Annotated in this window: 363 protein-coding genes, 15 tRNA genes, 1 rRNA gene, 1 other RNA gene, 13 pseudogenes and 1 riboswitch (2 of these 394 running past the window's edge); of the genes and pseudogenes, 165 read left to right on the top strand and 228 right to left on the bottom strand. The window is 62.9% G+C overall.

The genetic code is table 11. From position 1 onward, the window contains the following. A 16S ribosomal RNA gene (locus EAG14_RS08730) occupies positions 1-217 on the bottom strand; it reaches 1,312 nt to the left of the window's first position. A gap of 644 nt (positions 218-861) precedes the next feature. Beyond that, positions 862-1,935 carry a branched-chain amino acid ABC transporter substrate-binding protein gene (locus EAG14_RS08725; RefSeq protein WP_162995944.1) on the bottom strand — a complete coding sequence of 358 codons (1,074 nt, stop codon included), beginning with the start codon at positions 1,933-1,935 and terminating at the stop codon, positions 862-864. A 296-nt stretch (positions 1,936-2,231) separates the two neighbouring features. Between EAG14_RS08725 and EAG14_RS08720 the strand changes: the two genes are divergently transcribed. The 8 genes from EAG14_RS08720 (at position 2,232) to EAG14_RS08685 (ending at position 9,341) form a co-directional block, all read left to right on the top strand. Then, complete coding sequence (locus EAG14_RS08720) at positions 2,232-4,265, top strand: U32 family peptidase (RefSeq protein WP_121728610.1); 2,034 nt, start codon at positions 2,232-2,234, stop codon at positions 4,263-4,265. A gap of 259 nt (positions 4,266-4,524) precedes the next feature. Further along, the gene (locus tag EAG14_RS08715; RefSeq protein ID WP_121728609.1) at positions 4,525-5,808 is read left to right on the top strand and encodes an O-acetylhomoserine aminocarboxypropyltransferase/cysteine synthase family protein; all 1,284 of its coding nucleotides are present in this window, start codon (positions 4,525-4,527) and stop codon (positions 5,806-5,808) included. Positions 5,809-5,927: 119 nt separating this feature from the next. After that, positions 5,928-6,341, top strand: coding sequence for a YbaN family protein (locus tag EAG14_RS08710; RefSeq protein ID WP_121728608.1), 414 nt, complete (start codon positions 5,928-5,930; stop codon positions 6,339-6,341). Between the two features lie 70 nt (positions 6,342-6,411). Continuing rightward, positions 6,412-6,487 (top strand) — tRNA-Asn (locus EAG14_RS08705). Between the two features lie 49 nt (positions 6,488-6,536). After that, positions 6,537-6,612: transfer RNA gene (locus EAG14_RS08700), tRNA-Asn, on the top strand. Between the two features lie 122 nt (positions 6,613-6,734). Next, complete coding sequence (aat, locus tag EAG14_RS08695) at positions 6,735-7,475, top strand: leucyl/phenylalanyl-tRNA--protein transferase (protein ID WP_121728607.1); 741 nt, start codon at positions 6,735-6,737, stop codon at positions 7,473-7,475. A gap of 10 nt (positions 7,476-7,485) precedes the next feature. Next, complete coding sequence (locus EAG14_RS08690) at positions 7,486-8,229, top strand: arginyltransferase (RefSeq protein WP_099655739.1); 744 nt, start codon at positions 7,486-7,488, stop codon at positions 8,227-8,229. A gap of 281 nt (positions 8,230-8,510) precedes the next feature. After that, entirely contained in the window at positions 8,511-9,341 is an 831-nt protein-coding gene (locus EAG14_RS08685) for an IclR family transcriptional regulator (protein ID WP_121728606.1), read from the top strand. 152 nt (positions 9,342-9,493) lie between these two features. Here EAG14_RS08685 and EAG14_RS08680 read toward each other — a convergent pair whose 3' ends face one another. The 6 genes from EAG14_RS08680 to EAG14_RS08655 all read right to left on the bottom strand — a co-directional run bounded on the left by EAG14_RS08680 (position 9,494) and on the right by EAG14_RS08655 (position 17,113). Beyond that, a complete protein-coding gene (locus tag EAG14_RS08680) occupies positions 9,494-10,621 on the bottom strand; it encodes a serine hydrolase (protein WP_121728605.1) in 1,128 nt (375 codons plus the stop codon). Between the two features lie 115 nt (positions 10,622-10,736). After that, the gene (locus EAG14_RS08675; RefSeq protein WP_099741373.1) at positions 10,737-12,275 is read right to left on the bottom strand and encodes a 2-isopropylmalate synthase; all 1,539 of its coding nucleotides are present in this window, start codon (positions 12,273-12,275) and stop codon (positions 10,737-10,739) included. A 207-nt stretch (positions 12,276-12,482) separates the two neighbouring features. Continuing rightward, a complete protein-coding gene (gene pssA / locus EAG14_RS08670) occupies positions 12,483-13,316 on the bottom strand; it encodes a CDP-diacylglycerol--serine O-phosphatidyltransferase (protein ID WP_099655743.1) in 834 nt (277 codons plus the stop codon). A 206-nt stretch (positions 13,317-13,522) separates the two neighbouring features. Then, positions 13,523-14,539 (bottom strand): ketol-acid reductoisomerase, encoded by a 1,017-nt coding sequence (ilvC, locus tag EAG14_RS08665; RefSeq protein WP_056067358.1) that lies wholly within the window; start codon positions 14,537-14,539, stop codon positions 13,523-13,525. 159 nt (positions 14,540-14,698) lie between these two features. Continuing rightward, positions 14,699-15,190, bottom strand: a complete 492-nt coding sequence (gene ilvN / locus EAG14_RS08660; RefSeq protein WP_007857867.1) for an acetolactate synthase small subunit — start codon at positions 15,188-15,190, stop codon at positions 14,699-14,701. Between the two features lie 138 nt (positions 15,191-15,328). After that, positions 15,329-17,113, bottom strand: coding sequence for an acetolactate synthase 3 catalytic subunit (locus tag EAG14_RS08655; protein WP_121730379.1), 1,785 nt, complete (start codon positions 17,111-17,113; stop codon positions 15,329-15,331). 284 nt (positions 17,114-17,397) lie between these two features. Between EAG14_RS08655 and EAG14_RS08650 the strand changes: the two genes are divergently transcribed. Genes EAG14_RS08650 through EAG14_RS08625 form a run of 6 tightly spaced genes read left to right on the top strand, consistent with a single transcriptional unit; the run spans position 17,398 to position 20,922 of the window. Continuing rightward, positions 17,398-17,967 carry an RNA polymerase sigma factor gene (locus EAG14_RS08650; RefSeq protein ID WP_121728604.1) on the top strand — a complete coding sequence of 190 codons (570 nt, stop codon included), beginning with the start codon at positions 17,398-17,400 and terminating at the stop codon, positions 17,965-17,967. Continuing rightward, a complete protein-coding gene (locus EAG14_RS08645) occupies positions 17,964-18,410 on the top strand; it encodes a DUF3619 family protein (protein ID WP_099741375.1) in 447 nt (148 codons plus the stop codon). The genes EAG14_RS08650 and EAG14_RS08645 overlap by 4 nt, the downstream gene beginning before the upstream one ends. Before the next feature lie 32 nt (positions 18,411-18,442). Further along, positions 18,443-19,324, top strand: coding sequence for a DUF3106 domain-containing protein (locus EAG14_RS08640; RefSeq protein ID WP_121728603.1), 882 nt, complete (start codon positions 18,443-18,445; stop codon positions 19,322-19,324). A gap of 12 nt (positions 19,325-19,336) precedes the next feature. Then, complete coding sequence (locus EAG14_RS08635; RefSeq protein ID WP_099741377.1) at positions 19,337-19,876, top strand: RDD family protein; 540 nt, start codon at positions 19,337-19,339, stop codon at positions 19,874-19,876. Between the two features lie 49 nt (positions 19,877-19,925). Continuing rightward, the gene (locus EAG14_RS08630) at positions 19,926-20,336 is read left to right on the top strand and encodes a diacylglycerol kinase (protein ID WP_099655748.1); all 411 of its coding nucleotides are present in this window, start codon (positions 19,926-19,928) and stop codon (positions 20,334-20,336) included. Next, the gene (locus EAG14_RS08625; RefSeq protein WP_121728602.1) at positions 20,329-20,922 is read left to right on the top strand and encodes a TIGR00730 family Rossman fold protein; all 594 of its coding nucleotides are present in this window, start codon (positions 20,329-20,331) and stop codon (positions 20,920-20,922) included. The genes EAG14_RS08630 and EAG14_RS08625 overlap by 8 nt, the downstream gene beginning before the upstream one ends. Positions 20,923-21,027: 105 nt before the next feature. Here EAG14_RS08625 and EAG14_RS08620 read toward each other — a convergent pair whose 3' ends face one another. Then, a complete protein-coding gene (locus EAG14_RS08620) occupies positions 21,028-21,366 on the bottom strand; it encodes a P-II family nitrogen regulator (protein ID WP_099655750.1) in 339 nt (112 codons plus the stop codon). Positions 21,367-21,436: 70 nt separating this feature from the next. Further along, on the bottom strand, positions 21,437-23,095 hold the full coding sequence (locus EAG14_RS08615; protein WP_121730378.1) for an NAD+ synthase: 1,659 nt from the start codon (positions 23,093-23,095) through the stop codon (positions 21,437-21,439). Positions 23,096-23,199: 104 nt separating this feature from the next. On the opposite strand from EAG14_RS08615, the gene EAG14_RS08610 reads away from it, so the two are divergent. Continuing rightward, positions 23,200-24,456, top strand: coding sequence for a GNAT family N-acetyltransferase (locus EAG14_RS08610; protein ID WP_121728601.1), 1,257 nt, complete (start codon positions 23,200-23,202; stop codon positions 24,454-24,456). Between the two features lie 127 nt (positions 24,457-24,583). Here the strand turns inward: EAG14_RS08610 and EAG14_RS08605 are convergent, their stop codons facing one another. Beyond that, positions 24,584-26,728: a methyl-accepting chemotaxis protein gene (locus EAG14_RS08605; RefSeq protein ID WP_121728600.1), complete on the bottom strand. Its 2,145-nt coding sequence runs from the start codon at positions 26,726-26,728 to the stop codon at positions 24,584-24,586. Between the two features lie 527 nt (positions 26,729-27,255). Next, positions 27,256-27,792 carry an inorganic diphosphatase gene (gene ppa, locus EAG14_RS08600; protein WP_121728599.1) on the bottom strand — a complete coding sequence of 179 codons (537 nt, stop codon included), beginning with the start codon at positions 27,790-27,792 and terminating at the stop codon, positions 27,256-27,258. Between the two features lie 241 nt (positions 27,793-28,033). Between ppa and EAG14_RS08595 the strand changes: the two genes are divergently transcribed. Next, on the top strand, positions 28,034-30,115 hold the full coding sequence (locus EAG14_RS08595; protein ID WP_121728598.1) for a sodium-translocating pyrophosphatase: 2,082 nt from the start codon (positions 28,034-28,036) through the stop codon (positions 30,113-30,115). A 157-nt stretch (positions 30,116-30,272) separates the two neighbouring features. After that, the gene (locus EAG14_RS08590) at positions 30,273-31,097 is read left to right on the top strand and encodes a metal-dependent hydrolase (RefSeq protein ID WP_121730377.1); all 825 of its coding nucleotides are present in this window, start codon (positions 30,273-30,275) and stop codon (positions 31,095-31,097) included. A gap of 123 nt (positions 31,098-31,220) precedes the next feature. Here the strand turns inward: EAG14_RS08590 and EAG14_RS08585 are convergent, their stop codons facing one another. Then, positions 31,221-31,745: a DUF962 domain-containing protein gene (locus EAG14_RS08585; RefSeq protein ID WP_121728597.1), complete on the bottom strand. Its 525-nt coding sequence runs from the start codon at positions 31,743-31,745 to the stop codon at positions 31,221-31,223. Between the two features lie 222 nt (positions 31,746-31,967). Here EAG14_RS08585 and EAG14_RS08580 point away from each other — a divergent pair, with 222 nt between their 5' ends. Further along, the gene (locus tag EAG14_RS08580) at positions 31,968-32,675 is read left to right on the top strand and encodes a Crp/Fnr family transcriptional regulator (protein WP_121728596.1); all 708 of its coding nucleotides are present in this window, start codon (positions 31,968-31,970) and stop codon (positions 32,673-32,675) included. 196 nt (positions 32,676-32,871) lie between these two features. Here EAG14_RS08580 and EAG14_RS08575 read toward each other — a convergent pair whose 3' ends face one another. Beyond that, positions 32,872-33,858: an IS5 family transposase gene (locus EAG14_RS08575; protein ID WP_121730376.1), complete on the bottom strand. Its 987-nt coding sequence runs from the start codon at positions 33,856-33,858 to the stop codon at positions 32,872-32,874. A 122-nt stretch (positions 33,859-33,980) separates the two neighbouring features. Between EAG14_RS08575 and EAG14_RS08570 the strand changes: the two genes are divergently transcribed. The 4 genes from EAG14_RS08570 (at position 33,981) to EAG14_RS08555 (ending at position 37,620) form a co-directional block, all read left to right on the top strand. After that, on the top strand, positions 33,981-35,414 hold the full coding sequence (locus tag EAG14_RS08570; protein ID WP_121730375.1) for an aldehyde dehydrogenase family protein: 1,434 nt from the start codon (positions 33,981-33,983) through the stop codon (positions 35,412-35,414). Positions 35,415-35,544: 130 nt separating this feature from the next. Then, entirely contained in the window at positions 35,545-36,138 is a 594-nt protein-coding gene (locus EAG14_RS08565; RefSeq protein WP_121728595.1) for a DUF2889 domain-containing protein, read from the top strand. Between the two features lie 67 nt (positions 36,139-36,205). Beyond that, positions 36,206-36,967 (top strand): SDR family oxidoreductase, encoded by a 762-nt coding sequence (locus tag EAG14_RS08560; protein WP_121728594.1) that lies wholly within the window; start codon positions 36,206-36,208, stop codon positions 36,965-36,967. Positions 36,968-36,981: 14 nt separating this feature from the next. Beyond that, positions 36,982-37,620, top strand: a complete 639-nt coding sequence (locus tag EAG14_RS08555; protein ID WP_121730374.1) for a class I SAM-dependent methyltransferase — start codon at positions 36,982-36,984, stop codon at positions 37,618-37,620. A gap of 24 nt (positions 37,621-37,644) precedes the next feature. Here EAG14_RS08555 and EAG14_RS08550 read toward each other — a convergent pair whose 3' ends face one another. Continuing rightward, positions 37,645-38,484, bottom strand: coding sequence for a type IV pili methyl-accepting chemotaxis transducer N-terminal domain-containing protein (locus EAG14_RS08550; protein ID WP_121728593.1), 840 nt, complete (start codon positions 38,482-38,484; stop codon positions 37,645-37,647). Positions 38,485-38,704: 220 nt separating this feature from the next. On the opposite strand from EAG14_RS08550, the gene moaA reads away from it, so the two are divergent. The 5 genes and pseudogenes from moaA to EAG14_RS08525 all read left to right on the top strand — a co-directional run bounded on the left by moaA (position 38,705) and on the right by EAG14_RS08525 (position 43,000). After that, complete coding sequence (moaA, locus tag EAG14_RS08545) at positions 38,705-39,841, top strand: GTP 3',8-cyclase MoaA (RefSeq protein WP_099741390.1); 1,137 nt, start codon at positions 38,705-38,707, stop codon at positions 39,839-39,841. Positions 39,842-40,021: 180 nt separating this feature from the next. Further along, positions 40,022-40,648, top strand: a complete 627-nt coding sequence (gene mobA / locus EAG14_RS08540; protein ID WP_121728592.1) for a molybdenum cofactor guanylyltransferase MobA — start codon at positions 40,022-40,024, stop codon at positions 40,646-40,648. Positions 40,649-40,650: 2 nt separating this feature from the next. Then, positions 40,651-41,244: a GNAT family N-acetyltransferase gene (locus EAG14_RS08535; RefSeq protein ID WP_099741392.1), complete on the top strand. Its 594-nt coding sequence runs from the start codon at positions 40,651-40,653 to the stop codon at positions 41,242-41,244. A 62-nt stretch (positions 41,245-41,306) separates the two neighbouring features. Next, positions 41,307-42,658: pseudogene (gene glp, locus EAG14_RS08530) on the top strand (gephyrin-like molybdotransferase Glp). A gap of 15 nt (positions 42,659-42,673) precedes the next feature. Beyond that, positions 42,674-43,000 carry a thioredoxin family protein gene (locus tag EAG14_RS08525; RefSeq protein ID WP_121728591.1) on the top strand — a complete coding sequence of 109 codons (327 nt, stop codon included), beginning with the start codon at positions 42,674-42,676 and terminating at the stop codon, positions 42,998-43,000. A 22-nt stretch (positions 43,001-43,022) separates the two neighbouring features. Here the strand turns inward: EAG14_RS08525 and EAG14_RS08520 are convergent, their stop codons facing one another. After that, positions 43,023-43,748: an SIMPL domain-containing protein gene (locus tag EAG14_RS08520; RefSeq protein WP_121728590.1), complete on the bottom strand. Its 726-nt coding sequence runs from the start codon at positions 43,746-43,748 to the stop codon at positions 43,023-43,025. A gap of 229 nt (positions 43,749-43,977) precedes the next feature. Between EAG14_RS08520 and ompR the strand changes: the two genes are divergently transcribed. Together ompR and EAG14_RS08510 are read left to right on the top strand one after the other, a co-directional pair. Further along, a complete protein-coding gene (ompR, locus tag EAG14_RS08515) occupies positions 43,978-44,709 on the top strand; it encodes a two-component system response regulator OmpR (protein WP_010460834.1) in 732 nt (243 codons plus the stop codon). 6 nt (positions 44,710-44,715) lie between these two features. Next, entirely contained in the window at positions 44,716-46,245 is a 1,530-nt protein-coding gene (locus EAG14_RS08510; RefSeq protein ID WP_099655766.1) for a sensor histidine kinase, read from the top strand. A gap of 271 nt (positions 46,246-46,516) precedes the next feature. On the opposite strand, the gene EAG14_RS22725 is transcribed toward EAG14_RS08510, so the two are convergent. The 4 genes from EAG14_RS22725 to EAG14_RS08495 form a co-directional block, all read right to left on the bottom strand. Continuing rightward, positions 46,517-46,972: a hypothetical protein gene (locus EAG14_RS22725; RefSeq protein ID WP_162995943.1), complete on the bottom strand. Its 456-nt coding sequence runs from the start codon at positions 46,970-46,972 to the stop codon at positions 46,517-46,519. Positions 46,973-47,487: 515 nt separating this feature from the next. Further along, entirely contained in the window at positions 47,488-47,967 is a 480-nt protein-coding gene (locus EAG14_RS08505; RefSeq protein WP_121728589.1) for a hypothetical protein, read from the bottom strand. Between the two features lie 745 nt (positions 47,968-48,712). Further along, the gene (gene ispF, locus EAG14_RS08500; protein WP_121730373.1) at positions 48,713-49,192 is read right to left on the bottom strand and encodes a 2-C-methyl-D-erythritol 2,4-cyclodiphosphate synthase; all 480 of its coding nucleotides are present in this window, start codon (positions 49,190-49,192) and stop codon (positions 48,713-48,715) included. 159 nt (positions 49,193-49,351) lie between these two features. Further along, positions 49,352-50,218 carry a 2-C-methyl-D-erythritol 4-phosphate cytidylyltransferase gene (locus tag EAG14_RS08495; RefSeq protein WP_121728588.1) on the bottom strand — a complete coding sequence of 289 codons (867 nt, stop codon included), beginning with the start codon at positions 50,216-50,218 and terminating at the stop codon, positions 49,352-49,354. A 96-nt stretch (positions 50,219-50,314) separates the two neighbouring features. Between EAG14_RS08495 and mfd the strand changes: the two genes are divergently transcribed. From mfd to EAG14_RS08470, 5 genes are all read left to right on the top strand, one after another. Then, positions 50,315-53,788 carry a transcription-repair coupling factor gene (gene mfd / locus EAG14_RS08490; RefSeq protein WP_121728587.1) on the top strand — a complete coding sequence of 1,158 codons (3,474 nt, stop codon included), beginning with the start codon at positions 50,315-50,317 and terminating at the stop codon, positions 53,786-53,788. 78 nt (positions 53,789-53,866) lie between these two features. Then, the gene (locus tag EAG14_RS08485; protein WP_240456971.1) at positions 53,867-54,541 is read left to right on the top strand and encodes a hypothetical protein; all 675 of its coding nucleotides are present in this window, start codon (positions 53,867-53,869) and stop codon (positions 54,539-54,541) included. A gap of 203 nt (positions 54,542-54,744) precedes the next feature. Further along, positions 54,745-55,725, top strand: coding sequence for a tripartite tricarboxylate transporter substrate binding protein (locus tag EAG14_RS08480; protein WP_099741401.1), 981 nt, complete (start codon positions 54,745-54,747; stop codon positions 55,723-55,725). 314 nt (positions 55,726-56,039) lie between these two features. Further along, positions 56,040-56,519: a MerR family transcriptional regulator gene (locus EAG14_RS08475; RefSeq protein WP_099741402.1), complete on the top strand. Its 480-nt coding sequence runs from the start codon at positions 56,040-56,042 to the stop codon at positions 56,517-56,519. After that, positions 56,446-56,847 carry a carboxymuconolactone decarboxylase family protein gene (locus EAG14_RS08470; protein WP_099655773.1) on the top strand — a complete coding sequence of 134 codons (402 nt, stop codon included), beginning with the start codon at positions 56,446-56,448 and terminating at the stop codon, positions 56,845-56,847. Before EAG14_RS08475 ends, EAG14_RS08470 begins: the two co-directional genes overlap by 74 nt. A 40-nt stretch (positions 56,848-56,887) precedes the next feature. Here EAG14_RS08470 and EAG14_RS08465 read toward each other — a convergent pair whose 3' ends face one another. After that, positions 56,888-57,106, bottom strand: coding sequence for a hypothetical protein (locus tag EAG14_RS08465; protein WP_099741403.1), 219 nt, complete (start codon positions 57,104-57,106; stop codon positions 56,888-56,890). Positions 57,107-57,368: 262 nt separating this feature from the next. On the opposite strand from EAG14_RS08465, the gene serB reads away from it, so the two are divergent. Continuing rightward, positions 57,369-58,085 (top strand): phosphoserine phosphatase SerB, encoded by a 717-nt coding sequence (gene serB / locus EAG14_RS08460; RefSeq protein ID WP_099655775.1) that lies wholly within the window; start codon positions 57,369-57,371, stop codon positions 58,083-58,085. Positions 58,086-58,426: 341 nt separating this feature from the next. Continuing rightward, a complete protein-coding gene (locus tag EAG14_RS08455; RefSeq protein ID WP_121728586.1) occupies positions 58,427-59,470 on the top strand; it encodes a YiiG family protein in 1,044 nt (347 codons plus the stop codon). A gap of 88 nt (positions 59,471-59,558) precedes the next feature. On the opposite strand, the gene EAG14_RS08450 is transcribed toward EAG14_RS08455, so the two are convergent. Continuing rightward, complete coding sequence (locus EAG14_RS08450; RefSeq protein ID WP_121728585.1) at positions 59,559-60,050, bottom strand: Rrf2 family transcriptional regulator; 492 nt, start codon at positions 60,048-60,050, stop codon at positions 59,559-59,561. A gap of 93 nt (positions 60,051-60,143) precedes the next feature. On the opposite strand from EAG14_RS08450, the gene ytfE reads away from it, so the two are divergent. Next, a complete protein-coding gene (gene ytfE / locus EAG14_RS08445) occupies positions 60,144-60,869 on the top strand; it encodes an iron-sulfur cluster repair protein YtfE (protein ID WP_121728584.1) in 726 nt (241 codons plus the stop codon). A gap of 17 nt (positions 60,870-60,886) precedes the next feature. Further along, a complete protein-coding gene (locus EAG14_RS08440; protein ID WP_121730372.1) occupies positions 60,887-61,312 on the top strand; it encodes a group III truncated hemoglobin in 426 nt (141 codons plus the stop codon). Positions 61,313-61,420: 108 nt separating this feature from the next. On the opposite strand, the gene EAG14_RS22720 is transcribed toward EAG14_RS08440, so the two are convergent. From EAG14_RS22720 to EAG14_RS08425, 4 genes are all read right to left on the bottom strand, one after another. Further along, positions 61,421-61,594: a LiaI-LiaF-like domain-containing protein gene (locus EAG14_RS22720; RefSeq protein ID WP_162995942.1), complete on the bottom strand. Its 174-nt coding sequence runs from the start codon at positions 61,592-61,594 to the stop codon at positions 61,421-61,423. 92 nt (positions 61,595-61,686) lie between these two features. Beyond that, the gene (locus tag EAG14_RS08435) at positions 61,687-61,893 is read right to left on the bottom strand and encodes a DUF3820 family protein (protein WP_099655780.1); all 207 of its coding nucleotides are present in this window, start codon (positions 61,891-61,893) and stop codon (positions 61,687-61,689) included. An 18-nt stretch (positions 61,894-61,911) separates the two neighbouring features. Then, a complete protein-coding gene (locus EAG14_RS08430; protein WP_199173426.1) occupies positions 61,912-62,283 on the bottom strand; it encodes a translation initiation factor Sui1 in 372 nt (123 codons plus the stop codon). Between the two features lie 2 nt (positions 62,284-62,285). Continuing rightward, positions 62,286-62,744, bottom strand: coding sequence for a DUF2721 domain-containing protein (locus EAG14_RS08425; RefSeq protein WP_099741408.1), 459 nt, complete (start codon positions 62,742-62,744; stop codon positions 62,286-62,288). A gap of 300 nt (positions 62,745-63,044) precedes the next feature. Here EAG14_RS08425 and EAG14_RS08420 point away from each other — a divergent pair, with 300 nt between their 5' ends. Continuing rightward, positions 63,045-64,310 (top strand): DEAD/DEAH box helicase, encoded by a 1,266-nt coding sequence (locus EAG14_RS08420; protein WP_121730371.1) that lies wholly within the window; start codon positions 63,045-63,047, stop codon positions 64,308-64,310. Between the two features lie 83 nt (positions 64,311-64,393). On the opposite strand, the gene EAG14_RS08415 is transcribed toward EAG14_RS08420, so the two are convergent. Then, on the bottom strand, positions 64,394-64,726 hold the full coding sequence (locus EAG14_RS08415) for a DUF6172 family protein (RefSeq protein ID WP_099655783.1): 333 nt from the start codon (positions 64,724-64,726) through the stop codon (positions 64,394-64,396). A gap of 179 nt (positions 64,727-64,905) precedes the next feature. Here EAG14_RS08415 and EAG14_RS08410 point away from each other — a divergent pair, with 179 nt between their 5' ends. After that, positions 64,906-66,168: a sensor domain-containing diguanylate cyclase gene (locus EAG14_RS08410; RefSeq protein WP_121728583.1), complete on the top strand. Its 1,263-nt coding sequence runs from the start codon at positions 64,906-64,908 to the stop codon at positions 66,166-66,168. 117 nt (positions 66,169-66,285) lie between these two features. On the opposite strand, the gene EAG14_RS08405 is transcribed toward EAG14_RS08410, so the two are convergent. Together EAG14_RS08405 and EAG14_RS08400 are read right to left on the bottom strand one after the other, a co-directional pair. Beyond that, complete coding sequence (locus tag EAG14_RS08405; RefSeq protein WP_099741410.1) at positions 66,286-66,513, bottom strand: SlyX family protein; 228 nt, start codon at positions 66,511-66,513, stop codon at positions 66,286-66,288. 3 nt (positions 66,514-66,516) lie between these two features. Then, the gene (locus EAG14_RS08400; RefSeq protein ID WP_121728582.1) at positions 66,517-67,707 is read right to left on the bottom strand and encodes a PLP-dependent aminotransferase family protein; all 1,191 of its coding nucleotides are present in this window, start codon (positions 67,705-67,707) and stop codon (positions 66,517-66,519) included. Positions 67,708-67,822: 115 nt separating this feature from the next. Between EAG14_RS08400 and nth the strand changes: the two genes are divergently transcribed. Then, positions 67,823-68,461 carry an endonuclease III gene (gene nth / locus EAG14_RS08395; protein WP_121728581.1) on the top strand — a complete coding sequence of 213 codons (639 nt, stop codon included), beginning with the start codon at positions 67,823-67,825 and terminating at the stop codon, positions 68,459-68,461. A 94-nt stretch (positions 68,462-68,555) separates the two neighbouring features. Here nth and EAG14_RS08390 read toward each other — a convergent pair whose 3' ends face one another. From EAG14_RS08390 to EAG14_RS08280, 22 genes and pseudogenes are all read right to left on the bottom strand, one after another. Continuing rightward, entirely contained in the window at positions 68,556-68,951 is a 396-nt protein-coding gene (locus EAG14_RS08390) for a type II toxin-antitoxin system death-on-curing family toxin (protein WP_099655788.1), read from the bottom strand. Then, a complete protein-coding gene (locus tag EAG14_RS08385; RefSeq protein ID WP_099655789.1) occupies positions 68,948-69,172 on the bottom strand; it encodes an AbrB/MazE/SpoVT family DNA-binding domain-containing protein in 225 nt (74 codons plus the stop codon). The genes EAG14_RS08390 and EAG14_RS08385 overlap by 4 nt, the downstream gene beginning before the upstream one ends. Positions 69,173-69,225: 53 nt before the next feature. Continuing rightward, a complete protein-coding gene (locus tag EAG14_RS08380) occupies positions 69,226-69,972 on the bottom strand; it encodes an aspartate/glutamate racemase family protein (protein WP_121728580.1) in 747 nt (248 codons plus the stop codon). A gap of 20 nt (positions 69,973-69,992) precedes the next feature. Beyond that, complete coding sequence (locus EAG14_RS08375; protein WP_121728579.1) at positions 69,993-70,757, bottom strand: GntR family transcriptional regulator; 765 nt, start codon at positions 70,755-70,757, stop codon at positions 69,993-69,995. A 13-nt stretch (positions 70,758-70,770) separates the two neighbouring features. Then, positions 70,771-71,658 (bottom strand): ABC transporter permease, encoded by an 888-nt coding sequence (locus EAG14_RS08370; RefSeq protein WP_121728578.1) that lies wholly within the window; start codon positions 71,656-71,658, stop codon positions 70,771-70,773. A gap of 1 nt (position 71,659) precedes the next feature. Then, complete coding sequence (locus tag EAG14_RS08365; RefSeq protein WP_121730370.1) at positions 71,660-72,571, bottom strand: ABC transporter permease; 912 nt, start codon at positions 72,569-72,571, stop codon at positions 71,660-71,662. A gap of 181 nt (positions 72,572-72,752) precedes the next feature. Then, positions 72,753-74,045 (bottom strand): PotD/PotF family extracellular solute-binding protein, encoded by a 1,293-nt coding sequence (locus tag EAG14_RS08360; RefSeq protein ID WP_116747419.1) that lies wholly within the window; start codon positions 74,043-74,045, stop codon positions 72,753-72,755. A gap of 61 nt (positions 74,046-74,106) precedes the next feature. Then, positions 74,107-75,204, bottom strand: a complete 1,098-nt coding sequence (locus tag EAG14_RS08355) for an ABC transporter ATP-binding protein (protein WP_121730369.1) — start codon at positions 75,202-75,204, stop codon at positions 74,107-74,109. A gap of 335 nt (positions 75,205-75,539) precedes the next feature. Then, a complete protein-coding gene (locus tag EAG14_RS08350) occupies positions 75,540-76,424 on the bottom strand; it encodes an alpha/beta hydrolase (RefSeq protein ID WP_121728577.1) in 885 nt (294 codons plus the stop codon). Between the two features lie 167 nt (positions 76,425-76,591). Then, positions 76,592-77,653 (bottom strand): nicotinate-nucleotide--dimethylbenzimidazole phosphoribosyltransferase, encoded by a 1,062-nt coding sequence (gene cobT, locus EAG14_RS08345; RefSeq protein ID WP_121730368.1) that lies wholly within the window; start codon positions 77,651-77,653, stop codon positions 76,592-76,594. A gap of 102 nt (positions 77,654-77,755) precedes the next feature. Continuing rightward, entirely contained in the window at positions 77,756-79,216 is a 1,461-nt protein-coding gene (locus tag EAG14_RS08340) for a cobyric acid synthase (RefSeq protein WP_121730367.1), read from the bottom strand. Between the two features lie 35 nt (positions 79,217-79,251). After that, the gene (locus tag EAG14_RS08335) at positions 79,252-79,644 is read right to left on the bottom strand and encodes a DUF3037 domain-containing protein (protein ID WP_121728576.1); all 393 of its coding nucleotides are present in this window, start codon (positions 79,642-79,644) and stop codon (positions 79,252-79,254) included. After that, complete coding sequence (locus tag EAG14_RS08330) at positions 79,631-80,425, bottom strand: HipA family kinase (protein WP_121728575.1); 795 nt, start codon at positions 80,423-80,425, stop codon at positions 79,631-79,633. The genes EAG14_RS08335 and EAG14_RS08330 overlap by 14 nt, the downstream gene beginning before the upstream one ends. Continuing rightward, positions 80,422-81,567 (bottom strand): aminotransferase class I/II-fold pyridoxal phosphate-dependent enzyme, encoded by a 1,146-nt coding sequence (locus EAG14_RS08325; RefSeq protein WP_121728574.1) that lies wholly within the window; start codon positions 81,565-81,567, stop codon positions 80,422-80,424. Before EAG14_RS08325 ends, EAG14_RS08330 begins: the two co-directional genes overlap by 4 nt. 3 nt (positions 81,568-81,570) lie before the next feature. After that, on the bottom strand, positions 81,571-82,629 hold the full coding sequence (gene cbiB, locus EAG14_RS08320) for an adenosylcobinamide-phosphate synthase CbiB (protein WP_099741422.1): 1,059 nt from the start codon (positions 82,627-82,629) through the stop codon (positions 81,571-81,573). Further along, positions 82,626-83,827, bottom strand: a pseudogene (locus EAG14_RS08315) (MFS transporter). The gene cbiB and the pseudogene EAG14_RS08315 overlap by 4 nt, the downstream one beginning before the upstream one ends. Next, the gene (rmuC, locus tag EAG14_RS08310) at positions 83,824-85,386 is read right to left on the bottom strand and encodes a DNA recombination protein RmuC (protein WP_121728573.1); all 1,563 of its coding nucleotides are present in this window, start codon (positions 85,384-85,386) and stop codon (positions 83,824-83,826) included. The pseudogene EAG14_RS08315 and the gene rmuC overlap by 4 nt, the downstream one beginning before the upstream one ends. An 80-nt stretch (positions 85,387-85,466) precedes the next feature. Then, positions 85,467-86,459, bottom strand: coding sequence for a D-glycerate dehydrogenase (locus EAG14_RS08305; RefSeq protein ID WP_121728572.1), 993 nt, complete (start codon positions 86,457-86,459; stop codon positions 85,467-85,469). 175 nt (positions 86,460-86,634) lie between these two features. After that, positions 86,635-88,053: a sodium:proton antiporter gene (locus tag EAG14_RS08295; RefSeq protein WP_121728571.1), complete on the bottom strand. Its 1,419-nt coding sequence runs from the start codon at positions 88,051-88,053 to the stop codon at positions 86,635-86,637. 71 nt (positions 88,054-88,124) lie between these two features. After that, positions 88,125-89,363: a nicotinate phosphoribosyltransferase gene (gene pncB / locus EAG14_RS08290; RefSeq protein ID WP_121728570.1), complete on the bottom strand. Its 1,239-nt coding sequence runs from the start codon at positions 89,361-89,363 to the stop codon at positions 88,125-88,127. A gap of 386 nt (positions 89,364-89,749) precedes the next feature. After that, positions 89,750-90,256 carry a thioesterase family protein gene (locus EAG14_RS08285; protein WP_240456970.1) on the bottom strand — a complete coding sequence of 169 codons (507 nt, stop codon included), beginning with the start codon at positions 90,254-90,256 and terminating at the stop codon, positions 89,750-89,752. Then, positions 90,253-91,212, bottom strand: coding sequence for a histone deacetylase (locus EAG14_RS08280; RefSeq protein ID WP_121728569.1), 960 nt, complete (start codon positions 91,210-91,212; stop codon positions 90,253-90,255). The genes EAG14_RS08285 and EAG14_RS08280 overlap by 4 nt, the downstream gene beginning before the upstream one ends. Positions 91,213-91,415: 203 nt before the next feature. On the opposite strand from EAG14_RS08280, the gene EAG14_RS08275 reads away from it, so the two are divergent. After that, positions 91,416-91,964 carry a phasin family protein gene (locus EAG14_RS08275; RefSeq protein ID WP_099741428.1) on the top strand — a complete coding sequence of 183 codons (549 nt, stop codon included), beginning with the start codon at positions 91,416-91,418 and terminating at the stop codon, positions 91,962-91,964. A gap of 172 nt (positions 91,965-92,136) precedes the next feature. Here EAG14_RS08275 and EAG14_RS23725 read toward each other — a convergent pair whose 3' ends face one another. Both EAG14_RS23725 and EAG14_RS08265 read right to left on the bottom strand, forming a co-directional pair. Beyond that, positions 92,137-92,976 carry a sensor histidine kinase gene (locus EAG14_RS23725; protein WP_121728568.1) on the bottom strand — a complete coding sequence of 280 codons (840 nt, stop codon included), beginning with the start codon at positions 92,974-92,976 and terminating at the stop codon, positions 92,137-92,139. A 37-nt stretch (positions 92,977-93,013) separates the two neighbouring features. Continuing rightward, positions 93,014-93,754 (bottom strand): response regulator transcription factor, encoded by a 741-nt coding sequence (locus tag EAG14_RS08265; RefSeq protein ID WP_099743472.1) that lies wholly within the window; start codon positions 93,752-93,754, stop codon positions 93,014-93,016. A gap of 607 nt (positions 93,755-94,361) precedes the next feature. Between EAG14_RS08265 and EAG14_RS08260 the strand changes: the two genes are divergently transcribed. The 6 genes from EAG14_RS08260 (at position 94,362) to EAG14_RS08240 (ending at position 99,294) form a co-directional block, all read left to right on the top strand. Then, positions 94,362-94,835 (top strand): hypothetical protein, encoded by a 474-nt coding sequence (locus EAG14_RS08260; protein WP_121728567.1) that lies wholly within the window; start codon positions 94,362-94,364, stop codon positions 94,833-94,835. A 151-nt stretch (positions 94,836-94,986) separates the two neighbouring features. Beyond that, complete coding sequence (locus tag EAG14_RS08255; RefSeq protein WP_099655812.1) at positions 94,987-95,415, top strand: hypothetical protein; 429 nt, start codon at positions 94,987-94,989, stop codon at positions 95,413-95,415. 44 nt (positions 95,416-95,459) lie between these two features. Beyond that, on the top strand, positions 95,460-97,214 hold the full coding sequence (locus EAG14_RS08250; RefSeq protein ID WP_121728566.1) for a DUF4384 domain-containing protein: 1,755 nt from the start codon (positions 95,460-95,462) through the stop codon (positions 97,212-97,214). A 455-nt stretch (positions 97,215-97,669) separates the two neighbouring features. Next, positions 97,670-98,389 (top strand): SEL1-like repeat protein, encoded by a 720-nt coding sequence (locus EAG14_RS08245; RefSeq protein ID WP_162995941.1) that lies wholly within the window; start codon positions 97,670-97,672, stop codon positions 98,387-98,389. 50 nt (positions 98,390-98,439) lie between these two features. Next, positions 98,440-98,610, top strand: coding sequence for a hypothetical protein (locus EAG14_RS22715; protein ID WP_162995940.1), 171 nt, complete (start codon positions 98,440-98,442; stop codon positions 98,608-98,610). 180 nt (positions 98,611-98,790) lie between these two features. Beyond that, the gene (locus tag EAG14_RS08240) at positions 98,791-99,294 is read left to right on the top strand and encodes a nuclear transport factor 2 family protein (RefSeq protein ID WP_121728564.1); all 504 of its coding nucleotides are present in this window, start codon (positions 98,791-98,793) and stop codon (positions 99,292-99,294) included. A 1,117-nt stretch (positions 99,295-100,411) separates the two neighbouring features. Here EAG14_RS08240 and EAG14_RS08235 read toward each other — a convergent pair. The 5 genes from EAG14_RS08235 to EAG14_RS08215 form a co-directional block, all read right to left on the bottom strand. Then, positions 100,412-103,279, bottom strand: a complete 2,868-nt coding sequence (locus tag EAG14_RS08235) for a DUF927 domain-containing protein (RefSeq protein ID WP_121728563.1) — start codon at positions 103,277-103,279, stop codon at positions 100,412-100,414. Further along, positions 103,276-103,578: a hypothetical protein gene (locus EAG14_RS08230; RefSeq protein WP_121728562.1), complete on the bottom strand. Its 303-nt coding sequence runs from the start codon at positions 103,576-103,578 to the stop codon at positions 103,276-103,278. The genes EAG14_RS08235 and EAG14_RS08230 overlap by 4 nt, the downstream gene beginning before the upstream one ends. Then, the gene (locus EAG14_RS08225; protein WP_121730365.1) at positions 103,575-103,796 is read right to left on the bottom strand and encodes an AlpA family transcriptional regulator; all 222 of its coding nucleotides are present in this window, start codon (positions 103,794-103,796) and stop codon (positions 103,575-103,577) included. Before EAG14_RS08225 ends, EAG14_RS08230 begins: the two co-directional genes overlap by 4 nt. A 178-nt stretch (positions 103,797-103,974) precedes the next feature. Then, complete coding sequence (locus tag EAG14_RS08220; protein ID WP_121728561.1) at positions 103,975-104,211, bottom strand: hypothetical protein; 237 nt, start codon at positions 104,209-104,211, stop codon at positions 103,975-103,977. A gap of 604 nt (positions 104,212-104,815) precedes the next feature. Beyond that, complete coding sequence (locus EAG14_RS08215) at positions 104,816-105,670, bottom strand: hypothetical protein (protein WP_162995939.1); 855 nt, start codon at positions 105,668-105,670, stop codon at positions 104,816-104,818. Between the two features lie 681 nt (positions 105,671-106,351). Here EAG14_RS08215 and EAG14_RS22710 point away from each other — a divergent pair. Beyond that, the gene (locus tag EAG14_RS22710) at positions 106,352-106,963 is read left to right on the top strand and encodes a hypothetical protein (RefSeq protein ID WP_162995938.1); all 612 of its coding nucleotides are present in this window, start codon (positions 106,352-106,354) and stop codon (positions 106,961-106,963) included. A 469-nt stretch (positions 106,964-107,432) separates the two neighbouring features. Here EAG14_RS22710 and EAG14_RS08210 read toward each other — a convergent pair. The 5 genes and pseudogenes from EAG14_RS08210 to ompA all read right to left on the bottom strand — a co-directional run bounded on the left by EAG14_RS08210 (position 107,433) and on the right by ompA (position 111,494). Next, positions 107,433-108,676: pseudogene (locus tag EAG14_RS08210) on the bottom strand (tyrosine-type recombinase/integrase). Positions 108,677-108,897: 221 nt separating this feature from the next. Then, positions 108,898-109,284, bottom strand: a transfer-messenger RNA (tmRNA) gene (gene ssrA, locus EAG14_RS08205). Positions 109,285-109,296: 12 nt separating this feature from the next. Next, positions 109,297-109,962: an HAD-IA family hydrolase gene (locus EAG14_RS08200; RefSeq protein ID WP_121728559.1), complete on the bottom strand. Its 666-nt coding sequence runs from the start codon at positions 109,960-109,962 to the stop codon at positions 109,297-109,299. A 9-nt stretch (positions 109,963-109,971) separates the two neighbouring features. Next, positions 109,972-110,682: a bifunctional 2-polyprenyl-6-hydroxyphenol methylase/3-demethylubiquinol 3-O-methyltransferase UbiG gene (gene ubiG, locus EAG14_RS08195; RefSeq protein WP_121730364.1), complete on the bottom strand. Its 711-nt coding sequence runs from the start codon at positions 110,680-110,682 to the stop codon at positions 109,972-109,974. Positions 110,683-110,849: 167 nt separating this feature from the next. Beyond that, entirely contained in the window at positions 110,850-111,494 is a 645-nt protein-coding gene (gene ompA / locus EAG14_RS08190) for an outer membrane protein OmpA (RefSeq protein ID WP_099655817.1), read from the bottom strand. A 223-nt stretch (positions 111,495-111,717) separates the two neighbouring features. Between ompA and gyrA the strand changes: the two genes are divergently transcribed. From gyrA to mnhG, 16 genes are all read left to right on the top strand, one after another. Continuing rightward, a complete protein-coding gene (gene gyrA / locus EAG14_RS08185; RefSeq protein WP_099741436.1) occupies positions 111,718-114,384 on the top strand; it encodes a DNA gyrase subunit A in 2,667 nt (888 codons plus the stop codon). Positions 114,385-114,494: 110 nt separating this feature from the next. Continuing rightward, the gene (gene serC / locus EAG14_RS08180) at positions 114,495-115,604 is read left to right on the top strand and encodes a 3-phosphoserine/phosphohydroxythreonine transaminase (RefSeq protein WP_099741437.1); all 1,110 of its coding nucleotides are present in this window, start codon (positions 114,495-114,497) and stop codon (positions 115,602-115,604) included. A gap of 23 nt (positions 115,605-115,627) precedes the next feature. Beyond that, on the top strand, positions 115,628-116,758 hold the full coding sequence (gene pheA, locus EAG14_RS08175; RefSeq protein WP_121728558.1) for a prephenate dehydratase: 1,131 nt from the start codon (positions 115,628-115,630) through the stop codon (positions 116,756-116,758). After that, positions 116,737-117,621: a prephenate dehydrogenase/arogenate dehydrogenase family protein gene (locus EAG14_RS08170; protein ID WP_099655821.1), complete on the top strand. Its 885-nt coding sequence runs from the start codon at positions 116,737-116,739 to the stop codon at positions 117,619-117,621. Before pheA ends, EAG14_RS08170 begins: the two co-directional genes overlap by 22 nt. Then, positions 117,622-119,652, top strand: coding sequence for a bifunctional 3-phosphoshikimate 1-carboxyvinyltransferase/cytidylate kinase (locus EAG14_RS08165; RefSeq protein ID WP_121728557.1), 2,031 nt, complete (start codon positions 117,622-117,624; stop codon positions 119,650-119,652). Between the two features lie 33 nt (positions 119,653-119,685). Then, positions 119,686-121,512 (top strand): 30S ribosomal protein S1, encoded by a 1,827-nt coding sequence (rpsA, locus tag EAG14_RS08160; protein ID WP_371414406.1) that lies wholly within the window; start codon positions 119,686-119,688, stop codon positions 121,510-121,512. Between the two features lie 165 nt (positions 121,513-121,677). After that, complete coding sequence (locus tag EAG14_RS08155) at positions 121,678-122,007, top strand: integration host factor subunit beta (protein WP_099658683.1); 330 nt, start codon at positions 121,678-121,680, stop codon at positions 122,005-122,007. Positions 122,008-122,235: 228 nt separating this feature from the next. Continuing rightward, positions 122,236-122,565 (top strand): lipopolysaccharide assembly LapA domain-containing protein, encoded by a 330-nt coding sequence (locus tag EAG14_RS08150; RefSeq protein WP_099741440.1) that lies wholly within the window; start codon positions 122,236-122,238, stop codon positions 122,563-122,565. Further along, on the top strand, positions 122,555-123,712 hold the full coding sequence (gene lapB / locus EAG14_RS08145) for a lipopolysaccharide assembly protein LapB (RefSeq protein ID WP_121728556.1): 1,158 nt from the start codon (positions 122,555-122,557) through the stop codon (positions 123,710-123,712). The genes EAG14_RS08150 and lapB overlap by 11 nt, the downstream gene beginning before the upstream one ends. Positions 123,713-123,761: 49 nt before the next feature. Further along, complete coding sequence (locus EAG14_RS08140; protein WP_121728555.1) at positions 123,762-124,163, top strand: helix-hairpin-helix domain-containing protein; 402 nt, start codon at positions 123,762-123,764, stop codon at positions 124,161-124,163. Positions 124,164-124,330: 167 nt separating this feature from the next. Then, complete coding sequence (locus tag EAG14_RS08135) at positions 124,331-127,285, top strand: monovalent cation/H+ antiporter subunit A (RefSeq protein ID WP_121728554.1); 2,955 nt, start codon at positions 124,331-124,333, stop codon at positions 127,283-127,285. Further along, entirely contained in the window at positions 127,285-127,671 is a 387-nt protein-coding gene (locus EAG14_RS08130) for a Na+/H+ antiporter subunit C (protein ID WP_099655828.1), read from the top strand. The genes EAG14_RS08135 and EAG14_RS08130 overlap by 1 nt, the downstream gene beginning before the upstream one ends. Beyond that, complete coding sequence (locus EAG14_RS08125) at positions 127,668-129,416, top strand: monovalent cation/H+ antiporter subunit D (protein ID WP_121728553.1); 1,749 nt, start codon at positions 127,668-127,670, stop codon at positions 129,414-129,416. Before EAG14_RS08130 ends, EAG14_RS08125 begins: the two co-directional genes overlap by 4 nt. Beyond that, positions 129,413-129,913, top strand: coding sequence for a Na+/H+ antiporter subunit E (locus tag EAG14_RS08120; protein ID WP_099655830.1), 501 nt, complete (start codon positions 129,413-129,415; stop codon positions 129,911-129,913). The genes EAG14_RS08125 and EAG14_RS08120 overlap by 4 nt, the downstream gene beginning before the upstream one ends. Then, positions 129,910-130,188 carry a K+/H+ antiporter subunit F gene (locus tag EAG14_RS08115; RefSeq protein WP_099655831.1) on the top strand — a complete coding sequence of 93 codons (279 nt, stop codon included), beginning with the start codon at positions 129,910-129,912 and terminating at the stop codon, positions 130,186-130,188. The genes EAG14_RS08120 and EAG14_RS08115 overlap by 4 nt, the downstream gene beginning before the upstream one ends. Further along, a complete protein-coding gene (mnhG, locus tag EAG14_RS08110; protein ID WP_099655832.1) occupies positions 130,185-130,556 on the top strand; it encodes a monovalent cation/H(+) antiporter subunit G in 372 nt (123 codons plus the stop codon). Before EAG14_RS08115 ends, mnhG begins: the two co-directional genes overlap by 4 nt. Positions 130,557-130,753: 197 nt before the next feature. Here mnhG and EAG14_RS08105 read toward each other — a convergent pair whose 3' ends face one another. The 3 genes from EAG14_RS08105 to EAG14_RS08095 are packed head-to-tail and all read right to left on the bottom strand — an operon-like array spanning position 130,754 to position 136,048. Beyond that, the gene (locus tag EAG14_RS08105) at positions 130,754-134,413 is read right to left on the bottom strand and encodes a hydantoinase B/oxoprolinase family protein (RefSeq protein ID WP_121728552.1); all 3,660 of its coding nucleotides are present in this window, start codon (positions 134,411-134,413) and stop codon (positions 130,754-130,756) included. Positions 134,414-134,415: 2 nt separating this feature from the next. Continuing rightward, entirely contained in the window at positions 134,416-135,420 is a 1,005-nt protein-coding gene (locus EAG14_RS08100; protein WP_240456968.1) for a TRAP transporter substrate-binding protein, read from the bottom strand. Positions 135,421-135,475: 55 nt separating this feature from the next. Continuing rightward, positions 135,476-136,048: a winged helix DNA-binding protein gene (locus tag EAG14_RS08095; RefSeq protein WP_121728551.1), complete on the bottom strand. Its 573-nt coding sequence runs from the start codon at positions 136,046-136,048 to the stop codon at positions 135,476-135,478. 179 nt (positions 136,049-136,227) lie between these two features. Between EAG14_RS08095 and EAG14_RS08090 the strand changes: the two genes are divergently transcribed. The 5 genes from EAG14_RS08090 to EAG14_RS08070 all read left to right on the top strand — a co-directional run bounded on the left by EAG14_RS08090 (position 136,228) and on the right by EAG14_RS08070 (position 140,714). Then, positions 136,228-137,235 carry a TRAP transporter substrate-binding protein gene (locus EAG14_RS08090; RefSeq protein WP_121728550.1) on the top strand — a complete coding sequence of 336 codons (1,008 nt, stop codon included), beginning with the start codon at positions 136,228-136,230 and terminating at the stop codon, positions 137,233-137,235. After that, on the top strand, positions 137,235-137,771 hold the full coding sequence (locus EAG14_RS08085; RefSeq protein WP_121728549.1) for a TRAP transporter small permease: 537 nt from the start codon (positions 137,235-137,237) through the stop codon (positions 137,769-137,771). The genes EAG14_RS08090 and EAG14_RS08085 overlap by 1 nt, the downstream gene beginning before the upstream one ends. Positions 137,772-137,961: 190 nt before the next feature. Continuing rightward, the gene (locus EAG14_RS08080; RefSeq protein ID WP_205603507.1) at positions 137,962-139,272 is read left to right on the top strand and encodes a TRAP transporter large permease; all 1,311 of its coding nucleotides are present in this window, start codon (positions 137,962-137,964) and stop codon (positions 139,270-139,272) included. 100 nt (positions 139,273-139,372) lie between these two features. Beyond that, positions 139,373-139,756 (top strand): fluoride efflux transporter CrcB, encoded by a 384-nt coding sequence (gene crcB / locus EAG14_RS08075; protein WP_121728548.1) that lies wholly within the window; start codon positions 139,373-139,375, stop codon positions 139,754-139,756. A gap of 94 nt (positions 139,757-139,850) precedes the next feature. Further along, positions 139,851-140,714 carry a TIGR00730 family Rossman fold protein gene (locus tag EAG14_RS08070; protein WP_121728547.1) on the top strand — a complete coding sequence of 288 codons (864 nt, stop codon included), beginning with the start codon at positions 139,851-139,853 and terminating at the stop codon, positions 140,712-140,714. A gap of 55 nt (positions 140,715-140,769) precedes the next feature. Here the strand turns inward: EAG14_RS08070 and bluB are convergent, their stop codons facing one another. The 8 genes from bluB to EAG14_RS08030 all read right to left on the bottom strand — a co-directional run bounded on the left by bluB (position 140,770) and on the right by EAG14_RS08030 (position 148,910). Further along, entirely contained in the window at positions 140,770-141,468 is a 699-nt protein-coding gene (bluB, locus tag EAG14_RS08065; protein ID WP_121728546.1) for a 5,6-dimethylbenzimidazole synthase, read from the bottom strand. Between the two features lie 17 nt (positions 141,469-141,485). Next, the gene (gene cobO / locus EAG14_RS08060) at positions 141,486-142,055 is read right to left on the bottom strand and encodes a cob(I)yrinic acid a,c-diamide adenosyltransferase (protein WP_121728545.1); all 570 of its coding nucleotides are present in this window, start codon (positions 142,053-142,055) and stop codon (positions 141,486-141,488) included. Continuing rightward, on the bottom strand, positions 142,045-142,839 hold the full coding sequence (locus EAG14_RS08055) for an ABC transporter ATP-binding protein (protein WP_121728544.1): 795 nt from the start codon (positions 142,837-142,839) through the stop codon (positions 142,045-142,047). The genes cobO and EAG14_RS08055 overlap by 11 nt, the downstream gene beginning before the upstream one ends. Before the next feature lie 44 nt (positions 142,840-142,883). Then, a complete protein-coding gene (locus EAG14_RS08050) occupies positions 142,884-143,945 on the bottom strand; it encodes an iron ABC transporter permease (RefSeq protein WP_121728543.1) in 1,062 nt (353 codons plus the stop codon). After that, the gene (locus EAG14_RS08045) at positions 143,942-144,877 is read right to left on the bottom strand and encodes an ABC transporter substrate-binding protein (protein WP_121728542.1); all 936 of its coding nucleotides are present in this window, start codon (positions 144,875-144,877) and stop codon (positions 143,942-143,944) included. Before EAG14_RS08045 ends, EAG14_RS08050 begins: the two co-directional genes overlap by 4 nt. A gap of 165 nt (positions 144,878-145,042) precedes the next feature. Next, positions 145,043-145,624, bottom strand: coding sequence for a bifunctional adenosylcobinamide kinase/adenosylcobinamide-phosphate guanylyltransferase (gene cobU / locus EAG14_RS08040; protein WP_121730361.1), 582 nt, complete (start codon positions 145,622-145,624; stop codon positions 145,043-145,045). An 8-nt stretch (positions 145,625-145,632) separates the two neighbouring features. Then, complete coding sequence (locus EAG14_RS08035; RefSeq protein ID WP_121730360.1) at positions 145,633-147,006, bottom strand: cobyrinate a,c-diamide synthase; 1,374 nt, start codon at positions 147,004-147,006, stop codon at positions 145,633-145,635. Between the two features lie 23 nt (positions 147,007-147,029). Further along, on the bottom strand, positions 147,030-148,910 hold the full coding sequence (locus EAG14_RS08030; RefSeq protein ID WP_121728541.1) for a TonB-dependent receptor domain-containing protein: 1,881 nt from the start codon (positions 148,908-148,910) through the stop codon (positions 147,030-147,032). Between the two features lie 86 nt (positions 148,911-148,996). Then, positions 148,997-149,236: riboswitch (cobalamin riboswitch) on the bottom strand. A gap of 48 nt (positions 149,237-149,284) precedes the next feature. Between EAG14_RS08030 and EAG14_RS08025 the strand changes: the two genes are divergently transcribed. The 3 genes from EAG14_RS08025 (at position 149,285) to EAG14_RS08015 (ending at position 151,155) form a co-directional block, all read left to right on the top strand. Beyond that, complete coding sequence (locus EAG14_RS08025; RefSeq protein ID WP_121728540.1) at positions 149,285-149,524, top strand: DUF904 domain-containing protein; 240 nt, start codon at positions 149,285-149,287, stop codon at positions 149,522-149,524. Further along, positions 149,521-149,871, top strand: coding sequence for a cell division protein ZapA (locus EAG14_RS08020; RefSeq protein WP_099655846.1), 351 nt, complete (start codon positions 149,521-149,523; stop codon positions 149,869-149,871). Before EAG14_RS08025 ends, EAG14_RS08020 begins: the two co-directional genes overlap by 4 nt. 468 nt (positions 149,872-150,339) lie before the next feature. Further along, complete coding sequence (locus EAG14_RS08015) at positions 150,340-151,155, top strand: sulfite exporter TauE/SafE family protein (RefSeq protein WP_121728539.1); 816 nt, start codon at positions 150,340-150,342, stop codon at positions 151,153-151,155. Between the two features lie 51 nt (positions 151,156-151,206). On the opposite strand, the pseudogene EAG14_RS08010 reads toward EAG14_RS08015, so the two are convergent. The 4 genes and pseudogenes from EAG14_RS08010 to hemN all read right to left on the bottom strand — a co-directional run bounded on the left by EAG14_RS08010 (position 151,207) and on the right by hemN (position 157,474). Further along, positions 151,207-153,617, bottom strand: a pseudogene (locus tag EAG14_RS08010) (putative bifunctional diguanylate cyclase/phosphodiesterase). Positions 153,618-153,649: 32 nt separating this feature from the next. Next, complete coding sequence (locus tag EAG14_RS08005) at positions 153,650-154,933, bottom strand: HD-GYP domain-containing protein (RefSeq protein ID WP_240457034.1); 1,284 nt, start codon at positions 154,931-154,933, stop codon at positions 153,650-153,652. Between the two features lie 419 nt (positions 154,934-155,352). Then, positions 155,353-156,084, bottom strand: coding sequence for a sulfite exporter TauE/SafE family protein (locus EAG14_RS08000; RefSeq protein WP_099741460.1), 732 nt, complete (start codon positions 156,082-156,084; stop codon positions 155,353-155,355). Positions 156,085-156,092: 8 nt separating this feature from the next. Beyond that, positions 156,093-157,474 (bottom strand): annotated as a pseudogene (gene hemN, locus EAG14_RS07995) (oxygen-independent coproporphyrinogen III oxidase). Between the two features lie 189 nt (positions 157,475-157,663). On the opposite strand from hemN, the gene fnr reads away from it, so the two are divergent. Next, positions 157,664-158,386, top strand: a complete 723-nt coding sequence (gene fnr, locus EAG14_RS07990; protein WP_099655852.1) for a fumarate/nitrate reduction transcriptional regulator Fnr — start codon at positions 157,664-157,666, stop codon at positions 158,384-158,386. 49 nt (positions 158,387-158,435) lie between these two features. Here the strand turns inward: fnr and EAG14_RS07985 are convergent, their stop codons facing one another. From EAG14_RS07985 to EAG14_RS07945, 9 genes and pseudogenes are all read right to left on the bottom strand, one after another. Beyond that, a complete protein-coding gene (locus tag EAG14_RS07985) occupies positions 158,436-158,729 on the bottom strand; it encodes a hypothetical protein (RefSeq protein ID WP_099655853.1) in 294 nt (97 codons plus the stop codon). 78 nt (positions 158,730-158,807) lie between these two features. Beyond that, complete coding sequence (locus tag EAG14_RS07980; RefSeq protein ID WP_099655854.1) at positions 158,808-159,089, bottom strand: FixH family protein; 282 nt, start codon at positions 159,087-159,089, stop codon at positions 158,808-158,810. 45 nt (positions 159,090-159,134) lie between these two features. After that, entirely contained in the window at positions 159,135-160,592 is a 1,458-nt protein-coding gene (gene ccoG, locus EAG14_RS07975; protein WP_121728537.1) for a cytochrome c oxidase accessory protein CcoG, read from the bottom strand. 79 nt (positions 160,593-160,671) lie between these two features. Beyond that, complete coding sequence (gene ccoP, locus EAG14_RS07970; protein ID WP_099655856.1) at positions 160,672-161,580, bottom strand: cytochrome-c oxidase, cbb3-type subunit III; 909 nt, start codon at positions 161,578-161,580, stop codon at positions 160,672-160,674. Positions 161,581-161,604: 24 nt separating this feature from the next. After that, entirely contained in the window at positions 161,605-161,742 is a 138-nt protein-coding gene (locus EAG14_RS07965) for a cbb3-type cytochrome c oxidase subunit 3 (RefSeq protein WP_099655857.1), read from the bottom strand. 12 nt (positions 161,743-161,754) lie between these two features. Next, on the bottom strand, positions 161,755-162,387 hold the full coding sequence (gene ccoO, locus EAG14_RS07960) for a cytochrome-c oxidase, cbb3-type subunit II (protein WP_099655858.1): 633 nt from the start codon (positions 162,385-162,387) through the stop codon (positions 161,755-161,757). Positions 162,388-162,403: 16 nt separating this feature from the next. Further along, positions 162,404-163,843: a cytochrome-c oxidase, cbb3-type subunit I gene (gene ccoN / locus EAG14_RS07955; RefSeq protein ID WP_099655859.1), complete on the bottom strand. Its 1,440-nt coding sequence runs from the start codon at positions 163,841-163,843 to the stop codon at positions 162,404-162,406. Positions 163,844-163,907: 64 nt separating this feature from the next. Further along, on the bottom strand, positions 163,908-164,045 hold the full coding sequence (gene ccoS, locus EAG14_RS07950; protein WP_044398643.1) for a cbb3-type cytochrome oxidase assembly protein CcoS: 138 nt from the start codon (positions 164,043-164,045) through the stop codon (positions 163,908-163,910). Beyond that, a pseudogene (locus EAG14_RS07945) lies at positions 164,045-166,566 on the bottom strand (heavy metal translocating P-type ATPase). The gene ccoS and the pseudogene EAG14_RS07945 overlap by 1 nt, the downstream one beginning before the upstream one ends. A gap of 107 nt (positions 166,567-166,673) precedes the next feature. On the opposite strand from EAG14_RS07945, the gene EAG14_RS07940 reads away from it, so the two are divergent. Next, on the top strand, positions 166,674-167,117 hold the full coding sequence (locus EAG14_RS07940; protein ID WP_099655861.1) for a universal stress protein: 444 nt from the start codon (positions 166,674-166,676) through the stop codon (positions 167,115-167,117). A gap of 121 nt (positions 167,118-167,238) precedes the next feature. On the opposite strand, the gene EAG14_RS07935 is transcribed toward EAG14_RS07940, so the two are convergent. The 6 genes from EAG14_RS07935 to EAG14_RS07910 form a co-directional block, all read right to left on the bottom strand. Then, positions 167,239-167,952 carry an ABC transporter ATP-binding protein gene (locus EAG14_RS07935; protein WP_121728536.1) on the bottom strand — a complete coding sequence of 238 codons (714 nt, stop codon included), beginning with the start codon at positions 167,950-167,952 and terminating at the stop codon, positions 167,239-167,241. Then, positions 167,949-168,719, bottom strand: a complete 771-nt coding sequence (locus EAG14_RS07930) for an ABC transporter ATP-binding protein (RefSeq protein ID WP_121728535.1) — start codon at positions 168,717-168,719, stop codon at positions 167,949-167,951. Before EAG14_RS07930 ends, EAG14_RS07935 begins: the two co-directional genes overlap by 4 nt. Next, positions 168,716-169,597, bottom strand: a complete 882-nt coding sequence (locus EAG14_RS07925) for a branched-chain amino acid ABC transporter permease (protein WP_099741468.1) — start codon at positions 169,595-169,597, stop codon at positions 168,716-168,718. Before EAG14_RS07925 ends, EAG14_RS07930 begins: the two co-directional genes overlap by 4 nt. Before the next feature lie 12 nt (positions 169,598-169,609). Then, positions 169,610-170,485, bottom strand: a complete 876-nt coding sequence (locus EAG14_RS07920; protein WP_121728534.1) for a branched-chain amino acid ABC transporter permease — start codon at positions 170,483-170,485, stop codon at positions 169,610-169,612. A 92-nt stretch (positions 170,486-170,577) separates the two neighbouring features. After that, positions 170,578-171,798 (bottom strand): ABC transporter substrate-binding protein, encoded by a 1,221-nt coding sequence (locus tag EAG14_RS07915; RefSeq protein WP_121728533.1) that lies wholly within the window; start codon positions 171,796-171,798, stop codon positions 170,578-170,580. Positions 171,799-171,847: 49 nt separating this feature from the next. Beyond that, entirely contained in the window at positions 171,848-173,080 is a 1,233-nt protein-coding gene (locus EAG14_RS07910; protein ID WP_121728532.1) for an amidohydrolase family protein, read from the bottom strand. 248 nt (positions 173,081-173,328) lie between these two features. Here EAG14_RS07910 and EAG14_RS07905 point away from each other — a divergent pair, with 248 nt between their 5' ends. Continuing rightward, on the top strand, positions 173,329-174,336 hold the full coding sequence (locus tag EAG14_RS07905; RefSeq protein WP_121728531.1) for a LysR substrate-binding domain-containing protein: 1,008 nt from the start codon (positions 173,329-173,331) through the stop codon (positions 174,334-174,336). A 139-nt stretch (positions 174,337-174,475) separates the two neighbouring features. Here the strand turns inward: EAG14_RS07905 and EAG14_RS07900 are convergent, their stop codons facing one another. Then, complete coding sequence (locus EAG14_RS07900) at positions 174,476-174,826, bottom strand: hypothetical protein (RefSeq protein WP_162995937.1); 351 nt, start codon at positions 174,824-174,826, stop codon at positions 174,476-174,478. A gap of 420 nt (positions 174,827-175,246) precedes the next feature. Between EAG14_RS07900 and EAG14_RS22705 the strand changes: the two genes are divergently transcribed. Beyond that, positions 175,247-175,969, top strand: a complete 723-nt coding sequence (locus EAG14_RS22705) for a hypothetical protein (protein ID WP_162995936.1) — start codon at positions 175,247-175,249, stop codon at positions 175,967-175,969. Between the two features lie 168 nt (positions 175,970-176,137). Here EAG14_RS22705 and EAG14_RS07895 read toward each other — a convergent pair whose 3' ends face one another. The 5 genes from EAG14_RS07895 to EAG14_RS07875 form a co-directional block, all read right to left on the bottom strand. After that, complete coding sequence (locus tag EAG14_RS07895; RefSeq protein WP_121728529.1) at positions 176,138-177,691, bottom strand: malonyl-CoA synthase; 1,554 nt, start codon at positions 177,689-177,691, stop codon at positions 176,138-176,140. A gap of 275 nt (positions 177,692-177,966) precedes the next feature. Next, positions 177,967-178,773 carry an enoyl-CoA hydratase/isomerase family protein gene (locus tag EAG14_RS07890; protein WP_121728528.1) on the bottom strand — a complete coding sequence of 269 codons (807 nt, stop codon included), beginning with the start codon at positions 178,771-178,773 and terminating at the stop codon, positions 177,967-177,969. Positions 178,774-179,059: 286 nt separating this feature from the next. Further along, positions 179,060-180,073 (bottom strand): tripartite tricarboxylate transporter substrate binding protein, encoded by a 1,014-nt coding sequence (locus tag EAG14_RS07885; protein ID WP_099655870.1) that lies wholly within the window; start codon positions 180,071-180,073, stop codon positions 179,060-179,062. A gap of 81 nt (positions 180,074-180,154) precedes the next feature. After that, positions 180,155-181,654, bottom strand: coding sequence for a malonyl-CoA decarboxylase (locus EAG14_RS07880; RefSeq protein WP_099655871.1), 1,500 nt, complete (start codon positions 181,652-181,654; stop codon positions 180,155-180,157). Continuing rightward, positions 181,651-182,319, bottom strand: a complete 669-nt coding sequence (locus EAG14_RS07875) for a GntR family transcriptional regulator (RefSeq protein WP_099655872.1) — start codon at positions 182,317-182,319, stop codon at positions 181,651-181,653. The genes EAG14_RS07880 and EAG14_RS07875 overlap by 4 nt, the downstream gene beginning before the upstream one ends. 812 nt (positions 182,320-183,131) lie before the next feature. Here EAG14_RS07875 and EAG14_RS07870 point away from each other — a divergent pair. Beyond that, entirely contained in the window at positions 183,132-183,659 is a 528-nt protein-coding gene (locus EAG14_RS07870; RefSeq protein ID WP_121728527.1) for a hypothetical protein, read from the top strand. 259 nt (positions 183,660-183,918) lie between these two features. On the opposite strand, the gene EAG14_RS07865 is transcribed toward EAG14_RS07870, so the two are convergent. Further along, on the bottom strand, positions 183,919-184,515 hold the full coding sequence (locus tag EAG14_RS07865; RefSeq protein WP_121728526.1) for a hypothetical protein: 597 nt from the start codon (positions 184,513-184,515) through the stop codon (positions 183,919-183,921). A 174-nt stretch (positions 184,516-184,689) separates the two neighbouring features. Beyond that, positions 184,690-185,511 (bottom strand): prolipoprotein diacylglyceryl transferase, encoded by an 822-nt coding sequence (lgt, locus tag EAG14_RS07860; RefSeq protein WP_121728525.1) that lies wholly within the window; start codon positions 185,509-185,511, stop codon positions 184,690-184,692. Between the two features lie 193 nt (positions 185,512-185,704). Between lgt and EAG14_RS07855 the strand changes: the two genes are divergently transcribed. From EAG14_RS07855 to bfr, 4 genes are all read left to right on the top strand, one after another. Next, on the top strand, positions 185,705-186,181 hold the full coding sequence (locus tag EAG14_RS07855) for a sigma-70 family RNA polymerase sigma factor (RefSeq protein WP_121728524.1): 477 nt from the start codon (positions 185,705-185,707) through the stop codon (positions 186,179-186,181). Positions 186,182-186,200: 19 nt separating this feature from the next. After that, the gene (locus EAG14_RS07850) at positions 186,201-187,160 is read left to right on the top strand and encodes a FecR domain-containing protein (protein ID WP_121728523.1); all 960 of its coding nucleotides are present in this window, start codon (positions 186,201-186,203) and stop codon (positions 187,158-187,160) included. 233 nt (positions 187,161-187,393) lie between these two features. Next, positions 187,394-189,838 carry a TonB-dependent receptor gene (locus EAG14_RS07845; protein WP_240456967.1) on the top strand — a complete coding sequence of 815 codons (2,445 nt, stop codon included), beginning with the start codon at positions 187,394-187,396 and terminating at the stop codon, positions 189,836-189,838. A gap of 183 nt (positions 189,839-190,021) precedes the next feature. Then, complete coding sequence (bfr, locus tag EAG14_RS07840) at positions 190,022-190,498, top strand: bacterioferritin (protein ID WP_121728522.1); 477 nt, start codon at positions 190,022-190,024, stop codon at positions 190,496-190,498. A 248-nt stretch (positions 190,499-190,746) separates the two neighbouring features. Here bfr and ilvD read toward each other — a convergent pair whose 3' ends face one another. Both ilvD and EAG14_RS07830 read right to left on the bottom strand, forming a co-directional pair. Further along, entirely contained in the window at positions 190,747-192,606 is a 1,860-nt protein-coding gene (gene ilvD / locus EAG14_RS07835; RefSeq protein WP_099655878.1) for a dihydroxy-acid dehydratase, read from the bottom strand. Positions 192,607-192,774: 168 nt separating this feature from the next. Then, complete coding sequence (locus EAG14_RS07830; protein WP_099655879.1) at positions 192,775-193,017, bottom strand: TIGR04438 family Trp-rich protein; 243 nt, start codon at positions 193,015-193,017, stop codon at positions 192,775-192,777. A gap of 116 nt (positions 193,018-193,133) precedes the next feature. On the opposite strand from EAG14_RS07830, the gene EAG14_RS07825 reads away from it, so the two are divergent. Further along, positions 193,134-193,439, top strand: a complete 306-nt coding sequence (locus tag EAG14_RS07825; protein ID WP_121728521.1) for a c-type cytochrome — start codon at positions 193,134-193,136, stop codon at positions 193,437-193,439. A gap of 107 nt (positions 193,440-193,546) precedes the next feature. On the opposite strand, the gene EAG14_RS07820 is transcribed toward EAG14_RS07825, so the two are convergent. Both EAG14_RS07820 and acs read right to left on the bottom strand, forming a co-directional pair. Next, positions 193,547-194,005 carry a LapA family protein gene (locus EAG14_RS07820; protein ID WP_369803875.1) on the bottom strand — a complete coding sequence of 153 codons (459 nt, stop codon included), beginning with the start codon at positions 194,003-194,005 and terminating at the stop codon, positions 193,547-193,549. A 426-nt stretch (positions 194,006-194,431) separates the two neighbouring features. Then, positions 194,432-196,426 (bottom strand): acetate--CoA ligase, encoded by a 1,995-nt coding sequence (gene acs / locus EAG14_RS07815; RefSeq protein WP_099741484.1) that lies wholly within the window; start codon positions 196,424-196,426, stop codon positions 194,432-194,434. A gap of 189 nt (positions 196,427-196,615) precedes the next feature. Here acs and EAG14_RS07810 point away from each other — a divergent pair, with 189 nt between their 5' ends. Beyond that, on the top strand, positions 196,616-197,215 hold the full coding sequence (locus EAG14_RS07810) for a TIGR00645 family protein (protein WP_099655883.1): 600 nt from the start codon (positions 196,616-196,618) through the stop codon (positions 197,213-197,215). Between the two features lie 75 nt (positions 197,216-197,290). On the opposite strand, the gene fumC is transcribed toward EAG14_RS07810, so the two are convergent. Next, positions 197,291-198,694 (bottom strand): class II fumarate hydratase, encoded by a 1,404-nt coding sequence (gene fumC / locus EAG14_RS07805; protein WP_121728520.1) that lies wholly within the window; start codon positions 198,692-198,694, stop codon positions 197,291-197,293. Positions 198,695-198,872: 178 nt separating this feature from the next. Between fumC and EAG14_RS07800 the strand changes: the two genes are divergently transcribed. Both EAG14_RS07800 and murI read left to right on the top strand, forming a co-directional pair. After that, positions 198,873-200,441 (top strand): fumarate hydratase, encoded by a 1,569-nt coding sequence (locus EAG14_RS07800; protein WP_099655885.1) that lies wholly within the window; start codon positions 198,873-198,875, stop codon positions 200,439-200,441. Positions 200,442-200,626: 185 nt separating this feature from the next. Further along, positions 200,627-201,520: a glutamate racemase gene (gene murI, locus EAG14_RS07795; RefSeq protein ID WP_121728519.1), complete on the top strand. Its 894-nt coding sequence runs from the start codon at positions 200,627-200,629 to the stop codon at positions 201,518-201,520. Between the two features lie 87 nt (positions 201,521-201,607). On the opposite strand, the gene EAG14_RS07790 is transcribed toward murI, so the two are convergent. From EAG14_RS07790 to EAG14_RS07730, 13 genes are all read right to left on the bottom strand, one after another. Continuing rightward, a complete protein-coding gene (locus tag EAG14_RS07790; RefSeq protein ID WP_099655887.1) occupies positions 201,608-202,132 on the bottom strand; it encodes a M48 family metallopeptidase in 525 nt (174 codons plus the stop codon). A gap of 123 nt (positions 202,133-202,255) precedes the next feature. After that, the gene (locus EAG14_RS07785; protein WP_121728518.1) at positions 202,256-202,882 is read right to left on the bottom strand and encodes a DUF6806 family protein; all 627 of its coding nucleotides are present in this window, start codon (positions 202,880-202,882) and stop codon (positions 202,256-202,258) included. Between the two features lie 13 nt (positions 202,883-202,895). Continuing rightward, positions 202,896-202,988, bottom strand: a tRNA-Leu gene (locus tag EAG14_RS07780). 152 nt (positions 202,989-203,140) lie between these two features. Further along, positions 203,141-203,216 (bottom strand) — tRNA-Gly (locus EAG14_RS07775). 135 nt (positions 203,217-203,351) lie between these two features. Next, positions 203,352-203,425, bottom strand: a tRNA-Cys gene (locus EAG14_RS07770). A 54-nt stretch (positions 203,426-203,479) separates the two neighbouring features. Continuing rightward, a tRNA-Gly gene (locus tag EAG14_RS07765) sits at positions 203,480-203,555 on the bottom strand. A gap of 83 nt (positions 203,556-203,638) precedes the next feature. After that, on the bottom strand, positions 203,639-206,065 hold the full coding sequence (gene lon, locus EAG14_RS07760) for an endopeptidase La (protein WP_099655889.1): 2,427 nt from the start codon (positions 206,063-206,065) through the stop codon (positions 203,639-203,641). 129 nt (positions 206,066-206,194) lie between these two features. Further along, on the bottom strand, positions 206,195-207,460 hold the full coding sequence (gene clpX / locus EAG14_RS07755) for an ATP-dependent Clp protease ATP-binding subunit ClpX (protein ID WP_099655890.1): 1,266 nt from the start codon (positions 207,458-207,460) through the stop codon (positions 206,195-206,197). A gap of 95 nt (positions 207,461-207,555) precedes the next feature. Then, positions 207,556-208,164, bottom strand: coding sequence for an ATP-dependent Clp endopeptidase proteolytic subunit ClpP (clpP, locus tag EAG14_RS07750; protein ID WP_099655891.1), 609 nt, complete (start codon positions 208,162-208,164; stop codon positions 207,556-207,558). Positions 208,165-208,284: 120 nt separating this feature from the next. After that, complete coding sequence (gene tig / locus EAG14_RS07745) at positions 208,285-209,595, bottom strand: trigger factor (protein ID WP_099655892.1); 1,311 nt, start codon at positions 209,593-209,595, stop codon at positions 208,285-208,287. 75 nt (positions 209,596-209,670) lie between these two features. Then, a tRNA-Leu gene (locus tag EAG14_RS07740) sits at positions 209,671-209,756 on the bottom strand. Positions 209,757-209,861: 105 nt separating this feature from the next. Then, on the bottom strand, positions 209,862-213,035 hold the full coding sequence (locus EAG14_RS07735) for an efflux RND transporter permease subunit (protein WP_099655893.1): 3,174 nt from the start codon (positions 213,033-213,035) through the stop codon (positions 209,862-209,864). An 8-nt stretch (positions 213,036-213,043) separates the two neighbouring features. Beyond that, positions 213,044-214,261: an efflux RND transporter periplasmic adaptor subunit gene (locus EAG14_RS07730; protein ID WP_099655894.1), complete on the bottom strand. Its 1,218-nt coding sequence runs from the start codon at positions 214,259-214,261 to the stop codon at positions 213,044-213,046. Positions 214,262-214,666: 405 nt separating this feature from the next. Between EAG14_RS07730 and hpnC the strand changes: the two genes are divergently transcribed. The 12 genes and pseudogenes from hpnC (at position 214,667) to EAG14_RS07675 (ending at position 228,834) form a co-directional block, all read left to right on the top strand. Then, positions 214,667-215,569: a squalene synthase HpnC gene (gene hpnC, locus EAG14_RS07725; RefSeq protein WP_121728517.1), complete on the top strand. Its 903-nt coding sequence runs from the start codon at positions 214,667-214,669 to the stop codon at positions 215,567-215,569. 317 nt (positions 215,570-215,886) lie between these two features. Beyond that, on the top strand, positions 215,887-217,287 hold the full coding sequence (locus EAG14_RS07720) for an L-serine ammonia-lyase (protein ID WP_121728516.1): 1,401 nt from the start codon (positions 215,887-215,889) through the stop codon (positions 217,285-217,287). A gap of 105 nt (positions 217,288-217,392) precedes the next feature. Beyond that, positions 217,393-218,289, top strand: coding sequence for an amino acid ABC transporter substrate-binding protein (locus EAG14_RS07715; RefSeq protein ID WP_240456966.1), 897 nt, complete (start codon positions 217,393-217,395; stop codon positions 218,287-218,289). A 110-nt stretch (positions 218,290-218,399) separates the two neighbouring features. Continuing rightward, positions 218,400-219,239, top strand: a complete 840-nt coding sequence (gene hpnD, locus EAG14_RS07710; RefSeq protein WP_121456443.1) for a presqualene diphosphate synthase HpnD — start codon at positions 218,400-218,402, stop codon at positions 219,237-219,239. Beyond that, entirely contained in the window at positions 219,239-220,600 is a 1,362-nt protein-coding gene (gene hpnE, locus EAG14_RS07705; protein WP_121730358.1) for a hydroxysqualene dehydroxylase HpnE, read from the top strand. Before hpnD ends, hpnE begins: the two co-directional genes overlap by 1 nt. Before the next feature lie 268 nt (positions 220,601-220,868). After that, a pseudogene (locus EAG14_RS23235) lies at positions 220,869-222,974 on the top strand (PAS domain-containing protein); the annotation flags it as partial. Next, positions 222,884-223,276, top strand: a pseudogene (locus EAG14_RS23720) (hypothetical protein); the annotation flags it as partial. The pseudogenes EAG14_RS23235 and EAG14_RS23720, both read left to right, overlap by 91 nt. A gap of 24 nt (positions 223,277-223,300) precedes the next feature. Next, a complete protein-coding gene (locus EAG14_RS07695; RefSeq protein ID WP_240456965.1) occupies positions 223,301-224,284 on the top strand; it encodes a sensor domain-containing diguanylate cyclase in 984 nt (327 codons plus the stop codon). A 133-nt stretch (positions 224,285-224,417) separates the two neighbouring features. Beyond that, the gene (locus EAG14_RS07690) at positions 224,418-225,422 is read left to right on the top strand and encodes a tripartite tricarboxylate transporter substrate binding protein (RefSeq protein WP_099655899.1); all 1,005 of its coding nucleotides are present in this window, start codon (positions 224,418-224,420) and stop codon (positions 225,420-225,422) included. Positions 225,423-225,642: 220 nt separating this feature from the next. Next, positions 225,643-226,308, top strand: a complete 666-nt coding sequence (locus EAG14_RS07685; protein WP_099655900.1) for a response regulator — start codon at positions 225,643-225,645, stop codon at positions 226,306-226,308. 9 nt (positions 226,309-226,317) lie between these two features. Then, positions 226,318-227,769: a sensor histidine kinase gene (locus EAG14_RS07680; protein WP_121728512.1), complete on the top strand. Its 1,452-nt coding sequence runs from the start codon at positions 226,318-226,320 to the stop codon at positions 227,767-227,769. Between the two features lie 30 nt (positions 227,770-227,799). Beyond that, positions 227,800-228,834, top strand: a complete 1,035-nt coding sequence (locus EAG14_RS07675; RefSeq protein ID WP_099741497.1) for a tripartite tricarboxylate transporter substrate-binding protein — start codon at positions 227,800-227,802, stop codon at positions 228,832-228,834. 34 nt (positions 228,835-228,868) lie between these two features. Here EAG14_RS07675 and EAG14_RS07670 read toward each other — a convergent pair whose 3' ends face one another. From EAG14_RS07670 to EAG14_RS07655, 4 genes are all read right to left on the bottom strand, one after another. After that, positions 228,869-230,194, bottom strand: coding sequence for a hemolysin family protein (locus EAG14_RS07670; RefSeq protein ID WP_121728511.1), 1,326 nt, complete (start codon positions 230,192-230,194; stop codon positions 228,869-228,871). A gap of 158 nt (positions 230,195-230,352) precedes the next feature. Beyond that, positions 230,353-230,565, bottom strand: coding sequence for a DUF2788 domain-containing protein (locus EAG14_RS07665; RefSeq protein ID WP_099655904.1), 213 nt, complete (start codon positions 230,563-230,565; stop codon positions 230,353-230,355). Continuing rightward, positions 230,562-231,410 carry a DUF2189 domain-containing protein gene (locus EAG14_RS07660; RefSeq protein ID WP_099658692.1) on the bottom strand — a complete coding sequence of 283 codons (849 nt, stop codon included), beginning with the start codon at positions 231,408-231,410 and terminating at the stop codon, positions 230,562-230,564. Before EAG14_RS07660 ends, EAG14_RS07665 begins: the two co-directional genes overlap by 4 nt. A gap of 81 nt (positions 231,411-231,491) precedes the next feature. Next, on the bottom strand, positions 231,492-232,232 hold the full coding sequence (locus EAG14_RS07655) for an HAD family hydrolase (protein WP_121728510.1): 741 nt from the start codon (positions 232,230-232,232) through the stop codon (positions 231,492-231,494). A gap of 59 nt (positions 232,233-232,291) precedes the next feature. Here EAG14_RS07655 and hemH point away from each other — a divergent pair, with 59 nt between their 5' ends. The 3 genes from hemH to EAG14_RS07640 all read left to right on the top strand — a co-directional run bounded on the left by hemH (position 232,292) and on the right by EAG14_RS07640 (position 237,929). Then, on the top strand, positions 232,292-233,407 hold the full coding sequence (gene hemH / locus EAG14_RS07650) for a ferrochelatase (protein WP_121728509.1): 1,116 nt from the start codon (positions 232,292-232,294) through the stop codon (positions 233,405-233,407). Between the two features lie 169 nt (positions 233,408-233,576). Further along, on the top strand, positions 233,577-236,126 hold the full coding sequence (locus EAG14_RS07645) for a Lon protease family protein (RefSeq protein WP_121728508.1): 2,550 nt from the start codon (positions 233,577-233,579) through the stop codon (positions 236,124-236,126). 102 nt (positions 236,127-236,228) lie between these two features. Continuing rightward, positions 236,229-237,929, top strand: coding sequence for a hypothetical protein (locus EAG14_RS07640; protein ID WP_162995934.1), 1,701 nt, complete (start codon positions 236,229-236,231; stop codon positions 237,927-237,929). A 218-nt stretch (positions 237,930-238,147) separates the two neighbouring features. Here EAG14_RS07640 and EAG14_RS07635 read toward each other — a convergent pair whose 3' ends face one another. After that, entirely contained in the window at positions 238,148-238,792 is a 645-nt protein-coding gene (locus tag EAG14_RS07635; RefSeq protein WP_121730357.1) for a glutathione S-transferase family protein, read from the bottom strand. Positions 238,793-238,894: 102 nt separating this feature from the next. Beyond that, positions 238,895-239,287 (bottom strand): YkvA family protein, encoded by a 393-nt coding sequence (locus EAG14_RS07630; RefSeq protein WP_121728506.1) that lies wholly within the window; start codon positions 239,285-239,287, stop codon positions 238,895-238,897. Positions 239,288-239,433: 146 nt separating this feature from the next. Between EAG14_RS07630 and EAG14_RS07625 the strand changes: the two genes are divergently transcribed. Both EAG14_RS07625 and map read left to right on the top strand, forming a co-directional pair. Next, positions 239,434-239,697 (top strand): ParD-like family protein, encoded by a 264-nt coding sequence (locus tag EAG14_RS07625; RefSeq protein WP_121728505.1) that lies wholly within the window; start codon positions 239,434-239,436, stop codon positions 239,695-239,697. Then, a complete protein-coding gene (gene map / locus EAG14_RS07620; protein ID WP_121728504.1) occupies positions 239,697-240,494 on the top strand; it encodes a type I methionyl aminopeptidase in 798 nt (265 codons plus the stop codon). The genes EAG14_RS07625 and map overlap by 1 nt, the downstream gene beginning before the upstream one ends. Before the next feature lie 58 nt (positions 240,495-240,552). Here map and EAG14_RS07615 read toward each other — a convergent pair whose 3' ends face one another. From EAG14_RS07615 to EAG14_RS07585, 7 genes are all read right to left on the bottom strand, one after another. Next, on the bottom strand, positions 240,553-241,581 hold the full coding sequence (locus EAG14_RS07615; RefSeq protein WP_121728503.1) for a phosphotransferase enzyme family protein: 1,029 nt from the start codon (positions 241,579-241,581) through the stop codon (positions 240,553-240,555). Between the two features lie 186 nt (positions 241,582-241,767). Further along, positions 241,768-242,466 (bottom strand): SDR family NAD(P)-dependent oxidoreductase, encoded by a 699-nt coding sequence (locus tag EAG14_RS07610; protein WP_121728502.1) that lies wholly within the window; start codon positions 242,464-242,466, stop codon positions 241,768-241,770. Continuing rightward, positions 242,463-242,807 carry a hypothetical protein gene (locus tag EAG14_RS07605; RefSeq protein WP_121728501.1) on the bottom strand — a complete coding sequence of 115 codons (345 nt, stop codon included), beginning with the start codon at positions 242,805-242,807 and terminating at the stop codon, positions 242,463-242,465. Before EAG14_RS07605 ends, EAG14_RS07610 begins: the two co-directional genes overlap by 4 nt. A 19-nt stretch (positions 242,808-242,826) precedes the next feature. Continuing rightward, a complete protein-coding gene (locus tag EAG14_RS07600) occupies positions 242,827-244,389 on the bottom strand; it encodes a cryptochrome/photolyase family protein (RefSeq protein ID WP_121728500.1) in 1,563 nt (520 codons plus the stop codon). After that, entirely contained in the window at positions 244,386-245,702 is a 1,317-nt protein-coding gene (locus tag EAG14_RS07595; protein WP_121728499.1) for a DASH family cryptochrome, read from the bottom strand. The genes EAG14_RS07600 and EAG14_RS07595 overlap by 4 nt, the downstream gene beginning before the upstream one ends. Further along, a complete protein-coding gene (locus EAG14_RS07590; protein ID WP_121728498.1) occupies positions 245,699-245,872 on the bottom strand; it encodes a DUF2256 domain-containing protein in 174 nt (57 codons plus the stop codon). Before EAG14_RS07590 ends, EAG14_RS07595 begins: the two co-directional genes overlap by 4 nt. A 100-nt stretch (positions 245,873-245,972) precedes the next feature. Then, the gene (locus tag EAG14_RS07585) at positions 245,973-246,533 is read right to left on the bottom strand and encodes a lipocalin family protein (protein WP_121728497.1); all 561 of its coding nucleotides are present in this window, start codon (positions 246,531-246,533) and stop codon (positions 245,973-245,975) included. 132 nt (positions 246,534-246,665) lie between these two features. Between EAG14_RS07585 and EAG14_RS07580 the strand changes: the two genes are divergently transcribed. Continuing rightward, the gene (locus tag EAG14_RS07580; RefSeq protein WP_099655920.1) at positions 246,666-246,908 is read left to right on the top strand and encodes a glutaredoxin; all 243 of its coding nucleotides are present in this window, start codon (positions 246,666-246,668) and stop codon (positions 246,906-246,908) included. Positions 246,909-247,000: 92 nt separating this feature from the next. On the opposite strand, the gene EAG14_RS07575 is transcribed toward EAG14_RS07580, so the two are convergent. Then, positions 247,001-247,921 carry a LysR family transcriptional regulator gene (locus tag EAG14_RS07575; protein WP_121728496.1) on the bottom strand — a complete coding sequence of 307 codons (921 nt, stop codon included), beginning with the start codon at positions 247,919-247,921 and terminating at the stop codon, positions 247,001-247,003. A gap of 182 nt (positions 247,922-248,103) precedes the next feature. Between EAG14_RS07575 and EAG14_RS07570 the strand changes: the two genes are divergently transcribed. The 7 genes from EAG14_RS07570 (at position 248,104) to EAG14_RS07540 (ending at position 254,624) form a co-directional block, all read left to right on the top strand. Then, positions 248,104-248,829 carry a pirin family protein gene (locus EAG14_RS07570; protein WP_121728495.1) on the top strand — a complete coding sequence of 242 codons (726 nt, stop codon included), beginning with the start codon at positions 248,104-248,106 and terminating at the stop codon, positions 248,827-248,829. Positions 248,830-248,996: 167 nt separating this feature from the next. Continuing rightward, entirely contained in the window at positions 248,997-249,650 is a 654-nt protein-coding gene (locus EAG14_RS07565; protein WP_121728494.1) for a hydrolase, read from the top strand. 14 nt (positions 249,651-249,664) lie between these two features. After that, the gene (locus tag EAG14_RS07560) at positions 249,665-249,937 is read left to right on the top strand and encodes a DUF1427 family protein (RefSeq protein WP_099655924.1); all 273 of its coding nucleotides are present in this window, start codon (positions 249,665-249,667) and stop codon (positions 249,935-249,937) included. 182 nt (positions 249,938-250,119) lie between these two features. Beyond that, positions 250,120-252,018, top strand: coding sequence for an amidohydrolase (locus tag EAG14_RS07555; RefSeq protein WP_205603506.1), 1,899 nt, complete (start codon positions 250,120-250,122; stop codon positions 252,016-252,018). 149 nt (positions 252,019-252,167) lie between these two features. Next, positions 252,168-252,572 carry a DoxX family protein gene (locus EAG14_RS07550; RefSeq protein ID WP_099741518.1) on the top strand — a complete coding sequence of 135 codons (405 nt, stop codon included), beginning with the start codon at positions 252,168-252,170 and terminating at the stop codon, positions 252,570-252,572. Next, a complete protein-coding gene (locus EAG14_RS07545; protein WP_099741519.1) occupies positions 252,559-254,223 on the top strand; it encodes an MFS transporter in 1,665 nt (554 codons plus the stop codon). The genes EAG14_RS07550 and EAG14_RS07545 overlap by 14 nt, the downstream gene beginning before the upstream one ends. Before the next feature lie 146 nt (positions 254,224-254,369). Further along, positions 254,370-254,624: a DUF2789 family protein gene (locus EAG14_RS07540; protein WP_099741520.1), complete on the top strand. Its 255-nt coding sequence runs from the start codon at positions 254,370-254,372 to the stop codon at positions 254,622-254,624. Positions 254,625-254,652: 28 nt separating this feature from the next. Here the strand turns inward: EAG14_RS07540 and EAG14_RS07535 are convergent, their stop codons facing one another. From EAG14_RS07535 to EAG14_RS07480, 12 genes and pseudogenes are all read right to left on the bottom strand, one after another. After that, positions 254,653-255,528: an alpha/beta fold hydrolase gene (locus tag EAG14_RS07535; protein ID WP_099741521.1), complete on the bottom strand. Its 876-nt coding sequence runs from the start codon at positions 255,526-255,528 to the stop codon at positions 254,653-254,655. A gap of 69 nt (positions 255,529-255,597) precedes the next feature. After that, complete coding sequence (locus tag EAG14_RS07530) at positions 255,598-257,730, bottom strand: D-(-)-3-hydroxybutyrate oligomer hydrolase (RefSeq protein ID WP_121728493.1); 2,133 nt, start codon at positions 257,728-257,730, stop codon at positions 255,598-255,600. Positions 257,731-257,818: 88 nt separating this feature from the next. Then, positions 257,819-258,892 (bottom strand): branched-chain amino acid ABC transporter permease, encoded by a 1,074-nt coding sequence (locus tag EAG14_RS07525; RefSeq protein ID WP_121728492.1) that lies wholly within the window; start codon positions 258,890-258,892, stop codon positions 257,819-257,821. 12 nt (positions 258,893-258,904) lie between these two features. Further along, positions 258,905-259,888: a branched-chain amino acid ABC transporter permease gene (locus EAG14_RS07520; RefSeq protein ID WP_121730355.1), complete on the bottom strand. Its 984-nt coding sequence runs from the start codon at positions 259,886-259,888 to the stop codon at positions 258,905-258,907. 103 nt (positions 259,889-259,991) lie between these two features. Further along, positions 259,992-260,723 carry an ABC transporter ATP-binding protein gene (locus EAG14_RS07515; protein WP_121728491.1) on the bottom strand — a complete coding sequence of 244 codons (732 nt, stop codon included), beginning with the start codon at positions 260,721-260,723 and terminating at the stop codon, positions 259,992-259,994. Beyond that, positions 260,720-261,496: an ABC transporter ATP-binding protein gene (locus tag EAG14_RS07510; protein WP_121728490.1), complete on the bottom strand. Its 777-nt coding sequence runs from the start codon at positions 261,494-261,496 to the stop codon at positions 260,720-260,722. Before EAG14_RS07510 ends, EAG14_RS07515 begins: the two co-directional genes overlap by 4 nt. Positions 261,497-261,658: 162 nt before the next feature. Further along, positions 261,659-262,860: pseudogene (locus EAG14_RS07505) on the bottom strand (substrate-binding domain-containing protein). A 169-nt stretch (positions 262,861-263,029) separates the two neighbouring features. Next, positions 263,030-264,568 (bottom strand): sigma-54-dependent Fis family transcriptional regulator, encoded by a 1,539-nt coding sequence (locus EAG14_RS07500; RefSeq protein WP_099655934.1) that lies wholly within the window; start codon positions 264,566-264,568, stop codon positions 263,030-263,032. A 112-nt stretch (positions 264,569-264,680) separates the two neighbouring features. Next, complete coding sequence (locus tag EAG14_RS07495; RefSeq protein WP_121728489.1) at positions 264,681-265,427, bottom strand: DUF2325 domain-containing protein; 747 nt, start codon at positions 265,425-265,427, stop codon at positions 264,681-264,683. Positions 265,428-265,832: 405 nt separating this feature from the next. Continuing rightward, positions 265,833-267,347, bottom strand: coding sequence for a tripartite tricarboxylate transporter permease (locus EAG14_RS07490; protein ID WP_099655936.1), 1,515 nt, complete (start codon positions 267,345-267,347; stop codon positions 265,833-265,835). Positions 267,348-267,359: 12 nt separating this feature from the next. Then, entirely contained in the window at positions 267,360-267,878 is a 519-nt protein-coding gene (locus tag EAG14_RS07485) for a tripartite tricarboxylate transporter TctB family protein (protein WP_099658698.1), read from the bottom strand. A gap of 86 nt (positions 267,879-267,964) precedes the next feature. Beyond that, complete coding sequence (locus EAG14_RS07480; RefSeq protein ID WP_099655937.1) at positions 267,965-268,921, bottom strand: tripartite tricarboxylate transporter substrate binding protein; 957 nt, start codon at positions 268,919-268,921, stop codon at positions 267,965-267,967. A 189-nt stretch (positions 268,922-269,110) separates the two neighbouring features. Between EAG14_RS07480 and EAG14_RS07475 the strand changes: the two genes are divergently transcribed. The 5 genes from EAG14_RS07475 to EAG14_RS07455 all read left to right on the top strand — a co-directional run bounded on the left by EAG14_RS07475 (position 269,111) and on the right by EAG14_RS07455 (position 273,853). Further along, positions 269,111-269,800 (top strand): response regulator transcription factor, encoded by a 690-nt coding sequence (locus EAG14_RS07475; protein WP_099743496.1) that lies wholly within the window; start codon positions 269,111-269,113, stop codon positions 269,798-269,800. A gap of 31 nt (positions 269,801-269,831) precedes the next feature. Beyond that, a complete protein-coding gene (locus tag EAG14_RS07470) occupies positions 269,832-271,289 on the top strand; it encodes a sensor histidine kinase (protein ID WP_121728488.1) in 1,458 nt (485 codons plus the stop codon). Between the two features lie 24 nt (positions 271,290-271,313). Beyond that, the gene (locus EAG14_RS07465; RefSeq protein ID WP_121728487.1) at positions 271,314-271,733 is read left to right on the top strand and encodes an RNA-binding S4 domain-containing protein; all 420 of its coding nucleotides are present in this window, start codon (positions 271,314-271,316) and stop codon (positions 271,731-271,733) included. A gap of 147 nt (positions 271,734-271,880) precedes the next feature. Further along, entirely contained in the window at positions 271,881-272,933 is a 1,053-nt protein-coding gene (locus EAG14_RS07460) for an extracellular solute-binding protein (RefSeq protein WP_099741530.1), read from the top strand. Between the two features lie 161 nt (positions 272,934-273,094). Beyond that, entirely contained in the window at positions 273,095-273,853 is a 759-nt protein-coding gene (locus tag EAG14_RS07455) for a 3-hydroxyacyl-CoA dehydrogenase (protein WP_099655941.1), read from the top strand. 225 nt (positions 273,854-274,078) lie between these two features. Here the strand turns inward: EAG14_RS07455 and EAG14_RS07450 are convergent, their stop codons facing one another. From EAG14_RS07450 to folC, 12 genes are all read right to left on the bottom strand, one after another. Further along, positions 274,079-276,961, bottom strand: coding sequence for an EAL domain-containing protein (locus EAG14_RS07450; RefSeq protein WP_121728486.1), 2,883 nt, complete (start codon positions 276,959-276,961; stop codon positions 274,079-274,081). A 198-nt stretch (positions 276,962-277,159) separates the two neighbouring features. Next, positions 277,160-277,236 (bottom strand) — tRNA-Asp (locus EAG14_RS07445). A 50-nt stretch (positions 277,237-277,286) separates the two neighbouring features. Beyond that, positions 277,287-277,362, bottom strand: a tRNA-Glu gene (locus tag EAG14_RS07440). Positions 277,363-277,399: 37 nt separating this feature from the next. Beyond that, a tRNA-Ala gene (locus EAG14_RS07435) sits at positions 277,400-277,475 on the bottom strand. A 53-nt stretch (positions 277,476-277,528) separates the two neighbouring features. Continuing rightward, positions 277,529-277,605 (bottom strand) — tRNA-Asp (locus EAG14_RS07430). A 50-nt stretch (positions 277,606-277,655) separates the two neighbouring features. Then, positions 277,656-277,731: transfer RNA gene (locus EAG14_RS07425), tRNA-Glu, on the bottom strand. 37 nt (positions 277,732-277,768) lie between these two features. After that, a tRNA-Ala gene (locus tag EAG14_RS07420) sits at positions 277,769-277,844 on the bottom strand. Positions 277,845-277,905: 61 nt separating this feature from the next. Then, positions 277,906-279,318 (bottom strand): glutamate--tRNA ligase, encoded by a 1,413-nt coding sequence (gene gltX / locus EAG14_RS07415; RefSeq protein WP_121728485.1) that lies wholly within the window; start codon positions 279,316-279,318, stop codon positions 277,906-277,908. 104 nt (positions 279,319-279,422) lie between these two features. Then, positions 279,423-280,928 carry an amidophosphoribosyltransferase gene (gene purF / locus EAG14_RS07410; protein WP_099655944.1) on the bottom strand — a complete coding sequence of 502 codons (1,506 nt, stop codon included), beginning with the start codon at positions 280,926-280,928 and terminating at the stop codon, positions 279,423-279,425. A gap of 74 nt (positions 280,929-281,002) precedes the next feature. Next, the gene (locus tag EAG14_RS07405) at positions 281,003-281,497 is read right to left on the bottom strand and encodes a CvpA family protein (RefSeq protein ID WP_099655945.1); all 495 of its coding nucleotides are present in this window, start codon (positions 281,495-281,497) and stop codon (positions 281,003-281,005) included. Positions 281,498-281,521: 24 nt separating this feature from the next. Next, positions 281,522-282,313: an SPOR domain-containing protein gene (locus EAG14_RS07400; RefSeq protein WP_099741533.1), complete on the bottom strand. Its 792-nt coding sequence runs from the start codon at positions 282,311-282,313 to the stop codon at positions 281,522-281,524. A gap of 23 nt (positions 282,314-282,336) precedes the next feature. Continuing rightward, the gene (gene folC / locus EAG14_RS07395; RefSeq protein ID WP_099743497.1) at positions 282,337-283,662 is read right to left on the bottom strand and encodes a bifunctional tetrahydrofolate synthase/dihydrofolate synthase; all 1,326 of its coding nucleotides are present in this window, start codon (positions 283,660-283,662) and stop codon (positions 282,337-282,339) included. A 46-nt stretch (positions 283,663-283,708) separates the two neighbouring features. Here folC and EAG14_RS07390 point away from each other — a divergent pair, with 46 nt between their 5' ends. From EAG14_RS07390 to EAG14_RS07365, 6 genes are all read left to right on the top strand, one after another. Further along, positions 283,709-284,092: an arsenate reductase gene (locus tag EAG14_RS07390; RefSeq protein ID WP_099743499.1), complete on the top strand. Its 384-nt coding sequence runs from the start codon at positions 283,709-283,711 to the stop codon at positions 284,090-284,092. A 172-nt stretch (positions 284,093-284,264) separates the two neighbouring features. Further along, a complete protein-coding gene (locus tag EAG14_RS07385) occupies positions 284,265-284,927 on the top strand; it encodes a glycine zipper 2TM domain-containing protein (RefSeq protein WP_099655948.1) in 663 nt (220 codons plus the stop codon). Positions 284,928-285,073: 146 nt separating this feature from the next. Next, positions 285,074-285,391, top strand: a complete 318-nt coding sequence (locus EAG14_RS07380; RefSeq protein WP_099655949.1) for a pyrimidine/purine nucleoside phosphorylase — start codon at positions 285,074-285,076, stop codon at positions 285,389-285,391. A 27-nt stretch (positions 285,392-285,418) separates the two neighbouring features. Beyond that, positions 285,419-286,756, top strand: coding sequence for an argininosuccinate synthase (gene argG, locus EAG14_RS07375; protein ID WP_121728484.1), 1,338 nt, complete (start codon positions 285,419-285,421; stop codon positions 286,754-286,756). A 125-nt stretch (positions 286,757-286,881) separates the two neighbouring features. Continuing rightward, positions 286,882-287,394: a hypothetical protein gene (locus EAG14_RS07370; RefSeq protein WP_233194923.1), complete on the top strand. Its 513-nt coding sequence runs from the start codon at positions 286,882-286,884 to the stop codon at positions 287,392-287,394. Positions 287,395-287,402: 8 nt separating this feature from the next. Next, positions 287,403-289,781 carry an ATP-binding protein gene (locus tag EAG14_RS07365; RefSeq protein ID WP_121728483.1) on the top strand — a complete coding sequence of 793 codons (2,379 nt, stop codon included), beginning with the start codon at positions 287,403-287,405 and terminating at the stop codon, positions 289,779-289,781. Positions 289,782-289,924: 143 nt separating this feature from the next. On the opposite strand, the gene murB is transcribed toward EAG14_RS07365, so the two are convergent. Continuing rightward, a complete protein-coding gene (murB, locus tag EAG14_RS07360; RefSeq protein ID WP_121728482.1) occupies positions 289,925-290,998 on the bottom strand; it encodes a UDP-N-acetylmuramate dehydrogenase in 1,074 nt (357 codons plus the stop codon). A 72-nt stretch (positions 290,999-291,070) separates the two neighbouring features. Between murB and EAG14_RS07355 the strand changes: the two genes are divergently transcribed. The 3 genes and pseudogenes from EAG14_RS07355 to EAG14_RS07345 all read left to right on the top strand — a co-directional run bounded on the left by EAG14_RS07355 (position 291,071) and on the right by EAG14_RS07345 (position 293,251). Beyond that, entirely contained in the window at positions 291,071-291,556 is a 486-nt protein-coding gene (locus tag EAG14_RS07355) for a YajQ family cyclic di-GMP-binding protein (RefSeq protein ID WP_099655954.1), read from the top strand. An 8-nt stretch (positions 291,557-291,564) separates the two neighbouring features. Beyond that, a pseudogene (locus tag EAG14_RS07350) lies at positions 291,565-292,211 on the top strand (TIGR02281 family clan AA aspartic protease). An 11-nt stretch (positions 292,212-292,222) separates the two neighbouring features. Further along, positions 292,223-293,251 carry an HD-GYP domain-containing protein gene (locus EAG14_RS07345; protein ID WP_099655956.1) on the top strand — a complete coding sequence of 343 codons (1,029 nt, stop codon included), beginning with the start codon at positions 292,223-292,225 and terminating at the stop codon, positions 293,249-293,251. 42 nt (positions 293,252-293,293) lie between these two features. Here EAG14_RS07345 and plsY read toward each other — a convergent pair whose 3' ends face one another. The 3 genes from plsY to EAG14_RS07330 all read right to left on the bottom strand — a co-directional run bounded on the left by plsY (position 293,294) and on the right by EAG14_RS07330 (position 295,572). Further along, positions 293,294-293,923 (bottom strand): glycerol-3-phosphate 1-O-acyltransferase PlsY, encoded by a 630-nt coding sequence (plsY, locus tag EAG14_RS07340; RefSeq protein ID WP_099655957.1) that lies wholly within the window; start codon positions 293,921-293,923, stop codon positions 293,294-293,296. Positions 293,924-294,036: 113 nt separating this feature from the next. Then, positions 294,037-294,528, bottom strand: coding sequence for a Cys-tRNA(Pro) deacylase (gene ybaK / locus EAG14_RS07335; RefSeq protein WP_099655958.1), 492 nt, complete (start codon positions 294,526-294,528; stop codon positions 294,037-294,039). A gap of 78 nt (positions 294,529-294,606) precedes the next feature. After that, positions 294,607-295,572 (bottom strand): LysR family transcriptional regulator, encoded by a 966-nt coding sequence (locus tag EAG14_RS07330; protein WP_099658701.1) that lies wholly within the window; start codon positions 295,570-295,572, stop codon positions 294,607-294,609. Between the two features lie 177 nt (positions 295,573-295,749). Between EAG14_RS07330 and EAG14_RS07325 the strand changes: the two genes are divergently transcribed. Further along, positions 295,750-296,754 carry a tripartite tricarboxylate transporter substrate binding protein gene (locus tag EAG14_RS07325; protein ID WP_121728481.1) on the top strand — a complete coding sequence of 335 codons (1,005 nt, stop codon included), beginning with the start codon at positions 295,750-295,752 and terminating at the stop codon, positions 296,752-296,754. A gap of 6 nt (positions 296,755-296,760) precedes the next feature. Continuing rightward, positions 296,761-298,182, top strand: a complete 1,422-nt coding sequence (locus tag EAG14_RS07320) for a M20 family metallopeptidase (RefSeq protein ID WP_121728480.1) — start codon at positions 296,761-296,763, stop codon at positions 298,180-298,182. Between the two features lie 95 nt (positions 298,183-298,277). On the opposite strand, the gene EAG14_RS07315 is transcribed toward EAG14_RS07320, so the two are convergent. The 10 genes from EAG14_RS07315 to EAG14_RS07265 form a co-directional block, all read right to left on the bottom strand. Continuing rightward, positions 298,278-299,339 carry an aldo/keto reductase gene (locus EAG14_RS07315; RefSeq protein ID WP_121728479.1) on the bottom strand — a complete coding sequence of 354 codons (1,062 nt, stop codon included), beginning with the start codon at positions 299,337-299,339 and terminating at the stop codon, positions 298,278-298,280. A 531-nt stretch (positions 299,340-299,870) separates the two neighbouring features. Further along, positions 299,871-300,590 carry an ABC transporter ATP-binding protein gene (locus EAG14_RS07305; protein WP_121728478.1) on the bottom strand — a complete coding sequence of 240 codons (720 nt, stop codon included), beginning with the start codon at positions 300,588-300,590 and terminating at the stop codon, positions 299,871-299,873. Next, positions 300,587-301,345 (bottom strand): ABC transporter ATP-binding protein, encoded by a 759-nt coding sequence (locus EAG14_RS07300; RefSeq protein ID WP_121728477.1) that lies wholly within the window; start codon positions 301,343-301,345, stop codon positions 300,587-300,589. The genes EAG14_RS07305 and EAG14_RS07300 overlap by 4 nt, the downstream gene beginning before the upstream one ends. After that, entirely contained in the window at positions 301,342-302,358 is a 1,017-nt protein-coding gene (locus EAG14_RS07295; protein WP_240456964.1) for a branched-chain amino acid ABC transporter permease, read from the bottom strand. Before EAG14_RS07295 ends, EAG14_RS07300 begins: the two co-directional genes overlap by 4 nt. A 3-nt stretch (positions 302,359-302,361) precedes the next feature. Beyond that, on the bottom strand, positions 302,362-303,282 hold the full coding sequence (locus EAG14_RS07290; protein ID WP_121730354.1) for a branched-chain amino acid ABC transporter permease: 921 nt from the start codon (positions 303,280-303,282) through the stop codon (positions 302,362-302,364). A 200-nt stretch (positions 303,283-303,482) separates the two neighbouring features. After that, positions 303,483-304,709 (bottom strand): ABC transporter substrate-binding protein, encoded by a 1,227-nt coding sequence (locus EAG14_RS07285; protein WP_121728475.1) that lies wholly within the window; start codon positions 304,707-304,709, stop codon positions 303,483-303,485. A 59-nt stretch (positions 304,710-304,768) separates the two neighbouring features. Next, positions 304,769-305,137 carry an anthranilate 1,2-dioxygenase ferredoxin subunit AndAb gene (andAb, locus tag EAG14_RS07280; protein ID WP_240456963.1) on the bottom strand — a complete coding sequence of 123 codons (369 nt, stop codon included), beginning with the start codon at positions 305,135-305,137 and terminating at the stop codon, positions 304,769-304,771. A gap of 14 nt (positions 305,138-305,151) precedes the next feature. Then, positions 305,152-305,646 (bottom strand): anthranilate 1,2-dioxygenase small subunit AndAd, encoded by a 495-nt coding sequence (andAd, locus tag EAG14_RS07275; RefSeq protein WP_121728474.1) that lies wholly within the window; start codon positions 305,644-305,646, stop codon positions 305,152-305,154. Positions 305,647-305,658: 12 nt separating this feature from the next. After that, positions 305,659-306,948 carry an anthranilate 1,2-dioxygenase large subunit AndAc gene (gene andAc, locus EAG14_RS07270; protein WP_240456962.1) on the bottom strand — a complete coding sequence of 430 codons (1,290 nt, stop codon included), beginning with the start codon at positions 306,946-306,948 and terminating at the stop codon, positions 305,659-305,661. 201 nt (positions 306,949-307,149) lie between these two features. Next, complete coding sequence (locus EAG14_RS07265) at positions 307,150-308,178, bottom strand: AraC family transcriptional regulator (RefSeq protein WP_205603505.1); 1,029 nt, start codon at positions 308,176-308,178, stop codon at positions 307,150-307,152. A 244-nt stretch (positions 308,179-308,422) separates the two neighbouring features. Here EAG14_RS07265 and EAG14_RS07260 point away from each other — a divergent pair, with 244 nt between their 5' ends. The 9 genes and pseudogenes from EAG14_RS07260 to EAG14_RS07225 all read left to right on the top strand — a co-directional run bounded on the left by EAG14_RS07260 (position 308,423) and on the right by EAG14_RS07225 (position 317,549). Then, on the top strand, positions 308,423-309,331 hold the full coding sequence (locus EAG14_RS07260; RefSeq protein ID WP_121728473.1) for an alpha/beta fold hydrolase: 909 nt from the start codon (positions 308,423-308,425) through the stop codon (positions 309,329-309,331). Positions 309,332-309,555: 224 nt separating this feature from the next. Beyond that, positions 309,556-310,660, top strand: a protein-coding gene (gene prfB / locus EAG14_RS07255) for a peptide chain release factor 2 (protein ID WP_099655969.1) whose coding sequence is annotated in 2 segments (ribosomal slippage) — positions 309,556-309,636 and positions 309,638-310,660 — 1,104 coding nt in all. Because the reading frame shifts where the segments join, the coding sequence is not laid out codon by codon here. Between the two features lie 121 nt (positions 310,661-310,781). Then, the gene (locus EAG14_RS07250) at positions 310,782-311,459 is read left to right on the top strand and encodes an HAD family phosphatase (protein WP_099741549.1); all 678 of its coding nucleotides are present in this window, start codon (positions 310,782-310,784) and stop codon (positions 311,457-311,459) included. Then, on the top strand, positions 311,443-314,172 hold the full coding sequence (pepN, locus tag EAG14_RS07245) for an aminopeptidase N (RefSeq protein WP_121728472.1): 2,730 nt from the start codon (positions 311,443-311,445) through the stop codon (positions 314,170-314,172). Before EAG14_RS07250 ends, pepN begins: the two co-directional genes overlap by 17 nt. A gap of 15 nt (positions 314,173-314,187) precedes the next feature. Beyond that, positions 314,188-315,195 (top strand): class 1 fructose-bisphosphatase, encoded by a 1,008-nt coding sequence (locus EAG14_RS07240; RefSeq protein WP_099655972.1) that lies wholly within the window; start codon positions 314,188-314,190, stop codon positions 315,193-315,195. A 12-nt stretch (positions 315,196-315,207) separates the two neighbouring features. Next, a tRNA-Thr gene (locus tag EAG14_RS07235) sits at positions 315,208-315,283 on the top strand. Between the two features lie 294 nt (positions 315,284-315,577). Beyond that, positions 315,578-315,871 (top strand): helix-turn-helix domain-containing protein, encoded by a 294-nt coding sequence (locus EAG14_RS22700; RefSeq protein WP_162995932.1) that lies wholly within the window; start codon positions 315,578-315,580, stop codon positions 315,869-315,871. 15 nt (positions 315,872-315,886) lie between these two features. Continuing rightward, a pseudogene (locus EAG14_RS07230) lies at positions 315,887-317,024 on the top strand (IS3 family transposase). A gap of 333 nt (positions 317,025-317,357) precedes the next feature. Further along, positions 317,358-317,549: a hypothetical protein gene (locus EAG14_RS07225; protein ID WP_099741551.1), complete on the top strand. Its 192-nt coding sequence runs from the start codon at positions 317,358-317,360 to the stop codon at positions 317,547-317,549. 135 nt (positions 317,550-317,684) lie between these two features. Here EAG14_RS07225 and EAG14_RS07220 read toward each other — a convergent pair whose 3' ends face one another. The 12 genes from EAG14_RS07220 to EAG14_RS07165 form a co-directional block, all read right to left on the bottom strand. Next, positions 317,685-317,984, bottom strand: coding sequence for a single-stranded DNA-binding protein (locus tag EAG14_RS07220; RefSeq protein WP_099741552.1), 300 nt, complete (start codon positions 317,982-317,984; stop codon positions 317,685-317,687). Positions 317,985-318,063: 79 nt separating this feature from the next. Further along, positions 318,064-318,140 (bottom strand) — tRNA-Pro (locus EAG14_RS07215). 34 nt (positions 318,141-318,174) lie between these two features. Next, entirely contained in the window at positions 318,175-318,591 is a 417-nt protein-coding gene (locus tag EAG14_RS07210) for a MerR family transcriptional regulator (protein WP_121728471.1), read from the bottom strand. A 100-nt stretch (positions 318,592-318,691) separates the two neighbouring features. Next, positions 318,692-319,033, bottom strand: a complete 342-nt coding sequence (locus EAG14_RS07205; protein ID WP_099655976.1) for an integration host factor subunit alpha — start codon at positions 319,031-319,033, stop codon at positions 318,692-318,694. Positions 319,034-319,046: 13 nt separating this feature from the next. Continuing rightward, a complete protein-coding gene (gene pheT / locus EAG14_RS07200) occupies positions 319,047-321,497 on the bottom strand; it encodes a phenylalanine--tRNA ligase subunit beta (protein WP_121728470.1) in 2,451 nt (816 codons plus the stop codon). 122 nt (positions 321,498-321,619) lie between these two features. Beyond that, the gene (gene pheS, locus EAG14_RS07195) at positions 321,620-322,672 is read right to left on the bottom strand and encodes a phenylalanine--tRNA ligase subunit alpha (RefSeq protein WP_099655978.1); all 1,053 of its coding nucleotides are present in this window, start codon (positions 322,670-322,672) and stop codon (positions 321,620-321,622) included. Positions 322,673-322,773: 101 nt separating this feature from the next. Continuing rightward, positions 322,774-323,133, bottom strand: coding sequence for a 50S ribosomal protein L20 (rplT, locus tag EAG14_RS07190; RefSeq protein WP_027475500.1), 360 nt, complete (start codon positions 323,131-323,133; stop codon positions 322,774-322,776). A gap of 26 nt (positions 323,134-323,159) precedes the next feature. After that, a complete protein-coding gene (gene rpmI, locus EAG14_RS07185) occupies positions 323,160-323,363 on the bottom strand; it encodes a 50S ribosomal protein L35 (RefSeq protein ID WP_008904041.1) in 204 nt (67 codons plus the stop codon). A 199-nt stretch (positions 323,364-323,562) separates the two neighbouring features. After that, a complete protein-coding gene (gene infC / locus EAG14_RS07180; RefSeq protein WP_099655979.1) occupies positions 323,563-324,168 on the bottom strand; it encodes a translation initiation factor IF-3 in 606 nt (201 codons plus the stop codon). A gap of 79 nt (positions 324,169-324,247) precedes the next feature. Then, positions 324,248-326,167 (bottom strand): threonine--tRNA ligase, encoded by a 1,920-nt coding sequence (gene thrS, locus EAG14_RS07175; RefSeq protein WP_121728469.1) that lies wholly within the window; start codon positions 326,165-326,167, stop codon positions 324,248-324,250. A 293-nt stretch (positions 326,168-326,460) separates the two neighbouring features. Then, entirely contained in the window at positions 326,461-327,792 is a 1,332-nt protein-coding gene (gene aceA, locus EAG14_RS07170) for an isocitrate lyase (RefSeq protein WP_099655981.1), read from the bottom strand. 270 nt (positions 327,793-328,062) lie between these two features. After that, positions 328,063-328,470: a gamma-glutamylcyclotransferase gene (locus tag EAG14_RS07165; RefSeq protein WP_099741556.1), complete on the bottom strand. Its 408-nt coding sequence runs from the start codon at positions 328,468-328,470 to the stop codon at positions 328,063-328,065. 28 nt (positions 328,471-328,498) lie between these two features. Between EAG14_RS07165 and EAG14_RS07160 the strand changes: the two genes are divergently transcribed. The 11 genes from EAG14_RS07160 to hemP all read left to right on the top strand — a co-directional run bounded on the left by EAG14_RS07160 (position 328,499) and on the right by hemP (position 337,705). After that, positions 328,499-329,458, top strand: a complete 960-nt coding sequence (locus EAG14_RS07160; RefSeq protein WP_121728468.1) for a DMT family transporter — start codon at positions 328,499-328,501, stop codon at positions 329,456-329,458. A 222-nt stretch (positions 329,459-329,680) separates the two neighbouring features. Then, entirely contained in the window at positions 329,681-329,998 is a 318-nt protein-coding gene (locus tag EAG14_RS07155) for an SWIB/MDM2 domain-containing protein (RefSeq protein ID WP_099658705.1), read from the top strand. A 367-nt stretch (positions 329,999-330,365) separates the two neighbouring features. Then, entirely contained in the window at positions 330,366-332,564 is a 2,199-nt protein-coding gene (locus EAG14_RS07150) for a TonB-dependent siderophore receptor (protein WP_121728467.1), read from the top strand. A 48-nt stretch (positions 332,565-332,612) separates the two neighbouring features. Then, the gene (locus tag EAG14_RS07145) at positions 332,613-333,302 is read left to right on the top strand and encodes a Fe2+-dependent dioxygenase (RefSeq protein WP_099655985.1); all 690 of its coding nucleotides are present in this window, start codon (positions 332,613-332,615) and stop codon (positions 333,300-333,302) included. A 117-nt stretch (positions 333,303-333,419) separates the two neighbouring features. Then, the gene (locus EAG14_RS07140) at positions 333,420-334,535 is read left to right on the top strand and encodes an alpha-hydroxy acid oxidase (protein ID WP_121728466.1); all 1,116 of its coding nucleotides are present in this window, start codon (positions 333,420-333,422) and stop codon (positions 334,533-334,535) included. A 160-nt stretch (positions 334,536-334,695) separates the two neighbouring features. Continuing rightward, positions 334,696-334,968: a bacterioferritin-associated ferredoxin gene (locus EAG14_RS07135; protein WP_099655987.1), complete on the top strand. Its 273-nt coding sequence runs from the start codon at positions 334,696-334,698 to the stop codon at positions 334,966-334,968. A 101-nt stretch (positions 334,969-335,069) separates the two neighbouring features. After that, a complete protein-coding gene (locus EAG14_RS07130; RefSeq protein ID WP_099655988.1) occupies positions 335,070-335,762 on the top strand; it encodes an energy transducer TonB in 693 nt (230 codons plus the stop codon). A gap of 15 nt (positions 335,763-335,777) precedes the next feature. Further along, positions 335,778-336,497: a MotA/TolQ/ExbB proton channel family protein gene (locus EAG14_RS07125; RefSeq protein ID WP_099655989.1), complete on the top strand. Its 720-nt coding sequence runs from the start codon at positions 335,778-335,780 to the stop codon at positions 336,495-336,497. Positions 336,498-336,500: 3 nt separating this feature from the next. After that, positions 336,501-336,911 (top strand): biopolymer transporter ExbD, encoded by a 411-nt coding sequence (locus tag EAG14_RS07120; protein WP_099655990.1) that lies wholly within the window; start codon positions 336,501-336,503, stop codon positions 336,909-336,911. 222 nt (positions 336,912-337,133) lie between these two features. Next, positions 337,134-337,298, top strand: coding sequence for a hypothetical protein (locus EAG14_RS07115; protein ID WP_162995931.1), 165 nt, complete (start codon positions 337,134-337,136; stop codon positions 337,296-337,298). 194 nt (positions 337,299-337,492) lie between these two features. Then, entirely contained in the window at positions 337,493-337,705 is a 213-nt protein-coding gene (hemP, locus tag EAG14_RS07110; RefSeq protein ID WP_099655992.1) for a hemin uptake protein HemP, read from the top strand. Between the two features lie 529 nt (positions 337,706-338,234). Here hemP and EAG14_RS07105 read toward each other — a convergent pair. Further along, positions 338,235-338,642: a heme-binding protein gene (locus EAG14_RS07105; RefSeq protein ID WP_121728464.1), complete on the bottom strand. Its 408-nt coding sequence runs from the start codon at positions 338,640-338,642 to the stop codon at positions 338,235-338,237. 262 nt (positions 338,643-338,904) lie between these two features. Here EAG14_RS07105 and EAG14_RS07100 point away from each other — a divergent pair, with 262 nt between their 5' ends. Next, on the top strand, positions 338,905-339,279 hold the full coding sequence (locus EAG14_RS07100) for a hypothetical protein (protein ID WP_121728463.1): 375 nt from the start codon (positions 338,905-338,907) through the stop codon (positions 339,277-339,279). Positions 339,280-339,436: 157 nt separating this feature from the next. Here the strand turns inward: EAG14_RS07100 and rlmD are convergent, their stop codons facing one another. The 3 genes from rlmD to EAG14_RS07085 all read right to left on the bottom strand — a co-directional run bounded on the left by rlmD (position 339,437) and on the right by EAG14_RS07085 (position 341,924). Continuing rightward, positions 339,437-340,909, bottom strand: coding sequence for a 23S rRNA (uracil(1939)-C(5))-methyltransferase RlmD (rlmD, locus tag EAG14_RS07095; protein ID WP_121728462.1), 1,473 nt, complete (start codon positions 340,907-340,909; stop codon positions 339,437-339,439). Between the two features lie 82 nt (positions 340,910-340,991). Beyond that, positions 340,992-341,297 carry a hypothetical protein gene (locus tag EAG14_RS07090; protein ID WP_099655996.1) on the bottom strand — a complete coding sequence of 102 codons (306 nt, stop codon included), beginning with the start codon at positions 341,295-341,297 and terminating at the stop codon, positions 340,992-340,994. Positions 341,298-341,447: 150 nt separating this feature from the next. Beyond that, on the bottom strand, positions 341,448-341,924 hold the full coding sequence (locus EAG14_RS07085; protein WP_099655997.1) for an Lrp/AsnC ligand binding domain-containing protein: 477 nt from the start codon (positions 341,922-341,924) through the stop codon (positions 341,448-341,450). 139 nt (positions 341,925-342,063) lie between these two features. On the opposite strand from EAG14_RS07085, the gene putA reads away from it, so the two are divergent. Further along, entirely contained in the window at positions 342,064-345,810 is a 3,747-nt protein-coding gene (putA, locus tag EAG14_RS07080) for a trifunctional transcriptional regulator/proline dehydrogenase/L-glutamate gamma-semialdehyde dehydrogenase (protein ID WP_121730351.1), read from the top strand. A 100-nt stretch (positions 345,811-345,910) separates the two neighbouring features. Here the strand turns inward: putA and EAG14_RS07075 are convergent, their stop codons facing one another. Beyond that, on the bottom strand, positions 345,911-346,984 hold the full coding sequence (locus tag EAG14_RS07075) for a DUF6352 family protein (protein WP_240456961.1): 1,074 nt from the start codon (positions 346,982-346,984) through the stop codon (positions 345,911-345,913). Positions 346,985-347,089: 105 nt separating this feature from the next. Between EAG14_RS07075 and EAG14_RS07070 the strand changes: the two genes are divergently transcribed. After that, positions 347,090-347,500: a hypothetical protein gene (locus EAG14_RS07070; RefSeq protein ID WP_121728461.1), complete on the top strand. Its 411-nt coding sequence runs from the start codon at positions 347,090-347,092 to the stop codon at positions 347,498-347,500. Positions 347,501-347,803: 303 nt separating this feature from the next. On the opposite strand, the gene EAG14_RS07065 is transcribed toward EAG14_RS07070, so the two are convergent. After that, positions 347,804-349,867 (bottom strand): acyltransferase family protein, encoded by a 2,064-nt coding sequence (locus tag EAG14_RS07065; protein ID WP_121728460.1) that lies wholly within the window; start codon positions 349,865-349,867, stop codon positions 347,804-347,806. Positions 349,868-349,984: 117 nt separating this feature from the next. Between EAG14_RS07065 and EAG14_RS22695 the strand changes: the two genes are divergently transcribed. Further along, positions 349,985-350,155, top strand: a complete 171-nt coding sequence (locus EAG14_RS22695) for a hypothetical protein (protein WP_162995930.1) — start codon at positions 349,985-349,987, stop codon at positions 350,153-350,155. A gap of 98 nt (positions 350,156-350,253) precedes the next feature. Then, positions 350,254-350,595, top strand: coding sequence for a hypothetical protein (locus EAG14_RS22690; protein ID WP_162995929.1), 342 nt, complete (start codon positions 350,254-350,256; stop codon positions 350,593-350,595). Positions 350,596-350,709: 114 nt separating this feature from the next. Here the strand turns inward: EAG14_RS22690 and EAG14_RS23230 are convergent, their stop codons facing one another. Next, complete coding sequence (locus EAG14_RS23230; RefSeq protein WP_371414405.1) at positions 350,710-350,838, bottom strand: hypothetical protein; 129 nt, start codon at positions 350,836-350,838, stop codon at positions 350,710-350,712. A gap of 263 nt (positions 350,839-351,101) precedes the next feature. Between EAG14_RS23230 and EAG14_RS23045 the strand changes: the two are divergent. Beyond that, positions 351,102-351,371: pseudogene (locus EAG14_RS23045) on the top strand (transposase); the annotation flags it as partial. 66 nt (positions 351,372-351,437) lie between these two features. Here EAG14_RS23045 and EAG14_RS07045 read toward each other — a convergent pair. The 6 genes and pseudogenes from EAG14_RS07045 to guaB all read right to left on the bottom strand — a co-directional run bounded on the left by EAG14_RS07045 (position 351,438) and on the right by guaB (position 358,014). Continuing rightward, positions 351,438-352,976, bottom strand: a complete 1,539-nt coding sequence (locus EAG14_RS07045; protein WP_121728386.1) for an IS3 family transposase — start codon at positions 352,974-352,976, stop codon at positions 351,438-351,440. A gap of 39 nt (positions 352,977-353,015) precedes the next feature. Beyond that, a pseudogene (locus tag EAG14_RS07040) lies at positions 353,016-353,799 on the bottom strand (tyrosine-type recombinase/integrase); the annotation flags it as partial. 300 nt (positions 353,800-354,099) lie between these two features. After that, positions 354,100-355,743 carry a glutamine-hydrolyzing GMP synthase gene (gene guaA / locus EAG14_RS07035; RefSeq protein WP_099655999.1) on the bottom strand — a complete coding sequence of 548 codons (1,644 nt, stop codon included), beginning with the start codon at positions 355,741-355,743 and terminating at the stop codon, positions 354,100-354,102. Positions 355,744-355,755: 12 nt separating this feature from the next. Beyond that, positions 355,756-356,190: a type II toxin-antitoxin system VapC family toxin gene (locus EAG14_RS07030; protein ID WP_121728458.1), complete on the bottom strand. Its 435-nt coding sequence runs from the start codon at positions 356,188-356,190 to the stop codon at positions 355,756-355,758. Beyond that, complete coding sequence (locus EAG14_RS07025) at positions 356,187-356,444, bottom strand: type II toxin-antitoxin system Phd/YefM family antitoxin (RefSeq protein WP_121728457.1); 258 nt, start codon at positions 356,442-356,444, stop codon at positions 356,187-356,189. The genes EAG14_RS07030 and EAG14_RS07025 overlap by 4 nt, the downstream gene beginning before the upstream one ends. A 94-nt stretch (positions 356,445-356,538) precedes the next feature. Next, a complete protein-coding gene (guaB, locus tag EAG14_RS07020; RefSeq protein WP_099656002.1) occupies positions 356,539-358,014 on the bottom strand; it encodes an IMP dehydrogenase in 1,476 nt (491 codons plus the stop codon). A 149-nt stretch (positions 358,015-358,163) separates the two neighbouring features. Between guaB and EAG14_RS07015 the strand changes: the two genes are divergently transcribed. Next, on the top strand, positions 358,164-358,691 hold the full coding sequence (locus EAG14_RS07015; protein ID WP_121728456.1) for a DUF4124 domain-containing protein: 528 nt from the start codon (positions 358,164-358,166) through the stop codon (positions 358,689-358,691). Between the two features lie 48 nt (positions 358,692-358,739). Here the strand turns inward: EAG14_RS07015 and EAG14_RS07010 are convergent, their stop codons facing one another. Both EAG14_RS07010 and EAG14_RS07005 read right to left on the bottom strand, forming a co-directional pair. Next, positions 358,740-359,123, bottom strand: coding sequence for an RnfH family protein (locus tag EAG14_RS07010; protein WP_371414404.1), 384 nt, complete (start codon positions 359,121-359,123; stop codon positions 358,740-358,742). Then, positions 359,116-359,556, bottom strand: coding sequence for a type II toxin-antitoxin system RatA family toxin (locus EAG14_RS07005; protein ID WP_099656004.1), 441 nt, complete (start codon positions 359,554-359,556; stop codon positions 359,116-359,118). The genes EAG14_RS07010 and EAG14_RS07005 overlap by 8 nt, the downstream gene beginning before the upstream one ends. 135 nt (positions 359,557-359,691) lie before the next feature. Here EAG14_RS07005 and smpB point away from each other — a divergent pair, with 135 nt between their 5' ends. After that, positions 359,692-360,165 (top strand): SsrA-binding protein SmpB, encoded by a 474-nt coding sequence (gene smpB, locus EAG14_RS07000; protein WP_099656005.1) that lies wholly within the window; start codon positions 359,692-359,694, stop codon positions 360,163-360,165. Positions 360,166-360,248: 83 nt separating this feature from the next. Here the strand turns inward: smpB and EAG14_RS06995 are convergent, their stop codons facing one another. The 16 genes from EAG14_RS06995 to EAG14_RS23575 all read right to left on the bottom strand — a co-directional run bounded on the left by EAG14_RS06995 (position 360,249) and on the right by EAG14_RS23575 (position 382,090). Further along, the gene (locus EAG14_RS06995) at positions 360,249-361,352 is read right to left on the bottom strand and encodes an enoyl-CoA hydratase/isomerase family protein (protein ID WP_121730348.1); all 1,104 of its coding nucleotides are present in this window, start codon (positions 361,350-361,352) and stop codon (positions 360,249-360,251) included. A gap of 11 nt (positions 361,353-361,363) precedes the next feature. Further along, positions 361,364-362,239, bottom strand: coding sequence for a DMT family transporter (locus EAG14_RS06990; protein ID WP_121728455.1), 876 nt, complete (start codon positions 362,237-362,239; stop codon positions 361,364-361,366). A 122-nt stretch (positions 362,240-362,361) separates the two neighbouring features. Further along, positions 362,362-364,185, bottom strand: a complete 1,824-nt coding sequence (typA, locus tag EAG14_RS06985) for a translational GTPase TypA (RefSeq protein WP_121728454.1) — start codon at positions 364,183-364,185, stop codon at positions 362,362-362,364. Next, on the bottom strand, positions 364,182-365,189 hold the full coding sequence (gene truB, locus EAG14_RS06980; protein WP_121728453.1) for a tRNA pseudouridine(55) synthase TruB: 1,008 nt from the start codon (positions 365,187-365,189) through the stop codon (positions 364,182-364,184). The genes typA and truB overlap by 4 nt, the downstream gene beginning before the upstream one ends. Continuing rightward, positions 365,186-365,566, bottom strand: coding sequence for a 30S ribosome-binding factor RbfA (gene rbfA / locus EAG14_RS06975; protein ID WP_099656009.1), 381 nt, complete (start codon positions 365,564-365,566; stop codon positions 365,186-365,188). The genes truB and rbfA overlap by 4 nt, the downstream gene beginning before the upstream one ends. A 24-nt stretch (positions 365,567-365,590) precedes the next feature. Next, positions 365,591-368,458: a translation initiation factor IF-2 gene (infB, locus tag EAG14_RS06970; RefSeq protein ID WP_099656010.1), complete on the bottom strand. Its 2,868-nt coding sequence runs from the start codon at positions 368,456-368,458 to the stop codon at positions 365,591-365,593. Between the two features lie 24 nt (positions 368,459-368,482). Then, positions 368,483-369,970, bottom strand: coding sequence for a transcription termination factor NusA (gene nusA / locus EAG14_RS06965; RefSeq protein WP_099656011.1), 1,488 nt, complete (start codon positions 369,968-369,970; stop codon positions 368,483-368,485). Positions 369,971-370,048: 78 nt separating this feature from the next. Beyond that, complete coding sequence (gene rimP / locus EAG14_RS06960) at positions 370,049-370,642, bottom strand: ribosome maturation factor RimP (RefSeq protein WP_099656012.1); 594 nt, start codon at positions 370,640-370,642, stop codon at positions 370,049-370,051. Positions 370,643-370,880: 238 nt separating this feature from the next. Beyond that, complete coding sequence (locus EAG14_RS06955; RefSeq protein WP_121728452.1) at positions 370,881-374,459, bottom strand: DEAD/DEAH box helicase; 3,579 nt, start codon at positions 374,457-374,459, stop codon at positions 370,881-370,883. A 63-nt stretch (positions 374,460-374,522) separates the two neighbouring features. Then, on the bottom strand, positions 374,523-374,933 hold the full coding sequence (locus tag EAG14_RS06950) for a thioredoxin family protein (RefSeq protein WP_121728451.1): 411 nt from the start codon (positions 374,931-374,933) through the stop codon (positions 374,523-374,525). Between the two features lie 49 nt (positions 374,934-374,982). Continuing rightward, positions 374,983-376,308 (bottom strand): cytochrome c, encoded by a 1,326-nt coding sequence (locus tag EAG14_RS06945; protein WP_162996088.1) that lies wholly within the window; start codon positions 376,306-376,308, stop codon positions 374,983-374,985. A 5-nt stretch (positions 376,309-376,313) separates the two neighbouring features. Continuing rightward, positions 376,314-377,090 (bottom strand): c-type cytochrome, encoded by a 777-nt coding sequence (locus EAG14_RS06940; protein WP_205603504.1) that lies wholly within the window; start codon positions 377,088-377,090, stop codon positions 376,314-376,316. A gap of 451 nt (positions 377,091-377,541) precedes the next feature. Next, positions 377,542-379,482: a bifunctional sugar phosphate isomerase/epimerase/4-hydroxyphenylpyruvate dioxygenase family protein gene (locus EAG14_RS06935; RefSeq protein ID WP_121728450.1), complete on the bottom strand. Its 1,941-nt coding sequence runs from the start codon at positions 379,480-379,482 to the stop codon at positions 377,542-377,544. A gap of 101 nt (positions 379,483-379,583) precedes the next feature. Beyond that, positions 379,584-380,417 (bottom strand): shikimate dehydrogenase, encoded by an 834-nt coding sequence (locus tag EAG14_RS06930; protein WP_121728449.1) that lies wholly within the window; start codon positions 380,415-380,417, stop codon positions 379,584-379,586. Further along, positions 380,414-381,790 (bottom strand): MFS transporter, encoded by a 1,377-nt coding sequence (locus EAG14_RS06925; RefSeq protein WP_121730345.1) that lies wholly within the window; start codon positions 381,788-381,790, stop codon positions 380,414-380,416. The genes EAG14_RS06930 and EAG14_RS06925 overlap by 4 nt, the downstream gene beginning before the upstream one ends. Before the next feature lie 171 nt (positions 381,791-381,961). Next, positions 381,962-382,090, bottom strand: coding sequence for a hypothetical protein (locus EAG14_RS23575; protein ID WP_256371479.1), 129 nt, complete (start codon positions 382,088-382,090; stop codon positions 381,962-381,964). A 395-nt stretch (positions 382,091-382,485) separates the two neighbouring features. Here EAG14_RS23575 and EAG14_RS06915 point away from each other — a divergent pair, with 395 nt between their 5' ends. After that, positions 382,486-384,204 carry an NTPase KAP gene (locus EAG14_RS06915; RefSeq protein ID WP_162995928.1) on the top strand — a complete coding sequence of 573 codons (1,719 nt, stop codon included), beginning with the start codon at positions 382,486-382,488 and terminating at the stop codon, positions 384,202-384,204. Here the strand turns inward: EAG14_RS06915 and EAG14_RS06910 are convergent. Then, positions 384,188-384,949 carry a class I SAM-dependent methyltransferase gene (locus EAG14_RS06910; RefSeq protein WP_121728447.1) on the bottom strand — a complete coding sequence of 254 codons (762 nt, stop codon included), beginning with the start codon at positions 384,947-384,949 and terminating at the stop codon, positions 384,188-384,190. The genes EAG14_RS06915 and EAG14_RS06910 overlap by 17 nt on opposite strands. A 260-nt stretch (positions 384,950-385,209) precedes the next feature. Between EAG14_RS06910 and EAG14_RS06905 the strand changes: the two genes are divergently transcribed. From EAG14_RS06905 to EAG14_RS06895, 3 genes are all read left to right on the top strand, one after another. Next, positions 385,210-385,692, top strand: a complete 483-nt coding sequence (locus EAG14_RS06905; protein WP_121728446.1) for an Rrf2 family transcriptional regulator — start codon at positions 385,210-385,212, stop codon at positions 385,690-385,692. Next, positions 385,661-386,605 carry an NAD(P)/FAD-dependent oxidoreductase gene (locus tag EAG14_RS06900; protein WP_121728445.1) on the top strand — a complete coding sequence of 315 codons (945 nt, stop codon included), beginning with the start codon at positions 385,661-385,663 and terminating at the stop codon, positions 386,603-386,605. Before EAG14_RS06905 ends, EAG14_RS06900 begins: the two co-directional genes overlap by 32 nt. Positions 386,606-386,894: 289 nt before the next feature. Beyond that, positions 386,895-388,043, top strand: a complete 1,149-nt coding sequence (locus EAG14_RS06895; protein ID WP_121728444.1) for a zinc-binding dehydrogenase — start codon at positions 386,895-386,897, stop codon at positions 388,041-388,043. Positions 388,044-388,240: 197 nt separating this feature from the next. Here the strand turns inward: EAG14_RS06895 and EAG14_RS06890 are convergent, their stop codons facing one another. Genes EAG14_RS06890 through EAG14_RS06880 form a run of 3 tightly spaced genes read right to left on the bottom strand, consistent with a single transcriptional unit; the run spans position 388,241 to position 390,125 of the window. After that, positions 388,241-388,900 (bottom strand): DsbA family protein, encoded by a 660-nt coding sequence (locus EAG14_RS06890; RefSeq protein WP_121728443.1) that lies wholly within the window; start codon positions 388,898-388,900, stop codon positions 388,241-388,243. 16 nt (positions 388,901-388,916) lie between these two features. Then, positions 388,917-389,210: a hypothetical protein gene (locus tag EAG14_RS06885; RefSeq protein ID WP_121728442.1), complete on the bottom strand. Its 294-nt coding sequence runs from the start codon at positions 389,208-389,210 to the stop codon at positions 388,917-388,919. Between the two features lie 48 nt (positions 389,211-389,258). After that, positions 389,259-390,125 carry an MBL fold metallo-hydrolase gene (locus EAG14_RS06880; protein WP_121728441.1) on the bottom strand — a complete coding sequence of 289 codons (867 nt, stop codon included), beginning with the start codon at positions 390,123-390,125 and terminating at the stop codon, positions 389,259-389,261. A 125-nt stretch (positions 390,126-390,250) separates the two neighbouring features. Between EAG14_RS06880 and EAG14_RS06875 the strand changes: the two genes are divergently transcribed. Then, entirely contained in the window at positions 390,251-391,144 is an 894-nt protein-coding gene (locus EAG14_RS06875; RefSeq protein WP_121728440.1) for a LysR family transcriptional regulator, read from the top strand. A gap of 50 nt (positions 391,145-391,194) precedes the next feature. Here the strand turns inward: EAG14_RS06875 and EAG14_RS06870 are convergent, their stop codons facing one another. Together EAG14_RS06870 and EAG14_RS06865 are read right to left on the bottom strand one after the other, a co-directional pair. Then, the gene (locus tag EAG14_RS06870; RefSeq protein ID WP_121728439.1) at positions 391,195-392,364 is read right to left on the bottom strand and encodes a mandelate racemase/muconate lactonizing enzyme family protein; all 1,170 of its coding nucleotides are present in this window, start codon (positions 392,362-392,364) and stop codon (positions 391,195-391,197) included. Between the two features lie 131 nt (positions 392,365-392,495). Further along, positions 392,496-393,455, bottom strand: a complete 960-nt coding sequence (locus EAG14_RS06865) for a tripartite tricarboxylate transporter substrate binding protein (RefSeq protein ID WP_121730344.1) — start codon at positions 393,453-393,455, stop codon at positions 392,496-392,498. 392 nt (positions 393,456-393,847) lie between these two features. Here EAG14_RS06865 and EAG14_RS06860 point away from each other — a divergent pair, with 392 nt between their 5' ends. Then, the gene (locus tag EAG14_RS06860) at positions 393,848-394,870 is read left to right on the top strand and encodes a LacI family DNA-binding transcriptional regulator (protein WP_121730343.1); all 1,023 of its coding nucleotides are present in this window, start codon (positions 393,848-393,850) and stop codon (positions 394,868-394,870) included. 130 nt (positions 394,871-395,000) lie between these two features. Here the strand turns inward: EAG14_RS06860 and EAG14_RS06855 are convergent, their stop codons facing one another. The 5 genes from EAG14_RS06855 to EAG14_RS06835 all read right to left on the bottom strand — a co-directional run bounded on the left by EAG14_RS06855 (position 395,001) and on the right by EAG14_RS06835 (position 404,501). Further along, positions 395,001-398,963 (bottom strand): IPTL-CTERM sorting domain-containing protein, encoded by a 3,963-nt coding sequence (locus EAG14_RS06855; RefSeq protein WP_162995927.1) that lies wholly within the window; start codon positions 398,961-398,963, stop codon positions 395,001-395,003. A 401-nt stretch (positions 398,964-399,364) separates the two neighbouring features. Further along, positions 399,365-401,485, bottom strand: coding sequence for an alpha/beta hydrolase domain-containing protein (locus EAG14_RS06850; RefSeq protein ID WP_121728437.1), 2,121 nt, complete (start codon positions 401,483-401,485; stop codon positions 399,365-399,367). A 215-nt stretch (positions 401,486-401,700) separates the two neighbouring features. Next, positions 401,701-402,693 (bottom strand): tripartite tricarboxylate transporter substrate binding protein, encoded by a 993-nt coding sequence (locus EAG14_RS06845; protein ID WP_121728436.1) that lies wholly within the window; start codon positions 402,691-402,693, stop codon positions 401,701-401,703. Positions 402,694-402,741: 48 nt separating this feature from the next. After that, positions 402,742-403,128 (bottom strand): hypothetical protein, encoded by a 387-nt coding sequence (locus EAG14_RS06840; RefSeq protein WP_240456960.1) that lies wholly within the window; start codon positions 403,126-403,128, stop codon positions 402,742-402,744. After that, a complete protein-coding gene (locus tag EAG14_RS06835; protein ID WP_121728435.1) occupies positions 403,125-404,501 on the bottom strand; it encodes an acyclic terpene utilization AtuA family protein in 1,377 nt (458 codons plus the stop codon). Before EAG14_RS06835 ends, EAG14_RS06840 begins: the two co-directional genes overlap by 4 nt. Positions 404,502-404,586: 85 nt before the next feature. Here EAG14_RS06835 and EAG14_RS06830 point away from each other — a divergent pair, with 85 nt between their 5' ends. The 4 genes from EAG14_RS06830 to EAG14_RS06815 all read left to right on the top strand — a co-directional run bounded on the left by EAG14_RS06830 (position 404,587) and on the right by EAG14_RS06815 (position 407,687). Continuing rightward, positions 404,587-405,492, top strand: a complete 906-nt coding sequence (locus EAG14_RS06830; protein ID WP_121728434.1) for a LysR family transcriptional regulator — start codon at positions 404,587-404,589, stop codon at positions 405,490-405,492. Between the two features lie 228 nt (positions 405,493-405,720). Continuing rightward, entirely contained in the window at positions 405,721-405,969 is a 249-nt protein-coding gene (locus tag EAG14_RS06825; protein ID WP_121728433.1) for a DUF3297 family protein, read from the top strand. 31 nt (positions 405,970-406,000) lie between these two features. After that, positions 406,001-406,501, top strand: a complete 501-nt coding sequence (locus EAG14_RS06820) for a ribonuclease HI family protein (protein WP_121728432.1) — start codon at positions 406,001-406,003, stop codon at positions 406,499-406,501. Between the two features lie 196 nt (positions 406,502-406,697). Next, positions 406,698-407,687, top strand: a complete 990-nt coding sequence (locus tag EAG14_RS06815) for a PhnD/SsuA/transferrin family substrate-binding protein (RefSeq protein WP_240456959.1) — start codon at positions 406,698-406,700, stop codon at positions 407,685-407,687. A gap of 37 nt (positions 407,688-407,724) precedes the next feature. Here the strand turns inward: EAG14_RS06815 and leuD are convergent, their stop codons facing one another. The 3 genes in view from leuD to EAG14_RS06800 are tightly spaced (at most 29 nt apart) and all read right to left on the bottom strand, a layout consistent with a single transcriptional unit that may run on beyond the window. Next, positions 407,725-408,387 carry a 3-isopropylmalate dehydratase small subunit gene (leuD, locus tag EAG14_RS06810; RefSeq protein ID WP_205603503.1) on the bottom strand — a complete coding sequence of 221 codons (663 nt, stop codon included), beginning with the start codon at positions 408,385-408,387 and terminating at the stop codon, positions 407,725-407,727. After that, complete coding sequence (gene leuC, locus EAG14_RS06805) at positions 408,384-409,802, bottom strand: 3-isopropylmalate dehydratase large subunit (protein ID WP_121730340.1); 1,419 nt, start codon at positions 409,800-409,802, stop codon at positions 408,384-408,386. Before leuC ends, leuD begins: the two co-directional genes overlap by 4 nt. A gap of 29 nt (positions 409,803-409,831) precedes the next feature. Continuing rightward, positions 409,832-409,897, bottom strand: partial view of an alpha/beta fold hydrolase gene (locus EAG14_RS06800; RefSeq protein WP_121728430.1) — the final stretch only. The gene runs 837 nt beyond the window's last position; only the last 66 of its 903 coding nucleotides appear in the window; the start codon falls outside the window, past its right edge — the gene reads right to left on this strand; its stop codon occupies positions 409,832-409,834.

Here is a 409,897-nt window from a genome sequence, read left to right as displayed (position 1 = left end):
GTTCGCGCAAGGCCTTGCGGTCCCCTGCTTTCATCCTTAGATCTTATGCGGTATTAGCAAAGCTTTCGCTTCGTTATCCCCCACGATCGGGCACGTTCCGATGTATTACTCACCCGTTCGCCACTCGTCAGCATCCGAAGACCTGTTACCGTTCGACTTGCATGTGTAAGGCATGCCGCCAGCGTTCAATCTGAGCCAGGATCAAACTCTACAGTTCGATCTTGATAAATTTAAAGTCTTTCGACTTAACTCATAAAAACGGAATTGAAGTGAACTTCACTTCTATTCTCATGAGCGTTTGTAGTGCTAAGCACTAGTTCCAAAGAACTTGGCACTCGCCATCAAACGCCCACGCTTATCGGCTGTATATTTTTAATGAACCGGATCACAAAGCAACCGAAGTTTTCTTTATTTTCCCGACTTAGCTGCAATCAGCTGAGCCTTGAATTCTAGCACAAGTTTTAAAGTCCTGTCAAACTTGAGGGTCTTTGCAGTTTGCAGCAATTACCCTTTTCAGAACAACCACCGCATTTAGCGCAGCCTTTGATTGTACAACAGTTTTTAACCCGCCGACAACAAAAACCTAACTTTCTGCAATCCCCTTCGCCACCTTAACAATCTAAACCGTCTCAGTAGCGAAGCCCTCTATCATAGCACCGTTTTAGAGCACAAATCAAGCAGACGAAGGTTTTTGGACAAAACATCAATCCTCTGCATCCCACATCTTCACCCAAACCGTTGCTCATCCGGCGGCAGCCACCGACTACAAGAAAACAAGCATCGCTTCAGGGACCTCCGCCAATAGTGACCAGAAACAGAAACGACCGCCGAGGCGGTCGTTCGTAGCGGAATGTACTTCAATCAGTTAAGAGCAACGCGACTTCCATCTTTGTATGTGTAAAGCGTCACAGCAGGGGTAGTCAACTCGCCCTTGGCTGTGAAAGCAATGTTCGCAGTGACGCCCTTGTACTCTGCCTTGGAAATCAGCGGGACAAACACTTTGGGGTCCACCGAGTTAGCGCGCTTCATGGCATCCGCCAACACCATGGCTGCGTCATACGCGTAAGGGCTGTATATCTGGAACTGGTCAGGGAACTTAGCGTCATAACGCTTCTTCCACTCGGCGCCACCCTGCATCTTTCCAATCGAAGCCCCACCCGTGGCGCAAGTCACGTTCTTGAGCGCAGGGGTCTTGCCCGACAACTCTGGCAGCTTTTCGGTGCACAGTGCGTCACCACCAAAGAACTTTACGTCCCCAAGACCCAACTGCTCCATCTGACGCAACATGGGCCCAGCTTGGGCATCCAGCCCTCCATAAAAAATGGCATCAGGCTTCTTGTTCTTAATGGACGTCAAGATGGCCATGAAATCCGTCGCCTTGTCGTTTGTGAACTCTTCGCTCACAACTTTCAGCCCCTTTTGCAGCGCCGTGGCCTTGAAAACCGAAGCGACACCTTGGCCATAGGCCGTGCGGTCATCAATGATCACCACTGATTTGATTTTCAAATGGTCTGCACCAAACAATCCCAAGGCGGCACCCAGCGCATTGTCATTGGCAATCAGACGGAAGGTGGTCTTGTGCCCAGGCTTCGTCAGATCGGGGTTTGACGCAGAGGCCGTGATGTGGGGCAAGTCGCACTTGGCATAAATGGCCGAGGCTGGAATGGACGTTCCTGACTGCAGATGACCGACCACACCGGCTACACGCTGATCACACAGCTTTTGAGCCACGGCGGTAGCTTGACGCGGGTCCCCTGCATCGTCCTCGGCAGCAATCTCGAACTTGATCTTCTTGCCACCAATCACGAGGTTTTGGGCATTCAAATCATCAATCGCAAGACGAACACCGTTTTCTGTGTCTTTGCCAATGTGGGCAATGCCACCAGAGACGGGCCCCGCATGGGCAATCTTGACCACCTGCACATCCTGGGCCATAGCCCCCGCAGAAATCAACGAGCCCACAGCAACAGCAGCCAGGGCGGAGAGGGAGAAAAGAGGCAGAGAAGAGCGCGACACAGTGAGAATCTCCAGAGTCAGTGAAACAGCCGAACGCACTGGTTTGGGGCGCACAGCGCGCCGAGCATAACAGCCGCTGTATTCATACAGCCCAAGTTGAGGCCACGCTAACGCAGCATTCCTGCACCATTAAAGTGCCTGATAGTAGAGGCGACCCAAGGGCATGCAAAAGGGCATTGAGTCTCCTCAGACACTCCCTGGGATAATCGCTACCTATGTCCCTCCTGCCCCACCAGCTTGAACTGCTGTCGCCCGCGCGCGACGCCGACATCGGCATCGAAGCCATCAACCACGGCGCCGATGCCGTCTACATCGGCGGCCCCGCCTTCGGCGCACGGGCCGGCGCGGGCAACGACATCCGGGACATCGAGCGCCTCGTGAAGCACGCGCACCGGTTCAATAGCCGCATCTTCATCACCCTGAACACCATCTTGCGCGACGACGAACTCGAAGCCGCGCGCCGCATGGCCTGGCAGGTGTACGAGGCCGGAGCCGATGCGCTCATCATCCAGGACATGGGCCTGCTGGCGCTTGCCGACATGCCGCCCATCCAGCTGCACGCCAGCACCCAGACGGACATCCGCACGCCCGAGAAGGCGCGCTTCCTGCAGGACGCGGGCCTGTCGCAGATCGTGCTGGCGCGCGAGCTCACGGTGCAGCAGATCGCCGCCGTGCACAAGGCGCTGGGGCCGGTGGATGCGCCGGGGCGGGCCAACATCGAGTTCTTCATCCACGGCGCGCTGTGCGTGGCCTACAGCGGCCAGTGCAACATCAGCCATGCGCAGACCGGCCGCAGCGCCAACCGGGGTGACTGCAGCCAGGCCTGCCGCCTGCCCTATCAGGTGACCGACGCGCAGGGCCGCTTCATTGCGCACGACAAGCACGTGCTCTCCATGAAGGACAACAACCAGAGCGACAACCTGCGCGCGCTCATCGACGCCGGCGTGCGCAGCTTCAAGATCGAGGGGCGCTACAAGGACATGGGCTACGTGAAGAACATCACTGCCCACTACCGCACACTGATCGACGAGATTCTGGAAGAGCGCGAGAGCGCGGGCCGGCCACTGTCGCGATCGTCCAGCGGCGCCACCACCTTCACCTTCACGCCCGACCCGCTGCAGAACTTCAACCGCGAGTTCACCGACTACTTCGTGACCGGCCGCAAGGAAGACATCGGCGCCTTCGACACCCCCAAGAACCCGGGCCAGGCCATCGGCTGGGTGACCAAGGTGGGCCCGGACTTCGTCGAGCTGGAAGTGAGCGACCCGGCCACCGTGCTGCACAACGGCGACGGCCTGTGCTACTACGACCTGCACAAGGAGCTGGTGGGCATGGCCATCAACGTGGCCGAGCCCGTGTCAGCGCGCAGCGTGGGCCAGTGGCGCGTGTATCCTAAGGACCCGATGGACGGCTTCAAGGACCTGCGCAAGGGCACCGAGGTCAACCGCAACCGCGACATGGACTGGGTGCGCACGCTCGAGAAAAAATCCAGCGACCGCCGCATCGGCCTGTGGGCGCACCTGAGCGAAACGCCGGCCGGCTTCAGCCTGATGCTGACCGACGAAGACGGCAACGTGGGCTGCGCTGACGTAGAGCAACCCCACCAGAGCGCCACCGACGCTGCCAAGGCCGAAGCCAGCCTGCGCGAGCAGCTGGGCCGCTTCGGCGCCACCATCTTTGCGGTACACGACATTGCGCTGCAACTGTCCGAGCCCTGGTTCGTGCCCGCCTCCGTCCTCAACGCGCTGCGCCGCGACGCGCTGGCCGACCTGGAAGACTGCCGCGCCCGCAACTTTGCGCGCCTGCAACGTGCGGTGCCGGTGGAGCCGCCCGTGCCCTACCCCGAAGACACGCTCTCGTTCCTGGGCAACGTTTTCAACCAGAAGGCGCACGACTTCTACGTGCGCCACGGCGTGAAGGTGATCGATGCGGCGTATGAGGCGCACGAGGAAGAAGGCGAAGTCAGCCTGATGATCACCAAGCACTGCGTGCGCTTTTCGATGAGCCTGTGCCCCAAGCAGGCCAAGGGCGTGACGGGCGTGCAGGGCACCATCAAGGCCGAGCCGTTGATGCTGATCAACGGCAAGGAAAAGCTCACCCTGCGCTTTGACTGCAAGCCGTGCGAGATGCACGTGGTGGGCAAGATGAAGAAGTCGGTGCTGAACCAGCACGCCAAGGAGACCGAGGCGCTGGCCGTGCCGCTGCAGTTCTACCGCGCGCGGCCCACGGGCAATTCGCTATCGAAATAGTAGCTGCTGGCGCTTGTCCATCAAGCGGTACAGGCATTTTTCATTCAACATTCGCAGGCCGTAATGCGCCTGCGGCCGTCCTGCATCGACCCCGCATTGGGCCTGCATGCAGCCTGCGCCGAGCGCATAAGCTCATAGCCAACGATTCGACCCATGCGCACCGTCCCGGTGCAAGAATGGCAGCTGCCGCCTGCGTACACACCGTGCCGCAGGCGCCCGTGTCAGCGTTCTCATTCCATCCAACGGGAGACCCCTCCGCATGAAGATCGAAACCCTTGCCGTCCACGCAGGCTACTCGCCCGACCCCACCACCAAGGCCGTGGCCGTTCCCATCTACCAGACGGTGGCCTACGCCTTCGACAGCGCGCAGCACGGCGCGGACCTGTTCGATTTGAAGGTGCCGGGCAACATCTACACCCGCATCATGAACCCGACGACCGACGTGCTGGAAAAGCGCGTCGCGGCGCTCGAAGGCGGCATTGCGGCGCTGGCCGTGGCCTCGGGCATGGCGGCCATCACCTACGCCATCCAGACCATTGCCGAGGCGGGCGACAACATCGTGTCGGCCAGCACGCTCTACGGCGGCACCTACAACCTGTTTGCGCACACGCTGCCCCAGCAGGGCATCACCACCCGCTTTGCCGACCCGCGCGACCCGGCCAGCTTTGCACAGCACATCGACGCGCGCACCAAGGCGATCTTCATCGAGTCCATCGGCAACCCGCTGGGCAACGTGACCGACATCCGCGCGCTGGCCGATGTGGCCCATGCGCACGGCATTCCCTTGATCGTGGACAACACGGTGCCCAGCCCCTACCTGCTGCGCCCCATCGAGCACGGCGCCGACATCGTGGTGCACTCGCTCACCAAGTACCTGGGCGGCCACGGCAACAGCGTGGGCGGCGCCATCGTGGACAGCGGCAAGTTCCCATGGGCCGAACACAAGGCCCGCTTCCCGCGCCTGAACGAGCCCGACGTGAGCTACCACGGCGTGGTCTACACCGAGGCCCTGGGCCCCGCCGCCTTCATCGGCCGCGCGCGCGTGGTGCCGCTGCGCAATACCGGCGCGGCGCTGTCGCCACAGAGTGCGTTTTTGATCCTGCAAGGCATCGAGACCCTGGCCCTGCGCATGGACCGCATCTGCGACAACACGCTGGCACTGGCGAAGTACCTGCAAAGCCACTTCAAGGTGGAATGGGTGCGCTACGCCGGCCTGCCGGACCACCCGGACCACGCGCTGGTGCAGCGGCAGTCGGGCGGCAAGGCATCCGGCATCCTGAGCTTCGGGCTCAAGAGCACCGACGCCGACCCGCGGGCGGCCGGTGCGCGCTTCCTGGACGCGCTGCAGCTCTTCACCCGCCTGGTCAACATCGGCGATGCCAAGTCGCTGGCCACACACCCCGCATCGACCACGCACCGCCAGCTCAATCCCGAAGAGCTGGCCAAGGCGGGCGTGAGCGAGAGCATGGTGCGCCTGTCGGTGGGCATCGAGCACATCGACGACCTGCAGGCGGACCTGGTGCAGGCGCTGGACAAGGTTTAGCCCCCTCACAGCGACTCAACTCGCACGAAAGCATCACAACCGCGGCCTGTGACCAAGGGCCTTGAGCAGGAGCGGTGTGTCAACGCAGACCGTGCTGTGCAGGCATGCACAATGCGCCAATGGAGCCTCAAAGAAAAAGCGAAGCAGTTCCGGTCCAACCAAGGCCCTTGCCTCTCGTCGCCCGGTGGCTACTTCTGCTTTTTGCTTTGGCCAATTTGGGGCTGGGCATTCTGGGTATCTTTATTCCCGGCTTGCCCACTACGGTGTTCATTTTGATGGCGGCCTGGGCCGCAGGCAAAAGTTCGCCGCGCCTGTATCGGTGGCTGTGGAATCACCGCCTGTTTGGCCCTATGCTGCGCAACTGGGCTAATGGAGGTTGTGTAAGCCGCCACGCCAAATGGGCTGCGACCGCAGTGATGTCATCCAGCACCGTGATCCTGCTACTCAGCCACACAGCACGCTGGGCTGCGGCCACAGCCATCACATGCATGGTGCTCGTACTCGTTTGGCTGTGGAGAAGGCCTGAGCCCTGAGCCTTGTTTTTCACGAAATGCCCAATCTCTTGAGATCGGCATAATTTTGTGTATATAATCTAAGTCTTGTTCCTCGATAGCTCAGTCGGTAGAGCGCCGGACTGTTAATCCGTAGGTCCCTGGTTCGAGCCCAGGTCGAGGAGCCAAGAATTCAAATGCTTTACACATCTAAGTAAAGCAATACATACCGATTATTCCTCGATAGCTCAGTCGGTAGAGCGCCGGACTGTTAATCCGTAGGTCCCTGGTTCGAGCCCAGGTCGAGGAGCCAATATAAACCCTGCACCCCACGGTGCAGGGTTTTTTTTTGCCCCATCGCTACTGCACGCGTTCCATTATTCTTCGATCATCTGGCAATACTTCCCGCACTCCCGCACAAACCCCCTTCGCCCGATGGAATCACACCTACCCTGGCTCGAACCCAATGATCCCATGCCCACTCCGGATTGCGCATGGGGAATGGGCACCCCAGCCCCCGGACTACTCGCGGCGGGCGGTGCACTGAACACATCCACCCTTCGCAAGGCCTATGCGCAAGGCACCTTCCCCTGGTTCAGCGAAGGGCAGCCGATTCTCTGGTGGGCTCCCGACCCACGCATGGTTTTGAATACAAGCGACTTCAAACTGCACCCCTCTCTGCGCAAGACATTGCGCAAATTTCGCGATGCCCCCCACTGCTCCATTCGAGTCGATAGCGCCTTCTCCTCCGTCATCCATGCCTGCGCCACCCGCGAACGCACCGGCCAAAGCGGCACATGGATCTTGCCATCCATGGTGCAAGCGTACGAACAACTCCACAACGAAGGCATCGCCCACAGTGTAGAAACCTGGATCGACGGAAAACTGGTGGGCGGCCTTTATTGCATCGCCTTGGGCAAGGCTGTGTTTGGAGAGTCAATGTTTGCCTATGCCACCGATGCCTCAAAAATTGCGCTGGCGGCACTGGTCTGCATTGCGCGCGAGCATGGAATTCCGTGGATTGACTGCCAGCAAAACACCCGCCACCTGGCATCGCTTGGTGCCAAGGAGATGCCCCGAGACCTGTTCCTTACGGGCATTCAAAAGCTGCACAGACAGCCAGAGATCCCATGGGGGTTCAAGTCCGTATACTGGTCACAGTTGTTGCCCAACTGACCATCCCGGCATGACGCACCTGAACGAACTCCCACTGCAAGCCCTGCAGTACTACGCGACAGCACCCTACCCTTGCAGCTATCTCCCAGATCGACTGGCACGCTCTCAGGTCGCAACCCCCAGCCACCTGATTCAGAACACGCTGTACTCCGACTTGGTAGCCAAAGGGTTTCGGCGCAGCGGTATGTTCACCTATCGACCGTATTGCGATGGCTGCCATGCATGCAAGCCCCTGCGGGTTTTGGCAGCAGAGTTCAAGCCCGACAGAAGCCAAAAACGTGCTCACGCTCGCCATATCGCGCTTCAGGCCCAAGTGCTTCGGCTTTGCTTTGTGCCAGAGCACTACCAGCTGTACCAACGCTACCAAAAAGGAAGACATGCGGGTGGCGGCATGGACCAGGACAATATTGACCAATACACCCAATTCCTGCTGCAAAGCAGGGTGAACTCCCGCCTCGTAGAGTTCAGAGAACCCATGCCGGATGGCAATCCAGGGGCCCTCAAAATGGTGTCCATACTGGACGTGCTAGACGACGGAATCTCTGCCGTTTACACGTTTTATGAGCCAGAGCCCAACTGCAGCTACGGCACCTACAACGTCTTGTGGCAAATAGAGCAAGCCCGGGCACTCCACTTGCCCTACGTGTATCTCGGGTATTGGATCGAGCAAAGCCAAAAAATGAACTACAAAGCTCGCTTCATGCCCCACGAAACCCTGGAAGACCAAGGCTGGCAACGCACAGGCAGCCTCTGAAGCCTATGGGCGGCCTCGCTGAAACGCAATCGGCAGGAACGGGTGGAATGCCTCTTTGGAGCGCCTGCCCGTTCAAGCCTTAGGAGCCCCCAGGTTTGAAGCCCATGCGCCATTTCAGCCCAAGCTATTCGCCGTGTATTCACTGCACGTCGCACTTTGCCCCATGCCGCAAAGACTGCAGTGTGCCCCTTGAGAAATTGCCAACAAATGCCCAGCCAAACAGGGCCTTCGCTTCGCATTTCACAAGGTAAGATGCCACGGCATATGCTGCATTACCGCCCATGAAAAAATCAGACCCCGACGTCCCAGCAAAGCCCAGCGTTCAGGTGCTCGAACGCATGTTCACGTTGATTGATGTCCTGGCCTCACGAGAGGACGCGATTTCTCTTAAAGAGATCAGCGAGAAGACAGGGTTGCACCCATCCACCACCCATCGCATCCTGAATGACCTGACCATCGGCAGGTTTGTAGACAGACCAGAGTCTGGCAGCTACCGGTTGGGCATGCGCCTGCTAGAGCTCGGTAACCTGGTCAAAGCCCGGTTGAGTGTGCGCGATGCGGCGTTGGCGCCCATGCGCAACTTGCACAAACTGATCCAGCAGCCCGTGAACCTGAGCATGCGGCAGGGCGACGAGATTGTTTATATCGAGCGCGCCTACAGCGAGCGCTCAGGTATGCAGGTGGTCCGGGCCATTGGCGGCAGAGCCCCTCTGCATCTGACATCTACCGGCAAACTGTTCCTTGCACTGGAAGACCCACAGCGTGTACGAGCCTACGCCACCCGCACAGGTCTGGCAGGCCACACCCGCAACAGCATTACCCAGTTGCCCATCCTTGAGAGAGAACTCGCGAAGGCGCGCCAATATGGGATTGCCCGGGACAATGAGGAACTGGAACTGGGGGTGAGATGCATGGCCGCTGGGGTCTACGATGACCAAGGCAAGCTGGTGGCAGGGCTCTCGATCTCCGCCCCCGCAGACCGGCTGGATGAGGGCTGGCTCGCCAAACTTCAATCGACGGCCCAAGAAATCTCGTTGGCTCTGGGCTACTCACCAGAGCGCAGCCAATCACTGGCAACACCACAACAGACCATCGTCCGCACCAAAGGCTGAGCGCGCAACCCACATCCATGGGCCTCGGTGCGCAGTGGCAAGGAATGCATAGCAAAAATGGTCGATAACAAATGAATTGAGCCTGCCGCTCTCAGCGCACAGGCTCAACTCAATGAATCCCAAGTCGGGGAAGACTCCCCACCTCGCGACGCTCAGCCGTGCCCACCCTTCGCCACGACTTTAGAGCCGCTGCCACCAAACGATGAAGCGGACTCCACCCAGTGCCTCACACGCTCTGCGTCACCCAGGCGGCTGAACTTACCCGCAGAATCCAAAAACACCATGATCAACTTGCGACCCGCAATTTCGGCTTGCATAACCAGGCAGCGCCCAGCTTCAGAGATATAACCCGTCTTCTGCAGCCCGATATCCCATGTGGGATTTTTCACCAGACCATTGGTGTTGTTGTACTGAAGCGTCTTGCGCCCCACCGCCACTTCGTAGCTGGGTGATGTGGAAAGTTCGCGCAGCATAGGGTCGCCATGGGCGACATTGACCAAGGTGGCCAAATCACGGGCACTGGATTGGTTTTGGCTGGACAGCCCCGTAGGCTCAACGTAACGCGTATCGGCCATGCCAATAGCGCGCGCCTTGGCATTCATCAGGCCCACAAAGGCACTCAGTCCACCAGGGTAGGTGCGCCCTAAGGCATGTGCAGCGCGGTTCTCGCTAGACATCAAGGCCAGATGCATCATCTCGCCACGGGTCAGCGTGGTGCCAACGCTCAGACGGGAGCGGCTGCCCTTTTCAGTGTCCACATCATCTTGCGTGATGGTGATGGGCTCATCCATGGGCAGGTGCGCCTGGCTGATGATCAAGCCTGTCATCAGCTTGGTCAGCGAGGCAATGGGCAACACGGCATGGTCATTTTTGCTGATCAGGACCTCATGGGTGTCCTGATCAATCACCAAAGCCACGCTGGACTTGAGGTCCAGAGGATCGGAGACCTCGTGCAGTCCGGCCATTTGGCCAAACGACAACTTGGCAGGCACGATAGCGGCGCGCGATGCGGCCTGCACCTTGGAAGAACGCTCGGAAGCCTGCGCAGCAACGCGGGTTCGCCCCTTGGCGGGGCGGTCGGCAGTGCGCGACACGGCCGCAACACGGCGAGTGTCTGCCGTCTTTTTGGTAGCAGCCGTCGCGGAAGGTGCCGCTTTTTTGACGGTCACACGCTTGCGCTCAGCGGCATCGGCTGCCGGAGCCACCAACGCAGAACTGATGACAACAAGGCTGATTACAGAGAGAGCCCGGCTCACTGCGGTGCGAAGGCGATGGTGCATCCAAGTGCTCCAAACGTTAGTAAATGTGTTGCAGTGTACAGAATCAAAAAAAGTCGCGCAAGATCAATACCTTGCACGACTTTTAATGAAATTGGTTGAATTATAAATTGCTTACTCAACCCTGCGCCGCCACCCTGTCCGCTTTACTTTGTAACTTGTTCAGAGCGCTCAGGTACGCCTTGGCGGAAGCCACCACGATGTCCGGGTCCGCCCCCACCCCATTCACAACCCGGCCGCTGTTCTGCAATCGCACCGTCACTTCGCCTTGGCTCTCTGTCGATCCACTGATGGCATTGACCGAGTACAGCACCATCTCCGCACCACTCTTGACGTGGGACTCAATGGCTTTCAACGAGGCGTCCACAGGGCCATTGCCAACCGACTCGCCATGCACTTCGGTGCCGTCGACAGTGAAAACGACACGCGCCCTGGGCTGTTCACCCGTCTCGCTTTGCTGGAACAGTGACACAAACCCGTACTGCTCGCGCTCGCTGGTTACGCTTTCATCGCTCACCAGGGCCAGAATGTCCTCGTCAAAAATCTCGCTCTTGCGATCGGCAAGCTCCTTGAAGCGGGTGAAGGCCGTGTTGATTTCTGTCTCACTGTCCAGACTCACGCCCAGCTCTTGAAGCCGCTGCTTGAATGCATTGCGGCCGCTGAGCTTGCCCAGCACAATTTTGTTGGCACTCCAGCCCACATCTTCCGCGCGCATGATTTCGTAGGTGTCACGGGCCTTGAGCACGCCATCCTGGTGAATGCCCGATGCGTGCGCAAAGGCATTCGCGCCCACCACAGCCTTGTTGGGCTGCACCACAAAACCCGTGGTTTGGCTCACCATGCGGCTGGCCGCCACAATGTGCTGGGTGTCAATGCCAAGATCCAGGTTGAAATAGTCGCGGCGCGTCTTGATCGCCATGACCACTTCTTCCAGCGAGCAGTTGCCTGCGCGCTCACCCAGGCCATTGATCGTGCACTCCACTTGGCGCGCACCGCCAATCTTCACACCGGCCAGCGAGTTGGCCACTGCCATGCCCAAGTCGTTGTGGCAATGCACCGACCAGACGGCTTTGTCGCTGTTCGGGATGCGTTCACGCAACGTCTTGATGAAGTTACCGTACAACTCTGGAATGGCATAACCCACGGTGTCCGGGACATTGATGGTGGTGGCGCCCTCGGCAATCACGGCCTCCAGCACACGGCACAAAAAGTCGGGTTCGCTGCGATAGCCGTCTTCGGGGCTGAATTCAATGTCGGCCACCAGGTTGCGTGCGAATCGCACAGACTGCTTGGCCTGTTCCAGCACTTGCTCGGGTGTCATGCGCAGCTTCTTCTCCATGTGCAATGGAGACGTTGCGATGAAGGTGTGAATGCGAGCGGAGTTGGCCCCTTTGAGCGCCTCTGCAGCGCGCGCGATGTCGCGGTCGTTGGCACGCGACAACGAGCAAATCGTGGAGTCCTTGATGGCATTGGCAATCGCCTGCACCGCCTCAAAGTCGCCGTTGGAGCTGGCAGCAAATCCGGCTTCGATCACATCCACCTTCAGGCGCTCCAGCTGGCGCGCAATGCGCAGCTTCTCGTCCTTGGTCATGGACGCGCCGGGGGATTGCTCGCCATCGCGCAAGGTGGTGTCAAAAATGATGAGTTTGTCTGCCATGTCGTTTCTCCTGGTACTGGTGGGGTTAGCCCGCAACGCTCAAAAACTGTCGCCCAATGAAAAAGGCCCGCTGCGGTTGCATACGGGCCTTTGTGGAAAAGTGTGCGCGTGCGCCTACTGTCTCCGCCCGTGGGGAGGTAGCAGTAGAGCCAGAGCGAACATATTCATGCGTTGCAATGTAGCACAAGTCCACAACCACGGACACTTTCACTTGTGAAGTCCACGCTCGTCCGGCTCATCGGTAGAGGTGCTGATCACACTGCTGTGCTGCCCTTTGGCTTTGCGCCATGCGTAGACGCCATAGCCACTCACGCCGTACAACACAAACACGCCAAACAGCACAATTGGTGGGTGGATGTTGATGATGGCAATACCCAGCGCAATCAACACGATGGCGGCAAAGGGCACGCTCTTTTTCATCTGGATATCTTTGAAGCTGTAAAACGGCACATTGGTCACCATGGTGAGGCCTGAGTACAGGGTGAACGCAAACATCACCCAGGTGATCTGCGACCAACTCAGCCATGCATCTTCGCCTGGATGCACGCCCAACTCGGTCATCAGCCAGATAAAGCCAGCCACCAAGGCCGCCGCAGCGGGTGAAGGCAGCCCCTGAAAATAGCGCTTGTCCACCACGCCGGTGTTCACGTTGAAGCGCGCCAAACGCAGCGCGGCGCAGGCGCAGTACACAAACGCTGCAATCCAACCCCAACGTCCCAGGCCTTGCAGCGACCACTCATAGGCAATCAAAGCCGGTGCGGCACCAAACGACACCATGTCAGACAGCGAGTCCATCTGCTCGCCAAACGCGCTCTGGGTGTTGGTCATCCGAGCGACCCGCCCATCCAGGCTGTCCAGCACCATCGCACAAAAAACACCCACGGCAGCCATATCGAAGCGTCCATTCATCGCCATAACGATGGAATAAAAGCCACCGAACAACGCCGCCAGCGTGAACAGATTGGGCAGGATGTAAATGCCCTTGCGACGCTTGCGAACCATGACACCGGCGTTGTCGCTGGGCTTATTGCCATCATGCATCAAACAGACCTCCAGCGCTTTATAGGCAAGCGCAAACAGCTATTATATTTATAGCAAATCAATCCAAGGACGCGGAAGCGCCACACCCATCGCCAGACCACTCCGCCAGCCAGACGAAAGAGGCAGTGTAGCCTCTGCCAACCCTGCCGATGGAGCCAATGAAAAAGGCCACCGAAGTGGCCTTTGGATGCTTCACACCGGAAGAATCAGTTGCGGGTCTGGTCGACCAGCTTGTTCTTGGCAATCCAGGGCATCATGGCGCGCAGTTGACCGCCCACCTTTTCGATGCTGTGGTCGGCCGTGTTGCGACGGCGGGCTGTCATCGATGGATAGTTCAGTCGGCCTTCCTGGATGAACATCTTGGCGTAGTCGCCATTCTGGATGCGCTTGAGCGCATTGCGCATAGCGGCGCGCGATTGCTCGTTGATCACTTCAGGACCGGTCACGTACTCGCCGTATTCGGCGTTGTTCGAGATCGAGTAGTTCATGTTGGCAATGCCGCCTTCGTAGATCAGATCCACGATGAGCTTCAGCTCGTGCAGGCACTCGAAGTAGGCCATTTCAGGGGCGTAGCCAGCTTCGACCAGGGTTTCGTAACCCATCTTGATCAGCTCCACCGCACCACCGCACAGCACGGCTTGTTCGCCGAACAGGTCGGTCTCGGTTTCTTCCTTGAAGTTGGTCTCGATGATGCCAGCCTTGCCACCGCCGTTGGCAGCAGCGTAGCTCAAGGCCAGGTCACGGGCCTTGCCGGACTTGTCTTGGTGCACTGCGACTAGGTGGGGCACGCCGCCGCCTTGGGTGTAAGTGTTGCGCACAGTGTGGCCTGGGGCCTTGGGGGCAACCATCCACACGTCCAGGTCGGCACGGGGCACAACTTGGTTGTAGTGCACGTTGAAACCGTGGGCAAAGGCCAGCGAGGCACCTTGCTTGATGTTGGGTTCGACGTTGTTCTTGTACACAGCTGCGATGTCCTCATCGGGCAGCAAGATCATGACCACGTCGGCCGCCTTCACCGCGTCGTTGACTTCCAGCACGTTCAGGCCGGCCTTGCCAACCTTGTCCCACGAGGCACCGCCCTTGCGCAGGCCGACTACGACCTTCACGCCGCTGTCGTTCAGGTTTTGTGCATGGGCATGACCTTGCGAGCCGTAACCAATGATGGCCACAGTCTTGCCCTTGATCAGGCTCAGGTCGGTGTCTTTGTCGTAGAAAACTTTCATGGGTCGCTCCGGTTGAAATACGTTGTAGGGGTTGAAAACTAAACAGTCGATTGTCTTACATCGGATTTGAATTCGGCCGACTGGCTAGGCGGGGAGTCGCAGACAGTGCTTTGGCACGGCACGCTACCCCACGACGCAAACCGGTCGAAAGCCAATCCGTCACACGCGCAGAATGCGCTCGCCGCGGCCAATGCCACTGGCACCAGTGCGGACGGTTTCGAGAATGGCGGTGCGGTCGATGGCCTGCAGGAACGCATCGTTCTTGGACTGGTCGCCCGTCAGCTCGATGGTGTAGCTTTTCTCGGTCACATCAATGATGCGGCCACGGAAAATGTCGGCCATGCGCTTCATCTCCTCGCGCTCCTTGCCCACCGCACGCACCTTCACCATCATGAGCTCGCGCTCGGTGTAGGCGCCTTCGGTGAGATCGACCACCTTGACCACTTCGATGAGGCGGTTCAGGTGCTTGGTGATCTGCTCGATCACATCGTCGGAACCCGTGGTCTGGATCGTCATGCGCGAAAGCGATGGATCCTCTGTGGGCGCCACGGTGAGGGATTCAATGTTGTAGCCACGGGCAGAGAAAAGACCCACGACGCGCGACAGCGCACCGGGTTCGTTTTCCAGCAAAACGGCAATGATGTGTTTCATGGTGATGGATTCCTCTTTTCGCTGCCCTCCCCTGCGCACGGTAATGCGCAGACTTGGCAGGCAATAGATTCGTCAAGAAATGCTATCCATTAGATAGCTGCTAGCGCTTGTCAAATAAGCGCTGGAGGCCGATTTGGCTTAAAGGTCTTCCGACCCCAGCAACATTTCGGTAATGCCCTTGCCGGCTTGCACCATGGGGAACACGTTCTCCGTGGGATCGGTACGGAAGTCCAGGAACACCGTGCGGTCCTTGAGCCTGCGGGCTTCGCGCAAGGCTGGCTCCACATCCTGAGGGCGCTCGATGAGCAAGCCCACGTGACCATAGGCCTCTGCCAGTTTCACAAAGTTAGGCAGCGCATCCATGTAGCTGTGGCTGTAGCGGCCCGAGTATTCGATCTCTTGCCACTGGCGCACCATGCCCAGGTACCGATTGTTCAACGCGCAGATCTTGATCGGCGTGTTGTACTGCAGGCAGGTAGACAACTCTTGGATGTTCATCTGCACCGAGCCTTCACCCGTGATGCAGAACACCTCGGAATCCGGCTTGGCCAGCTTGATGCCCATAGCGTAAGGAATGCCCACACCCATGGTGCCCAGGCCGCCGGAGTTGATCCAGCGGCGCGGCTCGTCAAACCGGTAGTACTGCGCCGCCCACATCTGGTGCTGCCCCACATCGGACGTGACGTAGGCATCCGCATCCTTGGTCATGTTCCAGAGCGTTTCCACCACGTACTGCGGCTTGATCACCTCGGGCGAGCCCATGTCGTACTTGAGGCAGTTGCGGCTGCGCCAGGCCTCGATCGTGTCCCACCATGCAGACAGGGCACCTGCGTCGGGACGCGTGCTGCTCTCGCGGATCATGGAGATCAACTCGGTCAGCACATCCTTCACATCGCCCACGATGGGCACATCCACCTTCACGCGCTTGGAGATGCTGGAGGGGTCGATATCGATGTGGATGATCTTGCGGTCGTTCTGGGCGAAGTGCTTGGGATTGCCGATCACTCGGTCATCAAAGCGCGCCCCCACCGCCAGCAACACATCGCAGTTCTGCATGGCGTTGTTGGCTTCGATGGTGCCGTGCATGCCCAGCATGCCCAGGAATTTGCGGTCTGAAGCAGGATAGGCGCCCAGGCCCATCAGCGTGTTGGTGACGGGGTAACCCAGCATGTCCACCAGCGTGCGCAACTCGTTGGTGGCGTTGCCCAAAAGCACACCGCCGCCTGTGTAGATGTAGGGGCGCTTGGCCGCCAGCAGCAGTTGCAAGGCTTTGCGGATCTGACCACTGTGGCCCTTGCGCACAGGGTTGTAAGAGCGCATTTCCACGCTCTGCGGGTAGCCCGTGTAAGACACCTTCTTAAAGGAAACGTCCTTGGGGATATCCACCACCACAGGCCCCGGACGGCCTGTGCGTGCGATGTGGAAGGCCTTTTTGAGCGTCATGGCCAGATCGCGGGGATCTTTGACCAGAAAATTGTGTTTGACGATAGGGCGGGTAATGCCCACTGTGTCGCATTCTTGGAAGGCATCCAGTCCGATCGCCGCTGTGGGCACCTGACCAGAGATGATGACCATGGGGATGCTGTCCATGTACGCCGTGGCAATGCCAGTCACGGCATTCGTCAAACCAGGACCCGAAGTCACCAGCGCCACGCCCACTTCCCCAGTGGCACGGGCGTAGCCATCAGCGGCATGCACAGCGGCCTGCTCATGGCGCACCAAAACGTGCTGAATGGTGTCTTGTTTGTAGAGGGCGTCGTAGATGTAGAGAACAGCACCACCGGGGTAGCCCCAGATGTATTGCACATTCTCTGCTTGCAGCGATTTGACGAGAATCTCGGAACCCATCAACTCCAGCGAGCCAGCGGTGGAGGCTTGCGCGGCGGCAGCGGCCACGTTGAGTTCTGCTTTGGAAATTTCCATGATCAACCTTTGTGAATTTCTCTGACGAAAAACCTTGGGTGCTCCTTGCGAGTGCTCTTGTGAAGCCAGCTTGGAACTTGAGGCCAAGGACATGGGCGGGATGATTACCGCGCCGGACCGTGACCCGTTTGCCTTTTGAATTGCTTTCGGATTATCGCACTGCAACACACATACACACGATGCATTTCAAAAAAAACATCAAAAATGCGATAATCGAAAGCTGCGCAGCTTCGTAGACCCTCCTTTTGGTCGCAGATCGCGCACCATTCCCGGGCCCATTTGTCTTGGCAACTGAACAAGAACTCTCCGATTTCCTCAAAAGTGTAGAAAAGCGCGCTTTCAAGCGCTCGCTTTACCACGTTCGCAATGAGGAAGCGGCCCTGGACATCGTGCAGGACAGCATGCTCAAGCTGTCGGAGCACTATGGGGACAAGCCCGCCGCAGAGCTGCCCATGCTTTTTCAGCGCATCCTGTCCAACTGCACCCTGGACTGGTTTCGGCGCCAAAAAACGCGCAACGCACTGTTTTCGAACATGAGCGACTTCGAAGGCCCCGGCGAAGATGGCATGGATTTTGATCTGCTGGAGGCATACTCAGGCCCCGACAACGGTGAGCGTGCCGCAAGTGCAGAAGACGAGACCACCAGAGCACAGACCTTTCGGGAAATTGAGGCAGAGATCCAAGAATTGCCAACACGTCAACGGGAAGCATTCCTCATGCGTTACTGGGAAGAAATGGATGTTGCAGAGACAGCTGCCGCAATGGGTTGCTCAGAAGGCAGCGTGAAAACGCACTGCTTCAGAGCCATCCAGACCCTGAGCAAGGCACTGAAGGCCAAAGGAATCGAGTTATGAACACCGCACCAAACCACGCTACCGAAGCAGCTGCAGACCAATTTGCGCGCCGCATTGCGGCCAGAATGGCGCAGGGCACCGATGACTTGCCTTACGACATTACCGAGCGCCTGCGCGCGGCACGCGTACAAGCCCTGGCCAAGCGCAAGGTGGTTGCGCCTGTCCGCAAGGCAGCGCCTGCGCCGGTCGTTCTGCGATCTGGCTCTAGCGCGATTTTGGGTCGCGGCGGCGACGGCGGCTGGTGGAATGCCATGGTGTCGGCCATTCCTCTGATGGCACTGGTGATTGGACTTTTCGCCATCAACATCGCGCAAGATGAAAATGGCCTGAATGAAGTGGCCGAAGTGGATGCAGCCCTTTTGACGGATGACTTGCCGCCAGAGGCCTATACCGATCCTGGGTTCATGCAATTCCTCAAAACCTCGGCCACCGCGCGCAACTGACCCTGCCGGATACCCCACACTACGCGCCCTGCATGCACACAGACAAGACCGTTGCGCCCACCAACATGCCAGCCATCGTGCTGGCTTTGGTGCTTTTGGGCGCCGTGGCGGCAGGCAGCTTTCCAGTGGCGCAATATGTGCTGATGGCGCCCAGTACGCTGCTGCCCGCCCCCAATCCCAAGCCCATCAATGCACGCCCGGCGAACATGGCAAACGCGGACCGCACCCCGGATACGCTTGCTGAAATTGCCTCCGGACCAGGTTGGGAAACCCTGACCACACCGCAAAAATTGGCCCTCTACCCGTTGGCAGAGCGCTGGGCTGTACTGAGCGAGAGTCAAAAACGCCGCTGGCTGGCTCTGTCCCAAACCTTTGCAGCCCTTCCGGCCGAAGAGCAGGACAAACTCCACAACCGGATGACCGAGTGGGCCAATTTGAGTGGGCGCCAGCGCAGCCAGGCGCGATTGAACTACGCCGATGCGCAACGCCTAGACCCCAGCGAAAAGCGGGCACAGTGGGAGGCCTACCAGGCCCTGAGCGAAGAAGAAAAACGGCTATTGGCGGCCGACGCGCCCGCCAAACCCGCAGGTGCGGCCACCGCCTTGCGGCCGGTGGCCCCGCAAAAGCTGGCCAAGGTTCCAGCCGCAACACAGGCAGGCCCGGCACGCGCCAACCCGCCCAAAATTACGCCGGTGGACCCTCACACACCCCGCCCCATGGTTACACCTGCAGCCGTTGCGACGCCCTCGGATGCCGCTTCAAGCCCTTCAGCACCGGTGGTCGTGGAGACAAATCCCGTCACCATTCCTTCGGCAACGGGCTCGTCCCTGCCACCGCTGGCCCCCACATCCAGTGCACCAGAGCCTGCCACCGCGCCCGCTCGCCCCGAAGATCTGGGCTACCAACCGCAGTGATACGCTTGCGGCATGTCCGCCCGTCCTGATTTCACTGTGCCCCAGCCTTCGTCTCCGTTCGCCTCCGCCTCACAGCAAGCCCCCAGCCTGAAGCGGCGCATGGCCTGCTGGCTGTACGAGGGCATCTTGATGTTTGGTGTTGTATTCATTGCGTCGTATCTGTTTGATACGCTCAGCCAATCTCGCCATGCACTGGACAATCGCTACCTGCGCATGGGCTTTCTGTTCATCGTGTTTGGGATCTACTTCGCATGGTTCTGGGCCAAAGGGCAAACGCTGGCGCAAAAAACCTGGCACATCCGCGTGGTAAGCCCCTCTGGCCAAGCCATCACGCAAACACGCGCCCTGCTGCGGTACGTGCTCTGCTGGGTGTGGTTTTTGCCTCCGTTGGCGGCTTACTCCACCGGCATTCCGGTGCTGGAAGTGCTGGTGCTACTGGCAGGCTGGGTGGCCGTATGGGCCATTTTGAGCCGATTCCATCCCACCCAGCAGTTCTGGCACGATGCATTGGCAGGCACCCGTCTGGTGCATTTTGTCCAAGCTAAAAAATAAAAACCCAGCTGCGCGCATCCATGCGCGCCTGGTTAACACATCCCTGCGCATGCCATCCACGCCACCCCACTCCTCCAACCCCGCCAACCTCCAAAAAAGCCGCACGGGCCTGAACCGGGTATGGCACGCCGCAGGCTATTCCATCGAAGGCCTGAAGGCCGGTTGGCAGGAAACAGCCTTCCGCCAGGAAGCCCTCGCGGCCATTGTGCTGCTGCCAGTGGCCTGCTGGCTGGGCAAGTCATGGGTAGAGGTAGCCCTGCTGGCGGGGTCGGTCATCATTGTGATGATTGTGGAGTTGCTCAACACAGGCATTGAAACAGCCATCGACCGCATTGGCCCCGAGTGGCACGATTTGTCCAAACGCGCCAAGGACATGGGCAGCGCTGCGGTGCTGTTGGCGCTCTTGCTCTGTGGCGGCATCTGGGCCGCAGCCCTCTTTCAAAGGTTCTTCCATGGCTAGCCCCGCTTTTTCCATTTGTGTGTATTGCGGCTCCCGCCCCGGCGAGAACCCCGCATTTGCCCAAGCCGCCCAAGCCGTAGGGCAATGGATTGGCGAGCATGGAGGGCAGCTGGTCTATGGCGGCGGGCGCGGCGGACTCATGGGGGTGGTGGCCGAGGCCACACGCCTGGCAGGGGGCCGTGTGGTCGGGGTCATCCCGCAAGCCTTGGTGGACAAGGAACTGGCCAACCGCGAATGCGATGAACTGCACATTGTGCAAACCATGCACGAGCGCAAGGCCATGATGGCCGAACGCAGTGATGCCTTTGTCGCGCTGCCAGGCGGCATTGGCACGTTTGAAGAGCTGTTTGAGGTGTGGACCTGGCGCCAGCTCGGCTACCACGGCAAGCCCCTGGGCCTGCTGAACGTGGCGGGCTACTACGACGGTTTGCTGGCCTTTTTGCGCACCAGCGTGGCCAGTGGCTTTATGGGGGACTGGCAGATGGCACTGCTGCAGGCCGACACATCGGCAGAGCCCCTGCTGTGCAATCTCGTGCAGGCATCGGGACCCGACCAGGCCCCCACCCCGCTGCGCTCGGTCATCTGAGCTTGTTGAGCAGCGCCCTAGGGCAAAGCACGCCGCACGGAGGGCTCTGCCATTGAGCAGGCTCCGCTGAGCACCCCCTCTGCAGCAGCAGAGAGGGCCAGTGCATCAAATCGCGGAGTCGTCCAGATCCCCCGTGCGAATGCGCACCACGCGTTCCACGGGCGTGACGAAGATCTTGCCGTCACCGATCTTGCCTGTGCGGGCCACATTCACGATGGCGTCCACGCAGCGGTCCACATCTTCGGTCTTCACAGCCACTTCCACCTTCACCTTGGGCAAGAAGTCGACGACATACTCGGCACCGCGGTACAGCTCGGTGTGTCCTTTTTGACGGCCAAAACCTTTGACTTCGGTCACCGTCAAGCCCGTCACGCCGCATTCGGCCAGGGCCTCGCGGACTTCTTCCAGCTTGAACGGCTTGATAACTGCGGTGATCATTTTCATGGGTGGGTCTCCTGGGAATGTCAAAAAGGCTTTGGGCCTGGGGATTGAAAAACGAACCAGACAGAGCCCGTCAGGCCCTGAACTGGCTGGTGATAGGGTAACGCCAGTCTTTGCCAAAGCTGCGGCGCGTGACGCGAACCCCTACAGGGGCCTGGCGGCGCTTGTACTCGTTGAGCTTGATGAGGCGGGTGACGCGCTCGACATCAGCGCGGGCAAAACCAGCGGCGATGATGGACTCGATGGGCTCGTCATTCTCCATGTACCGGGCCACGATGGCGTCCAGCACCTCATAGGGCGGCAAGCTGTCCTGGTCTTTCTGGTCGGGACGCAGCTCGGCACTGGGTGGGCGGGTGATGATGCGATCGGGGATGGGGTTGGCGCCCGTTCCATACGGGTCGTTGGCGTTGCGCCAACGCGCCAGGTCAAACACCCGCGTCTTGGCCAGATCCTTGATGACGGCAAAGCCCCCGGCCATGTCGCCGTACAGCGTGCAGTAGCCCGTGGCCATCTCGCTCTTGTTGCCCGTGGTCAGCACCACGGCACCAAACTTGTTGGACAGCGCCATGAGCAAGGTGCCGCGAATGCGCGCCTGCAGGTTCTCTTCGGTCGTGTCTTCAGGCAAGCCCGCAAACTCGGTGGCCAGCGCTGCCTTGAAGGCTTCAAATTGGGGCTTGATCGAAATTTCGTCGTAACGCACGTTCAACCGTTCGGCCATGTCGCGGGCGTCAATCCAGCTGATGTCGGCCGTGTAGGGCGACGGCATCATCACCGCACGCACCTTGTCAGCGCCCAGCGCGTCCACGGCAATGGCCAGCACCAGCGCGGAATCAATGCCGCCCGACAAGCCGAGCAAAGCCCCCGGAAAGCGGTTTTTGCCCACATAGTCACGCACGCCCAAGACCAGGGCATCCCACAGATCGGCCTCAGCGCTGGGCACTGGGGCCACATCCGCTACCAATTCAATAGCGCCTTGCGCTGATTGGGTGCGCGCTACAAACAGATTTTCTTTAAAACCCGGGGCCCGGCCCGCCACCGCGCCGTTGGCATTGAGGGCGAACGAGCGCCCCTCAAACACCACCTCATCCTGCCCACCGACCAGGTGCGCGTAGATGAGGGGCAGGCCCGTTTCGGCCACGCGCTCGCGCATGGTCTGCTCGCGCTCGGCGCTTTTGCCCAGATGAAAAGGCGATGCGTTGATCACCGCCAGCAACTGCGCTCCGGCCGCTGCGGCATCGCGTGCCGCCGCAGGAAACCAAGCGTCCTCGCAGATCAGCACCCCTACGCGCACGCCGGCCACCTCCACCACGCAAGGCGTTTGCTCCGCCACAAAGTAGCGGCGCTCATCAAACACCTGGTAGTTGGGCAGCTCGCGCTTGAAATAGGTTTGCTCGACCTGCCCATGGCGCAGCACGCTGGCCGCGTTGTGGCAAGGGCTGAAGGCCGGGGCGCCCGCTGCCACGGCTTGCGGATGGCCCAGCACGATGACCAAGCCCCGTAACCCTGCGGTCTCGCGGGCCACGGTTTTCACGGCATCATCACAAGCTGCCAAAAAGGCAGGCCGTAGAAACAAGTCTTCTGCGGCATAGCCACACACCGCCAGCTCGGGGGTCAACAACAACTGCGCCCCCTGGGCATGGGCCTCGCGCGCGGCGGCAATGATTTTTTGCGCATTGCCGGGCATATCGCCCACCACAAAATTGAGCTGTGCAGTGCAAATGGAGAGCGTCATGGAACTGAAGAAGGCCCCGCAGGCCTGGTTGGACAACGCCCACGCAGGCCCTGTAAAGCAGAGGCAAGCACCCTGTTTGGGTCCCTGCTCCCCCAAGGCACGCCGTGGCTGAGTCGCACATTATCGCCCGCGTACACCCCAGCGTGCTCGACCTGCCCGCAGAGCCCTGGAATGCGCTGCTGGCCCAGCAAACCCATGCCACGCCGTTCATGCGCCACGAGTACCTTTCGGCCCTGGAGCGCAGCGGCAGCGCCACCCCGCGCACGGGCTGGACGCCGCGCTTCATCTCGCTGTGGGACAACGACGTGCTGATGGCCGCCTGCCCGCTGTACCTGAAAGACCACTCGTACGGCGAGTACGTGTTTGACTGGGCCTGGGCCAATGCCTACGAGCAGCACGGCGTGCCTTACTACCCCAAGGCCGTGGTGGCCGTGCCCTTCACGCCTGTACCCGGAAGCCGCTTGCTGGCGCGCGACGATGCCGCCCTGACGCTGCTGGTGCAAGCAGCCCGGCAATGGTGCGTGGACGAAGGCATCTCATCCCTGCATGTGCTGTTTGCCAGCGAACAAGACACCGCAGCCTGCGCTGAACAAGGCCTGATGCTGCGCCACACCGTGCAATTCCACTGGCAGAACGCACGCCCTGAGCCCGCAAATGCATCAGGCCCAGGCACCACATTGCCACCCTCCCACAGTCCCTTCACCAGTTTTGATGACTTCTTGGCCCACCTCAGCCAAGACAAGCGCAAAAAAATCCGGCAAGAGCGCCGCCGTGTGGCCGATGCGGGCGTGCAGTTCCGCAGCTCGCAAGGCCGCGCCATCAGCCAGGCAGATTGGGATTTTTTCTACCGCTGCTACGAGCGCACCTACCTAGAGCATGGCAACCCGCCCTACCTCAGCCGCGCCTTCTTTGCCGAGATGGCACAGCACCTGCCCGACGCTTGGTTGTTGTTCATCGCCGAGCGAGACGGCGCCCCTATTGCTAGCAGTTTGATAGCTATCAGCGCTTATGAATCAAGCGCCAGCGGCAAAAATGACCAAGAACTTGTGGCCTATGGCCGCTATTGGGGCGCACTGGAGCGCGTGGACTGCCTGCACTTTGAGGCCTGCTACTACCAGCCCTTGCAGTGGTGCATTGAGCAGGGCGCGTACCGCTTTGAAGGCGGTGCCCAGGGCGAGCACAAAATGGCCCGGGCCTTGCTGCCGGTGCAAACCCACAGCGCCCACTGGTTGGCGCACCCCGCCTTTGCCGATGCAGTCGAGCGCTTTTTGGAGCGTGAGGGCGAAGGCATTGGCGAATACCTGGAGTCACTGCAAGAGCGAACGCCCTTTCGCCAAGCGACCGGACCGGCACCCGGGTAACGTCCCATTCAACCCATCGCACAGAAAAAAGGCCGGGGCATCATGCACCGGCCTTACAACCTTCAACGCTGGCGAATACAGCCTCCAGCAAAACCCCAAGGGTCTGAGCCCTCAGGGCTAAGCGCTGTCAGAACGACTCCCAATCCCCATCGTCGCCCCCAGCCGCTTTGGGCTTGGCCGCACTGCTGAAAGGCACTTGGCGCACAGGCGCAGCCGCCTTGGGAGCGGACGCAGCAGCCATCTTGACCTTCAACTCCTTGGCCAGTTGGATCACGGCAGTACCCACTTTTTGCGACGCATTGGAAAAGCCTGTGTTGTTCTCCAACTGTTTTTCGGCTTCTTCGTAAGCCCTCTGATTGATCAGGCGCGCCACCTTGCCAGCTTCTTGGTGGAACTGGCGGTGCGACTCCAACAAATTCACAAACGAAGGCTTGCCGCCGTATTGGGAGCCGCCAGCGCCATGCAGCCACTTGCCCAGCTCACAGCAATCGTCGCGCGACACTGTGTCGGCGTCCAAGCTCTCGCGCTGCGTCACAGCCGTGCGCAGCTTGGCGCGCCAATTGGCATGGGCTTGAATGGCGTTGTCCAGATTCACGCCCAAAGAGGCGCCGCCATGCCCGCTACCACCTGCGCTGCGACCCAAGGCCTTGGCCGCAGGTGCCGCCACGCGGGCCGAAGCAAAGTGCGCGCGTGGTGCCGCAGCCTGCGCACGGTGGGCCTGGGCGCTTTGCTCATCGGCGGGCGAGAGCTTGAAAAACGCCACCGTGCTCACCAAGTCTTGCGCCTGGTTGTTCAGGCTGCTGGCCGCGGCGGCCATTTCTTCCACCAAGGCAGCGTTCTGCTGCGTGACTTGGTCCATCTGCGTCACGGCTTCGCCCACCTGGCTCACGCCCTGGCTTTGTTCGTTGCTGGCCGCACTGATCTCACCCATCAGGTCCGTCACGCGCTTGATGGCGCCCACCACCTCGGTCATGGTGTTGCCAGCCTGATCCACCAACGCGGTGCCCTGCTCCACTCGCTCCACGCTGTCGTTGATCAGCGTCTTGATCTGCTTGGCCGCCTCAGCCGAGCGACCGGCCAGGCTGCGCACCTCGCTGGCCACCACGGCAAAGCCACGGCCTTGCTCACCCGCGCGGGCGGCTTCCACCGCTGCGTTCAAAGCCAGGATGTTGGTCTGGAAGGCAATGCCATCGATCACACCAATGATGTCGCTGATCTTGCGCGAGCTGTCGTTGATGCCCTTCATGGTCTCAACCACCTGGCCCACCACATCGCCACCTTGCACAGCCACGGTGGACGCACTCATGGCCAACTGGTTGGCCTGGCGGGCGTTGTCCGCGTTCTGGCGCACGGTGGAATTGAGTTGCTCCATCGATGCGGCGGTCTGCTGCAAGGCACTGGCTTGCTGCTCGGTGCGCGCACTCAGGTCGTTGTTGCCCTGGGCAATTTCTGACGAGGCCGTCGCCACGTTCTCAGAGCCTTCACGCACATGGCCCACGATGCGCGACAGGCTTTGCTGCATCTCCGCCAGGGCGTGCAGCAGGCGGGCAGGCTCGTCCTTGCCCTGGGCGTCAATGTCGATCGACAAATTGCCCCGGCTGATTTCTTCGGCTGCCTCTACCGCGCGCTGCACCGGGGTGGTGATGGAACGCGTAGCCCACACGGCAAACAGCAGCCCCATCAGCAAAGACACACCGGCCCCCACACCCAGCGTCCATTGGCTTGTCTCGGTCCCACTGATGACAGACGTCTCAAAAGCGTCCAGCTCTGCCTTGGTGTAGTCGGTCACGTTGTCCAGGGCTTTGATGTAGTTTTGGGCCAGGGGGCGCAGCTCGCTGTCCACCAGGGCAAAGACGTCTTCGCCGGTCTTCTTGCGCTCCAGCAACTTGGCCCGTGCATCCACATACACTTTGCGCTCAGCGGCCACTTTGGCCATCAACTCTTTGCCCCGAGCCCCCTCCATCAGGGCTTCAAGCGTCTTCTGCTTCTCAGACACGTCCTTGGTGGTCGCCGCCATTTCATTGCCCAGCGCGGTGATGTAGCCCGCATCCGAGGTCTTGAGTGCCGCCGAGGCACGCACCCAGTTCAGATTGATCGCGGCCTTCCAATGGATCGCCAGTTCATTGCGCTCAATGTCAACAGACGCGATTCGGGCCGTCGCCTCTTTGAGTGTGGACAAGCGCCAAACGCCCAGCGTGGCAAGCAGGGCCGTGATCAGCAAGACAAGGCCAAAGGCCAATCCCAAGCGGGTACCGATTTTGAGTTGATTCATGGTAGTTCTCTGCAAAAAAGGCTTGCCTGCACCTGCCACCCTGCCCCCTCAAGGCACGGATGCTGTCTCCGGTCGAGCACCGCGTCCATACTGCGGCCTCCAGGCAATCCACTGTTATCGCTCGCGCACTCACAGGTGAAGAGACACGCGCATATGGATTATGCTTCAAATTTTTTACATTTGCATCAATTTTATCAATTTAAACATTGAATGACAATATTAACCGCTTAGAAAGCCAAGCTATCGCAGCGACGCGATGTATAAATTGTTAAAAATAGCGATTCGCATTTATCAAATATATACAAACCATCGTACGCCTCAGCAAGGTGTTTGGGTAGTGTTTGACGTGGAGCAAGCATCGACCAAAGCGCACTCCGCAGGGGCACAACCCAGCACTACAGGCGGCGCTGGGCTGCGGCCAGGCAAAAAAAATGCACGCGGTACTGCGTGCATTGGTTCCATCGGAAGAATGGAAGGATTCACAGAGGCCTGATTCAAGCCTCTGCGGGGCGCAAGCGCCTGAACGATCAGGCCTGGGTCTTTTGGTAGTTGGCCACGCCGTCGGTGATTTCCTTCTTGGCGGCGTCAATGCCTTCCCAGCCCAGCACCTTGACCCACTTGCCCTTTTCCAGGTCTTTGTAGTGCTCGAAGAAGTGAGCGATGGCGTTGCGGCGCATGCCGTTCACGTCGTCAATGTTCTTCCAGTGGTCGTACATGGGCAGGATCTTGGAAGTGGGCACCGCGATGACCTTGCCATCCACACCAGCCTCGTCTTCCATCATCAGGATGCCCAGAGGGCGGCAAGTCACCACCACACCAGGGTGCAGGGGATAAGGCGTGATCACCAGCACGTCCACTGGGTCACCGTCGCCCGACAGGGTCTGGGGCACGTAGCCATAGTTGGTGGGGTAGTGCATGGCCGTGGTCATGAAACGGTCCACAAAAATGGCGCCCGACTCCTTGTCTACTTCGTACTTGATCGGGTCCGCATTCATCGGGATTTCGATGACCACGTTGAAGGACTCTGGAAGGTTCTTGCCGGGGGTGACGTTGTTGAGGGACATGTCTTTAAAAATAGTGGTTAGCAACGGTAACCCGCGAAGCATGGCATGCCATATTGCGTCGGGATTAACCCTGATTTTAGGGGCACACCCCTTTCTACCCGCTTGCATTTGGGGCTTTGGCTGTAAATTGAGCACGTTGGCCAATCGGCCCTGCAGCGCGGGGCCCGAGGAAGCAACGCAGCGGAAGCACCACCGATGCGTCGTGTTTCCATCCGTGCAACTGCATTCATAGGAGCACCGAATGGCTGATAGCGCAGCAATGACCCCTCCCCTTCTTCTCGCCCTGGTCTGCGGACTGGTGGCCGTGGCCTACGGCATCTGGGCCCGGGGCTGGATCCTGGCCAAAGACCCTGGCAACGCCCGCATGCAGGAGATCGCAGCCGCCATCCAGGCGGGCGCTGCGGCCTACCTCGCACGCCAGTACAAGACCATCGCCATCGTCGGCGTGGTGCTGGCGGTTCTCATTGGCATCTTCCTGGACGGCACCACGGCGGTGGGCTTCGTGGTGGGCGCGGTGCTCTCGGGGGCCTGCGGCTTCATCGGCATGAATGTCTCGGTGAAGGCCAACGTGCGCACGGCGCAGGCGGCCACACAGGGCATTGGCCCGGCGCTCGATGTGGCGTTTCGCGGCGGGGCCATCACTGGCATGCTGGTGGTGGGGCTGGGCCTCTTGGGCGTCACCGGGTTCTTCTGGTTCCTGGCGGGCAACGGCAACCTCACGCCCACGGCCCATCTGGCCACGCTGCTCAACCCGCTGATCGGGTTTGCATTTGGCTCGTCGCTCATTTCCATCTTTGCGCGCCTGGGCGGCGGCATCTTCACCAAGGGCGCCGACGTGGGCGCAGACCTGGTGGGTAAGGTCGAAGCAGGCATCCCCGAAGACGACCCGCGCAACCCCGCCGTGATTGCCGACAACGTGGGCGACAACGTGGGCGACTGTGCCGGCATGGCGGCCGACCTGTTCGAGACCTATGCCGTGACGCTGATCGCCACCATGGTGCTGGGGGCCCTGCTGGTGGGCTCTGCCGCCGTGAGCGCCGTGGTCTACCCCCTGGCGCTGGGGGCCGTGTCCATCATTGCGTCCATCATTGGCTGCTTTTTCGTCAAGGCCACGCCGGGCATGAAGAACGTGATGCCTGCGCTGTACAAGGGGCTGGCGATTGCGGGGGTGCTGTCGCTCATTGCCTTTTACTTCGTCACGGTGTGGATCATTCCGGACAACGCCATCGCCGCCAGCGGCAGCCAGATGAAGCTGTTCGGCGCCTGCGCCACCGGGCTGGTGCTGACGGCCGCGCTGGTGTGGATCACCGAGTTCTACACCGGCACGCAATACTCGCCCGTGCAGCACATCGCCCAGGCATCCACCACAGGCCACGGCACCAACATCATTGCGGGCCTGGGCGTGTCGATGCGGTCCACCGCCTGGCCGGTGATCTTTGTGTGCCTGGCCATCCTCTCGGCCTACCAGTTGGCCGGGCTGTATGGCATTGCGGTGGCCGCCATGTCCATGCTAAGCATGGCGGGCATCGTGGTGGCGCTGGATGCCTATGGCCCCATCACCGACAACGCGGGCGGTATTGCCGAGATGGCCGAGCTGCCCAGCAGCGTGCGCGACATCACCGACCCGCTGGACGCCGTGGGCAACACCACCAAGGCCGTGACCAAGGGCTACGCCATCGGCTCGGCCGGGCTGGCCGCGCTGGTGCTGTTTGCCGACTACACGCACAAGCTCGAAAGCTACGGCCGCGTCATCACGTTCGACCTGTCGGACCCGCTGGTCATCGTGGGCCTGTTCATCGGCGGCCTCATCCCCTACCTGTTTGGCGCGATGGCCATGGAGGCCGTGGGCCGCGCCGCCGGTGCCGTGGTGGTGGAGGTGCGCCGCCAGTTCAGCACCATCCCCGGCATCATGGACGGCACCGGCAAGCCCGAGTACGGCAAGGCAGTGGACATGCTCACCACCGCCGCCATCAAGGAGATGGTGGTCCCCAGCCTGCTGCCTGTGGTCGTGCCCGTGGTGGTGGGCCTGCTGCTGGGCCCCAAGGCGCTGGGCGGGCTGCTGATGGGCACCATCGTCACGGGGCTGTTTGTGGCCATCAGCATGTGCACGGGCGGCGGCGCGTGGGACAACGCCAAGAAGTACATCGAAGACGGCCACCACGGCGGCAAGGGCTCTGAGGCGCACAAGGCCGCCGTGACGGGCGACACGGTGGGCGACCCCTACAAGGACACCGCAGGCCCGGCCATCAATCCGCTGATCAAGATCATCAACATCGTGGCGCTGCTCATCGTGCCGCTGGTGGTCAAGTTCCACGGGGGGTGATGGCGCACAGGCCCTCCATGCGCACGGGGGCGATCCGCCTGATTCGCATCAAGCCATAGGCGGCGGGCGCAGCGTCTTGCGCAAACATTGATTGACGCCTGCGCCCGCCCTCTTCACGATGGCAGTGCGTGCGTTACTGTTTGAAGGAGACACAGCCATGACCGAACTGGTCGTTCGCCGCCTGTTGATTGACCTGGCCCAGCCCATGGCGCAGCACTGGTGCGGGGGCGATGCGTTTCGCACGGCGCTGTTCAATGCGCTGTCGATGAGCTTTCCGATGGGCGAGCAGTTCTTCATCGATGCCGTGCGAGATGGCCACAAATCCATGCCCCCCGAGCAGCACGCCCGCTATGCCAGCGAGGTGCGCGGTTTTATCGGGCAAGAGGCCACACACCGCCGCATCCATGGCCTGTTCAACAGCCACCTGGAGCAGCGCGGGCTGCGCAACCTGTGGGCCCAGTCCATCGAAAAGCAGCGCAAACAATTTGAAGGCCTGGACCCGCGCCACGCCCTGGCCGTCACAGCGGCCAATGAACACTTCACGGCCGTGCTGGCCGAATGGCTGCTGGGCCACCCCGACATGCTCGAAGGCAGCGAAGAGCGCCTGCAAACCCTGTGGCTGTGGCACAGCGCCGAAGAGGCCGAGCACAAGAACACCGCGTTTGACATCTACCAGGCGCTGGGTGGCGACCACCGCTGGCGCATCGTCTGGTTTCGGCGCACCACGCTCATGTTTGTGCTGGATGTGACGCGCCAAACCGTGCACAACCTGCACCGCGATGGCAGCCTGTACCGGCCCAGCACCTGGGCCAGCGCATGGCGCACGCTGATGGGCCCCGCCGGGCTGGTGCGCCACACCTGGCGCCCCTGGAAGGCCTACCTGCGCCGCGACTTTCACCCCAGCCAGCAAGCCAGCCCGCTGTCTGGCGAATGGCTGCAGCGCAACCGCAGCCGCTTCACGCTGGTGGGCGAGCGGGGCTGACGCTGTCTGCATCCAGACACATACCCGCCGCTACCAAATTCATAGCTGCTAGCGCTTGACCATTGAGCGCTAGCGGGCATTTTCATCCACACTCCGTCTTCGAAGTGAGAAGGCTGCAGCCCATCAAGCCGCCCGGCCCAGGTCACGCAGGCGCACCGGGCCGCTGCGCTGTTCAATGGCTGCCTGCACCTCTTTGCGCAGGCCCAGCGCAAAGCCCCACTCGGCCACCACAAACAGCGGCCCCACCAGCAAGCCCATGATGTCGTCCACAAACGCGGGTTTGCGCCCTTCGTAGTAATGCCCCACAAACTGGATCACCCAGCCCACGGTAAACAGGCCCACGCCCCACAGCAGCCACGCTGTGGTGGCCAGCGGCGCCATGGCCTGGGCCAGCGCCAGCATGGCGGCCAGCAGGGCCGCCATCACCAGCCCCAGGCGCAAGTCCAGCCGCAGGTAAAAGGCGCCCGCCGCCACCGCACACACCAGCGCAGGGCTGGCGGGCACTCCCGCCACCCACCACACGGGGCGCGAGAGCAGCAACACCACCGCAAACATGATCATGGGCACGCCCACAAAATGGGTATGGATGTTGCGGGGGTCGCGGTGGTAGGCGGCGTACTGGGCCAGGTGGTCGATCAGGGTTTTCATGGGTGTCTCCGTTCGTTGTTTTGCGCAGGATCGAATGTCTGGCGTGAATGGCGCTAACGTCTGTCGTGCAGCCGACAAAAATCGGCGCCCGCCCTGCTACTGACCTCCTCACCGCCATCACCTCTGCCCCCACGACACCACGGCCTTACCCGCCATTTTTGGCCTTAACCGCCTGAACGGCCTCACCGGCCCCGCCAAAGCCCGCTGCTTTTCTTGACCTGCATGACGACCGAAGTCTCCGACCACCTTTTGGCACTCCAATCGGGCCGCTGGTTTGCCCAGCTGCCCTCTGATTTTTCTGACGCCCTGATCCGCATGGGCCGCATCCGCCAGCTGGCCGTAGGCCAGGCGCTGTTTTTGCGGGGCGATGCGCCCTGTGGGCTGTACGCCGTGCTGCGCGGTGCGCTCAGCGTGTCAGGCACCGGCGGGCGGGCCGACGATGCGCGCTCGGCCCTGCTCACCCGGCTGGAGCCGCCCCAGTGGTTTGGCGAAATATCGGTGTTTGACGGCAACGCCCGCAGCCACGACGCCGTGGCGGCCGAGCCATGCACCCTGCTGCACGTGCCCCACGACGCCCTGCAAGACTGGCTGCGCACCCACCCCGAGCACTGGCACGCCCTGGCCCTGCTGGTGACCGACAAGCTGCGCACCGCCTTCATCGCGCTGGAAGACGCCGCCCTGCTGCCCGCCCCACAGCGCCTGGCCCGCAGGCTGGTGATGATGGCCGAGGGCTACGGCCAGTGGAACGCCGGGGGCCTGACCCGCCGGGTGATTGCGCTGTCGCAAGAGCAGCTATCGCAAATGCTGTCGATCTCGCGCCAGACCACCAACCAGATCCTCAAAGACCTGGAAGCGCGCCAGCTGGTGCGCGTGCAGCGCGGCGAGGTGGAGATCATGGACCTGGCCGGACTGCGGCGCATCTACGCGTGAGACCTCACCCACCCTCACTATCAAAACAATAGCTGCTGTCGCTTGTTTTACAGGCGCTAGGGAGGCTCTTCACGAATCGGTTCTGGTTGTGCCACGGTGATGTGCGAAGTAAAAAGCACTCGCGTTGAGTAACTTTGGCGTGAGCAGGGCACCCTCAGACGCTGTGCGGGGGCCATTGGCCCCTGGTACTTGGGCGTCACGCTCCCTGCACGCGCACTTTCCCCATGCTCGCCAGCAGCTTGTGCCTTGCCATCCACAGATTCCCCAACGCAAACAGTGTGACGATCTGCGCCGAGTTCTTCTTGAGCCCTCGGTAGCGCACCTTCACGTATCCGAACTGCTGCTTGAGCACCCTGAACGGGTGCTCCACCTTGGCCCGGATGCTCGCCTTGGTGCGTTCAAGTTGCTCGATCAGCGCATCTACAGGTTTGTCTTTGTTCAGGGCTCGACGCAACCCTGGGCGCATGGCCACATGCCAGCGTACGTTCTTGTTGGCATCGGCCCGCTTGTCTACCCCTTGATAGCCCGCATCGCCAAAGGCATCCGTTTCTTGCCCGTGCAGCAGACTGTTGGCTTCGATCACGTCGCTCACATTGCCGCTGGTGCCTCGCACGCTGTGCACCAAGCCCGATTCGGCGTCCACCCCGATGTGAACCTTCATACCAAAGTACCACTCGTTGCCCTTCTTGCTTTGGTGCATCTCGGGGTCTCGCGCCTTGCCTTCGTTTTTGGTGGATGTCGGCGCTGCAATGAGCGTGGCATCCACCACCGTGCCTGCTTTGAGTTGCAGCCCTTTGGCTTGCAGAAGGGCATTAACCGTAGCGAGGATCTGATCGGCCAGCTTGTGGCGCTCTAGCAGATGCCGAAAACGCAGGATGCTCGATTCACTGGGGATGTGCTCGTCCCAGTGCGATAGGCCCGCAAAGTCCCGAAAGGCTGGCACGTCGTGCAGCGCCTCTTCCATGGCTGGATCGCTGAGCTTGAACCACTGCTGCATGAAATGGATACGCAGCAGGGTCTGCACTGCAAAGGGCTGCTGGCCCCGGCGTCCGATCTCTGGGGCGTAGGGCTCAATGAGCGAGAGCAACTCGGCCCAGGGCACCACCAACTCCATCGCATCAAGGAACTCGCGCTTACGCGTGCGCTTGGTGGTATTGCTCAGGCCCAGGCTGCTTTGCTTCATGAGCGTATTGTCCTGGCAGCAGGCTTGCTCAAGCATCTCGCACGGGGATTCGTGCAGAGAATCCCTAGCGGTCCATTTGTTTAATAGTAAGCACGCATTCGATTTCTATGCAGAATGGCACCATGCAACTGAACTACATCGCCAACGCCTCCGTTCCGTCTGCCTCCGGCCGCACGCTTGCGGTGGTGGATCCTTCTGACGGCCAGCCCTTTGACGACATTCAGCGCAGCAATGCCGCCGACATCGACACGGCCGTGCACGCTGCGCGCCAGTGCTACCACGCGGTGTGGCAACGCATGGCCCCGGCAGACCGGGGGCGGCTGCTGCAAAAGCTCTCGGCCAAGGTGCTGGAACATGCCGACGAGCTGACGGCGCTGGAGCAGCGCGACTGCGGTAAGCCCACCAAACAAGCCCGTGCCGATGCCCTGGCGCTGGCGCGCTACTTTGAGTTCTACGCCGGGGCCTGCGACAAGCTGCATGGCGAAACCATCCCCTACCTGGACGGCTACAGCGTGCTCACCTGGCGCGAGCCGCATGGCGTCACCGGCCACATCATCCCGTGGAACTACCCCATGCAGATCTTTGGCCGCAGCGTGGGCGGCGCGCTGGCGGCGGGCAATGTGTGCGTTGTGAAGCCTGCTGAAGACGCCTGCCTGTCGCTCATCCGCGTGGCGCAACTGGCGGCCGAGGTGGGCTTTCCGCCGGGCGCCATCAACATCGTCACCGGCTACGGCCACGAGGTGGGCGACGCACTGGCGCGCCACCCCGGCATCGACCACATCAGCTTCACCGGCAGCCCCAAGGTGGGCACGCTCATCCAGCAGGTGGCCGCCGAGCGCCACTGCCCCGTGACGCTGGAGCTGGGCGGCAAGAGCCCCCAAATCATCTTTGCCGATGCCGACCTGGACGCCGCTGTGCCGGTGGTGCTCAACGCCATCGTGCAAAACGCCGGGCAGACCTGCTCGGCCGGATCGCGCGTGCTGATCGACTCGCTCATCTACGAGCCCCTGCTGGAGCGCCTGGGCCACGCTTTTGAAAAGCTGCGCGTAGGCCCCGCCGCCATGGACCTGGACGTGGGCCCGCTGATCCGCCAAAGCCAGCAGCAGCGCGTGTGGGACTTTTTGTCGGACGCACAAGTCGCAGGCATCCCCATGGTGGCGCAAGGCGTGGTGGTGGACGAGGCCCCTGAAGGCGGCTTCTACCAAGCCCCCACGCTGCTGCGCGATGTGCCCGTGGGCCACCGCCTGGCGCAGGAAGAAGTGTTTGGCCCCGTGCTCTGCGCCATGGCCTTCCAGGACGAAGACCACGCGGTGGAACTCGCCAACGCCACGCAGTTTGGGCTGGTGGCAGGCATCTGGACGCGCGACGGTGCCCGCCAGTTCCGCATGGCCAAACGGGTACACAGCGGGCAGGTGTTCATCAACAACTACGGCGCGGGCGGCGGGGTGGAGCTGCCGTTTGGCGGCGTCAAATCCAGCGGCTACGGGCGCGAGAAGGGGTTTGAGGCGCTGTATGGCTTCACCACCCTGAAGACCGTCGCCATCAAACATGAATAACCCCCTGAGCCGCTTCGCGTCTTCCCCCTACAGGGGGACGCCGCCAGCGCGGCGGGGCGGCCCTTGCGCGGCAGCACTCGCTAAGACCGCGCCAGTTTCAATCTCTCGCTACCAGCCACGATAGAAACGCATGCCCCTGCTCTCCCCCGCCCCCCGCAAAGCCAGCCATATCCGCCGCGTGACCTACCAGGGCTACGAGCGCGAAGACGGGCTATGGGACATCGAGGCCGAGCTGCACGACAGCAAGGCGCATGACATGCCCTCCTTCAGGCGCGAAGGCGTTCGCATGGCGGGCGACCCCATTCACCACATGTGGCTGCGCGTCACCATCGACCGGCAACTGGTGGTGCACGCCATCGAGGCCGCCATGGATGCCCACCCGCTGCAAGACTGCCCCCAGGCCCGCCCCGCACTGCAAGGCATGGTCGGCACCTGCATGGCGCGCGGCTGGCGGCAGGCCATTGCGCAGCACCTTGGCGGCGTGGCCAGCTGTACCCACCTGCGCGAGCTGCTGTTCAACATGGCAACCGCCGCCTTCCAGACCCTGCCCGCAGCCTTTGGCGGTGGTGACCCGGACACCCCGCCCCGCCATCTGGGCCAGTGCACAGGGTGGGACTTTGAGGGCAACGGGGTCAAAGAGTATTTCCCGCAGTTCTACGGGCGCGGGTCGGCCAATGTGCAGCCCTCCAGCCCATCGCACCCTTCAATCAAAAAGAGCCTCTAGCGCTTACCAATCAAGCGCAACAAGCTATCAAAAGCAGAGCAAACCACCCTTTACCAGGAGACCCCGCATGCGCGTGCAGAACAAATCCATCATCGTCACCGGCGCTGGCAATGGCATTGGCGAAGGCATTGCCAAGCGCCTGGCCGAAGAAGGCGCCAACGTGCTGGTCAACGACATCAACACCGCAGGCGGCCAGCGCGTGGTGGCAGAGATCACGGCGGCCGGGGGCAAGGCCGCCTTCTTCCAGGCCGATGTCACGCAATCCGCCCAAGTCCAGGCCTTGGTGGCAGAGGCCGAGCGCCTGTTCGGCAAGCTGGACGCCATGGTGAACAACGCGGGCTGGACGCACCGCAACCGCCCCATGCTGGAGGTGAGCGAAGAAGAGTTCGACAAGGTCTTCGCCATCAACGTCAAAAGCATCTACCTCAGCGCCATCCACGCCGTGCCCGCACTGCGACGCGCAGGCGGCGGCAGCCTCATCAACATTGCCTCCACCGCCGGACTGCGCCCCCGCCCGGGCCTGACCTGGTACAACGGCTCCAAGGGCGCGGTCATCACCATCAGCAAGTCGATGGCGGCCGAGCTGGGGCCCGACAACATCCGCGTCAACTGCCTGAACCCCGTCTTCAACCCCGACACCGGGCTGGCAGCGGAATTTGCAGGCGGCCCGGTGGACGAAGCCCGCCGCGCCAAGTTCCTGGCCACCATCCCGCTGGGGCGTTTCTCCACCGCACAAGACGTGGCGAATGCGGCGCTGTACTTGGCCAGCGATGAGGCCGCCTTCATCAGCGGCGTATGCATTGAGGTGGACGGGGCGCGCTGCGTGTAACCCCCCAAATGACCATGCAGGACTACTACGCCGCCCGCGCCAAGGAATACGACCAGATCTACGCCAAGCCCGAGCGGCAGGCCGATCTGCGCCAGATGGAAGACTGGCTGCCCACCGTATTGGCCGGGCGCAACGTGCTGGAGATTGCCTGCGGCACCGGCTACTGGACGCAGTTCTACGCCCCCCAGGCGCATGCCGTGCTGGCCATGGACGGGGCCCCGCAAACGCTGGAGATCGCCCGCACACGGGTGCCAGCCAATGTCACGCTGGTGCAGGGCGATGCCTACCAACTGGCCACGCTGGAGCAGCGCCCCTGGGATGCGGCTTTTGCGGGGTTCTGGTGGTCTCACATTCCACGCCAGCGCATTGCGACGTTTCTGCAAGGGCTGCACGGCGTGCTGCAGCCAGGGGCCAAGGTCGTTTTCATGGACAACCGGTATGTGCCGGGCAGCAGCACCCCGATTTCAGAGCGTGATGCCGATGGCGACACCTATCAGCAACGCCCGCTACGCGATGGCTCTGCGCACCGGGTGCTGAAGAACTTCCCTGAGCGCGAAGAGCTTCTGGCTTGCGTGGCACATGGCACAGCCGACGCGCAGGTCCATGAATGGCAGCACTTCTGGGCGCTGGAATACACGCTGCTGCCGCGGTAAAACCACCAGGCGCCCCTCTCGGTCTCAGCCCAGCACTTCGCGCAGGGCCGCGTCGTACAACGAGGTCAGCCGGTCCGTCACCTCCAGCAAGCGCTCGCTGGTGGTGGCCACAGCAGACATGCCCTGGGCATCGGGGTTGCGGCGCATGGCGGTTTCAAAAAACAGCCACTGGGCCTGGCCCAGGTCCAGCTCGGTGCGGATGGCGGCGGTGGACACTGGCGCTGCCGCCAGGGCTTGCAGCGCCTGTTTGAACTCGGCGGCGTCGGCATTCATTTGGGTTTGCGATGCCTTGGGCTCCACGCCCGCAGCCATCAAGAAATAGTGCTTGGCCATGCGCTGCGACAGCATGCGCTGGCGCCCAGCCAAACCCACAAGCTTGGCGCTGGGTGCGCGAGCCAGCTTTTCCAGCGCCTCGGTGGCGGTCTGCGCCGCAGCCATCATGCGGTCGGCCTGCTCGGCCACCGCCACGGCCGATGCCTTGGAAGGCGCCACCGCCGTGAGCGTGTTCAAGATGTTGTACTGCTTTTGCACTTCTTCCAGCTGCCGGCTCAGCTCGGCAGGCCAGGCCCCCGCAGTAGACCCTTTGGCCAGGTCTGCGGCCCCGGCCTGCGCCTGCTTGCGCGCCTTGGCCAACGCTTCCAGGGCGACATCGGGCATCACGCCCAAATGCTGCTGGCAATAGGCCTTGGCCATGCGCTGCGACATCGCCCGGAACGAGCCCGACACGTTGATGGCCGCAGACAACGCCATCTGCGCCTGCACGGAGGCCGCCCAGGTGGGCAACACCACGCCCGCCGTCACCCATTGCACAAGGCGCCGACGTTGGCGCGACCACGGAACCACGGTTGGATTGCTGCATGTCATGACGGTGCCTGCTTTCTGTCAGAGTAACTGGGGTAAACCCTTGAAGGTCATGGAATTGTCATGACAATGTCAACCTACTCCCTTGCGCCAGATCAATATGCCGCCAGCAGCCCAAGGCGAAGATCCAGCCAAGTGCACAACCCGCTCGCGTCTTGACGCGGATCAAGACAATGAAGGACTTGCCTGGTGTGGGAAACAGGCCTTCGGGCACAATTCGGCCATGGCTGAACGTGTCATTCCCCTGGTGGACCTGCGCCGCGCTGACTTGGCAGCCCTGGTTCCTTTGCACCCCTCGCAGGCCACTGGCTTGCTGGTGGACACCCTGGGGCGCCCGCTGCGCGACCTGCGCATCAGCGTGACGGACCGCTGCAACTTCCGCTGCAACTACTGCATGCCCAAGGAAGTGTTCGACAAGGACTACCCCTACCTGCCCCACAGCGCGCTGCTGAGCTTTGAAGAAATCACGCGGCTGGCGTCGCTGTTTCTGGCGCACGGGGTGCGCAAGATTCGCCTCACGGGCGGCGAGCCGCTGCTGCGCAAAAACATCGAAGACCTCATCGCCCAACTGGCGCAGCTGCGCACGGTGGACGGCAAGGCGCCGGACCTCACGCTCACCACCAACGGATCGCTGCTGGCACGCAAGGCCAAGGCGTTGAAGGAGGCGGGCTTGAACCGCGTGACGGTGAGCCTGGACGGGCTGGACGACGCAGTCTTCCGCCGCATGAACGACGTGGACTTTCCGGTGGCCGATGTGCTGGCAGGCATCGATGCCGCACAGGCGGCGGGGCTGTCGCAGATCAAGGTGAACATGGTGGTCAAGCGCGGCACCAATGACCATGAAATCTTGCCCATGGCCCGCCACTTTCGCGGCACAGGCACTACGCTGCGCTTCATCGAATACATGGACGTGGGCGCCACCAATGGCTGGCGCATGGACGAGGTGCTGCCTTCGGCCGAGCTGATCGCGCGCCTGCGCGCCGAGCTGCCGCTGGTGCCCCTGTCGCCCAGCAGCCCCGGTGAAACCGCCGAGCGCTGGGGCTATGCCGATGCCAGCGGGCAGTACGACCGCGCGCTGGGCGAGGTGGGCGTCATCAGCAGCGTGACGCAGGCGTTTTGCCACGACTGCAACCGCGCCCGCCTGTCCACCGAGGGCAAGCTGTACCTGTGCCTGTTCGCATCCCAAGGGCATGACCTGCGCAGCCTGCTGCGCAGCGGCGCCAGCGATGCCGACATTGCCGCAGCCATCGCTCCCATCTGGCAGCAGCGCAGCGACCGGTATTCGGAATTGCGCAGCAGCCTGCCCGCCGATGCCAGCACGGGCACGCGGCGGGTGGAGATGAGCTATATCGGTGGATGACATGGCACAACCCCCTGAGCGACTGCGTCGCTTCCCCCTTCTCTCGCGCTGCGCGCGGGAAGGGGGACGCAGCCCTCGCGGCGGGGCGGCCCTGGCTTGGCTGCCCTGGCTTACGCAGTTCTAGCGCCAAGGCCACGGGAAACTCTGGCTTGCGGTCCTTTGAAGAGTTAAAGAACACCAATGATTGACACCCAAAACATCACCGGCCTCGTCCTCGCCGGGGGCCGAGGCACCCGCATGGGCGGGGTGGACAAAGGCCTGCAGAACTTCCGCGGCCTGCCGCTGGCGTTGCACACCCTGATGCGGCTGCAGATGCAGGTGGGCGCCTCATTGGTCAATGCCAACCGCAATCTGGCGGCCTATGAGTCGTTTGGCGCCCCTGTGTGGCCCGATGCCAGCAACGACTACGCAGGCCCGCTGGCCGGTTTTTTGACTGGGCTGGAACACTGCGAAACCCCCTGGCTGCTGACGGTGCCGTGCGATACCCCGCTGTTTCCGCTGGACTTGGCCGCCCGCATGGCACAGGCGGCTGACGCGCAACAAGCAGACATCGCCATGGCGGCCGCCCCTGAGGACGACGGCACCGGCCAGACTACCGTGCGCACGCAGCCGGTGTTTTGCCTGCTGCGGGTGGACCTGCTGGAAAGCCTGGTGCGCTTCACCCAGGCTGGGGGCCGCAAGATTGACGCCTGGACGGCCCTGCACCCTTGCGCCGTGGTGCCGTTTGACCAACCCGGTGACGACCCCAAGGCGTTCTTCAACGCCAACACGCTGGCCGAGCTGCAGGCGCTGGAACGCGCCAGCTGACCATGCCACACCCAGGTGCCACCTTGGAGCGCACTGCCGTGCAGATACGCCCCCTGCAGGCCAGCGATGCCGTGGCCTACAAGGCCTTGCGCGACGAAGCCCTACGCAGCGCGCCCGATGCGTTCACCTCCGACTACGAATCCTCGGTGGGTCGGTCTGCCGAAAGCTATGTGGAGCGGTTTGGCAACCCCCCGTCGGGCCAGTTCTTTCTGGGTGCGTTTGACGACAGCGGCGCCCTGCTGGGCTGTGTAGGCTGCGAACGCGAGCAGCGCACCAAACAGCAGCACTGCGCCGTGGTGGTGGGCATGATGGTGTCGCCCCAGGCCCAGCGCCGTGGCATTGGGCAGCAACTGGTGGCAGCCTGCATCCAGTTGGCACGGCAAGTGCCGGGGCTGACGCAACTGGTGCTCACCGTCACGGCCAGCAACACCCATGTGGTGCGGCTGTACGAGCAGGCGGGCTTTCGCGCCTGGGGCCTGCTGCCGGGCGCGATCGTGGTGAACGGTGTGCCATACGACAAACTGCACATGCTGCTTTTGCTACCCTCGGCGCCCACCCCATCGGTCACCATCGCCACCGCAACGCCCGCAACCTAGAGCACGGCCCGCACAAGGGGCAACGCGCCGTTTTGACTCCCCGACCCAACCACCGTTTTCGCATGAAATCCATCGCCCAGATTGCCGCCGAACTGGCAGGCTACGACCCCCAGGCCCTGCACGCAGACCAGGTCAACGCGTTTTTGCAGGCCCTGGTGCAGCCCGTGGAGGGCACGCAAGAAGTCGGCATCTTCGAGGCCCTGGGCCGCGTGCTGGCGTGCGATGTGATCTCGCCCATCAGCGTGCCGCCCCACGACAACTCGGCCATGGACGGCTATGCCTTTGCGGGCAACCAACTGGTGGCAGGCCAGCCGCTGACGCTGCGCAACGTGGGCACGGCCCTAGCGGGCAAGGCCTGGGCAGGCGCAGTGCAGCCGGGCGAATGCGTGAAGATCATGACCGGCGCCATCATGCCCGCCGGGCTGGACACGGTGGTGCCGCAAGAGTTCACCACCGCCCAGGGCGAGCACATCACCATCGCAGCCGATGTGCTGCGCCTGGGCGATAACCGCCGCTTCAAGGGCGAGGACCTGATGGAAGGCGGCGTGGCCCTGGCGCGGGGCGAGCTGCTCACCCCCGCCGCACTGGGCCTGGTGGCCAGCCTGGGGCTGAAGACGGTGACCGTGTCGCGCCGCCTGCGGGTGGCTTACTTCTCGACCGGCGACGAAATCCTGAGCCTGGGCGAGCCCCCGCGCGAAGGCGCCGTGTACGACAGCAACCGCTACACGGTGTTTGGCCTGCTTTGCCGCCTGGGCGTCGAGGTGATCGACATGGGCGTGGTGCGCGACGACCCGGCCCTGCTCGAAGCCGCCTTCACCGAGGCGGCACAGCGCGCCGACGCCATCATCACCAGCGGCGGCGTGAGCGTGGGCGAGGCCGACCACACCCGCGCCATGATGAAAAAGCTGGGCGACGTGGCCTTCTGGCGCATCGCCATGCGCCCCGGCCGCCCCATGGCCGTGGGGCGCATTGCAGCACAAAATCTTGAGGCCAAATCAGCCTCTAGCGCACCATTGGCAAGCGCTGGCAGCTATCAAAATGATATCGACGCCAACCCTGGTGGCGCCATTCTGTTTGGCCTGCCGGGCAACCCGGTGGCGGTGATGGTGACCTTCTTGGCCTTTGTGCGCCCGGCCCTGCTGCGCATGATGGGCAGCACCCGCCCTGCCCCGCCCCTGCTGCGCGCCATCAGTACCGAAGCCATCCGCAAAAAGCCCGGCCGCACCGAATACCAGCGCGGCACCGTCACCACCGCCCCGACGGCAGCCTGCAAGTGCGCACCACTGGCAACCAGGGCTCGGGCGTGCTCAGCTCCATGGTGCAGGCCAATGGGCTCATCGTGCTGCACCATCAGCAGGGCAATGTGGCAGTGGGGGATGCGGTGGATGTGATGGTGTTTGACGGCGTCATTTAACCGAGGACCCGCGCCATGCCATATACCGCCCAACACCTGGCCGAGGCGCCCACCCGCGCTGCGGTGGACACGCTGCAAGGCACCACGGTGCTCGAATTCGGCACCCCCTGGTGCCCGCATTGCACAGGCGCCCAGTCGCTGATCGAACAGGCGCTGCAAGGTCTGCCCCAAGTGCAGCACATCAAGGTGGAAGATGGGCCCGGCCAGCGCCTGGGGCGCAGCTACAAGGTCAAGCTGTGGCCGACGCTCATCGTTTTGAAAGAGGGGCAAGAACGGGCCCGCGCCGTGCGCCCCACCACCCGGGCCGAGGTGGACGAGGCGCTGCGCGCAGCTTTGGACTGAGCCGCGCGGGCCAACGTCGCGGTCAGCGCATCTGCACCGTGCCCGACACGCTGATGCTGACCTGCTCACGCCCTGGCTGCACGGGCACAGGGGCATCCGCAGAGAACGACATCATTTTCTCGCGCGACAGCCGCATGCCCATCGGCGCCACGCTAATGCCTTGGCCCGACACGCTCACCTCGCGCAACCCATAGCCCGCAAAGCCAAAGGCTTTCGACAACTCCCCTGCGCGGCTCTTGAATTGCTCAATGGCCTGGGATTGGGCCTCACTCTCGGCCTTGGCACGGGACTCCCGCGATAGGGTGAACATCACGTTGCTCACCGCCATGGTCTGGAGCTTGCCTGCAACGGTAGTGATGCGAGCGAAATCACGCCCCTGCAGCGTCAACTCGGCCTGCCCCTGCCAACCCACGATTTTTTGGTCCTTGCTATAGCGCGGCGACAGGCTGAACGAGCCCGTGGTCACGTCCATCTGCCCGGCCTGTGCGCTGGCCTTGGCTTCCGTCAGGGCCGCATCCAGCGCCTGCTTGAGCTGCGTCTGGGCCACAGCCAGCGTGGGGGCGTCCTTGCTGGCCGTGAGGGTGATCACCAGCACATCCTGCTGCACCTCCACCAAACCTGCGGCAGACAACTGCACCACATTGCGCGGCTCAGCGGCCACTGCCACGGCCGCTCCATTTTGAGCAAAAACAGCCCCAGCGCTTGCCAGCAAAGCGCTGGCAGCTACCAAACGAATAGCATTTTTCATCAACCCATGACCTTTCAGGTGCGGTGAACAGCCCGCCTGGGCACCATGCCCAAAACGCCTATCCGCACGCCAACCCCCAGTGTGTAGGCGCGCGCCGCAAAGCTGTGTCAGACAGGGTTGACGCTGGGGCAAAACTTGTAACAGTTGGTCAAACCCGGGGGTAAAAGCCGAACTTCGGCGCCCAACTTGGTCAGAATCGGCTCTGTTACAAATTGGACTTGAGAGCAATATGGCCACTACAACCAATCGCACCGACAAAGTTCTGGTGGTGGATGACGATGCACGCATCCGCGACCTGCTGCGCCGCTACCTGACGCAAGAAGGCTTTGAAGTCATGGTGGCAGAAGACGGCAAGGCGCTGAACCGCCTGCTGCTGCGCGAAACCGTAGACATCATCGTGCTGGACCTGATGATGCCTGGCGAAGACGGCCTGTCCATCTGCCGCCGCCTGCGCGCCGCCAACGACCGCACCCCCATCATCATGCTCACCGCCAAGGGCGAGGACGTGGACCGCATCGTGGGCCTGGAAGTGGGCGCCGACGACTACCTGGGCAAGCCCTTCAACCCCCGCGAACTGCTGGCCCGCATCCACGCCGTGCTGCGCCGCCGCCCCGCGCAAGAAGCCCCCGGCGCCCCCTCGGGCGACAACGAAGTGGTCACCTTTGGCCCCTTCACGTTTGACCTGGGCACCCGCGCCTTGCAGCGCAACGGCGAAGAGTTGCCGTTGACCACCGGTGAATTCGCTATGCTCAAGGCCCTGGTGCGCCACCCGCGCCAGCCGCTGTCGCGCGAAAAGCTGGCTTTGCTGGCACGCGGGCGCGAATTTGAGCCCTTTGACCGCAGCCTGGACGTCCAGGTGTCGCGCCTGCGCAAGCTGGTGGAAGTGGACGCTGCGGCGCCCCGCTACATCCAGACCGTGTGGGGTGTGGGCTATGTTTTTGTACCGGACGGAACGAGCTAATTCACGATGAACAAGCCTGAAGGCAAGCCCAGGCCCCGCAGGCGCACACACGAAGGACCGCCCGCCGACGCCACCAGCCCTGCACCGCTGGAGTCGTCGCTGCGCATCGCACGCGAGCAACGCGCTCGCGTGGGTCTGAATCTGTTTTGGCGCACTTTCTTTTTGCTGGCGCTCTTGCTGGTGGGCAGCATCCTGGCATGGCTGCAAACCTTGCGGGCGCTGGAGTTTGAACCCCGCACCCTGCACACGGCCCAGCAAATCGCTTCGCTGGTCAACCTGAGCCGGGCCGCCCTGGTGCACTCGGACGCCATCGCGCGCGTCTCGCTCATCAAGACCATGGCCGACCAGGAAGGCGTGCGCATCCTGCCCCGCGAGCCGGGCGACAAGTTCACGCTGCTCGATGGCAACGCCCTGGGCAACCGCCTGACCGAAGAACTCACCGCCCGCCTGGGCCCCGACACCATCGTGGCCCAGAACGTGAATGGCGAGAACGGCCTGTGGGTGGGCTTCAACATCAATGGCGACCCCAACTGGCTGCTGATGGACCGCTCGCGCTTCAGCCCTGCAGGCGGGCGCACCTGGCTCATCTGGCTCATCACCGCCGGAGCCCTGTCTCTGGCCGGGGCAGCTGCCATTGCGCGGCTGATCAACCGCCCGCTCAAGCAACTGTCGTATGCCGCCAACCGCGTGCGCGACGGCGACTTTGCCGCCAGCCACCTCGATGAAGAGGTGGTGACCAGCGAGATCCGCGAGGTGAACATCGGCTTTAACCGCATGGCGCAAAAGCTGGCCAAGCTGGAGCAAGACCGCGCCGTGATGCTGGCCGGCATCTCGCACGATCTGCGCACGCCCCTGGCCCGCCTGCGGCTGGAGACCGAAATGAGCGTGACAGACGACATCGCCCGCGAGCACATGGTGGCCGACATCGTTCAGCTCGACGCCACCATCGACAAATTTCTGGACTACGCCCGCCCCGACCATGTGACGTTGACCCCGGTGAACCTGCACGCGGTGGTGTCATCGTGCGTCTACGCGGTGCAAGACCACCGGGAGCTGCAAATCACCATGCAGGTGCCCGAAGACCTGAACGTGCTAGCCGACGAAGTGGAATTGGCACGGGTGATCTCGAACCTGCTGGAAAACGCCCGCCGCTACGGCAAAGCGGCCGACACCGGCGTGACCAGCGTAGACATTGCCGCCAAGGGCCGCGAGAGCTGGGTGCTGCTCAAGCTGCGCGACCACGGTGCAGGTGTGCCGCCTGAGCAGTTGTCCAACCTGACCAAGCCGTTTTTCCGTGGCGACTCGGCCCGCACGGCAGCGGCAGGTGCGGGCTTGGGCTTGTCGATTGTGGACAAGACCGTGCAGCGCATGGGTGGCATCTTTGCGCTGGCCAACTCCAGCACCGGCGGGCTGGTGGCCCACATCCAGCTGCAGCGGGCCACAGAGCTGCCCGCAGGCGTGGACCCCAAGCAGCGCCTGCAGCGCCCGGCCATCAAGCGCCAATTGCCCCGCAAGCGGGCGCAAGACCAAGCCTGACCACGGCAGCGCAGCGGGCGATCCTCATGCGGGATCGCCCAGGGGTTCACTGGCAATAGAGTCTGAGAGACATGACCCAGTAGTAGCGATCACGATGCAGCGGGTTCCGTCATCCACTGATCTACGGCGAATGCGTACTATCGGCCAGGAGCAGCCGGTCAGCTCAAATGACAGCGGGCGCTCAACGTCGAGATGAGCAGATGATCGCCCACCATATTAAATAGTCATAAAGAACACAGTCGCATCGCGACCAGTCCGATCGATTGCCATGTTAAATCGCTTCAATTGATTTGACGCCGACAACTACCCCATTTTCATTTTTAATTAGTTTTTGCCATTCTTTAACTACAGTATATTTTTTTGCTGTTTCCAAAACGTTTTTTACAATGTCTTCTGAGGTTGGCCACTCGTTACATGGAATTGTATTTTCATCGGCATATTTTTGTGCCGAATAAAGAATGTCGCTCGTAACATCAATAGTCGGAAAAGTATGGCATCGCGCCGAATCCAATTCGGCTTTCGCATAAGCAAGGCTATTTAGAACCGCTAAAGCATCAGATCGATACTCGCCACCTTCAGTAGAATTTGCCGAAAGAAGCATTCCAAAAGCAACTGTAGCTTTGGTGGCATCATCCCCAGTGATGTCGCTTAAAAATGCTAGGATCTCCTTTAAATTATTACATTTTGCAGCGTAACCAAAAAATGATCTACCTACTATTTCTCTCATTGGATTAATAATCCTTTTAACATTTGGAGCAATTCAGGACGTAAAACCTGCGCGATATTCTGTAAAATTATTTCTCCTGGAGGCGGCTTGCAGCGCAAGTTTACAAAGGATGACCTGCTCAAACATCCAAGTAGAAAAACTCCATGAAACCTAGCATGCGTTAAGTCGGCAAACTATAGCTTGCCGTAGGCAGACACCGAGATTTCAAACGGCCGCTGCAGTAAGTTGATAGCTGCTTACGGGTGGCGTTTCGGAATGGCGACTCTGGGCCCGTTGCGGTCTTCCTCGCATCTATTTAGCAGGCTTCCATTTACTCGGACGGACTACTCAATCTTTTGTAAATGAGATGGCCGATCTGCCTTGCTTCATGGAAGGAAAGGCAGAAAAGGCCCGCAACTATCAGAGACGAATCGAGTGCGTTGTGGCCATCGCTTTATGCTTGGCTCCGAACCTCGTGCGCACGGGCGCCTGCGGCATGCATCTCGCTGTACTGTGGTGATGCCGAAGTGGGTGAATCAGCCCTCGCCTGCGGCATCGACCAGCACACGCCAATAGGAAGTGAAGCGCGGGCTCGCTTGAGAGAGATGTTGCATCCTTAGCATGACGATTCGATCCTGTCTTACTCTTTCCCGCAGGCCATCGACACGGCACCGGCTGTCTTCCAACACGCCCTTCTTCTCCGAGTCAATGAACCCGCAAAAAAAGTAGATGCGACTGAGAGCGTTATAGGCAACTTCGTCGTCTGAGTCTTCTAGCGCGCCCAATAGCTCATGACGTTCGTCTGCATTTGATGGATGAAGAATGCTGATCAAGCATCCGCGCCAGTTCGCTGGCCTCACCTTCGCCGAGCGGAATAGTACAGCCCGGTCTTCTGCATTCAGCTTCGCGAGGAGCGTATCGCCGTCCTTGTACTCGTACTCAGCCCAATCGGAAGAGTCCAGATCGGATTTCTCCAGTAGAGCATCGAGGTCGGCAAGTGCGCTGGACTGTTGCATAGGCAATGTGATGTGTGATTTCCCGTAGCGAATGTCCGCTTGCGAGCGGACTGAGCGGTATCGACGAGCGGCCGCTCCTGGCCGTAGGCTGTCGCTGCCTAGAGCACTTTGTAGATCCGGGTGTCTAAGACTGAGGTTTGCGCCGTATCACCTAGGAACAGAGGTGTGAAGACTTGGATCGACGTCGTCTTGGGAACAGTCACGGAAGCTTCCAATTGCACGCTCTTTCCAGGAGCTATTGGTACTGGGTCTAACGTAGCCAAAACTGTCCGGTCTGCCGATTGAATCACGAGACCCACATGAGCCGGGCCACTGAAGTTCTGAGCCCGAACTTCAATAGAGAAGCTGACCATCTCGCCTACCGCCAGAGCTTGTTCACCTGAGGGAGCTGTGCGCTGGATGGCGATAGTGGACTGCGCTTCTTGGGACTTTCCACAGCTTAAAAGTGTGAGCACGAGGAAAGCGCCAGCAATTAGTTTTTTAACGCACATTCTCCGTTGGTCCCAACTTGTTTGAATGACGGGTAGTGGCCGATAGTACTCACTCGCGGCCCCGTCGCTTGTGAGCCTGAAACGGACCTTCGCGCTGTCTCAGACATAGATGCCGCGACTGCTTATAGGTGAGTCCCCAAGGAGCACCTGTTTCAGACGTTTGCAGCGAAAGATCGTCCTGCAACGCCTCACCGCGCCCGTATGACTGTCTCAGACTTTGTTGGCAAGGAATACCGAGCTCTCGCCCCATCTACTCAGCGGCGGTACACCAAGGTGGCCGCACGCGCCTCCATCGCCAGGCCCTGGCCCACCGGCCCCAGGCGCTCGGCCGTCTTGGCCTTCACGTTGACCTGATCGGGCGCCAGGCCCAGGGCCTGCGCAATACAGGCGCGCATGCCGGGGATATGGGCCGCCAGGCGTGGAGCCTGGGCCACCACGGTGCTGTCCACATTGGCAATCTCAAACCCTGCAGCCCGCACGCGGCGGCCTGCTTCGGCCAGCAACACCGACGAGTCGGCCCCACGGAATGCAGGGTCGGTGTCAGGGAAGTGCGTGCCAATGTCGCCTAGCGCAGCGGCGCCCAAGATGGCGTCGGTGATGGCGTGCAGCAGCACATCGGCGTCCGAGTGGCCCAGCAAGCCCATGCTGTGCTCAATCGTCAACCCGCCAATGACCAAGGGGCGGCCAGGCACCAATGCATGCACATCCCAACCCTCACCAATCCTGAAATTCATCACATCGCTCTCTGCCCGTTGCAGGGCCAATCAAAAAGAAAACAACAACCTGCGCCCGCTGTGCGGGCAGCGCCACTCAGACGAATACGCGCTCAGCCCATCAGAAACCAACCCGTTCGGGCTGAGCTTGTCGAAGCCTTGCGCGGCGCTTCGACAAGCTCAGCGTGAACGGCTTGATGTTCTTGAACACAAATGGGTGTCACCCATCCATGGGGGCAGCCCACGCAGGCCGCCAAAGCGCTCCAGCGTGGTGCCGTGGCCGCGCTGGGCCAATACGGCACCCGCCAGTGCAAAGTCATCCGGGTAGGTCACCTTGAAGTTCTGCGCGCCACCAGGCACCAGCCGGGGGTGCAGGCCCATGGCCTCCATGGCGCTGGCCTCATCGGTCACGCTGGGGCCAATGCGCTCGATCGCAGCCATCAGCGGGCCGATACGGAACATCTGCGGCGTTTGCGCCAGCCACTTGTCGCTGCGGTCCACCGTGGTGGCCACCCGCACGCCACCAGGGCCGTCGATGGAGGTCTTGAGGGTGTCGGCCAGCTTGTGCGCCAAAAGCCCTCCCACCCCGTCGTTGGCGCAGGTATCGATCAGGGTGTCGATCAAGGCGGTGGTGATGAGGCAGCGGGCCGCGTCGTGCACCAGCACCCAGTCCTCAGGCTGCGCGCCCCGCTCCCGCAATGCCTTGAGCCCGCCCAGCACTGTGTCGGCCCGCGTGGGGCCCCCACACTCCACCTTGAAAAAAGAGGGGTGTGTATAAGCGTCCAGAAAATGGTCGCCCGCCGCCACGGCCACCAGGGTGCCCAGCAGGCGCCCCACCCCGGCGAATGCGGCCAGGGTGTGCAGCACCATGGGCTGCCCAGCCACCAAGTGGTACTGCTTGGGAAGCGTCTGCGCCGCAGGCACTGCGCCCGCCACGCCCCCTGCAGACACCGCACGCAGGCCCATGCCCGCGCAGGGCACCAGGCCCCAGAAACGGCCGTGGGCAGACAAAGGAACAGGGGCTGTGGGCAGGAGCGGTGCAGTCATGAGGGGCTCATTCTAGAATCTCCACTCCCCGATCCACCCGGCCCGTGCGCGCACCGCGCCCCAGGGGGTGCCCCGGGGTTGCAGACACCGTCCCGCATGGAACTCCCCAAACTCACTCCCGGTAAACGTTTCTCCTTGCCCCGCCCCGTGGGCAGCGCCGACTCTCTGCTGCTGGCCCGCCTGGCAGAACGCGACAAGGCGGCAGGGCGCACCACCGCCATCGTGGCGGCCGATGCCACCGATGCGCAGCGCCTCATCGAGGAAATGGCGTTCTTTGCACCTGGCCTGCGCTGCGCCCTGTTCCCCGACTGGGAGACGCTGCCCTACGACACCTTCAGCCCGCACCAGGACCTGATCAGCGAGCGCCTGGCCACGCTGTGGCGCATCAGCCAGAAGGACAAGGACACCGGGGCCGACGTGGTGCTGGTGCCCGCCACCACGGCGCTGTACCGGCTGGCACCGCCCTCCTTCCTCGCGGGGTACACCTTCCACTTCAAGGTCAAGCAAAAGCTCGACGAGGCGAAGTTCAAGGCCCAGCTCACGCTGGCGGGGTACAGCCATGTCTCGCAGGTCGTGAGCCCGGGCGAATACGCGGTGCGCGGCGGGCTGATCGACCTGTTCCCCATGGGCTCGCTGGTGCCCTTCCGGGTGGACCTGTTCGACAACGAGATCGACAGCATCCGCACCTTCGACCCCGACAGCCAGCGCAGCCTGTACCCCGTGCCCGAGGTGCGCCTGCTGCCCGGCCGCGAATTTCCCATGGACGACGAGGCGCGCGCCAAATTCCGCAGCCGCTGGCGCGAGATGCTCGAAGGCGACCCGACCAAAAGCCGTATCTACAAGGACATGGGCGCGGGCGTGGCCACGGCCGGCATCGAGTACTACCTGCCGCTGTTCTTCGACGAGACCGCCACCGTGTTCGACTACCTGGGCGGCGAAGCCACCGTGGTGCTGCACGGCGACCTGGAGCCCGCCTTTCAGCGTTTCTGGCAGGACACGAAAGACCGTTTTCGCCTGGTACAGGGCGACCCCGAGCGCCCGGCGCTGCCGCCTGAGGCGCTGTTTCTCTCGGCCGACCAGTTCTACACCCGCGCCAATGAGCACGCCCAACTGTCACTGCGCCCCGGCGTGCAGGACGTGGATGACAACCCGCACTTCCACAAGCTGGGCGACCTGTCGGTGGTCCGCGGCGCCGAAGACCCGCTGGCCCGCTTGCACGCCCACATCCGCAACACCCAGCACCGCGTGCTGCTGCTGGCCGAAAGCGATGGCCGGCGCGAGAGCCTGCTCGACTTTCTGCGCGCCAGCGGCGTGAACCCGCCAGCCTTCGACTCGCTGGCCGAGTTCCAGGGCACGGCCGACGAAAAGGTGGGCATTGCCACCGCCGGCCTCACCGTAGGCTTCAGCTGGATCGAGGACGGCATCGACTTCGTGACCGAGACCGAGCTGTTCGCCGCCGGCCCCACCACGCGCCGGCGCAAGAAGCAAGAGCAGGTGAGCGACGTCGAGGCGCTGATCAAGGACCTGGCCGAGCTGAACGTGGGCGACCCCGTGGTGCACAGCCAGCATGGCATTGGCCGCTACCGCGGCCTCGTCAACATGGATGTGGGTAACAAGAACCCCGATGGCACGCCCGCCATGCAGGAGTTCTTGCACCTGGAATACGCCGACAAGGCCGTGCTCTACGTGCCCGTGAGCCAGCTGCAGCTCATCAGCCGCTACACGGGCGTTTCCGCCGACGAAGCGCCGCTGCACAAGCTGGGCAGCGGCCAGTGGGAAAAGGCCAAACGCAAGGCCGCCGAGCAGGTGCGCGACAGCGCGGCCGAGCTGCTCAACATCTACGCCCGCCGCGCACTGCGCCAGGGCCATGCCTTCCGCTACAGCCCGCAGGACTACGAGACCTTTGCCAACGACTTTGGCTTTGACGAAACGGCCGATCAGAACGCTGCCATCCACGCTGTGATCCAGGACATGATCAGCCCCCGCCCCATGGACCGCCTGGTCTGCGGCGACGTGGGCTTTGGCAAGACCGAGGTGGCGCTGCGCGCGGCCTTCGTGGCCGTCACCGGCGGCAAGCAGGTGGCCTTCCTCGCGCCCACCACGCTGCTGGCAGAGCAGCACTACCAGACGCTGGTGGACCGCTTCAGCAAATGGCCGGTGAAGGTGGCCGAGGTGTCGCGCTTTCGCTCGGGCAAGGAGATCACCGCCGCCATCAAGGGCATTGGCGACGGCACGGTGGACATCGTGGTGGGCACGCACAAGCTGCTGTCTGAGTCCACCAAGTTCCACAACCTGGGCCTGCTCATCATCGACGAGGAGCACCGCTTCGGCGTGCGCCACAAGGAGCAGATGAAGGCCCTGCGCGCCGAGGTGGACGTGCTGACGCTGACGGCCACGCCCATCCCGCGCACGCTGGGCATGGCGCTCGAAGGCCTGCGCGACCTGTCGGTCATCGCCACCGCGCCGCAGCGGCGCCTGGCCATCAAAACCTTCGTGCGCAACGAGGGCACGGGCGTGATCCGCGAGGCGGTGCTGCGTGAATTGAAGCGCGGCGGGCAGGTGTACTTTCTGCACAACGAGGTGGAGACCATCGAGAACCGCCGCCAGAAGCTCGAAGAGATATTGCCCGAGGCCCGCATCGCCGTGGCCCACGGCCAGATGCCCGAGCGCGAGCTCGAACGCGTGATGCGCGACTTCGTGGCCCAGCGCTACAACATCCTGCTGTGCTCGACCATCATCGAGACCGGCATCGACGTGCCCACGGCCAACACCATCATCATGAGCCGCGCCGACAAGTTCGGCCTGGCACAGCTGCACCAGCTGCGCGGCCGCGTGGGCCGCAGCCACCACCAGGCGTACGCCTACCTCATGGTGCCCGACACCGAGGGCCTGACCAAGCACGCCGCGCAGCGCCTCGATGCCATCCAGCAGATGGAGGAACTGGGCAGCGGCTTCTACCTGGCCATGCACGACCTGGAGATCCGCGGCGCCGGCGAGGTGCTGGGCGAGAACCAGAGCGGCAACATGCTGGAGGTGGGCTTTCAGCTGTACAACGAGATGCTCAATGAAGCCGTCAAGGCGCTCAAGGCCGGCAAGGAGCCGGACCTGCTCAGCCCCCTGTCGGTCACCACCGACATCAACCTGCACGCCCCCGCCCTGCTGCCCGACGACTACTGCGGCGACGTGCACCTGCGCCTGTCGTTCTACAAGAAGCTGGCCACGGCCAAGAACCCCGACCAGATCGACGGCCTGCTCGAAGAGATCGTGGACCGCTTCGGCAAGTTGCCGCCGCAGGCCCAGACCCTCATCGACGTGCACCGCCTGCGCGTGCTGAGCCAGCCCTACGGCGTGGTGAAGGTCGATGCGGCGCCCGGCGTGATCAATATCACCTTCAAGCCCCAGCCGCCCATCGAGCCGATGCGCATCATTGAGCTGATCCAGAAGAACAAGCACATCAAGCTGGCGGGCAACGAAAAGCTGCGCATCGAGCGCGAGCTCAAAGACCCCAAGGACCGCGCGCAGATGGTGCGGGACATCCTGCGCTCGCTGGGGCAACCCGTGGCGGCGTAGCGCCTCAAAAATATGATCAAAATGGCCCCTAGCGCTTATCCATCAAGCGCTACCAGCTATCAAAATCATAGTATCTAAATGGAAGCTGCTCTGGCCCTGATCGCCCTGGCTGTCGCGCTGCTGGCCCGCCCCTGGCGGCTGCTGGCCAGCCGCCAACCCTTGGCGCACGAGGCGCAGGGCGCACCTGCCACGCTGTGGACGCCACTGCTCGCCACCCTTGTCTTGCTGCCCTGGGCCTGGGCCCTGCCCACGCTGCACCACATGCCGCTGCAGCTGCAGTGGTCCGGCGCGTGCCTGGTGCTGCTCATGCTGGGCTGGCCGCTGGCGGTGCCCACGCTGCTCGCGGTGGGCGCCACCGCGGCATTGCTTTCGCCCGGCTTGGCGTGGGACGACGCCCTGGGCATGGCCGTGTGGCAGGGCGTGGTGCCAGCCACGCTGGCGCTGCTGCTGGGCGTGGTGCTGCGCCGCCTGGCGGGGGCACGGCCGCTCGCGGGCGTGCGCGCCTTCGTGTATGTGCTGGGCCGGGGTTTTTTGGGCACGGCGCTGTGCCTGTTTGTGGCGGGCACCTTGTCGCAGTGGGCTGGCCATACGCTGCCGGGTGTGGGCGATCAGCTCTCGCTGGTCGCCCGCTGGCTGATGGCCTGGGGGGATGCGGTGGTCACCGGCATGCTGTGTGCGGTGTTCGTGGCCTTCAAGCCCGGGTGGTTGGCCACCTGGTCGGATGATCTCTACCTGCACGCAAAAAATGGCTGAAGCGCTTATTCAATAAGCGCTAGCAGCTATCAAAAGAGAAGCACGCAAAGACACGCCAAGGGCACCACCCAGCAGGCGAAACCTGTCTGGTGCAGGAATTGCTTGAGAGTGGAACACGCGGTTTCTCCGCGACGGGGGACGCCAGCCATCCCATCAGCGGGCGCACCCGGCTTGTGTGTTCGTCTACCTTTGGGAGTTGTTCCATGCCCTTTCTGCGTCTTATCCCGGCCCTGGCCTGCACCTTGGTGGCACTGTGCTCGGGAGCCACTGCCTCGGCCCAAGGCAACTACCCCGATCGCCCCGTCAAAGTCATCGTGGCCCTGCCAGCAGGCGGCAGTGCCGACATGATTGCGCGCGTGGTCACACAGAAGATGGCGGCCGAACTGGGCCAGGCCTTTGTGGTGGACAACAAGGCGGGGGCCTCAGGCCAGATCGGTACGCCGCTCGTATCGCGCGCGGCGCCGGACGGCTACACGCTCATGGTCTCGCCCGCGTCGTTCCTCACCACGAACAAGAGCATCTTCAAGACCCTGCCCTACGACCCCGAGGCCGACTTCGTGCCCATCACCAAGTTCGTGAACCAGCCCATGGTACTGGTGGTCAAGGACAAGCAGAAGTTTCCCACCGTGGCCGCCGTGATCGCCGCCGCCAAGGCGGCACCGGGCAAGCTGACCTATGCCTCATCAGGCGACGGCAGCCCGCAACACCTGGCGGGGCTGATGTTCACCACCCGCACCCAGACCGATCTGCTGCACGTGCCCTACAAGGGTGGCGCCCCGGCCATCAACGACGCCCTGGCGGGCACGGTGGACATGCTGTTTGCCGTGCTGCCCGAGGCGCTGCCGCACATCCAGTCGGGCAAGCTGCACGCGCTGGGGCTGATGGCCGCGCAACGCACCGGCACCCTGGCGCAAACGCCCACCATGGCCGAAGCGGGTGCGCCAGAGATGAACCTCTCCGCCTGGGTGGGCCTGCTCGCCCCGGCCAAGACGCCCCAGCCCATCATCGACAAGTTGCAGCGCGCAGCGCACGCCGCCCTGGCCGACCCGGACACCCGGGCGAAGCTCGCCGCCAGCGGCATGGAGGTGGCGCCAGGCACCAGCCAGCAGCTCAAGGACGCCATCGCGCAGGAGATCAAGGTCCACGCCGAGCTGGTGAAGGCGGCGGGGCTGGTGCCGCAGTAAAGCGCCCTTGCGTGGCAAGCGGGCAGGCCCGCATGGCTTCGGCGCAAGGGGCAAAGACTGGCGCAGCCTGCGCAGGGCGGCGCCCCCTACCCCTTCTGTGCCACAGCGATAGCCCGCCAACCCCCACTGACCTGGGAAAAGCGGCACCCCGCCCCATGGCGTCGCTGCCCCGGTTTGCCCTTGGGCTTGCAATGCGTTGACAGGCTGCGATGGGCCGAGGGGTCAGGGCTGGTGCGCTGATTTGGGTAAGGCGCTCAAAGAGCCTGTTCAAAGGGCTTGACTTAGAGTGCACTCCAACTTCGAGAATTCCTCCCATGGCATCCCTCCTCACCATTACCGACGTCGCTCAACGCACTGGCTTGTCCGTCCACACGCTGCGCTACTACGAGCGCGCGGGCTTGATTGCCCCCGTGGCACGTGCGCCCGGCGGCCAGCGGCGCTATGCGGCGTCGGACATGGAATGGATCGGATTCCTGCTGCGCCTGCGCGAGACCCGCATGCCCATCGGGCAGATGCAGGCCTTCGCACGGCTGCGCAGCGAGGGGAATGCAACCGCCTCGCAGCGGCGCGAACTGCTGGAGCAGCATCTTGCGCAGGTGCTGGCAACGATCACTGCGATGCAGCAAGCCGCGCAGGTGCTGCAAGACAAGATCGGGCACTACCAGGGCCTGGAAGCTTCCCTTCGCCACACACCATCGTCCACCCGCCAAGGAAGCCCCCATGTCTCCACACACCAACCCCCGCTACCTCCAGGGCCTCGCCAAGCTGCGCGAAATCGACGGCCAAGCCGGTGAGCACGTCGTGGCAAGCCTCGCCGACATTGCGCCAGACTTCGCCCGCTATCTGATCGAGTTCCCGTTTGGCGACATTTATTCGCGCCCCGGCCTGGACCTGCGCAGCCGCGAGATCGCCGTGGTGGCCGCGCTCACGGCACTAGGCAACGCCACACCCCAACTCAAAGTGCATTTGCAGGCAGCACTGAACGTCGGCGTCACCCGCGAAGAGATTGTCGAAGTCCTCATGCAGATGGCCGTCTACGCGGGCTTTCCGGCCGCGCTGAACGGGCTGGCCGCAGCGCGTGAAGTGTTTGCGGGGGCGGAGGCCAGCGCAGCTGCCGCATAAGAACCTGCTCAAAGGCGCAGACCGCTGCGGCCAGGGCGCATCAGCCGGGCGCCAGCGCGCCATAGTCGAGCGCTGGCGGGCGCAGCAGGTCCTCATCGATGCCCATCACCTTGCTGGCACGCTCGACGGCCTGCCACAGCGGGGCGGGCATCTGCAAAATCTCATCGGGTGAAGCAGCGCGTGCAATCCACGCGCTGATTTCAGCATGCTGCTCAGGGGTGAGCAGGTCCAGGTTCAACATCTCGTCAATGGTTTTCATCTAAGGGCGGATCGGTAAAGGCTCTCGCGGGCTCTTGAGGATGGATGTGCGGATGGCCAAGGCTACCCCACAAACATGCCGCCAAATCGGTCAATATCAACCTGGACCGGGTCACGGCCGCCTTACTCCTTTGCACGCTGGGCTGTGAAGCCCGCCCGCACTCCACGGCCCACGCTCTGGCTTCCTCGCCGCAGCCCAGCCGCATTCCATGGGCGATACCATTACGGGTTCTGATTCCAGCATTTGCCTCAAGCGCCCTGCCATGAAAAACACCACCGAATTCGCCCCCGGCCTTGTTGTCCAGGGCATTGACCCGCTCCTGTCCCTGTCCAGCTACAAGCTGATCGCGTTCGACATGGACTCCACCCTCATCAACATCGAGTGCGTGGACGAGATCGCCGACGCAGCAGGCCGCAAGGCCGAAGTGGCGGCCATCACCGAAGCGGCCATGCAAGGCCTGATCACCGATTACAAGGAAAGCCTGCGCCAGCGCGTAGCCCTGCTCAAAGGCGTGACGGTGCAACACATGGAGCAGGTGTTCGCAGAGCGCCTGCGCTTTAACCCAGGCGCCCAAGAACTCATCACCGCCGCCAAGGCCGCTGGCCTGACCACGCTGCTGGTCTCGGGTGGTTTCACCTTCTTTGCCGACCGAGTGAAGGCAGGGCTGGGTATCGACTTTGCCCGCGCCAACATGCTGGAGGTGGACAACGGCTTGCTCACCGGCCGCATGGTGGACCAGCCCTGGGGCGACATCTGCGACGGTGCCGAAAAGCGCCGCACCTTGCTGGAGCTGGCCTCGCTCATGGGCATCTCGCCATCGCAGGCGATTGCGGTGGGCGATGGAGCCAACGACCTGCCCATGATGGGCGTTGCGGGCCTGTCTGTGGCCTACCACGCCAAGCCCGCCGTGCGCGCACAGGCCAAAGTGGCCATCAACCAAGGCGGCCTGGACAGGTTGCTGGAAGTCTTCAGCCGCTAAGGATGTCCTGCATCACCCTCGCGAGGCGGTGGTAGTGGGATCGGGAGGGGCCGCAAGGCGTCTTTTGGCAGCCAATAGCTGGGCTATTGGCAAGAAAAGCAACGCAGCGAACCGCCCGAGGCCGCGCTATCACAGACCGCAGGGAGTTATGCAGGACATCCCTCAGGCGGAGTACAGGGTGTGCCGCCTTAGCGCGGGCGTTTGAGGAAAAGTGCACAGCTTGTTGCACTTCAGAGGGAAGCAATGCCCTTGGCAAGGCAAAGGCGTCGGCACAATCCGCCCGCACGGGGCCACATCGCCCCACTTTGCCACCCTCATTTGCGCTTTTGCGCCCTGCCCTTATGACCTCTTTCGCTTGCGCCACCCGTGCGCTGTTGGCAGCACCGCTGCTGCTGGCTTTGCTTGCCTGCAACTCAAAATCTGAAGACACCGCCAAGGCCCCTGTGGCGCCCAGCATCGCCGTCAACGAAGCGCCAGCCAGCGGCAAACCCGCCGCTGCAACGCCCCCCGCCAAGGCCCCTGTGGAGGAACCCAGCGCCGCCGCCAAGCTGCAGGACTACATCGGCTGCTACAACAGGCTGGATGGCAGAGCCCACAAGTCCATCGAGCGCTACGCCACCTGGGTGAAAAACATGAAGACCGGCCCCACAGGCCGCGAAAGCGTGGTGTACGGCCTGTACGAAACCGACCCCGAAAGCACTGCAAAGTGCAAAACCAGCTTTGCCACGTCCGCCGCGCAAAAGCCCGCCATGCCCGCGCTGGATGCAGCGGGCGCCGCCTACATTCAGGCGCTTGACGCCATGGACACCCAGGTGACCGAGGCCAACAACTACTACAGCCGCGACAACTACAAAGACGACAAGTTCGCCAAAGGCAAGGCCATGCATGCCCCGCTGGTGGCCAGCTTTGAGGCGTTCCAAAAAGCCAGCAGCGCTTTCTCTGACCAGTTGGATGTAGAAAACGACAAGGTGCTGGCAGCCAAACTGGCCGACGTGGAAAAGACCGAAGGCAAGCAGTACACCTACTACCGCATGGCCCTGATGGCGCGCGCCAAGGCCCTGGTCAACTTGCTGGGCGAAGAGAAGTTTGATGTGGCCATGGCCGAGACACGCCTGTCAGCCTATGAAGCCCTTGCCGACGAATCGTTGGCATATGCCAAAGCGCACAAAGACGGCCGCGATATCCACTGGAGCTTTTTCGAGAGCAGCACCGAGCAATTCCGCCAGACAGCCAAAGAGCGCTTTCGCCGCGTGCGCGACAAAGTGCCCTACAACGAGGGGGACCGCATGATCATGCAAACAGGCTCTGGCTGGATGGTGGAAGGCAGCCCCCAAAAGTTGCTGAAGACCTACAACGAGCTGGTCGACAAAAGCAACGATTTCTAAAGGAAGCGAGGGCGCCTGGGCAGGCCGCTCACACGTCCCTCACACGCGGCCGGTATTGAGCCTGCAGGCAGAGTGCCTGCAGGCTTCCTCAGCCCTTGATCGGCAGACCCATCACCGGTTTCGCATCCCGCATGCTGCGCCGAATCAAGGGCTGCGCCAGCATCTTCGGGTTGGGTGCATCCACCAAGTCGGCCAGCGTGACGCCATCGAGCACCGCCAGATAAGCATTGATGGCACCGCCCAACACCCCTTTGAGTCTGCAGTTACCGCTCAGCCGGCACTGGTTCACATTGGGGTCAAAACACTCCACAAGGTGAAAGTCCGTCTCCGTCTGGCGCACGACGGCGCCCAGGTTGATCTCGGCAGGGGCTTTCATCAGGCGCATGCCGCCCCCACGCCCGCGCGTGGTCTCCAGCAGGCCTTGTGCTGCCAGCTCTTGCACGATCTTCATCAAATGGCTGCGCGATATGCCGTAGCCCTCGGCCACCTCGGTGATGGTCACGGGCTGCTCGCGGCCCTGGGTGGCCGCGCAGTACATCAGCACACGCAGGGTGTAGTCCGTCCATTGGGTAAGGCGCATGGAATTTGTCCTGGCTCAATTTAAAAGATGCTTGTTATCTGAATTTTATTGAATAAAATATTCACATTAAATGAATCTTTAAAGGAATCCCCCATGAATGCTCGACTTCAAGAAACCCAACCTGCCCTGAGCGCAGAGCAAGCCATTGGCCAGATCGCCGTGCAACTGCCGGGATCGACCGCGATTTTTCGCCGCTTGAAGTTGGACTTTTGCTGCGGCGGCCAGGTCAGCCTGCGCGAAGCGGCCACCCAAAAATCGCTGGATGTGGATGCCGTGCTGGCAGAGTTGTCGCAACTGCAGCGCAGCAGCAGCCTGCCTGGGGTGACATCGCCCACAGAGCTGATCGACCACATTCTGGAGCGCTACCACGAAGTGCACCGCGTGCAACTGCCCGAGCTGATTCGCATGGCACGCCGCGTGGAAGCCGTGCACCGCGACCACCCGCTGGTGCCTGCAGGCCTGGCCGACACCCTGGAGGCCATGCACGAAGAACTGCTCTCGCACATGCAAAAGGAAGAGGTCGTGTTGTTCCCCATGCTCAAGGCGGGCGGCAATCCGTTTGTGGGCCAGCCCATTGGCATGATGCGCGCCGAGCATGTAGACCACGGGGCATCGCTGGACAAGCTCAATGCCCTGACCAACGACGCCACCCCACCCCAAGGCGCCTGCAACACCTGGCGCGCCCTGTATGCGGGCATTGCCCAGTTGGGAGAAGACCTGATCAACCACATTCACCTGGAGAACAACGTTTTGTTCCCACAGTTTGAAGCAGCGGCCACAACGCAAGGTTGCGGTACATCAGCTTGTAGCTGCAACTGATCGTGCACACTGCGCCCATGCCAGTCACTACCGCACACCGCACCCCCGACAAGGAAAGCATCACCGAGCTGGTGCATGCGTTTTATGCGGATGTGCGCAAGGACGACTTGCTGGGCCCGGTGTTTGACAAGGCGCTGCATGGGCAGTGGGATGCCCACTTGCACCGTTTGGTCGATTTTTGGAGCACCGTGCTGTTGGGCACCCGCAGCTTCAAAGGCAATGTGCTGGACAAGCACCTGTCGCTGCAGGACGTGACCCCCGCCCATTTTGCAGCGTGGGTGCACCTTTGGAACGGGCACACCGCGCGCTTGTTTGCCCCCGAGGTGGCCCACGGCTTGCAAGCGGCAGCCCATGGCGTGGCCCGCAATTTGTTCAGAGGGTATTTTGGGAGCCTGCCTGCATTTGCAGCGTCAGAGCCACAGGAGCCCCACGCGCACGGCTAAGAGCCTGTTCAAAAGGCCGCTTGCCACTGAGGGGGTTTCGTGGCGGTCAGCGCTCCCACATGCCCAGCACTGCGTGCAATGGCCTTGGATCAAGGCCTCTGCTCAGGTTTATCGGCCTTTGCCGCCAGGGGTAAAGAACAGCGCCAAGCCCACCGCAATGAGCGCCACCGGCCACCACACGCGCAACAACTCACGCAGGCTGATGCTGATCAGCCCCAGGTTGGTCAGCAAGAAAAACACGCCCAAAACGACCAGCACAATCGCTGCGATATTGCCTTTCATTGGCACTCCCTCAAGTTGGTAAACAGATGCCGAATAGATGCTGCCGCGATTATGGCGCTGGCCAACGCGTGAGGCCCGACTGACCGCAAACCCTAACGCAATGGCGCCAGCAGGTCAGTCAGCCCGTTGTGGTCGATTTCGTGCATCAGGGCCAACAAACGCCCCAGGTCGTTGTGGGGGAAGCCTTCCCGCGCAAACCAGTTCAGGTAATTGCCAGGCAAATCGGCAATCACACAACCCTTGTGCTTGCCATACGGCATTTGCACAGTCACCAGCCGCTGGAGTGTGGCGGGGTCCATGCCCGCAATGTCCATGGATCAGCCCCCCGCGCGCTTGACCTTGTGGCCCAGCTTTTGCAGCGCAGCCATCACGCGGTCAATGTGGTCGCCCTGTACCTCAATCACCCCGTCCTTGACGGTACCGCCCGTGCCACACGCGGTTTTGAGCTGTTTGCCCAACTGCTCCAACGCCGTGGCATCCAGCAACACGCCTTTGACCAGGGTGACGGCCTTGCCTCCCCGGCCTTTGGTTTCTCGCGATACCCGCACGATGCCATCCCCCGTGGGCAAGGGCTTGTTTTGCTTGCACACACACTGTGCCTGGGGCTGGCTGCAGTCCGGGCACATGCGGCCGTGGTCGGTGGAATAGACCAGGCCGCCCAGGCTTTTGAGATCACGCAACGAGGCCATGGTCACTTCCCCTGCGCACTCAGCAGCTGAAAGTTCAGCAGGCGCGTGGCCATCACTGTCTCGGTGAAAAACAACACCAGCGCCATCAAAAATGAAATCACCCCGCTCAAGAAGCTCGCCACAGCCCAGCTGTGCCCCCGGAAATCCATGGTTTCCCCCAAAAACAGCAGGACGATGGTGACCCCGATCAGGAAGCCACACAGCGTCAGCAGCCCAATGCAGGCATTGGCCAGGCGCCCCCGGGTGCGCAGGTAGCCCAGCTCCAGCATGGCACGGTCGTGGTGCTCGGTGTCGCTGGAGTTGCGCGCGCGGTCCTCGACCACCCGGGCCCGGTCAATGATGCGCGCCAGGCGCCCCGCCACGGCGCCAATCATGCCGGCCACGGCGGTCAGCAAAAACACCGGGGCTACGGCCAGCTGGATGCCGTGGGTAATGGTTCCGGGTTCTATGGCGAAGCTCATTTTGTGTGTGCGTATGCGATGGGGAAGCGATTATCGGCGTGATCCCGCACAGCAGGCCCGCGCACAGGACCCAATGCGTGAAAACCCCGAGGGCATGGCGCGACCCGTTACCCTGTGCCTCACAATCGGGGGATCGGCGCCTACTCCGCGCCCCGCCGCAGTCTCCCGACAACCCAGCCGCACGGCATGGTGGGGGCCTGCGTCGCCCAGCCCTCGATGGGTGGTGCCAACCACCCCAGTGCTTCTTTTGCCCTACCGCGCATTGCGCGCCACCTTGCTGCCGCCCCAGCGCTACACGCCATGCCTTTTGCTTCTCTCGGTCTCTCCCCTGCCCTCGTCGACGCGGCAGCAGCCAGCGGCTTCACGGCCCCCACGCCGGTACAGGCAGCGGCCATTCCCGTCGTTTTGAAGAGGCAAGACCTGCTGGCATGCGCCCAGACAGGTTCTGGCAAGACCGCCGCTTTTGCACTGCCCCTGCTGCAGATGCTGCAAACCGAAGCGCAGCAGCGCAACACCCAGGTGCTGGTACTGGTGCCTACGCGCGAGCTGGCCTCGCAGGTCGGTGAAGTGATCACCCTGCTGGCGCAACGCCTGGCCCATCCCATCAAGGTGGCCGTGGTGTACGGCGGCGTTTCCATCAACCCGCAGATGATGCGCCTGCGCGGCGGGGCTGATGTGGTGGTGGCCACGCCGGGGCGCCTGCTGGACCTGGTGCAGCACAACGCCCTGCGGCTGGGCCAGGTGCAGCACCTGGTGCTGGACGAAGCAGACCGCCTGCTGGACCTGGGATTTGCCGATGAGTTACAAGCGGTGCTGAACTTGCTGCCCGAGCGCAGGCAAAACCTGTTCTTCTCAGCCACCTTCGCCCCGCCGGTGCAGGCACTGGCCCACAGCCTGCTGCGCGAGCCCGTGCGCGTGGACATTGCCCCCACCGATCAAACACAGCCAGACATCGCCCAGCGTGCGATTGCCGTGGATGCGCCCCGGCGCACCCAGTTGCTCAAGCACCTGGTCGAACAACACCAATGGTCGCGCGTGTTGGTGTTTGTGGCCACCCAATATGCGGCAGAGCACATTGCCGAAAAGCTCTACAAAGCGGGCATCTACGCATCACCGTTCCATGGCGGATTGAGCCAAGGCGCGCGCACCCAAGTGCTGCAGGAATTCAAGGATGAACGCTGGCAGGTGGTGGTCACCACCGACCTCGCCGCCCGGGGCATTGACATTGCGCTGCTGCCTGCCGTGGTGAACTACGACCTGCCCCGCTCCACCGACGATTACACCCACCGCATTGGCCGCACCGGTCGCGCGGGCGAAAGCGGTGTGGCCGTGAGCTTTGTCACCGCAGAGTCAGAGGCCCATTTCCGGTTGATTGAAAAGCGGCAAAACCTGAGCCTGCCGCGCGAAACGGTGGCGGGCTTCGAGCCGACCGAGCCACCCGTGCAAGACAAGGGTGAGGGCAACGGCGGCATCAAGGGCAAACGGCCCAGCAAAAAAGACAAACTGCGCGCCGCTGCCGCCCTGGCAGCAGGCACAACGGGTACGGCAGGTATACCAAAAGACTGACCACCGCCCAGGCTGCTTCCTGCTTTCGCAGAAAAAACGGCCAAACACCAAATGCAATCAGGGGGCCTTCGGCCCCCTGGTACTTACTCAGCGTCGAAGTCGTCTGGCTCGGCGTCGCCCGTTTCGCCAGGCGCACGCGGTTTGCGCACCCCGGGCTTGGCCAGGATTTCCACGTAAAACTGCGCCCCACCCTCTGCTGCCACGGCGTTGATGCGCTCCGTCAGCGCCGACAGGTGCACTGCTTCAGCAGCGTCCTTGCTCAGCCCAAAGCGGCAATCAAAGTCCCAAAAATGGGCGCCCTCGGGCACATCACGGCGGCGCTCACGCTTGATGTATTTGCGGATTTCATGCTTGACGGCGTCCAGAACGCGGTCGCGGTTCTTGCCTTCAACGTGGAGTTGGAAAGTTTTTCTCATGGGCGATGGTACCGCTTGTGGTCACCCTGGGCGCCTCAGTTTGACCATTTCATGCACCCAAGCGGGATAAGCCGAGTGACGCGCACAGGACTTGCACCGTGCCTGAATGCACCAAAATGAATTCCATCCAGGCAATTCGGGTGCCAAAATGTTGCAACACTTTGGATTGTTCCAAACCAATGTCGCACAACGTCGATCTGTTGCAGGTGCTGCCCGGGGCCGTGATCATCACGCAGGAGGGCAAGATCTGCTTTGCCAATGCCGCCGCTGTGGCGTTGCTACAGGCGGGCAGCGCAGCAGATCTTGTGGGCCGCCAGTCCGGCGAATTTGTGCACCCCATGGACCAAGTGCGCTCCACCAACCGCATCCAGCAAGTGGCCGAGCCCGACCAGGAGGGCCGCCCCAACAAATCCTCCGAATTCCGCATCCGCACTGCCAAAGGCCAGCTGCGGATGGTGCTGATCTCCAGCGTGGCCATTGAATGGCAAGGAGCCCCCGCCGTGTTGATGTGCGGACTGGACATGACCCACCAAAGCGAGATCCAGGCGCAACTGCGCGAGAGCGAGCAAAACTTCCGTCGCCTGTTTGAGAACATGCAGGACGTCTACTACCGCACCGACAGCCAGGGTGTGGTGCTGCATGTAGGCCCGGGGGTGCGGCGGGTGCTGGGCTACGAGCCCCACGAGATCGAGGGACGCACGGCAGAGTCGTACTACCCCCAAAGCTCCGACCGAGACGCCTTCAAGGCCGCCATCATGGAAAAAGGCGAAGTCTCAGACTTCCCCGGGCAGATGGTGCGGCGTGATGGCTCCGTCATTGACATCTCCATCAGCAGCCATCTGCTGTACGACCATGCTGGCCAATTTGCGGGGGTGGAGGGCATCTACCGCGACGTCACCCAGCGCAAAAACCTGGAGCGCGAACTGCACCGCCTGGCCACCACCGACATGCTGACCGGCATGGCCAACCGGCGGGCCTTTTTGGAGACCGCCACGGCCATCTACGAGCGCGCCCGCACGCATGGCGAGCCGCTCACCCTGCTGATGCTGGACCTGGACCACTTCAAGGCCATCAACGACCGCCTGGGCCACCTGGAAGGCGACAGGGCCTTGGTGGAGTTCGCCCACGCCGTCAGGGTACACCTGCGCGCCTCTGACATCGTGGGGCGCCTGGGCGGTGAAGAGTTTGGTGTGCTGTTGCCGCTGACCTCCGCGACCGAGGCCGAGGAAGTTGCCACTCGCATTCTGCAAGGGGTGGCAGACTTGCAGCTGCAAGATGAAACCGGCCACCCGTACCACATCACCGCCAGCCTGGGGATGGGCGCCATCCGCGCCACAGACCGCAGCCTGCGCGACATGCTGGACCGCGCCGACCAGGCGCTGTACCTGGCCAAGAACCGGGGACGCAACCAGATTGCGTCGGCAGAGCACGAAGTGGGCTAAGGCTACGGGCCCCTCCCTCTGAGAATCAGCCCAGCATCCCGCGACCAACCAGGCAACCTGCCAGCGTGAATCCACCCAGCGCCCCCAAGGGCACGCGGTGGATGCCTTCATCGCGCTTCAGTAATGCGGCGGCAGCTCGTCGCGCAGATTGCGAACGCTGCCACTTCCCCCATCAGGCACCTGCTGGCGCAGGGTTTTGATCTCCTCCACCAGCCGCTCTATCAACTGCTGCTGTTGGTAGATCGTCATGTTGAGCTGGTCCAGCAAGTCCTCGGTGTAGCTGGCCTTGATCTCCAGGCTCTCCAGGCGCTGGTGCACCTGCTCCAGGTCGTTGGCGTGCGGCATGCTTTAAATGGCCTGGCCCAGGCGCGCCACGCCTTCGCGGATCTTGTCCACATCGGCCGTGGCGAACGACAGGCGGAAGGTGGCGTGGTCCGGGTTGGCGCAGAAGAACGGCGTGCCAGGCACAAAGGCCACGCCTTTTTCGATGGCACGCTTGGCCAGCACGTTGCCGTCGGCCACCTTGCCGCCTGCCCCCGTGAGGCGCGCCCACACGAACAGGCCGCCCTGGGGCTGCACAAACTCGATAGCGTCACCCAGCTCCTTGCGCAGCGCATCGCCCATGGCTTGGGCGCGCTCGGCATACACCTTGCGCACGTTGGCCAGCGTGGCGGGCATGCGGCCAGCCTTAAGGTACTGCGCGGCCGTGGCCTGCGCAAAGGTGCTGGTATGTGCGTCGCTGAACTGCTTGCACATGGTGGCCTTGCCCAGCAGTTCGGCCGGGGCAATCATCCAGCCCACGCGCAGGCCGGGCGACAGCACCTTGCTCAAAGACCCGCAGTGCACCAGCAGCTCTCGGCTGCCGGGCACGGTGGCCGACAGGTTGAGCAGGCTGGGCGGTGGGGCTTCGCCGAAGTACAGATCGCCGTAGGGGTCGTCTTCGACGATCAGCGTGTTGTGCTTCACTGCCATCTCCAGCACGGCCTTGCGGCGCTCCAGGCTCAGCATGGCGCCGCTGGGGTTGCCAAAGGTGGGGATCAGGTAGACGAACTTGGGCTTGTGCTCGGCAATGAGCTTTTCCAGCTCGTCGGTCTTCACGCCGTTGCCATCGATGGGTGCGCTGATGAGTTCGGCGCCGTACAGGCGAAAGCACTGGATGGTGGCCAGGAAGGTCGGGCCTTCCACGATGACCTTGTCGCCGGGACTGATGAGCGTCTTGCCCAGCAGGTCCAGCGCCTGCTGGCTGCCGGTGGTGACGATGAGGTTGTCAGCCGCTACGTCCTTGGCACCCTTGCTGGCCATGAAGGCGGCCAGCTGTTCGCGCAGCGGGTTGTAGCCTTCGGTCGCGCCGTACTGCAGCGCGGCGCCAGGTTCTTCGGCCAGTGCGGCGTTGCTCGCGGCCTGGATGCCCTCCACGTCAAACATCGCGCTGTCCGGGAAGCCGCCCGCAAAGCTGATGATGCCGGGCTTGCCCAGCAGCTTGAAAAGTTCGCGGATGGCGGAGGTTTCTACGTTGTTCAGGCGGTCGGCAAATTGCATGGCGTGTGCTGAAGAAAAATGGCTATGGACCCTGCATTGTCGCCAATTGGCACGCAGGTTTCCTGCTTGGCAGCGCCCTGCACACAAACAGGCGCCAGCCCCTACACTGCGCGGCATGAAAACCACGATGATTGAACCGTTTTTTGCCACGCTGAAGGCGGCCAACCCCATGCCCAACACGGAGCTGGAATACACCACCGTGTTCGAGCTGCTGGCCGCCGTGCTGCTGTCGGCCCAGGCCACCGACGTGGGCGTGAACAAGGCCACGCGCAAGCTGTTTCCGGTAGCGGGCACGCCGCAGGCCATTCTGGACTTGGGGCAGGAAGGGCTGGAGGGCTATATCAAGACCATTGGCCTGTACAAAAGCAAAGCCAAGCACCTGATGGAAACCTGCCGAATCCTGGTGGAGCGCCACGGCAGCGTCGTGCCACGCACCCGCGAAGAGCTTGAGGCCCTGCCCGGCGTGGGCCGCAAGACGGCCAATGTGGTGCTGAACGTGGCCTTTGGCCAACCCACCATGGCGGTCGATACGCACATCTTTCGCGTGAGCAACCGCACAGGCCTGGCACCGGGCAAGAACCCGCTGGCGGTGGAGCTTCAACTGATGAAGCGGGTGCCCGCCGCCTATGCGGTGGATTCCCACCACTGGCTCATCCTGCATGGCCGCTATGTGTGCCAGGCACGCAAGCCGCGGTGTTGGGAGTGTGCGGTGAGCCAGTATTGCGACTACCAGCCGAAGACGCTGGCTGCTTAGTGAGAAGACAGGAAGCGGGAGAATTGCTTCTATTTTTATAGCTGCTAGCGCTTTCTGGATATGCGCTAGAACCTAAAAACACTTCAAATTTGCATCAACGAGCGACGGTGTGGTCCCGCAGCCATGCAGCGAAGGCCTCTTCGGTGATGTCGCCTGCGGCAACAGCGAGCATGGTCAACGTGGCGTCCGTCTGGTTGGCCTGCAAACGCAAGCCATTGAGGTAAAGGAACAGGCCTACTGCCAAAAAGGCTGCCCGCTTGTTGCCATCCACGAAGGGATGGTTCTTGGCCAAGCCCACGCCATAGCTCGCTGCCAAAGCGGCCACGTCTGGGGGATTGTCGGCATCCGCATAAGCCACGATGTTCTGCGGCCGCATCAGGGCGGACTCCAGCAAACCTTCATCCCGCATGCCTTCGCGCCCACCATGAGTGGCTAGGCTCTCGCCGTGAAGCAGAACCAGCGCCTGCTTGCTAACCCAGCGCCAACTCATTTGGCCAACTGGTGAAAGGTGTCCCGAAAGTCGTGCATGAACTCACGGCCAGCCTTGATCTCTTCCTCAAGGGTGGGGTCGTACGGCGTCAGGGCATAGCCATCGGGCGTTTCCGTGAGAAAGATCGATTCACCTTTGCTTAGCTTCAGGCGCGCCAGGGCTTCTTTGGGCAGGACAACACCCACAGAATTTCCGATCTGGGTCAGTTTGAGCATGTGCATGGGAAATCTCCAAGTAATTACAAACGTAATACTAGGCTTTCCTCTCGGCAACGTCAAACCACTCCAGCCACACCCAGCGCAGCCATCTCCCCCGAAACCCCTGCCCAAGCCACATCAAAACCTGCCGTCTTTCTCTCCGGAGGCACCGGGTGGGCACGCAGCGCCCAGGTGGCGCCAGCCACCACGCTGTCGATCACTGGCACCGACACCTGCGGCTGCACGGCGGCGGCCATGCCGGCCAGCCCTGCCCCACCCAGTATCACGGCCTGCACGCCCATCTGGCGCACCACGTCGCGGCAGGCCTGGGCCAGCAAAGCGCGGGCGGCCACGGGGTCAGCAGCCAGCTGGGCGCCGGTGGGGGCCACGGTGTGGATGCCTGCCAGCCCATGCGCATGGCCCAGCGCTTGCGCCAGGCGCTGCAGCATGGGGCCCCAGCGCTCGCCGCCAGTCACGATGGCAAAGCGGCCATGGCGCGCGGCTTCGATGAACGACGCTTCGGCCAGGCCAGTGACGGGCACCGGACTGCTTTCGCGCAGCGCCATCAGGCCGGGGTCACCAAAGCAGCCGATCAGCACAGCATCGGGCTGTGGCCCTGGCTGGGCCAGGTCGTGTGCCCAGGCGTCCAGCAGCGCATGGGCCGCCACGGCGTAGCTGGCTTCACACGCGATGTAAGGGGCGCCAAAGCGCGCCGTCGCCGTGCGCACCGCCACGTGCGAACCCGCAGCGGCCTGCACATGCTGCTGCAGCAGCGCACTGACATGGGCCGAGGTGTTGGGGTTGATGACGAGCAGTTGGCGCATGGAACAAGGGCGTTCAAAAATCAGACCCTGCCCAGCAGCTGGGTCAGGTCCGGGGCATCCGCCGCTGGGGGCGTGAATTCAAGCTGCGACTCAATGCGCACCAAATGGTCCAGCATGCGCCGGGCCGCCTCCTTGGCGTCGCGCAGGCGAATGGCGTCAATCAGCGCCCGGTGTTCGCGGCAGCCGCAGGCCGTGGCCTCTTCGCGGGTCTGCGCGTGGCTGGGGCTGTAGGTCATCAGGATGAGCGAGGTGCGCGAGACCAGCTCGCGCAGGATGCGACCCAGCGTCTGGTGCCCTGCTGCCTGCGCAATGTGCAGGTGAAAGTCGCCCGACAGGCGGATGGCACGGCGCATGTCGCCACTGGCGCGGGCAGCCTCTTCGTCGTCGATGCAGGTGCGCAGCGCGGCAATGTCAGCGTCGGTGGCGTTGGCGATGAACAGCTCCACCAGGCGCGGCTCCAGCAGGCGGCGGGCCTCGAACACTTCCAGCGCCTCCTGCGGCGTGGGCTGGGCGATGGATGCGCCCCGGTTGGGCGTGAGCGTGACCACCTGCTCGTTGGCCAGCCGCACCAGCACGGGCCGCACCCGTGTGCGCGACACGCCAAAGGCAGCCGCCAGCTTGTCTTCCACCAGCTTGGTGCCGGGTGGTAGCCGGTGGTCGAGGATGGCCGACACCATGCGGTCGTACATGTCGTTGTCGCTGAGCTGGCCTGGGGCCTCGGGCTGAGCGGTCGGTTCAGCGGCTGCAGCGCGTGCGCGCCGGGGCCTGGGAATAGTGGTCGTCATAAGCCTGCCGTTTTTAACCCGGGCGGCCCTGGCCCCGGCGACCCAAGGCCCACACCAGCGCCAGCGTGATGCCCATGACGACGAACGACACCACCGTGGTCAGCGTGCCCAACGCGTAGATCGATGGCGTGGTCACCGTGCTGGTCAGGCCCTGCAGCTCCAGCGGCAGCGTGTTCACATCGCCAATGGCCTGCGAGGTGCGGGCGATCTCGTCCCAGCTGAGCGTGAAGCCGAACATGCCAATGCCCACGACCGAGGGCGCAATCAGCGGCAGCACCACATGGGCAAAGCCCTGCCAAGGCGTGGAGCCCAGGTCGCGTGCGGCCTCTTCGTACGCAGGGTTGAAGCGGTTGAACACCGCGAACATGATCAGCAGGCCGAACGGCAGCGTCCACGTCAGATGCGCCCCCAGGGCCGAGGTGAACAGGCCCAGCGAGGTGCCATAGCCCTCCAGCGCACTCTCCATGCCCAGCCATTCCAGCGCGGCCTTGATGCCGTTGTCGATGAGCCGGAACTCCAGCCCGATGCCCAGCGAGACGATGATGGACGGCATGATGAGGCTGGCCACGACGATGAAGAACAGCGTGTTGCCGCCCGCCAGCCGCTTGCGAAACGCCAGCCCGGCCAGCACCGACAGCACCACCGTGCACAGCATCACCGCCACGCCCAGGCCGAGGGACCGCCACAGCGCCGCGCCGATGTCCACCACGCCCAGCCCTTCGGCCAGCTTGGCAAACCAGTGCAGCGACACACCGCGCATGGGGAAAGTGAGCCCACCCTCGGGGCCCTGGAAGCTCAGGATGAAGATGACGAACATGGGCCCGTACATGAACAGCACGAACAGACTGAACACGATGGCCAGGGGCCAGAAGCTGGCGGGGCGAGATTCACGGACTTTCATCTCACAGCTCCTTGCGAATGTCGACGAGGCGCGTGAGGCCCCAGATGATCATCAGTACCACGGCCAGCAAAATCACGGCATTGGCCGCTGCCAGCGGGAACTGCAGGTACGACGTCTGCACCTGGATGATCTTGCCAATCGATGCGATCTGCTGCCCGCCCATCACGCCGATGGTGACGAAGTCGCCCATGACGATGGTGATCACAAAGATCGAGCCGATGATGATGCCGGTGCGCGAGAGCGGCACGATCACGTTCCACAGCGTCTGCCAGCCACTCGCGCCACTGTCGCTGGCCGCCTCGATGAGGCTGCGGTCGATGCGCATCATGCTGTTGAAGATGGGCACGATCATGAACATGGTGTACAGGTGCACAAAGGCCAGCACCACCGAGAAGTCCGAGAACAGCAGCCACTCCACGGGCGTCTCGATCAGGTTCATGCCCATCAGCGTCTGGTTGACCAGCCCATTGCGCCCGAGCAGCGGCACCCACGAGATCATGCGGATCACGTTCGATGTCCAGAACGGGATGGTGCACAGCACGAACAGCAGGGTCTGCATGCCCGAAGAGCGCACATGGAAGGCCAGAAAATAGGCCACGGTGAAGCCGATCACCAGTGTGATCAGCCACACCAGAAAACTGAACTTGAGCGTGGAGTAATACGTCTTGAGCGTGACACACAGGCCGTCTGACGCATCGCCACAGCCCGCAAAGATCGAGATGTAGTTCTTGAACGTGAAGCCTGGCAGCAGCTCGTACTCGTTGAAGTCCCAGAAGCTGACCATCACGATCAGCGCCAGCGGAATCAGGAAAAACAGCGCGAACACCAGCGTGAACGGCGCAGCCTGCCACCAGGCGGCAATGCTGCGGCCGGGGACAGCTGCAGCAGGTAAGGACTGTGTGGTCGTGCTCATGGTGTTTGCAATCAATGAATTCAAAGGTCTACCGTTCGGCGCTTGCTCTTGAGACTGACGCTGCCCAAGACCAGTGCCCCCGTGCAAGGGCTGCCCCGCCGCACCGGGGGCGTCCCCCTCCCAGATTGCGAAGCAATATGAGAGAGGGGGAAGGCGCGAAGCGCCTCAGGGGGTGCACTCTCTACGCCGCGACGAATTCATTCCACTTCTGCACCATGTAGTTGTTTTCGTCCATCAACGCATTCCAGCAAGCGATGCCACCCATGCGCGACTCATAACTGCCGCCGTCGCGCACCGCACCGGCCTTGGCCAGCACATCGCCATTGGGGCTCTTGATGTCTTGCGTGGCGGGCTTGCCTTCCATCCAGTAGGCCCACTCGTAGGCTTCCATCTTGGACTTGGCAGTTTCCAGCACGGCGCTGTAGTAGCCCTGGCGGTTCAGGTAGGCACCGGCCCAGCCGTCCAGGAACCAGTTGATGAACTCGTACGCGCCATCGAGCTTGCGGCCGCTCAGCGTGGCGGGCAGGCCAAAGCCGGCGGCCCAGGCGCGATAGCCTTCCTTCAGGGGCTGGAAGTTGCAGGCGATGCCCTTGGTGCGCACGGCCGTCACAGCCGGGCTCCACATCGACTGGATCACCACTTCGCCCGATGCCATGAGGTTGACCGACTCGTTGAAGTCCTTCCACAGCGCGCGGAACTGGCCCTGCTTCTTGGCTTCGATCAGGGTCTTGATCGTGAGATCGATCTCCTTCTTGGTCATGTTGCCCTTGTCGGGGTACTTGTAGATGCCCATGGCCTCGACCACCATGGCGGCGTCCATGATGCCGATGGAGGGGATGTTCAGGATCGCGGTCTTGCCCTTGAACTCGGGGTTGAGCAGCTCGGCCCACGAGTTGATGGGGCGCTTGATCAGGTCGGGGCGGATGCCCAGCGTGTCGGCGTTGTACACGGTGGGGATCAGGCTCATGAACTGCGTGGGCGCAGTCGCGAACTTCTTGGACTTTTCACCTTCCAGGTAGATCACCTTCTTGGGTGCGGTGCCCTGGTCGCCCACGGCTTTGCCGGCCACCTGGCCGGTAGTGAACAGCGTGGTGATCTTGTCGGCGTTCTTGATGCGCTTGGTATCGATGCCCTTCAGGTTGCCCGTGGGTACGATCTTTTTCAGCGAGAAGTACTCGGTGTCGATCAGGTCAAAGCTGTTGGGCGCGGTGACGGCGCGCTTGGTCACGTCGTCGGTGGTCACGGCCACGTACTGGATCTCGATGCCGGTGTCGGCCTTGAACTTCTCGGCAATCGCCTTGTCCTGGTTCACCGCCGTGCCCAGGTAGCGCAGCACGATCTTCTCTTGCGAATGCACGGCCGGGAACATGCCAGCGGCCAGGATGCCCGCCGTGCCCTTGAGCAACGAGCGGCGAGCCACTCCAGTGGCATCGGAGACAACAACAGGGGAATCAGCACGGGAAGCATCGGACATGGGAAAACTCCTTGGGTTGCGGAAGGGGACGGGTGGAAAAAGAGGTAAAGCGGCGGCGCGGTCAGGCGGCGACGGCCACTGCGGGAGCGGGCACGGACAGCGGGTGCGCCTGGTCAGGCGTCCAGTGCAATTGCACGCCCTGCCCCACTTGGTAGGGCTGCGCAGCAAAGGCGGCCTCGGACACCATCACCGAATACGCCGCCGTGGCGTTGGCCGACAGAACTGCGCCGTGCTTTTGCAGGCCCACCAGCACATAGGTGCCCTGGTACTCCACGTCGGTCACCACGGCCTGCATGCGCTGGGCACCCCAGGGCAATTCGGCACTGGCGGGGGCAATCTGCAGGTGGTCGGTGCGCACGCCCACCTTGCCTTCGGGCGTGTCGATCACGTTGTGCCCGCCCATGAAGCGCGCCACGAATTCGCTGGCGGGCCGGTTATAGACCTCGTGCGGGCTGCCCACCTGCTCGATCACGCCGTGGTTCATCACCACCATGGTGTCGGCCAGGGCCATAGCCTCTTCCTGGCTGTGGGTCACATGGATAAAAGTCAGGCCCAGCTCTTTTTGCCAGCGGCGCAGCTCAGCGCGCATCTGGATGCGCAGGAAAGGGTCGAGCGCCGACAAAGGTTCGTCCAGCAGCAAGACACGCGGCTGGGTGATGAGCGCACGCGCCAGCGCCACACGCTGCTGCTGCCCGCCGGAGAGTTCTGCGGGCTTGCGCTCGGCCAGGTGCCCCAGGGCCACGCGCTCCAGCAGGTCGCGCGCCTTGGCCTGGCGTTCGGCCTTGGCCACGCCCTTCATCTTCAAACTGAAGGCCACGTTGTCCAGGGCCGAGAGGTGCGGGAACAGCGCAAAGCTCTGGAACATCATGGCCGTGCCGCGTGCGGCGGCGGGCAAGTCAGTGATGTTGCGGTTCTCCAGCAATATGTCGCCACTGGTCACTGACTCGTGCCCGGCAATCATACGCAGCGTGGTGCTCTTGCCGCAGCCCGAAGGCCCCAGCAGGCAGCAGTAGCTGCCGCTGGCAATGCGCAGGTTGATGGCATCCACGGCGGGCTTGCCGCTGGCGTAGCGCTTGGTCAGCGCGACGACCTCAATGGCGGCAGGAGCAGCAGCCGAGGTGGCCAAAGAGGGGGCGGGTGCAGAGGTGTGGGCTTGCATGCCAACGCAGTACGCAAGCGCCATGCCAGCTTTGCACACAATGTTTGCACCGTTTTGTATACAAAATGCACCTCAACGGGGAGTGCCTGTTCTGGCACCCATTGCCCCCATTTGGCCCGCACCGCCAGCAAGCCTGCGAGAACGGCCTCATGGCGCGCAATGCGTTCAAAAAATAGAAAACCGTTCGGGCTGAGCCTGTCGAAGCGCCGCACAAGGCTTCGACAGGCCTGTCCTGAGGATGTCGAAGGGCTCCGCCCGAACGGTATAGGTTGTGATGAAAAGAAAGCGAATCCGTCTAAGAACCTGTTCAAAGGAAGCGCTACGGCGGCCCCTGCTCAGGGCCCAGGCGGTGCCCCACGCAAGTGCACGGCCAAAAATGCCAGCACCCGCTGCTGGTACTGAGCGGGCGCAAAGGCATGCAAATCCACATGCGCAGCGCCCTCCACCTTCCACAGCGCCTTGGGCGCCTGCGCGGCAGCAAACAGGCGTTCGGTCTCATGCCAGGGCGTGTGGCGGTCTTCGGAGCCCGAAGCGATGAGCACAGGCGCATGCCATTGCGCCAGCCGCTCCACGGGGCGCAGATCCGCAGTGTGCACACCCAGGCGCAACGGCAATTGCCACAGCAGCAACGGGGCAAGGTAACGCCCCGCAGGCCCCAGCGTGCCCACCAGCCGGTTGCCAACCGCATCGTCAATAGTAGGAAACATCGACTCCAGCACCAGCGCATCCGGCTCGGGCTGGGGCAGCGCGAGCACGGTGGAGGCCGCTCCCAGCGATGCCCCGATGACCGCAACCCGCGCACCCGGCACCTGGGCTCGCAAAAACGCCAGCGCGGCTTTCACCCCCTCGCCCTCGCGGGCGCCAAAGGTGATGTGGTCGCCACTGCTCTCGCCATGGGCTGGCAAGTCAATCAGCAGCGTGGTGTAGCCCGCAGCGGCCAGGAAGCGCGCCCGCGCCAGCATCTGGGTGCGGTCTGCGCGCACGCCGTGCAGCAGCAGCACCGCGCCCCCTTGGGGCTGCCCGGGCTTGAACCACCCCGACACAAACTGGCCCGCAGACGCGGGGATGGGGATGCGCACCGCCTGCGCCGCAAAGTCTGCAGGGGCCGCGCCAATGGCCCGGGCAGCGGGCTGGCTCAGCCATTCGCCCGCGCCCCACAGCACGCCGACCGCGCCGATCCACGCGGCCAAAGCGATGGCGGCACAACGGCGAATGTTCATGGCCCGCCCCACACAGCATCGGCGCGGCACAGCGGGCGGCACGCACCGCCCTGGCTGCGCCCAACCGCCTTGCCAATCTTCTCTTTTACTATCATTTCAATAGCTTCCAGCGCTTATTAGATAAGCGCTACAGGCCAAAATCATCAAAATCCAGCACCACACGCCACTCACGTCACCTGCCCATCCACCCCGGCAGATTCAAAGCTCGCCATCTCGCGCAGCACGGCGCAGGCCGATGGCAGCAGGGGCCAGGCCAGGGCGGCGCCCGAGCCTTCGCCCAGGCGCAGGCCCAGCTCCAGCAAAGGCTCGGCCTGCATTTGCGCCAGCATCAAGCTGTGGCCGCGCTCGCCCGAGCGATGGGCAAACACGCAGCGCTGCAGCACCGCTGGCGCAATGCGGCTGGCCACCAGCACGGCCGCGCTGGTGATGAAGCCATCGACCACGATGACGCGGCGCTCGGCGGCGGCCTGCAGCACCGCGCCGGTGAGGGTGGCCACTTCAAAGCCGCCCAGGGCGGCCAAGGCGGCCAGGGGCGTGGTGGCGGTGGCGTTCACATCCAAGGCCTGCTGCAGCACGGCGCGCTTGCGCTCGATGCCGGCAGCATCCAGCCCCGTGCCTGCGCCCACGCAATCGGCCAGCGGCAGGCCGCCCAGGCGGGCCAGCAGCAGTGATGCGACCGAGGTGTTGCCAATGCCCATTTCACCCAGCAGCAGCGCATTGCCGGGCAGGCTGCGCACCACCTCGACGCCATTCGCCAGGGCCTGCTGGCACTGGGCTTCGGTCATGGCGGGGCCCACGGATGCGTCTTGCGTGCCGGGGGCAACCTTGCGCAGCAGCAGGCGGGGCTGGCCGGGGGCGGAATCGCGCGGGGCAATGTCTTTGGCCACGCCACAGTCCACCACGGTGAGGCCCAGGCCGTGCTGGCGGGCCAGCACGCTCACGGCTGCGCCCCCGGCCAGAAAGTTCTCGACCATCTGCCAGGTCACGTCGCTGGGGAAGGCCGAGACGCCTTTGGCCGCAAAGCCGTGGTCACCCGCGCACACCAGCATCTGCGGCTGCTGCAGCACAGGCGCCTCTGTGCCCAGCACCTGGCCGATGCGCAGGGCCAGTGCTTCCAACTGGCCCAGCGAGCCCAGCGGCTTGGTCTTGTGGTCCAGCACATGCTGCAGGCGGGCCGTGAGGGCGGTGTCGTGAAGGTCGGAGATCGTGGGTAGGGTGAAGCTCGTCATGGTGTGCGGCAATGCTGTCAGTTCAAAAACAAGGGGCCGATGCTGCGCTGGGCAGCGCCCCCACGCAAGCACGGATGTCAACGAATGCGGGGATCAGTCGGGCTACGCAACGAGACCTCGCAAGAAGCCCGGGGCAAAGTGCGCCTCGGCCATGGCGGCCAGGCCGTCAAACACGGCGTCCAGCGTGGGCACGGGGGCTGCGCCCTCGCGGCCAAACAGGGCTTGCAAGGCGGCAGGGTCTTCCAGCAGGCCGTGCAGGTACAGGCCCAGCACGTTGCCCTGCGCGTTTTGCCAGCACATGCCAGGGATCACCTCGCGCGCCACGTCGCCTTTGGCGGCCATGGCAGGGTGCTGGGCCGTCTGGCCGTGGTGGATTTCGTATCCCTGCACAGCCACCCCAGCCAGCGCAGACCAAGGCCCCTGTACCGCACCAAATTGCGCCTGGGTGCGCTGCACGGTTTTGGCGATCTCAAAGGTGGTGACCAAGGGCAGCAGGCCCAGGCCGGGGGCATTGCCATCAATGCCTGCGGTGTCGATCAGCGCCTCGCCCAGCATCTGCAGGCCACCGCACACCCCCAGCACCGTGCCGCCCTGCCCTGCATGCTGGGCAATGGCCTGGTCCAGCCCCTGCGCGCGCAGCCAGGCCAGATCGGCCGCTGTGGCCTTGGAGCCGGGCAACACCACCCAGTCGGTGGGCTTCAAGCCGCCCAGGTCTGCGGGGCTGCGCGCCCACAGCAGGCGCACGCCGGGCACGTTTTTCAGGGGCTGGAACTCGTCCAGGTTGCTGATGCGCGGGTAGGCCACCACGGCCACGGTGGTGTGCACCGTGCCTGCGGCCAGGGTGCGGTCGTCAAACACGCCGTCTTCCTCGGGCAGGCCATGGCGCCAGTTCATGGGGATGGTGGCCACGGTGGGCACGCCGGTCAGGTCTTGCAGCATTTGCGGGGCCGGGGCCAGCAGGCTGGCGTCGCCGCGAAACTTGTTGAGCACAAAGCCGTGGATCAGTGCGCGCTCGTCCTCGGGCAGCAGCGCCCAGGTGCCGTACAGGTGGGCAAAGGCGCCGCCCCGGTCAATGTCGGTCACCAGCAGGCAGGCGGCACCCACATGCCGCGCCACGCGCATGTTGACGATGTCGTTGGCATGCAGGTTGATCTCGGCGGGCGAGCCAGCGCCTTCGATGACGACCACATCGTTCTCGGCCCGCAGCGCATCGAGCGCGGCCGCAATGTGCGGCCACACCAGGGCGCTGCGGCCGCGCCAGGGCAAGGCCGTGAGCTCGGCGCTCACCTGCCCCATCAGCACGACCTGGCTGTGGGTGTCGGCCTCGGGCTTGAGCAGCAGCGGGTTCATGCGCACCTCGGGCTCGGCGCGGGCAGCCAGGGCCTGGAAGTATTGGGCAGAGCCGATTTCTCCTTGCCCGGTGGCGCTGCTCACCACACGTGCGTTGTTGCTCATGTTCTGCGCCTTGAAGGGCGCGACCTTGAGGCCCAGGTTGCTGTAGTAGCGGCACAGCGCGGTGGTGAGCCAGCTTTTGCCGGCGCCGCTGGTGGTGCCCAGCACCATCACGCAGCGGGCCAGTTTGGAAGAGGTGGTGGAAGTCAAGGCAGTGGGCGGACCATGCGGTCCATGATGTGGTCGAGTGCAGCCGCTGCATCCGTGCAGCGGCCGGTGTGCACGGGCGAGGTCTGGATGATGGCGCTGCGTTTAGCGGTGAGCCAGTGAAAGCGCTGGCGGTACGGCAGGCGGGCAATGGGGCCGCAGCCTTCGTCGCCCGCACAGACGGCCACGATGGCGGACAGGTGGCGGCGCACGGCGTCGATGTCGGCGTGCGGGTCCATGGCCAGCAGGCGCGCTTCATCGAGCGCAATGGCGGCCTGCAGAAAGCCGGTGCGCTGGCACGACAGGATCACGCCCGCGTTGATGAACTCTTCGCGCTCCACACGCGGCACCACGCGCACGATGGCGTAGTCATACACCTCAGGCGCGTGCATGAATGGCCTCCTTCAACGCATTCACCCAGGTGGTGCGCCCGGCCAGGCGGGCGCAGAAGTAGTCTACATAGGCCTGGCGGTGGGTGGCGGCAGCCGTCAGCAAGCCTTCTTCATGGTCGGCGCCGGCCAGCAACAAGAACTCGCCGGGCACCTCGGCCAGGATGCTTGCCACCACCGCCGGCGTGAGGCGGGCAGCCAGCTCGGCATCCACCTGCGTGAGGAGCGTGGCCCGGGCCAGCAGCACATGGTCGGCAATGGGCGCAAAGGGTTTGGCGGGCTGCGCCACCGTTCCGTTCCACGCATGGTGAAAAGTCAGCGCGGCGCCATGGTCGATGAGCCAGGGCTGGCGGTGCCACATCAGCAGATTGGTGTTGCGCGCGGTGCGGTCCACATTGCCGACCAGCGCGTCGAACCACACGAGGCGCGAGGCAAAGTCATCCGACACCGCATCCACCGCCGGGTCAAAATTGAGCGCGCCCGAAAGATAGTCCAGCCCCACGTTCAGGCCGCCGCTGGCACGCACCAGGTCCTGGATCTCCGGGTCGGGCTCGGTCTGTGCCAAGGCTGGGTCGAGCTGGGCCAGCACGATCTCTGGCACGGGCAGGCCCAGGGCGCGGGCGATGCCGCCCGCGATCATCTCGGCCAGCAGTGCGCGCACGCCCTGCCCTGCGCCGCGAAACTTGAGCACGTAGGTGCCCAGGTCATCGCCCTCGACGATGGCGGGCATGGAGCCACCTTCGCGCAGTGGCGTGACATAGCGATTGACAGTGATGGTTCTCACAAGGCCTCCCTGGAACCGATGGAATGCGGGATGGTACGGCCCGCAGGGCCCAAGACGGCCTGCCATGCGGCCCGCAGCGCATCTTGCGCGGCGGGCGCCAGCACCCCCAGGCGCACGCAGCCCGGCAGGCCGAACGATGTGGTGTCGCGCAGCTTGATGCCGCTGGCACGCAGCATCGCCAGGTCGCTCTGCAACGTGGCAGTGTGCGGTTGCGCGCAGAAGTAGTTGGCCAAACTGCCCGGTGCCACGGCCCAGCCCAGCGCAGCGCACAGGGCCTGCTGGCGCACCTTCCACTGCCGCAAGGTGGGCAGGCAGGCTGCCACCCATTGCTGCACGGCGGGCGTGGCCCAGGCGTGAAGCAATGCCACGCCATGTGCGCCCACGGGCCAGGACGAGGCCAGGGCTTGCAGCGCCAGCACCGTGCCCTCGGCCCCCGCAGGGGCCACGGCGTAGGCGGCGCGCACGCCCGTCAGGCCCAGGGCTTTGTTGGGTGACCACAGCTGCCAGGCCGATGCGGGGAGTGCGGGGGCGGGGCCTGCAGGCTCCAGCACCAAAGGGCGGTAGGCGCAGTCCAGCACGCGCAGGCTGCCGGGAGTTTTCAGTGTCGGGTCTGCATGCCACGCGGCCAGTACGGCATCGACCGTGCCCAGCGGGCTGGCGGGTTCGCAGGCCCAGTGCAAGGTGGTGAACGCATCATGAGCATCATGAGCGCCATCCACGCCCCCTGCCCCGCGCCGCCGCACTGCCAACCCATGGGCCTGGGCGGCCTGGGCATAGTCGCCATAGCTGTGCGGGGGCAGCAGCACCTGCGCCGCGCCTTGCAGCCGCGCCCAGGTGGTGATGCGGTGAATGAATTCAGACGCGCTGCCCGCCACCACGATGCGCCCAGGTGCCACGCCGTGCAGCGCCGCCAGCGCGGCGCGCAGCGCGGTGTAGGCCGGGTCGGGGTAGCGGGTGGGGTCGGCCTGCTGCACACAAGCCAGCGCCTCAGGGCATGGGCCGCAAGCGTTGCTGTTGGTTGAAAAATCGTGCGTGGGCACGCCCAGCGCATCCGGGCCGCCATGCACGCCCACCGGGTGGTGGGGGCCATCGGCTGCGTTGTCGCCCGGCAGGGGCTGCGGGATTGGCAAGGGTTGCTGCATGCTTCAGCCCCCGGCAATTGCTATAAAAAAAAGAGCTGCTACCGCTGTTGGAACAAGCGCTAGAACCACTTTTTGTGCATAACCCGCAGCCCGGTGTGTGTCCAGCGGGCCGGGCTCGTGCCCGTCAGGGTGCAAGGTGTACACGCCGGGCTTGGCCAGCCGCACGCCCAGCGCCAGGGCCATGGCGGCCATGGGCCAGCCGCTGTTGGGCGATGGGGTTTTGCGGGCCTCTTGCGCCAGCAGGCGGGCGGGCAGGCCGCCGTGCAGCGCAGCCAGCAGCAGTGCAGTGATGCGCGCGGGCAGCCACGACAGCACATCGTCGGCCCGCGCGGCCCACTTGCCCGCCCATTGCCAGTAGCGGGCGCCCCGGCTGCCGGGGTAGCCCCACATGGCATCGGCCGTGTTGGCAAAGCGGTAGATGGCCGCGCCCGGCAGGCCCAGCAGCACAAACCAGAACACCGGCGCCACCACCGAATCGTTGAGGTTTTCGGCCAGCGATTCGATGGCCGATTCGCGCACCTCGCTGGGCGTGAGCTGGCTCACGTCGCGGCTGACCAGGCGGGCCAGTTGCTCACGCCCCTCGGGCAGCGAGCGGGCCAGTGCCCGCTCTACCGCCATGACTTCATCGCGCAGCATGCGCCACGCCAGCAGCGGCTTGAGCAGCACGGCCAGCACCGGCGCAGCCAGCCACCAAGGGCCTTGCTGCAAGTGGCTTTGCAGCCACCAGGCCAGCGCCCCTGCCCCGCCCGCCCCCACGCACCAGGCCAGCGCGCCCAGCCAGAAGGAGCGGCGCTTTTGCACATGGGGCGGTGGGTCTGCCGTGGTCAGCGGGGCGACGCGGCGCCCGGCCCAGCCCAGGTAGCGCCCCATCCACACCACGGGGTGCAGGGGCAAGGGTGGCTCGCCAAAGCGCCAGTCCAGCAGCAGCGCCAGCCCCAGGGCCAGCGCGCTGACGAGCGCCCACTCCGTCTCCGGCACACCGGCCCCGCCCAATAAGCTGTGCCAGGTGTGCACCAGGCTATCGGGCGCGCCTGCGGACGCACTCACACCGGCCTCGCTCATGCGTGTGGCCCCTGGGTGCCGCCGTGGGCTGCACCCGCATCGGTGTTCATGCGCCAGGCGGTGCGCGCGCAGGCCCCCACCGTGGCGCCCACCACCCAGAACACACCCGCCACGCCGATGACGGCCCCGGCCGTGCCAAACAGCATGGGCATGAGCACGCTGGAGGCGTTGATGGCCATGAGCCGCAGGCCCAGGGCCTCGCCATGGCGGTGCTCGGGCGTGATCTGGTGCAGCAGGCTCATCACCATGGGCTGCACCGACCCGAGGGTGAAGCCCAGCAGCACCGAGCACACACCCATGGCCAGGGCCGACGCCAGCAGCGGGTACACCCCAAACAGCACCGCCGTGATCACCATGGCACCGGCCACCACGGCATGCTCGCGCACATGCTTGGCCACCAGCGGCAGCAGCAGCCGCACCACGGCCGCAGCCACGGCAAATGCGCCCAGGATGGAGCCGATGACCGAGGCAGACAGCCCCCGCTCGTGCCCGATGAGTGGCACGACGAAGGTGTGCACGTCCCAGCACGACGAAAGCACCCAGTTCACGATGATGAGGCGGCGAAAGGCGGGTTCGTTGAGCAGATCCCACGAGCCCCGGGGCGGCCCCCCTCAGCGGCGATCACGGGCGGCAGCTCTTCGGTGTGGCGCACCCAGAACCAGGTGGCAAGCGGCAACAGGGCCAGCAGCGCAAATGCGGCGCGGTAGCCCTCGGTGCTGCCCGCAGCACTGCCTGCGTGGTCAATCATCAGCCCCGCAAAAAACGGCCCGATGAAGTTGGACACCGCAGGCCCGATGGCCAGCCAGCTGAACACCTGGCGCAGCTGGGTGGTGTCGTGCGCGGCACGGCCCACATGGCGTTGCAGCGCAATGATGGCCAGGCCCGTGGCCCCGCCCGTGAGCAGGGCCGAAAAGCACATCACCGCAAACACCGGGTAGACCAGCGACGCCCCGGCCCCCACACAGGCCATGGCCACCGCAATGCCCACAGGGCGCTTGAGGCCGTGCCGGTCAGCGTAGCGCCCTGCGGGCAGCGCCAGAAACACCTGGGTGAGAGCAAACAGCGCCAGCAGCACCCCCACGGCGGCGGCGCTGTAGCCCTCGCGCAGGGCCAGCAGCGGCGTGGCCATGCGCATGCCCGTCATGCAGGCGTGCAAAAAGATTTGCCCGGCAATCAACCGGGCCAGCGCCATGTTCATGGGGTGTCGTCCTCCAGGCCCAGCAGCGATGCATTGGCGCCGGGCAAGGCGCCATTCCCCCCGCCGGGCGCGGCGGCATCGTCCTCTGGCGCAGGCAGGTCCTGCACATCGCGCAGCTTGCGCTGGATGGCACGGGTGCGCACACCTACCTCGTCAAACTTCTTGGCGGCGGCGTCAATGGACTTTTTGGTGGCCTCGACCACGTCGCCAAACTTGGCGAACTCGGTCTTGACCATGCCCAACAGGCTCCAGACCTCGGACGAGCGCTTTTCAATCGCCAGCGTCTTGAAGCCCATCTGCAGGCTGTTGAGCATGGCGGCCAAGTTGGCCGGGCCGGTGATCATCACGCGGCACTCGTTCTGCACCGCTTCGACCAGGCCGGGGCGGCGCATCACCTCAGCAAACAGGCCTTCGGTGGGCAGGTACAGCACGGCAAAGTCGGTGGTGTGCGGGGGCGAGACGTATTTGGTGAAGATCTTCTTGGCTTCGAGCTTGATGGACGTTTCAAACGCATTGCCTGCGGACAGGATGGCGGCCTTGTCGGCCGCGTCCTGCGCGTCCATCAGGCGCTGGTATTGCTCCACCGGGTATTTGGAGTCGATGGGCAGCCACACCGGGTGCTCGTCGCTCTTGCCCGGCAGGCGGATGGCAAATTCCACCAGCTCGTCGCTGCCCGGCACGGTCTTGACGTTGCGGGCGAACTGCTCGGGTGTCAGCACGTTGTCGATGATGGCGCCCAGCTGCATTTCGCCCCAGGTGCCGCGCGACTTCACGTTGGTCATCACACGCTTCAAGTCGCCCACGCTGCCCGCCAGGGTCTGCATCTCGCCCAGGCCCTTGTGCACTTGCTCGAGCCGGTCGCTCACCAGCTTGAAGGATTCGCCCAGGCGCTGCTCCAGCGTGGCGTGGAGCTTTTCATCCACCGTGCGGCGCATTTCTTCGAGCTTGGTGGCGTTGTCGGCCTGGATGGCGGCCAGGCGCTCGTTGAGCGCGGTGCGCAGTTGCTCGGCGTTGTGCTGGCTGCCCTGCACCAGCCCGGTGAGCTGCTGCGACACGGCATCTTGCAGCACCGCAAACTGGTTCTTGATCTGAAAGCTGTTGGCTTCGAGCTGGTCTTTGAGGGCCTGCGACATCACCCCCAGCTGCGACTGGGTGTCGCTCTTGAGCGCATCGAGCGTGAGGCGCGTGGCCGCGTCCAGGGCCATGAGGCGCTGCTCCAGCCGCGCTTCAAACACGCCAAAGGCGGCCAGCAGTTCGGCACGGCCGTTGCGCGATTCAGCCACCGCTTGCGTCAAACGCTCATCGACCGCGTGGCGCAGCCCCTCCAGCGTGGTCTGCGTGGTTTGCGTAAAGCCGCGCAGCTGCTGGCCCATGCCGTCCAGCGCCCCATCGTTCTTGGCCACGGCCAGTTGGGTGGCCTGGGTGGTGCGCTCCAGCGTCTGCAGGCGGGCCAGCCATTCGGGCGGCAAATCCACACGGGGGCGGCGCAGCGCCAGCAGCGCGAGCGCGATGAACACCAGGGCCAGTGCGGCCAGCAGAACGAGGGTATCGGTAGTCAAGGCAGGTTTACTATTATTTTGATAGCTGCTAGCGCTTATCCATAAAGCGCTGGCGGCCTATTTCGCTTGAAGGAGCGGTGTTACTGCGCCCGCAGGCCGGTCACGGGCTGGTTCACCGGGGTGAGAGGGCCACGCCCGCCTAAAAAGGCGATCAGGTTGTCTGCCGCCAGATTGGCCATGGCACGGCGCGTGGGCACCGTGGCGCTGGCGATGTGGGGCGTGAGCACCACGTTGGGCACGGTCAGCAAGTCCGGGTGCACGCTGGGCTCGCCCTCAAACACATCCAGGCCCGCTGCGGCTATGCGGCCTTCGCGCAGGGCCACAGCCAGCGCCGCGTCGTCCACAATGCCGCCGCGCGCAATGTTGATGAGCGTGGCGGTGGGTTTCATCAGCGCCAGTTCGGCAGCGCCGATGGTGTGGTGCGATGCCGCGCTGTACGGCACCACCAGCACCACATGGTCGGCTGTGCGCAGCAGCTCTTCCTTGCCCACGTAGGTGGCCTTGCATTCGGCCTCCAGCTCGGCGGGCAGCCGCGAGCGGTTGTGGTAGACCACCTTCATGCCAAAGCCGTGCGCGCCGCGCTTGGCAATGCCCTGCCCGATGCGGCCCATGCCGATGATGCCCAACGTGCTGCCGTGGATGTCGCTGCCCGCAAACATGTCGTAGCTCCACTTGGTCCACTTCCCGGCGCGCAGGTAATGCTCGCTCTCGGTCATGCGGCGGGCGGTGGCCATCAGCAAGGCAAAGCCAAAGTCGGCCGTGGTTTCGGTCAGCACATCGGGCGTGTTGGTGCCCTGCACGCCCGCGGCGGTCATGGCGTCCACGTCAAAGTTGTTGTAGCCCACGGCCATGTTGGCGCAGATTTTGAGGCGCGGCGCGGCGGCCAGCAGCGCGGCATCCACGCGCTGGCTGCCCGTGGTCAGCACGCCGTCCTTGTCGGCCAGGCGCTCGGCCAGCTCTTGCTGCGTCCAGATCACGTCATCTGGGTTGTCCTGAACGTCGAAATGCGCGCGCAGGCGGTCCACGATGTCGGGGAAGATCGCACGGGCGACCAGGATGCGGGGTTTGCTCATAAATCTTCAGTCTCCAAACTACTCGCAAGGCGCGTCGGCCTATGAAACTGGCGTGGCCCAAGCCAGTGGCCGCCGAGCAAAGGCCGCCCTGCAGCGAGGGCGGCGTCCCCCTTCCCGCAGAGCGCAGCGGTGCGAGAGAAGGGGGAAGCGGCGCAGCCGCTCAGGGGGATGTTCACTACTTGAACCAGATGAAAGTCATGACGATAAAGAGCGGCACCAGAATGCCGCCCGACCACAGCATGTAGCCAAAGAAGCTGGGCATCTTCACGCCCCGGTCTTCGGCAATAGCCTTGACCATCATGTTGGGGGCGTTGCCGATGTAGCTGTTGGCGCCCATGAAGACCGAGCCCGCCGAAATGGCCGCCAGTGTGGGGGCCAGGGTGGTCATCAGCACGGCAGGGTCGCCCCCCGCTGTGTTGAAAAACACGAGGTAGGTGGGCGCGTTGTCGAGGAAGGAGCTGAGCGCGCCAGAGGCCCAGAAGTACATCGCCGGATCGGGCGTGCCATCGGGCCGCGTCACCGCGGCCACCACGGCGCCAAACGGGCCGTTGACACCGGCCTTGAGCATGGCGATGACGGGGATGATGGTGAGGAAGATGCCTGCGAACAGCTTGGCCACCTCTTGCATGGGGCCCCAGCTGAACTGGTTGTCCTCATGCACCTGCTTGGGTGTGAGCCACAGCGATACCAGGGTCACGGCGATGAGGCCCACATCGCGCACGATGCCGGGCAAGCCCACGTCAGCCCCGGCGATGGTGAACGACACGGAGGACTTCCACAGCCCGCTCATCAGCACCAGTGCTACCACCACGCCCAGCAGGGCGAAGTTGGCCTTGCCGTCAAAGCCAATGGCCTGGGTGTCAGGGGTCGGATCGACCTTGAGCACTTCTTCGCGGCGGTGGTAGTACCAGGAGTCCATCGCAAAGAAGAGGGCCAGCAGCGCGCCGACCAGAAACAGGGTCTCAGGGAAGATGTGGCCCACGGTCCAGAAAAAGTCCACGCCCTTCAAGAAGCCCAGGAACAGCGGCGGGTCGCCCAGCGGGGTGAGCGAGCCCCCGGCGTTGGAGACGATGAAGATAAAGAACACCACCACATGCGCCGTGTGCTTGCGGTTGTCGTTGGCGCGGATCAGCGGGCGGATCATGAGCATGGACGCGCCCGTAGTGCCCATGACGCTGGCCAGCACCGCACCAATGGCCAGAATGGCGGTGTTGAGCGCCGGGCTGCCGTGCAGGTTGCCCCGGATGTAGATGCCCCCCGCCACGGTGAACAGCGCGGTGAGCAGGATGACGAAGGGAATGTATTCGGCCACCAGCGCGTGCACAAAACTCGCGCCCGCTGCGCCAGGGCCAAAGGCCACCGCAAACGGCAGCAAGAACGCCAGCGCCCAGCCCGCCGCCACCTTGCCAAAGTGGTGGTGCCAGAAGATGGGGGCCAGCAAGGGCATGAGCGCAATCGACAGCAGCAGGCCCGCAAACGGCACGCCCCACAAGGCAGACAGTGCACTGCCATCGAGTTCGGCGGCCTGGCCCAGGCTGGGCAACAGGGCTGCGGCCGCCGCCATCCACGGGGCCGCTCGGCGAGAAAGGGTCATTGTTCTTGTCTCCATCATTGCGGTTCTTTTTGAAAAACAGACGGGTGCGGTGGTGGGCTCAGTCAATGCATTCACAGCGCTGATTGCACAGGCTGTGGCGCGGGGATTTCAAACACCTGCCGCAGGTAGGCCAGGTAGGCCTCGTCGTCGCACATGCCCTTGCCGGGCGTGTCCGACAGTTTGGCCACGGGCTGGCCGTTGCAGCGGGTCATCTTGATGACGACCTGCAGCGGCTCGTGCGCGGGCGCGTCGCCCAGGTCGTTGGTGAGGTTGGTGCCAATGCCAAAGGCCAGCTGGCAGCGCCCCCGGAACTGCTGGTACAGCTCGATGGTGCGCGGAATGGTGAGGCCGTCGCTGAAGATCAGGGTTTTGGTCAATGGGTCGACGCGGTTCTTGCGGTAATGCTCGAGCAGGCGCTCGCCCCAGGCAAAGGGGTCGCCGCTGTCGTGCCGCGCACCGTCAAACAGTTTGCAAAAGTACAGGTCAAAGTCGCGCAGGAAGGCGCTCATGCCGTACACATCCGACAGCGCAATGCCCAGGTCGCCCCGGTATTCCTTGGCCCACATTTCAAAGCCAAACACCTGGCTGTCGCGCAGGCGCGGGCCCAGGGCCTGGCAGGCCTGCAGGTACTCGTGTGCCATGGTGCCCAGTGGGGTCAGGCCCAGCTTCATGGCAAACAGCACGTTGCTGGTGCCTGCAAACTGGCCCGGCCCCGTGGGTGCGCCGGGGCGGCGGTCGCCCGTGCCCAGGCGGGCCACCAGCACGCGCAGCACTTCTTCGTGCCAGGCGCGGCTAAAGCGCCGGCGCGTGCCGTAGTCGGCAATCTTGAGGTCACCCAGCCCATCGGCCTGCAGCGCTGCGATCTTGGCGTCCAGGCGGCGGCGGCCTTCGGGAAAGTCAGGCACCTTTTGCGTGTTGCGAAAGTACACCTCGTTGACGATGGCCAGCACCGGGATCTCAAACAAGATGGTGTGCAGCCAGGGGCCGCGGATGGTGATCTCGATCTCGCCCATGGGCAGGGGCGTGATGGTGATGTACTTCTCGTTCAGGCGGAACAGCCCGAGAAAATCAACAAAATCGCTCTTGATGAAACGCATCGACCGCAGGTAGGCCAGCTCGGCATCCTGAAACTGAAGGCCGCACAGCGAGCGGATTTCGTCGCGGATCTCGTTGGCAAAGGGCGCCAGTTGCACGCCGGGGTTGCGGCACTTGAAGCGGTATTCGACCTGGGCACTGGGAAACTGGTGCAGCACCACCTGCATCATGGTGAACTTGTACAGGTCGGTGTCGAGCAAGCTGGTGATGATCATGGACTGGGCGATGCCCTCGCAAAAGACCGGGAAGGCCCGGGGGAGGCCATAGGGTCAGGGATCTGGTTTCACAACACGCCGTGCGCGCCAAGGGCTGCCAACACCCCGCAAAGCGGCCCGGGCCGGGGGCCCTGCCGCAGACGATGCAGGCAGTGCGACACGGCGGAACCAAGGTGCCAGGGGGGTGGTTTGAACGCTCTCGGGAGCAAGGCGCCAAAGTGTAGCCCTTGCAGGGTGCCCAGCGCTGCAGCAGGGCCACGGCCTGCGGGGGCCACCCCCGCGCTGGGATTGAAGAAAAATCAGCCTCTAGCGCCTACCAATAAAGCGCGAGCAGCTATATTTTTAATAGCAAACCAAGCGCACGCACATCGCACGGAGATCACACTTCAATCGCGATGGGGCACCAGCTTTTCCAGCACGGCGCGCAGTGGGGCCGGCACAGGCACGGGGCGGCGGGTTTCGCGGTCGACGTAGACATGCACAAAGTGGCCTGCGGCGGCGGTCAGGGGCTCGCCCTGGGCGAACAACCCCACCTCGTAGCGCACGCTGGAGCCGCCCAGCCGCGCCACCCGGATGCCCGCCTCCACCGTCTGCGGAAAGGCCAGGGGCGCAAAGTAGTTGCACTGGGTCTCGATGACCAGCCCGATGGTGGTGCCCGCGTGGATGTCGAGCACGCCCTGCTCGATCAGGTGCGCGTTCACCGCCGTGTCGAACCAGCTGTAGTAAACGACGTTGTTCACGTGGCCATACACATCGTTGTCGGCCCAGCGGGTGCTGATGGAGCGAAACGCCTGGTACGCACGGCGGGGCTGCGGCGCGGGGCGGGCGGGTGTCTGCACTGTGGGTGCAGCGGCTGCGGTGGGTGCGGTGGGTGCGGAGGTGGGCGTGCTCATGCCGCCGCATTTTGCCAGCGGGCGTAATACTGCAACGCCACCTGCCAGGTGTTGAGCTGGGCCTGCACGGTGCTGGCAATGTCGCGCCCATAACCCCCGGCCATGGAAAAAGCCAGCGGCACGCGGCGCTGCCAGGCCCAGTCGAACACGCGGTGGTCGCGGGCCTGTAGCCCGTCGTAGCTCAGCGCCAGGCGGCCCAACCGGTCGCCCTCATGCGGATCAGCCCCCGCCAGGTACAACACCAGGTCGGGGCGAAAGCGCTGCGCCAGCACGTCCAGCGCTTGGTCCAGTGCCTGCAAATAGTCCGCGTCGCCGCAACCGTCGGGCAGCGGCACATCCAGGTCGCTGGCCTCTTTGCGGAACGGAAAGTTGCGCTCGCCGTGCAGCGACAGGGTGAACACGCTGGCATCGCCTTGAAAGATGTGGGCCGTGCCGTTGCCCTGGTGCACGTCCAGATCAATCACGGCCACCTGCAGGGACTTGAGGGGTTCAAGGCCAGCCTCCGGGGAGGTGTCTTGAGCCATCGGGTGCTGGCTTTGCATGAGGCGTGCGGCAACGGCCACATCGTTGAAAACACAAAAGCCACTGCCCTTGTCGGCATAGGCGTGGTGCGTGCCACCTGCCAGGTTGCCTGCAATCCCGTCGCGCAGCGCTGCGCGGCAAGCCCCCAGCGTGGCCCCCACGGAGCGGCGCGCCCGCTCGGCCATGGCCTCGCTCCAGGGAAAGCCGATCTCCCGCTGCTCGGCGGGTGTGAGCGTGCCTGTGGCCACCGCCTGCACGTAGGCGGGTGCGTGGGCCAGCACCAGCTCGGCATCCGTCGCAGTGGGGGCCACATGCAAGGCCACGCCGGGCAGCTCCTGCGCAATGCGGTCGCGCAGCATGCGGTACTTGGCCATGGGAAAGCGGTGCCCCTCGGGCAAAGGCAAAACGAACTGGTCGGCGTAATAGGCGTGCATGACGCCATTGTGGCAAGCCACCCCATTCCTGGAGCCTTGCCTCTAATTTGCTGCACTGCAACAAAAAACACTTGCAATAGCCGAGCAGCGGCCTAAAATTCAACCCATGCTGCACTGCAACATGATTCATCCGAATCACAACGTCAGAGCAGATGTCTGTAAGTACCCGGCCACCTTCGGCCCCCTTTTTTAGGAGATATGACATGACGTTGACCGCAGAACAAATCCTGGCCTCCCACAAAGCCAACATCGAAACCCTGTTTGGCCTGACCACCAAAGCCTTTGAAGGCGTGGAAAAGCTGGTCGAGCTGAACGTGACTGCCTCGCGCGCTGCCCTGTCGGAAGCCGCAACCCACACCCAAGCCGTGCTGGGCGTGAAGGACGCGCAAGAGCTGCTGGCCCTGCAGGCTGGCCTGTTCCAACCCCTGGCAGAAAAGACCGCTGCCTACAGCCGCCACCTGTACGACATCGCCTCGGGCACCGGCGCTGAATTTGGCAAGGCTTTCGAAAGCCAAGCCACCGACGCACAGAAGGCCTTCACCAACTTGGTGGACAGCGCTGCAAAGAACGCCCCTGCTGGCTCTGAAACCGCTGTGGCCGTGATGAAGAGCGCTGTGTCTGCCGCCAACAATGCTTTTGAATCGGTGCAAAAGGCCGTGAAGCAAGCCAGCGACGTGGCCGAAGCCAACTTCAACGCTGTGGCCAACACTGCCGCCACCGCTGCCAAGACGGCCGCCCCACGCAAGCGCTAAGCGCTGCGCACACACCGGTTACAAGGAACGCTGTTCCTGACTCCAGTTGTCTCCTTGGATCCTCTCGAAACCTGGGTTTCAGGGATCCATTTCAAGCCCGGCACCTGCCGGGCTTTTTTTTGCCTATTGGCCTCAACTGATAGATACCTCGTCGTTGCCCTGGCTTTGCGGACTAGCCATCCGCAGCGCCGCCTGGCACGATCACCCACACACAGGTGCCCCCACCCTGGCGCGGCAGAAAGCTGAACTGCCCCCCAGCCAGTTCCGCCCGCCTGCGCATGCCTGCAATGCCTGATCCGGCGTGCACCTGGGCGCCGTCATGTTGTGTATCCATGCCAATGCCGTTATCGCTGACCTCGGCATACCAAGAGCCCGACGCAGCAAGGTAGTGCACGCTGACAGCCACTTCGGTAGCCCTGGCATGCTGCAGCACATTGCTCAATGCCTCCTGGACAATTGCCACCAAGTGGGTAGCACAGTGCCCATGCAACTGCATGGCTCCATCAAAGACTTGCACGTCCCAGGTCATCTGGATGTCGCGGCGCTCCAGCACGGGCTGCATGCGGTGGCGCAGCCGTGCCAGGCGCTCGGTCACCGACTCGCCCTCCCCGCCCATGGAGTCCACGATCAGGCGCAGATCGAGCATGCAGCGCTCCAGAACATTGAGCACCTCGCTGTCGCTGGAAGGTTTGGAGTCAAGAAGCGCCATGGCACACACAAGCTGAGAGCCCAGGCTGTCGTGCAGGTCACGGGCAATGCGCCGCCGTTCAGCATGCAGTTCCGGGCTCGGTCGTGGACTCAGGCGGGGTCGCCACTGTAAGGCCCTGGGCAGCTGAATGAGCAGCAGCCCCCCCAATGCCAAGCAGACGAGCAGCGTCACACCTCGCAGCCAAAGTTGCACACCACCACCGATACCCCCAAGCCAGCCAAACGCCAGCACCGTCAACACCAACTGCAGCAACCAAAAGGAAATACAGGTGATCGCAAACCAGGCAGGACGGGTGCGAAACATAGCGCGGGCAGCAAGCCTTCGGTGATGGCAACCCTGGCTAGAACAATCCCCTCAAGGAGGCGAATCGCACGGCTTGTGCACGGGTCCTGACCTGTAGCTTGCGGTAGATGTTCCGCAGATGGGTGTTGACCGTCATGCTGCTGATGAACAGGCGCGACCCGACTTCCACGCTGGTGTACCCGCTGGCGACCAGGCGCAAAATCTCTTTCTCGCGGGCGGAAAGGCGGTCAGCATCATCGGGCTGGCGCCGCTTAGATTCTGCTGCGTTAGTACGGTCAAACCGCTGTAGCAAGCGCCGCGCTAAGTTGGGGGTGATAGACGCGCCACCATTGGCAACTTGCAGCACGGATTGCGCATAGTTGCCAAACCAGGAATTCTTGCCCACAAAGCCCGCAGCCCCCAGCTCAAAGGCTCGCATCACCTGCTCGTCGTTTTCCATCACGGAAATGACGACCGCCTGTGCCGAGGGGCGAAAAGACCTGAAAAACTCCAGCAGCTCAAAGGCCTCGCCATCGCCCAAGTTCAGGTCTACCAGCAGCACATCAAACTCATGCTGCTTGATGGCCTTGCGCCCCTCCCTGACGCTGGCGGCCTGGCCTACCAGCAAAGTGCGCGGATCTGACATCAACTCCTGCGCAATCACCATCCGAATGTGCGCATCGTCATCCACGAGCAGCACCCTGATGGGGCTGGACTCTTGACCGACCAGGAAAGCGGGCCACACCGATGGTGGATTGGAGTAGGTGGAAAACTGGCCTGAAGGCACAGAGGGATGCACGCTTGGCGCAGCTGAAGATTCGACTTGCCCATGATTGCTCACGATAAACACTCCTAGGGAACTTGAATTGCATTGAAAGCCGCGCAGAACCCTGGATGCTGCAGTGAGAGGCAAAGCCACCGTGCAGCCGGCTTAGATGAAGGCAGTCGGCAACCACACCGCTGGTGCTTCGTGCGGTCACTGCGCATCCTTACGTTTGCGCACAGGTTTTGAGCTGACTGCATCGTGACCGCAGCGTGCTCTCCACTCCGTTCGGTAGCGAACACAATGCAACAAAATTTCCTCACGTTGTTTGAAATCGTCAAATGATTGCAAATTTCACAAACAGTTACTACCTAGGTTTTCACCCGCGATCAAGCTAGGGCGGCGATTCATCCTCGCAACCCACAAGGCTTCCAAGCGTTTTGCGTGGAAGAGCGCTCCACCGTATGGGGTAGCCAGTCCCCCGTATTTGTATTGGAGAGGGGCGCGCAGACACTGACCCCAGACAGCGAGGAAACGCAGCCACCTCCCCGGAGAGGCCAGCCGACCTGAACTGTCCAAGCCACTGCACCGCAGATTCGCTGCGGTGCAGACAGTGTCGACAACCATCATCGAAGGATCTGTCATGAAAACCCTTGCTTTCATTGCTTTGAGCGCCATTGCCTCCACTGCCATGGCCACAGGCCCCGTGTCTTCCAGTCCCGATATTTCGATCACTGGCACTTCGGTGCAATTCGCTTCGCTGGCCAATGTGTCTGCCAGCAATAACTCCACAGGCTCCAAGAGCGAGGCGTTCCAAAACCTGGCCTCCAACACAGGCAATGTCACTGTGGGCGGCAACTCCATCCAAGGGGTGCTGGGGGTTGGCGGCAGTGTGACCAACACCGCCAGCGGCAGCGACGCTTATGCCAGCCAGAACCTGTCCTCCAACGTTGGCGAAGTGACCATTTCGGGCAACTCGCTCCAGTTCACCGCTCTGACTGGTGCCACCATCGCCAACCTGTCCAGCGGCAGCAACAGCAAAGCGGTGCAAAACATCGCTACCAACAACGCCTGCTTCACCTGCCAGCCCACCAAGACCAGCAACTGGCCTAACTAAGGCCCCTGGCCACTGTGCTGCCTGACGGCGGCCATCACCACCTGAAGGCCTGCGGAAACAGTGCGGGGTCGCCCGTACCGTTTGCGCAGGCCGATGACTCAGATCGCACACCCTTGAAGGCTGCTCCTTCATTCAAATCTGGAGGTGTTCCATGGGCACTCGCTACACCTGGCCCAGGCTCGCAGCCTGGAGTCTTTGTCTCAATCTCTGCGGTGTCGCCTGGGCACAGGCGCCTGGCGAAGACCCGGTCATCTTGACCAAAAAGCTCACCGTGCAAATGCAGCCTACCGGCGCTGCCACGCCCTCCTCCAACCTGGATGGCAACACCAGCATGCCCGCATGGCTGCGCGCCCGCATCGCACGCTATGAGGCCAAGGCGTTTTCGGAAGACACCTCTGGTGTGCTGACCAACAACGACGTGGTCACAACGGCCAATGCACAGGGCATGCAAAAAACCTGCGTGCAGGAGGTGGGTAGCAATACGGTTTCCAGCGGTACAGCCAACACCGCCAGGTACGGCACCACGGCCGCCCCGCAAGTGGTGGTGCTGCGCGGCGATCTGGTCAACATCTGCAAGTAGCCAGGCAGCCCATTGGGCGCGGCGCCCGAGGTAGGAGCACACACATGCCATCCCCCCACCTGGCCCCGGCCGGGCCCTTGCACCGCCCTTTGCGTTGGGGCATCTTGGTGGCTATCTTTGGCAGCCTGTGGCTGAGTGGCTGCACCATCCCTATGGACCCCAGGAAGGATCAGCCCTTTCAGGAGCGCGCCTCCATCACCGACCGCCCCGCCACCCGCCCCACCCGCTCAATCTCCAGCTTCTCTGATTCGCTGGTGTGCATGGACCACATGCTGCGCGACGCCCAGCAGCCCACCACGCTCATCACCAGCAAACAGATTCCGGATTACTCTGGCCGCGTGGCAGTGGCCAGCAAAGACATGGTGATCACGGCACTGTCGCAAATGTCGCGCTTGAGCAATGCCTTCCGGTTTGTGGACTATGAGGTGGACATTGCACGGCAAGACACGGTGCAGAACCTGACCACCATCTTGCTGAACAACAACCAGATCCAGCTGCAAAGGCCAGCGTTGTATATCTCTGGCGCCGTATCGTTTGCGGACCAAAACGTCATCAACAACCGCTTTGACACGGGGCTGTCTGGCCCCCGCGTGGATCTGGGCTACAGCCAAAGCCGCAACGCCACCATCATCGGGCTGGAAATGCACCTGGGCGACTTCCGCACCCGCACGCTGATACCCGGACTGGACTCGGCCAACGAGGTCATTGTGGGCAGTGGCGGCCAAGGTGTGGACCTAGCGGGCCGTATTGGCACCTATGGGGTGCAATTCAATGTCGGGCGCGATTACACCCAAGGCGCTGGCAGCGCCATGCGGACGCTGGTCGATTTGGCCACGATTGAGCTGGTCGGCAAATGGGCACGCGTGCCCTATTGGCAATGCCTTACTTTGGAGCAAAACCACCCCGACTTTCAGCGGCAGTTGCGCGACTGGTATGACGAGGGCTCAGCCTCGGTGCGCATCCAGCTGGTTGCGCGCTCATTGACCAGCCGCGGGTACCTCGCAGCAGGTGCCAGTTCAGCCAGCCCGTCCAGCAGCAGTTCGCTGGCAGAACCCAACCCCCAGCTTCGGGCCGCATTGGCACGCTTTCAGGCCGACAACGGGATGGTGGTGACCGGCGTGGTGGACTTCCCGACCTACGAACGGGCTTTGCGTCACTTTGTGGACTTGGCTGCGGACGGCACATTGGCGCGCATCGGTTGGAGTTCTACCCATGCCGAGCCGGTGCAGCCCAAGCCAGAGGCCGCAGACCAGCCCACAAAGCCCGTGGTGACCAGTGCGCTGATGTATGGGGCGCCCGCCGCCGAGCGCACCTTGAACATGCAAATTGAGAACGTGCTGCTGGACCGCACAGCCTTTGAAGTCGGCGAACAGATATTCTTGTCTGCCACAGTGTCACGCGCATCTTTTCTGCAGTGTTATCTGGCCGATGCCACCGGCACCGTCATGCGTTTGTTGCCCAACCAAGCCAATACGGTGGGCTGGGTGTCTGCCAACCAGGCTGTCCGCATCCCGGACTGGATGAGCCCCAACCCGGGGTTTGTGATGGACGCTGCCAGCCCGGGCCGCGAGGGAGTTGCCTGCTTTGCCACAGACGAAGACAGCACCGCCAAGCTGCCCGACGATTTGCGCGGCCCGGCCCTGAAGGCCATCCAGGGGATCCGCACGTTGGAGAAGATCAACGAAGCCTTTGCCAAGGCATGGGGCAGCACCGGCTACACCGGCAACGCGGTGTACTGGAATGTGGTGCCCCGGCGAACCCCTACCGCCGCCTCTGCAGCACCAGCTCCCCGCAAATAAGACCGTTGCGGCAGCTCCATGTCCAAGCCACATCGCCTGTCATTGGCCTCACCCACCAAGCTGCTGTGGATAGCGACACTTGGACTGGGTTTGTGCTTCCCCATTGTGGCCCTAGCTGCAGCCAGGGGCTTTTCCGAATCTGCGGACCAAGGCTTGGACCCTGAAACGCTCCATGCGCCTTCACCATCTGCGGCTACAAATAGCCCCCTCCGCACTGAACAAGCAGTGCAGGCGCTGCGCGCAGCAGCGCTGGGCAGCGGGCCTGCGCCCGCTGCATCAAAGCGCCCATCCACAAACTCGTCCCCCAAGCCAACCACGAGCCCAGCCGAAGCCGCTTGGCTGCTGGGCCTGCTAAGCCTGCATGGTGTGGGCACGCCCACAGACACAGCCCAGGCACAACATTGGTTTGAACAAGCCCAAGCACTGCGACACCCTCTGGCACCCGTAGGTTTGGCATGGTGTCAAATCATGGGGTGCCTGAGCCCCCGAATCCTGCAGCAGCCATCCCCTGGATCCAGCAGTTGACCAAAGGCACGCCAGGTCTGGCCAAATATCTCGAATGGCTGGTCAGCCAGGCGATCGCTCCCATACCATCGCCCACGTCAGAACCAGCCCAAGCCCCACACCCACTTTTGCTGGCTGCGGCCAATGCAGGCAATGCCCAGGCGACGAATGAACTAGGGCTGGAATACCTGGCGACCGGCCAGCTCGAAAAAGCACTCGCGCAATTCCAGTCCGCAGCCACCAGGTCTGCCGCCGCAGCAGCCAATGCCCATCTGCTGCGCAAGCGCATTCAGCCAAGCCCATCCAAGCAGCCCCACCAACCCATCCGCAACAACGCACAGGCGTGGTATACCGAAGCGCAACGCTACCACCGTGGTGACGGTGTGCCAGCCAACTACGCAGAGGCAGTGCGCCTGTACCAAATTGCAGCCAGCAGCGGCGATGAGAAGGCTCGCAGAATGCTGGAGTTGATCTTCTCGCGCCCCACGCCCAGTGGGACCGTGGACTTGGCATGGATGCAGCAGCTTGCGGCACTGAACCCCGACTCCAACGGTTCCACGCAAAATGCCACGACCCCGCTGTCTCCCCACACATGGCAAAGAGATCCAAGCCCCCTGTATGGACTGATCCCAGCGCAGTGGCTTGCCATGAGGGCCACATCCACGCCCTGATGAATTGACGGGGGCTGCAATGATCGCGTCGGCGACGACGCCAAACCCTTGTGACGACTGAATCAAAGACCACACCGGTGGCCCTGGGGCTCAAATGGAGAATCGGCTACCAGTTTGCGCTGGCTGCCATCGAAATCTACGCGGCCATCCCTCGACTCTGTGGGCTCTACCTCGCAGGTAGCATCGCTGTTCTGGCGGCACTGGCGGTGGGTAGAAATTAGCCACTCCGGAGAAGACGGGAATCAGGCATTGCTGTTGATGCAGCGCATGGCTTTGTTTTCTGAATCGCCGCCGTTGCACCCCCTCGCGAAATGGCTTCCATACGGCGTCAATCACTCCAACGCTTCGCAGACAACAAACTGCGCAATCCCTGAAAACACAACCAAGTACCGTTGTCATCTATGAAAAACCTGCACAGATCTTTGGCGAAGGCGGCACTGGTGGCCGCTTTGCTCGGCACCGCATCCATCGCGTCGCATGCTGAAATGTCGTTCATCGCACCTGATCAGCAATCCTCTTGGCTGGGCAGCAACGACCCTGCCTTGGCCGCCAACAAGCGGCTGGTGTTTGACTTCTGGCGGGAAGTGTTTGAGGGCGGGCACATGGAGCTTTCCGACAAGTACTTGTCAGACGAATACGTGCAGCACAACCCCAATGTGCAAAGCGGTCGCGCAGCCTTTGTCGATTTTTTCTCCAAAATCAAAAAGCCCCAAACCATCGCCCCACACATCCAAGCCCCGCTGGTCTCTATCGTTGCAGAACGTGATTTGGTCATCCTGAGCTTTGGCCGCGAGTACCCAGACCCGAAGGACTCAACCAAACGCTACGTTACTACGTGGTTTGATATGTTCCGGATAGTGAATGGGAAGATTGTGGAGCACTGGGACCCTGCGCTCCGCCGCTGAGTCGCAGGAGTGCGCTGATGCGCGCGAATCCACGCCTGCAACGACAGCAACCAAACTAGCGCACGTGCACCCTGAGATTTCTAGAGCACTCAAAATGCATCAACCTGGGGGTACAAAACACCGACCACACCAAATTGGGGTGGTTGTACCCCCGGCTGTACCCCCAATTTCTCCAGGCTGGATGGGTGCATGTAGACATCCCATAGGCCATCAATCGTTGATTTATCAAAGAAAAAGGGCGTTCGCAGAATTTCAGCGAACGCCCTTGGGCTGGCGTCTACTGAATGAAGCCTTGAAACCCGCATGAATGCTAGGTTTCACTTTTTCAAAACTGCTTTTGTTCCCCCATTTGTTCCCCCGCTTTGGGTTTGCTAGGGGCCAAACGACCCACCCTCACCCCTCAAAACCTGCGCGCACAGAAAAACGGGGAACTGGTCGGTTTCCCGTCTATGCGCCTCAAACTTTGATCGCCCCCCTACCCCTGGCCCAAACCCCAGGGGGGCAGTTTTTGCATTCCAGCAATATGCGGCTAGGCGAACGATTTCCGTTACGGTGCCGCCCACTTTCGACCCGCCCCGTGCCATACCCCCCTCTGCCATTTTTCCCGGCGTTGCGAACGGATAGACAGCAGCGGTCTACACACAGACTGCCTCTAAATTTTTCACAGCCCCTACCCCACACGCCACGCCACGCCACGCCATGCCATGCCATGCCCAATAATGTGCATCGCCTGTTTCGCACTTTGAGCGCATTCCTTCCCCCTCTCGCTTTTTTGCGTGGTAACAGTGGGAACAGTGGGAACACCGCATAAACAGGGGCTTAGCGCGTTACCACTCCTTTTTGAGCAGTGGGAACAGTGGGAACAAAATTCAGGCAAAACCGCATTTTTCGCACATTTACGGGCACAGCACCCCGCAACGCGCCCGACTACCAGAGCCCCAAGCGTTCAAATCAGCGAAGGCCCCGATGCACCTTTTGGTGCATTTCTTGATTTTTCAGCGCGAAGGGGTTTCGTGCCCCGCCCCCACGGGCGGCACCGCTGCCCAATGCTTGGCGCAGGTATGCAATGGCCCGTGCACACATCTGCATGCACGGGCCTGGCCAGGTGGTTGACGCCCTACACGTCCAAGGCGAACAGTGCGGGGGTAATGCGGTAGCAGTTGGACACGCCCAGGCCAGGCAAACGCTGCTTGCAATCAAACGCCCGGCCAGTGCCAGGCAGCAGAGCCCCATGCTCCAACAGAACACGGGCAACCGCCTGGTAGTCAAAGCCTTGGCACACCTCGGCCCGGAACACCTCGGGCAGTAGGAAGTATTCGACGCTCACGGCCTCACCATCAGCCGGGGCCATGCGCTCGCCATATTCCCGCTGGTGTTCGGCATCGCTCTTGATGGGCTTGCCGTCCTGGTCAACCATGCGCCGAAAGCCCGCACGCTGCAGCGTCTTGGCGTTGTGGTCATCCGATGCACGGTGCCACCAAGTGAATCGACCTTCCCCGTGTGTCTCCAGGAAGCGGCGCACCGCCCGCAGCATGGACACCACCTCACCATTGCCAGCACCACCACGGGCAGACAGCCAGGCATCAAAGCAGGCGCGTGCGGCCCGCTCACTCTCGCCCACTGGCCAGCCCGTAAGCCCTGCTTCTGTGGCCAGAGCCCCCGCAGCCCCCACCAATGCAAAGCGGGCGGCTACGCGCTCCACCTGGCCCGATGCAGCTTGGGGCACCCACTCACGCGCCAGGGCTTGCACTGCCGCCCGTGTGCGCTTGGCCAGGGTGTCGGCATTGGCACAGGCCCATTCAATGAACGCATGGCCTGCCGCCCCGTGGCATACCTGCGCCTCTCGGGTCAAGTGGCTGGAGAAGGCAGCACCACCCGCAAAGCCGTGCAGGTTTTCAAAGGCACCCAGGCCCGCGCCCGCATCGGCGGGAATGTCGGCCATGCGTACCTCTTGCCCGGTGCGGGTGCGCTTCATGCCCTCGGCCATGTGGTCGGCCAATCCCAGCTCACCCGCAGACAGGAACAGCAAGCGCCAGGACAGGCGGGCACGGGGTGCGCCATTACGGGTAGCGCGGGCCTTGCTTTGCTCATTGGCCAGCATGTAAGCGCACTCCCCCGCCACCTTGCCCTCTACCTGCGCCAGTTCGTCCAGGATCAGCAGCGAATCGCAGTGCTGCGCGGCGATGGCTTCTAAGGCGTTGTCGGTGGTGCGCCAGCGCTGCATGTAGCTGGGGCCACCGTACACGCTGGCAGCCAGGCGCAGGGCTGTGGTTTTGCCGCTGGAGCTATCGCCCCGAATGTGAAAGCCCCCGCTTTCCATGCCAGCAGGGCGCAGCAGCGGCCCGGCGAAGGCGCTGGCCACGGCAAACACCAGGCGGGAATTACCCACGCACAGAGCCCCGATGCGGTCGCGCCAGTCGCAGGCATCGCGCTTGATGCGGAAGGTGTTTTCCATCTGGCTTTCAGACTGGAACACGATGCGCTCGGCATCGTCGCCGATGGTTTCATGGGGCAGCACAAAGGCCACACCATGCCAGCCGATGCGGTCAGTGCAGCTTGCAAACTCACCGGGCTGGCGGGTCTGGATGTACTGGGTCAGCAGGTTGCGGGCGCTGGGCGATGGGGCAATGCGCAGCCCCATATTGAGCAGCGCGGCGCGGTATTCGCCCCCATCGCCCGACAACATGCGGGCAGGCATGGCCCATTGCTTGGGCTTGCCCAGCGGGTCGGCAAAGGCCAACAAATAGCCCCAGCCTGCGCCGTCCTGGTCACGGGTCAGGGCTTGCACGTCCAGGCGGCTGCACACCCACATGGGCGGCTTGGGCTGGCCCTCTTTGTCCACGCCTGAATGCCACACGCCCGCATCGTCCACCGTGAACGGGTCAAAGGCGCGGCCCTCTGCGGTGGGGTTGGCTGGGGGCTCATGAGCGGCAGGGGTGGTACTGGTGGGGCTCTGCAGTGCCTGTGCCTGCCCTGCTTGGTGGGCTGCAATGGCCTGGCCTACCAGAGCCCCCACCCCATCCAGCCCTTGGGCCTGGTGCATGTCGTTGAAGTCGCTACCGCCATCGGGCAGGCCCTCGGGGAACACGGCCAGGCCACGCACGGCACGGGCTGCAGCCTCGGCCTTCACGCGCCCGGTGTTGGTGCCTGTGCGTGCTTCTGTGTCGCGGTCATCGTCGCCGCACACCACCAGCAGCGCGGCGCGGTGTTGCTGGCGCAGGGCCTTGGTTACGTGGGCCAGGTTGCCCGCATCAAAGGCCACGGCCACCGGGTAGCCCGTGGCTTCATGCAGGCTTGCGGCTGTGGCGTAGCCCTCGGCCACCAGCAGCAACAGAGCCCCCGCAGGGTTACCGCACCAGTGCCACAGGCCCGACTTGCGCCCGCCTTTCAAAAACAGCTTGTCGGTGCCATCGGCTGGACGCTCTGGGGCTATGCGCTGCAGGTTCCACAGCTTGCCCGCAGCATCGCGCACAGGCACCAGCAAGCAGCCGTCAGGGGCAAAGCGCACACCGTGGGCGTGCACGCCCTTGCGGGTCAAATACGGGCTGTGGCCCGTGGTGCTGGCTGTATCCCACTGGCCCACCGCGTCAGCCGCTGCAGCAGCGTGCGCGGCCTCTTGCTGGGCTTGCTCGGCCCGCTGGCGCTCTGCCTTCTCGCGCTCACGCTGGGCCAGCACTTCGGGGCTCGGGGGCTGGGGCGCTTCGGTGGGCTTGGGCAGCACAAAGCCGTGTTCTTTGGCCAGGTGCAGCAGCGTGCCAATGCCTACGCCCCCACCCGCTTTGATGCTGCGCCAGGTGCTGCGCGTAGCCCGTGCGTCGTGCTTGTCTGCCGTGGCGCTCCAGGCTTCAAACAGGTCTTGCCCGGTGGTGTCGGGAAACTCGCTTTTGATGGCCATGCCCACCCGCGCCCAATCCTCACGCGCAACATTGGCTGGGATGTGCGCCAGGGCTGCGCGGATCAGGTCGGGGGTGATATGGGCGGTCATGCGTCGTTAGTGTTTTCTGGTGCACTGGCGGGCAAACGAGCCCAGGCCAGGCGCTCGGCAAGATAGGTAAGCGCACTGGCTTGCATGTGGGCGGCAATAAGGGCGGGCCGGGACTCTTGTGAAACTTGCTCCATCAAGTTGCAAGCGGCATCGATAGCCGCATGAAGCGCCCTATCTGCAAAGTCGGTAGCCTTAAAGCAGCGCTCCACATCCGCCACAGAAAGCGCTTCGCCTTGCTCTGGGGTGAAGTCCAACGGCTCCGGATTCATGGAGTGGTCATCCACAGCGCGGGCGCTCATTGCTGCACCTCTGCAATGCGGTCTTGTACCCACTGCAGCACTGCGGTCTCTGCCCATGCAACGTGTCGGGCAGACAGGCGCACGGGCTTGGGGAAGCGCCCCGCTGCAATCATTTGGTAAATAGTGGATTTCTTGCACCCTGTCATTCCTTCGACTTCAGGCAGACGCACCAGACGATCACGTGGAACAACTGGGCGGGATTGGTGGACTACTTGCATTGAGATGATTTCCTTCCATTGAAGTCCCCGCACATCCGACATGGATCAAGCGGGTATGGAATGAATTGGGCCAAGAGTGGGGGCCTTGTGTCGCCTTATGTACGTCCGCACAAGGCCGCTTCAGAGGGCACGACAGCCAACGAAATGCGCAGAACCACAAGGCGACACAAGGCTTGAATCAGCCAATAGCGCGCTTATCAATGCAGCCCGCTTGTATGGCTGCGTGCAAGTCTTCAGCCAGTTCCAGCAGGCACACAGGTGCCCAAGCAGCGCCAGGGGTTTCATTCACTCGCTCGGCATGGGAGGCAATCGCATGGGCCGAAGCCTGCGCCGTGGCGATCAGCAGCGATAGCGCTTGTATGACCTCGGCAATGGGCACGCTCGCCCGCACCTCAAACACATTGCTGCCTGCCATATTTACGGGGCATTGCGTGGTCGCTGCGCCCATATCGCAGCCCCTGTCAAACGCTTTGAGCGTGCGGCTAGCTCGATAGCCTGCGCCGTAAAGAGGACCGCTTGGTGCAAGGCCAAGCTCTGCAGCCCCACACGCGAATCTGCCCGCTGCCGATAGTCTTGGCTTTGCTCAAGCGGCGCACCAATGCGCCGCGCCGATTCGGCACGGAGGTACTTCGGCCCCGCATAGCAGATAACCATTTTGGGCCAGCAGCTTGGGCGGTTGTGGGTGCAGTGCAGCGGCTGGCCAGAGTGATAACGCGGCTCATGGTCTGGGTTTCTACAGGTGAACCAAGGAAAACTACCGTTTGCCATACGAAAGACAGCAGGTGGGCGGGATGTTCGGAACACGCCTGTAGGCGAGGGGGGCGGCGTTGCCGTTCGCCTCATCCCACCCGAAACTATGGCGGGGCTGTGCAGACGCACCATCTCGAGAATTTGGGCGTGACAAAACCCCGCTTATCGGTGGCGGCTGCTACCGCTAAAGGTTGTGGTGTTACGAGCACCGAGCCTCTCGGCTTGCGCGCAGCACAGCGCGGGCCGAAGGGGAAAGGCAAGCAATGGAGTTATGCGGCCCTAGAACCCAATCCTTTGAAAGGGTCAGCTTTTGGCTCGGGATGCTTGTTGAGCAACTCACTTACTCGCTGATAGGTCATGCCCAGCGCACGACCAACAGCCGTCAACCCACCGCGCCCATAGGTAGCGTCATGAGCCTTCACCTCGGCGCGCGCATAGTCCACCCACTTAGCATCCCAGTTGGGTCGTTCGTGGGGTGCCTTGCCAGCATAGGGCGCAAAGTAGCAGCACAGGCTGGCGAAGTCGTTCACGTCAGCCCTTGCCAGTTTGGTAGCGGGCGCGGTGGCAGTAACTGGTTTAGAGGTGTCAACACTCACGACAGAGCCCCAGCCCCAAAGGCCATGCGCAACATCCATACGGATAGCCAATGGGTCAAGTGTGTGTGAGCCAATGTAGTCACATTCGATGGGGGACGATGAGCCCGCCCAGTACTCACGCATATGCAACAAAGCGCCCGCTAGGCCGCAGTTTTTGGGGGCGCTCTCTTGTGTGTACCCAATAACGACAGGCCGATAGGAAAAATCATCATCATTGGTCAACTGGCGGGCCAGCTCGCCGGGTTTCACTATGTAAAGCCAACTGGCTGCATCAGGTGCCCGCAACTTCTGGCACACATCTTCAACCGCAATGCTGCAGGGCACCTCTTGCGTATCAATCAGCCATTGCACCAGATCAGCCAACCCAACCAATCGCCCCGCCTTGCCTATGCTAAAGGCCATGTACCCATGCTTTCCCTTTGAATCCCATCCCCCAACCGGCTCAATCTGCGCAGGGTCTGGCAGGGCCAGGGCGGGAACATCGGCCCGGCCATAACCCCAAAGTTCAAACGCATGGCGCAGGGTCACTGCTATGCAGTCCAAATTTGTGGCCTCATACACGCTGCACTGTGGCTGCTGCACCCAATGCTTGCGCATAGCAGAAATAGCGCCCCTTCTGCCACATGTAGCCGGGCGAATGTCATAACCGTGAAGGCCAACCCCGCCAAACAGAGCATTGCGAGGCAATGCCACCGCAAAACCCTCTTGCTGAAGCAAGTAGAGCGGGAGGGCATCGCCGCACTCATCCAATGCATCGCATACCTTTGCCACCACAACAGAACACGGTAATCCCTCTCGCTCCATTAGGTACTGAACCACAGCATCAAGGCGCGCTAAGCGCCCCTCATCGCCTTCACCCATATCAAGACTTAGCACTCCCTCGGGGCTTCGTGGTTGCCAGCTTGGAGGGGGCTCTATGCGATACAGGGGTAGATTGGTTGAATCACTGTTCATTGACGGCGTTAATGAATAAAAGCGGGTGTTAACAACATATAGCTCCAATCTAGGAACCGCAGTTTTTTGACTGATACCATGCAGTCTTAAGCATGGTATCACTTTTAATAAAATTGAATTTGGACAAAGGGGAGGGGCAAGCCGCACCACCGATAGCAAATTTTTTTAAAATTAGAATCCAGAAAGGCGGAAGATTTCGCAATAGCGCATCTTTGCGCTCAATACGAGAAAATTATCAAAACAGGTGACATTATCATGAGCAACGAAAATATTGACTCCATGTATAGAGCAGTTGGCTCAGCACTCTCTAATTGGACCAGAGTAGAAATTCAGATATATCAGATTTTTGGAGTAATTCATGTTTTAACAATCATGCAATCAGGCGGAGGTTTTTCTAGCGATATGCGAATACCTTATGCTGCGCTAGATACTATCGATAGCTTTAGCTCAAAAGTTCGCATGGTCAACAATGCTCTAAAAGCAGCACTAGAGGATTTGGATGAGGAGGCTAAACATATTTGGGAAGCCTGGGAGAGCGCAAAGTCCAGAGTTGAATCAAATACACAAAATCGCAACAAGCTTGCGCATTGGACTGTCGCGTGTGGATTTAAGGAAGGAGCAAAGGTTAGGTTAGTTCCTCCACCATACAGCAATCGGGAACACCAAGGCGTCTCTATAAACGACGTAAAAAATTGGGAAGGTGCCTTCATTGCCACCCAAAACCTGCTAGTTGATGTTGTATCACAGCTAACTTCACATCATGGCCTACAACAAAAAAAAGCGATGCAAACCGTTGAGCAAATTCGCATTGGTCTTTCACCTGATTCCCCGTTACGAGAGAAAATAATTCGCGATCTTCAAAATTAATCACACCATCAGAAAAATAATATAAATTACGAAGAAATTTCAACACACTAATAACCACCAATTTATAGCAGTTGTGCACGCTTTAGTCGCCCAAAAGGCGTGCCAAGGGAGAGTCTTCGCGCGCCCAATTCCGAGGATGTTCTGCCAAATGCGTAACCGTAAAGACTCAGCCGAAAAGCTCGGCAATGAATGCACTAGAAACAAGGGCTTAGGGCCAAGCGCTGGAAAACTGGGGTTTTATGCGTGATTTCTTTCACTATGTAGAAGTGTTCTCACTCTGTTCCAAATTTGTTCTCACTTTGTTCTCACTCGCAACCATCGGGTAACCCTCGCCGTTAATGGGTTCCTTGTGTTTGTTCCCACTGTTCCCACGGTTTTTGCGGGAATGGTGGTGAAGGCAATGAAAACCACCATGCCGCGCCCATGAAAAAAGGGCCTCGCGGCCCTTGTGTCTGGTGCTGGTGGGGGCTCATGCGGCCCGCTGGGGCATCGGTATCACGTCCGCCCCCTGGCGTAGCTTGTCCAGGTAATCGGCCCATTGCTGCATCATCCGCGCCCGGTGTGCAAGGTACTGAGTGCGGTTGTATGCACGCCCATTGGCATCCTTCACAGCGTGGGCTAGCTGCGCTTCAATCACAAGCGGATCACAGTCCAGGCGCTCGGCCAGCATGGTGCGGGCTGTAGCCCTGAAACCGTGCCAGGTCTGCACCTCTGGCGTGTAACCCATGGTGATAAGAGCGGTGCGCACCGAGTTTTCGGAGATAGGCCGGGCGTGGTTGCGCTCGCCAGGGAACACCATGGCACTGTGCACCGTCAGCGGGTGTAGATCGCGCAAAACTGCCACAGCCTGCGCAGACAAGGGCACCAAGTGGGGATCCCCGTTTTCCTTGCCATCCTTGCCGCGCTTCATGCGGACCGCTGGGATTGTCCACAGCGCTGCATCCAGGTCAATTTCAGCCCATGCCGCGCCGCGCAACTCACCTGGCCGCTGGAACAGAAGGGGGCCAGCTTGAGAGCCGCACGCACGATGGGGCCGCCCCGGTACGCATCAATCGCCCGCAGCAGTTCGCCCAGCTTCACCGGGTCGGTGATGGCGGCAAAGTGACGGCCTCGATATGGAGACAGCGCTCCCTTCAGGTCGCCCGTAATGTCGCGCCCCACCCTGCCCGTGGCCACACCGTAGCGCCACACCTGGCGGGCCAGCATCAAGCCCCGGTCTGCCGTCTCTACCGCACCGCGTTCCTCCACCTTGCGCAGAGTTGCCAGCAGCTCTACGGGTTCAATCTCAGCAAGACGCCTTTCACCCAGCCATGGGAACAGGTCGCGCTCGAATTGGCGCAATGAGCGCTCTGCGTGTGCGTCACTCCATTGAGGCTTCTGTTTGCCGAACCACTCCAGGGCTACAACTTTGAAGGTATCCCCCGCTGGGTTGATCGCTTTGAGCTTTTCGACTTTGCGGGCCTTCACTGGATCGACCCCGCCGGCTTTCTGCAGTTTGGCGGCGTCTCGGGCCTTGCGGGCGGCAGTAAGCCCAACGGCTGGGTAACTCCCCAGCGCCATGCGGCCCTCTTTCCCATCCATGCGGTATTTCCAGAACCACCGCTTAGACCCCGTGGGGCTCACCTCCAGATACAGCCCACCCGAATCAGCCAGCCGCTCACGCTTGGAAGTGGGGGAACAACTCGCGTTTTTGCAGTGGGCATCGGTCAACATGGGGGAACAGCTCCAGGTGTGGGGGAACGGCATCCCCCATAGGGAAACGGGGGAACAACTGGGCGCAGTCTACGACTTTTCGGATTTGTTCCCCCGTCTGTTCCCCCGCTTTCCCTTGGATGCACACGGACGACTGTGCACGTTCATGCACTGTAAGCCGTTGATTCGCCAATGAAAAAGGGCGTTCGCTGGAAGTCAGCGAACGCCCTTGGACGTTATGGTGGTGGAGCTGGCGGGAATTGAACCCGCGTCCGCAAGCCTTCATCGAGCAGATCTACATGTTTAGCGGTCTGTTTTGAATCTCGCCACGGTCATCGCGCAGTCGCACGCTATAACAGCAGCCAGCACCCTATTTTCTTACCCCAATCCAAGGTACCCGGATCAGGGCCAGCCCATGTAATTATCCTTGCAGCCGGGAGGCCCTGATTGCTCAGAACCCCCTTGCCCAGCCCATCGGCCAACTGTTGCAAGGCTCACTGGCAATTAAGCAGCGAGTGCGAAACGTTCGTCGTTTGCAGTTAGTTTTTTAAATCGAGATTTACGAGCGTGACTCAAGCTCGACATGCACCACACCGATTCCGAACCCACGTCGAAACCAGGACAGCCCCAGACTTTCTATTTTAGGCCACTGCGATCCGTTGCAAGAGCTCCAGCGGAGAATTAATTGAGGCGTGGGCATTCCAACGCGTGATGTCGGTTTGCGCACCAAGATAGCCATAGGTTGCTGCCACCGTCGCCATACCGGCGGCATGTCCGGCAACGATATCCCTCTCGTCATCGCCCACATAGATGCAGCGACCAGGATCCACCCCTAAACGCCTAGCGGCCTCCAGCAAAGGAGCGGGATGGGGCTTGGCATGGGGTGTTGTGTCACCACTGATAACGACCTCAGCGGCAGCCAGCAAAGGCATGGAGCGCGTTAAAGGGTCTGTAAAGCGCATCGATTTGTTTGTCACGATGCCCCAGCGCAGCTGACGCAACTGCAAGGCTTCCAGCATCTCTGCAACTCCATCAAAGATGGACGTGGACACCGTCATGCGACGTTCATAGTTGACGAAGAACTCCTCCCGCATCGCCGGAAAGTCGGGGTGTTCGGGAGTCATCCCAAACGCTTGCGCCAACATGCCACGCGCGCCAGCGCCAGTCATCGGGCGGTACAGGTCGAGGGAATAGGAGGAGAGGCCACGGTCTGTGCGCATCTGGTCGGCAGCCGCACCGAGGTCCGGTGCACTGTCGATCAAGGTGCCATCCAGGTCAAACAGCACAGCCTCAATGTTGTTGAACATACGGGGCAATCAAGAAAACTTTTGGGTTGCCAGCATGTAATTGACACTGGTGTTCGAGCTGAGCCAGTACCGGCGCGTGACCGGGTTGTATTCAAGCCCCTTGGTGTAAAGCACATCCAGGCCTGCCGCTCTACAACTGGATGCCAGTTCGCTGGGCTTGATCATCTTGGCGTACTCGTGCGTACCTCGGGGCAACATATTCAGCAGGTACTCCGCACCCACAATGGCCAGCATGAAAGCCTTGGCGCTGCGGTGCAAGGTGGAGAAAAAAACCCACCCACCGGGCTTCACCAGTTGGGCGCAGGCTTGCACCACAGAGTGAGGATCCGGCACATGCTCCAGCATTTCCATGCAGGTCACCACATCAAAACTGGAGGGTTGTTCTTCAGCCAGAGCTTCTACGCTGATTTCTCGGTATTGAATGTGAGGGGTGCCAGTTTCCAGTGCATGCAGTTGGGCTACACGCAACGATTTGGTGGCCAGGTCGATCCCTGTCACATCGGCCCCTTTGCGGGCCATGGAGTCGGTCAAAATCCCTCCTCCACAACCAACATCAAGGACCCTGCACCGATCCAAACCTGCGTGGGTGTTGATCCAGTCCAAACGAAGCGGGTTGATTTGGTGTAGCGGACGGAACTCGCTTTCTGGATCCCACCAACGGTGCGCTAAATCAGAGAATTTCGCCAGCTCAGCAGGGTCTGCGTTGATTGATTCGATCATTTCGCCATTTTCCTCTATTCCATAACCCAAATGGCTTTTGGCGATTGCCATGGGCCAGTCATTACCTCGCCATCAAAATTGAAAAAGCCCGAGATTCACCACAATGATGCAAATCGCTCAGGCATAAAAAAAGCCCCTGACGGGGCTTTTTTTGGAGTAATCAAAGATTACTTGGTAGCACGGGTACCAACCACTTCGATTTCCACGCGGCGGTTCTTTGCGCGGCCTTCGGCGGTCTTGTTGTCGGCCACAGGTTGCTTTTCGCCCTTGCCTTCAGTGTAGACGCGGTTCTTTTCGATGCCCTTGGACACCAAGTAAGCCTTCACGGCTTCGGAACGACGCACAGACAGCTTTTGGTTGTAAGCATCGGAGCCCACGGAGTCAGTGTGACCCACGGCGATGATGACTTCCAGGTTGATGTCCTTGACCTTGGAGACCAGGTCGTCGAGCTTTGCCTTGCCTTCAGCCTTCAGAACCGACTTGTCGAAGTCGAAGAAAGCGTCAGCAGCGTAGGTCACCTTTTGGGCGGCCACGACTGGAGCTGCAGCAGCTGGAGCGGCGGCAGCTGGAGCAGCTGGAGCGGCAGAAGCTGGGGCAGCAGCAGCTGGAGCAGCTGCGGCGATAGCGCCGTCGCAACCGGCGGCTGCAGTAGCAGGCGTCCAGTTGGCATCGCGCCAGCAGTATTCATTGGTGCCGTTCTTCCAGACCAGGTCGCCGGAACCGTTCTTCCAGTTGTCCACGGATTGTGCGCCAGCGGCGGTTGCGAGCGCTGCAGAGGCAAACAACATCGCCACTTTGTTCAGTTTCTTCATGGTTCTCCTCTTGGGGAAAAAGCCGCAGCCTCGCTGCGAATCAGGACGTTTAGGGTGACCACCACCAAAAACGTTAAAACGATTGTGCCATACGTAACAGGCTAAAAGCGGCTCTAGCGCATAAGGCACCGTAGGACAAAACCGCAATAGCCCGCATATGTTGCATAGGCGCTACAAGCATCTCAGCCTAAAATGGCTCTCCTTTGCTGCCACCGCCGTCCAAATGACCCAGTTTGCCAAAGAAACCCTGCCGATCAGTCTTGAAGAAGAAATGCGGCGCAGTTACCTCGATTACGCAATGAGCGTGATCGTGGGCCGGGCCTTGCCTGACGCTCGTGACGGCCTCAAGCCGGTCCATCGCCGCGTGCTGTTTGCCATGCACGAACTCAACAACGACTGGAATCGACCCTACAAAAAGTCGGCCCGTATTGTGGGCGATGTGATCGGTAAGTACCACCCCCACGGCGACTCGGCGGTGTATGACACGATCGTTCGCATGGCGCAGGATTTTTCGCTGCGCCACATGCTGGTGGACGGACAAGGTAACTTCGGATCGGTAGACGGCGACAACGCTGCGGCGATGCGTTACACCGAAATCCGTTTGGCAAAAATCGCCCACGAAATGTTGGGCGATATCGACAAAGAAACTGTCGATTTCGGCCCCAACTATGACGGCAGTGAAAAAGAGCCGCTGGTCCTGCCCAGCAAGCTCCCCAACCTGCTGGTCAACGGCTCGGCAGGTATTGCGGTGGGTATGGCAACCAACATCCCGCCGCACAACCTCAATGAGGTGGTGGATGCGTGCTTGCACATGCTGCGCAACCCCGAGACCACCATCGATGAACTGATGGAGATCATTCCGGCCCCTGACTTCCCAACGGCCGGGATCATCTACGGCATCAATGGCGTCAAAGACGGCTACCGCACGGGCCGTGGCAAGGTCGTCATGCGCGCCCGCTGCCACTTCGAGGACATCGACCGAGGTCAGCGCCAGGCCATCATCGTGGACGAGCTGCCCTACCAGGTCAACAAGAAGACGCTGCAGGAGCGCATGGCCGAACTGGTGCATGAGAAGAAGATCGAAGGCATCAGCCACATCCAGGACGAGTCGGACAAGTCCGGCATGCGCCTGGTGATCGAGCTCAAGCGTGGCGAAGTGCCCGAAGTGGTGCTGAACAACCTGTACAAGCAAACGCAGTTGCAAGACACGTTTGGCATGAACATGGTGGCGCTGATCGATGGTCAGCCGCGCCTGTGCAATCTCAAGGACCTGATCAGCGTCTTCCTGCAACACCGCCGCGAAGTGGTGACACGCCGCACGGTGTTCGAGCTGCGCAAAGCCCGCGATCGCGGGCACGTGCTCGAAGGCTTGGCCGTTGCACTGGCCAACATCGATGATTTCATCGCCATCATCCGCAACGCCCCCACCCCACCGGTGGCCAAAGCCGAGCTGATGACCCGCTCATGGGACAGCAAGCTCGTGCGCGAAATGCTGACGCGCACCCGCGCCGATGGCGGCGTGATCAATGCCGACGACTACCGCCCCGAAGGCCTGGAAAAGGAATTCGGCATGGGCCAGGATGGCCTTTACCGTTTGTCTGAAACCCAGGCCCAGGAAATCCTGCAGATGCGCCTGCAGCGCCTGACAGGCCTGGAGCAAGACAAGATCGTGGCCGAGTACAAGGAAGTCATGGCGGTCATTGAAGACCTGCTGGACATCCTGGCCAAGCCAGAGCGGGTATCCACCATCATTGGCGACGAACTCACATCCATCAAGACAGAGTTTGGCCAGCACAAGCTGGGCGCACGCCGCTCGGTGGTCGAATACAGCGCCCAAGACCTCTCGACCGAAGACCTGATCACCCCAACCGACATGGTGGTGACGCTCAGCCACACCGGCTACATCAAGAGCCAGCCACTATCCGAATACCGCGCCCAAAAGCGCGGCGGGCGTGGAAAGCAGGCCACGGCGACCAAGGAAGACGACTGGATCGACCAGCTCTTCATTGCCAACACGCACGACTACATCCTGTGCTTCTCCAACCGTGGCCGCCTGTACTGGCTCAAGGTGTGGGAGGTGCCTGCAGGTTCGCGCGGTTCACGTGGCCGCCCCATCGTCAACATGTTCCCGCTGCAGGAAGGCGAGAAGATCAACGTGGTGCTAGCCCTCACCGGCGACATGCGCACCTTCCCGGCCGATCGTTATGTGTTCATGGCTACCAGCATGGGCACCGTCAAGAAGACCGCGCTGGACGAGTTCAGCAATCCCCGCAAGGGCGGCATCATCGCCGTCAACCTGGACGATGGCGACTACCTGATCGGCGCGGCACTGACTGATGGAAAGCACGACGTGATGCTGTTCAGCGATGGCGGCAAGGCGGTGCGCTTTGATGAAAACGATGTGCGCCCACTGGGCCGTGCAGCGCGCGGCGTGCGCGGCATGATGCTGGAGGAAAGCCAGAGCGTGATCGCCATGCTGGTGGCCGAAGACGAGACCCAAAGCGTACTCACCGCCACCGAAAACGGCTACGGCAAGCGCACCAGCATCGTCGAGTACACACGCCACGGCCGAGGCACTAAGGGGATGATCGCCATCCAGCAAAGCGAGCGCAACGGCAAGGTGGTTGCCGCCACGCTGGTGCACGCTGACGACGAGATCATGCTGATCACCGACAAGGGCGTTCTGGTGCGCACCCGGGTCTCCGAGATTCGCGAACTGGGCCGTGCCACGCAGGGCGTGACGCTGATTGCCCTGGACGAAGGCTCCAAGCTCAGCGGGCTGCAACGCATTGTGGAAAACGACGCCAATGTGGCGGACCCTGCGGCCGAAGGTGGCGATAACGCCGAAGGCAACTCCACCCCCGAGGGCGGTGAAGCACCAGAGGCTTAAACACCACAAGGCCGCAGCCACGCCACAAGGCCCAAGCTGCAATTGCTATCAAAATCAGAGCTTCTACCGCTTACTCAGCAAGCGCTGGAAGCTCTTTTTATCACTATCAGATGAACCGCCCATACAACTTCTCCGCCGGCCCGGCCGCGATTCCCGCCGAAGTCCTTGAACAAGCCGCCAGCGAAATGCTCGACTGGCACGGTAGTGGCATGGGCGTGATGGAGATGAGCCACCGGGGCAAAGAATTCATCTCGATTTACGAGCAAGCCGAAGCAGACCTGCGCGAGCTGCTGGCAGTGCCCGCCCAATTCAAGATCCTGTTCATGCAAGGCGGCGGCTTGGCAGAGAACGCCATCGTTCCCATGAACCTGTCGCGCGCTGGCACGGTGGACTTTGTGGTGACTGGCAGCTGGAGCCAAAAGTCGCAAAAAGAGGCGCTCAAATACGCCGCCGAATCGCGTGTGGTGGCATCAGGGCAAGAGTCCAACTTCACCACCCTGCCCGCCCCAGCCACATGGCAGCTCAGCAAGGGCGCCAGCTACGTGCACTTGTGCAGCAACGAAACCATCCATGGCGTCGAATTTCAAGAGCTGCCCGATTTGCAAGCCCTGGGCAGCGATGCACCTTTGGTGATTGATTTCTCCTCCCATGTCGCTTCGCGCAGCGTGGACTGGTCACGCGTGGGCGTGGCCTTTGGCGGCGCGCAAAAGAACCTGGGGCCTGCAGGCCTGACGCTGGTGGTGGTGCGCGAAGACCTGCTGGGCCACGCACTGCCCATTTGCCCTAGCGCATTCGACTACAAAGTGGTGGCCGAAAACCAGTCGATGTACAACACCCCGCCAACCTGGGGCATCTACATGGCTGGCCTGACCTTCCAATGGCTCAAGCGCCAGACAGAAGGTGGACTGAGCGGCATTGCTGCCATGGAGCAACGCAACACCGCCAAAGCCGAGTTGTTGTACAGCGCCATCGACAACTCCCAGTTCTACGTGAACAAGGTGGCAGCCAACTGCCGCTCGCGCATGAACATCCCCTTCTTCCTTCGTGACGAAAGCCGCAACGAGGCCTTCCTGACCGGCGCCCGTGAGCGCGGTCTGCTGCAACTCAAGGGCCACAAGTCCGTGGGCGGCATGCGTGCCAGCATCTACAACGCCATGCCCATCGAGGGCGTACAGGCGCTGGTGACCTACCTGCGAGAATTTGAACAAAAGCACGCCTGAGTGCACGCCACCGACGCCCACCCATGAATACTCCGCAAGCATCCCCCGATCTCGCCAGTCTGCGCGTTCAGATCGACAACATCGACCAGCAACTGCTCACGCTGCTGAACCAGCGTGCGCTGGTGGCCGAGCGGGTGGGCGAAGTCAAAAAGCGCGAAGGCACGCCCTTTTTCCGGCCAGACCGCGTAGCGCAGGTCATTGACAAGATCCAGACCGCCAACCCCGGCCCCCTCAAAGGCGCGCATGTGGCCGCCATCTGGCGCGAAATCATGTCGGCCTGCCTGGCGCTCGAATCGCCCCAGCGGGTGGCCGTGCTCGGCCCTGAAGGCACGTTCTGCGAGCAAGCGGCCATCGAGTTTTTCGGCGGTGCCGCCGACTTGATGTACTGCGCCAACTTCGACGAAGTCTTCCACGCCACGGCCGCTGGCAGCGCGCAATATGGCGTGGTGGGGGTAGAAAATTCCACCGAAGGCGTGGTCACCCGTTCGCTCGACCTGTTCCTGCACACCCCCACGCATGTGGTGGGCGAAGTGAGCCTGCTGGTGCGGCACAACCTGCTGCGCACCAGCAATTCGCTGGACGACATTGAAGTGGTGCTGGCCCACCCTCAGGCGCTGGCGCAATGCCAGTCGTGGCTGACCAAGCACCTGCCGCACGCCGAGCGCCGCCCGGTGTCCAGCAACGCCGAAGGCGCGCGCCTGGCGACGACCAACCCCGCATGGGCAGCCCTGTCAAGCGAGCGGGCGGCCACACAGTTTGGCCTGCACATCGTGGCCCACGCCATCCAGGACGATGCGTACAACCGCACGCGTTTCGCCATCATCTGCCTGCCCCACACCCTGCAGACGCCACCGCCCTCGAGCAAGGACTGCACCAGCCTGATCGTCTCGGTGCCCAACCAGCCCGGTGCAGTGCATGACCTGTTGGTGCCGCTCAAAAAGCACGGCGTGTCCATGACCCGCTTCGAGTCCCGCCCCGCACGCACAGGCCAGTGGGAATACTATTTCTACATTGACCTGGACGGCCACCCAGCCCAGCCCCATGTGGCACGGGCGCTGGAAGAGCTGCGAGGCCTCTGCGCGTTCTACAAAGTGCTGGGACCTACCCCGTGGCCTCGTGAAGGGCGCTCGCGATGTTTGAACAACTTGGACTGATTGGCTGTGGCCTCATGGGCGGGTCCTTTGCGCTGGCGCTGAAAAAGGCGGGTCTGGTCAAAAGGGTCGTGGGCTACAGCAAGTCCCCCTCCACCACCGATCGCGCACGCCAGATGGGCGTGATCGATGTCGAAGCGCCCTCGGCCTTGCTGGCAGTGGCTGGGGCAGACATTGTTTTGGTAGCGGTTCCCGTGTCTGCAACCGAAGCCACCCTCAAGGCCATCAAGCACTTGGTCACCCCCCAAATGCTGGTGATGGATGTGGGCTCCACCAAGGCCGATGTGGTGCAGGCCGCGCGCCGTGCGCTGCGTGACCAGGTGGGCTCTTTCGTGCCCGCGCACCCCATCACAGGGCGCGAAGTGGCAGGCGTAGAGCATGCAGATGCAGAGCTGTACTACGGCCGCCAGGTCATTTTGACCCCTACCGAGCGCACCCTCACTGCACAGCTGTTGCAAGCGCAAGAGGTGTGGCAAGCCATTGGCTGCCGCGTGAGCAGCATGTCGCCTGAATCGCATGACACCGCCTTCGCCGCCGTCAGCCATCTGCCCCATCTGCTGGCGTTTGCCATGATGAACAGCCTGACCGGGCAGCCCGAAGGCGACGAGTTTTTGTCACTGGCAGGCCCTGGGTTCCGCGACTTCACCCGCATCGCCGCTGGCGAGCCCAAGATGTGGCGCGACATCATGCTGGCCAACCGTGAAGAGTTGCTGGCGCAATCCAAGGTCTTTCAACAAGCCCTGGCGCAGCTTGAGCAAGCCATTGCCAACGGCAACTCGCAGGCCCTGGAAGACATGCTGACCCTTGCCAGCGAAACCCGCGCCCACTGGCGCATGGGCGCCCAACGCACCTCCAAACCACGCTAAATGTTCACTACCGCCTTCCTGGACCTCCCCGCTCTCGACGCTGCTGGGGGTGAAGTTCTCTTGCCGGGCTCCAAAAGCATCTCCAACCGGGTGCTGCTGCTGGCGGCCTTGAGCCTGGGCACCACCACCGTGCATGACCTGCTGGCGTCAGACGATACGCGCGTGATGCTCGACGGCCTGCGCAAGATTGGCTGCGAGGTGGTGGAAGCAGGAAGCACCGTGCACATCACGGGCTTGGGCGGCCGCAAGCCAGTTTCGCCCACAGCCCTGTTCATGGGCAATGCAGGTACGGCCATGCGCCCGCTCACCGCAGCCTTGGCCCTGCTGGGCGGCGAGTTTGAACTCTCGGGCGTGCCCCGCATGCACGAGCGCCCCATTGGCGACCTGGTGGACGCCTTGCGCCAGCTCGGCTGCCAGATCGATTACCTCGGCAACCCGGGCTACCCTCCGCTGCGCATCGCCCACGCCCAAGGGGTGCCAGCCCCGGCGCTGCGCCAACCCATCCAGGTGCGCGGCGATGTCTCCAGCCAGTTCCTCACGGCGCTGCTCATGGCACTGCCCCTGGTGGCCACCACCCAGGCGGTGCACATCGAGGTTGTGGGGGAGCTGATCTCCAAGCCCTACATCGCCATCACCCTGCAGTTGCTGGCGCAGTTTGGCATCCACGTCAGCCACGACAACTGGCAGCGTTTCACCATTCCAGCGGGTAGCCAATACCAATCGCCCGGCAGCATCCACGTCGAGGCGGACGCATCTTCCGCTAGCTATTTCATAGCACTTGGCGCTATTGCATCCAGCGCTGAAGCCGGAAACAGCATCAAGATCATGGGCGTGGGCCTGCACTCCATCCAGGGCGACATCCGCTTTGTGGAAGCGGCCCAGGCCATGGGTGCACAGGTCACCGGCGGCCCCAACTGGCTGCAAGTGCAGCGCGGCACCTGGCCCCTCAAAGCCATTGACCTGGACTGCAACCACATCCCCGACGCGGCCATGACACTGGCCGTGATGGCCCTGTACGCAGAAGGCACCACCACCTTGCGCAACATTGCCAGCTGGCGTGTGAAGGAAACCGACCGCATCGCCGCCATGGCCAAAGAGCTGCGCAAGCTCGGCGCCACGGTAGAGGAAGGGGCGGACTACATCCAGATCACCCCGCCCGCCCGCGTGCAGGACTGGAAGGCCGCCAGCATCCACACCTACGACGATCACCGGGTTGCGATGTGCTTCTCGCTGGCCACCTTCAATCCGGCCAAGTTGCCGGTGCGCATTGAAGACCCCAAGTGCGTGGCCAAGACCTTCCCGGAGTATTTCGAGGCCTTCCTGGGCACCACCACGCTGCCCACGGCGCGCATCCCGGTGATCTGCATCGACGGCCCCACGGCCTCTGGCAAGGGCACCGTGGCCGCCGAACTGGCCCGCCGCCTGGGCTACGGCTTCCTCGACTCCGGCGCCATGTACCGCATCACGGCCTATGCCTCGTTGCAAGCGGGCCTGCACATTGATGCTGCGCATGAAACGCAAATTGCCCAGTTAGCCCAAACCCTGCCAGTGCGCTTTGACAACGGCCATGTGCTGCTGGGCGCTGAAGATGTCACCGAAGCCATTCGCACCGAAGAAGCGGGCATGAACGCATCCCGCGTGTCCGCCTTGCCTGCGGTGCGCGCAGCCTTGGTAGACCTTCAGCACAGTTTTCAGCGCCTGCCCGGCCTGGTGGCCGATGGGCGCGACATGGGCACCGTGATCTTCCCAGGCGCCCCTTTGAAGGTGTTTTTAACGGCCAGCGCGGCCTGCCGCGCAGAGCGCCGCCATAAACAGTTGATTTCAAAGGGTTTTCAGGCTAATATCGACGACCTCCGTGCAGATTTGGAAGCGCGCGACGCCCGGGACAGCTCCCGCAGCGTGGCGCCTCTCAAGCCCGCACAGGATGCTCTGGTGCTGGACAACTCCTCTTTGACGATTGAACAAGCTGTCGAACAGGTACTTGCCTGGTGGCTAGAGCGTCAACCTTTTGCAGCCTCTGCACAGGGTTGATTCGGCAAAGCCGCAAGGCGTTGCCACAGGCCCATGCCGCCCCTCTCGCGCGCCAGCGCACCGGTGGCCTGGATCTTTAACCTAACCGCGGTCACACCGCAAAAAACCACCGCAAGCAGCTATAAAAACAGTAGCAATAGTGCTACTGGAATCCTGTTTGTGGCAAGGAAACACATGTCCGAATCTTTTGCCGCCCTTTTTGAAGAATCCTTGCAGCGTACGGAAATGCGCCCAGGCGAAGTCATCACCGCTGAAGTCGTGCGCGTTGAGCACAACTTTGTGGTCGTGAACGCTGGCCTCAAGTCCGAAGCCTACGTGCCGCTGGAAGAGTTCAAGAACGACAAGGGCGAAGTTGAAGTCCAAGTCGGTGACTTCGTTTCGGTGGCCATCGGCTCCATCGAAAACGGTTACGGCGACACCATCCTGTCGCGTGACACCGCCAAGCGTCTGGCTTCCTGGATGAGCCTGGAAAAGGCCCTGGAATCCGGCGAATTCGTCACTGGCACGACCAGCGGCAAGGTCAAGGGCGGCCTGACTGTCCTGGTCAACGGCATCCGCGCATTCCTGCCCGGTTCGCTGATCGATACACGTCCGATCAAGGATCTGACGCCGTACGAAAACAAGACCATGGAATTCAAGGTCATCAAGCTGGACCGCAAGCGCAACAACGTGGTGCTGAGCCGCCGCGCTGTGGTGGAAGCCTCCATGGGCGAAGAGCGCGCCAAGCTGATGGAAACCCTGAAGGAAGGCTCCATCGTTCAAGGCGTGGTCAAGAACATCACCGAATACGGTGCGTTCGTGGACCTGGGCGGTATCGACGGCCTGCTGCACATCACCGACATGGCATGGCGCCGTGTGCGTCACCCTTCCGAAGTGGTGACCGCTGGCCAAGAAATCACCGCCAAGATCCTGAAGTTCGACACCGAAAAGAACCGTGTCTCGCTGGGTCTGAAGCAAATGGGCGACGACCCATGGATGGGCGTGAACCGCCGCTACCCACAATCGACCCGCCTGTTCGGCAAGATCACGAACATTGCCGACTACGGCGCGTTCGTCGAACTCGAACCCGGCATCGAAGGCCTGGTGCACGTGTCTGAAATGGACTGGACCAACAAGAACATCGCTCCCGCCAAGCTGGTTTCGCTGGGCGACGAAGTCGAAGTCATGGTTCTGGAAATCGACGAAGACAAGCGCCGTATCAGCCTGGGCATGAAGCAATGCAAGGCCAACCCATGGCAAGAATTCGCCCAGGACACCAAGCGCGGCGACCGCGTCAAGGGTCCTATCAAGTCGATCACCGACTTCGGCGTGTTCGTGGGCCTGGCTGCCGGCATCGACGGCCTGGTGCACCTGTCCGACCTGTCGTGGAACGAAACCGGCGAAGCCGCTGTTCGCAACTACAAGAAGGGCCAAGAAGTCGAAGCCATCGTGTTGGCTGTGGACGTGGACCGCGAACGCATCTCCCTGGGCATCAAGCAGCTCGACGGCGACCCATTCACGACCTTCGTGACCGTGAACGACAAGGGCCAGACCGTGACCGGCAAGGTCAAGACCGTGGACGCCCGTGGCGCTGAAATCGACCTCGGCGAAGACATCGTGGGCTACCTGCGTGCTTCGGAAATCTCCCGCGACCGCGTGGAAGATGCCCGCAACGTGCTCAAGGAAGGCGACGAAGTCACTGCTGTGGTGGTCAATGTGGATCGCAAGACCCGCAACATCCAGCTGTCGATCAAGCAAAAGGACATGGTTGACCAACAAGAAGCCATGCAAAGCCTGTCGCAGCAATCGGCCCGCGAAAGCGCCGGCACGACCAGCCTGGGCGCCCTGCTGCGCGCCAAGCTGGACAACTCGGAAAAGTAAAACTGCGCTGACCGGGTAACCGGTCGGATGGCACCGGGCGCATGAGCGCCCGTTGCACAGGAGATTGTTGAATGTCTCTGTGCAGCGGGTCACTTATGCGCCCGTTCTTATTCCACCAGCACATGTTTCACACGCACTTGCACTACGCACATGCCACAAGACTCCATGACCCGATCTGACCTTGTTGAAGAACTGGCCGCCCGCTTTGGCCAGCTCACCCACAAGGACGCCGAATACGCCGTCAAAACCATTCTGGACGCGGTGGGCGATGCCTTGGTCAAAGGACACCGCATTGAGATTCGGGGTTTTGGCAGTTTCTCGGTCAACCACCGCCCCCCACGCATGGGTCGCAACCCGCGCAGCGGCGAAGCCGTTCACATTCCTGAAAAGCGCGTGCCCCATTTCAAGCCGGGCAAGGCACTAAGAGAAGCGGTAGACCAACGCACAGAGGCCGCAGAAGCATTGCCCGAAGCACCTGTACGCCGAGTGGGCTAAGCCCGAACGGCACACCGTGCCCACACCCGGCACAGGCTACAGAGCCTCAGGCACATCAAAATTGATAGCTTCTTACGCTTATATATCAAGCGCTAGAGCCTATTTTTGCTGAATATTCAGCGCCCAACGTGCCCGACTACGCACCGTTGCCCAAACAGACACACCACAGAGCACCCGGCGAAAACCCCTCGGGCAAGCTCTTAGAATCGCCCCACCACCGGGGACACCATGAAATACCTCCTGTGGCTGCTCAAGGCAGCCATTTTCTTTACCCTGTTTGCGTTTGCGCTGAACAACCAGCAAGACGCCACGGTCCATTTCTTTTTTGGCACGCAGTGGCGTGCCCCACTGGTGCTGGTGGTGCTCACGGCCTTTGCCGCAGGCTTGGCAACCGGCGTGCTGGGCATGGTGCCGCGCTGGTGGCGGCACCGCAACATCGCCTTGAAGGCCCAAGCCCAGCAGGCAGCGGCAACCCCGTCACCCACACAAGCCACGGCCCCTGCGGCCACTGCACCCGCCTCCACCCCTAACGACTACCCGCCTGTCCATGGAATTTGATGTCACCTGGATGCTGCTGGGCCTGCCAGTGGCCTTTGTCTTGGGCTGGCTGGCATCGCGCTTTGACTTGCGCCAGCTGCGCGCCGAAAACCGCCGCGCCCCCAAGGCCTACTTCAAGGGCCTGAACTTTCTGCTCAACGAGCAGCAAGACCAGGCCATCGACGCCTTCATCGAGGCCGTGCAGAACGACCCCGACACCTCGGAGCTGCACTTTGCCCTGGGCAACCTGTTTCGCCGCCGGGGCGAGTACGACCGCGCCGTGCGCGTGCACGAGCACCTGCTCTCGCGCGGCGACTTGATTGCCGCCGACCGTGAACGGGCCCAACACGCCCTGGCGCTCGACTTTTTGAAAGCCGGGCTGCTGGACCGCGCCGAAGACGCACTGAACCGGCTGGAAGGCACGCCGTTTGAAGCACAGGCCCGTCTGGCGCTGCTGGCCATTTACGAGCGCTCACGCGACTGGCCGCATGCCGCCAGCATTGCCCGCAAGATGCACGAAGCCGACCAGGGCGACTTCAGCACGCGCCAGGCCCACTACCTGTGCGAGCAGGCCTTGGCCCTGAGCGCCCAAGGTGACCGCCCCGGCGCCCAGGCGCTGCTGGAGCAAGCCATTGCCGCCGCCCCCGATGCCGCCCGCCCCCGCGTGGAAATGGCCCGCCTGTTGCAGCTCATGGGCCAGCCCCATGCCGTGCTCGACACCTTGCAAACGCTGGGCGAGCGCACACCGGCCGCCCTGCCCCTGGCCGCCCCGCTGATGGTGGAAGCAGGCAACGCCACCGCACGCCAGGCCGAGGTGCACCAACGCCTGCTGGCGCACTACGCGCAAGCCCCCAGCCTGGACGTGCTCGAAAGCATCGTGGCCATGGAAACGGCCGACGATGCCACCCAAAGCACGGCACGCCAACGCTACGTGCAGCACCTGGACAAAGAGCGATCGCTGGTGGCTGCCGCCAAGTGGCTGGCCGGTGAAAAGCTGGAGCATGACGAGTTCCACCCCCAGATCCAGCGTGCGCTGGACCACGCGGTGAAGCCCCTCACGCGCTACCGCTGCGCGGCCTGTGGCTTTGAAGCGCGCCAGCATTTTTGGCAATGCCCCGGCTGCCAGACCTGGGACAGTTACCCAGCGCGGCGCGTGGAAGAACTCTGAGCGCCCAGCCACCTGCCCTCAAGCTAAGCCAAGCCATCCAGGAGCCACCATGCTGAAGAAATTGCTGATCTCCATCGCCCTGCTTTTTGCATCGGCAGCGTTTGCGGCGGTCGATGTGAACCAGGCCTCCGAGGCCGAGCTCAACGGCATCTACGGCATTGGCCCCGGGTTGTCAGAGCGCATCCTGGCAGAGCGCGACAAGGGCGAGTTCAAAGACTGGGCCGACCTGATTGAGCGTGTCAAAGGCATTGGCGAGAAAACCGCCACCAAGTTCTCCTCGGGCGGTATGACGGTGCAGGGCAAGCGATTCAATGCCACAGCCTGGGCCAGAGCGCAGGAAAAGGCAAAAGCCAAAGCAGACGGCAGCAGCCATGGTGCAACCCGCACCAAACAAGCAGGAGGCACCCCTCCAAGCCAGCCACCAAGCCCCAGCGCGCCGCCCAAGCCCTGACCCAGGCGGCGGCCCGCACGCCGAGAAGGCAGAGTGGGATCCACCACATTCGCCCATGAATGGGCGCTGACAGGTGTGCCAGGCTTTGTTCCGCCTCCCCAAAAAGCCCAAGCCCACACCGCCCTTTTACGCAGGTGCGCCCATGCACCTCCTAGAATGGGCCGGGCATGCCCCTGATCACACTCTTACTCCTTCCCTTTCTGGGTAGCCTGCTGGCGGCAGTGCTGCCCGCCAACGCACGCAACACCGAATCCACCCTGGCAGGCCTGATCGCCGTGTTTTGCACCGTGCAGGCCGCACTGTATTTCCCAGACATCGCCCATGGCGGCGTGCTGCACCAAAGCATCGAATGGATACCGCAGCTGGGGCTGAACCTGGTGCTGCGCATGGACGGCTTTGCGTGGATGTTCTGCATGCTGGTGTTGGGCGTAGGCAGCCTGGTGGTGCTGTATGCGCGCTACTACATGTCAGCGGCCGACCCGGTACCCCGCTTCTTCTCATTCTTTCTCGCCTTCATGGGGGCCATGGTGGGCGTGGTGCTGTCGGGCAACCTCGTCCAGATCGCCCTGTTCTGGGAGCTGACGAGCCTGTTCTCGTTTTTGCTGATTGGCTACTGGCACCACCGCAAAGATGCGCGGCGCGGAGCGCGCATGGCGCTCACGGTGACGGGCACCGGCGGGCTGTGCATGCTGGCGGGCATGCTGGTGCTGGGGCACATCGTCGGCAGCTACGAGCTGGACCAGGTGCTGGCCTCGGCCGCCCAAGTCCAGGCGCACCCGCTGTACCTCACGGCGCTGGTGCTGATTCTCTTGGGCGCCCTCACCAAGAGCGCGCAGTTTCCCTTTCACTTCTGGCTGCCGCACGCCATGGCGGCCCCCACGCCGGTGTCGGCCTACCTGCACTCGGCCACCATGGTGAAGGCCGGGGTGTTTCTGCTGGCCCGGCTGTGGCCCGTGCTCAGCGGCACCGAGCCCTGGTTCTGGCTGGTGGGCGGGGCCGGGCTGTGCACGCTGCTGGTGGGGGGCTATGCCGCCATGTTCCAGCACGATCTCAAGGGGCTGCTGGCCTACTCGACCATCTCGCACCTGGGCCTCATTACGCTGCTGCTGGGCCTCAACAGCCCGCTGGCCGCCGTGGCCGCCGTGTTCCACATCATGAACCACGCCACCTTCAAGGCATCGCTCTTCATGGCGGCCGGCATTGTGGACCATGAAAGCGGCACGCGCGACATCCGCCGCCTGTGGGGCCTGCGGCGCATGATGCCCATCACCGCCACGCTGGCCATGGTGGCCAGTGCGGCCATGGCCGGTGTGCCGCTGCTCAATGGCTTCCTGTCCAAGGAAATGTTCTTTGCCGAAGCCGTGCTGGTCGACGCCACCCCCTGGCTGCAGTGGCTGCTGCCCATCGCTGCCACCGTGGCGGGCATGTTCAGCGTGGCGTACTCCCTGCGCTTCACGGTGGACGTGTTCTGGGGCCCTCGCGCCACCGACCTGCCCCTGGCCCCGCACGAGCCCCCGCACTGGATGCGCGTGCCGGTGGAGTTGCTGGTGCTGGCCTGCGTGGTCGTGGGCACCCTGCCCGCATGGTCGGTGGGCGCCTATCTGGCCGCTGCTGCCCGGCCTGTGGTGGGCGGTGAGCTGCCCGAGTACAGCCTGGCCATCTGGCACGGGATCAACATGCCGCTCATCATGAGCCTGGTGGCCCTGGGCGGGGGCATCGCGCTGTACCTGCTGCTGCGCCAGCAGCGCACGCGCGGCACCATCGACGCACCACCGCTGATGCACCGCCTGAACGGCCAACGCCTGTTTGAAGCCGCCCTGGCCCGCGCCAGCATGGCGGGCCGCGCAGGCAAGCGCCTGCTGGGCACGCGCCGGCTGCAATGGCAAATGCTGTGGCTGGTTTTGGCCGCCCTGGTGGCCAGCACCTGGCCCCTGTGGCTGCGCGGCTTGCACATTGGCGAGCGTGCGGGCCTGCCCCTGTCGCCCATTTTTGCCCTGCTGTGGGCCATAGGCGGGGTGTGCGCCCTGGCGGCCGCCTGGCAGGCCAAATACCACCGCCTGGCCGCACTCACGCTGCTGGGCGCTGCAGGGCTGTGCGTGTGCATCACCTTCCTGTGGTTCTCTGCGCCCGACCTCGCCCTCACCCAGATCGTGGTGGAGGTGGTGACAACCATCCTCATCCTGCTGGGCCTGCGCTGGCTGCCCAAGCGGGACGAGAGCCTGCGCGTGCCCACCCTGGCGCAAGAGCGCCGCACCCAGCTGCGCCGCTGGCGCGACCTGAGCGTGGCACTGATCGCCGGGGGCGGCATGGCCGTGCTGTCGCTGGCCATGATGAGCCGCCCCTTCCCCGAAAGCACCTCGACCTTCTTCCTGGAACGCGCGCTGACCGAAGGCGGCGGCACCAACGTGGTCAACGTGATGCTGGTGGACTTCCGGGGCTTTGACACCTTTGGCGAAATTGTGGTGCTGGGCATCGTGGCCCTCACGGTGTACGCGCTGCTGCGGCGCTTTCGCCCTGCGCGCGAGGTGATGGACCTGCCCCCGCAGCAACGCGCGCTGCCACCCGACGTGGCCACCGACCTGGCCAACCCACGCCAGACGGTGGACACCGCCATCGGCTACCTCACCGTGCCCGCCGTGCTGGTGCGGCTGCTGCTGCCATTTGCCACCATGGTGGCCGTGTACCTCTTCATGCGCGGGCACAACGAGCCCGGCGGCGGCTTTGTGGCGGGGCTGGTGTTCTCGGTGGCACTGCTGCTGCAATACATCGTCTCGGGCACCACCTGGGTCGAGGCGCACTTGCCCCTGTACCCGCGCCGCTGGATCGGCCTGGGCATGCTGGCCGCGCTGGCCACCGGCCTGGGTTCGCTGTGGTTTGGCTACCCCTTCCTCACCAGCCACACAGCGCATTTGCACCTGCCGATGGTGGGTGAGCTGCACATCGCCAGCGCCCTGTTTTTCGACATCGGCGTGTTCACCCTGGTCGTTGGCTCCACCTTGCTGATCCTCACGGCCATTGCCCACCAGTCGGTGCGCAGCCACCGCTTTCATGCCCGCGCAGCCGACGACGATGCTGCGCAGCCCCCCACCCCATCCCCCACAACCCACCAAGGAGACCGCTGATGGAAATGGTTCTGGCCTTGGCCATCGGCGTGCTCACCGGCTCAGGCGTGTGGCTGCTGCTGCGCCCGCGCACCTTCCAGGTCATCATGGGCCTGTCGCTGCTGTCGTATGCCGTCAATCTGTTCATCTTCAGCATGGGCCGCCTGGGCCTGTCGATCGACAAGGAACCCGTGCTGCAACCCGGCCTGCCACAAGACCTGGCCCACTATGCCGACCCCATGCCCCAGGCGCTCACCCTCACCGCCATCGTCATCGGCTTTGCCATGACGGCGCTGTTCCTGGTGGTGCTGCTGGCATCGCGCGGCATGGCAGGCACCGACCATGTGGACGGCGCCCACGCCAAGGATGCGCCTGACTGGCAAGACTCGCACCAGGAGCTGCCATGAACGCCATCACCACCTGGGTGGCGGCGCAGTGGATGCCGCACCTCATCCTCGCCCCCATCGTGCTGCCCCTGCTCACCGCCGGGCTCATGCTGCTGCTGCGCGAAGAGCAGCAGCGCACCAAGATCCTGTTGAACGTGGGATCCACCCTGCTGGGGCTGGTGATTGCCATCTTGCTGCTGTCACAAGCCAAGCAGCCCGGCATGCCAGGCACCCTGGGCATCTACCTGCCCGGCAACTGGCCCGCGCCCTTTGGCATCGTGCTGGCGCTCGACAGGCTCTCGGCCATGATGCTGGTGCTGTGCAGCACCGTGGGCCTGGCTGCGGCGCTGTACGCCAGTGCCCGCTGGCACCGGGCCGGGGTGCACTTTCACCCGCTGTTTCAGTTCCAGCTCATGGGGCTAGCCGGGGCCTTCCTCACGGCCGATCTGTTCAACCTGTTTGTGTTCTTCGAGATCATGCTGGCCGCCTCCTACGGGCTTCTGCTGCATGGCTCGGGGCGCCCGCGCGTGGCCTCCGGCCTGCACTACATCGCCATCAACCTGGCCGCGTCATCGCTGTTCCTGATTGGCGTGTCCATGCTCTACGGCATCACCGGCACGCTCAACATGGCCGACCTGGCGCGCAGCATGGCCGGTGTGGCCGATAGCGACCGCGGTCTGCTGCACGCGGCCTGCGCCATCCTGGGCGTGGCCTTTCTCATCAAAGCCGCCGTGTGGCCGCTCAACTTCTGGCTGGTACCCGCCTACAGTGCCGCCACGGCCCCGGTGGGCGCTCTGTTTGCGCTCATGACCAAAGTGGGGGTGTACGTGATCTTGCGGCTGTGGACCCTGCTGTTCAGCCCGGACGCTGGGGCCTCGGCCCAGTTTGGCAGCGCCTGGCTGGTGGGCGGCGGCATGGTCACGCTGGTGTTTGGCGCCATCGGCATGCTGGGCTCACAGCGCCTGGGGCACCTGGCGGGCTTCAGCGCCATCGTGTCATCGGGCACGCTGCTGGCGGCGGTGGGCCTGGGCCAAAGCCCGCTCACCGGCGGCTTGTTGTACTACCTGCTCAGCTCCACCCTGGCCGTGAGTGCCCTGTTCCTGTTGACCGACCTGATCGACCGTTGGCGCAACGACGGCTACAGCCTCGCCCCCTACGAGCGCACGGACGATGCCCCCTTCCTCTCGGCCGACCTTGTGCCCAGTGAGGGGCTGAACCTGGACGACAAGGAAGAAGCGTTGATCGGCGAGGTGATTCCGGCAGCGGCCGCATTCTTGGGGCTGGCGTTCATCGCCTGCACGCTCGTCATCGCGGGCCTGCCGCCCCTGCCCGGCTTTGTGGGCAAATTCGCCATGATCCATGCGCTGCTGAACCCCCTAGGGCTGGGCGCAGACCTGCCCACAACGGCGGGGGCACTGACCTGGGTCATCGTGGCGTTGATGGTGGGCTCGGGCCTGCTGGCGCTGGTGGCGCTGACGCGGGTCGGCATCTTGCATTTCTGGGCCGCCCATGACCGCGCCGCCCCCAAGCTGCTGGTGCTGGAGGGCCTGCCCGTGGCCGCGCTGCTGGTGGTGTGCGGTGCACTGGCCTGGCAGGCGGGTGCCGTGCTGCGCTACACCCAGGCCACGGCCGACGCCCTGCACACCCCTGCGGGCTACATCCAGGCTGTCATGTCGGCCCAGCCCAAGCCCAACCCGGCCCCTGCCCAAAAAGCCGCACCGGCCAGCGCTGGGCGCCAAGGTTCAGTGCCAGGGGCCCAGCCATGAAGCACTGGCTCCACAAACTGCTCCCCGCCCCGCTGCTGTCCCTGGCGCTGCTGGGCATGTGGTTGCTGCTCAACCGCTCGCTCAGCGCCGGGCATGTGTTGCTGGGCGGCCTGCTGGCGCTGGCCATCCCGGTGCTTACCGCAGGCCTGCGGCCCACGCCCGTGCGCATTCGCCGCCCTGGGGCCGTGCTGCGGCTCATGCTCACGGTGATGGCCGACACCGTGCAATCCAACCTGGCCGTCGCCCGACTGCTGCTGGCGCCCGGGCGGCGTCGCCACCCGGCCGGGTTTGTGCGCATTCCACTGGAGCTGCGCGACCCCAACGCCCTGGCCGCCCTGGCCATGATCGTGTGCATCACCCCTGGCACCGCCTGGGCCGAGCTGGCGCTGGACCGCAGTGCCCTGCTGCTGCATGTGCTGGAGCTGGACGACGCCGCTGCCATCACCGCCCACATCCAACAGCGCTACGAACGCCCCCTGATGGAGATTTTTGAATGAACCCCGTGCTGCAATGGGCCCTGCCAGTGGCCCTCATCATGCTGGTGCTGGCCATGGGCTGCGCACTGGCCCGCGTGCTCAAAGGCCCCTCGGCGCAAGACCGGGTGCTGGCGCTCGATTGCATGGCGCTGAACGGCATGCTGCTGATGCTGGTGCTGGGCTTGCACTACAGCAGCAAAAACTACTTTGAGGCCGCCCTGCTGCTGGCGGTGCTGAGCTTTGTGGGCGCCATGGCCATGGCCAAGTTTCTGCTGCGCGGCGAGGTGATCGAATGAACGCCCACGCCCTGCCACTGTGGCTGGAGGTGCTGGTGGCCGCGCTGGTGCTGCTGGGCGCGGGGCTGGCCTTGCTGGGCTCGCTGGGGCTGCTGCGGCTGCCCACGTTTTTTGAGCGCGTGCACACGCCCTCCATCATTGCCACCATGGGCTGCTGGTGCATCGTGCACGGCACGGTGCTGTACTTCTCGGTGGACGATGGCGAGCTGGCCCTGCACGCCATCCTGATCGCCGTGTTTGTGGCCATCACCGTGCCGGTGACCACCATCTTCCTGATGCGCGCGGCCCTGTTCAGGGCGCGCCAGGCTGGCAAGAACGTGCCCCCCAGCCTGAGCGCCCCGCCTGGCAGCCCCAAGAAAAGCGCTTGAGGCCGAGGCCCTCTGGCAATTGCTATCAATTCAATAGCTGCTAGCGCTTTATTGGAAAGCGCTAGCGGCCATTTTCATCAAGAGCGGCTAATACAACTCAGCGAAGCGGCCCTGGCTAGGCGTTCCGTCGCAGGCAGTACAAGGGTACGACCAGACGGGACAACGACGCCAGGGGCGTTGTGTGAGCCGCTCCAAAATCACCGAGGCGTGCCAAAGCCGCCGCCACCCGGCGTGTGGACTTCAAACACATCGCCCGGCTGCATCTGCACCTGGCCAATGTGGTCGAGCAGCTCCACCCGGCCATCGCTGCGCACCACCCGGTTGATGCCCACCGCCCCCGGCTGGCCGCCCGCCATGCCAAACGCGCCATGGTGGCGGCCGTTGGACAGAATGCTGGCCGTCATCGGTTCCAGAAAGCGCACCCGGCGAATGCCGCCATCGCCGCCCTTGTACTGCCCGGCACCGCCAGATCCCTTGCGGATCTCGTAGCCCTCCAGCCGCACCGGGAAGCGGAACTCCAGCACCTCGGGGTCCGTCAGGCGCGAGTTGGTCATGTGGCATTGCACGACGCTGGTGCCTGCAAAACCGCCAGTGAGCTGCCCATTGGTATCCCACACGCCGCCCGCGCCGCTGCCGCCCGAGATGGTCTCGTAGTACTGGTAGCGCGTGCTGCCAAAGGTGAAGTTGTTCATGGTGCACTGCCCCGCCGCCATCAGGCCCAAGGCGCCATACAGCGCATTGGTGATGCAGGTCGAAGTCTCCACATTGCCCGCCACCACCGAGGCTGGCGGGTTGGGGTTGAGCATGCTGCCCGGCGGAATGATCACGTTGAGCGGCTTGAGACACCCCGCATTGAGCGGAATGTCGTCATCCACCAGCGTGCGGAACACATACAGCACCGCGGCCATGCACACCGCCGTGGGCGCGTTGAAGTTGTTCGTCTGCTGCGGGCTGGTGCCGGTGAAGTCGATGGTGGCGCTACGGCTCTTGGCATCCACCTTCACCGCCACGCTGATCTGCGCACCATTGTCCAGCGGCAGCGTGAACGCGCCGTCCTTCAGGCGCGTGATGACGCGGCGCACGGACTCTTCGGCGTTGTCCTGCACATGGCGCATGTAGGCCTGAACGACGTCGAGGCCAAACTCGCCCACCATGCGGCGCAGCTCCTGCTGGCCCTTCTCATTCGCTGCGATCTGCGCGCGCAGGTCGGCCATGTTCTGCTGTGGGTTGCGGCTCGGGTACTCGCCGCTTTGCAGCAGCGCAATCATCTCCGCCTCGCGCAGCACGCCGCGCTCGACCAGCTTCACGTTGTTGATCTGCACGCCCTCTTCCTCGATGCGCGTGGAGAACGGAGGCATGGATCCCGGCGTAACTCCCCCCACATCCGCATGGTGCCCTCGGCTGCCCACATAGAACGTGGGCGCGGCCTCGTCGGCAAGGTAGACCGGCGTGATCACCGTGATGTCTGGCAGGTGCGTTCCACCGTGGTACGGATCGTTGAGCACGTACACATCACCCGGCTGCATCTTGCCGGTGTTCTCGCGGATCACGGTCTTGATGCTCTCCCCCATCGAGCCCAGGTGCACGGGCATGTGCGGTGCGTTGGCGATCAGGTTGCCCGCGGTGTCGAACAGAGCGCAGCTGAAGTCCAGGCGCTCCTTGATGTTCACCGAGTACGCCGTGTTCTGCAGCTGCAGCCCCATCTGCTCGGCAATGTTCATGAACAGGTTGTTGAACACCTCCAGCAGCACTGGGTCCACCGTGGTGCCCACGGCATGCTGCACGGCGCGCGCCACGCGGCGCGTTAGCAGCAGGTGGTCCAGGTCGGTCAGTTGGGCCTCCCAGCCGGGCTCGACTATTGTTGTGGCGTTCTTCTCGGCGATGATGGCGGGGCCGGGGATCACGTCGCCAGGGCGCAAATCCTCGCGCACCACCAGGGCGGCGTCGTGCCATGCGGCCATGCCGTCCACGCCACCGGTGTACATGCGCACGGTGCTGCGGCGCGGCACCTCGCGCGCGGGCTGCAGCGTGTGGCGTGGCTCCACCGGTGCGTCGCCGGGCACCACCGCCTCGACCGACACGGCTTCCACCACCAGCCCCTTGCCTTGCATCAAAAAGGCGAAACGCTGGCGGTACGCCTGTTCAAACGCTGCAGTGATCTCGGCCAAGGAACCCAGCGGCACGATGAGTGCCGAATCACTGCCCTCATACCGCACATGCACCCGCCGGTGCACCACAGCCGTGCCACTGCCCGTCTGCTGGCGCTCCAGCTCGGTGCGGGCGGTGGTGGCCAGTTGCTCCAGCGTGGCTTCAATGCCTGCCAGCGCCTCGGGCACGAGCTTGGTTTCCACGGCCTGTTCGCGGATCACGTTCTGGTCCGCCAGACCCATGCCGTAGGCGCTGAGCACCCCCGCCAGCGGGTGCACGAACACGCGCGTCATGCCCAAAGCATCGGCCACCAGGCAGGCATGCTGACCGCCCGCGCCGCCAAAGCACTGCAGCGTGTAGCGCGTCACGTCGTAGCCGCGTGCCACGCTGATCTTCTTGATGGCATTGGCCATTTGCTGCACAGCGATCTGAATGAAGCCGTGGGCTACATCTTCGGCCTTGCGCCCAGTCTGCGTGGCGAGGGCATCAAATTTCTGCACCACGGCATCGCCGTCCAGCGCCTCGTTGGCGCCGTGGCCAAACACCTGGGGGAAATGCGCGGGCTGGATCTTGCCCACCATCACGTTCGCATCGGTCACGGCCAGCGGGCCGCCCCGGCGGTAGCTGACAGGGCCGGGGTTGGCACCGGCGCTTTCGGGGCCCACGCGGAAGCGCGCGCCGTCAAAACCGAGGATGGAGCCACCACCGGCCGCGACGGTGTGGATGCTCATCATGGGCGCGCGCATGCGCACGCCCGCCACCTGGGTCTCGAACTCGCGCTCAAACTCGCCCGCGTAGTGGCTCACATCGGTGCTGGTGCCGCCCATGTCAAAGCCGATGACCTTGTCGTGGCCTGCCAAACCGGCTGTGCGTGCCATGCCGACAATGCCGCCTGCAGGGCCCGAGAGTATCGCGTCCTTGCCCTGGAACACCTGCGCATCCGTGAGGCCGCCCGACGATTGCATGAAGAACAGCTTCACGCCCGGCATCTCGCTCGCCACCTGGTCCACATAGCGGCGCAGGATGGGCGAGAGGTAGGCATCCACCACCGTGGTGTCGCCCCGGCTCACCAGCTTCATCATGGGACTGGTAGCGTGCGATGCACTCACCTGCGTAAAGCCCGCTGCGCGCGCAATGCGGGCCGCAGCCTCTTCGTGTGCGGTGTAGCGATAACCGTGCATGAACACGATGGCGGCGCTGCGCAGGCCCGCGTCGTAGGCGGCCCACAGGCGTTCCTTGAGGTGGTCTTCATCCAGCGGCTCGATCACCTCGCCCTGCGCGCCCACACGCTCCTGCGCCTCGATCACGCGCTCGTACAACAGCTCGGGCAGCACGATGCGCCGGTCAAACAAACGCGGGCGGTTCTGGTAGGCGATGCGCAGCGCATCCTTGAAGCCCTTGGTCGTGATGAGCAGCGTGGGCTCGCCCTTGCGCTCCAGCAGCGCGTTGGTGGCCACCGTGGTGCCCATCTTCACGCACTCCACCAGCTCGGGAGTCACCGCCTCGCCGGGCTTCAAACCCAGCAGGTGGCGGATGCCCGCCACAGCGGCGTCCTTGTATTGCTCGGGGTTCTCGGACAGCAGCTTGTGCGTGACCAGCGTGAACGATCCATCCGGGTTGGGGCGTCGGCCCACCACGTCGGTGAAGGTGCCGCCACGGTCGATCCAGAACTGCCAGCGCAAAGGCATGAAGGGTGCAGAAGACGACATGCTCAAGGTGCCTGTGTGTAGAAGGGAACAAACAAACGCGTGGCGTCGTTGCCCACGGTGCGCACCCACTCGCGCGAAAATTTTTCACCAAAGCGGTTGATGTCTTTGCTCAGCTCGGGCGAGATGCGGTCAATCGTCATACCGTGGCTGCGCAGCTCGTTCACCGACGCCCGCAGTGCCGCCTCGCTCAAGGCCCAGCCGCGCTCTTCGGCGGCCTTTGCGGCCTCCAGCACGGCCTTGCGCGTGGCGGGCGACAGGGCGTCCAACGCCTTCTTCTGCACAAATACCAGGTTCTTCGGAATCCAGGCGTTGAGCTCGTAGTAGTACTTGGTGTGCGTCCAGATCTGGCTTTCCACGCCCGTGAGCGACGAGGTGATCATGGAGTCAATCTGCCCAGAGGCCAGCGCCTTGGGGATGTCGGGCGCGGCCACGTCCACAGACTGCGCCCCCAACAGCTCGGCAATGCGCACCGTGGTGGCGTTGTAGGTGCGCATTTTCAGGCCCTGAAAATCTGCCTTGGTGCGCACGGGTTTCACGGTAAAAAGGCCCTGTGGAGGCCAAGGCACGGCATACAGCGGCACCACGCCCTTTTCATCGATCAGGTGCTTTTCAAGCAAGGGCGATTGGTACTGCCACAGGCGATGGGCGTCTTTGTAGGAGGACACGATGAAAGGCACCGAGTCAGCCCCCGCCAACGGCACATCCTTGACCATGGCCGACATCAGCATCTCACCCGCCTCGGCCTTGCCCGACTGCACGGCGCCCAGGATTTCTGGCAGCTTGACCAGGCTGTTGTTGGGGTGCACCGCAATCTTCAAATCCCCTGCCGTGGCTTTCTCCACATCGCGCGCAAACTGCTCAATGTTCTGCGTGTGCAGCGTCTCTGGCTTGTAGCCCGTGGCCAGCTTCCACTGGGTCGCAGCCCTCGCATCCCCCACACCCGCGCCCATCACACCCACAGCCCCCAGGGCACCCATCACCGTACCCAGCATCTCACGTCGTTGCATCCCATAGCTCCCAATTAACGAATCAAAATCGAACCTGCCTCGCTTCGGCCCCATCTCACAAAGACGCGGCCGAGCGTGCGGCCTGGTCGTACATGCCCGAGAGCACACGCAGCAATCGGGCCAGCTCCCCAATGTCTTTGTTCAGTGCGTCGTCGGCCTTGAGCGCATCGATCAGGCACGACTCGCGGATATCGCGGTAGCGCTGCACATGCGATCGCCCCAGGTCGGTGGCAGCATAGGTCACTTCTTTGCCGCTTTTGTGCGAGGCCACCACGCCCAGGCCTTGCAGCTTTTTGAGGGCGTAATTCACCAAGTGCGTGTCTTCCACATTCATGATGAAACAGATGTCTGCCAGACGCTTGTCGCGCGCGCGGTGCGTGACGTGGTGCAGCACCAACACATCCAGCGGCGTCAGGTCCTTGAGGCCAGCGGCCGCCATGCAATGCACCACCCAGCGGTGAAAGGCATTGCCCGAGACGATCAGCCCAAACTCAAACTCGCTCATCTCGGCACTGCGGGCCGACACCAGATGGGCCGACGAAACAATGGGGCCAGACTCTGCCCTGCGCTGGGTCTTGGGGGCTTGCTGCGTCTTGGCTTTTGCAACGGCGACTGGCTTGGCTGGCATGAAAACCCTCTCAAACATTCGACTGGCACAAGATGTGCATGCGGTTTTATTGTAGGCACGTTGACAATAATTTGATGCCATTTTGTTGACGTTCAGGCAAAACACCTAGCGCGCCACAACAGGCATCCGATACAGTGGCACGTCACTTTTCATTGACCTCAACCCTGCGGAGATCTCCCATGAAGCGTCGCATTTTTTCCGTCACTGCCACGGCCCTGGCCTGTGGCATTTTTGCTTCTGCTGCGCAGGCGCAAACCAAGTGGGATTTGGCGGCGGCCTACCCGGTCAGCAATTTCCATACGGAAAACCTGATGCAGTTCGCCAAGGACGTGGATGCGGCCACCGCAGGCAAGCTCAAGATCACAGTGCACGCCAATGCCTCGCTGTTCAAGGCCAACGAAATCAAACGCGCCGTGCAAGGTGGCCAAGCCCCGGCTGGCGAGGTGCTGCTGGGCAACTTCGAAAACGAAAACCCGCTGTACGGTGTAGACGGCATCCCGTTTGTAGCCACCTCGTATGCCGACTCCAAGCGCCTGTACGAAGCGCAAAAGCCCTACCTCGACAAGCTGCTGGGCAGCCAGGGCATGAAGCTGCTGTACGCCGTGGCGTGGCCTCCGCAAGGCATCTATTCCAAGAAGGAACTGGGCTCCGTGGCCGACCTGCGGGGCATCAAGTGGCGTGCCTACAGCCCCGCCACGGCCAAGATCGCCGAGCTCATCGGTGCGCAGCCCGTCACCATCCAGGCGGCCGAGTTGTCGCAGGCGCTGGCCACCGGCGTGGTCGAAGCCACCATGACCTCGGGCTCCACCGGCTACGACAGCAAGATCTACGAAAGTATCAAGCTCTTTCACGACACCCAAGCTTGGCTGCCCAAGAACGCGGTCATCGTGAACAAGAAGGCCTTTGACGCACTGGACAAGCCCAGCCAGGACGCACTGCTCAAGGCATCGACCGAGGCTGAATCGCGCGGCTGGAAGCTCAGCGAGGACAAGACCGAGTGGTACAAGAAAGCCCTGATCGAGAAGGGCATGAAGATCGTCACCCCCGCGCCCAAGCTCATGGCCGACATGCGCCAGGTGGGCGACATCATGCTGAGCGACTGGCTCAAGAAGGCAGGCCCTGACGGGGAAGCCATCATCGCGGCCTACCGCAAGAGTGCCCCCGCCGCCGCACCGGCCAAGAAGTGATGCTGCGCCGCTGTCTCGACTGGATCTACCTGGCCGCTGGCGCTGCTGGCGCGACGTGCATTGCCCTGATCTGCGTGCTCATGATCGCGCAGAGCATCATGCGCGAGCTGGGCCTGCGCACAGGGGCCATCAACGACATCGTGGCCTGGTTCTGCGCAGCGGCCGCGTTTCTGGCCATGGCCCATGCCTTCAAGCACGGCGACTTCGTGCGCGTGACGCTGCTGCTGGAAAAGCTCTCGCCGCGCCGATGCCGCCAGCTCGAGGTGGTGTCGCTGGCCATCGGCTCGGTGGCCGTGGGCTACCTCATGTGGGCGGCCTGCAGCTACACCTACGAGAGCTGGGAGTTCAACGACATTGCGCAGGGCCTGCTGCCCATGCCGCTGTGGATTCCGCAGCTGAGCTTTGCCTTCGGCTCGGTGCTGCTGTGGGTGGCCGTGGTCGATGAATTCATCATCGTGCTGCGCGGCGGCGTGCCCACCTTCGTGCGCGCGGTGGAGGAGCGCCATGCGAAGGGCGACTTTTCCTCTGACATATGAAGCCCCCCTGAGGCGCTGCGCGCCTTCCCCCGGCGGGGGACGCCACCCCTGGCCCGGCAAAGCCGGTTCCACGGTGGCACTGGTTTTTTGCCGCGCCCGTTTTTGCGTTGCACTGCAAGCGCAGTGCGGTGTGAATACCGATAACAACAGGCTGCATCGGGCATAGCACCCGCAGCCCAGAAAGTTCGATATGGATATCTTGATGGTGGGTGGCGTCCTGCTGCTGCTCATGATGGTGCTGCTGTCCGGCGGTGTGTGGATCGCCATGACCTTGGCGATCTGCGGCTGGGTGGGGCAGGCGTTCTTCACGTCCACACAACCGGCCAAGAACCTGTTTTCCGCCTTTTGGGAAAGCAATGCGAGCTGGGAGCTGGCCGCCCTGCCCCTGTTCATCTGGATGGGCGAGATCCTGTTTCGCACCAAGCTGTCCGAGGAAATGTTTGAGGGCCTGCGCCCCTGGCTCAACCGCATTCCCGGCCGGTTGATGCACACCACCATCCTGGGCTGCGGCATCTTTGGCTCAGTCTCAGGCTCGTCGGCCGCCACCTGCGCCACCATCAGCAAGGTCGCACTGCCCGAGCTGATGAAGCGTGGCTATGACGAGAAGCTGGCCCTGGGCTCGCTGGCCACGGCGGGCACGCTGGGCATTTTGATTCCGCCCTCCATCACCATGGTGGTGTATGCCGTGGCGGCCGATGCATCCATCATCCGCATCTTCCTGGCGGGCTTCCTGCCGGGCATCCTCTTGATGCTGCTGTTCTCTGGCTACATCGGCTGGTGGAGCCTGCGCAACCCCGACAAGGTGCCCGCAGCCGACCCACCCACCACGCTGCGCGAAAAAATCCGCCTGTCGGGCAACCTGATTCCCGTGGGTGTGCTCATCGTCTTCATCGTGGCCGTGCTCGTCACGGGCTACGCCACCGCCACCGAATGCGCGGCCTACGGCGTGGTGGGTTCGCTGGGCCTTGCGCTGTGGAGCCGCTCGCTCACCTGGCAGAACTTCAAGGAAGGCCTGATGGGCACCACGCGCACCAGTTGCATGATCATGTTCATCCTGGCGGGTGCCGCCTTCCTCACCAAGACCATGGCCTTCACTGGTATCCCGCGCGAGCTGGCCGAATGGGTCAACGCCATGCACCTGTCGCCGTTCGCGCTGATCAGCGTGCTGGTGCTGGTGTACCTGGTGCTGGGCACGGCGCTGGACGGCATCAGCATGATCGTGCTCACCAGCGCCGTGGTGCTGCCCATGATCCAGCAGGCCGGGTTCGACCTGATCTGGTTCGGCATCTTCATCGTGCTGCTGGTCGAGATCGCCGAGGTCACTCCGCCTGTGGGCTTCAACCTCTTCGTGCTGCAGAACATGACGGGCAAGGACAGCAACACGATCGCGCGCGCTGCCATCCCGTTCTTCCTGTGCCTGGTGGTGTGCATTGGCCTGATCACCTTGTTCCCGCAGATCGTGACCATCCTGCCCGATTTGGTGATGGGCAAGGAACAATAAGCGCAGCCACAGGCGCCCTGCAAGCCTCGCGCGCAGGTGGGCGCAGGCAAGGCGCAGATGGTGCCAAGCCTGCCATCGTCTTGGCCTAGAATCGCGCCCCATGATTGCCCCCCTTGCCATCTGTATTGGAGCCAGCTTGGGCGCGCTTGCGCGTTGGCAACTGGGGCTGTGGCTGAGCCCCGGCGGGCTGATACCTTGGGGCACCCTGGCCGCCAACCTGATCGGGGGTTACCTGATTGGCGTGTGCGTGGCGGTATTCCAGGCCCTGCCCCAGCTGGACCCAGCCTGGCGCCTGGCCTTGGTCACCGGCTTTCTCGGCGGCCTCACCACGTTCTCCAGCTTCTCTGCCGAGGTGGTCAGCATGCTGCAGCAGCAGCGCTACCTGATGGCCTTGGGCACCACGGCAGTGCATCTGCTGGGCTCCCTGGTGCTGACCGCGCTGGGCATTCACAACGCTACTCTTTTGATAGCTTCTCGCGCTTGATATACAAGCCTTCAGCCCCATATAGAACGACAGTGGCAGCGCATGCTCCGGCCACTGGCCCCTCCTCCATTTGCACCTCTTGAATCAGACCTCTATGGAAGCCAACACCCAACTCAACGAACGCCGCCTGGCCGATGCCTGGGCTGATCTGCACACACACGCTACCAACGGCAACCCGCTGCACTCTGACGCATACCGCATGGCGTTTGCCGATCCTGAGTTCCTCTTCCGCCGCGAAACGCGCGGCATCCGCTTCCAGCTTGAAATGCTCAAGCCCGACCTGGGCCAGGCCGACCAGGGCATTGAAAACACCGTGGTGGTGTTTGGCAGCGCCCGCTTTGTCGACCCCGAAGCCGCGCAAAAACAACTGGCCGATGCCCAGACCAATGGCGACACCACGCTGATTGCCCGCGCCAAGCAGGCCGTGCGCAATGCCCAGCACTACGACCTGGCCCGCCAGTTCTCGCGCCTGGTCGCCCAATACAGCAATGGCAAGCCCGAGTCCGAGCGCCTGTACATCTGCACCGGCGGCGGCCCCGGCATCATGGAAGCCGCCAACCGCGGCGCGCACGACGAAGGCGCGCTGAACGTGGGCCTGAACATTGCCCTGCCCCACGAGCAAAGCGGCAACCCCTACATCACGCCCTCGCTGTGCTTCAAGTTCCACTACTTCGCGCTGCGCAAGATGCACTTCATGATGCGCGCCAAGGCCCTGGTGGCCTTCCCCGGCGGCTTTGGCACGCTGGACGAGCTGTTTGAAGTGATGACGCTAGTGCAAACCGGCAAGGCCAAGCCCGTGCCCATCGTGCTGTGCGGCACCGCGTTCTGGAAGAAACTCATCAACTTCGAGGCGCTGGTCGAAGAAGGCACCATCTCGGCGCAAGACCTCAAGCTCTTCCACTACACGGACGACCCGCAGGAAGCCTGGGACTACATCAAGGCGTTCTACCAGCTCTGAGCGCCACCGCTGCCCAGCCCCGAGACCGGGCCGGGCTGGGCTCCAAGGGCCCGTCCTATTCTGGCGAAACCACGGACGACGCAACGCCCCACGCGTCGTCAAACACCACGCTGGCCAGCGGTGCACGCTGGGCCCAGCGCTCTTGCTGCAGCATGGGCTCTTCGTAAAAGCCGTGCACCGGCCCCAGGCACAGCAGTGCAATGGGCTCGGCCCCTGCTGGCATGCCCACCAGCGCGGCCACGGCAGCCGGGTCGAAGATGGACACCCAGCCCATGCCCAGGCCTTCGGCGCGGGCGGCGAGCCACAGGTTCTGGATGGCGCAGGCAGCAGACGCCAAGTCCATGCGCGGCAGCGTGCGACGGCCAAAGATGTGGGCCTCGCGCCCATCGGCCAAAGCCACTACCAACAGCTCGGCAGCGTCGAGCACCCCTTGTACTTTGAGCCGCATGAACTCCTCGCGCCGCACACCCAGCGCATCGGCGGTGAGCAGGCGTTCGGCCTCTACCACCCCGTGCAATTGCTGGCGCAGCACAGGGCGTGTGATGCGGATGAAGCGCCACGGCTGCATGAAGCCCACGCTGGGCGCGTGGTGTGCCGCCCGCAGCAGCCGTTGCAGCACCTCGGGTGCCACCGCACCGCCCGCAAAGTGGCGCATGTCGCGCCGCTCGTCAATGGCGCGGTACACCGCACGGCGCTCGGCCTCGGTGTAGGGCTGGGCTGGAACGGTGGGCGTGGTGGGCTCTGTTGCGGACATGGGTACAAACAGAGCGCTCAGTCCTCAATGCCGCGCTGCGCAGGCACCCCGGCCTTGAACGCGTGTTTGATGAGCTTCATTTCGGTCACCGTGTCGGCCAGCTCGATGATCTCTTCAGGGCAACGACGGCCCGTGAGCACCACGTGCACGTCCTTGGGCCGGTCGCGCAGGGTTTGCAGCACGCCTTCCAGCGGCAGCCAGCCGTAAATCAGCGGGTAGGTGATTTCGTCCAGCACCACCAAAAAATGCTCGCCCGCCATGATGGTGGCGCGGGCTTTTTCCCAGCCATCGCGGGCGAGTTGGGCAGAGTGCTCCAGGTCCTGGCTCTTCCAGCTGAAGCCGTCGCCCAGGCCTTCGATGGGGATGCCGATCTGCTCGAACATGCGGTGCTCGCCAAAGCGGGCCGTGGGCACTTTCATGAACTGGTAGATCTTGACGGCCTTGCCCCGGCCATGGGCGCGCAGTGCCAGGCCAAAGGCGGCCGTGCTTTTGCCCTTGCCGTCGCCGGTGTTGACGATGACGAGGCCACGGCGCTCGCCCTCGGGTTTTTCGTAGCGCTTTTCGGTGGGGGCGGCTTCAATTTGCATGGGGTGGGCTCTCGTTCAAATCATTGGAAGGTGGCACAGCCGTAGCGTGCAACTGCGGCAGCGCCATCCATTGCCCGGCCACGCTGTGGATGGCAATGCGGCGGTCAAACACGCGTTCTACGGCGCGGTGGGTGGCGGGGTCTGCCGCTGCGCCGTGGTGCACCACACGGCCACGCGCCAGCACGGCCACGTGGTCGGCCTGCAGCGCCATCGAGACCTCGTGCAGCACGCTGACCACGGTCTTGCCCTCGGCCACCAGCGCGCGCACCAGCAGCAGCCAGTCGGCCTGGTGCGGGGGGTCGAGGTTGGCCAGGGGTTCGTCCATCAGCAGCACCTGGGCCTGCACGGCCAGGGCACGGGCCAGCAGCACGCGCTGGCGCTCGCCGCCCGACAAGCCCCCCAGCGTGCGCTGGCGCCAGTCCCACGCGTGGGTGGCGCGCAGGGCTTGCTCTACCGCCGCGTGGTCGGCCGCGCTGGGCGGGGCCAGCCAGGGCTGGTGCGGCAGGCGGCCCAACATGGCCACGTCGTACACGGTGAGGTCGTCGGCCGCGGCTTCGTTCTGCCCCAGCCACGACAGCGCCCGCGCCTTGTCGCGCCGGGGCCAGTCGGCCAGCGCGCGGCCCAGCAGGTGCACCGTGCCGGTGTGCGGCATCAGCCCCGCCAGTGCGCGCAGCAAGGTGGATTTGCCTGCGCCATTGGGGCCGACGATGCTCGTCCAGCACCCGGCCAGCAGCGGCAGATGAATGTCTTGCAATATGGGGCATTTACCCACGCTAGCGCCCATCTGGTGAGCGTGGATAGCTATTATTTCAGGAGCATGCAATGTGGTCACAGCACGCCCCCTTGTCCGGTGCGCCGGTGCATCAGCCACAGCAGGTAGCCACCGCCCAGCACGGCCGTGAGCACGCCCACCGGCAGCTCTTGCGGGGCAATCACCCAGCGGGCCAGCACATCGGCGCCCATCAGCAACACGCCGCCCATCAGGCTGGCCAGCAGCACCAACCAGGCGTGGGTGACCTTGGCCATGGAGCGCACCAGGTGCGGCGCAGCCAGCCCCACAAAGGCGATGAGCCCCGTCTGCGCCACGGCGGTGCCGGTGGCCAGGGCCAGCACCGCCACCAGCGCCAGGCGCATGGGGGCCAGCGGCAGGCCCAGGCTGGTGGCAGTGGCCTCGCCCAAACTCAACCCATCGAGTGCGCGGCTGAACACCCAGGCCGCTGCGGCGCACACGCACCAAGCCGCGGCCATCAGCACGCAAGACGCCCAGCCGATGAAGCCCGCACTGCCCAGGTTAAAGCCCTGCATGGACGGAATGATGTCGGGCGCGGCCAGCGTGATGAGGTCTTTGACAGCACCCAGCACCACGCCCACAATCACCCCGGCCAGCAGCAGGCGCAGGGTGTGCTGCACGCCACGCGCCAGCTGCAGCGTGAGCAGCACGGCCAGCACAGCGCCCACAAAGGCCGCCCCCGTGAGGCCCAGCTTGGCCAGCCACACGGTGGCAGGCGCCACGCCAAACAGCGCCATGGCCAGCGCCACGCCCAACGATGCGCCCGAGGCACTGCCCAGCAAGAACGGGTCGGCCAATGGGTTGCGAAACAGCCCCTGCGCCACGGCGCCCGCCAGGCCCAGCAGCGCCCCCGCCTGCCACGCACCCAGGCTGCGCGGCAGGCGAATGTCCCACACGATGCGGGCAGCCAGGGGGTCGTCGGCCAGGCGCAGCACGCTGTCAAACCCGGTGCTGCCCACGCTGGCACCCAGGCCGGTGAGCAGCACCGACAGCGCGGCCAGCGCCAGCAGCAGCCACACAGCCCGTTGGCGCGATGGGGTCACGCCCGCATGGGGCGCAGTGATGCGGACGGCGGCGGGAGGCAGAGTGGAATCGCTCATGGCCGGGTGGCTGGGGAGTTGGCCGTCTGGGGTTTGCGGGCCATTTTGTCGTTGATGCACTGGGCCATCAGCCGGGCGGCCTCGGCCATGCGGGGGCCGGGGCGCACCACGGTGTCCGAATCGTCGGGCCCATACACGCACAGGCGCTGCTCGCGCACGGCCTTGATGGTGTCCCACCCTGGGTACGGCACCATGTTCTGCATGCTGCGGTTGCCCATCATGATGAGGTCGGGGTTGGCGCGCACCACAAACTCGGGGTTCAGGCGCGGAAAGGGCCCCAGCGAGACGGGCACGATGTTCTTCACGCCCAGGCGCGTGAGCGTCTCGCCAATGAACGACGACTCGCCCGCGCCGTAGGGGCCGCGGCTCACTTCAAAGTACACGCGGGTGTTGCGGGCCTCGGGCGCCAGGCTCTGAGCGGCGGCAGACACAGCGGCATCGATCACGCGCCACACCTTGCGCGCGGCATCGTCGGGCTGGCCCAGCAGGCGGGCCATGGTGCCCAGCACGCGCTGCACGTCGGCATGGGTTTTGGGCTCCAGCGTGACGACCTTAACGCCCAGCGCCTCCAGCCGCTCGCCCGCGCGGGATGAGACGGACATCACCACCACATCGGGGCGCAGGGCCACGATGGCCTCGATGTTGGGGTCCAGCCCACCGCCCACCTTGGGCAGCTTTTGCACGCTGGCGGGGTAGTTGGAATAACGGTCCACGCCCACCAGGCGGTGGCATTGGTCGAGCGCGCAGATGGTTTCGGTGAGCGATGGCAGCAGGCTCACGATGCGCTGGGGCGGGCGCGACAGCGTCACCGCACGACCCCGGTCGTCGGTGACCTGCACGGGCTGCGCCCGCGCCAGTCCGGCCATGAGCAGGCCCAGAACGATGAGGATGGCGATCACCCAGAGGATGCGGCGCACGGGGATGGGTTTCATAGTTCTATCTCAGTGAATTCGTTGCTGTACAAAGCAACCCACCGCGCTCGAAACTGGCTCGATCCAGACCAGGGCCGTCGTGCAAGGGCCGCCCCGCCGCACGGACGGCGTTCCCCTCCCGCGAAGCGAGAGAGGGGGAAGGCGCGACGCGACTCAGGGGGTGATTCATTTCAGTTTCAGCGGCAAGCCTGCCGCCATCAGCGTGACGCGTTCGCACACCTGCGCTACTTGCTGGTTGAGCACGCCCAGCGCATCCACAAAGGCCCGTACTTCGCGGCCCATGGGGATCACGCCCAGGCCGATCTCATTGCCCACCAGCACCACGGGGCCGGGGGCTTTTTCAATTGCTATCAAAAAATGAGCTGCTTGCGCTTTCCAGTCAAGCGCCAGAGCCTGTTTTTGTTTCAAATCCAGAGCTTCGTCCCCAGCGGGCATGAGCCAGTTGGTCAGCCACAGCGTGAGGCAGTCCACCACCACCAGCGTGTGCGCGGTGCTGTGCTTTGCCAGGGCGGCTGCCAGGTCGCGGGGTTCTTCCAGCGTTTGCAGGCCGGGCACGCGCTCGGCCCGGTCGCGCTGGTGGCGGGCAATGCGCTCGCGCATCTCACCGTCCCACGGCTGGGCGGTGGCGATCAGCACGGCGTTGTGTGCGGGCGACTGGGCCAGCCAGTCGCGCGCCAGCAGCTCGGCCCGGCGGGACTTGCCGCTTTTCTGACCGCCGAGGATCAGCTCGGAGCGGCTTTTTGGCATGGTTTGGCTCACGCAGTCACTCCACCCAGCAGGTGCGCCACGGCCACGGGGCTGGATGGGAACCACGCGTGGAAGTAGCTGGCGTGGATGCTGCCCAGGCGGTACAGCGCCTCGCCCGCATCGGCCGCCACCGGCTCATCGGGCCGCGAGGTGCGCGACACCACCGGTGCATCGCTTTGCGCGGTGGAGTAGTGGAAGGTGTGCCCACGCAGCGTGCGCCCATCCACCACCAGTTGCTGCGGGCCCAACGCGGCCAGGCGCTTTTGCATGCGGACATGTCCGGGCAGCAGGCCCCAAGCGGGGTGCGTGCTTCCGTCGGTGTGGGTGATGGATTCAAACAGCGCCATCATGCCGCCGCACTCGGCCCACAGGGGCTTGCGCTGCAGCACATGGGCCATCAGGCTGGCCTTCATGCCGGTGTTGGCGGCGATGCGGTCGGTGTGCAGCTCGGGGTAGCCACCGGGCAGCCATACGGCGTCGCATGGGGGCAATGCAGCGTCATCCAATGGCGAGAAAAACACCACGCGCGCGCCCAGTTGCTCCAGCGTTTGCAGGTTGGCGGCGTAGGTAAAGCAAAACGCGGCATCGCGCCCCACGGCCACGGTGCGGCCCGCCAGCAAGGGCGGCACAGGCCGGATGTCGTCCGGTGCGGGGAAATCCACCGCCCAGCGCTGCAAGTCTTGCGCGGCCATCTGGCCCAGCGGGGTGGCGGCCAGTGCGTCGGCCGCAGCGTCCAGGCGCTGGGCGCTGTCGGCCAGCTCGTGCGCAGCCACCAGGCCCAGGTGGCGCTCAGGCAGCAAGGCCGCGCCTTTTTTGCCGGCGCCAGCAGGCTCTTCGCCATGGCTCACGCGCATCAACGCGCCCATCCAGTCGGCGCTGTCACGCAGGCCATCGCGCAGCATCTGCGCATGCCGCTCGCTGCCCACGCGGTTGGCCAGCACGCCGGCCCAGGGCATGTCTGCGCGGTAATGTTGCAGGCCAAAGGCCAGCGCGCCAAAGGTGCCCGCCATGGCCGATGCATCGACCACGGCCATCACGGGCACGCCAAAGCGCTGGGCCAGATCGGCCGCGCTGGGTGTGCCGTCGAACAGGCCCATCACGCCCTCGATGAGGATGAGGTCGTTGCTTTGCGCCGCTGCATGCAGGCGCTGGCGGCAATCGACCTCGCCGTTCATCCACAGGTCCAGCTGGTGCACCGGCTGGCCGCTGGCGAGCTGGTGCCAATGCGGGTCCAGAAAATCCGGCCCGCACTTGAACACCTGCACGCGCAAGCCCCGGCGCGTGTGCAGCCGCGCCAGCGCCGCCACCGCCGTGGTCTTGCCCTGCCCCGAGGCCGGGGCGGCAATCAACAAGGCGGGGCAGCGGGCAGCGGCTTGCGCCATGGCCTGCAAGGGGGCCGATGGGGTCACTGCGGTGCCCACTTCAGGCCCACAAACAGCGTGCGGCCTGGGGTGGCGTAGGTGCGAGCCAACTGATAGTCCTTGTCGGCCACGTTGTCCACGCGGGCCAGCAGGGTGTAGTCGCGCGCAATGCGAGTGCTGGCGTACAGGTTGACGAGGGTGTAGCCGCCCAGCACGTTGGTGTTGGCAATGGTGTCGTAGCGGCGGCCCGAGGCCTGCACTTCTGCCCCTAGCGTCCACCCAGCCACCACGGTATCGGCCCCGAAGGTGCCGTGGTGCTTGGCGCGGCGGGCCAGTTGCTTGCCGGTGTCCAGGTCACGCGGGCGCTGCAGGTCGAGCGAGCCGCGCAATTGCACGGGGCCCACGCGGTGCGATGCGGCCAGCGTCACGCCCTTGTATTCGGCACGGGCGGTGTTGGCGTAGCAGCCAAACGTGGAGGCGCAAGGCCCTGTACCTGCAAACGAAATCAGGTCACTTACCCGGTTGCGAAACGCCACGGCCGAGAAGGTGCTGCTGCCCTGGGCATAGCGCAGGCCGAGCTCGGCGTTGCGCGCGGTTTCAGGGCGCAGCGAGGCAACACCGTACTGGCTGAAGCGCTGGTACAGCGTGGGTGCGCGGAAAGCGGTGCCCACCGATGCCGTGGCGCGCCACTGCGGCGTGATGGCGTAACCATAGGCCACGCTGCCCGTGCCCTTGCCACCAAACTCGCTGTCCTCGTCGTGGCGCACGTTGACCTGCACCGTGTGCCCGCCCGCGTTGTAGCCATAGCCCAGTGCCACCCCGTTTTGCGAGCGATCGCGGTCGATGGGGTTGTTCTCCAGGTGGTCTTCACGGCGCTCCAGCGCGGCCGTGAGCTGGTGGGCGCCCTGGCGCCATTCGTTCTGGAACAGGTAGCCGCGCAGGCGCGTGTCCGACAGGTACACCGAGGGCTTGGTTTCGTATTCGTCGCGCGAATCGGTCACGCTGAACTTGGTCTTGTAAGCGCTGCTCCACTGCGCCTGCCAGTTCAGCCCCAGCGCGTGCATGGTGTGCAGGTTGCGGTCGTCATTGCCAAGGCCGCTGTCGTAGCCGCTGTTGGTGTCGCCCGCCATCAGCGTGCCTTCCAGGCGGTGCACTGCATTGAGCTGCACGCCCACGCGGGCATTGCCAGCGGTATTGCGGTAGCCATCCTTGTCAGGGTTCTGGCCGGCAATGGGGCGGGCGTTGAAACCGTCGCTCTCATCGCGCAGCAGGCCCAGGGCGTAATCGACCGTGCCACTGGCGCCGCTCACACCGGCTTCGAGCTTGGTGGTGCCCCGGTTGCCCACGCCCACAGAAACGAACGGCGCGAAGCCCTTTTCACCGCGCTTGGTAAAGATCTGGATCACACCGCCCAGGGCGTCAGAGCCATACACCGCGCCCGCAGGGCCACGCAGCACTTCGATGCGGTCAATGAGCCCGAGCGGAATGGCCTCCCACGCGGCGCCACCGGTGGCCTGGGAATCCATGCGCACCCCGTCGATGTACACCGCGGTAAAACGTGATTCGGCACCGCGCAGAAACAGGCTGGTCTGCGTGCCCGGGCCGCCATTGCGCGACATTTCCACCCCTGGCAGGCGGGCCAGCAAATCGCCCAGGCCGGTGGCGCCACTGCGCTCAATGCTGTCGCGGTCCACGATGGAGACATCGGCCACCAAATCGGACAGTGGCTGCTCAGTGCGCGTGGCGGCCACTACGGTTTCAGACAAAGAAGGTGCGCGCAGGTTTTGCGCCAGCACCGTGGTACCTGTGGTTTGGGCATGGGCAGGCACCGACAAGGTGCAAAGCCCAGTGGCGGCCAGGGCCATCAGGCCAGGGCGCAGCGACAACAGCGCCTGCTTGCGGGCGTGGGGGGTGGGGTACTTCATCGTGGGGGAACTCAATCAACAAACAACCCGTGCCGGCCTCCCCGCCAGCGTGTGGGTGATACGGCTGCGCAGCGACACCATGGGTCGCGCACAACCACCGTGTTGGCCGGTATCCGGGCTGGCGGAACACTCTCCAAGGCCTTCCCAGGGGCTTGTTCAAGGCCCCCAGTGGCGTGTGTGAATGGAGAGAGGATCAAGCGATCCGTCCGCTGACCGTTGCGGGGGCAGCGCAGGCCGGGCATGCCACCGTGGTGGTCGCCTTCCTGCTTCCCGTTGAACTGCAGCCTGTGAACCAAGCAGCGAGCACCAACTCGCGGATTTTAGGGCCTCTGCATCCCCCGCCTGGAACAGACGACCCTACAATCGAGAGCTGTATGGCAGAACCCTCCACCACCGATCAGATCGCCGAGCGTGTTGAGCGCCTTTTGGTACGCCACGCCGAGTTGCAACGCACCAATGCCTTGCTGGCCGATCAAGTCAGCGCCCTGACCCAGGAGCGCGATTCACTCAAATCCCGCCTGAACGCAGCGCGCGGCAGAATCGACGCCTTGCTGGAGCGCCTGCCTTCCAACACCGCGCCCGTCGCCCCCGCCCCCACCAAGGAAATCGAATGAAGCAAATCGAGGTGCAGATCCTGCAGCAAAGTTACCTGCTGGCCTGCCCCGAGGGGCAAGAATCGCGCCTGTTGGATGCCGTGGAGCGGGTCGACACCGCCATGACCCGCATCCGCGATGCCGGCAAAGTCCGCGCCCGCGAGCGCATCGCCGTGCTGGCTGCGCTGAACCTCGCTTTTGAAATCGCCGACCGCGATGCAGCGGCGGCCAAGGCAGCAGCACAGCCAGTGCACACCCCTGCCCCCACCCTGGCGGCCTCAGCCCCCAGCGATGAAGAAAACCAGCGCCTGCAAAGCTTGCTGGGCCGCCTGGACCAGGCGCTGGAGCAAGACGGCCAGCTGCTTTGACGGTGCTGGCTGCGGCCACCCCGGGCAGACTGCCCACGGTGTGTTTCGGCTTTTAGGCATATTTGCACGGGCCAGATGGCGGGCCCCGTAGCCGCCAGCCCAGAGAGCGCGCACATCGGCCACCGCGTTTGACCCAAGCGTGGCAAACCCTCCCCAAATACATCACCGCTTTGCCTGCAACCTCCAGGCCAAAGGCCTACAATGGCGAGGTCTGCGGTGCTGTCGGGCTTTATATTTCCTTGAACCAATGCTCCCTGAGCTCGGGCTTGGTAATTGCCTGGTGAGCGTGATCGTCTCGCGTCAGATGAACCCAACGTCAGGCTGCCCTCGCCCCCCTGAACCCCCGGTTCAGGATGCCGGTCCGGTGGCATTCGCAGACACCTTCTTCTTACGCTTGGCCCTCTCGGTGCGAAGCGCTGCCGAGCAGCAGCTCGGGCCCCACTCCAACACTTACGGTACCCCTCCCTTATGCTGGATCCTCTGCTGATTGTTGAGTTGGGCGTTCTGGGTTTGTGCACCGGCTTTCTGGCCGGGCTGCTGGGCATTGGCGGCGGCATGCTGCTAGTGCCATTTCTGACCTACATCCTGGGCACCAAGCAGGTGGGCCCAGATTTGGCCGTGAAGATGGCCATTGCCACATCGATGGCCACCATTGTGTTTACCTCTATTTCCAGCGTGCGTGCGCACCACAAGCGCGCAGCCGTGCGCTGGGACATCGTGACCAATCTAGCCCCTGGCATTGTGCTGGGCAGTTTGGTCGCCAGCCTGGGGGTCTTTGCTCTGCTCAAAGGCTCTTTTCTGGCCATCTTCTTTGGCCTGTTCGTCAGCTTTTCTGCCACGCAGATGTTTCTGGACAAGAAACCTGCCCCCACACGGCAAATGCCTGGCACGGCGGGCCAGATGGGTGCAGGCGGGGTGATTGGATTTTTGTCAGGCTTGGTTGGCGCGGGCGGCGGCTTTGTCAGTGTGCCGTTCATGACCTGGTGCAACGTGCCCATCCACAATGCGGTGGCCACCAGCGCTGCGCTGGGCTTTCCGATTGCCTTGGCCAACGTGATTGGCTATGTGCTGGGCGGCCAGTCAGTGGCCGATTTACCTGCAGGCTCGCTGGGCTATGTGTGGCTGCCAGCACTGGGCGTGATTGCCACCTGCAGCGTGCTGACCGCCCCATTGGGCGCGAAAGCAGCCCACAACTTGCCCGTGAAAAAGCTCAAGCGCGTGTTTGCCAGTCTGCTTTTTGCACTGGCGGCCTATATGTTCTGGAAAGGTGTGCTGGCGTCTTGAACCGCGCCAGGGCACCGCGTTGTGGGCAACTGCAACGCCGCCCAACAAGCATCAGGCCGCTGCCGCAACGCCCTGCTCTTGCATGCGCTGCGCCACCTTGCCGGGGTCGGCCAGCAGCAGGCGAAAGTCTTGCGCAGGCAACCCTGGCGCGCACAGGAATCCCTGGAAGTGGTCACACTGCATTTGCTGCAACATGGCTTTCTGGGCCACGGTCTCAACACCTTCGGCCACCACAGCGATGCGCAACGCGTGTCCCATGCTGATCACGGCACTCACGATGGCATGGTCACCATCATCGTCGGGCAAGCCGCGCACAAAAGACTGGTCCACCTTGAGCTTGTGGATGGGGAGTTTCTTCAGATAGCCCAGGCTGGAGTAGCCCGTCCCAAAGTCATCGATGGCCAGACTGACCCCCAGCTTGGCAAGCACCCCCAGGCGCTGCGCCATCTCCTGCGCGTCCTGCAGCAAAATGCTCTCCGTCAGCTCCAGCTCCAGCAAGGTCGGTGGCAATCCGTGGGCGGCCAGCAAAGAGACCAGTCGGCTCACGAAATCGGGCTGCAGAAACTCCAATGCCGACACATTCACCGAGACAACAATGGGGTTTCCGGACTGCATCCAGCCCGCAGCCTCCCGTATCGCCTGCTCCATCACCCAGGCCCCAGCGTGACGATATAGCCAGACTCTTCGGCCAGCGGAATGAACGCCCCCGGTGACACAGGACCCATTTCTGGATCCGTCCAACGGATCAGCGCCTCGGCTCCCGTGATGCTCCCCGTGGTTAGGCTGACCTGCGGCTGGTAGTGCACCGACATGTGGTTCAGGCCCAAGGCCTGGCGCATGGCATGCTCCAGCTTCATGCGGGAGAGCAGGTTGGCATTCATCTGCGGCTGGTAAAAGCCGTAGCTGCCCCGGCCACGTTCCTTGACGCGGTACATCGCCGTGTCGGCCTGCTTGATGAGGTCGTCCAGCGAAAGCCCATCGTGCGGGAACAACGCAATGCCAATGCTGCACTGGATAGAAAACCCCATGCCATCCAGCCCAAAGGGGCGCAGCATCTCGTCCAGAATGCGGCGCGACACCGCTTCTGCAACGGTGGCATCGCCGCTATGCAGGTAGATGACAAACTCGTCCCCCCCCAGTCGGCACAGCATGTCTGTTTGCCGAAGGCAGGTTTGCAAACGTTCGGCCACCAACTGCAGGACCCGATCGCCAAACGGGTGCCCGAGCGAGTCATTGATGATCTTGAAGCGGTCCAGGTCCAAAAACAAGATGGCAAAACTGCCGCCTTGTTGCTGTGCCGCGGCAATGGCCGCCTCCGCGCGCTGCGCCAGCAACAAGCGGTTGGGCAACCCCGTCAACACATCGCTGTAGGCAAGTTCCTCAATGCGTTTCTGTGCGGCGTGCTGCACCGTGAGATCGCGCATGAAGCCAATGCTCTGCATGACTTGCCCGCTCTCGTCGTGCAGGGCCACCCAGGACAACTGCACAGCGCAGTCGCTCCCCATCTGGCGCGGCATCCACAGCTCCCCCTCCCAAAACCCCGACGTCTTCCAGCCCTCGCCCACCCGCTCCATCAGCAGTGCATCCTCCAGAGGCCTGAACAGCGAGGCGGCCAACTGCCCCTCATAAAAGGGGGCGGCAGAGCCCATGAGTTTTTCGCAACCCGGGTTCATCCGCAAGATCCGATGCTGGCGATCGGCAATGAAGATAGCGTCCAGACTCGACTCGAACACCCTGGCTGCCAACCGAAGACTGGCTTGGGCTTCTGTCTGGCGCGTGATGTCACGGAATGAATAGACCCGCCCAACAGGCAAGCCACGGCTGAGCTGCGGGACAGACCGGCGCTCCAGTACCGTGCCAGCGCTCAGCTCCAGAATATCGGTGCTTTCTTGCATCGGGTCGGCCATGATGGCCGCCATCCGCTCAGAGTAGCCCTGCGGGTCGCGCACCTGATCTGCCATGTGGGCAAAAACGGCCGGGTCATCACGGCGGGTCAACATGTCTGGCGAGATGTGCCACAGCTTGACCAAACGCTGGTTGAAAGCCCGAATGCTGCCATCCATGGCACATACCAGCATCCCGTCTGCCGCAGAGTCCAGCGTCGCCCTCAACTCCGACAGCAAAGTCTCCAGCTCCAACTCGGTCGCTTGCTGTTGGCTGCGGTCCATCATCGCCAACAAGAATGCCGTGCCGCCCCCCGGCAATGGCACGCGGCGCAACTGCCGCTCCACCGCAATCAGCGCGCCATTGGCATGCAGCACACTGGTTTCAGAGTGGATGCCGTCCGCGATGGCATCCACAGGCTGTACCCAAAACACATGGTCTTGCGGGGTGGCAACGAAACCCAGCACAGATTGCCCCACCAGCTCCTGAACGGTACGCCCCAACAGCTTGGCTGCGGCCCCATTGGCTGCCAGAACTGCCAGAGACTTCTCATCCACCAGGCAGACAGCCTCCAGCATCGCATCCAGCCAAGGCTGCGGCAGTGGGTATGTCACAACGCCTGAACCTCTGCTTCGACGGAGTCTGGGCTGACTGCACGCTCAAAAAAGTAGCAGATGCGCTTGCGCGGGGAGAGGTAGTCCAGCGCATCGCGAGGCAACTGCGAAGGTTTCAGGCTGCGCCGGATGCCCAGTTCTGGCACCGTCTCCAAATCCAGGATCGGGGCTTCGTCCTTGGGAATGCGCGAGTCGTGCACGATCACCCGAGGACGCAGGGGCCGCGAAGAGTTGACCGATGCCACGATGGCATAACGGTCGTTGACCAACTGGACGATGGAGCCTGGGGGGTACACCCCCATCATGCGGATGAAGGCACCCAGCACCACCGAATCAAACCGCGCCTTGTGCTGTGCAAAGATCACAGACAAGGTTTCGTGGGGCGTAAGGCCCCCTCCTCCGATGGGGCTGCACATGCGGTCATAGTGATTGACCAGCGCCACCACCTGGCTGGATCGACTCAACTCTGCCGCGCCGCGACGCAAAGGAAAACCCGAGCCATCGACCATTTCATGGTGCTGCGCGATGGTGGCCAGCACCGGTTTGCCCCAACCCATGCGCGTGGCCAACGCTACCGAGGCGGCCACATGGCCCTCGTAGCGCGAGCGTTCAGCGAGGGTCATGGAAGAAGAGACATGGGCCAGCTGCAGCGGCATGCCCATTTTTCCGATGTCGTGCAGCAACGCGGCGACACCCAGGTCATGCAACTCGGCGCTTTTCATGCCCAGCGCTTTGCCCAGCAAAAGGCTGAGCACCATGACATTCACGGGATGCAGTGCGCCGGGCTCGCCAACGCCTTCTGAGAGCAGGCGAATGACCGAGTCGCTGCTTTCGAGCAACTCATCCACACACTCTGAAACCAGCGATACCCCCTCAGCTTGCGCAGCCTGGGGCTGGTCACTGACCAGTTTCTCCATCGCCATGTACTGGCGAGTGGCCAAGCGAAAGCGCTGATCGCAGGCCAACAAAGAAGCATTTTGGGCTGCCAGCAGCAGCCTGCGCCGCAACGCCAGGGCATTCTCGGCCCCGGCGGTCAATGAGGCAGAGGGTTGATCGGCAACAACGGGCTCCGGCGATGCGGGCTCTGGGCATGCTGACGGGGTTTCGGGTTCTGGCGGAATCACGCCATGGCGAAACTCTGGATCGCTTTTCTTGGGCAGCACCTTGATTTGGGTGAGTCCCAACTCGCGCAGGGTTGCGATCTGCTCCGCGGAACCCACCCTGAAATTGCTGACGGGAAACGGATGCTGCATCCAACTCAAATCCAGCTGGATATACATGCCAATTCGCAACTGGCTGATATCGATAAGAACTGAGGTATTCACAGCGCAATAGGTGACAGTGGGGAAATGTAACAATGCCGCGACAATTGTTAAGCCCATTATCACCAGTTCTGATGGCCGCCTGAGCAAGGCGTTTACCCCCTATTTCCAGCAGTGCTTTTCTGGAAAAGAGGTCGAAATCAGACGCGAAAGCCGCAAAACCATGTGCCCAGCGGGGGCCCTCTCAGCGCACCGCTCGCCAGACGCAGAAAAATGGCTGCCTAGCAAAGGTGGATCGGCAACTCCAGCAAGATGTAAAAGCTGGCAGAGTGTGGTGAAATTGTCAAAAAGCGACCGACTGATCGCGGGCCATGCAAGCCAAAGCAGTCGGCAGACTCTTTGAACAGGTTCTTAGCAAGCAAGGCCAAGCGCCTGGCTCAACGGCACCACAGTGAAGGCTTGTACACCAAGTCCATCCACAGCGCCCACACCGCAACGCCGCACAATAGGGCGCCACTGATACGAGCCCCCCAATCACCCTGCAACGCTTGGAGGTGCTTGCGCCCCCAATGCCATGCCAGCGGGCCACCGACCAACCACAGGCCGCTGCCCACGGCGAAGAGCGCCATCGACAATGCCCCTTGCACAGGGCCGCCACTGAGTGCTGCCACCAACAGCGCAGAGTAAAGCAGCCCACAGGGCATCAGAGCCCACAACACCCCAGCCGACGCCACCCCGGCAGGGGTGCCCACCAAGGGACTGACACGCGCCCACACCGAGCGACCGGCCTGCTCCACCCAGGCAGGCTGGCGCAGCTGAACCATCATCATCAGCCCCCAACCCAGCACAGCAACGTGCATGAGCGTCCACACGGGCCGCAGCGCCATGGATTGCTGGGTGACCCAGGCCAGGCTCTCCATCGCCCAGGCCGACAAGGCCCCCAGCAGCGAATAGCCCAGCACACGGCCACTGTGAAAGGCCAACTGGCGCAGAAAAGAAGGTGCTGCGCTGCGCGGCATCCAGTGCACAGGCTGCTCTGCAGGACGAGTTTCTGCCGCTGAAGCGCCCGCCCCCACCACCGCACCGCAAGGCGCCGAACACATGGCAACGCAGTGGGTCCCACCCAGGAGCCCCATCACCAACGCCGTCCAGGCCACAGCACCAGTCATATAGAGGGTCAGATGATGCGAGAGAACTTGGCCCGCGTGCGATCAGCTTGCAGGTAGCGATCAAACACCATGGCAATGCCACGCACAAAGAACCACCCCATGGCCGTCACACGCACCCCCTCATCACCGATCTCTACCAGGCCTTGGGTCTGCATGTCCTGGAGCTGATCCAACTCAGCAGCAAAGTAGCGGCGGAAGTCAATCAGCCAAGCTTGCTCCATGGGCTCAATAAGCAACTCGCCTTGGCACATCAAGGCCATGATGGCAGCACGGCGCACCAGATCGTCCCGATTCAGTGCCAAGCCACGGACCACGGGCAGACGCCCCTGGTCGAGGTGGTCGTAGTACTCATCCAGAGTTTTGGCATTTTGGCTATAGGTGGCGCCAATGCGCCCAATGGCCGATACGCCCAAGCCAATCAGGTCGCAGTCAGGCTGCGTGCTGTACCCCTGGAAATTGCGATGCAAGCGCCCTTGCCGCTTGGCGATGGCCAGGGCATCGGTGGGCAGCGCAAAATGGTCCATGCCAACGTACACGTAGCCCGCCTCCAAAAAGGCATCGAGCGAACGCGACAACATGGCCACCTTCGCGCCCCCTGTGGGCAGTTCAGCGGAGATGATGCGGCGCTGGGGCTTGAAGCGGTCTGGCAAATGGGCATAAGCGTACAGAGCAATCCGATCCGGGCGGAGTTGAGCGATCTGGGAGAGCGTACGGTCAAATGACTCAGGGGTCTGGCGTGGCAAGCCGTAAATCAAATCCACATTGATGGAATCAAACCCAATGGACCGGGCGGACTCCACCAAAGCAAAGACCTGCTCGGCGGGCTGGACCCGGTGCACGGCTTTTTGTACCTCAGTGTCAAAGTCTTGCACACCAAAGCTCAGCCGGTTAAAGCCCAACTCGGCCAGCAAGGCCAAGCGCTCGGCATCCACGGTCCGCGGGTCCACCTCGATCGAATACTCCCCTCCAGGCGCCAGCGTGAAACTGCGCTTGAGCATAGACATGAGTTCGCGCAAGCCCTCATCCGAGAGAAACGTCGGCGTGCCCCCCCCAAATGCAGCTGACTGACCACCTGCCCTGCACCACACTGGGCCGTGTGCAGATCAATCTCACGGCTCAGATAGCGCAAATAGACATCGGCGCGGTCATGGTGTTTGGTGATGATCTTGTTGCAAGCGCAGTAGTAGCATAGCGACTCGCAAAATGGAATGTGCACGTACAGTGACAATGGCATTGCCTTGGCACCTGTCCCCAGATGCCTCTGCGCCAATGCCAAGGAATATTCCTCTTGGCCAAATGCCTCCACGAAACGGTCTGCCGTGGGGTAGGAGGTGTATCGAGGACCTGGCACGTCAAAGCGGGTCAGGAGTTCTGGGGTAACTGCGGTCATGGGGATATCCTTGCGTACTAGCTTACTGTGCCGCACCCCTCCTCTTGCGTCCTTGACCTGCATCAAGTGAAGTCATCTCCACAAGAGCGACAATTTGATGCATATCATCTGCCACTACTCGCAGACCGAGGCATACCGGCCTCCCTCGTCGTGCACGATATGCCCGAACATCAACCAGGTTTCTGTGCCATGAATCCGCTCACCATCAAAGTCGCTTGCTCCAACTGCAACCTCCGCGAGCTTTGCATGCCCGTTGGCCTCAATGACGAACAGCTGCAGCGCATCGACGAGGTGGTGGCCGTGCGCCGCAAAGTCAAGCGCGGTGGCACACTCTTTCGCAATGGCGAAGCCTTCACCTCGCTGTACGCCATTCGCACGGGTTTCTTCAAGACCTGCGTAGCCACTGAAGATGGTCGCGATCAAGTCACGGGCTTTCAAATGGCCGGGGAGATCATCGGCCTGGATGGCATTGTGAATGATCACCATACCTGCGACGCCGTGGCATTGGAAGATGCCGAAGTCTGTGTGATGCCGTTTGATCGCATTGAAGAACTATCACGCGAAGTGACTGCACTACAGCACCATGTGCACAAAATCATGAGCCGCGAAATCGTGCGCGAACACGGCGTGATGCTCCTTTTGGGCAGCATGCGGGCTGAAGAGCGTTTGGCAGCCTTCCTTCTCAACCTGGTACAGCGCCTGCATGCCCGCGGCTTCTCTCAATCAGAGTTGGTGCTGCGCATGACCCGGGAAGAAATTGGCAGCTACCTGGGCCTCAAATTGGAAACCGTGAGCCGCACCTTCTCCAAATTCGTAGAGGATGGAACTGTCGAAGTTCGCCAACGCCACGTGCGAATTTTGGACACCGACGCGCTACGCCGCATCGTGAACAACCAACAAGCCTGCCACTGATCGGTTGGGTCTTGAGGCATGCCGACTAACGGAGGCATGCCATCCGGCCTCATGGGCAAGACGGTGTCTTGCGGCAATCGTCAGGTCGATCTTGGTCAGGCACAGGACAGCGGTTGAGTTCAAACGGTGACATGGCCAGCAGCGTGGTCAAAGCGCCGGACGCCATGGTCAGCACCCAGAAGGCAAAGAAGGCCAGCGTGTACACCCCCAGCCGAGACAATGCCAGCGGCTGCCCAAACCAGTGCAGGTCTTGGGGGTCAACCATTGCAAACACCAACACCTCCAAAGCCCCGGCGACCAAAAAGGCCGGCCAAGCAATCCACATCAAACGCTGTGTCCACATCGTGGTGTCTCCGTATGGTTTTGAGAAGGCATCGATGCCTGGGCCTACCGCACCGCCATGAAGGCCCAGGCTCCGCAACTAGCGGGGCTGGTCTTTGAGCGGTGTCACGGCATGGTTGCGGCCCTTGAGCGCAGGCGCCATGCCAGGCTGCGGGTTCTCCAGCCTCTTGTTGATATCAATGCCTTGCTGGTAGTAGTCTTCAGCCACAACGGGGTCAGGGCTGGAGACGGCAATCCACAAGGTAACGAAGCCCGCTACCACGACGATAGCGGGGCCAGAGAGCACCAGCCAAACATGGCCAAACTTCCACCAAGGAGCCGCCTGAACGGGAGCGGGAGCTGAAGAGGAAATCGAAGACATAGCAAACTCCATCAAAACGGGTAAGACAGCGAGACCACAGGCTGCTTACCGAGGAACCAAAAAGACCGTTTTTTCCGATACATGGGCGCCACCACCTTCCGCCCCAATCTCAAACGTCACAGGGTGCGAACCCGGCGTTGCGGACCCATAGGGCACCTGCAAGCGCACCGCCACCCAACGTGACTGCGCAGGCTCAATGTCCACAGCAGACTCCGATACAACCTCCAAGCCTTCCAGCCCCTTGGCTGCTACGTGGTAGCGCTGAGGCGACTCCGTCGCATTCATGATCTGGATACGGTAGATGTTCTCCAGCTTACCGCCCGCAACGATGCGAGACAAGGCGGCGCGATCCCGCACAACGTCGACCTTCAAAGGCGTTCTGGTCATCAGGCTGGCAAGCATGGCCACACACAAGGCCACCAGCACGGCGCTGTAAATCAACACACGGGGCCGCAGCACGCGCCGCAGGATCTGAGACTGCGACCAGCGCTTCACGACGCCGTTCTGGGTAGTGAACCGAATCAAGCCACGGGGGTACTTCACCTTGTCCATGACGGTGTTGCACGCATCCACGCACAACCCGCACCCAATGCACTCGTACTGCAGCCCTTTGCGAATATCAATACCCACAGGGCACACCTGTACACACAGCGTGCAGTCGATGCAATCCCCAAGGCCCTTGGCCTTGTGATCCACGGTCTTGCTGCGGGGCCCACGCGGCTCACCACGCGCCACGTCGTAGCTGACGATGAGCGTGTCCTTGTCAAACATGGCGCTCTGAAAGCGTGCATAAGGACACATGTACTTGCACACTTGTTCACGCATGAAGCCCGCATTGCCATAGGTGGCAAAACCGTAAAACAGCACCCAGAAAATCTGCCAGCCGCCCTGCAACGCGATCAGCTCAGCACCCAGCTCGCGGATCGGCACAAAGTAGCCAACGAAAGTGAACCCTGTCCACAGGGCTACTGCAATCCAAATGGCTTGCTTCAAAAACTTTTTGCGAACCTTCTCAAAGGTCCATGGACCGCCATCCAGGCGCAAGCGGGCACTGCGATCACCTTCGATCTTGTGCTCAATCCACATAAAGATTTCGGTGTACACCGTTTGCGGACACGCAAACCCACACCACAAGCGCCCTGCCACGGCAGTGAACAAGAACAGAGACAGTGCCGAAATGATCAGCAGCCCCGTGAGGTAGATGAAATCCTGCGGATACAGGACCAGACCAAAAATGTAAAAGCGGCGCGCGCCCAGATCGAACAGCACCATTTGGCGCTGCCCCCACTCCAGCCAGGGCAGGCCATAGAACACCAACTGGGTCAGGAACACCATGGCCCAGCGCCACCGGGCAAACAAGCCGCTGATCGATCGCGGGTAAATCTTCTTCTGCGCCTCATACAGGGAGACGATCTCAACCTGGCTGCTGGAGGCATCGGAAGCATCAGCCGCAACGGGAGCGATGGGAATGACCTTGCGAGGAGACTCGCTGGGTTGCTTCATGGTGGCGCTCTTTAATTCTTCAAAACTTCTCAACCCAAACAACAAAGGGCGGCATCACCCGATACCGCCCCTACCCAGCTTACTGAGCCTTGTTGTTTGACAAACCCCAAACATACGAGGCCAGCACCTTGATCTGGGCTTCCGTCAACTTTTCTGCCTGTGCAGGCATTTGGTTGACCTTGCCGTTGTTGATCATGGCAGTGATGGCCGCCTCACCCCAGCCATGCAGCCAGATGTCATCGGTCAGGTTGGGGGCACCCAGGGCCTGGTTGCCTTTGCCGTCCATGCCGTGGCAGGCGGCACATGCCGTGAACTTGGACTTACCCAAAGAGGCGCGCAAGGAATCATGGGGGCTGCCCGACAGGCTCAACACGTAGTGCGACAGGTTGCGCACATCTTCAGGCGTGCCCACTGCTGCAGCCATGGGAGGCATGTTGCCAATACGGCCCTTTTGCAAGGTTTCCAGAATCTTGTCTGGGGTGCCGCCGTGCAGCCAGTCGCCATCCGCCAGATTCGGGAAACCCTTGCTGCCGCGGGCATCCGAGCCGTGGCATTGCGCGCAGTTGTTCATGAACAAGCGCTCACCAATTGCCTTGGCTTGCGGGTCAACCGCAATGCTTTCAGGTGTCATGGCGGCAAAGCGTGCATACAGAGGCTCCAGCTCCTTGTTGGCCTTTGCCACTTCAGCCTCGTACTCGCCCTTCTGGGTCCAGCCCAGCTTGCCAGCCGAGGTGCCCAGGCCTGGGTAAGCCGCCAGGTAGCCCAAGCCAAAGATGATGGTGATAACGAACATCCACACCCACCAGCGTGGCAGGGGGTTGTTCATTTCAACCAGGTCTTCGTCCCAGACATGGCCTGTGGTGTTGTCGGCCGTTGCCACGACCTTTTTGCGGCCGGCCATCCAAAGCAGCAAGGCGCAGCCAAAGATGCCGATCAAAGTCAGCGCGGTCACAAAGACCGACCAGAAATTGCTGGTGAAGTCACTCATGGGTTTTTCTCATTCTGGTGGAGTTCATTCTTGCTCAAACGGCAAGCGAGCGGCCTCGTCGAACTGGGCGCGATTGCGGCCCATGTAGGCCCACACCCAGATGCCGATGAAGCAGACCATCGAAGCCAGCGTGGCCACGATGCGCATGGTGGTGATGTCCATTGCTGCTCTCCTTTACTTGAGCGCGCGGCCCATGACTTGCAGGTAGGCAATCAGCGCATCCAGCTCGGTCTTGCCCTTGACCTCATCCGCAGCGGCAGTGATCTGCGCGTCGGTGTAAGGCACACCCACCGTGCGCAAGGCCTTCATGCGGGGCGCGACATCCGTGGGATCAATGGTGGTCTTCTCCAGCCATGGGTAGGCAGGCATGTTCGACTCGGGCACCACATCACGCGGGTTGTTCAAGTGGATGCGATGCCATTCATCGCTGTACTTGCCGCCCACGCGGTGCAGATCAGGGCCTGTGCGCTTGCTACCCCACTGGAAGGGGTGGTCGTACACAAACTCGCCAGCTACCGAGTAGTGGCCATAGCGCAGAGTTTCTGCACGGAAGGGGCGGATCATCTGCGAGTGGCAGTTGTAGCAACCTTCGCGGATGTACACATCGCGGCCCATGAGCTGCACAGCGGTGTAGGGCTCTACACCCTTGACAGCCTCAGTGGTGGACTTCTGGAAGAACAGGGGCACGATTTCCACCAGACCGCCAATGGCGATCACCAGCAGAATCAGCACGATCATCAGGAAGTTGTTGGTTTCAATCTTCTCGTGGCTGAAACCGGCAGAAGCTTGCTTATTGTTTTGAGACATATTGGCTCCTTAAGGCTCAAGCGTGGGCTGCGTTCACGGCGGGAATCGCCACCTTGACCGAACGGCCAGAGATTGCAGTGGCCCACACGTTCCAGGCCATCACCAGCATGCCGCCCAGGTACAGCAGACCACCGGCTACACGGATCACATAGAAGGGGTAAGTGGCCTTCACGCTTTCAACGAAGGTATAGGTCAGCGTGCCATCAGGATTCACGGCGCGCCACATCAGGCCCTGCATCACACCGGCAATCCACATCGCAGCGATGTACAGCACGATGCCAATGGTGGCCATCCAGAAGTGCAGTTCAATGGCCTTGATGGAGTGCATCTTTTCACGGCCAAACAGACGGGGCACCAGGTAGTACAGCGAGCCCATGGAGATCAAACCCACCCAGCCCAAGGCACCCGAGTGCACGTGGCCCACTGTCCAGTCGGTGTAGTGGCTCAGGGCGTTGACGGTCTTGATGGACATCATCGGGCCTTCGAATGTGGACATGCCGTAGAACGACAAGGACACGATCAGGAAGCGCAAGATAGGATCGTCGCGCAGCTTGTGCCATGCGCCAGACAGCGTCATCACGCCGTTGATCATGCCGCCCCAGCTGGGGGCCAACAGGATCAGGGAGAACACCATTCCGACGGATTGCGTCCAGTCAGGCAGCGCGGTGTAGTGCAGATGGTGAGGGCCCGCCCACATGTAAGTGAAGATCAGAGCCCAGAAGTGCACGATCGACAGGCGATACGAGTACACAGGGCGACCTGCTTGCTTGGGGATGAAGTAGTACATCATGCCCAGGAAGCCTGCCGTCAGGAAGAAGCCCACCGCATTGTGGCCGTACCACCATTGCACCATGGCATCTTGCACACCAGCGTAGGCCGAGTAGCTCTTCATGAAGCCCGCAGGCACCGCAGCACTGTTCACCAGGTGCAGCAAGGCCACAGCCAGAATGAAAGCACCAAAGAACCAGTTGGCCACATAGATGTGCTTGACCTTGCGGGTACCCACCGTGCCGAAGAACACGATGGCGTAGGACACCCAGACCAGCGTGATCAGGATGTCAATGGGCCATTCCAGTTCTGCATATTCCTTCCCGGAGGTGTAGCCCAACGGCAGGCTGATCGCCGCCGCCAGGATGACCAGTTGCCAGCCCCAGAACGTGAACGAGGCCAGAGCGGGGGCAAACAACCGAACCTGGCTGGTGCGCTGCACCACGTAGTAGCTGGTGGCAAACAGCGCGCAGCCGCCAAACGCGAAGATCACTGCATTGGTGTGCAGCGGACGCAAGCGACCGTAGCTGAGCCACGGAATACCGAGGTTGAGTTCAGGCCAAGCCAGCTGGGCGGCGATGATGACGCCCACCAGCATGCCGACCACCCCCCAGACCACGGCCATGATAGAGAACTGCCGCACGACAGTGTCGTTGTAGTGCGCAGCATTTGTTTTTGGAAAATCCATCGGACACCTCTTTGTATTGCGATACAAGTTTTAACCAGACTGGCATTGCGGTTATTGACGAAAGTCAACCGTCCCGGAGAATGCGCTCCCCCTCTTGCTCCACGCTCTCAAACTGCCCCCGGTACACCGCCCACCACAGGCCCGCCAGGATCATGAGCACAAGCACCACAGACAAAGGAATCAGCAAATAAAGGATGTCCATCAGGCGGGCTCCACAGCATTGAATGAAGAGGCTGCTGGCAAAACACCCGCAACCGTAAAAGAAGAAGGGCCGCCCTGCTCTGCCGACAGAACGGCGGGCAAGCCTCTGGACAAGCGGGCCGCGTTCAGCACCACCAACAGCGAGCTGAGCGCCATGCCCAGCCCCGCCAGCCACGCAGGCATCCAGCCCACCACAGCCAAAGGCACGCACAGCGCGTTGTAGCCAGCCGCCCACCACAGGTTTTGGCGCACGATAGAAAGCGTCTTGCGCGCCAACAGCACCGCCTGTGGCACCAGCGCCAAGCTGTCGCCCAGCACCACAAAATCCGCCCGCGAACGCGCCAGTGGCACCGATCGGCCAAAGGCAAACGACACATGGGCGCCCGCCATCACCGGGCCGTCATTGAGCCCATCGCCCACCATGGCCACATGGTGGCCTTGGGCTTGCAGCGCTTGCAGCGCTTGCAACTTGTCTTGGGGGTACACGCACCACGGGCTTGTTCAATACCCGCCTGTGTTGCCACGCGCTGCACCGCCCCAGGGCGGTCGCCAGAAAGCATCTGCACCGCCAAGCCCGCCTTGGCCAGCGCCTGCACCACGGCAGCCGCTTCGCCGCGCACATCCTCGACCAACCCAAAGCGGGCCAGTTCCAGGGACGATTCCTGGCCAGACTGTGCGCCGTCCTGCGCAAGCACCACCCACAAAGCCGTTGAATCCAGGGGCCCAGCAAGCGCTGCCCCCACAGCATCGGCCGCCCCATCAGCCACCCCGGCATGCACAGCCGACCCCAGGCGCACACGCCCCAGCGGCTGCTGCGCAGTGCGGTCAAACACATCGGCACTCAAGCCCAAGCCTGCCTGTTCTTGCAGATTGGCAACCTGCCAGCGCCCATCGTCAGCGGGCGCAGCGGCCACTAGTGCACGCGATGCCGGGTGCAACGACTGCCGCGCCAACGCTGCGGCCAGCGACAGGGCTGCCACCTTGTCCAGCGCCGAAGCCGCCAAGCGCACCTCTTGCAGCGCCATCGCATCGCGCGTCAGGGTGCCTGTCTTGTCAAACACCACGGTATCGATCTGCGCCAGCGCCTCCAGCCCCTGCAGGTTGCGCACCAGCACCCCTTGCCGCGCCAGCGTGCCCGCTGCCGTCAGCATGGCCACTGGGGTGGCGAGCGACAGCGCACAAGGGCAAGTCACGATGAGCACCGCCACGGCCACCATCAATGCATGGCCTGGGTCTTTGGGCCACCACCAGGCCGCCGCCAAAAAGGCCGCCAGCAGCACTGCCACCAAAAAGGGCCGGGCAATGCGATCCGCAAGCTGGGCCAGGCGGGGCTTTTGCAGCGATGCGCTTTCCATCAGCGCCACAATTTGTGCAAACCGGGTTTGAGCCCCCACGCACTCCACGCGCACCTCCACAGGCGCCTGCAGGTTGTAGCTGCCGGCCGTCACCGTGCTGCCCAAGGGCCGATCCACCGGGGTCGATTCCCCCGTTAGCAGCGCCTCATCGGCCTGCGTGCTGCCCAGCGTGATGGCGCCATCGGCCGGAAACGCCTCGCCCGGCAGCACCCGCACCGTGTCGCCCACCACCAGGCGGCGCACCGCCACGCGGGTGAAGGTGCCGTCAGCTCCCAGCCGCTCCACACTGTCTGGCAAGCGGTTGAACACCGCCTCCAAGGCTCCCGCCGTGCGATCGCGCAGCCGCAGCTCCAGCCAGCGCCCCGTCAGCAGGAAGAAGACAAACATGGTGAGCGAGTCAAAGTACACCTCGCGCCCAAAAATGCCGTTGGGGTCAAACGTGCCCGCCGTGCTCACCGCAAAGGTGATGCCCATGCCCAAGGCCACTGGCAAATCCATGCTCACCCGCCGCTGGCGCACATCGCGCAACGCGCTGGTAAAGAAAGGCCCGCAGGCAAAAAAGATGACGGGCAGCGAAATCACCCACGATGCCCAGCGCAGCAGCGTCTCCATCTCTTGCGACAGATCACCCGGCTGCGCCACGTAGGCAGGCCACGCATACATCATCACCTGCATCATGCAAAAGCCCGCCACCAGCCAGCGCCACAGCGCTCGGCGGTTTTCCACCTGGCGCTGCCCACGCACAAACGCATCCATGGCAGGCATGGCCCTGTAGCCTGCGGCCTGCACCGCATCCATCCACTGCGATGGCAGCACCCTGCCCGGCTGCCACACCACCCGGGCACGCCGGGTGGCCGCACTCACGTCCGCCTGCAACACACCGGGCACAGATTTCAGTGCGTCTTCAATCGTGAGGGCGCACGCTGCGCAGTGCATGCCATCCAGCACCACATGCGAATCCCACGCCGTGCTGGCAGGGTCACTGCCCGCAGGCACGTCCAGTGCGGCACCGGCTGCCGTGCAGGGGCGGCCAAAGCCCGCCCACTCCTGCGGATCGTCGAGCAGGGACGGCGAAGCCGGTGGTGTAGTTGGCGCGACCGCAGTCTCGGCAAGAGGCACAGCGGCAGCAGGCGTCACCTGTGATTCGGACGCGCCAGAGCGAAACATTGACATGGTTCAAGCCTATCCGGGCAACGTGACATGTCTATTGACCTGGATCAAGTCACAAAAGATGATGCATCCTAAGCTTGTTCCATCACTTTGAGGAGCCCATCATGTACAAACGCATCCTGATCGCAACTGACGGTTCGCCCTTGTCCGACAAGGCCGTGGAAAGCGGCCTGTCCCTCGCCGCACTGACGGGCGCCTCCGTGGTGGCCCTCAAGGTCGTCCCACGCTACCCACGCAGTTACTTTGAAGGTGGCATGCCGGTGGACGCTGGCGACGTCAAGCGCATCGAAGGCCAGTGGGGTGATGCCGCCCAAGCCATGGTGGACGCCGTCAAAACCCAAGGCGAAGCCCAGGGCGTGACCGTAAAAGCCGTGACCGCCAAGTCCGACCTGGTGGCCGAGGCCGTGATCGCTGCCGCCAAAAAGCACAAGTGCGACCTGATCGTCATGGCATCGCACGGCCGCAAGGGCCTCAAGCGCCTGCTGCTGGGCAGCGAAACGCAGCATGTGCTGACACACTCGCACATCCCTGTGCTGGTGCTGCGTTAAGCATCCAAACAGGTTCTAGCGCTTATCAACCAAGCGCTACAAGCTATTAAATAAATAGCAAACCCCGATAAGGCGCAACGCCTTATCGGGGTTTTTCATGGCCGACTGGATTGCGGGCGGCTCAGTGATTGCCCAGATACAACTGCGCCATGCGCTCATCGGCCAGCAGCCCGTGTGCGGGGCCCTGCAGCACGCACCGCCCCTGGTCCAGGATGTAGCCCTGCTGGCTGATCTGCAGCGCCTGGCGCGCGCGCTGCTCCACCATCAGCACCGCCACGCCTGCGGCGGGCAGCTCTTGCACCATGTCAAACACCTTGCCGACCAGCGAGGGCGCCAGCGCTGCCGTGGGCTCGTCCAGCACCATGATGCGCGGCGATGGCATGAGGGCCCGCGCAAAGGCGAGCTGCTGGCGCTCGCCGCCCGAGAGGTTGCTGGCGGGCTGAGGCAGTCGTTCCACCAGTGCCGGAAAGTCGGCCAGCACCTCGTCCATGCGGCGCTTGATGTTTGCCACGCCGCGCACCACCAACAGGTTCTCGCGCACGGTGAGCGACGGAAACACATTGGCCACCTGCGGCACGTAGGCCAGCCCTGCGTCAAAGCGGTCTTCGGCCGACAAGGCCGTGATGTCGCGCCCACCCAGGTGGATGGTGCCCGCCACCCTTGGCAACAGGCCCAGCAGCGCCTTCACCAACGTGGATTTGCCCGCACCGTTGGTGCCTGCAATGGTCACGATCTCGCCCGGCGCCACGGTCAGGTCAATGCCGTGGATGATGTCCACCTCGGAATACCCGCCGCGCAATTGCGCGATCTGCAGCAAGTTGTCTTCGCCGCTCATACCACCCCTCCCATGTAGGCTTCCTGCACGCGCGGGTCGTCCAGCACCGTGTGCGGGTCGCCCTCAGCCAGGATGGAGCCCCGGTCCATCACGATCATGCGGTTCGACAAGGCCTTGAGCGCCTGCAGGTGGTGCTCGATCACGATGAACGCAATGCCCTGCCCGTTCAGCTCGCGCACGCGGTCACAAATCTCTTCGATCAGCACCGGGTTCACCCCGGCAAACGGCTCGTCGAGCAGGATGCAGCGCGGGTCCAGCATCAGCACCCGGCCCAGCTCCACCAGCTTCTTCTGCCCGCCCGACAAGCCCCCCGCCGTCACATCGCGCACCCGCGCCAGGTTCAAAAACTGCAGGATGCGGTCCGCCTTGGCAGACAGCTGCGCCTCATGCTCGCGCAGGCTGCGCGTCTGGAAGAAGGCATTCACCAGCCGCTCCCCTTGCGGGTTGGCGGCAGCCGCCATCAGGTTCTCGTGCACCGTGAGGCTCTTGAACTCGCGCGGAATCTGAAAGGTGCGCACCAGCCCTAGCCGCGCGCGGCGGTAGGGGGGCATGCGGGTGATGTCGTGCCCCTCAAAGTGGATCTGCCCTGCATCCGCTGGCTGCTGCCCGGCAATGGCGGCAAACAGCGTGCTCTTTCCCGCACCGTTGGTGCCTGCTACGCCCAGAATCTCACCTGCGTTCAATTGCAGTGACACACCGTCCACCGCCTTGAAGCCCCCGAATTGCCGCGTGACGGCCTCCACCTGCAGCATCGTTGTTGCGGTCATTGGGTTTTGCCTCCAAATAGGCCGTTGGGCTTGTACAGGGTGACCAGAATCAGCGCCAGGCCGACCGCTGCCAAACGCAGGCTGGCCATGCCAACTTCTGACACGCCCGGCACCCAGTCCTTGGCAAAGCGCGAGCCCTCCAGAAACACCATGAGCAGCAGCGAGCCAAACACCGCGCCGCGCACCGTGCCCGAGCCGCCCATCACCAGTCCCATCCACACATAGAACGTGATGAGCGGGATGAACTGCTCTGGCGTGATGAAGGTGATGAAGTGCGCATAGAACGCCCCCGCCACGCCAGCCAGCGCCGCCCCCAGCATGAACACCTGCACCTTGAACCAGGCAGGGTCCTTGCCCAGGGCCGACAACGCGGGCTCATCATCGCCAATGGCCTTGAGCAGCCGCCCAAACGGGCTGGCCGCCAGGCGCACCGTGCCCCAGGCCACCACAGCAACCACCGCCAGCAGCGTGGCAAAAATCGCCATATCCGACACACCACTGCCCCAGGACGCAAACAGCTTGGGCAAGCCGGGCAAGCCCTGCACGCCCTTGGTCAGCCAGCTTTCTTGCTGAATGGAGATGCGCACCGCCTCCGAAAAGCCCAGCGTCACGATGGCCAGGTAGTCGTCCCGCAAGCGCAGCGACAGCAGCCCAATGGGCAGCGCCAGCAAGCCCGAGAGCACAGCCGCCGCCACAAAACACAGCACCAGCGGCACGCCTTGCAGCGCCAGCAGGCCCGAGGTGTAGGCGCCCACGGCGAAGAACGCCACGACGCCAAAATTGACCAGCCGGGTCAGGCCGAACTGCAGGTTCAGGCCCAGCGCCAGCAGGCAGTAAATAAGGGCAACGATTCCAATGGCACACAGGTAAGCAATCATCGGTCGAACTCCTTACCGCACCAGTTGCACGCGGCCCATGATGCCGGCCGGGCGTACCAGCAGCACCAGGGCCAACACCACAAACGACAGCACCAGCTTGTACGACGGCCCCATCAGTGGCACCGCCAGCTCTTGCGCCACACACAGCAGCAGCGCACCCAGCACCGCGCCCACCGGGCTACCGATGCCGCCCAGCACCATGGCGGCAAACGCGGGGATTAGGCTCTCCCACCCCATCTCGGGGCTGACCACAGCCTTCATGCCCAGCAGCACGCCACCCAGTGATGACAACGCGCCCACCAACAGCCACAGGCTCAGCATCAACCCATTGGCGCGAATGCCGCTGGCCCGCGCCAGGTCGGCACTGTCAGCCACGGCACGCAGCTGTCGGCCAAAGCTGGTGCGGTAGATCAGCACAAAGACCACCAGCAGGCAACCGGCGGCCACCGCCGCAATGGCCAGGTCGGTGGGCAACACGCGAATGCCGCCAAAGTTCCAGGCGCGCACCAGGGGCAGGTCAAACGTGCGCTGGTCATGCCCGGCAAAAAAACCGATCAGGCTGCGCAGCAAAAACCCGAGCCCAATGGCCGCGAGCATGGACGACACCATGGGCCGCCCGGCCAGCTTGCGAAAGATCAGCGTGTACGAGCCTGCCGACACCACGGCCGTGACCACCATGCTGATGAGCGCCGCCGCCCACAGCGGCCAGCCCCCCAACAGCTGCACCGCCACGGCAGCGTAGGCGCCGGTGGTGAGCATGTCGCCCGTGGCTGCGTTGGGAAAGCGGTTGACGCCCATCACCAGGGTCATGGCCAGGGCAGGCAGTGCCACCACCAGGCCTTCGATCAATCCGTTGATCAGCAGGTTTACAAAGTCGATCCAGGTCATTGCGTCATTCCGTCATCCCATGCACATCTGCGCTGTGCGCCGCAAAAAAATGCCCGGGGCCTGCATCTGGCAGGCGCACCGGGCGCGGTCCGTCACATCGTGATGGACACCACGTCGCGCCGCACCAGTTGGCCCTTTTCGATGATGAACACGCCAAAGTCCGGCGTCACATCACCCGCCTTGTCAAAGTCCAGCTTGCTCGATGCGCCTTCGTAGTTCACCTTGGCCTTTTTGGCCAGTTGCGCCTTGCCTTCGGCAAAGGTGAACACGGCCGTGCCGGGGGCGTTGGAGACATCGCGCATCTTGGCGTTGATCTGCTCTACCGTGGCCTTGGGGCCAGCAGCCTCCATGGCCAGCGCCAGCGATATCACCATGTCGTACGCCATGGCGGCGTAAATGTTGGTGGAGGCCGCCTTGCCCGTGGCCTTGGTGAAGGCCGCGTCAAACTGGGCATACGAAGCGCTCTTTTCGTTGGACACCGTGTCCACCGAAATGATGCCCTCGCACACCTCTGCGCCCAGGGCCTTCACCAGGTCGGGGTTGGCCGCCCAGCCGGGGATGATCCACTTGGTGTCGGCACCAGACTGGAACCACTCGCGCAGGATGATGGTGGTGTCGGGCAGGTACGAGCCCATCACGATCACATCGGGCTTGGCAGCCAGAATCTTCTGCAGCTCGCTGCGGTAGCTGGGGCGGCTGGGCTCGTAGGTGACGTGTGCGGCCACCTTGCCGCCGCGCTTTTCCCACACCTTGGTGAAGCCTTCGACATTGCCCAGGCCCGAGGCGTTGTTGAACGCCATCGTGGCCGGGCGCTTGAAGCCGCGCTTGGCGCAGATCTCGGCAAAGGCCGCGCCAAAGCGGTCGTTGGTGGCCTGAAAGCGCCACACCAGGTCCTTGGTGTCCAGCGTGGAAATGGCGGGCGCGCCCGACACGTTCATCTGGATGATGCCTGCCGCATCCGTCAGCGGCATCACTGCCAGCGTCACGCCCGAGGCCCAGGTGCCCAGCACCGCCTGCACCTTGTTCACCTCGATCAGCTTCTTGGCGGCCAGCACGGCCGCGTCGGGCTTGGTCTGGTCGTCTTCGGTGAACAGCTCCAGCTTGCGTCCACCCGCGCCGCCCGCGGCATTGACCTCATCCACTGCCAGGCGGATGGCCTGCTGCATGCCCGGGCCGTAGGGGCTGCCTGCGCCGGTGATGGGCGTGAGCGAGCCAATGCGGAACACCTCACCTTGCTGGCTGAAACCGATGGAGGGAAGGAACTGCAGAGCCGCAGCGGCGCCGCCGAGCTTGACGAAATTTCTACGTTGCATGGTGATCTCCGGTAGGGGGGTGGGATGGGGGTGAGGGGGTGAAAGGGACTCAAAGGGTGTTCTTGACCCACACGCCGTCCTTGGCGATGGCGCGAATGCGCTCGCCCTGGTTCAGCAGGCAGGTGATGTCGGTCAACGGGTTGCCATCGACCAGCAAGATGTCGGCAATGGCACCGACCGTGACTTCGCCCAGCTGGCCTTGCTGGCCCAGAATCTCCGCGCCAATCAGCGTGGCCTGCTGCAGCACCGGGCCATTGCCCAGAATCTCCGCGCGCAAGCGCAACTCGTCCGACTGCAGGTAATGCGTCTCGGCCAGCAAGTCGCTGCCCAGGCCCATCTTCACGCCCGCCTTGGCCAGGATCTCGATGGCCTGCTTGCCCTGGCCGCGCACCGAATCGATCTTGGCAATCGACACCGCAGGCAGGCCATAACGCTCGCCCTCGTTGGCCAGGCCCTCGTAGGTGATGAGCGTGGGCACCATGAAAGCCCCCATCTCGGCCATGAACTCTGCCGTAGGCGCATCCACCAGGTTGCCGTGCTCGATAGTGCGCACGCCGCAGCGCACGGCACGGGCGATGGCGCGGGGCGTGTAGGCGTGGGCCATGACATAGGTGTTGGCATTGGATGCCTCTTCCACAATGGCGTGCAGCTCGGCCTCGGAATAGCCCAGGTTGCCAATTGGGTCGTTGGGCGAGGCCACGCCGCCCGAAGCCATCACCTTGATCTGCGTGGCGCCCTTCAGAATTTCTTCACGCACCGCCAGGCGGCAAGCATCCACGCCATCGACCACGCGACCGATGTTGCCGAGCTTGTAGGCGCACGAACACACATCCAGGTCATCGTTGCGCTGGCGGAAATCCGCATGCCCGCCCGTTTGCGACAGCGCCTTGCCCGCAGGGAAGATGCGCGGCCCCTGCACCAGCCCCGTGCGCACCGCCTCGGCCAGCGACCAGTCGGCGCCGCCCGCATCACGCACAGTGGTAAAGCCCCGCTCCAGCATGCCCTTCATGATGGGCAGCGAGCGCATCATGGTGAACACGTTGGGCATCTTGGCCACGGCACCCAGGTTGAACGAAGACGCCACCACGTGCACGTGGCAGTCGATCAGGCCGGGCATGAGCGTCATGCCGCGGGCGTCCAGCACTGTGGCGCCTTCAGGGGCCACCAAGTCAGCCCCCACGGCGGCAATGCGGCCGTCCTGCACCAGAACGGACAGGCCGGTGCGCAAAGTCAGGGCATGCACATCCAGAACGCGGCTGTTTTCAATCAACAAAGTGGTCATGAGCAAGGTCAAGAAGGTGGCAGAAGCGTGATGGAGGACTTCCGGAATACTCATGGCACTGCAAAGTGCAGGCCATGGGTGTCAGGGGTGAATGTCATAGCCTCAACTTGGTGCGGTGCACCATCTCTCAGAGGTAAATCCATGACATCGATATGTCACAAGATGCATTTATCAGGCCAATTGCCCTTGGCCGCAACGCCTAAAATCTCACCCACCCATGAGCATCACTCATACCAAGGGATAACCCTATGCGCCGCCTCTGCCCCACTATTTCGGAGCTGAACGCCTTTCACTCCGCCGCCAAGCACCAAGCCTTCACCATGGCCGCGCGCGAGCTGTGCGTGACGCAAAGCGCCATCAGCCGCCACATTGCGGCGCTGGAGGACTACCTGGGCCAAAAGCTCTTCATCCGCAAAGCCACGGGACTAGAGCTGACCGAGGCAGGCGCCACCTACCTCAACGCCACCCGCCCTGCCATGGCCGCGCTGGAATCCGCCACGGCACAGCTCATGTCGTACGGGGGCGATGGCGGCTCGCTCAACCTGTCGGTGCCGCCCACGTTTGCGGCGCAGTGGCTCTTCCCACGCCTGGGGCACTTCAAGCGCACGCTGCCGCAGGTGTCGCTGAACTTTGTGCGCTACCAGCACGCGCACGACTTTGCGACCCCGCACGAGTTTGACGCCGCCATCCAGTACGGCTACGGCAACTGGCCCAGCGCCAATGCGCGCTACCTCATCGGCAAAGAGACCAGCATCGTCTGCAGCCCCCAACTGCGCGACGCCCTGCCCCTGCGCACTCCGCAAGACCTGATGCGCGCCACGCTGCTGCAACACATCGAAGTGCCCCTGGCATGGCAAGACTGGATGGAGGCTAACGGCCTGGACACCAGCGCCAGCCGCTTTGGGCCGGGCTTCAACCTCTACTCACTCATCATCCGCGCCGCCGTCTCAGGCTTTGGCGTGGGCATAGTGCCCACCTGCCTGGTGGAAGACGAACTGCAGGCAGGCACTCTGGTAGAGCCCCTGAAAGACCGCTTTGACAGCCCGCTGGGCTACTACCTGTGCGCACCCACGGCCCGCACCAATTTGTCGGTGTACCGGCTGGTGGCCGGGTGGCTGGAGCATTGCTGCAACCATGCGGAGGGTGCTGCCACGCCTGTGGCTGCAGAGGCTGGGGCGGGCTGCATTTTTTGCGCGCCACAGCAAGGTGCTAACGGCGCCAACGCAGTCACCACCGCTGCAGCCATGGCGGGTTGACTAGGCCAGCACGATGGCGCCGCCGGGCATCGCGTGAACAGTCTTTAATAAAAATATGCCTCTAGCGCTTATAGATAAAGCGCAAGTAGCTATCAATTAAATAGCAATCACCTCTTGCATCCACCAGCCAAGAGAGGCCTCACTTGGCTCGGCATTGAGAAGAAGTGTGCGACACCAAGGAGTAATCGAACTCCGCATCGATGGAGATGCACGCCGACTCCGGCGATGAGGGTGCAAACCACGCCACTACTTCGGCACCGTTTTCAGCATCGTGAAAGAAACGGTCGACCTTGGACCATTCCACCTTGAAGCTCTCGCTGTCTCTGCAAAACATTCGGGTGCTGGTGTAGCTCTTGCCGGAAACGACGTAGCTGTATTCCAGCACTGGAAACTGGCCAGTGAACTGCCGAGTGCCTCGGCCTACCTGCACTGGGCGGCTGTCCATTTTGAGGAAACGCACCGGTGTGCTGAGGTAGGCGCATGGGGTCACCGGAGGGGTCAGAAAGACAGGAGCAAGGGATGCCCCGATGATCGCTACCAAGGCGATTCCGAGGGGGATGGCGAGGACGCGGCGATTCATTGGAGAGGTCTGACGAGGCTGTGTAATAGTCCGATTCCACATTACCAACGACGGCATATGGCGCACCGCATCTGACGATGCACATAGCTTTTTTCGGTCATCTTTGAAGAGGGCGACAACGGAAAACCTGCCAACCGAACAGTCTCGAGAGCAGACTACAGCGATTGAGACTATTCGCTCTTGGCACCGTGTGGCAAAAGGTAAGACCTGCTCCCCAGCTATTCACAAGCACCTGCAGCAGTTATGCCAGGAGTCATGTAAGCGAATGTTCGGAAACCAAGAAAAACCGTCAAATCAAACATTAACGAAACCTACCCTTTTTGCACATCCATGAACTTCAACGAAATAAATCTCAAGGGCACGTTTTGCCTGGGAAGTGCCGAGTTTCCATTCACCCCTGGCGAGCATGTGGACGCACTTTTCGCGCAATCAGGCATTGTTTTGCAAGGCAAAACGCGCTCTGCACGCTTCTCGTATTTTGAACTTGCTGAGCTAGAGATAAGTGGACCTGGTACGGTAACAACAGGTGGTGGTTTTGTGGGCGGAGGTTTTGGTGTTGAAGGAGCCCTTCAAGGTATGGGAATTGCAACGATCCTAAACGGGCTTACCACGCGATCAAAAATTCACACCTTCATCACCCTAATCACCAATTTTGGCGAGTTGCACCTCCACTACGACAAGATGGAGCCCTCTGCTTTGCGCGTGGTTCTCGCATCAGTCTTTCAGCGCTTGCGCTCTTGCAACCCCCAATGGCACCAGCAGCGCGCCTCCGTTTTGGAGCTAGCGCGGGCATCTGGGAAAATTAACGATGCAGAGTATTCGGAATTGCTTAGCCGTCTGAGCAAGCCTCCTGCATGGCCAGATCCCGTCGCAGAGGAAGCGCTCCGCAAGCAAGAAGCCGCAGAGCGCAAGCGTCTTGCTGACGCTCAAGCTCCTCAAGGCATTTGCCCCAATTGCGATACAAAAATCAGTATCTACTCCGAAGAATGTCCCCGATGCAGGGCCAGCTTTGGACCAGGCTCTGCATGGTCTGTGAAACCTCTGGCCGCTTGAGCATATCTCCAAGGTCAGGTCTTGCCTTTTGCCTCCAACCCCTTTCAAACCACATTCGTCTCCGGGCCGTGAGAATTAGGCACGAGCAGCCACAAGTACGCAAAAGCTAATCAGGCCCGCGATGGCGGGCCTGATTAGTTGGGTAGAAGTGAGGCTCGCCTTTGCGTACTACACAAACAACCCCTTGTACTGATCCCGCAGCAGATTCTTCTGCACCTTCCCCATCGTATTGCGCGGCAGTTCCGCCACCACAAAGCACTTCTTGGGAATCTTAAAGTTGGCCAACTGCGACTTGAGCTGGGCCACGATGGCATCGGCGTCCAGGCTGGCACCGGGCTTGGCAATGACCACGGCCACGCCCACTTCGCCAAAGTCGGGGTGTGGCACGCCAACCAGGGCGCTTTCGGCTACGCCGGGCATGTCGTTGATGTAGCCCTCGATCTCTGCGGGGTAGACGTTGTAGCCGCCGCTGATGATGAGGTCTTTGCTGCGGCCAACGATATGGGCATAGCCGCGCTCATCGACTTTGCCCACGTCGCCGGTCTTGAAGTAGCCGTCTTTGGTGAACTCTTCCGCTGTCTTTTCGGGCATGCGCCAGTAGCCCTTGAACACGTTGGGGCCCTTGACCTGGATGCCGCCGATTTCGCCCACGGGCAGGTCTTTGCCGTCGTCGCCCTGCACGCGCAGGCTCACGCCCGGCAGGGGGAAGCCCACGGTGCCGCCACGGCGTTCATCCTGGCCGTTGTAGCGCTTGTCGGCGGTGTAGGGGTTGCTGGTGAGCATGATGGTTTCGCTCATGCCGTAGCGCTCCAGGATGGTGTGGCCGGTGCGTTGCTGCCAGTCTTTGAAGGTCTCGATGAGCAGCGGTGCAGAGCCTGCGATGAACAGGCGCATGTTCTTCACCGCCTGCTTGTTCAGTGCGGGCTCGGCCAGCATGCGCACGTACAGCGTGGGCACGCCCATGAACACTGTGGCGCGGGGCATGGCGGCGATGACGGCCTTGGGGTCGAACTTGGCCATCCAGATCATCTTGCTGCCGTTGATGAGTGCGCCGTGGATGGCGACGAACAGGCCATGGACGTGGAAGATGGGCAAGGCGTGAATGAGCACGTCCCCCTTCTTCCAGCCCCAGTAGTCCTTGAGCATGACGGCGTTGCTGAGCATGTTGCCGTGCGTGAGCATGGCGCCCTTGCTGCGGCCGGTGGTGCCGCTGGTGTACAGGATGGCGGCCAGGTCGTCGGCACTGCGGGCCACGGCCTGGTGCTCGTCGCTGTGGTGCGTAGCGCGCTCCAGCAAACTGCCGCTGCGGTCGTCGCCCAGGGTGAACACATGCTGCGTGCCCAGGGTGAAGGCGATCTTGCTGACCCAGCCAAAGTTGCCGGGGCTGCACACCACCACGGCGGGCTCGGCGTTGCCGATGAAGTATTCGATCTCAGCGCTTTGGTAGGCGGTGTTGAGGGGCAAGAAGACGTAGCCCGCGCGCAGCGTGGCCAGGTACAGCGCCATGGCTTCGACCGACTTTTCGACCTGCACGGCCACGCGGCTGCCTTCGGGCAGCTTGAGCGATGCGAGCAGGTTGGCGATGCGGGCGCTGGCGCGGTCCAGGTCGCGCCAGGTATAGAACAGCGGGGAGCCGTCTGCTGCCGTGGTTTCGACGGCAGTGCTGTCCAGGTCAGACGGGAAGGCGGCGCGCAAGGCGCTGAAGAGGTTGTGTTGGCTCATGGCAATTCAGGAGTAACGGAGGTGAGCGGTTGAGGAAATGGTGAGCTTTGAATGAAGCGGTTGATGGATTCGGCGCAAACTGGGTGGAAGCGTTCGAACAGATTCTTTCGACGGGCTCAGGACAGGGGGCGGCGACAAGCCTGTGCAAACCTCGCGCCAGGTTTCGACAAGCTCAACCCGAACGGATATTTGAGGTTCACAGAGGCGCGTGTTCGCCATCCCACCCTCATTGCGGGCTCCGCCCGATCAGATATTTCAAGTTCACAAAGGCACTCTCAATCAAACTGGGGCGAACGCTTTTCTAGAAAGGCAGTGATGCCTTCGCGGTGCTCGGGGCTGTCGGCATAGGCGTAGGGGTCTTGTGGGCCGTTTACTATCATTTCAATAGCTGCTTGCGCTTTACCGTCCTGCGCTATAGGCATTTTTAATGCCCTAAGCACCTGTTTGTTCATGCGGGCGGCGCCGGGGGCCAGGGCGGCGATGCGGCGGGCGCTGCCCAGGGCTTCGGTGGCGACCATGTCGTCGGCCACCACACGGCTCAAAAAACCGCGCGCCTGCATGTCTGCGGCGTTGAAGGTGGCGGCCTCTAGCAACATTTGGCGGGCCGTAACATCGCCCACAGCGCCTGCCACCAACTGCGCCTCGCGCGGGGCCATGGGAAAGCCGAGCTTAGCAATGGGGGCGCCAAAGCGGGCCGATGCACCAGCCACGCGCACATCGCAGCAGCTGGCAATCTCTACCCCCGCGCCCATGCAGGCGCCGCTGATGCTGGCCACGATGGGCACATCGCACACCAGCATGGCATTCAACCCGCCCCACACGTCGTTTTCATGAAAGTCGCGCAGCGCTGCGGCATCGAAGCGAAAGCCGGGGTATTCCGAAATATCGCCCCCCGCACAAAACGCCCCGCCCTCGCCCGCCACCACCACGCAGCGCGCATCGGCGCGGTGCTGCACGTCTTCAAACACCGCACGCAACTGCCGCCACATCGCCCGCGACATGGCATTCAACCGCCCGGCGTGACGCAGCGTGACATACACCACACCGCCCTCACCGACTTCCATTAATACTTCACCCGACATGTTGGCAATCCATCCACTTGTGCAAGCTACTCATATCCGTAGGCATTCATAAATACAAATCCGTTCACTGAGCGCAGTCAAAGCGCCGCGCAAGGCTTCGACACGCCTGTCCTGAGCCTGTCGAAGGGCTCAGCCCGAACGGTTTGGGTTCTGATGAACTGAACACAAATCCGTATCAGCCCTCAGAGCCCGCGCGGCGCCATCGCCAGTGCCACCGTGGAGCTGGCTCTGCCAGGCCACCGGTGGCGTCCCCCTTCAGGGGGATGGCGCAAAGCGCCTCAGGGGGCTAATCCAGTTTTGCGCCAGAGGCCTTGACCACCTCCGCCCAGCGCTTGACCTCGCTGCTCACAAACGCACCAAACTGCTGCTGCGTCATGCCGCCGTAGTCAGCGCCGTTGGCGGCCCAGATGGTCTTGAGTTCATCGAAGGTGCCCAGGCGCTTGGCTTCTTCCACGATGCGCGCTTGCACATCGGCGGGCGTGCCCTTGGGGGCCCACAGGCCGTACCAAGTGGTCACGGTGTAGTCGGGCAGGCCCACTTCGGCGGCGCAGGGCACGTCGGGGAAAGCCGGGTTGCGCTTGGCACCCGACACCATCAGCGCCTTGATGCGCCCGCCCTTGATGTGCGCGGCCGACGAGCCCAGGCCGTCGAACATCATGTCCACATTGCCGCCAATCAGGTCTTGCAACGCCGGGCCTGCGCCACGGTAGGGAATGTGCGTGATGAAGGTGCCGGTTTGCTGCTTGAACAACTCGCCCGCCAGGTGGTGCGATGTGCCCGCACCGGCCGAGCCGTAGTTGAGCTTGGCGGGGTTTTTCTTGACGTGGTCGAGGAACTGCTTGAAGTTGGTCGAGGGGATCTTGGGGTTCACCACCAGCACCTGGGGCACGCGCGCCAGCAAGGCCAGCGGGATGAAGTCTTTCTCGATGTCGTAGTCGAGCTTGGGGTACATGGCCGGTGCGATGGAGTGGTGCACACCGCCCATGAACAGCGTGTAGCCATCGGCCGCCGCACGGGCTGCAAAGCTGGCCCCCACGGTGCCGCCTGCGCCACCCCGGTTGTCAATCACCAGCATCTTGCCGGTGGACTTGGAAAACTGCGCCGCCAGCGGCCTGGCAAAGGCGTCGGTGCCGCCCCCGGCCGGAAAGGGCACCACCAGGTTCACTGGCTTGGAAGGCCAGGCCGATGCCTGCGCCCACAGGCTGCCCGTGCCCAGCAAACCCAGGCCCGTGCCAGCGGCTGCGCGCAGCAGTTGGCGGCGCTGCAGGTGTTGGCGCTGCAGGTTGTTGTCTCTCGTCATTCCTTGTCTCCTGTCGTCGTTATAAAAATAGGAAAGTCCGTCCCTTGCCATCTGCCGCAGCAAGCCCAGGCGGCGTGGCAATCAGTTGCGGCAAAGGCTGTCGATGTCTCCCGACACTGGCACTTTGCCCTGCGCCAGCAAGCCGCGGTGCTTGTCTATGCGCTTCAAGTCGTACAGGTAATTCACCATCAACCCATACGATTGTTTCAGCCCCTTGGCGGAGGGGTCGCCCGCCCAGTTCAGGCGCTCCACGCGGGCCCCGTTGCCCAGGTGAAAGCGCGCCACGGCGTCCACCGGCTTGCCCTCTTGCATCTCGCGGCCCAGATAGTACGCCGCGCACTCCAGCAGCATCTGGCGCACGGGGGATTTGGCATCCAGCTCCAGTGGCTTGTCCAGCGCTGCCAGAAAGTGCGTGGGCTGTGGCGGCTCAAACCCCACCGCACGGCCCAGCTCGCTGCGGCGCTTGTCGTCCAGGCGCTCTAGCATCGCACCGGCATGCTTGCCCAGCCAGGCGCGAAAACCCGGAATGGGCGACAGCGTGGCAAAGGTGCGCAGCCGTGGAAACTCTTGTGTCAGCGTCTCCACCACATGCTTGATGAGCGAATCGCCAAAACTCACCCCGCGCAGCCCCGTCTGCGTGTTGCTGATGGAATAAAAAATGGCCGTGGTGGCCTTGGCCAGGTCGGCCGGGGCGGCGGCCTCGTCCAGCAGGGGCGTGATGCTGGACGAGATTTTGTCGACCAGCGCCACCTCCACAAAAATCAGCGGCTCGTTGGGCAGCCGGGGGTGGAAGAAGCCGTAGCAGCGGCGGTCGCTGTCCAGGCGGTTTTTCAGGTCGGCCCAGCTGCGGATGTCGTGCACCGCCTCGTACTTGATGAGCTTTTCAATCAGCGAAGCGGGCGAGTCCCACGACAGGCGGCGCAGCTCCAAAAACGCCACGTCAAACCAGGTCGAGAACAGGTGCTCCAGCTCGGCATCGAGCGCCAGCAAGCGCTTGTCGCTTTTGAGCAGCGGCAGCAGCTCAGCGCGCATGTCCACCAAAAAGCGCATGCCTTCGGGGAACACCGCAAACCGCTGCAACAGCCGGGTGCGCGGCGACACCAGCGCGCGGCGCAGCGAGATTTCGGCCTGCCCTTCTTCGGCTGTGCCTGCGGCGGCCTCGTAGCGCTGGCGGGCCGATTTGAACTGCGTGGCATCGGGCGCAAACTGCTCGCACAGCAGCAGCCACATGTCGCGCCGCTCTTCGGCCTCGGCCGTGGCATACCACTCAGCCACCGCCTGGGCACGGCGACCACCTTCGAGCTCGCTCACCTGCGGGGCCACCACTTCCTGCAAGTCGGTCAGCAAGCGGCGCAGCGCACGGGGCGACAAGGCCTCTTGCCCCCGGCGCAGCGTGGCCTGCAGCCGCTCGTGGGTAGAGCGCGGCACCGCCACCTTGGCCACTACGTCGGTCACGCCGGATTTGTCGGTACTGGTGCGGACCTGCTTTTCAGGGCCTTTGCCGCCCTCTTTGGCGGCTGCAGGGGCGGCAGCGCGCAGACGGGAGACACTGCGGGAGATCCATTCGGCGGTGCTGTTCATGGTGTCAACCTCGATTGCTGGTTACGGGCCACATCGCGCAGCGCATCGCGCTGGCGCAACAAATGGGAGCGCATGGCGTCTTCGGCAGCGGCACTGTTGCCCGCCTTGAGGGCGGCAAACACGGCCAGGTGCTCGGACAGGCTTTGTTGCAGGCGGCCTGGCGCATGCAACTGCTGCAGACGGGCCAGACGCAAAATCTTGCGCAAATCACCAATCACCTGGGCCAGCCAGCGGTTGTCCGCCAGGGTGATGAAGGCCTCATGGATGGCGTGATTGGTGACGTAGTAGTCGGTGATGCGGCCTTCGCTGGCGCACTGCTGCAGGCGCTGGTGCAAGGTCTCCAGCGCCGCCACATCGGCACTGCTGGCCTTTTGCGTCGCCTCGTGGGCGGCACGCCCTTCCAGCAAGGCGATCACGGGGAAGATTTCGTCCAGGTCGCGCTCGGTGACCTCGGCCACAAAACAGCCCCGGCGCGGCTCATGGCGCAGCAGCCCCTCGGCCACCAGCACCTTCAGCGCCTCGCGCAGCGGCGTGCGCGAAATCTCCAGCCGCTCGCACAGCGCAGCCTCGTCCAGAAAGCTGCCTGGCGGCAGTGCGCCACCAAAAATCTGCTCGCGCAGCCGCGAGGCGACTTCATCGTGCAGTGAATTGGGAACCGGGCGCATGGTGTGAAACCGCTCCTGAAAATGTGCGAAACCGCCTTGCATACGGAGTGCTATCACAGCCTGGACTACCGCCCTTTTCGCTGCTTACCACTCACTGCTCTGCAAGCTTTTATCGCGTTGCAGGTGACTGCAATTTCTCATAATTACGCAAAATAACAAGGGGGAAACCCTGAGTTTGGGGGGGTTGGGGATGCACAAAATTTAAGGGGTGCAGCCTGGGGACAACACCTGGGTAGCTGGGCTGGGTGGTGGGGGCAAAGCGATGCCGGCTTGGCGGTGGGCGCTGCTGTGGCCCACGGGGGTATTGGAATATCAACAAAAACAGTGCTTAGCGCTTTTGGAATAAGCGCCAACAGCTATTAAATAGATAGCAAATTACAGAGATTGCTAAGGCTGACGATGTCGAAGGCGCAAGATCCGCGCCCCGTCCGCCAGATACGACAGTGATCATCTGCCGCATGTGATCGACAGCTTGGGGCCCTGAGCCGATAGTGGGCCCCCCTCCCCAAAACCAGCCATAGATTCAGATTGATCGGCGCCCAAAGCGTACACAAGGCGAGCCCGGTTCAACCTACTGGCACGATATAGTTTGCGGACTTAACGCTTGCCGGGTTTCGCAGAATTTCTATACCTGGGCATCTAAACAAGTGACCGCCTGGAAACCCATGCTGTAAGTCACTTCCCGGAGGAATCAATGCCCAGAATATTCCGCACGGTCCAGTTTATCCCGCAGGTTTTGCGGGACGCGTCACGTTAGGCTAACCCCCCCCCCAATCTCTCGACTGCGATCCCCTGGAAGAAGGAAACCCGCTATGACGCCCGACGTAAATCGACTTCAGAAAAATCTCGCTAATCTTCAGACTGTGCTGGATCAGATTGAGTTTGAATTCATAGATGATCCAGAATGGGCAGAACCCTCGGACACAAGCTACTTGAACGAAACTGACCGTGCCGATCCCGACACCATGGCAAACGTTGCGGCAATGGACGCGACGAACAAGCTCATCGCTTGGTTCGGTCGAGACCAAGAGGGCGGCTTTGTTGGCCTGTGGCGCGGTCCCGAGAAAACGCCATTAGAACGTGCTCCAGTAGTGCGTCTCGACAATGAAGGGCAGTACAACCTCGTGGCAGCCACAGTGCCAGACTACGTTGCAGTGTCGGATATGGACGACGAGGCTTTTAACGATACCCGTGCAGCTCTGGTTGCCGCCGGATTCAACGTAGCTGCTTCACGCGAGGAAATCTGGCAGGCACTCGACGGCATGAGCGATCCCAATGCCTTTCGCAACGAACTCTACAACCAAGATCGTGTCCGTCGCGGTCTTCGTCCAATTGAATAGCAAGCTATTCCTAACTTTGCGCTCGACACGGAAACACAACTGAAGAATGCGGCTTTGCCGCGTCTATTGTGTTCCGGTCAGTGCCGACCTTGAGCATCGACGTTCTCTAACTACCACCGGTTGCTCTTGGCCGTAAATCCCATTGCATGACAGTGCAGGCACATCCAGGAGCAATTCAACGCCCCTTCATCCGACCTCGCAACAGAGCACATGACCCAGAGGCACTGACTCGGCCCTCTGCGCCCCAGCCTAAACCCACTCAGAACGAATACCGCTGAGTCACCCAGTTCTTCTTGCTGTTCTTGAAAGCGGCAAACACAAACAACGCGGTGACCAAGCCACCTGCCACCAAGGTCCCCGTGGGCCCCAGGGTGTGAGCGATGGAGTACAAAAACTCTTCCTTGCCCGCGTTTTTGCCGGTGCGCTGCACCGAGTCGCTGTGCAGGGACGAGACGATGTAATAAAACGCCGCCGTCAGCACCAGGCTGCAGACCGCCAGCACGATGGATTTGCCCGAGCGCTGGAAGAGGCCCGCTTGCACTTGCGCTTGCTGGCCCTTGCGGCCTAGCAGGGCTTGCACGCTGGCAACGATGCGCTGTTGTGCGGCCTCACTCAGGGCGTGCACCCCGATGTCGTCGCCCATGCCCTTGGCAGAGATGACGGTGGTGAACTTGGCGTCCTTGACGGCGTGCACCGAAGCGACCTTGTCCTTCTCGATCACGATGCCGTGCTCTCCCAGCTTGGCTTTGTCACCCTTGCCCAAGGCGGCCACGGCGTCTGGCGCCAGGGTTTTGAGGGTGCTGAAAAACACCGCTTTGTCTGACACGCCCACGACCCCACCGCTCACTTCAATCATGCTGACTCCCTCGTTGTTAACTGTTTGATTTTTTGGCCCCTGCATTGCGGGGCAGACACTGGCACGCCGTGGCGGCCCAGACTTCGATGGCGCAAGCAGCAAAGACCGTGCCGACGGCGCCAGGATGGCTGGGCCGCTCGGCTGCGGTTTTGGCCAATCAGCGCGGCATGCAACTCACTTGCGCCCCACCACCGGCTGGCGCTGCGCCCACACCCACAGCGCGATGCCTGCGGCCACCATAGGCACGCACAGCCACTGGCCCATGCTCATGCCCAGTGACAACAGGCCCAGGAAGGCATCGGGCTCGCGGAAATACTCGGCGATGAAGCGGAAGCTGCCATAGCCCACCAAGAAGGCGGCGGCCACTTGGCCCTGTTTGCGCTCGCGGCGGGCATACAGCCACAGCAGCACAAAGAGCAGCAAGCCTTCCAGCAAGAATTGGTACACCTGCGAGGGGTGGCGGGGCTGCAGGGAGCCGCTGTGCGCAAACACCATGCCCCAGGGCAGATCGGGGCTGGCAAAGCGGCCCCACAACTCGCCGTTGATGAAGTTACCCACACGCCCGGCGGCCAGCCCGGTGGGCACGCAGGGCGCTACAAAGTCGGCCACCTGCAGCCAGGGGCGTTTGCGCGAATGGGCAAACCACAGCATGGCGGCAATCACCCCCAGCAGGCCGCCGTGAAACGCCATGCCGCCCTGCCACACCGCAAAAATCTCCAGCGGGTGGGTGAGGTAGTAGCCGGGCTTGTAAAACAGGCAGTACCCCAGGCGCCCGCCAATGACGACACCGGCCACGCCAAGGAAGAGGATGTCCTCGACATCACGGCGCGTCCAAGCGCTGGGGCCGGTGATGGAGGCAAAGGGTTCGTGCCGCAGACGGCGCGTGCCCAGGAACATGAACAGCCCAAACGCCACCAGGTAGGTGATGCCGTACCAGTGGATGGCGAGGGGGCCCAACTGCAGGGCAACGGGGTCGATGTGGGGGTAAGTCAGCATGGTGGGCGGTATTGTGCCCGCAACCCATGACGGGCTTGGCGTGAGGCCAAAGTGCCCTGCGCACCAAAACCCAGTGCGGCCCTGGGCACCCCAATGAGTGGGTTACATGCCAACTTTGGCATAATTGATAAGCATTCCTATTTGCATTCACACACCCGCTTCCGCCCATTTACCAGTTTGCCCGTTCGTTGCCGTGCAAGAGCTTTACCTAGACCACCACCCCTGGCTGCAAAGCCTGCTGCGCAAGCGTCTGGGCAACCGGGAGGACGCGGCGGACTTGGCGCACGACACCTTTGTGCGGGTGATGCGCTCAGAGCTGTCGCCCGCAGACCTGCGCGAGCCGCAGCGCTTTTTGGCGACGGTGGCGCGCGGGCTGGTGGCCGACCTCTTCCGGCGCCGCACGCTGGAGCAGGCTTATCTGGACTACCTGGCCGCCTTGCCCGAGGAGCAAGCGCCCTCCCCCGAGGACCAGGCGCAAGCCCAGCAGGCCCTGCTGGAGGTAGACGCCCTGCTGCGCGCCCTGCCCACCAAGGTGCGGCAAGCGTTTTTGCTGGCGCAGCTGGAAGAGTTGCCCTATGCCGAAATCGCCCAGCGCCTGGGCATATCGCACCGCACGGTGAGCAACTACCTGACCCGCGCCATGGAGCACTGCTGCCTGGCCTTGGCCTAAGTAGACCCGCCCCGCCCGCATGAAATCCACCGCCACCCGCACCCCAGCCGAGCGCCAGGCCTTGCACGAGGCCGCGCGCTGGCACACCCGACTGCACGACGAAGCCGCCACGCCCGAGGACCAGCAGGCCTGGCAGCACTGGCACAGCGCCCACGCCAGCCACCAGCAAGCCTGGCAAACGGTGCAAGCCGTGAGCCAGCGGCTGGCACGCATCCCCGCTCCGGTGGCCCTGCAGGCCCTGGCCCAGCCCCCACTGGCACGGCGCGCGGCGCTGCGGGGCGTGGCGCTAGGCCTGGGCGGGTGCGCGGCAACGTGGCTGGCCTGGCAAGCCAGCCCCTGGCAGGCGCTGGGCGCCACGTACCACACCGCCACGGGCGAGCGCCAGCACCTGGGCCTGCCCGATGGCTCTGAGCTGGCGCTGGACACCGCCACGGCGGTGGACGAGCAGTTTGACGCGCACGAGCGCAGGCTGCAGCTGCGCTCTGGCCGCATCCAGATCAGCACCCGGCCGGACTTGCACCAGCGCCCCTTCAGCGTGCAAACGCCGCAGGGCACCGTGCTGGCGCTGGGCACGCAGTTCACCGTGCAGGCGCTGGACGCGGGGCACACCCGCGTGGCGGTGCAAGAAAAATCGGTGCGCGTAAAGCCCACCCATGGCGAGGCGCGCCTGCTGGTGGCCGGGCAGCAGCTGGATTTTTCGTCTACCGAAGCCCTGCCACCCCAACCGGCCAACCTGGCGCAGGCCAGCTGGCGCAACGGCGGGCTCATCGCCCTGGACATGCCCCTGGGCGAGCTGGTGCAGGAGCTGGCCCGCTACCGCCCCGGCTACCTGGGCTGCGCACCCGAGGTGGCCCACCTGCAAGTGTCTGGCGCGTTTGCGCTGGACCACACCGACCAGGCCCTGGCCGCACTGGCCGCCAGCTTTGCCGTGCAGGTGCACTACCGCACCCGCTACTGGGTGCGGGTGGAGGCTGCGTGAGGGGGCTGAGCCCAACGCCCTTTGCTATCGCCCTGCCCTCCTCAAATAACTATCAAATTGATAGCTGCTAGCGCTTTATCAATGAGCTCTAGGGGCATAGATGGCTTATCAATTGGGCACACGCTGCCTTAATTTTTTCTATAAATTTGTAACAGCCTTTGCATGATGGGAGCGCCTCGTTCGGCATACCAGTGAAGCGAATTTTTTCCATCCCACCGAACCGAGGAAGCTCCATGTCCCGCACCCGAATGAACGGCGGCCACGCCGCCCACCCCCACTTTGCCCTGCACCCCATGGCCCGCGCGGCCCGCATTGCGGCGCTGAGTGCGGCAGCGCTGCTCACCCCTCTGGCCTACGCGCAGGGCACGGCCAACCCAGCAGAAGCCACAGGCGCAGCGGCCGCTGCCAAGGCGTTTGCGATTGAAGCAGGCCCCCTGGCCCAGGTGCTGGCGCAATACGCCCACGCCGCAGGCGTGACCCTGGCCTTTGACGCTGCGCAGCTGGGCGGCGCCCGCTCTGGCGGCCTGCAGGGCAGCTATGGCGTGGACGCGGGCTTTGCCAAGGCGCTGGAAGGCACCGGCTGGCGCGCCGTGCGCGAAGGTAACGGCGCCTACGTGCTGCGCGGCACCGCAGCCCCCACCCAAAAGGCGGCGCTGGCAGAGGTGGTGGTGTCGGAAGAAGCCGAGGCCATTGGCGGCCTGCAAAAGACCTACTCGGGCGGCCAGTTTGCGCGCGGGGGCGACCTGGGCATTTTGGGCAAGACCGATTTGATGAACGTGCCCTTCAGCACCACCAACTACACGGCCGAGCTGATTGAAAACCAGCAAGGCCTGACGGTGTCGGACGTGGTGATGAGCGACGCCTCGGTGCGCACACTGCAAGCCCGAGGCGGCTATGGCGATGACTTTCAGATCCGTGGCTTTGCCGTATCGCCCCGCGACATCAGCATGAATGGCCTGTTTGGCCTGACGCCTTCCACCCGCATCCCGCTGGAGATGATTGAGCGCGTGGAAGTGCTCAAGGGCCCTGGCTCGCTCACCAACGGCATCGGCCCCAGCGGCAGCGTGGGCGGCAGCATCAATGTGGTGACCAAGCGAGCGAGTGATGTGCCGCTGACGCGCCTGACCACCACCTACATGGGCAAGGCCCAACTGGGCACCCACCTGGATGTGGGCCGCCGCTTTGGCGAAGACAACCAGTGGGGTGTGCGCGCCAACGGTGTGTGGCGCAATGGCGAGGGCAACATCGACGGCGGCCGCCAGCGCCTGGGGCTGGGCTCGCTGGGGGTGGACTACGCCGGTGCCGGCCTGCGCTGGTCGATGGACACGCTGACCAGCAGCGGAAAGACGACCGAGTTCCGCGCACAAAGCGCCTTCCTGGCGGGCATCACCCAGGTGCCTGCGGTGCCCGACAACCGCACCACGCTATACCCCGGCACTGAGCTGACGGACAAGGCCAAGACCGTGATCTCGCGCCTGGAATACGACATCAACGACCGCACCACGGCCTATGGCGCCGTGGGCTACAGCGATGTGACGAGCAACCAGAACTTCCCCACTGCCATGCGCCGCATCGATGCGCTGGGCAACTTCACCGTGGCCAACGGCTATTACGACGAATACAACAAGACCACGTCAGCCGATGTGGGGCTGCGCACGCGCTTCAAGACGGGCGATGTGGCCCACACGCTGGTGGTGTCGGCCAACACCATGGCGCGTGAAAGCGGGTACTTTTATGGCCTGACCTCGGCCACGGTGGCCTCCAACATCTACCACCCCGCACCGCTGCCCGCCATTGACTTCGCGCGCGGCGCCCCCAGCAAAACGGCCGATCTGTCGCAGTCCAGCCTGGCCGTGGCCGACACCCTGGCATTCTTCAACAACCGCTTTTTGGCCACACTGGGCCTGCGCGACCAAACCATCCACCAAAAGAGCGTGAATGGCTCCACGCCCTACAAGGCCAGCACCGTGACGCCACTGGTGGGGCTGGTGTTCAAGCCGCAAAAGAACATCTCGGTGTATGGCAACTACACGGCAGGCCTGGCTGCTGGGGGCATTGCGGGCGCCAGCACCGCCAACCAGGGCGAGGTGTTTGCACCGCAAAAGACCAAGCAATACGAAGTGGGCGTGAAGGCCGACTGGGGCAGCCTGACCACCCAGGCGGCCCTGTACCAAATCACCAAGCCCAACGCCGTCACCGACCCCATCACCAACATCTACAGCTACGGCGGCGAGCAGCGCAACCGGGGCCTGGAGCTGACGGCGTATGGCGAAATCCAGCGCGGCCTGCGGGCCATGGCCAGCGCCGCGTTCAACGATGCCAAGATGGCCAAAACCCAGGGCGGCGTGAACCAAGGCAAGAATGCCACCGGCGTGCCCGACCACACCTTCAACCTGGGCCTGGACTGGGACACCCCCTGGGTGCAGGGCCTGAGCCTGAACGGCCGGGTGATCAACACCTCGGCCATGTACTACGACGCGGCCAACACCTTGCGCATGCCCGCCTGGACGCGCGTGGACATTGGCGCGCGCTACGCCACCAAGGTGGCAGGCAAGGCTGTGGTGTTCCGCGCCAATCTGGAGAACGTGGCCGACAAGGCCTACTGGGTGACGGCGTCGGGCTACGTGACGGTGGGAGCACCGCGCACGCTGATGCTGTCTGCCGCCATCGACTTCTAAGCCTGTAACGCAGGTCTGCGCGAGCGGCCTCCACCCCTCCACCAGAAACAGCCGGTGGATGGGCAGAGGGCTCAACGCAAGCGCTAATGATGACGGTTCGCATGCAAAGCGACATGCGGGGTTATGACCCTGAACCCGTGCCAGGCGCGCGATACTCGCCGCCTCAGAAGAACGGAATGCACCATGCAGGGAAACCCACAAGTCATCGAATATTTCAAAAACCTGCTGCGCGGCGAGCTGGCTGCGCGTGACCAGTATTTCATCCACTCGCGCATTTACGAAGACCAGGGCCTGGTGAAGATGTACACCCGCCTGGACCATGAAATGCAGGAAGAAACCCAGCACGCCGACGCGCTGCTGCGCCGCATCCTCTTTTTGGGCGGCATGCCTGACATGCGCCCCAATCCCTTCACCCCCGGCACCACGGTAGTGGAGATGCTGCAAAAAGACCTGGCCGTGGAATACGAAGTGCGCGATGCCCTGCAAAAAGGCATACAACTGTGCGAGAGCCTGCGCGACTACGTGAGCCGCGACCTGCTGCTGGCCCAGCTGCGCGACACCGAGGAAGACCACGCCTACTGGCTGGAAAAGCAATTGGGCCTGATCGAGAAAATGGGCCTGCCCAACTACCTGCAAAGCCAGTCGCAGCCTGCCGCCTGAATGGCCTGAATGGCTTGAGCAAAGGGGGCACCAGGCCCCATTCGCAGGTTTTTGTCAAATCAGGCTCTAGCGCAATCCAGTCAAGCGCCAAAAGCTATCAAATAAATAGCAAAACTATAAAAAAAGCCGCCATGCATTGCTGCATGGCGGCTTTTTTGTTCCGGGCTACCCGTTCAACCAAAGCGCCACCTGGGTGCCGCAGCACGGGTGGCGATGGCTGGCGCGGATCGACCTTTCGGTCGCCCCAATCAATCGTCGAGCAAAGACAGATCGCGCACCGCACCCTTGTCGGCCGACATGACCAGCTTGGCATAGGCCTTGAGCGCCGCAGACACCTTGCGGGGGCGTGGCTGCGCGGGCTTCCAGCCCTTGGCGTCCTGCTCCACGCGGCGCTGGGCCAGTTCTTCGTCGGACACCAGCACGTTGATGCTGCGGTTGGGGATGTCGATGCGGATGCGGTCACCGTTCTTCACCAAGCCAATGGCGCCACCGGCTGCCGCTTCGGGCGAAGCGTGGCCAATGGACAGGCCCGAGGTGCCGCCCGAGAAGCGGCCATCGGTCAACAGCGCGCAGGCTTTGCCCAGGCCCTTGGACTTGATGTACGACGTGGGGTACAGCATCTCTTGCATGCCAGGGCCGCCCTTGGGGCCTTCGTAGCGCACAATGACGACATCACCCGCCTTGACCTTGTCGGCCAGGATGTTGGCCACGGCTTCGTCCTGCGACTCCACCACATGGGCGGGGCCTTCAAACACCAGCAGGCTGTCGTCCACGCCTGCGGTCTTGACCACGCAGCCGTTCAGGGCAATGTTGCCGACCAGCACGGCCAAACCGCCTTCTTTGCTGAAGGCATGCTCGATCGAGCGGATGCAGCCCTCAGAGCGGTCTGTGTCCAGGCTGGGCCAGCGTGCGGCTTGGCTGAATGCGACTTGCGTAGGAATGCCGCCAGGGCCAGCCATGTAGAAGGTCTTGACCGTGTCGGACGGGTTGCGGGCAATGTCCCACTGGTCCAGCGCGTCTTTCATGGTCTTGCTGTGCACGGTGGGCACGTCGGTGTGCAAACGGCCTGCGCGGTCCAGCTCGCCCAAAATACCCATGATGCCGCCCGCGCGGTGGACGTCTTCAATGTGGTACTTGTTGGTGTTGGGTGCGACCTTGCACAGCTGCGGCACGATCTTGGACATGCGGTCAATGTCGGCCATCGTGAAGTCGATTTCGGCCTCTTGCGCAATGGCGAGAATGTGCAGGATGGTGTTGGTGGAGCCGCCCATGGCGATATCCAATGCAATCGCATTCTCAAACGCCTTGAAGCCCATGGAGCGCGGCAGGATGCTGCTGTCGTCTTCTTCGTAGTAGCGCTTGCACAGCTCCACCACCAGGTGCCCGGCGCGCTTGAACAGTTGCTCGCGGTCGGCATGCGTGGCCACCACAGTGCCATTGCCGGGCAGGGACAGGCCCAAGGCTTCGGTCAGGCAGTTCATGGAGTTGGCGGTGAACATGCCAGAGCAGGAACCGCAGGTGGGGCACGCAGAGCGCTCTACCTCGGCCACATCGGCGTCGCTGACCTTGTCGTCGGCGGCCATCACCATGGCGTCGATCAAATCGAGCTTCTTGAACTCAATCTTCTGGGTCGTGGGGTTGAGCAACTTGACCTTGCCAGCCTCCATCGGGCCGCCCGAGACGAACACCACCGGAATATTCAACCGCATGGCGGCCATCAGCATGCCGGGGGTGATCTTGTCGCAGTTGGAGATGCACACCATGGCATCGGCGCAGTGCGCGTTGACCATGTATTCCACCGAATCCGCAATGATGTCGCGGCTGGGCAGCGAGTACAGCATGCCGTCGTGGCCCATCGCAATGCCATCGTCCACGGCGATGGTGTTGAACTCTTTGGCCACACCGCCCGCTGCTTCAATCTCACGCGCCACCAGTTGGCCCAAGTCCTTGAGGTGGACGTGGCCGGGCACAAACTGCGTGAACGAGTTGACCACCGCAATGATCGGCTTGCTGAAGTCGTCGTCCTTCATGCCGGTGGCACGCCACAGCGAGCGGGCACCAGCCATGTTGCGACCAGCGGTGGAGGTTTTGGAGCGGTAAGCGGGCATCGTGATGTCGGTTGAAGTGTTGGTAGAGGGAAGCCGAAGCCAGGAGGCGGCGGGCGAATTATCCTCCAGCACAACCAACAGCACCGGCGGCAGGGGCGATCGCTAACCCTGAGCCTTTGGGTGTTTCAGGCGCAGGAGCTGAGCGAGCCAGCCCCTGCCCTTGCCGTATTACCTGGGCTTGCGCGGACGCATACCCAAGGCTTCTTTGTTTTTATTGATGCGCTCTTTCTTGCGCTCGTCCATTTTTTCCATGGCTTTGCGCTTGGTGTAGCCTGTGGCATCGGCCCACCACCACCACGCCGCAGTAGCGCCGAAAGAGCCCACAATCACCCACCAGGACCAGGTGGCTACGGGCCCGATCTCCAGATACTTGAGTAACAGCAGCAGCAGCGAAACGCCTAAAAGATACATAGCAAGCTCCCCCAAAAGATGCGATTTGCGTTCCTTGACCGAGGACAAATTTTGGTCAACCCACGTCACTACAATCGCGTTGAAAGAACTGTAACCCAACCACAGGAAAACCCACCATGAAACGTGCCCTGATCACCATCGCCATGACGCTTGCCGTTGCAGCCCCCGCCATGGCCGACCAAGCCCTGGCCACTTCCAAGAACTGCATGGCCTGCCACGCTGTCGACAAGAAGCTGGTGGGTCCTTCCTACAAAGATGTCGCTGCCAAGTACGCTGGTCAAAAAGACGCTGTAGACAAGCTGGCCACCAAGATCATCAAGGGTGGCTCTGGCGTGTGGGGCCCCGTGCCCATGCCTGCTAATGCCCAAGTCAATGAAGCAGAAGCCAAGAAGCTGGCTGCCTGGGTTCTGACGCTGAAGTAAGCCCCGTGGTCCTGCCGTGGGGCTTATCCCACGCAGCAAAAAGCCGCACACCGTCAAGGTTGTGCGGCTTTTTGCTTTGCAGGCCGTGCGCTTTGGCCTGCGCCCGCTTACTCCGTCGCGCCTGGCCCGCCAACCAAGCGCTGCTCCAGTTGTCCCACGTAGGCCGCAGTGGTGTTGTCCGACTCTTGCGCACGCGCAGCCAGGCGGGTTTCCAGGCTGTCGAGCCGTGCCATCACAGTGGTGTGCCCTTGTGCGTGCTGGTTTTCTAAAAACGCACGCAACTCGGTAAACCGAGAGGCTTCCGCCTTGTCTGCCAGTTCGCGCTGCGCCTGCATCTCTTTGGTGTGGCGGCGTGTCTCCAGCAATACCGAGCCCTGAAGCGACAGCACGTACGCCACCAGCAGCACACCCAGCAACGAGGTCAGCCCCAGCATGAGCAAGCCCAGCGGGGCATCGAAAGTGGCCAACCCCACAGACACGGCAGAAACAACCGAGAGAGCCTCCCAGTTGAGCGCAGCCAGACTGGTAATGGCCACGATGATGAAGAGCAGCACGGTAGAAAGCATTTTCACGGTAAGTCCTTTCAATGCGAGAAGTGTGCCTGCCGCCCCCGGTGGGCATGACAGGCCATGGCGCATGGTTGCACGCCGCCCGGCACAGAGGGGCAAAACGCTTTCACATGATTTTTGCCAATGCGAAGACTGGGTTTGCTACCACTTGCGCAGATAACTCCACGCCGGCGGACGGGCTCTATCGCGGCATCCTACCGTGCCTGCGGGCAAGTCTCGGCAAAGCAATGTATCTGCCAAGGGCATAAAAAAAGCGCCTGATGCTTAGGCGCTTTTGAAGGGTGTGCCCCAAAGGTCAGTTGGTCTGTGACCGTTGGTCCAAGATGGCCGGGTTCTGTGGCCACATCACATCGCTGCGCGTTATGAGTGTCCCCAAACCCCGAAAGCGCTCCGCGCTGGCGCCGCTCCACGGCGCCTCCTCGATCAATTGGCCTTGGCCAATTGATCGAGGATTGCGGGGTTTTCCAGCGTGCTGGTGTCCTGCGTGATCGCCTCGCCCTTGGCAATGCTGCGCAGCAGGCGGCGCATGATCTTGCCGCTGCGGGTCTTGGGCAGGTTGTCGCCAAAGCGGATGTCCTTGGGCTTGGCGATGGGGCCAATCTCCTTGGCCACCCAGTTGCGCAGTTCGTTGGCAATCTGCTTGGCTTCTTCGCCGGTGGGGCGCGAGCGCTTGAGCACCACGAACGCACAGATGGCCTCACCGGTCACGTCGTCAGGGCGGCCCACCACGGCGGCCTCGGCCACCAGATCGGTCTTGGCGACCAGGGCGGATTCGATCTCCATCGTGCCCATGCGGTGGCCCGACACGTTCAGCACATCATCGATGCGGCCGGTGATGCGGAAGTAGCCGCGGTCAGCACTGCGCACCGCGCCATCGCCCGCCAGGTAGTAGCCCTTGAGTTCTTCGGGGAAGTAGCTCTTCTTGAAGCGCTCGGGGTCGTTCCAGATGGTGCGGATCATGCTGGGCCAGGGGCGCTTGATCACCAGGATGCCACCCGCGCCGTTGGGTACGTCGTTGCCCATTTCGTCCACGATGGCTGCGGTGATGCCGGGCAAAGGCAGCGTGCAGCTACCAGGCACCAGTGGCGTGGCGCCAGGCAGCGGGGTGATGACGTGGCCACCCGTTTCGGTCTGCCAGAAGGTGTCCACGATGGGGCAACGCTCGCCGCCCACGTTCTTGTGGTACCACATCCAGGCTTCGGGGTTGATGGGCTCGCCCACGCTGCCCAAGATGCGCAGGCTCGACAGGTCGGAGCGCGCGGGGTGCACAGCCTCATCGGCCTCAGCCGCCTTGATGAGCGAGCGGATGGCGGTGGGGGCGGTGTAGAAGATCGTGCACTTGTGGCGCTCGATCATCTGCCAGAAGCGACCCGCGTTCGGGAAGGTGGGGATGCCTTCGAAGATGATCTGTGTGGCGCCTGCGGCCAGCGGGCCGTAGGCGACGTAGGTGTGGCCCGTGATCCAGCCGATGTCGGCCGTGCACCAGAACACGTCGTCTGCGCGCAGGTCAAACGTCCAGTCCATGGTCATCTTGGCCCACAGCAGGTAGCCGCCGGTGCTGTGCTGCACGCCCTTGGGCTTGCCGGTGGAGCCACTGGTGTAGAGGATGAACAGCGGGTGCTCGGCCCCCACGGCCACGGGCGCGCATTCGGTGCTTTGGCCCGCCAGTGCTTCAGCAAAGGTCTTGTCACGGCCTGCCACCATGTTGCACGCCGTGGCGGTGCGCTGGTACACGAACACGTTGCGGATGGTGTCGCAGCCGCCCATGGCCAGAGCTTCGTCAATGATGGACTTGAGCGGCAGCTCCTTGCCACCACGCATCTGGTAGTTGGCAGTGATGACGGCCACGGCACCGGCATCGATGATGCGCTCGTGCACGGCCTTGGCGCTGAAGCCGCCAAACACCACGCTGTGCGTAGCGCCGATGCGGGCACAGGCCTGCATGGCGATCACGCCCTCAATGGTCATGGGCATGTAGATCAGCACGCGGTCGCCCTTGGCCACGCCGTGGGCCTTGAGCGCGTTGGCGAACTGGCTCACGCGGGCCAGCAGCTCTTTGTAGGTGATCTTGGTGACGGTGCCGTCATCGGCTTCGAAGACGATGGCCGTCTTGTTTTCCGTGGGCGTGCCGATGTGCTTGTCCAGGCAGTTGACGCTGGCGTTCAGCTCGCCGTCGTCAAACCAGCGGAAAAACGGGGCGTTGGACTCGTCCAGCGTGCGGGTGAAGGGCTTTGACCATTGCACGTTGGCACGTGCCTGCTTGGCCCAGAAGCCTTCGAAATCGGTTTCGGCCTCTTTGCACAGTGCCTCATACCCGGCCATGCCGGAAATGCGCGCCGCCTTGACGATGACGTCGGATGGTGGAAACACGCGGTTTTCAACCAACACAGACTCGATCGCGGATGTTGTTGCACTCATGGTGTTGTCTCCTGGGTCATTGGAATAGGAATTGGCAGCTACTGTCTTCTGCCGCACTTACATGCTACTGACTCGCCGGGGCCTATCCGGCTTGGGGTTAGCCCTTGGTTGTGAAGGCTGTCACGGCTCGCCCCTAGAATCGCGACGTTTTCCCGTCGCCCCTTTTTCTATTACCTATCGCAGGCACGCATGTCCCATCCCAAGCCCAAAACCAGCGCTCCGCTGCGCCCCCTGCCCTCGCTCATTTTCGCCAGCCGCTGGCTGCAGCTGCCGCTGTACCTGGGGTTGATTCTGGCGCAGGCGGTGTACGTCTTTCACTTCTGGGTGGAGCTGGTCCATCTGGTGGAAGCCGCCTTCGGCAACAAAGCAGCCCTGCAGCAGCTGGTCACCAGCATTGGCTACAAGAGTGACTTTGAGGTCATGGCACTCAACGAGACCATCATCATGCTGGTGGTACTGGCATTGATTGACGTGGTGATGATCTCCAACCTGCTCATCATGGTGATTGTGGGTGGCTACGAGACTTTTGTATCCCGCTTGCACCTGGAAGAGCACCCAGACCAGCCTGAATGGCTGAGCCACGTGAACGCCTCCGTGCTCAAAGTGAAGCTGGCCACTGCGATCATCGGCATCAGCTCCATTCACCTGCTCAAGACCTTCATCAATGCGGCCAACTACGACCTCAAGGTGCTGATGTGGCAGACCATCATCCACGTGGTCTTCTTGCTGAGCGCCCTGGCGATTGCGCTGACCGACCGGCTGATGTCCCACCCCAGCGACTCCCACTGAGCCGCCAGCCCCCGCCGCCGCGCAAGCCCAGCGCCCGGCGGGGCGATGGAATGCACCGCGCACCGCGTAGCGGCATCAGACCATGCTGCGCGGCACCACCCAGGCATCAAACTCCTGAGCCGTCACATGGCCAGAGGCCAGCGCGGCCTCTCGCAAACTGATCCCCTCTTTGTGTGCCGCCTTGGCAATGGCAGCGGCCTTGTCGTAACCGATGTGGGGGTTGAGCGCGGTCACCAGCATCAGCGACTGCTCGACAAGCGCTTCAATCCGGTCATGGTTGGGCTCAATGCCCGAAGCGCAGTGCTTGTCAAAACTGACCATGCCGTCTGCCAGCAGGCGAACGCTTTGCAAAAAGTTGTGGATCACCATGGGCCGGAACACGTTGAGCTCGAAATTGCCCGAGGCCCCGCCCACCCCAACCGCCACATCGTTGCCCATGACCTGGGCGCACAGCATGGTCATGGCTTCGCACTGGGTCGGGTTGACCTTGCCCGGCATGATGGACGAACCCGGCTCGTTTTCCGGGATGGTGATCTCGCCCAGCCCGCTGCGCGGACCACTGGCCAGCCAACGCACATCGTTGGCAATCTTCATCAGGCTGGCCGCAAGCCCCTTGAGCGCACCATGGGCATGCACCAAGGCATCGCAGCTGGCCAGGGCTTCGAACTTGTTCGGGGCTGTCACCAGGTTCAGCCCGGTCAGGTCGGCCAGCTCTTTGGCCACCGCCTGCGCATAGCCCGCAGGCGCATTCAAACCCGTGCCCACGGCCGTGCCACCCAGGGCCAGCTCACACAAATGGGGCATGGCGGCGCGAACATGGCGCTCGGAATGCTCCAGCTGCGCCACCCAGCCCGAGACTTCTTGCCCCAAAGTCAGCGGGGTTGCATCCTGCAAGTGCGTGCGGCCAATTTTCACGATGTCCGCAAACGCCTCGGCCTTGGCGGCCAACGTCATGCGCAACGCATGCAGGGCTGGCAGCAGTTTGTGGGTCATTGCATCCACTGCCGCCAGGTGCATGGCGGTAGGAAAGACATCGTTGCTCGACTGGCTTTTGTTCACATCGTCGTTGGGGTGCACCAGCCGCCCTTCCCCACGCGGGCCGCTGAGCAACTCACTCGCCCGGTTAGCCAGCACCTCATTCATGTTCATGTTCGTCTGGGTGCCCGACCCGGTTTGCCACACCACCAGAGGAAACTCCTCTTCGTGTGCCCCAGCCATCACTTCATCGCACGCGGCCACGATGGCCGTGGTGCGGGTGGCATCCAGCAAACCCAGGCTGTGGTTCACATACGCACTGGCACGTTTGACCTGGGCCAGTGCCCGGATGAGTTCGAGGGCCATGCGCTCGCCCGAGATGGCAAAGTGCTGCAAAGAGCGTTGTGTTTGCGCTCCCCACAACCGCCGCGCAGGCACGTCGATGGGGCCAAATGTGTCGCGCTCTGTGCGGTAGGCCGATGCTTTGCCGTTTTGCAGTGTCATGTGCGTGATCCTGGCTTACAAGTAAAGGACGGCACCCAGCATAACCAGTCCATTGCATGGCGCACAAGCCCGTGGCTCAAAGCAGGCACGCAAGCCACCAGATAACCCTGACAGAACCACGCAAGCCCGCAGAGGGATAATCGAAGGCTGTCGATTTCATCCCCACAAACTTCCCGCCATGACCACGACATCCATTCGCCAAGAAGACCTGATCGAATCCATTGCCGGCGCACTGCAGTACATCAGCTACTACCACCCCACCGACTACATCGCCCACCTGGCCCGCGCTTACGAGCGCGAGAAGAGCCCGGCGGCCAAGGATGCGATCGCCCAGATCCTCACCAACAGCAAGATGAGCGCCACTGGCCAGCGCCCTATCTGCCAAGACACGGGCATCGTCAACGTGTTCCTGAAAGTGGGCATGGACGTGCGCTGGGAAGGCTTCACCGGCAGCCTGGACGATGCCATCAACGAAGGCGTGCGCCGGGGCTACAACCACCCCGACAACACCCTGCGCGCGTCGGTCGTGGCCGACCCGCAGTTCGCCCGCAAGAACACCAAGGACAACACCCCTGCCGTGATCTTCACCGAGATCGTGCCCGGCAACACCGTGGACATCACCGTGGCCGCCAAGGGCGGCGGCTCGGAGAACAAGTCCAAGATGTACATGCTCAACCCCGGCGACAACGTGGTGGACTGGGTGCTCAAGACCGTGCCCACCATGGGCGCTGGCTGGTGCCCGCCCGGCATGCTGGGCATCGGCATTGGCGGTACGGCCGAAAAGGCCGTGCTCATGGCCAAGGAAAGCCTGATGGACGACCTGGACATGTACGAACTGCAAGCCAAGGCCGAAGCCGCCAAGACCGGCGGCCCCGCGCTCGACAAGGTTGAAGAGCTGCGCCTGGAGCTGTTTGAAAAGGTCAACGCCCTGGGCATTGGCGCGCAAGGCCTGGGCGGCCTGACCACGGTGCTGGACGTCAAGATCAAGATGTACCCCACGCACGCAGCCAGCAAGCCGATTGCGATGATCCCCAACTGCGCCGCCACACGCCACGCGCACTTCGTGATGGACGGCTCTGGCCCCGTGTACCTCACGCCCCCGAGCCTCGACCTGTGGCCCAACGTGAACTGGGCGCCTGACTACAACAAGAGCAAGAAGGTCAACCTGGACACACTGACCAAGGAAGAAGTGGCCAGCTGGAAGCCCGGTGACACGCTGCTGCTCAACGGCAAGATGCTGACCGGTCGCGATGCTGCGCACAAGCGCATCCAGGACATGCTGGCCAAGGGCGAGAAGCTGCCCGTGGACTTCACCAACCGCATCATCTACTACGTGGGCCCCGTGGACCCGGTGAAGAACGAGGCCGTGGGCCCTGCAGGCCCCACCACCGCCACGCGCATGGACGGCTTCACCGAGATGATGCTGGCCCAGACCGGCCTGATCGCCATGGTGGGCAAGGCCGAGCGCGGCCCGGTCGCCATCGAGGCCATCAAGAAGCACCAGAGCGCCTACCTCATGGCCGTGGGCGGCGCCGCCTACTTGGTCAGCAAGGCCATCAAGACCGCCAAGGTCGTGGGCTTTGCCGACCTGGGCATGGAAGCCATCTATGAATTTGACGTGGTGGACATGCCCGTGACCGTGGCCGTGGATGCCGGCGGCACCAGTGCCCACATCACGGGCCCAGCCGAATGGCAAAAGCGCATCGCCTCGGGCGAGTTCAAGGGCATTGAAGTAGCCGCTGCTTGATGCTTGGGGTCACCACCGGGGCACGGCTGTACTGCGAGCCCTGAGCACGCCCCCACAAAACCGCCTTCGGGCGGTTTTTTCACATCCCTTCGACGGACTCGTGGGCTGCAAGCGGCGCACCAGCGCAGCAGCCCCGTCTTTCCTACAATCCACGGCTTGTCTAACTGCCAGAGCTTGATTCCACGATGCCGCAGTCCTCTTCCCCCATCGGTGTATTTGACAGCGGCGTCGGCGGGCTGAGCGTGCTGCGCATGCTGTTGGCAGCCATGCCCAACGAGCGGTTCGTGTACTTGGCCGACAGCGCCAACGCCCCCTATGGCGAGCGAGGCGATGCGTTTGTGGCGGCACGCACCCATGCCATCACCCAGTATTTGCGCGAAAAACACGATATCAAAGCACTGGTGGTGGCCTGCAATACCGCCACTGCAGCGGCCATCCATGAAGTGCGCAGCAGCCACCCTGACCTTCCCCTCGTCGGCCTGGAGCCCGCCATCAAGCCAGCACTGGCAGTCACCAAGACGGGGCATGTGGGAGTGATCGGCACGCGGGGTACGCTCAGCAGCGCCAAGTTCGGAAAGCTGATGGCCTCTCTGGCCGATCAGGCCCACTTTGTAGTGCAACCCTGCGATGGCCTGGCGCACGCTGTCGAGCACAGCGTGACACTGCCACCGACCACGGCCAGCAATGCCGTCAACAGTACGGAAACTGGTGCACTTTGCGAGCGCTATGTGAATGCCATGGGCCCGTTTGGTACAGCAGCCGGGCAGATGGACACCCTGGTGCTGGGCTGCACCCACTACATTTTTGTGGAGCACGAGTTGCGCGCACTAGTGGGGCCCGATGTCCGATTCATCGAGACCGGTGAGCCGGTGGCGCGCCAGACACGGCGCCTGCTAGAGGCAGCAGGCTTGCTGCGCCAAACAAAGCCACCAGACGACAGTGGCGAACCACAAGCCCCCACAGATGCAGCCCCACCGGTACAACTACTGACCACAGGCCCCGTGAGCATGCTGGAAGCCGCCGCCCAGCGTTGGCTCCAACTCCCGGCACGTTGCTGCAGTACCGTATCCGTTCCCTGATTTGTGATCAAAAATGGGGGTAGCGCTTGAAATACAAGCGCAAAAAGCTATTAAATTAATAGCAAAACAACCGACCCCGAGCAGAATTCACGCGGACTCAGCACCCCACAACCGTGTGCCCGTGCTCTCCACATGCGTGAGGTACAGGCGCAGATCAAACTCGTACTGGTGGTATTGCGGCTCCATGTGAGCGCACAGCTGGTAAAAAGCCTTGTCGTGCCCTTTTTCCCGCAGGTGGGCCAGCTCATGGACCACGATCATGCGCAAAAACTCGTCCGGTGCCTGCTTGAACATCGACGCGATACGGATCTCGTGCTTGGCAGCCAGCTTGCTGCCCTGCACACGCGACACCGCCGTGTGCAAGCCCAGGGCGTGACGCACGACGTGAATCTTGTTGTCAAAGAGAACCTTGTTGACCGTGCCTGCGTTGCGCAGATAACGGGACTTGAGCTCTTGCACGTAGTCGTACAAAGCCTTGTCACTGCGCACCGAGTGTGCCTGCGGATACTTGCGCTGCAATACCGGCCCCAGTTGCCCTTGGGCCAACAGCTCACGCGCCTGGCCTTGGAGCGCAGCAGGGTAAGACCGCAGGTAGGGCAAATCAGGGATCATTGGAAATATGGCGACCACAGGGCCGTTGAAGGGCACGTTGCAAGCCGACCACTTGTTCGCATGAAGCCATAGGCTGACAAAGGGCTGCGGGAGGAAGCAGAACAGCCCCCACCCTGGCAAGACTCAGTGTAAATGGCGTGGGCGACGGCCACCGCCGTGGCCGCTGCCAGAGCCACCGGGGCCGCGCGGGGGCTTGCCAATTTCAAGCGAGTTGACCAGCGCATCGAAACGCTGGGTGAACAACTTATCGATCTCTGCCACCACGCCACCAAGCTCAGCGCCGTCAAAGTGGCGCTCCATCATGTTCACCACATCTTGCACCAGCAGATCACGCTGCACCTGCATGATGGCTGCTGGGGTAGGCCCCACAAATAGCATCACGAAGTCATCGCGCGACTCGGCACCGTCTTGGCCTTCGTCTTCCTCAAACTCAGCATCGTAGAAGGTCACCTCCAAGGCGGCCCCCATCTCGCAGAGCTCGTTCAGGCTCATGCACATCTCGTCCAAAGTCTGGCGAAAGTCGTCATCGCCCCGCACCGTCCAGCAGATTTGCAGAAGATGCTCCTGGGCATCGAATTTGATGCCAGGCTCCTCTTCGTAAGCACTTGCGGCGCCGTCGGCCAAAGACCGAGCGCCGGCATATTTCCACAATGGTTTCAAGGCATCTTGGAGCTGGTCAAAACTGGCATCAGCACGCAGCTGCACCTGCCCGTGGACATGGATTTCGAAGGGAGCGTTGTAACTTGACATGATTGAATCGTAATGGTGCCCCGAGCCGGGGTCGAACCGGCACGCCCCTTTTCAGGAAAGCGGCGGATTTTAAGTCCGCAGTGTCTACCAATTTCACCATCGGGGCGCCAGCTACCGTATGCGCGATTGCATGGCAGCGTAACCCGGACGTCACCGCTAAGCAACGCCCCATCGAACAAGAGCAACGCAGCGACTACAAAACCAGCGCTGCCACGCTGCACCAAGAAAAAAGGGAAGCCTGAGCTTCCCTTTTAAATTTGGAGCGGGAAAAGAGTCTCGAACTCTCGACCTCAACCTTGGCAAGGTTGCGCTCTACCAACTGAGCTATTCCCGCATTTTGCTTTCAACACACCAGTGCATCAGCAAGACTAAAATTATAACACAAAATTTTTGATCAACACAAGAAAATCAAAAACTTTCCAACCGTCTAAAACAAGCTTTTGCTTATTTCAGCAAGTCAGCTGCATCCTGGAGGCGCGGTCCGGAGTCGAACCGGACTAACCGGATTTGCAATCCGGGGCATAACCGCTTTGCTACCGCGCCAGAAACTACTGCCTTGGCAAAAAAGGGAAGCTTTTGCTTCCCTTTTTTGGAAATTGGAGCGGGAAAAGAGTCTCGAACTCTCGACCTCAACCTTGGCAAGGTTGCGCTCTACCAACTGAGCTATTCCCGCATTTACCGAAGCCTTACATTCTACAACGTTTGCTGCGATGGAATGAATTGTAGCGCATTTTTTGGCTGTTTTTGAAAAAATGTTCAGTGCTTCAAAGAATCACTGCCAACCGCCGCAGTGCCCTTGTCTGCCGACACGGGGACCACCGCCGCCTCTTCATCCGTCAGCGGTACAGGCTTGCGCTCCAAGGCCACTTCAAGCACCTTGTCGATCCATTTAACCGGCACGATCTCCAGCCCGCTTTTCACGTTGTCTGGAATCTCCTGGAGATCCTTCACGTTTTCTTCAGGAATCAGCACGGTCTTGATGCCCCCGCGCAATGCCGCCAGCAACTTTTCCTTGAGTCCACCGATGGCCGTGACTTCACCGCGCAGCGTGATCTCACCGGTCATGGCGACATCTCCGCGCACGGGGATCCCGGTCAAGGCAGACACAAAAGCAGTGGTCATGGCAGCCCCCGCGCTAGGGCCATCCTTTGGCGTCGCACCGTCAGGCACGTGGATATGGATGTCGCGCTTGTCGAACATCTCATCCTTGATGCCCAGCAATTTGGCCCGGCTACGCACTACGGTGCGCGCAGCTTCCACGGACTCTTTCATCACATCACCCAGCGACCCAGTGCGTGTGATCACACCTTTGCCTGGCATCGTCGCCGCTTCAATGGTGAGCAAATCACCACCGACCTCGGTCCACGCCAAACCAACGACCTGCCCCACCTGGTTTTGCAGCTCAGCACGTCCGTAGCTGTACTTGCGCACGCCCAGAAAATCCGGAAGGTTGTCCTCGCTCACTACCACCTGGGGCGTGAGCTTTTTGAGTTGCAGGCCTTTGACCACCTTGCGGCAAATCTTGGACAGCTCACGCTCCAAGGAGCGCACACCGGCCTCCCGGGTGTAGTAGCGCACCATGTCGCGCACAGCAGACTCGGTAATCAACAACTCTTCGTCCTTGACGCCGTTGTTCTTGAGCTGCTTGGGCAGCAGGTACTTCATTGCGATGTTGGTCTTTTCATCCTCGGTGTACCCCGACAAACGAATGACCTCCATGCGATCGAGCAACGCTGGCGGGATGTTCATCGAGTTGGACGTAGCGACAAACATGACGTCGCTCAGATCGAAATCGACCTCCACATAGTGATCGCCAAAGGTATGGTTTTGCTCAGGGTCCAGCACCTCCAACAGCGCGCTGGAGGGATCGCCACGGAAGTCAGTCCCCAGCTTGTCGATTTCGTCCAGCAGGAACAATGGGTTGCGCGTTCCCACCTTCGAAAGGCTCTGAAGCACCTTGCCGGGCAGCGCGCCGATGTACGTGCGGCGGTGCCCACGAATTTCGGCCTCGTCACGCATGCCGCCCAGGGCCATACGGACGTATTTACGCCCCGTGGCCTTGGCAATCGACTGGCCGAGCGAGGTCTTGCCCACACCCGGTGGCCCCACCAGGCAAAGGATGGGGGCCTTCACCTTGTCCACACGCTGCTGCACTGCAAGATATTCAAGAATGCGGTCCTTGACCTTGTCCAGGCCAAAGTGGTCTTCGTTCAAAACACCTTCGGCATTGAGCAGATCGTGCTTGATCTTGGTCTTTTTGGCCCATGGCAGCGCAGTCAACACATCAATGTAATTGCGCACCACCGTCGCCTCAGCCGACATGGGCGACATCAGTTTGAGCTTCTTGAGTTCCGCATCGGCTTTTTTGCGAGCCTCGGCAGACATCTTGGCGAGCTTGATCTTCTTCTCAATCTCTTCAATGTCGGCGCCATCATCACCCTCGCCCAGTTCTTTCTGGATGGCTTTGACTTGCTCGTTGAGATAAAAATCGCGCTGGTTCTTTTCCATCTGGCGTTTCACGCGCCCACGGATTTTTTTGTCAACATTCAGGATGTCGACTTCGCGGTCCAGCTGCTCAAACAGGTTTTCCAGCCGTGACTTCACATCCGACAAGTCCAGGACTACCTGCTTGTTTTCCAACTTCAGCGGCAAGTGCGCAGCGATGGTGTCTGCCAGACGACCTGGGTCATCGATGCTGGCAATGGAGGTGAGGATTTCCGGAGGAATCTTCTTGTTCAGTTTGACGTACTGGTCAAACTGCTGCATCACCGCACGGCGCAAAGCCTCAATTTCACTGGGCTTGCTCGCCTCGGCCACGGCTTCAACCGGGGTCACGGTGGCAGTGAAATGGGTGTCCGCGTCTTCAATCGATGCGACCAAAGCACGCTGCTGGCCTTCCACCAGCACCTTGACAGTGCCATCGGGCAATTTGAGCATCTGCAAGATCGTAGAGACACAGCCGACATCAAACATGTCAGAGGCGGAAGGCTCATCTTTGGCTGCCGCTTTTTGCGCGACCAGCATGATGCGGCGCTCGGCCTCCATGGCCAGCTCCAGCGCCTTGATGCTCTTGGGGCGCCCCACAAACAAGGGGATCACCATGTGAGGGAAGACCACCACGTCGCGCAACGGCAACAGCGGCAGTTCAATGGGTGTGGCGGGAAGGGGGGTATGTCCGGACATGGAAATCCTCAGTTAACTCTGTGGAAGATGATCCACATTTGGGGATTTTCAACCCTTGTGCGCAGCCGCGCTGGCACAAGGGTTGTGATCGTTGAAGGGGCGACCAATGGGCGACCCGTACCGGGCATTTCAGGCCTTCTTGGCCGCTTCGCGGTAAACGAGCAGCGGTGGCTTATTTTCTTCAATCGTGGATTCGTCCACGACCACCTTTTCAACATTGCTCGCATTGGGCAAATCGAACATGGTGCCAATCAGCGACTGCTCCAGGATGGAGCGCAGGCCACGGGCACCGGTCTTGCGTGCCAATGCCTTGCGGGCAATCGCCTTAAGCGCTGCAGGGCGAATCTCCAGATCAACGCCCTCCATGCCCAGCAGCTTGCTGTATTGCTTGACCAACGCATTCTTGGGTTCGGTCAGGATCTGAACGAGCGCATCTTCGCTAAGCTCAGCCAGCGCAGTGACCACGGGCATACGCCCCACCAGCTCAGGGATGATCCCGAACTTGATCAAATCTTCGGGCTCGATCTCTTGGAAGACATCGGTGAGCGAGCGCTGTTTTTTGCTGCGCACCGCAGCACCAAAACCGATACCCGAAGCCTCGGTGCGATTTTCAATGACCTTTTCAAGGCCAGCAAACGCACCGCCACAGATGAACAAGATGTTGGTGGTATCGATTTGCAGGAAATCCTGGTTCGGATGCTTGCGCCCCCCCTGCGGAGGCACACTGGCCATCGTGCCTTCAATCAACTTAAGAAGCGCCTGTTGAACACCCTCACCCGACACATCGCGGGTGATAGAAGGGTTGTCAGACTTGCGGGATATCTTGTCAATTTCGTCGATGTAAACGATGCCGCGCTGGGCACGCTCTACGTCGTAGTTGCAGCTCTGCAGCAGCTTTTGGACAATGTTCTCAACGTCTTCGCCCACATAGCCAGCCTCGGTCAACGTGGTGGCATCGGCCATCACAAAAGGCACGTCCAGCATGCGTGCAAGGGTTTGGGCCAGCAAAGTCTTGCCAGAGCCGGTGGGGCCAATCAACAAGATGTTGCTCTTGGACAGCTCCACATCGTCTTTGAGTGCCTTGTCCTTGTGACGCAAGCGCTTGTAGTGGTTATAGACCGCCACCGCCAAGGTGCGTTTGGCAAAGTCCTGACCAATCACGTAGTTGTCCAGATTGGTCTTGATCTCGATGGGCGTCGGCAGATCGCTGCGAGCCTCTTTGGACAGCTCGCCCACAGGCAGCTCATCACGAATGATCTCATTGCACAGGTCAATGCACTCGTCACAGATAAAGACCGACGGACCAGCGATCAGCTTTTTGACTTCGTGCTGGCTTTTACCGCAAAAGGAGCAGTAAAGGGTTTTTTCGCTGGAAGAGCCTTTTTTCTCGGCCATGGGGCAACGCCTTGTTACGGAAAGTTGTCAGGATGATAACCAAATAAAAACGGCGTCTTCCCCGAGGGAAAACGCCGCCCAGTGTCCTACCGGGTTCAGGCGCGCTTGCTGATCACCTGATCGACCAGACCGTATTCCTTGGCCTCATCGGCCGACAGGAAATAGTCGCGCTCTGTATCGCGCTGAATCTTCTCAAGCGACTGGCCCGTGCGCTCTGCCAGGATGCTGTTGAGTTGCTCGCGGGTCTTGAGAATCTCACGGGCGTGGATTTCAATTTCTGTCGCCTGCCCTTGCATGCCACCCAGCGGCTGGTGGATCATGACCTTGGAATTGGGCAACGCAAAACGCTTGCCCTTGGCGCCAGCAGCCAACAAGAAGGCCCCCATACTGGCCGCCATGCCCGTGCACAGTGTCGACACATCGGGCTTGATGAAGTTCATGGTGTCAAAAATCGCCATACCGGCGCTCACCGAGCCTCCTGGCGAGTTGATGTAGAACGAAATGTCCTTGTCAGGATTTTCGCTCTCAAGGAACAGCAACTGAGCCACCACCAAATTGGCAGTCTGGTCATTCACCGGCCCCACCAGAAAGATCACGCGCTCCTTGAGCAGGCGAGAGTAGATGTCATAGGACCGCTCACCGCGGCCAGACTGCTCGATGACCATAGGGACCATACCCAGGCCTTGTGTTTCCAATGCGCTCATGTTTTCTCCAGTCAAGCAGGTACTGTACCCAGAAATGAATTGGGGCCTGTGCACGAAAGCACAAGCCCCTGGATTCGCATTACCGCCGCCTCACCCACAGGGCAAATGGCGGTATGGGCTTTAGCCCTGGCCCATCAGTTCATCGAACGATACGGCCTTGTCCACAACCTTGGCCTTGCCCAGAACGAAATCGGTCACGTTGTTTTCGATGACAACGGCTTCGACTTCTGCCAGGCGCTGACGGTCACCGAAGTACCAGCGCACCACATCTTCGGGCTTCTCGTAGCTGGCAGCCAGCTCGTCAATGTGGGCCTTCAATTGCTCGGGCTTGGCATGCAGTTCGTTGGCACGCACCAACTCGGCCACCACCAGACCCAGGCGCACGCGGCGCTCGGCTTGGGGGCGGAACACGTCTTCAGGGATTTCAGCCTTGTCAGCGTCCTTGATGCCACGTTGCTTCAGCTCAGCGCGGGCGCCTTCCAGCAGACGGCCGATTTCGGCTTGCACGCTGGCGTTGGGCAGATCCAGTTCGGCCTTGGCCACCAGAGCATCCATCACGGCTTGCTTGTTGCGGGCCAGCAGACGGAACTTGACTTCACGCTCCAGGTTCTTCTTGATGTCGGCGCGCAGACCGTCCACGGAACCGTCAGCGATACCCAGGGACTTGGCCAGGGCGTCGTTCACTTCGGGCAGGTGGGCTGCTTCGATCTTCTTGACGGTGACGAGGAAGTCTGCAGTCTTGCCTGCAACATCCTTGCCGTGGTAGTCGGCGGGGAATGCCAGGGGGAAAGTCTTGCTCTCGCCAGACTTCATGCCGCGCACTGCATCTTCGAATTCCTTGAGCATCTGGCCTTCGCCAACCAGGAACTGGAAGTCTTCGGCCTTGCCGCCGTCAAAGGGTTCGCCGTCGATCTTGCCTTCGAAGTCCACGGTCACGCGGTCGCTGTCTTGGGCAGCTGCGTCCAGGGCGCGCTGTGCGAAGCTGCGACGCTGCTTGCGCAAGATGTCGATGGTCTTGTCGATGGCTGCATCGGTCACTTCGGCCGACAGCTTTTCGACTTCAGCGTCCGACAGGTCTGCAATCTTGACTTCTGGGAACACTTCGAAGATGGCGTCAAAAGTGACCTGGCCTTCAGGGGCGCCTTCTTTTTCAGTAATGCGGGGCTGGCCAGCCACACGCAGGTTGGCTTCGTTGGCTGCCACGGCAAAAGCCTCACCGACCTTGTCGTTGAGCACTTCGTACTGAACGGAGTAGCCATAACGCTGAGCGACCACATTCATGGGCACCTTGCCGGGACGGAAGCCGTCCATCTTCACAGTGCGGGCCAGACGCTTCAGGCGCGTGTCGACTTCGGACTGGATCAGGGTGACGGGCACGCTCAGCGTGATCTTGCGCTCGAGCTTTTCAAGGGTTTCAACAGTAACGGCCATGGCTATTCCTCTTATGAATGTGGATCGTGCTGGCTGCAGCGCAGCAGCGCCGTGTTCCGCAAAGTCTCACATGGATGGTGCGCGGGGGGGACTCGAACCCCCACACCATTGCTGGCGTCAGGACCTAAACCTGGTGCGTCTACCAATTTCGCCACCCGCGCGGTTTAACAAACAAACAGGCGGCAAGCACAGCTCGCCGCCTGTGTGAAATCGGTCAACCTTCTATTTTACCCTGATGTACGGGGCAATTAAAACGAAGACCTGTTTCAAAGCACTTCCGCCGTCGGTCGACGCACCCGGAACCAGGCGGCATACATGGCGGGCAAAGCCAGCAGCGTCAGCACCGTGGCCACCACCAGACCACCCATGATGGCCACGGCCATCGGCCCCCAGAAGACACTGCGCGACAGCGGGATCATCGCTAGCACGGCGGCGGCGGCTGTGAGCACGATGGGGCGCAAACGCCGCACGGCCGACTCCACGATCGCATCCCAGGCAGGCACACCCCGCGCACGGTCTTGCTCGATCTGGTCGATCAGGATCACCGAGTTGCGCTGGATCATTCCCATCAGCGCGATCACGCCCAGCAACGCCACAAAGCCAAACGGACGGTTGAGCAACAACAACGCCCCCGCCACCCCCGCCAGCCCCAGGGGGCCGGTCAAGAAGACCAGCATGGCACGGCTGAAGCTGTGCAGTTGCAGCATCAACAGCGTGAAGGTGATGAACAGCATGATGGGGATGCCCGCAGCAATCGAGGCCGATCCCTTGGAACTCTCTTCCACAGCACCCGCCACTTCAATGCGATAAGCCCCCTGCCCTGCGGCATGCCATTGGGCCTCGATCTCGCGCAGACCGGGCAGCAGGGCACCGGTCACCGTCGCACCCTGGATGCCCTCTGTCACATCGCCCTGCACGGTGATGGCGTAGTCACGGTTTTCGCGCCACATCACACCAGGCTCCCAGGTGAACACTGGCTTGGCAATCTGGGTCAGCGGAATGGCCTTGCCCGATGCAGTGGGCAGGTACGCACTGCCGATGTCGGTGATGGCGTTGCGCTCGTCCAGCGGCTGGCGCAGCATGATGTCAATGAGCTTGTCGCCCTCGCGGAACTGCCCGATTTGCGAGCCCGCCAAAATGATCTTGGCAGCCTGCGCAATCGACTGGCTGGTCACCCCCAGGGCCCGCGCCTTGTCCTGGTCCACCTCCAGGCGCAGCACCTTCACAGACTCATTCCAGTTGTCGTTCACGCCGCGCATGTCGGCGTTCTTGCGCAGGGCGGCCTTCACTTCATCGGCGCGCTCACGCAACACCAATGGGTCAGGCCCCATCACACGAAACTGCACTGGGTAAGCCACAGGCGGGCCGTTGGGCAACAGCTTCACCCGCCCGCGCACCTCCGGAAACTCCTGCGCCAGCAGCGCAGGCAGCTTGATGCGCAGCGACTCCCGTACCTTCAGGTCGGTGGGCAGCACGATGAGCTGGGACACGTTGGTTTGCGGAAGCACCTGGTCCAGCGGCAAATAAAACCGTGGCACACCCGAGCCAACCCAGGTGGTGACCGAATTCACCCCCGCTTCGGTCAGCAGGCGTTGCTCCACGCGCTTGGTCACCTCTTCATTGCCCTCAAACGAGGTGCCCTCCGGGAACCAGACCTCCACCATGATTTCCGGGCGGCTGGAGTCAGGGAAGAACTGCTGCTGCACCTTGCCCATGCCCACAATGCCCAGCGCAAAGGTCAGCACCGTCAGGCCAATGGTGATCCAGCGGTACTGCACACACCAGTTCACCAGACGCCGGAAGGCCGTGTAGAACGGGCTGTCAAACACTTCATGGGGGTCGTCGGTGATGCCTTTTTGCGCCTGCGCAGCTTGCACATGCGGCGGCACCTTCAAGATCAACGTGCCCAGGTACGGCACAAAGTACACCGACACCACCCACGACAGCACCAGCGAAATCACCGTCACGGCAAAAATCGCAAAGGTGTACTCGCCCGTCATCGACTTGGCGATGCCGATGGGCAGAAAACCTGCCGCAGTGATCAGCGTGCCAGTGAGCATGGGCATGGCCGTCAGCTCATAGGCAAAGGTGGCCGCGCGCACCTTGTCGTAGCCCTCCTCCAACTTCAGCACCATCATCTCCACGGCAATGATGGCGTCGTCCACCAGCAGACCCAGCGCGATGATGAGTGAGCCCAGCGAAATCTTGTGCAGACCAATGTTCCAGTACCACATGGCCAGGAACGTGACGGCCAGCACCATGGGGATGGTGATGCCCACCACCAGCCCGGGGCGAGGGTCGATGTACCAGCGCTTCCACAGCGGCTGGTTGCCGGGGCGCTTGTGCAGGCCCAGGCTGATGAAGCTCACGGCCAGCACGATGACCACGGCCTCGATCAGCACCTTCACAAACTCATTGACCGAGGTGGACACCGCCTTGGGCTGGTCTTGCACGTTCACCAGCTTCACACCCGCAGGCAGTGACGTGCTGATGCTGTGGGTGACCTTTTCCAAAGCCTTGCCCAGGGCAATGATGTCGCCGCCCTTGGCCATGGAAATGCCCAGCGCCACCACTTCACGCCCCTGGTGGCGCACCTTCACCGTGGCCGGGTCCACATAGCCGCGCTTGACCTCGGCAATATCGCCCAGGCGGAACTGCGCCCCAGAGGGGCCACGAATGGGCATAGCCTGCAGGTCTTCAATGGCGTTGAATTGACCACCCACACGCACCTGCACCTGGTCCAGCGGCGTTTGCACCGCGCCGGCAGGCTCCACCGCGTTTTGCTGGCCCAGCTGCGACAGCACCTGGTTGAAGTCGAGCCCCAATTGCGACAAGCGCTTTTGCGAGACTTCGACAAACAGCTTTTCGTCCTGCACGCCAAACTGCTCGACCTTGGCCACATCGGGCACGCGCAGCAGCTGCTGGCGCACATCGTCGGCAAAGGTCTTGAGTTCAGCGTAGCTGAAGCCTTCGGATTCCAGCGCGTAGATCACGCCGTACACATCGCCGAACTCGTCGTTGAAGAACGGGCCCTGCGTGCCCGTGGGCAAGGTGTAGCGCATGTCGCCCACCTTTTTGCGCACGGTGTACCAGACGTTGGCCACCTCTGCAGGGCGCGAGGAGTCCTTGATCTGAAAGATGATTTGCGACTCGCCGGGTTTGGAGTAGCTGCGAATCTTGTCCGCATAAGGCACCTCCTGCAGCGTGCGCTCGATCTTGTCCGTCACCTGCTCGGCCACCTGCTGCGCCGTAGCGCCCGGCCAGTAGGTGCGCACCACCATCACCCGGAAGGTGAAAGGCGGGTCTTCGTCCTGCCCCAGCTGGAAATAGGCCGCAAAGCCCAGCAGCATCAGCACGACCATCAGGTAGCGCGTGAGCGCTGGGTGGTCGAGCGCCCACTTGGAGAGGTTGAACCCCTCTTTTGGTTGGTTCTGGCTCATGGTCTGCCTTACTTGGCGGCGGGCTGGGATGCTGCGGCAGCCGAAGCCGCGGCGGCCGATGCAGCCGCATCAGTCGCTACTGAATTAGTAGCTGCTTGCGCTTTACCAACGGGCGCTGGAGCCGATTTTTGTTGATAAACCATAACTTTTTGGCCCGGAGACAGCACATGCACGCCGGTGGACACCACCTGCATGCCCGGCGTCAGGCCTGACGACACCACGGCGTCGTTGCCATCGGCCGTCGCAATCTGGATGACCTGTGACTTCACGGTGCTGGTGGCAGGGTCGTACACCCAAACGGCTGTGGCCTGGCCCTCCTGGCGCAAGGCGCTGGTGGGCAGCTTGATGGCCGGCGCGCCCGCATGGCTCAAGGCCTTGGGCGTGACATACACCGTAGCGCCCAGCGCAGGGGATTCGGCCCGGTCGATCGCCACCTTTACCTGGAAGGTGCGGGTGCTGGCGTCGGCGCTGGCGGCCACCTCGCGCACCTTGCCTGCGATGGTGTTGCCACCCGCCCAGCCACGCACTGACACCTCTTGCCCGGCAGCCATCAGGGCCACTTTGTCTTCCGGCACGGCAAACACCACGTCGCGCGCACCATCTTGCGCAATGCGCACCACTGGCGTGCCCGCAGTCACCACCTGGCCCGGCTCGGCATCAATGCCGGTGATGACACCCGACACATCGGCCACCAGCCTCGTGTACGTGGTCTGGTTGCCCTGTGATGCCAATTGCGCGCGGGCCTGGTCCAGCGTGGCCTGCGCAGCCTTGAGCGTCGTGTCGCGGCGCTCCAGCTCGGCACCGCTGATGAAGTTCTGGTCCTTCAACGCAGCATAGCGCTTGTAGTCTGCGGCGGCCAGGTCGCGCTGCGTGGTGGCTGCGGCCAGTTGGGCACGGGCTGCATCGGCGGCCAATTGGTAGTCTTTGGGGTCCAGTTGCGCCAGCACATCGCCCGCTTTCACGCGCTGGCCCAGCTCGGCCTGGCGCTGCACGATCTTGCCCGCTACCCGAAAGCCCAGGCGCGACTCCACACGGGCGCGCACTTCACCGGCATATTCCAGTTGCGACTGCAGCGCGCCCAGGCCCACCGTCATCAGCTTGACCGAGCGCACCGGCTCTTGTGGTGGCTCGGGACGCGAGCATGCCGCCAGCAGCGCCACTGCGCCCAAAAGCGGTAGATACCTGGTGAACCTGTGAACGGGCCGCGAAGCGGAAGGTGTACGCATGGGAGATCCGATGAAGATAAAAAGAGCGACCAGGGACGCCCCACACTGCCAACGAGGCTTTGCAGAGACGCCACAGCCAAGGGCCCGCCAACGATTTCCATCCGCGCGCACAAACACGCGCGCACCGCTGCACCCACAAGGCCTGAAGGCTCAGACCCCAGGGCCCCTGTGCACGAATCACCGTGCCGTGCGCCTCTACGGTCTCGGGCGGTCTGCTTTGTTGCAGCCCATCCCGACCCGCAGCGCACACTTGCCGCTCGATTCGCACAAAGGATCCCTGGCGCGCGTTGTCTGGAAAATGATGTGAACGGACCCCGAACAGCCAGCCGCCAAATCAGCTACTGACTGACTGGTTAGTAATCTATGGGATGCACATGACCTTGTCAAGCGACAATCCACGCCGCAATGAAGCCTGAACAACGCACCCCATCCGCCCCTGCTGCGGCGCCCCTGCCCAGCGCCGCAGCGCCGCAGCCCGCAGCCGTGACCCATTACGAGAACTTTCCGGTCGCCTCGCTGCTGTGCCCCGCCCCTCTGCGCCCCGTCATCCGGGCGATCTACGCCTTTGCACGCACCGCCGATGACATTGCCGACGAGGGCGATGCCCCGGCCACACAGCGCCTGCAGGACCTGGCCGCGTTTGAGGCCGATCTGCAGGCCATTGCCCAAGGCCAGCCCCCCAGCACGCGTTGGGCTTCGGTGTTCCTGCCGCTGCAGGGCATGCTCAAACGCCACCAGCTGCCGCTAGGGTTGCTGACAGACCTGCTCAGCGCCTTTGCCCAGGACGTGGAAAAAACCCGCGACGCAGAAGGCTACGCCGACCGCCAAGAGCTGCTGGACTACTGCCGCCGCTCGGCCAACCCCGTGGGGCGGCTGCTGCTGCACTTATATGGTGTGAACAGCGCACAGGCCCTGCAAGAAAGCGACGCCATCTGCACCGCGCTGCAATTGGCCAATTTCTGGCAAGACCTGAGCGTGGACATTCCACGCAATCGCCACTACCTGCCCCGCGCCGACTGCGCCGCGCATGGCGCCTGCCAGTCCGAATTGCTGGCACGCCAGCCCACCCCGGAGAACATGCGCCTGATCATGGAAAGCGCCGCCTGGGCCCGCGCCACCATGCTGCGGGGCGCCCCCCTGGTGCACCGCCTGCCTGGCCGCATGGGCTGGGAGCTGCGGCTGGTGGTGCAAGGCGGCTTGCGCATTCTGGACAAAGTCGAGGCCCTCAACGGCGCCAGCCTGCACACCCGCCCCCGCCTGCACGCGTGGGATTGGTGCGTGATGCTGGGGCGCGCCATCGCAATGTAAGAAACATTCATGGGCAGCAAGCACCACTGAAGCGCCCGCGCTACACCGGCCGCACATTTCAAGCAAAAATGCACTCTAGCGCTTATCCATCAAACGCTGTAAGCTATTATTTTGATAGCAAGTAAGCAGAACGGTATGCAAGCCCACCGCCCTGTCCACCCGCCAGGCCCCACGGCAAACGCAGGCTGGGCAGGGATTGTGCGCATGCCCCGGCTGCGGCGCAGCGGCTAGCCTAGGGGCCTCTCTGCAGCCACCCAACCTGCGGCCCCACAACGCCAGCGCAGCGCCAAAAGCACTGCGGCCCCACACCCTACCCCATGTCCGTCAGCGTCTTCGATCTTTTCAAAATCGGCATCGGCCCCTCCAGCTCCCACACCGTGGGGCCCATGATTGCGGCGCGGCAATTTGCCTGCCATCTGCGGGCCAGCCACGGCCTGGCGGCTGTGCACCACGTCACGGCAGAGCTGTACGGCTCGCTCGCCGCTACAGGCGTGGGCCACGGCACCGACACTGCGGTGCTGCTGGGTCTGGCCGGCCACGAACCCGACACCATGGACCCCGACCAGATCGCCCCCGCTGTGGCCCAGATCCGCACCCAGCAAACGCTGGCACTGCTGGGCGAACATGCGGTGCCCTGGGTCGACAAAGAACACCTGCAGTTGCGCCGCAAAAGCCTGCCGCGCCACCCCAACGGGCTGTGCTTTCGCGCCTTCAATGTCCAAGGTGAAGAGATTGCGGTATGCGAGTACTACTCTGTGGGCGGCGGCTTTGTGGTGGACGGGCAAGGCCAGCGCGTAACCAACCCTGGCCCGGCCGCAGGGCGTGACGTACAGGGCCATGGCCAAGGGCTGCCCCACCCCTTCAGCACCGGCGCAGAGCTGTTGGCGCAATGCCACGCCACGGGCCTGAGCATGGCCCAGATCACCGCCGCCAACGAGCAGCACTGGCGCAGCCCGGCCGAAGTGCAGCGCCAGCTCCAGCACATCTGGCAAACCATGGCGGCGGCCGTGCAGCGCGGCTGCGCAGCCACCGGCCAGTTGCCCGGCCCCATGCGTGTACGCCGCCGCGCGGCCGAGCTGCACCGCAGCCTGAGCAGCCACCCCGAGGCCGCGCTGCGCGACCCGCTGTCGATGTTGGACTGGGTGAACCTGTACGCCATGGCGGTGAACGAAGAAAACGCGGCCGGTGGCCGCGTGGTCACGGCCCCCACCAATGGCGCCGCCGGGGTGGTTCCGGCCGTGCTGCATTACTACGTGCGCTTTTTGTCAGGCGCCAACGACGAGGGCATTGCCACTTTTTTACTCACCGCCGGGGCCATAGGCATCATCTACAAGATCAACGCATCTCTGTCCGGGGCCGAGGTGGGTTGCCAGGGCGAGGTCGGTGTGGCCTGCTCCATGGCCGCAGGCGCCCTCGCCGCCGTGATGGGCGGCACGCCTGAGCAGGTGGAAAACGCCGCAGAAATCGGCATGGAGCACAACCTGGGCATGACCTGTGACCCGGTAGGCGGGCAGGTGCAGATTCCCTGCATCGAGCGCAACGCCATGGGGGCCATCAAAGCCATCAACGCCGCGCGCATGGCCCTGCGCGGCGATGGGCAGCATGTGGTCTCGCTCGACAAGGTCATCAAGACCATGATGCAGACCGGCGCCGACATGAAAAGCAAATACAAGGAGACTTCGCGCGGCGGTCTGGCCGTAAACGTTGTGGAATGCTGACGCGCCGCAACCAAGTACGCGCACACAGGGCACGGGTCGAATCACAATGGGGGGACAGGGTGTGACAGGGCACACCCACCGCACTATTCACCTCCATTCATCAAGATGCAACTCTCTTCCAAACTGCGTCCCTGGGCTCTGATGGCAGCCCTGGCTGTGGCCAGCGTCCCCGCATTCGCCCAAGACACGCTCTCGCGCATCGCCAGCTCTGGCGAATTGCGCCTGGGGCACCGCGAAAAGTCTCTGCCGTTTTCGTACAAGGACACAAGCTCCGGCAAGGTCCAGGGCTATACGGTCGATATCTGCCTGCAGATTTTTGAAGAGATTAAAAAAGAACTGAAACGCCCCGACCTGCGCGTGAACTACCTGCTGGTGGACGGCAAGAACCGCATCTCCGACGTGAAGGACAACGTGGTTGATCTCGAGTGCGGCGGCACCGCTAACACGGCGGCGCGGCAAAAAGAGATCTCCTTCAGCCACCACATCTTTGTGGCGTCGTCGGCCTTCCTGGTGCGCAAGAACTCCAACATCAAGACGCTGGACGACCTGCAAGGCAAAAAGATCGCGGTGCAAGGCAAAACCACCAACGAAAACCTGCTGCGTGCCAACGAGCGCACCTTCACCCGCAAGTTCAACTACGTGTTGGTCGAAAGCACCCTGGACGCTGTGAACGCACTGGCCAAGGGGGAGGCCGATGCCGCCTTTGCCGACGATGCCGGCATCTGGATCCCGCTGACCCGACTGGGCAAGTCCATGAACGACTACCAGTTCCTGGAAAAGCGTCTGTCGGTCGAGCCCTACAGCATCGGGCTGCGCAAGGGCGACCCCAAGTTCAAGGAGCTGGTGGACCGCGTCACCCGTCGCATGATCCAAAACGGCGAAATGACCGCGCTGTACAAAAAATGGTTCAGTTCTGATCAAGGCACCCTGCCCATCAGCATGTTCATGAAGGAAGCCCTGCGCCGCCCCAGTGACATTGGCGTAGAGCAAATCGCTTTCTAAACAAGCCCCGGCTGCGCTGTGGCTGGCAATTGCCCCCCAGGGGTGGGGCCTGCCAGCACAGCGCTAAATCTTGGATGCAGGCCCCGCAGCCCATGGGACAATCCCGCCCCATGACACCGGAACAGTACGTCCAACAAAAAGCCGCCGCCTCGGGCAGCAGCTTCTATTACGCCTTCTTGTTCCTGCCAGCGCCACGGCGCGCCGCCATCACGGCGTTCTACGCCTTTTGCCGCGAAGTCGATGACGTCGTTGACGAAGTCTCTGACCCGGGCGTTGCGCGCACCAAGCTCGCCTGGTGGCAAGCCGAAGTGGCCAAGGCCTTTGGCGGCCAGCCCACCCACCCGGTGATGCAGGCCCTGATGCCGCACACCCAAGACTACGGGATTGAGCAGCGGCACCTGCAAGCCGTCATCGACGGCTGCCAGATGGACCTGGAACAAACCCGCTACCTTGATTTTGCGGGCCTCAAGGGCTACTGCCACTTGGTGGCAGGCATTGTGGGCGAGGTTGCTGCGCGCATTTTTGGCCAGACCGACGAGCGCACCACGCAGTACGCCCACACCCTGGGCTTGGCGTTCCAGCTCACCAACATCATCCGCGACGTGGGCGAAGACGCCATGCTAGGCCGCATCTACCTGCCCGTGAGTGAGTTGCAGCAGTTTGATGTGAAAGCACACGAAATCCTCAAGCGCCAGTACTCCGACAAGTTCACGGCCCTGATGCGCTTTCAGGCCGAACGTGCACACAGCCTGTACGACGAAGCCCTGGCCATGCTGCCTGCGGCAGACCGGCGCACCCAAAAGCCTGGCCTCATGATGGCCAGCATCTACCGCACCTTGCTGCGGGAAATCGAGCACGAGAACTTCCAGGTGCTGCACCAGCGCATTCGCCTCACGCCGCTGCGCAAGTTCTGGCTGGCATGGAAGGTCCAGGCCCTGGGGCGCATGTGATGCGCGTGGCCGTGATCGGCGGTGGCTGGGCCGGCATGGCCGCCGCCGTAGCGCTGGCGCAAGGCGGCAACCAAGTCACCGTACTGGAAGCCGCGCGCACCCTGGGCGGGCGGGCCCGGCGCGTACCTGTGACCGGGGCCGATGGCGCCGAACTGTCGCTCGACAACGGCCAGCACATCCTGATCGGTGCATACACCCACACCCTGGGCCTGATGCGCACGGTGGGCATTGATGTGCCCAGCGCCTTGCTGCGCACCCCGCTGGCCTTGACCTACGCTGACCAGACCGGGCTGCAACTGCCTGACCTGCCCCCGCCATGGGACGCCCTGGTGGGCGTGGCCCGCGCCCGGGGCTGGCGCTGGACCGACAAGCTGGCCTTGCTGCGCGCCTGTGCGGGCTGGCAAATCCGAGGGTTTCAGTGCGACGCACACTGGTCGGTGGCGCAGCTGTGCCACGGCCTCACGCCGCGCCTGCTGCAAGAGTTCATTGAGCCCTTGTGCGTATCGGCCCTGAACACCCCGGCCCACGAGGCCAGCGCACAGGTGTTTTTGCGCGTGCTGCGCGACAGCCTCTTCAGTGGCCGGGGGGGCTCCAACCTGCTGCTACCCCGCATGGACCTGGGCGCCTTGTTCCCCGAGGCTGCCGCCCGGTGGCTGGCGACGCAAGGCGCCACCGTGCACACCGGCCAGCGTGTGCAGCAACTCCAGCACACCCACACCGGCGCCACCGAAGGCTGGCTGGTGGATGGTGTGCCTTTTGACGCCCTGGTACTGGCCACGCACAGCACCGAATCCGCCCGCCTGGTGCGCGTGGCCTTGCCCAGCATGCCTCAGGCAGCACAAGCCCCGATGACCCAGTGGGCAGACACCGCCCAAGCACTGCGCTTCACGGCCATCGGTACCGTGTATGCCCTGGCTCCACACGCGGCAGACACGACAGGCATGGGGCACACCTTGGCGCAGCCCATGCTGGCGCTGCGCCCAACACCGCAGGAGCCTGCACAGTTTGTGTTTGACCGCAGCCACCTGGGTGGCCCACCCGGCTTGCTGGCTTTTGTCGTGAGTGCCAGCGAGCAAGACCGCGCCACGCTGGAGCAGCAAGTGCTGCAACAGGCGCAGCGCCAGCTGGATCTGAGTGGACTCATCCCCCTGCAGACCGTGGTGGAAAAACGCGCCACCTTCGCCTGCACCCCTGCCCTGCAACGCCCTGCCGTGGCGCTGCTGCCCAGCTTGTGCGCAGCGGGTGACTACACGGAAGGCCCCTACCCAGCCACGCTGGAAGGCGCAACCATGAGCGGCCTGCAGGCGGCTCAACACCTGCTGGGCCGCAACCCCATTCGAGCCTCCGCCGCCGTTTCTTGAGCCGCATCAAATACCCTGCATTCGCCCCAAGAATGGACAGGGATCGCTGTCTTGATCTCACATCAAGACCCGTTACAACCGGCTACGCGGCGATAAAATTGGGAGCAATGCAGCCCAATGACCGCCTACCGGTCCTCTCCCAGAATGCGGCGTGCATCGGTACACCGCCCACGGCCAGACTGCCTACCGCAGGCGACCTGGCCCAGGCCCTTGGCTGCACTGCGGGGCCTCCAGCCCACCCTCCCATGCCGCCCACCGGAAGTGCGCCATGAAAAAAATCCTCGCCCACTGGCGCATTGTTGGCACCCTGGTATTGCTGCTGCTGGCCTGTGCGGGTTATTGGTGGCAGCTTCTGGGCCAACAACGTGATCAGCTCGCCTTTGCACAGGCGCAGACCGAACTGCGGGCCAGCCAGGTCTCGCGCACGTTGGCAGTGCAAGTGGGCACGCTGATGGGCGGCCTTGAATATCTTGCACGCAACCTGGCAGTGCTGTACGAAAGCGATCCGCAGCATGCCTTCCAGTTGGCTGCAGGCAATGCGTTGGCCACTTTTCCGCCCGGCAGCCTCTTGCAGATTGCCGTCGCAGCCGCCAATGGACAGATCGTCTACTCCTCGTTGACCCCATCCGACGGGCTACAGACCAATGCGGTCTCGATCGAAGACCGTGCGCATTTTCAGGTCCATACGCTGAACGCTGGGCAGCACATTTACATCAGCCGTCCGACCCTGGGGCGCCTCTCGGGCCAATGGTCGGTGCAAATGTCTTACCCGGTGGAGCACCAAGGACGCTTTGGTGGCGTGGTGGTGCTGTCGGTCAATCCAGAGTACCTCTCACGCAACTTCCGTGAAGTGTTCACTCAAGGCGAAGACGTGGCACTGCTGGTTCGCGCCGACGGGGCCTATTTGGCGCGCTCCCATCTGCAAAGCGAGGTGCTGGACCAGAACATGCCGCCTGAGAGCGAGTTTCTGAGCCACCCCGAGCGCAGCAGCGGGCAGTACCAAAGCCACGCCTCTGTCGATGGCATAGAGCGGCTGTATGCCTGGCAGCGCCTGACCAACTACCCCCTGGTCGTCAGCGTAGGGCTGGGACGCGACCAAGCTTTGGCGACTACACGCATTGCCGTGCGAGAAAGCCGCTGGCGCAATGCACTGGGTACCGGAGCCCTGCTGTTGGCTGCCATCTGGATTGCCATTCTGTTTGCCCGGCAAAAGCAGGACCACACGCAGCTGCAGCGCCACAAGCAACGCTACAGCCTGGCGCTGGAGGGCGGTAAGCTGGGCACTTGGTACTGGCCCTTGGGCGCAGACGAGATGCAGTTTGATGTGCGCTGGCCCACCTTGCTCGGATTGCCGCCGCAAGCCCAGCAACTGAATCAGCAGCAATTGCAGGCCTTCATGCACCCCAGCGACTGGGTCAAATGGCGCGAGGCGCTGCAAGCCCATGCAAGGGGCGAGACGGACTACTTTGAAGCCGAACCTCGGCTGCGGCACCAAAGCGGCCAATGGATTTGGGTGCACCTGCGCGGAAAGCTGGTGGACCCAGATGCAATGGAGACGACGCCCCACATCGCAGGCACCTACCTGGATGTCACCCAACGGCATGAGGCGGAAGCCGCGCGCGCCGAGATGCAAATGCGCCTGTCCAAACTGCTGGCCCAGGTGCCAGGCACGGTGTACCAGTTCCGGCTGCGCACGGACGGCAGCGCCTGCTTTCCTTATGCCAGCCCAGGCATCATGGACATCTACGGCATCACGCCCGAACTGGCGCAAACCGATGCACACCAAGCCTTTGCCAGTGTGCACCCAGAGGACATGGATCGGCTGGCGGCCAGCATCCGGCAGTCTGCAGACACGCTGGAGGCCTGGTCCTTTGAATGGCGCCAAATACGGCCTGATGGCGAAGTCCGCTGGCTGGCGGGCAGAGCCAACCCCGAGCGTGAGCCCGATGGCAGCACCCTGTGGCACGGCTACATCCACGATGTGACCGAGCAGCACGCCATGGTGGAGACGCTACGCCGCAGCGAAGCCCGGCTGCGCCTGACCATGGCGGCCGTTCAAGACGGGCTGTGGGAGTGGGACACGCACTCCGACACCATCCTGATGGACACCCGTTGCCACGAAATCCTGGGCTATGCCACTCTGCCAGCGCCCCTGCATGTGAACACCTGGAAGCGCCTGGTACACCCTGACGACCGCGCGTCCGTGCTGACCACGCTGCAACGCCAAGTCGCGCTCGGACAGCCTTTTGACGTGGAAGCGCGCCTGCGCACCCAAGAAGGCACGTGGCGCTGGGTGGAGATCAGAGGCCAGGTCGCCCCCGACGCCGCAGGGCGGTCGGCGCTGGTGATCGGTACACAGACAGACATCACCCAACGCATGCAGGAGGCTCACCTGCGCCGTGCGCTGCTCGACAACGCAGCGGCAGCCCTGCTCATCACCACCCCGAGCGCACCATTGCGCTGGCCAATCAACGCGCAGTGGAAACCTTCTCGGAAGACGGCCTGCCCTTGCAAGGCAAAAGCACGCAGGCCCTGCACCGCCACGAAGCGTCTTACGCACAGTTTCGCCAATATGTGGACACCGTGCGCCTGCACGGCGCGGTGCAGGTGGAATACCTGCTGCGCACGGCCAGCGGCGCGCTGCGCTGGTTCTCGATGCGTGGCACACCGCTGGACCCAGAACACCCCGAAGGTGACATTGTGTGGACGCTGGTGGACACCACCGAGCGGCGCGAAACGGAAGAGGCGCTGGCAACCGCCCAGGCCCATTTGCTGGAGGTGATTCAGCACTTCCCGGGTGGCGTGCTGGTGCAAAACCAGGCAGGCAACGCCGTGGTCATCAACCAGGCCATGTGCGATCTATTCAACGTGCCCGCGCGCTCCAAGGACCTGGTTGGCTGCGATCGCGAGGCGCTGCTGGCACTGGTGCCCCCCGAAGCCAGGGCCGTGCTTCCCTCCCGCGAAAACCCGCACAACGAGGGCTCCAGTGCGAGCTATGAAGTCACCTTGCAAGACGGGCGCACCACACGCATTGACCTGATCCTGATGCGCACCGGACGGGGAGACGACCTGGGCAGGCTGTGGCTGGCGCAAGACATCACCGAGCGCCGCCGCCACGAACGCACACTGGAGCGGCTGGCCACCACAGACACACTCACCAGCTTGCCCAACCGGCGCGCCTTCATGGCCCGGCTGGAGGCAGAAATCACCCACATTGCCCATGGGGCCCCACCGGCCATGGTGCTGATGCTGGACCTGGACCACTTCAAACGGGTGAACGACACCTGGGGCCACGCCACGGGCGACCAGGTGCTCATGCACCTGGCCAAGCTGCTGCGCGGCAACCTGCTGCGCAAGGACGACATGGCCGGGCGCCTGGGTGGTGAAGAGTTTGCGGTGCTGCTGCCTGACACCACCGTACCAGAGGGTCTGGGAATTGCGGAGCGCCTGCGCGCCGCGCTGGAGCAAAGCCAGATACTGAGCGACACGGGCCAGACCATTCGGGTCACCATGAGCGTGGGCGCCTGCACTGTTGGCACCCACTCGGGCAGCACGCTGGCCAGCGCCGATGCGGCGCTCTATGAAGCCAAGAACACCGGACGCAACCGCGTGGTACAGGCACCAGCGTCTGGGACGGCCGCGCCCGAACGGCCCCATGGCAGCCCGGCAAAGTCGCCACACTGACAGCATTCCGAAAGCTAGCGCGCGGCAACATGCTCTGGATTTCAAGCGTTGCTGAACTCCGCCCATCATGGACGACCAAGGCAAGCCGCGCCATCATTACCACCACATCACAACAACACTAGGAGACAAGACCATGTTGAAAAACACCCCTTCCCTTCACCCCACAAGACGCCAGTGGCTGGGCACAGGCTCTGCCCTGGCCCTGGGCGGCCTGCTGCCGTCCTTGGCCTCTGCACAAGCAGCCTGGCCCAGCAAGTCAGTGCGCTTTGTCGTGCCCTTTGCCCCCGGCGGCAGCTCTGAAATCGTGGCGCGCTCCACGGCGGCCGAGCTGTCCAAAACCCTCGGTCAGAGCGTGTTCGTGGACAACAAGCCGGGCGCGGCAGGCAACATTGCCATGTCGGAAGTGGCACGCGCTGAAGACCAGCACACCCTCATCCTGGGCCACATCGGCACCCTGGCGGTCAACCCGTTCATCTTTGACAAGCTGCCCTACGACGCCAACAAGGACTTCAAGCCCGTGAGTCTGCTGGCCAAGGTGCCCAGCCTGTACGTGGTGCACCCCGATGTGCCGGTGAAGAATCTCAAAGAATTCATTGCTTACGCCAAGAAGAACCCCGGCAAGCTCAGCTACGGGTCTGCGGGCAATGGCAGTGCCGGCCACCTAGCGTTTGAATACCTGAAGATGACGGCCGATCTGTTCATGTTGCACGTGCCCTACCGCGGCACCGGCCCCATGATGACCGACCTGCTGTCGGGCCGCCTTGAGGCTTCGGCCGTGGGCGCAGCCGCCATGTTGCCGTTCATCAAATCCGGCAAAGTGCGCTGCATTGCCACAGGCTCAGCCAAGCGGTTGCCGCAGTTGCCCGATGTTCCAACCGTGGCAGAGCAAGGCTTTCCGGGGTTTGAGATGACACAGTGGTACGGCATGCTCGCGCCTGCCAACATGCCTGCCGCCAACCTCGACAAGCTCTCAGCAGAGACCATGAAAGCCGTCAAGGCCCCTGCATCGCTGGAGCGGCTCAACGCCGATGCGGCAGAGGCCATTGGCGGTACACCGGCACAATTTGCGCAGTTCATCGCCGCTGAGCAAGAGCGCTGGAAGAAAGTGCTGCTGCGCGCCAAGGTCAAACCCGATTAACCCCTGAGCCGCTTCGCGTTTCCCCCTTCTCTCGCCCCGCTGCGCGAGTCGGGAAGGGGGATGCAGCCAGTGCGGCGGCGCGGCCCTTGCACGGCTGCCTGACCTGGGCAGCGCGTGGTCGCAGGCTGACTGCTGGCGCTTGCGCGCCGTGCAGCGTTGAATGGCCCACCGCTGGATGCAAGCGCTACGCCATCCGCACAAACGGTAGCATCGCCCCATCATGCGCATCCTTTTGGCCGAAGACGAACACAGCCTGGGCACCTGGCTCAGCCGTGCGCTGGAGCACGCAGGCATTCAGGTCGAATGGGTGACCGATGGGCGCCTGGCCGACCGGGCACTGCAGCAGTCAGACTACGACGCGCTGGTGCTGGACCTGGGGCTGCCAGGACTGGACGGGCAGACCGTGTTGCAGCGCCTGCGCGAACGCGATCAGCGCTTGCCCGCACTGATCCTGACGGCCCGCAGCTCACTGGAAGAGCGCGTGCGCTCGCTCAACGCCGGGGCCGATGATTTTTTGGCCAAACCCTTCGAGCTGGCCGAGCTGGAGGCGCGACTGCATGCCCTGGTGCGCCGCGCGCGCGGCACCGAGCACCCGCGCCTGGCCTGCGGGTCGCTGGTGTACGACAGCGCCCGCAAGCAGTTCACACTGCAAGGCGCCCCCCTGCCCCTGTCACCCCGCGAGCAAGCGGTGCTGCGGGTGCTGGTGCAGCGCAGTGGCGAGCCTTTTTCCAAACAACAGATTCTGGACCGCGTCTTCTCGGACGACGAGGACGTGCACCCCGAAGCCGTGGAGGTGTTTGTGCACCGACTGCGCAAACGCCTGGAGGGCAGCGGCGTGCGCATCACCACCCTGCGAGGGTTGGGCTACGCACTGGAGTGCGACTGAATGCGGCCGATGCCACAGGCCGCCGGGGTGCAGAAGGCACCGCCGCAGCCCCACAGGCAGCGCCCCCGCACCCGGCTGTGGCAACGCTTGGCACTGGTGCTGCTCCCTCTTTTGGCGCTGGTCACGGCGCTAGAGCTGTGGATGACACGCCACGACGCCCTCGAAGCCGCCAATGCAGCCTATGACCGTTCGCTGTTGGGGGCACTCAAGGCCATTGATGCGGGCATATCGACTGCGTCGGGCGGGCTGTCGGCCGAACTGCCTTACAGCATGCTCGAATTTTTTGAGCTGACCGCCAGCGGCTCGGTGTATTTCCGCGTGGCGTCCTCCGATGCTCTGGTTGAGCTGGGCAACGCCGATTTGCCCCTGCCACCGGACCCCTTGGCGCCCGGCGTGCCGCGCTTTTACGACGCCAGCTATTTTGGCGAATCGCTGCGGCTGGTGGCCTACCAGCGCCCCACGCCGTCCACAGTTTTTGCCGCAGAGGCTGCGCCAGGGGTTTTGGTGCAGGTGGGGGAAAGCACGCAGTCGCGCCAGGATTTCACCCAGCGGTTTGTGCGCCGCGCAGCACTGCGCGACGGATTGATCCTGGCGCTGATGGTGCTGGGCTCTGCAGGCACGCTGGCCTTGGCGCTGCGCCCCTTGGCCCGTCTGGCGCAAGAGGTGCAAGACCGCAGCCCCGAAGACCTGGACCCGATCGCCCCCCAAGACTTGCCTGCCGACATCCTGCCACTGGTCTCGGCAGTCAACCAACACATGGCGCGCAGCCAGGCGCTGATTGCACAGCAGCGCCAGTTTTTGGACGATGCCTCCCACCAGTTGCGCACGCACCTGACCACTTTGCAAATGCAGATCGACTGCGCCCGGCGCGAGCCCGACACTGCCGCAGTGCAGAGCACGCTGGGAGCCCTGGGCGCAGAAATATCCCGCGCCACGCGCAGCACGCAGCAGTTGCTGGCCCTGGGCCGCAGCGATACGGCGGCCCTGGACTGCACCCCCATGGATTTGGCCGCCCTGCTGCGCAGCGTGGCGCTGGAGCTGCTGCCCCAGGCCCGCGCCAAGCACATTGACTTTGGCATCCACCCCCCATCGCCATCGCGCAATATGGCCATGGCAGACGCCCACCTGATGCGCGAGGCCCTGACCAACCTGGCCGCCAATGCCATTGCCTACACACCGGCGGGCGGCACGGTCACACTGGCAGCCGCTGGCGATGATCTGGGCTGGAGCCTGAGCGTAGAAGACGACGGGCCTGGTTTGAGCGAGGAAGAACGCGCCACACTGGGCCAGCGCTTTCGGCGGGGAGCACAAGCCAAGGCGCCTGGATCAGGGCTGGGGCTGGCCATCGCACGCTCCATTGCGCAGCGGCACCAGGGCACACTGCGGTTGCAGGCGCGCGAGCATGGCCCAGGGCTGCGGGTGTTGGTGTGGTGGCCCTCACCGGCCCCCAACGGGGCGTGACCATAATCAGGCTCCCAGCCCACCCGCCCCATGTTTGCGCCCACCCACCAGCCCCTCACTCCATCGCGCCGCCAAGCCCTGCAAGCCGCCGCTGCCGCGCTGCTGCCCTGCGGCAGTTGGGCCGCAGATGCCGTGGCCCCATTCGCAGGCGCTGAATGCATTGCCCCCTCCAAGCCCGGTGGCGGCTTTGATCTGACTTGTGCTGTGGCATCACAGGCCATCGCCAGGGTACGGCCCCAGGCCAACGCCCTGCACACACGCTACCTGCCAGGGGGCATCGGGGCCGTGGCATTTGACCAGGCTGCCAGCGGGCGGCTGGGGGGACCGGGCACCCTGGTGGCGTTCTCCAGCGGGTCGCTGCTCAACATTGCGCAAGGCCGCTTTGGCCCGCACCCAGTGCAGGCCGTGCGCTGGATTGCCACCCTGGGCACCGACTACGGCGTGGTTGCCGTGCACCGCGACAGCCCCCACCAAAGCCTGCCGCAGCTGGTGCGAGCCCTGCGCGAAGCGCCCTCCAAGCTGGTGTTTGGCGCTGGTGGCACCCTGGGCAGCCAGGACTGGATGAAAGCCGCACTGCTGGTGCGGGCCGCAGATCAAGACCCACGCAAGATGCGCTTTGTGTCATTTGAAGGTGGTGGCGAAGCCATCAAGGCGCTGGAAAGTGGCCACTTGGGCGTGTTCACCGGCGATGCGGCAGAAGCCATGAAGGCCCTGTCCAAAGGCGCCCAGTTCAAGCTGCTGGCGGTGCTCGCCCCGGCCCGGCTCCCGGGGCGGCTGCGCGACGTGCCCACGGCCACCGAGCAAGGCGTGGCGCTGGTGTGGCCCACCGTGCGGGGCGTTTATATGGCAGCAGGCACGCCTGATGCCGCTGTGGCCGCATGGACGGCTGCCTTTGAACAAGCCCACAGCGCCCCAGGTTACGCCGCGCTGTGCCAGGAGCATGGGCTGGCCCCCCACCGCCTGACGGGAGCGGCACTGGAGGCATTTGTACAAAAAAGCGTAGAGGACTACCGAGCGCTGGCCAAGGAACTGGGGCTGCGGTTGTGGAAGGCCCCCGCGCCCTGACCCGTTCAACGGGGCGCATTGGGCTTGAAAGACCTCAGGCCGCAGGCTCGGTGCTGTCTGCGGGAGCGTCGTCCGTAGTTTCCATGCGGGTGGCCAGCACCTTGTCGATGGTCTTGCCATCCATGTCCACCACTTCAAGCTTCCAGTTTTCCCACTGCACGGTGTCTGTCACCTTGGGCAGGCGGCCCGTCAGCAGCATCACCATGCCGCTGAGGGTGTGGTAGCGGCCGCGCTCTTCCTCAGGCACGGCGTCCAGGTTCAGGCGGTCCTTCAACTCTGGCACGGGAATGTGTCCGTCCAACAGCCAGCTGCCATCTTCGCGCTGCAGCGCCCACGAGGTCTCAGGGTCGCGTGGCTGGAACTCGCCGGTGATGGCCTCGATCAAGTCCTGCAGCGTGACAATGCCCTGCACTTCGCCGTATTCGTCAATGACGAAAGCCATGTGCACATCCGACAGACGGAAGTTGTCCAGCAACTCCATGCCCGTGATGGTCTCAGGCACATACAGCGCGGTCTGCAAGGGCTGGTCGGTCAAGGTGTGCTTGGGGTCGCGCAGCGCACGAGACAGCCACTGCCGCGCATTGATCACGCCCTGCAAGTGGTCCATGCCACCACGCACCACCGGAAAGCGGGCGTGGTCCGAGTCTTCAATGCGACGCAGGTTTTCCTCAAACGGTGCGTCCAGGTCCAGGCACACCACATCGCCGCGCGGCACCATGAGCGAGCCAATTTGGCGGTCGTCCAGGCGAAATACATTGCGCACCATGGTGTGCTCGTGCGATTCGATCACCCCTGCGGTGGTGCCCTCCACCAGCATGGCGTGGATCTCTTCTTCCGTCACGGGGCTGCCGCTGGTTTCCTTTACGCCCAGCAAGCGCAGCAGCATGCGGGTCGAACCCGACAGCAACAACACAAACGGCTTGGTGGCCAACGCCAGCAAATTGATGGGGCGCGCCACCAAGCGGGCAAAGGTTTCGGGGTATGACTGCCCGATGCGCTTGGGCACCAACTCGCCCACCACGATAGAGAAATAGGTGATGAGCAACACCACCAGGCCCGTGGCCGCGTAGCTGCCATACGGCGCAGGCACGCCGACAGAAGCCAGCCAGATCGCCAAAGGCTCGGCCAAAGCGGCCTCGCCGACGATACCGTTGAGCACACCAATCGACGTGATACCGATCTGGATGGTGGAGAGAAAACGCGTGGGGTCTTCCCCCAGTTTGACGGCAGCGGCTGCGCCGTTGTCGCCCTCATCAATCAACTTTTGCAGCCGGGCCTTGCGCGCTGTGACAAGCGCAATCTCCGACATGGCAAACACCCCATTGAGGCAGATGAGGGCGAACAGTATTGCTATTTCCATAAGAAGGGTGCCGAACGCACCCTGTGTACCAAGAAGCGGTTGATTGTAAGAAACTCTGCAAAAAGCTTATGAAAAGCCTACAGATGCATGCACGTTGTGGCACGCAAGAAACATGCTTGGCTGGGCCTGCGACCGATATCGAGCCCCCTGAACAGAACTTACCGCTCCAGCCACCACTGAATGACCACCTTGGCCAAAAAGCCGATGAACCCTACGCCCAATCCGAGGAACAGCACGAAGGTGCCAAAGCGCCCCGCCTTGGACTCCCATGCCAGCTGGCCAATGATGAACAGCATGTACAGGATAAAAGCCCCCACCCCGTAGGTGAGGAAGAAGCCCGAAATTTGCGCTTCGGTAAAACCAAAAATCACGATGCCACTCCACTGCGTTGCCCTTGGGGTGCCGAGGTATCACGCAGCGGCAGGCTCGAAGCGTCCACCAGATCGCGATAGGCATGCCAGCTGGCATGGCCCAGCATGGGCATCACAAAAATCAGCCCCAGCAGCAAGGAGCCCAGCCCCAGCAGCGTAAAGCCCAGAATCAAAGCCGCCCAAAACGCCATGGGCAGCGGGTTGGCCACCACCACCTGCCAGCTGGTCAACACGGCCAGGCGCAGCGATGCCCGCCGGTCCAGCAGCAGCGGCATGGCCACCACGCTCGACGCAAAAATGGGCGCCGCCAGCAGGCTGCCCAGCGCCAGCCACCACTCAAACAACCAGCCATCGTTGGCCAGCACCACATGGCGCATGAAGTCCATGGGTGTGTTCACGGGCACCGGCGTCAGCAGCGTGATGAACGCCGCAGAGGTCAGCACCCAGCCCGTGGCCGCCAGCGCCAGCAACGAGCCAAACTGCACCATGCACCAGTAGTCGTTGCCCCATTTGTTGATGTGGCTGTTTTGCCAGTTGAACCAGGTCTTGAGCACCACTGCCATGCCTGCGGGCTGGCGCTGCTCCAGCGCCCGGCTCAGGGCATACAGGCTGGTGGCCAGCACCGGCGCCACCACCATGAAGCCCGACAACGCCCCTGCCAGCAACCAAAAGCGGTTGTGCGCCAGGGCCAGGATCACGCCCCCCAAAGCGGTCAATGCCAAGCCATGGGCAAAGCTGATCCAGCCAGCGCGGGCCATGTCACGCCAGGCCAGCACCAGCCACGTCATGGGCTGCATGAGGCCAATGGTGCGCACCTGCGGCAAGGGAAGGGGTGTTTTGGGCATGGCGGTTTCACCAATCGTCAAGCTAAACAGTCGAACAAATAGAGGAGCAAGGCAGGCTGCTGAACCGGGCCATTTCGGCCATCAACCCAGCAAACGGCACAGGTGGGTGAGGCTGCTCACGGTGGCGTGGGGCTGGGCGCCGTGCGGCCACGCCTGCCCGGCGGCGTTCAACCACACCGCCTGCATGCCCGCCCCCAGCGCGCCCAGGGCGTCGGCCGTAGCGTCGTCTCCCACGTGCAGCACCTCGTGCGGCTGAACCTGCACGGCACGGGCGGCTTCCTGAAAAATGCGCACATCGGGCTTGGGGGCGCCAAAGTCTTTGGCGTTGATGCTGGCCTTGAAGTAATGCCCAATGCCCACGCGGTGCACATCAGCGTTGCCGTTGGACAAAGCCACCACCGGATAGCGGGCTGACAAAAAGACCAGCGTGTCGTGCGCGTCGTCAAACAACTCCACGCGCTGGCGCTGGTCAAAAAATACATCGAAGGCCGGCTCGGCCAGCGTGGGCTCGTCCCCCGCCTGCACCAGCGCCATTCGGATGGATTCACGGCGCAAGGCACTCAGGTCGTGCTCCAGATCAGGCCGCAGGTGCACCATCTGGTTGCGAATGGCGCGCAGCGCATCGGTGTTGGCAAACAGCCTGGCCGTGGCCGGTGCATGCAACGCCAGCCACTGCAGCAGCACCTCTTCGGCTTTGGCAATGGTGGGCCAGATGGGCCACAGGGTGTCGTCCAGGTCGATGGAGATGGCGCGCACGCGGCCTACGTCCAGCGCCGGGGCTGGGTGGGCGGTTTGATGCGCATCAAGAGGTGGGGCAAGCATAGGTGCCTGAGAATACTCCACCGCCGCGGCAGCCCCGGCGCATTTGCCACAATCGGCGCATGCGATCTCCCTTCCGCCCAGAACCCCCCTACACCCATGGCCAACCCGAGCGCACCGCTGTGCTGCTGTGCAACCTGGGCACGCCCGACGAGGCCACCGCGCCCGCGCTGCGGCGCTACCTGGGCCAGTTCCTGTCAGACCACCGGGTGGTCGAGATCCCCAAGCCCCTGTGGATGCTGATCCTGCACGGCATCATCCTGCGCGTGCGCCCCGCCAAGTCGGCCGCCAAGTACGCCAGCGTCTGGACCCCCGAGGGATCGCCCCTGGCGGTGTGGACGGCCAAGCAAGCCACCCTGCTGCGCGGCTGGCTGGGCGAGGCCGGGCACAAGGTGCTGGTGCGCCACGCCATGCGCTACGGCAACCCCTCCATCGCCAGCCAGCTCGATGCCCTCAAGGCCGAAGGCGCCACGCGCATCCTCATCCTGCCCCTGTACCCCCAATACTCCGGTACCACCACCGCCAGCGTGTTCGATGCGGTGTACGCCTGGGCCGCCCGCACCCGCAACGTGCCTGAGCTGCGTTTTGTGAACCGTTACCACGACGACCCCGGCTACATCGATGCCCTGGCCCGCACCGTGGAAGCCCACTGGAAGCACAACGGCCCGCCGGACCAACTGGTGATGAGCTTTCACGGCGTGCCCGAGCGCACCCTGCACCTGGGCGACCCCTACCACTGCGAGGCCCGCAAAACCGGCCGCCTGCTGGCAGAGCGCCTGGGCCTGCGCGAAGACCGCTACCAGATCACCTTCCAGTCGCGCTTTGGCAAGGCCAAGTGGCTGGAGCCCTACACCCAGCCCACCATCGAAGCCCTGGCCCAGAAAGGCACGCGCCGTGTGGACTTGATCTGCCCCGGCTTTACCAGCGACTGCCTGGAGACGCTGGAAGAAATCAACATGGAAGTGCGCGAAGCCTTCCTGCACCACGGCGGCAAGGAGTTCCACTACATCCCCTGCCTCAACGACAACCATGCATGGATTGGCGCGCTAAGCCGCGTGGCCCAGCAGCACCTGCAAGGTTGGCCCACCGAAGTGGCCAGCGCAGCCGCGCTGGAAGATGCCCGCCAGCACGCCCATGCAGGCGGCGCACCGCAGGGCCGCTGCCCGGTGGCACACTGACAAGCGGTGCGCGCAACGCTGCCCCGCGCAATGCACGCACACCCCGGCCATCCGCCAAATTGCTACTAAATTTATAGCTTCTTGCGCTTATTCCTATTGCGCTAGAAGCCTTTTTTATTGAAATTCTCTGCACACAGCGCCTGGCGCTTGCAGGCCCTCCACTTCAGCCATGCCCGCCACCGCCCTTCCCGCTTCGCAACTGCGCCTGACCATTGACCCCAGCACCCTGGGTTTTGCCAGCACGGCCGAGTTGCAAGACCTGCCCTTGCCCTGGATTGGGCAAGAACGCGCCCAGGCTGCAGCGCAGTTCGGGCTGGGCATGGCACAGCCCGACTACCACCTGTTTGTGCTGGGCGAAGTGGGCAGCGGGCGCGCGTCGCTCATGCGCCAGGCCATGCACGCGGCCGCCGCCCAGCGCCCCGCCCCGCCCGACCTGTGCTACCTGCACAACTTTGACGCCCCCGAGCGCCCCCGCGCCCTGCGCCTGCCCGCAGGCCAGGGCCGCGTGCTGCGCCGTGCCATGGCCGAGCTGGCCAAGGCCCTGCAAACCGACATCCCCCGCCACCTGAGCAGCCCCGACTTTCGGGCCCAGGCCCGCACCATCGAGCAAGCCTACGAAGCCCAGGAGGCCCAGGCCTTTGCCACGCTGGAGGCCTTTGCCCAGGCCCGGCAGTTCCACCTGTCCCGCTCTGAAGAAGACGGTGGGCACATGGTCTTCACACTCACCGGCAGCAACGGCCAACCCCTGACCGAGAGCGAAGCCCGCGCCCTGCCCCCCGAGCAACGCGCCCACATTGACGCCGCCGAGCAGGCCCTGCGCGCAGAAATCGTGGCCTTTGCCCACACCCTGCGGCCACTGGAGCGGGTGCGGGACGAAGCGCTGAACAGCCTGCGCAAACGCACCGTGCGCCCCCTGGTGCAACAGGCCTTGAACGCAGTGCGCGCGGCCTTGCCAGAGCAGCCCGAACCCCTGCCCGTTTGGCTGCAGCACATCGAGCGTGAACTGCTGCAACACCTGCACTGGTTTGAATTGATCGAGCCCAAAGACGGCCCTGCGGAGCCCAGCAGCGACAAAAGCAGCAGCGCAGCCAACACGGCAAACGCCACCCATGACGACGAAGACGACGACGCCCACAATGCCTTGAACCGCCTGCTGCACCTGTGCCAGGTGCACTTGGCCGTAGACCACCACGGCCAGGCCCACGCCCCCGTCATCGTCGAAGACAACCCCCAGCACCGCAGCCTGTTTGGCAGCATCGAAGCGCACAACGACAGCGACACCCCGCACGCCGACTACACCGGCATCCGTGCGGGCAGCCTGCTGCGTGCGCATGGCGGCTTCTTGCTGCTGCACCTGCACGACCTGGCCAGTGAAGAGGGCCTGTGGGCCCGCCTGCGCCGCTTTCTGCGCTGCAACCGCCTGCACATCGACGAATCTGGCGGCGGCAACAGCGGCGGCGCGCCCGTGGCCTTGCAACCCGAAGCCGTGGCGGTGGATGTGAAGATCGTGCTGATCGGATCGGTGGACGAGTACTACGCACTGCAAGAGGCCGACCCCGACACCGCCCGGCGCTTTCGCGCCAAAGTGGACTTTGTCGAGCGCTTTGCCGCCAGCCCCGCCACCCGCCAGGCCAGCGCCATCTTTGTGGCGCACAGCTGCAAACGCCGGGGCCTGCCCCACTTCAGCGCCCCCGCCGTGGCCTTGCTGCTGGAGCAAGCCCACCGCGAAGCCGACGACCAAGGCCGCCAAAGCGCCCAGTTCGCCCACATCGAAGCCCTGCTGATGGAAGCCGCCACCCTGTGCCAAGCCCGCAACGGCGCCCTGGTGGAGCCTGCCGACGTGCACGCCGCACAACACGCCCACCAACTGCGCCACAACTACCCGGAAGAGCAACTGCACGAATCCATCGTAGAGGGCGAGCGCCTCATCACCCTGAGCGGCAGCGTCACCGGCCAGATCAATGCCCTCACCCAGATCGACCTGGGTGACTACCGCTTCGGTTTTCCGGTGCGCATCACCGCCCGCACCTTTGCGGGGCAGGAAGGCCTGCTCAACATCGAGCGCGAGGTGGACATGTCCGGCCCCATCCACGACAAGGGCGTGCTCATCCTGCACAGCTACCTCACCGCACTGTTCAGCCACGTTGCGCCGCTGGCGCTGAATGCCTCCATCGTTTTCGAGCAGGAGTACAGCGGCGTGGAGGGCGATTCGGCCTCGTGCGCAGAGCTGTACGCGCTGCTGTCGAGCTTGTCAGGCCTGCCCCTGCGCCAAGGCATTGCCGTGACCGGCGCACTGAACCAACACGGCGAGGTGCTGCCCGTGGGCGGCATCAACGAGAAGATCGAAGGCTGGTTTCGCGCCTGCGCCACAGCAGGTCTGGATGGGACTCAGGGCGTGCTCATCCCCTCACGCAACCAGCGCCACCTGATGCTGCCACGCGAGGTGCTAGAGGCCGTTCAGCGTGGCCTGTTCCACGTCTACACCGTGCAGCATGTGAGCGAGGGCATTGCTCTGCTGACAGGCGAGGCATCGGGAATGGCCCCGGCAGAACTGGCGCATGCGTCGGTGCTGGCAGGGGGCGACGGTGGCGCGGGAGCTTCAGCGGCTGCGGTGGAAGACACGGTGCTGCAGCGAGCGGAACAGACGTTACGGGCTTACCGGAGGGCCTGCCAGAATGCGGGGGTTGCTCGGCGGGGGGCTGGGGTGCGCAAACGCTGAGAGCGCTGCTCCGCGACACGAGCCTGTAACTCGCCGCATGCGGCAAAGCGCCCCCTGATCGCCGCGCGCTGCGCGAACGCAACCCTGCATACAAGCCAAGCAATGCCTTCTAGCCTTAACCTCTTCGACCCCGATCGCCATGCCCTGCCGTTGCCCGAGAGCTTTGCAGCACTGGAGGCCATGCGCGAGTTACTGCACGCACGCGCCGACGGCAAGAACCTGCGCTTCGTCGAATTCGCGCTGCGATTCGAGTCCCTCTTCAAGGATGCATCGACAGCCCGCCCCACACCGCTGCAACAGGCCGACGCCTGCCGCCGCGCGGCATGGCAGTTTGACCTCCCGACCGTGGAAGAGATGCGCGCTTATCAAGCCGCTGTAGAGATTGCCGGTGCACTTGGACTGGTGGCGTATGACGCGGCGCTGGGGATAGGCTTCCTGCCGAATGGCCAGGTCGTGCCGACCGAGTTCGCGCAAGCCACCACGCCTGCACAACCCACCGGCAAGCTGCCGTGGGGCGCCCGCCCGCCCGATGCTTTACGTGGCGAGAGCGAGGTGCGAGAGGTTTTGGCCCCCGCACTGGCCCGCGCTATGGCAGGCAGCGGTTTTGAGCTGGAAGCTGCGCCACCCGACCAGCCCGGCGCCTCCATCGTCCTCGCCCGGCGGATCGGTGCAGTGCGCCAAGCGCTGACAGTGAATCTGATGCGCTACGAAGCGCTGCACCTCACCCTGTGCGTGTGGCATGACGCGTGCACTGCTGTGCTGGCACAAGCCCTGGGGCCCAGGTCTCACCAGGACACCACCTTCGAGCTGAGCATGGAGTTCTTCGAGCCAGGCCCGGACGCTCAGCATCGCTGGAAACTCGAACGCTTAGCGCAATTGCCCGCAGTCCTTACCCTGGTATGTGGTCGAGTGCTGCCCCTGGCGGGCCTGTGCAGTGACCTGCACGGGCTGGACCAACTGCTCAACGACGCCAGCGCCGACACAGTACGCACGCCCTACCGCAACGCCTACAACTGGTCGGACCGCCCTGCGGGCTCGGACGGCTCGCGCAGCCTGCGTGACGAGGTCTTCCCTCTTGCGCAGCGCCTCGTCATCGCCCACCTCAATGGCAACCCGTTTGCAACCGACATCGACAGCGAGCTGGAAAGCCACTGGCAGCACAGCAGCTACTGGCGCGCGCCTCAGGAACGTGAGGCCCTGGCGGCCGTACGCGCCGCGCTAGCCCATACGCCGCCACTCGCCCGCTGGAGCGATGTCGCGGCCTGGCGGGCCGCGCTGCGCCCGATTCCTGCATCGCTGCAATCCCGCACCCACGACCCGCGCGGTCGGCGCTGCCACAATTTCGAAGTCACAGCAGCCTTGCACCAGGACCTGTACAACAACCCAGGAGCCTTCTGGGCAAGGTTCGCCAGTCCACACGGTGCTGCCGAGCTCTCGCGTATCTGGCAAGACAGGGCCAACACATTGCCAGCCTCAGAACGCATCCCCCCGGATGGCCTCAAATGCCACGCGGTCACCCTGCCTGGCAAGGCGGATGAAGGAGCAATCGAAGTGGTGTGCCTGTGCTTTCCACCCATCACGGGGCTAGACGAGCACCGCATCTTGGCACTGGCTCGCCGTGGCGACATCTGGCGCACGTACCGCATGGGCTACGACCACGCACTGGACGACGACGGCCAAATGCAACTGCGCATCGAGTACCAGGCGCGCCAAGGGAACGCCGACGTCATCGCACGCGAAACGCTGGATGCCGAACTGAGCGTGCAGGAATTTTTGGAGAGGGTGGCACAGCTGTTCAAATGAGCTGGCGTGGGGGCGACTGCAGGAGACTGCTGTTGCAGATGCAACTCGGGTGACATCGATCCTGCAGCCTGCACACCATCGGTCACCGTGCACGCCCACGTCCGGTCGATGGAACGCAGGCCGTACTGATCCCCGCCGGGGCCGCACGCATGCAGCAGCGCAGTGGACACCCAAGCCCGGTAACGACTGATTTGCGGCCGCTACCAAGTTCGCTTTGGTTACCACTTGGGCAAAATGCGCTCGCCCGGCAAGATCTCATACGGCCCCGCCCAGCCCGGCAGCTGGCGCAAGCGCTGCAACCATGCTTGGATGTGTGGGTAACGCGCAGCCATGTCGTACCCGCTTTCTTCCACCGGGTAGAACAGGTAGCCGCACAGCGAGAAGTCGGCAATCGTGGGCTGCTCACCCACCATGAACGTGCGGCCCGCCAGGTGCTTGTCCACAATGCCAAACGCGTTGTCCATGCGCCCCTGCAGCCACGCCATCAGCGCAGGCTCGGGCGGTGTGGCACCAAAGGCTTTCATGAAGCGGAACGTTGCGAAATAGCTGGTGAACTTGTGGTTGTCGAACAGCAGCCAGCGCAGCACCTCCAGTTTGTCGTCTTCGGTCTTCCCCAGATACGCTGGCGCATGCTTTTGGGCCAGATAAGTCAGGATCACCCCCGACTGCGTCAGGCTGCGCTCACCATCCTCCAGCACCGGCGCCTCGCCCATGGGGTTGGTCTGCTCGCGCCAGTCGGCCGTGCGCGTCATGCCGTTCATGAAGTCCACAAACACGGGCTCCCACGCAACGCCCAGTGCCCGTAAAAAGAACGCCACCTTGTACGAATTGCCAGACTGGCAAAAGCTGTGAAGACGGTACATCGCACACTCCTCCTTGGTATCCAAAAGGGGCAGACCATCTGCCCCGGGGCTGAGCAGTGTCACAAAAAAGCGCCGCAGGTGCCGGGCACCTGACATTAGCCCTCAACCCAGCGGCCGCAACCCCATCCACAAAGCTGCCCCCACGGCCAGCCACAGCGCCACCACCAACACCGCACCGGCCATGCTGCGGGGCTTGGCGCCCTTCGCCTGCATCCATGCATCGGCCTCACTGCGGCAATCAGACAGCACATCGGGCGGTAACAGCCGCAAGGTCAGCCAGATCAGGCCGGGCAGCAGCAACACATCGTCCACATAGCCCAGCACGGGAATGAAATCGGGGATCAGGTCAATCGGGCTCAGCGCATACGCCACCACAAACAGCCCGAGCGCCTTGGCATACCAAGGCGTCTTAGGGTGCTTGCCAGCAAAACACAAGGTCACCCCATCGCGCTTGATGCGCTTGGCCCAAATCTTCAAGGTGTTGCTGATGCTCATAAAAATCTCTCAAAGTGCCACCGGACGCAGTGCCGATGATGCCCTACCCCCCAGGCAACCGACGCACGATGCAGGGCATCAGCCATGCCCTTTCAAAAATATACGAAACATATACAATTCACATACATTTTGCATATTATTAAATCATGGGCATCGTCAAAATTTCCGATCAAATGCACGAGAACCTGCGCCTGGCCAGCACGGCGCTGAGCCGCTCCATCAACTCCCAGGCAGAGCACTGGATGCGCGTGGGCATGCTGGCCGAGATGTACCCCGACCTGGACCACCGCGAGATTTGCCAGATGCTGGTGCGGGCCGAACTGGCCGGTGGGCTGGATGTGGCGCTGGCAGCCAACGGTGGGTTGGACCAACCCGCAGCCACGGGCCGACGCACTGGAAAGCAGCACTGATGGCACACGCTGGTGATGTCCCCATCCGCTCGGCCGAAGAACTGGTGATGGCGCGGCGGGCGGCCCAACTGGCCGCCGCAGTGCTGGCCATGATCGAGCCCCATGTGGTGCCGGGCGTGAGCACTGAGACGCTGGACACCCTGTGCCACGACTTCATCGTGAACGTACAAGGCGCCAGACCCGCCAACGTAGGCTACCTGGGTTACCCCAAGACGGTACTGACCTCGGTGAACCATGTCGTCTGCCACGGCATCCCCTCCCCACACCAGATTCTGAAAAAAGGCGACATCGTCAACATCGACGTGGCGGTGGAAAAAGACGGCTGGTACGGCGACACCAGCCGCATGTTCTGCGTGGGCACGCCCAGCGTGCTGGCCCAGCGGCTGGTGCGCACCACGTACGAGGCGCTGTGCGCGGGCATCCGCGAAGTGAAGCCCGGTGCCACGCTGGGCGATGTGGGCCACGCCATTGCCACGGTGGCGCAGCGCGAGCACTTCAGCGTGGTGCGCGAGTATTGCGGCCACGGCATTGGCACCGTGTACCACGACGAGCCCCAGGTACTGCACTACGGGAGGCGTGGCCAGGGGCTGCAACTGGAAGCTGGCATGGTCTTCACCATCGAGCCCATGCTGAACGCAGGCCAGCGCGAGACCAAGGAGCTGGCCGATGGCTGGACGGTGGTGACCAAGGACCGGTCGCTCTCGGCCCAGTGGGAGCACATGGTGGCGGTGACGGACAGCGGCTACGAGGTGCTGACGGCGTGGCCGGGAGGCACGGGGGCTTATCCGGCGGTATAGCCAAACTGGCGCTGCAAAGTGGGTGCAGAGCCCAGCGCCCTTGCGGGGCAAGGGAACATCAGGCGCTGGGCAATTGCAGCCGGGCCCAAGCGGCCATCACATCGAGCTGCTTCTTGATCCAGTCGGCAGACATCATGTTGGCGCCCCAGTGGTGGATGCGCGCCACGCCCTCCCCCATGTTCCACAGGTGCCGCAACTGCAGGAACAGGGGCAAGGCAGCGAGGTCGGCATCGGTGACAAGGCCGCCCCCTGCGCGGTAGCCGGCCAGGTACTGCTGCCAGCGCTTGAGCAAGGCTTCGTCAGGCTCCATGGGGGCCTTGCGGGGCAGGTTCGACCACAGCCACACACACAGGTCATAAGCCAGGAACCCTGGCCCGGCGTCGTCAAAGTCAAAGAAGGCGGCGCGCTGCACACCATAGGCATCGGTGTGCACATGGTTGTTGAAACCATGCGTGTCGCCGTGGCACATCACGCGGGTCAAGGTGCCCCCAACATCCGCCAACTCGCTCAGGAGGCGCTCAATCAGTCGCCGGTAGGCATCCAGCACGGCAGGGGCCAGCTCGGGATGGGCGACAAGGTAGTCCTGCGTGCGGCCTGCAAGGTGGTGGCCGTCCAGCACATAGCGGCTTGCGGGGCCTGTGAAGCTTTGCGCGGCGCTGTGAATCCGGGCCAGCGTGGCGCCGGTCAGGTGGAGTTCTTCGGGCGTATCGGGCACGGCACCATCGCAGTGGCGAAACAGGACAAGCGCACGCGGACCTTCAGGGAACGGCAGGGTAATGTTGGCAGCTCCGTTCGCAGCCATTACCGGCGTGGCCACGCCCACGCCTTGCGCGTGCAGGTGGGCCAGCAGCGCAACCTCGAAATCCACATTGAACGCGCCGCGCGGCCGAATGGCACAAAGTCGCGCCACATATCGATTGCCGTCCGTGGCACGCACGGCGTAGTTGTCGTTGAGGTTGCGGCGAATCAGGTAGCACTGCTGCACTTGCAGGCCATAGTGCTGCGAGACCCAATCACTCACGGCAGAGGCAGCGGCTGTGGTGTGGGAGGCGACCAGGTTGAGGTCATGAGAAGGGGAAGAAAGCATGCGGCATTGTCCATGGATGCCACATGAGAATCTCCTTAGGGGGATCGCAGGGAGCAGGTCTTGCATTCTGCTCCTAGCACCCGCTCGCATCGAAAAGACTCCAGGCCAAATTGCCATCTAGCGCTTGATAGACGGTCACATGCAGTATCAAAACGATAGCAAAATGCCCATCACGCCCCTGCTCGGCTACCAAGGCAGATTGTCCCCGCTATACGCATAAAACCCGCCCGTTTCTTCCACCGGCAACCCATCCAGCACCCGCAACATATCCCCCGCTGCATCTGCAGCCGGGCGGCCAATTTCTGCGCCGTTGAACGGGGCCGACAGGGCTGAGTTGACGGTGCCCGGGTGCAGCGCCGCCAGCACGGCCTGCGGGTGGGTGCGGGCCACTTCGATGGACGCCGTTTTGACCAGCATGTTGAGCGCGGCCTTGCTGGCGCGGTAGCTGTACCAGCCGCCCAGGCGGTTGTCGCCAATGCTGCCCACCTTGGCCGAGAGCACGGCGAGCAGGCCACGCCCGTGCGTTGGCAGCAGCGGCGCAAAGTGGGCCAGCGCCAGCGCAGGGCCGAAGGTGTTGGTGCGGAAGGTGGCCTCCATCTGCGCGTAGTTCAACTGGCCCAGGCGCTTTTCGGGCATGCCGTGGGGGCCGTGCAGCAGACCTGCGGCGTGGATGATGCAGTGCCATGGCCCCTGGGCCTTGAGCTGCTGGGCGGCGGCGGCAATGGTGGCTTCGTCATCCAGATCGACCGCCGGACTGGTGTGGCGGCCCAGGCCCACAGCCAGTGCGCAGCGCGGATCGGCCTGCAGGTGGGCGAGGAAAGCACTGCCGATGGCGCCTGTGGCGCCGATCACCAGGGCGCGGTATCCGTGGGGAAGTGAATTCATGGCGAAGACCAGTCACCAGGGTGTGTGGCCTGCGCATAGACGAGGGAGCCATCGCAGAGCACTTTAGTTTGGTAGTGCGGGAACACGTGATGACCACAGTGCTCAGTGAAAACCGCGATGGTGCGGCATGCCTCACTCACCAGAGCGAACGCATACTTGAACTCCACTACAGATTCGTCCATGAGTTCGATACGAAGCGTCTGTGAGGGGAAAAAGATTATGTGGCTGGGCTTTGCCAAAAACGCTTCTACTGTGCAGCCGTACCGGGCGGCAAGCTCAGGCGCCCACTCCTGAATGATCTCGGCAGATAGGCGCGGTACAGGGTACTCGTGCAGTTTCATGGTGGTGAGATTGATCGAATCAAAGCGCGTCGAGTTTAGTGCGCAGAGTCGCCGCATGCTCGCGCAGCGCATCCAGCTGCGGGCCCTGCATCTTCTGCAACTGGCGGTACACCATGCCCAGGCGGAAGTTGTTGCCCAGCGTGCCTTCATTGCGCGCGAAAAAGTCCCAATACAGCGCGTTGTACGGGCAGGCGCGCTCACCCACCTTGAGCTTCTTGTCGTAGTGGCAGCCGCCGCAGTAGTCGCTCATGCGGTCGATGTAGGCAGCGCTGCTCACATAGGGTTTGGTGGCCAGCAGGCCGCCGTCGGCAAACTGGCTCATGCCCACGGTGTTGGGCACTTCCACCCATTCAAAAGCGTCGATGTACACGCCCAGGTACCAGCGGTGCACGGCGGCCGGGTCAAGCCCCGCCAGCAGCGCAAAGTTGCCGATGACCATGAGGCGCTGGATGTGGTGGGCATATGCATGCTCCAGCGACTGGCCCACGGCGTGCTGCATGCAGCGCATGCGGGTCTTTCCCGTCCACAGCCACTCTGGCAGCGGCGTGCTGTGGCCCAGGGCGTTGCGCTCGTCGTAGCCGGGCATGTGGGCCCAGTAGATGCCGCGCACGTATTCGCGCCAGCCAAGGATCTGGCGGACAAAGCCCTCCACCGCAGGCAGGGGCGCGGTGCCTGCGTGGTACGCGGCCTGGGCGCGTTGCACTACCTCGTGCGGGCGCAGCATTTTGGTGTTGAGCGCAAAGGACAGCAGCGAGTGAAACAGCCACGCACTCTGCGTGCTCATCGCGTCTTCATACGCGCCAAAGTGCGGCAGTGTGGTGGTGACGAAGTGATCCAGCCACGCCAGAGCCTCGGCGCGGTTCAGCGGCCAGTGCAGCGCGTGGGCCTGCGGGTTGCCAAAGCTTTGCACGCCTGCGGCCTGGATGGTGGCCCACAGGGCGCTGTGGTCGTGCGTGGGCCGGGCATCGGGCGGCAGTGCGGGTGTGCCGGGCCAAGGCTTGCGGTTGTCATGGTCGTAGTTCCACTGCCCGCCTTCGGGTTCGCCCGCTACGTCGATCAGCACGCTATGGCGCTGGCGCATGCGGCGGTAGAAGTGCTCCATGAGCCACTGTTTGCGGCCCTTGAACACCTCGGCCATTTCGGTACGGGTGGTGTAGAAGTGCTCGCTGCTGACGGCCTGCACGGCAAAGCTTTGCTGTGTACCCCAGGTGCGCAGTTGCTCGTCCAGCCGCCATTCGTCGGGGTGCTGGTATTGCAGCGTCTGCGCGCCGTAGCGGGCCATGAGGGCGGCAAGGTTGGCTGGAATGGACTGGCGGTTGCTGGCGTCGTCCATCGCCACATAGCGCACACGGTGCCCGGCCTCGCGCAGGTGGCGGGCCAGGTCGCGCATGGCGGCGAAAATGGCGAGGATCTTTTGCGCGTGGTGCAGCACATAGTCGGTCTCTTGCCGCACTTCCATCAGCACGTAGACCACGCCTTCGTCCTGTGTGGCAAACCACGAATGCTCGGGGTTGAGCTGGTCGCCCAGCAGCAGGCGCAGGGTGTGGGCACCTTGTGGGGTGCGGGGTTGTGGCGTGCTCATGCCGTGCCCCACATGCGGCGGTAGCTGCCGTCGGCATCGTGGTCTTGCGCCTGCTTGGTGGGGTTGAAGCGGCGGCCCCCGCGCGGGTCGGTGCCGCGCCCGGCAATGTAGAGCCAATTGGCCTGGTTGCTGTAAACGTCGTAGTCCACCAGTTGCGATTCAAACCACGCTGCGCCAGCGCGCCAGTCGCTGTGCAGGTCGTACAGAAGATAGCTGGCCGCCACCTGGCGCAGGCGGTTGCTCAGATACCCGGTGGCAGCCAGCTCGCGCATGGCGGCATCGACCAATGGTTGGCCCGTATCGCCCCTGCACCAGAGTTCAAAGCCGCGCGGGTTGTGGGGAGCGGGCGGAAGCTCTGACAGGCCGCGCGCCCGGTACAACGCTGCACCGTATTGCAGGTGCAGCAGCCGAAAGTAGTCGCGCCACAGCAGCTCAAACCACAGCCAGTAGCTGCCATCGTTGGCGCCGTGGTCGCGTTCAAAGGCTTTCAAGTCGGCATAGATCTGGCGCGGAGACAGCGCGCCCGTGGCCAGCCAGGGCGAGAACTTGCTGGAGTAATGAAGCCCCGTGAGCCCGTTGCGCGTGTCCTTGTAGCTGTGGGGCAGCTTGCGGGCCAGGTACTGCGCCAGGTGGGCCAGCGCAGCAGCCTCGCTGCCATCACAGGCAGTGGTGCCGTAGGGGAAGGACGAGCGGGCATCGCTGCCCTGTGGCGGCGCGGGTTGCCGGATGGCTGCTGCGCCCTGCTCTGCCCCCACGGCTTGCAATACCGATGCAGAAACATCGGGCGGGGGCAGCAGCCGGGTGGGTGCGGGCAATGGCGCGGCGGGGGTGATGTCTGCGCTCTCGACCTTTTGGCGAAAGGTGGTGAACACGCCCGGCAGTTGATCGACCGACCACGGCATAAGCGAAGGGGGCAATAGGCTGCTGTGCCACACGGTGCGCACCTGCAAACCAGCGGCGCGCAATGCGGCCACCTCGGCCTGTTCGTAGGGGGCGGCAATGTCTTCACACACCACGGTGGTGGCACCCACGGCCTGGGCCAGTGGCGGCAAAGCCGTGGCAGGCGGGGCCTGGCAGATGAGCAGTGGGTTACCCAGCGCAGCCATGCGCTCGTGCAGCCCACGCAGCGCGGCTGCCGTGAAGGCGCGGCGATGCGGGCCCACGCGAGCAAAGCCCCAGGGCGTGGTTTCATCGTCTGCAGGCAGGCACACCACGGGCAACAGGTGGGTGGCGCCGCTGGCAAGTGCCACTTGCAACGCCGGCTGGTCGTGCAGACGCAGGTCGTTGCGAAACCAGAACAGCACGGTGCTCATGCAGCGCCCGCCCCTGCGGACTTATCGGTGCGTTTGCGTTCGCTGCGGCAGCGGTCTGAGCAGTACTTCACCTCGTCCCACACCTTCTCCCACTTCTTGCGCCAGGTGAAGGGCAGGCCGCAGTGTTGGCAGGTCTTTTGCGGGAGGTCTGATTTTTTGCGCATGCGCATGGGTCAAAGTCCAGAGGGTGGCGGGGTGCGCTTTGCCACCGAGAGCACCAGGGCATAGGGGGCTGCAGTGGTCGGAAGCGCTCAGCCGCTGGCCTGGCCGCTACGGTTGTGGATCGGTGCGGTCGTGCATGACCCAGATAAGGGCTTGCGTATCAATGCCCAGCGCCTGCGCTCGGGCGATGAGCTGCTCACGCACGGCAGGGGCCAGCTGTTTGCTGCGCGACAGAATCCAGCAGTAACTGCGGTCTGGCCCCACCACCAGCGCCCATTGGTAGTCGGCATCCAGCGCTGCCACGTGGTAGCCGCCGTAGAACGGGCCAAAGAAAGAGACATTGAGCGAGGCTGTGCTTGCATCGCCCGTGAACAGGGCCTTGCCTATGGCCTGGCGCCAGTCGTTCTTGGCGGTGTCAAAACCCCGGTTGATCACGCGGACGCTGCCGTCTGCCTGGCGTTGGTAGGTCGCACTCACGTCGGCCATGCCGCGTTCAAACGAGTGATTGAGCCGCGCCGCCTCGTACCAACGGCCTTCGTAGCGGGCCAGGTCAAACGGGGTGACGGGAGTGATGCCCTGGGGCGGCAGGGTGGATGCGCAACCAGCCAGCACAGCAGCGGCGCCCAGTACGGCAATCAGGACTGTGCGCCTTAGGAAAAGGGAGTGCATAGGCATAAAAAACCAATCAGTCACAAAACAAACCAAATGGTATACCCAATCCACTGCAGGCGCCCCCAAAGGGCCAACGGGCACTGCCAGCGCGCCAGGCGCCAGCACAGGCCAGCACCTAAAATCAGGCCCATGACCCTCAAGATCACCGTCTACTCCAAGTCCGCCTGCCCCCAGTGCGAATCGGCCAAGAGCCTGCTGAAGGCGCGCTCGCTGCCCTACGAAGAAATCAAGATCGATGACGAAGCCGAACGCCTGGCCTTCTACGCCAAGTGCGGCCCCGCCGTGCGGCAAATGCCGCAGGTCTTCATCAACGACCAGCGTGTGGGTGGGCTCACCGGCCTGCAAGCGGCACTCAAGCAGCTGGGGCACTGACAGACAGCCTGGCACCTTGATGCCGCTAAAGACGCCGCAGAGCGTGCCGGGCTCTCCACCTTAAACGGCCTGGTGGCCCCGCAGCATCGCCCTCAGCGCAGGCTGCGCGGCAAGATGCCGGGCAGCAACGGGCGACTCAGGCGCTGGCACCACCATTTGAAGGCCTCGCCGGGGGTGCCAGACTTCCAGGCCAGCCAAAACGTTTCCTCGGCGCGGGGTTCTTCCACCGCCACCTCCACCAAAACCCCCTCTTCCAGCTCTGCCTGCACGCAAGCTTTGGGCACAAAGCCATGGCCCAGCCCTGCGACCTGGCAGGCAATCTTGGCCTGCATCGATGGCACCGTGATTCGCCGCTGGCCTGAGAGCAATCCCACCGTGCGGTCCGTGAGCGAACGGGCCCCATCGCCCACCACCACGGCGGTGTGCTCCAGCAAATCACTGCGGCGCAACAGGTGGTCTGGCCGGCCCAGGCGGGCCAACGGGTGTGTGGGTGCCACACAAAAGACAAAGGCCAGCGTACCCACAGCCACGGCTTTGTAGCCACCGCCGGCAGGGCCTTCGCCGGCAGCCACGATGAGGTCAGCACGCCCATCTCTCAATGCCTCCCAGGTACCAGTCATGGCCTCACAGCCAATGCGCAGGCGGGTGCCGCAGTTCAGGTCTTCAAAAGCGCAGATGTCCTGATTGAAGGCGCTGGTGGGGATGAGCGAGTCATGCACCAGGCGTACTTCCGATTCAAACCCCGTAGCGATCTGCCTCATGCGCGATTCCAGCTGCCGCGCCGACACCAGCAGCCAGCGCCCTTCTTTCAGCATCTCCTGCCCCGCAGCCGTGAGGGTGACGCGCGGGCCATTGCGCACAAACAGCGCCAGTCCTAACTGATCCTCAAGCTTGCTCACGCTGTAAGAAATGGTGGAGGGCACCTTGTGCAGGTGCTCTGAGGCCCCCGCAAACGAACCGTAGCGGGCGATGGCGTCGACCAATTCGATGGCTTCCAGCGTCAGTTTCAACATGGAAATTTCCTTGATTTACATCATCGAAATTATCGATGGTGAATACCCAAACGTTTCAACCTTGACCCGGATCAAAAGTCAGATACTTTCTCCATCGCAACACGAAATACACGCTGAAACGGCGCAGAGCCAACTGGAACACCAGTGTGAATTTCATCGAACCTGAAGAAAGGAATTGCACCATGCTCGACATCCGCAGATCCCACCAACGCGGCAACGCCAACCACGGCTGGCTCCGTTCACGCCACACGTTTTCGTTTGGCCACTACCACGATGCACAGCAACAGGGCTTTTCAGACCTGCTGGTAATCAACGATGACCGGGTGGCGCCAGGCCAGGGTTTTGGCACCCACCCCCACCGCGACATGGAAATCTTCTCGTATGTGCTGGAAGGGGCCCTGGAGCACAAGGACTCGATGGGCACAGGCTCGGTGATCCGCCCCGGCGACGTGCAAATGATGAGCGCAGGCACCGGGGTGCGCCACAGCGAGTTCAACCACTCCAAGCAAGACGGCGTGCACTTTCTGCAGATCTGGATCGTTCCCGGAACCACCGGGGTGGCACCGCGCTACCAGCAGGTGCACTTCAGTGAAGCAGAAAAGCGTGGCCAACTGCGCCTGATCATCTCGCCCGAAGGCGAACAGGGATCGCTGGCCGTGCACCAGGACGCCAGGGTGTACGCAGCGCTGCTCCATGGCGAAGAAGCCGCCAGCCTGGACGTGGGCCCTGACCGCAATGTGTATGTGCATGTGGCACGTGGCAGCCTGGAGGTGAACGGTGAGCGCCTGGAGGACGGCGACGGGGCACGCATTCGCAATGCCCAAGCCTTGCACTTTGCCAACGGCCAGGATGCAGAGGTGCTTGTCTTTGACCTGCGCCCGCTGGAATTGCCCACCATGCCGCACTGACGCCACGCCGCGAGGCAAGCCTCGCAGCGCGACAAAACACCATTCGGCCCCTGGCACCGCATCAGCGAATGCCGGGGGGCGATACGGCCGACAGTCCGGGCTCAGCCCGGTCCTGCCCAGGCCATTCTTTCTTCACGTTCCATTCATTTTTACCAGGGATTTTCACCATGACCATCACCGCCCAAGCCATCCCCGGCGCACGCTTGCTCAGCCCCAAGGACCACACGCTGATCCTGATCGACTTCCAGTCGCAAATGGCCTTTGCCACCCATTCAATTGACGCGGCAAACCTGCGCACCAATGCCTCGCTGGTCGCCCAGGCTGCAGCAGGCTTTGGGGTGTCCACCATCCTGACCACGGTGGCAGAAAAGAGTTTTTCGGGCCCCATGTTTGACGAGATCACAGCACCCTTCCCCGGCCAGAAAATGCTGGACCGCACGTCCATGAACACCTGGGAAGATGCCGCTGTCATCGCCGAAGTCAACCGCATCGGCAAGCCACGCATCGTGCTGGCAGGCCTGTGGACCAGCGTGTGCATCGTGGGCCCAGCCCTCTCCGCGCTAGACCAGGGCTTTGAGGTGTATGTGATCACCGATGCTTGTGGCGACGTGTCTGTGGAAGCCCACAACCGCGCCGTGGAGCGCATGGTGCAAGCGGGTGCACAGCCCATGACATCGCTGCAATACCTGCTGGAGCTGCAGCGCGACTGGGCCCGTGGCGAGACCTACGACCTGACGACTGGCATTGCGAAGAAGGTGGGCGGCGCCTACGGCATTGGCATCAACTACGCCAAGACCATGTTCAACGCCCACGAAGGCTGATAAGAGGGCCGGCCGTGAAGACATACCTCCTGTCTGCCGCTGCCGGCCTGCTGGTCGGCGTCATCTACAGCCTCTTGAACGTGCGCTCGCCCGCTCCGCCGCTCATCGCCCTGCTGGGGCTGCTGGGAATGCTGGTGGGTGAGCAGGTGATTCCGGTGGGCAAGAAGTTGCTGGGCGGCAGCACCTTCAGCACCGCGTGCCACGAGACCAGGGCAACGGCTTCCGTGCTGGGCCACCTGCCAGGCCGACAAGCGCCAGCAACACCCACCGAGGACAAGCAGGCCTGACCGCCTGGTCATCCATACGCCATGCCTTGCGTGCGCTGCTGCAGCGGCAGCACCGCACCGGCATTCCACGAAAGAAACCCATGACATCCCGCCGAAACATCCTGGGCGCCGCGACGACAGTGGCACTGGGTAGTCTATTGGGGCACAACGCCTCTGCAGCCGAACACCAAGGAGCCACTGCCATGTCCGATTCTTATCCAGACGCCGTCTTCTTTAACGGCCAGATCACCACGCTGGACCGCAGCAAACCCACGGCCAGCGCCGTCGCAGTCAAGGCGGGCCGCTTCGTGGCCGTGGGCGATGACCAAGAAATTCTGGCGCTGGCCGGAGACCGCACCCGGCGCATCGACCTCCAGCGCAAAAGCGCGCTGCCGGGGCTGTTCGACAACCACACCCATGTGGTGCGCGGCGGGCTCAACTACAACATGGAGCTGCGCTGGGACGGCGTGCGCTCGCTGGCCGATGCGCTGGACATGCTCAAGCGCCAGGTGGCGGCCACCCCGGCGCCGCAGTGGGTGCGCGTGGTGGGCGGCTTTACCGAGCATCAGTTCGTTGAAAAGCGCCTGCCCACGCTGCAGGAGATCAACGCCATCGCACCCGAAACGCCAGTGTTTCTGCTGCACCTGTACGACCGCGCACTGCTCAACGCCGCGGCACTGCGCGCCGTGGGCTACACCAAGGACACGCAGGCGCCTCCTGGCGGCGAGATCGTGCGCGACGCAAGCGGCAACCCCACCGGCCTGTTGCTGGCCAAGCCCAACGCTACCATCCTCTATGCCACCCTCGCCAAAGGCCCCAAGCTGCCACTCGACTACCAGGTCAATTCCACACGCCACTTCATGCGTGAACTCAACCGTCTGGGCGTGACCGGCGTGATCGACGCGGGCGGCGGCTTCCAGAACTACCCCGATGATTACGAGGTGATCCAGAAGCTGGCTGACGCCAACCAGATCACCGTGCGCTTGGCCTACAACCTGTTCACGCAAAAGCCCAAGCAGGAGAAAGAGGACTTCCTCAAATGGACGTCTTCGGTCAAGTACAAGCAGGGTGACGACTATTTCCGCCACAACGGCGCGGGCGAGATGCTGGTGTACTCGGCAGCCGACTTTGAGGACTTCCGCGTGGAACGCCCCGACATGCCGCCGCAGATGGAAGGCGAACTGGAAGAAGTCGTGCGCGTGCTGGTGCAGAACAAATGGCCTTGGCGCCTGCATGCAACCTATGACGAGACCATCTCGCGGGCACTGGATGTGTTCGAGAAGGTGCACCGCGACACGCCACTCACAGGCATCAACTGGTTCTTCGACCATGCAGAGACCATCTCCGACAAGTCCATAGACCGCATTGCGGCGCTGGGAGGCGGCATAGCAGTGCAGCACCGCATGGCCTACCAGGGCGAGTACTTCATCGAGCGCTACGGCGCCCGGGCAGCAGAGGCCACGCCTCCGGTCAAGCGCATTCTGGAAAAGGGTGTCAAGGTTTCGGCCGGTACCGATGCCACGCGCGTCGCCTCTTACAACCCCTGGGTCTCGCTGTCATGGATGATCACCGGCAAGACACTGGGCGGCACACAGCTGTATCCACAGCGCAACCTGCTGGACCGCGAGACGGCCCTGCGCATGTGGACCGAAAACGTAGCCTGGTTCAGCAACGAAGAGGGCAAGCGTGGCCGCATTGCCGTGGACCAACTGGCCGACTTCATCGTGCCCAGCAAGGACTTCTTCAAGGTGCCGGAAGACGAGATCTCGTTCCTGACCTCACACCTCACAGTGGTCGGTGGCCGAGTGGTCTACGGCGAGGGCGAGTTTGCCCGGCATGACGACAACCCACTGCCCCCGGCCATGCCCGACTGGTCGCCGACCAGGCTGTTCGGCGGCTATGCCGGTTGGGGTGATCCGGAAGGGGCGGGCAAGAACTCGCTCAACCCGGTGCGCTATCGCAACATGGCAGCGGCTTGCGGCTGCAGCACCAGCTGCGGGATGCACGGCCACAACCATGCCGACGCGTGGGCATCCAACGTGCCGTCCTCTGATCCGAAGAGCTTCTTTGGGGCACTGGGCTGCTCTTGCTGGATGGCCTAAAACAAAAGGGCCTCCCTGAGCTACGGCGCGGCGTCCCCCTCACACTCTTTGAGCGGGGGACGCAGGACCGCGCATGACTGCACAAGACTCCAAGGAGAAATGCGATGACTACATCCTCATACGGCGTTCAGGAACGCCTGGCAACCGTGATGCGCCCTGTTTTCGGCAGCGCTGCCATGCGCTTTGTGGGCTATCTGGGCCTGTGCGCCGCTTATCTGCAGGGAGGCCTGACCAAGCTCACCTCCTTTTCCGGTGCCATGGCTGAGATGCAGCACTTCGGGCTGGTACCTGCGCCGCTGTTCGCGGTGCTGGTGATAGCACTGGAGCTGGGCGCCTCGGTGCTGATTCTGGTTGGCCGGTGGCGCTGGCTGGGTGCGCTGGCCCTGGGCTGCTTCACCTTGCTGGCCACGATGCTGGCACTGCGCTTTTGGGAACTGCCCCCAGGGCAGGAGCGCTTCATGGCGACCAATTCCTTTTTTGAGCACCTGGGCCTGGTCGGTGGCTTTGTGCTGGTGGCCTGGCAAGACCTGCGAGGTAACCATGTCACCCAATGATTCCCACAAGCCGCCGCCGCAGGCGGGAGCAACCTCTCAACAGCAACCCGGCACTGCCTTTGCGGCACTGCGCTTTCCGGTGTTTGCCGTGCTGTGGACTGCCACGGTGCTTGGCAACATTGGCAGCTTCATGCGCGATGTGGCCAGCGCGTGGATGGTGACGGAGCTGACGTCCAGCCCGGCAGCAGTGGCCTTGATTCAGACCGCCGCCACCTTACCCGTGTTTTTGCTGGCCATCCCTGCGGGGGTGTTGTCTGACATTCTGGACCGGCGGCGTTTTCTCATTGCGGTGCAGGTGTTGCTGGCATCGGTGAGCGGCACGCTGCTGATGCTGGCCTCCACCCACACGCTCACCGTGGAGTGGCTGGTGGCCTTGACGTTTGTGGGCGGCATGGGCGCGGCACTCATGGGGCCCAGCTGGCAGTCCATCGTGCCGGAGTTGGTACCGCGCAGCGAGCTCAAAGGCGCCGTGGCACTGAACTCGCTGGGTGTGAACATTGCACGCTCTATAGGCCCTGCCGCCGGCGGGTTGCTGCTGGCCAGCTTTGGGGCGGCCATGGCCTACGGGGTGGACTTGCTGAGCTATGTGTTTGTGATCGGTGCGCTGTGGTGGTGGAAGCGCACCCCCACCGCATCCAATGGGCTAGACGAGCATTTCTTCGGGGCCTTGCGTGCGGGGCTGCGCTTTGCCCGTGCCAGCCGCGATCTGCATGTGGTGCTGCTGCGTGCGGCCGTGTTCTTTGGCTTTGCCAGCGCAGTGTGGGCCCTGCTGCCCCTGGTGGCGCGGCGCATGCTGGGCGGCGGCGCCGGGTTTTATGGGGTGCTGCTGGGCGCGGTGGGTGCTGGTGCCATTGCAGGCGCCGTGCTGCTGCCCAGGTTGCGCCAGCGCTGGGATGCAGACCAACTGCTGCTGGGCGCATCGGCACTGACCGCCGCTGTGATGGCGGTGCTGGCCGTTGCGCCGCCCCAGTGGGCTGCCGTTGGGCTCATGCTGCTGCTGGGCGCAGGCTGGATCGTGGCGCTGACGACCCTCAATGGCGTGGCCCAGTCGGTGCTGCCCAACTGGGTGCGCGGGCGGGGGCTGGCCATCTACCTCATGGTGTTCAACGGTGCCATGGCAGCAGGCAGCCTGGTCTGGGGACTGATGGCAGGCCAGGCAGGACTGGCCCCCACCCTGTGGATGGGGGCTGCAGGGTTGGTGGTGGTGGCCTTTGCCGCACACCGCTTGCGCCTGCCCAGGGGGGAGGCCGATTTGCAGCCCTCCAACCACTGGCCGGAGCCTTTGGTGGCCGAACCTGTACCCCATGACCAGGGCCCGGTGATGGTGCAAATCGAGTACCGCATCGCGGCCCACGACAAGGCCGCCTTTGCACAGGCCATGCAGGCGGTGGGGGAAGAGCGCCGCCGCGACGGCGCCTATGCCTGGGGCATCGCGGAGCACACGGGAGAGCCAGGCCGGGTCATGGAATGGTTTCTGGTGGAGTCCTGGGCCGAGCACATGCGCCAGCACACCCGCGTTTCGCAGGCCGACGCAGACCTGCAGGCGGCAGCCCAACGCTTTCACCAGGGCCCCGGTGGGCCGGTGGTGCACCACTACCTGGCACTGCACGCAGCAAGTGCCGCAGGCACAGCAGGTGCCGCAACACCGTGACCGTCCTACACCACACGCGGCACGGCTGTGCTGCAATACCACCCTGCCCCACTGCACGCACGGGCAAGGTTTGCCGCAAGCCCGCCCGCAAGGCACAAGGAGCTTGTACCACCCCATTCACCTCTTTTCAAAGATTGCGAACTTCCATGGAAACCGGAATCCACACCATGTCCGACCTGTTTGACCAATTGGGCCTGCCGTCGGACGAGGCATCAATGACCACCTTCATCGCCACGCACCGCACCACGGCAGTCAACTTCACGTTGCCCGACGTCGCCGTGTGGACGCCCGCGCAAGCCAAGTTTCTGCGCGAGGCGATTGCGGCCGACGCCGACTGGGCCATTCCGGCCGAGCAGCTGAGCCAGGCTTTGGGCTGCGGGCTTGGCGTGACCAGGGGCTAAACAGGTTGATGAGGGCCCAGAAGGCGGGCTACGGCCGACCTTCTGCACGCGCCAAAAACCCATCGACCAGCGCGTAGTGCGCAGGCACATTCAACGCGGGTGCATGCCCACAGCCAGGCACCTCCACCACCTGCAGCAGGCCCTTGGCGCCGGGGCCGCGGTGCTGCATCTCTGCCACCGTATCGGGCAGCACCAGGTCTGAATCAGCACCGCGCAGGCACAGCACCGGAATGTCCAGCCGGTCGTAGTGGTCCCAGATCAGGTAGTCGTTCTCATGGCGGGTGAACTGCTGCACCATGGCCGGGTCGTAGTGCGGGGTCACGCGGCCATCGGGCAGGCGGCGGGTCGATGTTTCGGTCAACCGACGCCACTGCGCATCGCTGAGCCAGCCGTAGGGCTGGTACACCTGACGGAAAAAAGCCTCCAGCTCGGCCACGGTGTCAAACGCGGGGGGCTGGCCCGCATAGGCCTTGATGCGCTCGAGCGCTGCATCGGCCAGGCGGGGGGCGTTGTCGTTGAGCAGCAGGCTGGCAATGCGGCCCCGCAAGCTGGGCTCAAACACCCCCGCAGCGCACACGGTGCCAATGGCCCCGCCCATCGAGGTGCCTACCCAGTGCGCGCGCTCAATGCCCAGCTGGTCAAACAGGTCGGCAGCGATGCGGGCGTAAAACGCCAGGCGGTACTCCTGCAGCGGCTGGCGGCTCCACTGACTCAGGCCCCGGCCGATGGTGTCAGGGCAAATGACGCGGTAGCGGTCTGCCAGGTGCGCGGCCAGGTCGTCCATGTCGCGCCCGGTGCGCGCCAGGCCATGCCATGCGATCACCACCGGGGCGTCGGGCCTGCCCCATTCGGTGTAGTGGATTTCGTAGCCAGCGCAGGTGGCGTAGCGGGAGATGGGAGACATGGTGATGGCCTGTGAAACGGGACAAACTGCAGGGCACGGCCCTGCTGGGGCCGTGCCCTGCGTGGGCGCCTAGTCGGGGATGGCGATGGCCCCCGCCGTGATGGCAATGGCATCACCGGCGAGCGGTGTGGTCGCCATAGGAGGCAAGTTGGCAGTGGTGATGGCCGGGGCGCTGCCGGGCGTGCCGCCGCGTGGCACCGTGCGCACCACCTGGCTGGCGGGCAGTGTTTTGCCGCTGGCCAAGTGGTCGTACATGGCGTCCAGGGCGCGGTTCAAGTACACGTGCAGGGGCACATAGCGGGTGTCGTAGCCAGGCAGCACGGTGGGCAGGCCGATGAAGCTGTCGAAGTGCTGGGCGTTGGTCACCTCCACATAGCGCAGCTTGCTGGCACTGCCCTCCACCTTGCGGTTGAGGGCGGCGTAAGGCCGCGACGTGTGGCTGACGGGCAGCAGCGCATCGGCGCGGCCGTGCACGATGATGGCGGGCTTGCCGCGCAGGTTGCCGTTGCGGCGGGTTTCGTCCACCCCGGCTTGCAGTTTTTGCGCGGCGGCATCGGTGCCGGTGACCAGGTTGCGCAGGCACAGCGCACCGGCGGTGTTCCAGTCGGCCAAGCCGCTGGCAGACACCGACAAGAAGTCGCGCCCAGCCCCCAGCTTGCCGTTGTTGTTGATGAGCTGCACCCCACTGGAAGGCGGCACCCCATTGCCCGTGGCAAACATGCCCGCCAGCGCTGCGGGCGCCAGCGGCCCCACGGCGCCAGTGGATGTGGTGGCGGCATAGCTGTAGCCGCACAGGTGATCCTTGACGCTGGCGCGCGAGAGCGCGTTGGCAAAGGTGACCGCCACAGCCGGCGCCACTTCAAACGCAGCCAGGGATGCGTGCAAGTCGCTCGACTCGGCCTCCCACCCATAGTCGCGCAGCTTTTGCAGGGCCTGCTCTGCCTGCGCGGCAGGGGTGCTGCCCGTGAGCAAACCCGCTGCCACCAGGGCCGAGCAGCGGTTGGGCGCAATGGGCAGGGCGCTGGCCGCAAAGCCCGCGCCAAAGGCAACTGCATAGGGCGAGCTGCTGATGGAAGGCGCCAGCGCCGCGCAGGATTGATAGAGATTGGCATAGGTGGTGAAGTCCACCAGCGTCTTGCCAGTCACGGCCACGGCGCTGCTGCCGCGCTGCACCGTCACACCGGGGTTGGCGGGCAGCTCCACGGCGGGCTCAGACACCGCCACGCCGCTGATCAGGCCCTGGGTGTCTTGCTCTGCCGCCGCAATGGCCGCGCCGCCGCCGTTGGAGATGCTGGACGCGATGACGATGGTGTTGGCGGGGGTGAGCGTCTTGAGACGCTGGCCGTTGTCCAGCGCGCCAAAGCGCTCGTTGAGCACGTAGTAGGCAAACTCCACCGCCTGCAGCGTGCTGCGGCCCCAGTCTTTCTCGGGGTTTTGGCCCGAGTGGGCGTGCTTGAAGGCAAAGCGGTTGGGTGTGGCGGCGTTGAAGGCGGCCAGTTCGCTGGCCGAGAGGCCCGCGTTGAACGCGGCGTTCTTGCCCGCCGCTGTGGCCGTGGCGCGGGTGCCATCGATCAGCGGCACGGTGTCGTTTTGCAGGTCGTGCGGGGCCGCACCTGTGCCCTTGTCTGAGTAGGCTACGGCGCAGCCGCGCTTGAGGCCCCACTCGCCCGTGCTGATGCCGCCATACACCCCACGCGAGCCCGATGCCGTGGCCGTGATGACGCAGGGCTTTTGCGGGTTGAAGCTGGCGGGCACCTGCACCATGAGGGTGACGTTCTGCCGCCCGCTGCCATCGTCGGCAAAGGCGATGTATTCGGTGCCCGCCACCTTGCCCTCGCTGGCGGTGATGTTGCCCTGCGCATCGACGTTGGGGCCATACAGGCTGCCGTAGCCACCTGCCGCCGTCATGTCGAGCAAGGCGCGGTAGTTGGTGTGGATGGTGGTGCGGCGCAGCTCGGCCGCCGTGGGCTTGAGGGGGTCGGCATACGCCGGGGCGGCCGCTGCGGCCAGGCCGGTTTTACCCAGGCCGGCGGTGAGCAGGTCGTCGGTGGTGCCGTCGTAAGCCGTGGCCTGGATGGCCCCCAGGTACGTGGGCTTGGTGTTGGGGCTGGCGTTGCTGCCATCTCCCCCACCGCCGCCGCAGGCGGCCAACACAGCAGCGGCCACGGCCGCAGGCAGGAACGGGCGAACACAGGTTTTCATGCGCTTGTCTCCAGGGTTGGTTTTTGTTGCACGACCATCACACCGATTCAAGAAGTCATGGAGCCGCGAAGTCAGAAACTCCGCCCCCTCATCCCAGCCTGTGCGCCGCCGCAGCGCGCAGCCGCCCCACCACGCCGGTGGGGAAGTAATAGACCGACAGCACAAACAGCACGCCCAGCCACAGCAGCCAGCGGTCTGGCGAGAGCAAGGCGGCCAGCCAGGGCCAGCCCGCCGCAGCCTCGCTGCCTACGCGCAGCAGGTCTTGCAGATAGCTTTGCGCCACCAAAAACAATACGGCGCCAATGGCCGAGCCGTAGATGGTGCCCATGCCGCCGATGACGACGATGAGCAGGCAGTCCATCATGATTTCAAAGCTGAGCGAGGTGTCCGGCCCGTTGTAGCGCAGCCAAAGCGCCAGCATGCAGCCCGCCAGCGTGGCAAACAGCGCCGACAGCACGCTGGACGTGGTGCGGTACACCACCACGCGGTAGCCAATGGCCTCGGCGCGGAACTCGTTTTCGCGGATGGCCTGCAGCACGCGGCCGAAGGGCGAATTGACGATGCGCAGCAGCGCCAGCACCAGCACCACCGCAGCCACAAACAGCAGGTAGTAGCAGATCAGCCGCCCATCCACCGTCACGCCCAGAAACGGATCGTCAAACGGTTCGAAGCTGGGCGACAGCACCTCTGGCACCTTGAAGGTGAGGCCGTCTTCGCCCCCGGTGATGTCGGACAGCTGCGAGGCCAGCGTCTGGAACGCCGCAGCCACGGCCAGCGTGATCATGGCGAAGAAGATGGCCCGCACCCGCAGCGAGAACAGCCCCACCGCCAGCGACAAGAGCAGCGACAGCAACAGCGCCCCGCCCACGCCCACCAGCAGGGCCGACCACGTGGGCCCCATGCGCGTGGTGGCCACGGCAATGCCATAGGCCCCAATGCCAAAGAACATGGTGTGCGCAAAGCTGACGATGCCGGTGTAGCCCAGCAGCAAGTCAAAGCTGGCCACCAGCACCACAAACACCAGCACCTTGGCCGCCACGTTCAGCGCCTTGACGCCCGGAAACAGAAAAGGCGCCAACGCCAGGCCCAGCAGCACGGCCAGCAAGATGGCCGCCAGCACCTTGCTGCGGGGGTAGTCACCAGAGAGAAGTCGGTTCAACATGCGTGCGGCTCCTCAACGGTTCGTGACGGGGTACACACCCTGCGGGCGCCACAGCAGGATGGCGACCATGAGCGCGATGTTGGAAAACAGCGCCACCTTGGGGGCCAGAAAGCCGGTGTAGTTGGCCATGAGACCCACCAGCAGCGCGCCAATCAGCGCCCCGCCCGTGCTGCCCAGGCCGCCGATGATGATGACGATGAAGATCAGCACGTTGACCTGCGCGCCCATCTGCGGCACCACGTTTTGCTGGTACAGGCCCCACATCACGCCGCCCAGCCCCGCCAGGGCTGAGCCCACCACAAACACGGCCACAAACAGGCGGCGGATGCGGTAGCCCAGGCTTTCGACCATCTCGCGGTCTTGCACCCCGGCGCGGATGAGTAGGCCGACCTTGGTGCGCGACAGCGTCCAGGCCAGCACGGCAAACACCACCAGGCCCACGGCCACGGCGACCAGGCGGTATTTCTCGATGGCGGCATCGCCCAGCAGCAGCGAGCCGCGCATGCCGCCCGGCAGCGGCAGCGGGATTTGCTGGGGGCCCCAGATGACCTTGATGAGTTCCTCGCCAATGATCATGCCGCCCATGGTGATGAGGATTTGCTTGAGGTGCTGGCCATACACGGGCCGCACGATGAAGCGCTCAAACGCCAGGCCCAGCGCGCCCGCCACTGCCATGGCCACCAGCATGGCGGGCAGCACGGCCACCATGTTGCGCCACAGCTCGGCCGAACCCGTCCAGTCGCCCATCGCCCCCAGCACGCTGGTGGCCACAAAGGCGCCCAGCGCAATGAACACGCCGTGGCCAAAGTTGAGCACGTCCATCAGCCCGAACACCAGCGTGAGGCCCGAGGCGATGATGAAGATGATCATGCCCATGGCCAGCCCCGCCACCGTGAGCGTGAGCCAAGTGCTGGGCGAGCCCACCAGCGGCAGCGTGACGAGCGCGAGCAGCGGCACCAGCACCAGGGGCTTCCAGTCGAAATCGCTAGCAGTCATGCGGGCGGTCATGCGTGGCCTCCGGGTTGGTTTTGATTCACTATTTTTTTGATAGCTGCTTGCGCTTTATCTGTAAGCGCTGGAGGCATATTTCGCTTGTAATTCATAGCGACAGCCCCAGCAGCGACTGCTGCAATGCCTCGTCCGCCGCCAGCGCGGCCATGCTGCCGGCGTGCACCACACGGCCGTTGTCCATCACCGCCACGGTGTCGCCCAGACGTTTGGCAAAGTGGATGTTCTGCTCGACCAGCAGGATGGTCACGCCGCTCTTTTTGAGCTGGTCGAACGCCTCGATCATGTTGTTGATGATGGCGGGGGCCAGGCCCTTGCTGGGCTCGTCCACGATGAGCAGGTCGCGCGGCTCGATGATGGCGCGGGCCACGGCCACCATCTGCTTTTGCCCGCCGCTGAGCTTGCCCGCGGGGTGGTTCCAGAACTTCTCCACGGCCGGGAACAACCGGAAGATCCATTGCAGCCGCGCGGCATCCATCTGCGCTGCGTTGCTGGCCTTGCGTGCGGCCAGCAGCAGGTTTTCCTTCACCGTCAGGTCGGCAAAGATGCCCATGTTCTCGGGCACGTAGGCAATGTTGAGCCCCGCAATCTGCGGCGTGTGCAGGCGGGTGATGTCGCGCCCATTGAAGTGGACGCTGCCCTGCGAGGCCTGCCACAGGCCCATGATGGTGCGCAGCGTGGTCGTCTTGCCCGCGCCGTTGCGGCCCAGCAGCATGGTGAGCTGGCCCTTGGGGATGGCCAGGTCCACGCCGTGCAGGATGTGGTACGCCCCGATGTGCGTGTGAACGCCTTTGAGTTCCAGAAGGTTGGCGGTGCTGCTCATGCGGCCTCCTTGTCGGCGTCCTTGCTGATGCCAAGGTACGCCTCCTGCACCACAGGCGATGCAATCACTTCGGCGGGTGCGCCATCGGCCACCAGCGTGCCGTTGGTCAGCACGATGATGCGGTCGGCCAGCTCGCGCACCACGTCCATCTTGTGTTCCACCAGCAAGATGATCTTGGTCTTGTCCTTCTTCAGTTCGCGGATCAGGTTCAGGATCACCGGGGCCTCGTCGTGGCTCATGCCTGCGGTGGGCTCGTCAAACATGTAGACCTGCGGCTCCAGCGCCATCAGCAAGGCCACTTCCAGCTTGCGCTGGTCGCCATGCGGCAGGCTGGCCACGGGGGTGTCGCGCCGCTCGAACAGGGCCACGGTTTGCAGAATGTGCTGCGCCCGCTCGGTGAGCTGGCGGTGGTCGCTCCAGATGCTCCACAGGTTGAGCCCCCGGCGGTGCGAGCCGCCCTGCGTGGCCTGCACGGCCAGGCGCACGTTCTCCAGCACGCTCAGGCTGGGGAACAGGTTGGTGAGCTGAAACGCCCGGCCCAGCCCCGCGCGGGTGCGGGCCGAGGGGCTGAGCGCCGTCAGGTCACGCCCGCCCAGTTGCACGCTGCCTGCACTGGCCTTGAGTTGGCCCGAGATGAGGTTGAAGTACGTGGTCTTGCCCGCGCCATTGGGGCCGACGATGGCGGTGAGCGTGCCCGGCGCAAAGGCACAGGTCACGCCATTGACCGCCACATGGCCGCCAAAGCGGATGGTCAGGTTGTGGGTTGCAAGCATGGAGGCAGCAGGTGGTGGAGTGGCAAACGACAGGCCAACACAAAAATCAGAGTCAAAAAAGCCCCCAGCGCTTATTGAATAAGCGCAAGCAGCTATCAAAAAGTGAGTAATGGACTGCGCACGGCGATCACCGCGCCCCACGCAGCCGCGTCTTCAGCGCGGTCAGCGCTTGTTCCGGATCGGAACGTTCATCTCTTCGGGCTTGATCTCGCGCACCAGCTCGGGCACACCCCAGGCAAAGGCCGGGTCCACCTTGATCTTGAAGTGGTACATGCTCTGCAGGGCCTGGTGGTCTTCCTTGCGGAAGGTCATCTTGCCCTTGGGCGTGTCAAAGCTCATGCCTTCCATGGTCTTGATCAGCTTGTTGGTGTTGGTCTCACCATTGGTGGCCTTGAGGGCGGTGACCAGCGCCATGGCCGAGGTGAAGCCCCCGGCGGTGAAGAAGTCTGGCGGGGCCTTGAACTGCTTGTAGTGGGCCGAGACCAGCGCCTCGTTCACGGGGTTCTTGGGAATGCCGAAGTAGTAGTACGTGGCCCCTTCCATGCCAGGGAAGGCCTTATAGCTGGCCATGGCGGGCAGGATGTTGCCGCCCGTGGCCACGTCAATGCCAAAGCGCTTGGACAGCTCTTGCGCAGCCAGCGCGGCATAGGGCGGCGTGCCCCCGGCCCAGATCACCATCACCACCTTGCGGCCGGGCTGGTCCTTGAGCTTGTCGACCACGCGCTGGATGCCGGCGGTGAAGTCGGTGGTGCTTTGCGGCAGGTATTCCTCGTGCACCAGCTTGGCGTTCTTGATGGCTTCCTTGAAGGCCTTCACGCCGTCGCGGCCAAAGGCATAGTCTTGCGCCAGGGTGACGATGGTGGTGCCCGCCTTGTCGACCGCCACAGCGTTGCTGATGGCGTCCTGGCTGCTGTTGCGGCCGGTGCGGAAGATGTACTTGTTCCACTTGTCGCCGGTGATGGCGTCGGCCACAGCGGGCTCCACCAGCAAGATCTTTTTGTATTCCTCGGCCACAGGCAGCAGCGCCAACGCCACGCCGCTGGAGGTGGGGCCGACGGCAATGTCGGCCTTGTCGTCCGAGTAGGCCGAGGCCAGCAGGCTCTTGCCCAGGTCGGGCTTGCCCTGGTCGTCTTTCTCGATCACCACAATCTTCTTGCCGCCCACCTGCATGGTGCCGCCGGTGGCGTAGTCCAGGCCCATCAGCAGGCCGGTCTGCGTCTGCTTGCCGTAGGCCTCCAGCGGGCCGGTTTTGCTGTAGATGTGGGCGATGCGGATTTCGCCCGACTGGGCCCAGGCGGGGCGGCCAGGCTGGCAGCGAGAACGGTAACGGTGGCAGCTGCAGTGACCAGGGTGCGGCGTTGCATGGCGGTTGTCTCCTGTGGTTATGCAGGCTGTAGTGCACATGGCGTGCCAGCGAGCGCGGATTGCACAGGGGCGCGCAAGTGGTTGATTTGATTGGGTGCCGCACCAGAGCGGCCACAATCATTTCACCCACATGATCAATTTCCAGACAAATCAACGACTGAAATTCAGTCAACTGTCTGTTTTTAGATCAGGGTTTTCCAGACGTTCATACAGCGTGGCCCGCGAGATGCCCAGCTGCCGTGCGGTGGCCAGTTTGTTGCCGCCATTGGCCTTGAGCGTGGCGGCAATGGCGCGGCGCTCCAGCTCTGCCACCTGCTCGGCCAGGGGGCGCAGGTAGCGGGCGTCGTCGTCGGACTCCAGCGCGGTGGCGCTGCTCAGCTCGGCCACGGGCGCCGGGGCGGCGGGCTCCACGCCCGCCTCACGCAGCACGCGGGCCAGTTGGGCGGCGTCGACGGTGCTGGAGTCGCTGCGCATCACTGCTTGCTCCAGCACGTTGCGCAGCTCGCGGATATTGCCGCGCCAGGGCTGGCCCGCCAGCAGGGCCAGGGCGTCGGGCTGCAGCTCGGGCGGCGGTGTGCCGTTGCGCAGGGCCAGGTCTTCGCCCAGGGATTCGACCAGCGCGGGGATGTCACTGCGCCGCACGCGCAGGGGCGGCACCCGCACCGGCAGCACATGCAGGCGGTAGAACAAGTCTTCGCGGAACTTGCCCTCGCGCACCAGCGCGGCCAGATCGCGCGAGGTGGCGGCGAGGATGCGCACATTGAAGGGCACGAGCTTGTTGCTGCCCAGCGGCTCGATCTCGCCCTCTTGCAGCGCCCGCAGCAGCTTGGCCTGCAGGCTTTGCGGCATGTCGCCAATTTCGTCGAGGAACAGCGTGCCGCCATCGGCCAGCTTGAACTTGCCGTCGCGCCCCTTGCGGTCGGCACCGGTGTAGGCGCCGGGGGCCACGCCAAAGAATTCGGCTTCGAGCAGGGTGTCGGGCACGGCAGCGATGTTGACGCTGACAAAGGGGCCACTGGCGCGGCTCGATGCGGCATGGATGGCGTGGGCCAGCAGCTCTTTGCCCGTGCCCGTCTCGCCCAGCAACAGCACCGGGCTGCTGGACTGCGCCGCACGCCGTGCCTGGCGCTTGACCTCGGCCGCCGCAGGGCTTGATCCAATGAAGCTGGCAAAGGTGTACTTGGCGCGGCGCTGCCCGTCGCCCAAGCCCGCCCCCACCAGCGTGCGGCTGCGCTGGCTGGCCAGCTCGCGCCGGGCATCGTCCAGGTCACGCTGCAGCAGAGCAAACTTGCTGATGAGGGGCTGCAGCGTGGTCTCAGGGTGGTCAAACAGCACGATGCCGATGGCACCGATCACGCGGTCGGCCTCGTCGCGCAGCGGAATGCGGCTGACCACAAAAGTGCCCGCATGGTTGGTGAGCAAATCCACCAGCACGGGCTGGCCGGTGGCCAGCACGCGGTGCATCTGGGTGTTGGGGATCACGTCCTCCACCATGCGGCCCACAAACTGGTCGACGGACGAAAACCCCAGGTCGGGCAGAAAGCGCAGGTAGCCCTCGTTGATCCACACGATGCGCCCGCTCAGGTCAATGAGCAGCATGCCCTGGCTGACGCTGGAAAACAGCTGGAACATGGAGCGCGCCGCCAGCTCCAGAATGCCTTGGGCATCGAGCGGCAGTGCGGGGGTGTCGTCTTTGAGCGGGGGCATGGGGCGATGGTAGCGCGGGGCCCGTGGGCCATTGCTAGGCCGCGCACGGCAAGGCAATTCGCTACTAAAAATATAGCTGCCAGCGCTTTATAGATAAGCGCCGGTGGCCTTTTTACTTATGAACCTGTTCCAAGACATCGGCAGGGGTGGCCTTGGAATCGAGCGGGGTTTGCAGCGCTGCGTGCGCCCCCACGGGCAGGTCGCCGGGCTGCCCCCATCCCGGCACACCGCGCACGGCCCGCAGGCCCTGGGCCATGCGCAGCACCACCACGGGTTGCTGCAGCACATGCACACCAGGCGCCGGGCTGGCCTGGTCCACCAGAATGCAGGGCTTGCCCGTGCGGCGGCAATGGTCTTGCACGCGCCAGTATTCGTCGTGGCTGATGCAGCCGGTCTGGCAAATCACCAGGTCTGCGGCGGCCAGGCTTTCGTCCAGATCAGGCTGCGCGGGCGCGGCGCTGTGGCTTGCTTGGGTGACTGCCGCTGCCGGACTCGCCACGGGCGCATCGGCCAACAAGCCTGCCCCCTTCCCCACGCCTGCCCCCACCACGGCTTGCAAGCGCCAGCGCAAACATTCGCGTGAGAGCATGGCCACCCGCTCGGCCAGGGTGCGGATATGCCGCGCCATCTCCTTGCGCCGGGGCAGGCCAGGTGGCTGGGCCTGCCGGGCCTCTTCCAGCGCAGCACGGGCTTGCTCCAGCCGGGTGTCGCGCACGATGACGGCCGCGCGCAATCGCACCACTTCGCGCTGCAGCCGCTCCAGCTCGGCAGCCTGCGCGGCCATGGCGGCGCTGCAACGGGTCTGCGCTTCGCCCAGTTGGCGGCACAGGGCCAGAAACTCTTGCGATAGTGAGTGCATGCGCCATCCTTGCAAATAAGAACGATTCGCATTTTAGAGTACAATCTGCGGCGTGAAAGCAAGTACCTGGTGGGAGGGCATCGGGGGACCACCCCCCGATGCCTGCTTGCGAAGCCAGCGTGATGGGGGTGGGTGGCCCGGTTCTCCTCCCACCCCGCAGCACCTTGGCTGTGCACTGCGGCTCAGCCCATAGGGCACATCCCCGCGCCTGCCCACTCGTACTGCATGTTTGCAAAGCGAATCGCGGGCCATTGCCCTGCTCTGCGCTGTACCCACGCGCACCCGCCCTATTCCCGTCCTTCTGCTACTTTGTCCGCGCCCATGAAAAAAGGGTGTGCAGACATCGCCGCACACCCTCAGGGGTCACTCGCCCGCTGCACCTGGGCAGCGGCAGTGAAAGGAAGGTCAGCCTGCGCTGGCCTCCACCGCCTGGATTTTTTTGGCCGCCCAACGGCGCAGCAGGCGCGGCACGATCAGCACGGCCAGCACGATGACGATCAGCGTGACCGAGCCTGGGCGCTCCAGGAAAATCGTCCACTTGCCTTCGCCAATCGACACGGCGTTGCGCATTTGTGCCTCGGCCAGGGGGCCCAGGATCATGCCCACCACCACCGGCGCGGCCGGGAAGTCGTAGCGGCGCATCACCACGCCCAAGAGGCCAATCGCGTACAGCAGCACCAGGTCGAACGCGCTTTGGCGCATGCCGTACACGCCCAGCGTGGAGAAGACCAGAATGCCCGCGTACAGGTACGACTTGGGGATGTTCAGCAGCTTGACCCACAGGCCCACCAGGGGCAGGTTCAGGATCAGAAGCATCACGTTGCCGATGTACATCGACGCAATCAGCGCCCACACCAGCGCACCGTTGGTGTCAAACAGCTGCGGACCAGGCTGGATGCCGTAGTTCTGGAACGCGCCCAGCAAGATGGCCGTGGTGTTCGATGTGGGAATGCCCAGCGTGAGCAGCGGAATCAGCGTGGCCGTGATGGCCGCGTTGTTGGCAGCCTCGGGGCCTGCCACGCCTTCGATGGCGCCGGTGGTGCCAAACTCTTCCTTGTGCTTGCTCAGCTTCTTTTCAGCGGCGTAGCTCAGGAAGGTCGGGATCTCGCTGCCGCCCGCAGGCACAGTACCAAAAGGGAAGCCAATGGCCGTGGCGCGCAGCCACGCGGGCCAGGAGCGCTTCCACTCTTCCTTGGTCATGTGGGTGCTGGTCAGGCGGTTCTGGGTTTCGTCCGCCTTGCCTTCGTACATCACGTTGTACAGCGCCTCGCCCACGGCAAACAGGCCCACGGCAATCAGCACCACCTCGATGCCGTCCATCAGCTCAGGCACGCCACCGGTGTAGCGGGCCTGGCCTGTGATCTGGTCGATGCCGATGAGGCCCATGGCCAGGCCGACAAACAGTGCCACCATGCCACGCAGCGTGCTCTTGCCCAGCACCGCGCTCACGGTGGTGAAGGCCAGCACCATCAGCATGAAGTATTCAGGGGGGCCCAGGCGAATGGCGTATTCGGCCACCAGGGGTGCGCAGAAGGTAACCAGGATGGTGGCGATGGTGCCCGCAACAAACGAGCCAATGGCTGCCGTGGCCAGCGCCGCGCCAGCGCGGCCATGCTTGGCCATTTTGTTGCCTTCCATGGCCGTGACCATGGAGCCCGCCTCACCCGGCGTGTTCAACAGGATGGAGGTGGTGGAGCCACCGTACATGGCGCCGTAGTAAATGCCGCCAAAGAAGATCATGGAGGCCGTGGCCTCGACCTTGACAGTGATGGGCAGCAGCATGGCCACGGCCACTGCGGGGCCAATGCCTGGCAACACCCCCACGGCGGTGCCGATGATGCAGCCCACAAAGGCCCACAGCAGGTTGATGGGAGTGGCAGCGGTGATGAACCCCTGCATCAAGAGATTGAGCGTATCCATAGCGTGCTGGCTTTACAGCCACCCCGTGTTTGTGAGGCCGGGCAGGTTGATGGCCAGCAGTTGCGTAAACATCCAGTACACCGGCGCCGCTACGGCGATGCCAATGGCCGAATCCTTGATCCAGGCTTGCAGGCGCAGGTCCAACTCGCCCTCCGAGCTTTTGAAGCCCCGCACCGACAGCACGAAGCACAGGGCGCAGCTCAGGATGAAGCCAAGGGTGGTGATGAGCAGTGCATTGAGCAACAACCCGGCAGACACCCAGATGAAGCCCTTCCAGTGCGCACGCTCGTCGCCCGAGCCGTCTTCCAGCTCGCGAAAGCCGCCGGTCTGCGCGTGCACCACGCACAGCACCCCGCAGATCAGCAGCACGATGGCCACCACCCACGGAAAGAAGTTGGGCCCCACGCCGCCGTAGCCTGCCTCAGAGCTGACAGAACTGGCCCCCCAGGCCAGCAACCCCGCCAGCGCCACAATGCCTACGCCAATGAGGGTCTGCAACGGCTTGGAGCGCGATGAATGTTGTTGTGTCATGATTTTTTCCTTCGCACCAACTGGCACAGCGGCGCTGCGCCCGCCCCATCAGGACAGACGCAAAGCCGCTGCAGCCCTACCTCGCTTTAGATCATTCCGGACTTGGCCATCGTGGCGCGCAGGCTGGCAAACTCAGCGTCCACGAAGTTGGAGAACTCATCACCCGCCAGCCATGCCGGGGTCCAGCCGTTCTTGTCCATGGCGTCTTGCCAGGCCTTGTGCTTGAAGGTCTTGGCCAGGGCATCGATCAGGGCCTTGCGCTGCTCGGCCGTGATGCCAGGGGCACCATACACGCCGCGCCAGTTGCCGATGTCCACGTTGATGCCTTGCTCCTTGAGCGTAGGCACATTGACGCCCTTGAGGCGGGTGGCCGATGTCACGCCCACAGCGCGCATCTTGCCCGCCGAGATGTACTCGGCAAACTCGCTGTAGCCGCTGCCGCCGACGGTGACGTTGCCACCCAGGATGGCGGCCGTTGCCTCGCCACCCCCACGGAAGGCCACGTAGTTGATCTTGGCGGGGTCCACGCCCACTTCACGCGCAATCATGGCGGCGGCGATGTGCTCGGTGGAGCCACGCGAGCCACCACCCCACTTCACGCTACCGGGATCTTTCTTGAGCTGCTCGACCACGTCCTTCATGGTCTTGAAGGGCGAGTTGGCAGGCAGCACGAACACGTTGTATTCACTGGTCAGGCGCGCCAGGGGGGTGACCTTGTCCAGGCCCACAGGTGGCTTGCCGGTGATGATGCCGCCCAGCATCACAGCGCCCATCACCATCAGGGCGTTCGGATCGCCCTTGCTGGAGTTGACGAACTGCGCCAGACCGATGGCGCCCGCAGCGCCGCCCTTGTTGTCATACGAGACCGAGGAGGCAGCGCCCGCCTCTTGCATGGACTTGCCCAGGGCACGGCCCGTGGTGTCCCAGCCGCCACCAGGGTTGGCGGGGATCATCATTTTCAAAGCGGCTGTCTGCGCCGACACTGGCAGGCTGCCAGCGGCGGCCAGGGCGGCCAAAGACTTGAGGAAAGTATCGCGACGCATCGGTGTCTCCTGGAACGGTTGGCGAATCTGTCGATGATGCGTGCTCTGCCTGTCAAAAGGCTGTCTGCGAACTCAGGGAAAACACCCATACGGCGATGGCCTACCGCGCCCCAGCCTGGGTGTCGCAATCCGGCATGTCCCCTTGAAAACTCTGGAAACCACGGCCCAGTCGGTGCTATGGTGCCGCGCATGCAATTGCTCCTCGTAGAAGACGACCCCACCATGCAGACCACCTTGCAGCGGGCGCTGACGCGCCGTGGCATGGAGGTTGCAGCGGTGGGCGACGGCAAAGCCGCTCTCACCCAATGGGTGGGCCGGGTGCCGGACGCCGTGATCCTGGACCTGACGCTGCCCGGCCTGGACGGGCTGCAAGTGCTGCAACGCGCCCGCGCACTGGGCCTGCGCACGCCGGTGCTGATCCTCACCGCCCGGGGCACCGTGGGCGACCGTGTCATGGGCCTCAATGCCGGGGCGGACGACTACCTGCCCAAGCCCTTTGACCTGGACGAGCTGGAGGCCCGCCTGCGGGCCCTGGTGCGGCGCAGCGCCGACCCAGGCGCCACCCCGGTGGGCAGCAACACCACACAAATCGGCGCCATCCGCTATGACAAGGACAGCGGTGCGCTGTACCTGAATGGCGAGGTGATGGAGCTGACCCCCCGCGAGCTGGCCCTGATGCACGCCCTGCTGGCCCAGCCCGGCCATGCCGTGACCAAGGAGCGGTTGTACGAGCTGGTGTTCCCGGGCCAGTTGGATGTGCAGTACGAAGCCATCGAAGTGGTGGTGTACCGGCTGCGCAAAAAGCTGGCGGGCACGGGGCTGACGCTGATGACGCTGCGCGGGCTGGGCTATTTGCTGCGCACCGATGCACAGGCCTGAGACGGCAAGAGAAGAATAGAAAGCGCCCTGCATGACCGAGCCGCTGCAAGCCACCCACTCGCTGCGCCGCAGGCTGCTGCTGGGCATTTTGCTGCCGGTGGTGGCGTTCATCAGCTTCAACACTTACAGCCTCTACCACCAGACGCTGGCCTCGCTGAACACCGCTTACGACCGCACGCTGCTGGCATCGGCCAAAAGCATCAGCGAGCAGCTGGATGTGGAGGGCTTTGACGACGACGCCCACATCCGGGCCATCGTGCCCTACTCTGCGCTGGAGGCGTTTGAGGCCGACAACCAGAGCCACATGTTCTACCGCGTCTCGACCCAAAGCGGCGAGGTGATCTCGGGCTTTGACGACCTGCCCGAGTGGCGCGGCAAGATCCCGCTGAAGCCGCCCTACGCAGCGCTGGTGGATTTTTACGACGATGTCTTTCGCGACCAGCCCGTGCGGGTGGCCGTGCTGCTGCAGCCCGTGGCCAGCGCCGAAGGGCGCGGCATGGCCGTGATCCAGGTGGCCGAGACGCTGGAGGTACGCGAGACGTTGGCGCTGCAGATTCTGTGGAAGACCCTGTTGCGGCAGGCCCTGCTGATTGCGGTGATCGCCTTCACCGTGCTGTGGGTCGTGCAACGCGCCACACGCCCCGTGCGGCACCTGAGCCTGCAACTGCAGGCCCGTGGCGAAGGTGACCTGAGCCCCATCGCCGCGCCCACAGCCCCGCGCGAACTGCAGCCCCTGATTGCCGCCACCAACCAAGTCATGCAGCGGCTGCGCCACCTGCTGCGCCACCAAAAGCGGTTTGTGCGCGATGCATCGCACCAGCTGCGCACCCCCTTGGCCGTGCTCAAAACCCAGGTGCAATCGGCCCTGCGGGGCGACATGCCTGCCGAGCAGGCCCTGCATGAAATCAGCGACACCGTGGACCGCGCCACCCAACTGGCCAACCAGATGCTGGCCCTGGCCAAGGTGGAACAACTGCGCCAGCAAAGCGAGCCGCCCATCACCCGGCTGGACGAGGTGCTGCGCACCGTAGCGCTGGAGATCTCGCCCCTGATCGCACAACGCGACCTGGACTTTGGCATCCAAACCGAGGTGGCCCCCGTGCGTGCCCATGAGTGGATGCTGCGCGAGCTGACCCGCAACCTGCTGCACAACGCCGTGCGCCACGCGCCGCCCGGCAGCGAGTTGACGGTGGACCTGCGCAGCGACGCACACCACACAGCACTCACCATCAGCGACCACGGCCCAGGGATTGAGCCGGAGTTGGCATCACGGCTCTTTCAGCCATTTTCTGCCGGTGATGTGCGCAGCGGCAGTGGCCTGGGCCTGGCCATTTGCCAGGAGATCGTGCAGGCGCTGGAAGGCAGCATTGCGCTGACCAATCGCGAACAGGGAACCAGGGTGCTGGGGCTGGACGCCGTGGTGCGCCTGCCGCTGGCGCGGCCGCAGCCAGACGCGGGCCACCCCACCATCCCCCACGGCAGCGAATAAGGCAACGCGGCACAATCCACCCCCATGAATTTGACCGAAACGATGCGCCTGGACAAATGGCTTTGGTGCGCGCGCTTTTACAAAACCCGCAGCCTGGCGACCGAAGAAATCAGCAAAGGCCGCGTGACCGTGAACGGCCAGCAGGCCAAGCCCGCGCGCGACCTGCGCTGCGGCGACACCGTGGCTTTGCGCCAAGGCCCCGTGGCCCGCACGGTGCTGGTGCGAGCGCTGAGCGGTGCCCGGGGCCCGGCCCCTGTGGCCCAGCTGCTGTACGAAGAGACGGCAGAAAGCATCGCGGCCCGCGAGCAGGCGGCAGAACAAAGGCGCCTGGCACCCGAGCCTGCAGCCACCCTGCAAGACGGGCGCCCCACCAAACGCGACCGGCGCAACATCGAGCGTGCCCAGGACTGGGGCAGCCGCTGGAGCGCATCCATCGACGAGTGAGCGCTCAGCCTCACGCAGATCAAAGCAGCTGCAGCGTCTAAGAACCTGTTCTAAGCTGCCTGACACCCTCGCGCCACACGGGTTTTATTAAGAATAATTCGCGTTTGTTTTATCATCCGAGGGTTACAACCCCGAAAGAAGCATTCCATGTCGAAGACCGTGAAAGCCTTGCTGACCGCCTGCGCACTGGCCGCCACTGCGGGCGCCGCATTGGCCCAAGAACAAGTGGTGAACCTCTACTCCGCACGCCACTACTCGACCGACGAGGCCCTGTACACCGGCTTCACCAAGGCCACTGGCATCAAAATCAACCGTGTGGACGCTGACGATGCAGGCATCCTGGCGCGCTTGAAGGCCGAAGGCACAGCCTCGCCAGCCGACGTCATCCTGCTGGTGGACGCTGCGCGCCTGTACAAGGGCGAAGTGGATGGCCTGTTCCAGCCCATCCAGTCCAAGCTGCTCAACGACGCGATTCCTGCCAACCTGCGCAGCACGCCTGCAGCGGACGGCGGCATTTCGTGGTTTGGCCTGTCCACCCGCGCACGCGTGATCGTCTACAACAAGGTCAAGGTGCAAAAGACCGATGTGGACACCTACGAGTCTCTGGGTGACCCCAAGAACAAGGGCAAGCTGTGCATTCGCTCGGGCTCGCACCCTTACAACCTGAGCCTGTTCGGCGCCGTCACCGAGCACATGGGCGAGCAAAAGGCCGAAGCCTGGCTCAAGGGCATGGTGGCCAACCTGGCACGCCCCCCCAAGGGTGGTGACACCGACCAGATCAAGGCCGTGGCCGCTGGTGAGTGCGATATCGGCGTGACCAACACCTACTACCTGGCGCGCATGATGCGATCCAACAAGCCCGAGGACGTGGCCGTGGTCAATAAGGTGGGGGTCGTGTTCCCCAACCAATCCTCCTGGGGCACCCACATGAACATCGCTGGCGGCGCCGTGGCACGTTACTCCAAGAACCAGGCCAACGCCGTCAAGTTCCTGGAATACCTGGCCAGCCCAGAAGCCCAGAACTACTTTGCCAATGGCAACAACGAGTGGCCTACCGTCAAGGGCGTGACGCTGGACAACCCCGCCCTCAAGGCCATGACCGGTGGCGCGCCATTCAAGAGCGAAACCATCCCGATCAGCGCCGTGGGTGCAAACGTGACCAAGGTTCAACAGATGCTGGACCGCGTCGGCTTCCAGTGATCTGAGGGCCTCCTCCCAGTTCTATCAAGCCCGGCTCTGCCGGGCTTTTTTGTGCCCGCAAGCGCAATGCAAGCACCAAAGACAGAGAGTTTTGGGGTTTGAGAATGCGCCTGAAGGATAATTGACGTTTACGTTAACGTAATTCACAAAGGAGATGGCTCATGGAGATCAAAGGCAAAGTATTCATCGTGACCGGCGGCGCTTCGGGACTGGGTGAAGGCACGGCACGCATGCTGGCGCTGCGCGGCGGCACCGTGGTGATTGCGGACATGCAGGCGGACAAAGGCGAAGCCGTGGCGCGAGACATTGGCGGCACCTTTATGCGCTGCGATGTCAGCAGCGAAGCCGACGGCCAGGCCGTGGTAGACAAAGCCGTGTCCTTGGGCAAGCTGATGGGGCTGGTCAACTGCGCCGGCATTGCCCCTGCGGAAAAAACCGTGGGCAAAAATGGCGCGCACTCGCTGGCCTTGTTCAGCAAGACCATCACGGTGAATTTGCTGGGCAGCTTCAACATGATCCGGCTGGCCGCCCAGGCCATGTCCCAAAACACCCCCGAAGTGACTGGCGAGCGCGGCGCGATGATCTCCACGGCGAGCGTGGCAGCCTACGACGGACAAATTGGCCAAGCCGCCTACTCCGCATCCAAAGGCGGCATCGTCGGCATGACCCTGCCCATCGCCCGCGACCTGGCGCGCAACGGCATACGCAACATGACCATCGCCCCCGGCATCTTTGGCACCCCCATGCTGTTCGGCATGCCCCAGGAAGTGCAGGATGCGCTGGCCGCAGGCGTCCCCTTCCCCAGCCGCCTGGGCACGCCGGAAGACTATGCCAAGCTCGCTTTGCACATCTTTGAAAACGACATGCTCAACGGCGAAGTGATCCGCCTGGATGGCGCCATTCGCCTGGCACCTCGTTGAGCCGGAGCAAGGAACCAGAGCACACAAACGCTATACATTTCATAGCACCTCACGCTTATTCCTCAAACACCGGTGGCATATTTGGCATCAAACCCGCCAAACGGTGCCTGGTGAGGCTTCACGCCACGCTGAACACTCGGCAGGCACCACCACCTGCCCGCCGCGCTGACAACGCGGCGGTTCTGTTTTGGCCAGGCGCTTGCCCAAGCCCCTGCTCCCCGCCTCTCACCCCGCGACGGAGTGGCCTCGCACCAAAAGCTGTTCCAAGGCGGCCGCTGGCACAGGGCGGCTGAAGTGGTAGCCCTGCCCCGTGTCGCAACCCAAGCCCAAAAGCAGGTCGCTCTGCGCGGCCGTTTCCACGCCCTCGGCGATGGTCTCGAGGCCCAGGCTTTGCGCCAGGCCAATGATGGCGCGCACGATGTGGGGCGCACTAGGGTCGTCGCCCAGGTGGCGCACAAATGACTGGTCGATCTTGAGCTTATGCACCTTGAGGCGCTGGATGTAGCTGAACGACGAGTACCCGGTCCCAAAGTCGTCGATGGACAGCTGCACGCCCAGGTCATACAGCTGCTGCACGATGGCAATCACCTGTTCTGGCGCATCCATGGCAATGCCCTCGGTCAGCTCCAGCTCCAGCATCTGCGGCGGCACCTCGCTGTCGGCCAGTGCGCGGCCCACCATGTCCACCAGGCCCGGGTGACGGAACTGCACCATCGACAGGTTCACCGCCACCACCAGCTCGGTGTGGCCCGCATCGCGCCATTGCCGCGCCTGGGCCAGCGCGGTGCGCAGTACCCACTCGCCCATGCCCAGAATCTGGCCGCTGCTTTCAGCCACCGGGATGAACTCGGCCGGGCCGACGGCACCCAGCTCAGGGTGAGTCCACCGCAGCAAGGCCTCCACCCCCACCAGTTGATGGTCCTTCAGCCGAATTTGCGGCTGGTAGTGCAGCGTCAGTTGCCCCTGCACCAGGGCACTGCGCAGGGCGTTCTCGATCTTCAGCACCCGGAGCGACTGCGCCTGCATGTCTGCCGAGAAAAAACGGTAGGTATCGCGCCCAGACTCTTTGGCACGGAACATGGCGGCATCGGCACGCTGGGCCAGGGTTTCAAAGTCGCTGCCGTCCTCTGGGTACATCGCAATCCCGATCGACGATGTCACCACCAACTCGTGGTGTTGCAGCTTGCAGATGCGCCGCACCTGCGCTTGCAGCCCGTCGGCCACGTGGGCCGCCTGCTGGGCATCGGTGAGCGGCAGCACGATGACGAATTCGTCCCCACCCTGCCGGGACACCGTGTCTTCATCGCGCACCACCGACTGCAAGCGCTGCGCAATCTCGACCAGCAGCCCGTCGCCCACCTGGTGGCCCAGCGAGTCGTTCACGTTCTTGAAGTGGTCCAGGTCCAGGTACAACAAGGCCAGCTGATGGCCGCTGCGCTGCGTCAATGCAAGGGCCTGGCTGAAACGGGAGGCAAACATCGTGCGGTTGGGCAAGCCGGTCAGCGCATCAAAGTTGATCAGCTTGCGAATCCGCTCCTCGTCACGCCTGCGTTCTGTCACGTCCTCCTGCACAGCCAGGTAGTGGGTGATGCGGCCCTGCTCGTCCAGCAGGGGCGAGATGATGGCGGACTCGTTGTACTCGCCGCCACCCTTGCGGCGGTTCACAAACTCACCGCGCCAAGGACGGCCAGAGGTCAAATGGGCCCACAGGTCGGCATACACACTCGCAGGTGTGGCGCCCGCGCTCAGCAGGCGTGGGTTGCGGCCAATCACCTCCTCGGGGCTGTAGCCCGTCGTGGCGGTGAATGCAGGGTTCACGTATTCGATGTTGCCGTCGGCGCCTGCAATGAAGATGGAGTTGGGCGCCTGCTCCACGGCATGGCGCAACTTGCGCAAGGTGTCCAGCATCTGCACCCGCTGGGAGATGTCACGCGACAGCACCACAAAGTGATCGTCTGCGTCATCGTCCATCACCTTGCGCGCCACGGACAGCTCAAACCAGTGCGGGCCATCCGGCAAGTCCAGCACATACTGAAAATCACGGGCCAGGCCGTGCTCAGCCGCCGCATCGATCGCAGCCTGCGCCACGGCCGCCGCTGCTGGGGGCAGGATGTCGTGGATCGACCGGCCCATCACCTCGCTGGCCGGCATCAGCAGCAACTCGGGCTGGCGCGTATGGATCTGCACGTAACGGCCATCGCGGGTCACTTCAAACATCAGGTCGGGCACCGCATCCAGCACGGCACGCATGGCCTTGTCGGACTGCTTGAGCACCCGGTATGGCGCCTCGATGGTGCCCACAAAGATGGCCCGATAGAGGTAGTAGTACCCCACCACCTTGTACAAATGGCCCAGCAGATTGAAGGGGTCGGTCGCGATGACGTAGAACGTGAAAAAGAACTCGCTCAGGGCCATCACCCACACGGCAGCGAAGAGCCTGGCCACATCAAAGGCGGCACGCTCCCGCGCCCAGCGAAGCAACAGCACCAGCGACGCTGCATACAAGGCGACCACACCGTATTCGGAGGCGATCTTGAACCGTGTCAGCCCTTGGGCATCGTAAGTCTGCGGGTACCACTGCGGAAACCAGAAAACGATGGCATGGACAACAGCCACCACGGCCAAGACCAAGACCACCACCGCAAACCTGCCGGGGCCTGGATCGGCAACATCACCCGGCTCACGCCAATGCAACGCCACTGCGCCCAGAAGCGTCAACGCCCCCAAATACCGGGCGGGCAACCAGAAATTGATCCCCTTGGCCACCGAATTGGGCGTGATGTAGTCCGGCATGCCGGCAAAGGACAGCATGTGCGAAAAATCCAGGACCGCCACCCCCAAAAAACCGCAGGCCAGAAGAAGGACGTTCCGCTGGGGATTTAAGCTGTGCGCCTTCCACCCCACCGCAAACACCAACGCCGACACGGCAATGGACAGCGTCTCCAGCACTTGGTGCAATGTGAGGTAATGGCCCACACGCTGTGGAGTTGCCACCGAAAAATAGGCCCAGGCTGCAATCACTCCACCCGTCAACAGGTAGAGCACCGGGGCTACCGCTTTGAAGCTGGCCAAGTGTTGTGGGTGAATCTGCAACCGAAGAAGGTTCATGGGCGCCTGATGGTCTCTGAGAGCCACCTGAGCGGTGCGGTGGCATGCAGACGATTCTTGCACAGGCCTCACCACTTGTAACAAACCTGGCCACAACCATACGGTTCAAGCGCGGCTTTCGTGGCCTGCGGGTCAGTTAAGTCATTCATCAAGGCATAAAAAAACCGCTGCAGCCTTTCGACTACAGCGGTTTATGCTTGGCGGAGTGGACGGGACTCGAACCCGCGACCCCCGGCGTGACAGGCCGGTATTCTAACCAACTGAACTACCACTCCTGGTAGATAGCTTTTGCTTGTATCTCTGACACAAGCCAAGCGCTACAACTTGGCGACCCCACGGGGATTCGAACCCCGGTACTCACCGTGAAAGGGTGATGTCCTAGGCCTCTAGACGATGGGGTCAAAACCTTGGAACTAACCGAACTGATACTGACAAATTTGGTGGAGGTAAACGGGATCGAACCGATGACCTCTTGCATGCCATGCAAGCGCTCTCCCAGCTGAGCTATACCCCCACGGAACTTCAATTGCTTGAAGACCCAGCCTGAATGACTTCAGGCCCTGGATTTGGCGGAGTGGACGGGACTCGAACCCGCGACCCCCGGCGTGACAGGCCGGTATTCTAACCAACTGAACTACCACTCCTGGTAGATAGCTTTTGCTTGTATCTCTGACACAAGCCAAGCGCTACAACTTGGCGACCCCACGGGGATTCGAACCCCGGTACTCACCGTGAAAGGGTGATGTCCTAGGCCTCTAGACGATGGGGTCAAAACCTTGGAACTAACCGAACTGACACTGACAAATTTGGTGGAGGTAAACGGGATCGAACCGATGACCTCTTGCATGCCATGCAAGCGCTCTCCCAGCTGAGCTATACCCCCTTAATGGCTTTGACTTAAATCTAAGTCATCGTCATCACAGCCTTGAATTATATACAGATATTTAGCGGTTTTGCAAACGTGCGAGAACTTTTTCGCGGCCAACCAGTTCAAGCACGGCGTCCACAGAAGGCGTATGGGCAGTACCCACGGTCAACACCCGCACTGGCATGGCCAGTTGAGGCATCTTGAGGCCCTGCTCTGCCAACGTGGCTTTGAACGCAGCACTGATGGAAGCCTTGTCCCATGCACAAGCAGCCAGGGCTGCAGCCAGGGAATCCAGGGCCGCAAAAATGGCGGGGGTCACATGCTGCTCCATTTCAGCAGCTTGCGGCTTGACATCGCCATAAAAGACAAAGGCCCAGTCCGCCAAAGCCACGGTGGTGTCGCAACGGTCCTTGAACAAACCACAAATGCGAGGCAAGCGACCGTCGTCCAGTGCCGACCGATCAATGCCGCGTTGAACCAACTGCTCTGCCACCAAAACGGCCAACGCCTCGTCTGCGGTTGCCTTGATGTGCTGCGCGTTCACCCAGCGCAGCTTGGCATCGTCAAACTGTGCTGCACTGCGGCCCAGATGGTCCAGGTTGAACCATTGCAAAAACTGCTCACGGCTGAAAATTTCATCGTCGCCATGGCTCCAGCCCAGGCGGGCCAGGTAATTGATCATGGCCTCGGGCAGATACCCTTCGTCGCGGTACTGCGTCACTGGCTTGGCGCCATTGCGCTTGCTCATCTTCTCGCCCTGCTCGTTGAGCACGGTAGGCAAATGCGCATACACCGGCGGCTCAGTCCCCAAAGCACGGAAGATATTGATCTGGCGCGGCGTGTTGTTCACGTGGTCATCGCCTCGGATCACGTGGGTAATTGCCATGTCGATATCGTCCACTACGACGCAAAAGTTGTAAGTGGGGGTGCCATCGGGGCGTGCAATCACCAAATCGTCGAGTTCGTCGTTGCGGATCTCGATGCGACCTTTGACCTTGTCATCCCAAGCAACCACGCCATCTTTGGGATTGCGAAACCGCAGCACAGGCAGAACACCTTCAGGGATCGCAGGCAGTGTTTTGCCTTCCTCAGGGCGCCACGTACCGTCGTAACGGGGTTTTTCCTTGGCAGCCATCTGGCCCTCACGCAGTGCATCCAGCTCGGCCACACTCATGTAGCAAGGGTATACATCCCCTTTCGCCAGCATTTGGGCCAGCACGGCCTTGTAACGGTCCATGCGCTGCATTTGATAGAACGGCCCCTCGTCGGGCTCCATACCCAGCCACTGCATGCCCTCCAGGATGACGTCCACCGCCGCTTGGCTGGAGCGCTCCACGTCCGTATCTTCGATGCGCAAAATGAAATCCCCACCAGTGGCGCGCGCAAACGCCCAGGGGTACAGCGCAGAGCGAATATTTCCCAAATGGATAAACCCAGTGGGAGAAGGAGCAAAGCGGGTGCGCACGCGTGCAACGTTGGTTTCTGTCATGGCAATAGGGGTGAGCCAACGCGAAGTGTGCCGCGCAGCTCAGGGGTAAATCAATAAATCAAAGGGCTCGGCCACCCAATAAAGGAAGGGCGGCCAAAGGGAGATCAGGCTTCCTGGGCGTTGGGCAAAGCAAGCCGAGAGGTGTCCTCCTCCCCCTCCTCAGCCCCCACGCGACCTTCATTGAGGCGCGCAATGTCTTCTGCAGTGATGTCGCCGGTGACGTATACGCCATCAAAGCAAGATGCATCAAAGCCAGAGATGGCGCTATTGAGCGACCCCACGGCCCGCTTCATAGCCTCCACATCCTGGTAAATCAGCGCATCACAGCCGATGGCCTGGCGAATCTCTTCGACCGTGCGACCGTGGGCCACCAACTCCTTGCTGGTGGGCATATCGATGCCGTACACGTTGGGATAACGCACCGGGGGGGCTGCACTGGCCAGATACACCTTGCGGGCGCCGGCATCGCGCGCCATTTGAACGATTTCGCGCGAGGTGGTACCACGAACGATGGAGTCATCTACCAACAGCACGTTGCGGCCCTTGAACTCGCTACCGATCACGTTGAGTTTTTGGCGCACTGACTTTTTGCGAATACCTTGCCCCGGCATGATGAAGGTACGTCCCACATAGCGATTTTTCACAAAACCTTCGCGGTACGGAATGCCCAGCAAATGGGCCAGTTGTGTGGCGCTGGGGCGGCTCGACTCAGGAATGGGAATGATCACGTCAATCTCATTGGGCGGCACGGTGGAGACCACCCGCTTGGCAAGAGCCTCACCCAAATTCAGGCGCGCTTGGTAGACGGAAATTCCATCCAGCACCGAGTCAGGCCGGGCCAAATAGACAAACTCAAAAATACAAGGATTCAACTGTGGTGCCTGAGCGCACTGACGCGAGTGCACCGTACCGTCCAGGGTGATGAAAACCGCCTCGCCAGGTTCAATGTTGCGTTCGAACACCTGCGAGGTGCCCTCCAGCGCCACAGACTCGCTGCCCACCATCACCGTTCCGTCCTGGCTTCGGCCCATCGCCAGGGGGCGAATGCCATGGGGATCGCGGAATGCCAACAATCCGTGACCCGCAATCAACGCGATCACAGCATACGAGCCCTTGATACGCTGGTGCACAGCGCGTACCGCGGTAAAAACATCCTCGGGTTGCAGTGGCACACCTCGGGTTGCGCGCTCCAGCTCATGGGCAAAAACATTGAGCAGCACCTCGGAGTCGCTCTCGGTGTTGGTGTGCCGATGGTCCGTCTGAAACAGCTCTGTGCGCAAGGTCTGCGCATTGGTCAGATTGCCGTTGTGCACCAACACAATGCCGAAAGGTGCATTGACGTAAAAGGGCTGTGCCTCTTCTTCACTGTAGGCATTGCCCGCTGTGGGATAGCGCACCTGACCCAAACCCACATTGCCAGGCAAGGCGCGCATGTTGCGAGTGCGGAATACGTCGCGCACCATGCCCTTGGCTTTGTGCATAAAAAATTTGCGGCCTTGCTGGGTCACGATGCCAGCAGCATCTTGCCCACGGTGCTGCAAAAGCAACAAAGCGTCATAGATCAGTTGATTGACCGGCGCAGTACTGACAACACCAACGATTCCACACATAGTTTTATTCCATCCGATTGCAGAGGGTTCTGCACAAAGCAATTTTCATGGGCGAGTTGCAGGCACGCACTCGCTCATTCCGACAAAGGAAGCAGGCTTCCAAATTTCTGCGGCAGCACAGGCTTTAAAACACCGAGCGCCTCACTCAACACAGGTGCCGACAAAGAAGCAGCCCACCAAGGTTCATCACGCAAAGGCGTCAAGCCCACCAACACAGCAACGGCCAGCAGCAGCACACCGCCGCGTGCCAAGCCGAATCCAGCCCCTAAAACCCTGTCTGCTGGGCGCAGTCCAATCGCCTCCACCAGCTTCTTGGCGAGCCACGCAATAAATCCACAAGCAAACACCGCAGCAATGAACACAACGGCAAACCCACTGGCATAGCTCAGGGCGCTATCGGCATCTGCAATAGGCAGCATGCGCCCCACATCCGCGGCAAACCACTGCGCCACAAAAAACGCTGCCACCCACCCTGCCAAGGAGAGCAACTCAAACACCAGACCACGCCACGCGCCGATCAGCAACGAGGCCGTCAATATGCCGACAAAAATCCAATCCAGAGCATGCATGAAGCAATCAGCGACCGAACAGACTTACAACGTCAGCACGGAGGCCGACAAATCCAGTCCCTTGATGCGCGCAGCAGCCTTTTCCGCCTCCGCACGGCTGGCGTATGGGCCTACACGGACACGGGTTCTTTTTCCATCTTTGGCATCGACGACCTGGGTGTATGTTTTGAGCCCCGCACGCTCCAGCTTGAGGCGCACCTCTTTCGCCTTATCGGCATCGGCAAAAGCGCCGACCTGCACAATGAAACGCTCATCATCCGTGCGATCGGGCGCTGCAGGCGGCCGCACCTCTGCTGCAGACTTGCTTCGCGCCCCATCTTCTGTCTTGGCTGGTTTGACCGCCGTAGCACCCGCGCTCTTCGCTTCAGGCTTCGGCGCAGGAGAGGCGGCAGAGCTAGCCTTGGGTGCACTACGGCTGCTGTGGCTGGAAACAACAATTTCCTCGCCATCGCCCAGTGTGGCACTCGCGGCCACCCGCTCCGCACCTGCTCGGCTTTGGGCACCACCAGACGCCGCAACATTGCTGGGCTTCGCCTGATCGGCATCGCTTTGCCGCACCGGCACCACCAAAGGCGCCACTTTGCCGCGATCAGGAATTTCTATGGGAACGTCTACAGGGATGGGCCTTGGCTGCGTGTCAAACAACAAGGGGAAACCCACAACCCCGAGTAACACCAGCACGGCCGCCCCCATCAAGCGATGCCGGGCGCGGCGCCGCATCACTTCGATGCTCTCGGCCTGGGGAGAACGGCTGCGTTTGGTCGGTTTGTCGGCTGGATCACTTTGACCGGGCCACCGAAACTTGAAAAATGCCATGGGGAAAAAGACTCGTGTGGACCTTATGCGCCCAGATGTTTGGCGTTCAGGCGAGGAGTTCCGTTCACAAGAACCCCGCCCACTGTGTAGAACGAGCCAAAGACCACAATTCTATCAGCCGGGTCTGCCGCATCGACAGCGGCCTGCAGGGCATGCAGCGGATCCGCGAACGCGCTAGATGACACATCCTTGCGACCACCCGCGACCATCTGCACGGCATTCCATTTTTGCAACAGCTCCGCCCCCGTCAATGCCCGGGGCGTTGGAAGACCTGTGAAATACCAGCGATCCACCAATGGCCCAATTTTGGCCAGCATCGGACCCAGGTCTTTGTCAGCCATGGCACCAAACACTGCGTGGGTCACAGGAAAGTAACCCATTGCATCCAAATTGGCCGTGAGCGCCGCCACAGAGTGCGGATTGTGAGCAACATCCAACACCAACGTGGGCTGACCAGGAACAATTTGAAAACGCCCCGGCAAATCAACCATCGCCATCCCATTGCGTACCGCTTGCGCAGTCACCGGGAGCCGATCCCTGAGAGCCTCATAGGCGGCCAACACCCCCGCTGCATTGACCAATTGATTGGCGCCTCTCAAGGCAGGATAGGCCAACCCAGCGTACCGACGCCCTCTTCCCGCCCAACTCCATTGCTGCTTGTCGCCGGCTACGTTGAAATCATGGCCGACGCGCCAAAGATCAGCCCCAATCTCCCTCGCATGATCGACAACACTCTGGGGAGCCATCGGGTCACTCACGATGGCAGGGCGACCGGTGCGCATGATTCCGGCTTTTTCACGACCAATCGTTTCCCTGTCCGGCCCCAGGTACTCGATGTGATCAATATCGATGCTGGTGATGATGGCGCAGTCGGCATCAATGATGTTGGTCGCATCCAGACGCCCGCCCAGACCTACCTCCAGAATGGCAACATCCAGCAAGGCTTGGCTCATCAACCGCAAAATCGCCAAGGTCGTGAATTCAAAGTAGGTGAGAGATATCTCACTTCCGCCCATCGTGCGAGCGGCTTCTACCGCTTCAAAATGGACCAGCAAATCGTTGGCGCCCACGATTTCCCCGTGGACACGACACCGCTCCTGGAAATGAACCAAGTGGGGTGAGGTGTAAACCCCCGTGCGGTAGCCTGCCTGGAGTGCAACCGCCTCCAGCATGGCGCAGGTGGAACCCTTGCCATTGGTGCCCGCCACGGTAATGACAGGACACTCAAATTTCAACGACATCCGGTGCGCAACCTCACGGACGCGCTCCAGGCCCATATCGATACCGACGGGGTGCAGCTGCTCGCAATGACGGAGCCAGCCTTCCAGTGTTTGGGGAATGGTGTGCATACGCAGCCAATTGTCGCCCAGCCTGTGCATGGGGCATGATTTGCCCATGAAACAACCTCAAATCACCCTGTACGGCATTCCAAACTGCGACACAGTCAAAAAAGCCAGGGCTTGGCTGACCACCCATGGCCTTGAGCACCAATTCCACGACTTCAAAAAAGAGGGAGTATCCGCAGAGCGACTTGCCACTTGGTGCAGCGCTGCTGGCCTGGACAAGGTACTCAACCGCAAGGGAACCACTTGGCGCGGACTCACTCCTACCCAACAGGAAAGTGCTGGCCAACTGGAGCATGCACTGGCCCTGATGCAAGCAAACACAAGCCTGATCAAACGCCCAATCGTCGAATGGGGTAGCGAAACCGAGGCGCAACTTACAGTCGGTTTTTCGCCAGAGACTTGGATGAAACACATTCAACCCGGCGCCAAGTGAAGTGGGGCCCGGCCATTTGCAAGCGCCGTGGCTGGTGGCTATTGCGCAGTGAAATGTGAAAAATCACATGGTTTTTACCTAACTTCACATTTCTAGCCCTCAAAACGACGGGGCGGCACTAAACTTTTTGAGCGCATCGTGCGTTGTATGTGCTCACAGACAGGAGCTTCCCATGAAAAAAACCGCCATCGTTACAGCACTTGTAATCTGCGCACTCCCTGCGTTCGCACAAGAGCAGGGACGCGTCCTCTCTTCCACCCCCATCGTTCAGCAAGTCGGCATACCACAACAGGTGTGCGGCAACGAGACCGTATACAGCGGCTCACGCAATACGGGCGCGGGTGCCGTTATGGGCGCTATCGCAGGCGGGGCTGCAGGCAATGCCATCGGCAAGGGCCATGGCAGAACGGCAGCCACCGCATTGGGCGTGATTGGCGGCGCAGTGCTTGGCAACCAGATTGAGGGAAGCGGCCAACCCCAATACCAAAATGTGCAGCGCTGCACCACTGAAACCTACTACGAGAACCGCACTGTGGGCTACAACGTGCTCTACGAGTACGCAGGCCGCCAGTACACCACCCGTACGCAAAATGACCCCGGCGCCTGGATTCCCTTGAGCGTGCAACCGCAAAACGGTCAAAGCTATTCCACACAGCCCAGCGGTTACAGCCAATATGGATCAGGCAACACCTATGTGCAGCCTGGTGTCGTCACTTCCACCTACCCCGCACCAGCAGCCTACGTAACGCCGCCCGTCACGGTTATCGAGTATGGCTACATCGATGGCCGCCGCCCTTACTACCCGCCGCATCATGGCAACCCTTATTGGAGATAACTCCGATTTGGGACAAACCAAAGAGCCCTGAGGGGCTCTTTTTTCATGGCCTCACGAGAGTTTGAGTTGGGTGGCACCTGAAACGAATCGCTCCATAGGCCCTCTGGCCTAAAATCAAAAGTTGAATTCTTTTTGCACACACGACCATGACCACCCAAACTATCGACGGTGTGACCGTCAACACCCAGGCCAATGTGTACTTTGACGGTAAGTGCGTGAGCCACGGCATCACCCTGGCAGATGGCACCAAAAAATCGGTGGGCGTGGTGCTGCCAGCCACGTTGACGTTCAATACCGGCGCACCAGAAATCATGGAATGCGTCGCTGGCTCCTGCGAATACAAGCTGGACGGGACGGACACTTGGATTCCATCCAATCCAGGCGAGAAATTCAGCATCCCTGGCAACTCGAAGTTTGACATCCGCGTCACCGAGTCGTACCACTACATCTGCCACTTCGGCTAATTCCTGCAACCGCACCCCCCCCAGCACATGGCCACCATTCTTCAAAATCTGCCGACAGGGCAAAAAGTCGGCATCGCCTTTTCAGGCGGCCTCGATACCAGTGCGGCCCTGCACTGGATGAAGCTCAAGGGCGCCGTCCCTTACGCCTACACCGCAAACCTCGGACAGCCCGATGAGCCGGACTACGACGCTATTCCTCGTAAAGCCATGGAATATGGCGCCGAAAAGGCCCGCTTGGTCGATTGCCGCTTGCAATTGGCCCATGAAGGGATTGCAGCCCTCCAGGCTGGCGCTTTCCACATCTCCACAGGCGGTCTGATTTACTTCAACACCACCCCCCTGGGCCGTGCCGTCACCGGCACCATGCTGGTGGCAGCCATGAAGGAAGACGATGTCAACATCTGGGGAGATGGCTCCACCTTCAAGGGCAATGACATTGAGCGCTTCTATCGCTATGGTCTGCTGACCAACCCGTCTCTGCGAATCTACAAGCCCTGGCTGGACCAACTGTTCATCGACGAACTGGGCGGTCGTGCTGAAATGTCCGCGTTCATGACCAAGGCTGGCTTTGGCTACAAGATGAGCGCGGAAAAGGCTTACAGCACCGACAGCAATATGCTGGGTGCCACGCATGAAGCCAAGGATCTGGAGTTCCTGAACAGCGGCATCCGCATCGTCAACCCGATCATGGGGGTTGCTTTCTGGAAAGACGAAGTCGAAGTCAAGCGCGAAGAGGTTTCGGTGCGCTTTGAAGAAGGCCAGCCCGTTGCTCTCAACGGCGTGGAATTCAGCGACCCTGTTGATCTGATTTTGGAAGCCAACCGCATCGGCGGGCGGCATGGTCTGGGCATGAGTGACCAGATCGAAAACCGCATCATTGAAGCCAAGAGCCGCGGTATCTACGAAGCCCCGGGCCTGGCACTGTTGCACATTGCCTATGAGCGCCTGGTCACAGGCATTCACAACGAAGACACCATTGAGCAATACCGCATGAACGGCCTCAAGCTAGGCCGACTGCTGTACCAAGGCCGCTGGTTTGACCCACAGGCCATCATGCTGCGTGAGACAGCCCAGCGCTGGGTGGCTCGCGCCGTCACCGGCACGGTGACGCTGGAACTGCGCCGTGGCAACGACTATTCGCTGCTCAACACCGAAAGCCCAAACCTCACCTACGCTCCAGAACGTTTGTCGATGGAAAAGGTGGAAGATGCGCCGTTCTCCCCACTCGACCGCATCGGTCAGTTGACTATGCGCAATCTGGACATTTCGGACACCCGCGACAAGCTGGGCGTTTACTCTCGAGCAGGGCTGCTGCTGCCAGGTTCGCAAAACGATCTGCTGACCCTGACTTCAGGACAAAAATAACGCGGTGATTGCACCTAAAAAAACGGCCCTCATTTTGAGGGCGTTTTTTTGCCCAAAATAATCATTTAAATCATTTTTGCCATAAAATATTGATCACATTTCATTCCACTCATTGGAGGTCAGCCATGCAGTCCATTTCTTTGCTGTCTAGATGGCTCATAAAAATTGCAGCGGCGTCATTCATTGCGATGCCTGTCTGGGCACTACAGCCCCCCTCCGGCGAAGTCATTCTGACCATTTCAGGAAAAATTGACGATGCCAACCGGGAGAACACAGCGGTATTTGACCTGGACATGCTGCAAAAACTGCCCCAGCAGACCTTTGTGACCAAGACGCCTTGGGACAAAAACCCCACCAAGTTCACAGGCCCCCTCCTCCGCGATGTACTGGGAGCCGTAAAGTCCAGCGGAAAAACGCTGACAGCCTTGGCCTTGAACGACTACAAAACGACCATCCCCGCTGAAGATGCGGCGTTGTTCGATGTCATCATCGCCCACCGCATCGACGACATGCCCATCTCTGTTCGTACCAAGGGGCCGCTGTTCATCATCTACCCGTTTGACTCCAAGCCAGAGCTGAAGTCATCCAAATACTACGGCCGCTCTGCCTGGCAGCTGAAATCCATCAAAGTCGACTGATCCCATCGATGCCAGCTCGCCGCACCAACCAGCGTTACCTGTTGTGGCTTGCGCTGGGCACCATATTGATGGCAGCAGCCATGGCTGTTTTGCTTGTGCTGCAGCTCACGCAACAGCAAGCCATTCGCAAAAGTGGGGATTTGCGTAGCGACTCGATCACTGCACTCACGTTCCAATTGGAACGCGAGTTTTTGCGCCTTCGGCAGTCGATGGAGCTGGCTTCACGGAGCAAACCACCTCTGGCCCTGGATGAGTTGCGGCTGCGCAGCGATATTTTTGCCAGTCGCTTTCAGCTGATGCACGACACACCAAGTACCACGGCCTTGCAAGAGAGGGAGGAGTACACCAAAGTCATGCCCCGGCTTGAGGCTTTGGTGACGCAAGTGGATCGTCTGCTACAGAACGGTCATAGCCCTCAACCGCACGAGCTGCGCCCACTGCTTGCCGAGCTCAATGAACTGGGGCCGGATGTGCAGGAATTGACGATGGCGGCCACGAGCCATATCGCAGGGCTACTGGAAGAGCAAGAGTCCACCATGCTCACCCAAGGTCAGCAAATCATGGCTCTGATCTTTGCCCAGTTGGTCCTTCTGCTACTCGCCGCAGGTGCCTTGGCGTGGCGCCAAACCAGGCAAGAGCAAGAACGCATTGCCCTGCAGACGCTGACAGATAACCTTCGGGCTGCGAACAATGCGGCAGAAGAAGCCAACCGAGGAAAAAGCCAGTTTTTGGCCAACATGAGCCATGAATTGCGCACCCCCTTCAATGGCGTTTTGGGCATGTTGACGCTGCTGGAACGCACCCGCCTGGACGGCAGCCAGCGAGAATATGTCTACACGGCCCGCAACTCAGCAGATCACCTGCTGTCCCTGTTGAATGACATTCTCGACGTCTCTGCCATGGAGTCCGGCAAGATGGGCATCCACCCCATCGCCATCCCACTGCAGCCCTTGGTAGACAGCATTGATCAACTCATGCGCCCACTGGCAAGCCAAAAAGGGCTGGGCTTTGCCATCCACACAGCGGCAGACCTTCCCGCATGGGTGGAAGCCGACGGCACCCGCCTCAAGCAGATTGTTCTCAACCTGGTGACCAACGCCATCAAGTTCAGTGACAGCGGCGCAGTGACGGTGAAAATAGGACGCGCTCCTCAAGCCACAACGGGCAACGAAGGTATTTACCTGTTGCAGCTGGAAGTAGCGGACCAAGGCATCGGTATGGATGCAGCGACCTTGTCCCGCTTATTCGAGCGGTTCACCCAAGGAGATGCAAGCACATCCCGGCGTTTCGGGGGAACAGGCCTGGGGCTGGAAATTTCTCGCAACCTGGCTCGGCGCATGGGGGGCGACATCACAGTCCAGAGCGCGGAGGGCCATGGCAGCACATTCACCGTCACACTCCCCTTGCTGGAGGCTGCCCCACCCAATGCAGCCACTCAGCCCAGCGAAATGCCAGCACCGTTCCAACCAGAGCTGACGGGGCTGGACGTCCTGGTGGCCGATGACCAGATGGTCAACAGAAAGTACATGGGAGCGCTGCTCATCAGCATGGGGCACCACCCAAGATTTGCAGATAACGGAGAACAGGCCTGTCTTGAGATTCAGAAAAAGCCACCAGACTTGGTACTGATGGACTTGCACATGCCGATCATGGATGGATTCCAGGCCACTCAGCAAATTCGCCAGTGGCCCCAATTTACCAAGGTACCCATCGTCGCCTTGACCGCAGACGTGTTTGCAGAAACCCGCCAGCGGGCCAACGATGTGGGGATGAATGCGTTCATCAGCAAGCCCGTGAGCGTGGACACGATCCAGTCCCTGCTTGCAGACATGTTCTCTGCCAACGAGAAAAGCGCCCCTGCCACATCCTCTGTAGCGGACCTTCAGGAAGCGCCCTGCGCCCCCACAGCATCCGCAGAGCCCGAGGCACCAAAACCCGCCGCCCAACGAGCCCCACGCCGACGCTTTCGCTCCGGGGATGTCACGGCACATATCAACATGCCCATGGTGGGAGAGGTCTGCATCGGCGTGAACGTTCAAGGTTACCGATCTCTGCTGCAAGGCTATTTCAGCGATGAATCAGGCAGTCTCGACGCGTTGTTGCAAGCCTTGCAAGAGGGAAAACCGGAGAGCTTGCGCGCTGCCGCCCATGGGTTCAAAGGTGCCTCTGCCAACCTGGGGTTCCAGAAGCTGGCGGACTTGGCCTTTGAATTGGAAAAACACGAGGAAAACGGCAGAAGCCTTCGAGAGGCACACACGCAGTTGCTCGCGGATTGGGAGATGACCCATGCGCTTTGTCTGCGCATGGGGCTGACCGATGTACAGAATGTGCTCGACCGCCACCGCAACCCACCAGCCACCACCGACAAGACCCCAGCACCCGCCTGACGCCGGGCTAAGAGCCGCTAACAAAACTCCCCTAGCGTCGTTGTCTCGCCTTGTCGTATTGCTTGTACTGCCTGCGGCGCAACGCCTAGCCAGGGCTGCTTCGCTGGGTGTTGCTCGCCACGCTAAATGCAAACGCGTCTGGGTCAAACCACAACAGGTTCAGGCTCCAGTCGAATGCCAAACCGCTCGTACACGCTGGTCTGTATGGCCTTGGCCAGCGTCATCACTTCGCCACCGGTGACGCTGTCTTGCTCCGTACCTCGGTTCACCAGCACCAGCGCCTGCTTCTCGTAGACACCGGCTTTGCCAATCGATTTGCCACGCCAGCCACAGGCATCAATCAACCAGCCAGCGGCCAATTTCACGCTGCCGTCTGGCATGGGGTAGTGCACGATTTTGGGCTCTCTGGCGATGATGTCTGTGCATTGCTCTGGGGTGACCGTCGGGTTCTTGAAGAAGCTACCGGCATTGCCCACTACAGCCGGGTCAGGCAACTTGGCCCGGCGAATCTCGCAGATCCATTCAAAAATCTGCCACGCATCGGGGCTGTCCACGCCCGCTTGCTCCCTGCGGCGCTCTAGGTCCAGATAGCCCAGCACGGGCTGCCAGGGGCGAGGCAAACGAAAACGCACGTGGGTGATCACCGCACGCCCAGCCAGCCCCATGTTGCGCAAATCTGCGCCCTGCACAGCAGGGGTGGAAGCACCGTGCTTGAACACAGAATCACGATACCCAAACGCACATTGCTCGGCCATCAAGGTGAAGGACTGACCCGTGCGCATATCCACTGCGTCAAGCGACTCAAAGCGGTCTTGCAGCTCCACGCCATACGCACCAATGTTTTGCACTGGCGCGGCCCCTACCGTGCCTGGGATCAGCGCCATATTCTCAAGGCCTGGATAACCATTGCGCAGCGTCCACGCCACACAGTCGTGCCACAGCTCACCCGCCCCCGCTTCGACAATCCAGGCCTTTGGGGTCTCTTGCACCAGACGAAAACCCTTGATCTCCATCTTGAGCACCACCGGCTTGACGTCTCCCGTCAGCACGATGTTGCTACCGCCTCCAAGGACAAAGAAGGGGGCATCACACAGCTCAGGCGCTGCGCGCACTTGCAACAAATCAGCCGCGCTCTGGATGCGCACCAGCGACAACGCGCGAGCGGCAATACCGAAGGTGTTCCAGGGCTGTAAAGGGACGTTTTTCTCGACTACCATTGCCAGGATTGTCGCACCGGGGCAACCGTGCGCGACTGCCCCTTTTGTTTTGCCAAGCCAGTGAAAGCCGCTATGCCCTCCTTTGATACCGTTTGTGAAGCCAACCTCGTAGAAGTCAAAAATGCGGTGGAAAACACCGTCAAGGAGATCTCCACACGCTTTGACTTCAAAGGGACCTCCGCCAGCATTGAGATCAAGGACAAAGAGATCACCATGATTGGCGACGCTGAATTTCAGCTCACGCAGATCGAAGACGTTCTTCGCAACAAGCTGACCAAACGCAGCGTGGATGTCCGTTTCCTCGACAAGGGCGACGTGCAAAAAATGGGCGGAGACAAGGTCAAGCAAGTCATCAAGGTGCGCAACGGCATCGAGAGCGAACTGGCCAAGAAGATCCAGAAACTGCTCAAGGACAGCAAGCTCAAGGTGCAAGGCGCCATTCAGGAAGACAAAGTCCGTGTCTCAGGCGCCAAGCGCGATGACCTGCAAGCAGCCATGGCACTCATTCGCAAAGACGTCACAGACGTCCCGCTGTCTTTCGACAATTTCCGCGACTGACACCGCAGATGAAATACACACCGGCACTGGCCTTCTCCCTGGCGCTCGCTCTTCTGAGCCCCACGCTGGCGTCTGCCCAATCGGCGGTCGCCCTGGCAGGCATTTTGGGTGGCAAGGCCTTGCTGGTGGTCAATGGTGGCGCGCCACGCGGTGTAGGCACGGGTGAGAGCCACCAAGGCGTCAAAGTGCTGTCCGTTGGCAAAGAAGAGGCCGTGGTGGAGATCGATGGCACTCGGCGCTCACTGCGCCTGGGCGAGGCACCGGTGAGCGTGGGCAGTGCCTCCGCCGGCAAGCGTGTTGTGCTGGCCGCAGACAGCCGGGGCCATTTCATCAACACTGGCCAGATCAACGGCCAGCACATGCAGTATGTGGTGGACACGGGGGCATCGTCGGTTGCCATTGGCAAGACAGACGCTGACCGCATGGGATTGAAATACCTGCAAGGCCAACCCATGCGCTTGAGCACCGCCAATGGGGTCGCGCAGGGCTGGCGTATCCGACTCGATTCGGTACGCATTGGCGATGTAGAAGTGTTTGGCATTGACGCCGTGGTCACCCCCAACCCATGCCTTATGTGTTGTTGGGCAACAGCTTCCTGGGCCAGTTTCAGATGACCCGCACCAACGATCAAATGGTGCTGGAAAAGCGCAACTGAGCCTCATCACCATGTCGGCCCCCCTGCCCTCAGGCAAACCACACCACGATGGTGAATACGAAGACCTGCTCAGCCTCTGGTCCGACCTGGAGTCAGCGCTCTCGCTACTGCTGTCCAAACCCCTGCTGGTGCAGGACTTTTCAGCAAAGATCCGGCAGCTGGATTTGTGGCTGCAGGACTTGGTGGCGCACGACAACGACGCAGCGCTGTACCTCATGTTTCAACTGGCGGCCACCTCCACCGCAGGCTACAGCGCCTCGCACGCGCTGGTGTGCGCCACGCTGTGCGACATCATGGCCCGCGAGCTGAAGCTGCCTGCCAACGAGCGCGACAGCCTCGTGCGCGCGGCACTCACCATGAACATCGGCATGACAGTCTTGCAGGACGAGCTGGCCGAGCAACGCGAAAAGCCAACGCCACCGCAAAAAGAAGCCATCCAGAGCCACCCCCTGGACAGCCAGGCCCTGCTGGAGCGCGTCTTCATCAACGATCCCTTGTGGCTGGATGTGGTGGGGCAGCACCATGCGCCGATTGCCGATCGGGTGCCGCTGGCCACCCAGGCGCCGCAAGACCGTCTGACCCGCATCCTCGGGACGATTGACCGCTACGCGGCCATGATCAGCCCCCGCAAATCACGCGCTGGCCGCAGTGCCACCGACTCCGTCCGGGCCATTGTGGGCCAGGAGGTTGAACAGCACGATGAAGTGAGTTACGTCCTGGTGCGTGCCATCGGCCTGTGCCCACCAGGCACTTTTGTCCGGCTCGACAACGGCGACACGGCCATTGTTCTGCGCCGCAGCGACAAGGCCAACCACCCGCTGGTCGCCAGCCTGCTAGACCGTGCAGGCCATCACAAACCCCAGCCCATCTTGCACTCCACCGCACTGGGCAAGCCTCGTATTCAGTCAGCGCTGGCGCGCTCCGCCGTGACCGTCGACCTGCACCACCAGACCATGGTGCGGCTGGGCCTCTATGCAGCCCAGCACCACACCGGTATCCACCACCTGGTCACCACACCCGCCACACTCGGATTGCAGTGAGCCCCAGGCATGCATGCCCACCCGAGACGGGGTGGGTAAGGCTCATTTCTTGGATTTGCCCAGTTTCGACTCTTTACCAGCCAGCAGGCGCAAGACGTTCTCACGGTGCCGCCACACCAACAGCAAAGCCATGGCAGCAATAGCCACAGTAATGCTTTGCTCTGCATACCAGACCACGCCATCCAGCAACAGGTACAGCACGGGGGCCAGGATGGCCGCCACCAACGAGGCCAGGGACGAATAGCGGAAGGCCACCGCCACCAGCAGCCAAGTCAGCGCCGTAGCCAAGCCCAGCCAGCCACTGATGCCCACCAACACCCCCAGCGCCGTAGCCACCCCCTTGCCACCCTGAAAGCGGAAAAACACCGGCCACAGATGACCGAGAAACGCGGCCAGGCCCACCAGCGCGATCGTGCCGTCTTCCAGCCCATAGGGCTTGCCAAACCAGCGCACCAGCACCACGGGCACCCAGCCCTTCACAGCATCAAGCAGCAGGGTCACGATGGCGGCCACCTTGCTGCCAGAGCGCAGCACGTTGGTGGCACCCGGGTTTTTGCTGCCGTAGGTGCGCGGGTCGCTCAACCCCATCACGCGGGTCACGATCACGGCAAAAGACAATGAGCCCAGCAAATAGGCAGCCAGGGTGGCAAACAAAGGGTACGCGGCGGTCAAAACAACTCCTTGGGTAGACGCTCCATGCGGGCAAACTCCGCAGGGGCGCAAAAGCAACGCAATACAGCGGCTACAAAAACGGTGGGCAAAAAACGGCTGGTAAAAGCGGCTGGCTATTCTGCCAGCGCGCACTGCACCGTCTTGGCAGACAGCAATTGCACGCACACCTGCGGGTCGATCTGGACCAGAAAGCCCCGGCGCCCGCCGTTGATGGCAATGCGGGGCAAGCCGAGGATCGTCTCTTCGATGTAAACCGGCATGGTGCGCCGCGTCCCAAAAGGTGACGTGCCGCCCACCAGATAACCACTGTGGCGATTGGCCACCTCAGGGGCACAGGGCTCCACCGACTTGGCTCCGATCTGGCGTGCCAGATTCTTGGTGGACACCTTGCGGTTGCCGTGCATCAAAACCACCAGCGGCTTCGCATCCTGGTCCTGCATGATCAAGGTCTTGACCACCGTGAACGGATCGAGCCCGAGCACAGCCGCGCTGTGCTGGGCACCTCCGTGCTCCAGGTATTCATAAGGGTGCTCGGTAAAAGCCACTTTGTTGGCTTTGAGCAGTTGGGTCGCCGGGGTTTCTGAAACGTGATCTCTCTTGGCCATAGTGCAACGCAAGGTAACGCCCAATGGTAACCACCCTGCTGACCCTGCACGGCGCCCCGCACAGGGGCGCGTCCCGGCTCACCCCGCCTTCGCTGTGGCCTTGGCCACTGCGGCCTTCTTACGGCGCCCCACCTTGCGCGTTCCATATTCGCCAATGGCGGCCACCAAAGTCTCGGTGAACGCCCGTACCAAGGCCGACGGCTCACGTCCCTCGGGTGCCAGCACCTGCAGGCGGCGCTGCTGCAACTGGGCCTCCTCAAACGGCACGGCCACCAGGCGCCCGTCTTCCACCCAATGGGCGGCTGTCAGGTAGCCCGCCAGCACCACGTCCAGCCCCTCCAGCAGGGGTAGCAAAGCCGACGAGAAATTGCTCTCGACGGCGGGCGCATAGCGCAATCCCTGCACGGTGCAACTCAAATCAAACAACTGTCGCCCGGTGATGCTGGCACCGCCCATGAGCAGCGGGTAGGCCACCACATCGGCCACGCGCACGCTGCGCTGACGGGCCAGCGGGTGGCCCGGCACCACCACGGCATACACCGGGGCCACGGCCGAGTGCAGCACCTGCAGCCCTTTGTCGGGCGCCAGGCTGTACTTGAGGGCCAGGTCCACCTCCCCCCGCAGCAGCAAGGCCGAGGCGTCCTGCGGCACCACCACCTGCAGCTGCATCTGCACCGAGGGGTGCTGCGCCCGGAAAGCCGACATCACGCGGGGCAAGAACCCCACCGCGAAGCCCTCGGTACACGCCACGCGCACCTGCTGCGCCTGCTGGGTGGCCAAATCCTGCAACTGCTGCACCAACCCGTGGGATTGCGCCTCTTGCGCATTGACATGCGCCAGCAGCCGCGCACCTGCGGCCGTCAGGGCCATGCCACGGGGCTGGCGCTCGAACAGCGGCACACCCACCGAGTCTTCGAGCTTGGCCAACTGGCGACTCACCGCCGACGCTGCCACATGCAAGCGCTGCGCCGCCTGGTTGACCGAGCCCGTGCGCGCCACCTCAAAGAAATACCGCAAAGGCAAACTGAAGAGTGAGAACTGCATGACCATCCTTTGCCCAAAATCGGCGCCATATTGCGTTGCAATAAAGGCAACACTTTTTTGCCTATTCTCTATGAATCAGAACGAATAGCAGGCGCCCATCTTGCGTGTTTCAAGGCTCCAATTGCCATATAGCCTAGAGGGCTGCGCCTTCCTCGCCACCACCCCAGGAGCCATTCCATGAAACGCCGCGCCTCACTCACCCTTTTGCTCGCCACCTGTGGCGCCCTGGCCGCTATGGCCAGCAGCGCGCAGCAGCCCAACAGTGCAGCCAGTGCCTCCACGGCCTGGCCGCAACGCCCCATCCGCCTGGTGGTGCCGTTTCCGCCCGGCGGCGGCACCGATGCCGTGGCTCGGGCCCTGGCGCAAAAGCTGGCCACCCGCCTGGGCAGCCCCGTGGTGGTAGACAACAAACCCGGTGCCTCCACCATCATCGGCACCGAAAGCGTGGTCAAGGCCGAACCCGACGGCTACACCCTGCTGGTGTCTGGCTCCACCAGCTACACCGTCAACGCCGCCCTGCGGCCCAAACTGCCGTACGACCCGCTCAAAGACCTGGCCCCCGTCGCCATCGTGGCCAAGGCGCCGCTGGTGATCGTGGTCAATGCCAGCTCGCCCCACAAAGACCTTGCCTCGCTGCTGGCAGCGGCCAAGGCGGCGCCCAAAACCATCAACTACGCCACGTTTGGCTCGGGCTCTGCGCCGCACCTGGTGGGTGCCCTGCTGGAGCAAGCCGCTGGCGTGCGCCTGCAAGACGTGCCCTACCGTGGCAGTGCCCAGGCCATGATGGGCCTGATTGGCGGCGAGATTCAGCTCGCCATCGACACCGTGGCCAGCGCTGCGCCGCATGTGCGATCGGGCAAGCTGCGCGCCCTGGCGATTGCGGGCAATGACCGCTCGCGGGCGCTGCCAACTGTGCCCACCGTGCAAGAGCTGAAGATGCCCGATGCTGCCTTTGACGGCTGGTACGCCATTGCGGCCCCGGCACGCACCCCGGCCGCCATCCTGGCCAAGCTGCAAAAAGAAGTGGACGCCAGCATGCGCGACACAGGCCTGCAAGAGCAGGTGCGCAACCAGGGCATGGAACCCGTGTTCATCGGCCCCAAGCCCATGGCCGCCGCCATGGAGGCCGAAATTGGCCGTTACCGCGCCCTGGCGCACCGCGCACAAATCGCAGTGGAGTAAACCCCCATGAGCAGAGAACAACTGATCCGCAGCGTGCAGCAGCACTTTGACGGTGGCGCCTTTGCCACCGACCTGGCCCGCCGCGTGGCCTGGCGCACCGAAAGCGACACGGGCACCGTGCCGCCTGAGCTGCACACCTACCTGACCGAAGAGATGGTGCCCAGCCTGCACGCCCTGGACTTTGACTGCCAGGTGATCGACAACCCAGACCCCAAGGGCGGCCCCCTGCTGTTGGCCCGCCGGGTGGAAGACCCTGCTCTGCCCACCGTGCTCACCTACGGCCACGGCGACGTGGTCAACGGCCAGGAAAGCGGGTGGCGCGAAGGCCTCTCGCCCTGGGCGCTGACGCAAGAGGGCGACCGCTGGTACGGCCGAGGCACCGCCGACAACAAGGGCCAGCACACCGTGGTGCTGACGGCCCTGGCGCACGCCCTGCAAGCCCGGGACGGCCAACTGGGCTACAACATCACCGTGCTGCTGGAGATGGGCGAAGAAGCAGGCTCGCCCGGCCTGGCCCGCTTTTGCGCAGACCACCGCGAAGCCCTGCACGCCGACCTGTTCGTGGCCAGCGATGGCCCACGCATCAATGTGGAGCGGCCCACCCTGTTCCTGGGCTCGCGCGGGGCCCTCAATTTCTCGCTGACCGTGCGCAGCCGTGACAAGGCCTACCACTCAGGCAACTGGGGCGGCGTGCTGGCCAACCCGGCCACCGTGCTCAGCCATGCGCTGGCCAGCATGGTCGATGCGCACGGGCGCATTCTGGTGCCCGGCCTGCTGCCTGCTGGCGTGCCCGACAAGCTGCGCGCCGCACTCAAGGACGTGGCCATTGGCACAGGCGCGGACGACCCCACCCTCACCCCTGGCTGGGGCGAGCCGGGCCTGACGCCCGCCGAGCAACTGGTAGGCTGGAACACGCTGGAGGTGTTGGCCCTGGGTTCGGGCAATGCGCAGCGGCCCATCAACGCCATCCCTTCGCAAGCCGTGGCGCACTGCCAGCTGCGCTTTGTGGTGGGCACCGACTGGAAGAACGTGCAGGCCACGCTGCGCCAGCACCTGGACGCCCACGGTTTCGGGGAGGTCGAAATCACCATGGGCATGGTGTGCGGCGCCACGCGGCTGGACCTGGACAACCCCTGGGTGGACTGGACCCTGGCCAGCATGGAACGCAGCGCAGGCCAAAGCGCCACACTGCTGCCCAACCTGGCAGGCTCACTGCCCAACGACATCTTTGCCGACCAGCTGGGCCTGCCCACGCTGTGGATTCCCCACTCCTACCCCGCCTGCGCGCAGCATGCACCCAACGAGCATTTGCTGGGCTCCGTCGCCCGCGAAGGACTGGCCGTGATGGCCGGGCTGTTCTGGGACCTGGGCGAGCCCGCAGGCGTGCCGTGGAAAGAAGGCGCGCTGAACACAACCACCAGCGCCTGAAAGTAGCACGGCCCGGCCAGTGCCCCCGAGCAAGGGCCGCCCCGCCGCGCTGGGGGCGTCCCCCTGGGGGATGGCGCGAAGCGACTCAGGGGGCTTCACAGTGCAGGGTCGCGCACTTCCCAGCGAATGGCATCAATGGCCTGCAGCACCTCGGGCGACAGCGTGGTGCCCCAGGCGTTCAGGTCTTCGTCCAGCTGCGCCACCGACGTCACGCCGATGATGGTGCTGGCCACCTGCCACTTGGTGTAGCAAAACGCCAGCGCCAGCTGCGTGGGCGTGAGGGCGTTGTCGCGCGCGAGCTGGTTGTAGCGGCGGGCGGCGGCCAGCGCCTCGGGGCGGCCCCAGCGCTGTTTGCGCACCGACTCGTAGCTGGCAATGCGCGCGCCTTGGGGGGCGTTGGGGCCGGTAATGCCGCTCTCGTCGTACTTGCCCGTCAGCAGCCCAAAGCCCAGGGGCGAGTAGGCCAGCAGCGACACGTTCAGCCGATGGCAGGTTTCGTCGAGTGCGTTTTCCCAGGTGCGGTTGATGAGGCAGTACGGGTTCTGCACCGTGGCCACGCGCGGCAGACCGTGCTGCTCGGCCAGGCGCACAAATTCGTGCACACCATAGGGGGTCTCGTTCGACAGGCCGATGTACCGCACCTTACCCGCCTTCACCAGCTTGGCCAGCGTCTCCAGCTGCTCGTGGATGGGCGTTTGCGAGGTTTCCTTGGTAGGGTCGTAGTACACCGTGCCAAAGGCGGGCACGTGGCGCTCGGGCCAGTGGATCTGGTAGAGGTCAATCACATCGGTCTGCAGGCGACGCAGGCTGGCCTCGCACGACGCCACGATGTCAGCGGGCGTCATGCCCTTGCCCTCGCGCACCCAGGGCATGCCGCGCGAGGGGCCCGCCACCTTGGTGGCCAGCACCAGCTTTTGGCGGGCTCCGGGGTTTTTGGCAAACCAGTTGCCGATGATGGTTTCGGTGGCCCCAAAGGTCTCGGCCTTGGCAGGCACCGAGTACATCTCGGCCGTGTCGATGAAGTTGACGCCCCGTGCCAGCGAGTGGCTAAGGATGGCGTGGGAATCGGCTTCGCTGACCTGTTCACCAAAGGTCATGGTGCCCAGGCAGATGGGGGTGACTTGAAGATCGCTGTGTCCGAGCTGAATGGCTTTCATGGGGTCTCCGTTGGCAAGCCTGCCAGTTTACGGTGTGGCCATATTTGCTGCTGGCATCAGCTTATGCGCCGGGGCGCGGTGCGTGGGTTTGACACGGCGCACCTGGCATTTCAATAAAAACAGGCTCTAGCGCTTATCAATCAAGCGCAAGCAGCTACCAAATAAATAGCAAATACCCCACAACAGGCCCTCGACATGGCCGCTGTGTGGGCAACGCAACCTTAGAACCTGTTCAAAGTCTTTTTGGAGTTGCACAAGTGTCTTGCCGGGATGGGCTGCTAGGCGCAGCGCGCAGCCAATAGCCCGTGCTATTGGCAAGCGTTGCAACGCCGCAGACCGCCCGGCAAGCCACTTGCCCTACGGGTTGGAGTGAAATCGGGCGATTGGACGCACCGGCTGCTTGCATGGGCACGAGCCCATGCGGCGCATCCGAAGCATCCACTCATCCCGATTGCTCTCCAATGCAATCTCCAAAAAGACTTTGAACAGGTTCTTAGGCCTGGCACGCACGTTGGCCTTGCGGTCGCGTCACTACACCGTGAGGTAACGGGCCCACAGGCTGCGGTCTGCGTTCAGGGCATCAGAGTCGCCCTGCCACACCACACGCCCGCGCTCCAGGATCACATGGCGATCGGCCAGACCCATGAGGCGGTGCACGTACTTGTCCACCACCAAAATGGTCTGCCCCGCCGCCTTGAGCGTGCCCAAGCAGCGCCAGATTTCCTCGCGGATCACCGGGGCCAGGCCTTCGGTGGCTTCGTCCAGGATCAAGAGGCGCGGGTTGGTCGACAGCGCCCGGCCAATGGCCAGCATCTGCTGCTCGCCGCCCGACAACTGGCTGCCCAGGTGGTGCTGCCGCTCTTTGAGGCGTGGAAACACGCCGTAGATGCGCTCGATGTCCCACGCATCGCGCAGGCCGTTGCGGTTGTCGGCAAACGCCACCAAGTGCTCGCGCACACTGAGGTTGGGGAACACATGGCGCCCCTCGGGCACGATGGCCAGGCCCAGGCGGGCAATGGCGTCGGTGGGCATGCGGGTGGTGGCCTGGCCCGCAAAGCGCACCTGGCCTGCCGTGGGGCGCAGCGCCCCCACCAGGGTCTTGATGGTGGTGCTTTTGCCCATGCCGTTGCGGCCCAGCAGCGATACCACCTCGCCCGCCGCAATCTGCAGGTCTACACCAAACAGCACCTGGCTGGCGCCGTAGCCCGCCTCCACGGCCTGGCAGTTCAACAAGGGCTCGGGGGTGCTCATGCAGCGGTCTCCAGCGTTTCGGAGCCCAGGTACACGGCCTGCACTTCGGGGTGGTTGCGAATCTCGTCGGGCGTGCCTGCCGTCAGCACCCGGCCATACACCAGCACCGAGATGCGGTCGGCCAGGCGGAACACGGCCTCCATGTCGTGCTCGATCAGCAGCACGGCCATGCCCTCGCGCAGGGTCTCGATCAGCTGCACCATCTGCTGCGACTCGTCCGGCCCCATGCCCGCCATGGGCTCGTCCAGCAGCAGCAATTTGGGCGCAGAGGCCAGGGCCAGCGCCACATCCAGCGTGCGCTGCGCACCGTGGGGCAGCGCACCGGCGGTGGCATTCAAGCTGTGCTGCAGCCCCACACGCTCGGCCAGTTGCTCAGCCTGGGCGTACAGGCCTCGCGCCTGGGTGCGTGGCTGCCAAAACCGAAAGCTGGAGCCGCTGTGCGCCTGCACCGCCAGCAGCAGGTTGTCACGCACGCTCTGCTTTGGAAAGATGCGCGTGACCTGAAAGCAGCGCGACAGCCCATGCGCCACGCGCCGGTGCATGGGCAGTGCCGTAATGTCCACACCGCCCAGCACCACCCGGCCCTCGTCCGGCGTGAGCAGGCCCGAGATCTGGTTGACCAGCGTGGTCTTGCCCGCGCCGTTGGGGCCAATGAGCGCATGGATTTCGCCGTACTGCACCGACAGGCTCACATGGTCGGTGGCCAGCAGGCCGCCAAAGCGCTTGACCAGGCCCTGCACTTGAAACAAGCTCATGGCTTGCTCCCCTCGCGCAGTTGGCGCAGGCCGCGCAGCCCACCCCATGCCGCCAGCCCCTGGGGCGCATACAACGCCGTGGCAATCAGCAGCAGGCCCAGCGGCATGTGCCAGTAGTGGGTGTTGAGCTTGAGCACCTCCTCCAGCACCAGCCACACCGCAGCGCCCAGCGGCCCGCCCCAGCGGCGGCCCAGGCCGCCGATGACCACCATCACGATCAGCGTGGCCGATTGTGTCCAGTGCATCATCGATGGGCTCACAAAGCCATTGCCCATGGCCAGCAGCGCCCCGGCCAGGCCCGCAATGGCCCCGGCCAGCACAAAGGCGGTGAGCTGCAATGCGTACACCGGGTAGCCCAGCGCCCGCATGCGGGTCTCGTTGTCGCGGATGCCCGCCAGCGCCACGCCAAAGCGCGACTTGGTGGCCCGGTCCATCCACCACAGCACCGCAGCCACCAGCGCCAGCACCACCCAGTACAGCGTGGACTCATCGGCGCTGTTCAGCCCCCCGCCCAGCGCGGGCCGCGCCATCAGCGTGTAGCCATCGTCACCGCCGTAGCTGCGCAGCGACACGAACACGTAGTACAGCATTTGCGCAAAAGCCAGCGTGATCATGATGAAGTAAACGCCCTTGGTGCGCAGTGATACCGCACCAATCAACAGGGCCGCCAGCGCGGCAACCCCCATGGCCGCCGCCCACATCCCCCAGGCCGAGCCCACCCCGGCATCGCTGAGCACCACCACTGCATAGGCCCCCACGCCCATGAACCCCGCATGGCCCAGTGCCACCATGCCGCCAAAGCCCATGATGAAGTTCAGGCTCGCGGCGGCCAGCGCCACCACCAGCACGCGGCGCACAAAGCCGATGTAGAAGTCCAGCCCCATGGCAGATGCGATGGGCGGAAACACGGCCAGCGCTATCAACAGGGCCAGCGGCAATGCCACCCCCAGCCATCGCGGTGCGGCTGCGCCCGGGGCCGCTACGGCAGCAGAGTTCATCGGTACGTCCGACATGGTTCAGGCCCTTGCAGAGAAAAGCCCCGCAGGGCGAAAGGCCAGCACGGCAGCCATCAGGGCATACATGGCCACCTCGGCAAACAGCGGGCCCAGGTCTGCCGCCAGCGCGGGGGGCAAGGTGGCACGCAACAGCTGCGGCACAAAGGCGCGGCCCATGGTGTCCACCAGCCCCACCAGCAGCGCGGCCACAAAGGCGCCGCGCACCGAGCCAATGCCCCCAATGACAATGACCACCAGCGCCGGGATAAGGATGGATTCACCCATGCCCACCTGCACCGCCATGATGGGCCCCATGAGCGCGCCCGCCAGCGCCGCCAGCGCAGCGCCCAGCACAAAAATGCCGCTGAACACGCGCTTGACGCGCACGCCCATCAGCTCGGCCATCCAGCGGTCTGAAGCACCCGCGCGCACCAGCATGCCCACGCGGCTGTGGTTGACCAGCAGGTACAGCAGCCCCGCCACTAGCACACCCGCACCCAGCACCACCAGGCGGTACGAGGGATATGGCAGCCCGGCGAACAGATCCACCGGGCCAGAGAGCGCAGCGGGCGTGGGCGCCATCACGGGCGAGGGGCCCCACACCATCTTCACCGCATCGTCGGCCACCAAAATCACGCCAAACGTGGCCAGCACCTGGGCCAGGTGGTCGCGCCCGTACAGGCGGCGCATCAGCGTCACCTCCAGCAGCACCGCCACCAGCATGGTGGCCGCCACGGCCACCGCTACCGCCCCGGCAAACGAGCCGCTGTGCACATGCACCGTTGCCGCCACATAGGCACCCACCATAAACAGCGAGCCGTGCGAGAGGTTCATCACGTCCATGATCCCGAAGACCAGCGTGAGCCCCGCCGCAATCAAAAACAGCATGAGCCCGTAGCCCGCGCCGTTGAGCAATTGCTCGATGACGAGGATCCAGTTCATGGCTTCGAACAGCCCCACGGGCATCGTTTCCACATCGCGTCAGTTTTCGAAAGCGTCTGCATATCCTCAGTCCTTTGAAATAGCGCGGCCCATGCCAGGGCCGCCGCGCAAGGGCCGCCCCGCTGCGCTGGCAGCGTCCCCCTTCCCGAATGGCACAGCCATTCGGGAAGGGGGAAGGCGCAAAGTGCCTCAGGGGGATGTCACTTCAAACCGCACTGGGCCGAGTAGGCATCGCCGTAGTTCTCCAGCACGGTACGGATGGTCTTGTTGGTGATGCGGCCTTCGGCGTTCTTGCCCACGGTGCGCAGGTAGAAGTTCTGCACGGGGTAGTGGTTGTTGGCGTAGCGGAAATTGCCACGCACCGAGGGGTACTGCGCCTTGGCCAGGGCCTTGATCAAGGCGTCCTTGTCGCTGGCCTTACCACCTGCGGCCTTGACGGCAGCGTCCATGGCCATAATGGCGTCAAACGCCTGCGCGGCGTACAGCGAGGGCGTGCGGCCCGCGTATTCCTTGCGGAAAGCCGCCACGAAGGCCTTGTTGGCGGCGTTGTCCAGGTCGTGTGCCCAGTGGGTGGTGTTGAACAGGCCCAGCATGGGCTCGCCCACGGCGGTGATCACGTCTTCGTCGGCCGAGAAGCCGCTGGTGACCAGCGTGATGTCCTTGGACAGGCCCGCCCCCACAAACTGCTTGATGAAGTTGATGCCCATGGCACCGGGCAGGAAGAAGTACACCGCATCGGGCTTGGCGGCGCGCAGCTGGGCCAGTTCGGTGGCGTAGTCGATCTGCCCCACCTTGGTGAAGATCTCGTCGGCCACCTGGCCCTTGAACTTGCGCTTAAAGCCAGTCAGCGAATCCTTGCCCGCTGGGTAGTTGGGGGCGATCAGCACCATGCGGCCAAACTTCTGGTCGGCGGCAAACTGGCCTGCGGCCTCGTGGAACTGGTCGTTCTGGTAAGCCGTGCCAAAGAAGTAGGCGTTGCACTGCGCACCCGCCAGTTGGCTCGGGCCTGCATTGCTCGACAGGTAAGGCACCTTGGCCGCAAACAAGGTGGGGGCCACGGCCAGGGCCACGTTGCTCGCAATGGGGCCGGTGAACAGGTCGATTTTTTCGCGCTGCACGTAGCGATCCACCAGCTGCTTCGCCTGGTCAGGGCTGCCCGCCATGTCGGTCTGGATGAACTGTGCGGGCTGCCCGCCCAGCTTGCTGCCCAGCTGCTTGATGGCCAGCGCAAACCCATCGCGCGCCTCGGCACCGGGGCCAGCAAAGGGGCCTGACACATCCAGCGCAATCCCGACCTTGATGGGCGCGGCGGCCGTTCCCTGGGCCTGGGCCGACAAGCAAGCGCTGGTGGCCAGCGCCGCCAGCAGGGTCAGTTGCGCAGCGCGGCGCAGGGCAGGTCCGGAGAAAGGGCGAAATGTGGGGGCCATCGTCTGTCCTGTGGAGTTGAATTTGAAAAAAAGCGATACGCAGTTGGCAACCGCGAATGCTACAGCCCTACTTCGACCCTGCCCGCCACCACGCGCACCGGGAAAGTACGCACCGCTTCGGTGACAGGGGCCTTGCAAGGGGCACCCGTGCGGATGTCAAAGGTGCCCTGATGCAAGGGGCATTCCACGCAGCCGTCTTCGACCCAGCCATCGGACAATTTGGCCGCGCCGTGGGTGCACAGGTCGTGCAGGGCGTACAGCCCTTCTCCCTGCCGGAACACGGCCACCGGCAGACCGCCCGCTACCACGGGCCAGACGGCGCCGTCCGGAAAGTCATCGGGCTCGCCCACGTCGTGCCAGCTTTGGGCAGCGGCGGCGGCTTGGGCCAGCAGGGTCAAAGGGCTCAGGGTTTCGGATTCTGTGTGCATGGATCGACTCGTCATCAAATAGGGGTGGCCAACAGGGTGGGAACGCGCAAGGTGTCGTAGATGACGCGCTTGCTGCGGTAGCGCCACTCGCCCTCGTGCTGCACCACCTCGTCCAGGTAAGTGCCCGCCTGGTACACGCTCGAATCGCCCGCCTGGCCGGTGATGACGACGATGTAGCTGGACTGGGTGTGCACCACGCCCTCCTCCACCGCCGTGATGACCAGGCCCGAGGTGGCGTGGCGGTACACATGGTCTTCAAAGATGTTGGCGTTGCGCAGCGAGAGCACGCGGTCGCGCAGCATGCCGGCGTTGCGGCAATACACAATGGGCGCGGGCAGGCCTGCGTCGAAGTTCTCTTTGGGGATGATTTCGTAGCGGCAGTCTTCGACAAAGAAGCCGGGCCAGTCTTCGATCCGGTTGTTGTCCAGCGCGTGCACGTAGCGGTGCTGCAGCTCCAGCAGCTCGGTCCACAGCGGCAGTCGTTGTTGTGGTTGTTGATGTTGGTTCATGGCGGTGTTTCCTCAATAGCCCATGAGCTTTTGGTAGCCCACCCAAAAGCGGCGGATCAGGTTTTCGGTGATCACGGTGTCTTGCTGCTCGGGGGCCTCGCGCGCCATGGCGATGTAGGAGTGCTTGTCGCCATCGCGCGCGGTGCCGCGCTGCACCAGTTCGGTGGCCTCGGTGTCTTCCATCGAGATGTAGCCCGCAGGCCCCACCAGGTTGGCCTGCAACAGGCGCAGTTCGCGCAGCTCGGGCGTGTCGTCTTCGTAGCCGAAGAAATGGAACACCAGCTCAAAGTTGCTGGGCCCTTTGGCCAGCAACTGGCGGGCCACCAGCGTGTTGTGGATCTGCTGCACCACCAGCTGCGGAAAGATGGGCTGGATGTGGTTAGTGGTCATCTCTTCAAACTCTTTGATCTGCCCCAGCAGGGCCGGTTCTTCGAGCGCAAAGCCTTCGTCCATCGAGCGGATGTTCTGCGCGCTGTAGGCCGCCGCCGTGTCGGTGTCCACCTCGGGCTTGGTCACGGTGATGATGCTGTGCAGGCCGTGCGTGGCATCGGGAATGGAGCGCGCCTTCATGCCCACGCGAAAGATGTTGAACGTGGTGTGGAACAGGTGCAGCAGGCTCGCGTGGTAGGGGTCCTTCACGTTCTCGAAGTACAGCTTCCAGTTCGACTTGGAGTATTGCCGCGTGCAGCCCAGGTAGACGATGGGCTTGTGGAAGATGCGGTCGATCCAGGGGCGCATCTGCTCGCCCAGGTAGTCGGGCAGCGGCGGGGTTTGGTCGCTGAAGGTGGCAAACAGCAGGCCCTTGTAGCTGTCCACGCGCAGCTTGTGCAGGTTGTGCTCTTCGGGCTTGAAGTCTTTGGGCATGCCGACCATGCCCTTTTGGCCCCGGCGAAACGGCACACCCTGCAAGTCGCCATTGGCCGCAAAGCTCCACTGGTGGTACACGCAGGTGTGGCTGGCGGCGTTGCCGCGCTTTTCACGGCACACCATGGCCCCCCGGTGCGCGCAGCGGTTGACCCAGCAGGCCAGGCCCTCGGGGGTGCGGGTGACCACCACGGGCGTATCGCCGATGAAGGTGGACTTGAAGTCGCCCACGTTGGGGATCTCGGCCTCCAGGCCCAGAAAGCTCCACACCGGGCCGCGAAAGATGCGCTCTTGCTCGCGGTCGAACACCTCTTGCGAACTGAAGACGCTGTAGGGCACGCTGGAGCCGTCGGGCTGCGGGAAATGCACCAGCCGCTGCGCCTTGAGCGATGCGGGTGGCGCAATGGGAATCACAGGGACCACGGGGATGTCGGACATGGGCAAACCTCTTCGATGGGGATGCCTTCATGCTAGAAATCGCGGCGCCTGGGCGCTATCCACTATCGGCACGCAAGGCGCTGGGTCTGTCCGCTTCTGGCAAATCTGTGGAGGGGAGCCAATCACCTGCGCATGCGGCAGCCCCACCCCTGCGCAGAACCAAGCGGAAGAACCAATAGAGCAAAGGTGAGACAGAGGCAGCTACCCGCCCGCCGTCTGGCTGGGCAGCTCGCCAAAGCGCTCGCGGTAGTAGCTGGAAAAGCGCCCCAGGTGGCCAAAGCCAAACTCCAGCGCTGCATCGGTCACGCACGGGCTGGGCTGCTGCAACAGCCGCGCACGCACGGCATCCAGGCGCCGGTTGCGCAGCAGCGCCATGGGCGATGTGCCGTGGTGGCGCTGGCACAGCTGGTTCAGGCCCCGCACACTCACCCCGGCCGCACGGGCCAGGTCTTCCAGCGCCACGGGCGCACTCAGGCGGCTGTGCAGGTAGGCGTCCAGCCGGTCCAGCCGCCCTGCATCGCTCAGGCTGCCGTGGCCGGCTGGCAGCCCCGTCTGCGGTACTGCGGGCTCGCCACAGCCCTGCTCACGACCCGGCTTAGGCACAGGCAGGGCCTGGGCGCACGATGCCAGGAACAGCGCCACATTGCTCTCCATGTGGTCCACCCAGCGGGCATGCGCGGTGCTTTCTACCGGCTGCTGGCTGACGTGCAGCAGCGACTGCATGAGAAAGTGCCACTGCTGCCCCTGCACGGCCGATAAGGGCACCAGCGGGTGCACAAAGCGCGTGTCGTTGACCAGCGACTCGGGCGCCCAGGCCCGCAGCAGTGGGCAAGGCACCTTCAGGATGAGCTGGCGCGCACCCTGCTGCCAGCGCATGTGCAGGTTGCGCCGGGGCGCAATCAACGCGGCGGCACCGGCGGGCAGGCGAATGGGCACCCCGTCGGACACCATCTCGGCCACGCCCGAGAGCGACAGGTGCACCAGCACGAAGTCATCGAATGGGCGCGGGCGGATCTCGACCTCCGCACCGTATTGCAGCAGGAACACCTGCAACTGGCGGATGCGGACCTTGGACAGCGCGGTGTCCACCGCCCCGCTGCACCACTTCAGACCATGGTCTGAGAACTCGCGGGCGACCAGGTCATGCGAATCCACCCGCGCGCACGACGTGAACACCGGCCGCCGCTGCAGGGCGGACAGGTCCAGAGACAGGGCGGGCTGAAGCAGCATGCGACAAGGCCTTTTCGCGGGGGTGGGCGCAGTGCACTCAGGGGGCACCGCTTTGATTTGCGTCAAAACAGCAATTTCCATACCCAATGCCATTGCGCTGGAGGGAAAGTCCACCTATGGATGTCCTGCACCAGCCACCTGCGCGACAGCCCAGCGCCTGCGAGACCGGGGTGCCCGACGTAACATCCCGCCACACCCTGGCCGCCCAGCCTTCCCCACTTTTTCCGCGATCGCCCCAGCACCGATGTACCAAGCCCTGAAACCCTCGCGCAGCAGCACACTGGCCCTGCGCCACCTGAACTACCACGTCCGCCACTGGGGGCCCGACACCAGTCCGCTGCCCACGCTGGTGCTGCTGCACGGGTGGATGGACGTGAGCGCGTCGTACCAGTTCACGGTGGACGCGCTGCAGCGCGAGCGCCGCATCATCGCGCCCGACTGGCGCGGCTTTGGCCTGACCACCGGCGCGCCGGTAGACCACTATGTGTTTGCCGACTACCTGGCCGACCTGGACCTGCTGCTAGACCATTACGCCCCCGGCGAAGCCGTGGACCTGGTGGGTCACAGCATGGGTGGCAACGTGGCCATGATGTATGCGGGTGTGCGGCCGCAGCGCATTCGCCGTCTCGTCAACCTGGAAGGCTTTGGCATGCCCGCCACGCGGCCCGAACAAGCACCCCGGCGCTACGGGCAATGGATCGACGAGATCAAGCAACTGCACCAGGGCGATGTGGCCCTGAAAAGCTACGACAGCCAGGACGGCGTGGCCAGCCGCCTGATGAAAACCAACCCGCGCCTGTCCGAAGACAAGGCCCAATGGCTGGCGGGCCACTGGGCACGGCCCAATGCCCAGGGCCAGTGGGCCATCCTGGGCGACCCGGCCCACAAGATCTCCAGCGCCCAGCTGTACCGCCTGGACGAGGCGCTGGCCCTCTACCAGCACATCACCGCCCCCGTGCTGGCTGTGGAGGCCAGCGACGACAGCCTGGGCCAGTGGTGGAAAGGCAAATACAGCCTGGCCGAATACCACCAGCGCCTGACCCATGTGCGCGACGCGCGCACCGCCGTCGTGCAGGACGCCGGGCACATGCTGCACCACGACCAGCCGCAGCAAGTGGCACAGCTCATGGAGCAGTTTCTGGACGCCGCCTGAACCACCAGTTAAACCACCAGCAAAGTCACCATGCATCAAAATAGCCTCTAGCGCTTATGCATAAAGCGCTAGCAGCTATCATTTTTGAAAAGGCATCCGAAACATCTGGCAGCCGCCTGCCCCGGCTGTGCAGGCGCAAAGCCCTCCTGGGGACATTGGCGGGGCGGATTCACTTCCCATGAGAAAATCGCGGGTTATTCCACAGAACACGCAGGACAAGAACCATGGACGCAGAACGCACCAACCTCATCGGCACCACCCTCGAAGACCTGGCTCTGCGCACGCAAGAGTTACGGAGGTATCTTTGACTTCGATGCCAAATTTGAACGCCTGCGCACGGTAAACGCCTCGCTGGAAGACCCTTCGGTCTGGAACGACCCGAAGAAGGCCCAGGAGTTGGGCAAGGAACAAAAATCGCTCTCCAGCGTGGTCGTCACTCTGGAAAAGCTCACCCGCGACTTGGCCGACAACGCCGAGCTGTACGAGATGAGCAAGGAAGAAGGCGATGAAGCCGGCCTGCTGACCATCGAGGCCGAAGTCGCCACGATGCGCACGGCCGTGGAAGAGCTGGAGTTCCGCCGCATGTTCAGCAACGAGGCCGATCCGCTCAACTGCTTCGTCGACATCCAAGCGGGCGCCGGTGGTACCGAGGCCTGCGACTGGGCCAGCATGCTGCTGCGCCAGTACCTCAAGTACGCCGAGCGCAAGGGCTTCAAGGCCACCGTCGAAGACGAAACCCCGGGCGACGTGGCCGGTATCAAGAGCGCCACGATCAAGATCGAGGGCGAGTACGCCTTCGGCCTGCTGCGCACCGAAACCGGCGTGCACCGCCTGGTGCGCAAGAGCCCGTTCGACAGCTCAGGCGGCCGCCACACCTCGTTCGCGTCGCTGTTCGTGTACCCCGAAATCGATGACTCCATCGAGATCAACATCAACCCGGCCGACGTGCGCACCGACACCTTCCGCGCATCGGGCGCGGGCGGGCAGCACATCAACAAGACCGACTCGGCAGTGCGCCTGACGCACATCCCCACCGGCATCGTGGTGCAGTGCCAGGACGGCCGTAGCCAGCACAGCAACCGTGATGTGGCCTGGCAGCGCCTGCGCAGCCGCCTGTATGACTTTGAAATGCGCAAGCGCATGGAAGAGCAGCAGAAGCTGGAAGACACCAAGACCGACGTGGGCTGGGGACACCAGATTCGCAGCTATGTGCTGGACAACAGCCGCATCAAGGACCTGCGCACCAACGTCGAAATCTCGGCCACGCAAAAGGTGCTGGACGGCGACCTGGACGCGTTCATCGAAGCCTCGCTCAAGCAAGGGGTGTGATGGGCGCAGCGCACGGCGCCACCCCTGCCCACCGCCTGCGTGCGGTGGGCGCCGCGCCCTCTGGCCGCTGACCTGCCACTGAACCCCACACCTTGCACCCAACCCGCACCCGAAAGGCGGCATGACACCCACCCAAGCCATCATCTTCGACATGGACGGCACCATGATCGACTCCATGCCCTGGCACGCCAAGGCCTGGGTGGAGTTTGCCCGCCGCCGCGACATGGCCCTGGATGTGCCCGACCTCATGGCGCGCACCACCGGGCGCAACGGCACCGAATGCATCCGCGAGCTGCTGGGCCGCGAGGTGTCTCAGGACGAGGCCGACGCGCTGACCCGCGAAAAAGAAGACATCTACCGCGCCCTTTTTGGCCCGCAATTTGCCGAGGTGGCGGGCTTTCGCCAATTTGCCCAGCAGGTGGCGGGCCGCGGCCTGAAAGTGGCCGTGGGCACGGCAGGCGACATCCACAACGTGGAGTTCGCCATGTCGCGCCTGCAGATGCAGCCGCAGCCCCTGGCGGTGGTGCGGGGCGATGAAGGCCTGCCTGGCAAGCCGGAGCCCTCGATTTTTCTGGAAGCCGCCCGCAGGCTGGCCGTGGCGCCAGAGCACTGCATCGTTTTTGAAGACGCCCCTTTTGGCATTGAAGCCGCCCGCCGCGCTGGCATGCGCGCCGTGGCGGTGTGCAGCACGCACAGCCCCGCGCAACTGGCGGGGCCCCATGTGCTGGCCGCCGTGCGCGATTACACCGAACTCATGAACACCGACTTTTTGGAGAGCATCCATGTTGCAACTGTCTAAAGAAGACGGACAGGCCGTGCCTGTAGCCATCCACCGCGAGAACTACACCGCCCCCGCCTACTGGATCGACAGCGTCGAGCTCACGTTCGACCTGGACCCTGCCAAGACCCGCGTGCTCAACCGCATGGTGCTGCGCCGCAACCCCGACGTGGCCGCGCAACCTCTGCGCCTGCACGGCGAAGACCTGAACCTGGCGCGCGTGCTCGTCAACGGCCAGGGCACCTCGTTCAAGATGGACGGTGGCCAGCTGGTGCTGGAGAACCTGCCCGAAGGCAGCGAGCCCTGCGCCATCGAGATCTTCACCACCTGCGCGCCCGCCAAGAACACCAAGCTCATGGGCCTGTATGTGAGCAACGAGTCGTTCTTCACGCAGTGCGAGGCCGAGGGCTTCCGCCGCATCACCTACTTCCTGGACCGCCCGGATGTGATGGCCAGCTACACCGTGACGCTGCGCGCCGACAAGACGCAATACCCCGTGCTGCTCTCCAACGGCAACCTGGTGGACAGCGGTGACCTGGAAGACGGCCGCCACTTTGCCAAGTGGGTGGACCCGCACAAGAAGCCCTGCTACCTGTTCGCCCTGGTGGCTGGCAAGCTGGTGGCACGCGAGCAAAAAATCCGCACCCGCGCGGGCACGGACCACCTGCTGCAGGTGTATGTGCGCCCGGGCGACCTGGGCAAGACTGAGCACGCCATGAATTCGCTGATGGCCAGCATCGCCTGGGACGAAGCCCGCTTTGGCCTGCCGCTGGACCTGGAGCGCTTCATGATCGTCGCCACCAGCGACTTCAACATGGGCGCCATGGAGAACAAGGGCCTGAACATCTTCAACACGAAGTACGTTCTGGCCAGCGAGGCCACCGCCACCGACACCGACTTCGCCAACATCGAAAGCGTTGTGGGCCACGAGTACTTCCACAACTGGACGGGCAACCGCGTGACCTGCCGCGACTGGTTCCAGCTGAGCCTGAAGGAAGGCCTCACCGTATTCCGTGACCAGGAGTTCAGCATGGACCTGGCGGGCAGCCCCTCGGCCCGCGCCGTCAAGCGCATCGAAGACGTGCGCGTGCTGCGCACCGCCCAGTTCCCCGAAGACGCGGGCCCCATGGCCCACCCGGTGCGGCCCGACAGCTACGTCGAGATCAACAACTTCTACACCGTCACCATCTACGAAAAAGGCTCCGAAGTCGTGCGCATGCAGCACAACCTGGTCGGCCGCGACGGTTTTGCCAAGGGCATGAAGCTGTACTTCGAGCGCCACGACGGCCAGGCCGTGACCTGCGACGACTTCGTGCAATCAATAGCCGATGCCAACCCCGCCAGCCCGCTGGCGCAGCACCTGCCGCAGTTCAAGCGCTGGTACAGCCAGGCGGGCACGCCCCGCGTGCGCGCGACCGGGGTGTATGACACTGCCACGCGCTGCTACGCCCTCACCTTGTCACAAAGCTGCCCCGCAACGCCCGGCCAGCCGACCAAGGAGCCGTTCGTCATTCCTGTGGAGCTGGGCCTGCTGAGCACCTCAGGCGCCCCCCTGCCCTTGCAGCTGACGGGCGAGGCCGTCACTGGCGCCCTGTCGCAAGTGCTGGTGCTAACCGAGGCATCGCAAACCTTCACCTTCACCAACCTCGACAGCGCCCCGGTGCCCTCGCTGCTGCGCAATTTCAGCGCCCCGGTGGTGCTGGACATCGACTACACGGATGCCGAGCTGCTCACCCTGCTGGCGCACGACACCGATGCCTTTAACCGCTGGGAAGCAGGCCAGCGCCTGGCACTGCGAATCGCTATCAATAGCATAGCTTCTAGCGCTGATTTGGCGGGCGCTACAGCCACTTCAGAGCCCAAAATTCTGGGCACGGCCTTCGTCGAGGCCATGCGTGCTGTGCTGCGCCATCCCGGCTTGGATGCCGCCTTCAAGGAGTTGGTGCTCACCCTGCCGTCAGAGACCTACATCGCCGAGCAGCTGGACGTGGTGGACCCGCAGCGCATCCACTCCGTGCGCGAAGCCATGCGCACCGAACTGGCGCTGGCCCTGCGCGCCGACTGGGAAGCCGCCTGGGAGCAGCACCAGAACACCGGCGGCTACCAGCCTGACAGCGTCTCCAGCGGTCGCCGCGCCTTGAGCGGCATGGCCCTGCACATGCTGTGCATCTCAGCGCAGATCACGGGCGATGCCGTGTGGCCCGGCAAGGCCTACCAGCGCTTCAAGGACGCGGGCAACATGACCGACCGCTTCAACGCCCTCACGGCCCTGGTGGCCAGCGGCCACGAACTGGCAGCCCCTGCCCTGGCGCGCTTTCATGCGCTGTTCAAGAACGAGCCGCTGGTCATCGACAAGTGGTTTGCCCTGCAGGCGGGCGCGCCCGACCGGGGCGGCAACGTGCTGCCCGCCGTGCGCCAGCTCATGCAGCACCCCGACTTCAGTCTCAAGAACCCCAACCGCGCGCGCAGCGTGATCTTCAGCTACTGCAGCGCCAACCCCGGCGCCTTCCACCGCCTGGATGCGGGTGGCTATGTGTTCTGGAGCGACCGCGTGATCGAGCTGGACGCGATCAACCCCCAAGTGGCCGCCCGCCTGGCGCGCGCACTGGACCGCTGGAAAAAGCTGGCCGAGCCCTGGCGCACCGCCGCCCGCGAAGCCATCGCCCGCGTGGCCGCCCGCGAGGGCCTGAGCAACGACGTGCGCGAAGTCGTCAACCGCGCACTGGCCGAATAAACAAGGAGTCTCCCCATGGCAAAACCCATCAGCCTCACCCGCTACCTGGTCGAACAACAGCGCGTTGACGGCCATATTCCCTCTCAACTGCGCCTGCTGCTGGAAGTGGTGGCACGCGCCTGCAAAGGCATCAGCCAAGCCGTCAACAAGGGCGCACTGGGCGGCGTGCTCGGCAGTGCCGAGAGCGAAAACGTGCAGGGCGAGGTCCAGAAGAAACTGGACATCATCGCCAACGAAGTGCTCATTGAAGCCAATGAATGGGGCGGCCACCTGGCGGCCATGGCATCCGAAGAAATGGACGGCATCTACCTGGTGCCCAACCGCTACCCGCAAGGCGAATACCTGCTGTTGTTCGATCCCCTGGACGGCTCCAGCAACATCGATGTGAACGTGAGCATTGGCACCATCTTCAGCGTGCTCAAGAAGCCCGATGACGACCGTGGCGTGGAGGAAGGCGACTTCCTGCAGGCAGGCAACCGCCAAGTGGCCGCTGGCTACTGCATCTACGGCCCGCAAACCACGCTGGTGCTCACGGTGGGCGACGGCGTGGCCATGTTCACCCTGGACCGCGAGCAAGGCTCCTTCGTGCTGACGCAAGAGAACGTGCGCATCCCCGAGGACACCAAGGAATTCGCGATCAACATGAGCAACATGCGCCACTGGGATGAGCCAGTCAAGCGCTACATCGACGAATGCCTGCAAGGCAAGGAAGGCCCGCGCGGCAAGGACTTCAACATGCGCTGGATTGCATCGATGGTGGCCGACGTGCACCGCATCCTGACCCGTGGCGGCGTCTTCATGTACCCCTGGGACAAGCGCGAACCCAACAAGCCCGGCAAGCTGCGCCTGATGTACGAAGCCAACCCCATGGGCTGGCTGGTAGAGCAAGCCGGCGGTGCCGCCACCAACGGCAAAGGCCGCATCCTGGACATCCAGCCCCAGCAACTGCACGAACGCGTCAGCGTCATCCTCGGCTCCAAGAACGAAGTGGAGCGGGTCACCAGCTACCATTCGACGCTATAATTTGAGGCTAACGCCGGTGTAGCTCAGTCGGTAGAGCAGCTCATTCGTAATGAGAAGGTCGGGTGTTCGATTCATCTCTCCGGCACCAAGTCAGTAAAGGAAACCCTGCTATCCAAAAGATAGCGGGGTTTTTCTTTTGTTGCAGCTTACAGACTATTTACAGACGTGCGTGGTGGTGTTTAGGACAACGTCCAATCAGTCGATTTGGGCAAGCGACTAGGACTCGACCGCATGCGGAAACCGGAACTGTCATGCGCGACCACGCGTGGGTCTACTTCGCTTCCAGCTCCTGTGAATTCGTCCCACACGCGCCTAAATCCAACGTTCAAGGTATTTCATGAGCAGAAAGCCTAGCGGGCCTCCCGAGGCCATCGAACGAGCCATGGACACAGCCAAAACAACGCAGTCGGCGATCGAACTGCGTCGGGCTCTGGCGGTCATGCTTCCAATTCTTCACGAATTGTCCATCTCAGAAACAGCCAGTGTGCTGGGAAGATCCGAGACTTGGGTCGTCAAAGAACGGCAGGGCTTCATACGTGAATCATCAAGTGCCATTCAAGACTCATCCAAGGGCGGGCGCCGAAACCAGCTAATTCCAGCGGATCAAGAGGATGCGTTTATGGAGTCGGTGTGGACTTCACCCGGTTCAATAGACACCTATCAAGGTCGAAATTGAACTGGAGAGTGAGAAATGAAGAGAGTGCGATACCCGGCTGAGTTCAAGGCAGAAGCCGTCAAACAGGTGACCGAGCGTGGTCATGGGGTAGTGGATGTAGCCAAGCGATTGGGCATGTCGGACAAAAGCCTGTACCTGTGGGTGCGGCTTGCCAAAGAGCAATCGAGCGCAGGGGGGCAGAGACAAGCCAGCTCAAGGCCGAGGTATCCCGGCTCAAAGCGGAGCTCAAAAGGGCCAATGAGGAGCGCGACATCCTAAAAAAGGCCGCAACGTACTTTGCCAAGCTGTCCGGGTGAAGTACGCATTCATGGCCGAACATAAAGGCCAGTTCCGGCTCAGCAGCATGTGCCGCGTTCTGCGCGTACAGCGCAGTGGCTATTACGCTTGGAAGGCCAATCCAAAGTCCAAACGCGCCTTAGCCGACGATGTCTTGCTGGCAAGCATTCGGCAATCCTTTGACGACAGCCACGGGATTTATGGAAGCCCACGCATCCTGCGGGACTTGCGAGAGGACGGTATGGCGTGCGGTCAAAAACGTGTAGCACGCCTGATGCGCCAGGCCCAACTGCGCTCAGTGCGTGGTTACAAGCGGCCACGCTACCGAGTCGGTCTTCCTGCGACTGCCGCACCGAACCGGTTGCAACGTGAGTTCACGGTCACGCTACCGAACCAAGTGTGGGTCACCGACATTACCTATATCCGAACCCATGAGGGCTGGTTGTACCTAACGGCCGTAATTGACCTGTACTCGCGCATGGTGGTCGGCTGGGCGATGAACTCCAGCATGGCTACAGAGTTGGTGTTGGATGCGCTCACGATGGCAGTGTGGCGCAGGCGCCCAACGGGTCCAGTGATGATCCATTCCGACCAAGGAAGTCAGTTTGGCAGTGACGACTTCGCCCGCTGGTGCAAGGACAACCAATTGGTGCCAAGCATGAGCCGACGTGGAAACTGTTGGGACAACGCGGTAGCAGAGTCCTTCTTCAGCAGCTTGAAGAAGGAGAGAATCAAACGCCATATCTATGCCACCAGGCAAGACGCCAAGTCAGATGTGTTTGACTACATCGAAGGTTTTTACAATCGAATCCGTCGGCACAGTCACCTAGACCAACTGAGTCCGCTGGCATTCGAACAACTTCGAAACGGAAGTTGAAATATGTCTACGAAACCGGGTGAAGTCCACAGAGAGAAAAGAGCCCAACGAATACGCCCTACCGGCCTTCGTAATGAGAAGGTCGGGTGTTCGATTCATCTCTCCGGCACCAAATGAAAAGCCCTGATTCGCAAGAGTCAGGGCTTTTTTCATGGGTTTGGGCTATGCCGACAGACCACTCGGCCGGTTCTGAAATTCAGTGGGTTGGCGCAAACTTTGTTTGCGAATGGCGGCAAATTGTGGACACTTGGAACGCCCGCTAGGTTGCCACGTGTAGGCGTGGCTGCCCACAATTTTCGGGACTCTGCGCACCGCTGGAAAGGCCATCACACCATGCAAAACAGAACCCCCACCGACCGCAGAAGCGGCATCGACCGCCGACAAACGCAAAATGAGCCACCCGCCAGCTATGAGCGGCGCAGAACCATTGAGCCCCGGCAGCCGGAGGTCGTAGAGATCGAGCTGTCGCCCGAAGAGCTCATCGCACTCGGCTTTGACACGGCACCAAAGCCAAACAAACCCTGATTGCCCCCATAGGCTTGCACTGTCGCTGAAAGGCTATAGACATCGCGGCTGAACAGTCCCAGTCGCTTTTGCCGCGCTGACTCAGCAGGCGCCCACTGAAATCCTGTGCATGCTTTGGGCATGCAGCACCTCCAGTCAGTCTGGACGCACCATCAAGACGCGGTGCACCACCATGTCCAGTGCGGGCTTGGTATTGCCCTGCTTATCGGTCCAGACCTTGGGGGTCAACGCACCCGACACGGACACGGCCTCACCCTCTTGGGCATCGTGCAAAAGCTCGCACACCCTGGGATCAAAGGCGATGAGATTGACGAGCACGCCATCGACATCGACGCCCGTCACACGCAAGCGCGCCACCGTATAGGACTTGCCCGCCTTGTCCACCCGACGCTCGGCAGCGCTCCACAGCCTGCCTGCCACCAAACCATCAATCATCTGATCCTCAACTTCCAGACTGGCTCTGGCCCAAAGCAAAAAAGCCCGGCTCCTTTCGGAACCGGGCTTTTGCTATCAATGGTCGGCGTGGCGGGATTCGAACTCGCGACCCCTTGCACCCCATGCAAGTGCGCTACCAGGCTGCGCTACACGCCGACAAGACTTAGATTATATACACAAAATAGGCCCCTTAAGAAAGGAGAGCCTTTATCTCCAACAATTCTTGGCGGACTGTAGCAAAGTCCAAAACCTTGTCGTTTCGCACCGCCATAGCGGAAGAATCGGCAAGCTCGGCACCCAACGCGTCCGGACTATCGCCCTCCAACGCCACGCTGTTGTCACGCTCAAGGTGCGTCAGCTCTTGCAACCGGTTGCGTGCGCCGCTGATGGTGAAGCCCTGGTCGTACAGCAGATCCCGTATCCGCCGGATCATCAACACTTCATGGTGCTGGTAATAGCGGCGGTTGCCGCGCCGCTTCATGGGACGCAGTTGCGTGAACTCCTGCTCCCAGTAGCGCAGCACATGCGGCTTCACGCCGCAGAGTTCAGCGACTTCACCAATGGTGAAGTAGCGCTTGGCTGGAATAGGAGGAAGCGTTGTGCCCATGAAGGGAAGACCGGTGTACTCGAAAACCGCTTAGCGTACTGCAGAGGCCGAACGGCCGCCAGCGCGAATCCACGGATTCCCATTCAAAACAGGAAAAGGTTCACACGGACTCTGTCGCGCTGCCCTGAATCTGCTCTTTGAGCTTGCTGCTGGCGTGGAAGGTGACGACCCGCCGTGCCTGGATGGGAATGGCCTCACCCGTGCGCGGATTGCGCCCGGGCCGGGGGGCTTTGGTTCGGATCTGAAAGTTGCCAAACCCCGACAGCTTCACATCCTTGCCCTCGATCAGGCTTTGCACGATGAGGTCAAAGAATGCGTCGATCATGTCTTTGGACTCGCGCTTGTTCAGCCCAATCTGGTCAAACAAAAGGTCTGCCAGCTGAGCCTTGGTCAGCGCGTTGGTCTCCAGGCTGTCGACTGCAAATTCAATCACTTGGGCCATCTCCACGCCAGTATCAAACGCGCAGGCGGCCGCCCGTGCGCGCCACCAGTTGGGCCATGACGGCCTGCACCGCCGCCTCAATCTCGGCTTCAGTGAGCGAAGCCTCGCCACTGCCCAAGGTCAAGCGCACCGCCAAGCTCTTTTCACCTGCCGCCACGCCTGCAGTGGTTGATGGCTCTTCGCCGGGCTTCACCGCCTTGGGGCGGTACACGTCAAACAACACGGCAGAACGCAGCAAGGTGCCAGGCACGGCAGACTCGACCGCCGCCATGACTTCGCTGTGCGTCACACGCTCTGCCACAACGATGGCCAGATCACGCTCCACGGCCTGGTGTTTGGCCACGGCGGTGAAACGGGGCACCGTGCGCAGCAGCACGGCGTCCAGCTCCAGCTCGAACATCACGGGCGCCTGGGGCAACTCCCAAGACTGGCGCCATTGCGGATGCAACTCGCCCACAAAGCCCACGGCACGGCCTTGCACCAGCACGCGGGCGCAACGGCCGGGGTGCATGGCAGGGTGCGTTGCGGGCTCAAAGGTGGCACGCAGCGGCGCCAACAAGGCCTCGACATCGCCCTTGACGTCGAAGAAATCAATACCTTGCTCTTTGCGGCCCCACTGAAGGATGTCGCTGGCACCATAGGCCACGCCAGCTACCCACATGGGCTGGTGAAAGCCCTCGACCGTGGTGTCGGTGTTGGCCACAGAAGCATCGCGCAAAAACACGCGACCCAGTTCAAACACGCGCACCCGCTCGGCCTTGCGGTCCAGATTGAACTTGAGCACTTGCAGCAACGAGCCCAGCAAGGTGGAGCGCATCACGCTCATCTGGCTGGCAATCGGATTCAGGAGCTTGATAGGGTTGGCATTGGCTGCCAACTGCAGCTCCCAGCGCTCTTCCACAAAGCTGAAATTGATGGTCTCCTGGTACCCCAATCCCGCCAGCACACGGCGCACAGCGAACGGGCTGCGTTGGGCCTCGGCACGCAGCTTGGGGGTGATAGGCGCCAAGGGCGGTGTGGTGGGCAGGTTGTTGTAACCCACCATGCGGGCCACTTCCTCGATCAGGTCTTCCTCGATGGCAATGTCAAAGCGGTAGCTGGGCGGGGTTACCGTCACCACACCGTCAGATTCAGACACCGGCAGCCCCAGGCGCTGGAGCGCGTCCACGCACTGAGCCTGGGTCAGCGGCATACCAATGACCTTGGCCGCACGTGCCACGCGCAATGCGACAGGCTGTGCCGTGGGCAGATTGACCGTGTGGTCATCGATGGGGCCGCAAGCCGTATCGGCAGTACCGCAGATATCGAGAACGAGCTGCGTGATGCGCTCGATGTGCTCGACGGTCAGGCTAGGGTCGACACCCCGCTCAAAGCGATGGCCTGCGTCGGTCGAGAAGTTGAAACGGCGCGAACGCCCCGCCACAGCCTTGGGCCACCAGAAGGCGGCTTCGATGTAGATGTGGCGCGTGTCGTCAGACACCGCCGTGGCATCGCCACCCATGATGCCAGCCAGCGATTCGACCTGGCTGTCATCGGCGATCACACCCACCTTGTCATCGACGGTGATCGTGTTGCCATTGAGCAGCTTGAGCTGCTCACCGGCCTTGCCCCAGCGGACTTGCAGGCCACCGTGGATTTTGTCGAGGTCAAAAATATGCGAGGGGCGGCCCAGCTCAAACATCACGTAGTTCGAGATGTCCACCAGTGGCGACACACCACGCTGACCGCAGCGGGCCAAGCGGTCCAGCATCCACTGGGGAGTCGCAGCGCGCGTGTTCACGTTGCGCACGATGCGCCCCGAGAAACGGCCGCACAGATCGGGCGCGCTCACCTTCACGGGCAGCTTGTCTGCCAGCTGGGCTGGCACGGCCGGGAACGACGGTTGCTGCAATGGCGCACCGGTCAATGCAGACACTTCGCGGGCAATGCCGTAGACGCTCAGGCAATGCGCAAGGTTAGGCGTGAGCTTGAGGGTAAAGAGCGTGTCATCCAGATTCAAATGCGCGCGGATGTCCTGACCCACAGGGGCCGATGCGTCCAGCTCCAGCAAGCCGCCGTGGTCTTCCGACAGCTTGAGCTCACGGGCCGAGCACAGCATGCCCTGGCTTTCCACTCCACGCAGCTTGCCAACCTTGATCAGGAAAGGTTTGCCATCGTCGCCCGGGGGCAACTCAGCGCCCACCAAGGCACAAGGCACCTTGATGCCCACACGGGCATTGGGCGCACCGCAGACGATGTTGAGCAAGGCGCCCTGCCCCACATCGACCTGGCACACGCGCAGGCGGTCGGCATCAGGGTGCTGCACAGCCTCCTTGATCTCGCCGACCACGATCTTGGTGAAGGGCGGAGCGACGGGGCGCAGTTCCTCAACCTCCAGCCCCGCCATGGTCAGGGTGTCGGCCAGTTCTTGGGTGGTCAGCGGTGGATTGCAGAATTCGCGCAACCAGGACTCGGGAAATTGCATAGTGAGATTCTTTGGCGTTTGCTCTTAAAAAAGGAGCTGCTGGCGCTTTTCAATCAAGGGCTTCAGAACGAAATGACGTTGAAACCCAATAAATACGTACGCAGCCAGCTCACTTTTTTGCGTTATTGGAACTGCGACAGGAAACGGATGTCACCGTCGAAGAACAGGCGCAGGTCGTTGACGCCATAGCGCAGCATGGTCAGGCGGTCAGGCCCCATGCCGAAGGCGAAGCCGATGTACTTCTCAGGATCGAGCCCCATGTTGCGCACCACGTTGGGGTGCACCTGGCCCGAACCCGCCACTTCCAGCCAACGGCCGGCCAAGGGGCCCGTCTGGAACTGGATATCGATCTCGGCGCTCGGCTCGGTGAAGGGGAAAAAGCTGGGGCGAAAGCGCAGCACCAAGTCATCGCTTTCGAAGAAGGTGCGGCAAAAGTCCGTGAAGATGACCTTCAAATCCTTGAAGCTCACGTTCTCGCCAATCCACAGGCCTTCGCACTGGTGGAACATGGGCGAGTGCGTGGCATCGCTGTCCACACGGTAGGTGCGGCCGGGGGCGATGACACGGATTTCAGGCATGGACTGGCCTGCATCCAGTGCAGCGCGGTGCTTTTTCACATGCTGCACGGCATGGCGAATCTGCATCGGGCTGGTGTGCGTGCGCAGCAGGTTGGGGGCGGTGGCAGTGCCGCCCTCCACGTAGAAGGTGTCGTGCATGGAACGCGCGGGATGGTCTTCCGGCGTGTTCAGTGCGGTGAAATTGAACCAGTCGGTCTCGATCTCGGGGCCTTCGGCCACATCAAAACCCATGGAGCCAAAAATGCCCTCAATGCGCTCCAGCGTGAGCGACACAGGGTGCAGGCCGCCTTGGCCGCGCTGACGCCCTGGCAGACTCACATCCAAGGCCTCAGCCTTGAGTTGGGCTTGCAGTTCCGCATCCGCCAGAGCCTGCCGGCGCGCAGTCAGCGCAGCCTCAATCGCTTGCTTGGTCAGGTTGATGGCGGCGCCACGGGACTTCTTCTCTTCGACGGACAGCTGCGCCATCCCCTTCATGAGCTCCGTCACACGGCCTGATTTGCCCAGAAACTGCGCCTTGGCGTTTTCCAGTTCGGCAGGGGTAGCGCTCTGCGCAAACAGCTGCGTTGCGCTTTCGACCAGAGAATCCAACTCGTTCATATCGACTCTTGAAAATAAACAAGGGCTAGTGCCTTTTCAAGCTCTAGCCCTTGCTGTTATTGCGCAAGAAGCTATCAAAATGATAGCCCCTTATCGTGATCTCAAGCAGCCAGCTTGGCCTTGACTTGGTTCACGATGCTGCCGAAAGCAGCCTTGTCGTGCACGGCGAGGTCGGCCAGCATCTTGCGGTCGATCTCGATGGATGCCTTCTTCAGGCCGTTGGCGAACTGGCTGTAAGTCAGGCCCAGTTCACGGGCAGCGGCGTTGATACGGGCGATCCACAACTGGCGGAACACGCGCTTCTTGGTGCGGCGGTCACGGTAGGCATATTGCCCAGCCTTCATTACCGCCTGTTTGGCGATACGGAAGACGTTACCGCGGCGACCACGGAAACCCTTAGCAAGGGCGAGAACTTTCTTGTGACGGGCACGGGCCGTTACACCACGTTTGACGCGAGGCATGTATGTACTCCTTGTTCGTCAGTAAATTAAACGCCCATGCCGGGCAGCATCTGTGAAATCGAGCCCATATTGGTCTCGTGCACAGCAACCGCACCACGCAGATGGCGCTTGTTCTTGGTGGTCTTCTTGGTCAAGATGTGACGCTTGAAGGCTTGACCGCGCTTGACGGTGCCACCTGGACGAACGCGGAAACGTTTTTTCGCGCTGCTCTTGGTTTTCATTTTGGGCATTTGAATGCTCCTTTTAGTTGTGCTCGTGAGGCGTTTGCAAACCGATCTGCAAACTTGTTGGCCCCGAGCCACTTCTACCCTGAAGGTCACCCCTCAGGGTTTGGCGGTGCAAGCACCGCCTTTGCCAGGCGCCCCATCCTTTGACAGATGGCACACCCACAAACCTATCGAATCCGAATCACACCAGGACGGTCCCTGCTCAAGCAGGAGTACCGCCAGCGGCATTCTCCGCCGCAGGCTTTGCTGCAGCAGGCTTTTTCTTACCAGGGGCAATCATCATGATCATCTGGCGGCCTTCCAGCTTGGGAAACTGCTCGACGAGGATGGAGTCTGCCAACTCATCACGGATACGGTTGAGCAGAGCCAAACCGAGTTCCTGGTGGGTGATTTCGCGTCCGCGAAAACGCAAGGTGATCTTGCACTTGTCACCATCCGCCAAAAAGCGGCGAATGTTGCGCATCTTGATGTTGTAGTCGCCATCATCCGTACCAGGACGGAACTTGACTTCCTTGATCTCGATGACCGTCTGCTTGGCCTTGGCTTCGGCAGCGCGTTTTTGTTCCTGGTACTTGAACTTACCGTAGTCCATCAGGCGGCACACTGGGGGATTGGCTGTAGCAGCAATCTCCACCAGATCCACATCCAGCTCGCCCGCCATGCGCAAGGCTTCCATCAAACTCACCACGCCCAAAGGCTCGTTCTCAGGCCCAGAGAGACGAACTTCTGGGGCCATGATTTCACGGTTCAGGCGGTGTTTGCGCTCTTCACGGTGGCGACGATCACGAAATTCAGTAGCGATGGCTATCTTCCTTGAATCAAAATGCTACGAAAATTGTAGCTACACCCGCGCAACTGGCGTGCCCCAGAGCTAGATTCATTCAAAATCAGGCTTTGTCAGCAATGTCTTTGGCGATGAGTTCGATGAACGCATCCACAGACATTACACCGAGGTCACGATTGCCTCGGGCGCGCACTGCGACGGCTCCTGCCGCCTTTTCCTTGTCACCCGCGACGAGGATGTATGGCAGCTTCTGCAACGAATGCTCACGTATTTTATACGTAATCTTCTCGTTGCGCAGGTCCACGGCCACCCTAAGGCCTTGATTGGGCAGCGCTTTTTGCAGTTTTGCTGCAATTTCACGACAGTAATCGGCTTGCGAGTCGGTGATATTGAGCACCGAAACCTGCACTGGCGCGAGCCAAGTGGGCAGCGCACCAGAGTGCTGCTCGATCAAGATACCAATAAAGCGCTCCAGACTGCCCACGATGGCGCGGTGCAGCATGATGGGCCGGTGGCGTGCGCCGTCCTCACCTACAAACTCCGCATCCAGGCGCTCTGGCAGGTTGGGGTCCACCTGGATCGTGCCGCATTGCCACGGGCGACCCAACGCATCTTTCAGCGTGTATTCGATTTTGGGACCGTAGAACGCGCCTTCGCCCGGCAGGTATTCAAAATCGCAACCTGACGCGCGCAAGCCATCGGCCAGCGCCTGCTCGGCACGATCCCAGCTTTCTTCGGAGCCAATGCGCTTTTCTGGGCGGGTAGACAGCTTGTAAATGATGTCCGAAAAGCCAAAGTCCTTGTAGACCTTTTGCAGCAACCGAGTGAACGCCACCACTTCAGACTGGATTTGGTCCTCGGCACAGAAAATGTGGCCATCGTCTTGCGTGAAAGCGCGCACGCGCATGATGCCGTGCAACCCACCCGTGGGTTCGTTGCGGTGGCATTGGCCAAACTCACCAAACCGCAGCGGCAAGTCGCGGTAGCTCTTGATGCCCTGCTTGAAAATGATGATGTGTCCAGGGCAGTTCATCGGCTTGAGCGCGTAATCGCGCTTTTCCGACTCGGTCACGAACATGTTTTCGCGGTACTTGTCCCAGTGCCCTGTTTTCTCCCACAGGCTCTGGTCCAGGATCTGAGGCGCCTTGACTTCTTGGTAGCCGTTGTCACGGTACACGCGGCGCATGTACTGCTCCACTTCTTGCCACACCGTCCAGCCCTTGGGGTGCCAAAACACCGTACCGGGCGAGTGCTCGTCGATGTGGAACAGATCCAGCTCACGCCCCAGTTTGCGGTGATCGCGCTTTTCAGCCTCTTCCAGCATCGTGAGGTACTGCTGCAAATCGTCCTTGGACGCCCAGGCGGTGCCATACACGCGCTGCAGCATCTCGTTGCGATGATCGCCGCGCCAATAGGCGCCCGCCACCTTCATGAGCTTGAAGAACTTCAGTTTGCCGGTGCTGGGCACGTGAGGGCCACGGCACAGGTCTTCAAAGTCACCTTCGCGGTACAGGCTCACATCTTCATTGCTAGGGATGCTGGCAATGATCTCTGCCTTGTAGTGCTCGCCCAGGCCCTTGAAATAAGCCACAGCCTCGTCGCGCGGCAGCACCCGACGCACCACCGGCTCGTCTTTGGCGACCAATTCGGCCATGCGTTTTTCGATCGCCACCAAGTCCTCAGGCGTGAAGGGGCGCTTGTAAGCAAAGTCGTAATAAAAGCCGTTTTCGATCACCGGACCAATGGTCACCTGCGCATCAGGAAACAACTGCTTGACCGCATAAGCCAGCAAGTGAGCGGTCGAGTGGCGAATGACCTCCAGGCCATCGGCATCCTTGGCGGTCACGATGGACAAGGGGCTGTCTGCCGTGATCTGGTAGCTGGTGTCCACTACCTTCTCGCCAATCTTGCCCGCCAGTGCCGCTTTGGCCAAGCCAGTGCCGATCGATGCAGCGACTTCAGCCACCGTGACCGGGCCAGGAAATTCGCGCTGCGAGCCATCAGGGAGCGTAATGTGAATCATGGGGATGTCCGTAAAGATAAGAGGCAGCGGGCAGCAAAGGCCCACGAAAAATTCAAAACAAAAAAGCGCGGAACCGGCCGCGCTTTTTGGAAGGGAGAGTGCATCTCGTACAGGCGCGAACGGCCAGCCACTAGTGGCCGGTAAGGATCTCCGTCGTAGTTCGCGGTGTCATAACCAGGATGCCTTTCTCGCTCTTGTGAATCAATCTTGCTGATATTTTAACCATCCCTTGCCAGCAGCCAGAAAAAAGCCCGGGCATGCCCGGGCTCAGATAGCGCGAGCAGCCGCGCAGATCAGTGGAACTGCTCTTCTTCGGTCGAACCCGACAGGGCCTTCACGGAGGACGAGCCGCCCTGGATCACCGTGGTCACGTCGTCGAAGTAGCCTGCGCCCACTTCTTGCTGGTGCGAAACGAAGGTGTAGCCCTTTTCGCGCGCGGCAAATTCAGGCTCTTGCACCATTTCCGTGTAGTGCTTCATACCTTCGCCGTTGGCGTATGCATGGGCGAACTGGAAAGTGTTGTACCAGTTGATGTGGATGCCAGCCAACGTGATGAACTGGTACTTGTAACCCAGAGCCGACAGGTCTTCCTGGAAGGAAGCGATCTGCTTGTCGTTGAGGTTCTTCTTCCAGTTGAACGAAGGCGAGCAGTTGTACGACAGCAGCTTGCCGGGGCAGGCAGCGTGCACAGCTTGCGCAAATTCGCGGGCGAAGCCGATGTCTGGCACGCCGGTTTCGCACCACACCAGGTCGGCGTAGGGGGCGTAGGCGACGCCACGGCTGATGGCTTGTTCCAGGCCGTTCTTGACGCGGTAGAAGCCTTCTTGCGTGCGCTCGCCGGTCAGGAAGGGCTTGTCGTTGGCGTCGTGGTCGGACGTAATCAGGTTGGCGGCTTCGGCATCGGTGCGGGCCAGCACGATGGTGGACACGCCCATCACATCAGCGGCAAAACGTGCTGCAATCAGCTTCTCGCAGGCTTCTTGGGTGGGCACCAGCACCTTGCCGCCCATGTGGCCACACTTCTTCACCGCAGCCAGTTGGTCTTCAAAGTGCACGCCAGCAGCGCCCGACTGGATCATGTTCTTCATCAACTCGAATGCGTTCAGAACACCGCCGAAACCGGCTTCAGCGTCCGCCACGATGGGCAGGAAGTAGTCGATGAATTCCTTGTCGCCGGGGTTGATGCCACGGCCCCACTGGATTTCATCAGCGCGCTTGAAGGTGTTGTTGATGCGGCGAACCATGGTGGGCACCGAGTCGTAGGCGTACAGCGACTGGTCGGGGTACATGGTCTCAGACGTGTTGCCGTCAGCGGCCACTTGCCAGCCCGACAGGTACACGGCTTCAAGGCCTGCCTTGGCTTGCTGCATGGCCTGGCCGGCGGAGATGGCGCCGAACGCGTTCACATAGCCCTTCTTGGCGCCGCCGTTGATCTTGTCCCACAGTTTTTCAGCACCACGCTTGGCCAGGGTGTGCTCGATGGGCAGCGAGCCGCGCAGACGCACCACGTCGGCTGCGGAGTAGCCGCGCTTCACACCCTTCCAGCGGGGGTTCTGGGCCCAGTCTTTTTCCAGGGCGGCAATTTGCTGTTCGCGGCTCAGTTGTTCGTTGAGGGATTGAGGCATGTGGACACTCCTGAGGTTGGTTGAAAACACCGGGCGGCTTCGCTGCTGCCCATGGAGATAACTCTAAGTCTTCTATAAGAGTTGAGCAAGCTCTTATGTCTTATAGAAGATATAAATTTTCTTGTTTTAAAACAATTACTTAGAGTACAAATATCTCAATGCGAGAGTTGTTTTCTCATATTGAGAAAATTTGCGGCGTCGCACCAAACTCTTTATTTCGCATTGCAAAAACACATTTCCGCAATACAAAATATCGACCACCCACAAGAGTCAGGCCTTCATCCAATCCCCATGCACGATGCATGCCGCATTGGCAACATAGCGAGGGTTGATTTCATACACAAGACAGCGCACCACCGCCCCATTGCAGGGCACGGCTACCTCGCGCTTCACATATTCATCTGTCGCGCACGGTCCCAACAAGCCTTCGATCGCATCCAGCACGGGCTCCAGTGCCGGATCCATCTGATACACCTCGCCCACCACGGGCGGGCCGCCCGCGCGCAGCAGCAGCCCCGGGTAGGCACCAAGGTGGTACAGGTCGCCAGACACATGGGCTGCGCCCACCCATTGCGGTGCAGGGTGCAGCCGCCGGATGTCATTGGCCCCACCCGCGCGCAAAGTGCCATAGACAAAAACACAGCGCGCCTGCCGTGGCGGCAATGGCTCATCGGGCATGATGCGGGCTCCTTGATTTGGTGAACCGATGAGTCTAGTGCCCCACCCCAACCGCACCGTTTCCTACTTTTGCCTGGCACTCAGCATGGCCCTGGTGGGCAGCTACGTGGCACTGTCCAAGCCTCTGGCGGCCGCCATTCCCGTGTTTTTGCTGGCTTGGTTGCGCTTTGGCATCGGCGGGCTGGCCATGCTGAGCTGGTTGCGCAAACCGGTGCAAGAGCCCCCGCTGAGCCCCCAAACCAAAAGACTGCTCTTTCTGGAGTCATTGCTGGGCAACTTCCTGTTCACCCTGTGCATGCTGTTTGGCGTCAGCCTGACGAATGCACTCTCCGCTGGGGTGACCATGGCGGCCATTCCTGCAGCAGTGGCCGTGATGAGCTGGGCCTTTCTGCGCGAACGCATTGCCCCCCGCACCTGGGCCGCCGTGGCACTGGCTGTGCTGGGCATCGCCCTGCTTTCGCTATCAAAAACAGAGCATTCAGCGCAAATTGCCATTGCCCTAGAAGGCGAAAACTCATCCGACCTGGTCTGGCTGGGCCAGTTGCTGCTGATTGGAGCAGTGCTGTGCGAGGCGGCTTACTCGGTCATTGGCAAAAAACTCACCGGCAGCCTGGGGCCCAAGCGCATCACCTCCCTCATCAACCTGTGGGGCTTTGTGCTGGCCACTCCGCTGGGCCTGTACACCGCCTGGAGCTTCAATTTTGCACAAGTCAGCACGGGCAACTGGGTGCTGCTGGTGTTTTATGCGCTGGCCGCCAGCATGTGGACGGTGTGGCTTTGGATGACCGGGCTCAAATCGGTGCCTGCAGCGCAAGGCGGCATCTTCACCGTCATGCTGCCGGTCAGCGCGGCGCTGGTAGGTGTGCTGGTGCTGGGCGAACAACTGACGGGCATCCAGATGCTGGCGCTGGGTATTGCGCTGGCCAGCGTGCTGCTGGCCACTGTTCCATCGCGCGCAGCAGCCCGGGTGGGACGTGGGCCGCAATGACACCCTGACAGCTGGCGCAGTCGCTCAAAAACAGCGCTTTGTCAAAAATTTGTCAAGCACAGGCACCCCCATCGGTGACACCGGGTAGCCCTTGCTACAAATCGAGGCAAAAAAAGCCTTTTCTCCCTTGGAAACCCGTTTTTTTCAAAGTAGCATCGGGCGGCCAGTGGGAACGCAGCTTTTCTCTGGTGAAGATTGATGTCCAAAAAGGAAAAACCCAACATGGCAACTGCAAAAAAAGCCCCGGCAAAGACAGCCGCCGCCGACAAGGCTGCAGCACCGGCAAAAAAGCGCACCCCTAACGCGGCCTTCATGAAGGCCCTCACCCCCAGCCCAGCTCTGGCTGCGGTGGTCGGTGCCGCACCGCTGCCACGCACGGAGATCATCAGCAAGCTGTGGGTCTACATCAAGGCCAACAACCTGCAAGACGCCACCAACAAGCGCAACATCAACGCTGATGCCAAGCTCAAGGAACTGTTTGGCAAGCCCCAGGTTTCCATGTTTGAACTGGCTGGCCTGATTGGCAAGCACGTCAGCTGATCGGGCTCCCGATCGGTTATGCAAAAAGCCGGCTTTGCCGGCTTTTTGCTTTTGGGGCGCACAAACCCCTTCCTGGCGAACCCAGGAACCCGTTCCAAGACCTGTGTAAAGCTGTTGTTTGCAAACATCAATACAAATGAGAATGACCCTCATTTGATAGAATGTGTGACAGCCGACAATGCACAGCCATGTACAACACAGCGTAGCGCTGTGGTTCTAGCCACTGCCTCTGGTCTGCTTTGGTACGCCCACCGTTCGCTCTCCGTGCAACTGCCGTTGCAGCGCTTCGGGCCTGGGTCACACCACCCGCACCACACCATCCACGGAGGCCATCTTGGCAACAACAAGCGCACCGCGCGGCAGCAGCATGCTGCAATCCACACCATCCATCGCCCCCCAGTCCGACAAAGCCCTGCTGCCTCTGGGCGCCATGATGCTGGCCGCCTCCATGGGCAGCTGGGCACAATCCAGCGCCACCCCTGAGGTTGCCTTGCCCACCGTGACGGTGAAAGAGCAAGCCGCCCCCCAAGGCAAGGACACCCTGCTGCTCAAGCAAACCACCGTAGGCAAGGGCAAGCAAGACATCAAGGACATCCCCCAGTCCGTCACGGTGTTCACCGAAAAGCTGATGAACGACCGCAACCAGGACGACTTCCGCGAAGTGCTGCGCACCACGGCGGGCGTAACCTTCCTGGCGGGCGAAACGGGCGAGGAAGACGTGCGTCTGCGCGGCTTCTCGCTGGGCCAGGCCGGTGACATCTACAACGATGGCATGAAAGACGCCCCCCTGCTGGAGCGCGACACATTCAACAACGACCGCATTGAAGTGCTCAAGGGTTCGGCCTCCATGCTGTTTGGCAAGGGCTCGACCGGCGGCGTGGTCAACCAGGTGAGCAAGGCCCCCTTGCTGATCAACCAGCACGAAGCCTCGTACACCTACGGCACGGGCAACACCCACCGCGCCACAGGCGACTTCAACTTCATCACCGGCGAAAACGCGGCCTTCCGCCTGAACGCCATGGTGCAGGAATCCGACAACTTCGGCGCCAAGCAAGACAAGCGCGGTATTGCGCCCACCTTTGCCTGGGGCATTGGCACGCGCGACGAATTCTCGATCGGCGCCTACTACCTGACCACCGAAGGCCGCCCGATCTACAACCACCCCTGGCGCCTGTCGGCCGACGGCAAGATCAACACTACCTTGCCTGCCCGCAACTTCTACGGGCTGCAAAGCGACTACAACAACACCGAGTCGAAGTACGTCACGCTGGGGCACATCCACCGTTTTAACGACGGCGGCGAGCTGAACACCCGCCTGCGCTGGGGCAACTACAAGCGCGACATGCTGGCCAGCACCATTGGCTTCCAGAACAGCGCCATCACCCTCGGGCAGATCAACGACAGCACGGTGCTGACCCGTGGCTCCAAGGGCCGCATTGGCGAAAGCGATGTGCTGCAAGCGCAAAGCGACTACAGCAACACCTTCAACTGGGGTGGCAAGAAGCACGCCGTGCTGGCTGGCGTCGACTACTACGACGACGATGCCAAGCGCAACCAGAACTACGCCAACACCACGGCCCGCCCCACCACCATCGTGGGCGCACCGGACAACGGCGCTGCCGTGGTCGATGGCCGCACGCCCGTGCAGTGGAACACCTTCAAGTCGCGCAACCTGGGCCTGTACGCACAAGACACCATGTCGTTGACCGACACGCTGAAGCTGGTGGGCGGCCTGCGCTATGACGACTTCAAGAACTCCTACCGCAATGCGGCAGGCTCCGTGACCAACGAAGTCTCCGACAGCCTGGTCAGCCCCCGTGTCGGCCTGATCTTCCAGCCCAACGAACTGTCTTCGTACTACGTGTCGTACGGCACTTCGTACAACACCTCGGGCGACACGTACCAGTACGGCATCAACCTGAGCAGCGCCACCAACCGCACGGCTGCCACGCCGCCCGAGAAGAGCCGCAACATCGAAATCGGCAGCAAGTTCGAGCTGTTTGAACGCCGTGCCCTGCTGGGTGTGGCCATGTTCTACAGCGAGAAATACAACGAGCGCAACACCGACCCTGACACCGCCGCTGCGCAAGAGCTGCTGTCGGGCAAGCGCCACGCCACGGGTATGGAGTTCAACCTGGCTGGCCGCATCTCGCCCCAGTGGGAAGTGTTCTGGAACCACACCTGGATTCCTGAAGCCAAGATCGACCGCAGCAATGTGGCCCTGGCCGCCAACGGTGGTGGTGCGCAGGTGCAAGGCGACCGCCCTGGCCTCACCCCCAAGCACAGCGGCAGCGTGTGGAGCACCTACGCCATCACCTCCAAGATCCGTGCAGGTGCTGGCGTGACCTACCGTGGCAAGCAAAACCCCGAAGGCTCGCGTGCGGTGTACGCCAGCGGCTTCGGCGTGATCGATGCCATGGTCGAGTACGCTATCGACGACAAGACCTCCGTCAAACTCAACGTGAACAACCTGTTTGACAAGGTCTATGCCGACTCGCTGTACCGCGGCTTCTACGTCCCTGGCGCCGCCCGCTCGGTCCAGCTCACCCTGAAGACCCGCTTCTGATCCGCAGCCCAACCCGCTGCCTGTAAAGCCTGTAACCGCCTGCACACCATGTTCCTGCACATCCAGAACGTTCTGACCCCAGAGGAAATCGCCTTTTTCAGGCAATCGCTCGGCGCAGACGCCCCCTGGGTGGACGGGGCACGCAGTGCGGGTGGGCAGGCCTTGCACCAGAAGAACAACCTGCAGCTGTCGCAAGCCAGCGAGCTGTCTGCCCAGCTGCAGGCCAAAGTCAAGGCGGCCGTGCACCGCAGTGCCCTGTTTTTTTCAGCGGCCCTGCCACGGCGCATCTTCAACCCGCTGTTCAACAACTACGGCGACGGCGCCAACTACTACGGCAACCATGTGGACAGCGCCGTCATGCACTCCAAGGCCGATGGCTGCTGGGTGCGCAGCGATCTGTCTTGCACCCTGTTTTTGACCGCGCCCGAAGACTACGACGGTGGCGAGCTGGTCATTGCCCAGGCCCTGGGCGAAAAGCGCATCAAACTGCCCGCAGGCGACCTGATTCTTTACCCCAGCAGCACCGTGCACCAGGTCTCGCCCGTCACACGCGGGCACCGCATCTGCAGCTTCTTCTGGGTGGAGAGCATGGTGCGTGGGCTGGAGCAACGCCAGTTGCTGTTTGACATGGACATGGCCTTGCTCAAACTGCGCCAAAGTGTGGGCGAGACCGACCCCGCAGTGATTGCGCTGTCGGGCACGTACCACAACCTGCTGCGCATGTGGGCCGATGTGTAAGAGCCTGCGCAAAGGCCCTGGCAGCATCACCCGATGCCTGCCAATCGTTTCAAATCACTCTCTTTTTAATAGCACCTCGCGCTTACCCGACAAGCGCCAGGTGCTTTTTTCATTGCAATGACCCATTCCCCCGCACTGCAAAAGGTTCCACCCAACGTGGTGTCCCTGGCCGACCACGAACAGCACGCCCGTCAGCACGTGGACGACAACGCCTGGGCCTACTTCAGTGGCGGCGCGGCCGATGAGATCACCCTGCGCGCCAACCGCAGCGCGTGGGACGCCCTGACCCTGTGGCCGCGCGTGCTGCGCCCCCTGGCGGGCGGGCACACCCGCGTCAGCCTGCTGGGCCGCACGCTGGCGCACCCCATCTTGCTGGCGCCCATTGCGTTCCAGCGCATGGCCCACCCTGACGGCGAACTGGCCACCGCCTACGCCGCCGCCGCGCTGGGCGCGGGACTGGTGCTCAGCACCCAGGCCAGCCTGCCGCTGGAGCCCATCGCGCAGGCGGTGCTCAGCGACCCAGGGCGTGGGCCGCTGTGGTTTCAGCTGTATCTACAGCACGACCGGGGCTTTACCCAGGCCCTGGTGCAACGCGCCGAAGCCGCAGGCTACGAGGCCCTGGTGCTGACCGTGGACGCCCCCACCAGCGGCATCCGCGACCGGGAGCGCCGCGCCCACTTCCACCTGCCGCCCGGCATCGGCCCGGTGAACCTGGCCGGCCTGCAGCCCCCGCCCACCCTGGCCCTGCAGCCCGGGCAAAGCGCACTGTTCGATGGCCTGCTGCACCAAGCCCCCACCTGGGACGACATCGCCTGGCTCAAATCCATCACCCGCCTGCCCGTGCTGCTCAAAGGCGTGCTGCACCCGGCCGACGCTGTCCAGGCGATGGCGGTGGGGGCCGACGGGATCATCGTCTCCAACCACGGTGGCCGCACGCTCGATACCGCCCCGCCCACCGCCCTGGCCCTGCACCGCATTGCGCAGGCCGTGGCGGGCGCAGTGCCCGTGCTGGTGGATGGCGGTATACGCCGGGGCACCGATGTGCTCAAAGCCATGGCGCTGGGTGCCAGCGCGGTGCTGGTAGGCAGGCCCGCCGTGCACGGGCTGGCCCATGCTGGTGCAGCGGGGGTCGCCCACGTGCTGCGCTTGCTGCGCGATGAGCTGGAGGTGGCCATGGCTCTCACAGGCTGCAAAACCCTGGCAGACGCACCGGCAGCCCTGTCGGCAGACTGATGGGCAGACTGCTGGGCCGCCATTGAACAGGCGCAAGTCCCTGTTGCAAAGCGGCTTGCGCACTGTCAACCCCACGGGCGCAAGGGAATGCATTGCAAATGCGATGGATTCGTATTTATAATTCAGTCATTACCAACAGCCAGCTACTCTGCTTGCCGCCATGATCGTCTGCGTATGCCGCCGAGTTTCGGACCGAGAAATTGCCCGCCACGCCCGGGCAGGTCTGAGCTTTGACGAAATCCAGTTCGAGCTGGGCGTTGCCACCCAATGCGGCCGCTGCGAAAGCTGCGCCCGCGACGTGGTGGCGCAATGCAGTGCAACCCATCCGATTGCTGCGGTGCACAATGAATCTGTGCCGCAGACGATCCAGCTTGCCAGCTCCATCACGGAAAGCAAGGCATGGACCTCCTCTCTACACTCGCAGGCAGCCTGATCCTGGTGGCGGGCTCCGCCTGGTGGATCTTTCGCAAATAAAATCAAAGGTCATTTAGGCCTCTAGCGCTTATTCTGTAAGCGCTAGCAGCTATCATTTTTATGTCGCAGCCTGATCGTTTTGCCCCTGCCGGGGGCTTGAGTCGCAACACCGTCATCGTCAGCAGCGTCGTGCTCTTTCACGTGGCTGCCATCTGGGCCCTGCAGTCGGGCTTGGTGCGCAAGGCGGCAGAGATCATTGTTCCTGCCGAACTGCTCAGCGAGTTCATCAACCCGCCAGCCCCCAAGGTGGCGCCGCCACCGCCCAAGCCCGCGCCAACACCGCCTGCCCCCAAGACAGCGCCCAAAGTGCAAGCCCCCAAGCCAGCGCCCATGCCGCTGGCCATCAACGACCCCACTCCGGCGCCCAATGCGCCCACCGGGGCCACCACGCCGCAGCCCCCCGCGCCCCCCATCACCGAGCCCGTGGCCGCCGCGCCTGCAGCGCCACCCGCGCCCCCGGCCCCGCCCAAGATCGAGCTGCCCTCCAGCGATGCGGCTTACCTCAACAACCCCAAGCCCAGCTACCCCGCCATCAGCAAGCGCATGGGTGAGCAAGGCAAGGTGGTGCTGCGCGTGCTGATCGGCACCGACGGCACGCCGCAGAAGGTGGAAGTCAACAAGTCCAGCGGCTACGAACGCCTGGACCGCCAGGCCCAGGAAGCCGTGATGCGCTGGCGCTTTGTGCCCGGCAAACGCAACGGTGTTCCCGAAACCATGTGGAACCTGGTCCCCGTCAATTTTGTTCTCGAATAATCATCAGGAGTTTTCATGGAATCGCAATTCGGTATCGCCAATGTCTGGATTCAAGGCGACTTTGTTACCCGTGCCGTGGCCATTCTGCTGCTGGGCATGTCCCTGGCCTCGTGGATCGTCATCCTGATCAAGGCCATCGACATCATCAAGTTCAAGAAGCACGCCCGCGCTGCGCAAGACTTCTGGCACAGCGAAGACTTTGCCGCTGGCATGAGCAAGCTGGGCGCCGACCCCACCAACCCCTTCCGCCACCTGGCACTGGAAGGCCGCGAAGCCACCGCCCACCACCGCAACACCAAGGCGCACCTGCACGATGCGCTGGACGTGAGCGACTGGGTGACGCGCTGCCTGCGCAACTGCATTGACGAATTCACCGCCCGCCTGCAATCGGGCCTGGCCATCCTGGCCTCGGTGGGCTCCACGGCTCCGTTCATCGGCCTGTTCGGCACGGTGTGGGGCATCTACCACGCCCTGTTGGCCATCGGCACCTCGGGCCAGTCCACCATCGACAAGGTGGCCGGCCCCATCGGTGAAGCGCTGATCATGACCGCCCTGGGCCTGGCCGTGGCCATCCCTGCGGTGCTGGGCTACAACGCCCTAGTGCGCGGCAACAAGTCCATCCTGGGCGGCCTCAACAGCTTTGCCCATGATCTGCACGCCTACTTCGTGACCGGTGCCCGCGTGAACGCGGGTGGCGAACAGGGCAAGGTGCTGCCCATGAAGAAAGGCGGCTAAGCCATGTCGTTTGGAACCCAGGACAGCTCCGATGAGGTGATGAACGAGATCAACATGACGCCCCTGGTGGACGTGATGCTGGTGCTGCTCATCATCTTCATCATCACCGTGCCGGTGATGAAACACTCGGTCAATGTCGACCTGCCACGGGCCACCAACCAGCCCGAGGACGTGAAGCCCGAGACCGTGCGCCTGAGCGTATCGTCCGAAGGCAAGTACTACTGGAACGAGTCGGAAGTGACGGAGGAAGAACTCTTCCCCCGCCTGCAAACCGAAGCCGCCAAGGAACCGCAGCCCGACCTGCACATCCGCGGCGACAAGGCCGTGCGCTACGAAAAGGTGGCCACCGCCATGGCAGCCGCCCAACGTGCTGGCGTGCGCAAGATCGGGTTTGTGACAGACCCGCAGCAGTAACCCAGCAGGCGCTGTGGACCGCTCCACACCCCCAGGCTCCGCAAGGAGCCCCTCTCAAAGCCCCGGGCCCTGTGCACGGGGCTTTTTGCGTTGGGAGGCCTATGGCCGCAGGTGCAGCCTTGGTCCAGGGCACGGCATACCCCGCCGCCAGAATACGCACACACCCGATGTCGCAGTCTTGCCACCATGGGCGGGCCAGGCACCAACCTTCAGGAGACGCTGATGAAACTCCACCCCGCCATCCACATGGTCTGCGCTGCCATCTGCCTGGGCCTGCTGTTCGCCGGGCAAGGCAGGCTGGCAGGCGTTCTGTATGTGGTGTTTTTAGCGATCGAGATTTTTGTCTCCGCCGTCACTGGCAAGCAGGGGAACGATACCGAAAAGTGACAGGTGCGGGAGGCCACGATGTACAGCCGCCCTTGTGGCGCCCCGCCCGCCCCGTAATGCGCCCCGCCTTGCGGGGTGTTGTCACACCTGGGCACACAAATCCCCGAAATATTTTCAGAAATCGCTTGCCAAGTAATTGCGAATCGTTATCATTAGCACATCGATCAGCATCACACCGCTTCAGGAACACAGACATGCAAGCCACATTGACCACCGCCTCGTTCTTGCGTTCTTCCATGGCCTCGGCCAACGCCGCTGCCGTGCCATCGGCCGCCTCGGAAGGCCCGGTGCTGGCAGTGGACAGCAGCACCTTGCTGCAGGGTCAAAAGGCCGTGGCCATCAGCCACAACGGCTCGTTGTACCGCCTGCAAGCCACCAAACTGGGCAAGCTGATCCTGACCAAATGAGTTTCATCGTGGGGCGACTCCCGGGCTCAACAGCAGTCCGCAAGGGTCGTTTTTGCCAGCCAACGGTTTATCCCGCGTAGCCAGGCTTTTTTTCTCCACGGTATGGTTTCCCCCATCAAAAAAACCGGTCGCTGACCGGTTTTTTTTGTGCCCGCCTGATTGGGGGCGGGCGATGCGCCCCAGCGGGGTGCTAGGGATGTCCTGCATCACCCTCGCGAGTCGGTGGTAGTGCGGATCGGGAGAGGCCGCAAGGCGTCTTTTAGCAGCCAATAGCCCGGCTATTGGCAAGAAAAGCAACGCAGCGGACTGCCCGAGGCCGCGCTATCACCGACCGCAGGGAGTGATGAAGGTCATCCCTAGGGATCCTCTGCACAAATCACCGCGCCGTGTGCATCTGCGGCCTCGGGCGGTCTGCCGCGTTGCAAATGCTCGCAATAGCTACAGCTATTGCTGCGCTTTGCGCCTTGCAGCCCATCCCGATCCGCAGTCCACACTTGCCGCTCGATTCATGCAGAGGATCCCTAGGCCATCACAAGCCCAGGGCGGCAATCCCAGCACGGGCAATCTGTGCGTCTTCCGTCGACTTCACGCCGCTCACGCCCACGGCGCCCAGGCATTGGCCGTCTTTCATGATCGGCACGCCGCCTTCGAGCATGCCTTCCAGCGTGGGAGCGCTCAGGAACGAGGTGCGGCCACCGTTGATGACGTCCTCATAGCCCTTGCTTTCACGGCGGCCCAGTGCGGCCGTACGGGCCTTGGCGGGGGCAATGTGTGAGGACACAGCGGCAGCACCGTCCAGGCGCTGCAGCCACAGCAGGTGGCCGCCATCGTCCACGATGGCAATGGTCACAGCCCACTGGTTCTTCAGCGCTTCGGCTTCTGCGGCAGCGGCAATGCGCTTGATGTCTGCCAGTTCGAGTTCAAATTTGGTTTTCATGGAATGTCCTTTGAGGCGGGCCACGGGATCAATCCGCTGCCATCGCTCCCGGAGCATAGCGCCCATGACAGCGTTGGCGATGGTACGCTGGGGTGAAAGACTTCATCCCTGCAGTGAGGGAATCCCGTGAATCCTTCACGCACTTCACGCAGCGCACATGCGAAATCGCGGCACTCCGCAGCCTGTGCGCTCGATAACTATGTTGACTGCGGCGCAGGGTACTCTCAAGGTTTGGGCTTGGCGTGCCGATAATTAACACAAGATGTTTTCATACCTCCGCGTCCACCGTTCGCGTTTGCTTGTTGCCGCCACGGCGGTGTTGCTGCTGGCTGGCTGCGAGATTCCAGGCATCTGGCCCGACCCGCGCATTGCCCAGCGCGAGGAGGAATCCAAAGCCATTGGCGGCGCCTGCCGCCATGCCTTGCGCGGGCTGGAAGACTGCTACACCCTGAACCCCAAGGCGTCCAAGGCCTCGGTGTTTGCAGGGTGGAAGGAGATGGACGCCTACATGCGCGAGAACAAGCTCGAAGGCAGCCCGTCGGTCATAGAAAAGACCGATAAACCGGAGAAGAAGGCAGCCGCCTCCGCGTCTGTGTCTGCATCTGCCGACAGCAAAAGCGCCAGTGCCAAGCACTGAAGGCGCGGCTGGTGCGGACCAGCACCGTATTTAAAGCCCCAAACCGATACAGCCTTTAAAAGGCGCCCCCAAACCAGCAGTTGGGCATGTGGCTTGGTGGTTGACAGCAGGACCAGGGCGTCGAAAGCGCTGGCCCTGCCCCGTCAGGTTCGCTGCATCAGGCCCGCTCAAACACCGCCATGCTCTCGACATGCGCGGTGTGCGGGAACATGTTGACCATGCCCGCAGCCACGCAGCGGTAGCCTGCCAGGTGCACCAGCAAACCGGCATCACGCGCCAGGGTGGCGGGGTTGCAGCTCACGTACACGATGCGTTTGGGCGGGCTCCAGTGCTCCGCGCCCTCGGGCAAGGGCGGCGCATCTTCAGCACCTTGGCGGGCCTGCTCGATGTCTGCCAGGGCCTTGGCCAGCGCAAAGGCGCCTTCGCGTGGGGGGTCCACCAGCCATTTGTCGGCCACTCCATCGGCGATCAGCATGGCGGGCGTCATTTCAAACAGGTTACGCGCTACGAAATCAGTAGTTGCTAGCGCTTGCCCTTCTTGCCTTAGAGCCTGATTTGACTGGTAGTTCTCGCGCGAACGGGCCACCAGCGCCTCACTGCCTTCAATGCCCAGCACCTCACGCCCCTGGGTGGCCAGCGGCAGCGTGAAGTTGCCCAGGCCACAGAACCAGTCAATCACCCGCTCGTGCTTTTGCACATCCAGCAGCCGCAGGGCACGCGACACCAGCACGCGGTTGATGTGCGGATTCACCTGCGTGAAGTCGGTGGGCTTGAACGGCATGGTGATGCCGAAGTCAGGCAGCGCGTACGACAGCGGCTCACTGTCCTCATCCAGCAGCTTGACGGTGTCAGGCCCCTTGGCTTGCAGCCACCACTGCACCTGGTGCTGGGCCGCAAAGGCGCGCAGGCGGGCGATGTCGTCGGCAGACAAAGGCTCCAGGTGGCGCAGCACCAGGGCCGTGACATGGTCACCGCAGGCCAGCTCAATCTGCGGGCAGGTGTCCCGCGCATCCATGTCGGCAATCAGGCCGCGCAGGGGCATGAGCATGGCGCTGACATGGGGCGGCAGCACGGGGCAGACTTCCATGTCGGCCACGTAGCGGCTCTTGCGCTCGTGAAAGCCCACCAGCACCGTGCCCTTTTTGATGACATGGCGCACGGCCAGGCGGGCACGGTAGCGGTAGCCCCAGGCCGGGCCCTCGATGGGGCGCAGGATGGTTTCGGCCTTCACCTTGCCCAGGTGCCAGAGGTTGTCCTCCAGTGCCCGCTGCTTGACGGCCACCTGGGCGCGCGTGTCCAGGTGCTGCATCTTGCAGCCGCCGCAGGAGCCGCCGTGCAGACCAAAATGCGGGCAGCCTGGGCGCACGCGCTGCGAGGACTCGCGGTGGATGTCCGTCAGGCTGGCCTGTTCCCAGTTGTTCTTTTTGCGATGGGTGTTGGCGCTGACCCACTCGAACGGCAGGGCGCCATCAATGAAGACGACCTTGCCATCGGGCTTGCGGGCAACACCCTGGGCGTCCAGGTCCATGGACTGCACCGCAAGCCAGCCCTCGGGAAGATCCGGAAGGTCTGGCAGGTCTGCGGTGTCTTGAATTTCTTGTGAGGAGAGTGGTTCTGTCTGTTCGCTCATCCCCCGATTGTCTCAGGCTCGGGACCCCTGGGCCGCCCGATGGGTGGCCAGCCGGGTTTTGAGGGCTGGCCTGAGGGGAGATTTAGCCCCGGTCAGCGCGCCGTGCGCGGGGGGCTGCGCTGGCGGCCGAAGGCTTGGTGCGGCTGGGCAGCTTGTTGATGACGACTTCGCAACCTTGTGTGTCCAGGGTGAACACCATCTTGCCGCCCGGCGCCACCGAGGAAAGCGTTTGGTGCAGCGGGAAGGACAGGTCCACCGGGGCTTCGTACGAGCGGTAGATCAGCTCGGAATCTGCGGCATAGATGTAATAGCAGGCGGCCGATGCAGCGGGGCTGAACAACGTGGCGGCCAATGCTGCGGCAGCGGCTGCGTAAGGCAATGCGGGCATCTTCTTCTCCTCGGTATAGACTGAAATTGGTTGCATTATGCGGCGCCACCCCCTCGCAGCCCAAGCGCAAACGTTGCATCCGCAGCCACTGCCAGCCGCTCGAAACAGTTGGATACAGCTGCTTGGCACACCTCAGGCCGTCACCCGCCGTCAAATGTGCAGGTGCAAATGGTTGGTGTGCTTGACCTCTTCCATCACCGCATAGGTCCGCGTCTCGCGCACGCCCGGTAGCTGCCACAGCACATTGCCCGCAAACACGCGGTAGGCATTCATGTCGGCGGATCGCGTCTTGAGCAGGTAGTCGAACCCGCCCGCCACCATGTGGCACTCCATGATCTCGGGGTGCACCTGTACGGCGGCCTTGAACTGGTCGAACACATTGGGCGTGGTGCGGTCCAGCAGCACCTCCACAAACACCAGCATGCCCGCGCCCAGCTTCAGGGGGTTCAGGCGCGCCTCGTAGCCCAGGATGAAGCCATCGCGCGTGAGGCGCTGCACCCGCGCCAGCACGGCGGTGGGCGACAGGGCCACCGCCTCGGCCAGCTTGAGGTTGGCAATGCGGCCGTCTTCCTGCAGGATTGACAGTATCTTGCGGTCAATCCGGTCCAGATCGGGTTCGGTTTGCATGTCGATTAGAGTTTTATTCGGCTTCAATGCCAATTTTCGACCATTTATTCACCACCAACCCAAGGATCATCGCCAATAACGCGCCCAACCAACACTTTCCCCCGTGTTGGGCCCTGCCAACCCCCTGAAAGACACCGCCATGACGCAGCCCTCCGCCCCGTTTGCAGACTTCGCGCCCCGCACGCCGCTGTCCAACCCGCTGCGCGCAGCCATCACCGCCGCCACCCGCCGCCCCGAGCCCGAAGCCCTGGCCCCGCTGCTGGCCCAGGCCCGCCTGCCTGCCGATCAAGCAGCGTCGGCCGAGCAACTGGCGCTGCGCATTGCCAAGGCGCTGCGCGAACGCAAGGCCAGCGCCGGACGTGCGGGCATCGTGCAGGGGCTGCTGCAGGAGTTTTCGCTGTCGTCGCAAGAAGGCGTAGCGCTGATGTGCCTGGCCGAGGCCCTGCTGCGCATCCCCGACAAGGCCACGCGGGATGCGCTCATCCGCGACAAGATCAGCCACGGCCAGTGGGATGCCCACCTGGGCAAGAGCCCCTCGCTCTTCGTCAACGCCGCCACCTGGGGCCTGCTCATCACCGGCAAGCTGATGGCCACGCACAGCGAAGGCAGCCTGGGCAACTCGCTCAGCCGCCTGATCGGCAAGGGCGGCGAGCCGCTGATCCGCAAGGGCGTGGACATGGCCATGCGCATGATGGGCGAGCAATTTGTGACCGGCGAGACCATTGATGAGGCCCTGCGCAACGCCCGCACGATGGAAGCCGAGGGCTTTCGCTATTCGTACGACATGCTGGGTGAGGCCGCGCTGACCAGCGAAGACGCCAAGCACTACTACGCCTCATATGAGCAAGCCATCCATGCCATTGGCAAGGCCTCTGCCGGGCGCGGCATCTATGAAGGGCCGGGCATCTCCATCAAGCTCTCGGCCCTGCACCCGCGCTACAGCCGCGCCCAGTTTGGCCGCGTCATGGACGAGCTGTACCCGCTGGTGTTGCGCCTCACGGCCCTGGCCAAGCAGTACGACATTGGCCTGAACATCGACGCCGAAGAAACCGACCGCCTGGAGCTGTCGCTGGACCTGCTGGAGCGCCTGTGCCACGAGCCCACCCTGGCGGGCTGGAACGGCATTGGCTTTGTCATCCAGGCCTACCAAAAGCGCTGCCCGTTCGTCATCGACTATGTGGTTCAACTCGCCCGCAGCACCCAGCGCCGGCTGATGGTGCGCCTGGTCAAAGGCGCGTACTGGGACAGCGAAATCAAGCGTGCCCAGGTCGATGGCCTGGAGGACTACCCCGTCTACACCCGCAAGGTGCACACCGACATCTCGTACATCGCCTGCGCCAAGAAGCTGCTGGCCGCGCCCGAGGCCGTGTACCCCCAGTTCGCCACGCACAACGCCGAGACGGTGGCCACCATCTACCAACTGGCAGGCAGCAACTACTACGCAGGGCAATACGAATTCCAGTGCCTGCACGGCATGGGCGAGCCGCTGTACGAGCAGGTGGTGGGCGCGATCAGTGCGGGCAAGCTCGGCCGCCCCTGCCGCATCTATGCCCCCGTGGGCACGCACGAAACGCTGCTGGCCTATTTGGTGCGCCGCCTGCTGGAGAACGGCGCCAACACCTCGTTTGTGAACCGCATTGCCGACGAAACGATTGCGCTGGATGAATTGGTCAAGAGTCCCGTGCAAGTGGTGGACCAGCAAGCTGCGGCAGAAGGCACTGCGGGCCTGCCCCACCCCCGCATTGCCACGCCCCAGGGCCTGTATGGCGCGCACCGCACCAACTCCCGCGGGCTGGATCTGTCGAACGAAAACACGCTGACCGAACTGGCCGCCGCCCTGCAAGCCACGGCGGCCCATGCCTGGACCGCCGCCCCCTTGCTGGGCACCGATGCCCCTGCAGGCCCCAACCAGCCCGTGCGCAATCCTGCTGACCACAGCGATGTGGTGGGCCAGGTGCAAGAAGCCACCACCGCCGACGTAGACCAGGCCCTGGCGCACGCCCAGGCCGCCGCAGCCCCTTGGGCCGCCACGCCGCCCGCCGAGCGCGCTGCCGCCCTGCTGCGCACCGCCGACTTGCTGGAGGAGCGCATCCAGCCCCTCATGGGCCTGCTGATGCGCGAAGCAGGCAAGAGCGCCAGCAACGCCATCGCCGAGGTGCGCGAGGCCGTGGACTTCCTGCGCTACTACGCGGCCCAGGTGCAAAGCACCTTCGACAACGCCACCCACATCCCGCTCGGCCCCGTGGCCTGCATCAGCCCCTGGAACTTCCCGCTCGCCATCTTCATGGGCCAGGTGGCGGCAGCGCTGGCCGCAGGCAATCCCGTGCTGGCCAAGCCCGCCGAACAAACCCCGCTGATCGCCGCCGAGGCAGTGCGCCTGCTGTGGCAGGCCGGTGTGCCCCGTGCCGCCGTGCAACTGCTGCCCGGCCAGGGCGAGACCGTGGGCGCGCGTTTGATTGGCGATGCCCGCGTGATGGGCGTGATGTTCACCGGCTCCACCGAGGTGGCGCGCATCCTGCAACGCACCGTGGCAGGTCGCCTGGACGCCGCAGGCCGCCCCATCCCGCTGATTGCCGAAACCGGGGGGCAGAACGCGATGATCGTGGACTCATCCGCATTGGTCGAGCAGGTGGTTGGCGACGCGGTGTCGTCCGCCTTTGACAGCGCAGGCCAGCGCTGCTCCGCCCTGCGCGTGTTGTGCGTGCAAGAAGAAGCCGCCGACCGCGTGGTCGAGATGCTGCAAGGCGCCATGGGCGAGCTGCGCGTGGGCAACCCCGGCGCGCTGCGCGTGGATGTGGGCCCGGTGATCGATGCCGAAGCGCAGGCAGGCATCGCCCAGCACATCGAAAAATTCAAGGCCCAAGGCCATCGGGTGTTCCAGCACACCAGCCATCTGGTGGCGACCAGCGCACCAGGCACCTTCGTGCCCCCAACACTCATCGAACTGAACCACATCGGCGAGCTGCAACGCGAAGTCTTCGGCCCCGTGCTGCACCTGGTGCGCTACGCGCGCGACGACCTGGATCGCCTGCTCGACCAGATCAACGCCACCGGCTACGGCCTGACGCAAGGTGTGCATACCCGCATCGACGAAACCATTGCCCGCGTGGTGAACCGGGCCCATGCTGGCAACGTGTACGTCAACCGCAACATGGTGGGCGCCGTGGTGGGCGTGCAGCCCTTTGGCGGCGAAGGCCTGTCGGGCACGGGGCCCAAGGCAGGTGGGCCGCTGTACCTGCTGCGCCTGCTATCGCAGCGCCCGGCCGATGCGCTGGCACGCACCTTTGCCGAAGCTGATCGCTTCAGCCCACCCGACACAGAGCGACGCGAGCGCCAACTGGCGCCCCTGGCCGCCTTGCAGCAATGGGCGCACCACCAGGGCAACCTGGCCCTGACGGGCCACTGCCAGCGTTTTGCGCAAGAGACCCAAAGCGGCACCGCCCGCACCCTGCCCGGCCCCACGGGCGAGCGCAATGTCTACACCCTGGCGCCCCGTGCCCGCGTGCTGTGCCTGGCACCCAGCGCTGACGACCTACTGGTACAGACGGCCGCCGTGCTCGCCAGCGGCGGCACCGCCCTATGGCCCAACGCGCAGGCTAGCCTGCATGCCAAACTGCCCACACAGGTGCAGGCCCAGGTCATGCTGCAAGACAACGCGCTCAGCAGCGCCGCCGTAGCGCTGGACGCCGTGCTGCACCACGGCGAAGCCTCGGCCTTGCAGGCCGTGTGCACCGCCCTTGCACAGCGCCCCGGCCCCATCGTGGGCGTGACAGCACTGCAACCCGGCACGGCAGACATTCCGCTGGAACGCCTGCTCATCGAACGGGCACTGAGCGTGAACACGGCCGCCGCCGGGGGCAATGCAAGCCTGATGACGATCGGCTGAGGGTTCTGCACAGGGCCACCGCCCTGCAACTAAAAATTTGAATCAAATCAGCCGCTAGCGCTTGCAGATAAAGCGCTAGAAGCTATTAATTCAATAGCATTCAAGATGCGGATGCCAAGGGCAGATTGAGCAACAGGTTCTGTGGCTTGATGCGCACCACGCCCTCTGCGTTGGTGGCCAGCCCCAGGTACACCGGCTTGCCCGCCACATCGGCGCGCATCTCGGCCGGGTTGGCAAAGGTCAGCGTGAACAGGCTCACCAGCCGCGCCATGCGCTCAGGCTCCACGGGCCGGTCCTGGTACAGGTCGTTGAGGATGGCGGTGGACTCCACGTCCAGCCCCACGTGCCAGCGCCAGGCGCTGTCGGTGACCTGGTGCACAGGCTCGATCAACACTTGCACGCCCAGCAGATGGGCCGCCCAGCGCTCCAGCACGCGGGCCAGGGCCTTCAAACCTGACCGGGCACGGGTCATCTTGAACGTCAGGCCATGGCTCAGGTCCTGTGTCAGCTCGTGGGTCAGGTCGAGCAGGAAGTGGTGGCGCTCGCTCGCCTGCCAGTAATCCACGGCGTTGTCCGCGGTCAACACCTGCACCTGCGCCGTGGGCTGCAAGGCCCCGCTTTGCCGCAGCAAGCGCCCCACCTCGCCCAAGCCCGCCGTCTCGTTGAGCATGTCGAGCGTGGCGCGGTCGCCTGCCAGCATCTGGCCTTCGTACTGCGTGATGCGCTGGGGGCTGAACAGCATCTCGGCGGCGCGGGCCTCCAGGGCGTCGTTGCAGTCGGCCAGCAGGTGGCGCAGCAGCGCCTGCACCACCGCGTCGATGAACACCGCCGGCACATCCACCACCCCGCTGCGCATCAGTTGCAGGTAGTACGCCTCCAACGTGCCCGCCGCCAGCAGGCCATCGCGAAAGCGCAGGAACACGGCGTAGTTCTCGCGCGCGTCGTCGTCCTGCACGGCGGCCAGCTCGGCCGCCGCCACGGGCTTGAGCGGTGCAGCCTGCAAACCCTCGTGCAGGGCCACTTCGGCGGCGCAAGACTCGGGCACCAACGCCAGCTCAGGCCGCGCGAGAAACGTGCGCACATAGGCCTGCGTGGGCACCAACCAGCCGCGCGCATTCTGCTGCAGGTGGGTGTACCCACTGCGGGGCCAAAAGTCATGGAGGTGTGGCGTCACGGCGAAGGTTCCTGAAAATCAAAACGCCCAAGGCTACACCGGCCTCCCCGAGCTTTCCCGCACAGGCCTGCGTTTTTGCGGTGTCGGCGGCACAATGGACGCACGATGAACGCGCCGCCCACCACGCTCCCCATCCGCACCGAATGCCCACCTGGCGCCTGCGTGTGCGACCGCGATGCCCTGCTGCAAAACCCGCAAGGCGACACCCGCGTGCTGCTGCTGACCCGCGAAGAAGAAAAGCGCCTGCTGCAGAGGCTGGAGCAACTGACCAACCTGGCCGACCTGCGTCGCATGCAAGAGCGCATGGAGCAACAACTGGGCATCCGCGTCACCATCACCCCAAGCCCCAACGAAGTGCGCACCCTGCGCGGCATCGCCATCCTGGTCCACGAACAACCCGGCCTGTGCCGCAAAACCCGCCAGGCCATTCCAGCAGCCATCAAGCAAAGCCTGGAGCGGCGGCCAGAGATCAGCTATGAACTGCTGGACGAAGGGGGGTTGTTTGGCGGACAGTAACTGTCACTGGCTTCCTGCCAGCGTACTCGGCGCAAAGCCCCCTGAATGAAAAAAGGCCTTGAATGACTTCAAGGCCTTTTTCGTTCGTGCATCGAAGCTCAGTCATTAGACCTGAGCTGCGTTTCGATCATTTTCAACCAATAATAACGCACGAAAATTTTTTTACTGACAAGCACTTGCACCTCCTAAAACCAAGTGTGTAGTTTTTTTGCAAACTGGAGATTGCAATTAAAAAAAATTTTATTACCATAAAATTACCAATCAATTAAATGGTAGCAAATTATACATCGTGTACGCAAACGTCTACCTAAATTTATCCCATAACCGGTGAACAACATATTCTGAACCACGGTGACTAAGGTGATCGTCATCAGTATATAAAAGAGCACCATCCTTGCTGCCGTAACAATACTTCTCATCACACAATGCTTTTGACAAATCAACCACATTAACAGATGGACGTGACTCTAGTACGATAGCCAATCGCCCCCTAAAGTCACGAGTTCTATCATCATATTCAGATCTTAAAATAGCGCAAGGTTCTTTAACCTTAGCGGTTATTGTTATGGGCCGAAGGCTCAAGCAAGACTTAATATCAAAACCCAACTCTGGAACATCAATCAAATAAGTAACCTTCTTTCCAGCAGATGTGAGAACATCGAATGTGGTTCCGAGTGCTCCAAAAAAGACCTCTGAATTAGACCTTATTCCTTGCTCTTCATTCTCGTAGTGCAAGACCCATTCACCATAATTTTCCACACTACCAAATCCATTCGAAGTGGTATATAACGGGCCACGAGAAGCAAGAACAACCTCCTTAATGCTTGGATCTGAAATAATTATTTTCAACGCTGCAGTAATCTTAGAAATACATCCAAAAGTATCTGAGGCTTTATTAATTTTACTAACAACATTAAGCAAGGGAGGGCAAGCATCCCCTCCCCCAAACACAGCGACACCAACCCCAACCGAAGAGTAAAACTCCCTTAAGCCAGAATAAATGGTTGGAGCGTGACTATCTCCCAACACAACTACAGAAGGTTTTTCCCCAGAGTAATAGCACCTTAAATCCTTGTAAGAATCACACAACCATCCATCCATTCTTTTAAATTTGAAGTTTAAGTCCTCAGTCTGTAGCTGGACAAGCTTAACAGAGTCTCTAAACTTCAACCCACCACGAGCGTACGCATTATAACCAACAAAAGCAATCAATGCCATCAAAAGTAATAAGCACGGTACTTTAATTTTATCTCGCACACCAAACCGTATAGGACGTTCAATTAGCTTGTAAGTAAGCCAGGCCAGCACTATTGACAGCACTACTGCCGCAATACGTATGTTACGACCTGGTACCTCACTCTCAACTATTCGAGCGAAAGACAACAGCGGCCAGTGCCATAAGTAGAGTGGAAAGCTGATCAAGCCAAACCAAACAGCAATCTTATTTGATAATATATTTTTATTAATAAAAGCTTTAGGCCCGGCCAAAATAATCATCACAGCACCTAAAACCGGGATGACAGCCCACCTACCTGGAAAAATCACATCTTTATTAATTTTATAAAAACCAAAAACCAGAAGCAAGCTGCCGAAAAATGAAATCACATTAGACAGAGTTCGTCCATCTACTTCTACGGTCTCTCTGTAGACTATTTTAGCAAGCCAGCCATCAATCTTTAAATTATAGTTAGCGAACGCATTTTTCTTGTACAGAGCCAACCAAGCCAATAGACTTCCACTCAACAACTCCCAAAATCTTGTTTGCGGAGAGTAAAAGGTAGCCACAGCATCCTTCCTAATGCCCTTAATATTAAGATAAAATGAAATGAAGGCAACAAGGATAGTCAGCGTAAGTAGGTTGAACTTTTTCCTCCAAGCCAACCACAATACGAACGGCCAGACTATGTAAAACTGCTCCTCAATACCCAGACTCCATAAATGCAATAAAGGCTTAGTCTCTGCCGAATTGTCAAAATAGCCAGACTCACCCCACAAAACAAAGTTAGAAACAAAGCCAGCACCAGCCGCTATGTGCTGACCCAACTGCTTATATTCATCCGCAAGTAGAGCGAACCATCCAAAAGCATAACTAGCAATAAGAACAAGCAACAATGCTGGAAAAATTCGCTTGACGCGACGTGCGTAGAACTCTGCGAAGCTAAATGTACCTCTATCCAAATTCTCAAAAATGATAGTAGAGATGAGGAAACCTGAGATAACGAAGAACACATCAACACCAATGAAGCCGCCCTTCATCCACGCGGGGAAAGCGTGAAAAGCAACTACAGACAGCACAGCGACTGCTCTCAAGCCATCGATGTCTGGGCGATACTTAGGGTGTGAAAGATGGAGAGTAGATGTTGTCATTTTAGATATGCTAACAGTCGCCGGCACTTGCCAAACCTAAGCGACGGGGTAAAATTCGCAATAAAACTTCATATTCTACCTCTGAAACAACCTATAAAACAACACAAGTAGAACGCGATGAGCCGTGCTGAAGAAATTATCGCCCAGCAGAAGCAAATTGAAGAGGAACTTAAAATCACCATGCAAGAGGAGCGTAATGCTGCTGCAGCAGTCGTTGATGACAAGATAAAATGCCTCAACATCACTGCAACTGAACTTAAGGGTCTGATCAAAAGCCGCATAACATAGAAACAAGTGGAGGAGTTCTTGAAGCACAAGAAGACGGCCAAGAACCAGCCGGAATCTGTCAATTAAAGATATGGCTCTTCAATTCCTCAATACTCCCATTGACTCAAAATAAATCGAAGAATTCATCGATAGATTTCAGCAAAAAAAATAAAACTGAGGAATATCGCAATGCTATGCTTAGACATCCAAAGGAGCATTGGGGAGAAGACTTTGGAGAAGAAAAATACGGGTACATTGACAGCATCATTGAAGTTGTAGTTGATGAACAACTCGCCTTCCCTTTTAAGGGCTTAAAGAGAGAACAACTCAGTTCCTACATTTCGGGAAAATTGGTATTTCCCCCTTACGCTAGGCTTTGGAACTCCACGCAAAGCGAATACGAAATAGACGTTCCAACGAACATTGGAACAACATCCAGCGATGTATTAAGTAGATCTTAGCCTAACTCTAGATAGCAATCTCAATGTAAAGAGCGCAAGCGTAACTTATGGCACAGATGAACCGAGTCATAAGCTTCTAACCTATTGGATTTTGAAACAGTCAAACTAGCTCAGCTAGCCTTGCCTTGCCTTGCCTTGCCTTGCATACGCGTCATTGACATCGATATAAGCTTGTGTAGTTTTGATATTTCGGTGTCCAGCTAGGCTTTGTAGCACTCTAACGCTGACACCTTTGTCTTCCAAGTTGGTGATAGAATTTCAGCGGAGATTGTGACTAGTTGTACCGTCTATATCACAACTATGGAACAAGTAATGAAATAATTGGCAGAGCATATTAGCTGTAAATCCGTCTGTGTCTTTCTTCTACGTTTAGAAAAGTTTGTCAGTATTGGCTTTATAGGGAATAGACGGTGAATCGCCCCGGGATTAAACTGACCCCTAGGGACTCTCTGCACAAATCCGTGCGTGATGTGCTGACGAAGGCTTGAAGCCGAGACAATAAGACAATGAAGCAAAGCAGCCTGGGCCTGAGCAATACCACCAAGCGCACGCGTAAGCGCGAGTTCCTTGATGCGATGGAGTTGGTGGTGCCCTAGACCGAGTTAGTCTCACTCATTGAGCCCTACGCCCCCGAGGGTGGGCACAGAGGGCAGCGGCCCTTTGCTGTGCAGACCCTGCTGCGCATCCATTTCATGCAGCAGTGGTTCAGGCTCAGCGACCCAGCCATGGAGGAGGCACTGCACGACGTGCCAGACTTTCGGGACTTTGCGGGCCTATCGCACTGTGTTGGTGACGACGCAAACTTGACCAGCTGGGGGTGCGGATAAAAACTTGGACTGGTTTTATGCCGCAAGTCCAAGACTCACCCTGTATTCGATCGGGCTGAGGGCCCACAGGGATATCTTGATCCGCTTCTCGTTGTACCAGCGGCTGTAGTTGTCGACTGCCTCAATGAACTGCGCAAGGGTGACGCTCTTCCAGTCCTGAGGATAGAACAGTTCGTTCTTCAGCCAACCGAAGAACCCCTCGCAGGCTGCGTTGTCAGGGGAGCATGCCTTGCGAGACATCGAGCGGGTGAAGTTGGCATCGCGCATCCTTGATATCCAGCCTGGCCGGCGGTAGTGGCCGCCGCGGTCGGAGTGGACCACAGGCCGGTCAGCGGTGTCCGTCACCGTCTCGATGGCTGCGTCCAGCATGGTATTGACCAGCTCAGCGTCCGGGCTCGTGCCAATGGTCCAGCTCATTACCATGCCGTCGAAGCAATCGATGATTGGCGACAGGTAAACCTTGCCGCCGGGGATCTGGAACTCTGTGATGTCCGTGAGCCACTTCTCATTGGATGCAGCAGCCTGGAAGTCGCGGTTGATGATGTTCTCTGGCGCTGGACTGATCTCCCCTTGGTACGAGGCGTATCTGCGCTTCTTGGACTTTGGAGCAACCAAGCGCTCCTGCCTCATCAGCCGCTGCACCACCTTCTCCGAGATGTTGACCTGCTGCCTTGTCAGCGAGGCCTGCAGCCTGCGGTAGCCGTAGCAACGGTGGTCCGACTCAAAGATATCGGTGATCGCACGACGCGCACAGAGGTACCTGTCGCCCACCGCTGCGCGGGCCCGATGGTAGAAGTACGAGCTGCGTGCAAGGCCCAACTGTCCAAGGAGCTTTGGCAGGCCATAGTGCTCCTTGAGGGCGTCAATCAGCAGTGTCTTCTCCCTGTTGGACAGGAGCTGCAGATCGACGCCCAGGCCTTTTTTTAGCAGTTCATTGGCCTTGTTCAAGAGGTCCTGCTCAAGGCGCAGTTGCCTGACTTCGCGGCGCAACGCCTCAACCTGGCGCTCGAGCTCGTCGCGCTCTTGAGCGTGGGGTGACTGATTGGTTTGTTTCATGGATGCGGGTGCCTCACGCCCCAGGAGCTGGTTCTTCCAGTTGTACAACGTCGGCCTGCTCACGCCAAGCTTCTGAGCAACCGCCTGCGCACTTCCCTCACGAGTGCACAGTTCGAGGACCGCCTGCTTCTTCATTTGCGGCGGCCGAGGTGCACTGACGGCTCTGCCGACAACGCGCTGGCGGGAGTCGGGGTCCAGTTCATCAATCCAGGCGCGCAGCAAATCGCGGCACGGATAGCCCAGCGCCTTGACTGTTGATGCGATGCAGCGCCCGTGCTCGGCGTAGTGTTTGACAGCCTGCTCCTTCTGAATTTGAGAATACTTCGGCTTCGAGCGCACGTAGCCGGACAACAGGTCCAGGCGCCGCTCGTACTCCTCATGCCAGCTCTTCAAGGAGTTCTTCGTCGGATAGCCCAACTGGCGGATAGTCGCTCCGGTGCGCTTGCCCAGCTTGATGTCGAGCGTGACCGCTCGGATGCGGTCTTCGTATGAATACATGAACTACCTCCAGGTAGTCCAAGTTTTTGTCCGCCCCCCCTTCGGAATGGTCCAGGTCGCGTTCTCAAAATCGACCTCGTCCCACGTAGCCTCGATCAGCTCACTCTTGCGCACCAGCGTCAGCAGGATCATGCGCAGCGCCAGCCGGATGGTGGGATAGGTGGCCACCGACTCCATCTGACGCGACATCAGGCGGATCTCCAGCGGCGACAAGGCACGGTCCTTGGGCACGAAGGTCGCAATCGACGCCGCGCCCACGTCGGCCGCCGGGTTGTCCACCTTCTCACCATGCAGGATGGCGAAGGCATAGACCTGCTTCACGATGTCGCGGACATGCACCGCCGTGGCCGGGGCGCCCCGCCCCTTCACCTTGCCGCACAAGGCGCGCAAGTCATCGGCGGTGATTTCGTTGAGCAGGCGGTTCTGGAAGGCTGGCAGGATGTCGCGATCAACGATGCTCTTGCGCATCGCCCGCGTGCTGTCGGCCATCCTGGCACCACCCAGCCATTGGGTGGTCATGTCGCCAAAGTTCTTGGCGGCGGTCAGACGGCGCTTCTCGCGCTGCTTCTCGTGCGCCGGCGACTTGCCCTGGGCGACGGCCTTCTTCGCATCCAGCCAGCTTTTCGCAGGCCATCGCGAGCGAAATACCCGCCGCCCCATAGCGACCAATGGTCAGGGTCTCACGGCGACCGTTAAGACGGTAATCGAAGCGGAAGGTGACGGTACCGGTAGGCGATACCGTCACGTACATGCCGTCACGGTCGGAAGCCTTGTACGTCTTGGGCTTGGGCTTGAAATTGCGCAGTGCGGTGTCGGTAAGCATCGAGGTTTTTCCTCCTGTTCATGACGGCTTTTACCGTCAGGGGTCAGGAGACCTGCTGATGCCCGGAAAGCCGTATGAAACAAGCTTTCCAGAGTAGTGATTTACCGTCAAAGACCGGTTTGGTCTCGATAGTAAACAAGGAGGTCTTAATCCGGCCTCCGGTTTCTACCGTCACCTCTACCGTCAATCCGTTTCGCTGCCCGGCGATAGTCGCCGATAGCTGCCGCGACGTATTTCCTTTGAAATCAACACGTTACGGCGGATTTTCGATAGGTGGCGATAGTCCCGAAGGACCTGATTTCACTCCCACTCGATCGTCGCTGGCGGCTTGCTGCTCACGTCATAAGTCACACGGTTGATACCGCGCACTTCGTTGATGATGCGGCCCGACACCTTCTTGAGCAAGGCGTAAGGCAGTTCAGCCCAGTCGGCGGTCATGAAGTCGCTGGTCTGCACGGCACGCAAGGCCACCACGTAGTCATACGTGCGGCCGTCGCCCATCACGCCCACGCTCTTGACGGGCAGGAACACGGTGAAGGCTTGGCTGGTGAGGTCATACCAGCTCTTGCCGGTGGCGTCGTCCTTGAAGTTGCGCAGCTCTTCGATGAAAATCGCGTCGGCACGGCGCAGCAGGTCGGCGTATTCCTTCTTCACCTCGCCCAGGATGCGCACGCCCAGGCCGGGCCCGGGGAAGGGGTGGCGGTAGACCATCTCTGGCGGCAGGCCCAAGGCCACGCCCAGCTCACGCACTTCGTCCTTGAACAGGTCGCGCAGGGGTTCCAGCAGCTTCAGGCCCAATTGCTCTGGCAGGCCGCCCACGTTGTGGTGGCTCTTGATGGTGACGGCCTTCTTGCTCTTGGCGCCGCCGCTTTCGATCACATCGGGGTAGATGGTGCCCTGAGCCAGGAACGTCGCGCCTTTGACGGTGCGACCAACATCCTCGCCCTTGTGGCCGCCCGTGCCGGCCTTGAGCTTGGCAGCTTCGGCCTTGAACACATCCACAAACAGGCCACCGATGATCTTGCGCTTTTGCTCAGGCTCGCTCACCCCGGCCAGCTTGCCCAGAAACAAGTCGCTGGCGTCCACGCGGATGACCTTGGCGTGCAGCTTGCCCTCGAACATGTCCATCACCATGTCGCCTTCGTTCAGACGCAGCAGGCCGTGGTCCACAAACACGCAGGTGAGCTGGTCACCAATGGCGCGGTGGATCAGCGCGGCAGCCACGGACGAATCCACGCCACCCGACAGGCCGAGGATCACCTCCTCATCGCCCACCTGCTCGCGGATCTTTTGCACAGCCTCTTCGATGTAGTCGCCCATGATCCAGTCAGCACGCGTGCCGCAGATGCCCAGCACAAAGCGCTCCAGCAGCGCCTTGCCCTGCACGGTGTGCGTGACTTCGGGGTGGAACTGCACAGCGTAGTAGCGGCGGCTTTCGTCGGCCATGCCAGCGATAGGGCACGAAGGGGTGGAGCACATCACCTTGAAGCCTGGGGGCAAGGTGGTGACCTTGTCGCCATGGCTCATCCACACCTTGAGCATGCCGTGGCCTTCGGCCGTGGCGAAGTCCTCAATGCCCTTGAGCAGCTCGGTGTGGCCGTGCGCGCGCACTTCGGCATAGCCGAATTCCCGGGTGTTGGAGCCTTCGACCTTGCCACCCAACTGCTGGGCCATGGTCTGCATGCCGTAGCAGATGCCCAGCACCGGGATGCCGAGTTCAAACACCGCATCCGGCGCCTTGTCATCCACCTCGTACACGCTAGCGTGGCTACCCGACAAGATCACGCCCTTGAGCGAGCCGTCCTTGGCGTAGTCGCGCACCCATTCGTCTGTCACATCGCAGGGGTGCACTTCGCAGTAGACATTGGCTTCGCGCACGCGGCGGGCAATGAGCTGGGTGACTTGCGAGCCGAAATCGAGGATGAGGATTTTCTGGTGTTGCATGGTGGGGTTCCGTCAGAGGCGGGAGAGGTCAAGAAGGGGGACACCGCTGCGCTGAGCGGCAGCGATCTGTTGGGGATCGAAAGTGGCCAAGGGCAGGCGCAACGAGCGGGCCAGCCACAGGTATGCCGCATCGAAAGTGGGCAGGCAGGTCTCCAGCGCCACATCCAGCACGGCCTTGTGCTGCGCAGGGGCCAGCTCGTGCAGTTCCACCCGGTGGCGGATGGCTTCGAGCACGCTCCACAGGCCTTCAACCGATGCGGCGGGGATGCGCCCACTGTTCACACCGCTGGCAAGGATGTTGTGGCACTCCCAGTGCCAGAGGTTGGGCGCCTGGGGCTCCACCTCATCGCGGCGGATCAGGGTGTAGAGGCGGCGCGTGTGGTCGCTGGAGGCATCGGGCAGCAGCCAGGCGGCGGTGACAGATGCATCGAGCACGAAAGCGGTCATGCGGCGCTCCGCCCTGTGTGGCGCAGAGCCTTCACCGTCGACGGCCCGGCAGGCTGGATGCTGGCATGCAGTGCGTCCATCTGGCCCAGCTCGCGGGCAATCTGCTCGTCCGAGATGACGGGGCGGCGGCGCACGGGCAGCATGCGCACCACCTCTTTGCCGTGGCGGGTGATGCGCACCTCCTCGCCCTGCTCGACCAACTCGATCAAGGCAGAGAACCGGGTTTTCGCTTCGTAGATGCCGACGGACTGCATAAGTAAAAAAAGTCTGGCCTGAATGGTTAATTCAGACCAGACTATATCAGTCTGACTAGATTTTTTCAATCTAGCCAGATTAGATCAGCAACGATCAGTCAGCGCGGTAGTTCGGTGCTTCCTTGGTGATCTGCACGTCATGCACGTGGCTTTCGCGGATACCAGCGGTGGTGATCTCGACGAACTCTGCCTTGTTGTTCATGTCTTCAATGGTGGCGCAACCGCAGTAGCCCATGGAGGCGCGCACGCCGCCAGCCATCTGGAACACGATGGAGACCATCGATCCCTTGTAGGGCACGCGGCCTTCAATGCCCTCAGGCACCAACTTGTCGGCATTAGGATTGCCGGTGGTCGATTCCTGGAAGTAGCGGTCGGCGCTGCCCTGCTGCATGGCGCCGATGGAGCCCATGCCACGGTAGCTCTTGTAGCTGCGACCCTGGAACAGAATCACTTCGCCAGGAGCTTCTTCGGTGCCCGCAAACATGCCGCCCATCATGATGGTGCTGGCACCAGCGGCCAAAGCCTTGGCGATGTCACCGCTGTAGCGAATGCCGCCATCGGCAATCAGTGGCACCCCGGTGCCCTTGAGTGCCGTGGCCACATTGTCGATGGCCATGATCTGGGGCACACCCACGCCAGCCACGATGCGGGTGGTGCAGATGGAGCCAGGGCCAATACCGACCTTGACCGCATCGGCACCGGCTTCGACCAGCGCCAGCGCTGCAGCGCCCGTGGCGATGTTGCCGCCAATCACATCCACCTGCGGGTAGTTTTGCTTGACCCAGCGCACGCGGTCAATCACACCCTTGCTGTGGCCGTGGGCGGTGTCCACCACGATGGCATCGACACCGGCGCGCACCAGCGCTTCAACGCGCTCTTCAGTGCCCTCGCCCACACCCACCGCCGCGCCCACGCGCAGGCGGCCCGAGGGGTCGCGCGCTGCATTGGGGAAGCTGGTTTGCTTGGTGATGTCCTTCACCGTGATCAGGCCCTTGAGTTCAAAGGCATCGTTGATCACCAGGATGCGTTCGAGCTTGTGCTTATTCAGCAAAGCCTTGGCTTGCTCAGGCGTCGTGCCGTCTTTTTCGTTGACGGTGATGAGCTTCTCGCGCGGCGTCATGATCTGGTGGACCTTGACGTCGTAACGGGTTTCAAAGCGCAGATCGCGGCCCGTGACGATGCCGACCACCTTGCCACCATCGCACACCGGGAAGCCAGAAATACCCAGTTGCTCTGACAACTGCAGCACTTGCAGCACCGTGTGCTCGGGGGTGATGACCACAGGGTCACGCAGCACGCCGGACTCATAGCGCTTGACCTTGGCAACATGCGCTGCCTGCTCTTGCGGGGTGAGGTTTTTGTGAACGATACCGATACCGCCCTCTTGGGCGATGGCAATGGCCAAGCGCGCTTCGGTCACGGTGTCCATGGCGGCGGACACGAGCGGCAGATTCAGCTGGATATTGCGGGAGAGTTTCGTCGCGAGGGACGTGTCCTTGGGCAGGACCTGGGAGTACGCTGGCACCAGCAACACATCGTCGAAGGTGAGCGCTTTTCCAAGTAGGCGCATGAGAAGGCTCCAAAAGACGGATTGTACCCGCACTGCTCCGTGACACGCTGGCCAGAGCCCTACCATCCGTTGCATCAAGGCGTCCGTCCATCTGTAACCATGTGCTATTGCTGTGACAACAAACAGCGTGCACGGCTAAACTCATCGCCATGAAAATGCACAAGCTTCTCCTGCTGGCCGTGGCCTGCACTTGGGCACTGGGCGCCGCCGCTCAGTGGCAGTGGATCGACAAAGACGGCCGCAAGGTGTTCAGCGACCGTCCACCTCCGTCCGACATCCCCGTCAAGAGCATCCTGAAGCAGCCCGGTGGGTCCGCTGCAGTGCGCATTGCGCCAGACGCTGGCGCCGCAGCCTCCGGTGCCGACGATGCCGCACCGGCCACGGCAGCCAAAGCACCCACCAAGCCCGCCAGTGCAGGCAAGGACAAAGAGCTGGAAGAGAAAAAAGCTCAGGCAGAGGCCGCAGAAGCCGCCAAGAAAAAGGCCGAGGAAGAGAAGCTGGCGCGCGCCAAGGCAGAAAACTGCGCACGCGCCCGCCGCGCCAAGGCCGACTTGGAGATGGGTCGCCCCACCATGCAGGTCAACGCCCAAGGCGAGCGCGTCTTTATGGATGAAGCCAGTCGCAACGCTGAAATCAAGCGTGCCAGCGAGATTATGGCAACGGATTGCGCACGCTAATGCGCTGCTGATCCAGCGCCGCGCAGCCAGACAAGGCTGCGACTCTGTTCAATACCCTGCCTTGGCACCTGGGCGTTTGCTGGCAAAGAGCCCGGTGCTGCGGGCACCCTGTTTGGCAAAACGCTCGCGCCTGGCGACCTTGGGGTCCACTTTCAGGGGGCGGTACAGCTCCACCCGGTCCAGGTCTTGCAGCACCGTCTCTGGGGCCGCAGACCGCCCCCATACACCGATCAGCCCCCTGCCCTCTTCGCATCCTATAGACAGTGCAGACAGTGCAGCACCCTGTCCGCAGGCCTTGAGGGCATCAGCCACGGTAGCCCCCTGGGGCAAACTCAATTGCCATTGCTGCGTCTGACGGGGTGCCGTGCACGCCACCAGCACAACCCTCAGCGGCTGCATTGCGTCGCCGCTCTTGGTGGGCGATTCACCCATACACCTGCTCCGCACGCTTGACGAAGGCATCCACCATGGTGGCAGCAATGCGGTCAAACACCGGGCCCACCAGCGCGGCCAGCGCCATGCTGCTAAATCCATAGTTCAACTGCAGCTCCACCTTGCACGCCCGCTGGCTGCCATCGCCCACGGGCAAAAAGCGCCAGTCTCCCTCCAATTGCGAGAACGGGCCTTTCACCAAATGCATCTGTACCCTCTGGCCAGGGACATGGGTGTTGCGGGTCACAAAGGTCTGGCGAATCCCGCCCAGGGCGATGCCCACTTCGGCTGTCATCCCGCCCTCCACATGCTCCAGGACCCGGGCCCGGTCGCACCAAGGGAGAAATTCTGGGTACTGCTCCACGCCAGTGACCAAGGCAAACATTTCTTCGGGGGAATACCAGATGAGGACAGACTTTTGAACGGTTTTCATGCAAACAGGACCACTACACACAGCGTGATGGCTGGCGGGTGCAAGGGGTCAGAGGAAATTAGAATCGCAGCTGCGAGACAACGACAATTGTAGGGAGGCCTTTTATCTTCCGGTTTGCGTCTTATCTAATTCCTCATGGCCAAAAAACCCGATCCATCGTCCCGCATCGCTGACAACAAGAAAGCGGCTTTCAACTACTTCTTTGAAGAACGCCACGAGGCAGGCATGGTGCTGCACGGCTGGGAGGTCAAGGCGCTGCGCGAGGGCAAAGTGCAACTGACCGATGGCTACGTGCTCATCCGCGAAGGCGAGCTGTACCTGCTGGGCTGCCTGATCCAGGCGCTGAAGACGGCCTCCACCCATGTGAACCCAGAGTCGGCACGCACCAAAAAGCTGCTGCTCAAAAAAGACGATATCAAACGCTTGATCAGCAAGGTCGAGCAAAAGGGCTACACCCTCGTCCCCCTGAACCTGCACTGGAAGAACGGGTTTGTGAAATGCGAAATTGCCTTGGCCAAGGGCAAGGCCGAACATGACAAGCGCGACACCATCAAGGACCGCGAGGGCAAACGAGAGGTGGAGCGGGCCATGAAAAGCCGCAACCGCTGACCCTTGCAGCCGCTCAGCCCCAAATAAAAAGCCGCTCGTCGAGCGGCTTTTTCATGCCAACGCAAGCCGTACCGCGCCAAAAATCAGGCCAAGTTGGCCAGCGGGTGCGCATGCGCCGGCCAGGGACTTGCAAAGAACGGCGCCACCATTTCAGGCGTCACGTCTTCAATGCGGCCGGGGTTCCACTGCGGGGCGTGGTCCTTGTCTACCGCCAGGGCGCGGATGCCTTCCACGGTTTCACTCTGCCCAGGGCGCAGATAGAAGCAGTGGCGCACCATATCGCGCTCCATGCGCAAATCATCGGCCAGGCCCATGCCGCGTGCCCGGCGGATCTGCTCCAGCACCACGTGCAGCATCAGCGGCGAGCGCTTGCGCAGCGTGGCCGCCGCAGTGCGCGCCCAATCGGTGTCCGCCGCCTCCAGCGCCGTGACAATCGCCCCGACAGTGGAGAGCGAAAAATACTGATCAATTTGGGCCCTAGCGCTTGTGTGATAAGCGCTAGCAGCTACAAATTTTGAAACAACAAACGACCGGACCGCCTGCCCGTCGGCAAACGGCTGGCTGCCCAGCGCCTCCCACACGGCAGCTTGCTGGTCTGACGGCAGGCAGCCATCGGCCAACTGGTTCTCGATGGCGTCGCCCGCGCCAATGGTGTCGCCCGTCAGGGCCAACCACTCACCTACGCTGCCAGGGCAGCGACTCAGAAAGTAGCCACCGCCCACATCGGGGAACAGGCCAATCGCCGTCTCAGGCATGGCCATCTTGGTGCGCTCAGTCACCACGCGCAGCGCTGCGCCCTGGCTGATGCCCATGCCGCCACCCATCACGATGCCGTCCATGAAGGCGATGTAGGGCTTGGCGTAGTTGTGGATCAGGTGGTTGAGCGCGTATTCCTCGGTGAAAAAATCTTCGAGCTGTGGATTGCCCTGGCTGCCTGCCTGGTGCAAAAAGCGAATGTCACCGCCCGCGCAGAAGGCGCCAAAGGGGCCTTCCTTGTTGCTGCCCCGGATGGCCACGGCCAGCACCCGCTGGTCTGCCTGCCAGGCCAGCAAAGTGCCCATCAGCTCGCGCACCATGCCCAGCGACAGCGCATTCAGCGCACGGGGCCGGTTCAAGGTAATGAACCCGACCTGACCGCGCACTTCGCTCACAACGTCACTCACCACGTCTTTCGATACTTCCGTCATCACTGTCTCCATCATTTTTGTTCCTTCCAACCCAGCATTTCATTCAACACCAAGGCACCAATCACCAGGGCGCCACCAGCCAACACGGCGGGTGCCGGGCGCTCACCCGCTCCCAGCCAGGCCAAGAGGATGCCAAAGATCACCTCCAGCAGGCCAAGCAAAGCCATCTCAGGCGCCTTCAGCACGCGGCCACAGCGCACCGCCAACACGCAGGGGATGGCCAGTTGAAACACCCCTAGCAAAGCCAGCAAGAATAAATCATGCGGCGTGGCCTGAAACGGCAGGGCTAACGGCAAAGTGACCAGCACCGACAGCACCGCCCCCACCAACACCGCAGGCACCAGATCGACGGCGTGACCGTGCCGCTGCGAGTGTTGCACCACCGTCCAGTTGGCAGCGGCGGCCACCGGCACACACAGCGCCACCAGGGTGCCCGACAGCGGCAACCCCGCCATCTGCGAGCCATACATCCAGCCAATGCCCAGCCCGGCCAGGCCAATGGCCGCCCAGGTGCGCGGTGCAATGCGATGGCCAATGAACATGCGCGCAAACAGCGCCGTGAGCAGCGGGCCTGCCGCCATGGTCACCAGCACATTGGCCACAGGCATCAGCATCATGGCCACCATGAAGGCGGTGAACATCACCGCCCAGCACAGCCCAGACAGCCACAGGGCCGCTCCACCCCTGCGCATCGCCCCAAACACCCCTCGTCCCTGTACAGCGGGCAACAGGATCAACAGACTGAGCAGGGTGAAAAGGCTGCGCCAGAAAGTCACCTCAAAGCTGCGCGCCTGTTCCAGGTGGCGGGTCACCACCCCGGCGATGGACCACAGCAGGGTCACAACCACCATCAGGAGCACCGCGCGGGAATGTGTGAGTTTCAACATGGATCGGTTGTGTCAAACCATCAAATCAAATGAAAAAAAGGGCCGCAGCATGGCTGGGCCCTTTTTCTGCGAGAGCAACGCACACCCGCCAAAGGCTCAGTGCGCGAGCTTCAGCGGTCCGCTCAGGAACGGCCAGCGCGCTTGCGCTCGTTTTCTGTCAGGTGGCGCTTGCGCAGGCGCACGCTCTTGGGCGTGATTTCGACCAGCTCGTCGTCCTCGATGAATTCCACGCCGTATTCCAGCGTGAGGTCGATCGGGGGCGTGATCTTGATCGCATCTTCCTTGCCGGAGACGCGGAAGTTGGTCAGCTGCTTGGTGCGCGTGGCGTTCACGATCAGGTCGTTGTCGCGGCTGTGGATGCCGACGATCATGCCTTCGTACACGGGGTCGTTCGCCTTCACGAACATGCGACCACGGTCGTCCAGCTTGCCCAGGGCGTAGGTGAAGATTTCACCGTCGTCCATGGAGATCAGCACACCGTTCTTGCGGCCACCGATGTCGCCCTTGTGCGGTTCGTAGCTGTCGAAGATGTTGGAGATCAGACCGGAACCGCGCGTCAGGTTCAGGAATTCGTTGGTGAAACCGATCAGGCCACGGGCCGGGATGCGGTACTCCAGGCGCACGCGGCCACGGCCGTCGGACTCCATGTTCACCAGCTCGCCCTTGCGCTCGCCCAGGGCTTGCATCACGCCGCCTTGGTGGCCTTCTTCAATGTCGGCAGTCACCAGCTCGATAGGCTCGCACTTCTCGCCATTGATTTCCTTGAACACCACGCGGGGCTTGGACACAGCCAGCTCGTAGCCTTCGCGGCGCATGTTTTCCAGCAAGATGGTCAGGTGCAGTTCACCACGGCCCATCACTTCAAAGATACCTTCTTCGTCGGTTTCCTTCACGCGCAGGGCCACGTTGTGCTGCAGTTCCTTTTGCAGGCGGTCCCAGATCTGGCGGCTGGTCACAAACTTGCCTTCGCGGCCTGCCAGGGGCGAGGTGTTCACGCAGAAGTTCATGGTCAGCGTGGGCTCGTCCACCTTCAGCATGGGCAGCGGTGCGGGGTTGGCCGGGTCGGTCACGGTCACGCCGATACCGATGTCTTCGATGCCGTTGATCAGCACGATGTCGCCAGGGCCAGCCATTGGCGTCTGCATGCGGTCCAGACCCTGGAAGGTCAGCACCTGGTTCACACGGCCCTTGACGGCCTTGCCATCGGGGCCTTCCATGACGACCACGTCCATCATGGGCTTCAGCGTACCTTGGCTGATACGGCCCACGCCGATGCGGCCCACGAAGGTGGAGAAGTCCAGCGCCGAGATTTGCAGTTGCAGCGGCGCGCTCGCGTCACCCGTGTTCGGGGGCACGTGCTTGAGGATGGTGTCGAACAGGGCCGACATGTCGGGGCCCCACTGCTCACCCGGAGGGCCTTCTTCCAGCGACGACCAGCCGTTGATGCCCGAGGCGTACACCACGGGGAAGTCGAGTTGCTCGTCGGTCGCGCCCAGCTTGTCGAACAGGTCAAACGCAGCGTTCACCACCTTGTCGGGGTTGGCACCAGGCTTGTCCACCTTGTTCACGACCAGGATGGGGCGCAGGCCCAGGGCCAGGGCCTTCTTGGTCACGAAACGCGTTTGGGGCATGGGGCCTTCCTGCGCATCGATCAGCAGCACCACGCTGTCCACCATGGACAGGGCACGTTCCACTTCGCCGCCGAAGTCCGCGTGACCAGGGGTGTCCACGATGTTGATGTGCGTACCCTTCCAGCTCACGGCGCAGTTCTTGGCCAGGATGGTGATGCCACGCTCTTTTTCAATCGCGTTGTTGTCCATCACGGTGTCGACGACCTTCTCGTGGTCGGCGAAGGTGCCGGACTGGCGCAGCAGCTGGTCCACCATGGTGGTTTTGCCATGGTCAACGTGGGCAATGATCGCGATATTGCGGATTTGTTTAGTCATAGTTTTTCCAATGTGCCGCTGTGCGCCATGGACGCGGAATGCGGCGTGCCTTCCAAAATTTGTTGAATTTCCAGCGGACTCAGGAGCCTGCCCGGCACCAGCTCCCCGCCAACGATATGGCCCACCCCCAGCAATGCCGGTGGCTTGTCACCAAAAACCGCCACGGCACTGGCGTCCGGCCAGGATCCACGGCGACGCACGCCCGACAGGAACCGGGCCGCATTGTCGCCGTCCAACGTGACACGCGTGTGCCCCACCAGCAGCGACTCAGGGGGCTCCAGGCAGGCCAGACGCCCTGCATCGTCCATGGCCTCCAGCTGCGCCAGTGTGACGCAGCGCTCGACACCAAGACCCCCCGTATCAATACGGCGCAAAAAGGTCAGGTGAGCCCCCACCCCCAGCGCAGCACCAATGTCTTCCCCCAGGGTACGGATGTACGTTCCCTTGCTGCAAGTCACTATCATTTTGATAGCTACCTGCGCTTGTTCTGTGCGCACAAGGGTCAATTCCAATGCATGAATGACCACATTGCGCGCTTCGCGTTCCACGGCAATGCCGGCGCGGGCATATTCGTACAGCGCCTTGCCGTCCTTCTTCAGCGCACTGTGCATGGGCGGCACCTGGCTGATCGGGCCCGTGAACTGTTGCTGCACGGCAGCAATGCGCTCTGGCGTCACCTGCTCAGGCAGCACCTCACGGCGCTCGAGCACATCCCCCTCGGCGTCGCCGGTGGTGGTGGTGGTGCCCAGCAGCGCAATGGCTTCGTAGGTTTTGGCCGCCTCCAACTGCAACTGGCTGAACTTGGTGGCAGCACCAAAGCACAGCGGTAGCACGCCGGAGGCCAGCGGATCCAGCGTGCCGGTGTGGCCCGCTTTTTCGGCGCGCAGCAGCCACTTCGCCTTTTGCAAGGCGTCATTACTGGACAGGCCCAGGGGTTTATCGAGCAGCAGCACTCCGTGCACCGGGCGCCGCTGCACCCGGATGCGGGGAGCGCGCTCGGTCATGCTTCCTCGTCGTCTTTGGCGCGAGAAGCAACGGCGCGCGCAATCAGCGCATTCATATCGGCCGCACGCTCAGAGGTGCGATCGAACATGAAGTGCAGCGTGGGCACCGTATGGATGTGCAAGCGCTTGAACAAACCATTGCGCAAAAAGCCCGCGGCCTGGTTCAGCGCCACCTGTGTCTCCACAGGGTCGCCCGTCAGCAGGCTGAAGAACACCTTGGCATGGGCGTAGTCAGGGGTGACCTCCACACCCTGCAGCGTCACCATGCCCACGCGCGGGTCTTTCAGCTCGCGCGCAATCAGCTCGGTCAGATCGCGCTGGATCTGATCGGCCACCTTGAAGGCGCGGTTGGGAGTGGAGGATTTCTTCGCTGCCATGTCGTCGCTCTTGCCTGGTACGCCTTACAGCGTCCGTGCGATTTCCTTGATGTCAAAGAATTCGAGGTGATCACCTTCTTTGATGTCGTTGTAGTTCTTGAGCTTGATACCGCACTCGAAGCCTTCCTTGACTTCCTTGACGTCGTCCTTGAGGCGCTTGACCGAGTCGACATCGCCGGTGTAGACCACCACGTTGTCGCGCAGCAGGCGGAACTTGGCATTGCGGTGCACCATACCGGACGTGATGTACGAGCCGGCAATCGTGCCAATCTTCGTTGCCACGAACACAGTGCGGATTTCGGCCGTACCAATGATCTCTTCGCGTTGCTCTGGGGCCAGCATGCCCGACATAGCGACCTTGAGCTCGTCCACAGCGTCGTAAATGATGCTGTAGTAATGCAGGTCCACGCCATTGCCTTCGGCTGTCTTGCGAGCGCCGGCATCGGCGCGCACATTGAAGCCAATCACGATGGCCTTGGAGGCGATCGCCAGGTTGATGTCGGACTCGCTGATGCCGCCCACGCCGGCGTACACCAGTTGCACCTTGATTTCGTCGGTCGAGAGCTTGAGCAACGATTGCGACAGCGCTTCCTGCGAACCCTGCACGTCGGCCTTGACGATGATGGGCAGGGTCTTGACCTCGCCCGCCGTCATGTCGGCAAACATGTTTTCCAGCTTGGCGGCTTGCTGCTTGGCCAGCTTGGTGTTGCGGAACTTGCCTGCACGGTAGGTGGCGATTTCGCGCGCACGGCGCTCGTCGGTCATCACCATGAAGTCGTCGCCTGCCTGCGGCACTTCCGTCAGACCCTGGATTTCCACCGGGATCGAAGGACCTGCGGTCTTGGCGACCTTGCCGTTTTCGTCCAGCATGGCACGCACGCGGCCATAGGTCTGGCCAGCCAGCACGATATCGCCCACTTTGAGCGTACCGGATTGCACCAGCACCGTGGCCACAGGGCCGCGGCCCTTGTCCAGCTGGGCTTCAATCACCAGGCCCTTGGCCAGCGATTCCACCGGGGCCTTCAGCTCCAGCACTTCAGCTTGCAACAGCACTTGCTCCAGCAGTGCGTCAATGCCCATACCCGTCTTGGAAGACACAGGCACGAACGGCGAATCACCACCGTATTCTTCCGGCACCACCTCTTCCACCACCAGCTCTTGCTTGACGCGGTCGGGGTTGGCATCGGGCTTGTCGGCCTTGGTGATGGCCACCACGATAGGAACACCAGCCGCCTTGGCGTGCTTGATGGCTTCCTTGGTCTGGGGCATGACACCGTCGTCCGCTGCCACCACCAGAATCACAATGTCGGTGGCCTGGGCACCGCGGGCACGCATGGCCGTGAAGGCCTCGTGACCAGGGGTATCCAGGAACGACACCATGCCGCGTGGCGTTTCGACGTGGTAGGCACCAATGTGCTGCGTAATGCCACCGGCTTCGCCCGCAGCCACCTTGGCGCGGCGGATGTAGTCCAGCAAAGAAGTCTTGCCGTGGTCCACGTGGCCCATGACGGTCACCACAGGGGCACGAGGCAGCAGCTCTGCGTTTTGCTGGCCTGCATCTTCGTCGGTGAAGGCTTCTGGATCGTCCAGTGCCGCCACCACAGCCTTGTGGCCCAACTCTTCCACCACGATCATGGCAGTGTCCTGGTCCAGCGGCTGGTTGATGGTGACCATCTGGCCCATCTTCATCAAAGCCTTGATGACTTCAGAGGCCTTGATCGACATCTTGTGCGCCAGCTCTGCCACCGTGATGGTTTCAGGCACATGCACTTCAATGATGCGGGCTTCCACCGGCGCAGATTGCTGGTGGTCATCGCGCTGATCGCGGTTGTCGCCACGGCGGCCACGAGGACCACCGCGCCAGTTGTTGCGCCCCACACCACCGCTGCTGTCGCCGCGGGTCTTGATTTCTTTCTTCTTGGCCGTGTCATTCGCCCAGCTGGAGGACAGCTTGGCCGATTTGACTTCCTTGCCAGCCCCTGCGCCAGGCGCAGCAGGTGCAGCAGCACCCGCATTGCGCGGCCCTGTGCCGGTACCAACGGCAGGCTTGTGCAAGGTGCCCTTCTTGGCGTCACCCACAGCAGCGGGCTTGGCCACTGGCTTGGGTTCTTCGGGCTTCTTGGCCACCATGACCGCCTTCTTGGGCGTTGCCATCATGGAGCGGATCGCTGCAGCTTCGGCCTCGGCCTTGCGGCGGCGGGCATCCAGATCGGCAGCGCGCGCGGTTTCTTCGTCGGCACGCGCCTTGGATTCGGCAGCGGCCTTTTCGCGGGCTTCGGTCTGGGCGGCATTGCGCGCAGCAGCTTCAGCAGCCTGTTCGCGGGTGGCTTCCTGCTTGACAGCAGACGCCTGCGCCTTCTTTTCGGCTTCCTGGGCTGCGTAGGCGGCGGCACGCTCTTCGGCTTCGCGCTCACGCTTTTCGCGGGCTTCACGCTCGGCACGCTTTTCAGCGAGCTCTGTCTCCTGGCGGCGAATCAGCTCGGCCTGGCGGCGGGCTTCTTCCTCGCGGCGAGCCAATTCGATGTCCTCGCTGGAAACAGCGGCTTCTTCGGCGGCAGGCGCTGCAGATTCCGCAGCGGACTCGACGCCTTCATCGCGCTGGATGAAGGTGCGCTTCTTGCGCACTTCCACCTGGATCGTGCGGGCCTTGCCAGTGGCATCGGCCTGCTTGATTTCGCTGGTGGACTTCTTGACCATGGTGATCTTCTTGCGATCACCCGAAGCGGTGCCGTGGCTGGCCTGCAGGTAAGCCAACAGCTTTTGCTTGTCGGGCTCGGTCAGGGCATCCGAAGGGGCAGCCTTGCTCACACCCGCAGCCTTGAGCTGGTCGAGCAGAGTTTCAGGCGATTTTTTGAGTTCGTTTGCGAACTCGGCGACAGTATTACTGGACATATTTGGTTCGTGCCTCCCTGACCTTTACTCTTGCCCCGCCGCGAACCAATGTTCGCGGGCCTTCATGATCAAGGCCTTGGCATCTTCTGCAGACTGCCCGGTCAGGTCGGTCAGCTCATCAATGGCCAGATCGGCCAGGTCGTCACGTGTGTGCACACCGCCTTCAGCCAGCTTGGCAATCAGGTCGGGGGTGATGCCGTCGAGGTCGCGCAGGTCTTGAGAGACCTCATCCACGCTTTCCTCACGGGCGATTTCCATGGTCAGCAGCGCATCCTTGGCGCGGGCACGCAGCTCGTTCACGGTGTCTTCGTCAAACGATTCGATCTCCAGCATTTCCTGCAGCGGCACATAGGCCACTTCTTCCAGGGTGGCAAAGCCTTCGGAGATCAGGATGTCGGCGATTTCCTCGTCCACATCCAGCTTTTCCATGAACAGACGGCGCGAGGCATCGGACTCGTTGGCCTGCTTTTGGGCAGACTCGGCAGCGTCCATGATGTTGATCTTCCAGCCCGTCAGGTCGGAAGCCAGGCGCACATTCTGGCCACCACGGCCGATGGCGATGGCAAGGTTTTCCTCGTCCACCACCACATCCATGGCGTGTTTTTCTTCGTCCACCACGATGGAGGACACGTTGGCAGGCGCCAGCGCACCAATCACAAACTGGGCGGGGTCTTCAGACCACAGCACGATGTCCACACGCTCGCCAGCCAACTCGTTGGTCACAGCGTTCACGCGGGTGCCACGCACACCAACGCAAGTGCCGATGGGGTCCACGCGCTTGTCGTGGCTCAGCACGGCGATCTTGGCGCGCGAGCCGGGGTCACGGGCGCAGTTCTTGATCTCCAGCAGGCCTTGCTCGATTTCGGGCACTTCCTGGCGGAAGAGTTCGACCATGAATTCAGGGGCCGAACGCGACAGGATGATGGGAGCGCCACGCAGCGTCAGGTCCACTTCCATGATCATGGCGCGCACACGGTCGCCGCTGCGCAGATTTTCCTTGGGGATCATCTCGCTGCGACGCAGGCGGCCTTCCACACGGCCAGACTCGACAATGATGTCGCCCTTGTCCATGCGCTTGACGGTGCCGGTGAAGATCTTTTCGCCACGCGACATGAAGTCGTTGAGCAGCATTTCGCGCTCAGCGTCGCGGATCTTTTGCAAGATGACCTGCTTGGCCGCCATGGCGCCAATGCGGCCGATGGGCACGGATTCCACGCCCTCTTCGATGTACTCACCCACCTCGATATCGGCCACGCGTTCGCGGGCATCCATCAGCAGCTCTTCGGCTTCGGGGTTTTGCAGACCGGCGTCATCGGGCACCACCAGCCAGCGGCGGAAAGTCTCGTAGTTGCCGCTGTCGCGATCGATGGACACACGGATGTCCACCTCGCCTTGGTACAGCTTTTTGGTAGCCTGGGCCAGGGCCGATTCCACCGCACCCAAGACCACATCACGCTCCACGTTCTTCTCGCGCGAAATGGCCTCAACCAACATCAACAATTCGCGATTCATGCGACGACTCTCCTATTTCAATCACCCGAAGACGCAGGCCCCAGCGGGCGGCCTGCCATCCCAATTGTTCTGAACAGCTCAGGCAGCGCCCTGCTCTGCCTTGCCGGCACGCCCCTTGAAGTCCACGATGGGCGCCAGGCGCGCATCACGCAACTCATCCAGGGCAAAGCCCAGTGCCTGCAATGGTGCAGGCACCCGTTTTTTGCTGACTTTCTGGCCGGGCTTGACCGCAGGCTCGTCTCTCCAGACGATCTGCCAGCCCCCGGACTCGGCGCGCTCGAGCGTGCCGCGAAATTTCTTGCGGTTGGCACTGACCTGGCCCGCCGCTGCTGCGCCCATGGGCGCCTTCAAGGTGATGTCAATGACCGAGCCTTCAAAGCGCACGAAGTCCTGCTCGTGGCGAAGGGGGCGGTCAATGCCTGGGGATGACACTTCCAGGCGCTTGTATTCGACGCCATCCACTTCGAGCGCAAATTGCAGCTGGCGGGTGACTTTTTCGCAGTCTTCCACCGTAACAAACTGATCCAGCACAGGCTGGGGAGCATCCACAACAGGCGCCACCCAGGGCAAATCAATGGTGATGCGCAGCAGGCCACCGGCAGAGCGCTCAATCTCTACCAGGTCATAGCCCAGACCGATCACAATTTGTTCAACGATTTGCTGCAGTGCCACGTGTTCAGTTCAATCCCGGGAAAAACAAAAAACCCGATAACCCCCAGAAGACTCCCCCTTCTGACAGCTTCGAGCTCCAAAACCAAACGGCCAAAAAAAACGGGCGGTTGGTACCCGCCCGCTTGGTCGTGAGAAACGTATTGTAGCCTGTAACGCCTTGATTTGCAAAGCCAGCCTGTTGCCAAACGGCCATTTCCGTGCCATGGCACGTGGCATGGCCCACCCAGGCGCACGGCACTCACAGCGCCGACAGGGGCTGTAGCAGTTCGTGCAAGTCGGCCTCGGTGAACAGCGGCTCCTTGCGCGCGGCATCGCCGCCATAAATGGCCTGCGCCAGCTGTGCCTTGCGCTCTTGCAGCGCCAGGATGCGCTCTTCGATGGTGCCCTGGGCCACCATTTTCACCACCCACAGGCGCTGCGTCTGACCGATACGGTGGGCCCGGTCGGTGGCCTGGGCCTCGGCAGCGGGGTTCCACCAGGGGTCGTAGTGGATGACGGTATCGGCCTGGGGCAGGTTCAGCCCCACACCTCCCGCCTTCAGGCTGATCAGGAACAGCGGCACCTCGCCACTGGTAAAGCGCTGGATGATCTCATCGCGTTTTTGGCTTTGGCCGGTGAGCTTGACCCAGGGCAAGCCCCGGGCCTTGAGCTCGGCCTCGATCAAGCCCAGCATGCTGGTGAACTGCGAGAACAGCAGCACCCGCCGCCCCTCGGCCAGCATCTCGGGCAGCAGCTCCATCAACTGCGCCATCTTGGCCGACTCGCGCACCTGGCGGGCGGACTCCAGCGGCACCAGGTGCGGGTCGCAGCACACCTGGCGCAGCTTGAGCAGCGCATCCAGGATGGTGATCTGCGACTTGGCCAGCCCCTTGGAATGCAGGGCTTCGCGCACGGTCTTTTCCATGCCCAGGCGGATGGTTTCGTACAAATCGGCCTGCGCGCCCGTCAGCTCCACGCGCATCACGGTTTCCACCTTGGGCGGCAGCTCGGACGCCACCAGCGCCTTGGTGCGGCGCAGCATGAACGGCGCCACCCGGGCGCGCAGCTGCGCCAGGCGCCCGCTGTCGCCCTGCTTTTCCACCGGGTTGCGAAACAGCTCCCGAAACCGCTGCTGGCTGCCCAAAAAGCCGGGCATGAGGAAGTGGAACAGGCTCCAGATCTCGCCCAAGTGGTTTTCCATGGGTGTGCCCGACAGGCACAGCCGGTGGCGCGCCTGCAGCGCAGACACCACCTGGGCTGCGTTGGTGCTGGCGTTCTTGATGTTTTGCGCCTCGTCCAGCACCACCAGGTGCCATTGCAGTTGCAGCCAGCGCTCACGGTCGCGCTGCAACAGTGAATAGGGGGCGATGACCAGGTCGTGCTCGGCCACCGAATCGGCCAGCTCATGGCGGCCAGCGCCGTGCAGCACCAGGGTGCGCAGGCCCGGGCAAAAGCGCGCGGCCTCGCTGTGCCAGTTGCCCATCAGGCTCACTGGGGCAATCACCAGGGCCGGGGCTGTGAGGCGACCCGCGTCCTTTTCGACCTGGATGTGGGCCAGCGTCTGCAGCGTTTTGCCCAGGCCCATGTCGTCGGCCAGGATGCCGCCCAGGCCCTGGGCGCGCAGAAACTGCAGCCAGTTCAGCCCCTGCTGCTGGTACGGGCGCAGGCTGGCGTGCACGCTGGCGGGCACAGGCACCTCTGCGATGGGGCTGGCGCCCTGCAGTTGCCGCACCAGGGCCTGCAGCGCAGCCGCGCCCTGCCACACCGCGCCTTCACCCAGGGCGGCGCTGGCGCGCAAGGCCTCCAGGCGCGACAGGCGCAGGCTGGGCTGGGCAAAATCCGCCCCCCGCTCACCCACCAGTTCGAGCAAGGCGGCCAGCCAGGGGCGCAGCGGCTCAGTGGGCAGGCGCACAAAGCCGCCCTGCGCATCGCCACGCGGCACGTAAACAAAGGGCGGCAGCTGCGGCTGCCCGGTCGCTGCATCGGGCGGGTGCTGCGCCGCCTGGGCGATCAGGTCCGGCAGCCAGGGCAGCACGTTGTGGCGCTGGCCGTCCAGTTCCACACCCAGCGACAGCGAGAACCAGGGCGAAGTGTCTGCGGCTTCGTCGGGCATCACATTCGGCAGTGCATCAGACACTCCTGTGCGCCCGGCGTCCGGCTCAAAAGGACTGGGCAGTCCCTGCGCTTCGCCGCCGCCCTCATGCCCCAACTTCGCAGTGCGGGCCACGGGCTGCGGTGCCAGCGCCACCGTCAGGTTCTGCGCATGGCTCACCCAGCCCTGCAAGGCCGGGTCCTGGGTCACGTCAAACCCCGCCTCGCTGAACACCACAAAACCCGCATCGGCCCAGGGCATCCAGGCCTGCTGCGAGCGCTCGCCGGGCAGGCCAAACACGCCGTCGTCGGTGGCCAGCAGGCCCAGCGCCATCAGTTTCTGGATGGCTTCCAGCTCCGCCTGCGGGTGGCGCTGCAGCAGCACCCTGGGGCCATCGCCCCCGTCCAGCGGCACCACCATCACCTGCGCGCCCTGCCCCGGCCACCAGCCCCGGTGGCCTGCGTAGTCAAAACTGAGCCGCGCCATCACCAAGCCCAGCGTGGGCCGTTGGGCCAGCGGTGTGGGCGCCAGGTGCAGGCAAGGCCGGGGCACCACGCCCTGCACCCGCTGCACGCCCTGCACCACCGGGGGCAGGGGCACATGGGGCAGGCTGCGGGCCATTTCGTCCTGGTATTTTTCGATGGCCGACACCCGCAGCGCGGGGGCCTTGAGCAGCACATCCAGCTGCGCCGCAGTGACCGTGCCCAGGTCCACCGGCCCGCATTCGCCCCGCTCGGCGTCGACGAACAAGGGCGGGCTGTTGTGGCACAGCGTGCCGCCATCGCCCGCCAGGGCAGCGCGCAGTTGCCAGGCGGGCTCGGCCGACAAGGCACCGGGCTGCGCGGGCACTTCGCGCCACAGCCACTGCAGCGCGCGCGCAGGGGCAAAGCGCAGCGGCTCGCCCACGGTGGAGCCACCGGCATCGGCAAACAGCCGCCCGGTGCTGGCCGCCTGCTGCAGCGCCAGCAAGCCAACCTGCCCCTCCAGCACCGCGCAGGGCGCGCCGCTGTAGGCCGAGTAATACCCCTGGCTGCGTGGCATGGCGCGCAGCAGTTGCAGCACCTGGCGATCGGTCTCGCTGGCTTGGTCGTACACCGCCTGGCCCTTGGCGGGCTGGGTGCGCACCTGCTTGGGCTTGGCCCAGCCGCCGGTCAGCTTGGGGTAGGACACCACGGCTTCGAGCTGCAACTGCGTGGGCTGGCGCGCGCCACCCACCACCGATGCCAAATACAAATACTGCTCAGGCCGCGCGCTGCGGTCGGTGGGGCTGAGCACCACATCGCCCCCTGCGGCGCGGTCCAGCGCGGCCAGCCAGTTCACCAGCTGGGCCTGGGCCTCGGCCTGCTGCACGGCGGCCATGCGCTCGCGGGCCGACAAGGACGCTGCCGCCGCGCTCACATCCTTGCGCGGGGCCGCCGCAGCGCGGGCTTCATCGCTCAGCGGCAGGCGGGCCGCCTTCAGCATCAACGCCACTGCATGCTTGCACTGGCGGCCCACGGGGCAGTCGCACACGCTGCGCCAGTAGTCCACCTGGCCATCGGGCATCACCGCCAGGGTGACGGCCACCTCATACGGTATGTGCTGCGTGCCCTGCACCAGGGCCTGTATCCGCCAGCCTTCGTCCAGCGGCTCAATGTCCGGCTCGCTCACCACACCTTGCGCCAGCAGGGCCTTGCCGCGCATCCAGGGGCCGTCCTCGCACAGGGCGCGCAAAGAGTCGGGGTCGAACCAGAAGGTGTCAGACATTACAGGTAAAAATGGCCTCTAGCGCTTGATAAATAAGCGCCAGCAGCTATACATTTAGTAGCATCATGCGCCCGCCACAGTGCGCACAGCGCGGTCTGCACGCACGCGGTCAAACACCTCTTGCGCCATGGGGTCGGTGGCGGCGCCCGAAGGGGCACCGCTGCGCAGGGTGGCCAGCAATCGATCGAGCACAGCCGCCTGGGGCAGCAAGGGGCCCAAAAAATGCGCCTTGCGCCCATCGGCAATCAACAGTGTGGGGAAGGTCTCCACATCCAGGTCGCCTGCCAGCTCCGATTCGTCCTCAATGTCCACCCATTCAAAGCGCACGTCGGGGTGGGCCTGGGCCAGGGTGTCAAACAGCACCCGGTAGTCGCGGCAGGTGCCGCACCAGCCCGCACACAGGCACACGGCCCACCAGCCGCTGGACTGGGCGGTGGTGGTGGAATCAACAGGCAAGGCGGCAGGGCTGGGCATCGGTTCAACTCCTCAAGCCCGCAAGGCAAGGGCCAGGGCTACAACGGGATCACGGACTGCGCCGTTCGCGGGCGCGGTAAACCTCGATGGTACCCACACCGGCGGCCTGGTTGCCCCAGCTGCTCCTCACAAAGGTGGCCACAGCGGCCACATCCTCATCGCCCAGCAGGTGCTGAAAGGGCGGCATGCCATGCGGGCGCGGGTTGCCCGCCGTGGCGGGCAGGTAGCCGCCCTGCAGCACCACACGCACCAGGTTGGTCGGGTCGGCCAGCACCACGGCGCGGTTGCCCGCCAGGGGCGGGAAGGCGGGTTGCCCGGCCTCGTCCTTGGCGCCCTGCCCTTGCGCGCCGTGGCACTGGGCGCACTGGGCTTCGTACACCTTGGCCCCACGCGCCATGGCCGATGCGGCGGGTGGCGCTGGCGGCGCGGATGGCTCCTTGGCCTGCTGCGGCAAAGCCCTGAGGTACACGGCCATGGCACGGGCGTCGGCATCGCTCAGGTACTGGGTGCTGCGGTACACCACCTCGGCCATGGGGCCGATGACCGAGCCGTGCGGGGCCACACCGGTTTGGAGCAAGGCCACCACATCGGCCTCGCTCCACGCCTGCACGCCCGCCTGGGCGGGGTCAGTGAGCGCCGGGGCCAGCCAGTTCTGCACCGGGATCAGCCCCCCGGCCAAAGCCTGCCCATCCCTGGTGGCGCCCATGGCATTGCGCGGCGTATGGCACGCCGCACAGTGGCCCAGGCCGTTGACGAGGTAGGCGCCGCGCTGGTAGTCGGGAGCGGAGGTGGTGGTGGCGGTGGTTGCAGAGGCCGCCTGCGCCGCCGGGGCACCGGGTGCGAAGAACAGCGCCCGCCACACCCCCAGCGCCGCCTGGGTGCTGTACGGAAAGCGCAGCGCGTGCGCTGTGTTGGCCTGCGCCACGGGCTTCAGGCTTTGCAGATAGGCGTAGAGGGCGTCAGAGTCTTCACGCGTGACGTGCGTGTAGCTGGGGTATGGAAACGCCGGATACAGCAGGCGCCCATCCTTGCTGCGCCCGTGGTGCAGGGCGCGCCAGAACTCGGCCGATGTCCACGCGCCCAGGCCCGTGGCTGGGTCGGGCGTGAGGTTGGGGCTGTAGACCATGCCAAACGGCGTCTCAATGCCCCGGCCACCGGCCCACGGTGCGCCGCCCTGCGCGGTGTGGCAGGCCATGCAGTTGCCCACGCGGGCCAGGTACGCGCCCTGCGCCACCAGCGCGGGGGTGGTCTGCAGGGTCTCGGCCGTGGGCAAAGGATCTTCGCCGCGCAGGTTCAGCGCCACGATGGCGGCAGCCGCCACGCCCACCGTGGCCAGGGTGCCGGACACCCATCGCAAAAGTCGCCGCAGGTTCATCCGTTTCATGGGCGGCCTCCTTCGGCCACACCGCCACAGCGCGCGGGCATGGCGGCGGGCAGGCTGCTGGCAGGCTTGCCGTGGCCAGGCACCGGCTGCGCGGCCAGCCAGGCAGACACCGCACTCACATCCTCGGGCGTGAGCTGGCGGGCCACATCGGCCATGCAGTCGGGCGCATGGGCCTTGCGCTGGCCGGTCTTCCAGGCGCCGAGCTGGCTATTGAGGTAATCACGCGGCAGGCCCAGCAGGCCGGGGATGGACGGGGCCACCCCCGTCAGGGCCGCTCCGTGGCACTGCACGCAGGCCGGAATCTTGCGCGCCGCATCGCCCTGCTGCACCAACGCCTGGCCTTGGGCCCGTTGCGCAGGCGTTCCCTGGGGCACGGGGGCCGGTGGGTAGGGCACGTCCAGCGCCGCAAAGTGGGCGGCCATCTCGCGCAGGTAGTCGTCGCTCAGGTGCTCTAGCAGGTAAGCCATCTGCGGGTAGCTGCGCCGCCCGTCGCGGAAGTTGAGCAACTGGTTGGCCAGGTAGCCAGCAGGCTTGCCTGCGATGCGCGGGAAGTAGCCCTCGGGCGTGGCGCGGCCTTCTTTGCCATGGCAGGCGGTGCAGGCCAGCACGCGCGACGCCATGCCCGAGGGCGCAGCAGTTGGCGCAGCGGCAGCAGGCACGGGCTGGACGCCAGCGGCATCCACAGCGCCGGGTGCAGCCCCTGCAGCACTGCAGGCCAGGGCGGCGCCCCACAGCGCCAAGGCGCGCAGCCGGGTGCGAACAAATTCGGTCATGGGGTCGTTGTGTGAAGGCTTGTAGGGGACGGCACAAACACAGAGCAAGGCCTGCGGCCGCCTGCCACTTTACGCGCCCGACGCACCACCGAACAGGCGCAGTGGTGGCGCAAACAGGCAGAGCAGATGCGTCCCACCCGCCTGTACTGCAGAGACGCGGGGCTAGGCCGTGGCTGTGGCCATCTACCCATTCACTATCAAATCAATAGCTGCTTGCGCTTACTCTGCAAGCGCTAGCGGTCATTTTTGCTGATGAGCCACCGATCACCGATGGCCCTCACTCCCTCTCCCCTGGTGGGAGAGGGCCGGGGAGAGGGCCGGGGAGAGGGGGTGAAATAGGCGCGGTGCTTGTGCAGCCCCCTCTCCCCAACCCTCTCCCGCGAGGGGAAAGGGGGCAATTTCCCCTCGCTGCGGCCAGCAAGGCACTGCCGCCCCCACCCTCCCCCAACCCTCAGCGGGCCGCGTCTGCGTGCTGCGCCTGCTCTTGTGCGGCCATGCGCACGGCGGCGTTCACGGCGCCATAGCCGTCGTAGCCGCCTTCGCGCTGCACCACTTCAAAGAAGAAACGGTCGGCAAAGGGCTCGGTGTAGGCGTGCAAAAAGCGCCCGCCGCCCGGCGACACATCGGCCACGATGTTCAGCGCCTGCATGCGGCGCACCAGGGCCTCGTCCAGGTCCAGGCGGGCCAGCAGGTCGTCGTAGTAATTGGGGCTGATGGGCACCCACTTCACACCCTGGGCCGTGAGGCGCTGCACGGTGGCAAAGATGTCGTTCGTGGCCAGCGCGATGTGGTGCACGCCGCCGCCCGATCGGCCCGTGGCCCGCACCTGCTGCGCCGTGCGCGTGCGCTGGCTTTTGGAGACATTGAGCACCAGGCGCAGATTGCGCTCGGCATTGGTGAGCGCGCAGCTGCGGATCAGCCCGAACGGGTCGGCCAGCTCCAGGCTCTCGCCCGCACTCAGGCCCAGGATGGACTGGGCAAACAGCGTCCAGGTATCGAGCTGGTCGTTGGCCAGCGCCAGCGCCATGTGGTCGACATGCGTGAGGCCGCACTGCGCGGGCACGGGCGCACGGGGCACAGGCGCCACAAAGTCGGCATCGAGCGTGGAGCCTGCGTGCACAAAGTGCACCACCGCGCCGCCGGGCGAGATGATGGCGGGCAGTTGCAGCTCATTCGGCCCCAGCGGGCTCACGTGCCGGGCCGACAGCAGGGCGGCTGCGCGGTTGGCGGCCTGCACCGGGTCAGGCGCGACCAGGCCCATGGCGCACACCGAGGGGCCCAGCTCGTCAAAGCGCTGGCGCGCCTCCGAGCCCGGCTGGGTGTTGATGACGAACTGGATATCGCCCTGGCAGTACAAATCCACCGCCTTGCTGCGGTGGCGGCCCGTGTGCTCAAAGCCCAGCGCGGTGAAGGTGCTGGCCAGCGCCTGGCCCGTGGGCTCGTCCACACCAAACTCGATGAAGCTGAAGCCGCCCACGGGCTGCACGGCGGGCGGTGCGGCCAGGTCCAGCCGCTGCAGGGCGCGGGTGGCGGCGGGGGCGCGGGCCTCGCTCGATGCGGCCTGCGTGCGGGCCATCAGCCGGTTCTTGCATTCGCTCTCCAAGAACAGCAGCGAGCGCATGGCATCCAGCGCCGTGCGGCGGTTGGGCGTTTCGCGGAACACGTCGTTGAAGATTTCGAGCGACAGGTTGCCGGTGTAGCCCGCCAGCAGCGCCTGCTCAAAAAACGTCACCACATCCAGCTGCCCCTGGCCGGGAAAGTTGCGGTGGTGGCGCGCCCACTGGATCACGTCCATGGCCAGCAGCGGCGCGTCGGCCATCTGCACAAAGAAGATGCGCTCACCCGGAATGTCGGCAATGCCCATCGGGTCGTCGCGCAGCGACAGGGTGTGGAAGCTATCCAGAATCAGCCCCAGGTGCGGATGGTCGGCCTTTTCGACAATGTTCCACGCCTGTTGGTACAGGTTGACCCACTTGCCCCAGGCCAGCGCCTCGTAGCCAATGCGCAGGTTGCGGCGGCTGGCGCGCTCGGCCAGCTCGTGCAGTTGCGCCGCCGCGCGCTCGGCATCGCCCAGCGATGCGGGCGAGGTGTTGGAGCACACCAGCATCAGCGGACAGCCCAGCTCCTGCATCACATCGAACTTGCGCTCGGCACGGTCCAGGCTGCGACGAAACAGGTCGTCGGGCATGCCTTCAAAGTCGCGAAACGGCTGGTACAGGTCAATGCCCAGGCCCAGGTCGGCGGCTTGCTGGCGCAGCTCACGCGCGCTGCCGGTGAAGCTGATGAAGTCGGGCTCAAACAGCTCAATGCCATCAAACCGCGCAGCGGCAATGGCTTCGAGCTTCTGGCGCAGGGTTCCGCTCAGGGAGACGGTGGCAATGGATCGGCGCATGCGTACACCTTCGGTTGTTTCAGCACTCTTGCAACGAGCGCTCTCAATGCAAAAAGGGCCGGGCGTTGCCGCCCCGCCCCCACTGGTTTCCAGCATCTAGCTCAATACTTGATCTGCGCCACAGCGCGCAATTCATCGGCCGTGGCGGTGCCGTAGCCAAAGAATTCCAGGTAGGCCGGAATCATCTCGAACAGCATGTCGGTGCCCACCTGCACACCGCAGCCCTTGGCCAGCGCGGCTTGCAGCAGCGGCGTGTATTCGGTCTTCATCACCACCTCGCCCACCATGGCACCAGCGTCGATGCGCGCCACATCAAAGGGCAGCGGGTCGCCCTCCTTCATGCCCAGCGGCGTGGCGTTCACCACCACGTCAAAACCCGCCGGGTCGTTCGATCCCGTCTGCACCACCAGCTGCGGGTAGTGGGCGCGCAGGCGCTCGGCCAGGCCTTCGGCGCTGGCGGCATAGGTGTCATACAGGCTGATGTGGGCCACGCCTTCGGCCGCCAAAGAGGCCGCGATGGCCGAGCCCACGCCGCCCGCGCCCGACACGATCACACGCGCCCCGCGCAGCGTGCGCCCCTTGCGCAGCAGCCCCCGCACAAAGCCCGCGCCATCAAACTGGTCGCCCAGCCAGGTGCCATCGGGCCGCAGCAGCAGCGCGTTGCAGGCACCGGCAATGCGGGCCGTGGGCGTGACTTCGTCGGCCAGCGACAAGGTGGTGACCTTGTGCGGCATGGTCACCAAGGCGCCCTTGAGGTTGGTAAAGCGCGAGAGCGCGGCCAGCGTGGCGGTGTAGTCATCGGGCTTGACGCCCATGGGCACCACCACCGCATCAATACCCTGCTTTTCAAACCAGGGGTTGTAGATCATCGGGGCCTTGAACGACTCCGTGGGGTAGCCCAGGTGGGCGATGAGTGCGGTTTTGCCGGAGATCATGCGGTTTGTGCCCCACGTTGCGAAGATTTGGTTGGGGCAGCCGATGCGGCGCCGTACTTGCCCAGCTGTGCCATGGGCACACGATAGGTTTCACGCGCGGTGAAGGCCGAGATGGCCGACACCACCGCAGCACCCGTGGTAAACGCCGCCACCGGAATCCAGCCCGTGGGGCCGGTGCCCAAAATGGCCGCGCTGATGGTGGGCGCAAAGCCACCCAAGGCAAAGCCCAGCTGCGTGCCAATGGCCATGCCCGACAGGCGCACGCGGGTGTCAAACATCTCGCCATACAGGGCGGGCCACACACCGTTGGCGGCGCTGTACACCACGCCCGACAGCAAAATGCCCAGCGCAAAAATCAGCGGAATATTGGCCGTGCTCAGCGCCCACATGTAGGGCCAGATCAGCGCAGCAGAGCCCAGCGCGCCCAGGATGAACACCGGGCGGCGGCCAATGCGGTCTGACAGCGTGGCCCACAGCGGGATGGCGCCCAGCGCCACCAGGTTGGCCAGCACCAGCACCGTGAGCATGGTGGCGCGCGGGATGTGGATGGTGTTGACCGCATACGACAGCGTGAACACGCTGAAGATAGTGCTGACCACCGACACCAGCGCGGCAAACACCACGCGCAGCACCTGGGCCTTGTGCTGGGTGAACAGCTCTACCACCGGCAACTTGGCCTTGCCCTTGGCTTGGGCGTCTTCTTCAAAAGCGGGCGTCTCAGGCAAGGTGCGGCGCACCCAAAAGCCCACCGCCACCACCACCGCACTCAGCAAAAACGGAATGCGCCAGCCCCAGGCCAACAACTGGTCCTCAGGCAAAGCCGAGATGGGAATGAACACCAACGTGGCCAGGATAAGCCCCGCCTGCGTGCCCGACAGCGTGAAGCTGGTGAAGAAGGCGCGGCGATGGTCGGGCGCATGCTCCAGCGTCATCGAATTGGCCCCGGCCTGCTCGCCCGCCGCCGAGACGCCTTGCAGCAAACGCATCACCACCAGCAGCGCAGGCGCGGCAAAGCCGATTTGCTCATACGTGGGCAGCACACCAATCATGAAGGTCGAAAAGCCCATGAGCAACAGCGTGAGCGTGAGCACCTTCTTGCGCCCAAACTTGTCGCCAATGTGCCCCAGCAGCACCGCCCCCAAGGGCCGGGTGATGTAGGCCACGCCAAACGTGGCAAACGCCGCCACGTTGGCCAGTTGCGGGTCAATCGACGGAAAGAACAGCTTGCCGAACACCAGCGCAGCGGCCGTGCCGTAGATGAAGAAGTCGTAGTACTCGACAGCACTGCCAATCCAGCTGGCGAGGGCCGCCTTGCGAGGATTGTGGCTGGCGGTGCCAGCGTGGGTGGCCGACGGAGAAGTGTTGGAAGACATGCACATCCGGCGCAAAAAAGCGCTTTGTTTGATGAAAGTGCATGCAATGTACTAACTAGTACGTTATTCGATGACTAGGGCAAACCCTAGAGGGCTGCGGGACGTGCCCGGGCCGGTATGCAGCAACTTGGGGGCGCCCATCACACGCGGCGCCGGTATGGCAGTGCAACCTCAAAAGGAGAGGCCAAGGACCACGCTCAGGGTTTCGGTCAATCGAGGGGTCTCGGCACGGCGGCCACCAGAGGACTCCTGCAGGCCCACCTCGTCGAGCAGGCCTTCATCCAGCAGCGCCGCCACCATGGCGTTGGCCTTGCTCTTGGAATAGGCCAGGCGCTGCGCCAGCGCATTGCGCGACGCGCCTGTGGATCAGAAGATGGCCTGCAAGACGCTCAGGTCTTCAGTGCCGCAGTGACTCCAGCGGGTGGATGGCAAGGCTTGTCTCCTGTCGTTTTGTTGTGCAGCACCTCATGGGGGTGGGTGCTTGACAGGGACGCTATTCGGTCTACTTTGGCCGGGCAAGACTGAACTTTGGTCTAAATTAGTCCAAAGATGGCGTATGTAGACCTCTGCTTTGAATAGACCGCAATTGAGTCGTACCCTCCTTGCAGCAATCTCAGGTGTTGATAGGTCCCTATTGACCGAACAACTCATACACATACCGGAGCAGGATTGGCGAGAGCCTCAAAGGAAATATCGTGACGCTGAAGATAACCAAAGAAAATTTGATCCAATTGCTAGCGGATCAAGACAGCAAAGTGATCGCACTCTCGGGGAAATGGGGAACCGGAAAAAGCCACCTTTGGCGGGAAGTAAAAACTGATTCAGCTGACAATGCAGTTAAGGGCGCTCTGTATGTTTCGCTCTTCGGTCTGAATCATATGAATCAGATCAAGCTCAAACTCGTCCAGAGTGCACTTCCCAGTGCGGAAAAGAACAACGCAATGTGGGAGAAATTAAGGCTCGGAGCAGAGGCCGCAAGGAAAATGCTGAACTCGTTGCATAAAGGCTTCTCCGCACTAGACGAACTAGCATTGCTTGCAATACCTACGCTGCTAAAAGACAGGGTCATTGTTCTGGATGATATTGAGCGCAAGCATGACAAACTCAGTATCGAAGAAGTTCTCGGGTTCATCGACGAGTTCACGCAGCAACATGGAGCTCGCTTCGTGCTGATCCTCAATAGTGACCAGCTCGACAACCGCAATGTTTGGGATGTGCTTCGAGAGAAAGTTGTCGACCAAGAACTTCGATTGAGCACGTCTACCGAAGAGGCATTTACCATCGCCTGCGGGCTCACACCGCCAGCGTATGGGGAGCGTATACGTGATGCCATCCAACGGTGCGACATTACGAACATAAGGATCATTCGCAAAGTCATCAAAGCGGTGAACCGCGTCTTAGAAAATCAGGCGAACTTATCAGATGTACTTTTAAATCGGGTTGTGCCGTCTACAGTTCTGCTCTCCGCCATTCATTACAAAGGTATTGAGGATGGCCCTGACTTTGATTTCGTTTTAGCACAAGGCACACCCAACGACTGGAGCAAATATCTAAATCAGAACGAAGACAAAGACGTTGATAAAGAAAGCCAACGCAAGTCCAAGTGGAAATTACTACTCAATGATCTTGATATCCATAGTTGTGATGAATACGAGTTGTTGGTAATTGAATTTTTGCAATCGGGCATGTTCGACCCGACCAAAGTGAAAGCAATCGTTGGCCAATACGCCACAGAAGAAGAGGCAATGACTGCCAGGGATAATCTGAAGAAATTTTTCAAGCGACTGATCTGGAATCACCGCCTCACTGAGGCGGAGTTGCTCGAAGAAGCGAAGTTTCTTATTCCGCGGATCAACTTCATCGACGCCTATAGTCTCACCGCCCTTTGCGAATCGGTCGAAGAGTTACCGGGCGGCGATGTCGTGGCGAAAACCATGCTGGAACGCTGGATCACAGAGTTCAGAACAAAAAAGCACGAAGACTTTGACGACGATGACATGTTCGGACGCAAATTGCACCCGGCGATCAAAGCTGAATTCCAATTGGTAAAGAATCATGCTCAGGCCACGGTGACGTTACTCGACGCGTGTGTATTTATTGCGAAAAACAGCGGATGGAACACGCGTCAAGAACTAGCCATGAAGGCGGCCACCGTAGCCGACTTCCAGAGCACCATCAGAGATATTGATATTGATGATCTGCGCATGTTTATGCGGCGCATGCTGGAGATGACGATGCAGCCCGACGGTTATCGCCAGCATTTCGGCCAAGCCACGGATCGGTTCGTTGAGGCATGCAAAAATCTCGCGCAAGACCCTAACACAGGCCGGCTTGGTAAACTGATAAAGACACTATTTGCTAACTCGAAACAAAGCCATTTGTTGGATGGGTCTGTCGCTAGCGTTGTTGTTTGACGGGAGGCAGTCGGTGAATTCCGGCATGACGTCCCGCTACCCATCCCCTAAACGCAAACCCCATATAAAACATCCGCACATCGCTAAACCCAGCCTCGCGAAGAAGCGCCTCATCCTCCTCCGGCGTCAGCACCGCCAGCTCCGCAGCCACCTTGTCTCGCGCCCTGGCCGCATGCTCTGGCGACACGCCAGACGCCACCTGAAACGCGGCATAGCGCGACAGCCAAAGGTCGCGCTCCCCTGCCCCGCCCTCGCCGCTAGGGCCTCCACCATCCGCCGCGCTCAGATGTGCCACCACCAGCGGCGCGCCGGGCTTGAGCCGCTGCCGGATCTCCGCCGCCATGAGCACGCGCTCCTCGCGCGGCACAAAGTGAAAAGTTAGCAGACAGGTTGCGCCGTCAAACGGCCCGACGGGTGCGCTGTGCACATAGCCGTGGTGCAACGCAACGCGGTCGTCTCCCACGCCTGCGCTGTGCAGCCGCTGCGCTGCCAGGTCCAGCATGGGCTGGCTGGGGTCCACACCGTCAAAGCGCCAGCCAGGGTGCGCCAGCGCCATGTCTTCCAGCTCCAGCCCGCCGCCTGCGCCCACCACCAGCACGCGGCCGTCTGCCGGCACGCACTCGGCCAGCAGGATGCGCGACATGCGCAGCAGGCTGTCGTAGCCGGGCACGTTGCGGCGGGGGCCTTCGGCGTAGCGGGCGACGGCTGCGGGGTCGGTGAAGGGGGATGCCGTGGGTTGGGTCATGGTGTGCAGTGGGTTGTGGCGGGTATGGCGCTTGGGCTGCGCTTGGCCTGCGGGTTTGACCGGCGGTGCATGGCTTCGACAGGCTCAGCCCGAACGGGCGGGGTGCGCGGGGTATGCGGCGCGTGTCATGGGAATTTGAGCCAAATTGGCCTCTAGCGCTTATGCGATAAGCGCTGGCAGCTATCAATTCAGTAGTTCACTGCCCTTCTGTCAGCGCAGTTTTCAGACCCATGCTAGTATCACGCAACTTTTAATGTTGCATGAAACGAGATAGCCGACTTTCTAACGTTCTCCACGCGCTGCTGCACATGGCAGAGATGGAGGGGCCCGCCACTTCAGAGGTGATGGCGCAGGCCATGCAGACCAACCCGGTGGTGGTGCGCCGCCTGATGGCGGGGCTGCGGTATGCGGGTTTTGTGTCGTCGGCCAAGGGGCATGGCGGGGGGTGGGTGCTGTCGTGCCCGCTCACCGACATCACGCTGCGCGACATTTATGAGGCGCTGGGCGCGCCCACGCTGCTGGCGGTGGGCAACAGGGTCGAGAGCCCGGGCTGCATCGTCGAACAGGCGGTGAACCGCGCGCTGACCGATGCCTACCAAGCCGCAGAGGAAGCGCTGCTGGCGCGGCTGGCCGCGGTGACGCTGGCGCAACTGTCGGCCGAGTTTCATGAACGCATGGTGGCTGGGTGCCACGGCCACAAGGAGATTGCCCATGGCAACGACAACAACGACCCCAACGTATGACGTGATCGTGGTGGGCGGCAGCTTTGCGGGCCTGTCGGCCGCGATGCAGCTGGCGCGCGCCCGGCGGCGGGTGTGCGTGGTGGACGCAGGCCAGCCGCGCAACCGGTTTGCCGCAGCGTCGCATGGCTTTTTTGGGCAAGACGGTGAGCCGCCGCTGGCGATGATTGCGCAGGCGCGGCGCAAGCTGGCGGCCTACTCCACAGTGACTTTTGTGCAAGGCACGGTGGTGTCGGCCACCGCTGCAGTCCACAGCGGCCAGGACTTTGCCGTGGCGCTGCAAGGTGGCGAACAACTGGCCGCGCGCAAGCTGGTGCTGGCCTTTGGTGTGCAGGATGGTTTGCCCGAGATTGCGGGCCTGCGCGAGCGCTGGGGTGCCACGGTTTTGCACTGCCCCTATTGCCACGGCTATGAGTTTGCGGGCCAGCGGCTGGGCGTGCTGTACCACTCGCCGCAGTCGGGCATGCACGCGCAGCTGATTGCCGACTGGGGCCCGACCACCCTCTTCCTGAACGGCGAAACCACGCTGGACCGCGCCGAGCACGAGCGGCTGCTGGCGCTAGGAATTGCCGTAGAGACTGCGCGCATTGCGGCACTGGAGGGCCCAGGCCAAGCGCTGACGGGCGTGCGCCTGCAAGCGGCCGAGGGCGGCGATGCGCGTGTAGTGCCACTGGCTGCGCTGTACGTGGCCAGCGCCACCCGCCCCGCCAGCCCGCTGGCCGAGCAGCTGGGCTGCGCATTCGACGAAGGCCCCATGGGCCCGTATGTGCGCACCGATGCCAACAAGATGACCACCGTGCCCGGCGTGTACGCCGCAGGCGACCTGACGCTGATGCGCCACAACGCCACGCTGGCGTCGGCTGAGGGTGTGCTGGCAGGCACAGGGGCGCACCAGGCGCTGGTGTTTGGGGTGTGACTGCCGCGTCGGGCCATGAGGCGCGCGCTCACCTGACGCGGCTCGCGCTGAGCTTGTTGACTCGCCATGCAAGGCTTCGACAGGCTGCCCCCGAGCGGGTGTGGAGAGTCAAGAAGGCTGACTCGCGCACCGCTGCGGCCTTGCCCGACTGCCGCAGCGGCACCACCGTGAGCCTTGTGCAGCAAGGCACTTACGCGACCGTGCTTGCGGCGCAGCCAAGTTGTAATGCGCAGTACCCAGCCGCGCCGTTGAAAGAATGGCGCTTCCGTCTTTTCACCGAAAGCGAGCCATGACCACCACCACTGCCGTTCCCACCACCGCCCTGCAACTGCGCTCCCTCGTCCAGCCCGATGGCACGCTGCAGATCAGCCTGGAGCCGACACCCGTGCCCACACCAGGGCCCGACGAAGTGCTAATCCAGGTGCAGGCCACGCCCATCAACCCGTCGGACATCGGCCTGCTGCTGGGCCCGGCCGATTTGTCTACCGTGCAGGTCACCGGCACGGCAGAGCGGCCGGTGGCCACGGCCCGCATCCCTGAGCGCGCAATGTCCAACATGGCGGCGCGCCTGGGCCAGAGCATGCCGGTGGGCAACGAGGGGGCGGGCCTGGTGGTGGCCGCAGGCAGCTCGCCTGCCGCGCAGGCGCTGCTGGGCCGCACGGTGGCGGTGATTGGCGGCGCCATGTATTCGCAATACCGCGCCATGCCTGCGTCGCAGTGCCTGCCGCTGCCGCCCGGGACCACGGCGGCTGAAGGCGCATCGTGCTTCGTCAACCCGCTGACGGCGCTGAGCATGGTGGAGACCATGAAGCGCGAGGGCCACACTGCGCTGGTGCACACCGCGGCAGCCAGCAACCTGGGCCAGATGCTGCTCAAGATTTGCCAGAAAGACGGTGTCGGCCTGGTCAACATCGTGCGCAAGCCCGAGCAGGCGGCGCTGCTGCGCGGCATGGGCGCCCAGCATGTGTGCGACAGCAGTGCGCCCACCTTCATGGCCGAGCTGACCGACGCGCTGGCTGCCACGGGCGCCACCATTGCGTTTGATGCCACGGGCGGCGGCACGCTGGCCGGGCAGATCCTGCAGTGCATGGAAGCCGCCATCAACCGCAAGGCCCAGGAATACAGCCGCTACGGATCGGCCGTGCACAAGCAGGTGTATCTGTATGGCCACCTGGACACGCGGCCCACCGAAGTGCATCGCACCTTTGGCATGGCCTGGGGCATGGGCGGGTGGCTGCTGTTTCCGTTTTTGCAGAAGATTGGCGAAGAGGCGGCCCAGGCGCTGCGTGCGCGTGTGGCCGCTGAACTCAAGACAACGTTTGCCAGCCACTACGCACGCACGGTGTCGCTGGCGGGGGCACTGAGCGCCGAGGCGATTGCCTTCTATGGCCCGCGCAACACGGGGGCCAAGGTGTTGATCGACCCATCGATGGAGTAAGTGCGGACCGTGCGATGCGAAGCCGCTTGAAGCGTTGCGCCGCGCTTTGCGCCAACTCAGCGTGAACGGGGTTTCTGCGACTCCACCGGCGATCACGCCCTACCGTTCGGGCTGAGCTTGTCGAAGCCCTGCGCGGCGCTTCGGCAGGCTCAGCGTGAACGGTTCTTGGTGCTTAAAAGTGGCGCGCTGCGCTGCCTTCAAGCCGCCGCCGCACGCACCAGCGCCACCAACTGCTCGCGCGCCCCTAGCAGCGCATCGCCGCCCAGCAGCTGCAGCGCCCCGCCCTTCCCTGCAACCACCAACTGCGGCACGCCGCGCGCACCCACGGCGCGCAGCATGGCCTGGGCGGTGGCCGTGCGTTCGGCGGCGGCGCGCTGCAATGCGGTGTCTGGGGCAAGGGCCAAATCAGCCGCTTCTTGCAGTCCTATGGCTCGCAACACGTCAGCGATCACAGCGGGGTCGGTGTTGTCGCGGCCATCCACATAGCGGGCGTGCTGCAGGGCGTGCAGCGCATCCAGCTCGCGCGTGGGCGCAGTCTGGGCCACAGCGGTCAGGGCCAGCGTGGCGGGGCCGGAGTCAAAACGGCCATTCGCCGCACCCAGGATGCGATCACGGTAGGCCTGCGTGAAGGGCTGGCCCGTGAGCTGCTGGATGCGTTGGTCGTTGGCCCAGGCGTAGGCGGCAAATTGCGCGTCCATGGGCCGGGCGCCCGCGCCTGCAAACAGGCCGGTGGGTGCGAGTGCCACATCGATACCCTCCACGCCCTGCAGGTACTGGAGCGCAGGTGCAGCGGCATAGCACCAGCCGCACAGGGGGTCGAACAGGTAGGTCACCGTGACGGTGGGCATGGAAGTCATGGATGAAAGTCTCTCTTTAAATGTGAGGCGGCGTGGAGGCAGACGGCGCCGCTGCTGGTGCGGAGGATGCGGCCAGCGCGGCCTCCAACGCCGCAATTTCTTCGGCCAGCGTGCCCCGGCTGCGAAAGTGGCGGGCGGCGCGGTCGTACCAGTTTTCGGCGTCTTCCAGGTCGCCTTCCTGCAGGTGCAGGATGCCGTGCAGCCACGCGCCCAGCAGGGAGCCGTCTTGCTGCACCAGATCGTGCGCCGCGTTCCAGCGCCCGGCGTGCAGGTGCTGCAGGACTTGCTGGAGGGGGTGCGTTGCGGTCACGGTCTGGTTCCTTTCAAACGGTGGGCTGGGGCAGCATTGGCCTCGCGCTTACCACTTCATTTCGCCCTTGTTCACCTTGGCGCCAATGTCCAGCGACAGGCCCATGGGGGCTGCGGGGTAGGCCTTTTTCATCGCGTCGATGAGTTCGGCGCTGGTCTTGGTGGCCGCAGCATTCTTCTCAAACGCTTGCAGGTAGCCCTTGGTGTAGGTCACGTTGCTCACGTCCAGCGCAGTGCCTGCGGGCATGTGGCCTGGCACCACCACGGTGGGCTGCAGGGCAGCCATTTCGTCCAGCTGTGCCACCCAGGCGCTGCGTTCGGCCACGGTCTGGGTGTCGGCTGTCCACACATGCATGTTGGTGCCGAACACGCCGATGTTGCCCACCACGGCCTTGATCGATGGAATCCAGGCGTAGGGGCGGTGCGCCAGTGCGCCTGTGGTGCCACGGATCTCCACCGTCTGGCCGTCCACCGTGAGGGTGTTGCCGCTCAGGGCCTTGGGCAGCACGGGCGTGCGTGGTGCATTGGCGCCCATCTTGGGGCCCCAGAAGCCGAGCTTGCCTGCGAGCTTGGCGTTGATCTTCTCCAGCACGGCGGGGGTGGTCACCACCTCGGCTTTGGGGAAGATTTCCTTGATGGTCTCCACGCCAAAGTAGTAGTCAGGGTCGGCCTGGCTCACGTAGATGGTCTTGAGTTCCTTGCCGCTGTCGAGCACGTTGGCAGCGATGCGCAGCGCGTCAGCACGGGTAAAGCCTGCGTCAATGACCATGGCTTCCTTCTCGCCGTAGACCAGGGTCGAGTTCACGTTGAAGCTGTTGCCGTCGGCGTTGTAGACCTTGACTTGCAGGGGCTGGGCGGCCTGAGCGCCAGCAAAAGCCAGGGACAGGGTGGCGGCGATGAGGGTGGTGCGGAACATGGCGGTTTCTCCAGAATTTGAGGGGGTTGCGTCGATCACAGGATGCAGTTTATTTGCGCCAATCGATCTAATAAACACCATAAAATGCGCAAACTTGTTTCACAAATCGATCAAATAAACACCCTATGGACCGCCTGACCGCCATGCGCGTATTTGCTGAAGTGGCCACCAGTGGCAGCTTCAGCGCCACGGCCGACAAGCTCGATATGTCGCGCGCCATGGTCACGCGCTATGTGAGCGAGATGGAGCAGTGGCTGCAGGCCCGCCTGCTGCAGCGCACCACCCGCAGCGTGACGCTGACCGATGCGGGCGAGCTGGCCCTGCGCCGCTGCCAGCAGATGCTGGCGCTGAGCGAAGACCTGGAAGAAGAAACCGCCACCACCGCCGAGGGCGAGCTGCGCGGCCAGCTGCGGCTGACCTGCAGCGTGTCGTTTGCGTTTGCGCAGATGGGTGCGGCGATTGCCGATTTTTTGGCCCAGCACCCGCAGCTCAAGATTGATCTGGATGCCAGCGAAGGCTCGCTGAACCTGGTGGAGCGGCGCATCGACCTGGCCATCCGCATCAGCGCCGAGCCCGATCCATTGCTCATTGGCCGCCCGCTGGCGCCGTGCACATCGGTGCTGGTTGCATCGCCCGCCTACCTGGCCGCGCACGGCACCCCGCAGCAGCCCGCCGAGCTGGCCCAGCACCGCTGCCTGAGCTATGCCAACTTTGGCAAAAGCGTGTGGCAGCTTTCGCGGGGCGAGGTGGTGGAGCGTGTGGGCGTGTCAGGCCACTTCAGCGCCAACGAGGCCACCACGCTGATGCGTGCAGCGCTGGCGGGCGGTGGCATTGCGCTGCAGCCCACCTACCTCGTCAACCCGCACCTGCACAGCGGTGAGCTGCAGGCCGTGTTGCCGGGCTGGGATTTGCCGATGATGACGATTTATGCGCTGTACCCCTCGCGCAGGCACTTGTCACCCGCCGTGCGTGCGCTGCTGGACTTTTTGGTGCAGCGGTTTGCCCAGGTGCCGTGGTAGCGCACCGGCGCCCTCCCCCCCAATAGCTGCCACTAACACACGGGCGGACTTCAGCCTTTGGCGCCTACTTCGCAAGACTCGCGCACCCAGGCACGGGCCTGGTCGCTGAGCGAGATGCCCAGGCCCGGGCGCTGGGGCACCAACATGCGGCCGTTGGCGATCTCGATGCGCTCGTTGAACAAGGGCTCCAGCCACTCAAAGTGCTCTACCCACGGCTCTTTGGGGTAGGCCGCGGCCAGGTGCACATGCAGCTCCATCGCAAAGTGGGGGGCCAGCATCAGGCCAGCGTCTTCGGCCTTGGCAGCGATCTTGAGGAAGGGCGTGATGCCGCCTACGCGCGGGCCATCGGGCATCAGGTAGTCGGCCGCCTTGTGGCGGATCAGGTCGCCATGCTCGGCCGCGCTGGTCAGCATCTCGCCGGTGGCAATGGGGGTGTCGAACTGCAGCGCCAGCGCGGCGTGGCCTTCGTGGTCGTAAGCGTCCAGCGGCTCTTCGATCCAGACCAGATTGAACTGCTCGAAGGTGCGGCACATGCGCTGGGCGGTGGGCCGGTCCCATTGCTGGTTGGCGTCGACCATGATGGGCACCGCATCGCCCAGGTGCTTGCGCACGGCCTCCACCCGGCGCACATCCAGCGCGCCGTTGGGCTGGCCCACCTTGAGCTTGATGCCGCCAATGCCCCGGCCGATGGAGTGTGAGGCGTTGACCAGCAACTCCTCCAGCGGCGTGTGCAAAAAGCCGCCCGAGGTGTTGTAGCAGCGGACCGAGTCGCGGTGCGAACCCAGCAGCTTGGCCAGCGACAGGCCTGCGCGCTTGGCCTTCAGGTCCCACAGCGCCACATCAAACGCACCAATGGCCTGCGTAGACAGGCCACTGCGCCCCACCGAGGCACCGGCCCAGCACAGCTTGTCCCACAGCTTGGCGATGTCGCTGGGGTCTTCGCCGATCAGCACCGGGGCGATCTCGCGCGCATGCGCAAACTGCCCGGGCCCACCTGCGCGCTTGGAATAGCTGAACCCCAAGCCCTGGTGGCCCTGCGCAGTTTGCACCTCCACAAACAGCATGGCGATTTCGGTCATGGGCTTTTGGCGGCCCGTCAGCACCTTGGCATCGCTGATGGGCTGGGCCAGCGGCAGGTAGCACGACGACACGCGCAGCCAGGTGATGCGGTCGCCCGGGGCAGCGGCGGCGGAAGCGAGAGGGGAAGAAGCAGTCGTCACGGCGAGTCTTTCAAAACAACAAAAGGGAACAGGAAGCAGAACGGGGCTGGGCAGGGAGCGGAGCACGCGGGGAATGCAGCAGCGGGCCAAATCGCCCACAGGCCTGCCCACCGCCCTGCCCCACGGCGTGCTCAGTCGAGCGAAATCTTTCCGGCCTCGATCACCCGCTTCCAACGCGCAGACTCGGCTTGCTGGAAGGCCGCGAACTGCGCCGGGGTGTTGACCACCATCTCAAAACCGATGGAGACAAACTGCTCGCGCACGGCAGGGTGGTTCAGCGCCTCGGCCACGGCGGCATAGGCGCTATCGCGAATGGCGGGGGGCAGGCCCTTTGGCGCCACCACGGCTTGCCAGGAGGTGACTTCGACGCTCTTCACGCCCGCCTCGGCCAGCGTCGGCACATCGGGCAGCACGGGCGAGCGCTGGGCACTGGTGATGGCCAGCGCTCGCATGCGCCCGTTCTTCACGTACTGCACGATGGCGTTGATGTTCTGGAACGACGCATCCACCTGCCCGCCGATCAAATCGGTGTGTGCGGGGGCGCCGCCTTTGTAGGGGATGTGCACCCCGCTGGTTCCCGTCTGCTGCCAGAACAGCTCAGCCGTCAGGTGGTCGCTACTGCCGCTGCCCGCCGAGGCAAAGCTCATCTTCCCGGGATGGGCCTTGGCAAAGGCGATGACATCGGCCACGGACTTGTGGGGCGAGTTGGCGGGCACCACCAGCACGTTGGGCGATTGCACGGCCACGGTGATGAGGTCAAAGTCCTTGAGCGGGTCGTACTGCAAACCTTTGAGCAAATGCGGCGTGATCGCCAGTGGACCGAGGGAGCTGACCAAGAAGGTGTAGCCGTCGGGCGCCGCCCGCTTCACAAACGTGGCGCCAATCGTGCCCGTGGCCCCGGCCCGGTTGTCCACCACCACCGACTGTTTCCACCGCTCGCTCAGCCGTGTGCTCAGGGCCCGGGCCACCTGGTCAGTAGAGCCCCCGGGCGGGAACGGCACCACCAACGTCACCGGCTTGTCGGGCCACGCCTGCGCATGGCACGCCATCGCGCTGCAGGCCAAGGCGGTCACCGCCAAAACGTTTTTCATCCATTGCATTGCTTGTCTCCTGATTGAAGGCTGTGCCGGCGGCGGGATGGGTCTCGGTGCGAGGCGGGCGACCTGGGTTCATTTCCCCGAAAATGACAACGTTGTCATTTTCAAATAAAAAAATAGACCCAATCCCACAGCTCCCGAAGCGCTCCGCTTCTACCCACATTTCAGCCTATTAAGTGATTGCACTGACTCGGTTGAAACCAGTCAGCCGCAGCAATGATAACGTTGTCATTTTTAAAATGTCAACCCTGCAGGACGGCGTGACAAAGGCCTGGCATGACCGACAATCCCACCCGGGCAGCGTGCAGCACGCCGCCCTCCCGCACTTTGCCTACCCTACGTTGCCCACCCTGTTAGAGCCGTTCACTGCAGAGCCATCGCGCCCCATGTCCTCGCCCACTCCCTTCAAAGCCGCCACGCTCCACGACGTTGCCCGTGTGGCCGGGGTGTCGCTCATCACCGCATCGCGTGCGCTGGGCAACCCCTCGCTGGTGTCTGAAAAAACCATCGCCCGCGTGCAGCAGGCGGTGCGCGAGACGGGCTACATCCCCAACCTGCTGGCGGGCGGGCTCAAGTCGCGGCGCAGCAAAACCGTGGCGGCGCTGGTGCCCGCCATCTCGGTACAGCAGTTTTTGCCCACGGTAGAGGCCCTGACCGAGGCTCTGGCCGCGCAGGGCTACCAGCTCATCCTGGGCCAAAGCGGCTACGACTACGCCCGCGAGGAAGACTTGCTCAACACCCTGATTGCGCGCCAGCCCGACGGCATCGTGGTGACAGGCCTGGTGCACTCGCCCAAGGCGCGCGAACGGCTGGGGCAGCTGCGCATTCCGGTGGTGGAGACCTGGGACCTGAGCGAGCGCCCGGTGGACATGGTGGTGGGCTTCTCGCACACCAAAGTGGGTGCGGCCATTGCCGGGTTCTTTTTGACCCACGGCTGGAGCCGCGTGGGCATTGCCACCGGCAACGACCACCGCGCCGCCTTGCGCCGCGACGGCTTTGTGGCCGCCATGGGCCGCGACGTGCCCACGGCCATGGTGCCCGCCCCCAGCAGCCTGGCCCTGGGCCGCCGCGCCCTGGCCGAACTGCTGGCCCAAGACCCCACCCTGCAGGCCGTGTACTGCAGCTCCGACGCCATGGCCCAGGGCGTCATCGTCGAAGCCCAGGCCCGGGGCCTGCGTGTGCCTGAGGACCTGGCCGTGTGCGGATTCGGCGACGCAGACTTTGCCCAGCACATGCACCCCTCCCTCACCACCGTGCACATCGACGGCGCACGCATCGGCCAACTGGCCGCACAGATGATCACCCAGCGCTGCCGGGGAGAGGCCATAGAACAGCCCATCGTGGATGTGGGCTTTTGGATTGCCGAACGGGAATCGACCGGCGGCCCGGGCCACACGCGCCCGGCGTGAGTGCCACGGCGGGACGGACGCCCACGCAGTGCACGCTGCACGGCAGCACATCCACGTTTCGCCCAGTTAATTTGCTCCTATTTTTATAGCTTTCAGCGCTTATACATAAAGCGCTAGCGGCATATTTTTCTTAAATACGGCGCCGCCGCAGCCCAGCCATGCCCAGGGCGGCGGCCAGCAGCGACATCAGCACCAACCCCCATTCGCTCAGCGCCGGAATGCCCTGCACCCCCGGCACCAGCAGCGGTGCAAACGGGTCGGCAATGGCGCCTGCCGCCGGGTCGTTGTCACCCACACCGTTGTCGGTGACAGAAAAACTCACGCTGTCGCCACTGATGCCTCCGTGCACAAACCAGGTCGCCGCAGCGCCTGCCGTGGGCGGGCCGTACTTGTATGGCGTCAGCCCGGCCAGGCGGCCTGCGGGGTAGTCCACACGCACGGACAGGGGGGCTGTGCCGCAGCCTGCGCCCGACGCCGTAAAGCGCAGCACACCCGTCGGTGCGGTGGCCCCTGCGGCCCCCCCGGCAGGGATGGTGGTGTTGATGCCTACCGTGCCCACGGTGCAGCCAGGTGGCGCACCGATCTGCACGGCGGCTGTGCCGCCACCAGGCAGCGCTACAGCAGGGTTGGTGTACACCTGGGGCGTGGCGCCTGCGCTGCTTGATGCAGAGCTGGTGCCCGCACTGCTGGTGGCTGTGGCGGTGAAGGCATAGGCCGTGCCGTTGGTCAGGCCACTGATGGTGCAGCGGGTGGCCGGTGCTGCCACGGTGCAGGTTCCGCCAGGCGCGCCGGTCACGGTGTAGCGGGTGATAGCCTGGCCACCGTTGCTGGCCGGTGCGGTCCAGCTCAGGGCTACCGCGCGGTCGCCCGGCGTGGCGGTCAAACCCGTGGGGGCATCGGGCACGGTCGCTGGCGTGGCTGTGGCACTGCCGATGGCGGGGCCTTCGCCTGCAGTGTTGGAGGCCCTGACGGTGAAGGTATAGGCCGTGCCGTTGGCCAAACTGCTGACGACGCAACCGGTGGCCGGTGGGCTCGCAGTGCAAGAGCCCCCAGGCGTGCCCGTGGCCGTGTAACCGATGATGGCGCTGCCGCCGTTGCTGGCTGGCGCCACCCACGCCAGCGCCACAGAGCCGTTGCCCGCAGTGGCCGTCAGGCCCGTGGGCGCCCCTGGCAATGCAGCGTCCACGGTTTGGTTCAGGGCACTGGCGGTGGCTGGGTCGTTGTTGGCATCGCCGCCATAGCTGGCTGTAACGGAGGTGGTGCCCACAGCAAGCCCGTTGAGCGTACAAGTGGCTGTATTGGCCGCCACCGCAGCCGTACACAGCGTGGTGGCCCCCACGCTGAACACCACTGTGCCCGTGGAGCTGAATGCACTGCCCAGGGTGGCCGTCAGCGCCACGCTGGCGCCATAGGCGCTGGGGTTGCTGCTGGATGCCAGGGTCAGGCTGGGAGCCGCCTTGGCCACCACCAACAGTTGTGACTTCACCGGCGACGGTGCCCAGCTTCCTTCGTCGAACACAGAGGTGGCCCGCAACGCCGCCGTCACGCCGCACAAGCTGCCTACCGAGGCGTTGCCCGTGGGCGTGGCCATGCCACCACTCACCGTGCAGATGCCGGGTGTCCAGGTGGAATACACCACCGACCCGCCGCCCCCTGCGCCAGAGTAATTCAGCCCACTGCCCCGCCCCAGCCTCGCCATGGGCAGCGGCCCGGCCGAAGCGGTGCCAGGGGTAAAGGTCAGCGACTGGGCCTTGCGCAGGTATACGGCCATGCCATTGCTGTCATTCGTGTTGCCGATGCCAAATTGGCCCACGGCGTTGGAGCCCCAACACTGCACGACGCCCGCCGTGGTGAGTACACAGGTGTGGCGCCCGCCCGCCGTGATCGATGCAACACCCGAAGCAAAGCCATTGACCGCCACAGGTGTCGCGTAGTACCCCCGGCCGCCAAGGCCTAACTGGTCCGATCCGTTGTCACCCCAACACTGCACGGCGCCTGCCGCGCTCAGCGCGCAAGTGTGGCCTTCACCGGCCGTGATGGCGGCAACGCCAGGGCCCAGGCCACTGACAGCCACCGGGGTGTTGCTGCGGGTGGTGCTTCCGTCCCCCAACTGGCCTGTGGCGTTGTTGCCCCAGCACTGCGCCACGCCCCCGGCGGTCAACGCACAGGCGTGCTCAAAGCCTGCCGTGATGGCGGTCGCGCCCGAGCCCAATCCGCTGACGCCCACAGGGGTGGTGCTGGTTGCGCCGCTGTGGCCCAGCTGGCCCATGCTGTTTTCACCCCAGCACTGCACCGCTCCCGCCACCGTCAACGCGCAGGTGTAGGCCCCGCCCGCCGCAATGGCGACAACGCCCGATCCCAACCCCGTGACCGCCACGGGGACGGCGCTATCGGTGGTGGTGCCGTCGCCCAACTGGCCGGGGTAGTTACGGCCCCAGCACTGCACAGCTCCTGCGGTCGTCAGCGCACAGGTGTGGTTGCGTCCCACCGCGATGGCCACAACCCCAGATCCGAGGCCAATGACAGCCACCGGCAGAGCGCTATCGGCGGTGCTGCCGTTGCCCAGCTGGCCGTAGTTGTTGCGGCCCCAGCATTGGGCCGCACCCGCCTTGGTCACAGCGCAGGTGTGGGCATCGCCCCCCCTGACGGCAGCAACCCCAGAGCCCAGGCCGCTGACAGCCACGGGGAGAGTGCGATCGGTGGTGCTCCCGTCGCCCAACTGCCCCTCCACGTTGCGACCCCAACACTGCGCCGCACCGCCCTCAGACCACCCGCAAGTGTGCAGGCCGCCCCCGGCGATGGCCACAGCCCTCGACCCCAGCACACTCACGACCACAGGGGTGGCACGGTTGGTGTGGCTGCCATCGCCCAACTGGCCAGCATTGGCGCCCCAGCACTGCAACGAGCCCACCGTGGTCAGCGCGCAGGCATGAAAGCCCCCCACCGCAATCGCAGCCACGCCCGCCCCCAGGCCAGTGACCGCCACCGGGCTCGCACGATCTGTGGTGCTGCCATCCCCCAATTGGCCGAAATCGTTAACGCCCCAGCATTGCGCCGCACCCGCCGCACTGACCGCGCAGCTTTGGTATTGGTTCGCCCCGATGGCAACAACCCCCGAACCCATGCCGTTGACGGCAACAGGGGTCGTGCGATTGCTTGTGCTCCCATCACCCAACTGGCCCATGCCATTGGAACCCCAGCACTGCATGGCACCCGCCGTAGTCAAAGCGCAAGTGTGAAGGCGCCCCGCCGCGACGGCGGCAACCCCCGAGCCCAATCCATGGACAGCCACAGGGGTCTCACGGCGCAGAACGGTGCCATCACCCAGCTGCCCCCCGGCAGAGCCCCAGCACTGCACCCCACCCGCCTGGGTCAGCGCGCAGGCGTGGAAGCTGCCCGCCACAACCGCGGCAATGCCAGAGCCCAGGCCGCTGACGGTCGCCGGGGTCACGCGATCGGTGGTGCTGCCGTCGCCCAGCTGGCCGTGGTAGTTGCTGCCCCAGCACTGCACCGCAGCAGCCGTGGTCAGTGCACAGCTGAAAAATTCGCCTGCCGTCACAGCGGCCACGCCCGCGCCCAAGCTGCCGACGGCTACGGGGGTGGTGCGGTGGGTGGTGCTGCCGTCGCCCAACTGGCCGCTGGCGTTATGGCCCCAACACCACACCGCACCCGCCGTGGTCAACGCACAGGTGTGAAGGCTGCCAGCGGCAATGGCGGCTACGCCCGAGCCCAGACCAGTGACGACCTGAGGGACGGTGCGAGTGTCCGTACTGCCATCGCCCAATTGCCCAAAGCCATTGCCACCCCAGCACCACACCGCGCCCGCCGAACTCAGCGCGCAGGTGTGGTAACTGCCCGCAACCACCTGGCTCACCGTATCGCCCAACAGCGTGGGCATGGCCCCTTGGGCCATTGCCGGGCCGCAAAAGCTGCCCACCACCGCCAGCCAAAGGACCAGCAGCCAGCGGCAAACACGCATCCAGAGCCCCCCAGCCCCAAACCGACGACGGCCCCGGCCATGCTGGAACGCACTGGCGTGCAGCGGAAAAAGTGCGGGGCCGCAGGCCGAATGCTGGAGGGCGGATGGGGTCATGCGAAGCTCTGTTTCACAGAGGAATTGGGTGGATGTCGGGTGCCGCATTGCAGCGGCCCGTGGTGTAACAGAGCCCTTTGCATTTGCAAAGAAAAAGATGACCAACATCGACCAACGCCAACGCCCGCAGCGGCAGGCGCAGCAGGGCGCCGAGACGGGCCCCGCGCGCGGGCACGGAGGTGCTTGCGCGGCGCGCAGCGGCCACCGAGAGTGGCCGCTGGCATCGTTGCAGAGAGAGAACCAGCCAGGGCATGGACGGGCCCTGGCGATGCATGCGCTGTGCAGTAGCTATTTATTTGATAGCTATCAGCGCTTTACCATCAAGCGCGAGAGCCTTGTCCAATCAAAAACCCAAGGCAGCGCAGCCTCCTCTCCAACAGGCAGGCGCCCCCCTGCGCTGACTACGGCAGCACCACCGTCGCCTTGGCCCGCGCAATCTGCAAGTCCGCATCACGCTGCAGCAGCAGGCGCTGGGCCACCAGCGCGTTGGCGGCGGCGGTCACGGCCGTTACGTAGCCGTCTTGCGTGCCATACAGCTCTTCCAGCGAGGGCCGTGCATCGCCCGCCGCGAGCCGCGCGGTGCGCGTCTTGTGGAAGGGGATGAAGCTGCCCGTGAGGTTGGCCAGGTCGGTGATGCCGGGCGTGGCCACGTAGTTGAACTCGATGCTGGTGCCCAGCGGCGCACGCGCCTCCACGCTGCGGATGCCTGCACGGGTCAAGCCTGTGGAGGCATCGACTTGCGGCACGAGGATGGCGTAGTCGCGGCCCAGGTTGCGCGGGGGCAGCACGGTGGCAATGCCTGCTTCGTCCTGCGGGACGTATTGCGGGCCAAAGTCAAACAGCGGGAAGTTGTTGTACAGGCCCCGGTAGCTGAAGTCCGGGATCGCCGTCTGCACGCCGCCCACGGCCCAGGTCAGCCCCTTCATGGCCGGGAAGGCCAGTGCCTCGGGCCGCACCAGCGTGCCGTCGGCCAGCTTGGGCACCTGGCTGGCGGGCGGCAGCGTGCCGCGCACCACCCAGTCTTCCAGGTTCAAGAACAGCGCACGGAAGGTGTCGTTGAAGTGCACCACGGTGCCCGTGGGGTAGGTGGCGCGGGTGGGCGCATAGGCAATGCTGGCCGTGCCCCCTGCCCCACCGTGCTGGGTGCTGGCGTAGTAGTAGATGCGTGCGTTGTCGGGCTGGGCCAGGTCTTTGGTGCCGTTGGCGTCGGTCAGCACGGGCGAGCCCTGCAGTTGCCAGAACTCGGTGCCCGACAGGCCCAGGAAGAACTTGGGGCAGGTGTTGGTGGCGGCGCAGCGCTTCATCACGCCGCCCTGGCGGCCGCTGATGTCGTCTGCGTAGTCCTTGTCCAGTCCACGCGGTGCCGTCTGGCCGAAGGCGGTGTGGTCGGTGCGCAGGCCCCCGCCACCACCGGGCACGGCAAAGCGGGTGTTGATGTTGGTCTGGCGCGCCGCCACGTGGGCGTACATGCCGTCGAACACCTTGCCACCATCGAGCGCCTGGTTGAAGCCCAGGTGCAGGAAGGTCTTCATCGCGTTGCCCGACTGCGAGGTGCCCTGCCCCAGCGTGTACTGGATGCGGCCCGCCAACGGGTTGGGAGTGCCATTGGAATCGGCCGCCTTGCTGCGGAAGAAGCTGACCGTGTCGCGCAAAGCGGCCAGGCCTACGCCCATGACCTTGGGGTCCTTGGCGACGTAGACCAGTTCGTACAGATACGCTGGGTCAAACCCGCCTTTGAGGCACACGCTGGTGGGGCTGGCCGTGCCGGGGAAGGCGTTGGTGACCGTGTCACAGGTGGCGAACTTCCAGTCGGCAGCCGCAATGGTGACGCGCGCATCCGTCTCGTTGGCGCGGCGGGTGAGTGAATAGCCGGGCTGTGTGTTGTCCAGGCTGGCGGGTTCGTACGGAATCATCGTGCCGTTGAACACGCCGCCGGGCAGCGCCATCGCGGCACTGGCCACGGTGGGCACCAGCTCGGCACGGTAAGGGCCGGTGATGCTGCTGCCGTCCTTGTTCTTGGCCACGGGCACCGTCACCGTCAGGCGCGCAGCGCTGCTCTTGGGCACATCGCCCTGCCAGGCCGAGTACAGCATCACGTAGCCACGCTCCAGGTACACCGCATCGCTGGGCGTGGCCGTGGGGTTGAGCAGGGTGAGGATGTTGCCGCGATTGGGTGCGTCGTAGCGCAACACGCCGCTGGCCTTGGCCATGTTCTTGGGCTTGAGCATGACGAACTCGGCCTTGTACTCGACCATGCCATTGGCATTGGTGGGGGCCAGGGCCAGGTCTTGAATCACGGCGTTCTTGGGGTCGGCCGGGTCCACCTCGCCGCTGAGCGTGCCTTTGACGGTTTCGTACTCGCCCACGTCGCCGTAGGTGCCGGGGAAGGCCTCGGTGGATGTGACCTCCAGCTTGAACGCTGGGGCTTTGGTGGGGGTGGAATCGCTTCCGCCGCACGCAGCCAGGGCGGCTGCAGCAGCGGCCGTGAGGGCCAGTTTGCCGAATGCATGAAGTTGCTTCATGTTGTCTCCTAGGGTTGGATGGATATCGCCGCAAGGGCGAGTTCTCTCTACGCAAAAGCGGCAGCGTCTGTTGCGCTGCTCATCGCTCACGTTGGGGTTGCGCAGGGCGCGGTAATGGCCTGCGGGCAAAGCTCCGCCCACACCGGCGGGCGGGCCGGTGGTGTAGCGCAGCTGTAGAAAAAAAAGGCCTGAGGAGGTTGCCTCAGGCCTTGGACTTATTCCGCCTCGATACCGGCGGCTTTGATCACCTTGCCCCACTTGAGGGTCTCGGCGGCCTGGAACTTGGCCAGGTCGGCTGGGGTGGTGGTCCAGGCCTCGGAGCCAGACATGTCGAAGAACGACTTGGCCGTGGCGCTCTTGGTGGCGTTCTGCATCAGCTCATTGAGGCGGGTGACCACGGCAGCGGGCGTGCCTGCGGGGGCGTAGGCGGCAAACCAGTAGCCCATGTCGTAGCCCTTGACGCCTGCCTCGTCGATGGTGGGCACCTCAGGCAGCTGGGGGCTGCGCTTTTGGGTGGAGTAGCCCAGCGCCCGCAGCTTGCCCGCGCTGATTTGCGGCATGCCGGTGGAGGTGTCGGTGATCATCAAGTCGATCTGCCCGGCCAGCAAGTCGGTGATGGCAAAGGGGTTGCTCTTGTACGGCACATGCAGGATGTCCACGCCCGCAAGCTGCTTGAACATTTCGCCCGCCACACGGCTCGATGCACTGCCGCTACCAAAGGTGAGCTTGCCGGGGTTCTTCTTGGCAAAGGCCACCAGGTCGCCCACGCTCTTGTGCGGCGATGCGGGGTTGACCACCAGCACCTGCCCGCCCTTGCCCAGGCCGGAGATGGGGGCGAAGTCTTTCACCGGGTCGTACGAGAGCTTTTTGTACAGGTGCTCGTTGGCGGCGTGCGTGGTGTTGGTGGTGATGAGGATGGTGTAGCCATCGGGCGCGGCCTTGGCCACCGCGGCGGCGGCAATCATGCCGCTGGCACCGGCCTTGTTGTCCACCACCACGGCCTGCTTGGTGTCGTTGGTGATGGACTGGCCCACGGCACGGGCCAGCTGGTCGGTGGCGCTGCCCGCAGCAAAGGGCACCACGAAGGTGATGGTCTTGGCCGGAAAGGTTTGCGCGGCAGCGGGTGCGGCGATGGACAAGGCCATCAGGGCACCGGCGGCGGCTGTCAGAGCGTGGCGTCGGTTCAAGGCAAAGCGGTTAGCGGGCATGTTGTCTCCTTCTGTTCTATGGGTCATGTCAAACGAAAACGGGGGGCATCACGTCGCAGGCCCGGCTAGGTGCTGGCGCAGCGCAGCGGGCACCTGCACCGGCAACGACAGCAGCCAGTAGCTCAGCGTCTTGCCGTGGCTGTCCAGGTTGAGGGCGTCGTTCACGCCGCCGTCCAGCACGTCGTCCAGCACCAGGTTCATGGCGTGCAACTGGGGCAGCAGGTAGCGGGCCACGCGGCTGGGTTGGCGGGCCGCAAAGTGGCGGGCCACGGCCTCTTCCGTCACTTGCTGCACCAGCACATCCCACAGCGCGGGGTGCCAGGCAATGACGCTGAGGTTGGAGCGGTTGCCCTTGTCGCCCGTGCGGCTGTGGGCCAGGCGGTAGAGGGGCACGGTGAGCATGGGGGCGGCCTCGGCAGTGCGCGTTTCGGTCATTGCAGGCCTCCTTCATTCCACATCTGATAGCCGGTAACCACGGCACTGCGCGGCACCAGGCACGACACGGTGCCCAGGCGCGGGCGCATGGCGGTGCGCACGCCACCGCCGCCCGCAGGGCCGCAGGTGTACAGAGCCGTCACCTCGCGCACCAGGCGCTGGGCGCTGGCGTGGTCGCGGTGCTGCAAGGCTACGCGCAGGCGCACATCGCGGGCTTCGTCCAGGCCCGCAGCAGGCGCATCCAGCCAGGTGCTGGCGTCGTCGCCCAGCACGCTGGTCACGCCAATCAAATCCACACGCACGGGGCCCAGGCCCTGCAGCCGCTCGCGCAGCACCTGGCCTGCCAGGCGGGCGCGGGCTTCGGCGCGCGGGCCTGCATAAGAGATTTCGCCTTCGGCAAACCAGCCGGATTCAAAGCACACATTCACTTTGAGCGTGGGCGGCTGCGGGTGGCCGCGCACACCTTCCAGCCGCACCGCATCGGGCCCCACGGGCAGCACTTGCGCGGTGGTGATGTCGGCCACCACATCGGGCGTGAGGTAGGCGGCGGGGTCGTGCAGTTCGTACAGCAGCTGCTCTTTCACCGTGCGCTCGTTGATGCAGCCGCCCGTGCCAGTGGGCTTGGTGATGGTGCAGTGGCCGTCGGGGTCGATCTCGGCAATCGGGTAGCCCAGCGTGGCCAGGCCGGGCACGTCTTTGTAGCCAGGGTCGGCAAAGTAGCCGCCGGTGACTTGCGCGCCGCATTCCAGCAGATGGCCCGCCATGGTGGCGCGGGCCAGGCGGTCCCAGTCGTCTGCCGCCCAGCCGTAATGCGCCATGGCCGGGCCCAGCACCAGCGATGGGTCGGCCACGCGGCCGCACACCACGATGTCAGCCCCAGCGCGCAGCGCATCGGCAATGGCCTGTGCGCCGATGTAGGCGTTGGCGCTGACGATGGGCTCGGTGGGCATCGCAGGGCCCAGGGCACGTTCGAGCAAGGCACGGTGGTGGGGGCCACTCAGGTCATCGCCACGCACCACGGCAATGCGCGGGGCGCGCAGGCCCAACTCGGCCGCCAGCTGGTGGATGCGGCGGGCGGCCCCGGCTGGGTTGGCAGCGCCAAAGTTGCTGACGATGCGCACGCCGTGCGCCAGGCAATCGGCCAGCACCGGCTGCAGCAAGTCCACCAGCAGGGGTTCGTAGCCCGCATCGGGCTGGGTGCGGCGTGCCAGCTGGGCCAGCGCCAGGGTGCGCTCGGCCAGGGTTTCAAAAATCAGCACAGCGGGTTGGCCGCTGGCGATGAGGGCCTGCACCACGGGCGCAGCGGCATCGGTGCGGTCACCCGAAAAGCCTGCCGCGCAGCCAATGCGCAGGTGGGGGATGTGTTGTGACATCGTTTGCTGTCTCCTGCGGTGCAATGTACGCAGGCTGCGCTATTCTGTGAAATCGATTGTTGCAATCAATCCATCCACAAAACAAATGAATGAGAACCCCGCCCTCTCCACCCGCCAGCTCGATGCCTTTGTGGCGCTGGCCGAGCACCGCAGCTTTACCCGCGCTGCCGTGCAATGCCACCTGTCACAGCCCGCGTTCAGCGCGCTGATCAAGGCGCTGGAGGACGAGCTGGGCGCGCGCCTGTTTGACCGCAGCACCCGGCATGTGGACCTGACGCCCGAGGGGGTGAACTTTCTCGAATCAGCCCACCGCATTCGCGCCGAGATGCGCGCCGCCGTAGCGGCCCTGCGCGATGCCGTGACCCTGCAACGCGGCCGCGTGGCCGTGGCGCTGCTGCCTTCGCTGGCGGCGGGCTGGCTGCCGCAGGTGCTGGCCAGCTACCAGCAGGCCCACCCCGGCATTGCGGTGGACATTGCCGATGTGTTGTCTGAGCCCTGCATTGACCGCGTGGCCAGTGGCACGGCCGACTTTGCCCTGGCCGCCATCCGCGCCGACACGCCCGCGCTGCAGGCCGAGCCGTTTTGCAGCGATGCCTTTTACCTGGTGTGCCCCGACGCCCACCCGCTGGCGCGGCGCAAAAAGCCGCTGGCCGTGGCCGACCTGGCCACCTACCCCTTCATCCACCTGGCGCGCAACAGCAGCGTGCGCCAGTACCTGGAGGCCGCCTTTCACCCCCAGAGCATGCACACCTTGATGGAGGTGGAGCAACTGGCCACCGTCACCGGCATGGTGCGGGCGGGCCTGGGCATCAGCGTGGTGCCCGCGCTCACGCTGTTTCACTTTCAGCAGCCGGGGGTGGTCACGCGCCCTTTGCCGTTGCCCGGTCTGCAGCGGCAGATTTACCTGGTGCGGCGGCGCGACCAAAGCCTGTCGGCCGCCGCGCAGTCGCTGTACGAGTGGGTGGTGGCGCGCAAGCCCCGGCTGGCTTGAATCAGGGAACGCAACGAAAACGCTATTAAATCAATAGCTGCTAGCGATTATCCATCAAGCGCTGCAAGCCATTTTTACTCAAAAATAAGCGACACAGACAGCCCGTGCGCCCCACCTCGCCCCCACCCAAAGGCCGGAAACCCCGCAGACTGGCAAGGCAAGCCCCGCACACCGGCCCGCAAATCCGCGAAAATCTCGCCCCTTAGCATTTCTCTCCATCCCGCCCCCATGACCGAAGCGACCGCAGCCCCCGCCCTGCCCGACCACCTCTCGTCCGACCCGCGCAGCCCCCACCACAACGCCGCCGTGTTCGAACACGACATCGGCATCCGCTTCAATAGCAAAGAGCGTTTTGATGTGCAGGAATACTGCATCAGCGAAGGCTGGGTCAAAGTGCCTTCAGGCAAGACGGTGGACCGCAAGGGCCAGCCCGTGATGATCAAGCTCAAGGGCACGGTCGAAGCGTTTTACCGCTGACCCGGCCCGGCGCAATCGCCTTCACGCCTGCATGGCCCAGCACCCCACTTTGCCCGTGGCGCAGCCTGCGCCGCCAGGGCTCTGGGTCATTCACTGCGATGGCAGCGCCATCCCCAACCCCGGCCGCATGGGGCTGGGAGCCACCCTGCTGGCCCCCGACGGGCAGCAGCACAGCCTGTCGCTCACCAGCAGCCTGGTGGGCTGCAACAACGAGGCCGAGCTGCGCGCCCTGATCGCTGCGCTGCAGCACGCCCACACGCTGGGTGCGCGGGCCGTGGCGGTGCACAGCGACAGCACCCTCCTCATCGAACAATTGCAGCCGCCGCAAGCCGATCAGCGTGCGCCCGCGCCCATTGCCCGGTTGGCCGAACTGTTTGACAGCGCACGCGCCTGGCTGGCACGCTTTGACAGCGTGCAGCTGCAGTGGATTCCGCGCCACCGCAACAGCGCCGCCGACACCCTGGCGCGTGCCGCCCTGGGCGCCCCCGCCAAGGTGGCGCCGCACCCGAGCCACAAGAAAAAGAAGCGCTGAAGCACCGCCGGACGGCCCCAGTACAGGCCCAGTACAGGCCCAGTACAGGTCTGTTGCAGGCCTGCACCGGCCCAGCTGTGTCGCAGTACCGTCACACAAAAGTCACAAAATTTACGTTTAGGCAACAATCCTCCTGCATACTTTGCCGGCTTGGCACCATCCGTCCAAGCCGCAAAAACTCATGGAGGAAAAACCAATGCGACGTGATGCACGCTGGGTGGTGCTTTTGGCAGGCACAACTGCGGTGCTCGGCACTGCCACAGCACAGAACAACAACGCAGCAGCCCAGGCCCGCGCCGCTGCCGCCAGCCCGGCCCCCAACTTTGCCAACAGCCCCCGCGAAAAGCTGGTGGTGGCCATGCCCAAGACCTACGCCAAGGCCGAAACCATGCTGCTGTGGGGCGACTACTTCAACCACCTGGCACGCTGCGGCAACCTGGATTTGCAGAACCAGCAAGGCGAGTCGCTGGAGCGCAGCTCCAACATCGACCTGCTGGGCGAAAAAGAGCTGATCGAAGGCATCACGTCAGGCAAGGTGCAACTGGCCCAGGTCAACCCCGGCCTGGTGCCGCAACTGGTGGCAGCGGGCCAGCCCACGCCGTTTGCCGTGCCGGGCAACAAGGCATCGGGCAAGCGCAACTCGTACCACCTGATCCTGATTGCGCGGGTGGACAGCCCCTTCAAGGAGCCCAAGGACCTGATCGGCAAGAAGATTGCCCACTCCACGCCCACCTCCAACTCGGGCAACCTGGCGCCGCGTGCGCTGTTCCCGGCCATTGGGCTGGTGCCGGACAAAAACTACGAGGTGGTGTTCTCCAACGGGCACGAGCGGTCGGTGACGGGCGTGATGCACGGCTTTTACCCCGCAGCCGCCGTGGCCAGCGACCTGTACCAGCGCATGGTGCTCAAGGGCGATGTGAAGGGATCGAGCATTCGCACCCTGTGGGAAAGCGCGCCCTTCATGACCGAGACCTGGACACTGGGCAAGACCGCCTCGCCCGATGTGCAAAACCGCGTGCAGAAATGCTCGTACGCCTACAGCTTCTCGCCCAAGCTCAAGCAGCTGCTGCCGGGCAACGACACCATGCTGCCCATCAACTTCGAGCGTGACTTTGCCACGGTGATGGAAGTCCACAAAAAGACCCAGGCGGCCCTGGCAGAAGCCAAGCCTGCGGCAGCCAAGTAAGGCGCTGCACGGGCACTGCCGGGCAGCGGTGGCGGGGCTAACCCACCAGTCGATCCCGGGTGCGCCGGGCCACATCGCGCACCCAGGGTTGGGCGGCCCAGTGCCGGTCTGCAAATGCACGGATGTGTTCGGCGTAAGTCAGCGAGGCGCCGATCACATCGAGCCCCTGCACAAACATGCGCTGGTGCCGGTCAGACAGCACAAAACCGGCGCTGTGCCCCGGGCTGCGCACCATGCGCTGCGACACGTCGATGGTGAGCGGCAGCGGGCCAGGCAGCGCGGCGGCCTCTGCCATGAAGGCCTGCACATCGGCCTCGTCCACCATGGCCAGCAGCAGCCGGTTGTTGAGGGCGTTGGAGTAAAAAATCTCGCCAAAGCTGGACGCCACCACCGCCTTGAACCCGTATTGCTGCATGCCCCACACGGCGTGCTCGCGGCTGGAGCCGCAGCCGTAGTTAGAGCCCGCAATGAGCACATCCACGCCAGCAAAGGCGGGTTGGTTCAACACAAAGTCTGCGCGGGGCTGCCCGCCCTCATCAAAGCGCAGGTCGTACAGCAGGCCGGGCGCCAGCCCCGCCTTGTCGATGCCCCGCAGGAACTGCTTGGGCATGATCTGGTCGGTGTCGAGGTTGGGCGTGGCCAGCACGGCGGCTTGGCCGTGAATCACGCGGTGGTCGGCAGTGTTTTTGTCGGTGGTCATGCGGCGGTCTCCAGGCTGCGGACGTCGGTGATGCAGCCGGTGACGGCGGCTGCGGCGGCCATGGCCGGGCTCATCAGGTGGGTGATAGCGCCGCGGCCCTGGCGGCCTTCAAAGTTGCGGTTGGTGGTGGATGCGCAGCGCTGGCCGGGGGCCAGCACATCGTCGTTCATGGCCAGGCACATGGAGCAGCCGGGCTGGCGCCATTCAAAGCCTGCGGCCACCAGGCGCGCGGCAATGCCCTCGGCCTCGGCCTGGGCCTTCACTGCGCCCGAGCCGGGCACGACCATGGCGCGCACGCCGTGGGCCACGCGGCGACTGCCAACGATACGGTCTACCTCACGCAGATCCTCGATGCGCGCGTTGGTGCACGAGCCGATGAACACATGCTGCACCGGCACGCCCACCAGCGGCTGGCCTGCCGCCAGCGCGGTGTAGCGCAGGGCCTGCTCGGCGCTGCTGCGCTGCACGGCGTCGGCCATGTCTTCGGGCCGGGGCACGGTGGCGTGGATGGCCATGGCCTGGTCGGGGCTGGTGCCCCAGGTGACGAAGGGGGCCACTTCGGCCGCATCAAACACATGCTCCACGTCAAACACTGCGCCCTCGTCGCTGCGCAGCGTGGCCCAGTGGGCCAGGGCCTGCATGCGCACGCTGCCGGTGACGTCGGGGGCCTTGGCCAGCACGTAGTCGATGGCGGTGGCGTCGGGGGCAATCAAGGCGCCACGCGCACCGGCTTCCACGGCCATGTTGCACAGCGTGAAGCGCGCCTCGACCGACAGGGCGCTGATGGCGCTGCCGCAGAACTCGACGACGAAGCCGCGCGCGCCCTGCGCGCCGATGCGGCTGATGATGAGAAGGATCAGGTCCTTGGCGGTGGTGCCCCTGGGCAGGCTGCCGTCCACGCGGATGCGCATGTCCAGGGCCCGGCGGTAGACCAGGGTCTGCGTGGCCAGCACGTGCTCGACCTCGGACGTGCCGATGCCAAAGCCCAGCGCGCCCAGGGCGCCATAGGTGGTGGTGTGGCTGTCGCCGCAGATGATGACCATGCCCGGGCGCACCATGCCGTGCTCGGGCGCAATCACGTGCTCAATGCCCTGCAGCGGGTCGTTGGTGTCGAACAGCGGGATGCCGTGGCGGTCGCAGTTGGCCTTGAGGTTGCGGGCCTGCAGGGCCGAAGGCGGGTCTTGAATGACCCGGTGGCGCACCGGGTGCGTGGGGATGATGTGGCTCACCACCGCCACGTTCTGCCCCGGCACGGGCACGCCGCGCCCCGCCTCGTGCAGGCCCGCGAAGGCCTGGGGGCTGGTGTATTCGTTCATCAGGTGCAGGTCGCAAAAGAGCAGCACGTTCTGTTCGTCCAGAACGGCCACGGTGTGCGATGCCACCAGCTTCTGGTAAAGCGTTGCGGGCGTGGTCATGGTCATCGTGGTGGGTGTGGGGGAATGAATTACTGGCCTGCGAGCAGGAAAGGCAGGGCTGCGCCGAGCAGCGCATCGGGCGCTTCTTCGGCGAT

The organism is Acidovorax sp. 1608163, from assembly GCF_003669015.1.
Classification (GTDB): Bacteria; Pseudomonadota; Gammaproteobacteria; order Burkholderiales; family Burkholderiaceae_C; genus Acidovorax.
This window is presented reverse-complemented; position numbering and strand designations above follow the sequence as displayed.

Bases quoted from the DNA above. Each gene is read 5' to 3' on its own strand.
- EAG14_RS08365 (WP_121730370.1), bottom strand. From the start codon at position 72,571: ATGAGCACGACCACACAGTCCTTACCTGCTGCAGCTGTCCCCGGCCGC.
- EAG14_RS08225 (WP_121730365.1), bottom strand. From the start codon at position 103,796: ATGCAAGTAGTCCACCAATCCCGCCCAGTTGTTCCACGTGATCGTCTG.
- EAG14_RS08125 (WP_121728553.1), top strand. From the start codon at position 127,668: ATGAACGCCATCACCACCTGGGTGGCGGCGCAGTGGATGCCGCACCTC.
- EAG14_RS07400 (WP_099741533.1), bottom strand. From the start codon at position 282,313: ATGGCATTTTTCAAGTTTCGGTGGCCCGGTCAAAGTGATCCAGCCGAC.
- EAG14_RS06995 (WP_121730348.1), bottom strand. From the start codon at position 361,352: ATGACGGAAGTATCGAAAGACGTGGTGAGTGACGTTGTGAGCGAAGTG.
- EAG14_RS08415 (WP_099655783.1), bottom strand. From the start codon at position 64,726: ATGAGAAAAACTTTCCAACTCCACGTTGAAGGCAAGAACCGCGACCGC.
- EAG14_RS07370 (WP_233194923.1), top strand. From the start codon at position 286,882: ATGCAGTCCATTTCTTTGCTGTCTAGATGGCTCATAAAAATTGCAGCG.
- EAG14_RS08420 (WP_121730371.1), top strand. From the start codon at position 63,045: ATGCCTTTTGCTTCTCTCGGTCTCTCCCCTGCCCTCGTCGACGCGGCA.
- EAG14_RS08045 (WP_121728542.1), bottom strand. From the start codon at position 144,877: ATGAAACCCATCCCCGTGCGCCGCATCCTCTGGGTGATCGCCATCCTC.
- EAG14_RS07655 (WP_121728510.1), bottom strand. From the start codon at position 232,232: ATGCTTGCCCCACCTCTTGATGCGCATCAAACCGCCCACCCAGCCCCG.
- andAd (WP_121728474.1), bottom strand. From the start codon at position 305,646: ATGAACCAACATCAACAACCACAACAACGACTGCCGCTGTGGACCGAG.
- EAG14_RS08410 (WP_121728583.1), top strand. From the start codon at position 64,906: ATGTCGCACAACGTCGATCTGTTGCAGGTGCTGCCCGGGGCCGTGATC.
- EAG14_RS07670 (WP_121728511.1), bottom strand. From the start codon at position 230,194: ATGGAAATAGCAATACTGTTCGCCCTCATCTGCCTCAATGGGGTGTTT.
- EAG14_RS08115 (WP_099655831.1), top strand. From the start codon at position 129,910: ATGAACCCCGTGCTGCAATGGGCCCTGCCAGTGGCCCTCATCATGCTG.
- EAG14_RS08505 (WP_121728589.1), bottom strand. From the start codon at position 47,967: ATGCAACAGTCCAGCGCACTTGCCGACCTCGATGCTCTACTGGAGAAA.
- EAG14_RS07030 (WP_121728458.1), bottom strand. From the start codon at position 356,190: ATGACCGCTTTCGTGCTCGATGCATCTGTCACCGCCGCCTGGCTGCTG.
- EAG14_RS06900 (WP_121728445.1), top strand. From the start codon at position 385,661: ATGGCAACGACAACAACGACCCCAACGTATGACGTGATCGTGGTGGGC.
- ilvD (WP_099655878.1), bottom strand. From the start codon at position 192,606: ATGCCCGCTTACCGCTCCAAAACCTCCACCGCTGGTCGCAACATGGCT.
- EAG14_RS07530 (WP_121728493.1), bottom strand. From the start codon at position 257,730: ATGAAAACCTGTGTTCGCCCGTTCCTGCCTGCGGCCGTGGCCGCTGCT.
- EAG14_RS08020 (WP_099655846.1), top strand. From the start codon at position 149,521: ATGAAGCAAATCGAGGTGCAGATCCTGCAGCAAAGTTACCTGCTGGCC.
- ubiG (WP_121730364.1), bottom strand. From the start codon at position 110,682: ATGATCGAATCAATCAACGCAGACCCTGCTGAGCTGGCGAAATTCTCT.
- EAG14_RS07015 (WP_121728456.1), top strand. From the start codon at position 358,164: ATGAAAATGCACAAGCTTCTCCTGCTGGCCGTGGCCTGCACTTGGGCA.
- EAG14_RS07085 (WP_099655997.1), bottom strand. From the start codon at position 341,924: ATGCAAACCGAACCCGATCTGGACCGGATTGACCGCAAGATACTGTCA.
- EAG14_RS07135 (WP_099655987.1), top strand. From the start codon at position 334,696: ATGATCGTCTGCGTATGCCGCCGAGTTTCGGACCGAGAAATTGCCCGC.
- EAG14_RS08385 (WP_099655789.1), bottom strand. From the start codon at position 69,172: ATGCACATGCTCAAACTGACCCAGATCGGAAATTCTGTGGGTGTTGTC.
- EAG14_RS08155 (WP_099658683.1), top strand. From the start codon at position 121,678: ATGACCCGATCTGACCTTGTTGAAGAACTGGCCGCCCGCTTTGGCCAG.
- EAG14_RS07535 (WP_099741521.1), bottom strand. From the start codon at position 255,528: ATGTCTCCCATCTCCCGCTACGCCACCTGCGCTGGCTACGAAATCCAC.
- EAG14_RS08565 (WP_121728595.1), top strand. From the start codon at position 35,545: ATGCCCCTGCTCTCCCCCGCCCCCCGCAAAGCCAGCCATATCCGCCGC.
- crcB (WP_121728548.1), top strand. From the start codon at position 139,373: ATGATTGCCCCCCTTGCCATCTGTATTGGAGCCAGCTTGGGCGCGCTT.
- EAG14_RS08520 (WP_121728590.1), bottom strand. From the start codon at position 43,748: ATGAAAAATGCTATTCGTTTGGTAGCTGCCAGCGCTTTGCTGGCAAGC.
- EAG14_RS07615 (WP_121728503.1), bottom strand. From the start codon at position 241,581: ATGCTTTCTTCCCCTTCTCATGACCTCAACCTGGTCGCCTCCCACACC.
- EAG14_RS08645 (WP_099741375.1), top strand. From the start codon at position 17,964: ATGAACACCGCACCAAACCACGCTACCGAAGCAGCTGCAGACCAATTT.
- EAG14_RS08510 (WP_099655766.1), top strand. From the start codon at position 44,716: ATGAACAAGCCTGAAGGCAAGCCCAGGCCCCGCAGGCGCACACACGAA.
- EAG14_RS07790 (WP_099655887.1), bottom strand. From the start codon at position 202,132: ATGATCCCTGATTTGCCCTACCTGCGGTCTTACCCTGCTGCGCTCCAA.
- EAG14_RS08230 (WP_121728562.1), bottom strand. From the start codon at position 103,578: ATGAGCGCCCGCGCTGTGGATGACCACTCCATGAATCCGGAGCCGTTG.
- lgt (WP_121728525.1), bottom strand. From the start codon at position 185,511: ATGCTGACTTACCCCCACATCGACCCCGTTGCCCTGCAGTTGGGCCCC.
- purF (WP_099655944.1), bottom strand. From the start codon at position 280,928: ATGTGTGGAATCGTTGGTGTTGTCAGTACTGCGCCGGTCAATCAACTG.
- EAG14_RS08585 (WP_121728597.1), bottom strand. From the start codon at position 31,745: ATGAAAACCCTGATCGACCACCTGGCCCAGTACGCCGCCTACCACCGC.
- rpsA (WP_371414406.1), top strand. From the start codon at position 119,686: ATGCCGCCCCTCTCGCGCGCCAGCGCACCGGTGGCCTGGATCTTTAAC.
- EAG14_RS07470 (WP_121728488.1), top strand. From the start codon at position 269,832: ATGACCGAGCCGCTGCAAGCCACCCACTCGCTGCGCCGCAGGCTGCTG.
- argG (WP_121728484.1), top strand. From the start codon at position 285,419: ATGGCCACCATTCTTCAAAATCTGCCGACAGGGCAAAAAGTCGGCATC.
- fnr (WP_099655852.1), top strand. From the start codon at position 157,664: ATGAATCCGCTCACCATCAAAGTCGCTTGCTCCAACTGCAACCTCCGC.
- EAG14_RS08605 (WP_121728600.1), bottom strand. From the start codon at position 26,728: ATGAATCAACTCAAAATCGGTACCCGCTTGGGATTGGCCTTTGGCCTT.
- ppa (WP_121728599.1), bottom strand. From the start codon at position 27,792: ATGTCCCTCAACAACGTCACCCCCGGCAAGAACCTTCCAGAGTCCTTC.
- EAG14_RS07155 (WP_099658705.1), top strand. From the start codon at position 329,681: ATGGCAACTGCAAAAAAAGCCCCGGCAAAGACAGCCGCCGCCGACAAG.
- EAG14_RS08480 (WP_099741401.1), top strand. From the start codon at position 54,745: ATGCCCTTTCTGCGTCTTATCCCGGCCCTGGCCTGCACCTTGGTGGCA.
- EAG14_RS07140 (WP_121728466.1), top strand. From the start codon at position 333,420: ATGACCCATTCCCCCGCACTGCAAAAGGTTCCACCCAACGTGGTGTCC.
- thrS (WP_121728469.1), bottom strand. From the start codon at position 326,167: ATGATTCACATTACGCTCCCTGATGGCTCGCAGCGCGAATTTCCTGGC.
- hpnE (WP_121730358.1), top strand. From the start codon at position 219,239: ATGCGCGTGGCCGTGATCGGCGGTGGCTGGGCCGGCATGGCCGCCGCC.
- EAG14_RS07845 (WP_240456967.1), top strand. From the start codon at position 187,394: ATGTCCCGCACCCGAATGAACGGCGGCCACGCCGCCCACCCCCACTTT.
- EAG14_RS07315 (WP_121728479.1), bottom strand. From the start codon at position 299,339: ATGAAAGCCATTCAGCTCGGACACAGCGATCTTCAAGTCACCCCCATC.
- pheS (WP_099655978.1), bottom strand. From the start codon at position 322,672: ATGAACGAGTTGGATTCTCTGGTCGAAAGCGCAACGCAGCTGTTTGCG.
- EAG14_RS08095 (WP_121728551.1), bottom strand. From the start codon at position 136,048: ATGCCAGCCAAGCCAGTCGCCGTTGCAAAAGCCAAGACGCAGCAAGCC.
- EAG14_RS07585 (WP_121728497.1), bottom strand. From the start codon at position 246,533: ATGCACTCCCTTTTCCTAAGGCGCACAGTCCTGATTGCCGTACTGGGC.
- EAG14_RS07460 (WP_099741530.1), top strand. From the start codon at position 271,881: ATGTCGAAGACCGTGAAAGCCTTGCTGACCGCCTGCGCACTGGCCGCC.
- EAG14_RS07785 (WP_121728518.1), bottom strand. From the start codon at position 202,882: ATGTCAAGTTACAACGCTCCCTTCGAAATCCATGTCCACGGGCAGGTG.
- EAG14_RS07735 (WP_099655893.1), bottom strand. From the start codon at position 213,035: ATGAGCCAGAACCAACCAAAAGAGGGGTTCAACCTCTCCAAGTGGGCG.
- EAG14_RS07905 (WP_121728531.1), top strand. From the start codon at position 173,329: ATGCGCCGCCTCTGCCCCACTATTTCGGAGCTGAACGCCTTTCACTCC.
- rlmD (WP_121728462.1), bottom strand. From the start codon at position 340,909: ATGAGCGAACAGACAGAACCACTCTCCTCACAAGAAATTCAAGACACC.
- gltX (WP_121728485.1), bottom strand. From the start codon at position 279,318: ATGACAGAAACCAACGTTGCACGCGTGCGCACCCGCTTTGCTCCTTCT.
- guaB (WP_099656002.1), bottom strand. From the start codon at position 358,014: ATGCGCCTACTTGGAAAAGCGCTCACCTTCGACGATGTGTTGCTGGTG.
- EAG14_RS08130 (WP_099655828.1), top strand. From the start codon at position 127,285: ATGGAAATGGTTCTGGCCTTGGCCATCGGCGTGCTCACCGGCTCAGGC.
- EAG14_RS06865 (WP_121730344.1), bottom strand. From the start codon at position 393,455: ATGAAAAACGTTTTGGCGGTGACCGCCTTGGCCTGCAGCGCGATGGCG.
- EAG14_RS07910 (WP_121728532.1), bottom strand. From the start codon at position 173,080: ATGACCACTTTGTTGATTGAAAACAGCCGCGTTCTGGATGTGCATGCC.
- EAG14_RS07010 (WP_371414404.1), bottom strand. From the start codon at position 359,123: ATGGGTGAATCGCCCACCAAGAGCGGCGACGCAATGCAGCCGCTGAGG.
- EAG14_RS07405 (WP_099655945.1), bottom strand. From the start codon at position 281,497: ATGCATGCTCTGGATTGGATTTTTGTCGGCATATTGACGGCCTCGTTG.
- EAG14_RS08005 (WP_240457034.1), bottom strand. From the start codon at position 154,933: ATGTATATCCAGCTGGATTTGAGTTGGATGCAGCATCCGTTTCCCGTC.
- EAG14_RS07890 (WP_121728528.1), bottom strand. From the start codon at position 178,773: ATGTCGGGTGAAGTATTAATGGAAGTCGGTGAGGGCGGTGTGGTGTAT.
- EAG14_RS07120 (WP_099655990.1), top strand. From the start codon at position 336,501: ATGTCGTTTGGAACCCAGGACAGCTCCGATGAGGTGATGAACGAGATC.
- cobT (WP_121730368.1), bottom strand. From the start codon at position 77,653: ATGACGAGCTTCACCCTACCCACGATCTCCGACCTTCACGACACCGCC.
- cobO (WP_121728545.1), bottom strand. From the start codon at position 142,055: ATGCAAATTGAAGCCGCCCCCACCGAAAAGCGCTACGAAAAACCCGAG.
- EAG14_RS08085 (WP_121728549.1), top strand. From the start codon at position 137,235: ATGCTGCGCCGCTGTCTCGACTGGATCTACCTGGCCGCTGGCGCTGCT.
- EAG14_RS08090 (WP_121728550.1), top strand. From the start codon at position 136,228: ATGAAGCGTCGCATTTTTTCCGTCACTGCCACGGCCCTGGCCTGTGGC.
- EAG14_RS08100 (WP_240456968.1), bottom strand. From the start codon at position 135,420: ATGCAACGACGTGAGATGCTGGGTACGGTGATGGGTGCCCTGGGGGCT.
- cobU (WP_121730361.1), bottom strand. From the start codon at position 145,624: ATGCCAAAAAGCCGCTCCGAGCTGATCCTCGGCGGTCAGAAAAGCGGC.
- EAG14_RS07250 (WP_099741549.1), top strand. From the start codon at position 310,782: ATGACACCCACCCAAGCCATCATCTTCGACATGGACGGCACCATGATC.
- murB (WP_121728482.1), bottom strand. From the start codon at position 290,998: ATGGTAGTCGAGAAAAACGTCCCTTTACAGCCCTGGAACACCTTCGGT.
- EAG14_RS08380 (WP_121728580.1), bottom strand. From the start codon at position 69,972: ATGCGCCAACTGCTCGTCATCAACCCCAACACCTCGGCCCATGTCAGT.
- EAG14_RS08120 (WP_099655830.1), top strand. From the start codon at position 129,413: ATGAAGCACTGGCTCCACAAACTGCTCCCCGCCCCGCTGCTGTCCCTG.
- EAG14_RS07980 (WP_099655854.1), bottom strand. From the start codon at position 159,089: ATGTCTTCGATTTCCTCTTCAGCTCCCGCTCCCGTTCAGGCGGCTCCT.
- typA (WP_121728454.1), bottom strand. From the start codon at position 364,185: ATGACTAAACAAATCCGCAATATCGCGATCATTGCCCACGTTGACCAT.
- EAG14_RS07730 (WP_099655894.1), bottom strand. From the start codon at position 214,261: ATGCGTACACCTTCCGCTTCGCGGCCCGTTCACAGGTTCACCAGGTAT.
- mfd (WP_121728587.1), top strand. From the start codon at position 50,315: ATGGAACTCCCCAAACTCACTCCCGGTAAACGTTTCTCCTTGCCCCGC.
- EAG14_RS06820 (WP_121728432.1), top strand. From the start codon at position 406,001: ATGGCCCAGCACCCCACTTTGCCCGTGGCGCAGCCTGCGCCGCCAGGG.
- EAG14_RS08035 (WP_121730360.1), bottom strand. From the start codon at position 147,006: ATGGCGCAAGCCGCTGCCCGCTGCCCCGCCTTGTTGATTGCCGCCCCG.
- bfr (WP_121728522.1), top strand. From the start codon at position 190,022: ATGCAGGGAAACCCACAAGTCATCGAATATTTCAAAAACCTGCTGCGC.
- EAG14_RS07640 (WP_162995934.1), top strand. From the start codon at position 236,229: ATGCCTTCTAGCCTTAACCTCTTCGACCCCGATCGCCATGCCCTGCCG.
- EAG14_RS07285 (WP_121728475.1), bottom strand. From the start codon at position 304,709: ATGGCCCCCACATTTCGCCCTTTCTCCGGACCTGCCCTGCGCCGCGCT.
- EAG14_RS08285 (WP_240456970.1), bottom strand. From the start codon at position 90,256: ATGAGCACGCCCACCTCCGCACCCACCGCACCCACCGCAGCCGCTGCA.
- smpB (WP_099656005.1), top strand. From the start codon at position 359,692: ATGGCCAAAAAACCCGATCCATCGTCCCGCATCGCTGACAACAAGAAA.
- EAG14_RS08150 (WP_099741440.1), top strand. From the start codon at position 122,236: ATGAAATACCTCCTGTGGCTGCTCAAGGCAGCCATTTTCTTTACCCTG.
- EAG14_RS07115 (WP_162995931.1), top strand. From the start codon at position 337,134: ATGAAACTCCACCCCGCCATCCACATGGTCTGCGCTGCCATCTGCCTG.
- EAG14_RS06850 (WP_121728437.1), bottom strand. From the start codon at position 401,485: ATGAAGCAACTTCATGCATTCGGCAAACTGGCCCTCACGGCCGCTGCT.
- EAG14_RS08000 (WP_099741460.1), bottom strand. From the start codon at position 156,084: ATGACTGGTGCTGTGGCCTGGACGGCGTTGGTGATGGGGCTCCTGGGT.
- EAG14_RS07100 (WP_121728463.1), top strand. From the start codon at position 338,905: ATGTTTTCATACCTCCGCGTCCACCGTTCGCGTTTGCTTGTTGCCGCC.
- lapB (WP_121728556.1), top strand. From the start codon at position 122,555: ATGGAATTTGATGTCACCTGGATGCTGCTGGGCCTGCCAGTGGCCTTT.
- EAG14_RS07675 (WP_099741497.1), top strand. From the start codon at position 227,800: ATGTTTGCGCCCACCCACCAGCCCCTCACTCCATCGCGCCGCCAAGCC.
- EAG14_RS08525 (WP_121728591.1), top strand. From the start codon at position 42,674: ATGCCATATACCGCCCAACACCTGGCCGAGGCGCCCACCCGCGCTGCG.
- andAb (WP_240456963.1), bottom strand. From the start codon at position 305,137: ATGCACACAGAATCCGAAACCCTGAGCCCTTTGACCCTGCTGGCCCAA.
- tig (WP_099655892.1), bottom strand. From the start codon at position 209,595: ATGGCCGTTACTGTTGAAACCCTTGAAAAGCTCGAGCGCAAGATCACG.
- EAG14_RS07595 (WP_121728499.1), bottom strand. From the start codon at position 245,702: ATGAGCACCGTGCTGTTCTGGTTTCGCAACGACCTGCGTCTGCACGAC.
- EAG14_RS06925 (WP_121730345.1), bottom strand. From the start codon at position 381,790: ATGTCTTCCAACACTTCTCCGTCGGCCACCCACGCTGGCACCGCCAGC.
- acs (WP_099741484.1), bottom strand. From the start codon at position 196,426: ATGAGTGCAACAACATCCGCGATCGAGTCTGTGTTGGTTGAAAACCGC.
- EAG14_RS07555 (WP_205603506.1), top strand. From the start codon at position 250,120: ATGTCCGATTCTTATCCAGACGCCGTCTTCTTTAACGGCCAGATCACC.
- truB (WP_121728453.1), bottom strand. From the start codon at position 365,189: ATGACCGAGCGCGCTCCCCGCATCCGGGTGCAGCGGCGCCCGGTGCAC.
- EAG14_RS08250 (WP_121728566.1), top strand. From the start codon at position 95,460: ATGCCATCCCCCCACCTGGCCCCGGCCGGGCCCTTGCACCGCCCTTTG.
- EAG14_RS07915 (WP_121728533.1), bottom strand. From the start codon at position 171,798: ATGCAACGTAGAAATTTCGTCAAGCTCGGCGGCGCCGCTGCGGCTCTG.
- EAG14_RS08430 (WP_199173426.1), bottom strand. From the start codon at position 62,283: ATGGCCTCGTTGCGTGATCTCAAAAGCCTGGGCGGCCTGGTCTATTCC.
- EAG14_RS07930 (WP_121728535.1), bottom strand. From the start codon at position 168,719: ATGACCGCAACAACGATGCTGCAGGTGGAGGCCGTCACGCGGCAATTC.
- leuC (WP_121730340.1), bottom strand. From the start codon at position 409,802: ATGACCACGCCCGCAACGCTTTACCAGAAGCTGGTGGCATCGCACACC.
- EAG14_RS06955 (WP_121728452.1), bottom strand. From the start codon at position 374,459: ATGTCTGACACCTTCTGGTTCGACCCCGACTCTTTGCGCGCCCTGTGC.
- EAG14_RS08625 (WP_121728602.1), top strand. From the start codon at position 20,329: ATGGCTAGCCCCGCTTTTTCCATTTGTGTGTATTGCGGCTCCCGCCCC.
- EAG14_RS08305 (WP_121728572.1), bottom strand. From the start codon at position 86,459: ATGAGCAAACCCCGCATCCTGGTCGCCCGTGCGATCTTCCCCGACATC.
- ispF (WP_121730373.1), bottom strand. From the start codon at position 49,192: ATGAATTTCAGGATTGGTGAGGGTTGGGATGTGCATGCATTGGTGCCT.
- EAG14_RS07635 (WP_121730357.1), bottom strand. From the start codon at position 238,792: ATGTACCGTCTTCACAGCTTTTGCCAGTCTGGCAATTCGTACAAGGTG.
- pheT (WP_121728470.1), bottom strand. From the start codon at position 321,497: ATGCAATTTCCCGAGTCCTGGTTGCGCGAATTCTGCAATCCACCGCTG.
- andAc (WP_240456962.1), bottom strand. From the start codon at position 306,948: ATGTCCGACATCCCCGTGGTCCCTGTGATTCCCATTGCGCCACCCGCA.
- EAG14_RS08690 (WP_099655739.1), top strand. From the start codon at position 7,486: ATGACGCACCTGAACGAACTCCCACTGCAAGCCCTGCAGTACTACGCG.
- EAG14_RS08170 (WP_099655821.1), top strand. From the start codon at position 116,737: ATGTTTGAACAACTTGGACTGATTGGCTGTGGCCTCATGGGCGGGTCC.
- EAG14_RS07480 (WP_099655937.1), bottom strand. From the start codon at position 268,921: ATGCGTCGCGATACTTTCCTCAAGTCTTTGGCCGCCCTGGCCGCCGCT.
- EAG14_RS08715 (WP_121728609.1), top strand. From the start codon at position 4,525: ATGAAGATCGAAACCCTTGCCGTCCACGCAGGCTACTCGCCCGACCCC.
- EAG14_RS07145 (WP_099655985.1), top strand. From the start codon at position 332,613: ATGTTCCTGCACATCCAGAACGTTCTGACCCCAGAGGAAATCGCCTTT.
- rpmI (WP_008904041.1), bottom strand. From the start codon at position 323,363: ATGCCCAAAATGAAAACCAAGAGCAGCGCGAAAAAACGTTTCCGCGTT.
- rplT (WP_027475500.1), bottom strand. From the start codon at position 323,133: ATGCCTCGCGTCAAACGTGGTGTAACGGCCCGTGCCCGTCACAAGAAA.
- EAG14_RS08425 (WP_099741408.1), bottom strand. From the start codon at position 62,744: ATGAGCTTCGCCATAGAACCCGGAACCATTACCCACGGCATCCAGCTG.
- EAG14_RS06855 (WP_162995927.1), bottom strand. From the start codon at position 398,963: ATGACCCCATCCGCCCTCCAGCATTCGGCCTGCGGCCCCGCACTTTTT.
- lon (WP_099655889.1), bottom strand. From the start codon at position 206,065: ATGTCCGGACATACCCCCCTTCCCGCCACACCCATTGAACTGCCGCTG.
- EAG14_RS07160 (WP_121728468.1), top strand. From the start codon at position 328,499: ATGAGTCTAGTGCCCCACCCCAACCGCACCGTTTCCTACTTTTGCCTG.
- bluB (WP_121728546.1), bottom strand. From the start codon at position 141,468: ATGTCCGCAACAGAGCCCACCACGCCCACCGTTCCAGCCCAGCCCTAC.
- EAG14_RS08405 (WP_099741410.1), bottom strand. From the start codon at position 66,513: ATGCCGCACGCCAACGACCTGGAGCAGGTGCACCAGCGCCTGGAGAGC.
- EAG14_RS08015 (WP_121728539.1), top strand. From the start codon at position 150,340: ATGCTGGATCCTCTGCTGATTGTTGAGTTGGGCGTTCTGGGTTTGTGC.
- leuD (WP_205603503.1), bottom strand. From the start codon at position 408,387: ATGACCACCGACAAAAACACTGCCGACCACCGCGTGATTCACGGCCAA.
- pssA (WP_099655743.1), bottom strand. From the start codon at position 13,316: ATGCATGATGGCAATAAGCCCAGCGACAACGCCGGTGTCATGGTTCGC.
- EAG14_RS06930 (WP_121728449.1), bottom strand. From the start codon at position 380,417: ATGATCTCCGGCAAAACCGCACTCATCGCCCACCTGGGCTACCCCACG.
- EAG14_RS07005 (WP_099656004.1), bottom strand. From the start codon at position 359,556: ATGAAAACCGTTCAAAAGTCTGTCCTCATCTGGTATTCCCCCGAAGAA.
- EAG14_RS07225 (WP_099741551.1), top strand. From the start codon at position 317,358: ATGCAAAACAGAACCCCCACCGACCGCAGAAGCGGCATCGACCGCCGA.
- moaA (WP_099741390.1), top strand. From the start codon at position 38,705: ATGGCTGAACGTGTCATTCCCCTGGTGGACCTGCGCCGCGCTGACTTG.
- EAG14_RS08640 (WP_121728603.1), top strand. From the start codon at position 18,443: ATGCACACAGACAAGACCGTTGCGCCCACCAACATGCCAGCCATCGTG.
- EAG14_RS08220 (WP_121728561.1), bottom strand. From the start codon at position 104,211: ATGGCAGGCAGCAATGTGTTTGAGGTGCGGGCGAGCGTGCCCATTGCC.
- serC (WP_099741437.1), top strand. From the start codon at position 114,495: ATGAACCGCCCATACAACTTCTCCGCCGGCCCGGCCGCGATTCCCGCC.
- EAG14_RS08450 (WP_121728585.1), bottom strand. From the start codon at position 60,050: ATGCGCCTTACCCAATGGACGGACTACACCCTGCGTGTGCTGATGTAC.
- pncB (WP_121728570.1), bottom strand. From the start codon at position 89,363: ATGATCATCACCAGCTTGCTCGACACCGACCTGTACAAGTTCACCATG.
- EAG14_RS07475 (WP_099743496.1), top strand. From the start codon at position 269,111: ATGCAATTGCTCCTCGTAGAAGACGACCCCACCATGCAGACCACCTTG.
- ompA (WP_099655817.1), bottom strand. From the start codon at position 111,494: ATGAAGAAACTGAACAAAGTGGCGATGTTGTTTGCCTCTGCAGCGCTC.
- EAG14_RS07290 (WP_121730354.1), bottom strand. From the start codon at position 303,282: ATGAACTGGATCCTCGTCATCGAGCAATTGCTCAACGGCGCGGGCTAC.
- ompR (WP_010460834.1), top strand. From the start codon at position 43,978: ATGGCCACTACAACCAATCGCACCGACAAAGTTCTGGTGGTGGATGAC.
- clpX (WP_099655890.1), bottom strand. From the start codon at position 207,460: ATGGCCGAGAAAAAAGGCTCTTCCAGCGAAAAAACCCTTTACTGCTCC.
- EAG14_RS22705 (WP_162995936.1), top strand. From the start codon at position 175,247: ATGAACTTCAACGAAATAAATCTCAAGGGCACGTTTTGCCTGGGAAGT.
- EAG14_RS08685 (WP_121728606.1), top strand. From the start codon at position 8,511: ATGAAAAAATCAGACCCCGACGTCCCAGCAAAGCCCAGCGTTCAGGTG.
- EAG14_RS07875 (WP_099655872.1), bottom strand. From the start codon at position 182,319: ATGCGCCCGGTTCCCAATTCACTGCACGATGAAGTCGCCTCGCGGCTG.
- EAG14_RS08030 (WP_121728541.1), bottom strand. From the start codon at position 148,910: ATGAAGTACCCCACCCCCCACGCCCGCAAGCAGGCGCTGTTGTCGCTG.
- EAG14_RS08550 (WP_121728593.1), bottom strand. From the start codon at position 38,484: ATGACATGCAGCAATCCAACCGTGGTTCCGTGGTCGCGCCAACGTCGG.
- EAG14_RS08165 (WP_121728557.1), top strand. From the start codon at position 117,622: ATGTTCACTACCGCCTTCCTGGACCTCCCCGCTCTCGACGCTGCTGGG.
- EAG14_RS08570 (WP_121730375.1), top strand. From the start codon at position 33,981: ATGCAACTGAACTACATCGCCAACGCCTCCGTTCCGTCTGCCTCCGGC.
- ccoP (WP_099655856.1), bottom strand. From the start codon at position 161,580: ATGAGTGACTTCACCAGCAATTTCTGGTCGGTCTTTGTGACCGCGCTG.
- EAG14_RS07525 (WP_121728492.1), bottom strand. From the start codon at position 258,892: ATGTTGAACCGACTTCTCTCTGGTGACTACCCCCGCAGCAAGGTGCTG.
- EAG14_RS22725 (WP_162995943.1), bottom strand. From the start codon at position 46,972: ATGAGAGAAATAGTAGGTAGATCATTTTTTGGTTACGCTGCAAAATGT.
- hpnD (WP_121456443.1), top strand. From the start codon at position 218,400: ATGACACCGGAACAGTACGTCCAACAAAAAGCCGCCGCCTCGGGCAGC.
- EAG14_RS07940 (WP_099655861.1), top strand. From the start codon at position 166,674: ATGTACAAACGCATCCTGATCGCAACTGACGGTTCGCCCTTGTCCGAC.
- EAG14_RS08360 (WP_116747419.1), bottom strand. From the start codon at position 74,045: ATGTCCGATGCTTCCCGTGCTGATTCCCCTGTTGTTGTCTCCGATGCC.
- EAG14_RS07090 (WP_099655996.1), bottom strand. From the start codon at position 341,297: ATGCCCGCATTGCCTTACGCAGCCGCTGCCGCAGCATTGGCCGCCACG.
- ilvN (WP_007857867.1), bottom strand. From the start codon at position 15,190: ATGAAACACATCATTGCCGTTTTGCTGGAAAACGAACCCGGTGCGCTG.
- EAG14_RS08275 (WP_099741428.1), top strand. From the start codon at position 91,416: ATGACGTTGACCGCAGAACAAATCCTGGCCTCCCACAAAGCCAACATC.
- hemH (WP_121728509.1), top strand. From the start codon at position 232,292: ATGCGATCTCCCTTCCGCCCAGAACCCCCCTACACCCATGGCCAACCC.
- EAG14_RS08390 (WP_099655788.1), bottom strand. From the start codon at position 68,951: ATGAGTTGGCGCTGGGTTAGCAAGCAGGCGCTGGTTCTGCTTCACGGC.
- EAG14_RS08495 (WP_121728588.1), bottom strand. From the start codon at position 50,218: ATGACTGCACCGCTCCTGCCCACAGCCCCTGTTCCTTTGTCTGCCCAC.
- infB (WP_099656010.1), bottom strand. From the start codon at position 368,458: ATGTCCAGTAATACTGTCGCCGAGTTCGCAAACGAACTCAAAAAATCG.
- EAG14_RS07380 (WP_099655949.1), top strand. From the start codon at position 285,074: ATGACCACCCAAACTATCGACGGTGTGACCGTCAACACCCAGGCCAAT.
- EAG14_RS08325 (WP_121728574.1), bottom strand. From the start codon at position 81,567: ATGCAGCAACCCTTGCCAATCCCGCAGCCCCTGCCGGGCGACAACGCA.
- EAG14_RS08375 (WP_121728579.1), bottom strand. From the start codon at position 70,757: ATGACGACCACTATTCCCAGGCCCCGGCGCGCACGCGCTGCAGCCGCT.
- EAG14_RS07575 (WP_121728496.1), bottom strand. From the start codon at position 247,921: ATGTTGAAACTGACGCTGGAAGCCATCGAATTGGTCGACGCCATCGCC.
- EAG14_RS07965 (WP_099655857.1), bottom strand. From the start codon at position 161,742: ATGGACATCACCACCATGCGCATCGTGGCCACGCTGGCTTCGATGGTC.
- EAG14_RS07455 (WP_099655941.1), top strand. From the start codon at position 273,095: ATGGAGATCAAAGGCAAAGTATTCATCGTGACCGGCGGCGCTTCGGGA.
- EAG14_RS08535 (WP_099741392.1), top strand. From the start codon at position 40,651: ATGCCACACCCAGGTGCCACCTTGGAGCGCACTGCCGTGCAGATACGC.
- EAG14_RS08245 (WP_162995941.1), top strand. From the start codon at position 97,670: ATGGTGTCAAATCATGGGGTGCCTGAGCCCCCGAATCCTGCAGCAGCC.
- EAG14_RS07590 (WP_121728498.1), bottom strand. From the start codon at position 245,872: ATGCGCATGCGCAAAAAATCAGACCTCCCGCAAAAGACCTGCCAACAC.
- EAG14_RS07510 (WP_121728490.1), bottom strand. From the start codon at position 261,496: ATGCTTGCAACCCACAACCTGACCATCCGCTTTGGCGGCCATGTGGCG.
- EAG14_RS06990 (WP_121728455.1), bottom strand. From the start codon at position 362,239: ATGTTGAAACTCACACATTCCCGCGCGGTGCTCCTGATGGTGGTTGTG.
- EAG14_RS07260 (WP_121728473.1), top strand. From the start codon at position 308,423: ATGTACCAAGCCCTGAAACCCTCGCGCAGCAGCACACTGGCCCTGCGC.
- EAG14_RS08485 (WP_240456971.1), top strand. From the start codon at position 53,867: ATGGAAGCTGCTCTGGCCCTGATCGCCCTGGCTGTCGCGCTGCTGGCC.
- aceA (WP_099655981.1), bottom strand. From the start codon at position 327,792: ATGCCTCAATCCCTCAACGAACAACTGAGCCGCGAACAGCAAATTGCC.
- EAG14_RS08440 (WP_121730372.1), top strand. From the start codon at position 60,887: ATGCCAGTCACTACCGCACACCGCACCCCCGACAAGGAAAGCATCACC.
- EAG14_RS06875 (WP_121728440.1), top strand. From the start codon at position 390,251: ATGGACCGCCTGACCGCCATGCGCGTATTTGCTGAAGTGGCCACCAGT.
- mnhG (WP_099655832.1), top strand. From the start codon at position 130,185: ATGAACGCCCACGCCCTGCCACTGTGGCTGGAGGTGCTGGTGGCCGCG.
- EAG14_RS06860 (WP_121730343.1), top strand. From the start codon at position 393,848: ATGTCCTCGCCCACTCCCTTCAAAGCCGCCACGCTCCACGACGTTGCC.
- EAG14_RS07295 (WP_240456964.1), bottom strand. From the start codon at position 302,358: ATGTCGGACGTACCGATGAACTCTGCTGCCGTAGCGGCCCCGGGCGCA.
- ccoN (WP_099655859.1), bottom strand. From the start codon at position 163,843: ATGGATTTTCCAAAAACAAATGCTGCGCACTACAACGACACTGTCGTG.
- ytfE (WP_121728584.1), top strand. From the start codon at position 60,144: ATGAATGCTCGACTTCAAGAAACCCAACCTGCCCTGAGCGCAGAGCAA.
- EAG14_RS08350 (WP_121728577.1), bottom strand. From the start codon at position 76,424: ATGAACATTCGCCGTTGTGCCGCCATCGCTTTGGCCGCGTGGATCGGC.
- EAG14_RS07985 (WP_099655853.1), bottom strand. From the start codon at position 158,729: ATGTGGACACAGCGTTTGATGTGGATTGCTTGGCCGGCCTTTTTGGTC.
- EAG14_RS07540 (WP_099741520.1), top strand. From the start codon at position 254,370: ATGGAAACCGGAATCCACACCATGTCCGACCTGTTTGACCAATTGGGC.
- EAG14_RS07600 (WP_121728500.1), bottom strand. From the start codon at position 244,389: ATGAGCACGCCACAACCCCGCACCCCACAAGGTGCCCACACCCTGCGC.
- EAG14_RS22700 (WP_162995932.1), top strand. From the start codon at position 315,578: ATGGACACAGCCAAAACAACGCAGTCGGCGATCGAACTGCGTCGGGCT.
- folC (WP_099743497.1), bottom strand. From the start codon at position 283,662: ATGCACACCATTCCCCAAACACTGGAAGGCTGGCTCCGTCATTGCGAG.
- EAG14_RS07545 (WP_099741519.1), top strand. From the start codon at position 252,559: ATGTCACCCAATGATTCCCACAAGCCGCCGCCGCAGGCGGGAGCAACC.
- EAG14_RS07935 (WP_121728536.1), bottom strand. From the start codon at position 167,952: ATGAGCGGCGAAGACAACTTGCTGCAGATCGCGCAATTGCGCGGCGGG.
- EAG14_RS07065 (WP_121728460.1), bottom strand. From the start codon at position 349,867: ATGACAACATCTACTCTCCATCTTTCACACCCTAAGTATCGCCCAGAC.
- EAG14_RS07825 (WP_121728521.1), top strand. From the start codon at position 193,134: ATGAAACGTGCCCTGATCACCATCGCCATGACGCTTGCCGTTGCAGCC.
- nusA (WP_099656011.1), bottom strand. From the start codon at position 369,970: ATGAATCGCGAATTGTTGATGTTGGTTGAGGCCATTTCGCGCGAGAAG.
- EAG14_RS07105 (WP_121728464.1), bottom strand. From the start codon at position 338,642: ATGAAAACCAAATTTGAACTCGAACTGGCAGACATCAAGCGCATTGCC.
- EAG14_RS07810 (WP_099655883.1), top strand. From the start codon at position 196,616: ATGTCCCATCCCAAGCCCAAAACCAGCGCTCCGCTGCGCCCCCTGCCC.
- EAG14_RS07820 (WP_369803875.1), bottom strand. From the start codon at position 194,005: ATGCTTTCTACCGTGCTGCTCTTCATCATCGTGGCCATTACCAGTCTG.
- EAG14_RS06910 (WP_121728447.1), bottom strand. From the start codon at position 384,949: ATGACCCAACCCACGGCATCCCCCTTCACCGACCCCGCAGCCGTCGCC.
- EAG14_RS07715 (WP_240456966.1), top strand. From the start codon at position 217,393: ATGCAACTCTCTTCCAAACTGCGTCCCTGGGCTCTGATGGCAGCCCTG.
- EAG14_RS07220 (WP_099741552.1), bottom strand. From the start codon at position 317,984: ATGATTGATGGTTTGGTGGCAGGCAGGCTGTGGAGCGCTGCCGAGCGT.
- fumC (WP_121728520.1), bottom strand. From the start codon at position 198,694: ATGACACTGCAAAACGGCAAAGCATCGGCCTACCGCACAGAGCGCGAC.
- EAG14_RS06815 (WP_240456959.1), top strand. From the start codon at position 406,698: ATGCGACGTGATGCACGCTGGGTGGTGCTTTTGGCAGGCACAACTGCG.
- EAG14_RS07240 (WP_099655972.1), top strand. From the start codon at position 314,188: ATGGCAAAACCCATCAGCCTCACCCGCTACCTGGTCGAACAACAGCGC.
- EAG14_RS06840 (WP_240456960.1), bottom strand. From the start codon at position 403,128: ATGACCGAAACGCGCACTGCCGAGGCCGCCCCCATGCTCACCGTGCCC.
- EAG14_RS07580 (WP_099655920.1), top strand. From the start codon at position 246,666: ATGACCCTCAAGATCACCGTCTACTCCAAGTCCGCCTGCCCCCAGTGC.
- EAG14_RS07680 (WP_121728512.1), top strand. From the start codon at position 226,318: ATGCCACAGGCCGCCGGGGTGCAGAAGGCACCGCCGCAGCCCCACAGG.
- EAG14_RS08615 (WP_121730378.1), bottom strand. From the start codon at position 23,095: ATGACGCTCTCCATTTGCACTGCACAGCTCAATTTTGTGGTGGGCGAT.
- EAG14_RS08725 (WP_162995944.1), bottom strand. From the start codon at position 1,935: ATGGCCCAGGATGTGCAGGTGGTCAAGATTGCCCATGCGGGGCCCGTC.
- ilvC (WP_056067358.1), bottom strand. From the start codon at position 14,539: ATGAAAGTTTTCTACGACAAAGACACCGACCTGAGCCTGATCAAGGGC.
- pheA (WP_121728558.1), top strand. From the start codon at position 115,628: ATGAATACTCCGCAAGCATCCCCCGATCTCGCCAGTCTGCGCGTTCAG.
- EAG14_RS06830 (WP_121728434.1), top strand. From the start codon at position 404,587: ATGAATGAGAACCCCGCCCTCTCCACCCGCCAGCTCGATGCCTTTGTG.
- EAG14_RS08240 (WP_121728564.1), top strand. From the start codon at position 98,791: ATGAAAAACCTGCACAGATCTTTGGCGAAGGCGGCACTGGTGGCCGCT.
- EAG14_RS08560 (WP_121728594.1), top strand. From the start codon at position 36,206: ATGCGCGTGCAGAACAAATCCATCATCGTCACCGGCGCTGGCAATGGC.
- EAG14_RS08335 (WP_121728576.1), bottom strand. From the start codon at position 79,644: ATGCACGCGCCTGAGGTGTATGACTACGCCATCGTGCGCGTGGTGCCG.
- EAG14_RS07520 (WP_121730355.1), bottom strand. From the start codon at position 259,888: ATGACTGCTAGCGATTTCGACTGGAAGCCCCTGGTGCTGGTGCCGCTG.
- EAG14_RS07450 (WP_121728486.1), bottom strand. From the start codon at position 276,961: ATGAACCTTCTTCGGTTGCAGATTCACCCACAACACTTGGCCAGCTTC.
- EAG14_RS08655 (WP_121730379.1), bottom strand. From the start codon at position 17,113: ATGGAAATTTCCAAAGCAGAACTCAACGTGGCCGCTGCCGCCGCGCAA.
- EAG14_RS07045 (WP_121728386.1), bottom strand. From the start codon at position 352,976: ATGTATTCATACGAAGACCGCATCCGAGCGGTCACGCTCGACATCAAG.
- EAG14_RS07690 (WP_099655899.1), top strand. From the start codon at position 224,418: ATGTTGAAAAACACCCCTTCCCTTCACCCCACAAGACGCCAGTGGCTG.
- EAG14_RS07800 (WP_099655885.1), top strand. From the start codon at position 198,873: ATGACCACGACATCCATTCGCCAAGAAGACCTGATCGAATCCATTGCC.
- EAG14_RS07365 (WP_121728483.1), top strand. From the start codon at position 287,403: ATGCCAGCTCGCCGCACCAACCAGCGTTACCTGTTGTGGCTTGCGCTG.
- EAG14_RS07515 (WP_121728491.1), bottom strand. From the start codon at position 260,723: ATGAGCAGCACCGCCAACCTTCTGGAACTCAAAGGCGTTCACACGCAC.
- EAG14_RS22695 (WP_162995930.1), top strand. From the start codon at position 349,985: ATGAGCCGTGCTGAAGAAATTATCGCCCAGCAGAAGCAAATTGAAGAG.
- serB (WP_099655775.1), top strand. From the start codon at position 57,369: ATGAAAAACACCACCGAATTCGCCCCCGGCCTTGTTGTCCAGGGCATT.
- pepN (WP_121728472.1), top strand. From the start codon at position 311,443: ATGTTGCAACTGTCTAAAGAAGACGGACAGGCCGTGCCTGTAGCCATC.
- EAG14_RS06835 (WP_121728435.1), bottom strand. From the start codon at position 404,501: ATGTCACAACACATCCCCCACCTGCGCATTGGCTGCGCGGCAGGCTTT.
- EAG14_RS07205 (WP_099655976.1), bottom strand. From the start codon at position 319,033: ATGGCCCAAGTGATTGAATTTGCAGTCGACAGCCTGGAGACCAACGCG.
- EAG14_RS08680 (WP_121728605.1), bottom strand. From the start codon at position 10,621: ATGCACCATCGCCTTCGCACCGCAGTGAGCCGGGCTCTCTCTGTAATC.
- map (WP_121728504.1), top strand. From the start codon at position 239,697: ATGGCACACGCTGGTGATGTCCCCATCCGCTCGGCCGAAGAACTGGTG.
- EAG14_RS22720 (WP_162995942.1), bottom strand. From the start codon at position 61,594: ATGAAAGGCAATATCGCAGCGATTGTGCTGGTCGTTTTGGGCGTGTTT.
- EAG14_RS08200 (WP_121728559.1), bottom strand. From the start codon at position 109,962: ATGTTCAACAACATTGAGGCTGTGCTGTTTGACCTGGATGGCACCTTG.
- EAG14_RS07885 (WP_099655870.1), bottom strand. From the start codon at position 180,073: ATGACGAGAGACAACAACCTGCAGCGCCAACACCTGCAGCGCCGCCAA.
- EAG14_RS07390 (WP_099743499.1), top strand. From the start codon at position 283,709: ATGAAACAACCTCAAATCACCCTGTACGGCATTCCAAACTGCGACACA.
- EAG14_RS07485 (WP_099658698.1), bottom strand. From the start codon at position 267,878: ATGACACAACAACATTCATCGCGCTCCAAGCCGTTGCAGACCCTCATT.
- EAG14_RS08620 (WP_099655750.1), bottom strand. From the start codon at position 21,366: ATGAAAATGATCACCGCAGTTATCAAGCCGTTCAAGCTGGAAGAAGTC.
- EAG14_RS07645 (WP_121728508.1), top strand. From the start codon at position 233,577: ATGCCCGCCACCGCCCTTCCCGCTTCGCAACTGCGCCTGACCATTGAC.
- EAG14_RS08435 (WP_099655780.1), bottom strand. From the start codon at position 61,893: ATGGACCCCGCCACACTCCAGCGGCTGGTGACTGTGCAAATGCCGTAT.
- EAG14_RS08260 (WP_121728567.1), top strand. From the start codon at position 94,362: ATGAAAACCCTTGCTTTCATTGCTTTGAGCGCCATTGCCTCCACTGCC.
- EAG14_RS08400 (WP_121728582.1), bottom strand. From the start codon at position 67,707: ATGCAATTTGCCGACCGCCTGAACAACGTAGAAACCTCCGCCATCCGC.
- EAG14_RS08720 (WP_121728610.1), top strand. From the start codon at position 2,232: ATGTCCCTCCTGCCCCACCAGCTTGAACTGCTGTCGCCCGCGCGCGAC.
- EAG14_RS07850 (WP_121728523.1), top strand. From the start codon at position 186,201: ATGAAATCCACCGCCACCCGCACCCCAGCCGAGCGCCAGGCCTTGCAC.
- EAG14_RS08140 (WP_121728555.1), top strand. From the start codon at position 123,762: ATGCTGAAGAAATTGCTGATCTCCATCGCCCTGCTTTTTGCATCGGCA.
- EAG14_RS07500 (WP_099655934.1), bottom strand. From the start codon at position 264,568: ATGCCCCCGCTCAAAGACGACACCCCCGCACTGCCGCTCGATGCCCAA.
- EAG14_RS07570 (WP_121728495.1), top strand. From the start codon at position 248,104: ATGCTCGACATCCGCAGATCCCACCAACGCGGCAACGCCAACCACGGC.
- EAG14_RS07025 (WP_121728457.1), bottom strand. From the start codon at position 356,444: ATGCAGTCCGTCGGCATCTACGAAGCGAAAACCCGGTTCTCTGCCTTG.
- gyrA (WP_099741436.1), top strand. From the start codon at position 111,718: ATGACCCAGTTTGCCAAAGAAACCCTGCCGATCAGTCTTGAAGAAGAA.
- nth (WP_121728581.1), top strand. From the start codon at position 67,823: ATGAAAACCACGATGATTGAACCGTTTTTTGCCACGCTGAAGGCGGCC.
- EAG14_RS22710 (WP_162995938.1), top strand. From the start codon at position 106,352: ATGAGCAACGAAAATATTGACTCCATGTATAGAGCAGTTGGCTCAGCA.
- EAG14_RS07865 (WP_121728526.1), bottom strand. From the start codon at position 184,515: ATGATTGAAGTGAGCGGTGGGGTCGTGGGCGTGTCAGACAAAGCGGTG.
- clpP (WP_099655891.1), bottom strand. From the start codon at position 208,164: ATGAGCGCATTGGAAACACAAGGCCTGGGTATGGTCCCTATGGTCATC.
- EAG14_RS07265 (WP_205603505.1), bottom strand. From the start codon at position 308,178: ATGCTGCTTCAGCCCGCCCTGTCTCTGGACCTGTCCGCCCTGCAGCGG.
- EAG14_RS08055 (WP_121728544.1), bottom strand. From the start codon at position 142,839: ATGGGCGCTAGCGTGGGTAAATGCCCCATATTGCAAGACATTCATCTG.
- EAG14_RS07605 (WP_121728501.1), bottom strand. From the start codon at position 242,807: ATGAAACTGCACGAGTACCCTGTACCGCGCCTATCTGCCGAGATCATT.
- EAG14_RS07355 (WP_099655954.1), top strand. From the start codon at position 291,071: ATGCCCTCCTTTGATACCGTTTGTGAAGCCAACCTCGTAGAAGTCAAA.
- EAG14_RS07920 (WP_121728534.1), bottom strand. From the start codon at position 170,485: ATGACCTGGATCGACTTTGTAAACCTGCTGATCAACGGATTGATCGAA.
- EAG14_RS08575 (WP_121730376.1), bottom strand. From the start codon at position 33,858: ATGAAGCAAAGCAGCCTGGGCCTGAGCAATACCACCAAGCGCACGCGT.
- EAG14_RS07895 (WP_121728529.1), bottom strand. From the start codon at position 177,691: ATGAGCCAACACAACCTCTTCAGCGCCTTGCGCGCCGCCTTCCCGTCT.
- ccoS (WP_044398643.1), bottom strand. From the start codon at position 164,045: ATGGACATCCTTTATTTGCTGATTCCTTTGTCTGTGGTGCTTGTGCTC.
- EAG14_RS07150 (WP_121728467.1), top strand. From the start codon at position 330,366: ATGCTGCAATCCACACCATCCATCGCCCCCCAGTCCGACAAAGCCCTG.
- EAG14_RS08280 (WP_121728569.1), bottom strand. From the start codon at position 91,212: ATGCACGCCTATTACGCCGACCAGTTCGTTTTGCCTTTGCCCGAGGGG.
- EAG14_RS07165 (WP_099741556.1), bottom strand. From the start codon at position 328,470: ATGCCCGATGAGCCATTGCCGCCACGGCAGGCGCGCTGTGTTTTTGTC.
- EAG14_RS06950 (WP_121728451.1), bottom strand. From the start codon at position 374,933: ATGCCCAGCCCTGCCGCCTTGCCTGTTGATTCCACCACCACCGCCCAG.
- EAG14_RS07685 (WP_099655900.1), top strand. From the start codon at position 225,643: ATGCGCATCCTTTTGGCCGAAGACGAACACAGCCTGGGCACCTGGCTC.
- EAG14_RS23575 (WP_256371479.1), bottom strand. From the start codon at position 382,090: ATGGTGGCGGCGCTGCTGGATGAAGGCCTGCTCGACGAGGTGGGCCTG.
- EAG14_RS07345 (WP_099655956.1), top strand. From the start codon at position 292,223: ATGTCGGCCCCCCTGCCCTCAGGCAAACCACACCACGATGGTGAATAC.
- EAG14_RS08370 (WP_121728578.1), bottom strand. From the start codon at position 71,658: ATGAAAGTCCGTGAATCTCGCCCCGCCAGCTTCTGGCCCCTGGCCATC.
- ccoO (WP_099655858.1), bottom strand. From the start codon at position 162,387: ATGTCTCAAAACAATAAGCAAGCTTCTGCCGGTTTCAGCCACGAGAAG.
- EAG14_RS08470 (WP_099655773.1), top strand. From the start codon at position 56,446: ATGTCTCCACACACCAACCCCCGCTACCTCCAGGGCCTCGCCAAGCTG.
- EAG14_RS08590 (WP_121730377.1), top strand. From the start codon at position 30,273: ATGACCGAACTGGTCGTTCGCCGCCTGTTGATTGACCTGGCCCAGCCC.
- EAG14_RS07610 (WP_121728502.1), bottom strand. From the start codon at position 242,466: ATGAATTCACTTCCCCACGGATACCGCGCCCTGGTGATCGGCGCCACA.
- EAG14_RS06880 (WP_121728441.1), bottom strand. From the start codon at position 390,125: ATGTTCCGCACCACCCTCATCGCCGCCACCCTGTCCCTGGCTTTTGCT.
- EAG14_RS07630 (WP_121728506.1), bottom strand. From the start codon at position 239,287: ATGAGCATCAGCAACACCTTGAAGATTTGGGCCAAGCGCATCAAGCGC.
- EAG14_RS08465 (WP_099741403.1), bottom strand. From the start codon at position 57,106: ATGAAAACCATTGACGAGATGTTGAACCTGGACCTGCTCACCCCTGAG.
- EAG14_RS08635 (WP_099741377.1), top strand. From the start codon at position 19,337: ATGTCCGCCCGTCCTGATTTCACTGTGCCCCAGCCTTCGTCTCCGTTC.
- EAG14_RS07495 (WP_121728489.1), bottom strand. From the start codon at position 265,427: ATGCACTCACTATCGCAAGAGTTTCTGGCCCTGTGCCGCCAACTGGGC.
- EAG14_RS07130 (WP_099655988.1), top strand. From the start codon at position 335,070: ATGTCGCAGCCTGATCGTTTTGCCCCTGCCGGGGGCTTGAGTCGCAAC.
- EAG14_RS23725 (WP_121728568.1), bottom strand. From the start codon at position 92,976: ATGTTTCGCACCCGTCCTGCCTGGTTTGCGATCACCTGTATTTCCTTT.
- EAG14_RS08675 (WP_099741373.1), bottom strand. From the start codon at position 12,275: ATGGCAGACAAACTCATCATTTTTGACACCACCTTGCGCGATGGCGAG.
- EAG14_RS07550 (WP_099741518.1), top strand. From the start codon at position 252,168: ATGCGCCCTGTTTTCGGCAGCGCTGCCATGCGCTTTGTGGGCTATCTG.
- EAG14_RS06945 (WP_162996088.1), bottom strand. From the start codon at position 376,308: ATGAACCTGCGGCGACTTTTGCGATGGGTGTCCGGCACCCTGGCCACG.
- EAG14_RS07210 (WP_121728471.1), bottom strand. From the start codon at position 318,591: ATGGGCACAACGCTTCCTCCTATTCCAGCCAAGCGCTACTTCACCATT.
- aat (WP_121728607.1), top strand. From the start codon at position 6,735: ATGGAATCACACCTACCCTGGCTCGAACCCAATGATCCCATGCCCACT.
- rbfA (WP_099656009.1), bottom strand. From the start codon at position 365,566: ATGGCAGCGAAGAAATCCTCCACTCCCAACCGCGCCTTCAAGGTGGCC.
- EAG14_RS08475 (WP_099741402.1), top strand. From the start codon at position 56,040: ATGGCATCCCTCCTCACCATTACCGACGTCGCTCAACGCACTGGCTTG.
- ccoG (WP_121728537.1), bottom strand. From the start codon at position 160,592: ATGAAGCAACCCAGCGAGTCTCCTCGCAAGGTCATTCCCATCGCTCCC.
- hpnC (WP_121728517.1), top strand. From the start codon at position 214,667: ATGAAGCCTGAACAACGCACCCCATCCGCCCCTGCTGCGGCGCCCCTG.
- EAG14_RS08025 (WP_121728540.1), top strand. From the start codon at position 149,285: ATGGCAGAACCCTCCACCACCGATCAGATCGCCGAGCGTGTTGAGCGC.
- putA (WP_121730351.1), top strand. From the start codon at position 342,064: ATGACGCAGCCCTCCGCCCCGTTTGCAGACTTCGCGCCCCGCACGCCG.
- EAG14_RS07870 (WP_121728527.1), top strand. From the start codon at position 183,132: ATGACGCCCGACGTAAATCGACTTCAGAAAAATCTCGCTAATCTTCAG.
- EAG14_RS08050 (WP_121728543.1), bottom strand. From the start codon at position 143,945: ATGAGCGATTCCACTCTGCCTCCCGCCGCCGTCCGCATCACTGCGCCC.
- EAG14_RS08235 (WP_121728563.1), bottom strand. From the start codon at position 103,279: ATGACCGCCCATATCACCCCCGACCTGATCCGCGCAGCCCTGGCGCAC.
- EAG14_RS06940 (WP_205603504.1), bottom strand. From the start codon at position 377,090: ATGACCGAATTTGTTCGCACCCGGCTGCGCGCCTTGGCGCTGTGGGGC.
- EAG14_RS08340 (WP_121730367.1), bottom strand. From the start codon at position 79,216: ATGGTGCTGGGCACCACCAGCGGCGCCGGCAAAAGCTGGCTCACCACC.
- EAG14_RS07830 (WP_099655879.1), bottom strand. From the start codon at position 193,017: ATGTATCTTTTAGGCGTTTCGCTGCTGCTGCTGTTACTCAAGTATCTG.
- EAG14_RS06905 (WP_121728446.1), top strand. From the start codon at position 385,210: ATGAAACGAGATAGCCGACTTTCTAACGTTCTCCACGCGCTGCTGCAC.
- EAG14_RS06890 (WP_121728443.1), bottom strand. From the start codon at position 388,900: ATGACTTCCATGCCCACCGTCACGGTGACCTACCTGTTCGACCCCCTG.
- EAG14_RS06935 (WP_121728450.1), bottom strand. From the start codon at position 379,482: ATGCGCCGATCCATTGCCACCGTCTCCCTGAGCGGAACCCTGCGCCAG.
- hemP (WP_099655992.1), top strand. From the start codon at position 337,493: ATGCAAGCCACATTGACCACCGCCTCGTTCTTGCGTTCTTCCATGGCC.
- EAG14_RS07465 (WP_121728487.1), top strand. From the start codon at position 271,314: ATGAATTTGACCGAAACGATGCGCCTGGACAAATGGCTTTGGTGCGCG.
- EAG14_RS06895 (WP_121728444.1), top strand. From the start codon at position 386,895: ATGACCACCACCACTGCCGTTCCCACCACCGCCCTGCAACTGCGCTCC.
- EAG14_RS08710 (WP_121728608.1), top strand. From the start codon at position 5,928: ATGGAGCCTCAAAGAAAAAGCGAAGCAGTTCCGGTCCAACCAAGGCCC.
- EAG14_RS07070 (WP_121728461.1), top strand. From the start codon at position 347,090: ATGAACGCGCCGCCCACCACGCTCCCCATCCGCACCGAATGCCCACCT.
- EAG14_RS07625 (WP_121728505.1), top strand. From the start codon at position 239,434: ATGGGCATCGTCAAAATTTCCGATCAAATGCACGAGAACCTGCGCCTG.
- EAG14_RS08135 (WP_121728554.1), top strand. From the start codon at position 124,331: ATGCCCCTGATCACACTCTTACTCCTTCCCTTTCTGGGTAGCCTGCTG.
- EAG14_RS08630 (WP_099655748.1), top strand. From the start codon at position 19,926: ATGCCATCCACGCCACCCCACTCCTCCAACCCCGCCAACCTCCAAAAA.
- EAG14_RS08455 (WP_121728586.1), top strand. From the start codon at position 58,427: ATGACCTCTTTCGCTTGCGCCACCCGTGCGCTGTTGGCAGCACCGCTG.
- EAG14_RS07490 (WP_099655936.1), bottom strand. From the start codon at position 267,347: ATGGATACGCTCAATCTCTTGATGCAGGGGTTCATCACCGCTGCCACT.
- EAG14_RS08255 (WP_099655812.1), top strand. From the start codon at position 94,987: ATGGGCACTCGCTACACCTGGCCCAGGCTCGCAGCCTGGAGTCTTTGT.
- mobA (WP_121728592.1), top strand. From the start codon at position 40,022: ATGATTGACACCCAAAACATCACCGGCCTCGTCCTCGCCGGGGGCCGA.
- EAG14_RS07125 (WP_099655989.1), top strand. From the start codon at position 335,778: ATGGAATCGCAATTCGGTATCGCCAATGTCTGGATTCAAGGCGACTTT.
- EAG14_RS08295 (WP_121728571.1), bottom strand. From the start codon at position 88,053: ATGACCCTTTCTCGCCGAGCGGCCCCGTGGATGGCGGCGGCCGCAGCC.
- EAG14_RS08080 (WP_205603507.1), top strand. From the start codon at position 137,962: ATGGATATCTTGATGGTGGGTGGCGTCCTGCTGCTGCTCATGATGGTG.
- EAG14_RS07300 (WP_121728477.1), bottom strand. From the start codon at position 301,345: ATGAGCTTGTTTCAAGTGCAGGGCCTGGTCAAGCGCTTTGGCGGCCTG.
- EAG14_RS07305 (WP_121728478.1), bottom strand. From the start codon at position 300,590: ATGAGCACCCCCGAGCCCTTGTTGAACTGCCAGGCCGTGGAGGCGGGC.
- EAG14_RS07325 (WP_121728481.1), top strand. From the start codon at position 295,750: ATGAAACGCCGCGCCTCACTCACCCTTTTGCTCGCCACCTGTGGCGCC.
- EAG14_RS08355 (WP_121730369.1), bottom strand. From the start codon at position 75,204: ATGCAAGCCCACACCTCTGCACCCGCCCCCTCTTTGGCCACCTCGGCT.
- cbiB (WP_099741422.1), bottom strand. From the start codon at position 82,629: ATGAGCGAGGCCGGTGTGAGTGCGTCCGCAGGCGCGCCCGATAGCCTG.
- EAG14_RS08070 (WP_121728547.1), top strand. From the start codon at position 139,851: ATGGAAGCCAACACCCAACTCAACGAACGCCGCCTGGCCGATGCCTGG.
- EAG14_RS08580 (WP_121728596.1), top strand. From the start codon at position 31,968: ATGACGACCGAAGTCTCCGACCACCTTTTGGCACTCCAATCGGGCCGC.
- EAG14_RS07565 (WP_121728494.1), top strand. From the start codon at position 248,997: ATGACCATCACCGCCCAAGCCATCCCCGGCGCACGCTTGCTCAGCCCC.
- EAG14_RS07720 (WP_121728516.1), top strand. From the start codon at position 215,887: ATGTCCGTCAGCGTCTTCGATCTTTTCAAAATCGGCATCGGCCCCTCC.
- EAG14_RS08555 (WP_121730374.1), top strand. From the start codon at position 36,982: ATGCAGGACTACTACGCCGCCCGCGCCAAGGAATACGACCAGATCTAC.
- EAG14_RS07385 (WP_099655948.1), top strand. From the start codon at position 284,265: ATGAAAAAAACCGCCATCGTTACAGCACTTGTAATCTGCGCACTCCCT.
- EAG14_RS07880 (WP_099655871.1), bottom strand. From the start codon at position 181,654: ATGAACAGCACCGCCGAATGGATCTCCCGCAGTGTCTCCCGTCTGCGC.
- EAG14_RS08105 (WP_121728552.1), bottom strand. From the start codon at position 134,413: ATGTCGTCTTCTGCACCCTTCATGCCTTTGCGCTGGCAGTTCTGGATC.
- EAG14_RS06845 (WP_121728436.1), bottom strand. From the start codon at position 402,693: ATGCCCGCTAACCGCTTTGCCTTGAACCGACGCCACGCTCTGACAGCC.
- guaA (WP_099655999.1), bottom strand. From the start codon at position 355,743: ATGCAACACCAGAAAATCCTCATCCTCGATTTCGGCTCGCAAGTCACC.
- ybaK (WP_099655958.1), bottom strand. From the start codon at position 294,528: ATGGCCAAGAGAGATCACGTTTCAGAAACCCCGGCGACCCAACTGCTC.
- EAG14_RS07660 (WP_099658692.1), bottom strand. From the start codon at position 231,410: ATGCCCAAAACACCCCTTCCCTTGCCGCAGGTGCGCACCATTGGCCTC.
- EAG14_RS07925 (WP_099741468.1), bottom strand. From the start codon at position 169,597: ATGATTGCTTACCTGTGTGCCATTGGAATCGTTGCCCTTATTTACTGC.
- EAG14_RS07320 (WP_121728480.1), top strand. From the start codon at position 296,761: ATGAGCAGAGAACAACTGATCCGCAGCGTGCAGCAGCACTTTGACGGT.
- murI (WP_121728519.1), top strand. From the start codon at position 200,627: ATGCCGCAGTCCTCTTCCCCCATCGGTGTATTTGACAGCGGCGTCGGC.
- EAG14_RS07330 (WP_099658701.1), bottom strand. From the start codon at position 295,572: ATGCAGTTCTCACTCTTCAGTTTGCCTTTGCGGTATTTCTTTGAGGTG.
- EAG14_RS06825 (WP_121728433.1), top strand. From the start codon at position 405,721: ATGACCGAAGCGACCGCAGCCCCCGCCCTGCCCGACCACCTCTCGTCC.
- EAG14_RS08595 (WP_121728598.1), top strand. From the start codon at position 28,034: ATGGCTGATAGCGCAGCAATGACCCCTCCCCTTCTTCTCGCCCTGGTC.